Below are 461373 nucleotides of genomic sequence, written 5' to 3'. Positions count from 1 at the left end.
AAATTAATTTTTTTAACACCGTACTCTATAGCTTTTTTTACATCTGTTCCCATATAAATATCTATTCGGTTACGCCATTTAGAGTGCATTTTATCTTTTACCAAATAAGTTCCGCTAAACCCTTCTAGTTTTACTTCAGTATTTCTGTTTAAACCTAATTTTAAAAGATCTTTAGAAACAGCTATGTATTTGTCTCCGGGTTTAAGACTGTCTCCCCAAGCAGCAATAGTTGGGGTAGAAGAGGTTTGGTATGCCAAAGAGTTGTATGCAGTTGCTTTAACGCTAAGTGTTTTCCAAACATATGGGTTTTCTTTCTTTTCTACACTTTTGTTAGCACAAGAAAAGAGTGTTATACAGCATAAAACAAAGAAAAAGTTCCTAATCATTAAACTAAATATACTATAATTTTATAAAAAATGGTGTCTGTGTTTGGACAGATAAAAAATAAACCCACAACAAATGCTGTGGGTTTACTAGGTGCAATAAAAATACCGTTTTTAAAAAGTTACGGAAACTTTAGCTTTTAAAAAGAACGGAGTACCTGGTGTAAAATGAATTTCATCTATAGGATTATCTTCATTAAATAACCTTGTTTCTGTAGCAAACTGACTCTCGTTCCACTCTGTGTCAAACAAATTCTCTATAATAACTCCGTATGTCCAGTTTTTAGTATTGTAACTAATATTAAAATCTGATACAAAGTAACCGTCTGCAACAATAGAGTTGTCTTCATTAGCAGGTCTGTCTTTTACGTATCTGTAATTTAATCCGCCAGAAAACTTACCTAAGTTTTTAAAAGTTACACCACCAGCAGCGGTTAATGAAGGAGCCAATGGTATGTAATCTTCACCATCTGCTTCTTCTGTGCTTCTGGCGTAAGCGTAGTTTGCATCACTATACAAATACAAATTAGGGTTTATGTTGTATCTAAAACCTAAATCTACACCATAACGTTGTGTTTTTCCACTAGGTTCTACAACTCCAGCATCACCAACATATACAAATTCTTGTTCTAAAAATAAGCTCCATAAAGCAGCATTAATAACTAATTTAGATGATGGTTTAAGAATAACACCCAAATCGTTACCATAAGCAGCAGGTAATATCTCTTTACCATTGTTAGCAGTAACCACGCGTGTGTCATTAGAATGAAAACCAATACCCGATTTTAAAAATAACTGCACGCTAGGAGAAGCAGCATAAATAAAGTTTAACTTAGGACTAACAAAAACCTTGTCTTCACTTAAACTGGTGTATGTAGCTTGTAGTTTATCTATATAGTCGTTTTTAAAATAATCTAAACGCAAACCAGGATTAATTGTCCATCTGTTTTTCTTGTACGTAGCGTTTACAAAACTATACATATTAACTTCATCAATATCACCTAAAGCGTAAGTTTCTAAAGTAGTTTGCCTGTTAGCTGTGTGCGATAGCTCCACGTCATTAACATCATCATACCTAAAACCAACACCAGCTTCTAATTTTAACTGTGAGTTATCTTTATTAAAGTGATAATTATGAGCGTAAACAGATTCTGCTCCAAAAATACTACGAGACTCTTTTTGTTTTATTTGATCTCCATTTACAGGGTCTTCTAGAAAGAAGGTAAAGTTAGAGAACAACTCAAAGTCGTACTTAGATACAAATGCCTTTGAAGTAAGAGACTCGTGATCATTAAATTGTTTGGTGTGATTAAACCATAGGTTAGACCTGCTAGTTTTACCACCTTCAGTATCATCTATAGCGCCAAACCTACCAATTAAACCTTGGTCTACCGCACGCTGAGGTATTTGACCAGAAGCATCCCATTTACTTTGAAAATGACTAGCTGTAATAGTAAATTCTTGATCGTCATAATTATTATAGTTATAACGTCCCATTAGATTAATTCTATTAAAATTCTGAGGAGAATCAAAAACACCATCTGTAAGTACAAGCTCAGAAGCTAAATACATATTATTTTGTTCTTCATCTAACAACTTAAGCATACTTACTGCACGTAAGCTGTTAAACTGTCCGGCTTCTACAGATAGTAAATTGTTGTCTAATTTTTTCTTGGTTTTTAAGTTAACATAACCCGCAGTGTTAAAATTACCAACATTTGCGTAATAAGGGCCTTTGCCAAAATCTATGTTATCTATAGTTTCTGGTATAATAAAGTGCATATCTGCATAACCTTGTCCGTGTGCATGAGATACCATATTTACTGGTAAGCCATCTACGCTTATGGCAACGTCTGTACCGTGGTCAATATCAAACCCGCGTAAAAATATTTGTTCTGCTTTACCACCACCAGCATGCTGACCAATAATTAGTCCAGGAACTTTACGTAAAATTTCTTGTGATGACTTTACAGGATTTGTTTTAACATCTACATTTAAAAATGTACTTAAGGTATTAACATTAGAAACCAAAACTACTTGGTCTAAAGACACAGCACTTTCTGTTAAACTAATTTTTACAGTAGTGTTTAAGTGTTTCTCTGTAATTGTAATTTCTTTTGTTGCGTACCCTAGATTGTAAAAGAAAACAACGTCATTTAAAGAAACATTATTTAATTTAAAATAACCAGATGTATTAGAGTAGGTGTAATTACCTGTTGTTTGGTTGTACACACTAACACCTTCTATAGGTGTGTTGTTGTTAGATACTATTGTACCTTTTAACTCGTGTGCTTGTATACTGCCAATACCTGTTAAGAGCAGTAGTATTGCTATAAAATTTTTCATTTGTTGTAGTTTGTTGTAAAAAGTACCCTGTTTAAAACTGTAATATTGTTCTAAATTTAGGATACCAGTAATGTGTATACATAGCTAACTTATAGGCATAAAACAGCCTGTAGTAACTAGTACTTTTATAAAATAATTATGAATTTGTCTGCTGTTTATAAGCAGTGTTAAACAAGTGGGCTTTTGGGTGGTTTTTTTGCTGCTAATATGTAGCCTTTTGCAGTTTTATATGGGCTAGTATATATATAATTAGTGGGTAGTATACTATAATTTTTAATAGTGTAAGTAGTTGTGTCTACAATATGTTTATCTATTTTAACTTGCTGTACAAGGCCATCATTAGAATTGTTTTCTGCTTCACTAAAAAGATTGTTTATAAATGTAATTATTTGATGCTCGTGGTCTTGAGCGTGTGTATGACTATGGTTATGCCCAGCTGTTGAGGTATGACTATGTGTATGTACAGCAACTGTATGGGAGTCTATAGCGTGAGAAATAGCGTGTAAACCATCTTTAATTTGATGTTGCAATGGATGTAGCACATACAATAAGCTTATACTTATTGCTATAATTTTTAATATATATTGTTTGCTACGTATCATTATATGCTTTAAAACAACTTTGTTACTATTGTATTTTTAAGTGTTATTTTTGCAGCTACCAAAGCTATAAAAACTTATACACTCTTGCCATACTAACGAGATAATTTGAAGTAGGGTTTTAAAAAAAGTAAAAAAAAGATAAGTTTTTGTTTTAGGTTGATATAAAAGTGTTTAAAAAAGAGCTAGTTATGGGTAAAACAGGAAAAGAAAAAAATACATTAAATAAGGCTAAACACTCTAAGTTAATGGCCAGAAAAATAAATAAGAAGAAAAAAGAAGAAGCTTTACGTAAAGAACGCTTAAAAGCTATTATAAAAAAAGCGCAACAGAACAACTAAAGTTAGGAACTACTAAGTAAAATGCATTAAGTCTTGTGTTGTGGTATTGTTTATTTAAAACAATGTAATATTACAATAGCCTAAAGCTTATTGCTAAAGGCTAGTTTTAGTCACTATAAATTATATTTTTGCAACTGCTGCTTCTGCACATCTTTCGCCATCCATAGCAGCAGAAATTATACCACCTGCATAGCCACCGCCTTCACCACAAGGAAATAAACCTTTAATTTCTGGATGTTCTAATTTTTCTGTTCTTGGAATATTAACAGGAGATGAGGTTCTAGATTCTACCCCAATAATATTAGCTTCAGAGGTGTAATACCCATTCATTTTATCTCCAAATGCCTTAAATCCGCCTCGTAAACGACTTCCAATTAGTTTAGGAAATAAAGAGTGTAGTGGAGCAGATTTTAATCCTGGTTGGTATGATGTTTCATTTAGTGTTGTAGATAATCTTCCTTCTACAAAATCTGTTAATCGTTGTGCAGGTGCAACTTGACTTCTTCCTCCTGCGGTAAAAGCTAGTTTTTCTAGGTCTTTCTGGTATTCTAACCCTTTTAAAACCCCAAACTTATTGTATTTAGGAATATCTTCATCAACATTAATTTCTACAACAATACCAGAGTTTGCATATAAATTATTTCGTTTAGATGGAGACATACCATTTACCACAACCTCTCCTGGAGCTGTTGCAGCAGGTACTATAAATCCGCCTGGGCACATACAAAATGAGTATACACCTCTACCTTTTACTTGTTCTACAAGGCTGTATGCAGCTGCGGGTAGTAACTCATCTCTTTGTCCGCTGCAATGGTATTGTATGCTGTCTATTATATGTTGCGGATGTTCTACACGTACACCCATAGCAAAAGATTTAGCTTGTAATGCAATTTCTTTTTTATGTAGTAAATAATAAATATCTCTAGCAGAATGTCCGGTAGCTAGTATTACACTATTTACCGCCATTTCATTTCCATTTTCTAAAATAATAGCTTTTAAAGTGTTATTTTTTATATCAAAATCTACCACTTTAGTATTAAAATGTACTTCACCACCATACTTTATAATATTTTCTCTAATATTTTGTACCAGCTTTGGAAGTTTGTTGGTGCCTATGTGTGGGTGTGCATCTACTAAAATTTGGTCTGTTGCACCGTGGTATACTAGGTTTTCAAAAATTCTGCGTACATCTCCACGTTTAAGGCTTCTGGTATATAACTTACCGTCAGAATAGGTGCCAGCGCCACCTTCTCCAAAACAATAATTAGAGTCTTGGTTTACAATGTGCTCTTGGTTAATGGCTTTTAAATCTCTACGTCTGTTTTGTACATTATTACCACGTTCTAAAACAATAGGTTTATACCCTAATTCTATACAACGTAATGCAGCGTACATACCTGCGGGACCAAAACCTATAATATGCACTTCTTTAGCATTAGAAACATCTTTATAGTTAAAAGTATAGTTGCTATTTTCTGGTGCAGGTTCTTGTATGTATACTGTAACTTTATAATTAAAATAAATGGTAGCTTTACGTGCATCTATAGACTTACGATCTATTTTTAGAGCCGTAATTTCTGTTTCAGGAATACCTAAATATTTAGCAGCTTTTTTTGTTAGAATACCTTGTATTGGTTCTTCTTTTAATGTAGTTCTAAGCTGAATGTTTCTTACCATACCGCAAAAGTACTATTTTAAAAGAGTATCTCTTTTTTGTTAGTTAATTATTTTAGGTTGATGCTATAATTTGACTCATCATTTATATTAATTACTATTTTTGTAAATATAATATTGTTAAAAAAATCTATTTTTAAATTGATACACTCTTTTATATGTTTAAACGCATATATTTTAAATTATATGTTATATGGCATATAATTGCAATTATATGTTAAATAGCATATATTTGATGAAAAATAAAAAATGATAGCAGTTATAACAGGAGACATTATTAATTCTAGAGCAGAAGATGTAGGTGTTTGGTTACCAGAGCTTAAGTCTGAGTTGAAAAAAATAGGCTCAGATCCAAAAGATTGGGAAATATATAGAGGAGATAGTTTTCAGCTAAAAACAACACCAGAACAAGCTTTAAAAATAGCTTTAGTATTAAAAACTGTTTTAAAGCAATTTAAGACTTTAGATGTTAGAATGGCAATTGGTATAGGAGAAGAAAGTTATACATCAGAAAAGGTAACAGAGGCAAATGGTAGTGCTTACATAAATTCTGGTGAGTGTTTTGAAGACCTAAAAAAACAAACTTTGGCAATTAAAACACCTTGGCAAGAGTTTAATATCGTTTTAAATTTAGTGTTAGATGTATTGGAGCTTACTATAAATAATTGGACACCTAATTATGCACTTTTAATAAAAGAAAGCTTAAAAGATACCAGTGTAACGCAAAAAGAGTTAGCAGATAGGTTAGACAAAAAGCAAAGCAATATTAGTACTAGTTTAAAAAAAGCTGGTTTTGATGAAATTTTAAAAATATTAGATTACTATAACACACAAATAAAAAAACTATGTTAGTACTTACATTAAAGTTGCTTTTAGCTCATATTTTGGGTGATTTTGTGTTGCAACCAAATAAATGGATAAAAGACAAGCTAGAGAAAAAACAAAAGTCGGCTTACTTGTACTGGCATATAGTTATACACTTACTAGCCTTAATGGTAGTTTTAGAATTTAATACAAATTACTTTATTGGTATTGCTACTATTGTAATTACACATTATTTAATAGACTTAGCAAAATTAATATTACAAAATGATGGTAATGCTAGAGTCTTATTTTTTCTAGATCAATTGCTACATTTATTAGTGTTAGTAATTGTAGCTACTACTTATACAGGTTATAGTTTAAACTTAGCTTACCTAACAGCTCCTAATGTAATATTATTTTTAATAGCAATTTTTTTACTAACAAATGTATCTGCTATTCTTATGAAAGTAATAATATCTAAATGGAAATTAGAAGACGAATCTAAAAAATCACTTAAAAACGCAGGTGCATATATAGGTGTTTTAGAGCGCTTGTTTATTTTTATGTTTATAGTACTAGGGCAGTGGAGTGGTATTGGCTTTTTATTAACAGCAAAATCTGTTTTTAGGTTTGGAGATTTATCTAAAGCAAACGACCGTAAATTAACAGAATACATACTTATTGGTACCTTAATAAGTTTTGGTTTAGCCATTTTAATAGCCTTAGGCTATAAGTTTATGTTACAACAATTGCCATAATTAAATTTGTTATGAAGCAAAAAAACAAGCAAGAGTCTACTTCTAAAATGCAGAAAATGTTACATTTAGATTATAGGAGAGATGATGATATTTGGTTAACAAACACGCAAACTCTGCGAAGATTAATAGGAGTTTTAGGTATAGCTTTGCCTATTTTATTGTTTGCTTTTTTATGGGTAACAGCAGAACACACAAGTACTTTAGAGTCTATTAGCCATTATTACTACACACGCGCAAACCCTATATTTATTATAGTTGTGAGTATAATGGCAATATTTTTAATGGTGTATAAGGGCAGAGAGCCTATAGATTTTTACATTTCTTTTGTTGCAGGTGTTTTTGCTATTCTACTATTATTATTCCCTACAGATAATATAGCTATTACCTGTTGTGATGCAGATGCAGCCTATAGTGTAACTTATATACAAGATAATACTTGGCGGGTACGTTTTCATTACATAGCTGCTGCTATATTTTTATTGAGCCTAAATTATATGTCGCTTTTTGTTTTTACAAGGTCAGATAAGCCAAAAGCAGAACGAACAAAAGAAAAAAAACAGCGAAATACAATTTATAAAATAACAGGTGCAATTATGTTTTGTGCTTTGCTTGTAATAATGCTTGGCTTACTAAAAGTAATACCAGAAGATGTATATTACCAAAACCACATTACCTTTTGGATGGAAACCATAGCAATAGAGTGCTTTGGAATTGCCTGGTTGGTAAAAGGAGAAACAATTTTTACAGACTAAAAATATAAAACCCCTGAAAAAATCAACAATTTCAAGGGTCTTATGGTAAAATATGGACAATCTACATAAATAGTTTACACTATTTAAATTTTAGTATAAGCAAAAGCATAAGTAGGTTTTGTTTGTTTTTGCTATACTGTTTTGCTTTAAGCACAATCTAACTGTCTAAGCTTGTCCAGTGCTTCAGACTTAGAGTTTACGTTAAGTTTTAAATATATATTTTGTATATGAAAGTTAACAGCACTTGCAGTAACAAATAGTTTTTCTGCAATAGTTTTGTAGGTTTCTCCTTCAAATAAAAGGTCAATAATTTCATTTTCTCTTTTAGAAAACTCATTAAAAGACTTTCTTTGAAACATTGATATAACTTGCTTAGCAATATCATTACTAATTGCTGCACCATCAATTTTAATAGAGTTTAGTGCATCATACAGTCTCATTTCTGTTAAAGGTTTGGTTAAATAACCGTTTGCACCGTTTTTAAATGCTTTTTTAATTAGTGTAAAATCATTTTGTTCACTAACAATAATAATTTTTGCGTTTACAGCTTTCTTTTTAAATTTAATTAATACATCTATACCACCAAATTCTTCTTCTGGAATATCTGTGATAATAATATCTGGTGCTACTGTAGTAGAAGACCTTAGGGCTTCTTTTGCAGAACCATAAATACCAATTAAGTTGTAGTCTGAGTATAGACTAAAATAATGTTTGTACGTTTTTTTAAACAGCGGATCGTTATCTATTACAATAACATTTAAATTTTTTGTTTGCATAAGTTGGGGGTTTTTGCATACTATAATAGCATACAGGTTAAGTTTATAAGTGAAATTTGGGGTTGTATTTAATTTTAAAATAGAAAATAGAAATCCAGTCTTAACTTATTTTTTACAATAATTAAGTGCAATTTATTAGTCAGAAATTATAATTAAAATTAAAAGGGTAGGGGTACTCTTTATTTTAATTTTAGTTATAATACCTACTATAAACTATAGCTTTCTAGTACTATCAAAAAATTAAATACAGAGATTATTATACCGTTTACAGCGTAGATTATCATTTTTTTGTAGGTGAAAAAATGACTGCTGATCGCAGGTTTTGTAGGTTTGTTTTTGGTTACTTTTTGTAATGTAAAAAAGCTTCATATAATTTGGGTTTTTGGGGGTGAAAGAAACCTTTTTACAAGTTTCTAAAATCTATTTTTTAGAGTAAATAAATACTATATTTTAAAAATGTAACTCTTTTCTTAACGTTCATTTTAATAGAAAAGATTTACGTAATTAAATAGGTTCTATACTATTTATTTGTTTCTCTATACTAAAGATATGACTTTTGCGTTATTTGACAAAATTTAAAAAGTAGGTAATTTCTGGTTTAAAATGGGTTAGTGTGTATTTCGTCGTTACTTTAATGCTTTTAACCGTATATTATAAAAGGCCTAATCGATAAAGTGTTAAAATTTTAACTTATTATTTAGAATGGTTCTAAAGTAATTTTTTAGATGAACTACACTTTTTTGTAAAAAAAAATAGTCCAAAAGACAAGTATAAGAACGTTATATACTTTGTCTTTTAGGACTACCCGCAACCCCCGATGCGTAATTTTCACTTATAAAATAACCCAATTTATACTCTAGGGAGAGTCAACTTATATTGTATTAATCTTCATATATATTTGCAGCTGTTGCTGTAGATGCAGAATAAGTAGGTTTGTCTACTTTTAAAATCCATTTTTCATCTTGGTATTTACCGTTAAGGTTAGATGCGTAAGCGTCTTCTGCTTCTTCCATATAGTTGTAATCTGCTATGTATACATAGTAAAGATCATTTTCTTTATTGTAAAATTGTTTTGCATCAATGTTTTGCTTTTTAAGTTTTGTCATAAAAGCATCTAAATACTTTTTAGTTTTGTAAACATTTGCAATTACGTAGTATCCAGACTTAACACCATCCATATCAGACTGGTTTACTACTTTTAAAGGAATTTCTTTAAATTTTTTGTTATCAGTTTTAGCAGCAACTGTGTTAGTTGTAGTTGTTTTATCTGCATCTAACTTATAAGTAACCTTTTTAGTTGTTTTAGCAGCTACAGCATTGTTTGGTATAGTATTAACCTGTTGTGCTGTAGTTTGTATGTTTTGCTTAATATCGTTTCTTAAAATACGTACAATAGTTTCAAACTTTTTTTCTAATTCTGCGCTACGTGCATTTTCAATAGAATCTTGTCTTAAAATAAGCTCATCTAATATTAATCTGTTTTGGTAAGCTAAAGAGTTCTCATCTTCTTGTACTGTTGTTTCTGTAACAGCTTTAGATTTAGCAGCTTTTTTGTTTTTACGGTTGTTTTTTCTTTTTTTACTGTTTAATGTTACGCTTTGAGACTCAAAGTTTTTAACCATTGTGTTAAACTTGTCTTGCACTGCGTTTTTAGGACCAACAGTTTTTACAGTACCAGCATATGCATTTTGCGTGCTTTTTGTTGTAGGTGTACTGTTATTAACTGTACTAGTTGTGTTTTTAGCTTCTGGTGTATTTTTTTTATTTCTTTTTAAACTATTTTGTTTTGTAATTAGTGCTAAAATCTCATTTTCTCTTTTTTTGTTAGAAATAGCCATTTTAGTAGCATCTTTTCCGCTTTCTAAAGCAACAATTCTTTCTTTATCTCTTTTTTGATCTTCCATAAGGGCTAAAATTTGCTCCTCATAGTTTTTAATAATATTATCTACTTTACTATCATAAGACTCTTGCTTATCATTTGTAGCAAAAGCAGGACCGTTATTTTTAAATGTATATGCTAAAGATAACTCGTGGTTCCAGCCTAAGTCTGTTTCCTTGTTCATTACATCTTTTTCTAACAAATAACCTAAAGACATTTTGTTGTTTAAGTTAAAACCAAGTCCCATAGAAATACCGTGCTCATTATCTATAGTAGATTGTAACCATCCGTACTTAGGTAAATCTAATAACATAGAACCTACATAAGATATTCCTCCGTTTTCATTTTTACCAACCTGTACAAGTGGCATAAACCTACCTTCTGCAAATAAACCTCTAGTAGCGCTAAACGGTTGTGTGTACTGTAATGATGCTTTAACACTTCTGTCATTAAAATTAGTAGAAAAAGCATTTGTTGTTTGGTTGTATTTTACCAAATCTTTAGCGTAGATACCAACATCAAACCTACCAACAGATAGTGTAATAGCTGGTTGTATAGCTAATTTACTTTCCTTTTTTGCATCTATTAACTGTAAATCGTTATCATCTGCAATAACTCTGTTTTTATCTAAACCTTCGTTAAAGTAAGTTACGTTAGCACCAAAAGTAAGTTTACTTTTTTCACTTAACTGTACTGCTGTAGCATAGTTTGCATTAAAACCAAACTCTTGTACAACACCTGCCCACTGGCTGTAAATACCAATACCAAAAGCGGCATTGTCGTTAATTTTACTACTAAAACCTACAAAATAGTTTTGTACATTATCATCAAAAGTAGCGTACTGGTTTCTGTGTAAAATGTTTAAGTAAGATTTGTTTTCTCTTACCAAAGAAAAGGTAGGATTTATTAAAAATCTATTAAAAAACAATTGATTGTGATAAGAATTGTTTGAACTATTTTCTGAAACTGTAGCCTCTTGTGCTGTTAATGTTTGTATGCTTAGTAAAATAGATACTAAAACTAGTAAACAGATTTTGTGAGTAAATGAAACTTGACTTTTCATAGTAGTAAAAATTACGGTTATTTTGGGGTGAAAAATGTAAGTACTTTTTTGCCTAAGTACAGTAAAGAAATATAAACTAAGGGGGTAAGTTGTTTATATAACTTGGGTCTTAATCTTCAAAAACAGATGTTGAATAGTTTATAGAAGATTCATCATTAACAGCTTCTAGAGAGTTAAAATCTCTGTTTTTGTTAGTGTATGTAAATGCTACTCTTTCTACATTTCCTTGTCCACGGTTAGACATTACGTAGCCCATTCCGTTTTTAGATTGTAAATCCAAAGAGAAATCGTCTTTATCACTATTAATTCTGCTACCTAAATTTGCAGCAATACCAACTTTACGCTGACCAACTTCTACCATGTAAATATCTAATCCTCCGTAGCCTTTGTGACCATTTGAAGCAAAAAATAATGAGTTTCCGTTTACAATTTTAGGATATAAATCGTTTTTTTCTGTGTTTACTTTTTGACCTAAGTTTTTTGCAACTCCAAAGTCACCGTTTGCTTTAATTGAAGCAACATAAATATCAAACTTACCAAAAGTACCAGGCATATTAGATGCAAAAAATAAACGTTTTCCGTCTGCAGAAACTGTTGGGTGCATTGCAGAGTAATTTTTTGGAGCTAAAGCAATTTCTTTAACGTTTTTCCATTGTCCGTTTACATTTTCTGCTCTATATATTTTATGTACCAATTCTTTTTTAGAGAAAATACCAGTTGCTGGCTTTACATAAACACCTTTACTAAAGTAAGCTGTTTTACCATCTGCAGTAACTGCTACAGGTGTTTTATAAGCGTTGTGCTTGTCTGTAATTTCTTCTAAATAATTGTTTTGCTGTGTTACAGTCTCTAAAGAAGAGTTTCCTTTTGGGTTAAAACTATACTCACCATACTTACCTGTATAAGTAGTATTGTTTTTTTGCTTAGTAGTTTTGTAATCATTAGCTACAGCAGCCATCCAATCTTTATTGGTGTTGTGAGCATCTTTAGTTGTACTAACACCAACTTTTTTTAGTGCAAATTGGTAACGCTCTTGGTAGCTTTTGTTTAGCATTTTGTCTTTACTAACATCTTTTAGCTTTTTGTACCAAAAAGCGGCAGTTTCATACTTTTTTACTAAAAAGTTAGCGTTACCTAGATCTTCGTAAATTTCTTTGTCTGTGTAACCTAAACTTTTAAGTTTTTTGTAGTTGTCTACTCTCTTTTTTACTTCAACAGTAGTTGTTTTAGAAGCGTTACTTGCAACTGTATTTTGTGCAGATAACGAATAGCAGAAGAATGTAGAAATACATACTATAGCTGCTTTGTGGGTTATAAAATTTTTCATAAGATAGGGGTTAAATTATCACTACATCAAAGATCTAGAATTAACCCGTTACCTGTACTAGTAAATATTCATAGGTTTTTGCTAAAAAAGGTCATTTCATCGATTAAATAACGCTTTTTTGAGTTGAAATGCACTTTCCTATGGTTTTTCGGTCAATTTACTGCATATAATTTCAAACTCTGCTTTAAGCTGATTTTCATCTATTGGTTTACGAATTATGTGCATTGGTTTTGTTTTTTCTGCACGTTTTATAGTAGAAGCATCAGAATTGCCTGTTATAAATACAAAAGGTATCTTATAATCCTTATTTATTATCTCTGCAACTTCAATACCATCTTTATCTCCGCTTAAACCTATATCTAATAATATAATGTCTGGTGAAAAAAAACGCAAAGCAGAAATAGCTTCGTTACTATTGCTTGCGGTTCTTACAATATTTTCGTCTATAGATTCTATTATGCTCTCTATAAACATTTGTATAATCATATTATCTTCTACAATGAGTACTTTTAATGCCATAATTTATGATGTTTGTTCAATTTCTTGAAATGTGATGATGTAATTTGTTCCTTTCTTAGAGTTATCTTTTTCAATATTACCTCTAAGTTGTAGGGCTAGTTTGTGTATCAATTTTAATCCTAGTGATTTAGTGTTTCTAAAATTGATGCTTTTAGGAAATCCTATTCCGTTATCTCCTATTAGTAATAAAAAATTAGGATACACTAATTTTTTAATCTCAATGCTTAAAGTTCCTCCTTCTTCATCTTTAAAACCATACTTTAAGGAGTTTGTAATTATCTCGTTAATCATTAAACCCAATGGTACAGAGGTGTCTAAGTTTAAATACAAATCTGTAGCTTTAATATCTAGTTTAATGTTAGTATCATTACCTTTCATAGATATTAGCATAGTATTTGCTAATTGCTCCATATACTCTCCATAATTAATTCTGCTTAAGTCATTAGACCTGTAAAGCATTTCATGAATTATGGCCATAGAGTTTATTCTATACTGGCTGTACCTAAAAAGAGCTTTTGTTTCTTCGTCTTTAATAAAGCTAGACTGTAAACTTAGTAGGCTTGTAATTACTTGTAAGTTGTTTTTAACTCTGTGGTGTATTTCTTTAAGTAGTGTATCTCTTTCAGATAATCTGTTTTCTACAGTTTGGTTAAGGTTAGATATATTTTCATTCTTAATATATAAAGAATATACAATAATTAAAAAAATGAGTAATCCTAAATTTAGTAAGCCTGCATTTTTATAGGTTTCAAATTTAAATCTAGCCAAGTTTTTTTCTGTATCTTCTAATTTAGTACTGGTATATATAGTCCAAGGGTGGTTGCCCTCTAAACTTACAGTTTTAGACATATATATATTGTTTCCTTTAGCGTCTTTTGTTGTTAAGTCTACCTTAGAGGGCTTGTATAAATTGTTATGGTCACCATAAAAAACTTCTCCTTTAGAGTTTAGTAATGTTAAGTTGTAAGTGTCTAAATTTTTAAACCAATTTTTAGCATTTAAGTTTAACCCAACAATTCCTTGTAATTTATTATCTACATATACAGGAGTAAAAAAGCGAATTGTTGGTCTGTAAGGTTTTTCTATCTTTTGTTTCTCTATATTAAGATCTAAATGAGAAATGTATACTTCATTTTTTTTAGCTTTAATAGATTCTTTAAAATAATACCTATTAGACTTGTCTTGGTATTTATTAGAAGAAGCTAAAGAATCTATATCTACGCGTATAACCTCTATACCTTCTTTATTTATTAGCCTTGCCTGAAAGTAATTGGGATCTATATCTATAAAAGTTTTTAGCTTTTTTTCTATTTCTACAGCAGAAGTATTACTTTTTAAATCTAACTGTATTAGTTTACTTATATAAAGCACATTTTTTTTACTAATACTATAGAGCTCATTTAATTTAGACTCTGTTTCTACTAGTTTATTGTTAGATTTTATGTTTTCTACTAATATTATGTTATTAGTGTACGTTTGTACTTGATTATATGAAACATTCCATATAATTACTGTTATTAGTAAGAATAATATTACGGAAACTATAATTAGTTTTTTTCCCATAAAGTAAGGTTAAAAAAAGGGGTTAGTATGTAACTAAGGTAAATGGTACTCATGAATTTACGAAAATACTTCTAATTATAATAAGATTTATTAAGTACAGAAAACTGTAAACTTTGTTATAATAGTATAAAAAGCAGAGATTTAATGGTAATTAGTAGTATTTATTGTATAGATGGTAGCTTACAGTACATTAAAAGTTATGACTTAAAAATGTTAATGTTTTGTAAATTAACTATTTAATGTACAATTGTTAATTTTAAAGTTAATTTTAGCACACTGTTTTAAGCTCTAAAAGCACACGTAAAAAAGAAGTTAATTCTTGTTAAATTAGTGGTTAAATCCCAATTTAATTATTTATTAAGCTACTGTATTTCTATAATTCTGAATTATTGTTAATTTTTTTTATTTATATGAATTATTTTTTATTATTAAGTAAGAAATAACTTACCTTTGCTGTATCCCCAAAGAATTTTTTTATCAACTTAATTATTTACAAAATGAAAACAATTGTACTTAAGTTCTACTACATTGCTAAAAACGAGCTTTGGGCTTATTATTCTTTAATCACTCATTATTTAACATTTTATCATTTTTCATCTTTTAGTACTAGTTAAAAAAGTACTGTTTGGTAAAATATAGGGCGTATCTATTTAGTCTGTTCATAAGGCTAAATGCGCAAAATGGGCTAATACTATTAGCTACATAACGGATAACCTATGTTTTAACTTAATATTCTTTTTGTTGATACATAAAAAAATAATGAATCTTGTGACTCTACTGTTCAGTTTTTTAACAAAACTACATAGGCCTTAAATAATTTCTTATGCATAGTTGTTTGTACACTTAAGCCATAGCTAAGCTATTATTTATATGTCTTTTAGTAATGTAAAAAACAAAGTCTTAAACTTTTTTTACAGTCATAAGTCGTTTGTTACTAATTGTTTAATTCTTAATTTAAATTTTACTACTATGAAATTTTTTAAACCTCATCTATTAACGGTATTCATACTTTTTGGTATGTTTTTAAGTGCTCAAACTCCAGAAGGAGAGCTAAAACGATGGCACAAATTATCAATAACTTTTAACGGACCAAGTACATCAGAAACCGCTAATCCTAATCCTTTTTCAGATTACAGATTAGACGTAACTTTTACACACAAAAACAGCAACAGAAGTTTTACTGTACCTGGGTACTATGCAGCTTGTGGTAACGCAGAAAATACGGGTTGTAATTCTGGTAATAAATGGAGAGTACATTTTACGCCAGATGATATAGGACTTTGGAACTGGACAGCAGTTTTTAAATCTGGTACTAACGTTGCAATTAATAGTGGCGGTAGCAGTGGTGGTTTTATGGATGGTACAACAGGTAGTTTTACCATTAGTGAATCTAATAAAACAGGCAGAGACTTTAGAAATAAAGATTTGGGTAGACTACAATATGTGGGAGAACACTATCTTAAGCATACTGGTACAAACCCAAATAACCCTAACGGAGCTTGGTTTTTAAAAGTTGGGGCAGATTCTCCTGAAAACCGTTTCCATTATGTAGATTTTGATGGTACACCGGGCAATACAGCTGGTGGTAATAAAAGTAAAACCTGGCAAGCACATGTTACAGACTATAATGCTACAGATGCAAGTGCGTATACTTGGAACAATGGTAAAGGTAAAGGTATTTTAGGATCTATAAACTATTTGCACGGGCAAGGTGCCAACGTAATCTCTTTTTTAACATGGGCAGCTGGTGGTGATGATGGTGCTGTTTTTCCACACATATTAAAAGGGTCATCATCAGATTACTCTAGCGCAAGCAAATCTGAACAGTGGAATAAGCTACATAAAGATAGGTTTGATGTATCTAAACTTGCCCAATGGGAGAAAGTAATGGAGTATGCAGATAAAAAAGGTATGTACTTACATTTTAAAACAATGGAAACAGAAAATTGTGAAAAAATGGATGGTCATACTTTTGGTAGGGAACGTAAGTTATACTACCGCGAGTTAATTGCCAGGTTTGCACACCATTTAGCATTAAACTGGAACCTATCTGAAGAATCTACCATTAAAGATGAAGTGGTAAAATCTACTATAAATTATATTAAAAATTTAGATGCATATAACAACCATATTGTTTTACATACATACCCAGGTCAGCAAGACCAAAGGTATAACCCATTAATAGGTAACAAGTCTAACTTAACAGGTGTGTCTGTACAAACAAGTCAAAATAATGTACATAAAGATATACGTAGATGGGTAATAAACTCAAGAAATACAGGTAAAAAATGGGTGGTAGCAAATGATGAGCAAGGTACTGCATCACAAGGTATAATGGTCTCGGACAAACAAGTTAGAGAAAAAGTACTTTGGGCAACTTTTTTAGCTGGTGGTGCTGGTGTAGAATATTACAGTGGTTATACTAGTAATGATGGTGACCTTAATGGCCAAGATCATAGAAAAAGAGGCGCTAAGTATAAAGAAGGTAGTTATGCGCTCTCTTTTTTTAATACACATTTACAGCCATACTTAACAGAAATGATTTCTGCAGATAATGTTACGGCAGATAATAATGACTATGTATTTACTAAAGAAGGTAAAATATATGCTATTTACAGACCCAATGGCGGTAGTACATCTTTAAGTTTGCCAAGTGGTAATAACAAGTATAATGTACAGTGGTTTAACCCTAGAGCAGGAGGTAATTTATCAGCAAAAACAACCTTAGGTAATAATTTGGTAGCACCAGATACTAATGACTGGGTTGCGTTAATTACAAGCAAAAATGATGATGGCAATACTGTTTGTGATAATGTATTAACATCTACCTTAACAAACGATGCTTATTTGCAAGGAACAACTAGGTTTAACAACGCAGAATTAAGAGTAGAAAGTGGTAGAAGACTAGCTTACCTAAAGTTTACAGTACCTACAACCTCTAAAACAGTTACAAGTGTAAAGTTACAACTTACAGTTTCTAGTGATTCTGGCAATGGTTTAATAGAGGTTTTTAAAGGAAACTCTACTAACTGGACAGAGGCTAATTTGTCTAACACAAACAAACCTGCAGAAGGCACAAAATTAGGGCAATTAAACACTACTTATAGTGTAGGTAGTATTTATGATTGGAACTTAACTGATGTAACACCTGGGGAAACCATTACTTTAATACTAAAGCAAACTGCGGGTAATGATGTGTCTTTTTCATCTAAAGAAGGGGCTACATCTCCTAAATTAATTTTAGAGGTTGAATGCGATGAAGCTAACGGAGCAGTAAATAACAATATTTTATTGCCTGGAACTATAGAAGCAGAAGACTTTACAGATCAATTGGGTACACAAGTAGAAAACACATCTGATGTTGGTGGAGGAAAAAACATAGGCTATATAGAAGATGGAGATTATACCAATTATAAAGTAAATGTAGCGCAAGCAGGTACTTACAAAATACAGGCAAAAGTAGCAACAAATACAACAGGAGGTACAATTAAAATTGATGCAGATGGTACTAATATTGGTGAGCTTACTGTAGTAAATACTGGAGGTTGGCAAACTTGGAAAACGGTAACTGCAACTGTTAATTTAGAAGCGGGGGAGCAAACACTTCAATTGAACTTTACAGGTGATTCTGGTTATTTATTTAATGTAAACAAACTAATTTTTGAAGAAGATGTTACTACAGTAGAACCTGGTAATGATTGTATTGCTGTAGAAAAAAATGGAGTAGTAGCTGTAGAAGCAGAACATTTTTTCAGTCAATCTAAAGATGACGATAGAAAATGGTATACTTTTAATGAAACCACAACAGGTACTCCAACTCCAGATCCAGATTCAAATCACTATAGCGAAGCAAGTGGCAATGGGTATTTAGAAATTTTACCAGATACAAGAGTAACTCATAGCGACCCTCTTAATGCTCAAAATTTTTCTAATGAACCAGGAAAAATAGCAATAGTAAATTATAAAGTTAAGTTTACTAGTCCAGGAAAATATTTTGTTTGGGTAAGAGCACATTCTACAGGATCTGAAGATAACGGTGTACACGTTGGTATTAATGGAACTTGGCCAGCTTCTGGGCAAAAAATGCAATGGTGTACTGGTAAACAACAATGGACTTGGGAGAGTAAGCAACGTACAAATGCAAATCATTGTGGCGAAGCGCAAAAAATCTTTATTGATGTACCAACAGCAGGAGTGCATACAATTTCTTTTTCAATGAGAGAGGATGGATTTGAGATGGATAAGTTTGTACTTTCTAAGACTTACACTAAACCTGTAGGATCTGGATCAGAAGAAGTTTTAGAGGGTTGTTCTAATTCTGAAAGCGCAAGTGTGGCTTTAAAAATCAATGAAAGTAAAGTTGTTGTTTTTCCTAATCCAGCACAAGAATACGTAACAGTATCTGGTGTTAGTGTAGGTAAGCAAATTATTTTGTATGATTTTTCAGGGAATGTAATTCTTAAAAAAAGAGCAACAAATGATTCAGAAACACTAATTGTATCTGGTTTAAAAGCTGGTAAATATATTATTGGTGTAGAAGGAGAAAAGGGTATTCATTTTATAAAAAAATAACAACAACCAAAAGCCGCTTAACTTAAATAGTTAAGCGGTTTTTTTAACATTATAAACTATGATATTAATTAAACAACAATTAAAAACCTATTTATTAGGTATGTTTTTAGTATTATGCAGTACAACTGTATTTGCACAAAAAAACTACTATGTAAGTGCCTCTGGTAACGACTCTAATAACGGTACATCTGCCGCTACGCCCTGGAAAACTATAAATAAAGTAAACAGTCAAAAAAGCAAAATTAATGCTGGTGATGTTATTAATTTTAATAAAGGAGATGTGTTTTATGGCTCTTTAGATTTAAAGGGTAAAAAAGGCTCGTCTGGTAAAGCAATAGTTTTAAAAGCATATGGTTCTGGTAATAAACCAATACTTAGGGCAGCAAAAAAAATAAATAACTGGACACGCCATAATGGCAACATTTGGAAAACAAATTTAGCCAAGGTTAATAATGGCAGAATACCATCATTATTTTTAAACAACCAAGCACAACAAATAGGTAGAGAGCCTAATATTAGTGCTGCAAATGGTGGTTACAGAACAATAAAATCTCACGCAGGAAATAATAAATCTATTTCAGAAGCATCAAGTTTACCGTATGCGTCAAACAGGTTTAAAGGAGGTGAAATTACCATTAGAACTACAGATGACAATGTTAAGGTAGAAACTGTGACATCTCATGGAGGTACAACGGTAAATTTTAGTTTATCAGACCCTAGTGCAGGTTTTGAAAACAATATCGAAAACAATTTTGGATACTTTTTTCAGAATCACGTTAATACACTAGACCAAAATGGTGAGTGGGCACATGATACAAACGCTGGTGTTTTGTATTTGTATAGCAATAGCAACCCTAACAATTTAAATGTAGAAATACCAGCAGGGGATGAGGCATTGGCTTTAAATAATACCAATTATATTAAAATTCAGGATTTAAGAGTAGAAGGAGGTTTAAGTCAGACTCTAGCTATTAGCGGTGCTTCTAACTTAACTATTACAAACTGTAATTTTTACAATGGAAATAATTACTTGTCTTTAGGTTTTACCTTAAGCAATATAAAAGTAACAAATACTGTTTTTGAAGAAAGTAATAACGTTGCTATACGTTGGGAGGGTATAAATGGACTAACTTTTACAAATAATAAGGTGCAAAATATAGGTATGCGTACTGGTATGGGTGCGCCAGGTTTTATTGGGTACACAGGAGTTAGGTTTATTAGTAAATCTGGATCTTCTACTAACATTATAGAAAAAAATACAATTAAAGATATAGGCTATCATGCATTAAATTTTGGTGGTGGTAACTTAAAAATTAGGTATAACAATATTAGTAATTATTGCTATACCAAAGATGATGGTGGTGGTATATATTCTGTAGGTAATAAAAACGGAAATAACAGTATTTATAACAATATGGTACATGATTCTCCTGGTGCCATTAGAGGTATACCTGCCGGAAGAGGTGTTAAAACAGCTGGTATTTACATAGATAATGACTCTCAAAACCAGTTAATTTATGAAAATACGGTATATAACATTGTAGGCTGGGGTTTAATGGCAAACCTGTCTAGTAAAAATACAATTAAAGACAATACGGTTTATAATTGTGATAATGGGTTAGTACTATCTACCTATAATAATAGTTTTGGTGCTGGTGGTAGTGTAGCAAAATCAACAAATAATACAGTTACTAATAATATTTTGTTTTGTAAAAAACCAAACCAGTTTTCTGCAAGGTATACCAACCAAATTACAGATGCTGGTTTTAATACTTTTTTAGGAGATGTAAATAGTAATTATTATTGTATGCCCTTTAATGGAAGTAAACAAATTAGTATAAGAGCTGGCAGACAAAATACAGAGTATAACTTAAATGAATTTAAATCAAAATATCCTAATTACGAGAAAAAAGGGAAGGGTGCTCCGGTTACTTTAGCAGCAACAGCAAATCCAAATACTTTTATAAAATTTGTAGTAAATACAACAGGTGTGGCAAAATCTGTAAGTTTAGGATCTACAGATTATGTAGATGCAAAGCATAATAATTACACAGGAAATATAACTGTAGCTCCTTATTCTGCTATTGTATTGTTAAAAGGAAAAGCAGATGCAGGTTCGCCAGTAACCTCTCAGTTAATAGATAATGGAATGTATACTATAGAGTCTGTAACTTCTAACCAAAGATTATTGTCTAGAGCCTTAGAGACATTTAACGCTAAAATGGTAAATCCGGGTAATTATGATGATCAAAAATGGATTTTTACGCATTTAGGTGATAATGTATATACTATAAAAAACAAAGCAAACAATAGATTTTTAGAAGTGCCTTATGCTAAATGTGAAAACGGAATTCAAGTAGCAACTTATACAAGTGCTGCTGGCAAACACCAACAATGGAAAGTTATAGAAAACGGAACTAATGTATACGGCTTATTGCCTAACCACTGCCAAACACAAGGTTTAGACCGTAATAACGGAACACTTAATACCAATGCAATAACTTATACTTATGAAAAAAGAAATGGCAACCAAAAATGGAAAATAGTACCAACAACAGCTAGTTTAAGAAGCAGTGAAGCTGTTTTAACAGTATATCCTAATCCTGCAAGTGAATTAATAAAAGTAGCAGGAGTAAAAGAAGGAGACAAGCTTGTAGTTAGGAATATGAATGGTGTTGTTGTAAAAGAGATGAATGCAACAGCAGAAGAAGCAGTTATTATTTTAGATAATTTAAAAACTGGAATGTATATTATTTCTATACCAGGAACAGAAAGTAAACAGTTTTATAAACAGTAATACTTTAAAAATTAGTAAAATGCCACCTGAATGTACCATTTGGGTGGTTTTTTTGTTTGCTGTTACTCTGCTTACTCTTTACGGCAGGAGCTGGATGATTGTGCTAGAGGGGTAGTTTCTAAAATATGTAAGTCGTTATTAGTGTCTAAACAATAAATTTCATTTCCTTTTATTTGTAGACTTTCCGCTCCACTTTTTAGTGTTGTTTTTTTATCTAGAAAATTAAACTGATGAAAATCAATAATTTCTGTTTTTTCTATGTCAAAAACACCAACATAATTTTTATCTGCAAAAAAATATATTAGATTATTTTCATATTTCGTAGTGTTGATTGAAAGCCAACAAGGTGACTCTTTAGGTATATCACCTAATACTTTTAATTGTGGCTGTAAGTCAACTTTTTTTATAAGTTCTCCTGTTTCCGCATTTAATTCTAAATATGTCCAATGTTTTAAACCTATGAAAATTGGAGAATCTTCTTCTTTTTGATATAGCCCTGACCGTAGTTGAGCATTCGAAAAATAAAACACTTGTTCTGCTTTATCAATATCTACCCCTAAAACACCTCCATTTTCTAAAGTGCAAACTAGAGTGTTTTTATGTATCCCTGAAAATTCTATAATTGAAGATATCTTGTCTTCTACATTGCTCAAATTAAATTGCAATATATACTCTCCACTTAAAATATTATAGCAATAAATAATCCCAGAATTGTAAGAAAAAATTAAATCATTTAAAACTACATCTCCAAATGACGAATTTGCTTCAAACAAACAATTCATTTGTTGTTTATCAAAAATAGCATACCTCCTAGGCTTTTTTGAGTAGGTTAAAAAATACTTATCAGTTACAGTAGATATACGTTGATTTTGAATTAATAAATTACCTGAAAATAAATAGAAAGGCTTATTTAAACTATCAAGAATTATAATTTCATCACTATTAAGTTTAAATGATTTTCTAGCATCATTTATTTCTCCAATTTTTTTACCATCAAGCTCTGTTATATTTCCGTTTATATTTATTAAAATATTCTCTTTAAGTGAAAAAGATACAATTTCAGAGAAAGATTGTTTTATTTTCATAATTAGTAAACTTCAATAAAATTAAAAATTTCGTGATTTTCGGAAATAGTATTACTAGTCATTAAACTCTGAAAATCTTCCCAGTCTTCTATTTTATCTATCCCCGCTAGCGCAAGCGTCACGCTTGTGCCGTTAAACAAACTAAAAGTTTTACTAATAATCATATATCAATATTTAAAATGGTTTGGTCATTTTGGTAATTTCTAGCGCTACTATATTTCCAATCAACAGGATTAGTTACAAAACCAGATTCTACTTTGTATTTTCTGCTCATTTTACTTTTAAATTGTTTTGTTGCTCTGCTTACTCTTTACGGCACGAGCGTGACGCTCGCGCTAGCGGGGTAAATAAAAACTCAATCGATTATGGAATTATTAAAATCTTCATTTTCAAGATAACTTATTAATCTTTGTAATATTTCATAATCTTTTCCATATTTCGTTGCATTTATCTCGACTCCTTTTTTATAAGCACTTAATGCCCATTCTTTAAAATCAATATATTTAGAACTATTACATAATTTCATTATTATAAGAACTTTAAAATTAGTTTGTCCTGGTATATAGTTCGCATATTCTTCTTTTGGTAAGTCATTTAAAATTTTATCATTTACATCTTGAAGGTTATAAAATTTTTCAAAAAATGGTAGAATATAAGAATCTATATAACTTATTATTTCATTTTCAAACTCTTTAATATCTAAGTCTGTTTTAAGGGGAAGGCTTTCTAATTCATCAAATATTTTATTATATTTTTCTTTGTTTTTATACAAATCGTAGTTCACTACAACAGCTTCATAAACATTTGGTCTAAGCTCTATAAATCTACTTAGTATATCTATCACATTAGTAAAAGATATTCTTCCATAAACATTGACAAAACCTTTTGTTGTATCATCAAGTTCAAGAGTTATTTGATAATTACTATGTTTATTTGATTTATAAAAACTTAGACTTCCACTACGCTCTGAATAAGTTGATTCTGTTAATCCTCTATTTTTTAAAATTGGAATTAAAGAATTAAAAATTTGTTTATTAAATTTCATATTAATTTGTTTAACACTCCTGCTTCATTAAATAACTTTATAAAATTACCATTTTTAGTAACAGAGGCTTTCTCTATAAAAGTATCAATACGAGCTCCTTTTATACGTGAACTAGAATTTATTGATTTAATTCCCCGCTATCGAAAGCATCTTGCTTGTGCCGTTAAACAAACTAAAAGTTTTACTTATTTTTACTAAAGTCCCTTATTATTTTATAAATATAATAGCTACTTAAAACAAGTAAAGTTCCTTTACCTAAAAATACACCAAATTTGTTGTTGTGTAGGTATCTTAATATTGCTTCTAACAAACCGGCTCTCCAACTAGAAGGAAATTCCTCCATAGGAGTCCAAAAGTCATAAATATAGTAGAGAAACTCTAAACAGAGTATAGCAAATAAGTTATGTAACAGCTCTTGTGTTTTATCTGAGAGTTTCATTATAACCTATTTCTTAATCTGCTTATGGTATAAATCAGCTAAATAATACTCTAAAAAGTTTACAATGTCTACTTCGGTTTTACCATTGGTGTACATCAAATAAACTTTGTTTATATGCTTGTCTTTAAACGCAGTTAAACGTGTACTATTAATTTCATCCATAATGTCCCAACTACGCATACCTTCTAGCATATTTCTATGGTTGTCAAAACGCTCATTAACAACCTTTAGTTTTTCTACAGAAGCTTTTGTTTTTTTAACTTTAGGGTCGTTATTCTCAGCATTTAAACGTATAAACTCTTTTTCTAGTTTGTAGTCTATATCTTCTGCATCTTTAACCAACTTGTTATAAGCACGTAGTACAAAGTCGTTGTATTTTTCCTGAAAATCTTTAAAATCTTCTAAGGACTTTAAATAGATAATAGCTTGCTCTTTGTAAACGGCATCTTTTTTACCAATAGCCTTAATCATATTATCTGCCAAGCCTCTTAACTCAAGATTTTTATCGTCTGGTATTTTTCCAAAGTTAGGATCTTTGGTTAGTTGTAAAATGGTGTCTGTAATATTGTTGGCATAATCTACGTATTTGTATTTTTTATAATTAATAGTAATAATACTGTCTCTAGTTTTACGTTTTTTGTCTTTTTTACCCCATTTAATTTTAGGTTTTTTAACGTCAAAAGAATAGTTGTAAGAGAAAGTTGCTGTAAATTCTTTTAGACCAGAAACCGTTGGTGTGGTTCTAAAAAGTTGAACTGCATTTAGGCTAAAATTGTGCTTTTCTAATAATATGTAAGACACACCACCTCTAAAGTTAGTTATGTTAGTAGTGCCACCAGTGTTTTCAGTTTTATTGTAGGATGATGCTAAAACCGATTTTAACTTATTGTCAAAAAAGCCTTTTTTAACGCTTAGAGTAGGACCCCAAGTAGTAGCATCTTCACGACCAATGGTATTGTATGTGCCATTTAATGATGGTGTAATATTTAGGTTTAACTCTGTAAAACCAATAGTGTAGGAGGTAGCTATGTTATGAAAAGTAGATGCATCACCAATCCTAACAATTCCACCTTGCTCGTTGGCAATATCACTTACATTGTAGTTTAAATTTATATTCTCTTTTTTTGTTTTAGAGCTCGATAAAATATAGTTGATATTTAAATTTGCATTCTGCGATATCTGCTTGTAGTTTAAAGAATCAGTAGCATTGTCTAGTAAATTATCATCGTTAATATCATCAAACTGATTGGTTCTAACGTTGGTATAAGTACTAAAGTTAGAGTAGGAACCAGTAAATGTTAAACGCTCTGATGCCGTATACGTTGCATTTGCAGCACCAACAAATCTGCTTGTAGGGTTTGCTTTTTGATCGTCTAAATCATCTCTCTGAAAACCGACATTAAAGCTTAAATTAACTTTGTTGTTAAATAGTGGTCTAGATAAGTTTAGTGTAATATTCTCAAAATCGTTATTAAAAAAATAAGCACCTAAAGTCTCGTAACCAGGATCTACACGCTCATAATTAACACCAAGGTTAGCTTGGTAAAACGAGTAATTTACACCTAATTTATACGCATTGTAATATTCTGTAGAAGCTCGGTTTTTAAAAAAGCTTCCCAACAAACCTTTTTTACCGCTAGAGGTCTCTTGTGCTCTAGTATCTTGTGTTATGGCAGTTGTAGCATATTCTGCACGTAGCTCTAAGTTTTTAGATAGGTCTACACTACCTTCAAAACCAAGAACAAGGTTTTCTTTAGGTAACACACCTTCTTCATCTGGGTTAATATCAATAGAGTTTTCTCTGTCCGATGCATAAAACGTAGACACACCTACACTATATTTATCTTGCTCAAACACCGTTTTAAACCCATAACCCATTCTTTGGTATGCAACAACAGCACGCTCATCTTCTACAGGCTCTGTGGCCTTTAAAAGCCGTCCATACATTGCACTAAATGTAAAACCTTTGCTAGGTGTTAGTTCTACACCACCACCAGTAAATTGGTGTCCGCTTAACGTATAGGGAGAAAATGTCATATTTACATCTCCAATGTGTGCAGTAATCCACTTGTATTTAGGGTGTAAGCTTAGTCTGTTAAAATTAAAAGGCAATTGGTAGCCTAGTTTTTCACCCTGGTTAGAGTAGCTATAACTAACAGGAATAGAAAAATTATAGTAACTAAAATTTAAATTACCTTGTGCGTAGTACGTAAAAGGTTCTCTGTTATTTCTTTGGTTACTACTGTAAAATACAGAACTAGCGGAAATACCTCCGCCTACTTTAAAAGGCGAAGATTTTCCAAAAGTTTCTAAATCTACACTTTGCGATATGGCAAGTGTAGGTAGTAGTATAAAAAGTGAAAGTAATAGGTTTTTCAAGAAAAAAGTTGGTTGGTGTTTATAGTAGTTGTAAAAACAAGAATTATAGTTTTTCTCTTAAAATATGGTTTATAGCCATAGCTTTTAAAACTTCTTCTTTGGTTTTTAACTTGTCTAGTTTGTCGCTTTCTTCTTTTCTAAAAGGAACGTATGTTTTGTAATTATAGGTTACGTATGATGCCAAAGGCACTCTTTTAGCATTTAATAAGTATGTTTTTTTATAGGAAGTGTTATTTAGTAATTGACTATACTCATACACACCGTAACCAATTAATAATGGCTCACTATCTGGGTTTTCTTCTGTAGCAGTATTTTGGTAAATTTCTAACTCATTAGCAGTAACTACCATAGTACTTTTAATACTACGTGTTTGTTTAGGAGCATAGGTTTTTATAAAAATATCACGATTTTCAAAGTCTCTTTCTACTTTGTAGCCAATGTGTTTTTTAAGCTCTTTTCTTTGTTTTGTAGCTCTACCAATTTTGTTGGTATTTTGGTAGATTTTGCAATTAAATTAGGAATATTAGCTTCATTATAGCCATTACTATTTAAAAAGCCAGCTTCTACTAAGTACTTTACAATTCTTTTTTGCGTAATGTAAAAGCCTTTTTCTACTATAGCAAGTGTGTCTTGTATTTTGTCTCCTGTAACCACGTGGTAGTCTGTAGTTTCATCATCATGAAATAAGATAGACTTGTAAACAAAAGTTTTTACTTTAAAAAGCGGATTACCATCTACGTTTGATATTTGGTAGTATTTAGGTTTTTCTGTTTTTACCTTTTCTATGTTTGCAATTTTCACTTTATCTAAAAATATCTCTCCTTTTTTTTCTTTTATTTTTTGTGCGGTAGCACCAAGAGATACTAAAAATAATGAGGCAATAAGCAATTGTTTTTTCATAGTTATATGTAATTTATTTGGGTGATTTTTATTGTTGATTCTTCTTCTAATACATTAAAATAAGTTTGTCTGGTAAATACATCTATCCAATAAACAGTAGCAAAGCTTACAAAGTAAGCTGCCGTTGGATTATTAAATTTGTATTTTCTGCTCATTTTACTTTTTTCTTCTTATTTATGCTCCTTTGCTTACTCTTTACGGCACGAGCGTGACGCTCGCGCTAGCGGGGGGATTTTTTTGTTTTATTTATTCTTGTCTTAAAAAATTATAAGGTATTTCATAATTATCTAAAGGCTCAATTGGTAATATTTCTTTTGGAATGAGTGGAGAGTTAACTTCAACTTCAATACCTAAACGCCAAGCTAATTTTGCATAACCTAATGCAGGTTGCGAAACATATTGAGCTAAGACATCATTAGTATTTCTTTTCTTATGAATTTTAGGACTTACCAACTGCTCTAAAAGTTCCTCACATTTAGATTTATCTTTTGACAAAAGAGCTTTATAAAAATCATAATCGATTTTTAATTCTTGTTTATTCTTTGGTAGTTTAGAGAGCGTTAAAGTTTCAATGATATTTAGATTTCTTTCAATCCCTTGGACATCATTAGCCATAAAAAATTGGACTGTATTACACCAAACAGCATCTTTTCCTTTTAACACGTTTTCATCCATACTGGGCATTCGCCCCCAGGCATTATATCTTAATTTCGAATACGTCTTAATTAAAATTTCATTATCGCTCAAAATAGGGTAGACAATATAAGGAAGTCCAAAATCAAATAATGTATCATTAAATTTTTCAACTCTCATTTTGTCAAGAAGTGATGCTATATAAAAATGTAGTTTACTTTGCATATAATCTTTATCATTAATTGATTTGACAGCTAAGTCCACCTCCAAGAATCTAAAATTCAAACCCATTGGCTTTAAATTTCTCTCATCATCACTAATATGTTGAATCCAAATATCAGTACTCTTTAATTTATCAGAAATTCTATCGTTAATTGTTATCATATTTAAAAGTCTCCTAATTTTAAGAAATTAATCTCTCCAGTACCTTTATCTACAGCTACAACATATTTTTGAATAAATCCGGCTGGAGAGTTCTGAATTGCTGTTGCTGTTTGCTTTTGTAGTCCTTTTAGTTCATTTAATTTTTCATCTGCAATATACCTTATCCAGTCCTCTTTCATTTGAGATGGTAAACCAGTTGAACTATTTCCATTATTTAATTTTACAGAACCATCAATTTTAAATTGCTTACTGTCAATCACAATTATTTCACTTGGGTTAGTTATATCTCCTTTATAGAAAAAGCCATCAAGTCCATTTCTTGCAGTTTCATAATCACCATAATATCTTCCATTACCAACTTTATAACCATTGGCTGTCATAATATCTTCAACGAGTCCTTCTGTTATTTTTCCAGATTGATCCCCATTAGCTATAATATTATCTACTTTAGTTTTTATACTTGTACCAGATTTAGGAGATACTTTATAAGCATCATCCCAAAAGCTTTTAGGTAAGTTAGTTAAAGAACTATTATCAATACCTGGAGTTTTTACAAGAGTATTTTTGAATTTAGAAACATCAATAACACTATCCACCGCATCAGCAGCATCACTAGCCCTTCTAAATTGAATTGTTACATTATTATCAGTATTTATTAATATTTCAGGTTCCGCATCAAAATTATTTCGTTTAATAGTTTTTCCAGAAGGTGTTAAAAAAGCAGCTTCTTTTGGAGAAACAGGTGGAATTGCGTCTGTTCCATTTATAAGTTTTTTAAAAACAGTAAGGTTAGCAGGTTCACCACCAATATAGCGGCTAGATGCTATATACTCTTCTTTTATAATTTTTGTTTCTGGATGATTGGCTAAACCTTTTGCATAAATTTCAGAAGCTACCCCTTGTTTTTGTAAGTATGGAGGAACGTTTAAGTCAAACTCAATTGTTTTTGTTGCTTGGGTATAACTAGAGCTTGCAACACCTAAATCTACATCATCTAAAAACTTAACTTTATAATATTTGCCTGTATATTCAATATTTGTCCATAGTCTATTGTTAACACCTGCAGAGCTAGTTTTCCAAGTTTTATAACTCCCACCAATTAATTCAGAAACTTCATCTAGGTTTTCTAAGTCTATTTTTATAGCATCATCAACTCCTATATCGTCTAAAACAAACCACGCTTCTGCTGATTTTGGTTTATTATTTAGAGCAACAAGTGATTCAGGTAATTCTGAAAATTTATCTGCAAACCTAGCTAGTTTCTCAGGATCATCTATGTTTGATAATGTTGTTTTTAGCTTAGTAAGGTCTTTTTCTTTTAATAATTTTAAAAAGTTTGTAACTTCAATACTTGATGTTCCTGCTGAACTTGTTCCAATTATTGAAGGCTTTAGGTAAAATTGTCCTGGACTTGAAATAAGTTCAATAACTTCTAAATCTCCAGATTTTAATATATTATTAGAACTATTGTAGAAAACATCGTTAATTGATCCTACTGTTCTAATACTTTCTGTTTTAGTTGTTCCAGGTAACCATCTTATAGAACTTATAGTTGGTTTAATTATAGAACCTTCAACAAAAGTAACATTTGCAACAGAAGAAGATTGATTACCTCTAAAAATTTTTAAATAGGGGTTATATGCGCTAACTGATGTTTCTACCCCCATACTGATGTTTGTAGAGGTAAACTTTGAATTAGAAATTTGCAATCTTGCATCTATAAGATTTCTAGCTAGAGATCTTGATACATAAGCTGTCTTGTTAAACCTTGAAGTTTTTATAACTCCAATTATTAAATTATCTATTAGTTTTAATTCGTTAGCTTTTTGAACATTAGAAAGTTTTTTAAACTTGATAATATAATTATCTAAAAATTTTGGATTTACAACAAATTTTGAAAACTTATTTAATGTTTTTGTATTTTCAACAAAAGTTAAGAAATTTTTTGTTCCATTAGACAATAAAGCAGAAGTAGATGTAACAGCTCTAGGTATATTAGCAATATTGTATATGTTATAAATAGCTTCCCAGGCTTTTGCAACTTCAGGATCAATGTTTTCAGAACTTTCATTAACTACTGTAAAGACAAAATCTGTTCCAAAAATAGCAAGGTCCATAGCAAGTAAAGGAGTTGTAGCTCCACCCGATGCAATTATACTCGCAACAACTAATCCATCCGCAGCTACTCTAATTATTACTTGATTTTGTTCGGAATCAATAGATGAATCTAACCAATGTAGAAATATTGCAGGAACAGTAGCTAATTGGTCTTTCTTTAGAATGATATTACCATTTAATTTTATGTCTTCTCTTACAACTAAGGTTATGGTTCTAAATGGGCCAAGTTTTGAGTTATATAGTTCCTTTCCACTTGTCAAAAAATAGGTCCAATAATCATCAAGCTTATTAAAGTTAATATAATTTGTATTTGCCTTAATATTAATTAAACCATCAATTTCACTAGTTTCCAGAGAATAATCAAACTCAGATTTTAATCCACCTGGTGAAATATCAAATGAAAAATCTACTACGCTTAGCGCATTTGCTCGCCAAATAGGAAGTAATTTATATTTATTTAAATCACAATCACCATTAACTACATCTTTACATTTTTCAATAAATTCATCATAATTTTTTTTAGCAGTATCCTTTTTTTCTTGTGTAATTAAATTAGTATTTAAATACTCTATTAAAACAGCTCTTTGTTTAAAATCTAAAACGTCCCAAACTCGCCAAAATAACTTGTAATTGCTTAATTTTAAATTGTTAAGCATTTTTTCAACATTAGTTTCGTTTATGATTAAATAAAGTAATATTTCCTCTGTCTTATCATTCGGTTCATTCTTAAACGATAAAGTATTTATAGCCGATATTCTATCCGTAAAAGGTATACTCTCCCATAAACAAAATACATCATCATATTGATTTAATAATTCAGAACTAGATATATTCTTTATTTTGTCAAGAACTAAACCTGTTTCCCAATGAGTAGTACCAAATCTTAACTTATATGAGTTAACATTTGAAGTAGATATCTGTTCAGGGGTATATTTTTTTAGAAAATTATAAAGTTTATATCCTCCATCGAAAGATGAGGGATAGGAAGTAGCTAAATTTTTAAATTCCTCTACGTGTTTTTTTAACTCTGTAAAACCATTTATATTTTTATCTTTCCATTCATTTACTACAGCATAATGAAATTTATCAGTATTAATATTTTCATCATAAAAGAATAATGGAACACCATTGGTAAAGCATCCAATTAAATTCTTATTTTTTTGTAATTGTGTTGCATATATAAAAGCATATGCTATATCTGTAAAGTTATTATCAGAACAAAGACAATACTCACTATTTAAAAAATCAATTACATCATCATCAAACATTGGTTTAAATGTAGCAGAGACATAAGCTATGTTTTCATCAGTTATTCTGTTAAAATCGAAGTTATTTATAATTTCATCATAAGCCATTAAAGAACCTTGACCATTATAACTACCATTGATTTCACTAAAGTCAAAATCATTAAAATATCCCTCCATTAGCATTACCTTGAAGACAACGTTATTATTAGCAATGCAAGGAAGACCAACTATAGCATTTACATTTTCTTTATTTGAAAAACTATCAATATATTTACTATTTACATCACAGTTACTTCCTTTTTTAAAATATCCTGAAAAATTTGAACTATTACATGAGGCGCAAAAAGAAAATGTGTCTTCTTGTATGGTGAATCCTCGTATAGAACCAAAAGGTTCAATTCTAAACTCATCACTACAATTTTTTAAATTTAAATCATCACCAATACTAAATGTTACGGATGAAGTATTATCAGGAAGCGAGATTGGCTTTCCTGACATTGAAATAAATGTATATGATCCATCTGAGTTTTTAAATTTATCCAAATATTCCATATTTGAGACAGTCACATGCTCCCCATCCTCTTCATCTTGAAAAATATAGAACTTTAAATTTGGGTTGTGTATTTGTGCCCAGTCCATATGGCTTAAAAGGTCACCGTTGGCATAGTCCATAAGCCAAGGAGTTTTTCCTTTTATATCATCTCCATAAGTTGTAAAAGGGTGTTGTAAGGCAAAAATACCGTGAGCAACTTCATGCGCTGTTACTTTTGCTAAATCTTCTTTTCCTTCCTCAGTAGCATCTAATCCGCCATTAAATACAAAACCAAACTGGCGTTTTAGTGGCATAAAACCAGCTATAGATTTAGTTGTAATAAAGTTAGAATTAAATGTAAAGACGTAGTATTTATCTTTTTGGTAGTCTATTTTTTGTTTTAAATCTGCTATAATGGCTTTTTGCTCTTGGTTATAGGTGTTTAACCAAGGTTTGTCTCCAATTTCTAATTTATTATCGGCTCCTAATAAGCCATTAGTTAAAGAAACACTTTTAGTTTCTATGTTAAGCGTAGTTGCTGCTTGGTTAAAAATTGTATTTAACTCTATTGCTGTAGGTAGCTGTGCACCGTTTACAGAAACGAGCACAACGTCTACAGTTTTTCTAGATAAATGCCACAAATTAAAGGCACCAGCTGTTTGCTGCTTGGTAGTATCTTGTTTAGATTTTACAACAGCGTAAATAGGTTCGTTCTCAAAAGTATACCTTCCTTGTACACTTAAGTTAACAGTGTTGTTGGTAGCTTTTGTATGCGTTAATAACTCTCCTTGTTTGGTCTTAAAAATAAGATCATCAATGGTGTAGTCTGAGTTAGATATACTAACCGTTGCTGTAATTAAAGAAGATTTGTTTTTTTCTGCTACGTGGTTTACAATCTCATAATTGGCACCTTGAGCATCTTTTATACTTTTGTATTCTTCATTTAACTTGGTGTTATTTATTCCGCTTGGTAATTTGTCATAACCGTAAGTACCTCTAGAATTAAAAGTTACAGTAATACCTTTGGCAGTTAAAGACTCTATGTCTCCGTTTTTGGTTACACCTTCTACATTATCTGCATTTACAGGTCCACCTTCGTCTATTTTACCACCTTTTGTTACATTACCTTCTGCATCTACGTGGTAAGTGTTGCCTGCACTATCTACAATAACTTTATCATCACCTAAAGGAGAAGTTCTTACCTGTGCATCATTAGGGTTTCTAATAACAACTTGTCCGTCTTCAACAGTAATGTAATCTTCAAAATAATCTGGAGGTATAACAAAGTTTACGTTTAATTCATCAATATCATTATCACCTTCAATAAGTTCTGTCAACTCAGATACATCAGACATACCAGCACCACCGGTAGTAGCAAACTTTTCATCATACTCCGTTTCTACAATACCATTGGTTAATTGCTTGTCTGTATTTATTTTTATGTTGTTAAAAGTAACCCTTATTTGTGTGTCTCCTAAGTAAGGTACTACAATAAAGCCCCAACCTGTGTAATTGCCATTGCCGCCATTTACTTCTTTTACAGTTACAGGAAAATCACCTGCTGTAAAAACATCATTAACGCCTAGTAGCTGTAGTGGGTCTTGGTTGGTAATTACAATTTCTGGTGGTATGCCGCAATTGTACTCACTAGCATCTTCTTTGCCAGGCGTAGTAAAGGTGTTTATAGCCGAGTAGCTGTAGCCTCCGTTTTGTACACATTGGCCACCAACTCTATATTCATACGTAGTTTCTGCTTCTAAAAAGAATAATTTCTTTTTAGTTTCAACAGTTTCAGACTCAAACCACACATTATTACTGCCACCTTCTTTTCTAAATTGTATTTGGTAGTTAATATGGTCTGGGTTTTGTTGCCACGTAATTTCTTCTGTGGTTGTACCTTCAGACTTTGCTAAAATATACTGTGGAGCATCGCACTTGCCAGTATAGGTAAAGTAAAAAATTTCGCTATAACCACCATTTTTAAATACAGCAGTTTCACTAATGCCATCGCTAACAACAGCACGCACACGCCAGCCGTATGTTTTGCCTTCTAACAAACTAGTTTCTCCTGGGCCGTAGAGTAGGGTATTGGCAAAACCTGTAGTTTGGTATAAGTTAGGTGAAGCTAAAAAAGCTGCTTGTGGGTCTACGTTAGTATCCCAAAGTTCACGAAGCTCAAACTCATACTCCACACCAGTTGCATTTACGTGTCTTGGTGTCCATTGAAAAATAATATTTTGAGGGTCTCTAGCTGGTACTTGTTCTCCGTTTTGTGGTAAATTTAAAAAAGGAGGATCGTTAAGTACTAAGTAAACAGGATAGCATTTTTTTTCTGATAAAGGTCTCCCTGTTGTCCAGTCAAAAACCTCAAAACAAAACTGATACAGGCCATCTGGTAGCGGTTTGCTGTATTCACTAGGTGTAATACCATCTAAGTTTTGTAAGTCAAAATACGGTTGTAAATCTAGGTTAGATAAACGCAACGGAATACCACCAGTTAATTGTATTGGAGCAGCATTTTGTACAAAATCTTTAGATTGTATGTTTACACTGTTGCCAGAGATAGAAAATCGTAAACGGACTTGTAAGTCGGACTCATTAACATCTGTTAAAAGCAAGTTTACCAGTAGTTTTTCTGTGGTAGAAGTGCTGTAGTCAGACAGTTTTAAACTGTAAGGAGGTGTTAACTGTGGGGATACTTGTACGGGGAATAATTGAGAATGAGTAAACTGTACAGATACTACTGTAAAAAAGAAACATATAAGCCATTGCCTTTTTGCAAAAGACGACATTACTCTTGCAGAAAGAGACTTAAATAATATACCTGATAATTTACTCATTTTCAATTTTTAAAAAGTTATAAGACTTTTATTCTGTTATTTCAAACTCAAATGTATTTGTCTCAAAATAGTCGCCATTTTCTAAAGCATAATTTGCTTTAATAGAGTAGTTACCTGCAACTAAGCCTTGACTTTCATCTTTTATAAATTCTACATATAAGCTAGAAGCTTCTAGACCATTATGAACAACTCCTTGGTAAGTTTCTAAGCGACTGGTATAAAACCTGTTGCAGTCATCAGCTAAATCATCTGACAAAATAAGTTCTGCATTATTGTCTAAGTTTTTTATAATGATACTTTTTTTAGGTTTGTTTTCTTGTAGAAAAGTGTAATCATATAAAACACCTTCAAAATTAATATAATATGCTTTTTTAGTATTACATTTTCTACTTGTTATAGAAGATTGTTTTAGTACTTTATTTAATGCTATTTTAGAGTTAAATACTATAAAATTTGGATCAAAATTACGGCCATTGCTTAGTGGACTGTAAACTTTATTGAGCCTATTTGTGTTAGTACCATAATATAATTCATAATTTTTGGTATAGGAATAATTTAATGGTAGCGCTTCTTTGGGTATGGTAAAAGAAAAAATAGATCCGTTTTTAGTAACATCCAATTCTATAAATTCTTTCATTGAGTAATCGTCATTATTTGGTATATATGTAGCCAGATATAGCTTTGTAATTCCTAAATCATTTTTTCCTTTAGTTATTTTAAAAGTAATTTCTTCACCTACACTAGTAAAAATATGATTAGTTGCAACTACATTTATAAATTCGATAGCCTCGAAAGCCTCAGTAGTAAACTCAACCGTATTGTACGGAGTGGTATCTCCATTTGGTTGAAAAACAGCCACCTCATAAGTAGTGGAGTAATCTAAACCTGTTATTATTCTGCCTCCATTAAAAGCAATATTGTAATCAATATCATATTTTTCTTCGCCTTTAATTCGTTTTCCCCAAGCAAGTTTATAATCGGGATCATCGTCTAGGTCACCTGTATAATCTATTTCAGCACTTGTACCTGCAACATTAACAACAGTGATTGCTCCATTAGGGTCAACTGGGTAGTCCTCGTCTTTAGTACAAGATGTCTGTATTAAAGCAAAAAGCATTAAAAATAATAGTATTGTTTTGTTGTTTTTCATTTTTATATTTGATTAAAGGTTATTTTTTCTGTATTTTAATATCGGTTAGTACGTAAGAGTTTTGTCCGTCTTTTACATATTCTTTTATTTTTATAGCACCATTTCTACCATCTGCAGTAGTAAACAATACAATTCTAGGTACTGTAGCATCTGTAAAATGCTGCGATCCTCCGTTTGTTTCTGTAACGCTTAAACTGCTTAAAACGCTATCGTCTACCATAGCATCAAACTCTACTACAGTTAGTAATGTAGAGCAGCCACATTGTTCTTGAGAATTTATAATACGTGTGTTTTGTGCATTTGCTAATGCAGGAAACGTAGTAGTACTTAAATCGTCTGGAGAAACAAACTTGTTAAAAGTAAAATCTTCGCCCAAGCCAAAAAATACAATATCTATTAAGCTGCCATCTATAGCGCCTAGTTCTTCTTTAGTATAAATTTCTCTGGTTGTGGCAGAATAAAAAGCACCTATAGTATTGTTGTTATGTGCAGTGTTAATTCCGAATTTTATATCCGTTAAAGTTCTAATATTAGTATCGGCTAAAAGTTCTATAGTTTTAGAAATAGATTTTGATTCTTTGCCGTTAGAAACTGTTAACGTAAGCGTTTGTGTGCCTTCTACGTTAAAAGTAACAGTTGGGTTTTCTTCTGTACTAGTTGATGGTGTAGCATTAGTAAAGGTCCAGTTGTAGGTTAAAACACCTGTACTATTGTTTTGCATTGTAAGGGTTACTGGAATTTGAAGATCATCATCCTGAAAAGTAACTTCCCAATCAAAGTTAGCCAATAACCCATCTGCAACGGTTATTGTTTTTTCTAGTTGATGGGTTTCTTTACCGTTACCAACCACTAATGTTATAAGATGATCGCCAGGTTCATTAAAAACTACTGTTCCTGGTTGTTCCTCTGTTGAAGTTTCTGGAGTACCACCTGCAAACGTCCAATTATAAGTTGTAGCTCCTTTTGTGTTATTAGTTATTACAACTGATGCAGGCGCAAAATTATTAGTTTGTATTTCGGCATCAAAAGCAACTTCTACAGCAGCATCTATACTAAAAGTAATTTCTTTACTATCTGCAGAGCCATCTTTGTTTGATGCGTCTAAACGTATGGTATATTCTCCTTTATTGTTGTAGACTAAAGCACCAGGGTTTCTATCTGTGCTAGATTCCCTATCCGCTCCTACAAAAGACCAAGAGTAGGCGTCTGCGCCAACAGTTTTGTTTAAAACTTTAACCGTAACAGGTATAGAATAATCTTCATTAATTATAGCAATTTCAAAATCTATAACTACTGGTACAGCTTGCTCTTGCGTACAACCAGTATACAAAAGTAAAATTGCAATTAAATTACAATAGTAAAGCGCTATTTTTTTAGAGTTAAGCATACTAGTTAATAATAATTTTTCTGATTTCACTCCCTTTAGCAGTTTCTAACAAAAGAACATATGTTCCAGAAGCTAATGTTGTACCATATTCTAGATTAAAATTAACAGCAGCTTTTTCTTTACGCTCGTTTACCAAACCTTGAGACGCCATACTAAATATTTTAAGTGAAATAGGGCTAGCCTCAGAAAGTAAAATATCTACATAAAATTGGCCACTAGAAGGGTTAGGATATATTTTAAACTCTTGAATGAAAGGCGTTTCAGCATCGCCAATATCTGGAATGTTTTCTGCTTCGCCAATAATAATAGTTTTCATATAGTCTAAGAAACAAGTTCCTTGGTTAGAGCGTAGCAATATATCATAAGAACCAGGTTCATCAAACAAAAGAATAACATTTTCATCTGTTTTAGCAATAATTACAGCTTCCTCTGGTAAAAACCATTCTACTTTATCGCCTATAGGTTCACTAATATTTACCAAAGCTAATTCTTCACCAGCAAAAGCCTGAGTACTTACAATAAAGTGAGCATCTATTGGCGTATCTGATACTGTAATTACAATACTATCACCACCATTACAACCAAGTAAAGTTGTAACTTCTACAGTATAAGTGCCAGCTTCTGTAACTTCAATGCTAGGCTTTGTACTTGTAAATCCGTTATCTGATGTCCATAAATATGTGGTGCCACTACCTTGGTATGTTGCATCTAAAACAACACTTTGTCCGCCACAAAGTAATCTGTCTTCTCCTAAGCTAATTAAATCTGGACTAGGATTTTCTAATGTAATTTCTACTGTTTCTGAACATAAATTAGCGTCTGAAACTGTAATGGTATATGTACCTGCGGTTAAGTTGTTGGCGTAAAAACCAGTCTGACTAGGTATAACATTACCATCTTTAAGCCAATTATAGGTGTAATCTTCTAACCCTCCACTAATACCTAAAGATATTACACCGTCTGATCCGTTGTTACAAACAGGATCGTTTTCTTCTAAAATAGCAACTTGGAGTGGGTTAGGAGCATCAATTATAACTTGACTCGTAGCCTGACACCCTTTTTCATCTGTAACAAAAAGAAGGTAAGTTCCTTTTTCAAGATTTTCAATTCTAGGTTCTGTAGAACCGTTAGACCAGTTTAATGTATACGAACCAGTTCCACCAGTGATTGTAGCTTCTGCCCAACCTTCAGTGCCATCAGAACATAATAAATCTCCTTTGGTGAAAGTAATTACAAAAGGTTCAGGATCTAGTAAGTCGTGAATAACATCCGTCTCATTAACCAAACTATTGTTTACATAATTGCCAATAACAATACCGTTTGCATCTCTAATATTTACTGAGTAACGAGCAGCAGTTAAATTGCTAATAATACTATCTTTTTCTTCTGTAAGTACTTGAAAAACTCCGTTTTCATCTTCTTTTTTCCAAGTATAATAATATGGTAATCCACTATTTGCTAAAGCATCTAATTTAATACCACCTGTAGCGTGAGCAACTAATTGTCCGTCTCCAACAGGATTGTTAAACTCATTTAAACTGTTACAAGAAACAGGGTTTGTTTCTTCAATAGTAAGTAGTAATTCATCAGGATCTTCTATAGAAAAATCTCCTTCAGCAAAACAAGTAGTTTTTTGTGTTGCTTGCGTATGGTTAGCATCTGTTACAGTTAAAGTATATGTGCCTTCTCCAATATTGTTTAAAGTAAAAGTTTGACTTTCTTCAACTGCATCATATGGAGAACTAGAAACAGTTGTAACTTCAACTCCAGTATTTTTATTCGTCCATACTACATTATAAGGTGCTGTACCACCAGTAACTACAGCAATAATACGGCCATCAGTGAAGCCATTTGCGGTAGCGTCGTTACTATCTTTTAATCTGTCAATTGTTACTGGTAAAAATTTTAAAGCTAATATGTTGTTAGGTTCTTTAATTAATTGTTCTAAAGTTAAATCGGTATCATGATCGGGAGTATCATTACCATCCTCATCAGGTACTAATTCTTTTGCCACACATTGGTTGCCATCTCTAACCTTAATTTTATTGAGTCCTGCAGATAAGTCACTAACCGTATGTGTATAAGTATGATCAAAATTAACCCAATCTTCAATAGTACCATCTGGTCTTGTTAGTTGGTATTGATAATTACCATTTGTACCACCTTCTGCTGTAATTAAAACGGTACCATCTTGTCCATCTTTACAGTATACTTTGGTTGCATCTGTAAGAGTAAATTGCACAAAATCAGGTTCATAAACTTTAAAATCAATTTTATGATTATCACCATCAGCAAAAATGGTAGTACCACCAACAAACTCAATACGAAAACCATCATTAGTACTTCCTGGTAAACCTGCTATAGTTAATCTGTTATTAACAATATCATTAGCAGTAATATTATTAAATTTTGGGTCAATATCTATTTTAGCATATAATGGCTCTCCAGTTTCATCAGTACCTGTTTGAACAGATAAGTCTGATAATTGCAAAGCAAAACTTTCCCCAGGTTCTAAATTTTTATCAAAAACAAGTGTTACTTCAGCATCTTTTTCGCCATTACAACGTAAACCAGTATTATTTTCAATAGCTGTGATGTGTGGTGCAGATGGGAGTATGTCATAATAAATATCATTTTGAGAATATACCCCTGCGCAAGTTTCAATAGTAAATATTATTTTTTTTCCTATATCTTCAGGTTTTAAAAAACTATTAGGAGTAATAGAAAAAGATTTTTTTCCTTTAGTAAATGCTGGCATATTAAGCCATGCTGTATCTTTAGCATCAGTATCTTTTTCAACAACTTGATACTTCCAATTGTAAAGCGAAGTAGGAAAACCAGTAGAGTTATCTTCTACTTTTACTTCAAATTCATCTTCCCAGCCAATTGATTTTTGTAGATTAGAATTATATATTTTAAAAATAGGTTCTACAGAGTAGTTGAAGCTTAAGTTTGGATTTAAACCTCCATCATCATCAATCCATAAATATTTTTTTTGATTCAAACAACCAGAATTTATAATAAGATTATCATTTATATTAACATCTGAGGCAGGTCTAAAGTTAACAAACATATAAACATTAATATGGCTAGGCCGTTTATACCTTATCAATGGTTTTATACTAAAGTTATTTTCAGATGTATTATCCCTTATGTCTCTATAATACAATTGTTCAATATCGCCATTAGCATAATGAAGAGTTATATTCAGGTTTGATGAAGTACTATTTTTAACATTTCTATCGGCTTTGTATGTTAAGTTAGTAAAATTTATCACATAACTTTCTTGGGCATTACATAGCTTTACGAAACTGAATAACACTAGAATAATGCATAATATCTTTCTCATAGCTTAATAATTTACTTCTAAAGTCTCTAAAGTTCCAAAACTACCATTTGCAAATACAGGGCGTACTTGGTAGATATAGATATTATTAGGAGATATATTGTTGTCTCTAATTTTTGTAAGTGTTGCTGGCAATTGTTTCCAAGTAGAAGGTTTCCCTTCTTTTTTAGATTTAAAAATGACCAACTCTTTAATTTCTGATGGTAATTTTCGCCAGTTTAGTGTAATGTTGTTTTGCTCTCTGTCTACTGTTGCGTTTAAACCCTTTAAAACTTTGTCTACTGTATTAGAAGCTGTTTCTATGGTTAGGGTAGGTGAGTCGGCAGATATCAGTCCGCTATCATCTATAGCCTGAATTTTATAGGTGTATTTTGTTGCAGCTGCTACTTTTGTGTCTTCAAAATTTGTGATAGTGTCATTGGTTTCAAAAACAAGTTCCCATTCGCTCACAGTGCTTTTATTTTTACGGTAAAGTTGATGCCTGTCTACATCTGTACTAACACTTTTTATCCAAGAAAGCGAAACTCCATCTTTATAAACCTTATATTCTTTAAAAATAGGGGAAGATGGTGGTACAACATCTGGCTTTTTAATTTCTAACACCTCAGAGTAGTCTGAGTTATTGTATCTGTTATCTACAGCTACCACAGTATAGTATACTTTATCATTTAAAGATTTAACTTGTACTGTATCTGTAAACTTATTTGTGGTAACCGGATCTATTGTAATTTGTGCGTATTCTTCGTTTTTTATATTACCTCTAAAAACGCGGTAGCCTAGCATATCCTTTTCTGTGTTTGGTTCCCAAGTAATTGTAGTTATTCCTAAACTATCCATAACACCAATTAGTCCAACTGGTTTTGCAGGCGGAATAGAATCTACAAACTGCACTAAAGCAGAAAACGAGGCTGTTTCTGTACTATCTTTACCTACTGCAATTACTTTTATATAATTTGTAGCATATTGTGTGGTTATATTTGCAGATCTTACTTGCGGAGTTATACCTCTTTTAATAATTTCATATTTGCCATTATCTTTAGTAGCAGCTCTTATTTGAAATTCAGCTACTTCCGGTTCTTTTTCTTTTGGAAACTCCCAGAATATATCGGCATTGGTGTCTCCAATTAATTTATGATTGGTAATAAAAGGTGTTGCAGTTAGTGCTTTTTGACCTTGACCAACAATAGATTTTGAGGGCTTACCTTGCTCTCCAAAAGGCGAAACGCCTAATACTCTATAGTAGTATTTTTTGTTGTTTTGAGCTAAAGTATCTACATAATACATACGTTTTGTAGGTGAATCTTCTGTGTTGTTTAGATTTACTAATGGTAAGTTGTCTAAACGTTTGTAATTGGTACCATCTTCAGAACGTTCTACATAGTACGTTGCGTAAATACTTTTAAACAGCTCATATTCCCACGTAAGTAATACCTCTTTATCTTTAAAAACACCCACTAAATCTATAGGAGCGGGTAGTGGCTCTGTATTAGAAGCTTCTATATAAATTAAACCTTCTTTTACATTAGTAGCTAACTCTGCGGGAATAGCAGATTTTACGCGGTATAAATAACCCTCGTTACTTTTAATATCGGTATCTTCAAAACCCAAGCCAGCTAATTTTGCAGCTTCAAAATTCATATCAGCAGCAAATAAAGCAAAAGAATAACGCTGTTCTAATTGTTGTACTTTATTTACAATAGCCATTAGTTCACCTTCATCTGTACCTACTTCAAAATCTTCACCGTGAATTGCTTGTGCTAGTATGGCTGCATTATCATTAGACATAGAAATTTCTTCCCAAGATTCTATAGGAGCAGGTTTTAAAGCGCCAGTAACAATACTTTTTTGTTCTGGTGCGTCTAATCTTTTACCATCTCTATATACTGTAAAGCGTTCTAGTGTATAGCCGTAAGTGTTTGCTCTTTGCCATATACTAGCATCTGTTGGTGCCCAACGCACTAATATTTTGCCTTGTTGTGCTCTGGCAATAGCTTGTATAGACGGCGCTGAAATACTATCTTGTTGTTGAGCAAGCAAGAATGTGGAATGCGTAACAAAGAAGAAAAGAAAGAGTAGATACCTCATAAGGTAGATAAAAATTAATTTATGTATCTGTTTTTAGTCAGGAGTTAATACAAGCTTTTGTTCTATTAACAAAAGCTTGTATAGTTAATTATTTTTTTTCGAATACTGCTATATATGGTTCTCCATCATCATCAAAATTTATGGTAATTGTATTGCCAGAAAATTTAATCTCTCCAGAAAAGCTAACATCAGCACTCTTAATTTCATAAACTTTGTCAGCTGATTTTTTCCAAGTACCAGGATCTTCCCCGTCCTTAAGACATTCATTTTCCACAGAAACATAATATGTGTCTTTAAACTTTCCATCAGCTGTAAATTCGTATGTTGATTTTTTTTCACAATCATCATAGTTTACATTTACAGTTTCTCCAGTGTCATTAATATAGGATACTGATTTATAATTCCATACGCCAATAAGTGGGTCTTGAGAATTGTCATCATCATTTTTATTGCAAGAAGTTAGTAATAAAATAAATACTACAGTTGCCATTACAAATACTTTTTTCATATAATTATTTTTGTTTTAAATTACCTACTCCTCTTTAGTGTCTTTTTTCGGTTTGTTCAGACATTTGCTATTTTAAGTCTAATAGATTTTTAAAGTTTATAGTTTCAGATGTACCTAATTTATTGCCAGGTAAAACATATTGTACTTTTATAGTGTATGTTCCTTTTGGTATAAAAATATACTCTGTATCTAGTATTGCTGCGTTTGGATTATTTACTGTGATTAGACCATCTACGTAATCATTTAAAACCTTATTTTTAGTAGTAGTGTAATCTAATTTATAGATTTCAGGCAAATTATACCTGAACGGAAAATGAGTTCTTGTCCATCCTTTATTAATACCATATGCGATGTTTGTAATATAATTTGTAAACAACGGTAATGCTCTTTTTGGAGGTAAACCATATGGATCTTCTGGACGTTCTATTTTATACGCACCTGAACTGTATTTTTGATATAAAATTGGATTTATATCTTGCTTAAAATAACTATCATTTAAGTCGGATTCTGCAACTACCATTGGTTTGTTATCTGTATAGGCAGTACCTACTAGCTCTGCAGTTTCAAAAGCCTCGTGGTTATCTATAGCGTTATATAGGTAAACCACATCATTTGCAATTTTACCCCAACCATAGTTATTAACTTTTATTGCTTTTATTTTTTTAGCAAAAGTGTTGTAAGCACTACTACTAAAATTATAACCTATACGTTCTATACTACCATCTTTAGAAACAGATTGCGCATTATTATCTGTAACAGTAACTGTATTATCATTACCAAAATCTGTATTGTTTTCTGTTCTAGTAAATGTAGATTCTGAACTTGCATTTTTTGGTTTACTAAAAATAGATAATGAATAATTTGTAGATTTATCTAATGTTGGTAAAGTATAATTAATTGTGTTGTTAGTATTGTTGTATGAAAATTCAGGTTTATCTTCTTCACCAGTTTCACTGATTAATGCCAATTCACTTTTCCATTGCGAATCGTCAAACAAATAATCTTGACCTTGTTTTAATTGTATATAACCTTTATTATACTCTTTAGGATAGTAATACTCTTGATCTATAACAGGGTAGGAGTATACAATGTTTTTTAAAGGAATGTATTCTGGTGCTCCACCTGTAGTAAAAGAACGTTCTTCTGTTTCTTTTGCAGGAGCACCATCTACCATTACTATTTGGTAAACACCATTTACTCTCTCTTTAAAACCAACTGTTACGCTGACTTTTAATGGTGTTGAAGGAGGTAAAATATCTTCAGGAACAAATGTTACATTGTTACTATTTTCTCCCCATTCTAAAGAACCAGTGATTTCGGTATTACTTTCATCTGTAATTTTAAATTCGTCTAAGGTAATTTTATAAATATGGTCGCCATCGGCTTCAGGAATTGTCAATGCTTTTTCTACAGCCATATTAAATGCTGCTTGTGGCGTTGCAAAAACATCAGCTTCTGTTTCACCATCTCTTGGTGTTAGGTCACTAATTATTTTTAACCCTCCAAGTGGTGATGCATTGTCAAACTCGCACTCTTCACCAATAGTTACTTTAAAGTTAAATTTACCTTTAACTAAACCACCTAGTAAGTCATAATGTCCGCCTACATAACCACGCATCCAAACAGGGTTAGGGGCTTTAGCTTGTAATAATACAGCCGCACCAGCTTTTATAATAGGAATACGTTTTTTAACAAAGAATAATTTTAGGTTGATACCTAGTTCACCTTGTAAATAAGCATATGCTTGTCCGTTAGCATACCAACCATTAATACCAACTTGGTCTCCTGTGTTTACACATTGTGCCTGGCCGTAATCTTTAAGCATAATATCAAACCCTAAACCAGCCTGAAAACGAGCGTAGAACATTAAAAAGTTCATATCGCCAGTGTCTATAGAAAAGTCCGTTCCAAAGGCAAAACCGCGTCCATCACCTAGAGCATTTTCATCTCTCATATAATTTAAGGACTCAGCATCTACTCCTAAAATTTCTGCTACAATAGCAGGAGGAGGTGGACTACCAGGTATGTTGTCACCTAACATAAAATATCCGCCTGCTTGTGCAGATATTGCACCAACTCCTAGTTTTAAACCAAGTCTGTCTGTTGGTGTACCCATATGTACATACCATTCGTCTTCCGAAGAATGAAAAACACCCCAACCAGCTCTACCACCAGAAGCTCTACCTTGTAATACGCCACCAACAACATTTACATATAAATCCATAGTTGCATGGAATGATTTGTTTACAAAATCGAACTCCATTCCTATTTTAGCTGTTATACCAGCTTCACCAACAACTTCACTTTCATATTCATCATCTGCTTTGTCTAAAAAAGTTTTACCAACTTTGCTGTCCATTACACCATTTAAGGCCTCTGTGTCTACCATTTTGCCTAGCTTATCTGTAAGTTTAGCAACAGGGTTGGGAATATCAAAAGCTTTCATCATTTGTGCTTCACCAAAGAAACCTAATCTATTTACACCGCCATTGTTGTTAAATTCTATTTCAAAACCAGCACCAATACTTATTGCACTTTCATCAGGAATACCTCCAAAAATCATTGCCTTTACACCTAAGCCAGTATCAGCATTAGGAATATATGAAAGTCCTGAAGGAGAAAAATCTGGGCCAGCATTTGGTTGCCTTGTCATTTTATAAAATGCACCACCTGCAAAACCAGAAAGCTGTATTGGTCCTGCATTTATTTTAAGCCCGTGAACAGCAGCATCTACATACCAATACCTGAATTCTCTTTTTCCAAAAATAGCTTTACACGTAATTGGTCCAAATTCACTAAATGTACCTTCTATATTTCCAGAGAAGCCATTGCCATAAATAGGGTCGTCATTCATAAGAAGTAAGCCTCCTTTTATTTTAACCGCACCCATATTAGCTTCAATATTTATTTCTGAAAGATCTATACGGTCATACTTCCATTTTTGAACAAAATTCTCCTCACTAAATTTACCTATGATTCCTAATCTTGCATCCGCAGCAAAACCTTTATCTGATTTTCCCATAAGATTTATTTTCAAATCAAATGAAATACCAGCTTCTTGGTCATTAGAGTTAAAAGCAATATCTGCTATTGATACAGGGAAGTTGGCAAGTTTAACTTCATCTTTGTATCCAAAATAATCTACTTGTAAAATAGGGGCTTCAGTCTGTAATACTAAATTCTGAAACTCTATACCTTTAAAGTTAACCATGCTACTATCTGCATCTTTGGTGCCTTCATTTTCTAAAGATTCTTTTTGACTAGCAGATATTGCCATACGACCATTTAATACCGCTTTAGGCTTAAAGTTATTATCTGCTACTTTTAACTCAATAAATGAATTTGGTAGTAATTGTGCTTTAGCTTGCCATACATTAAAGTTTAGTGTATCTGCAGTAGCAACACGCACAAGATATTCCTCTTCACTTATTAAACCTTTATATGATAAGCCTAATTTTTTATCATCTTTATTAGTAGAAGAAGTTGTTTCTTTTTTAGCTGAAATAGGCAAAACTATTTGTCCGTCAAACGCAGCACTAGTTATGCGGTTTGTAGTAAGTTCAACATCAATATAATCAACAGAAAAAGCCCAAGCTTTTTTGTCATTAGTTCTTCCTTTATCTAGTGGAATAATATTTTCTGCAGAAAATAGTCCAGATACTCCATTGTTATCAATAATCATATTGGTGGCAGCAAACTTTACACGCTCTTGTTTAGCTATACTTTCTGATGTTTTAAAAGTCTTTGGTAAAGAAACCTCTAAAGACTGAACGTACACACCACGCCACAATTCGGCATTTGGTAATAGTAAACCTTTCTCATGATAATGCTGAGGAAAAGGAATATCAGGAGTTCTAGTATCACTAAAATCTAGCGTAGCTTCGTTTAAATTAAAAACAAATTTATCTGGATGTTTAGATAGCGTAAATGGCTGAAGGTCTATTGTTGCAACAATATCATTCCATCCACTAGCAACCATATTAAATTTTCCTGTTACTCTATTTGGTACCTGAGCTGTTGTACCATCTATTCTTTGTACATTTTTAAATTCTTTTTCTGGTTCACCAAGATCAGTCACCGGAATAATTAAATTTCTAGAAAATTGTACCTCAGCTGCTAAACCCATTTCTTTTACACCATTACAGTCTATAGTAACATAGGTAAGGTTATCTGTGTTTCCTGTTTTATAGTCAAAACCACCTTTAAGTTCTAATAGCCAGTTACCAGCATTAAAAGGTATTTGTACATCTCCTAAAAGAACAAGGTTTGCATCGCCAAAAATTCCACCATCGTGAGAGAGTTTTACATTATTTGCGCCAAAAAATATTTCTAAAGGGTCTCCGCTTTCATCTGTTTGGGGTAGTCTAACTCTAGCAAAAACAGTTAACTCAGTATAATCTTTGTGTATTGTTGCTTTTGCTATTCCAATAGAGTATTCTACTTCACTAACAGTGGTTTTAATACCTACTGGTAAGGTTACAATATCGTTATTTGATAAAGTATTAACCCAAGTATCTTTTAGGTCTATTTCTTCTAAAACTGCTGCAGCTTCATTTCTATCATTTAAGATAGGTGTAGGTACAGGAAATTCGTTTCTAATATTTTCAAAAGAGAATGTGTTCTTAGAATTATTAACATCCAAAAAAGAACTACTAGGAGTAGTGTTTTTTAAAATACTATCTATAGTTGCCTTTGGTAAGTCTGGGTGTATATTTCCAAAACCTATAAAAGGTAAAATCAATAAAATCAACAACAAAAGAATAGATTTGGATCTCTTTTTGTAGGTCATAAGTAGGATTTAACAATGTGTTGTAAAAGTTTGCAATATAAGAATTTACTTTGTTTTGTAGTAATTATATTTTATTCAGTTAACTTATATTCTTACATATTTTTTTCTTGTGTTAGGCTATTTTAAAAGGTTTGTATTATTATCTTAATAAAGAATGAGTAGTACTACTTAGTATATATATTAGTTGAAATAATCTATATACTCGACGTATAACATTTATCTTGGGAAATTACTTACTAATTTGATTTATTTAATTATGATTTACTTTTTAAAATAAAATTTCTATATTTGACAAACCAGAACAGAACAGAACGGTTTATGAAATTTGAAATTAATTCTAATAGTGATATACCAAAATACTTACAATTGGTTAATGCTATTAATGATGCTTTAGCTACAAACGTATTAACTAATGGAGATGCGTTACCCTCTGTAAATAAGGTGTGTAAAGACTTTAATTTATCTAGAGATACGGTTTTTAAAGCATATTCACTTTTAAAAGAGTATGGTGTTATAGCATCTGTGCCTAACAAGGGGTATTATATAGCTAATGAAACCAAAAAAGTGCTTTTGGTTCTAGATACTTTTAAAGCCTATAAAGAAGTTTTATATCATTCTTTTGTAAATAACTTGCCAAAAAATGTAATTGTAGATGTACAGTTTCATCATTATAAAATAGAAAATTATAAAACCATACTTAACAATAGTAAGGGTAAGTATTATAAGTATGTAGTTATGAATTTTAACCATAACAAAGTAGCAGAAATTTTATCTGATTTTGATACAAGTAACCTGCTTTTAATAGATTGGAATATACACGCAAAAGAAGATAGTAACTACGTATTTCAAGATTTTGGAGTTTCTTTTTCTAATGCTTTAAAAGAGGCTATTTCTAATTTTAAAAAATACAAGCGGTTGGTATTTGTGTATCCTACATTCACGTATCATCCTTTTGAAACGGTTACATATTTTAAAAAGTTCTGTAAAGAAAGCAATTTAGATTATGATGTTGTTTTAGATGTAAATGACTTTAAAGTAGTTAAAAATGAGGCTTACATAAGTGTAAGTGATAGAGTTTTAGGTAACTTTTTAGAACAATGTAAAGATCAAAATCTGGAACCTGGTACAGATGTAGGTTTCTTATCTTATAATGAAACCCCTATGAAAAAATTTATATATAAAGGTATTAGTGTAGTATCTACAGATTTTAAAGCTCTAGGTTCTACAGCTGCTTCTTTTGTAACTAATGATAAGCCTTTGCAAAGCTATATTCCAACACAATTAATATTAAGAGAATCATTATAAGTATGTATTATATAGGGTATGATATTGGTAGTTCTTCTGTAAAAGCAGCATTGGTAGATGCAGATACAGGTAAACAAATAATTGTTGTTAATGAACCAGAAACCGAAATGGAAATTATTGCTCATCAACCAAATTGGGCAGAACAAGACCCTACTCTTTGGTGGAAACACGTATGCAATGCTACAAAACGAGCAATTAAAGAATCTGGTATAAACGCTTCTAAAATCTCTGCAATAGGTATTTCTTACCAAATGCACGGTTTAGTAGTTGTAGATAAGGACTTAAACCCTTTACGTAATGCTATTATTTGGTGTGATAGTAGGGCTGTAGAAATTGGAGAAAAAGCATTTGAAGAAATTGGTAAAAATAAATGTGCAACAAGGCTTTTAAATTCGCCTGCAAATTTTACGGCATCTAAATTAAAATGGGTTAGAGATAATGAACCAGATGTTTACAATAAAATATATAAATACATGCTTCCGGGAGATTTTATTGCAATGCAGTTTACGGGAGAATTAAATACTACAAAAAACGGATTATCTGAGGGTATTTTATGGGATTTTAAAAATGATGAGTTGGCTTCTTTTTTATTAGAGTATTATGGGGTAAATGAAGACTTAACGCCAACCATTGTATCAAATTTTACAAGCCAGGGTCTAGTAACAGAGAAAGCATCAACTGCATCAGGGTTACCTGTTGGTATACCTATTAATTACAGAGCCGGTGACCAACCCAATAATGCACTTTCTTTAAACGTATTTAACCACGGCGAGGTTGCTGCTACAGGTGGTACATCTGGTGTTGTATACGCGGTAACAAATAATGTGCAATCTAAAGAAACTTCTAGAATTAATCATTTTGCTCACGTTAATTACACACAAAAACAACCTGTGTTAGGTAAGCTTTTAAATATTAATGGTGCAGGTATACAGTACCGTTGGCTAAAAGATAATTTAGGGGTTAATAGTTATGATGAAATGAATAAAATGGCCTCTAATATTTCTGTAGGGTCAAATGGGTTAAGCTTAATACCTTTTGGTAATGGTGCAGAACGTATGTTTAATAATAAAACTATAGGTACCCATTTTTGCAATTTAAACTTAAATAAGCATACCAAAGCACATTTGGTTAGGGCAGCTCTAGAAGGTATTGCTTTTTCATTTGCATACGGTATGCAAATATTAAAAGATGATAATACTGCTATTAATGTTATTAGAGCAGGTAACGACAACTTGTTTAGGTCTGCTATTTTTTCGGAGACAGTAGCTACACTAATTGGTCATGAGATAGAAATATATAATACTACAGGAGCTATTGGCGCTGCAAGAGCAGCAGGAGTGTATAAAGGTGATTTTACAGCATTTAAAAATAATAGCAGTGCTAATGATCACGTAAAAACATACAAACCATTAAAAAATAAGATACCATATGTTACGGCATATGAGAAATGGAAAAACGAATTAGAAATCATTTTAAAACATAAATAATATGGCATTAATTGGCAATAAAGAATACTTTAAAGGTATAGGAGATATTAAGTTTGAAGGGAAGGAATCTACAAATCCCTTAGCATTTAAATATTACAATGCAGACCAAGTTGTTGCTGGTAAAACAATGAAAGAGCATTTTAAATTTGCAATTGCGTATTGGCATACTTTCTGTGGTCAAGGTTCTGATCCTTTTGGACCAGGAACTCAAAATTTTCCTTGGGATTCTTCATCAGATCCATTACAAGCAGCAAAAGATAAAGCAGATGCAGCTTTTGAATTTATAACAAAAATGGGATTTGATTATTATTGTTTTCACGATTTTGATTTGATTAATGAAGGTTCAACTTTAGTAGAGTCAGAAAAAAGAATTCATAGTATTACAGATTATCTAAAGGATAAAATGGAAGCTTCAAAAGTGAAGTTACTTTGGGGAACATCAAACTGTTTTTCTAACCCAAGGTATATGAATGGTGCTGCTACTAATCCAGATTTTAATGTGGTTGCTAGGGCAGGAGCACAAGTAAAGTTAGCATTAGACACTACTATTGCTTTAAACGGAGAAAACTATGTGTTTTGGGGTGGTAGAGAAGGTTATATGTCTTTGTTAAACACAGATATGGGCAGAGAATTAGACCATATGGCACGGTTTTTAACTACAGCTAAAGATTATGCAAGAGCTCAAGGGTTTAAAGGAACGTTTTTTATTGAGCCAAAACCTATGGAACCAATGAAACATCAATACGATTTTGATTCGGCTACGGCAATTGGTTTTTTACGTAAGTATGGTTTAGATAAAGATTTTAAAATTAATATAGAAGTAAACCACGCTACTTTGGCGCAACATACTTTTCAGCATGAGTTACAAGTTGCAGCCAACGAAGGTATGCTTGGTAGTATTGATGCTAACCGTGGAGACTACCAAAACGGTTGGGATACAGACCAATTTCCTAATAACATACAAGAAACTACAGAGGCAATGTTAGTATTTTTAAAGTCTGGAGGCTTGCAAGGTGGTGGTGTTAATTTTGATGCTAAAATTAGAAGAAACTCTACAGATTTAGAAGACGTATTTTTAGCTCATATTGGAGGAGCAGATACCTTTGCAAGAGCATTACTAACAGCAGATAAGATTATAACTTCTTCTGCTTATGATGAGCTTAGAAAAAAACGTTATGCCTCTTTTGACTTAGGAAAAGGTAAAGACTTTGAAGATGGAAAATTAAACCTTCAAGATTTACATAAAATAGCACTAGAAAATGGCGAATTAGATTTAATTAGTGGAAAACAAGAATTGTTTGAGAACATCATAAATCAGTATATATAATAACTAAAAAGGTGTAAACTTTAATAAATAGTTTATGCCTTTTTTTATAGCCATATATATAACCAACTAACCTTTTTAAACTTATGAAGACTTCTACTAATACCTTTTTTTTATGGAAATTAACCTTGGTAGCTACTTTAGGTGGACTCCTATTTGGTTATGATACTGCAGTTATATCTGGAACCGTAAGTTCTTTAGAGCATTTTTTTGTTTTACCTTTTGGTTTATCAGAAACAGCTTCCAATGCAAGACTAGGGTTTTTAGTATCTAGTGCATTAATAGGGTGTATAATTGGTGGTATTTTTGGTGGTGTAATAAGTAAAATTCTAGGCAGAAAAAAGGGGTTAATATTAGCAGCTTCTCTATTTTTAATTTCGGCAATTGGATCTGCAATTCCAGAGGTATTTGTAAAACCTATTGGAGAAGGAGACCATACTTTTATGTACATTTTTATTGTATACCGTATTATTGGCGGTATTGGTGTGGGGTTAGCATCTATGCTATCTCCATTATATATTGCAGAAATTTCACCAGCCAATAAAAGAGGTAAATTAGTGTCAATGAATCAGTTTGCTATAATATTTGGTATGTTGGTTGTTTATTTTGTTAACTATTTTATTTCTAGTCAAGGAGATGACAGTTGGTTAAATACCGTTGGTTGGCGTTGGATGTTTGCATCAGAAATAATACCTGCAAGTTTGTTCCTATTTTTTTTACTTTTTGTGCCAGACACCCCAAGATCTTTGGTTTTAAAATCTAACCCTAAAAAAGCATTAGATGTATTAATTAAAGTTAACGGTGTAGATAATGCTCCAGTAATCTTAAATCAAATAAAAAGTACAGTTACTAACCACTCTGCAAAGTTATTTTCATATGGCGTACCTATTATTATAATAGGTGTTTTACTATCCGTTTTTCAGCAATTTGTTGGTATTAATGTAGTGTTATATTATGCGCCAGAAATTTTTAAAAGTATGGGTTCTGGTACAGATGTAGCATTGTTGCAAACTATAATTGTAGGTGCTATTAATTTACTTTTTACAGTATTAGCTATACAAACGGTAGATAAATTTGGTAGAAAACCGTTAATGATTATAGGTGCTGTAAGTATGGCTATTGCTATGTTTGCCCTAGGAACAGCATTTTACACCACATCTTTGGGAGTATTTGCATTGGTTTGTATGTTGGTATATGTAGCTGGTTTTGCTATGAGTTGGGGACCTGTGGCTTGGGTTCTTTTATCAGAAATTTTCCCTAATAGCATTAGAGGTAAAGCTTTAGCTGTAGCAGTGGCGGCACAATGGATAGCAAATTATTTTGTTTCTTGGACGTTTCCTATGATGGATAAAAACAGTTATTTAGTAGAGAAATTTAATCACGGTTTTGCTTATTGGGTATATGGTTTAATGGGAGTATTGGCAGCACTATTTGTATGGAAATTTATACCAGAAACCAAAGGAAAAACACTAGAAGAAATGAATGATTTATGGACTAAAAAATAAACATATTTTATATCTTAATTACTCAAATTTCTTCATTTAAATTTAAGTCTAAATGAGGAAATTTTTTGGTTAAAAAGCCATTAAATACGACGAAATTCATCTATTGCTTTTTATGTTTTAACATCTTCTAAATACTAATGAACAGTACGTTCACCGATGTTTTTTGCATAATTTTAAAAATCATTTTAACTTTTTATTTACACTGATGTTCACAATTGTTATTGTGGCAACAACCTAAAGCTGTTTTACAACAAAATATTGCTTTTATGCCTACTTAATGTTCTTTTTGATAGTATTAATTATAGTGTTGTTACAACAAAATACCATCTGATGAACAAAAAAATACTTATTTTATTTCTACTATTAATCGGCTTTAGTTTTTCAATTCAAGCTCAATTAAGTGATTTACATTATTTACCGCCATTAAAGCAAGGTCAAAATAACCAAGCAGTGCAACAACAGGCTGTTTATTTATCTACACCAGAGCCAACTACTTTTACAGTAAATGCTTATAGGGGTACTAATACTACTCCCGTAGCTACGTTTAACATATCTAATGTTAGTCCGGCTGTATACACACTTGGTAACGGAGATAATAATATTACCTTGGTTACAAATGAAAATACTGGTGTTGTATTAAATAACAGTGGTTTACGATTTGAGTCGCCTAGCGGAAACAAATTCTATGTTAATTATAGGGGATATTCTGCAGCACAGGCCGCTTCTTTAACTTCTAAAGGTAGGGTTGCAATGGGTACAAGTTTTAAATGGGGTGGTATTCCCAATTTAGGTCAGCACTCATCTAAATCCAATACATTAGGCATAATGGCTACAGAAGATAACACTGTAGTAGATGTATATGGGTATGATCCAGACTGTGTGTTTAGAAATGGTAATGATGTAGACGGACATACAGATAACACATACCAAATAACATTAAACGCAAATGAATCTTTTGTTTTTGAAGCCTATGTTGGTAATTCGCCAACTCAAGCTCAAAGAGATGGTTGGATAGGAGCTTCTATTAAGTCAACAAAAAATATTGTAATTAGTAATGGTGGTATGAACTTTGGTCGTCAGGTAGGTTCATCAAACCGTGATGCAGGTATAGATCAACCTGTGCCAGAAAATAAATTAGGAAAAGATTATGTTTTTGTAAGAGGTAATGGTAGTACAAATGGTACTACAGAGTTTCCTTTAATTATAGGAACAGCAGATAACACAAATATATATGTTAATGGTGGAGCAACACCAATAGCAACAATTGATGAAGGAGAATATTTTGAAATACCTAGTAGTTACTATTCTAGTAACAGCGTAGGAGCAAATATGTTTGTGCAAACCTCTAAAGATGCTTATGCTTACCAATGTATGGCAGGTGCGGCTGCTGTTTATACACAAGGTTTAAACTTTGTTGCTCCTGTAAACTGTTTGTTGCCAGATAATATGGATAATATTCCTAATATTAGAAATATGGCAGGAACTACTGTAACAGGTGGTGTTACTATTATTGCGGCAACTAATACTCCAGATGCAAACATAAAAGTTTATGAAAACGGAACAGAAATAACATCTATGCCAGCTTCAGTACCTGTTGCAGGTACGTCAGATTGGAAAACATTTTTTATACCAAATTTAGATGGAGATATAAGTGTGCAATCTACAGGTCCTGTAGCTATTGGTTTTTTTGGTTATAACGGTGCTAGGGGTGTTGCAGGATATTTTTCTGGTTTTGATACAGTACCAGAAGTTATTTTAGAAATAAGAGGAGGTAGTGGTTGTTTTGTTGGATCAGAAATATATGAAGCCACAAGTAATTTTGATGCCTACCAATGGTTTGAAGATGGTGTACTTATACCAGGAGCAAATAGTCCAAATTATGCGCCGTCTGGGGCAGGAGAATTTTTTGTAAGAGGAACAAAAGGACCTTGTACATATGATTCTCAACCTATTAAAGCACTTTATTGCGATCCGGATGTTGTCTTGGATAAAACAGTAGATAAATCTGAGATTGTTGAAGGAGAAACAGCAACCTTTACAATTAAGGTTCGTAACTTAGGACTTGGGCCATTAACAAATCTTCAAATTACAGACAATATACCATCAGGCTTAACCTTGGTGTCTAGTTTTACTATTACTGGTTCTTTTAGTGGTAATGTATGGAACATTGGTACATTAGATGGTGGAGAAACGGCTGAGCTAGAACTAGTGGTTAGAGGAGATGAAATAGACATACTTCCTTTGTTAAATTTAGTAAATACCGTTACTAATACTCAAGACCAAACAGATACCAATCAAACTACAGATAGTCCTACAGCAAGAATTATTGTACATAACGATTATGATAATGACGGTGTAATTGACTCTATAGATTTAGATGATGATAATGATGGTATTTACGATTCTGTAGAACAGCTTTGCACAATATCTAATGATGTAACTTTTACTTCTCCTTCTTCAACAATACAGGGAGGTACTCCAGTTACTGAAATTTTTACCAATTTTAATGATTTTTGGAGAAGTTCTTCAGCAAGTCAAAATAGCGTAAGGCCAAACCTTTCTCATGAGTTATTGGCATTTACTACTGGTGGAACTACTTTTTCTACTGGTGTTATAGATGATGATCTTTTTGATGCCAATAGTAATGGTTTAATGGATGGTATTGATACTAACAATGATGGTATCTCTGACTTAACTATTTCAGAATCTAATTGGTTAGGCTTAACACCTTCTAATAATATCTATGGTGAAATGACTATAGAAGGTAGTCTTAATGATGGCGATGTAAATAATGCTTTAGGTTTAACTGTAGTAAATGACCCAACTACAGATCCATTAAATCCATTATTAACTAATGGACAAAATGGTTTAGATTTAGGTACAGCTATAGCAAATATAGGAAACAGTTGGACTTATGAAATAGACCCAATTGTAGCTGCTACAGTTGGTGATGGTATACCAGATATTTTATTAACACAAATTGCCCAGCCAGGCGGAGCTGGTCACGTTATTAGCTTATATGATGCTAGTGGTGCTCCTTTAGGTAATGCAGTACAAGTAAGTGCTTCAGGTACAGGAGCATTATCTACCGTAGTTGGTTCTTATGATTTAGATGTGTATTACCCAAATGGTAGTGTTTTCTTTGCAAACACAAGTAGAGACTACCGTTTAGCAACCATAGAATTATCAGAATTTGGTATACCAGCTAGTAGTATTGGTGATGTTGCATTTTTACGTTTAGAATTATCTAGTGATGCAGATATCGCTTTTTTAGCTTATAACACAGACTCTTTTTCTGGTTTTTGTGCTAATTTAGATACAGATGGAGATGGTATTCCAGATCATTTAGATTTAGATAGTGATGGTGATGGTTGTAGTGATGCTAATGAATATTATAAAGACGATAATGCAGATGGTGGAGACGATGGCTTTTATGGTGCAGGAACACCTGTTGTAGATCCTTCAGATGGTACTGTAATAGCAGCACCATACGTAGAAGTTTTAGCTCCAGAAATTTTACTAGGGAATACTGTTGAAGATTTATCTGGTAATGATATTAATGGTGATGATGTTACTTTAGGACAAACAATGCAGTATGTGTTGCGTTTTCAAAATACCGGAGATGATGATGCTACAAATTATACCATAAGAAATATACTACCAGAGAATGTTATTTTAGATGGTGTAGATGTTTCTGGTGCTCCTGGAGTTTCTTATACACATGATGTTGCTAACCATACATTAAACTTTACTGTACCAGATAATCTGGTAGAAGTAGGGGATACAGAATATGTAATAAGAATAAAAGTATCTATTACAGCTAATTGTTCAGAGTTTGTTGCAGCTTGTTCTTCAACTTTAGAAAACGTAGCTTATTCTACCTACCAAGGAACAGTAAATACAAATACTTTTACAGATGAAGGAGGGGCAACTTCTATTGGAGCTTGTACAAGAGATCCAGAAGTAGCAAGTAATTCAATTTTAAGTGACTTGTCATCTTGTAATCAAGCAAGAACAGTTCAATTATGTGGAGACTTTGTAGTATTAACTGCAGGTGAAGGGTTTACTGCATATAACTGGGTGCTAGATAATAACAATAATGGTGTTGTAGATGCTGGTGACACTGTGTTAAATGATGGTGATCCAGATGGTACCCCAAGAACATACCGCACAACAGATATAGGCAATTTTATTGTAGAAAAAACAGGAGACGGTAGTTGCCCTAATTTAGTAGAGCGTATTACTGTAGAGCGTTTTGGCACAACACAAACTAACCCTGTGTTAGACTACTTTAATTATGTAAATAGTGATGCTAATCCGGATAATGATATGCAAGGTGAAGTTATAGAATGCCCTATAGATGGTAGTCTATTACCAAAAATTTATTTATGTGGTGCAGCAGATGAAGCAACAATACAACTAGGTATTACAGATGCAGAAAGTATTACTTGGGAAAAATTAGATGAGGCTAGTTGTTCTGATGCTGGTGATGATTGTGCTAATAAAAACTTAACATGTACATGGAACGCTGTTTCTAATGTAGATAATTTTACGGCAACAGAAAGTGGTGAGTACAGAGTTGTTGTAAGTTATTCTGGTGGATGTTTTAGTCGTTTTTACTTTAAAGTTTATAAAAACGAATTAGATATAGAATATACCTCTAAAAACATTTTATGTGATACAGATGGTAATATAAGAGTAACCAACGTAGGTGCAGGTTATGGTTTTCAGTTAGTAGATGCAGTTAGTGGTGCTATAGTAGTTCCTTTTTCTGATAATAACGGTCCTAATTTTGATATAGCAACTATTGGTACTTATAGAGTACAGGTTACACAATTAAACCCAGCAGATAATACGCCTATAGATGGTGCTTGTATTTTTGAAACCGAAGATATAGGTGTTAGAGAAGATATTTTTTCAACAGAAATTACTACAACTCCAGAAGATTGTAATGATGGTGGTACAATTAAAGTACAAGTATCTAATGCATTGCCTAATTATAGTTATGAGCTTCGTTTAGATGACGGCTCTAATGGCGGTGCTGGTTCTCCTTTGCGTATTCACCCAACAGAAACAGATAATACTTATGAATTTACTGGTGTTACAGCTGGTGACTATATTGTAATTACATCTACACAAGATGGTTGTTTAGATACTAAAAACATTACTGTAGATAAAATTGAAGACCTAAGATTAGGAGCAGTTACTACAGCAAACATCACTTGTACATCTGGTGTTGTAGATTTAACGCCAACAGGTGGTTTACCAAGTCCAGTATACAAAATGGCTATTTGGAGTAAAGATGGTAGTCAACTATATACTGATGAAGCTTCTATACCAGATTCTGCTTTTACAGAAAGTACTAGTTTCTTATTTGGTTATAAAGGTTCTCCTTTAACTTATTTCCCTAATGAAGATGGTGAATACACATTTATAGTTAAAGATGGTAATGGTTGTTATGCTATTTCATCTCCGGTAACTGTTGAAGATTTGGGAACGCCACAAATAACAGCTACACACAGTACAATTACATGTGCAGACTCTGCAACATCTACATTAACAGTAAATGTTACTGGTGGTACAGCTCCTTATAGATATAGTTTAGATGATGGTACTACTTACCAAACAGTTAATGAGTTTAGCAACTTGGCAGCAGGTTTTTATACCATTACTGTTATGGATGCAAGTGGCGAAACTATAGATACTGGTTGTAAAGAAAGTATAGATTATGAAATAGACCAGCCATTTAGACTTACAGCTTCTGCAGCTATAATAGAAGATGCTTCTTGTAACCCTGCTGGAGCTTTAGTAAAAATACTAAACCCTAATGGAGGAGATGGTACATACGAGTATAGCTTTAATGGAGGAGGAACTTTTAGTGCTACAGATACAGCAAATTTAGCTCCTGGAGATTATGAGTTAGTTTTAAGAGATGGTTTAGGATGTACTTATGAGATGGAAATAACTGTTCCAGATCCAATTACAGCACCAACTTTTGATACTGATGTTACTTATGATTGTATTGGAGATGGTACAATAACTGTTACACCATCTAATACATCAGATTTTAGATATGTTTACAAACTAAATACAGTAGATAATACACCAGCAGATAACAATGTATTTACAGGTGTAACTAATGGCACACATACTATTTCTGTAGATTATGCAAGTGCACTTACTGCTAGCCAGTCTACATTATTCTACGAGAGCTTTGGATCTGGTGCTACTACACAAATAGCAGAAATAGGATCTGATTATTGTTATGAACCACAAAGTGGTGCAGAAACAGCTTGTAATCGTGGTCCGGCTGGTATTTTAGTAAACGGAGAATATACAGTTACAAATTTTGTAACCAATCCGGTTCCTAGCTTTAGAAGCCCTAATGACCATACAGGTTTAACAGATGGTCGTTTCTTAGCTATTGATGTTAGTACATTTTCAGACGTATATGCAGCGCCAGTTTTAAACGGAGTGTTATGGTCTAGAAACGGAATAGAAGTACTACCTAATCAAGAGATTACATTCTCTTTATGGGCTTACAACTTAATGCAGGTTGGTAGTAGTGGTAATAATCCAGAAATGACAATAGAACTTGTAGATGGTTCTGGTACAGTAATTTCTAGTGTTGCAACTGCAGAAATTCCTAAAAATACAAATGAAGACGATTGGCATAACCGTACAGTTACTTTTAATCCTGGTGCTAATACAACAGTAGGTATTGTTATACGTAACAATGTAAATAGTAATGATGGTAACGATTTAATTATAGATGATTTAAGAGCAACACAAGCGCCAGAAGCTTGTGCACAATCTGCAGAAATTACAGTAATTGTAGAAGACAATAAAGAGTTTAGTGCTACTTTATTAGGAACAACAGATCCTAGCTGTAATGGAGGTTCAGATGGTAATATCCGTTTTGAGGTTACTAATTATGATGCTGTAACAGGATTTGAGTATTCTGTAGATGGAGGTACAAATTGGGTAACTTCATTAACATCACCAGTAACAACTGCAGCAAGTTTAGCAGATGGTACGTATAATGTACAAGTTCGTAAGGTTAGTGATAATGCTTGTATTACAAACTTTAATGCAACCCTAACAGAGCCATCAGTAATAGTTCCTAGTTTAGGTGAAACTTCTGAATACACCTGTTTTAATACAGGAGCAACATTAACAGCTTCTGCTACAGGTGGCTCTCCTGGTTATGAGTATCAGTTAGAAAGAGCTGCAGATAACTCTATTGTTAGAGCATACCAAACAGAAGTAGATTTTATAAATGTTACTGAAGGAGATTATGTAGTTCGTGTTAAAGATGCAAAAGGCTGTGAGGTTGTATTAACTACAGCTGTAACAGTAGATAAATTTGAAGACATAGATTTTGATTTAACTGCTACATCATGTTATGATGGGGCTAACAACGCAACTGTAACTGCTACAGTTACAAGTGGTAATGGTAATTATAACTTTAGAATAAATGGTGGAGCTTGGATTACTCCAACGCCATCAACTTCAAACATACATACATTTACAGGTTTACCTAATGGAAGTTATGATGTAGAAGTAACTGATGCATTTGGTTGTGTATCTGCAACACAGACAATTGTTATTCAGCCAAACTTAAACGCAACAGTAGATGTTGTAGATGTTAGTTCTTGTGCAGATGGTAGTATAACTGTAGATGCAACTGGCGGAGATGGTAATTTAGCTTATGCTTTTGTACCAACTACAACTCCTGTTACTGCTGCAGATTTTTCAGGAACAGATACATTTGTGGTGGCTGCAGCAGATGCAGGTACTTATGATGTATATGTATGGGACAACGGTGCAGCAGACCCACATTGTGAGTTTATGGAGACCGTAACAGTAAATCCAGCAACTCCTTTAACTTTTACTGCTACACCAACAGATCCTGAATGTTATAATGGTTTAGGAACTATAGCTGTAGAGGTAACGTCTGGTATAGCACCATATACGTATGAAATTATAGATATAGATAACGCTGGTGCTTCTAATGAGACAGTTACCAATGTAATTAATAATACCAAAACTTTTTATAATCTAAACCCAGGAAATTATACAATTAACATTACAGATGCTAGTGGTTGTACAGTAACAACAACTCCTAATGTAACTATTAATAATCCTGATGAATTAACAGCAGATATTATAGGGGTTACACCTGTTACGTGTACTGGTACAGCTAGTGATTTTGGTTTTAGATTTGATGCTTACCCATCTACATTAGGAACTATAGAGTTTAGTGCAGATGGTGGTGCTACTTGGACGGCAGATAACTCGGTTCCTGGAACATCAGATAGGTTAACAGGTTATTTATCAGGAGAAAGTGTTTATCCTTCTATGAGAACGGTAGATGGCTCTGGAAATACAATTTGTCAAACAGATTTCCCTAGATATACAATTCCCTATCCTTTAGATAACTTAGATATTACCATAGACGCTGTTGTTGTAAATTGTAATGAGTTACAAGTTAAAGTACAAGGTTCTCAAGGTACTCCAGGTTATGAATATGCATTTTCTGATGATCCAGCAAACTTTAACCCTGCTGCTGCTACTTGGATAGCTGGTGGTTCAGTTAATGATTCTTCTGGATCGGCTGTAACAGTTCCGGCAGGACACGGTAATTACTTGTGGACGGGCTTAACTCCTGGTAGAACTTATGTGTTTTATGTACGTGATTTTAATGGTTGTGTACGCCAGAGTGATGTAAATGTGAACGATATTGTAGATCCACTTCCTTTAGATGTTGACTTTACATCTACTCCTTCTTGTGATGGATCAGATAATGCAACTATAGATTTTACAATTACTGATAATGCCGCTCCATTTGGAACACAATACAGATGGGAGTTATTTAATATGGCAGGTAATATTATTAGATCTAGTGGTAATGGTACCACGCCTGGTATGGCAGGTACAATTGTTACTTTTGATAGTAATTTACAAATAACCAATTTGGCGCCAGATGAATATTACATTGTAGTAACAGAAATTGACGGTGCTACAGATACCTGTATATCAGCATCAGAAAATGTATTGTTAGAAGAATTAGAACCTATTACTGCAACTTTAACAAAATTAGAAGATATTGCTTGTGATTCTCCAGGTCTTATCGCTGTAGAAAATATCACAGGTGGCGGAGGTACATATACATTTACACTTACAGATCCTTCAGCTACAGTTATTGCTACGGGTACTCCAGATAATCCATTAGAGATTCCTGCAGGTTCTGTAGCTGGTAATTATACAGTTAGTATTAGTGATCAATATGGTTGTGAGTATCCTTTAGGAACAATTAATATGTCTTTAGCTGCTAACCCAACTATTGATGGTGTTGATGTAGATAATTGTGATACATCTGCAACAGTAACAGTGAATACAACTATTGGAGATTCATCAACTTTAGTTTATTCTATAGATGGTGGTGCAAATTACGTTTCTAACGGAGGAGTTTTTAATAATGTAGCTGTAGGTACTTATACTATTTTTGTAAAAGATGGTAACGGTTGTACAGATTCATTCGCTACAGAAGTTTTCCCAACATTACAAGCATCAGCAACTTTAGAACAAAGTTTAGGTTGTACTAATGATGCAGAAATTTTAATAAGCGCATCAGAAGGTTCTGGTAATTATGAGTATAGAATTTTAGACTCATCTTCTGTAGAAGTAATAGGTAGAACAGCATTTACAACATCTGTTACCGCTACTGTATCCGCTACTGATATATATTCTGTAGAGGTTTTTGATACAAATACAACAACTCCAGAGTGTGTAAGAACGTTTACTGTAAATGTTCCTGCGGCAATACAGCCAGACTTTACAGCAACAGCAACAGACTTAACGTGTAACAGTTCAGCAGACGGAATAATTAAAATTACAGAAGTTAATAATGGAAATAATCCTTTATCATATTCTATAGTACCGAATGTTGCTACGTATGATGCTACAACAAATTCGTTCTCTGGTTTACCTGCAGGATCTTATGATGTTACAGGTACAGGACCAAACGGTTGTGTAACTACTAGAACATCTATAGTGGTAGCAGAACCAAGTATAGTAGCATTTGATACACCAGTTGTAAACAACTTTGGTTGTACAACAGACAATAGTACAAATAACGCAACTATTGTTTTAAATGAAGCAAGTATAACAGGAGGTAGTAACACATATTCTCGTTATGAGTTTGAAGATGTAGCTACTGGTGATATATTACAAACAGGTACAACTGCAACGTATATATATACAGATTTTGCAGGTGGAGATGTAATAGTTCGTGTTTTTGATGATAGAGGCTGTAGTGCAGAACAAACGGTTAACGTACCTGCTTACAATCAATTATTATCTGCAGATGTAGTTGTAACAGATGCTATAGCTTGTTCTAATGCAGGAGAAGATATTAGAGTAGAAGTTACAGGTAGTATTACTAGTTACACTACAGGTGCTAACCCAGGAGATTATCAATTTACAGTATTGCCAAGTGGTACACCACAGGCATCAAATGTATTTGCAGATTTACAACCAGGTACGCATACTATTTTAATAGAAAACACAGCTACAGGTTGCCAAATTACAGCAGAACACATTGTATCTGAACCAAATACTTTTGATGTAGAGGTTAATGTACTGTCTGACGTAATATGTTTTGGAGATGAAGGGCAAATTAGTCTTACTATGAGTGATGCTACTTATACAGGAGGATTTACTTATAGAGTTTACCAAACAAATAATACACCAGCAGATCCATCGGATGATGGTATAGCTATTAGAAGTGGTACTTCTGTAGATTTTGGACCAACTGCTCCAATAAATGTACCAGCTGGTAATTATAGAGTAGAGGTTATACAGGATGGTTTCCCAGACTGTACTCAAGATAGATTATTTAATATTAAATCGCCTAGCGCAGTTTTAGCTTTAGATCCTATAGCTACAGAAGATGTTGGTTGTACAAATGATATGGGTACAGCTAATATTAAACCAACTGGCGGTTTGGCTCCTTATACAATTACCATTGTAAATAATGTTACAATGGCTACAGAAACAGTAAACGGAGTTAACTCTTACTTGTTCCAAAACTTAGCTGCTGGGCAATATACAGTTACTGTAGATGATGCTTTAGGTTGTTCTAACTCATTCTCTAATGCGTTTAACTTAGTAGTTCCAGATCCAATAACAGGAAATATTTCTACTACAGCATTAGTTTGTTATGGAGATTCAGATGCAACTGCTACGTATACAGTAAATGCAAGAAACGTAACTACTACATATAAGTATGTTTTAAATAAATATACAGATGCTAGTGGTAGTACTTTAGAGTCTAGTAGTGTTAGTCAGTCTGCAGATACATTTACAAATTTAAGTGCAGGTTTTTACAGTATTAGTGTAACAGATGCTATGAACTGTGCAGTGGAGTCTTCAATTGTAGAAATTGTAGATCCTTTAGAGCCTAATGCTAGACTAATAACTACAGCAGCACTTGGTTGTACAATTGGTGCAGAATTAGAGTTGTCTGCCGTTGGTGGTACTGCTCCGTATACTTGGAGTGCAGATGGTGTAACGTTTACACCAATGAACAATGCAAACGGTGCTAATACGCACGTATTTAGTGGTGTTGCAGATGGTACGTACCAATACTACGTTAGAGATAACTTTAATTGTATTTCTACGGTTTCTAATGTAGTAGTTATAGATCCTATAGCGCCATTAACATTGGTTGTAGATGAAAGTGCAGCGGTTATTAATTGTAACGGAGAAAGTACAGCTGTAATTACTGCAAGAGCAGATGGTGGTTTAGGTAATTATGAATACGGATTGTTTGCTGATGCCGCATTAACAAACCAAGTTAGAGCATACCAAACATCAGAAACATTTGCAGATTTACCAATGGGTACGTATTATGTAAACGTGCAGAGTGAAGATTGTGAAACATTGTCTAGTGCAATTAATATAACAGAACCAACTGCCTTAAGTGTAACACCAGATATTACTAATGTTAGTTGTAATGGTGATGATGATGGTAGCATTGTATTAAATGTAACAGGCGGTACGGGTAACTACCAGTACGCAATATCTCCAGACCTTAACAGGTTTGATGATGAAAATACGTTTGATGAACTTGTAGCTGGTGATTACAGCGTAATTGTACAAGATGCTAACGGTTGTTTTGAGCTTATAGAGTTTACAATTACAGAGCCTTTAGAACTAGAAATGAGTTTAACTTCTACAGCAGAAATTTGTGCTGGTGAAGAAGATGGTACAATTACAGTTACAGCAACTGGTGGTACAGCTCCTTACAGTACAAGTATAAATAGTAATGATGATGCAGATTTTGTAGAAGGAAGAATGTCATTTGCAGATTTAGCAGCTGGTACTTATGTAATATTTGTAAAAGACGCTATGGGTTGTATAACAAACGAAGTTGTAGAAATTGAAGGTGGTGCAAACTTAACAGCAAGTACAGAGGTTGTTTATGAGTGTACAGGTGATACACCAAACAATAGTGTTGCTATAATTTTTGAAGATCCTACAGTAGCAACAGATGTATTGTATGGTTTAGATACTACAGACCCAGCGTTAATGGTATTAGATCCAGACTTTACAAACTTAGCACCAGGTATGCATTATATAACTATTGCACACGCTAACGGATGTATTAATACAGTAGATTTTGAAATAGAAGACTTTACACCTTTACAACTAATTGTAGAGCAACAAAGTATTAATGAAATTACTGCATTAGCAACAGGTGGTAAGCCAGGTTATACATATTACTTTAATGATGTAGATAACGGAGAAGACAATACGTTCTATATTACTAAAACAGATACGTATACAGTACGTGTTGTAGATGAAAACGGATGTGAGTCTATACAAACCATATTTATGGAGTTTATAGATATTGAAATTCCTAATTTCTTTACACCAGATGGTGATGGTCAAAACGATTTTTGGATACCTAAAAACATAGATCAGTTCCCAGATATTTACATTACTATTTTTGACCGTTATGGTAGAGAAGTATATAAATTAGAGGATAACGAGCAAGGTTGGGACGGTTTATACCAAAATACAAATTTACCAACCGGAGATTACTGGTATGTTATTAAGCTTAATGGTGAAAGTGATGACAGAGAATTTATGGGTCACTTTACATTATACAGATAACAACTTTTGTTATAATTTTACTAAACCCTTCTAATTTTTAGAAGGGTTTTTTCTTTACACTTATAATTAAAATTGTATTTATTACATTTGAAAAATCTTATAAAAACAAACTTTTAAGGTTGAGAACTACCAAATTTGTACTATTTACCGCAGACAATAAATACGTAGTAGAGTATTTGTTGCAACAACTTATACTTAGCGATAGTATTACAGAAGCTTTAATTTTTGAAGAATATGACCTGGCAGTAGGTTTTAGAAAAATGCTTGCTAAAAATTGTAAGTTAGACTGCTCTATAAACACATATATAGAATAATTTTTTGCTGTATTAAAAAACAATCTCTAAATTACTAACTGTAAGAACTATCTTTAGTAATTGAGAGTTAATTCTTTTTTTTGTATTTCAGTTATATCTATTAAAAGTAGTTCTTTAAAAAAGTAAATTATAAAACAATTACACTTAATGTATTATAACGGAGCAATATGTGATATTTATATAGGTAAAGGTGCTGGTACAAAACTGATGAAAGAAATTAACAGAGCTAAAAATTCTATTAAAATTGTATCGCCATATTTATCACCTTCTTTGATTAAAGAATTAATTGATTTTCACGAAAAAAATATTGATATTGAATTGGTTACTACTGATGATATTGAAGATTTTCAAATAAATAAAAATGGTCGTAGTAAAAATATACATAAGTTAATTATTCAAAACAGAGTTGTAGATGATGAAGCTGTTAAAAAAAGAGAAGAATGGTTGGTGTTAAAAAAAGTACTTAATTCAATTGGATGGGGTTTATTTACCAGTCTATTTCTTTCAGGATATTACCTTAGGAACATCAATGTTTTTTTGGTTTACTTCCCGTTTTTTTATTTTTCTAATTGCTAAAATTTATAAGAGAAAAATTAAATTAAAACGAATATATTCATATTGGTATTCTCAGCTGTTTCCTTTTAAAGTTTATTTATCACCAAGGAAAAACTATTTAAGTGACACTTTTATACATAGTAAAATATATCTAATAGATGATAAGATTGCTTATTTAGGGTCGTTAAACTTTACAGCAAGTGGAACAAAACATAATTATGAAACAAGAATAAGAACGGAAGACCCAAAAGCAATACGTGAGATAAAAGAAGAAATATCACATTTACTAAATCATTCTCATTTGCCAGAAATAGATATTCAAATGTGGGGTAAACAATTATACAGAGAACCTATTAATTAAAAAGAGTAAATAGATAAATAATACATATGATTTGTACCGTATACACGCATAAAGTTGGTGTAGATAAAATTGTAGAAGTGTTAAAAAAAAGCATTTCTAATGTAAGTGTAAATACTACAGAAAATTCTAGTATAATAGTAGCAGAAACCAAAGGTGGTTTGTTTGGTAAAGACAGTAAATTACTTATTAATTACAGAGAACGTTTACAACCAGATTATCAAATTCACGCAACAGAAGATTGCCCCTTAAACGAGAATTTAAAAGGTTTATATGGTTATATAAACTCTTTACCTACTAATAATGACAAAGTAAAAGGGTTGTTTTTAGCCAAAGTACAAACCTTAAATGCAGAGTTTTCTATTCAGCAAGAGGGTAGTATTAAAAACTTAAAAGAAATAATTTTAGAGTTAGCACAAGAGTTAGACGCGGTACTTTTTGTACAGCCAGATACACCAATATCTAAATCTAATGGTCAGCATTTTTTAGATAAAAATTTAGATTTAATTATAGACGGTGAACGTAATTGTGAAATAGAAGATCTGGTAGTGAATATAGACACTAAGTATTATGATAAACCAATGCATAATGTTACAGAGGATCAAAAATTAAGAAAAGAACAAAATGATGCTTTTATAGCATCAAAAAATATAAAAGTAAATAAGAATTTACCATTTGTAGAGAGTGAAGAAAGTGTAGAAATTCGTTCAGCAAAAGAAATAGCAGAACGTGTAACTATATTGGCTATTACAAACTTTGTTGCATTCAATTCTATGTCTGGGGCAGATGCTTTGACATATATTAATGAACACAATTTATTAAGTTTGGTTACTCCAGCAGAAATGGATTTTTTACAAGACCCTACTGAAGACAAAAAAAGTCAAGAAACTTGGAAATGTGAGTGTATTTGGGTGCTTTTTTGGGCTTTAAACAAGGTAAATAACATAGGTTTTCCTAATACTTTAGCAGACCTAAATAATATACCATCAGAGGAGTACCCGGTTGGTAAAAATAAAAATCCTTGGGACTTTATAAACGGTCAAGCAACAGTTAGGAGTACTACAGAAATACTTAATGCAAACGATTTATATTACCGTTTAGATTGGGCTTGTGTAGACGCAAGAATTAATGGTGTACAAATAGAAGAAGTACACCCTGGAGTAGTGTATGAGCGTCATTATGCGTTAAACTGGCTTATAAATTACAATAACGCGCAGTGGGATAATGTTACGTGTGACACTTAAAATTTATAGAGTAATTGATTTTATATTCAAATACAAAACAAAATGCAACGCATATAAAAGGCTTTCTTTTTTAGCTGATAGTTTTCTTATTTTAATACTTAGTTTAAATATAAAATTAGTAGAATGAGTGATTTTTTAAATGAAGATGAAAGATCTAAAGAAATAGAAAAATTAGCTGAGCAAGCAAAAAATGGTGAACATAAAATTTACCCAATACTTAAACCAGGAGATTGGGTAGGTATTAAAGCAGGCGCTGTAAAGTCTAATTTTATAGGTACAGATGATGATTTAAAAGTGGTTATTGGTTTTGGTTATGATACTCCAAATGATTTTATATTTTTAACTCACAAACATTTAGAAAAACTAGATCCGGATGCCGTATTAAAAGAAGCATTTAAAAATTTAGAAGAATTTGAAACTGAATTTACAGCTTTAGAAAAATTAGATAATAAAGTTTTAACTTCTAGTGGTTTAGATTTTTCTAGTGAGCGCATATTATCACCTAAGCATATGCGCAAAGCACATGAAATGCTAGATGCTGAAGAAATTTTAGTAAGTATTCCTAGGCGTACCTGTATGATGGCTGTATCTAGACACGCAGATGCTACGCTATTAGGCACTTTTGTAAATCTACATATTGCTACTTGGGAAGATGATAGTTATGGAAATGCACCAATATCAAATTTACTTTTTGTGCTTAAAGAAGGGCAAATTGTTGGTACAATTCCTATAGATAAGTAATTATTTACGTTCTTTATTTTTTTAAATAAAGTATAAAGTTATGATACATTTAATTGTTGGTAATACTGGATCTGGTAAAACTACTTATGCAACTAAATTAAAAAAAGAAACAAACGGGGTTGTATTTTCTATAGATAAATGGAACAACACATTGTTTCTTGCAGATAAAAAACCAGAAGATGGTTTAGAGTGGTTTTTAGAACGCATAAATAGGGCAGAGGATATTATTTTAAATGTAGTGCAGCAACTGCAGGAGTCTAATGTTGCTGCAATTTTAGATTTAGGACTCTCTAAATATAGTCATAGGGAGAAGTTTAGAAAATTTGCAGAAGAAAATGGGTTTAAAGTAAAAACTCATTTTTTAGATATTTCTAAAGAAACTAGGTTTAAAAGAGTAATGCAAAGAAACACACAAAAAGGAGATACGTTTGAATTTGAAGTAAGCAAAGAAAATTTTGACTTTATGGAAACTTGGTTTGAGAAGCCAAGCAATGATGAAATGAAAAACGGAATTGTTATTAAAGAATAACGGTTAAACTATAAAAACAAAAAATGAGTACATTACAGTTAAAAGAAACTATAAATTCAAAAGTACAAAACCTAATGATTGATACTTTTGAGATTGTTGGAGCAAACAAAGGAAACTTATCTATTGCAGACTTATTAAAAGGAGAACCAACATTAGAAAACGTTTTTTTTATGGTAAAAGACACCGGCTTTTATGAAGAAAATGACACTATGAGCCTTTTAAAGGCTTTAAATATAGAGTTTTCAGAAAACAACGGAACTAAAGAAGATGAGTTGCATAAAGCTTGGTCTACAATGGTTGCAACTATGAACAAAGCAACATCTCAAGAAGACTTTAATGCAAAATTTGCCCTATTTGTTCCATTAGTATTAAAAAAAATGAACGAGTTTAAGGCACAAGCAAACTAGTTTATTCAGTAAATATAAGGTATGAACAACTTGCTTTATGAGGTTAAATATGCTGTAGAAACATATTTTAAATTTCTGCAAGACAATTACAATTTTACTTCTTTTGAGCAAGTTCCCTTGGCGTATGAATATCATTTTAAAGCCAAGGATAAAGCTAATAATTTTATAAATATTCATATAGAGTTAATAGCCTCTACACCAATTTGGGTAAACTTTAATGGTGCTTATATTGAAGATATAATATCTAGTGATTTAGTAAATGCATACAATCAAGAGCTACACAGTTTATATGATAAAAACTTTAAAAAGTATTTAAAAACTAAAGATGTTGCTTATATAAGTGCCAATATAGATAATTACAATTTATATGGTAAAAGTATAAATGAAAAACGACTACAGTATATAGCAAAACTTATTAATAAAGATTTTTATGCGCTAGTTGAGGCTAGTAATAAATTAAAAACAACTTAAAAATAGTAAGGATAAAGAAGCTAATAAGCATATAAATTCTAATACACTTAACGAGTTTGTTTTACTATCCAAATCACAAAAATTTAAGTATAATAAAACACTATGTATAGATACTGAAAAGTGCCAAATAGAAGTGGTAAGTTATACTGAATTAGAAGATGTAATAAAAAAAATATTAAAAAGTAAGATAAACTTACAAATAGAATGGTTTTTTGTTAATTAACTGTTTAAATTTCAGTTAAATGGCGTATTAGATGAGAATTTACTATAAAAACACTTTTTTTTATGATATATTTTACATATATTAAGTATCAAATTTATTATCTACTATAACTTTTGAGCTTTATATGGCTATAATTGCAAGTACAATTTTTTTGGTAATTGGGTTGCTGTTAATTTTAGGTTTTCTGTACATCTTATTTAGAAACGGAAGAATTAAAAGAAACGGTATATTAACTAATGCAAAAGTTGTATCTATATCTTTTGAGAAAGGTTCAGAGAATGAAGAAGGATTCTCTGGTATTATAAAGGTTCCTGTTTATAGTTTTGAGTATTTTAAAAACGAAAAAATAAAAAGTTGTAGAATTAAAGGAAGAAGCAATTCTAAAGTAAAAATAGGAGATATCACACCTGTTTACTATCACCCTAAAAACCCATCTAAAGATTACTTTTTACCCAAAAAAGATTTTTTTGTTAAGTATATGTATTTACTTATTGGCTTTATATTTTTTAGTATAGGAATTTCTAAAGGGTATAATTTTTATAGTAATTATTTTAATGTATTAGGAATACCTGATGTTACTAAGGAAAACTTTTTAAAAGTTATTTTATTGGTCTTTATAGGCTTTGTTTTATGGTCTTTGCTTATTAATATTGTCAATACATTTATCTACAATAAAAAAAATAAAGGCATTAAAATTAATTCGCAAAAATTTTATAAAAAAGCAGTTTAACTCCAATCAGTTTTTTTGGTATTCATCTATCCATTCTTTTGGGTAAGTAGCATATAAATCTTTTAAAAGTTTTTTGTTAGCATCTGTTTTTTTAAAGTCCATATAAAAGCTACCTAAAAGCCAAACATCTGTATTTTTTAAATTTGTTTTATGCAAGTTGTATAATACTTCCTTAGCACTATCACTAGTATCTAATAGCAGTAAAACTAATGAGCCAGCTGTTAAAAAACTACTCTTAAAATAATAATGAAGTCCTTTTTTTATACGGTTAACCAATGCTTTGTTATTTAAAAAAGGGGCAAACTTAGCGTGTTTTTTTCTAAGATTAGGAAATGTGGTATAGCTATTACAGAGTTTTGTAAATTGTAAAAAATTAGCATAGTCATTATATAATATATCGTAAACAGAGTCAGAGTTTTCATTGTTTTTTATACCAAATAATAAATACAGTATATCTGCGTCTAAAAACGTATTATCTAAATCATTGTCATCTATATTGTGAGCTAAAGCTTTTAAAAATAAAGGGTAATGTTTCTCTAAAGGCTTGTATATGTTACCTAGTTTAAGTTGGTAATAAAATGCCAAATAAATATCTTCATCATCAATTTTAGACATTTTGGTACTCATTACTCTGCTTATTTCATAGTGGTATGAAGGGTAAAATTGTCCTTGAAAATTATTTTCATACGCCTCTTTTTCACTCGCAATAAAATGTTTTATAATACCAACATTGTCTTTTTTAATTGCTGCTGCAAAATTTAAATTACCATATAATTCATTTTGCTTTTCTAATAAACTATTGCTCATTTATTTCATTTTAATAACTAGTTACACCTATTGTTTAAATGTATTTTTTAAACATAATCTACTAGTGTACCCTTAGCTGCTTTGTTTGCTAATCTTTTTGCTTTAGTTTCTTGTGTGTCAAAAGGTGCAATATTGGAAAGTGAAACTCCAAAATCTTTTTCTATATTTTCTTTGGAAACTTCTAACGCTTTTTTTACAAATAATGGATACATATCTTTATAAAACCAATTTTGTAAGTTGTCATAAAATTTATTGCCAAAATCATAAAAAGTATTTTTAGTGCTTATCTCATACTTTTTATCATTTAAAATAAAAAAATAGTTTAAGTTAATTATAATACTAGTGTTAGCACCTTCCTTATCGTCTGGCCAATCATAAATTAAAAACATAGCATCATCTATACTAATTTTTGGTGTAATTTTTTTAGTAACTTCTTTTTTGTGTGTTATTTCAAAACCACCACCTTTTGTTATGTTTTCAATAGTTTCTGTATAGTCCATATTCACTTTTTATAAAGCCAAAATAACATTCATTTTTATAAACTTATAGATGCTTTTTATAACCGACGCTAACGGTTTTATATTTGCCATATAGTTGTTAAAAAAATTTCTGTTTCACTTTAAAAATGTTAGTTTCGTTTGTTAAAGAATAGTACTTGCATACATGAAATATTGCTTTTTTGTTAATAGGTTGGTTTATAGTGTTTTATTGCTTATTTTATTTAGTTGTACCAACACAGAAAACAACCAAATAGATTTTGATGAAACTCTTAAAATTACAGACAGTCTCTCACAGTTTAATTATGAAAAATCTATTAATATTTTAGACAGCTTACAAAGCAACCTAAAAGGACTTACACCGCAGCAATACGCTTTAATTTTATTTAAAAAAGGAGAAATTTATTATGTAAACGATTTGTTTTTAGAGGCTATTAATACACATAAAAAAGCAAAAGATTTATTTATAAATTTAAATGATAATTACAATACAACCAGAAGTTTAATAACGTTAAGTGCCGCAAATTTACGCTTTAATAATTTAGAAAAAGCACAAGAATTTGCTTTGGAAGCATTAAAAAATGCTAGTTCATTAAAAGATAAAAGGCTACTTGCTAAGGCAAATAACTTACTGTTTCAGTTACACTTTACATTAAAAGATTATCCTAAGGCTTTAGAGTATATAAAAAAGGCCGATAATATTTTTACAAACCAAAACGATACCACTTCTGTAATTGCTATAAAGTCTAATATTGCTGGTATTTATTTAAAACAAAAAGAGTACAACAAAGCATTACTAGCTTACCAGGAGGCTTTAGAACTTGGTAAAAACATAAAATCTCCGCAAACTATTGTAAAATTGCTTAACAATATAGGTTACACTTATATAGAAACAGAACAATATGCTTCTGCAGCTAAATTTTTACAGGCAGCAATTAGCGTAAATAAAAATATTAGCGTAATTAATGGAGCTCCGTATAAGGGACTTGGTTTTACCTATTTTTTAAATAACGATTTTGTTACAGCTAAAGCATATTATAAAAAGGCAATAGAAATTTTTGAACAGAATAAAGATACGCCTCAACAAATACAAATTTTAGATAAACTTATAACTATTGCAATACGCACTAATAAGCCAGAGGAAGCTTTGGCGTATCAAGAAAAAAGGGATGCTTTACAAATAAAACAGCATACTAAAGAAACAGAACGCTTACTGCACTTTTCTACTGTAAAATATAAGGCAAAAGAAAAAGAAGCAGAACTTTTGTTTTTAAAACAAATTAGCGCTAAAAACAGGTTGCTTTATGGTAGTTTGGTTGCTGCTTTGTTATTACTTTTAGTGCTATTGGGTGCTTATTTATACATTACCAAGCTTAAAGCGGCCAATAAGGCATCAGAACTAGAGCAGAGCTTGTTAAGAATGCAAATGAATCCACATTTTATTTTTAATACACTAGCTGCAATACAAAATATTACTCTAGAAAAAGACCCTGTAAAATCATCAAATTATATTGCCAAATTTGCTAAGCTTATACGCCAAAATTTTGATTATGTACGTAAAGAAGAAATTAGTTTGGAACGAGAAATTAATATGATATCTAACTACATAGAAACACAACAATTACGTTTTGATTATGCTTTTAAATACATTTTAAATGTAGCCGAAAATTGTGATGTTAAAAGCTTAAAAGTACCGCCAATGCTATTACAACCCTTTTTAGAAAATGCTATAGAATACGGGTTAAAAGAGAAAAAAGATGGTGGTATTTTAGAACTAAATATAACCAAAGAAAATACTAAACTTTGTTTTGTGATAAAAGATAATGGCGTGGGAAGATCACATCAATCTAAAACAAAAAAAAGTAAAGAGTTACACGCAACAGATGTTTTTAAAGAACGATTAAAATTGCGTAAAAAAGGAGAAGAAAAAAGTTTTAAGATACAAGATTTGTATAGCGAAAATAATGAAGCTATAGGAACCAAAATTATATTTAAAATTAATATTGTATGATACAAGTTGTTATAATAGAGGACGAGTTTAATGCCCAAAACACCTTGTCTAAATTACTAGAATACACACAAAAAGACATAGAAATTATAGCAAAAATAGACTCTGTTGATAAAGCCATACAATTTTTAAAAACGCATACACCAGATTTAGTTTTTATGGACATAGAGCTAATTGGTGGTAATGCATTTTCTATACTAGATGCTTTAAAAAATATTTCTTTTAAAATAATTTTTACAACTGCTTATGATGATTTTGCCATACAAGCAATACGTGTAGATGCTGTAGACTATTTGCTTAAACCTATAGATTCTGATGAGCTTACAGCTTGTGTAGATAGGTTTAGAGTTGCATATAAGCAAGATAAAAAATTAAAAAACTTAGAAAAAAAAGTTGAAGCTTTTGAGGCCAAAGAAGAGCAAAAAAACTTACTTATTAAAACAACTCAAGAGCAGCATATTTTGCCTTTAAATGATATAATTAGGTGCCAGTCAGACGGTAGTTATACCATTTTTTATACTGCAGATAAAAAAATAATGAGTGCACGTAATTTAAAATATTATGAGAACATTTTAAGTGATCAAATTTTTGTTAGGGTACACCAGTCGCACCTAGTAAACATTAATTATATAGAGTCTATAATATTAAGTAATATATTACTAAAAGACGGAGAGAAAATACCATTGGCATCAAGAAAAAAAAGTTATTTAAAACAGTTTTTAGCCAATTTATAAACGGATTTAAAACAAAAAACAACGCTTGTAAAACCGTTTATAATAAGGTGTGTTTTAGTGCTATTTTAGAATCTTAGATTATTAAAATAAACACTAAAACATACTATTATGGGACTTAAAGAAAAGAAAATTACAAAAGCATTTCAAGACGAAAAATTTCCTGCGTTAAAAGACCAAATTGTTGCTGCAGCTGGCTTTGATGTACCTTTAGAAATAGAATGGGAAACATTATTTGAAGACCGTTTTACGCATTTGTATATGGATACATATTCTCAAATTTATTTTGAGCCATTAGTGCAAGCTTTTACAGCAATTACTACAGATGATATGGGTAAAGAAGCATTACAAGAAGGACTTAAAAAAGTTGTAATTGTAAACAGAGATAATCACCACAATCCAGAAAGAGCCTATACTTTTACAGATGGTACTTTAGAAGTAAACCATTGCCCAGTAAGTAATGCTCCAGATGTTAATAGCAGAGTAAAAGTACTTACAGATTTGTTAGAAAACAACCTTTAAATTTTAAGTAATATGCAAACTACACTAAGAGATTTAACAGAAGAGGAATTAAGTACTTTAGAGTTAGACTTAGATTTAGCATATTCTATTTGTAAAAAATATGAGCCAGAATTTAAAGGCGAATTTACTGTTAGTTTGTTAACCAAGGTTTTTGAGCTTTGGTTAGCAGACAATACAGATATTATTGCAAATGAAGACATAGCAGATTTTAATTCTAAATGTGCTACTAAACCAACACCAAAAATGGTGCAATTTGGTTTGGGAGCAGCTTACGGTGAAGTATTAAATGAAGAGTTTGCTACGCATTGGAAACATATTACAGATGAGTATGGGCAGGAGATTTGCATTCGTCATAAAAACCCTGTGTATACCACATTTCCTTATACTATTGTTAGCAAAAGAATAGACTCTAAAGAAACAAACTTTTTTGCGCCAATTATGGAAACAATGAGGTATAATATTACTAAAAATTAAGAATTACTGTTTTAATGACTGATGGAGATAAAAGTACAGACCAGTATGCTCAAATAAAAAAGGATACTTATACTGGTTTGCTATTGTTTTATAGAGATTGTGATTTAGAAGAATCAATACTATTAAACTATAAAAAAAATCAAATACTAAAAGAAGAAGGTTTTACAGATGTATCTGTGTTTTCTGAAGGATTGTCTAAAAATGTACGCTTTACCATAGCAACAAATAAGGCCATTAATATGGCTAAAATTAATCCGGATGTAGCAAAGTTTGGCTTTTTTGTTTTAAGAGCACCAGCGTATTATAAAGTGTTAGATATTTATAAGGAAGAAAACAAAACACATATTATTTTACTACATTTAAGTATGGAGTATGTACCTTTCTTTAAATACAATACCACAGCTATAGATGAACAAATTATTAAGTTAGCAAAAGACAGGTTTAGCCGTAATATTGTTAGTGAATGTAATAAGTTTTTATATGAAGAAGAGTGGTTAGAAAGAACCAAACACCCAATAGGTATGACAGATGATGGTGAGCTTTTTTTGTCTTTAGAAACTAAAAATTAATAAAAACAATTACTTAAAATTAAAAATGGAAAACGATAATACTTTAGATACTAGTAAATTTACAAATATAGCTAAGCAAAAACCACAATCGTTTAATGATTTGTTAGAGGCTTTTGCCGGCTTGTCTTTTGAGAAACAATTTGTTTTTGCAGATGTAATAGGAGACAATGGTTGGCAGCTAAATATGAACACTGCAAGTATTGTTTTTGGAGATGTATCTTTTCCAATACAAGTAATAGGTTCTTTCTCATTTAATAATAACTCTTGGATGTGGGGATGGGCAAACACCCAAAGCGGAATTCCAGAAAATTTATTGTTACAGTCTAACAAATTAAAAGAATTTGGAGAGGAGCACGGTATAAATGAGCTAGTAGAGCCACATTTTAACTCAGATGAAGGTTTTGAACACAAAATAGGAATGGTAGCTTGTGGTTTATTTAACTCTAAAAGTTATTACTGCGCTAATTACGGACAAGGAACATTAGTTGTAACTATAGATGATGAAAAAATACCAGCTATAGATAAAAGTCAGTTAGAGAAAGTACTAACTTCTTTTCCGCAATTAATTAGTTCTGTTGTACTAAACCACAAACAAGCTTTTAAAAATTACTTAATAGATCGTGATTTTAAACTTTATATTTCAGATAGTGAAATAGAAGGACTAAAAGACGGTAAAATAGTAACTGCTAAGTTTGATGAATTAGATAGGTTAGAATCTTTAAAGGGAAAACTCTAAAATTTAGAATCCAACTAAACCAAATAAGTAAGGCTCTGTAGCATAATTGTTACAGAGCTTTTTATGTTGTAGCCAACTATATAGTATAAATGTTGGGATATTACAACAAGTAAACAGGCTTTAAAAACCCAACAGTAGCAATTAAAGTATTTTTATATTATTAACAATAAAACTAATTTAGAGGAGGTTAGCGTATTTTATAATTAGTTTAGAATCCCTTTATGCAGTGATGTATTCATAAATTAGATATGCTTAATTTGTAAATTATAAACCTAAAGAACTGTCTAATGAAATTATATTATATATTAATTTTCCTTTTTGTATGTTTTACTACTAAAGCGCAAGAGTATTATATTATAAATGCAGAAAGCGGACTAAATGTTAGGAAAAGTGCTAATGTAAGTGGAAAAAAAGTGGCAAAAATACCTTACGGAGTTTTAGTAAAAAAAATTGAAGATACTGCTATACCATTAACAGTTTACGATAATGGCACACCTGTAATGGGCAAATGGGTTAAAATTAGATATGATAATTATTTGTATTTGGTTTCTAAAGAAGAGCAACAAATACAAAAAGAAGGTTATGTTTTTGATGGCTATTTAAAACAATATAATAATCCTAATTTAAAAATTTCTACAAAAAAAATAAACGAATTAGCGTATACTAAAATAGTTTCTAAACTACCTAAAGTTTCACACACCTATAAAAAAATAGGAGATCTTGACTCAGTAAAAACCTTATTAAAAGATAAGGTTACTTGGAAAACGATTTTTTATGATGAAAAATATTTAAGAGATGATGCTCTAGAGAGCATTACATTAGCTAACGGACAAAAACTTTTGTTAAATCAAGAATCTAATGATTATGGTTTTTCTAAAGGGTGGTCTGGTTATTATCCAGATCTAGGTATTTTAATGCTAGAGGGCGGACATTCTTCAGATATGGTAATACATATAAAAACAGGCGAGTCTAATAATACTGTTGGTAACCCAGAGTATTTAATTACTTCTCCTACAGGTAAGTATCGCCTAAACGGTTACTATGGTGGTCAGGAATGCGTTACATATTCTCTTCAAAAAAAAATAGATGGTAAATATAGTTATTTGGGTAAGGTTAACCCAGATTATGATATTTGTGTGTTTCATAGTTTTACTTGGGTTAGTGATACTCAGTTTGTATACACATTAATATTACCTGAAGATTATGCAGAAAAGACCCCTAGACTAACATATTATTCAGGAGAAATAGAGGATAAAACACCAATAACACAGCAAACAAAAAATTTTAAAGCTATAGCTAGTTTAATAAAAACAAGAACATTACCAACTATAGATACTACTAATTTTGACAATTTTAGCAAAACAAATTTCTATAAAAAAGAAGCAGTTAAAGTATTACATTTACAAAAAATATACCCTAATTATTTTAAAGAAGGGTATAACAACAAATCTATTGCATCATACAAACTAGAATTTTCTAAAGATTTTTATTCGCTAGTAATAGTTACTTACAAAGGAGATCATGAAATGGAATCTACTTTAATTAACTACAGTTTAAATGGTAAATTAATAGATTATAAAACAATTTCTTATGACGAAATAGCAGAAGGTTGGGCAAGAATAGAATCTAAAATTGACAAAGACAAACTTACAATTACAGATATTCTTTGGACTGATGACAAACAAGAAGAAATAACGTATTTTAAAATAGCATCAAACGGAAAAATTATTCAAATTACAAAATAACTATTAGTTACACTAATACCCTGTAAAATGGGTGTTGTTTTCACTAGAAATAGGCTTATAATACAGCTATAATAGTTTCATCTTTGGTGTGTATAACTACTGTTTGTCAAGGTAGTGAAACAAAATTTAAAATGATAGTATGAGACTAAAACACACTTTACCCTTTATAGCTCTAATAGGTTTAATTTTTGCTTCTTGTAATAACAAGCAATATGCTTCTAGTTTAGACATAGAAACTACTTCTATAAGTACTAGTGATAGTTATATGAATAATAAAATAATGCTGCTAGAAGATACCATTAAGGGGTTAAAAGAAGAAGTAGACTCTTTAACCAGATATAAAAAAGAAACGCTAAGTGGTAAATTAACTTTTGGCGTAGAAGTTGCAACTTTTAAACCCTGTAATAGTGATAAGGTGTATTGGATTAATGATAAAACAAAATCGGGCAGATTAGAGAAACTGTATTATGCATTGGTTAACGGAAAAGAACCCTATACACCAATAAATGCAAAGGTTGAAATTATAGATAAAGGTAAAGAAAAATATGGTTTTGCAGCTGATTATGACGGTACTTATGAGGTTGTAAATGTGTTAAAAATACATCAAATTGTAGAAGGAAATTGTAAATAATATGTATAAAAAAAACCTAGCCTTAGTACTCTTTTTAAGTTGCTACTTTGGCTTTTCACAAGCAAGTAGCAATAAAACTAATTTAGTTAAAGCTGCTTTAGAGTTAACAAAAGATAAGGTTACTTATGATCCTAGTTACTTTTCTATAGATTACCCCAATGGTGATGTGCCAAGTAATAAAGGTGTTTGTACAGATGTTGTTATTCGCGCATATCGCAAAATAGGTGTAGATCTTCAAAAAAATGTGCATTTAGATATGAAAGCTAACTTTAATAAATACCCCAAATTGTGGGGTTTAAAAACAACAGACAGAAACATAGACCATCGTAGAGTGCCCAATTTAATGACTTATTTTAAACGAAAAGGAGAAGAAAAATTAATATCTAAAAAAGCAGAAGATTATGTTGCTGGTGACATTGTTTGTTGGAATTTAGGAGGAGCAATTACACATATTGGGATTGTGGTAGATAAAAAATCTAAAGATGGTAAAAGAAACTTAATTGTACATAATATAGGAGGCGGACAAGTTTTGCAAGATTGCCTATTTTCTTTTAAAATTATTGGTCATTATAGGTATAAAATATAAATTTCACTACCCTGTAAACTGCTACTTTATTTTTACTACAAGTAGGTTGTTTTTTTAAACTAAATATCTTCAACTTTGTTGCGTTATTAACTATGAAATAATCAGAAAAAAATCACTATCACTAAGCTTACAGCGACAACTAATGATAATGATATTTATGACCTATTAAGCAATTAATAGTAGTTACAAATGCTAAAAAAATAAAACTGTAAGATGTTTTACATTATAACAACCATACTCACTATAATAATTGTAATAGCGCTTGGTATGTTTAAAAAATACGCTACGCTACATCCAAAAAAATATTTAATTACAGTTTCTGCTATAGGTTTGGTTGTGAGTCTAATTCTGGGCCTTTTAATAGGTACAGCCTACAGTCACGGTATAGACATTTCTTGGTGGGTTTTTAGTGTTTTGTTTTTTATAATGATAATAATTCCGTGCCTTATTTTAGTTGGGTTAGCGCAACTAAAATTAAAAATAAAAAAACACAAAAATCATAAAAAAAAGATATAAGAATAGTAATGAAAGACAATTTTGATAATAAATATACAGATATGGATAACGAAGAGTTAGAAGAGGATATGCAAGTAAGAACACCAAAAGCAGTAGCAGAACGTATTTTAGGTTTACTAGCAGTTATTGGTAAAGCCCACCAAGGAGAAGATCCAAATTTTAAAGCTTGGATTGCTACTAATGATATAAAAAACTATTTGTCTTTTAAGGAAACAGAATTTATAAATTCTAATGAACCAGAACAAAATGCTATTATTAATTTTAGTTGGCGTGCAGAAGCTTTAACATCGTTATTTTGGGCAGCAAATTTAATTGAAGAAATGCCAGCCTTAAATGCACAGTTTGATGTGTACAGTATTAAACAACTCGCAGAAATAATAGGCAATCCAAAAGAATTTATAACAACTATTACATTAAGACCAGATGAAGATTTAACAGCTATGGAAACAGAGTTATACAATCAACATTGGCGCGTAAGAGATGCACAATTATTTGGTAAAGAAATGCCAGAAGAATTAAATCCTAGTGTTGTGTATGAAAGAAGATACGGACTTAGTTGGATAATTGGTTATGGAGATGATTGGGACAGTGTGCCAACAGATACATAAACAGTATTAAAAAAATACCAAGACAGTAAAAAGTACAAGGCGTTAAATCTATTGTAAAATAGAACAATGCGCCTTGTTTCACTTCATAAAAAAATCTAATTAACGTATCTTGCAGGCTTCTTTTAAAGATGAATCTTATGCAAGACAATAAAACACTAAATTATATAAAAGACGTAGTAGCTAATATGCCAACAGATTGGTTAAATTTAACTACACACCGTCTAGATATTTACAATGAAGAATTGGCTAAAGTTCAGTTTTTAAACGAGCTAGAAGCTTTATATGTAGCAAATAACAGCACTACAGCTGCTTTAAGTGAGCTACACACTGCTTATGACTATATTAGGTTAGGTCATCCTTTATCTTGTGTGTTGGAGTGGGGAATAGCAAAATTACAAGGTTTAGATACACAAAATGTTATAAGTTTTGATTCTAATACTGTTCCTGTTTTATCAATATTACGTAAAAATTTATTTGATAAAAAAGACACTAATATCTACTACAAAAGCAGTTTACCTAGTAATTTTAATGAAGAAGTTATAAAAAGTGTTTACGGATACAACTTCAATCTTAAAAAAATAAGTAGTACAGATGAAATTGAAGCTACTAATGGTAGCACTGTTTTTATTGAAGAGCAGAAAACCATTGGTGCAGTTACATTAAATTCTAACATAGATTTTTACATAAACCTACACGGTAAATTGGGTAGCATTTTAGTTGTAAATACTACAGATAACGCTACAGATAACGCTACAGCATACGTAAAAGACATACAGCATGTACGCAGAAGAGAAACCATTGCAATGACACCTGCAAACTCGCTTTTAGCATTAAATTCACTTACTACAGAAGCGGAGTATACATATAATGAAGAAGACGTAAAGGCAGATAAAGCAAGTGTTTTAGCTTCTATAAAAGATATTACACGTGCAAGTACAAAACCATTGGTTGCCTCTAGCGGATTGTCTATTCAGTATGCAATTTTAATGGGCTTAATTAATGATGCATTAGAAAATTATAAAGGAAAAGCTATAAAAATTGTTGTGCCACCAAATTGTTACGGCGGTACAAATGACCAGGCTAGGAGAGTAGCAGCTTGTTTGCCAAATGTAGCTATTGTAGACTTGCCTGTAGATGGTGATAATGATATGGTACAAAGCATACACACTGTTTTAGATGCTATTGCTACAGAGGATGCAGTGCCATTAATTATTGCAGAAATACCAACAAACCCAAGAGTAGAAGTGCCAGATTTAGTAGCACTAAAAGATGCATTAAGTAAGGAACGTAAAACACCGTCTGGGGCAATGGCTATAGATCCTGTTTTTATTTTAGATCAGACATTTTGTCCAAATGTGCACTTTTTAGGCGAAGATGATATATTGGCTTCGGTTAGAACTATTTCTTTTGCTAGTGGCTCTAAATTTCCTAGTGGAGGAAAATGTACAGCTGGTTACTGTGTTGGTAATAGTAAAGCGGCAGATTTAATGGCTAATATTGAAGCACACTTAACACTTTGTGATAACGAAGCAACAGCCTTACAGTACAGCATATTGGCAGAACAATTGCCAAGTATGAACCAAAGGATTGCAGATGCGTATACAAACACACGAGATTTTGTAAACTTTATACACGCTAACTTACCAGGAGCAAAAATTAACTTTGTATCTCAAGAGTTAGCAGCAGAAGGCTTTACACCATCTGTTTTTTCATTAGATCTACCAACAAAAGGAGACACAGAAGAAGAAAGGGAAACGTATAAACGTGCATTAAACTTAAAGTTGATTAATTTAATGATTACCAAAATACCAAACGAGAGTAAGTTTTGTGTGAGTTACGGACAATTAAAAGGGTGTTATTGGACCATACCAGCAACCTCTACACAAGGAACAACCAAAGAAGGTGATAAAGACTATATAGTACGTGCCTCTTTATCTCCTAATTTAGATTTAGATCTACACAAACAAGTGTTTTTAGAGTTTGTAGCATCAATATAAACCTATTTAAAACTTTATGTATACATCGTAAATTGAGATTTGTCTTAAGGCAATTTCAGTTTACGATTTTGTTTTGTACAGATAACACTCTTTTTAGATAGGATTCTAATTTTAAGTCCGACCTACGAAAGTATTGCGTAAAACTAAAGTTGAGATTTCGTGCAAATAATCCGTTTGTTATGAATTCAAACAGCGTTTGAAGAAGTTAGCGATTATTTAGAAATTGAGACGTATAGTTTAGCAATGTGTTCGTGAGTCTAGATTTTTTGGGATAGCTCACAAGATTTTTATTGTTTTTAAAGGAGTTCGTGAATCTATATTGTGATTTGCCTAGTGGCAATCTCAATCTGCGATTTCGTTTTTTTATCAATGAAAAAAATGAATAAGCTTATTAAAAAGGTAAATGTTACTTTGTAATAAATCCCTAAGTATTAGTACTTGAATAAATAATAGAATTAATTAAAGGTAAATTTCACAATGCTTCTAATTAAAAACGAGCAGTTTAATTTTAAGTCCGACCTAAAAAAAGGAACATAAAAGAATTTCTTCAAAACAAAAAACTTTACCTAATAACACTAGCCAAATAACTAGCGTCTTTTTGCACACCACCTAAAGTAGCAGAACCACGCGTATACATCCACGGTAAGCCAATAAAGTACAAACCTTTAATATTACTAACACCACGTTTGTTTTTAGGGTAATTATCAGCATCTAGCTCCAAACCTTCAATCCAGTTAAAATTAGGACGGTAACCCGTAGCCCAAATGATATTTTTAATGGTAGATACCTTCTTTTTCTCAAAAAATAGCTTTTCATTTAAAGCATCATTAGTTCTACCAACAGCAATAACATTTTTTCTAGCTAAAATTTCTTTTACATTAGTACCAATAACAGGTTGTTTAGCAGCATTAATACGCTTACCAAGCCAACTATATTTGGTAAAGCTTAAAAAACCAGTAACTGTAAACCACCACCAAATGGTTTTACCTAAAAATTGTTGCGGAATAGATTTTACAGTGGTATCACCAGAAAAATAAACAGTTCTAGAACCATCTTTAGAGAGTTCATTTAAAATTTGGTAACCAGAGTCTCCTGCGCCAACAACCAAAGCATCTCCGCTTTGTAATTGTTCTGGTGTTTTGTAATAGTTGCTATGCATTTGTAATATGCTACTAGCAAGTTTTGTATGGCAAGGCGGAGTGTATGGTATATGAAAAGGACCAGTAGCAACAATAACATTTTTAGCGCTAATTTCTCCGTCTTTATGGGTAATAAAAAAACCTTTATTGGTTTTGCGTACAGCAGTAACCAGTGTGTTTAATTGTACAGGAATATCATACTTCTTAACGTAAGCCTTAAAGTAGTCTGCAACTTCAAATTTAGAGGGGTAGTGGTTTTTAGGAGCATCAAATTTTAAACCAGGTAAGTTATTATAAGTGGTAGAGGTAAATAGTTTTAAAGAGTCCCACCTGTTTAGCCAAGAAGCCCCAATTTGGTCTTCGCCATCTACAACTAAGAAGTTCTTATTCATTTTTTTTAAATGATACGCCATAGCTAATCCTGCTTGTGCACCACCAATAACCACATAATCTAACATTAAACTGCGTTGTTTTAATTTGTGCAAAAGTAGAAACATTACTTAGACCAACAAGGAAGTAAGCAGTAAAGCTTTAAACAATTGCTTGCGAACCACTAAGGATATTAAAAAATTAAATTACAACAACCTAAAAATTAAAATATGTATAAAAATACTGCGTTAATTAAAAAGTTGCACGAATATAGTTTTTGTACTTACGCTTATAGGTTAGATATTTTAAACAGTAGACATTAAATGTAATTTTAGCTTATAATATTTTTAAAGATTTAAATAGTAAACATATGGGTTGGGATATAAGTTATCATCCAATTAATGAAAAGCAAATAAAGAGCTGGTATTTTGATGTAATGGATAATCAAAATTTAATAAACACACTTGCAGAAGAGCACAGTCTAGATGATTTTTACAAAGAAAAATATATAGATACTATAAAAGTTGCCTTAGAGACCAATAAAGAAGATAGTTTTGATACCACACACGGCTTTTATGTAGCTGTAATACAAGGTTTCTTTAGTAAGTTTTTTTACACTAGAGGTTCAGCTCTATCTTTTATAGAACAACCATTTTTTAAAAAATACTATAAAAAATGGAATCAAATAATAGATCCTGGTAAATACCCCAACAGTATAAGCAATAGTATAAGTACTAATTATAGTTCTGGTGTTTATATACCAGCTAATATGGTTGTTCAGTTGTTACAGGATTATGATACTAATGTGGACGTTAAAAGTGAGCTCGATAATTTATTTTCTTACAATAGAATTACTGTTTTTTTAAAGGCTCTAAATTATGCTAAAGAACACAATTTAGGACTTTTAGAGGCAACTGAAGTAGTAGAGCCTAACCCTATGGATTTAAATAAATCTGTTTGTTATTCTAATTTGTTTAACTGCGATCCAGAAGGTGCATTGCTCTACCAACAAGCAGCAATGGAACAACTTGCACAAATAGAAAAAAAGGAAGGTTTACCAGAAGGTCATATAGCATCTAAGGCAGAGTATAAGGTTACCAATATAGACCCAAATGATACGACTAAGCCAAAAGAAGAAAAAGTAAAAAAGAGTTTTTTTAAACGATTAATTGGTAAGTAACCAATTGTTAGATTAATTAAAAGTTAAATAACCATATAAATAAAATTATGTTAGAAAGATTACTATTAAAGCATTTAACTAAAAAAGGAAAAATAGGGTATTTTGTAGGTGTAGTGGTATTATTTGCCTTATTGGCAGTTTACCTTTTTGGAATAGCAGATTACAGTATGGACCGTGGGCGTAACCCATTTTTTATAGGTATGATTATTTTAAACCTATCTTGGGCAGGTATTTCTTATGCTTTATGGAAAAAACCTAAAGAAGAAGGTGCAGCTACAAAAGAAGAAGTGTTAGAGAAATAGAATAACAGTACCTCATTGATATTATAAACCTCAAAACAACCTGTTTTTGAGGTTTTTTTATTCTAGAACTAGTAGTAAGTAGTAGACAGTTTTTCTATATTTATGAGCTAAACAACCACAAAAGCATCAATATTACAAATGAGTTTATACGCTCTATACCCAAAACTAAAAATTACCAAACAAGATTATCTGGACTACAATACCTATGTTGTAAAGCATACTAGTGACAAGGTTTCAGAAAGCAATATAGCATCTAGGTTAGACACAATAACCAAAATGTACACCAATAAGCACACGCTATTAAGTGACGCATCTATCTTAAAAATTAATAATAAGGTTAAAAAAGAATTGAAATATGAACAGCGAATTTTTTTATCCTTTGCCTTTGCTGCTATGGTACTGTTATATTTTGGAATTAAATATTTAAAACCAGTTATAGGAGTAAGTGTTTACTATAAAGTTCCTGTAGTTGGTAATAATCCTTTGGAAATTATATTGGTTGTTTTACTATTTTTATGGGCTTGGTGGTACGAGAGAAAAAACTACAAAACAAAGCTGATAACTGGCGTAAAAAACAATATTATTGCCAGTATAGAAGCGCATATTGCTTCACCAGAATACCGTAAGCAAAAACACTTAGCAACTAAAAGCAAAAAAGCAACTAAAAATCGTAAGTGGTAGTTTTTACCAATACAACAATATAATAAAGACCTTGCAGCTCTAGCTTTAAAGGTTTTTTTAGGTATTTAATGTAATAAGTAAGAAAATCAGTGTTAAATTATGGTGATTTTTTAATAGAATTGTAAAGGGTTTAATTATCGTCTATTTCTGCTTGTGTAATATTTGTAAAAGTTGGTAACCCCTCGGTAATGCTACCTGCGCCTTTTTTGTTTATTTTAAAAGTAACGTCTTTGGTAGTTGTAAAAAGTAATACCGAAAAAAATGAAGTTTTTAAGTGCTTTTGTAGTATTGGGAAAGCTTCATCTAAAGTCAATTTTTGCTCTATATCTTCGGTTTCTCTAGATCTGTAACGTAATTTAAGTAATACCATAAAACCATCATTAGAATATACAGGACGTACAAAAATGTTTTTCAAATTAGGTTTACCAATGGTTTTAGCCATTGTAAGCTTAGCAAAACGTTCTTCTTCAACACTTTGTTTTACTTGTTCCCAAAATTCAATAAAAACGTCTGTATACTGCATAAAAGCTCCTCTAATTACAAGTTATTTTTAGGCCATAAAAGTACTACATATATTTTTATTTGTAGCGCATCTACCCATATTTATAAGGTGTTAAAACAATACATTTTTGCAAAAACTTATGTAAATTTTTTAGTTCTGGGTATGATAAATATCATACCTAAAACAATTTTATGCTTTTACTTTTACTAGAAAATAATTTAGTATGAGTAATTTTAGAAACAGACCTGCAGACAATTATATTAACGAAGCCAATTGGCAACAACTGTACCTTTTAACAAAGCATTGGAAATCTGATTTGTTGTTTTATAAAGACGATTTACGGTTTTTACACCGACTAATAAAAAAGTACTTGTTATGGATTTCTAAAAAGGAAAACGTAGACTTGGTAAAAGAAATAGAAATAAGTTTATTAATTGTAGATAAACAATGTACCGGTTTGTTAGAAAAAACCACTAGTCATTTACACCACTTAACAGAGCTTATAGAAAACCCTTTTGCGTACGATTCTCATAAGTTTAGATCAGAACACACAGCTTTAGAAGACAGTTTGGCACATTTTGTAAAAGACTTTAGAAAAAACCGAAAAGAAATTTTTAGTATAACAGAGTATATTATAGATGGTGAGCAATTGGTAAAGCAATTTACCAACCTAGCAGATTAAATAGTAACACATAAGTTATGGAAAGTGCAGACCATATTTTAAAAGAGATTACAGACCTAACTACAGAGATAGAGACCAATTACCCAGAGCTTTATCGTAATTTAAATGAAAACCCAACTACACTTAAAGAAAGTCATAGTTCGCATTTAAACAAAAAGGCACTGCAAGACTATTTAGAGCGTTTAAAACAACTATTAAAGCACCATACTTAAAAAGTAAGCTGCAATATATAAATACAAAAATATGGGAGAAATAGCTACGTCTTATAGGCAAATTACGTTGTATTATAGTTCAGATTCTGTTAGGGCAAAGCAAACCATAGCGTATGCAAAAACAGAAGGTTTTATAGTGCAAGAAGTAGACATTTTAAAAGAAAAACTTACAGGCACACAAATTATAGAGCTTGCAGATAGGTTGCAGATCTCGGTTGCAGACTTGGTAAACCAGCAGCACCCTGAATACAAGAAAAATTTTGAGCCTCATAACTTTTCTACCAACGATTGGATTAAAATGATACAACACAACCCTACTATAATGAAGCAACCCATTGCAGTAAGAGGTGATATTACCATTTTAATAGAAACACCAACAGACATCCTTAAAATTTAGTGCATTTTTAAATGCATTTGTATGATATAAGTCATTTTATACCTGGTGTTTAGCGGTTATATTAGTGTGTAATTAAAAACCACTATGTAATGAAAAAAATAGTTATTCCCACAGATTTTTCAGAAACTGCTATGAATGCCATAATGTATGCCATACATTTATTTAAACATGATATTAGCGAAATAACAATAATACACGCCTTTGCAGATGAAGTGTATAAAAACACAACTACATTAGATAGGGAAGGTTTTGAGGAATATAAAAATGCTTATCAACAAAAAATAGAAACAGCATTACAAAAAGAAGTTGCAGAAATACTAGAAGCATCTCCTAATCCAAAACACAAATACACCTATGTATCTTGCTTTGGCAGCTTGGTAGACGAGGTAAATCAAATTTTAGAACAACAAAATGCAGATTTGGTTGTTATGGGCACTAAAGGCAAAACAAATAGCCGTAACATAACCTTTGGTAGCAACACATTACAAGTTATAAAATATGTAGAGTGTCCGGTTTTGGCAGTACCAGCAGGTTACCACAGAGAGTACCCTAAAAACATACTTTTTCCTACGGACTATATGCTGGCCTATAAACGCAGAGAGTTAAAGTTGCTAAGTACGTTGGCAAAAAACTATAGTGCAACGGTAAACTTCTTGTATGTGTCAGACTTTAAACCATCATCATACAGGCAACTAGACAATAAAATGTTTTTAGATGCCACATTTAAAGACAATAGCTTTAGTCACTTAAATAGCTCTGGTACAGACATAACAGCAAGTATAAATAATACCATAGCAGCACACAAAATAGATATGTTAGTAATGGTAAATCGCAGGCACTCCTACCTAGAAAACATACTTTACAGCTCTACTATAGAAGAAATAGGGTTGCAAATTAAAATACCATTTTTAGTACTACAAAACCTTAGTCGTTAGTAGTTTACAACCAATAATTGTAAAAGTTAGGTTTGTTTTTTTATAGGTTGATGTGTTTTAGTTTTTAAAACACTAAGCACGTTTACATAGCATTTTTAGTACCACGCATTTAAAATTTTAATCAGTTAAAAACCAGTTGTTATGAAAAAAAAGATACTATTACCCACAGATTTTTCTAAAAACTCTACTAATGCAATACACTATGCCGTTCAGCTATATAAAGAAGAGCAATGTGAGTTTTTTATACTACATTCTTGCTATGTACCAGGTTATGCTAAAAGCAATCTTATAAGCGTAGATAATGTAGATCAAACTCTAACGGCAGCAAAAGAAGCAGCAGAAAAAAAGATGGAAGAATTAAAAACTCAACCTCCGTTTACTGTTACAAGCACCAACCATACATTTAAATATCTTATAGAAATTGGCGACCTTACAGACAACCTAAAAAACACTATAAAAAACAATACTATTACATTGGTGGTAATGGGTACAAGAGGAGAAACAGACAGCAAGCACCTAATTTTAGGCAGTAATGCAGTAGTAACTATGGAAAAAGTTAGAGGTTGCCCAGTACTAGCCATTCCGGGGCATATTACATACAAAGCACCATCAGAAATTGTTTTTCCTACCAGTTTTAAAACAACCTATACTAAGGCAGAATTGGCTGTTTTAGTAGAAATTGCAAGCCTAACCAATGCACCAATACGCGTATTGTACATCCAAAAAAACTTAGATTTTAGTACTAAGCAAATAGAAAACAAAGCACTACTAAACACACTGTTAGAGCCCACTACATATACACACCATAAACTATACAACCAAAACCTGCATAATGGTGTACGTTCTTTTGTGCAGAGTAGAGATAGCGGTATGATAGCCTTTGTAAACAAAAAACACAGTTTTTTTGGCAGTATATTCTCTAACCCAATGGTAAAAGACCTGGGTAACAATACAAATGTGCCTATACTAGCATTGCATAATTTAGAACACTAAAGCAACCCTATATAAATTTAGTTGTAAAAGCCCTTTTTGGGCTTTTTTGTTTTGTAACCTTTTTTTCTAAGGTTTTATGTATTTAGGTGCCATTTATAAACAAAACACTACCAGTTATACAATAATGGAGTGTTATTACGTAAAATAAATTTACATTACTAGGTTAAAACTAAGCAACAGTAGTTTTACAATTACAGTTGTTAGTGTAGTAAATAACAGCAGTTAATTGTAATTTTTTTTAGTAGTATTGTTTTACAGGAATACGGAAATGTGTAAAAAAAGCATATTGTTTTTTAGGATATTTACGAGTAAGAATTTATAGTAAATAAGTATATTTAAATTTTAGTTTAACTAGCCCCCGATTTTATTTTTTAAAACCAATGACCAAACATATTTCAGAATCTGACACAAGGGCTAATTTTATAGATCCTAAATTAGTTGATAGTCAATGGGAACCGGTACATATTGTTAGAGAGTATTATTTTACTGATGGTAGAAAATTACTAGGCAATAAAAGAGGTAAACGTTTATTTCTAGATTATTTATTAAAATATAATAATACCAATTTGGCTATTATTGAAGCTAAAAAACTTAGTGATCACCCAACAAAAGGCCTACAACAAGTTTTAGATTATGCAAAGAAGTTAAAAATTAAGTTTGTTTATGCCACTAATGGAGATCAAATTTATGAGTTTAATAGACAAACGGGGAGGGGAGATTATGTAGATAATTTTCCAACACCACAAGATTTATACAATAGGCTTTTTGGAAAAAAGAATGCCTTAAAAGAAAAACTTCATAAAATTCCGTTTTTATTAACGGGTAATTTTGGTCCACGCTACTATCAAGAAATTGCGGTAAACAAGGTAATGGAATCTATTGCTGATGGTGAAGACCGCATCCTTTTAACCCTAGCTACCGGTACAGGAAAAACATTTATTTCATTTCAGATCGTGCATAAACTTTTAACAGCAAAATGGAATCTAGATGGAAACGGCAGAAGACCAAGAGTTTTATTTCTTGCAGATAGAAATGTACTAGCAGACCAAGCTATTAACACTTTTAATCCTTACGAAAAAGATGTTATTAAGATTGATGGAGAAGAAGTACGTAAACGTAATGGAGTTGTACCAACTAATGCCTATATATTCTTTGCAATTTATCAAGCCATTGCAGAACGTGAAGATATTGGTGGTTTTTACAAAGAGTATCCTAGTGACTTTTTCGATTTAATTGTTATTGACGAGTGCCACAGAGGAAGTGCAAATGAAGCAGGATCATGGAGAGAGATTCTAGATCATTTTAAACCTGCCATACATTTGGGTTTAACTGCTACTCCAAAAAGAGATGACAATGTTGATACCTATAAATATTTTGGAAAGCCTATTTATGAGTATTCCCTAAAAGAAGGAATACAAGATGGATTTTTAACGCCCTACAAGGTAAAACGAGTAACTACAAATATTGATGAATATATTCATACAAACGATAGCAAAATCTTGCAAGGAGAAATTACAAAAGATCGATATGAAATCGATGATTTTAACAAAAGTATTACTGTAAAGCAAAGAATTGAATTAGTAGCACAAACCATTTTAAAGCAAATAGGTAAAATGGATAAAACCATTGTTTTTTGTGCCAATCAAGATCATGCGTTAGATTTAAGAGATTACATTAACAAATACAAAACAGTTACAGATATAAATTACTGTGTACGTATTACCAGTGACGAAGGTAAACACGGAAGAGAATTATTAGAAGCTTTTCAAGATAATGATAAAGACATTCCGGTAATACTAACCTCTTCTAAAATGTTGACTACTGGTGTTGATGCTAGAAATGTACGCAATATTGTTTTAACAGCACCTATTGGTTCTATGGTAGAGTTTAAACAAATTATAGGTCGTGGTACACGTGTATTTGATGGTAAAGATTTTTTTACCATCATCGATTTTGTAGGAGCAACCAACTTGTTTTATGATGAAGATTGGGATGGAGAACCTGTAGACCCCACAGGAAAAGGAGGGAGGCCAAAGACAAGACCACCACGAAAAGTAAACGAGCCAGGAGAACCTTATGAGCGTAAAGAAAAATTAATAATTTCTTTAAGCAATGGACGAAAATTAAAAGTAACAGATATAGATACGCGTTATATTGACGAAAACGGAAAACCATTAACAGCTCGTGAGTTTTTAGAGAAACTAATAGGGGAATTACCTTCAATTTATAAAAACGAAGAACATTTACGTAAAATCTGGTCTAACCCGGATACTCGTGGAGATTTACTAAAACAATTAGGCGATTTAGGTTTTGATAATGAACAATTAAATGACTTACGAAATATGATTGCTACACAAGAATGTGATATTTTTGATGTCTTATCTCATATATCTTTCAATTCTAATTTAATAACACGTAAACAACGTGTGAAATTTGTTAAAGATGAACCCGAATTTTTTGAAGTTTACAAAAACCTAGAAGCTCGTGATTTTTTAGAATTTATATTAAAACATTACGAAGATTATGGTATTGAGGAGTTACAACGTGACAAACTAGGCGATTTAGTAAAACTGAAACTGGGTACACCTAAAGATGCCAAAACTGCTTTTGGTGATATGAAAACACTTTTAGGTGCATATTATAAACTACAAGAAAATATTTATAGAGCAGGATAAAATTAAACTGAATTAAGTAAAGATGAATTCTCTTAAAAAGTTAAGAGTTTTCAGTATTTAATATATAAAATAAAAGCAATAAATAATTAATGAAATACGTATCAACGACGGCTTTAGCTAAAGAAAGAGAAATAGATTCTAAAGAATTATTTAATGAATTTAAAAAAAAAGGATGGCTAATTAAAAAAGAAGGCATTTGGACGTTAACAAAAGAAGGAAAAATTGCAGGTGGAAATACAAAATATAACCCCAGATATGGAGATTATGTAGTGTGGCCAATAAATCTTGACATTAATCAAAAAATAAATAAATCAGATAAAATAAACTCTTCAACAATAGGAAAGGAATTTAGTATTTCGGCTCAAAAAATAAATACTATTTTGGCAGAATTAGGTTGGATAGAGAAATCGAATGTTGGAGGTTGGAATGTAACTAAGTTTGGTTCTAAAAATGGAGGAATTGAATTGGAAGCCCAAAATGGATCACCTTATGTAATTTGGGATAAAAGTATATTGAAAAACAGGAGCTTTCTCGATTCTATAAATGTTGCTACAGGAAATAATTACAAAGAAAATAATTTATCTTCTAACGAGAAGTATACAGATGTAGATGAATATAGACAAAAATATTCTGCTGATTACAGAACACAAGATGGTCATAGAGTTAGGAGTAGAGCAGAGGCAATGATTGATGATTATTTATATCGTAACGGGATTGCACACGCTTATGAGCGTAGGCTTCCAGGTATTGATGAAGATGTGCTTTCTGATTTTTATATACTTAAAGGCAATGTTTTTATTGAATTTTGGGGATTGGAAGAGAATGAAAAGTATGCTGCGCGTAAAAAAAAGAAACTTGAGATTTATGCACGTGAGGGGTTTAGTTTAATTGAACTTAACGATAAAGATATACAAAGCATTGATGATATTTTACCTAGAAAATTGAAGAAATATGGAATTAATATTTCTTAATTAAGCAATGTACCTTAATTATCTACAACTTATTAGCTAGCAAAAAGACACAAATTAAAACACTAAATGAGCATACAAAACAACATAGATAGAATTACGGATATCCTTCGTAGAGACGATGGTATTTCTGGTGCTATGCACTACACAGAGCAAATCTCTTGGATTCTGTTTCTTAAGTTCCTAAACGATTACGAAGACAATAAAGCAGACGAAGCCTTTTTAGAAGGTACAGACTATAATTATGTACTACGTAAAGATTTACGTTGGCACCAATGGGCGTGCCCAAAAGATGAAAACGGAAAACTAGATGTTAAACGTGCCAATTCTGGAGACGATTTAATAGAGTATGTAAACAATACCTTGTTTCCGTATTTAAAAGCGTTTAAAAGCACGACTAATGACCCAAAAACATTGACCTATAAAATAGGTGCCATTTTTGAGTATTTAGATAACCGTATTGCAAGCGGACATACTTTACGTGAAGTCTTAGATATTATAGATGCCTTAGATTTCCAGAGTAGTGATGAGTTGTTTGAGCTATCTCAAGTGTACGAAAACTTACTAAAAAGCATGGGTAGTGATGGTGGAAATTCTGGTGAGTTTTACACACCAAGAGCCATTATTAAAGCTATGGTAGAAACTACAGACATTAAAGTAGGCGATACCATTTACGATGGAGCTGTTGGTTCTGGTGGTTTTTTGGTAGAAGCATTCGATTTCTTAACTGCTGGCGATAAAAAAGAAAAACTCTCTGCAAAAGATTGGGAAACCATACAAAACGACACCTTCTTCGGGCAAGAAAAAACCAGTTTGGGTTACGTAATGGGTATGATGAATATGATTCTCCACGGTATAGAAAGTCCAAACGTATATAAAGGTAATACCTTAACCCAAAATATACGCGATTATCAAGAAAAAGACAGACACGATGTTATTTTAGCAAATCCACCTTTTGGCGGGAAAGAGAAAAAGCAAATACAACAAAACTTTCCTGTAGAAAGTAACGCTACCGAAATACTTTTTATGCAGCATTTTATGAAAATGCTAAAGCTAGAAGGTAGGGCAGCAATTGTAGTGCCAGAAGGGGTATTGTTTCAAACCAATAATGCCTTTACCAAAGTAAAACAAACCTTGCTAGAAAACTTTAATGTACATACTATTGTAAGTTTACCATCTGGTGTGTTTTTGCCTTATAGTGGTGTAAAAACCAATATTATATATTTTGATAGAAAAGGTGCAACCAGTGATATTTGGTATTACGACGTAACACCACCTTACAAGCTTACCAAAAATAAGCCGATTGCTTACGAGCATATTAAAGAGTTTGTACACCTATTTCACAACCCAAAAAAACGTAATGCAACCAATGCTAAGACTGGTAACGAGTGCAACGATTGGACAGTAAACGTTACAGACATAAAAGACTTCGACCTGAGCGCCAAAAACCCACACAAAGTAGTTGAAGTAATACACCAAAGCCCAAAAGAGCTATTAACTGCGATTAAGCAAAATGATACCGAAATAAACACATTACTAAACCAAATAGAACAGTTGATTGATGGGTAAGTGGGAAGAAGAAAATTTATCGAATTTATTTGAAATCAAATCAAGTAAGAGAGTGTTAAAATCAGATTGGAAAACTGAAGGGGTTCCTTTTTATAGAGCAAGAGAAGTTGTGAAACTTGCTCAAAATGGTTTTGTAAATAATGAATTATTTATTTCTGAAAAATTGTATGACCAATACACTAAGGATAGAGGCTTTCCAAAAGAGGATGATATCATTATTTCCGCTGTTGGTACTTTAGGTCAATGTTATTTAGTTAAGAAATCGGATAAGTTTTACTTTAAAGATGCCTCTGTTTTATGGTTTGAAAAGAAAAGTGATACTGATTCTAGGTTTATTGAATATGCTTTTAAAACAAGATTAATTAAAAATCAAATCAACAAAAAATCCTCTGGTGCAACTGTCGGAACCTTAACTATTAGTACAGCTCGAAACCTCAAAATCCCATTACCACCATTAGCAGAACAACAACGCATCGTTGCTAAATTAGATGGTTTATTTGCCAAAATAGATAAAGCTATTGGTTTGTTGGAAGACAATATTGCACATACGCAGGCTTTGATGGGGAGTGTTTTGGATGAGGAGTTTGGGAGGTTGGAGAAATATAATAAACCTTTAATGACTTTTTGTAAAAATCCGAAAAAGGATATGGTTGGTGGTCCATTTGGTTCTAATCTTAAAGCATCAGAATATGTCGATAAAGGCTATCCTATAATTAGACTTCAAAACGTTGATAGATTTAATTTTAAAGAGAAAAACATAATGTTTGTAACTGAAGAGAAAGCAGAATTTCTTTCAAGTCATTCTTATATCTCTGGAGATATTGTTATGACAAAACTAGGAGATCCTTTGGGTAAATGTTGTGTTGTGGAAGATGTCCATGGAGTTGATAGAGGAGTAATCTCATCAGATATTATCAGAATTAGAATTGATGAAAGTAAACATTACAAACCTTATGTAGTTGCAGGAATAAATTCAGAATTTTTTATAAAACAATTAAAAAGTAAAACTCAAGGTTCAACTAGACCAAGGGTTACATTAAAGGAAGTAAGAGCAATGCAGTTACCAATGCTCAAAAGAGAGGACCAGGTAATTGCTGCTAAAAGAATAGATGGTATTTTAGAATTACAATCAAAAGTACTGGAAACCCAAAACCAAAAACTAAATCATTTAAAAGCCTTAAAGAGCAGTTTGTTAGATCAAGCTTTTAAGGGAGATTTGTAAAAGTATTATGTAATGATAGAATCTGTAAAGTATGCTACAATTTCAAATATATATGTTAAAGATCTTATCTTTTATGATAAGGGAAAAGAGTAGAGCTTAATAGCGTTTTGTGAAAAGAATGGAATATCTCATTTACCAGGTGCAGACAGAAAAACTATTTATAAATTAAATGAAAATAAATTTACTAAAGTACCTTTAACAGATAACCTTATATGTCATCCTTTTAACCGGCTATTTGATGAAAACACCATAAATAAATTTGAAAATGGTGATCATGATGAAGTTATGTTTGTGATTGAGGAAGATATTATTAAAGGAGTGTACACATTGTAGATTATAATAATGATTTTTTAAATATAGAGTTTTACAAAGCTAGTTACAATATTGAACGCATGTTAAGAGAGTACTTGATTGTTGTAGGAGAAACTAATAATTCATTATTGAATTGGATGCAAGAAAAAGGAAGCACCAACAAATTTTGGTAAAACATATATAATCAATGTATGCCAAGTAATAATGAGAAGTGAGAGCAACTCATAAAAAAGCGTAAAGATTTAGTAGAATTTCAAAGCTTTTATTTAAATGACTTACTGCTTTTTGCTGCTTCAAAAAAGTTAGTGTCGGATAAATTTAAAAAAAATATAGAAGCAGTAAAACAGGTTAGCACATAGTAAAGATTTAGCTTACCGTAGCGGTGATATTGATAAGCCTTTGTATAAAATTAAAGAATTAAAAAATTTTGTAGTAAATGCTAATCATTTTTTTGACTGTTATGAGGAGTTAGAGTTTAAAAAATAATATACTATTATTTATGATTAACTACAAAGAATATGAAAAGGCAGTTTTTGAATGGTTAATTCAAAAACACAAAAAAGATTCTGATTTTACGTTTTCTTTAAGGAAAAAAGGTTCTAAAGGGGCAGAGGAAGATTATTTTATTGGTAGGGAAAAATCAAAATATTTTGGAATGACCTTTTGGAATATACCAACAGGTGGTTACCCAGGGTCAACGGGTGGTTGTATAACCCTTATTTTTAGTTACTCAAAAGATACATATAGTTACAGATTTGAGTTTGTACAGAGTAAAAATTACAACGATCTTCAAAATAAATCTATCATAGAACTTTTGCTCAAAGTAAAAAAATCTATTGAAAGTTCCATAGGTTTTTCCTATATAAGTCCTGATGAAAATAAAAAACTAATACTTCATACAAAGCAAATAAAAAGTAGTTATACATCCTTAGAAACTATGTTAGTTGATGTAGACAAAGAATTAAATATTTTAATACCTGCTGTAAATAATGCAATTGCAGAAATTAAATTAGATAATCCAGAATTTAAAGGTTACAGGTTTACAACAAATGAGTTTAATAAAATGCTAAACAAGCTTAAAAAGCGTCTTAAAACTGCACCAACAAAGCATTCTAAAACTGATCAATCAACTTTAATAAGGGAAAAATATTCTAATTGGTTAAAAGGAAATGAAAAGAGTAATAAAGTTAATTCTTACTTAAGAGCCATTGAAATTTTAAATGAAATTTTAGCCAAAGATATTTATTTAGAAAACGATATAGAGTCCCTTACATTATTATACAAAGATTTAATAAAACATCAAGGAAATGAGAGTGGTAGATATTATTACGAAAAAGCTCCTTCTTATGGTAATAGTGGCTTTTATTCTGCATCTGTAAAATCCTTTATAGATTTTTTAAATGAAGAATCTATAATTAGCACAAAAAGCAACAAAGAGTTTAAACCTATTAACCAAATATTATACGGTCCTCCAGGAACAGGAAAAACATACTTTTTTAAAAATGAATTGTTTGAAAAGTATACATCCAAACAAACATCAATTACCAAAGAACAACATTTTGAAACAGTAGTAGGTAATTGTTCTTGGTGGCAGGTAATTGCTATAGCTCTATTAGATTTAGGTAAATCTAAAGTAACTAACATTTTTGAGCATAAGTGGGTTCAGAAAAAAGCTAGCTTATCAAACTCTAAAACAATAAGACCAACACTTTGGGGGCAATTGCAAAGTCATACAGTTAATGAGTGTAAACACGTAAATGTGTCTAGTAGACAACAACCTCTAATTTTTAATAAAACGGAAGATTCTTATTGGGAAATTTTAGAAGAAGAAGTAAAGGAGTTGACTCCTGAACTATATGATTTTAGAGATTCAGTAGAAAACTACAATCCAGATCCAGATAAAGTTGTTAAGCACTATAATTTTGTTACTTTTCATCAATCCTTTGCTTATGAAGACTTTATTGAAGGTATAAAACCAATTCTTCCTGAAAATATTGAGGAAGCAGGTGATTTAGGCTATAGAATTGAAGATGGGATATTTAAAGATTTATGTATTAAAGCTAAAAATGATCCATCTAAAAGATATGCTATTTTTATAGACGAAGTAAATAGGGGGAATGTTTCAGCAATCTTTGGAGAATTAATAACCCTTATTGAGACAGATAAAAGAAAAGGCACCAAAAATGAAATGAGTATTACATTGCCATATTCTAAAAAAGAATTTAGTGTGCCAAAAAATTTAGATATTTATGGTACTATGAATACCGCAGATAGATCTGTAGAGGCTTTAGATACAGCTTTAAGACGTAGGTTTGAGTTTAAGGAAATGATGCCTAACTATAATGTTATTAAGAGTGAAGAAGTAGATGGTATAAAGTTAGCTGATGTTTTAAAAACAATTAATGAACGTATAGCCTTGTTAATAGATAGAGACCACACTATTGGGCACTCTTACTTTATTGGATTAGATAAAAAAAAGAAATTAGCTAATGTTTTTAATAATAAAATAGTGCCTTTACTACAAGAGTATTTTTATGGCGATTATGGAAAAATAGGTTTGGTTTTAGGAGATGGTTTTGTTGAGGAAAAAAAGAATAAAGACCTCAATTTTTCAAGTTTTAAATATGAAGGTAAAGAAGATTTTATTACGCCTACGTATCACTTAAAGAAAGTAACTTCTGAAAACATAATAGAAGCTGTAAAAAACATTTTTAACACCGATAATAATTAATTTGAAAACTCTAAAGGCGATATCTGTTTTTGAACACCAACGCTTAACTATTGGTGAACAAGGCTTTAAACAAGCTCATTTAGATGCGCTTTTAAGATTAAATGAGTACCATAACGGTACTTATTTTCAGCCTATAGCAAAAGGTATAAAATTTAACCAATATGTTGGGGTTATCCAAGTAGATGGTTTAACAATAGAAATCAACCCTAAAGCAGATAGAGACGATGATGACGCTAAATGGAAGGGAGTTCTGTTAAAAATGCTTCAATCTTGTGGTAAATTAAAGGCAAAATCTACTGGAGCAGCAAATGTAAAAAGAAAGCACTTAAACCTTTTGGAGGTCTATTTTGAACTTTACTTGTTAGAAGTAGAAAGTCTGATGCGTAAAGGACTTATTAAGCAATATAGAAAGGAGACTAAAAATACAAAAGCATTAAAGGGCAAGCTAGAGTTTGCAGGTCATTTACGTCGTAATATAATACACAAGGAACGTTTTTATACAAAACACCAAGTATATGATGCTGATCATTTACTACATCAAGTGCTACAAAAAGCATTAGGTATTGTATCTCTTTTTACAAATGGTTCTAGACTGCAAGATTTAGCCAATAGAATACAATTAAATTTTCCGGAAGTAGCTAATAAAACTATAACTGCAAAGGAGTTAAATACAATACAATTAAACAGAAAGTCTAATGGATATAGTTATGCTTTAGAGTTAGCACGTTTAATTATTTTAAACTATTCGCCAGATATTGCCAGTGGCAAAGAAAAAATGTTGTCTTTACTTTTTGATATGAACGAGCTTTGGGAAACTTATATTTTAAAGCAGTTGCAAGAAATATCAGAAGCAAGCGGAATAGATATTTCTGGACAAGAAACAAAATCGTTTTGGGGAGCCAATTATTTAAAACCAGATATTGTTTTAAGAACAGGAGATAAGGCCTTTATTATTGATACTAAATGGAAAAGACCTCAAAAAAGTTCTGCTTCAGTTGGTGATTTGCGTCAAATGTATGCCTACTGTCGTTTCTGGGACGCCCAAAAAGCTCTTTTGTTATATCCTGGTAATTTCAGGAATAACTCATTTAAAACCTATAAAACAGATGATTATTCCCTCTATAATACAAATGAAGCATCAGAAATAGATCATCAATGTAAATTGGGTTATGTTTCTGTTTTAAATGAAAACGGAGAATTATCTACAACTGTAGGAGAATCTATTTTAAAATTATTAGAATTAAGAAAATAACTCCTTATTCACTATGCCCACTCTCTAAGCTATAAAAAGTAGCCTGTACATAATCTGTAGCAGTACCGGTATTGTTTTGGTTGTACACGCCAGCTTTAAAATACATATACTGTCCGCCAACATCGTAACCACTGTTGGTCATATCTACAAATTGTTCAATAGCATCTTTGCCGTCTCTGTTAATGGTAACCCACATATTATTGCCTGTAACTTTTACACTGTAGCTAAATTTTTCATCTAAAGCAATACCATCTTCTGGGTTGGCTGCACTTTTAGAACGGCTACCTATAAGATCGTAATAGGTTTCGGCAGCAGCATTTTCTTCATGTGCTATATAAATACTCCCTAAAGTGTTATTAGGTAATTTGCGGTAGTAAATACGCAGTGGCTCATCATCATTAGCGTGTATTTGGCCAATAATAACTCTTCCTACTTGGTCATCGTCACCAGTTGTGGTAACGTGGTTTACGGCTAATGTTGCGTGTAATTCGCCATCATAACCGCCAGCATTGGTTATATCTTGTTGTGGTGCACTACCAAAAACCCAGTTATTTTTAGTAACACCTTGTGTGTCTATATTAGTATTGCCAGCGCGTAGCATTTCTCGCAATTCTGTTCTGGTATACTTGGTGTTTTCAGAAGTTTTAAAGCCATCTATAGGACATTTAAATACCATACCACCATCTGCTGCGGTATAAAAGTAATTGTCATTAGTAAACCCATTGTTAAGTTCGTTTTCCTTAACGGTATCGGCTTTGTTATTGTTATCTTCATCTATAGGAATACTAATATTCCAGGTAGCTAAATTAAAATTTGTAGAAGGCGGCATATTGGCGTTTAAACCATTGCTATTTTCATTATTGTTAGTGTTGTTATCTTGGTTAACATCTTGTTCTTCAGCCTGTGTGTCTTCTGTAGGGTCTTTTTTCTCCGAGGACGAACCATCACCAGAACTACAAGAAATAACAAAAAATAAAGAACTAAAAATAACGCATAGGCGTGTTGCTATACACCTAAAAATTAGGTGTTTTGTAAAAGAATTGTTTCCGTGCATAAACAATATAATAATATGTTAAAGTGGTAATATACCATAAAAAAGTAATTTGACTATGTAATAGTTGTAGAACTAGCCAAATGGCTGTTTAAAATAGCAAAAGTTTAATATTTTTGCGGTATGAATGATAATTTTGTAAATGAATACTTTGGTATAGGCATACAAAACGGAAAAACACCAGAAAATTTAGGTGTTTTATGGCGTACAGCTCAAAACTTAGGGGCTAGTTTTATTTTTACCATAGGCAACAGGTATGCAAAACAAGCTTGTGATACACACAATGCGGTAAAATCTATACCATATTACCACTACAATACGTTTAATGATTTTAAAAATAACATACCAGTTGGCACTAGAATAGTAGGAGTAGAGCTAGATGATACTGCGGTAGATTTAGAAACCTTTGAGCATCCTAGACGCTGTGTGTACCTGTTAGGAGCAGAGGATCACGGATTAAGCAAAGAAGCTATAGAGGAGTCGCACTTTTTAGTAAAATTTAAATCTACCTTAAGCTTAAATGTAGCAGTTGCGGGCAGTATTGTTTTATATGATAGGCAACTTGGCAAACCAAGAAGTTAATTTGTAATTTTTTTTAGCGTCTAATTTTTTAAGAAACAAAGAGTTATCTAATACAGCAATAAAAATTACAGAAAAAAGCATAAAATAGTTTTATAGAATAAAAAAAGGTTCTTATATTTGCACCCGCATTAAGGGAATACCTTATGAGACACTTGGAGAAATGGCAGAGTGGTCGAATGCGGCAGTCTTGAAAACTGTTGAGGGTCACACCTCCGGGGGTTCGAATCCCTCTTTCTCCGCAAAAGAAACCCGTAACGAAAGTTACGGGTTTTTGTTTTTTAAAACTACGCTGAAAATTTATTTTCAGAAGTAGTTTTAAAAAACAAAAACCTACAAACGTAGTTTGTTAGGGTTTTATGCTTGCCAAGGATACTTACCTGGGATGCACGCAGTGAATCCTTCTTATTGATTTAAGATTTAGGCATTTGTAAAATGTTTTAATATTTATGTATTTGTAAAATGCGGTAATAGGGATAGAGTAGTAATCCCTTTTGTTTGTATTTCAGAAGTAGTTTAAAAAACAAAAACCTACAAACGTAGTTTGTTAAGGTTTTATGCTTGCCAAGGATACTTATCTGGGATGCACGCAGTGAATCCTCTTATTGATTTAAGGCAAAATGTTTTAATATTTATGCATTTGCAAAATGCAGTAATAGGGATAGATTAGTTTTCTTATTGTTTACTAAGCTCTATTAGTTCCCATTCACCATTGCCCTCTTTTATTAGGTAAACATCTACATTAACATCTTTATCATTACCAATTACTTTTATTGATAGTAGAGCTTCGCCATTGCCGTTAGTGATATTAATGCTTCCTGTAGGCATTATACCATAGTCTTTAATACCTCCAGTTTCAGATTGTATTTTTTCATTTTTTTCAATTTCAATAATAGCAATCTTATAAGCGTCAGAATTTTTCATTACAGAGCCAACAAAGAAAAATACAACTATAAAAAATGTAAATCCTGCTACTACTAATGCTAGTATTCTAGGTAGTTTTGCTGGTTTGTTAGGGTTTTTAACTACAATAGCTTTTGCCGTTTTATCTCCTAATCTTTTTTTATGTTGATTGGTCGCAAGAACTATAAATTCTACAGGCCAAATAATTAAATATAAGTTTCTAATAAATAATCTGCCAAAAGAAGGAACATTAGACGAGTTATTTTCATCACGAACCATAATTCCCATAATCCATTTACCTGGACTAATGCCTTTTATAGCGTCTTTTGAAAAATATAGAAATAAACCAATACCCATTACTGGTAACATTTTAGACAAAATATTACTAAAATTAGTTTCGTTTATAAAGTCTGATCCAAGAGATAAAAAAGTAATACTTGTAATTAGAAATGAAAATATATAGTGATCAATAATAAATGCTACTATTCGTCTTTTTCTGCTAGATAAGTTATAGGTATTTTCTAAATTTTGATTCATTAGTTGGTGGGTAATATTTATGATTGGCTTAGTTAGTAAATGTAAAAACTATTTAAAACAAAAAACTTTTTTCTGGTTATCAAGTAAATCTAGAGTTATTTTATAGCAATAGAACTACCTATTACTTGGAGTAATGGTTGCATTTTTTTGTTGTAGGTACCAATTTCTCTAACAATTATATCTGTAATAATTAACCTTCCGTGTACGTGTTTGGCAGTTGTATAGTAATATTGAGTTTCTTCATCAACCTTAAAACTTTTGGTTATGAATGAATCTGTTACTTTTAAGTCATCATAAGCTTCATATTCACCTTCGGTTACAAAATTATCATACAAGTCCAATTTTAATTCCTTAAAAAATTGACTATTTATTTCGATAGTGTTTTTTCCATTATTCTGATAGTTTACAAGAGACATTTGTAACATTCCATCATCTGTTTTTGCTCTAAACCTATCGCTATCATAAGGTATCCAATCCACTGGTAGATTAACAAGAAGTAAGTTGTCTATCAAGTGTTTTTTAAAATCTGTAACAAATTCAAAACCTTTTTTTTCTTCTTTCTTTTTACTATTAAAGAATGAAAATAATCCCATATTATTTCTGCTTTTAATGATTGTAGTATACTAATGTAGTGCATACAAACTAAATATAGAATATATAGATTGGTAAACTTTAGTAGTTTCTAAAGTTGTTTTAGGTGGTAATAGCGGTAGACTGTTATAAGGTATATTTTTTTAAAATTTCGCCATTTTAAACAAGGGTAAATATTACTTGCGTTGTCTTAACGAGGGTAAATATACCAAAAAATTACCTTTGTTTAAATAATAAAGGTAATTATAATGTACTCAATCACACTTTGTGCAGTATCATAATCAACTTTTAAGAAAACAGAAGTAAAACTAACACGAGTTGCACCATTTGGATAAGTAATATTGTTTTATTTACTACCTACTTATAAAAACAAAAAAAAGAGATAATCACAATTACCTCTTTTATATACTTTAAGTACATTAATTGTTTATGAGTAACACTGCTCACACTTACCTTGTAACAGTACTTGTGAAACATCTACAATTCTGTTAGGAATTTTAGGTATTACAACATCTGCAGGCAGGCAATCTACCTTACCACAGTTAGAACATTGAAAATGAGGGTGGGCATCTGAATGATTGCTAGATGAGCATCCGTTGCATTTTGCGTACCATTTGTGACCGTTTTTACCTAAAAAAGAATGCAAATAGCCATCGTCTTCAAGCTTGTCTAAAACACGATAAATAGTGGTTTTATTCATTTTAGAGCTAAAACGTTCTATTAAAGCAGTTACAGAAATAGCCGCTGAACTCTTATCAAATTCATCAAGTAAAATTTTAACCGATTTTGTTTTTCTAATCACTCCCATACCACAAAAATAATGCAACTGGAATGCAAAAAAAAGAAACCGTCTATTTTTAACTTAATTAACAAGCAGTTGAGTAGCAATTTATAGCAAAACTAATCTACTATTTTTATGTCTATAGATGTTCTAGATTGCCATCCTGTTTTATCTGTAACGGAATAAGCACAATGATAATCACCCGTATCAATATCATCCGGAATTGTTAAACTTACGTTTATTTCATAACTGGTAGAACCTTCTGGAACGGTAAAATTCTCCATATAAATAAACGGGTTTACGGCTTGTTTTACAGGGTATAAATTACACTCTCCTTCTTGATCATCATGGGTGTGATGATCAAAATTATGATGCATATCTAAGCTATAAGAAGCTAAAGCTTTATTATCTGTAACCTGCGCTCTAAAGTTATAGGTTTCTCCTTTTTTTAGTAGCGTACAAGGCTGTGGAAAACCTTGAGTATAATTAATACTAATTGTTGGTTTTTCTTCATCCTTATCATTGCTGTCATCACTAGAACAAGAAGTAATAATAGCAAGCAACGATAAAAAGAAGACGTATTTAAGTGTAATTTTCATTTTTAAGAATTTTAAAACCGCATAGCGTGTTTTACTCTATGCGGTATTTTTTATTACTCAGTTACATCAATATGTGTATCGTATTTTTTGGTGTTACCGTCTTCATCTTCAACAGTAAAAACCATATGGTATTCACCAGCAGGTGCAGTTGCAGGTACATCTATATGTTCATGAAATTCTGCTTCAGTTTTCTCATGGTACTTTTCTAAATATTCTTTTTCAAAATCCCATTCTACTTCACCGTCTTTTAAAGTAAGTCCGTGAGCATGAATATCTACAGTTATATTATGTATGCCATTAACAGCATTAATCATAAATTCTGCGTGAAAATCTGTTCCTCTAGCAACGCTTTCATCAATAGACATTTCACCTAAAGTAATAGGATCTTTAACATCTATATGGCCTTCAATTTCTGTACTATTACCTTCTTCATCTGTAACTACCAACTCTATATGGTACTCACCAGCAGGTATGTTTGCAGGTACATCTACATGTTCGTGAAAAGTAGGGTTTATTGCTAGGTATTTTTCATCTGTAAATACTTTTTCAAAATCCCAGTCAACTTCATCTTCACCTATTTCTAAGTCGTGTGCATGAATGCTAATAGAAATACTTTTTACTGTAGCTTCAGCATTAATTTTTGCTTCTAAATGAATGTCAGATCCTTTATAAACGTATTGTTCTGTAGAATGATCACCACCTTCACCATACTCAAAATCAGTAATAATTGGCGCGTTTAAAGAGTTACTGTCATCATCACTACTACATGATTGTAAAAAGAGTCCTAGAAAAGCAACTATTGCTAAAAGTTTAAAGTTGGACATTTTAATGTTTGTTCTCATTGTTTTTAATTTTAATTGTTGTTTATATTTATTTAAATGGAATTGTTAATGACACCGAAATGTTTCTACCAGCTTCAGGAACGTCTATCAGCCTATAAAAACTAGTGTGATTGTAATATGTGGTATTGAATACGTTGTTTAATTTTAGCCGTACATCTATAGGTGCACTATTTTTAAAAATGTCTAATTTTGATGTAAATGACATATGTAGCACATTGTAACCGTCTGTTGTTTGCTCTGGTGGTACAATATCTTCTTGTGCAGCAGTAATTCTATAGTCCGCGTTAATTGCAGGTGTTTTAAAAACTGAAAAATCTTTAATTTTATAGCTCGCAGAAAAGAGTCCAGATAAAGGAGGCGAAAACGGAAGTGTAAAGTCTTTTTTTAATCCGCTTGTTTGTCTGGAGTACACATATTCTGCAGATGCTGTCAACTCTAGGTTTTTAATAACAGTAGTGCTAGCACTAAGTTCGCCACCAATTCTAAAAACTTTACTTTGTGTGTATTCGTAAATTTGTAAGGTTTCAAAATAATTAGAGGTAGGATTTAAATAGATGTAGTTCTCAAATAAATTAAGAAAAGGACTAATGCCTAAACTAAACTGTTTTTTAGTGTGATTTATATCTAGGTCTAGTTGATAAGCAACCTCTGGTTTTAGGTCAAGATTACCTTTCTCAAACCTATACATGTGGTAGTTTACACCGTCTGAAGCCAACTCGTTAGCAAGTGGCATTCTAAAACTTTTGCCTAAGTTTACTTTGTACGTGGTGTTGTTTTTAATGTGACTAACACCAAATGAAGCGCTTATATTTTTAAAATCTAGTGTTTTGTTTTTTGCTCTTTGCAAGTATACCTGAGAAGTGGTATTATCTTCATTTTTTACAGTAGATCTAAACCAATCGTTATAAGCGTTAGTCTTAAGAACGCCATAATCATACCTAGCACCAGCTAAAATGTGCCAGTTTTTATTTATTTTATATTGATTGTAGCCAAAAGCACCAGCAGTAAAACGGCTATATTCCGGAATTAAAAATCCCCAACCACCAATAGTATTTTTTTGGTGCTCTAAATTTACACCCACAACAACATTATGCTTGTTGTTAATATTAAATGCATCTCTGGCATTTAAAGAGTAGGTGTTTTTAGTAAAAACACGTTCTTTAGTATTTGGCGGCTTGGGCATATACCCATGCGGAATAGGCTCTGAGTGTTCTTCTCTTTTATTATTTTGAAAACCAAGATCAAAATGCAATACGTGATTACCGGTGTTTACCGTAGTATTATTGCTAATTTTAAAATGATTTACATTATGGTACGGAAGATCTATGTCTCTGTTAGAGGTATCATAATCTATTTTAGACGTTCTAACTTCTAAGCCATGTGCATTTGCAAAAAATCCGTTTTTAGCATTTACATTACTAAATAGTGTTTCCGTTTTTATGGTATTGTCTACGTAGCCAATACTAACACTAGCGTTAGCTTCTCTGCCGGCAGTGTTTCTTAAATTATTATTGTGAAGCTCAAAAACGTAATTTTCATAGTTAATTTTAGTTGTAGGTACTTTATAGTCACCATAATCTCTGTACGTTACTCTAGTACGGTAAAACCATTTTTCTTTTCTAGCTGATATACCTGCTGAAATGCCCAATAAGTCGTTATTACTTTCTCCAAGAATATTTACTTCGCCATTAAAAGAATTTTGTAATGGGACTTTATTTGGTTGAATATGAACCACACCAGCAATAGCATCTGATCCAAAAAGTAATGAAGCCGGACCTTTTATAATTTGTATATTTTCAATTCCTTGTTGGTCTATCTCTAATCCGTGATCATTGCCCCATTGTTGTGCTTCGTGTTTTATTCCGTTTTGTACAACCGCAACTCTATTAAAACCAAGTCCTCTTATAACAGGTTTGCTTTGTCCGGAGCCAATGTTTATAGTGCTTATGCCAGGTATTTTACTCAATGTTTGCATTAAGCTGTTTTCTCTGTTATTGTTAAGAAACTTTTTGGTAACCGTTTGCGTAACCATAGGTGTTTCTTTGTCTTTATTATGGTAAGTACCAACAACTTTAACCTCGTTTAAAACAGTAGAAGTTTCTTTTAAGTAAATTTTAATGCGTTCCTGTGTATTTTTAGGGATAACAGTAAACTCTTTTGTGCTGTAACCAACGTGAGATACGGTAAAAGAACTAGCTTGTTTTTTATTATCTTCTATGGTAAATTCACCTTTAGAAGAAGAAACTGCAAATAGGTGATCTCCAATAATATTAGCACCTTCTACAGGTTGTAAAGTGTTGGCATCTAGCACAATTCCTTTAATTTTAAAAGAATTTTGTGCAGTTGCAATAGAGCATACGCTAATAAATAAGCATATACTCAGCATTTTATAAAGCATAATTAGCTGTTATATAATTTTAATAATGTTTAGTGTACAAGCCTTGTAGACAATAAGGGTATACACTTTTTTGTAGTTGTTTGGTATTAAGGCAAATAATGTAGAATCAATTCTGTATGTAATTTAATTTTTATTACACCTAAATACCAAACAATAAAGGTTTATGTGAGGCTAAAAAGAGGAGGAGGCCTAGAGAATAGTAGTGTGTTACTTTCTGTTTTAAAATACTGATTGTTATAGCTTACTTGTATTTTTTTTACAGGATTGTAAGTTGTAATACAGGTTTTAGTATATGCTTCCTGTGTAGGTACAACGGGTATAGTGTTATGGGTATTTATATAATCACAAATAGTACATTCATGATGGTCACCATCTACAGTATGCTCATTAATATGAGATATAGAATGTAGTCCTGCAATTTTTATGACAATAAAAAAAGCAAGCAACACATATGTAATACTATTTTTAAACTGATATATTTTCATTAATAACCGTTACAGTTTTTTGTTGTTGCAACTTAGTTTTGTTAATTAAAGTGCAAATATATTATTATTTTGCTTTAATGCAACATTGATGCAATAGTATAATTATACTTAAATGCAAAACAATTGATAGTTAGTTGGTTACATAGTAAAATTGCATATAAAATTGTTGTACGGTAATGTGTTGAGTGGGGTTATTTTTATAATTTTAAATCACTAATTATGCAAAATCTATATAAAAACACCATAAAACCGTATTTTTGTACGCTATGGATCAATGGTATCATTACCTATTATTAATAGCAGTAGGCTTTATTGTAGGTTTTATTAATACAGTAGCCGGTGGTGGTTCACTACTTTCATTAGGGGTTTTAATCTTTTTTGGTATACCGCCAAGTGTTGCTAATGGTACCAATAGAGTAGCTATAGCAATACAGTCAATGTTAGGCGTAGCAGGATTTAAAAGTAAGGGTGTAAGTACATTTCCGTTTAATATTTACCTAGGCATATCTGCAATGTTGGGCTCTATTGTTGGGGCAAATATAGCAGTAGAAGTAAGCGGAGAAACTTTTAATAAAATACTAGCTATTGTAATGATAGTTGTATTGTTAATTATAATATTTAAACCAAAATTAAAGGCTGAAGACATACAAGAACGTATAACAGGCAAGCATTTATGGATAGGTATAATTGCTTTTTTCTTTTTTGGTGTTTATGGTGGTTTTATTAACGCAGGCTTAGGTTTTATTATTATTTTGTTTTTGCATTATGCTAATCATATGACGCTGGTACGTGCAAACGCAACAAAAGTAGCAGTAGTTTTAATTTATACGTTAGCTGCGCTAGCGGTGTTTATTTACTACGATAAAATAATTTGGGAAATAGGCCTTGTTTTAGCTATTGGTAATGGCTCTGGTGCTTGGGTAGCAAGTAGAGTATCTGTAGCTAAAGGTGATGGTTTTATAAAAAAGTTTTTAATGCTAATGATTATTGTTATGGCTGTTAAACTTTGGTTTTTTTAATGCAATAGATGAAAAATGGAGATTATTAAAAAGTTAGAATGGCGTTACGCTGTTAAAAAATTTAATGAAAATATTGTACTACCAGATGCTAAAATAGAGGCAATTAAAGAGGCTTTTAATTTAACAGCTACATCTTACGGTTTACAGCCAATAAAAATGGTAGTTGTTAAAAATAAAGCATTGCAGCAACAATTGGCGGTAAGCTCATACAATCAACAACAAGTAGCACAGGCGTCTCACGTTTTGGTATTGTGCAGAGAAACTACTATAAATGCAGATTATATTGCCAACTACTTTAAACGTGTACAGCAGGTTAGAGGCACTAGTAATGATATTTTAGATCCGTTTAAACAGCAATTAATTGGTAGTTTTAGTAAAAAAACTAGTGATGAAGTAGCGCAGTGGGCAACCAACCAGGCCTATCTTATTTTAGGTAATTTGTTAACCGTTTGTGCAGCTACAGAAATAGATGCTTGCCCAATGGAAGGTTTTATTCCTGCCGAGTACGATAAACTTTTAGGATTACAAAAATTAAATTTAGCATCTGTATTAACTATGCCAATAGGTATTAGGGCAGATGATGATGTGTTTGCAACCTTTAAAAAAGTACGTAAAGAGACTGTAGAAAGTGTGATAGAAATTGCCTAAAATTGCTAACTTTACAAATCAATTAAAGCTATTGTTTTAATAGCATTAGAAAGAATAAAAAACAAGAAAAATATACAATATGCCAGGATTTGAATTTTTTGGAGATAAGGAAAGAGCAGAAGTACAAAAAGTACTAGACTCAGGTGTTTTAATGCGTTATGGTTTTGACGGTATGCGTGGTGACCAATGGAAAGCATTAGAACTAGAAGAAGCCTTAACAAAAAGAATGGAAGTAGGTTACGCACAATTAGTTAGTAGTGGTACAGCAGCATTAACTGTTGCGTTGGCTAGTGCAGGTATTGGTGCTGGTGATGAAGTTATTATGCCAACTTTTACATTTGTTGCTAGTTTTGAGTCTATTTTAGCTTTAGGTGCTGTACCTATTTTAGTAGATGTAGATGATACATTAACACTAGATCCAGAAGCGGTAAAAAAAGCAATTACACCAAAAACAAAGGTAGTTATGCCTGTACATATGTGTGGTTCTATGGCTAATTTAAGTGCTTTAAAAGCCATTTGTGATAAGCACAATTTATTGTTATTAGAAGATGCTTGCCAAGCAATTGGTGGTACGTATGAAGGTAAACCTTTAGGTAGTTATGGAGATTTAGGTTGTTTTTCTTTTGATTATGTAAAAACAATAACTTGTGGTGAAGGTGGTGCTGTAATTACTAACAATGAGCAGTATTACAAAAATGCTGATCATTATTCAGATCATGGTCATGATCATATTGGAAAAGATAGGGGAGCAGAAGATCACCCGTTTTTAGGATACAACTACAGAATATCAGAATTACACGCTGCTGTTGGTGTAGCTCAGGTGCAAAGATTAGATGAGTTTATTGCAATACAGAAAAAAACATATACTATTTTACGCAATGCATTGTCTACAATACCAGAAGTAACGTTTAGAGCAGTACCAGAAGGTGGTGAAGAAAATTACTCTTTCTTATCTATATTTTTACCAACAGAAGAACAGACAAGAAAAGCACACAAAGCTTTAGGTGAACACAGTGTTGACGCTTGTTTTTACTGGTATGCTAATAACTGGCATTATTACAAAAAATGGGCTCACTTAACTAACTTAACTTCTTTAGGTAAATTACCAAATGAAGTTAAAGAACAATTGCCAGACTATAGCAAGTCAGACTTTTCTAAGTCAGACCAATGGATTAGTAGAACAATTTCTTGTTTGGTTAAATTAGGATGGACCGAAGAAGAGGTAGAGCAAAGAGCTGCTAATATGGTTAAAGCTATAAAATCTGTATTATAATTTATTACAGATTATTAAAAATAGAAAAATCCCTTAAAACTTAGTTTTAAGGGATTTTTTATTTGTAGTGGTTAAGTTAATTAATACTTAACGTAATCTATAATTTCTAAACCATAACCAACAATACCCACACGTCTAGACTGTGTAGTATTTGTTAGTAGTTTTACTTTACTAATATTTAAATCGTGTAAAATTTGTGCACCAACACCAAAATCTCTACTATCCATATCTACTTTAGGGGCTTTTACTAAGCCGTTTCCTTGTAATTTTTTAAGTTGAGATAATCTGTTTAATAAATTAAGAGATTGAGATTCTTGATTAATAAAAACCATAGCTCCCTTACCTTCTTTATTAATTGCTGCAAACATATCCTCTAATTTCTGATCAGGATTATTGGTAAGCGTACCTAAAATATCATTATTTACTAAGGTAGAATTTATACGCGTAAGTATTTGTTCATCCTTATTCCAGCTACCTTTGGTAAGTGCAATATGTACTTGGTCGTTAGTAGTTTGTTGGTAAGCGTGCAGTCTAAACTCTCCAAAACGAGTTTCAATTGTAAATTGCTCTTTCTTTTCAATAAGGCTGTCGTGCTCCATTCTGTAAGCAATAAGAGCTTCAATAGAAACAACTTTTAAATCAAACTTTTTGGCAACGTCTATCAATTGAGGTAAACGGGCCATAGAGCCATCTTCATTCATTATTTCAACAATAACACCAGCAGGTTTAAATCCTGCTAAACGAGCAAAATCAATTGCAGCTTCTGTATGCCCTGTTCTACGTAAAACTCCACCTTCTTTGGCAATTAACGGAAAAATATGTCCTGGTCTTGCTAAATCTTGTGCTTTAGTTTCATTTTCTGTAAATGCTTTAACTGTTGCAGCTCTATCTCCTGCAGAGATTCCTGTAGTAACACCTTTTCCTTTTAAATCTACAGAAACGGTAAAAGCAGTTTCCATAGGGTCTGTGTTGTTGGTTACCATTACGTGTAAACCTAACTCTTTACAACGACCTTCTGTTAAAGGAGCACAAATTAAACCACGACCGTGAGTGGCCATAAAGTTTATCATTTCTGGTGTTACAGCTTCTGCAGCAGCTACAAAATCACCTTCATTTTCTCTGTCTTCATCATCAACAACAATAATAACCTTTCCTTTACGGATGTCTTCTATTGCTTCTTCAATTGTATTTAACTGTATTTTATTTTCCATTAGTTTTAGTCTTGGAATTTTTAGTAAACTGTTTTTTTATTAGGTAAATGATATCGCCAAAAGTAATTAAGCCTTTATCATTTGTTGCTCTTATAGTTAAAAATACACCTAGTGGTAGCATAACCAGTGTAGGTATCCAAGCAGCTAGTGCAGGTGGTATTTTGCCAACTTTAGCAGAGTTGCCCACAAATACTCCTAAAAAGTAGTAGGCCAAGAAAAGTATAATGGCAATTACCATTGGTAACCCCATACCGCCTTTTCTAATAATTGCACCCAAAGGCGCACCAACAAAAAATAAAATGATACAAGAAAAAGCCAAAGCATATTTACTATGCAGGGCTAAAATATGTATGTTGTAACGCTGATATTTTATGTCTAACTCTTTTTTTCTTGCAGAAACAGAACTTAAAACATTGGTAGTTGCACTATGTGCTGAGCTGTACAATTGCAATTGCATAGACTCATTATATAAACTAGCAATGTCTCCTGTGTAGGTAACTGTATCTTTTACAACCTCTTTTTGTTTGTTGTTTGGAGTTTCTTTTTTAGAAGCTTCATCTAACATAGGTTTTGGCTTTTTGTAACCGTAATCAGATTTAAAAGCACCTGCTCTAATAGATATATTTTTAGAAAAAGCTTTTATGGTTTTTATATTGTCGTTTCTTATAGAGTCTATATCAACAATAAGTCTAGATACTTTTTTCATTTTTTCAGTATCTACATTACGGTCTTCTTCTAAATCCTGATCGCTCATATCTGTAAGCTGTATGTTAATGATATACTCATTAAACTTAGCTTTAGCAAAAGGTACTTTTAGTTTGGTTTTACTATTTTTAGATTGTACGTCTTCATAATAATTACCATCTTTAAGTATAAGTTGTACAATATCAGAATCTTCACTACTAACTAATTCTCCTTTTTTTGCTTTAATAACAACATTACTAATAACATTGTTAGATTTTTTGTGGATAATAATGTTTTCTAAAAAGCGGTCGTTTTCACCAGACTTTTTATCAACTTTAATATTCATTCCTTCAAAATCACTAAAAATACCTTCTGCTATAATTGCAGCTGGTTTTACATTACCAATATTACGTTTAAGGTTGTAAATTTTATGAGCTGCAGCAGGGGCAACGTTGTTTGCAAAAAAGAAGGCAACAACACCAAGGAACAAAACAAAAATTATTATTGTACGCATTGCACGCTGTAAAGAAATACCAGAGGCTTTCATAGCGGCAAATTCATAATTTTCTGCTAGTGTACCAAAGGTTAAAATAGAGGAAAGTACTACCGTTAAAGGCAATACTTTGTCTATTAAACTTGGCATAAAGTAAAAAATAAACTTACCTATAATTTCTAGGTCTAATCCTTTACCTGCTAAGTCTCCTATATACAACCAGATCGTTTGAAATATGAAGATTAACATCAATATTGCAAACGAACTGAAAAAGTTAAAAAGAAACTTTGTTAGAATGTAACGATCTAATAATTTCAATGGCTTAATTTCTTATGATATAGTACCCGTTATCTTCGTACTTTTTTAAGTCAAAAGTAAATAAGCTTTTTGATAAAGTTTGATTTGTTTTAAAAGAATTAACAGTAATTGTGGTTTTTGTGCCATTATCTCCTGTTTCAATAAGGTTGTAAATGTGTTTTGTTTCTACATCTATACCTAAAAGTCTAGATTTAATTTCTGAATTAGAATCTATAGGAATTAATTTTATATACTGAATTTTTCTTCCGTTTATAGTCTGCAACTTATCCCAGGCATAATTATGGCCTGTTTTATAAAAAGTTAGCATTTTAGATGGCGTTATAGCGTTATCATCTATAGACTTATCTTCTATAGTTACCTCTTCGTTATCAGGAACAACGGTGTATACTTTTTTACCATCAAACAATTGCATAGATCCTAGGTAGTTAAACAAGTATTTTTCACCTTGTAAGGTAACATCACCTCTGGTTTCTCTGTTTATATTGGCTTCACTGTTATTAAGTGAATGTTTAAAGTCCACAAAAATATTATTATAACTAGTTACTTTATTGTAAACTTGGTCTAATAAAGCTTTTGCCTTAGCGGAATTTTGCGCAAAAGAAACATTTGCTATTAATATGAATACTAAAACTCCTAATTTTTTCATTTTGTATGATTTGTTAATTGTTATTTTTTTTCGTTATCTAGTAATTGGTCTAACGCCAACATATCTGGTACTAAAACTTGCCTTGCCTTACTACCTTCAAACTGACCAACAATGCCGGCAGCTTCTAGTTGATCTATAATTCTACCTGCTCTGTTATATCCTAATTTTAGTTTTCGTTGTATTAAAGACGCAGAACCTTGTTGTGCAATTACAATTACTTCTGCCGCTTCTCTAAATAATTTATCACGATCTGCTATGTTATTATCAATACTTGTGCCAGAGTCATCTGGTCCTACATATTCTGGCAGTAAAAGTGCCTCTGCATATGCTCTTTGTGATCCTATATAACCTGTAATTTTTTCTACCTCTGGGGTGTCTACAAAAGCACATTGTACACGTATAACATCATTACCTTGTGTGTAAAGCATATCTCCACGACCAATTAATTGGTCTGCACCCTGTGCATCTAAAATAGTTCTGGAGTCAATTTTAGAAGTAACTCTAAACGCAATACGTGCCGGGAAATTGGCTTTTATAATACCTGTTATTACATTTACAGATGGTCTTTGTGTAGCTATAATTAGGTGAATACCAATGGCTCTGGCCAATTGTGCTAAACGAGCAATAGGTGTTTCTACCTCTTTACCAGCGGTCATAATTAAATCTGCAAACTCATCTATTACCAATACAATGTATGGTAAAAACATATGTCCATCATTAGGATTTAGTTTACGAGCCTTAAATTTAGCATTGTATTCTTTTAGGTTACGTACCATTGCAGCTTTTAGCAGTTCGTACCTGTTATCCATCTCTATACAAAGAGAATTTAATGTATTTATAACTTTTGCATTGTCTGTAATAATGGCATCTTCAGAGTCTGGCAGTTTGGCTAAAAAGTGGCGCTCTATTTTATTAAATAGCGTTAGTTCTACTTTTTTGGGATCTACCAATACAAATTTAACCTCTGCCGGATGCTTTTTATATAAGAGAGATGTTAATACAGCATTTAAACCAACAGATTTACCTTGACCTGTAGCACCTGCCATAAGCAAGTGAGGCATTTTAGCTAAATCTACCACAAGAGTTTCATTACTAATGGTTTTACCAAAAGCAATTGGCAGTTCCATTTCTGCTTTCTGAAATTTTGTACTTGCTATTACAGAACGCATAGATACTATAGAAGGATTTTTGTTAGGAACCTCTATACCAATAGTTCCTTTACCTGGTATTGGAGCTATAATACGTATTCCTAATGCAGCTAATGATAATGCAATATCATCTTCTAAATTTTTAATTTTTGAAATACGCACACCAGCATCTGGTACAATTTCATACAGTGTAACTGTAGGTCCTATAGTGGCTTTAATTTGTGCAATTCCTATTTTGTAGTTTTTAAGAGTTTCTACAATTTTATTTTTGTTTTCCTCTAATTCCTCTTGGTTAATTGTTATTCCGCCACCTGCTCCGTGTTGATCTAACAAATCTATATGTGGAAATTTGTAGTTTGCTAGCTCTAAAGTAGGGTCAAACTCACCAAAATCATCAACTAACTTGTCTGCTAGGTTATCTATTTCTTCTTTTTCTTCGGTAATTTTTTCTACCTCAATATTTAGGCTTTCTTCTACGTTTTCTTCATCCTCAGCAACAGTAACTTCAAAACCATCATTTGCAGGTACTTCTTCTTTTTCTATTGGAGGTATTTCTTCTTTGTGAGTATAAGTATCTACAACAACAGGAGTTTCTTCTACAGTAGCTTCTTCAACTGTTTCTGCCGTTTGTTTGCTTGTAGCATTTGCAGAAGAATTTTCATCATCGCCAGAATTGTTTAACTCATCTGTTAATGCAGCTTTTTTCTGTTTAAAGTATTGTAAGGTGCTTTCTGGAGTAAATTTAAATAGCCTTACTAAAATAAATATCAACCCAAAAATTAAAAGAAGTAGTACACCAATTTTACCAGTATAGTCTTGCAGAAAATCATTCATTTCAAAACCAACTAAACCTCCTAAAAGCGGCCATTTTTCAGCAAAAAAACCAAAAGCCACAGAAAACCATAAAATAAATATTAAGCCCCATATCCATTTTTTTACGAGTCCTTTTTTAGGTAGACTAAAAAATAATGTTAATCCTGATAAAAATAACAAAACAGGAAAAACAAAAGATGCAACACCAAACCCTTTGTATAAAAACAAATGTCCAATACTAGCGCCAAACTTATTTAGTAAGTTTTTAGCTTGTTCATTTCTGTTTGCAAATTCAGACAGCAAGCTTTGGTCATCTTGCCACGTAAAATAAAAAGATGTAAAAGAAAAAAACAGCGCAATAGCAAAAAGCATTATAACACTACCTAACAATATTTTATTTTGTTTAGATAAGCCAAAACTGCGTTTTTGTTTAGGAGTAGCTGCTTTCTTTTTAGTAGTCTTTTTTGCCATTAAATATGTGTACCTTAATATATGTAACCTAAAAATTGGTTACAAGTTAAAAATTTTTGGAATGTAAATAATACACCCTATTATAGATGCTGCTATAGAAACAATCATAACAGCACCTGCAGCAACGTCTTTTATAAAGCCAATTTTGGCATCAAACTCTGGTTGTATATAATCTGCTATTTTTTCTACAGCAGTATTTAGTCCTTCTATACCCATAACCAAACCAATAGCAAATATTTGCAGTATCCACTCTGTATTAGATATGTTGTAATAAAAACCAAAAATGGTAATTAAAATACATATAAAAAACTGAACCTTAATACTTGCCTCGGTTTTTAATAGTAAAAAAGCACCTTTTAAAGCGTAACCAACGCTACGTATTCTGTTTAATGCAAAATTTTCTTTAGGCATATTATAATGCTTCTAAAGCTAGCTTGTAATTAGGTTCTTCAGTTGTTTCTGCAACCTGCTCTGTATGTATAACTTTACCTTCTTCATTTAAAACAACAATAGATCTAGATAATAAAGCCTCTAAAGGTCCGTCTGCAAAAGTTACATTATACTTTTCTCCAAAGTTACCATCTTTAAAGTCAGATAACATTTCTACATTATCTAAACCTTCTGCACCACAAAAACGTGCTTGTGCAAATGGTAAGTCTTTAGAAACACATAATACAACAGTGTTTTCTAATGTAGAAGCTTCTTTATTAAACTGTCTAACAGATTGTGCACACGTACCAGTGTCTACACTTGGGAATATATTTAAAACTACTTTTTTTCCCTTATAGTTCTCTAAGGTAGCAGTAGATAAGTCGTTTTTTGTTAACTTAAAATCTGGAGCTGTAGCACCAACTTCTGGTAAATTACCTAATGTATTTATTTTATTTCCTTTTAAAGTAACAGTAGCCATAATGTATGTGTTTTAATTTTGGTGTGAAATTAAAAAATATATGAGTGATATGTAACTATTTTAATAAAAAAGTAATCCTTATATATAAGTTACTGTTTAATAGTGAATAGTTATGGTGTTTTTAATTAATATAAATTAAACTTATTCTTTGATAAAAACTATCAATTTCTTAACTTATATCCGAAAAGATTTTTAATTAATTTTATCTCATTAAAAATATAGACTGTTATGGAAAATAAAAAACTTACCACATCTGCAGGAGCCCCAGTATCTAACAATCAACGTTCACAAACCGCTGGTGACAGAGGCCCTGTTTTAATGCAAGATTACAAATTATTAGAAAAACTAGCACACCAAAATAGAGAGCGCATACCGGAACGTGTTGTGCATGCAAAAGGTTGGGGTGCAATGGGGACTTTTACAGTAACTCATGATATAAGTAAATATACAAGAGCAAAACTATTTTCATCTGTAGGTAAAAAAACACCAGTTTTAACTCGTTTTTCTACTGTTGCTGGTGAAATGGGAGCTGCTGATACAGAAAGAGATGTACGAGGTTTTTCTGTTAAGTTTTATACTGAAGAAGGTAATTGGGATTTAGTAGGTAACAATACTCCGGTTTTCTTTTTAAGAGATGGTTACAAATTTCCAGATTTTATACACACTCAAAAAAGACATCCTAAAACAAACTTGCGTTCACCAGAAGCAATGTGGGATTATTGGTCTTTATCACCAGAAAGTTTACACCAAGTAACTATTTTAATGTCTGATAGAGGTATACCAACAACTCCTATGCATATGAACGGTTATGGCTCGCATACATTTAGTTTTTGGAACAATGACGGCGAACGTTTTTGGGTGAAATTTCACTTTAAAACACAGCAAGGACATAAGCATTACACTAACGAAGAGTCGGCTAAAATTATTGGAGAAACAAGAGAAAAGTATCAAGAAGAACTTTTTGGAGCAATAGAAAAAGGAGATTACCCAAAATGGACGTTAAAAGTACAGGTAATGCCAGAGGCAGATGCAGAAAAAACACCGTACAATCCGTTTGATTTAACTAAAGTTTGGCCACATGCAGATTATCCGTTAATTGAAGTAGGGGAGTTGGAGTTAAATAAAAATCCAGAAAATTACTGGCAATATATTGAAAATGCAGCTTACTCACCATCTAACATAGTACCAGGAATTGGTTTTTCTCCTGATAAAGTATTACAAGCACGTATTTTTTCATACGCAGATGCACACAGGTATAGATTAGGTACGCACTACGAGGCTTTACCAGCAAATGCTCCTAAATCTGAAGTAAACCATTATCATAAAGATGGTTCTATGCGTTTCTTTACAAATGATTTTGGCAATCCAGATGCTTACTATGAGCCAAACAGTAAAGGAGGAGCTGTAGAAGACCCAACTGTAGAAGAACCACCAATGAAAATTAGTGGTGACGCTAAGCGTTATGAAGAAAATGACACGTATGGCGAGTACAAACAACCAGGTGATTTATTTAGGATGTTTAATGATGACCAAAAAAATAGGTTATTTAATAATATAGCTGCAGCAATGCAAGGTGTTTCTATGGAAATAATAGAGCGCCAGTTAGTTCATTTTGATAAAGCAGATCCTGAGTATGGTAATGGAGTACGTAAAGCTTTGGGTATTTCTGAACTAGAAAATTACTAAAAAATAAAATTGTTTAATTTGGGATAAGCATTAGTGCTTATCCCTTTTTTTATAGCTATAAAATGACAGAAACAACAACAGCATTTTTTAATGCAATACGAGAAGAGAATACAGAAGAAGTAACAAAAATGTTAAAAGAGAACCCAGAATTAGTATCTGTAAAAGATACACGTGGTTCTACACCTTTAATTTTAGCAACTTATTATAACTATTTAGATATAGCTAAGGTTTTATTAGATAACAACGCACCAATAGATGATAAGGATGCCTCTGGTAATACGGCTTTAATGGGAGTGTGTTTTAAAGGTTTTGATGCAATTGCAGCATATTTAATTGAAAAAGGGGCAGATGTAAATGCTGTAAATTTATCTGGAGCTACACCTTTAATTTACGCAGCTACATTTAACAGACAATCTATTATTAAAATGTTATTAGATAAAAATGCAGATAAAACTGTAGCAGACCAAAGAGGAAACACAGCTTTAGATCATGCAAAAATGCAAGGTTTAAGTGATTTAGAATCGCTTTTAGTATAAAAGTTAAAGCAATAAATATAAAAACCTCTAAAGTTTTACTTTGGAGGTTTTTTTGTTGCATTTAAGCAAGTCTATGAAAAAGAAAAAGCCACAATTCTAATTAAAGAATAGTGGCTTTTATTATGGAACAGTATGTACTGTTTTATTTATCTATAGAACCTAATACACGTTTCATAAACCCGTTTAATGCTTCTTTTTCTGGTACACCTTCTTTAATAGATTTTTGTACCTCAATAGCACCATACATATTAGAAATTAGTTCTCCAATAACATCTAGCTCTTCATCTTTAAGAGAAGAAACTTCTGTTAATGCCTCTAAGGTTTCAATTGTTTCAAGAACGTAATCTTCATCGTTCTCTTTTATAAAACCTGTAAGGTGTTTAATTACTGGCAATTTCATGTACTAATTCTTTTAAAACATCATATTTATTAGTCTGTGTCTGGTTTTTAATACTTCCGTTTTCAAAAGTTGCAAACGTAGGTAAATTGTCTACATTGGCTAATTTTCTAGATTCCGGAAATTTTTCAGCATCAGCTAAAATAAATGTAATGTCTTCGTTAGCGGCAGCCTCTTTTTTAAATTTAGGCTTCATTATTCTACAGTTTCCACACCATGTAGCAGAGTATTGTACAACCACTTTTTTGTGCTCAGCAATTAATTCTGCTAAATTGTCGTTTTCTAGTTCTAGTAACATACTAAAATTAGTTTACGTTAGATGCTAAATATTCTGCAGTACCTTTAGCGTTAGCTTGCATAGCTTCTTTACCTTCTTCCCAGTTTGCAGGACAAACTTCACCTTTTTCTTGTACGTGAGTGTAAGCGTCTACTAAACGTAAAAACTCATTTACATTTCTTCCTAGAGGCATATGGTTTATTCCTTCATGAAAAACAGTACCTTCTTCATCAATTAAGTAAGTAGCTCTGTAAGTAACATTATCACCATCTACAGTAACAACACCAGTTTCATCATTATAAGTTTCGTTAGAAATATCTAAGATACCTAATGTAGAAGCTAAGTTTCTGTTGCTATCTGCTAAAATTGGGTAAGTAACACCTTCTATACCACCATTATCTTTTGGAGTATTTAACCAAGCAAAGTGTACTTCTGGAGTATCACAAGAAGCTCCAATTACTATTGTGTTTCTTTTTTCAAATTCTGCTAATGCTGATTGAAAAGCGTGTAATTCCGTTGGACATACAAAAGTAAAATCTTTAGGGTACCAGAATAATAATACTTTTTTATTATTGTTCTTAGCTTCTTCCAAAATATTTAATTTGAAAGTATCACCCATTTCATTCATTGCGTTAACAGTTAAATCTGGGAATTTTTTTCCTACAAAAGCCATTTATTTTTTATTTAAGGTTATACATTTTGTTACTGCAAATATAACCTACAAATATGCTTTTTTAGATTAATAAAATTTTAATTCTTTATAGAAGAATAAAGATTCTTTATGTTAAAATTTATTTAGCGCGTAACTGTCTAATTTTTACGTTTAATGCAGCAAATAATAATGTAGTAAACGGACTTAACCAGTTAAACATAGCGTAAATAAAATACTCACCAACCCCAACGCCTAAAACACTAGATTGGTAAGCTCCGCAGGTGTTCCACGGTATTAATACAGAGGTTACTGTACCAGAATCTTCTAAGGTTCTACTTAAGTTTTCGGGAGCAAGGCCTTTGTCTTCGTAAGCTTTTTTAAACATTTTACCAGGAATAACAATAGCTAAATATTGGTCACTAGCAATTGCATTTAATCCTAAGCAACTAGCAACAGTACTAGCAAATAGTCCAAATGTAGATTTTGCTACAGATAAAAGTGCTTTAGTAATTCTTGACAAGGCTCCAATACCATCCATAATACCTCCAAAAACCATTGCGCAACAAATAAGTAAAATTGTCCATAGCATACCATTAATACCACCAGCACTAAATAGTTTGCGTAGTCTTTTTTTGGTAATTAATTTGTCTAGGTTATCTGCTATGTTTGCTAAACTTGTTTTGTCTGTAGTGCTATTGGTAAAAACAGCAGCTAAATCTTTTTTAGTGTAAATGCCTTCTACATCATCTTCAGTAAAAACATTAGACAAATCATTATGTTCCTTAATAATAGCTAATTCTTCTGCAGATAATTTAGCAAGCTCTTCACTGTTATCAATACTCACATTGGTATCTGTTAAAACAGCTGTAACAATAGCATTTGTTTTAGAATCTGCTAACCTATCTAACAATTTTGGCTGAAAAACAAAAGCAAAAACAATAGCTAAAACAACACCAGATAGTAATGCTAATAAAGGTTTTGTTTTAAGTAGTATTAAAGCAACAACAACAACAACAGGTACAATAAATAATAAAGGGGTAATTGTAAAGTTAGCATCTATTGTGTTTAAAATAAAAGCAACATCTGTAGTTCCGTTTGTGTCTATATTAGCACTTAAAACACTAAAAAATATAAGTGTTACAATTAAAGTAGGTACTGTAGTTATGGTCATGTATTTAATATGCGTAAACAAATCTGTACCAGCCATAGCAGGAGCTAGGTTTGTTGTGTCACTTAAAGGAGACATTTTATCTCCAAAATAAGCTCCAGAGATTACAGCACCAGCAATCATTCCTGGGTTAATACCTAAGGCAGACCCAATACCAACTAAAGCAATACCAACGGTTGCAGAAGTGGTCCAGCTACTACCAGTAGCTATAGATATTATTGCAGCTATAATTACAGATGCAGGTAAAAATATACTAGGGTTTAAAACTTGCAAGCCATAATAGACCATAGCCGGTATAATACCACTAACTAGCCAAGTACCAGCCAATGCACCAACCAATACCAGTATAACTAGAGGAATAAAAACACTTTTTATGTTTTCCCAAACTTCTTTACCCATTGTAGCAAAAGATGTCTTATTGTAAAGACCTACAATTGCAGCAACAGCACCACCAATTAAAAGTATAATTTGATTGGTGTATACACCAAACCATTCTTGTCCGTCTACAAAAAAAATGTTGTAGGCTAAAAGCGACATTAATATGATAACCGGAATTAAAGCTTCAAAGAAATTTAATTCTTTATTTTCTACAATATGCTCATTTTTAGGGTCTGAGGTGCTTAAATTTTGGTTTTGCATTAAATTGAGTTAGTTAATTACCTTGTAATATTACAATTTTGGTGTGTTTCTTGCAAGTTTTATATCTTTTAGATAGTGGTTAAATTATGATAAAATACCCAAGTCTATCATACACTTTCTCATCATATTATAGGTTCTGTTAATATCATTGTCTAAACCAACAGATAGTCTAATTAATCCGTTAGACAATCCCATTTTTTCTTGTTCTTCCATAGGTATTTCTGAAGAGGTAGATGTGCCAGGAGCGCTAAAAAGTGTTTTGTAAAAGCCTAAACTAACTGCTAAATACCCTAAGTTACGTTCTTGCATAAGCTTCATTAATGCATTTGCTTTGTCTAAAGAGCCCACGTCTAATGTCATAATACCACCAAAACCATATTCTGCAACCATTTGTTGTTTCATTTTAAAATGACTAGGGTGTGATGCTAGCCCAGGGTATACAACACGTAAACCATCTTTTTCAAAGTTCTGAGATAAGTACAATGCATTTTCACTATGCTTTTTTATTCTGATGTGTAGCGTTCTCATATTTTTTAAAATAGATGCAGCTCTGTAGCTATCTAAAGTGCTACCTAAAAGCATTGCAGCACCATTATTTACATCTTTTAAACTGGCACAAAAATCTGTAGTACCACAAACAACACCAGCAACAGTATCACTAGTACCGTTAATAAACTTGGTTAAACTATGTATTACAATATTAGCGCCTAACTTGGCCGGAAGAATAGATAATGGGGAAAACGTATTATCTACAACAAGCGGTATATTATGTTTTTTTGCTAATGCAGCCAATGCCTTAATATCAGCTATTTCTAACAATGGATTACTAACAGCCTCACAGTAAATCATTTTTGTTTTAGGTGTAATTGCATTTTCAACAGCATCTATAGTAGTAATGTCTACAAAAGATGTATCTACATTAAACTTTTGTACAAAGTTTTTTAAAAAAGCATAGGTTCCACCATAAATGGTTCTACTACTCACTAAATGGTCACCTGCATTGCAAAGTTGCAATATAACAGATGTTATAGCGCCCATTCCGCTAGCATAAACATTAGCATTTTCTGTACCTTCTAAAGCAGCTAAAGCTTCAGCTAAATAAAGGTTAGAGGGTGAGGAGTGTCTGCTGTACAGGTAGCAGCCTTCTGTGTTGCCATCAAAAGTATCAGACATCGTTTTGGCAGATATAAATGTATAGGTAGATGAGTCTGATATAGATGGGTTAACGCCTCCAAATTCTCCAAAATATTGTAGGTCTAGTATATTGTCTGAAGCCTTGTAATCCATAATAGTATAGTTTAGGTGATTAATAATGGATTAAATGTATTTTTTAGTAGTTAGATTGTCAATATATTTTAAAATTTGATTTAAATAAAACTAAATAATATGCTTATAATAGATTTAAATTCTATTTTTAATCATAATTACTTTAATCTTAAGAAAAAATGGCAAGTTTTGATGAAACAGATATTAAGTTGTTGGCACTTTTGCAAAACGACTGTAAAAAAACAACTAAAGAATATGCATTGCACTTAAATTTGTCTGTTACTGCTGTTTATGAGCGTATTAAGCGTTTAGAGCGCACAGGTATTATTACAAAATATGTAGCTTTAGTTGATAAAAAAACAGTAAAACGTTCTTTTGTAGTGCTCTGTCATATTAAATTAATACAGCATTCTAAAGAGTTTTTAATGCAATTTGAAAAAGAGGTGCAAAAGTTAAAAGAAGTAGGAGAATGTTACCATGTTAGTGGAGATTACGATTACATTTTAAAAGTATACGTAGAAAATATGGAGGCTTTTAGAGATTTTATGGTAACTAAGCTAACAGTATTAAACCACATTGGTAGTACGCAAAGTTCTTTTGTAATAAATGAAGTTAAACATACTACAGCTATAGAAGTTGGCGTTTAGCATATGTGTTTTTACATAGTAAACGCTAAAAATTTGTTATAATAAAAATAGGAATGTATTATAATTTCCTATCCACAAAAAATAGTGCTAATTTTACAACTTTAATCAAAGAAAAATATATGAATTCATATGATGTTGCCGTAATAGGCTCAGGTCCTGGAGGGTATGTTGCAGCTATACGTTGCGCACAATTAGGAATGAAAACAGCAATAATAGAGAAATATTCAACTTTAGGTGGTACATGTTTAAATGTAGGCTGTATTCCTTCTAAGGCGTTGTTAGACTCTTCTCATCATTATGAAGATGCCGTAAAGCATTTTGAAGAGCATGGAATTGATATTCCTGGCGAAATTAAAATCAATTTAGAGAAAATGATTTCTCGTAAGCAAGCCGTTGTAGACCAAACTACTGGTGGAGTTGATTTTTTAATGAAAAAAAATAATATTGATGTTTACGTAGGTACTGGTTCTTTTAAAGACGCTACACACATTTCTATAGCTGGTGAAGAAACTACAGAAATTGAAGCTAAACATACAATTATAGCAACTGGTAGTAAACCATCTACCTTGCCTTTTATTAAGTTAGATAAAGAGCGTGTTATAACTTCTACAGAAGCTTTAAAACTTAAAGAAGTGCCAAAACACCTTATTATTATTGGTGGTGGAGTTATTGGTTTGGAGTTAGGGCAAGTATACAAAAGATTAGGAGCAGAAGTATCTGTTGTTGAGTATATGGACCGTATTGTACCAACTATGGATAAAGGCGTGTCTAAAGAATTAAACAAAGTTTTAAAGAAACAGAAGTTTAAAATGAACTTGTCTCACAAGGTAAAATCTGTAGAGCGTAAAGGAGATGAAGTTATAGTTAAAGCAGATAATAAAAAAGGCGAAGAAGTTACTTTTACAGGAGATTACTGTTTGGTAGCTGTTGGTCGTCATGCATATACAGATGGTTTAAATGCAGAAGCTGCTGGTGTAAAGTTAACAGACAGAGGTTTGGTAGATGTTAATGAGCATTTACAAACTAATGTTTCTAATATTTATGCTATTGGTGATGTGGTTAAAGGTGCTATGTTAGCACATAAAGCAGAAGAAGAAGGTACATTTGTTGCAGAAACTATTGCGGGTCAAAAACCACATATTAATTACAACTTAATTCCTGGTGTAGTATACACTTGGCCAGAGGTTGCTGCTGTTGGTAAAACAGAAGAGGAATTAAAAGAAGCTGGTGTTGAGTATAAAGTTGGTCAGTTTCCTATGCGAGCTTTAGGTAGATCTAGAGCTAGTATGGATTTAGACGGATTTGTAAAAGTACTTGCAGATAAAAATACAGACGAAATTTTAGGTGTACATATGGTTGGTGCACGTGCTGCAGATATGATTGCTGAAGCTGTTGTTGCTATGGAGTACAGAGCTAGTGCAGAAGATGTATCTAGAATGTCTCATGCGCACCCAACATTTACAGAAGCTATTAAAGAGGCTGCTTTGGCGGCTACAGGAGATAGAGCTTTACACGTTTAAGGTTTCTATTTTATAAATTTTAAAAAGGCTGCTCACTAGAGCAGCCTTTTTTATTTAATACAGTTTGTAAAAATGATTTACTGGTCCGTTACCTTGACCAAGTTCTTTTCGTTTACCAGCAACAATAGCCTGGTGTGTATATGTTATTCCTTTTTGTACAGCATCTTTAAGTGTGCAGCCCAAAACTATATGCGTTGCTATGGCAGAAGATAAGGTGCAACCTGTACCGTGTGTGTTTTTTGTATCTATTTGTGTTTTAGAAAAATTATGCAAGCTATCTGTATCATACACATATAAAACATCCATTAAAGAGGTACAGTTTTCTAAATGTCCGCCTTTAAGTAAAACAGATGTTTTATAGGTTTTTCCTATTTTTTTAGCCATTTCTGGCATATTTTCAGGAGAAATAGTATCAATATTTAATAAAACTAGAGCTTCTGGTATATTAGGTGTTATTAATGTAGCCATTGGTAAAAGTAATTTTAAGGCTTCCAAGGCAGAATTATCCAGTAAATTATGACCAGATGATGCTACCATAACAGGATCTAAAACTACTGGTATATTGTTATATGCCCTTAAGGAGTCTGTTACAGTTTTTATAATTTGGGTAGATTGTAACATTCCTATTTTAATAGCTCCAATATTAATATCAGTTAATACTGCAGCTATTTGGTTTTTAATTTCAACTGTTGGTATTGGATAAATAGCGTTTACCCCAAGTGTATTTTGTGCTGTAATAGCTGTTATTGCTGTTGTAGCAAAACCGCCGTTAGCGCTAATGCTTTTTATATCTGCTTGTATACCGGCACAACCGCCAGAGTCGCTACCAGCAATTGCCAATACAGCATTGTAAATGGTTGTAGTGTTTTTCATTTGTAATGTTAATGTCTGTTTGCAAATCTATGTAATTTGTAGATTTTGCGCTATACTGTTTTGTATTAACATACGTACAAAACCTAAAAAAAGTCCTTATGAATTTTACATAAGGACTTTTAGTATTGATGCTGTGTAGGTTACTACTTGTGAGATCCGTCACAAAAAGGAGGATTACTAGTTAATTTACACGTACACATATTGTACGTTTTTGTTTCTTCTACAGAAAAACGCATAGATGGTGTTGCGTTATGTGCTTTATGAGAACCATCACAAAATGGTTGGTTGCTACTGTGTGCACAAGTACACCAGCCGTAATTTTTATCTTTTTCTAATTCTACCTTTATTGGTGAGTATTTTTTTTCGTTGCTCATTTTATAGTTATTTGGCCGTAAACATAGCGCAAAACTAAGCATCAAAAAATAGCAAATGTCAATTTTTAGCTAGTCTAAATAGCTTTAAGGCTCCAAACTTTATCTTCTGCAGTGTAGCTTTTATTTTATCTTCATAAGTATCATACAATAAAGCTAAATAAGTACAACTAATCATAAATAAAATAGCTCCAATTATGGCTGTTGCTGGGTGTAAAGAATATTTTAAGTAGTGGTAAATTCCAAGTCCAGTAAAACTACCATATAAAATAATAAAATGTATAACGTAAATGGCTAAGGTGTTTTGCCCTATCCTTAAAACAACTTTATTGGTTAAAAAAGAGCGCAACATCATAAATAAAGAAAAAATAATAAGCACGTCTCCAAGCCTAATAAATAAGTAGTTGTTAGTGTATACTGCATATAAAAAGTTATTGCCTGTAACATCACAAATAAATGCAAACAATGGTGATGATCCAAAAATTAAAAACAACCCTAAAGTTGTACAAATAAGTATAGCATTTAGGTATAAATGCTTGTGGTTTTTGAATTTGGTAAATAACATAGCCATAAACGCACCAAAAGTAGCATACCCAAACCAAGGAATAATGGTAAATACAGAACCGTATAGTTTGGTAATATAATTTGCTATGGCTTTAGGTAAATAGGTGTGTGGTAGTTTATCATAACTAGGTTCATATAAAAATAATAGTAATGTTATGCTAAGTAAAATAGTAGCAAACACAATTGGTTTAGTTTTACTGGTAAGCAAATACAATGCTATAATACCTAAAATAGAAAAGCCTATACAATGCAATACATCTACATAATAAAAAGAGTCGTACAGCTCTGCAAAAAGCACGCTAAACAGGTTCATTCTAAGTAAATAACCTATTAAAATTAGTTGTAGTCCACGTTTAATTCCTTTTTTAACACGCGGATTTTTTAAACCAATTTTATCTCCTTTAACCAGCAAATATGTAAATATAAAACCGGATACAGTAAAGAAAACAGGAGCTGTCATTCCTCTAAAATAGCTCCAAATAGCATAAGGTAAAATGGTTTTGTCTCGGTATTCAAAATCTAATAATCCGTCTATAAAATGACCTTGTAACATCATTAAAATAGCCCAAGCACGCATAGCGTCTATAAAGTATAATCTATTGGTTTTCTTCTCCATTGGTGGTTATAAAAAAGCTATGTGCTTGTTTTACAGTTGGTTTTATTATTTTCGTCTGCAAAATTAGCTAAAATGCTCGCAAATGATTGTTATTTACGGTATTTTCGTTAAAAACTATTTAAAATGAGTAATATTTTAGCTTTTGCCGGAAGTAATAGTAGCACATCTATAAACTATAAATTAGCAACATTTACTGCTAGTGTTTTAGGTGATAACGCAGTTACGTTGTTAGATATGTCTAAGGTTAACATTCCTATGTATAGTGAAGATGCAGAAAAAAATGATGGTTTTTCTACAGAACTAAAAAATGTAAATAGCGCAATTGCAAGTGCAGATGCTTTAGTAATAGCAGTAAATGAGCACAATAGTGGGTTGTCTTCTTTTTTTAAAAATTTAATAGACTGGCTTTCTAGGCTAGATCGTAATTTTTTAGAAGGTAAAAAAGTACTTTTACTTTCAACCTCTCCTGGTAAAAGAGGCGCAATTAGTGCAATGGAACAAGCAAAAGGCGTATTGCCACGCTTTGGAGCAGAAATAGTTGCTAGCTTTTCGTTGCCTTCTTTTTATGATAATTTTAAAGAAGATGTTTTTGTAGCATCTAATTTAAAGACCGAATACCAGGCAGTTGTAGATCAATTTTTAGCTAAATTATAAACCATACCATTGCGCAAATCTTTTTCTTTTACGGTTGATGATGTTCAGGTATTTAAAAACCAATTACTTGTTTGGAGTCAGCAATTTTACGAGGTTGTTTGGTTAGACAGTAACTTGCATGAAAACAAATACAGTTCTTTTGACGGAATGTTGGCTGTAGATGCATTAACGGCCTTGTCTACAGACAGTTTTAATGCTTTTGACGATTTAAAAACTTACCAAACAGAAACCAAAGATTGGATTTTTGGTTATTTAACGTACGACTTAAAGAATACCACAGAGCAATTAAAATCTGCAAATTTTGATGGACTGCATTTTCCTGAATTGTACTTTTTTCAGCCTAAAAAAATAATACAATTACAAGGGAATACTGCTCATTTTTTATATTTAAATATGGTTGATGATGAGCTACAATCAGATTACGAAGAAATTACCAAAATCAACCTAAAAGCAGAACAAAAACAAGAAGAAAAGAACATACATATTAAAATGAGAATCTTTAAGGACGATTATTTTAATAGAGTAGGTAAAATGCTTCAAAAAATACACAGAGGAGATATATATGAAGCCAATTTTTGCCAAGAGTTTTATGCAGAAAACACTGCTATTAATCCGTTAGAAACTTACTTGCAATTAAATAAAATATCTAAAGCACCATTTTCTGTTTTCTTTAAATTAAATGATAAATATTTAGCTTCTGCATCACCAGAGCGTTATATAAAAAAAGAAGGTACAAAGGTAATTTCTCAGCCAATTAAGGGAACTTCAAAAAGATCTGCTAACAAAATTGAAGACAAAAATTTACGGATTAATTTAGGCAAAGATGAAAAAGAACGTGCAGAAAATATAATGATTGTAGACTTGGTACGTAATGATTTGTCTAAGAGTGCTGTGAAAGGAAGTGTGCAAGTAGAAGAATTATGCAAGGTATACACTTACAATCAAGTACATCAAATGATTTCAACTATTACTTCAACTGTTAAAGATGATAAAAATGTAGTAGATATTATAAAAGAGACTTTTCCTATGGGGAGTATGACCGGTGCTCCTAAGGTCTCTGCAATGCAAATTATAGAAGAGTTAGAAGCTACAAAAAGAGGCTTGTACAGTGGTACCGTTGGGTATATTACACCAGAGCAAGATTTTGATTTTAATGTAGTTATACGTAGTATTTTGTATAATGCCACTGAAAAATACGTGTCGTTTTCTGTTGGTGGTGCTATAACAGCAAAAGCCAGTCCAGAAAAGGAGTATGAGGAGTGCTTACTTAAGGCAAAAGCAATGAGACAGGTTTTAGAAGGTAAAATATCTTAAACTTTAGTTACATTTGTAACGTGCTAAAAGAATTTAAAAATCATATTAAAGCCCATTTTCCACTGTTACTGCAACGCCCGTTTTTGGTAGCTTGTAGCGGTGGTGTAGATAGTGTTGTGTTAGCACATTTGTGTGCAGCATTGCAGTTAGATTTTTCTATAGCGCATTGTAACTTTAAATTGCGTGATGCAGCTAGTGATGCAGATGAAGAATTTGTTCGTCAACTGGCACTACAATTACAAAAAAAAATATACGTAACTAATTTTAATACAGTTGGTTATGTTGCTAAAAATAAGGTTTCTATTCAAATGGCAGCAAGAGACTTAAGGTATTCTTGGTTTGCTAAATTAGTTAAAGAAAATAATCTAGAAACCGTGTTAACTGGCCATCAAGCAGATGATAATTTAGAAACCTTTTTAATTAATTTATCTCGTGGTACTGGTGTAGGTGGTTTGTTGGGTATACCATCAAAAACTAGTGCATTAGCTAGGCCATTATTGCCTTTTACTCGTGATGAGATAGAAGATTTTGCTAAGCAAAACAATATTAAGTGGCGAGAAGATAAAAGCAATAAAGAAACCAAATATTTAAGAAACAGAATAAGACATAAAATTGTACCAGAATTAAAAGAATTGCATCCAACATTTTTACAGAATTTTAATAATACACAAGCCTATTTGCAAGAAACTTCTGTTTTAGCGGAGGATTACATTAAACTTCTTAAAAATAAATTATTTGTACGTAAAAATGGCGTTATAGAGGTTTCTGTTTCTAAATTATTAACCTACAAACCCTTAAAAACCTATTTGTATGCATTGTTTAGTAGCTATGGGTTTACAGAATGGCAAGATGTTGCTAATTTACTTACGGCAATGAGCGGTAAACAAGTTTTGTCTAGAACACATAGGTTGGTTAAAAACAGAGAAAATTTACTATTACAGGAGCTTAAAGAGGCAAATTCTGATGTGTATTTGGTGAACAAAGACCAAGAAACTATAAGTTATCCTATAAAATTGCATTTTCAAAATGTATCTGAAATAGGAATTACCAATGACACCACTATTTATGTAGATAAGTCTAAATTAAAGTTTCCTTTAGTTTTGCGTAAACGTGAAGAAGGAGATGTTTTTTATCCTTTTGGACAAAATGGTAAAAAAAAGCTTAGTAAATTTTATAAAGACATTAAATTAAGCGTTGTAGCAAAAGAAGAGCAGTGGTTACTATGCTCGGAGTCTAACATAGTTTGGGTAGTTGGCAAACGTGCAGACAATAGGTTTAAAGTTAATACTGATTACGCTAATATTCTTAAAATCAGTATTTTGTAGTAGTGATGTTCTTTTTTTAAATTATAGCCGTAAAATAGGTTTTCTTTTTTAAAATTTAATTCTACCTTTAGGCAAACAACCTATTATGCGCCGCTTAAAGAAGATACTAAAAATAATTATTCCGGTTTTAGGCTTGTTATTTTTAGCTTTTTGTATGTTTATTTATTCTTTAACTCCTGAGTATGAAGGAGAAAAAGATTTAAAAAATTTATCTAACCAAGTAGATGTCTATTATGACAATTACGGAATTCCTCATATTTATGGCGCTACAGAAAAAGATGCTATACGCGCATTAGGTTATGTACACGCACAAGATAGGTTGTGGCAAATGGAATTACTAAGGAGAATTGGCCCTGGTGAATTATCAGAGATTTTTGGAAAAGACTTAGTAGAAACAGACAAGCTTTTTTTATCGTTAGGTATAGATGATTACTCTAAGGAAACGGTAGCTAACTTAGATCCTAATAGTGACTATGTAAAGCTTGCAGAAGCTTATTTAGATGGTGTTAACCAGTTTCAGGAAGAAGGTCCAACTCCAGTAGAATTTTACTTAACAGGTGTAGATAAACGCCCTTTTACGCTAAAAGACATACATAATACCATTGGGTATATGGCATTTAGCTTTGCAATGGCGCACAAAACAGATCCATTACTTAGTACTATAAAGAGCAAGCTTGGTAGTGCTTACTTAAAAGATTTATCAATTACAACAGAACCATCTTCTACACTTATAGAAAATTACGACCCATTAAAAGATACTTTACAACTTAATTTGGCTAGCAAATTAGCTTCTACATTTAAAAACCTACCAATACCTTTGTTTGAGGGAAGTAATAGTTGGGTTTTATCGCCCCAAAAAACAAAAAACAAAGCTGTAATTTTAGCAAACGATCCACATATTGGTTTTTCTCAACCAACCGTTTGGTATGAAGCTCATTTAAGCACACCAACGTATAAAAAGTATGGGTATCACTTAGCAGGTGTTCCTTTTCCTTTATTGGCACACAACAGGCAGTTAGCCTATGGTTTAACAATGTTTGAGAATGATGATGTTGATTTTTATTATGAAGAAACTAACCCAAAAGATACTACACAGTATAAAACAGAAAATGGTTGGAGAAAATACAATTACAAGCATAAAATAATTAAGGTAAAAGGTGAGGATGATGTAAAATTTACGGTAAAATCTACCAGACACGGTGCAGTTTTAAACGGCATAGCAACTAGCGTAACAGAAGAAAAACCGGTTGCAATATCTTGGATTTTTACCCAAGTGGAAAATAAACTTTTAAGTGCATTGTATGGTATGTCTCACTCAGAGTCTATGGGTACTTTTAAACGTCATTTAAGAGATTTACACGCTCCAGGTTTAAATATAATGTACGGAGACGCAGAAGGCAATGTAGCTTGGTGGGCAACAGCTAAGTTGTATAAAATGTCAGATAGTACTAATACCAAATTAATTTTAAACGGAACAAATGGTATACAAGAACGTGGTGAGTTTTTAGATTTTTCTGAAAATCCGCACGCAGAAAATCCGCCTTGGGAATTTGTGTATTCTGCAAACAACCAACCAGACACTATAAACGGAAGGTTTTTTCCGGGATACTATTTGCCAGAAAACAGGGCTAAACGTATAGAGCAGTTGCTAAGGCCTAAAAATGATTGGGATAAAGCGTCGGTTTCTAAAATGATTACAGATGTTACTTCTGCTGTAGACCCAACCATTGTTACTAATATGGCTAAAAATATTGATATTAGTAAGTTAGATATTAATGCTATTAAATTATTAGACCAACTAACCAATTGGGATGGTAGCGCTACGGTAAACAGTGTAGAGTCTAGCTTATACCAACGCTGGGTGTTTTATATGCTTAAAAATACCTTAAAAGATGAGTTAGGTGAAGAACTTTTTAACCAGTTGCTTACAACACATTTTCATAAAAGATTAATTGCACCAATGGTAAGCAATAGCTCATCAATTTGGTGGGATAATGTAACAACTACCAAGGTAGAGACTTCAGATGATATTTTTCAGTTGTCATTAACAGATGCGCTATTGTCATTAAAAAATCAATTTGGAGAAAATACAGAAGCTTGGACTTGGGGAAAAATACATACATTAGAGCATGAGCACCCTATAGGTAAGGTAAAAACGTTACGCAAGTACTTTAATGTTGGCCCTTTCCCTGTGAATGGCACTAAAGAAGTTATAAATAATATGGGTTTTACCTATAGTGAAGATAGTATTTATAAAGTAACCTCAGGACCATCAACACGTAGGGTAATAGATTTTTCTGATATAGAAAATAGCATAAGCATACTACCTACAGGGCAATCTGGTAGTCCGTTTAGCTCTCATTATAACGATCAGGCTCAAATGTACTTAAATGGCGAGTTTCGTAAAATGATGATGAATAAAGAGGAAATTATAGCAACTAAAAAATCGTTATTGGTCTTTAAGCCACATGCAAGGGTAGAGTAGATATACTCCTTGTGAATTCATCAAAATATAAACAAACGTTAACTTTTAGAATATTTTTCTTACTTTTAAGAAAAATAAATAATTAATGCTTACAAAGGTTTTTGGTAGTGCTGTATTTGGTGTAGAGGCTACAACTATTACAGTAGAAGTTAATATTAACAAAGGTATTGGCTACCATTTAGTAGGTTTGCCAGACAATGCAATAAAAGAAAGTAACTACAGAATTGCTGCAGCTTTGCAGAATAATGGTTATAAAATTCCTGGAAAAAAAATAACTATAAATATGGCTCCCGCAGACCTACGTAAAGAAGGTTCTGCGTATGATTTAACTTTAGCATTAGGAATTTTAAGTGCATCCGGACAAATAAAATCAGACAATATAGAAAAGTATTTAATAATGGGTGAAATTTCCTTAGATGGTAGTTTACAACCCATAACTGGTGCTTTACCCATTGCAATAAAGGCTCAAGAAGAAGGTTTTGAAGGGTTTATTTTACCTAAACAAAATGTAAAAGAAGCTGCAATTGTGTCTGGCTTAAAAGTGTATGGTGTAGAAAAAATTACAGAAGTAATAGACTTTTTTGATAAAGATGTTCCTTTAGAGCAAACTATTGTAGATACTAGAACAGAGTTTTATAAAAGTTTAGATTTTCCTGAGTTCGATTTTTCTGATGTAAAAGGCCAAGAAAGTATTAAACGCAGTATGGAAATTGCAGCAGCTGGCGGACACAACATTATACTAATTGGTCCTCCTGGAGCAGGAAAAACAATGTTAGCCAAGCGTTTACCTTCTATTTTGCCTCCAATGACCCTGCACGAGGCTTTAGAAACCACAAAAATACACAGTGTAGTAGGTAAAATTAAAAATGCCGGACTAATGAACCAGCGTCCGTTTAGAAATCCACATCACACCATTAGCTCTGCTGCTTTAGTAGGCGGTGGAAGTTACCCGCAACCGGGTGAAATATCTTTATCGCATAACGGAGTTCTTTTCTTAGATGAGCTTCCTGAGTTTGAGCGTAAAGTGCTAGAGGTTATGCGTCAACCAATTGAAGATAGAGAGGTAACCATTGCTAGAGCACGTTTTACAGTAACCTACCCAAGTAGTTTTATGTTAGTTGCAAGTATGAATCCTAGTCCGGGTGGTTATTTTAATGATCCGGATGCTCCTGTAACATCTTCGCCTGCAGAAATGCAACGGTATTTAAGCAAAATATCAGGTCCGTTATTAGATCGTATAGATATACATATAGAAGTTACTCCCGTTCCTTTTGAAAAACTATCAGAAGAGCGTAAAGGAGAAAGTAGCGTAGAGATTAGAAAACGTGTTACTGCAGCAAGAGAAGTACAAACAAAACGTTTTGAAGCCTTAGAAAACATACACTACAACGCACAAATGAATACCAAACAAATACGAGAGTATTGTGTTTTAGATACACCGTCTAAAGAATTATTAAAAACAGCTATGGAGCGCTTAAACTTATCTGCTAGAGCGTATGACAGGATTTTAAAAGTAGCAAGAACAATATCCGATTTAGCGGGTTCAGAGGCTATTTTAGGAGATCATATTTCTGAGGCTATACAATACCGTAGTTTAGATAGAGAAGGATGGTTAGGGTAGGTTTTAACATCTTATTACGAAAGAAAAATACTATATTCGTTTTTTATGTTTTAAGACATTAAATACAGTATGAAAGAAAGAGTACTTAGTCTAATTTTTATTACAATTAGCTCATTTTATTTATTTGCACAGAAAGATTCTGTAAATATATATCAAATAGAGTATGAAAGAACTTTAACAATAGAAGAAGGTAAAAGACCTTTTATAGGTGTTTATGAGCTAAATAAATTTGTAGAGCTAAATAAGTCTATTTACACAAAAAAAAGCAAATTAAAAACTACAGAAGTTGTAACTACAGATGAAGATGACGATTCTAGATTTACTTTTACGCCAACAGGTAAAAATATTAGTACGTTATTTAAGGACTACAACAAAGGTGCTTTTTACTCTAAACATGAAGTTGCTTACAAATATTTTGTTGTTAAGGATAGTCTAAATATTTTTAATTGGAGCATACAAAATAATACTAAAGAAATTTTAGGTTTTAAATGCCAATTGGCAACAATGGACTTTAGAGGGAGAAAGTATGAGGCTTGGTTTACGCCTGATCTTCCTGTTGGTGGTCCTTATAAATATGATGGCTTACCAGGTATGATTTTAGAGCTGAAATCTATAGATAACTTTATATCTTTTAAACCTATAGGTATTAAAAATACCAAGGTAAAGCTAGCTGTTTTAGAAAACCCTTTTGATACAAAAGGTGCACTAACTTGGCAGGATCATAAAGACTTGTACAAGAAAAAAGCAATAGAGCTTTTAAGTTATAGGGCTAATGAAAATAGTAGAGGTGTAGTATCTTCTAGAGGTGGTATTGAATTATATATAGATGAAGACGACAAAGAGTATAATGATGCACTAAATAAATACCATAAGAAATTTTCTAAAAATTAATAGCACACATAACTTTTGAAAAATTTCTTTTGTTCTAAAATTCTACTAATAACATTTCTTTTACTAGGTAGTATAGCATTAAGCTATTCACAAGTAATACAAGGTACTGTTACTACTAGTGATAATACACCTATAAACGCACAAATACTGTTAAAAGAACCTAGTAATAATAATGTAATTAAAGAGTTTATACTTGTTACTAAAGGGGCGTTTACTTATAAACTTAAAAAAAGTTACTCCACCAACAGTTTCTTTTTAACTGTTAAAGCCACAGGGTATACGGATTATACAGAGGAGATAAAAAGATTAAAACCATTAGATACATTAAATTTTAAGTTTGTATTGTTTAAAGAAAAAATTGAATATTTAAATGAAGTTGTACTTGAAAAAAAGAAAGCATTTACAATAAAAGAAGATACTGTTACCTATAATGTAGATTCTTATGTAGATGGTGCAGAAAGAAAAGTAGAAGACTTACTAAAGAAACTTCCGGGTATAGAGGTTGATAGTGGTACAGGTAATATTAGTTACAGGGGTAAATCTATAGAAACTGTCACAATTGAAGGAGATAATTTGTTTGATTACAATTATACTATAGGTACTAAAAATATAAATATAGATTTAATTGAAGAAATAGAAGCTATAGAAAACTATTCTGAAAACAAACTTTTAAAAGGAATTGAAAATAGTCAAAAAGTTGCTTTAAATTTAAAACTAAAAAAAGACAGAAGTGACATTTCTGGTAGTATAGATATTGGACTAGGAGGTTTTACTACTTCTAAAAAAAGCCCGCTAGATGTATCAACAAATTTATTAGCAATAAATAAAATACATAAATCTTTTGCTGTAGGTACTTACAATTCTATTGGTAAAAATTCGTCTCCTTTTAATTATTCTGGTAATCAAATTACGCAAGAGCAGTTAAAGGATGAAAAATACTACGCACAAAATATAATTCCAGGATATAATATTAATCAGGTTACTAATAACAATTTATCAAATCAAAATAGTCTGTTGTTTACTAATTTTAATAGTATTTATAAAGTAACTAATAAATTAAAAGCAAAAGTAAATTTATATTATTTGTCAGATAAAATTAACAGTAACCAGTTCTCAGAAAGTACTATAATTACTGGTGATGAGCAGTTTGCAATTTTTGATGATAACTATATAAACAAAAAACCTTTACAATGCAGAGGAGATTTAGAATTAAAGTACAACACATCTAAAACTTCTTTGTTAGAGTATAATGTTAGTTTTAGGGATGAAACGATAGATACTGAATATAGAACTATATCTAACCAAGAGAATGATTTTAATTCACTACTTAATACCCAAAATAAATTGTTTAAACAGAACTTGGAGTATACCAACAAGGTGTCAGAAAACAAGGCTTTACAGATTAATTTAGCAAATTCTTTTAATAATTTAGATCAAAATTTTACCATTGATCCTTCTGTTTTTAATACTGAAAATTTTAATAGTGATATACAAAGTAATTCTTCTAAAAAATACTACGCGGCTTTTAAAACAGTTTTGCTAGGTAAAAGTAAAAAGAACAATAAATACAGTGTTTTAGTGGGATTTAATTTAGGTAAAGAAACTTTTTATTCTAATTTAATTAGCAAAAATAACACGCAAGAGTTAGCGGTTGATGGAAGTTTAAATGATGTAAATTTTATTAAAAATAGCATATACACTCAAGGATCATATAATTGGAAAATAGGAAAATTTTCTTTTTCACCTAAACTTTCTTTTCAGCAACTTTATCAAGATTTAGAAGGCGCTACAAGCCCCTTAGATGAAAATATTTTTATTTTTGAGCCTTCATTATCAGTGATGTATAAGTTTAATGGAAATTCGTATTTAAATTTAAATACAGGTTTTAATCAAAACACACAGGAAATTCAGAATGTATTTGAGAACCAAGTTTTAATTAGTAATCGTATGGTAAAAAATAATATTCCTGATATTACAACACGAAAAAATCAAAAATATAGTCTTATGTACTCTAAAAATGATCTTTTTAATCAGTTAACATTATCTTTTGGAGTGGATTACTTAAAGCAAAAAGGTAATTATTTCTCCAATACAGATATAAATGAAAACGCTATAAAAACAACAAGTTTTTTTCTAAATGAATACACAGATAATACTAGTTTTTTCTTTAATTTTTCAAAGTTAATACCATCAATAAAAACTAATTTCAAAATTTCATCAAACTATTCAATTTACAATTATAAAAACATCATTAATAATTCAGGATTAAGAGACAATAAAGCTCTTTATTTGTTTAATAGTCTTTTCTTAAAAACCGCTTTTAATTCATCAATTAATTTTGAGAATACAACTAAGTTTACTTATCAGGAAACCGTAAGCCAGAGTTTATTTGTAAATAAGTCTTTAGAAAATAATTTTAAACTACTATTTAAACCATCAAGGTCTATATTTAGTAGTGTTTCTTATAATTATTTTATTCCAAATTTTACCGACAAGGATACAACCAATTCATTCTTAAATTTTGATATAATGTATATACCTCAAAATAAAAATTGGCAATTGGGATTAAAAGGGGTTAATTTATTAGATAACACTTCATTTATACAGAGAAATGTAAATGAATTTTCTATTAACTCTCAAAAAACGAATCTACTAGGTAGATATTACTTGCTTAATTTTATGTATTCATTTTAATATTATACCTCTTTAAACTTTATATGCGTATAAGTTTTTTTATCTTTCAACTTACATTAAATAACCAAACTACAGAATGATAAAAAAATGGTTTAAAAACATTGGGCCAGGTCCGCTAATAGCAGCAGCTTTTATTGGTCCAGGAACTATTACAGTATGTACACTAGCGGGAGTTTATTTTGGGTTTGCATTGCTTTGGGCTATGGTACTTTCTATAGTTGCTACAATTGTTTTGCAAGAGATGTCTGCTAGAGTAGGTATTGTATCTCAAAAAGGACTAAGCAAAATTATACGTACAGAAATTAAAAATCCAATTGTAAAATGGTTTACCATAGTACTTATACTTTCTGCAATTGTTATTGGTAATGCTGTTTATGAGGCTGGTAATATAAGTGGTGGTATATTGGGTTTAGAGGCAATACTGGGAGATTCCTATGTAAATGTGGGGAGTTTTTCGTTTAACTATTTAAGTATTTTAATTGGTGTAATAGCTTTTGCTTTATTATTTATTGGTAATTATAAGGTTTTAGAGAAAGCATTAATTTCTTTGGTTATAGCAATGAGCTTGGCTTTTTTAATTACCGCAATTATTACCAAACCAAACATAGCAGCTATTTTTAGTGGTATTTTTAAACCAACTTTACCTAAAGACGGTATATTAACAGTAATTGCTTTAATTGGTACAACTGTTGTGCCTTATAATTTGTTTTTACACGCATCATTGGTAAGTGAAAAATGGAAATCGGTTACCGACTTACAATATGCACGTAAAGATACCATTGTGGCTGTTATTTTAGGAGGTATAGTATCTATGTGTGTTATAATATCTGCTGCTGCAATACAAGGAAGTGACATTAATTCTGCTGCCGATTTAGCCAAAGGGCTAGAGCCTTTGTTTGGTAGTTTTGCAAAGTACTTTTTAGCTATTGGTTTATTTGCCGCTGGTATTACTAGTGCAATTACAGCTCCTTTAGCTGCGGCCTATGTTACTTGTGGTTGTTTGGGGTGGTCTACAAACTTAAAATCATCAAAATTTAGAGCTGTTTGGATGTTTATTTTGTTTTTAGGCGTTGTATTTTCTTCATTAGGAATTAAACCTATTGACATTATAAAATTTGCTCAGATAGCAAACGGAATTTTACTACCAATTATAGCTGCTTTTTTATTATGGATAATGAATAAGGAGTCGGTTTTAGGTGTATACAAAAACAATATAAAACAAAATATACTAGGCTTTATAATTCTTGCAATTAGTATTTTACTATCTGTAGCAACTTTAAATAAAGTATTTTCTTTAAACTTATTTTAATGGCAGTAAACACAATAGATATTAATGTAGATGTTGGTGAGGGAGTAGGTAATGAGTCGCAATTAATGCCTTATATTTCTTCCTGTAATATAGCTTGTGTCGGACACGCTGGTACTATAGATTTAATGAAGCATATTGTCCGTTTAGCAAAAAAACATAACGTAAAAATAGGTGCACATCCTTCTTTTCCGGATAAAGAAAACTTTGGAAGGGTTGTAATGAAAATGAGTAACCAGGAGTTACTAAATTCTATTCAAAAACAACTACTAAACTTACTTACTATAATTGAAGAAGGAGAAACTACTTTGCATCATATAAAGCCACACGGCGCATTGTACAATTTAGCAGCAGTAGATGAAAATGTAGCAAAAGTGATAGTAAAAGCTGTAAAAAGCATCAATTTACCTGTAAAATTATATGTTCCTTATAATTCTGTAATAGCTAGTGTTGCTATAGAACAGGGTGTAGAAATTATGTTTGAGGCTTTTGCAGATCGTAATTATAATGATGATTTAACACTAGTTTCTAGATCACAAAAAAATGCAGTTATACAAGATTTTGATATGTTGTTTAATCACGTGTACGGTATGTTTTACAGTAAAAAGGTAGTTACTGTGCAAGGAACAATAAAAACAATTAAAGCAGATACGTTTTGTGTGCACGGAGACAACCCCAATGCGGTAAAAATTATAAAACAGTTAAAAGATAAATTAAAGAGTTTAAATATTGATGTAGCTTAACATATGACAACTAATGTAAACTATAAAATATTTGGAGATACTTCTATTTTGGTAGAATGGCAGCCTGTTATTACAAAAGGTATTTTACGTGATGTATTAGAGTTTAGATCTAAAATTGAAACTTTTTACACATCAGGAATTCAGGTTACAACGGCTTACAATTCTCTTTTAGTAGCTTTTGATGATGTTAAAGTAGACTTGCCTGTTGAAATTGAAACTCTAAAAACAATATATCTTCATAAATCCAAATTAAACGTTAGTAATTATAAGCTTTGGAAAATTCCTGTTTGTTATGATGATGAATTTGGAATAGACCTTAAAGAAATAGCTGCGGAGAAAAATAGTAGTGTAGACCAAATTATAGCACTGCATACTAAAACCGTATATACTGTATATTTTGTGGGTTTTTTACCTGGATTTTTATATCTAGGAGGGTTGCCAAAAGAATTAACAATGCCCAGAAAAGCAACGCCGCGTTTAAAAATAGAAAAAGGTGCGGTGGCAATAGGAGGTAACCAAACGGGAGTTTACCCTGTAGAAAGCCCTGGAGGTTGGAATATTATTGGCAACTCACCACTTCCTTTTTTTGATGTAACCAAAGATGTTCCTTGTTTTGCTAAACCAGGAGATGCTATTCAGTTTTATTCGGTTACAAAAAAGAAGTATGATGATATAAAAACTTTAGTAAATGCTGATGTTTTTCAAATAGAAAGTGAGGATTACAATGGTTAAAGTATTGCAAACAGGTTTTTTTACCTCGGTACAAGATTTAGGTAGGTTTGGCTACCAGCAATACGGAGTGCCTTACGCAGGTGTAATGGATGAAAGAGCTGCTTTAATAGCTAATTTGTTATTAGGAAATACTAAAAATAATGCCGTTTTAGAGTTTACAATGACAGGTCCAAAACTTCAGTTTTTATGTACCACTAAAATATGTATTTCAGGAGGGGATTTTCAGCCAAAATTAAATAGCATACCTATAAATAATAATAGTGTAATTGTTGTAAAAGAGGACGATATTTTGTCTTTTGGAGCAAAAAAGAGTGGTTTTAGAGGTTATATAGCTGTTTTAGGCGGATTTTTAACTGATGTTGTTATGAAAAGTAGAAGTATGTTTAAAAACGTTACTCAGCATCAAACCATACAAAAAAATCTTCTTTTACCTATTAAAAATGCTGTAACTATAGAAAAACAATCAAACGCTAGTTTAGCTGTAAATAATGTTTATTTAGAAGAAAAAATCATTACCGCGCATAAAGGGCCAGAGTTTCATAAGTTAACTATTCAACAACAGAAAAAACTATTAAATGCAGGGTTTACGGTTTCAAAAAATAATAGTAGAATGGCATACCAACTAACAGAGCTTTTGCCTAATACTTTAGAACCTATAATAACATCCGTAGTATTGCCAGGAACAGTACAGCTAACTCCGTCTGGGCAACTTATAATTTTAATGAAAGATTGCCAAACCACAGGTGGTTACCCAAGAGTGTTGCAATTATCAAACACCGCAATAAATATACTAGCTCAGAAATTTACTGGAGATGAACTTGTTTTTAGTTTAATATAAATAAGAGATAATAGAAAATAGAGAAGAGAAAATAGAGAAAAACTAAAAATCTAATCTAAAACCCTTCAAAAACTCCAAGTCCAAACAAAGCAAAGTCGTACTTAGATGGGTCTTTAGGATCTAGTTTACGCAAGCTTTTATCTAATTCAGCTAAAGCTTTAGCATCATTCTGTTTTCGTTTTAGCAACCCTAATTTACGGGCAACGTTGCCAGAGTGTACATCTAGGGGGCAAGAGAGTAGTGCAGGGTCTATAGTTTTCCAGATGCCAAAATCTACATTGGTATTAGAGTCGCGTACCATCCAGCGTAAAAACATATTAATACGTTTAGCAGCAGAACCTTTTAAAGGGTCAGATATATGCTTTGTGGTACGTAAAGGGTGTTCTATTTCAAAAAAAGTAGTCTTAAATTTAGAAATAGCAGTTTGTAAGTCGTTTTCTTTGGTATGCGTTTTAAAAACAGCTTCTAAGCCACCGTGATTTGTATAAATGTTTTTTAAACTCTGTACAAAAAAAGCAAAATCGGTTTCATTAAATGTACGGTGTACAAAACCTTTAAAATTACCCAAATCATCATCAGAATGGTTTAAAACAAAATCGTGCGGAGAGTTGTGCATAAGAGCCATCATTTTATCCGCATTTTTAATAATACTTTTACGGTTTCCCCAAGCTATAGTTGCCGTTAAAAAACCAGCAATTTCAATATCTTCTTTTTTTGTAAAACGATGCGGAATCTGTAGTGGATCTGAATTTATAAAATCTGGATTGTTGTATTGTACAACCTTAACATCTAAAAACTCTTTTAACTCAGCTTTTGTCATTATTCTATAGGAAGTTCTAAAAGTTTAATAAGTGCCAAAGGTAAAAACAGAATAAAGTTGTGGCAAGCGTGTAGCGCAATAGACCAAATTAGACCAAATTTTATTCTAATAAAGCCAGCAAAAGTACCTAAAACTAGTTGTGGTGCAACTAAAAAAGGCGACAATACAAGTGCCATTGGTGTAATTTCAAAATTACTAATGTGTACTGCGCCAAATAATAAAATAGATACATAAAGAGCTATTTTAAACCTTTTGGTTTCTTTAAAAAAAGCAAGCGGACCTCTAAAAAGCAACTCTTCAAACAAAGGTGCAACTATAACAATTAATAAAAAAAGCATAGGAGTAGTATAATCATCCATAACAGAGCTTAAGGCGTGCTCATTAGGTCCTAAAATACCTGTTGTTTCCCAAATAGAGTTAAAAACAACAATACCAATACCTATTAATAAGCCCCAAAAAAGCAGCTTAATAAAGGTTACAAATCTATACCCAAAGTCTGTATTTTCATCTGGTGTATTGGTAGGATTTTTTAAAAAAGCGTAAACTATTTTTAGCATATTATGATGTTATTTGTCCGTCTACCATTACCAATTTTCTATCTGCCATATCTGCTAACTCTTGGTTATGAGTAACAATTACAAACGTTTGGCCAAACTCATCTCGTAATTTAAAAAATAGTTTGTGTAGGTTGTCTGCACTTTCAGAATCTAAGTTACCACTAGGTTCATCTGCAAAAATAATAGAAGGGTTATTTATTAAAGCTCTTGCAACAGCTACTCGTTGTTGTTCTCCTCCAGATAGCTCACTAGGTTTGTGATGGTATCTATGAGAAAGTCCTAGAAAATCTAAAAGTTCTTTTCCTCTTTTTTCGGCAGTTTCTTTAGTTGTTTTTTTTATAAAAGCAGGGATACAAACATTTTCTAAAGCTGTAAACTCTGGTAATAGCTGGTGAAACTGAAAAATAAAGCCAATATGCTCATTTCTAAATTTAGCTAGTTCTTTATCTTTTAATGTGGTAATGTCTGTATTCTTAATTATTAATTCACTAGATGCTGTTTTAGAAATAGCATCTAATGTACCAAGTATTTGAAGTAATGTTGTTTTACCTGCCCCAGAAGAACCAACTATAGATACAATTTCATTTTCTTTTATATGAATATCTAAACCTTTTAAAACCTGAAGGTCTCCGTAAAACTTTTGAATATTTTTAGCTTTTATCATTCCCTATCTTTTTCGCCAATGAAAGTACTCATTAGCGTTGATATGGCAAAAATAAATAAAAGAAAGCGGTATTCAATTTTAATACCTATTTTTGAATAAATAGAGCATTTTGCTTTAAAATTAGTGCACAGCATAATGAAACGAGTACAAAACAATATATAGATGTCTTTTTATAAAAATTTTGAAGAATACAATTTAGAAGCAACCGAATCTGTAAAAGAAAAATACGCTAAAATAATTGAAGGTGTAGGTGAAGATGTTAGTAGAGAAGGTTTGGTAAAAACCCCAGAGAGAGCAGCAAAAGCTATGATGTTTTTAACACAAGGGTATGAGCAAGACCCTGTAGAGATATTAAAAGCTGCAATGTTTAAAGAAGATTATGATGATATGGTTATTATTAAAGATATAGAATTATACTCTTTATGTGAGCACCATATGTTGCCCTTTTTTGGAAAGGCACACGTAGCATATATACCAAACGGACATATTGTTGGGTTAAGCAAAATACCTAGAATTGTTGACGTTTTTGCAAGAAGGTTACAAGTGCAAGAACGTTTAACTCACGATATTTTAGAATGTTTAAATAATACCTTAAAACCACAAGGGGTTGCAGTTGTTATAGAAGCATCTCATATGTGTATGATGATGCGTGGCGTGCAAAAACAAAATTCTGTAACCACAACATCTGGTTTTAGAGGTCAGTTTGAGAAGCAAGAAACGCGTAATGAGTTTTTAAAGTTAATTAGTTCAGACCTATCATAACAAACAGTGGCATTACTTTTGTATATTAGTAGGTAAACACTAACTTTTTTTAATATGACAAATACTAAAAATACAAAATACAGAGACCTATTTTTAGGACTTCTTTTTGACGCCGTAGGTATGCTTTCTTTTTCTGTTTTAGGAATAGGAGAGTTTTCTGATGTTATTTGGGCGCCACTATCATTTTGGCTAATGACCAGAATGTATAAAGGTGCTGCAGGTAAAGCAGCTGGTATGGCATCTTTTGTAGAAGAATTAATCCCTGGCACAGATTTTATACCTTCTTTTACCATTATGTGGTTTTATACCTACGTTATAAGTGGCTCAAAACTAGGAGATGTGCTAGAAAAAAAATAGTATGAGTAAAAAAATTATACCATTTATTGTAATATTCTTCTGTTTATTACTAATTTTAATGCACCTACTTACTGCAGATTTTAACAATTTAAGCATTGGTTTTTATGTGGGTATTGCATCCGCTACAATAGTTACTATTGCAATGATTTTTAACATAAGAGCAAGAAATAGGGGAGAAATTGAGTAATAATTTGATCTTATAACTAATTTGAAAAGAAGAAATTTTGTTAAAAAGGCTTCCTTAACTACTATGGCAGGTATTATTGGAGCCGATATTGTTTTTGGTTCTAAAATGCCAGTAAATTACCAACCTTTAGCTTTACAAGAAACAGATCCGTTTACCTTGTTTAATTTAGATAAGGAAATGGTTGTTTTAAACGATAAGCCTTGGAATATTGAAGCTAAAGCACATTTGCTAGATGAAAAAGTAACATCTAACAAAAATATGTTTATTAGGAATAATGGTATTCCGCCAGAAAATATAGACATCTCTAAATGGACACTTACCATAGATGGCGAATCTGTACAGCAGAAAAAAACATATACTTTATCAGAATTAAAATCTAAATTTAAACAGTATACTTACCAATTAACAATAGAGTGTGGTGGTAATGGTAGATCTGAGTTTAACCCGCCTGCTAAAGGAAACCAGTGGACTGTTGGTGCGGTGTCTTGTGCAAGTTGGACAGGAGTTAGACTTAAAGATATACTTGATGATGTAGGTATTAAAGATTCTGCCGTTTATATTGGGTACCACGCAGCAGACTCTCATATTAGTAGAGATCCTAACAAAGAGCCTATCTCTAGAGGTGTGCCAATGAGCAAAGCTTTACAAGATGAAACTTTGGTTGCTTTTAAAATGAACGGTAAAGATATACCAGCGGCTCACGGTTATCCTTTACGTTTGGTATGTGGTGGTTGGCCAGCATCTACATCTGGGAAATGGCTAAATGGTATTAGTGTACGAAACAAAGAACATGATGGGGCTAAAATGAAAGCTCCGGCTTACAGAGTACCAAAAAATCCGGTTGTACCAGGAGAAAAGGTTAAAGACGAGGATATGAAAATTATAGAGTCTATGCCTGTAAAATCTTTAATAACTTATCCTAAATCTGGAGCAATGATAGATTTGGGTAAAAAACTAAACATTCGCGGACACGCTTGGGCAGGAGAGTTAGAGGTAATTAAAATGGAGTTTTCTATAGACTTTGGTGCTACCTGGCATAATTGTACTGTAGAAAAACCTGTAAACAGGTTAGCGTGGCAGCATTTTAATGCAGCAATTACATTTCCAGAAAAAGGGTATTATGAAGTTTGGGCTAGGGCAACAGATGCAAATAATGTAGCACAGCCAATGCTTGTACCTGGCTGGAACCCAAAAGGATATTTAAACAATGCTTGTCATAGAATAGCTGTAAAAGTGAAATAATGAGCGAAGAAAACAAGTTTAAAAATCAGGTTAAGCAAATATACAGAATGCTTGTTGTAATTTGGTGTGTAGTACTTTTAGGAGTAGTATTTGCTATTTATGCACTAGTAGATCCAAATTTTTCTGCTTTTAATACAGATGAAGAATTGCAAGCTGTTTTAGTAGAAAATACTATTGAAGAAGATGATTGGGACAAAATTGAAAATGGTATACACTTAAGAACAGGTTTTGTAGAGGATGATGGTTTAATGACTGTGGTGAATAATTGTACTAGTTGCCATTCTGCCAAAATGGTTACTCAAAACAGAATGACTAAAGAACGTTGGATAGCAACAATTAGATGGATGCAAGAAACCCAAAACCTTTGGGATTTAGGTAATAATGAAGAGATTATAGTAAACTACTTAGCTAAAAATTACGCACCCAAAAGTATGGGTAGACGTGCTAATTTAGAAAATATTGAATGGTATAATCTAAACTAATTTACCACTTGTTATTAGCAGGTTTAAAACTTATTAAATGACCTTATTTAAAGTTTTTATTTAAATCTAAGCCCTTAAGAAAATACTCTAAGGGCTGTAGACAATTATTAACGAAAAAACTAAAAATTAATCATAGTCAGAGTAACGTACGGCAAATACTGTTCTGTTTTCTTCGCCATACTTAGAGGTTTCATACTCTGTTAAATTCCATAATAAGCCTGTGCTTTTCTCAAGGTAAAAATCCTCAGCTCCATGTGGCCATCTATATCTTGTTCCAGATGCATCACCGTCTGTGTAACGCACTAATCTTGCTGTAGAACCTTTATAACTACTTTTACCTGTAACAGCAAAAACACTTGTGCTATCTTTTCTGTAAACACCTTGTATGTTGTATAGTGGTCCGTTATTACCTGATGCATTATCTTTAGGAACACTTATTTCTGCCGGTATGTAAGTATCAATATCTCCATTGCTTTTTAGGTTAAACCCGTAAACAGAAGGTATAATACTGCTGTTACTAGTTTTATATTGTGATGTGTAAAGCATATTATTACCAGTGGTGTTTTCTCCTAATGATACACAAGAAAAAGGATCTCCATCTAAAATATCATAATATCCAGATTGCGGTAAAATATACCCATAATTAAAAGCTTTTAAATCTCCGTTTGCGTCTTGGCCAATTTTGTTTTTGGTATTGTCTGAACTAGCAGCTATAATATTATTTAAATCAAAAACACGTAATCCTAAACTAGTAGAAGCTACATATATTTTCTGATTTGCATAAGCTACACCACCAGCGTGTATGGTAACTGGTGCAAACAAATTTAATTGATCATAACTATTTGTAGCCTTAAATAACTTAGGGTTACTAATGTTGTTTTTGTCTTGTACTAATAGTATATGGCGGTAAGTTATGCTGCTTGGGTTTGTGATATCTACTAAAGAAATTCTAACTCCTTTATGTTGGTTTTCAACTCCGTCTATATTAGATGGACCAATACCATACCAAGTTGTTAGTAAAAATCGTTTTTGATTCCACGTAAAACCTGTTATTCCTTGTGGTCTCCAATCTGTAGTGTTTTGGTCACCAGTATTCCATTTAAAACCTAATACTTGGTTATCTTCTGGAATATTAAAACCATAAACTTGGTTGTAGCCAGCAGTTGTAGCATTCCTGTTTAGGCTAATATCTGTTGGGTTAAGGAAAGTTTCTGTACTTAAAGAGTTTATAAAAGCACTTTCATCTACGTAGTTAATACCTGTATTAGGAAGGGTGGCTACAGCGTCCTCTGTTGTGTCTATTGCCTCTGTTTGGCAACTTATTGCAGTAAAAGCAGCGCATAATACACTTATAATTATATGTTTTTTCATAATGTTTTTGTAATGTTATACTGTTTGTGAGTATTTATTTCCAAACCTATCTGTAACCTCAACAGTAATAGTTTTTGCTTTTTCATTTGGGGTAAAAAAGAACATATGATCATTTAGTTGTGGCTCTACCCAGGATCTTCTTTTAGGTAATTTTGGTCCAGTATGTAGTTTAATACTAAGCGGATCTAAAGCCATAATTTTAGATACGTCAGTTTTTTTAATTCCGTCTTCATACCAACAAATTTGCCATTCCGGATCCCAGTTCCACACATTTAAACACCATTTATCCTTATGGTCTGGATGTTCTCCTTTTTTATAGACTGTAAACTGGTAATTTTTATCGTGTCCAATAGATTTATAATACCATTTAAAATCTGAACCTTTTGCAGAGTATACGCCATAGCCACTAGGAGTTCCGTCCCAACAAATAGGGCCACTCCACCAAGCACCACAAACGGTTCCATGACAATGCTCAAACCTGTTTTTAGCAACCATATTATCATTAAAATGAGTATGACCAGACATTAAATGAGTATTGTAAGGTTCTAGTATTTTGTATAAATATGCTCTGTTACTAACAACACCTCCCATTACATCTCTTTCTGGATAACGGCGTACTGCACCGGTATAAGTTGGTATATGTAATGATACCACAACTGTTGTTCCTGGTTCTACAAAACTTAAGTCTTGCTCTAACCAAGCAAGTTGTTCTTCATTTATATAACCAATGTATTTTTTATCCTGACCAATAAAAAATACATCGTCTAAAACAACATAGTGTATTTCTCCACGATTAAAAGAGTAGTATGTTGGACCAAAAAGAGATTCAAAGGTAGTTGTTGTCATTTTATCACTACGCACATTTAAATCCATATCATGATTACCAATAACTTGGTAAAAAGGTACATTTGTATTTTTTATAGATTGGTTATAGTCTTTAAATAATTCTAGTTTATCAAAAACTAAGTCGCCACATCCAATACCAAATGTATTAGGATGATTTATATCTTTTACGGTGTTAATAAAATCTGGTGTAGCAACGTCTAACAATTGCTGGGCCTCATATTTACTTTGTATTTGAGGGTCTGCAAGTAATAAAAAATGATGTTCATTATCTGAAACTACACTAGGTGTTAGCTGAAACAAAAATTCATTATTTTTTTTAGTAGCATCTATAGGTTTAAAAAAATCTGCAGAACCATTGTCTAGTTGGTTTATTTTATACCCTGCAGGTTGTGTAATGTATACAAACTTACTGTTGTTATTGCTTAAAAAATTAAAATTACCATTTTGGTCTGTAAGCACAATTTGCTGTCCGTCTGTAACTTGAACATTAGCAACACCTTTACCATTTGTAGTAACTCGCCCATTAATTTTAATAGGCTTATTGGTTACTAATTGCTCTTTGGTATTTGCAAAAATGGGAGATAAGCCACCAATTGTAGATATACCACCAGCAGTAATTCCTAATTTTTTTAAAAATTTTCTTCTATTTTCCATTATGTGCTTTTTAGTTGTTATCCCACCAAACTTTTACATTAATTTCATTGCCTCCAATACGGTTTACAGCTTCTTGGTAATTGTCGCTATTTAAAGTACTAGCAGCAATTGGATAGAAAAAGCGACTTGGCATTTTTTTGTCATTAAACATAGCATCAGTAGTAGGCAAAACAGGAAACCCAGTTCTTCTGTGCTCAAACCAAGATTGATAATCTGTTAAATATAAAGCGTAGTATTTTTGTAACATTATGCGTTCTAGCGTATTATTGTAAGCTGCATCTGAATTGTTAAAATAGTCACTAGGAACCTCTGCACCCCATAATTCTATAGCAGCAGTAACACCGTTGTTATAAGCAATTTCTGCATTAGTTAAATAGCCTTTTTGTGCTAGTTCAGCTTTAATAAATTCTACTTCTGAATATGTCATAAGAGGAATAATCATTGGAGCTATTATTTGCTCTTGGTTTATACCAGAAGCACTAGCAATATTGTCTGGTAACGGATTATTACTAAAATCTATAGGTTGACCAATGTATCCTAAATCTTCATCATTTATACCTCTTGCTGGTGTAGCGTATATGCTTCTACGCGGGTCGTTAAATTTGTTTAAATTATCTATAAAAAAATCGCCATAATACCTAAATAAACCAAAATCTGAAGCTCTGTCCCAAGGAGATAGATTAGGGGCTTCACCTGTTACGTTTAATACAGCTGCATCTTCATTAGAAGTAAAAACAGGATATTTGCTAGGGTTATTTAGTATTGAAACCATTTCTTGGTAAGTGTCTTTTTTACCAGAAATACGTAGTAGTAAGCGTAAGCGTAATGAGTTTGTAAACTTTTGCCATTTAGTTACATCATTATCAAAAAGAATATCATTTTCATAAACCATACCCACAGATGTATCATACAAATTATTAGCCTGTTCTAAATTTGCTAATAACTGTGTGTATATTTCTTCTTGTGTACTAAATTTAGGGAAAAGAATACCAGTTTCAGCTTGTAAAGCTTCGGTCATAGGAATATCACCAAAAGTATCTGTTAGTATAGAGAAAGCATAGGTTTTTAAGGTTAAAGCAACCGCTTGGTAGTTTACTTTTTCTTCTAATACAGCAGCTTTTTCCATTTCTACAATATTGGTAAGCGCTTTGTAATAATCTCTCCATAAAGAGGCTCCTATATCTGTTCTTAAGTCATATAAAAATGGTTGTCCAGATAAATCATCTATTCTATAAAAAACCTGCATTAGGCCAAAATTGTTATTACGAGCTTCATTAGCATTACGTACTGCTAAGGAATAAATAATTGGATTAATGGCGCTACCAGCTGTTATGTTTTCTAGTTTGTTTGGATCTGTATTTGTTTCTTCAAAATCTGATGTACAAGAAATTAGTTGCACTAAGATTAAACTTGAAAAAAGTAAAAATTTTATAGTTTTCATAGTATATATTGTTATGTGTTATAATCCTAATTTTACATTAAACCCAAATTCTGTTGCAACAGGTAATTGTCCTACTTCTACACCTGTAAAAATATTTGTGCCACCTGCCTGTGCAGCAACTTCTGGATCATAAATAGGAAAGTCTGTCCATACGCCCAAGTTTCTTCCGTAAACAGAACAACTAGCGCTAGATATAAATAGCGATTTTAAAAATTTAGCAGGAACTTTATATTCTAAACTAACCTCTCTTAACTTTACAAAAGAAGCATCAAAACTATTGGCTTCTGTATTTACACGTTCATAATGCTTATCATAATACACCGCAATTGGTAAAGGAGTAGTGTTTGGTCTGTAAGTACCATCTCCGTTATCTACAACACCCTTGCCTATAAGTTCACCTTCTTCACGACCACGTAAAGTGTGTTTTAGTTTTCCTTGCTGAGTTAATTTATGGTGTGTGTGAGAGTAAATTACACCTCCATATTGGCCATCTATGACCATATTAAGTCTAAGGTTTTTGTATTTAAAAGAATTAATGAAGCCCGCACGCCAATCTGGAGTAGTTTCTCCTATATAAATGTCATCATCAGTTTTTATAGGGTAACCATTGTCTGTGTATAAAATATCTCCGTTTTCATTTCTTTCAAAACCTCTACCGTATAAAGCTGTTGCAGATTCACCTTCTTTAGCAACAAGCCTAGCATTAGAAGAGCTCATCATTTGTAATTTGCCTTCTAGTCTGTCATCTAAACTCATTACTTTACTTTTATTAGTAGACCACGTCATTGTAGTATTCCAGTTAAAGTTTTTAGTTTTTACAGGAGTTGCTTTTAAAGACAATTCTACACCTCTATTGCGTACTTCGCCAGAATTAATCCAAGCGTAACTATAACCGCTACTTTGCGCTAATGGAACTTTTAAAATTTGATTATCTGTAAACGTTTCATAAACAGCAGCATCTAAACTTAATCTGTTTTTTAATAAGCGAAGATCTAAACCAGCCTCATAACTTGTAGTTTGCTCTGGCTTTAATTCTGTATTATATAAAGTAGTAGGTGCCACTGCAGAACTCGCAAATTCATAACCGCTTCTGCCAAAGTATTTTTTAGTGCTATAACGTGGTGCATCATTACCAACTTTAGCGTAAGAAAAACGAAGTTTAGCAAAATCTATAGCAACTGGTAGTGTAAATATTTCATTTAAAAGTATGCTGGCATTTGCAGATGGGTAAAAGAACGACCAGTTTTCTTTTGGTAATGTACTAGACCAGTCATTACGTCCGGTAATATCTAAAAATAACTTATTATTAAAGCCTAATGATAACATTCCGTAAAGGCTATTTACTTTTTCATTTCCTTCATACTCATTTGTAAAAAGGTTTGTACCATTAACAAGGTTGTAAATGCCAGGTGTTTCTAAACCAACGGTCCAAGAATCTAATCTGTTGTACTTGTAAACCATTGCATTTGCACCTACAGAAGCATTTAAGTCTATGTTTTTAATATTGTTATTATAGGTAAGTAAAAAATCAGAATTAACTTCTCTTTTAAAAATACTAGTTGTTTTATAATAACCAGTTTTATACCTGTTTATATCATATGGTCTACGTTGTTCTGCATTTTTGTTGTAAGAGTTTAAAGAGGTTCTCAGCATTAAATCTAACTTAGGAGTAAGATTAATATCTGCACGTATGTTACCAGTAACAGCATCATGTTCTAATGTGTTTTCTACCTCATATGCAATACCGTAAGGGTTGTCTATATAACTACTATAAGGTCTTATCATACTTAAACCCTCTTTATCTTTTTTCCAAATAGGTCTGTACCAATCTAAGTTTACATTAGGATTCTGAAAAATCATAAAATAAGCTATAGAGTGGTTGTTGTAACCAGTTCCAGGAAGGTTATCACTATTTCTGTCTCTATAATTAACAACAGAACTAATTTTTACGTTATCTGTTATTTGGTATTTACTATTTACAGATATTGAAAGCTGATTAAAACCAGTGTTTGGCATAATCCATTCATTTTTAGAATGTGTAAGAGATGCACGCATACTTCCTTTGTCATTACCACCCTGAATTGCTAAATTTTGAGTTAGTGTGCTACCTACACGCCAAAAATCACTTCTATTATTTTTGTATGGTTGCCACAATTGACGCTCTAATGATTGTCCCTCAACAGTTGGGTCGTACTGAAAATAATATTGCCCTTCAAACTTAGGACCAAAAGCACTACTACTACCAGCGGTACTTTTTCCGTCTTCAGAAGCTCCGTAAGTGTAGTAAGTACTACCATCTGGTTTTAGATAGCTTCCTTTACCACTACCTTGTCCATATTTATATTGGTAATCTGGGTATCTAGTAACTACATCAAACTTGGTATTAGAACTATACGTAATTCCTAAGCCTTGTTGTTTTTTTCCAGATTTTGTTGTGATGATAACTACACCGTTTGCTGCTCTAGAACCGTATAAAGCAGCTGCGCCAGCGCCTTTTAATACAGATACACTTTCTATATCCTCAGGGTTAAGGTCAGATATTCCGTTACCTAAATCTACAGGCGTATCGTTAGATGCATCACCTCCCATATAGGAATTACTTGCACCTGTAGATGCTAAACCACTAGTAACAGGAACACCATCTACAACAACCAAAGCAGCATTGTTGCCTGGATTTAAAGAGCTGTCTCCTCTTAACTTTATCTCTTGAGAATTTAATGGTCCGCCTAAAGATTGAATATTTAAACCAGGAACCTTTCCGCGTAAAGCATCAGACCAGTTATTAGGGCGTGCGTCTGTTAATTGTTCTCCTTTAACGGTTTGTTGTGCATAACCTAATTTTTTTTCTTCTCTTTTAATACCCAAAGCTGTTACAACTACTTCGTTTAAGGCATTAACGTTTTCTTCTAAAATTATTTGGTAAAAAGAGCGGTTATCTGTTGTAATTTCCTTAGACTCAAACCCCATATAATTAACAATTAGGGTGGTAGCTTGCACATTAATGTCTAAAGAAAATTTACCATCAAAATCTGTTGTTGTGCCAGTTTTAGCTCCTTTAATAAGCACACTTGCTCCAGCTAATGGTATGTTATCTTTATCAATAACAATTCCTTTAATTGTCTTTAACTGTTCGGTTTTTTTAGCAACAGTTATTGTCTTATTAATAACTTTAAACGCAATTTTTTCTTCTTCACTAAGTTTTGCTAATATTTCTTTAAGTGTAGTATTAGTGTAATTGTAGTTTTTTTTGGTAGTAGATTTAACAATGCTATTATCATAAACAAAGGTGTATTCTGTTTTGTTTTCTATTGCTTTAAAAACCTTGTCTAAACTAACTTTATTTAAAATTACTGATATTTTTTCTGGTTGATTAAAACCCAACACTATGTTGGATGTTAATACAAGACTAATGACAAAATATAGTTTTATATATGATTTGAGTTTTTTCATTAGCTTTTTTTGTAAATTTGATTTCATTTTGGCTTTTTAGTGTTAACTGATAAGTCTTTATTAAAGTTTTTTTCAAGTTTTAGGCTTGAAGATTCATTATAGCCCATTACTGTTCCCGCAGAAATGGGTTTTTTTATTTGTGTTACATAGGCATTTCTTCTTTTTTAGTTTTTAGAATTGTTATTTGGTTGTTTGTAATAGTATATTCAATGTTTTTTAGGAATTTAATACTTTCCAATACCTCAATTAATTTTGGATTTTTATAAGTACCCGTAAGTTTTAGTGATTCTAAATCTTGGTCTTTAATTGTAATTTTTACATTAAACCAGTTCTCTAATTTTTCTGAAACTTCTTTTAGGTTATTGTCTTTAAACCACAAAGTATTTTTGGTCCAAGCATTGTAATTGTTAGAGTTACTTGTGCTTTTTTCTAAATTAGAAGAACCATAAACATAAGTAGCGCTTTGATTTTTTGTTAAAAACAGTTGTTTACTTAAATCTGTAATCATTTGTACCTTTACCTTTCCTGTGTTTACAGTTACTTTAGCATTGTTTTTAGGGTAGGAGCTTATATTAAAAGATGTACCTAATACTGTAGTTTTTATGGTATTAGTTTCTACGCTAAAAGGGTTTAGGCTGTCTTTAGTAACCTTAAAAAATGCTTCACCATTTAGTGTTACATTTCTGTTATTTGTAAATTCTTTAGCGTAAGAAATACTACTTTTCGAATTTAGAAAAATAGAACTTCCATCTGGTAGCGTTATATTTTTTCGTTCTCCTTTTACTGTGGCATAGGTTACTATGGTTTCTTTAGTAATAGTATGTATAACAAATGTACCTAAGCTTATAAATAGTATTATTGCAGCAGCAATTTTCACAAAAGTTGTTTTTTTAGACTGCTTAACGGTTTTTGCCTTAATGGCGTTAAACATTTTTTGCTTTCGTGCTTCATTAGTAATTTCTGTGTTTACTTCTTTATCTTGTAATGAATCAAAAAAGGTAGAAACAATATTTTCTTCTTTTTTAGATGCTGTACCTTTAGCAAACTTTTCTGTAATTTTTATAAATTCTTCTTTCTTCAATGTTATTGCTTTTACTAGGTAGTCACAAAAACATAGGAGTACACGTAAGCAATTTTTTAAAAAATGAGCCTTTTAACAATTGGTTAATCTGCGGATTATTTTAGTGATATTAAGTTAACATTAGAATAATGCTAGCGTAAAGAGAAGTGGTGCTTAAATTATTTTTTAAGTGTTTAATAGCATTACTAATATGCGTTTCTACAGTGCGTATAGATAAGTTTAGTTTTTCTGCTATTTCTGCATTTGTAAGATCATCAAACCTACTCATAATAAATACTTTTTTGCATTTATCGGGTAGTGTAGCAATCACAGAGTTTATTTCTTGCTGGAGTTCTTTATATTCTACACTGTTTTCTTGAGAACTGTCTGATGGAAGATCTAAAAGCTTAGATAAGTGTATGTTTGTAAATTTTAAATCTCTAATGGCGTTTGCCATTTTGTATTTAACAGATTTAAAAAGGTAGTTTTCTAGTTTATTTACATTTAAACTTTCTCTGCGTTCCCAAAAGTTTATAAAAACTTCTTGTACTATATCTTCACACAATGACTCATCTTCGTAAACTTTAAAAGCGTATAAATAAAGTCTTTTCCAATATGTGTTAAATATAGTCTCATAGGCATTTATATTGCCTTTATATACTTCTTTTAAAAGCAGTTGTTCGTTAAATTGATTTTGGTTTACTAGCATTTAGGGGACACTATCTAATACTTTACAAAAGAAAGTGTATCTATATAGCAAACAAAAACCTTAAGATTAAGACTTGGTTAATAAATTGTTATTAGAGGATTTATTGCAAATTTTTATTTAAAAAAACGACCAAAACCAAGTCTAGAGAGCATCTTTTTTTCAAAAGCCCAAAAGAATTTGAACTGACCAAATAGCCAACCAAAAGCAACTAGTAGTATTTGATATATTGGAAATATAATTAGTATACGAACTGTCCAATACAAAATTGAAAAATACCAATCTGATGGGAAAATTTCTCTTGTAAAGCCTATAAAGTCCAGAAAAGGTCTTGCAATTTTTAAAGAAGAAGAACCTGTTAGGGCAAATACAATAAGTATCATAACAATGGCGAAATTAGAATCTATTCCCCAGCGTTGTTTTAATTTTTCCATAATAGCATTTAATCGACCGCAAATATAACAGCTTATATGCGAGGAACAAAATGGCCTAGACGTTGATTGTATTTTCTTTGAAAATAAATAAAGTAATTGTAGAGTTTATAATTTACTTCATAACCATAATCTATGTTTGCAGAATAGTTAATTTGCATTTCATATAAATTTGGATTAAATCTAAAGGGTTGTGTAACTCTTTGGTTCCATTCTGTAACATATAAACGGTTTCTTGTTTCTAAATAACTCTGTGAATAGTATTGTTCTGGCCTAGCAAAACTTACTAGCCAAGCATTAAAACCTGGGTCTATAATTGTTATTTCATACTCAGACTCATCATCAGCTATAACAACAGGGTCTCCATTTTTTTGTTCAAATACATCTTTTTCTGCGTCAGATATTAATACAGTTTCTTTGGTACTAGTACAATTTAGAAATAGGTTAGCGGAAATTAATAAACTAACTAAATAAATTTTCTTTTTCATAGCATCTGTATTTATTCTAATATACAAAAAAAAAGCCACTCGATTTTGTCAAGTGGCTTATATAAGTTTGTTAAAACGTGTTTATTTTCCAAAAAGTCCGCCTAAAAGGCCTCCAATTCCAGAACCACCACCTTTGTTACTTCCTCCAAGAACCATACCGGCAACATCATCTAAAATACTACCATCTCCGTCAGAGTCTAAAAAAGACTCTATTAAAGATTGTTCTTTATTGCTGTTTTCATCACTTCCTAGTAAACCTCCTAAAAGATTTCCTATACCGTTAGACTCAACAACATTTTCGTTTCTTGCTTGTTTACCTAAAACACCCATTAAAAGTGGTGCAGCAACTTTTAAAATAGTAGCAACAGTATCAGAACTTACACCAGCTTTTTGACTTAGTGCATTTTCTACCTGTGGTTGTTTAGCTCCTAATACGTGGTTAAGTATTCCTTGACCGTCGTTCATTACATTGTCATCTACACCGCCACCAAATAAACTTCCAAGGTTGTCTAAAATACTACCATCATGTTTATTTGTTAAAGCACTCATAAGTCCTTGCGCACCTTCTGGAGTAGCTGTGTTTTTTTTCATTGCACCCATTAGTAAAGGTAGTGCCATGCTAAGTACACCTGCTGTTTTTTGTTCTGATTCTCCAGCCTGTCCTGCAACACCTTTAATAATTTGCGAGCCAATTGGGCTATTTAATAAGTCTAATAATCCTGACATTTGATTTGTTTAGTTAATGTTTAATAATGCTTCAATTTACAAAAAAAATAAATGCTATTATAGAATAACCGATAATCTGCACTTATTTTAGTAAACTTACAATTTGAGCAGCTAATTCTTCTCCAATTCTATTTTGAGCTTCATTAGTAGCAGCGCCAATATGCGGAGTTAAAGAAATTTTAGGGTGCATTAATATTCTTATTTCAGGATTAGGTTCAGATTCAAATACATCTAAACCAGCAAAAGCAACTTTATTTTCTTCTAAAGCATCTACAAGTGCAACTTCATCTAAAGCGCCACCACGAGCAGCATTTATAATACCAACACCGTCTTTCATTTTATCAAAATCACTATCAGCAATAGTGTAATTTGCTTGTGCAGGAACATGAACTGTAATAAAATCTGATTCTTTTAAAAGTGTATCTTTTGGTGTGTTTTTTAAATTAAAGGAAACTGTTTGTCCATCAAAAAAAGGCACTGTAACAGTAGCTTCATCTACCTGCGTATCATGGTAAATTACTTTCATGCCAACACCAAGTGCTATTTGGGCTGTAGCTTTACCAATTTTACCAAAACCAATAATACCTATTGTTTTACCTCTTAGTTCTACACCTTTAGCGTAGGCCTTTTTAAGTTGTTTAAACTTGCTATCACCCTCTAAGGGCATTATACGATTGGCATCATATAAATAACGTACACCATTGTATAAATGTGCAAATACAAGTTCTGCTACAGAAGCAGAAGAAGCAGAAGGTGTATTAATAACGTGTAAGCCTTTTTCTTTTGCGTAATCTACATCAATATTATCCATACCAACGCCACCACGACCAATTAATTCTAGAGTAGGGCAGTTGTCTATAATATCTTTTTTTACCTGGGTGGCACTACGTACTATTAACCCAGCAATTTTATGTTCATTAATATAATTAGCAAGCTGTTCTTGTGCTACAGTAGTGGTAATTACTTTAAAACCAGCTTTTTCTAATGCGTCTATACCGTTTTGTGATATACCGTCGTTTGCTAATATTTTTTTCATACGTAATCTTAAATTATTTATAACAATTTATGCTTTTCTTTCTAAGTCGCTCATAACATCTACCAAAGTACCTACGCTATCTAAAGACAATGCATTGTACATAGAAGCTCTGTAGCCGCCAACAGATCTGTGGCCATTAATACCATTAATACCAGCCTCTTTACACATAGTATCAAAAGTTTCTTTTAATTTTTCATCTGTTAAATTAAAAGTGGCATTCATATTAGAACGGTCTGCTTTTTCTGCAAAACCTTTAAATAATGGGTTTAAATCTATTTCGGAATATAAAAGCTGAGCTTTTTTATCGTTTATTTCTTCAATAGCTTCTATACCTCCAAGGTCTTTTAGCCATTGCATTGTTAACATAGATGTGTAAACAGCAAAAACAGGTGGTGTATTAAACATACTGTCTTTACTAATATGTACTTGGTAGTTTAACATAGAAGGTATTTGTCTTGTTACTTTGCCCAGAACATCTTCTTTTATAACCACTAAAGTAGTACCAGCAGGGCCCATATTTTTTTGCGCCCCAGCATAGATTAAATCAAACTGAGAGAAATCTAATTTACGAGAAAAGATATCTGAACTCATATCACAAACTACAGGGACTTTAGTTTTAGGAAACTCCTTAATTTGTGTTCCAAATATGGTATTGTTAGATGTTAAATGAAAATAATCTAAATCTGCAGGAACCATATAATTTTTAGGTATGTAGTTGTAGTTTTTATCTTTAGAAGATCTTACTTCTACAATTTCACCAAACATTTTAGCTTCTTTAATAGCTTTATCACTCCAAGTACCAGTGTTTAAGTAGCCTGCCTTTGTTTCTAATAAGTTATAGGCAGTCATTAAAAACTGCATACTAGCACCACCTTGTAAAAACAATGCTTTGTATCCTTTGTCTGTTAACCCTAAGTGCTCTAATGCTAAAGATTGTGCAGTTTCCATAACAGTTACAAAATCTTTACTACGGTGAGATATTTCTATTAACGATAAACCAGAACCATTAAAATCTACAACAGCTTCTGATGCTTTAAGTAATACTTCTTGTGGTAAAATACAAGGTCCTGCGCTAAAATTATGCTTTTTCATTAGTATGTGTTTTGTTTGTAATTGGTTTGCTAGCCAATTTATGTTTGCAGCTATAAGTAATTGATTGTTTTTTAATTGTTTATAGCTTTATTAAATTTATTTAAATATAAGGTAAAGGTCTAAATTTTATAACAATACACCTTTTTTAATTTGAATTAATTCTAGGATGTTTTCAACAAGAATTCAACAGTGTCTATATTATCTGCATAGTCTGTTAAACTAGGTTGTTGTGTTTGTCCAAAAGCAACTTCATTCTCTAACAAGCCACTAGCAACAACACATTGTATTTTATTGTTATCATTGGTAAGCTTTTGTTTTAGAGTGTCTAAGGACTCATAATACTCATAAAAAACAGAAGAAATAGGAGAAGCGTAACTTTCATCTTCCTTAATCATCAAAAATCCATTTTCTAAAATATTAAATTCACTCATTAAGTACACAGCTTTATTGTAATCATAATTATTTGCGTACTTAACGTGGTGTATTATGTCTTGTTTAGGGTACATTGCTTTAAAAAAAGCATCAAAATTATATCCTTTAGGAACAAATAGTTTAGAAACACTTCTACAACCCAAGCCATAGTAGGTAAATATGTCTTCAGCAAGATTTTCTAATTGCTCATTGGTTTCGTTGCCAGTTAAAACTGCAACAGAATTTCTGTTTTTTCTTATAATATTTGGTTTTTTACCAAAATAATGCTCAAAATACCTTGCAGTATTATCACTTCCTGTGGCTATAACAGCATCAAACCCCTCTAATCTGCCGTCTACATAAGTAATAGAGTTTGCTAGTTCTGGCAGTTGTTTTATTAAGAATGAAGAAACAAAAGGTAGTAGTATTTTATCGTTAGATGATAACTTAATTAAAGCGGTATTACCTGTTAATATGGTTGCTAAAAAATCGTGAAAACCAACAAGCGGAATGTTACCAGCCATTATTATGGCTACTTTTTTGATTTTCAATAAATTTAAGTCATATGACTTAAACCAATTATTTAAGTTTTTTTGAGTTAATAAATTACTCCAATTTTTTAAGCAAAAAAGAATATTTTCTTCAGTAAACCAACCGTTGTGTAAGCTAGCTGTATGTACTGCGTCTTGTAATTTTAAGACCCATTCATTTGTATTTTCTTCTTGTTTTTCTGAGTTTGCAAATTCGTAATAATCTGCAAACAAAGTTCCTAATTCAGAAAAAGCAACTATTCTATCTTCAAGTTTAGCCATTTTATTTGTATAGTGATTTAATAGGGTTTACCTTTGTGCAAAAGTAGATATACTGATTAAATATCAGTCTAAAAATTGATATAAATTATGGCAATAATAATAACAGACGAATGTATTAATTGTGGAGCTTGCGAGCCAGAATGTCCAAATACAGCAATATATGAAGGTGCAGACGATTGGAGATATGCAGATGGTACATCTTTAGAAGGTACAATTGTTTTACCAAATGGTAAAGAGGTTGATGCTGAAGAGTCTCAAGAGCCTATTAGTGATGAAATTTACTATATATCTCCAGACAAGTGTACGGAGTGTAAAGGATTTCATGAAGAGCCTCAGTGTGCTGCTGTTTGCCCTGTAGACTGTTGTGTGCCGGATGATGACATTGTAGAAACTGAAGAAGAACTTTTAGCAAAGCAACGTTTTATGCACCCAGAAGGGTAGTAGTAAAAGAGTTTTACGTATTATTTATGATAAAAAAAGCGAGGATATTATATCCTCGCTTTTTTGTGTTTGTATATTATCTACTCTTAGAAGTTAAAGTTTATTCTGCTAAAAATATAAGTTCCGTCTGAGCCCATTTGTACAGAATCTGCTAAACCACCTTGATCTGTCCATCCATCAAATTGTGGAGTAGGGTACTCATTAAATAAGTTATTAGCACCAACTGTAAGTTTTAAATTTTTACAAAACTGATAGCCAATACTTAAATCTACAACTAGTGCAGCTTCATAAATATCTGTAGCTACTGGGTATAATAAATCTGCTTCTGCTTGTGTAGTTGCAGGTGTATCTACCCACTGAAAATCTTGCAATTCTACTTCGCTAAACTGCGTTAAAGTAGCTTGTGCGTTAAACTTAGGAGTAGAATATCCTAGGTTAAGTCCAAATTTATAATCTGGTGCAGCGGCTTCTAAATAAGCTTGAGAAAAAGGTCCAAAGAAAGTAAATTCATTTAAATTGCCATTGTGTATTTCTTTTACCTCTAAATCATTAAAGTTACCAATTAGTCCAATATTAGCTTTTCCGTTTGCGCCAATTGCAGTAGTGTAATTAAGCACAATATCTAAACCAGTAGTTCTGGTATCTACGCCATTTGCAAAAAATTGTGCTGCATCTACACCTAAAGGTCCAAGTACAGTTTGGTCTGTAAAGTTATCCGTTAAAATAATACGGTCATCAACAGCAATAGAATAAGCGTCTATAGTTGCAGAAAAACCGCCATTTGTATAAGTAAACCCTAAACTAGCATTTACTGCTTTTTCTTCGTTTAACCGTCCTATTCCAAAAGCCTTTGTTACTGTGCTGTTATTAGCAGATAGTAAAGAAGGTACAGATTTGCCAGCAACAATATTTGTAAATATTAAGTTGTAGTATAGTTGCGCTAAAGAAGGCGCTCTAAAACCTGTAGAAACAGATCCTCTAAAAGCTAAATTATCATTAACCTTATATCTACTTGCTAGTTTAAAGTTAAAAGTGTTACCAAAATCACTATAGTTTTCATAACGTAAGGCGCCACCAACCATAAATTGGTCGCTAACATTTAACTCAGAATCTACATAAATACCGTAATTGGTTCTGCTGCGGTCTACCTCATTAGCAGGGCTGTATCCCGGAAAACCTTGCGAGCTTCCTGGTAAATCATCTCCGTTACTGTCTTGAGCTGCAGTTTGTGTAGCAGGATTTGTAAGTACTACGCCATTTTCATCATATAAGGAGTAAGAAGCTTCTTCACCAGAAAAAATACCAAAGTTTTCTGTGCGGTATTCAAATCCGTATGCAACGTTTAAACCGGCTGCAACATCTTCAAAATACTTATTAAGTTCTAATCCTGTTGTATTCATAGAAAGGTAGTGTCCTCCTGCATCAAAATCCGTAGGAGAAGCATCTTGCATAGAAGCGTTGTTTGTATTTTTTACAAAATAATGAAAGTTGTTTTTACCGTAAGTATTGTTAAAATCTACGTTCCATCCATTTTTAGTTTTGCTTCTAACACCTGCAGAAACAGAAACATCTGTAATTAATGATGTAATTTGAGGAGTAAACCCGTCTGGATATAAGCTAGGTACGGCTCTATTGTCGCCATCCGCAAAACCATCTCTAGAAAATGCATTGGCGTTAGTGTCTCTATAGTTTCTACCACCAAAGGCGTAAACTTCAGTATTTTCATCAATAGGAACTGCAGAATTAATCATAAAATTAAAACCATCTATTGCAGCGCCACCATAACCTTTTCTCCAGCTAAATCCTGGTCTAAGTGTTTTTTCTTTAGATAAAAATTCGGTTGTAACATTAAAGAAACCGCCATTTTCGCCAAGAGCCATACCGTAATTAAGATCTATTTTGGTGGTTTCTCCATCAAAATTTTTCTCTTTTCCATCCAGTCTGTTTTCACCTTCAACATTATAAAGAGTTTCTCCTGTTTCTTCTGCCCATCCATCTCCAATAGCAGTACTGTAGGCTCCGTATGTAATTCCACCAGAAAATCCGTTAGTGTTATTTTTTAGTACAATATTTATTACACCAGCAATGGCATCAGATCCATACTGTGCAGAGGCGCCATCTCTTAAAACTTCAATTCTTTTAATTGCAGAAGCAGGAATAGCATTTAAATCTGTACCAGAGTTACCACGACCTCTAGTTCCAAAAATGTTTACCAAAGAAGATTGGTGTCTTCTTTTTCCGTTTACTAGTACCAGTGTTTGGTCTGGGCCTAAACCTCTTAAACTAGCAGGTACAATATGGTCTGCACCATCAGAACCCGACTGTTTTGTTGCGTTAAAAGAAGGAGCTGCGTATTGTAAAATATCGTTAACTTCTACTTTTCCTGTATTAGAGGCTATTTCTGCAACATCTAACACATCTATTGGTACTGCCGTGTCTGTTGCAGTACGCTTAGGGCTTCTAGAGCCAACCAGTTGTATTTCATCTAGCAGCATACCCTCAGACAAGGTTACATTAATAGTTGTTTTACCAGAAACGCTTATTTCTTGTGTAGTAAAGCCTATGTAACTAAAAATTAGTGTGGCATTTGCTTGGGCATCAATAGTATATTTACCATCAAAATCTGTAGATGTTCCGTTTGTTGTGCCTTTTTCAAGAATGTTTACTCCGGCTAGTGGTGCTCCTTCATCATCTACCACAGTACCTGTGATTGTAGATTGACTAAACGCGAACGAGAAGCATAAAAGACTAAAAATAAGAATGCAATTTTTTTTCATATAGGTTGATATTTAGGTTTTTATAAATCTAAAGGTAATGAAAAACGTTTTATTTGTTCTTGAAAATTTATAAATGGTATATTTGCGGCACTAAAAATAGAATTTGAAATGAAAGCAGGTATTGTTGGATTGCCAAACGTAGGGAAATCTACCCTTTTTAATTGTTTATCTAATGCAAAAGCGCAAAGCGCAAATTTTCCGTTTTGTACTATAGAGCCTAATATTGGTGTTGTTAATGTACCAGATGCAAGGTTGCAAAAATTAGAAGAATTGGTGAACCCAGAGCGTGTTTTGCCAGCAACTGTAGAGATTGTAGATATTGCAGGTCTTGTAAAAGGTGCAAGTAAAGGAGAAGGTTTAGGAAATCAGTTTTTAGGAAACATTAGAGAAACTGATGCTATTTTACACGTATTACGCTGCTTTAATAATGATAATATTGTACACGTAGATGGTTCTGTAGATCCTATTAGAGATAAAGAAACCATAGATATGGAATTGCAGTTAAAAGATTTGGAAACTGTAGATAAAAAGCTAGAAAAAGTAAAACGTACTGCTAAAACAGGAAATAAAGAGGCGCAGAAAGAAGAGGCTATTCTTTTAAAGTTAAAAGAAGGATTAGAAGCTGGAGTTTCTGTTAGAGCTATAGAGGTTGAAGAAAAAGACCATTTAGAGTATGTTAAGCCACTACAGTTTATTACAGATAAGCCAGTAATGTATGTTTGTAATGTAGATGAAGATGCAGCTGTAAATGGTAATGAATATGTAGAAAAAGTTAAAGAAGCTGTAGCTAAAGAAAATGCAGAAGTTATTTTCTTAGCAGTAGGTACAGAAGCAGATATTACAGAGTTAGATAGTTATGAGGAGCGCCAAATGTTTTTAGAAGATTTAGGTTTAGAAGAGCCTGGTTCTGCTAAGTTAATTAGAGGGGCTTATAAATTATTAAATTTAGAGACCTATTTTACTGCAGGTGTTAAAGAGGTTAGAGCTTGGACTATACCAATTGGTGCCACTGCACCACAAGCTGCAGGTGTTATACATACAGATTTTGAAAAAGGTTTTATACGTGCAGAAGTTATTGCTTATAATGACTATGTTACTTACGGTAGCGAAGCTAAAGTTAAAGAAGCAGGAAAAATGCGTGTAGAAGGTAAAGAGTATATTGTAAAAGATGGAGATGTTATGCACTTTAGATTTAATGTGTAACTATTTACGGAACTAATATATTTTAAAATGCTGTAACCTTGTTGCAGCATTTTTTTGTGCTATAAAGTTAAAATGATGAATTTTTTATCTTATTTCTTAATTGTAACTACTTAATTTCTATATATCAACAAAATTAAATGTACTATTGTTAATTACTTTAAGCTGTAGGTGTTTCATTTTTTTCTAACACTTACTATATTAGCGTGCAAACTGCAATTATCCTAAATCAATGTCAGACAATACTAAATATACTGAAGACAATATTCGTTCCTTAGATTGGAAAGAGCATATACGTATGCGTCCGGGGATGTATATTGGTAAATTAGGCGATGGTTCATCTGCAGATGACGGTATCTATATTCTTTTAAAAGAAGTTTTAGATAACTGTATAGATGAGTTTGTAATGGGTGCAGGAAAAACCATAGAAATTAACATAAAAGATAATTTAGTTAAGGTTCGTGATTATGGTCGTGGTATTCCGCTTGGTAAAGTTGTAGATGTAGTATCTAAGATGAATACAGGTGGTAAGTATGACTCTAAGGCCTTTAAAAAATCTGTTGGTTTAAATGGTGTAGGTACCAAAGCTGTAAATGCACTGTCTAACTTTTTTAAGGTAGAATCATCTAGAGAAGGGCAATCTAAGTGGGCTGAGTTTAGTCAAGGTAATTTAGTTGCAGAAGAAGGCCCTGTAGATAGCTCTAAAAGAAAAGGCACAAAAGTTTCGTTTACACCAGATGAAACTATATTTAAAAACTATAAGTACAGAAATGAGTATGTGGTACGTATGCTTAAAAACTACGTGTACCTAAATCCTGGGTTGACTATAGTTTTTAATGGTGAAAAATATTTTTCTGAAAATGGACTTAAAGATCTTTTGGAGGATAATAATAATGTTGAGGATTTACTGTATCCTATCATTCATTTAAAAGGTGATGATATAGAAATAGCTATAACGCACAGTAAAACGCAATATAGTGAGGAGTATCAGTCCTTTGTTAATGGTCAGCACACTACACAAGGAGGTACTCATCAATCTGCTTTTAGAGAGGCTATAGTAAAAACAATTAGGGATTTTTACGGAAAAAATTATGAGGCTTCAGATATTCGAAAGTCTATTATTTCTGCGGTATCAATAAAAGTAATGGAGCCTGTTTTTGAAAGTCAGACTAAAACAAAACTTGGTTCTACAGATATGGGAGGTAACTACCCAACTGTACGTACTTATATAAATGATTTTGTTGGTAAGTATCTAGATAATTACCTTCATAAAAACCCTGAAACAGCAGAAGCGTTACAGCGTAAAATAATACAAGCAGAACGGGAGCGTAAAGACTTGTCTGGTATTCGTAAGCTTGCAAGAGATAGAGCTAAAAAAGCCAGTCTGCATAATAAAAAGCTGAGAGATTGCCGTGTTCACTTGGGAGATTTAAAAAAGGATAGAAGATTAGAGTCTACCTTATTTATTACCGAGGGAGATTCTGCATCAGGATCTATAACAAAATCTAGGGATGTTAATACACAAGCTGTTTTTAGTTTGCGTGGTAAGCCTTTAAACTCATACGGAATGTCTAAAAAGATAGTGTATGAGAATGAGGAATTTAATTTATTGCAAGCTGCTTTAAACATAGAAGAGTCTATGGAAGATTTGCGTTACAATAATATTGTAATTGCAACAGATGCCGATGTAGATGGTATGCACATTAGATTACTTTTAATAACCTTCTTTTTGCAATTTTTTCCAGAATTAATAAAAGAAAATCATTTGTACATATTGCAAACGCCTCTTTTTAGGGTTCGTAATAAAAAACAAACATATTACTGTTACAGTCCAGAAGAAAAAGCTGAAGCAATAGAAAAATTAACTGGCAAACCAGAAATTACCCGATTTAAAGGTTTGGGTGAAATTTCACCAGATGAGTTTAAACATTTTATTGGTGATGATATTCGTTTAGAACCTGTGATGTTAGACAAGGCAATGTCTATAGAGCAATTGCTTAGTTTTTACATGGGTAAAAATACGCCAGACCGCCAAAAATTTATTATAGAAAATCTTAAAGTAGAACTTGATTTAATCGAGGACAACTAATTATAAACCAGATAAACACGAGTCTTTCTTTATGGAAGAGAACGAAGAAGTTAACGAGAATCTAGACAATAATACAAACAATCCGCAAGATGAGCTTACAAAGGTCACTGGGATGTATAAAGATTGGTTTTTAGATTACGCCTCTTATGTAATTTTAGAACGTGCAGTACCTGCTATAGAAGATGGTTTTAAACCAGTGCAGCGTAGAATTATGCACTCACTTAAGGAGTTAGATGATGGTAGGTATAATAAAGTTGCAAATGTAGTTGGTCATACAATGCAGTATCACCCTCACGGTGATGCTAGTATTGCAGATGCTATGGTGCAAATTGGTCAAAAAGACCTTTTGATAGACACACAAGGTAACTGGGGTAACATTTTAACAGGAGATAGAGCAGCAGCATCTAGATATATAGAGGCTAGGCTGTCTAAATTTGCTTTAGATGTTGTTTTTAGTCCAAAAATTACAGAATGGCAACAATCTTATGATGGCCGTAAAAAAGAACCAGTAAATTTACCTGTTAAGTTTCCTTTGTTGCTTGCTCAAGGTGCAGAAGGTATTGCAGTGGGTTTATCAACAAAAATACTACCTCATAATTTTATAGAGCTAATAGATTCTTCTATTAAACATTTAAAAGGGCAAAAATTTAAATTATTTCCAGACTTCCCTACTTCTGGTATTATAGATGTAACAGGTTATAATGACGGACTAAGAGGAGGAAAAATAAGAGTTCGTGCAAAAATTTCACAATCAGATAAAAATACACTGGTTATTAGTGAAATACCTTACGGCACTAATACTTCTTCTTTAATAGATTCTATTTTAAAAGCGAATGACAAAGGGAAGATAAAAATTAAAAAAATTGAGGACAATACAGCTGCAGATGTAGAGATTTTGGTTCATTTGCCAGCTGGCATTTCTCCAGATAAAACTATAGATGCTTTATATGCATTTACTGCTTGCGAGTCTTCTATATCTCCTTTGGGTTGTATTATAGAGGATAATAAGCCATTATTTATTGGGGTAACAGAGATGTTGCAGCGCTCTACAGATTATACAGTAGAATTGCTAAAGGAAGAATTGGAAATTCAGCTTGGAGAATTAGAAGAGCAATGGCACTTTTCTTCTTTAGAGCGTATTTTTATAGAAAACCGTATTTATAGAGATATAGAAGAAGAGGAAACTTGGGAAGGTGTTATAGCTGCAATAGATAAAGGTTTAAAGCCGCATACTAAACATTTAAAAAGAGCTGTAACAGAGGAGGATATTACTCGTTTGACAGAAATTAGAATTAAGCGTATTTCTAAATTTGATTTAGATAAAGCACAGCAGCTACTAGATAGTTTAGAAGAGCGTATTGCGGAAGTAAAGCATAATTTAGAGCACTTGGTAGAGTTTGCTATTAATTATTTTAAAAATCTAAAAGATAAATACGGTAAAGGTCGTGAGCGCAAGTCTGAGATTAGAGTTTTTGATGATATTGAAGCTACAAAGGTAGTTATAAGAAACACAAAGCTTTATGTAAATAGAGAGGAAGGTTTTGTGGGTACATCCTTAAAGAAAGACGAGTATGTAACCGACTGTAGTGATATAGATGATATTATAGTATTTACTAAAGATGGCCATATGATGGTTTCTAAGGTAGATTCAAAAATATTTGTAGGTAAAAATATTATACACGTAGCTGTATTTAAGAAAAAAGACAAGCGTACCACTTATAATATGATTTATAAAGATGGTAAAGGAGGAGCTAGCTACATAAAGCGTTTTAATGTTACATCTGTTACAAGAGATAAACTTTATCCGCTTACTACAGGAAAACCGAACTCAGATGTCTTGTATTTTTCCGCAAACCCTAACGGAGAAGCAGAAATTGTTACCATTCATTTAAGGCAAGTAGGTAGTATTAAAAAACTTAAGTGGGATATGGATTTCTCTGATATTTTAATTAAAGGGAGATCATCAAAAGGTAATATTGTTAGTAAATATGCTGTTAAGCGTATAGATTTAAAAGAAAAAGGTGTTTCTACATTAAAACCACGTAAAATTTGGTTTGATGATGTGGTGAGTAGACTAAACTTGGATGGTAGAGGTGAATTGCTTGGAGAGTTTAAAGGGGAAGATTTAATTCTTGTTATAACTCAAAAAGGAATAGTAAAAACAGTTAAACCAGAAATTACGACTCATTTTGATGAGGATATGATAGTTTTAGAAAAATGGAATCCTAAAAAACCTATTTCGGCTATTTATTTTGACGGTGTTAAAGAGCGTTATTACATTAAGCGTTTTTTAATAGAAAACGAAAACAAAGAGGAGTTGTTTATTTCTGAGCATCCAAAGTCAGTTTTAGAATTGGTGTCTACAGATTGGAGGCCAGTTGTAGAATTGGAATTTGCAAAGCCTAGAGGTAAAGAGCAAAAACCTAATCAAAAAGTTGATATAGAGGATTTTATAGCAATTAAAGGAATTAAAGCTTTAGGTAATCAGTTAACTGCAGATAAGATTAAAAACACCAATGTTCTAGAGTCTTTACCTTATGAAGAAGTAGAAGAAATTGAAGAGGCTCCAAAAGAAACGAAAGTAACAGAGAAGGAAGAGGTTACGGATTCTAAAGCGGATGATAAAGATGATTCTGCTGACGATGATACCGAACAAACAACTCTATTTTAGAAATAATAACCTTTAATATAGTTATCTTAGCAAAAAAAATATTTTTATATGGATTTAACAAATCCGCTAGTATACGGCGGTCCAGCGTTTATAATTTTTATTTTATTAGAATTAGCTTATAGTAAAAGTCATGAAGAACACCATGATCTTTACGACTGGAAAGATCTTTTTGCAAGTGGTTTTATGGGTGTTGGTTCTGCAATATTAGCTGCTGCACTTAAGGTAATATCTGCCATAGTAATTTTTGAGTTTGTTTTTGAGCTTTGTAATCCAGAGGTAAATGGTGTAAACACCAACCTTTTAGGTTATGAGTCTTTTGGCTATGCATGGTATGTGTGGTTACTTTGTCAGCTTGCAGATGATTTTACTTATTATTGGTTTCATAGAGCTAACCATGAAATTAGAATTTTATGGGCAGCACATATTGTGCATCACTCATCAGACAACTTTAATTTAGGAACAGCTGTTAGAAATGGTTGGTTTACATTATTATATAAGCCACTTTTTTATATGTGGATGCCAGCTATAGGTTTTGAGCCAGAGATGGTTGTATTCTGCTTGGGTATAGAGGCTTTGTGGCAGTTTCAGTTACATACGGTGTTGTTACCAAAGTTGGGTATTTTTGAGAAGTTTATGAATACGCATACAATGCATCAAGTACACCACGCGCAAAACGTAGAGTATTTAGATAAAAACCACGGTGGCTTTTTAAATATTTTTGACAGAATGTTTGGTACTTGGTTACCTTTAGATGATAGTATTGATGTTAAATATGGTGTAATACACGCGCCAAACTCTAACAATCCAATTGTTATTTTAACGCACGAGTTTAAGGATATTTGGATGGATATGAAGAAATCAAAAAAACTATCTCATAAGTTGATGTATGTATTTGGACCTCCAGGTTGGAGTCATGACGGAAGTACAATGACTGTTAAGCAGCAACAGAGACAATTTAAAGAGTATGCAAAAAGCAACTCTAAAAAATCCTTTGAAAGACCTAATTAATAGTGTCTTTTAAAAATAAAAAAACCTCGCTACAAAAGCGAGGTTTTTTTATTTTAAGCCTTTTTAAAAGGTGTAATGTTTATTCTGAGTAAATATGTTTTAACTGATGAGTAAAGCCTTAAAACGGTTGGTAATTGATTTATGAGCTACTTTTTAACCCTGATGGCTTTACCTTTCATAACAATCAATTCTTTTTTTGGGTCTCTAGCAGCGTTACTGTATTCAAAAGTATAACTATCGCTGGTTGTTTCTAAAATTTTAAAATGAATAGAAGACTGATCTTTAAGTGATTTTAAAACAAACTCACAATCGTTTATCCAGCGTACAGATGAGCTATCCACTTTGTTTTCATAATATTCAACACTGTATTTCTCATCTCTTGTAAAACGTCCTGTTTTCTTCTCTCCGTTAATCTCGTAATTAAAAGTAAATTCGCCAGTTTTAAAGTCGGTACAATCCCTTTTAGGAGCGTAACAAGATGTTAGTAAAGCTGCAGAGGCAATAAGGTAAAAATGTTTTATTTTCATAAAGCAAAAATAATTAATTATGTCAGACTTCTAAAGCGTAATATTGTTAAATAAGTAATTGAATTTAATTTTTATCAAAGGTTTCAAAAGTTCCATCTGTGTAAAAAATAATTACTTTACTTACTTCTTTTCTTAAAGCTTCTTTTTCTTTTTTAATTGTGGCAGAGGGAATGTTATAATCATTTACTTGGGGAAAACTTCCTTTCCCATTTAAAAGCCAATATAAATTTACTTCAGGAAAGTGGGTTACTACTTTTAAAACAAACTCTAAACTAGGTTTGTTTCTTCCGGATAGTAAATGTGATATACTGGACCTTTGTACTTCTACTTTTTCTGCAAAAGCAGCAGCGGTTAAGTCGTAGTAATTAATTATTTTTTCTAGTCGTTTTATAAACTCTTCAGAATTTACCATTGTAACATTTAGAGGTTTTATATGTTGCTTTTTTATTGAAAATAGCTTGTATAATTAATTTTATTATTATATTTTTACTTTAAGTAAATTGATTTAAATCATTAAAAAACAATAGTTTATTGTATTTTCATAAGTAAAACTTATACTTTACTATTTTTAATATTACAAATGTAACTAAATAATAGTTATATTTATTTTTTATGTTTACAAAAGTAAATATCGTAGTTATATTTGTAACTTAAGTTGTTACATATGTAACTTAATATAGCGTTATATTTACTGCTTAATAATAAGGATGTAGATGATAGATTTTAAGCAGATATTTTTAAGTTGTAAGGAGGATAAAGTAGCTGGGAGATACGTAACAAATGAGGATGTTTTTCCTTTTTTAGAAGCTAGCATTTTTAAGAATGAAATTAAGCAAGTAGGAAAATCTGTTTTGGGAGAACCTATAAAATTAATTACAATTGGTGGTGGAGAAACTAAAATTTTAATGTGGTCTCAAATGCACGGTAATGAGTCTACAACAACAAAAGCAGTTTTAGATTTTATTAATTTTTTAGAGGAGCCTTCAGATTTACAATCTTCAATATTAAAAAAGTGCACAATACAAATTATTCCAATATTAAATCCTGATGGTGCAAAAGCATATACCAGAATTAATGCTAATGAAATAGATTTAAATAGAGACGCACAAGATAGGAGTCAGCCTGAAAGTATAATTCTAAGACAAGTTTATGAAAACTTTAAACCTGATTTTTGTTTTAACCTACATGATCAGAGAACAATTTTTAATGTAGGTGAAACAAATAAACCTGCTACAGTGTCTTTTTTAGCTCCCGCCTTTAATAAGGAAAGAGCTTTGTCTCCTTCAAGAGAAAAAAGTATGCAGCTTATAGTGGCAATGAATAGTGTTTTGCAAAATTTTATTCCAGGTCAAGTTGGTAGGTATGATGACGGATTTAATAGTAATTGTGTTGGAGATGCTTTTCAAATGTTGAACACACCAACCATTTTGTTTGAATCTGGACACTTTCCTGAGGATTATGAAAGAGAAAAAACTAGAGAATTTATTTTTTATTCCTTGTTAAAGGGAGTAGAGACTATAGCAAATAACTCGCTAAATAACTTTAAAGTTAGCTCTTATTTTGAAATACCAGAGAATGGTAAGCAATTTTTAGACCTTATTATATATAATACTAAAAATATAGTAACTACATATTCTGAAGTCGATTCTTTAGGAATTCTTTATAAAGAAGTGTTAAAAGATGACAAAGTTGTTTTTGAACCTGTTGTAGCAGAGGTTAAAAATTTAGACAATTTTTATGCACATAAAACACTTAATTTACTGAATAGTAGTGATTTAGATTTTGTTAAAAATAACAATCTTTTATCTACTGCATTGCTTGGTAATTAACAATTTAATTAGTATATGTAAAATAATTGCATTATTGATAAAAAAAAGTCATATTTAGTGCGTATATCTTCTTATTTTACTATTTTTGTTCCAAATTTAATTATATAATGACTAAAGTTAAGCTAGACGAAATTGATCACCAGATTCTGGATATGTTAATTGACAATACCAGAACTCCGTTTACAGATATCGCAAAAAAATTACTTATATCTGCGGGTACTGTACATGTAAGGGTAAAGAAAATGGAAGAAGCCGGAATTATACAAGGTTCATCTTTAACATTGGACTATGTTAAGTTAGGTTATTCTTTTATTGCTTATGTAGGAATATTTTTAGAAAAAACACATCAAACTAAGTTTGTTTTAGAGCGTTTAATAGGTATACCTTACGTTACTGTAGCGCATATTACAACAGGCAAGTTTAATATTTTTTGTAAAATTAGAGCTAGAGATACTCAACATGCTAAAAATATCATTTTTAAAATAGATGATATTGATGGCATTAGCAGAACAGAAACAATGATTTCTTTAGAAGAAAGTATTAACGATAAAAAACGTTTAATGCATACAATTTTTAATGAATTGTAATTTCTTAATATTGAAAGTAAATTAATAACACCAACCCAATGTTTTACGCATTGGGTTTTTTTATTTTTTTTAAATGAAAGCAACAGAATTAACACTGCAAGATTATAATGCTTATTATAAAGGGTATATAGATTTGGTAGGAGATGTAAGTTTACTTGCCGCTTTGCAAAATGGAAAAAAGAAATTTAAAGACTTAATAGCTGTTATTCCAGATAGTAAGTTGGATTTTTCTTACGCAACCGGAAAGTGGACTGTAGCAGAGGTTTTAGTGCATATTATTGATACAGAACGTATTTTTCAATATAGAGCTTTGAGGTTTTCTAGATTAGATGCTACACCTTTACCTGGTTTTGAGCAAGATGATTATGTACCAACATCTAACGCAAACTCAAGAAACAGAAAAAGTTTGCTGCAAGAATTTTTAGATGTGAGAGCGGCAACAATTTCTTTATTTGCTAACCTAACACAAGAGCAATTAAAATTTATAGGTACAGCAAGTAACTCGCCAATGAGTACTGCTGCTGCAGGCTTTGTTGCGTGTGGTCATTTAGAACATCATTCTAAAATAATTTTAGAAAGATATTTATAAAAAGAATTTAAGAGAAATAATTATTCGGTCTCCTCTGCGTCTTCAAAATTTGCAGATGCAGAAGTTTCTGTACCTGTAGACTCTAGTTCTTTTTCTATAGCTTCATCAAAATTTGCAATAAAGTTAGATAAGCTTTTACTTATTCTAACTAAATAAATAGTGTCTTCGGTTTTAACTTCAACAGCTTCTACAAATTCTCCTTTTGCATTTTTAAAAACAATAATGTCGTTATCACCATACCCGTGTGGGTAAGACTCTATTAATTTTGCAGCTACTTTGTGGTCAAGTTTTTTGTAATCTACTAGTTTGCGTAACATAATTCATTGGTTTTAGTTTTACAAGAACTAAACTAAAACTTTTTTCCCTTCAAAATTGTAATTAGTTGTGTAGCAGGGGTATTATGTAGGTGTGTGTCTTAAACTTTGTAGTATGCAAAAGATTGGTGTAATAAATCTTCATCAACTGTAACATCAATTTCACATTCTCCAATAGATTTTAGTAAAACAAAGTTAATATTACCATGAGAGTTCTTTTTATCAAACTTTAAGTAGGTTAAAATATTTTTAATATCCTCTTTTGTAAATGTTACTTTACCGTATTGTTTTGTAAAAGTACTTTTTATAGCTTCTAAAGCTTCGTTAGTTAAACCTGTTAGTTTGTTACTTAAATAGGCCTCTAGCACCATACCTACAGCAATAGCTTCACCGTGTAGTAATGTTTCTTTGTCTTCAGTTTCTAAAAAGTAAGACTCAATAGCGTGGCCAAGTGTGTGACCGTAATTTAAAATTTTACGTAAATTTTGCTCGGTTGGGTCTATAGTTACAACATTGTTTTTAATAACAACTGAATCGTAAATAAACTCATCTAAATTTGTAAAATCAGCTACTAAATTTAGTTCATTCCAATATTTCTTATCCTTTATTAAACCGTGTTTTAGCATTTCCGCAAAGCCACTGTTTAATTGTCTTTCCTCTAATGTTTGCAGAAATGAAGAAATAACTAATACCATTTGTGGTTGGTTAATAACGCCAACTTGATTTTTTAAAGAGCCTAAATCTACACCAGTTTTTCCTCCTACAGAAGCATCAACCATAGATAATAAGGTGGTAGGAACATTAATAAAATCTATTCCTCTTTTAAATGTAGAAGCAACAAAGCCTCCTAAGTCAGTAATAACACCGCCACCAAGATTTATCATAACGCTTTTGCGGTCTGCGTCTAACTCAGATAAAACGTGCCATACTTGTACACAAGTTTCTATGGTCTTGTTAATTTCACCTTCTTCAATTTCAATTATCTCAAAATTATAATCGCCATTAATTTGCGCCATAAAATTTGGCAAACAGTGTTGGTGGGTGTTTTCATCAACCAAAATAAACACCTTAGAGTAGTTAGCTTTAGCTAAATGAGTGTTTAGTTCTGAGTATGCTTTTTGGTTAAAATGAACTGAATATTTTTGAGCTGAAATTGACTGCATGATTCTTATTTTAAAATATGCAAAATAAACACATATTTTAGTTATTAGAATATAAAATCTGTATTTATATTTGCTCTTTACGAAATTATTAAAAATGGAACAAATTTTTGAAAATACAGCAACTGCTTTCGCTTTAAAATCGGATTCTGAATTAGAAAGAGCCTATTTTTTATTCAAGCTTATTGCTAATGAACCGTTAGTACGTATTGGTACTGCGGTTACAAATTTTGCTATTAAAGCACATTTACCTGTAGAGGGCTTAATTAGAGCTACTGTTTTTGACCATTTTTGTGGTGGTGTTAGCGAAGTGGATTGCTTGCCTGTTATAGATAAAATGTACGATAAAAAAGTAAGTACAATTTTAGATTATTCTGTAGAGGGTAAGGAAGAAGAAAATCATTTTGATCTTGCGTATCAAAAAATACTAAATGTATTAGATTTTGTAAAAGAGAAAGAGTCTATACCGCTAGCTGTTTTTAAACCTACTGGTTTTGGAAGATTTATTCTTTTTGAAAAAGTTGGGGCAGGCATTGCTTTAACAGAAATGGAGCAGTTAGAGTGGGATAGAATTGTTGCTAGGTTTGATAAAGTTTGTAAAAAGGCTTACGATTTAGATGTTGCGCTTTTAGTTGATGGTGAAGAAAGTTGGATGCAAGATGCAGCAGATGATTTATGTACTTTAATGATGCGTAAATACAATAAAGAAAAAGTTGTTGTGTATAATACGTTGCAGATGTATCGTTGGGATAGATTAGATTATCTTAAAAAATTACATATAGAGGCTAAAGAAGAAGGTTTTAAAATTGGGATGAAAGTGGTGCGTGGTGCGTATATGGAAAAGGAAAATGAAAGAGCTGAAGAAAAAGGTTATCCTACACCAATTTGTGCCTCTAAAAAGGATACCGATGATAATTTTGATGCTGCTGTGGCCTATATGATTGATCATTTAGATGACATGTCTATTTTTATGGGTACACACAATGAAAACAGCTGTTACACTTTGATGCAGTTAATGGAGAAGAAAAATATTCCTCATTCAGATTCTCGTGTATGGTTTGGGCAATTGTATGGTATGAGTGATCATATCTCTTTTAATTTAGCTGATAAAGGATATAATGTTGCTAAATATTTACCTTTTGGACCAGTTAGAGATGTAATGCCTTACTTAATACGTAGAGCAGAGGAAAATACATCTGTTGCAGGGCAAACAACAAGAGAATTATCTTTATTAAAAGAGGAGCGCAAAAGAAGAAAAATATAATATATGACTATTAATAAAAAAGGTGAGTTTTTAAAACTCACCTTTTTTTTATGTCAATTTTCAGTAAAGTTATTTGCTAAGATCTATTTTATCTATAACAACCTTGTCTGTGCAGTTTATTACAGTTAAAACGGCTTCTTTTTCTTTAATTAAACCTTCAATTTTATAGGTTTTGCAAGGTGTAGATTTAGTGTCACTGTTTCCAAAATCTATGTCTCCATCGTTTAAAAAATAAGCAACTGTTGTAGAGTCTATAGTCTTATTGTTTAGTAAAGTTTTTATATCGTTAGAGTAGGATAGTGGTTTAGAGCGCAGGTCTTTAAGAACTCTACAATTAGGAAAATAACAGAACTCTGTTCCTGTTTCGTCTGATTTCTTTTTTAAGAAAAAAGTTAAAAATACAATACCGATTGATAGTCCTACTAAGTACCATCCTAATCGTTTGATGAATGCCATATTAAAAAATTAAAAAATTGATATCACTATACTGTAAGTCGTACCATTCTCCTACAGATTTGTTTGTTAAAATTCCGTGGTACATATATAGTCCGTTTCGTAAGCCTTTATCAAAACGTAATGCATTTTCCATTCCACCATCTTCACCAATTTTTAAAAGGTAAGGTGTAAAAATATTACTTATAGATATTGATGAAGTTTTTGGGTATCTAGACGGTATGTTAGGTACGCAATAGTGTACTACACCGTGTTTTGTTATAGTTGGTTTATTGTGTGTGGTTAGTTCAGAGGTTTCAAAACAGCCACCCATATCTATACTAACATCAATAACTACAGCATCTTTTTTCATATTTTCTACCATAGTTTCTGTAACTACAATAGGAGAGCGGTCTTTACCTCTAATGGCTCCAATGGCTACATCACACCTTTTTAAAGACTTTAAAAGGTTCTTTGGTTGTAATGTAGATGTGTATACGGTTTGTTTTAAGTTGGTTTGTATTTGTCTTAACTTGGTGATAGAATTATCAAAAATTTTCACGTTAGCACCTAGTCCAATTGCAGATCTGGCTGCAAACTCACCAACGGTGCCAGCGCCAATTATAACAACTTCTACAGGAGGCACGCCACTAATATTTCCAAACATTAATCCATTACCATTATTGGTTGTGGCCATTAGTTCTGATGCAATTAGTACTGATGAAATTCCTGCTATTTCACTCAAAGATCGTACAGCGGGGTATTTACCATCTTCATCTTGTATATATTCAAAAGCAATTGCTGTAATTCGTTTTTTTGCTAATTCTTCAAAATATTTTTTAGATTGTGTTTTAATTTGAAGTGCAGATATAATTGTTGTCTGCGGATTTAGCATTTGTATTTCAGAAAGCGTAGGTGGTTCTACTTTTAAAATAAGCGGACAAGAAAACACCTTTTTAGTGTCTTTTGTTACTTCTGCACCTGCGTTTGTGTAATCTAAATCAGAAAAACTTGCACCTTCACCAGCGCCAGACTCTATTAAAACACGATGTCCGTTACAGGTAAGGGCATTTACTGCATCTGGAGTTAAACATATTCTTTTTTCTTGATACTGATTCTCTTTCAGCATCCCAATAAATAATTCTCCCTTTTTTCTAAGGATTTCTAGCTTTTCTTCTTGTGGTAGTAGTTGGTATTTGCTAAATGGCGAAGAAGGCTGATTCATATCCGTTAGTGTTTGTTAAACTGACCATCAAAATTACAATTTTATTTTTAAAACCATTGGTTAATTAGGTTTTTCTAAGTCGTTATTAAAAACTGATTCTACGGTCTGTAGGGTTAATTACTTCTAGTTTTATATTAGTAGTATCTTCAGGTAAAAAAGACGTTATTTTTTCTGGCCATTCTATAAAAACCCATTTATTGGCATAAAAATAATCTTCTATACCTATGTCTAGTGCTTCCATTTCATCTTCTAACCTGTAAAAATCAAAATGATAAGCCAAGGTTTTGTTTTTGTTATCGTGGTACTCGTTTACAATACCAAAAGTAGGGCTAGAGGTATCGCCAATAACACCTAGTTCTTTCATTATAGCTTTAATTAAAGTGGTTTTTCCGGCACCCATTTCACCATAAAAACAAAGTGTTTTAGTAGGTGCGTTAGCAATGATTTTTTTAGCTATATTTTGTATTTCAGATGTGGAAAATGTAGTGTTCATTTTTGTTATAAATTATAAAAACGCAAATGTAGTTGCCAATTAGTTTGTGTGCAATTATCTAGGCTCTAAAACAACAAAAGGTATAATCATTTCTTCTAAGGAAACGCCCCCATGTTGGTAAGTATTTCTGTAGTAACTTACATAATGATTGTAGTTGTTTGGATAAGCAAAAAACAAATCATTTTTAGCAAAAATAAAAGAGCTACTCATATTAATAGTAGGTAGTTGTAAGTCTTTAGGGTTTTTGGCAGAAAGCACGTCTTTATTGTCATATGATAAGCTTCGACCTGTTTTATATCTTAAGTTTAGGCTAGTGTCTTTATCTCCCACAACCTTAGATGGTTGCTTAACGTTAATTGTGCCGTGGTCTGTGGTAATTATTAGTTTTTGCCCCATAGCTTGCGCTTGCTGTATAATTTCTAGCAAAGGAGAATTTTTAAACCAACTTACAGTTAAAGATCTGTAAGCTTTGTCATTGCTTGCAAGCTCTTTTATTACTTCCATTTCTGTTTTTGCATGTGATAACATATCTACAAAATTGTATACAATTACAGTAAGATTATTGTCTTTTTGAGTTTTGTAGTTTTGAGACAATTGTTTGCCTTGTTTTAGGCTGCTAATTTTGTGGTATTCCCATTTTAAATCTAACCCAAGCCTTTTTAATTGTGCACCAAGAAAATCCTCTTCGTGTAAATTTTTACCACCTTCATCTGTATCATTTTTCCACCAGTTTGGGTGTTGTTTTTCCATTTCTAGTGGTGTTAGACCAGAAAATATAGCATTACGCGCATATTGAGTTGCTGTGGGTAAAATGCTAAAATAAGGCGTTTCTTTTTTCTTTTTGTAAAAAGAATTTACGGTACTCTCAAAAGCCAACCATTGGTCATACCTTAAGTTATCTATAACAACAAGTAATGTAGATTTATCTTTTAGCTCGGGCTTAATTAAGTTTTTAAATAGCGTATGTGATAAAACAGGAGTATTGTCACTAGAAAACCAATTAGGGTAGTTTTTATCTATAAACTTACCAAACTGATTATTTGCCTCAATTTTCTGAGATTCAAGAATTTCAAACATACCAGAGTCTTCTATTTCCTCTAGTTGTAACTCCCAATGAATAAGTTTTTTATATAAATCTACCCACTCTTCATAAGAATTAACCATAGATAAATCCATAGCAATTTTACGAAACTCTTGTTGGTAATTAGACGTTGTTTTTTCTGATATTAATCTAGAGTGGTCTAAACTCTTTTTTAAACTAAGCAATATTTGGTTTGGGTTAACAGGTTTTATTAGGTAATCTGCTATTTTAGAGTCAATTGCCTCCTCCATAATTAGTTCTTCTTCACTTTTTGTAATCATTACAACTGGTAAAGAAGTGTGTGTTTTTTTAATTTCAGAAAGTGTCTCTAAACCACTAATTCCGGGCATATTTTCATCTAAAAAAACAATGTCCACTTTAGTATCTTCTAGTTCTTCCAAAGCTTCTCTGCCACTTTGGCAAGTTATCACTTGGTAATTTTTCTTTTCTAGAAATATTATGTGTGGTTTAAGTAAATCTATTTCATCATCTACCCAAAGTATTGTTATCTTGTTCATTTAGTGTCTATATTTGTAATTGTAAAGAAAGAAGATTTTGATTATATCTAACAAACTTAAAATATTCAATGATCCAATTTACGGATTTATTGGCATACCAAGCACGCTAATTTTTAATATTATTGCGCACCCTTATTTTCAAAGGCTTCGCAGAATATCGCAAACAGGTTTAACGTATTTAGTATATCCTGGTGCACAACATACTAGATTTCAGCACGCACTTGGCTGTATGCATTTAATGGAGCAGGCTGTGCAAATACTCCGCTTTAAAGGTGTAAAAATATCCAAAAAAGAAGAAGAAGGACTCTTATGTGCTATTCTTTTGCATGACATTGGTCATGGTCCCTTTTCTCATGCAATGGAGCATACTATTGTAGAGGGTGTGGATCATGAGGCAATTTCATTGGTCTTTATGCAACAATTAAATAAAGAGTTTAATGGTAAATTAGATACTGCTATAGCTATTTTTAAAAAAGAACACCCAAAAAAGTTTTTAAATGATTTGGTATCTAGTCAGTTAGATATGGATAGGTTAGATTATTTAAAAAGAGACAGTTTTTACACAGGTGTAGCAGAAGGTAATATTAATGCAGAACGCCTAATTACAATGCTTAATGTAGTAGATGGTGATTTAGTGGTAGAAGAAAAAGGAATTTACTCTGTAGAGAAGTTTTTAATGGCCCGTAGGTTTATGTATTGGCAAGTGTATTTACATAAAACAGGCTTGGTAGCAGAGCAATTATTAATAAAAACATTAAAAAGGGCAAAGGAATTAATACATAGCGGTAATAATTTGCCTTGTAGTTCTATTTTATCATTTTTTATAAAAAACAAAATAACGTTAAAAGATTTTAATGCAGATGTTATTGAAAAATTTTCAGAGTTAGATGATATAGATATAATGGCAGCTATAAAAGAATGGCAGCATAATAGTGATTTTGTATTATCTACTTTAAGCAGAATGATATTGCATAGAGATTTGCTACATATTAAAATGAAGAAAAAGCCAATATCTGCAATAAAAGTAAAAAAAGAGTTTAATTTATTTAAAGAAAAACACAATTTAACTGATGAAGAAACAGCATACTTTGTGTTTAGTGGAGAAATAAAAAACACAGCATATATACAGCATGTACAACCTATAAAAGTGCTTAAAGAAAACGGAAAAGTAACAGATGTTTCAAAAGCATCAGACCAGTTAAATAGCAAAACATTATCTAAAACAGTTACTAAATATTATGCTTGTTATCCTAAAATAGAATAGGTTAATGTAAAAAAAATGTAAAGAAAATTTAGATATATTATAACAGGTTAAAGTTTATAAGCCAGGGCTTTACTGGGTTTTGTGAAAACACAACTCAAGTAAAATGTAAACATTTCACTATTTTTCTTACTTTTGTCACCGTTAATTATGGTTTTGCAAAACCTTAATTTTTTAATAATACATAATAAGGACAAAAAACACCTTACTAAATTAATTAACAACACGTGAAGTTTACAGCTAGTCAAATTGCAGGTATTTTAGAAGGTGAAGTTCAGGGAGATCCTGAAATTACTGTACATACACTTGCTAAAATAGAAGAAGGAAAAGCGGGTTCGCTTACCTTTTTAGCTAATCCAAAATATACCCCGCATTTATATACAACAGAAGCATCTATAACTATTGTAAACAAAGACTTTTCTCCAGAAAAAGAGTTTACAACAACTTTAATAAAAGTAGAGGATGCCTACCAGTCTTTTACAAAATTGTTAACCTATTATGATCAGGTTAAAAATGATAAAAGCGGTATAGAACAACCCGTTTATGTAGATGAATCTTCTAGCTATGGAGAAAATGTTTACTTAGGCGCATTTACTTATATTGGTAAAAACGTAACCATAGGTAAAAATGCAAAAATATATCCAAACGTATACATATCAGATAACGTAACCATAGGAGATAATGTATCTTTATTTTCTGGAGCAAAAATATGCTCAGACTCTATAATTGGTAACAACTGCGTAATACATACAGGAGTTATAATAGGATCTGACGGTTTTGGTTTTTCTCCTAATACAGATGGTACTTTTACAAAAATACCACAAATTGGCAATGTAATTTTAGAGGATAATGTAGATGTTGGTGCAGGTACAACAATAGACCGCGCAACTATGGGATCTACAATTATTAAAAAAGGTGTAAAATTAGATAATCAAATACAAATTGCCCATAACGTAGAAATTGGAGAAAACACTGTAATTGCTGCACAAACAGGTATTGCAGGGTCTACTAAAATTGGAAAAAATTGTATGATAGGTGGCCAAGTAGGTATTGTAGGTCATATTTCTATAGGAGATAATGTACGCATACAAGCACAGTCTGGCATAGGTAAAAACATTAAAGATAATGAGGTTTTACAAGGCTCACCTGCTATGAATTATGGAGATTTTAATAAGTCTTATGTTCATTTTAAAAACTTACCAAAAATAGTAAAAGGAATAAATAACATTGAAAAAAAGTTTGATGGCAAATAAACCCAATTCAAAACAGAGAACTATAGCTAAAGAAGCTACGCTTACAGGTGTAGGTTTACACACAGGTGAAAAAGTTACAATGAAGTTTTTACCTGCTCCAGAAAACCACGGTTATGCTTTTAAACGTGTAGATTTAGAAGGAGAACCTATAATAGAGGCCGATGCTAATTTTGTAGAAAACACACAGCGTGGTACTAATTTAGAAAAGAAAGGAGTTAAAATACAAACTCCAGAACATGTATTAGCTGCACTAGTAGGTTTAGAGATAGATAATGTTTTAATAGAGTTAAACTCTCCAGAGTTACCAATAATGGATGGCTCATCAAAGTTTTTTGTTGAGGCTTTAGAAAATGCAGGTGTAGTAGAGCAAGAAAAAGAAAGAGAAGAATACATTGTTAAAGATGTTATCTCTTATAAGGATGAAGCTTCTGGTAGTGAAATTACTATTATTCCTTCTGATGATTACCAAATAACAACTATGGTAGACTTTGGAACCAAGGTTTTGGGTACACAAAATGCTACTTTGTTAAAATTATCAGACTTTAAAGAAGAAATTTCTAATGCAAGAACATTTAGTTTTTTGCATGAGTTAGAAATGTTATTAGAACACGGACTTATAAAAGGAGGTGATTTAAATAATGCCATAGTTTATGTAGATAAAGAAATATCTGATGAAACAATGAAAAAGCTTGAAAAAGCTTTTGGAAAGGAGAAATTATCTGTTAAGCCTAACGGAATTTTAGATAACCTAACACTGCACCAGCCAAATGAGGCTGCGCGTCATAAATTGTTAGATGTTATAGGGGATTTAGCTTTAACAGGTATTAGAATACGTGGTAAAGTTATAGCTAACAAGCCAGGTCATTTTGTAAATACACAATTTGCAAAAAAATTGGCTAAAATTATTAAGCTAGAAAAAAGAAATAGCGTTCCTAAATATGATTTGAGTTTACCTCCATTAATGGATATTCATCAAATTATGGATATGTTACCACACAGACCTCCGTTTTTATTAATAGACAGAGTATTAGAACTTTCTGATAATCATGTTGTGGGTATGAAAAACGTAACTATGAACGAACCTTTTTTTGTTGGACATTTCCCAGGAGCACCTGTAATGCCAGGTGTTTTACAAGTAGAGGCAATGGCGCAAACAGGAGGTATTTTGGTTTTAAGTACAGTTCCAGATCCAGAAAATTATTTAACTTTTTTTATGAAGATAGATAAAGTTAAATTTAAACAAAAGGTTTTACCAGGAGATACATTAATATTTCACTGTAGCCTTATAACACCAATACGCAGAGGAATATGTCATATGCAAGCGTATGCTTATGCAAATGATAAATTAGTTTGTGAAGCCGAAATGATGGCACAAATAGCAAAAAAACAATAGAATGAATCAACCTTTAGCGTATATACACCCAGGTGCTAAAATCGCAAAAAATGTTGTTGTAGAACCTTTTACAACAATACATAATAATGTAGTAATAGGCGAGGGAACTTGGATAGGTTCTAACGTAACTATTATGGAAGGCGCAAGAATTGGAAAAAATTGTAATATTTTTCCAGGAGCAATTATATCAGCAACACCACAAGATTTAAAATATGCTGGTGAAGAAACTATTGTAGAGATAGGAGATAATACAACTATTAGAGAGTGTGCTACTATAAACAGAGGTACATCAGACAGACAAAAAACCAAAATTGGAAAAAACTGTTTAATAATGGCTTATTGCCACGTTGCTCATGACTGTTTTGTGGGAGACAATTGTATTTTTTCTAACAACTCTACTTTAGCAGGTCATGTAACAGTAGGAGACAATGTTGTATTGGCTGGTTTAGTAGCGGTTCATCAATTTGTATCTATAGGTAACCACGCTTTTGTTACAGGTGGTTCTTTAGTACGTAAAGATGTGCCACCTTATGTAAAAGCTGCCAGAGAACCATTATCTTATGTAGGTATAAACTCTGTAGGTTTACGTAGAAGAGGTATTTCTTCAGAAAAAATTAGAGAAGTACAGAATATTTACCGAATATTATATCAGAAAAATTATAACAATAGTCAGGCTGTAGAAATTATTGAAGCAGAAATGGAAGCAACTCCAGAACGCGACGAAATTCTTCAGTTTATTAGAGATTCTCAAAGAGGAATTATGAAAGGCTATTTTAGTTCAAATTAAATAAAAGTATGGCATCAACATCAGACATTAGAAAAGGATTGTGTATAAGATACAATCATGATATTTTTAAAATTGTAGAATTTTTACACGTAAAACCTGGTAAGGGACCAGCTTTTGTAAGAACTAAGTTAAAAAGTGTAACCACAGGTAAAGTAATTGATAATACTTTTTCTGCAGGCCATAAGATTGATGATGTGCGTGTAGAAACTCGTTCTTATCAGTTTTTATATGCAGAAGGTACCACGTATCATTTTATGAATACGGATGATTATAACCAAATTACGTTAGAAGAGAGTAGTTTAGATGCACCTGGCTTATTAAAAGAAGGAGAAGTTGTTACTATTTTATTTAATACAGAAGATAGTTTACCTTTATCTGTAGATATGCCTGCTAGTGTTATTTTAGAGGTTACATATACAGAACCAGGAGTAAAAGGTAATACAGCTACAAATGCTACCAAGCCAGCTAAAGTAGAAACAGGAGCAGAAGTAAATGTGCCTCTTTTTATTAATGAAGGTGATAAAATAAAAGTTGATACAGAAAAAGGCTCTTACATGGAGCGTGTAAAAGAGTAAATTTTTTACTTTTTTGTAAAATATAAACATTAGGTACAATAACATTTGAAATTTCCTATTCCACATACTTTAAAGCAAATTGCAGCTATTATTAATTGCAGTTATGTTGGTGATGATAGTTTTTCCGTTTTAGGAATGAACGAGATTCACGTAGTTACCAAAGGTGATATTGTTTTTGTAGATCACCCTAAGTACTATGACAAGGCTTTACAATCTAACGCTACCATTATTTTAATAAATAAAGAAGTAGCTTGTCCAGAGGGTAAAGCATTGTTAATATCAGACGATCCTTTTAGAGATTTTAATAAGTTAACAGCTTACTTTAAACCTTTTAAAAAATCAGTTTCTACCATATCAGACTCTGCTATTATTGGAGAAGATACCATAATACAACCCAATGTCTTTGTAGGCAATAATGTTGTTATTGGAAAAAATTGTGTAATTCATTCTAATGTTTCAATTTATGATAACTGTGTTTTAGGTGATAATGTAACTATACATGCAGGATCTGTTTTAGGTGCAGATGCATTTTATTATAAAAACAGACCAGAGGGTTTTGATAAGTTATTGTCTGGCGGAAAAGTTGTGATAGAAAACAATGTAGACATAGGTGCACTTTGTACAATAGATAAAGGCGTAACTGGTAATACTACCATTGGTGAAGGCTCTAAGCTAGATAACCAAGTACATGTTGGTCATGATACTGTAATTGGTAAAAAATGTTTAATAGCATCACAAACAGGTATTGCTGGCTGTGTTATTATAGAGGATGAAGTTACACTTTGGGGTCAAGTAGGTACTACTAGCGGTATTACAATTGGTAAAAAAGCAGTTGTAATGGGGCAAACAGGTGTTACAAAATCTATTGTGGGTGGTAAAAGTTACTTTGGCACTCCTATAGAAGAATCCAGAGAAAAACTTAGACAATTGGCTAATGTTAAAAAAATACCATCTATTTTACAAAATATTAAAAATAAATAAACAAAGAATACTTTAATAATCGCCAACAAAGCTATATTTTTGTGAAGCGAAAAAAATAACAAACGATATAATGAGTGTTTTAGTAAATAAAGATTCCAAAATAATTGTACAAGGTTTTACAGGTAGTGAAGGTACTTTTCACGCTGAACAAATGATTGAATACGGTACCAACGTTGTTGGTGGTGTAACACCAGGTAAAGGTGGTCAAGAGCATTTAGGAAGACCAGTTTTTAACACAGTTTTAGAAGCTGTTGAAAAAGTAGGTGCAGATACAACTATTATTTTTGTACCGCCAGCATTTGCTGCAGATGCAATTATGGAAGCTGCTAACGCTGGTATTAAAGTAATTATTACTATTACAGAAGGTATTCCTGTTGCTGATATGGTTAAAGCTTCAGATTATATTAAAGATAAAGATTGTCGTTTAATTGGTCCTAACTGTCCGGGTGTTATTACTCCAGGTGAAGCTAAAGTAGGTATTATGCCTGGTTTTGTATTTAAAAGCGGTACTGTAGGTATTGTTTCTAAATCTGGTACATTAACGTATGAGGCTGCAGACCAAGTTGTACGTCAAGGTTTAGGTATTACTACTGCAATTGGTATAGGTGGAGATCCAATTATTGGAACAACTACAAAAGAAGCTGTAGAGCTTTTAATAAATGATCCTGCTACAGAATGTGTAGTAATGATTGGTGAAATAGGTGGGCAATTAGAAGCTGATGCTGCTAAGTGGTATAAAGAGAGTGGAAGCAAAAAACCAATTGTTGGTTTTATTGCTGGTGAAACTGCTCCTGCAGGTAGAACAATGGGGCACGCAGGTGCTATAGTTGGTGGTAGTGATGATACTGCACAGGCTAAAAAAGCAATTATGAAAGAATGTGGTATCCACGTTGTAGATTCTCCTGCTGAAATAGGTAAAAAAGTAAAAGAAGTTATGGGTTAATCCTTTAACTTTGCTACAAATATAAAAGCGTTTACTAATTTAGTAAACGCTTTTTTTGTGCTTTAAATTAATGTACATTAGTTGTATTAACCACAACCAATTTGTTATGAAAAATTTGTTTTTAGAAAACGATTTAAATTACACTAAAGAAAGGATACATAAGCTAACCCCAGAAACCAAAGGTTTATGGGGTAAAATGCAAGTTTCACAAATGTTAGCACACTGTAATGTTGCTTATGAAATGACTTATGAAAACAAGCGCCCTAAACCAAATGCATTTAAAAAGTTTTTACTAAAAACATTTGTAAAAAAAGCTGTTGTTGGTCCAAAGCCATACCAAAAAAATGGAAGAACAGCACCTGAATTTATTATTGATAGTAGTAAAAATTTTGAAGAGGAAAAGAGTAGGTTACTATCTTATTTAGACAAAACAATGCATTTAGGAGAGGCACATTTTAACAATAAAGAGTCGCACTCATTTGGAAAATTAACTAGCAAAGAGTGGAATGTTATGTTTTCTAAACATTTAGATCATCATTTAAATCAATTTGGAGTATAAAGGAGTTTACTTTACTATTGATAAATAAACAGTTATAAAGATTTAGAATATCAATATTAAAAAAAAGAACTATACCTTTTAAAGGTCTAAAACATACGCTATATTTGACTTGCAACAACGCAAAATTTTATTAGATGAAATTGTTAGAAGGAAAAAACGTAATTATTACTGGTGCCAGTAGAGGTATTGGTATGGGAATAGCAAAAGTATTTGCAGATAATGGTGCAAATGTGGCCTTTACATATAGCTCTAGTGAAGCTCCTGCTTTAGAATTAGAAAAAGAGTTAACTGCTAAAGGTGTAAAAGCTAAGGCATATAAAAGTAATGCAGCAAGTTTTTCTCAGGCAGAAGAATTGGTAGCAAACGTATTAGAAGATTTTGGTGGTATAGATGTGCTAATTAACAACGCAGGTATTACTAAAGATAATTTATTAATGCGTATGGGCGAAGAAGATTTTGATGCTGTTATTGAAATTAACTTAAAATCTGTTTTTAACATGACAAAAGCAGTACAACGTACTTTTTTAAAGCAGCGTAAAGGTTCTATTGTAAATATGAGTAGTGTTGTTGGTGTTAAAGGTAATGCAGGACAAACTAATTATGCAGCATCTAAAGCCGGAATGATTGGTTTTACAAAGTCTGTTGCATTAGAGTTAGGTTCTAGAAACATTAGATGTAATGCAATTGCACCTGGCTTTATAGAAACTGAAATGACAGATAAGTTAGATGAAAAAGTAGTACAAGGATGGAGAGATGGTATTCCTTTAAAAAGAGGTGGTTCTCCTGATGATGTAGCAAATGCTTGTTTGTTTTTCGCTTCAGATATGTCTGCTTATGTTACTGGCCAAGTGCTAAATGTAGATGGCGGAATGTTAACTTAATAGAAGATTTAAATTTATATTGAAAAACAGAGACAATTAATACATGCAAATTACAACTGTAGTGTGGGTAATTTTAGCGGCAATATTTGCGCTGCTTGTAGTCTTGTTTCAATATTATTATAAAACTAAAAGGAGAGGTAAACTTGTTGTTTTACTCTCCTTTTTACGTTTTTTAGGTGTTTTTGGTGTGTTGTTACTGCTTATTAATCCAAAAATTACCAAAACTACCTATAGGGTAGAAAAAACAAAACTTGTAATATTAACAGATAATTCTGCTTCTATAAAAAACAGTAAATCTGTCAAAAACGTTACAGATTTCCTTAAAAGCCTTACTCTAGATGCTAACGTAAAAGATAAATTTACAATAGATACGTATTCATTTGGAGGCAATTTAAATACCATAAAAGATTCACTAACATTTGCAGAACAAAGTACCAATATAGGAGCGGCATTACAAACAACCGCAGACATTTATAAGAATACAAATTTAGCAGTAGTTTTATTAACAGATGGTAACCAAACTTTAGCTGCAGATTATGAATTTTTATCATTAAACAATAAAACACCAATTTACCCAGTAGTTGTAGGTGATACAACATCTTATACAGATATAAAAATAGACCAAGTAAATAAAAATAACTTTGCTTTTTTAAATAATAAATATCCTGTAGAAGTTTATGTCTCATACACAGGAATTAAGCCTGTAACCAAACTATTGACTATTACAGAAAATGGTAATACAGTATTTAAACAGAGTATATCATTTAGTAAAGCAGAAAATAGCAAAACTATAAGTGCTAATATTAATGCTAAAACTATTGGAGTTAAAAAAATTAAGGTTTCTGTAGCTGCACTAACCAATGAAAAGAATACACAAAACAACACAAAAACAGTAGCTTTAGAGGTTATAGATGAAAAAACAAATATTGCAATAGTTACTTCTATTGAACATCCAGATTTGGGAACCTTAAAAAAAGCGATAGAAAGTAATGAACAACGTAGCGTAACAATTTTAAAGCCTAATTCTAATAAAAACTTATGGCAGAACACAGATGTTTTTATTTTTTATCAGCCTAATACAGCTTTTAAAAGCATAGTAGACTATGCTAAAACGGCTGCTAAAAACTCCTTTGTTATAACTGGTTTACAAACAGATTGGGACTTTTTAAATTCGGTTCAGAACACTTATATTTTTGAAGATGGTTTTCCTGCCCAAGAGGTAATGCCAATGGTAAACTCTTCTTTTTCTAAGTTTGATGTATCTGAATTTTCTACAGCTAATTTTCCTCCCTTACAGAGTAATGTTAGTCCGGTTTTTTCGCAAAATGAAAGTTTAACTGTTCTAAAAACAACAATAAGAGGTGTTACTATAGAGTCTCCTCTGTTGGCAGTGTCAGAATTTGATACAACAAAACAAGTTTTTTTGTTTGGAGAAGATATTTGGAAATGGAGGATGCAAACTTATAGAAATGATAAAGATTTTAAATCTTTTGATGATTTTATAGGTAAAATTATTCTGTATTTGGCCTCTAGTAACTCTAAAAATAGTTTTACTCTAGATTATAAACAAGTGTATTTAGGTAGTAGTGAGGCGGTTATTAATGCATCGGTTTTTGATGATGCTTTTGAGTTTGACTCAAATGCTACAATAGTTTTAAAAATAAACAACAAAGAAAAAACTATTTACAAAGAAATTCCAATGCTTTTAAACGGTTTTAATTATAAAGCAGATTTAAGTAGTTTGCCAGCAGGTGATTATACATTTACAGCTACGGTAACAAATACAAATACATCAAAATCTGGAACTTTTACCATTTTAGAATATGATGTAGAGCAGCAATTTACTTCTAGTAATTACAAGAAAATGAATCGTATTGCAACAAACACAAATACAAGTCTATTTTATATTGATAATGCAAAAGGTCTAAAACAGGAATTGCTTAGTAAACAAACCCTAAAACCCACACAAAAGAGCAAGGAAAATATTGTATCTTTGGTAGAATTTAAATTTCTACTAGGCTTTATTTTATTGGTATTTGCAATAGAATGGTTTATTAGAAAATACAACGGATTAACTTAAAAACTACTATGGAAAGATTACCAAAAATTGCATTACCTGTATTATTTGTTATCATACTAATTATTGTTATTATCTCTAAATCAGCAGTGACAATAGATTCTGGTCACGCAGGAGTTTTATACGAGACTCTTGGAGATGGTGTTGTTACAGATGAGCCTCCAATGGGAGAAGGGTTTCATGTGGTAGCTCCTTGGAATAAAGTATATATTTATGAAGTACGTCAGCAAGAGGTATTAGAAAAAATGAATGTACTTTCTAGCAACGGTTTAGATATTAAATTAGAAGCTTCAGCTTGGTTTCAACCAAAACGTAATGAATTAGGAAAGTTACACCAAGAAAAAGGCGAAGATTATATACAAAGAGTGTTATTACCAACTATAAGATCTGCAGCCCGTTCTGTTGTTGGGCGTTATACGCCAGAGCAGTTATATTCTAGTAAAAGAGACGCTATACAGCAAGAAATTTTTGATGAAACAAAAAAAATTGTAGATGGTGAATACATTCAATTAAACGAAATTTTAGTGCGTGATGTAACATTGCCGCCAACAATTAAAGATGCCATAGAGCGTAAATTAAAACAAGAACAAGAGTCTTTAGAATATGAATTTAGACTGGTAACGGCAAAAAAAGAGGCCGAAAAAGTAACTATTGAAGCACAAGGTAAAGCAAATGCAAACAAAATATTAAGTGCATCGTTAACAGATAAAATTTTGCAAGACAAAGGTATAGATGCTACTATAAAATTGTCTGAATCTCCAAACGCTAAAGTAATTGTAATTGGTAGTGGAGACTCTGGTTTACCATTAATTTTAGGAAACCAATAAATTTACAATCATTTGTTAAGAAATTATCAATAGTGAACTAAAATTATAAATTCTCTTTTTTATAAAAGAAATAAGTTTTACTTTTACACCATAATGAGAAATAAAAACACACATCATCATCACTTTACACCTTGCTATCAAGCGAGCTAGAAGTGTTTTGCCGTGTTTAAACATATATCTAACCTGTTTGAGAAATCAAGCGGGTTTTTTGTTTTTATCCATTTTGATTTCTTAAACACATACTAAAAAAAGAATGACTAAAATTAGAATTGCAATTCAGAAAAGCGGACGTTTAAATGAAGATTCCATAGCTATTTTAAAAGACTGTGGTATCTCTATAGACAACGGTAAAGATCAGCTAAAAGCATCTTCAAGAAATTTTCCAATGGAAGTTTTTTACCTAAGAAATGGTGATATTCCTCAGTATTTAAGAGACGGAGTAGTAGACATTGCTATAATAGGAGAAAATGTGTTAATAGAAAAAGGAGAAGACATTACATTTTCAGAAAGATTAGGATTTTCTAAGTGTAAAGTATCGTTAGCAGTACCTAAATCTTTTAAATATACATCTGTACAAGATTTTCAGGGTAAACGTATTGCAACATCATACCCAAATACAGTAAAAAATTATTTAGCATCTAAAGGTGTTACAGCAGATTTACACATTATTAATGGTTCTGTAGAAATTGCACCAAATATTGGTTTGGCAGACGGTATTTGTGATATTGTATCTAGTGGTAGTACATTATTTAAAAACAACCTTAAAGAGGTAGAAGTAATGTTAACTAGTGAAGCTGTTTTAGCAGTTTCTCCAAAAATATCTGAAGAGCGAAAAGAGATTTTAAGTCAGTTAGAGTTTAGAATAGAATCTGTTTTAAGAGCTAGACAATCTAAATATGTACTTTTAAATGCTCCTAATGAAAAGCTAGAAACTATTATATCTTTATTACCAGGAATGCGAAGCCCTACTGTATTGCCATTGGCAGAAGAAGGTTGGAGCTCTGTGCACACTGTAATAAATAAAGATAAATTCTGGGAAGTAATTCAGGAGTTAAAAAAAGAAGGCGCAGAAGGTATTTTGGTTTGTCCAATTGAAAAAATGGTACTATAATGAATAAGATTGATAATCCAGCTGTTGCAGATTGGAAGCAAGTTTTAGAAAGACCAACACAAACTGTTGCAGATATAGAAGGTACTGTAGTTTCTGTTTTTAATGAGGTTAGAACTGATGGTGATAAAGCTGTAAATAAGTACACTACTAAGTTTGATGGTGTTTCTTTGCAATCTACTATTGTCAGTGTTGAAGAATTGGTTGAAGCAGAAAAATTAGTATCAGAAGAACTAAAAAAAGCAATACAATTAGCAAAAAGTAATATTGAAGCTTTTCATAAGGCACAAGAGACGAGTAAGGTAAGTATACAAACAGTAAACGGAGTAGATTGTTGGCAAGAAAAACGACCAATTCAAAAAGTTGGTTTATACATTCCTGGTGGTACTGCACCATTATTTTCTACAATACTAATGTTGGCAACACCAGCAAACATAGCAGGTTGTAAAGAAATTGTATTGTGTTCTCCTCCAAACAAAGAAGGCAAAATTAATCCCGCTATTTTGTATGCAGCAAATTTATGTGGTGTAACTAAAATATATAAAGTTGGTGGTATACAAGCTATTGCAGCTATGACGTTTGGTACACAAACAATACCACAAGTTTATAAAATATTTGGTCCAGGCAACCAATTTGTTACCGTAGCTAAACAAATAGCAACCAAATATGGTGTAGCTATAGATATGCCAGCAGGACCAAGTGAATTGTTAGTTTTAGCAGATGATACAGCTAATGCAGCATTTGTAGCATCAGACTTATTAAGTCAGGCAGAACACGGTACAGATAGTCAAGTGATATTAGTATCTACTTCAAAACAAATGATTTCTGACGTAGAAACTGAGTTAGAAAAGCAATTAGCAGTTTTACCACGTGTAGAAATAGCAACACAGGCCATAGCAAATAGTAAGCTTATATACATAGAAACGCTAGAAACGGCTATGCAATTGATTAATGAATATGCTCCAGAGCACTTTATAGTTTGTGTAGAAAATGAGGATTATGTATTAAACACAATTGAAAATGCTGGGTCTGTATTTATTGGCAATTATACGCCAGAGAGTGCAGGTGATTATGCATCGGGAACCAACCATACTTTACCAACAAACGGTTATGCAAAACAATACAGTGGTGTTAATTTAGATAGTTTTACCAAGAGTATTACGTTTCAAAAAATATCTGAACAAGGTATAAAAGAAATAGGTGAAGCTATAGAGTTAATGGCAGATGCAGAAGGTTTACAAGCACACAAAAATGCAGTTACATTACGTTTAAAGAGTTTAAAATAATGAAAGATTTTAACTTAGATAAATTAACTAGAGAGAATGTAAAAGGACTTAGTCCATATTCTTCTGCTAGAGATGAGTATGTTTCTGATGGTACTGAAATGGTTTTTTTAGATGCCAATGAGAATCCGTTTTCTAACGGAGTAAACAGGTATCCAGATCCGCAACAGCGTAGTTTAAAATCTGTTTTAGCAGAACAAAAAGGTGTTAAAACAGAAAATTTGCTTTTAGGCAATGGTAGTGATGAAGTTTTAGACTTAATCTACAGAGCTTTTTGCGAACCTAAAGAAGATAACATTATAACGTTGCCGCCAACTTATGGTATGTACAAGGTGTTGTCTGGTATTAATAATATAGAGAATAAAGAGGTGTTACTTACAGCCAATTTTGAACCTAATGTAGATGAAATTTTAGCTACAGCAAATAACAATAGTAAAATTTTGTTTTTATGCTCGCCAAACAACCCAACTGGCAATAGTTTTACAGCTGCAAAAATGCATCAGTTGTTAGAGGAGTTTAATGGTTTAGTGGTTGTTGATGAAGCCTATATCGATTTTTCACCACAAGAGAGTTGGGTGACTCAACTAGGTAATTATCCTAATTTAATTGTTACTCAAACCTTATCTAAAGCTTATGGTTTGGCAGGTGTACGATTAGGAATTTGTATTGCATCAGAAGAAATTATATCGGTTTTAAATAAAATTAAACCTCCTTATAATGTAAACGAATTAACGCAACAACGAGCAAAAGAGCGTGTTTTAGATATAGATTCTGTAAAACAAGAAGTATCTAAAATAATGTTAGAAAAAGAAGCTTTATCTAAAGTGTTACTTCAAGTTAGTTTTATCGAAAAAGTATATGCTTCTGACGCTAATTTTATTCTTGCTAAAGTTGACGATGCTACAAAAAGATACAATCAGCTTTTAGAAAAAGGAATAGTAATACGTAATAGAACTACACAGCCTTTATGTGAAAATACATTGCGTTTTACAGTAGGTACACCAAAGGAAAATAAGCAATTAATAAACGCACTAAACCAAATTAATAACTAACTGTAATTCTTTTTATAAAAGAATTACAACGAACTATAAAAGATGAAAAAAGTATTATTTATAGATAGAGACGGTACCATAATAAAGGAAACTGTAGACGAACAAATAGATGCATTTGAAAAAATGATTTTTTATCCAAAAGCATTTACATATTTAGGAAAAATAGCAAAAGAGTTAGATTATGAGTTGGTAATGATAACCAACCAAGATGGCTTGGGTACAGATGTTTTTCCTGAAGATACATTTTGGCCAGTACACAACTTTATTTTAAAGTCTTTTGAAAATGAAGGTGTAGTTTTTGATAAGGTTTTTTTAGACCGAACTTTTCCTCACGAAAATGCAAATACTCGTAAACCTGGGACAGGCCTATTAACCGAATATTTTTCTGCTGAATATGATTTAGCAAACTCTTTTGTTATTGGTGATCGTTTAACAGACATAGAGTTAGCTAAAAATTTAGGTTCTAAAGGTATTTTTATTAATGATGAAACCAATTTAGGTACCGGGGAAATTACAGTAAAAAGGGAAGAATTAGACGATGTTATAGCCTTAGAAAGCAATGACTGGGAGAAAATATACGAGTTCTTAAAACTAAAAGATAGAGTTTCTGAAGTTACACGTAAAACCAATGAAACTGATATTTACATAAATGTAAATTTAGATGGCACTGGAAAAAGTGACATAAAAACAGGATTGTCTTTCTTTGATCATATGTTAGACCAATTGGCACGTCACGGTCAAATGGACTTAGAAATTAAGGTAAATGGAGATTTAGAAGTAGATGAGCACCACACTATAGAAGATACTGCTATTGCTTTAGGAGAAGTATTTGCTAAGGCTTTAGGTACAAAACTAGGAATAGAACGTTATGGTTTTTGTTTGCCAATGGACGACTGTTTAGCGCAAGTAGCAATTGATTTTGGTGGTCGTAACTGGTTGGTTTGGGAAGCCGATTTTAAACGAGAAATGGTTGGTGATATGCCAACAGAAATGTTTTTGCACTTTTTTAAATCGTTTTCAGACGGAGCAAAAGCTAACCTTAATGTAAAAGCAGAAGGTATAAACGAACATCATAAAATTGAAGCTATTTTTAAAGCGTTTGCAAAGGCTATAAAAATGGCGGTAAAAAGAGATGTAGAAAAAATGGTTTTACCTAGTACAAAGGGAATGCTGTAAATAGTGATAATACTTAAAGTTTAAAATGAAAATAGTAATTATAAATTACGGAGCAGGAAATATACAGAGCATTAAATTTGCTATAAAAAGACTAGGTTTTGAAGCCGTTTTAACAGATAATGTAGACGATATTTTAGCTGCAGATAAAGTTATTTTTCCTGGTGTAGGTGAGGCTAGTAGTGCAATGAGTAAGTTACGTGCTAGTGGTTTAGATACTTTAATTCCGACTTTAAAACAACCTGTTTTGGGTATTTGTTTAGGAATGCAGCTAATGTGTAATGCATCTGAAGAAGGAAAAACAAAAGGTTTGGAGATTTTTAATGTTGATGTTGTAAAGTTTTCAAACAAGGTAAAAGTGCCACAAATTGGATGGAATGAGATATCAAACTTAAAAACAAATCTTTTTAATAAAGTAAAAGAGAAATCTCATATTTATATGGTTCATAGTTTTTATGCTCCAGTTACTAACGAAACCATTGCAACATCCAATTATGATGTAGATTACAGTGCGGCATTACAAAAAAATAATTTTTACGGAACTCAATTTCACCCAGAAAAAAGTAGTGAAGTAGGAGAGCAGATTTTGATGAATTTTCTGGAAATGTAGAAGTTTAATTAAGTCTAAAGTTAACAAGCAATTAAGTCTTTACACTTTTTTACAAAAAAACAAAAATGAGAATAATACCAGCAATAGATATTATAGATGGCAAATGTGTACGCTTGTCTAAAGGAGATTACAACACTAAAAAAATATATAACGAAAACCCTTTAGAAGTTGCTAAAGAGTTTGAGGCTCACGGTATTGAGTATTTACATTTAGTAGATTTAGACGGTGCAAAGTCTAAACACATAGTAAACCATAAGATTTTAGAGCAAATAGCTTCTAAAACAAACCTAAAAATAGATTTTGGTGGCGGATTAAAGTCGGACGATGATTTACGTATAGCCTTTGAAAGTGGTGCTAACCAAATAACTGGTGGTAGTATTGCAGTAAAGGATAGAGAGATATTTTCTTTTTGGCTTGAAAAATTTGGTGCTAATAAAATTATTTTAGGAGCCGATGCTAAAGATGAAAAAGTAGCTGTTTCTGGTTGGTTAGAAGAGTCTAAAGAAGAATTGGTGCCATTTATACAAGCATATCAAAAACAAGGTGTAAGCTATGTTATATGTACAGATATTAGTAAAGATGGTATGCTAGAAGGACCTTCTTTTGATTTGTATTCTAAAATTTTACAATCATCAGAAAAAGGTTTAAAACTAATAGCTAGTGGAGGAATTTCTACTTATGATGAACTGCCAAAACTAGCCGAAATTGGTTGTGAAGGTACCATAATTGGAAAAGCTATTTATGAGAACAGAATTTCTATGAAGCAGTTAGAAGAATTTATATTAAATAAATAAGAATTTAGAATAGAGAGTACAGAAAAATAGAAGTCTATTTTTTATCTCTTTTCTATGATCCATAAATATTATGTTAACAAAAAGAATAATTCCGTGTTTAGATATTAAAAACGGTCGCACTGTAAAAGGAATAAATTTTGTGGATTTGCGTGATGCTGGTGACCCAGTAGAATTAGCGGAAATATATGCAAAAACAGGAGCAGACGAACTTGTTTTTTTAGATATATCTGCCACAGAAGAGCGTAGAAAAACATTAGCAGACCTAGTTTTACGCGTTGCAGAAAAAGTAAATATACCGTTTACTGTTGGTGGTGGTATTTCATCAATTGAAGATGTAGATATATTGTTGCAAAATGGTGCAGATAAAGTATCTATAAATTCATCTGCAGTTAAAAATCCACAATTAATAAACGACTTAGCAGCCAAATTTGGATCGCAGTGTGTGGTTGTTGCCATAGATGCTAAAAATATAGATGGCAACTGGGTTGTTCATTTGGTTGGTGGTAAAGTACCTACGGAATTAAACTTGTTTGATTGGGCAAAAGAAGTTGAAAAAAGAGGAGCAGGAGAAATTTTGTTTACGTCTATGGACAATGACGGTACTAAAGATGGTTTTGCTAATGAAGCATTAGCTAAATTATCAACCGAGCTAAATATTCCAATTATAGCTTCAGGTGGTGCAGGTTCTATTCAGCATTTTACAGATACTTTTAAAGATGGTAAAGCAGATGCAGCATTGGCAGCAAGTGTTTTTCATTTTAAAGAAATAGAAATAAAAGAATTAAAAGAAGAATTAAAAACTAACGGCATACCAGTTAGATTATAATATTATATAAAATGACAATAGATTTTACAAAAAGTACAGATGGTTTAGTACCTGCAATAGTACAAGACGCTGCTACTAAAACAGTTTTAATGCTTGGTTATATGAACCAAGAAGCGGTAGATAAAACTAACCAAACAAAAAAGGTAACGTTTTATAGTAGAAGTAAAAACCGTTTATGGACTAAAGGAGAAGAAAGTGGAAACTTTTTAAATTTAGTTGATATGAAAGTAGATTGTGATAATGACTCTTTATTAGTTACTGTAAACCCTGTAGGGCCAACCTGCCACACTGGTACAGATACGTGTTGGAAAGAAGAAAACACAACCAATTATGGCTTTTTAACAGCGCTAGAAGATATTATTACAGACCGTAAAGAAAACCCAGAAAATAAAGACAGCTATGTAGCATCTCTTTATAGAAAAGGAATTAACAAAGTTGCCCAAAAAGTTGGGGAAGAAGCCGTAGAAGTAGTTATTGAAGCAAAAGATAGTGATGACCACTTATTTAAAGAAGAAAGTGCAGATCTACTATTTCATTACTTAATTTTACTACAAGCAAAAGGCTTTAAATTAAATGATATTGTTACCGTACTAAAAAATAGACATTAGTGCACAGGTAATGTAAAACTAAAGGTGCTGCCTTCTTTAGGTTTGCTAAGTACAGTAATAGTGGTGTCATGCATTTCCATTATTTTCTTAACTATGGCTAAACCTAAGCCAGCACCTCTTTTCTTTTCAGACTTATCTAGCTGCTTGTATCTGTCAAAAATATATGGTTGCTCATTAATTGGTATTCCGGCACCAGTATCTGTAATATTAATTTCTACTTTTTTAGCTTGTTTTTTAATAGCTAGTGTTACTTTTCCGTTTGGTTCTGTGTACTTAATAGCATTTTCTAATAAATTTTGCAATGCGCGTTCTACCATACTAACATCTGCATACACAAAGTTATTTTCATTAGAAGCATCCATTTGAAGTGTAATTTGTTTTTTTTCTGCGATTACTTTAAATTTCTCAATTAAATCATAAGATAGTTCTGTTATAGAAAAAGGTTCTTTTACAGGAGTAACCTGTTCTGACTCTAGTTTAGAATACTCAAACAATTGATTTATTAAGTTTGATAAACGATCTATATTATTATGAGTAATTTGTAAGTACTCATCTTTTTGAACCTCTGTAAGTGTATCTTTTTTTATTTGTAGTGTTTCTACATATCCTTTTAAAATAGCAAGTGGCGTTCTTAAATCATGAGATACATTAGCAATTAACTCTCTACGCAATGTATCTACAGATTGTATTTTATCAATATTACTAACAATAGTATCTGCCATATCATTAAAAGAATTGGCAAAGACTTCAATATCAGATTTTTCTGGATTTTTGATACGGGCAGTACGGTCTCCTTCCTGAAATTTATTTACAGTACTAATCATTACACGTAAGTTTTTAGTTAAAAACCAAATACTTAATAGTCCTAATAATGCAGCAAAAAGCATAGTTAGTAGAGTAGCGCCAATACCTAACTTCATAAAGTACTGAGATAATAAGCTATTACTTATGGCTTGAAACTCTTGACCAGCAAGAATAATATAAATGTATCCCTCTTTATCTCCGCTCTTGTAAGGAGCAGCAGAAAATATTTTTTTCTCTTCAGTATTTCTTGGGTCGTCACCTAAAATATACTTTTGACCGTCTGTTTTAATAAACTCTTTTATTGGGGCAAGGGAAACGTGTTTTATAGGTTCGTTGGCATCATGTTTTAAAACAACAGAATAAAGTACAGAACCTGCACTGTCTAGTAAATACACTTCTATGCTGCGGTTAACCGCCATCATATCATGCATTAAGTCTCCAAACAATGGCTTATTTACGCTACCATCTTCTAAAAAAGGAGATGCATTTTGAAACTTTTCTTCAATTAAGTGGTTTGCTACTTTAGCATTTACTTTTTGTATAGTAGCTTCATTATATTTATTAGCAAAGTAACCTGTTATTAGTACGTAACAAGCTCCCATCAATAAAATAATAAAAATAAAAGCTAGCCATAATTTTTTAATAAGCTTGGTGCCTAAAACTTTTTTTGATGCTCCCATAATTATATTTCTTCATTAAATTTATAGCCAACTCCCCAAGTGGTAAGTATGTACATTGGTTGTGCCATATTAGATTCTATTTTTGCACGTAACCTATTAATATGAGAGTTTACAGTATGCTCATAGCCTTCAAAATTATACCCCCAAATAATATTTAAGAGCTCTGTTCTAGAGTAATTTCTACCTGGGTTAGATGCCATTAAAACCAACAATTCAAACTCTTTAGGAGATAAATCTATTTTTTGTTTGTTATGTAGTACTTTACGCTTATCAATATCTATAAAAAGTCCTTCAAAATTTAAGGTAGTAGAATTGTTTTCTTCAACCTTGGGAGCATCAGACCTACGTAAAACAGCTTTTATACGTGCAAGCAATTCTCTAATGCTAAAAGGTTTTGTTAAATAATCGTCTGCACCAATTTCTAAACCTAACACGCGGTCAATTTCTTCAGACTTGGCAGTAAGCATTATAACAGGAGTATTTTTTTTGATTCTTAGTTTTTTACAAACCTCAATACCATCCATAATAGGTAAAGTTAGATCAAGCAAAATAAGATCATAATCGTTTTCTAAAGCTAAATTTAGGCCGGTTTCACCATCCATAGCTTTAGTTGTGGTATACACCATATCTGTTAAATGTATTTCCAGTAATTGAATAATTTCTGGATCGTCTTCAATAATAAGTATCTGTTTCATAATATGGTTGCAAAGAAGTTAATATATATCACAAAGCTATCACAAAGCCAAAAAGATTAAGCTGCCAATGAAATTAAGGTTTTTACAGCTTTTATCTTAATAAAATGTAGAAGTTATCACAAATACCTTACAAAATTGGATGTAAAGTTTACTTTTCTGTGATTTCATCGTTAAAAACAACCCGTTAATTTGTGTCATAATCTTAAAAACTCTAAAAATGAAAAAATTACTTTTATTATTTATGGCAACTGCTTTAGTAGTTAGTTGTGATAAGGATGATGACACAAATGAACCACAAACAAAAAACTTAACTATGGGTATTGAAGGTTTAGAAGACCTTGGTGCTGATTATGTTTATGAAGGTTGGATAATAGTAAATGGAGCTCCGGTATCTACAGGTGTATTTACTGTAGATGGTAACGGAAACCCTTCTAAAACATCTTTTAGTGTAGATGCTGAAACACTAGACCAAGCAACAGCTTATGTTTTATCTATAGAACCTGCTGTAGATAATGATCCTGCACCTGCTACTACAAAGTTACTTTCTGGGGCATTTGCAGCAGAAACAGCAACTGTTAGCATTACAGATTTAGTAGGCGATTTTACAGGTGCAAGCGGAGAATTCTTTTTAAGAACACCTACTGATGAAGATGATGGAATGAATAATGGTAATGACCAATATGGAATTTGGTTTGGTATACCAGGCGCACCACCAGCAACTGGCTTAGAATTACCAATTTTACCAGATGGTTGGGTTTATGAAGGTTGGGTAGTAGGTGAAGATGGACCAATTACAACTGGTACATTTATGGATCCTACAGCGCAAGCAGAAGATTCTGGTAATCCTTTTAGTGGAGCTAATCCTGGACCTCCAATTCCTGGTGAAGATTTCTTTAACAATGCACCTACAGGCTTTACTTTTCCTTTAGATGTTAGAGGTAAAACGGTTGTTATTTCTGTAGAACCATCTCCAGATAATAGTCCGGCTCCATTTTTACTAAAACCATTAGTAGGCACGTCAGGACAAGAAACTGCACCAACAACACATGCTTTAAGTTTAAACAGCGACTCTTTTCCAACAGGTTGGGTTAAGAGATAATTTGTTTTAGTCAATAAAAATAGCCTCTAGAAAATCTAGAGGCTATTTTATATATGTTTGTATATTGGTTTTGTCTTAGTTTTTTTAAGGCCAAGTATCTAAATCTTCCTCTTCATAACAATCTGTACTATAGTTGCCAATTTTATTTTTACGAATAGAAAATATTTGTAATGTAATTAAACATAAGCCTAAATAAGCAAGTACAATAACTATTCCTACAGGTAAAAAGTGATCTGGTAAAATAAGATCGTTATATGAACTGTATCCAAAAACAATGCTAGCTATATCTACCATTTTGTATACATAATAAGCAAATATGGCATAAAACCCATATTCTAAGTTTCTCATTTCTTTGTCTGGGTACTCGTTTTCTGTGAGTTTAAACCAAAAAGCATACAAATAAATAATATGTACTGTAGCTAAAAGAATAAAGAAATAACTACTTGCTTTGTTAAAATGAAACTTGTCTGTTAATAACCCGTAAAAATTAGAAAAAGATACAATTAGTAATAAAAGTACAGATAACAAGACAGAAAACTTCCAAGAAATTTTTATAGACGGTATTTTCATATAATAATAAATAGAGTATAAAAAGCTGGGGGGCTCTATGTTTAATTTAACACAAAATTATACCATATGTTAAATTAAGTTTAATAAAATCGGTTAAAAACAAAAATATAAGGGTAACTGTATTAGCATAGATAAACGGTATTCTTGTATAGATTATGTGCAACTGTACAAATACAAAAACCATTTAAAAACTAAGCGAGCCAACCTTTTTTTGTTGCGTAATTTGAAAATAAAAACAATAAAACTGCAATTACTACAATCACTATAGGAAAATAAATAGAGGAGGTGCCAAGTACATTAAGAGCATCACTAATAACAAAAGTGTAAACATTTTGAGCAATTACACCAGCTAAAGAAATTAAAAATACTGTTTTAGCCAGTTTTTTACGCAATAACAAAAGCATACTTGCTAATACACCGCCAAAAACGGCTATTGCGTATGCCCCTGTTACCCATGAAGGTCTTTTGTTGTATAACTCTTGTACTTCTTTGGTAAGGGAAGAAAAAATTTCATCAGACATAAAAGCTTCTGCTAAATATGCTACTACTCCCATACAGTTCCAAATTAAAGCCACTACAGCTATAATATAAAACCAAGTAGGGATTTTACTTGTGGTTGATGCGTTAGTCATTTTGGTTGGTTGTTTTGTTAATTAATTGTAAAATACAAAAAAAAAGTTATTTTCTAATGTTTAGTTTATGCATACTTTTGCTGATGTGAAAAAAAAGAAACAGTACTATTTAATAAGACTACAATTTTTAGGCTACAGATTTAGTGGATGGCAAAAGCAACCAGGCTATAAAACTATTGAAGGTATGCTTGCTAAAACACTAAAATTTATACTACCAGAACGTCAATATAAAATTTTAGGAGCAGGCCGTACAGATGCAAAAGTGTCTGCTTTAGATGCTGCTTTTGAGCTTTTTTTAGATGGTGAACCGTTACAAGATTTAGATTTTTTTTTAAAGGACTTTAATAAAAATCTACCGTCAGATATTAGAATTGTTAGTGTAAAGCACGTAAAAGAAAAGTTTAATATAATACAGCACAGCAAAGAAAAGGAATATGTGTATTTGTTTTCATTTGGAGAAAAAAATCATCCGTATACCGCGCCTTTTATGGCAAATATACAAGACAACTTAGATTTAGATTTAATGAAAAAAGCAACAAGCTTATTTGTTGGCACACATAATTTTAAAAGCTTTACTGCAAAGCCTAAAGAAAACGGAAAATTTATACGTAAAGTAAATTCAGCAGAAATAAAAGAGAACACCATTTTAAAAGCAAATTTTTTTCCTAAAAAATCTTATGCTTTTCATATAAAAGGAGAAGGTTTTATGCGGTACCAAGTACGTATGCTTATGGGAGCTTTAATTCAGCTCGGAAAAGGAGAAGTTACTCTTTCTGATATTGAAGAGGCTTTAAAGCCCAATAGTACAACTAAGTTTGTTTTTGTTGCTCCAGGATCTGGATTAATGTTGCATAGTTTAGATTTTAAAGATGATGTTTAAATTAAGGTAAACATCATCTTTAAAGTATTTTATCCAAATAAGCCAGATGACAAATACCTGTCACCTCTATCACATACTATAGACACAATAGTGCCACTATCTAATGTACTAGCCAGTTTTGCAGCAGCAAAAGCAGCGCCACCACTACTAACACCAGCAAAAATACCTTCTTTTTTAGCTAATAAAAGTGTAGTTTGTTCTGCTTCTTCTTGGCTAACATCTATAATTTGATCTACTTTAGAAGCATCAAATATTTTTGGTAAATATTCTTGCGGCCATTTACGTATTCCTGGAATTTTTGCACCTTCTTTTGGTTGTACGCCAACAATTTGTATGTTGCTGTTTTGTTCTTTTAAATAGGTAGATGTTCCCATTATAGTGCCCGTTGTACCCATAGATGATACAAAGTGTGTTATTTCTTTATTAGTATCTCTCCAAATTTCTGGTCCGGTAGATTTGTAATGAGCTTTCCAATTGTCGTTATTTCCAAACTGATTAAGCATTACAGCGCCTTTTTTCACTTGCTCATCTGCATAATCTCTAGCACCTAAAATTCCGGTTTTTGCAGGTGTTAAAGTTACTTTAGCACCATAAGCACGCATTGTTTGTATACGCTCTTTGGTAGATCCTTCAGATAAAACAATTTCTATATCTAATTTAAAAATACCAGCAATCATAGCTAACGCAATACCTGTATTACCACTTGTAGCTTCAACAAGTTTAGTGTTTTTATCAATATCACCTCTATCTAAAGCGCTCTTAATCATATTATAAGCAGCTCTGTCTTTAACACTTCCTCCAGGGTTATTTCCTTCTAACTTAAAAAAAAGTCTAACGTTAGGGTTTGTATTTAAAACTTTAGACTCAACTAAGGGCGTATTACCTATTAAATCTAGAATAGTATTAGACATTTTGTGTAGTTTTAATTTTAATTTCTGTTTTATGAAAAACTTTAGAGTTTGCAGGTATAGAGCTAGTAACCCATGCATTACCACCAATTATAGTATTTTCTCCTATAATAGTGTCACCACCTAAAATAGTGGCATTTGCATAAATTGTAACATTATTTTTAATGGTAGGGTGCCTTTTGGTTTGCTTTAAGTTTTTAGCAACAAATAAAGCGCCTAGAGTAACACCTTGGTATATTTTTACGTGGTTTTCTATAACTGCTGTTTCTCCTATAACAACACCAGTAGCATGGTCTATAAAAAATGAATTTCCAATTTTAGCTCCTGGGTTAATATCTACACCAGTAAGCCTATGTGCATACTCGGTCATTAAACGCGGTACTAAAGGAAAACCAATAGCGTGTAACTCATGAGCTAACCTGTAAATAGCTATAGCGTAAAATCCAGGATATGCCATATACACTTCTTCTATAGATAGTGAAGCAGGATCACAGTTTACAATAGCCTCTGCATCTAAATTAAGCTTTTCTAATATGCGAGGTAAGGTAACCACGTATTTATCCCAAATCTTTTTACAAGGCTTTTCTAATTTCCAGCAGGCAAGATTCACAAGTTCATCAAACTGCAGCTCTAACTCTTCTAAATTTTTAGCAACAGGTGTTTGTGTATCAAACAAAGTATAAAAAAGCTTTTGGGTAAAAACTTCTGTTTTTTCTTTTAAACTAAAGTTTAAATTGGGTTGCTTTTTATGCAACTCTATCTCTTTAATTACAGATTTTAGTGTCATATGTAATGTATTCAACTATCAAAATTAACCATTATTTAGATAAATAAACTTTTAAAAACAGTTAACTTTAGCATAAATAATAGATTAGTAAGATTTTTATGAAAAATGATGTAATCTCTAAAAATACCTTTAGTTTTTTAAATAAGCTTAAAGAAAACAATACAAGAGAGTGGTTTTTAGAGCATAAAGAAGAATTTAAGATTGAAGAAAATGCCTTTAAAGGGTTTATTACTTTATTAGAAGAAAAACTTAATGAACATGATGATATTGAAAAATCTAAAGTTTTTAGAATTTATAGAGATGTACGTTTTTCTAAAAACAAAACCCCATATAAAGTACATTTAGCGGGTTCTTTTACTAGGGCAGGAGCACGTTTAAGAGGTGGTTATTATGTACATATAGAACCAGGTAATAGTTTTATTGCTACTGGTTTTTGGGCTCCTAATAAAGAAGATTTATTTAGAATAAGAAAAGAGTTAGAGCTTGATGCATCTGAATTTAGAGAGGCAATAGGTTCTAAAAAATTTAAAGCTGTATGGGGAGAATTAGCTGGTGATGAATTAAAAAGAGCTCCCAAAGGTTTTGATGTTGAGCACAATGATATTGACTTAATACGTAAAAAACAATACATCTTTACCAAAGAATTTACAGATAAAGAAGTATTGTCTTCTAATTTTTTAGATACAGTAAATCAATCGTTTGCTACAATAAGGCCATTTTTTGATTTAATGAGCGATGTATTAACAACTAATTTAAATGGAGAGTCTATTTTAGACTAAAACGGGCTCATCAAAGTACTGTAATTGGTCTTTAAGCCTTGTAATAGCCATAGACATCATTCTTTTATTAAGTGCAGATGAATTTAGTGTATAGGTTTCATATTCCTCTACAGTAAACTGACCTATAATTATGCCTTTAAGAGCATTTCTAAATTTAATGTCTCTTTGTATTGCATTTTCAATATACTCTAGTCTTTTTTCTAAAGTAAGGTTGTAAAATTTGTTTTTGTGTTTTTTAATGTAGTTTTTAAAAACAACCAGAATTAAATCGTTTTGCAATTTAAGAATAGGTCTAATTGTTTTGTTCTGAAAAAGTTCGTCATTACTAATTCCTGCTACTATTTTAGTAGCTTTAATCTCTGGCCTAATACGCAAGAGATCTGTAGATCTTTGGTTCATAACTAGCGTTTTACTAAAGATACAACAACATCTAATTAAATAATTATTACTTAAATATAGTTTTTAACTGGGTTATGAACATTTAACAAAAAGGTATTAAAAATGAAATTTGGAAAAGTAACCAATCCTGAAATAATAGATTTTAAACTACCTAAAGATCATATAGATACTGCTGCAGTATTAAAAAAGTTTTCTGATAGCGGTAATTTTAATGTTTCAGTTGGTTGTGCAAAATGGAATAAACAAGATTTAAAAAACTTTTATCCTAGGGGAACAAAAGACGAATTAAAATATTATGCATCACAATTTAATTCTATAGAATTGAATGCTACTTTTTACAGGTTTTTTCCAAAAGAACAGTACCAAAAATGGTACAATAAAACACCTAGCAACTTTAAGTTTTATCCTAAAATAACCAAAGAAATTAGTCATATTAATAGGTTAAACGCTAATGCTTACCCTATTTTAGATAGGTATTTGGAAGCTACATCAACCTTAAAAGAAAAACTAGGAACAATATTTTTACAATTACACACAAATTTTGATATTACTGAATGGGATAAAGTAGTGCAGTTTGTAAAATATTGGCCCAAAGAATTTAAATTAGCTATAGAATTTAGGAACCCAAATTGGTTTGCAAATACAACTGTAGCACAAGAATTGTATTATTTGTTACAAGAAAATAATATAGCAAATGTAATTGTAGATACTGCAGGAAGAAGAGATTTGTTGCATATGAGACTAACAAACAACGAAGCTTTTATACGTTTTGTTGGTGCTAACCATAAGAGTGATTATGATAGGTTAGAGGAGTGGGCATCTAAATTAGAAAGCTGGAAAGAAAAGGGGCTTAAAAATTGTCATTTTTTTGTGCATCAAAATATGGAATTAGAATCCCCTCTGTTATCAGCTAGTTTTATTAACAGTTTAAACAAAAAAGTTGACTCTAATTTAAAAATTCCTAAAACTTTGTTAGATAATAGTCTAACCTTATTTTAATACCTAATTTTGTAATCTAAATCGTAATATTATGAGATTTCACAGTAGAAAATGGGTTAAACCAGGAGATTTAAATGCTAACAAAACACTTTTTGGAGGTAAAGTATTGGCGTGGGTAGATGAAGAAGCTGCTTTGTATACAATTATACAATTAGAAAACAAAAAAGTGGTTACCAAATACATGTCTGAAATTAATTTTATGAGCTCTGCTAAAGAGGGAGACATTGTAGAAATAGGAATAGAAGTTATAAAGTTTGGTGTTTCATCATTAACATTAAATTGCGAGGTACGTAATAAAATGACTAGAGAAACAATATTGACAGTAGACAATATTATTATGGTAAATTTAGATGAAAACGGAAAACCAAAACCTCACGGGAAAACAAAAATTGAATATGTTAGAGATAGACTAGCAAAATAAGACTACACATTTAAAATTTATAAAAGCCTTAGTTTATAGCTAAGGCTTTTTTTATATCAACCTAAATAAACACCTAACTTTTTAGTTTAAAAATTAAGCTTAAATAGGGTAAAAGGTCAATAAAAACGGCTAATAACAACTTTTAAAAACTAATAACTTACAAATAAGGGAGTTTCACAACAAAAAAAGATACCTATATAACATTTAATTGGTAGTACACTGTTAAATATTGAGATTTACATTGTAATAAAATTAATTTAAGATTTAACAACGTAAATTTCCCTAAATTGAAATTGAAAGACTTACATACTTCATTATCAAGTTTACAAGAAAAATTAGACAGTTTTTCTTTTAACGAGTTGTCTGTTAAACAAGCAGACGCGCTTAGGGGTGTTTTAAATAATTTTAAAAAACTACTTGTTAATAGGAGTAATGCACAAGCAACTTCCTCATCTTCACAAAATACATTACAAGGCAAATTAATTACTGAGGCTAATAGCGAAATTAAGAAACCGTTACATAGTATATTAAACAATACAGAAAAACTATTAAAAAGCAACTTAACTATGGAACAAGAAAAAATAGTGAAGGAGATACAGGCTACATCTAATACTATATTAAGTGTTTCTGAGGATTTAATTGGTTTTACAACTAACACTACAGATAGTAATTTAAGCATTCCTATTAAGTTTAAAAATGTAGTTAATGATGTATTGTTTTTATGTAATACATTAATTACCAATAATGAGCTTATCTTAAATAAAGAAATAGATAAATATATACCAGAAAAGTTAATAGGCGATCCGTCTAAATTATCTCATATATTACTAAATATTGTAGGCAACAGCATACAAACTACTGCTAAAGGTCAAATTTTAGTTACTGCAGCAGTTAAAGAAAATTATACAGATAATGTAATTGTAGAGTTTAATGTAAACGATACAAATGGTAGTATTTCTGACGATAAAGTTTCACAAATTTTTGATATTTATAGTCAAGATAAATCTAAACTTGGTTTAGGCTTAAATGTTGCCAAAGAGTTAGTAGAATCTCTTAACGGATCCATTTATGTATCTAACAGAGAGTCTGTTGGTACAACTTTTACTTTTACAATACCATTTAAAAAACCTCTAAAACCAGTTACAGCATTTAATGTTGCTAATATTAGTGGTATTAATGTTTTGGTTTTTGAAGATAACAAACTAAACCAAAAGTTACTAGAATTTAAGTTAGACAAATGGCAGTGTACATCTTTTGTTACCGACAATTATAAAGACGGATTAGAAGTTTTAGAAAACAACATCATAGACATAATTTTAATGGATATGAGAATGCCAGAAAAAAATGGCGATGAAATAGCAGAAATAATTAGAACACACCACAATGTAAGAATTAGCAATACCCCAATAATTGCTGTTACTGCAGATGAAGAAATACAAAAAAGTACAGAATTCAACACCTCAAATTTTACTAATTTTTTATTAAAACCCTACACCTCTGAAGAGTTACTAAATACTTTATTGGAGCAATTACAAAAAAATGCAAGCATGGAAACATTAACAAGTAATCATATTAATGATCACGGAGAAACACGTAAATTAAACCTAACACCAGTTTTAAATGAGTGTATGGGAGATTTAAGTATGCTTCAGGAGTTAGTTAAGCTGTTTAAAAATAATGCCTTAGAATTTATAGGTAAAGCAATAGTACATATAAAAAATGAAGATTATGAGGCTTTAAAATTTGCTACACACAAAATAAAAGCAGGTTTAAAAATGATGAAAACCGATGCTTTATTTGAAAGTGTTTTGCAAATGGAAAATGCAATTAAAGACGATGTAGATGTAAAACATTTAAACTTTCTTTACAATTGTTTTATAAACGAATTTCCTTTGGTAGAACAACAGTTAGATGAAGAGTTATTAAGATTAGCTGAAGAAGAATTGTAATTCTTTTAATTTTTAATTGGTGATAATATTAAAGGCATGTTTTCACAACAAAAAATAATAAGTTCACCACATTTTATTGTAACAACAAAAGTGTTTCAGTAGTTTTAAACCAGATTAGAAACCCAAATAACCTACTTATTATGTTATACGATACTTACGGAGAAGAATACCTTAACTTCTTACACGATTTAAACGAAATTTTAAGTCTAAATGAATTAGTAGAATTAGATTACATATAACTGTAGTTGTTATTTAAATATTTTAATAAACCCCAAAATCTTTTGTTATGGCACACCAAAACAACTCGGCTTACTTATCATTTGTAGAGAGCCTAAATGAAATTCTATCAGAAGTGAATATTACCAAGCTAAATTATTCTTAGTGGCGTATTTACACTGTAAAAAGCATAAAAAAAAGAGCAACTAAATTAGTTGCTCTTTTTTTTTAATATATTTAAAAAACTACCCTAAGTATGTTTTTAATATTTTACTTCTAGAGTTGTGCTTAAGCTTACGTATAGCTTTTTCTCTAATTTGCCTTACACGCTCACGTGTTAAATCAAAAATTTGACCTATTTCCTCTAAAGTCATAGAATGTTTATCTCCAATACCGTAATACAACTTAACAACATCTGCTTCTCTAGGAGATAATGTTTCTAATGCTCTATTAATCTCAGTATTTAAAGATTGGTGCATTAATTTTTCATCTGGGTTAGGAGATTCACCATATTTTATAACATCATATAGGTTAGAATCTTCTCCTTCTTTAAAAGGCGCATCCATAGATACGTGTCTCCCAGAGTTTTTCATAGATTGCTTTACTTCACTAACAGACAACTCTAACTCCTTAGCTATTTCTTCTGCAGAAGGTGGTCTTTCATGTGTTTGTTCTAAATAAGAAAATGCTTTCTTAATTTTATTTATAGAACCAATTTTGTTTAGTGGTAAACGTACAATTCTAGACTGTTCTGCTAGTGCTTGTAAAATAGACTGTCTAATCCACCATACAGCATAAGAAATAAACTTAAAACCTCTGGTTTCATCAAATCTTTTAGCAGCTTTTACCAAACCTACATTACCTTCATTAATTAAATCTGGTAATTTTAGACCCTGATTTTGATATTGTTTAGCAACGGAAACAACAAATCTTAAATTTGCATTTGTTAATTTTTCTAGTGCGGCTTCGTCACCAGCACGTATTTTTTGAGCTAACTCTACTTCTTCATTGGCAGTAATTAGATCTATTTTGCTGATATCTTGCAGGTATTTATCTAATGATTTTGATTCTCTGTTAGTTACCTGTTTGATGATCTTTAGTTGCCTCATATATCTGTTCTGTTAATTTAAAGTTTAAAACTACAGTATACATTTTAAAATGTTATTTTCCAAACATTTAACATACTGTTTATACATTACTTATTAATAAAAAACTTACTTTTTGTAAATTTAGCAGCTTATAAATAAATTATTGCAGGTTTATTTTATTTGGTAACTTTCGGGCTTATAGATTTTTGTATGAGTAAAAGAGCTTTAAAAAAATATTTATCAGAATTAAAAAAAAGCGAATTAGAAGAACAGTTATTAGGACTTTATGAGAAGTTTCCGGCTGTTAAAGCTTATTATAGTTTTGTTTTTAACCCAAAAGAAGAAAAACTAGTACAAGAAGCCAAGTTAAAAATAGGTAATGAGTATTTTCCTGTAAAACGTAAACGCCCTAGAGCACGCAGATCTGTAGCTCAAAAATATATAAAAAACTTTTTATTGCTAGGGGTAGATGCCCCTTTGGTTGCAGATGTTATGCTGTATAATTTAGAAATTGCTCAAGAATTTTCTGTACACAAAAATGTACCAGATGCTTTTTACAAAAGTATGCTAAACTCTTTTGAGCAAGCTATACAGTACATTGCTCTTAATGCAATTTTACCAGAGTTTAAAGATCGTATTTTAGTTATTTATAAACACACACAAGATAATAATTGGATGTTTTCTGACGGATTTTCTAGAGCTTTAGATGCTATAGATTAAATGTAATTATCTTTATTTATCAGCATTTTTTATCAGTTTTATGCTCTAATGTTTTCTAAAAGAACAAAAATCGCCTAATTTAGCAAGGTTTATTTTTAAACTTAAATACATCGTTTTTCTACGATTAATTACAAAATAGGTTATCCAATTTGGAAGAACAGAGAACAACTACAGAAAAAACATTATACGACTACCAACTAGAGGATTTAAACAAAATATTCACATATTTTGATGAAAATCCTGTTGGTACAAACTTGTTGTATCAATTGCCTACCGGTGGCGGAAAAACAGTAGTTTTTTCTGAAATTGCCCGTAGATATATAGCTCAAAAAAATAAAAAAGTTGTAGTACTAACTCACAGAATAGAGCTAAGTGCGCAAACGTCTAAAATGTTAAGCAGTTTTGGCGTAGAAAATAAAGTGATAAATAGTAGTGTTAAAGATTTAAATGATCAAAATAGCTATATGTGCTTTGTAGCTATGGTAGAAACACTAAATAATAGATTACAAGAAGATAATGTAGAGCTAAAAGATATTGGACTTGTTATTATTGATGAGGCTCACTACAACTCTTTTCGTAAGTTATTTAAATACTTTAAAGACTCATCTATACTTGGTGTAACGGCAACACCGCTTAGTTCTAATATTAAGCTACCAATGAAAGACAATTATAAAAAGTTAATCATTGGCGAGTCTATACAATCTTTAATTAAACGTAACTTTTTATCTAGAGCTAACCAATATAGTTATGATGTTGGTTTAAAAACTTTAAAACTGGGTATTAATGGCGATTATACCGTTAAATCATCAGATGAGTTGTATAGCAACCAAACTATGCAAAGTAAGCTATTATCTTCTTATGAAGAATTAGCAAAAGGTACTAAAACACTAATCTTTAACAACGGTATTAGTACATCATACTACGTATATGAAACCTTTAAAAAAGCAGGTTACAACATACGTCATTTAGACAATAAAAATTCTGCAGCAGAACGTAAAGAAATTCTAGAGTGGTTTTCTATAACACCAGATGCCATATTAACATCGGTTAGCATATTAACTACTGGTTTTGATGAGCCTACCGTAGAAACCATTATATTAAACAGAGCTACACGATCTTTAACATTGTATTTTCAAATGATTGGTCGTGGTTCTCGTGTTACAGAGAATAAAAATGAGTTTACGGTTATAGATTTAGGAAACAATACAAAAAGATTTGGATTGTGGAGTGAGCCTATAGACTGGCAAGAAATCTTTCATTTCCCTGACTTTTTCTTAGAAAATATTAAGAATGATGAAGAAATAGAACGCGATTTTGTTTATGAAATGCCTCAAGCTTTGCGAGATGAATTTTCTAAATCTGAAAACATATTTTTTGATATTAAAGCCGAATATAAGGCTGCTTTTGCTAAAGGATTAAAGTCTAAATCGGTCTTGGAAAAAAGTATAGAGCAGCACGCTAAAATATGTGTAGAAAATAGTGAAGATGTTTTTGATGCACGTATTTTGGCTAAGAAGCTTAAAGAAGAAATACAGTACCGTGTTAGACAATATTCTTACTGTATTATGAATAATACTAAGAACTATAAAGAGTGGCTAGAGGAGGATTATGAGCGTAAATTACGATTAAGCATTTCTCAAAAATTTTCATCTAAAATGTAAATCCTTTAGCGTGAAAAATGTTTTATTTATTGGTTTTGTATGGCCAGAGCCTACAACAACGGCAGCTGGCAGTAGAATTCTTCAGCTTATTACATATTTTAAACAGCAAAACTATACAGTAACATTTGCCAGTACAGCAGCTAAATCTGTGTACTCTGTAGATTTTTCATCTTTAGGAGTATCAGAAAAGCAAATACAGCTTAATAACGCTAGTTTTAATGATTTTATAAGCGATTTAAATCCTAATATTGTTGTTTTCGATCGGTTTTTTACAGAAGAGCAATTTGGTTGGCGCGTAGCACAAGTTGTACCAAATGCATTGCGAATTTTAGATACAGAGGATCTTCATTTTTTACGAAAAACAAGAGAAGAAGCTTTTAAAAAAGGAAATAGTACAGTAACAGAAACGCTTTTAAAGGAGCAAGAAATTACAAAGAGAGAAATTGCAAGCATTTACCGTTGCGATTTTTCTTTACTAATTTCTATGTATGAAGAGCAGTTACTAATAAATACTTTTAAAATTGATAGTTCTTTGTTTCTGCATATTCCTTTTATGTTAAACACAACTGTAAGCACTAATTTTCCGCTGTTTAAAAACAGAAAAGATTTTGTTTGCATTGGTAATGGTAAACACAAACCTAATGTAGATGCTGTGTTGTGGTTACATAAAGAAATTTGGCCGTTAATACGTAAAGAGCTACCAGAAGTAAACCTACACATTTACGGGGCTTATTTACCGCAGCAAATTACAGAAAAGCATAACCCTAAAACAGGATTTCTTGTGCATGGCTGGGGAGAAAATGTAAACCAAATTATGCAAAAAACTAAAGTAAATTTAGCTCCGTTGCGTTTTGGTGCTGGCATAAAAGGCAAGTTGGTAGACGCTATGTGTAACGGTACACCTAGTGTAACCACACAAATAGGAGCAGAGGGTATGCACGGTGATTTACCTTGGAGTGGAGAAATATCAACTACAGTTAACAGTTTTATTGCATCTGCTATAAGCTTGTATACCAATGAAACTAAATGGTTGCAAGCTCAAAAAAACGGAGAACAAATTCTAAATACATATTACGCTAAATCTAAATTAGAGGATAAATTATCTAATAAAATTAGTACTTTGCAAAAAGATATAAAAAAGCATAGAAACGCCAACTTTATTGGTAGTTTACTACAGCACCATAGTATGATGAGTACAAAATACTTATCTAAATGGATAGCAGAAAAAGAAAAGAAAAACGAAGCCTAAAATTTATACAAATGAAAAATATTGAGTGGAAAGTAGCTCAGGAGTTTGAAGATATTACGTATAAAAAGTGCAATGGTGTAGCGCGTATAGCGTTTAACAGACCAGATGTACGTAATGCGTTTAGACCAAAAACTACAAGTGAGCTGTACAAAGCATTTTATGATGCACAAGAAGACACATCTATAGGTGTTGTTTTGTTATCTGCAGAAGGGCCTTCTAGTAAAGATGGTGTATACTCTTTTTGCAGTGGTGGAGATCAAAAGGCACGAGGTCACCAAGGGTATGTTGGAGAAGATGGTATGCACAGGTTAAATATTTTAGAAGTTCAACGTTTAATACGTTTTATGACAAAAGTGGTAATTGCCGTTGTTCCTGGTTGGGCTGTTGGTGGTGGCCATAGTTTACATGTGGTTTGCGATTTAACTTTGGCAAGTAAAGAACACGCAATATTTAAACAAACAGATGCAGATGTAACTAGTTTTGATGGAGGATATGGTTCTGCGTATTTAGCTAAAATGGTTGGACAGAAAAAAGCTAGAGAAATTTTCTTTTTAGGTCGTAATTACTCTGCTCAAGATGCTTATGAAATGGGAATGGTTAATGCTGTTATACCACATGATGAGTTAGAAGATACTGCATATGAGTGGGCACAAGAAATACTAGAAAAATCGCCAACATCTATAAAAATGCTAAAGTTTGCAATGAACTTAACAGATGATGGTATGGTTGGGCAGCAAGTTTTTGCAGGTGAAGCAACTAGATTGGCGTATATGACAGAAGAAGCTAAAGAAGGGCGTAATGCATTTTTAGAAAAGCGTAAGCCAGACTTTGGAAAAAACAAATGGATTCCTTAAAATTTAAGATGTAAGTGTTTTTAAATTGAAAAAGAGTCTTGTTGGCAAAAACAAGACTCTTTTTACGAGAACACTATATGAAAATGAAAAATTTATTTACGTTTTAATTACACTACTAAAGTAGCTAAGCTTTGTAGTAAAATAAAATGTATGTTGTTAACCTAATAGTTATTGTTGTGTACCTTTGCAATTATGGTGTGTGGTATAAAATAGCAGCTAATAAATAGTTATAAGAATGAAAAAACACAATTACGAGATAATAGTATCGTGGACGGGTAATGAGGGTAGTGGTACCCAAAACTATACATCTTATAATAGAAACCATACAATAACAGCAAATCATAAATACGGTGAAATTAAAGGATCATCAGATCCCTCATTTTTAGGTGATAAAACAAAATATAATCCTGAAGACCTTTTTTTATCTTCCTTATCTTCTTGTCATATGCTATGGTATTTACATTTATGCTCTACACATAAAATTGTGGTAAATTCTTATGTAGATAATGCTATTGGCACTATGGAAGAAACTAAAGATGGAAGCGGAAAGTTTACCGGGGTAACTTTACAACCAAAAGTTACAATTACAGATGCTAAAATGTTAGAAAAAGCAAATGAATTACATAAACAAGCTAATAAAATGTGTTTTATAGCAAATTCATGTAATTTTAAAATAGACCACAAACCAAATATAACTGTTTCATAAATTAGTTACTTAGTAAGTACTATACAACTACAAAAAAATATAAGATGTCGTTTAAAAAAATACATCCAGAATTAAAAGAAGCTCTAGAACGTTTAAAAATAACTGAACCAACACCGTTTCAGTCTAAAGTACTCTCAAAAATTAAGGGTGGTGCAAGTATATTTGGTTTAGCTCCTAAAGGATCTGGTAAAACAACAGCTTTGGTTATTAGCACATTACAAAAATTAAAATGTGAAGAGTTTGAAGACGCGCCAAGAGCATTAATTTTTGTAAAGGATAAACAGGCAGCATTAGAACTTAAGCAAGAGTTTGATAAGTTTACTTTTAGAATGTCTATACGTACGTATTGTGCTTATGAAGAGCAAAATATAGACGATCAAAGAGATGATATTTATGATGGTGTAGACATTGTAATTGCCACTCCTAAAAGGCTAAATAAAATATTTTACTCTAATGGTATTAACTTAAATGTATTGCAATTGTTTATTGTAGATGATGCCGAGTTTTTAATTAAACCACACCTGTTTTCTGAAATTATTAGAACACCAGAAAGCATAAACAGGTGTCAATATTTGGTTTTTGGAACCAAGTTTGATGACCGCATGCAACGTATGCAAGATTCATTTATGGCTTCTGCACAGATTGTGAAGTTGTAAAAACTTTAGCTTTAAAAAATAAATTTATTAAGGTTTATAACATAAGTTTGGTATTGTAAACCTTAATTTTTTATGTAGTAATGGCACATAAGTTTAAAACATTACTAAAATGCTTATTATGAGCAATATAATTTGTTATAAGTAAACAGACACTGTAAGTACTATCATTAAAAATACAGTTAAAATAGCCACTAAAGGCCACACAAATTTTAACCATTTATTGTAACCCACTTTTACAATTGCTAAAGAAGCAAGTATTAATCCTGTAGGGTTTATAAATTTAAATAATCCCATACCATATAAGTAAGCATTTACAATCATTTCTCTGCCAATGCCTGCTGTATCTGCTAATGGAGACATAATTGGCATACTTAAAACAGCCATACCAGATGTAGAAGGTATAAAAAATGAAAGTCCGCTATATACTAACATTACCGAGTTAATAAAGATTCCTTTTTCCATACCATTGGTAACACTAGAGGCGTAGTACAATAATGTATCTCCAATTGCACCATCTTGCATTAAAACCGTTACACCTTTAGCAATACCTATAATAAAAGCTACGCCTAGTAATTCTCCGGCTCCTTTTACAAAAGTATCTATAAACTGTGCTTCTTTAATTTTTGCAATAACACCAATAATAATAGAACCTACTAAAAATACCGTTGTCATTTCTACAAACCACCAATCTAAACTAGATACTCCATAAACCATTACAACAAAACAAGCTGTAAATACAAGTAATATTAAACGTAGTCTTGCTGTTAATTTTAAGTTGGCCTTGCTAGCGTCTGATCCAAACAAATGTTCAATTTCAGCTTTTTGATCATAAATAATAGACTTGGTAGGGTCTTTTTTAACACGTTGTGCATATCTAATAATGTAGATAATACAAATTACCAGTCCTAAAATTAAAGTAATAACTCTACCATCTATACCAGATGTCCAGTTTATACCTGCAGCATTAGATGCTATAATAACACTAAACGGATTTATAGTAGAAGCCAAAGTTCCTATACAAGATCCAATATAAATAGATGCTAATGCAACCATTGCATCATATTTTGCAGCTAAAAATATAGGAATTAAAATAGGGTAGAAGGCTATTGTTTCTTCTTCTAAGCCAAAAGTTGTTCCACCCATAGCAATAAGGAAAGTAACTAATATTATTAGTATATACTCCTTTCCTTGTAGTTTTTGAGCCAACCAAGCAATTCCGGCATCAAAAGCACCAGTTAAATTCATAATAGCTATTAAACCACCAATAATTAGCACTAGAAAAATAATATCTGCCGCTTCTATAATTCCTTTTATGGGTGATTTTAAAAATGAAGTTACTCCTTGTGGCTGAGCATCAATTTGTTTGTAAGTGTCTGGTATACCAATAGGTTTTCTTATATCTCCGTTTTTAAATTTTTCCAAAGGAATATTTATATGTAACGTAGTTAAGGTTTCTTGCGTAGCTGGCAGTGTTGTAGGCGTATCTTCGCCATACCTTATAAATGTATTATCTGTTTCACTATAAGTTAACGTATCATATTTACCAGCCGGAACCAAGTAAGTTAAAACAGCAACTAATGCTGCAATTACTAGTAATATGGCTTGTGCAGAAGGGAATTTTAATTTTTTCAATGCGTAAATTTTTTCAAGGGTTTAAAGATAATATTATTTTAGTGGATTAATTAGTTTTGATAAAGAATGAAAGCAAACGTATCTAAAAGTTGGAGTCCTATTATTTTACCAGAGTTTAAAAAAGAATATTTTAAAGAACTAACTGCCTTTGTTACTAAAGAATATAACACAAACACATGCTTTCCGGCAACAGAAGATATTTTTGCTGCATTTAACTATTCTTCTTTTAATACCACTAAAATTGTAATTATTGGTCAAGATCCGTACCACGGCCCAAACCAAGCAAACGGATTGTGTTTTTCTGTTAAAGACGGTATTAAACATCCGCCATCATTAATAAATATTTTTAAAGAATTAGAGTCCGATTTAAATATACCGTATCCTAAGAGTGGTAATTTAGAACGATGGGCAAAACAAGGAGTACTGTTGTTAAACGCCACATTAACTGTTAGAGCACACGAGGCTGGTAGTCATCAAAAAAAAGGATGGGAAACGTTTACAGATACTATTATTAAAAAAATATCTGATGAAAAAGAAGGTGTTATTTTTTTACTTTGGGGCGGATTTGCCAAAAAAAAAGCAAAGTTAATAGATACTAAAAAGCATCATATTTTAACAAGCGGTCATCCATCTCCTTTAAGTGCAAATAGAGGGTATTGGTTTGGAAATAAACATTTTAGTACTGCTAATACCATTCTAAAAGATAGTGGCAAAACGCTAATAGAATGGTAATTAAGCTAATTTATTAGAGTAAAATAGTACTACTGTCTAATTTCTTATCAATTAAATCTAAGGAAAGCAGTGTGTCTTGTACTTTTTCTAAGGTTTTTGTGTTTAGTTGTGATTGGCTCCAGCGTGTTTTAGACAACCATTCTTGTATATCATCTAACTTTTGCTCATATCTATTAGCTAAAGTCCTATCTATACTTGGTATGGTTTTAAATTCTTCTGTATACATATTAATTACCTCTAATATGTGTTGTAGTGTACCAGAATTTTCTGTAATAAAACTATCTGTTGCTGCAATCACAAAACAAGGCCAAGGAGTAGGGCAGTCTGCCACTCTCCTAAAAGTTCCATTATCTACTAAAGGCTTTGTTGTAAAATGTTCCCACATAAAATAATCTGCAGTACCTTTTGTTAATCCTTCTACAGCGCCATCTAAATTATTAATAACTTCAAATTGTAATTTGCTAGTATCCCAACCTTCATTTTGTGCATTTACATAAGCCATTAAATGACTACCACTCCCAAACCTACTAATTGCAGCTTTGGTGTTTATAAGATCCTCTATTGTCTGGTACTCACTATTTGCACCTACATGAATCCCCCACAAAAGAGGCGTAGCAATATACTCTTGTACAATTTTAGCTTTTGTACCTGCAGTAATACTTTTTACTAAACCTTCAGTAAGTATAATAGCAATATCTGCCTCATTATCTGCTAGCAATTGGCACATTCTTCCTGTACCTTCAGGAATATCTGTCCATTCTAAATTTATACCACGATCTTTAAATGCATTTTCTTCTATAGCTAAATGCCAAGGTAAATTAAAATGCTCTGGAACTCCTATTATTTTTACTGTCTTCAATAGTATTATGTTAGCTTGTTTAGCGTATATTTTATTAATTCTTCTACAGTTTCTGATGGTGTTACAGAAAACTCTCCATTAGCTCTATTGGCTAAAATAGCATTTAAAGAAAGTGCGTTATGTCCTAATAATTTGGCCAAGCCATAAATACCAGCAGTCTCCATTTCTAAATTGGTAACTTTTAAATTGTTATATCTAAAAGAAGCTATTTTACTATTTAAATCATTATCCTGAGTGTTTAAACGTAAAACCCTGCCTTGAGGACCATAAAAACCAACATTTGTAGCGGTAAAACCTTTTACAAACTTATCTGAGTATATTTTATCTGCCAATTCTGTGCTACAAGTAACCACATAAGGCATAGATTTTTCTTTAGCCCAATTTGTATGTGCTACAAAAGCATCTTGTACTGCTGTATTTTGTACGTGTTTGCTATCGTAAAACTGTAATAAACTATCTAAACCAATAGCATATTCACTTAGTAAAAAAGAATTTATTGGAATATCTGCTTGTATTGCACCAGATGTACCAATTCTAACAATATCCAAACTTGTTTTTTCTTCTTTAATAGTTCTTGTGGTAAAATCTATATTTACCAAAGCGTCTAATTCGTTTAAAACAATATCTATATTGTCTGTACCAATACCTGTAGAAATAACAGAAATACGTTTCCCATTAAGCACACCAGTATGTGTAATAAACTCTCTTTTACCTTTTTTTAGTTCAATAGTATCAAAATATTTAGAAACTTCACCAACTCTGTCAGGGTCACCAACTGTAATTATGGTAGTTGCTATGTCTTCTGGTAATATATTAAGGTGATAAATGCTATTGTCAGCATTTAAAATTAACTCCGATGGACTTAATTGCATATTATAATTTAAGGATTCTGTCTGTGTTGGTGTTGTACAAAAAGTTGTACTTTAATGCACCACCCAGATAAATGTTATTGTCTTGTATACAAGAGTAATAACTTGTTTGTTGTTCTAGTATTTCTTTTCCTTTTTTTGTTAATTTAACTGGATTAAAAGAGCCAAATAAAGGTTTTAAAGAAGTTATCATTTTTTGATATTGAATATCTCCAAAACCATAACTATTATCTGCTAATAACAGTTTTTTTACAAACTCGTTTTTGGTTTTTGGTTTTTGGGTTGATGCCAATTCTAAAAGATTATTTTCTATTGAATTTAACCCATTTTTAATTGAAGGGAAACGCTGTAAATGTAATTCTATAGCTTTTTCTAGGTAAGGAAACCTATATTTAGCGAAATCTGTTAAGTTTTCTAACCTTATTGGGTTATCACTACAATACAATTGCCATATATAATCTGCATATTCTATATCGTCCTGACGTAAAAAAGTACGTTCTTCATAATGATTTAGTAATTGCTCATCTGTTAACTCAGCTAAACTAAAAAGTTTAGATTGGCCTTCAATTTCACCACTACAAACTACAGATATTTCTGCATATCTGCGGTGCATTTTTAGCCAACTTACTACAGCAAGCATATTAATTTGGCAAAATAAATCATACTCAAACCACAAAACTATTTTATCTTCTTTTTTGTGATTACATAAAGACCTATACTCTTTTAAAGTAAGATCTATAAATTTTGCTTTTGAAACCTTATAGTTTTTGCTTAAAAAATCGAACCTAGTTTTCCAGAAACTTTCACTACCTACATTGTTTAATGTTTTGCCTTCGCACAACATTTCATTCCAGGTAATAATGTCTCCTTTAATAGGCAAGTTTTTCAATCTATCTGTAAAGTTTCCTCCGTTGGTTATGTGTAAGGTAGAACTCATAGTAGTATTCTAGATTTGAACTCTTAAAATTACATTTTTATCTAAATAATCAAAAAAAAATTAACAATTTTAACCGCCAACACGTTTTACGTTAAAACCTTTCTCTTTTAATATGCTCATTATCTGATCTCTGTAGTCGCCTTGAATAATAATACTATCATTTTTAAAACTACCACCAACACTAAGTTTTTGCTTTAGTTCTTTGGCCAAAAGTTTAAAATCTTTATCGGCTCCAGTATACCCTTCTAATATGGTAATAGGTTTTCCTTTACGTTTTTCATACTTGCAAATAATAGGGTCGTCTTGCAACCAAATATCACTTTTAGGAGTCTCTTTTTCTGTTTCTTCTGATGGTTTATGATCTGGAAAAAGATTTTTTAATTGGTCTTGTAAGTCCATTGTATTAAAATATTGGTTTAATGCTTATTTAGGGTTTTTATCAATATAAAAAAGAAAAAACAACCAAATACTGGAGTTTTAAATGCCAATATTTAGTTGTTTTGTATAGTTATTTTTTAAATTATTACTTTTTAATAAGTCCTAATTCTATTAATCTTTCGTGTAAAAATTCACCAGCAGTAATATCATCAAACTGTTTAGGGTTATTTTCATCTACACAATTTTCTAAGCAATTTAGCGGCATTTCACTAACTGGGTGCATAAAAAATGGAATAGAGTAACGAGAAGTTCCCCAAAGCTCTTTAGGCGGATTAACAACTTGGTGTATGGTAGATTTTAATTTGTTATTTGTTAGTCTAGACAACATATCACCTACATTAATCATTAACTGATCTGGGCGTGCAATAGCATCTACCCATTCACCATTGTGGTTTTTAACTTGCAAACCTTTACCATGTGCCCCCATTAACAATGTAATAAGGTTAATATCTCCGTGAGCTGCTGCACGTACTGCATTTTTAGGCTCATCTTTAATAGGTGGGTAATGTATAGGTCTTAAAATAGAATTACCGTTTTTAATGTAATCATCAAAATAAGTTTCTTCTAAATTTAAGTGTAAAGCAAGTGCTCTAAGCACATATTTAGCTGTTTTTTCTAACATTTTAAATGTTTCTTTACCAACAGCATTAAATTTTGGTTGCTCTTTTACAATAACATTGTCTGGGTATTCTGCTTCTAATTTAGGATCATTTTCTACGTACTGTCCAAAATGCCAAAATTCTTTTAAATCTCCTTCTTTTTTACCTTTAGCGTGCTCCTTACCAAAAGAAGTATAGCCACGCTGACCGCCAATACCTTCAATTTCATAGCTGTCTTTTAATTCTTGAGGCTGATTAAAAAAGATTTTAATTTCTTCATATAAATCTGCCACTAACTCATCAGATAAAAAGTGGCCACTTAAGGCAACAAAACCTATGTTTTCAAAAGCACTACCAATTTCCTTGATAAACTTTTCTTTTTGTGTCTTGTCGTCAGATAAAAATTCCTGTAAATTGACACTTGGAATAGAACTCATCGTTTAATATTTTTATATTCAAATTTAATAATAATCTAACATTTTTTGATAAATTATTAATTTTTGTAACAACATCTCTTCTTATTTGTTACTTTTAATTCTCAATTTATAAAATTTTCCGCTAAATGGAATTCAATAACGAAACAATTTCTTCAGAAGAACAGTTATTACTGTACAAACGTATGATAAAGCCACGTTTAATTGAAGAAAAAATGCTTATTTTATTGCGTCAGGGCAAAATTTCTAAGTGGTTTAGTGGTATTGGCCAGGAGGCCATTGCTGTTGGCGTAACTAGTGCCTTACAAAAAAACGAATATATTCTTCCTATGCACCGTAATTTAGGGGTGTTTACAACAAGGGACATTCCTTTATATAGGTTATTTTCTCAGTGGCAAGGAAAAGCAAACGGGTTTACTAAGGGTAGAGATCGTAGTTTTCATTTTGGAACACAAGAATTTAATATTGTTGGGATGATATCTCACCTTGGTCCGCAATTAGGTGTAGCAGACGGTATTGCTTTGGCAAATAAGTTAAAAGATAATAGCAAGGTAACAGCTGTATTTACAGGAGAAGGCGCTACCAGCGAAGGTGATTTTCACGAGGCTTTAAACGTTGCTGCTGTATGGCAATTACCTGTTTTATTTTGTATTGAAAACAACGGCTACGGCTTATCTACACCAACTAAAGAACAATATTACTGTGAACATCTTGTAGATAAAGGTATAGGTTACGGCATAGAGTCTCACCAAATAGATGGTAACAATATATTAGAGGTTTACGGTAAAGTAACTAAATTGTGTGAGAGTATTAGAAAAAATCCTAGACCCATATTAATAGAATTTTTAACTTTTAGAATGCGTGGTCATGAAGAGGCTAGTGGCACTGCTTATGTACCAAATTCATTGTTAGATGAATGGGCAAAAAAAGATCCAATAGCTAATTACGAAGCTTTTTTAAAAAATAATAACATTTTAACAGATGATTTAATTGCAACCATAAAGGCAGATTTTAAAGCTGAAATTAATGACAATTTACAAGTTGCTTTTGATGAACCAGCAATAACATCTACCATAGAAAACGAATTAAATGATGTGTACAAACCATTTAATTTTAAAGCTATTACACCTACAGATAACGTTAAAAACATACGATTGGTTGATGCCATATCTGAAGGCTTAAAGCAAGCTATGGATAAGTATGAAAACCTTGTTATTATGGGGCAAGATGTAGCAGAATATGGCGGTGTTTTTAAAATTACTGAAGGTTTTGTAGCAGAGTTTGGAACAGAACGGGTACGCAATACTCCAATTTGTGAATCTGCAATTGTATCTACAGCAATGGGGTTATCTATTAACGGGCACAAAGCTGTTGTAGAAATGCAATTTGCAGATTTTGTAAGTAGTGGTTTTAATCCTATTGTAAACTTGTTAGCTAAATCTCATTACAGATGGGCAGAAAAAGCAGATGTAGTGGTGCGTATGCCATGTGGTGGCGGTGTGGGAGCAGGGCCATTTCATTCACAAACAAATGAAGCTTGGTTTACAAAAACACCAGGTTTAAAAGTAGTTTACCCAGCTTTTCCTTATGATGCTAAAGGATTGTTAGCAACAGCAATAGAAGATCCAAATCCGGTTTTATTTTTTGAACACAAAGCACTGTACAGGAGCGTTTACCAAGATGTTCCAGAAGGTTATTATACTTTACCAATTGGAAAAGCAAGCCTAATTAAAGAAGGTACTGCAGTAACTATTGTTAGTTATGGAGCTGGTGTGCATTGGGCATTAGAAAGTTTAGAAAACACACCAGAAATTAGTGCAGACCTAATAGACTTAAGAACTTTAACTCCTTTAGATAAAGAAGCTATTTATACATCTGTTAAAAAAACAGGCCGAATTATAATTTTACAAGAAGATAGTATGTTTGGAGGCATAGCTAGTGATATATCTGCAATGGTTATAGAAGACTGTTTTGAGTATTTAGATGCACCAGTAAAGCGTGTAGCAAGTATAGAAACCCCAATACCTTTTGCAAAAGACTTAGAAACAAAATACCAACCAAAACAAAGGTTTATTACAGAATTAAAAAAACTGTTAGCATACTAATATACTAACAGTTTTTTTACAATTTAGACGTTGCTAAAAGTTAAAATGGAAACAGATTATTAATGTGTTTTCATTTTAGCTTTTCTCTTTTCTAATTGTCTGCTTAAATCATCTATACTAGATGTAATTGCGGCTTCATAAGACGCCTCACTAGATTCTGAAAATAATCTAGGTCCAGGAGCGCTTAACCTTACACCAATTACTTTTCCTTTTTCAGGAGAAGATGTATTCTCTTTTTTAAAAAAAATGTCTGCACTTACAATAAAATCATACTTGTTTAAAAGTTTATCAATTTTTTTTGCGGCTAATATTTCCAAACGGTTACTTGCAGTAACACCATCGTAGTGAAAGTTTATGTTCATAGGTCTAGTATTTTATTTGAAGATACATATAGTACACTAAAAAATCAAATGTTTAAACCTAATATTATATTAAAGTTAAAAATTTGTCTACGCTATAAAATTTAAGGTATTAAAAATTAATAGTTTGTATGTTTATTAAAAATAAAAAAAGCGCAGCTAAAATAGCTACGCTTTTAATAAATTAATGATTTTAAGCAATTACTCTTGCAATTCTAAATCAGTAATAATACTTGTTGTTACTTCTTCTTCCGTTTCATCATCTACTACCGTTTCAGATTCATACGTAATTGTAAATGTTTTACCTTTAAAAGCATCGTCAGACAAGTCGTACTTACCTAATGCTTCAGAACTTACTCCTTGAAATTCCAAAGTAGATCCATCTTCAGCAGAAAATTGATATACTTCGTTGTCATAACCAGAATAGGTAGCAGTTACGCTTTCTGTTGATACTAAAGATGTTACAGCCGTAGCTAATGCAAATAATACAATTGATAAAGTTTTCATAGTGTTCAAATTAATTTAGGGTTAATAACTGTTATATCTACGCGTTAAAAAATGCTTTAGATGTTATAAAAAATGGTTTTATCCTTTTTTTAATGTTAAATTGTTATATTTTTAACAAAAATTATCTACTTAACTAACTGTTTATTAGGTGATTATTAAAAATGTAAGAAAATATGTTAAATTTTAGTTTTATTACTAGCTAATAGTAAAAAGCGTTGCAGACTAGCAACGCTTTTTGTTGTTTTAATTACTCTTCTAATAATGTTAAGTCAGTTAAAATGTTTTTTACTTCCTCCTCTTCAGTTTCGTCATTAGTGTAAGTAACCACCTCATAGGTTACCTTGAATGTTTTTCCTTTAAAAGACTCGTCTAACAAGTCATATTTCTCTAAAGTTTCCGGACTTACTTCATCAAACTCCATTGTTTGTCCTTCATCTGTAGTAAACACATACATTTCATCTTCAAAACCATCGTAGGTTCCCGTAAATGATGCTGTTGTAAACGTAGTTGTAACAGCAGTTGCTAAAGCAAATAAAATAATACTTAGTGTTCTCATTGTGTTTTATTTAAGGTTAAACCTTATTTACGTTTTAGCTATAATTCTTGGATGTTGTTTAGGTCCTTAAAATGACAAATAATTTCACTTTTTTTGTGTTAAAAACTCCAATTAAAAGTTAGTTGTTTTAACTCCCATATTTTACTGGTAGTTTGGACTTATGGTAGCGCAAATAGTTGTGTTTAAAAGCAAAAAAAATGTGTCATTATTTTAAAATTTCTTCTAAAACTTTTTTTATAACTTGCCTTTTATAAAAAACTAACCATTTTGAAACACATATTACTAATTTGTGCAGTGGTATTACTTACTACCTCATGTAATAAATCTACTAGCAACAATAGGTTTACTTTACTGCAAACATCTGCTACTAATGTTGAGTTTAACAATACTATTACGGGTAATGACAGTTTAAACATTGTTACGTTTCAGTACATATATAATGGAGGAGGAGTTGGTATTGGTGACTTTAACAACGATGGTTTACAAGATGTAGTTTTTACAGGTAACCAAGTATCTTCTAAAATATATTTAAATAATGGAGGGTTAACTTTTAAAGATATATCCCAAGCTGCAAATTTTACTACAACTTCATGGGTAACAGGCGTTACTGTTATAGATATTAATGCAGATGGTTGGGATGATATTTATTTAAGTGTAGGCGGACCAAATTGCAGTGGCAATTGCAACAACTTACTTTTTATTAATAATGGGTTAACTAAAAACGGAATACCAACATTTACAGAAGAAGCTGCTGCTTACCAATTAAACGACCCTAACAATAGTCAGCAAGCCGTATTTTTTGATTATGATTTAGATGGAGACTTAGATGTTTTTATTATTCACAATGGGAGCTCTCGTTTTTCTCAAAATTCACCTGTTCCTAAACATTATTATACCAAAGAGCTAGCAGATTATTTATTGCGTAATGATAGCGTAGAGGGTATAAAACATCCTGTTTTTACAAATGTATCAGACAGTTTGGGGATTAAACACAAAGGATTTTCTTTGGGTGTAGCTGTACAGGACTTTAATAATGATGATTTACCAGATATTTATGTATCTAATGATTTTTTAACTGAAGATTTAGTGTATATAAATAATGGTGTAGATACTGTTACTCATAAGCACAAAGGGTTTGCAGAATTTAATAAAGAATTGTTAAGTGTACAAAGCTTTAATGGTATGGGAGTAGATGTTGCAGACGTAACTAACTCTGGCTACCCAGATATTATGGTTGTAGATATGTTACCTAAAAGCTACAAGCGGCAAAAAAGTATGTTAGGTCCACATAATTATGATAAATTTTTAACTGCACAACGCAACAATTATAGTTCACAATTTATGCGTAATACGTTGCAAATACATAATGGATTGTTAAACAATACTGTTGTACAAGCTAGTGAAACAGCTAAATTTTCTGGCGTAGCAGCTACAGATTGGAGCTGGTCTCCTATGATGGTAGATTTTGATAATGATGGCGATAAAGACATTTATATTACTAATGGATATGTAAAGGATATTACAGATTTAGATTTTATAAACTACTCTAAGCAAAGCACAATTTTTGGATCAGAAACAGCTAAAAACAAACAGTTGTCTGCACTTATTTCTAAAGCTCCTGGTGTTTTTATTCCTAATTATTTTTATGAAAACACCAATAATTTAAAATTTAAAGACGTTAGTAAACAATGGGGGAGTACAGAAAAATCTTTTAGTAATGGCGCAGCTTTTGCAGATTTAGATAATGATGGCGACTTAGATATTGTTGTAAATAACATTAACCAAAAGGCTTTTATTTTACAAAACAATACAACAGATCTAACTACTGAGTCCAACTTTTTAAGATTAAAATTAAAAGGAAACAAAAAAAATAGTAAAGCTATTGGAACAAAAATTAAATTATGGTCTAATGGCAATATGCAAACACAATATCAATCTCTTACACGCGGGTATTTGTCCTCTGTAGAACCTATTATTCATTTTGGAATAAAAGATACTATTGTAGACTCTTTACATATAATATGGCCAAATAAACAAATAACAAAGGTATATAATCCTAAAATAAACACTGTTTTAGAGGTAGATATTAAATATGCTAAAGTAACTAATAATACATCTGCTTTAGAATTAGCCTTATTAAAAAATAACACATCAATTTTACCATTTAAACACCAAGAAAATAGTGGTCATGATTACGTTTCTCAACATTTGTTAATGAGTCAGTACTCTAAACTAGGACCGTGTATAGCAGCAGCAAATATTAATAAAACCTTGGGAGATGAGCTTTTTATTGGTGGTAGTAAAGGCCAGCCGTCTACTATATGGACTCAAAGTAAAGATGGCATTTATCAAATTACACAAAAGTTAGATAGTATATATGAAGATGCAGCCGCTGTATTTATAGATATTGATAATGATAAGGATTTAGACCTTTTTGTGGCTAGTGGTGGAGCAGAGTTTGATAGCAACTCTAATGTTTTACAAGACAGAATTTATATTAATAATGGTATTGGACAATTTACATTGACGAATAATAACTTACCAAAGCTACAAAATATAGGTTCCTGCATTGCGGCTAATGATTATGATAAAGACGGAGATATAGATGTTTTTGTTGGTAGCAGATTGGTAAAAGGAAGCTACCCAACTGCGCCAAATAGTAGCTTATTACAAAACAATGCAGGCGTTTTTAGTACTGTTAAAAACGATGAACTAACCACAATAGGAATGGTTACAGATGCAACCTGGCAAGACGTTAATAATGACGGTTGGCAAGATTTGATTGTAGTAGGCGAGTGGATGTCTATTTCAATTTTTATAAACAACAATGGCACTTTAAAAAAGATTACTCCTAACTGGGTAAATACAGGAAATAAGACTACAGAAGTTTCGGGTTGGTGGAATACGATAAAAGCAGGTGATTTTGACAATGATGGCGATATAGATTTTATTGCTGGAAACCAAGGAGAAAATAGTTTTGTTTGTCCAGAAGAGAACAAACCAGTGTATGTATACAAGCAAGATTTTGATAAAAATGGTAGTATAGATCCAATAATTGCTCAGTATTTTACAGATTTAGATAAAAATAACGTTTTGTTACCAGTACAAACAAGAGATGATATTGTAAAACAATTGGTGGTATTAAAGCAAAAGTATAGTAGCTATGCAGCATTTTCAAATCCTTCTTTTACAGAATTATTAGAAATAAAAAACCTAGAAGAAGAAACCTTAAAAGCAACTACATTTGCAAGCGTTTATATAGAAAACTTGGGCAATAACACCTTTAAAATTAATAAACTACCTAATATTTGTCAGCTTGCACCAATAAATGATATTCTTATTAAAGACATAGATAAAGATGGATTTTTAGATGCTCTTTTGGTTGGCAACAACACTACCTCTGAAACTGTATACGGGTTTACAAGAGCCATAAAAGGTATCTACCTAAAAGGAAGTAAAACAGGATTTAATGTGGTAAACAATAGTGAATCTGGTTTTTATGTTCCAGAACAATCCAATCATATTATTGAAGCAAAAACAGCCACAAATAGTAGTCTTATTATAGCCACACAAAACAATACTATAGCTAAAAGTTTTTACATCAACTAAAACGTATAAAATGCATCAAATAAAAAGTAATATATATAGCAAGTACACTTTTTTTATCTTGCTTTGCCTATGTACAGTAGTATCTTGCAAAAAGGAAAATGCAGCAATAGAAGTACCTGTAGATGCGTATTTTAAGGCTGTAGATAAAATTACAGAAACTATGATTCATGATATATTTTCGCCACCTGTGGCAAGCAGAATATATATGTATCCTAATGTTGCAGCGTATGAAATTATGGCACAAAACAACAAAAAATACAGCTCTTTATCTACTAAAATAAAAAGTCTAGAATCTATTCCAGAAGCACCAAAAGATGTTAATTTAAAAGTTGCTGCACTTGTTGCATATATAGATGTTAGTAAAGAACTTATTTTTAAAGACAACATTGTAACTACGTACGCAGATAGCCTTTTTACTAGTTGGAAAAAGACCAACGCAACAGAGTTTACAGCATCTAAAACATACGGTTTAAAAGTTGCTAACCGCATAAAAGACTGGTTACACAAAGACAATTATAAAGAAACAAGATCTTTTGCAGGGTATGAAGTTACTACAGATAATCCTGGCAGATGGCAACCAACGCCACCAGCTTATATGGACGGTATAGAGCCACATTGGAACAAAATAAGAACAATGGTACTAGATTCTGCAGCACAGTTTAAACCAAAAAGGCATCCTGAGTTTTCTATGGAACCCAACAGTGCGTTTTATAAAGAATTGCAAGAAGTATACACAGTTACGAACAAGATTAGGAAAAACGGAGATACCACAGAGGAAGTAGCAATTGCAAGGTTTTGGGATTGCAACCCGTATGTATCTACAAGCAAAGGCCATTTAATGATTGCCACAAAAAAAATTACTCCAGGTGCACATTGGATGGGAATAACAAAAATAGCGTGTAAACAGCAAAAGCTAGACTTTACAGCTGCTGTACACGCAAATACCATAACATCTATTGGTATTTTTGATGCCTTTATTAGTTGTTGGGATGAAAAATACCGTAGCAATTTAATTAGACCCGAAACACTAATTAACAATACTATAGATAAAGAATGGACACCATTATTACAAACGCCGCCTTTTCCGGAATATACGAGTGGGCATTCTGTGGTTTCTGGAGCATCTGCAACTATATTAACACATTTGTTTGGTGATAATTTTAGCTTTACAGATGACACCGAATTGCCTTTTGGTTTGCCAAGCAGAAAATTTACGTCTTTTAATACTGCTGCTAATGAAGCTGCTATAAGCCGTTTGTATGGTGGTATACATTACAGAGCTGCAATTGATAATGGTGTTGTACAAGGCCAAAATGTAGGCAAACACATTATTAATAACCTAAAGCTTACCAACTAAAAATTTACATTAATTTATAGAGAAGAGTAAGAGTCTAAATAATCCTATTTTACATAATATAAATTATAGTACAATTTATAGCAGTTATCGAAATAGAGCATTTCAGCGATATTTTACATAATTAATGATATAATTGTCTTTATGCTTATATCGAGTAATTATGCAAAGCTAATTATGGCTTCGTTAGAATAATTTAGATGTGTAGCTATAATTAGTCGTTATGTAAAACTAAAATACATTTTCACAAAAAGTTATAAAACTACAATTAGCCTTATAATTATAACTAAATATATACTGCTTATAATTTACGTATTCTGTATTTAGGTACAGAAATTTTAAAATACGCGATTCTCGTGGATTTGTTTTTTAGTTAAATACGATATGAAACGATATTTAAGTAAAGTGCTATATCCAAATACAATCATCCACTGGATAATTGCATTTGGATAGCCTAAAATATGGACGCTCATTTCTCCTATTGTTTTAACCACCCCGAAACTTTGAGGTTATGAGGCCAAAAAAAAAGGCAGGTGAAAAACACCTGCCTTTATATAATCTAATTAGTTACTAGCCTACATCAGAATAACCATCATCATATATGATTTCGATTATTTCTTCGTCAGTTAAAACTCTTAATCTACCACTTAAATGGTCTGTCTTATAATCAATTAATAATTTACCAAAATGTATTGTCCAATTAGCTAATGATTCTTTAGATAAAGGATATTTAGACTTAACATCTTTGATAAGTATTTTCCCTTCTTTTCCAGTAGCACTAACGTCTATTAACATTTCAGTGTCATTACTAACAAACTGTCTTATTGCATATCTATAAAAACAACTTACATTTTTACCAGCAGTATTTTCAAGTCTAACAATATTTTTAGGAACAAAAATTATTGGCTTACCAAAGTATTCTGGAAGTTCAACTTTTTTGCTAACCCATTTCAGAGTATTAATATCAAAAATGTCTTTTTGAACAAAAGTTTTCATTGGTATTTTATGAATTCTACATTGTTCTTGAGTAAACTCAATCAAAACAGATTTAATAATTTTAGTAGTAATATCAGAAATTCTATCAGAACTAATATCTTCAAAATACAATTCTATATCAGCAAAATGACTTAAAACGCCTGTTTTTACTGCTATATTGTTATAAATTGTATTGGCTATTCTTTGCCTTAATTTATTTCCAACGGAGTTTCCGTAATCTTTACTAAATGCATAACCTAACCTTGTTTCATTTGGCTCTCCCAAACCAGATAATAAATAATCTGCTTGCCCAAATGATTTTTGTTTTACATTTTTTACTAATTCACCCCAAAAAACTTCTAAATGCTTTTGCATTTTTGTTGCTAAAGGTGTTCCCAAGCTTTCTATCAACCTTGGATCTACAAACAATAAGTTGTCTGTATTTAATTTGATATCAACAAAGTCTAATTTTTGTTGTTGATATCCTAACTTATAATATTCTGATATATTCATATCTCTATATATTTTAAAATTGTTATGTATTAACACTATTGTTAATACTTATTTAATAAAAGCACTTATTGCTTTTTTATGTTTCTTGATATTTTAAAATTTACTTTCTAGGATATGATATTTTTTAATTTATATTTATTTTAACATTGTTATTAACAATTTATTTTTATATTTGCACACTGATAACGTCGAAAATTATCTTTAAAATAAACTTTTAAAACTTATAAGTCACTAATAAATAAAGGTCCTAAGCCTCTAGAATTAGAAATATTTAATTGTTTTAATCGTAACAAACAATAGCTGAATTTAGTACAAAATTCGTGCCAAATGTCTTGTTTAAGACATTATGGCATTTTTTATGCGTTTTTACTAAATATTTACTGACAAAAGGGTTAGAAAATAATTAAATGACAGTCCAATAGCATTCTGGCATACTAATCCATTCCACACACATTACACTTCCCTCCTACGTCGTTTTATAAAAAGAGTGTTTATTCACTAGATAAATATGTTTGTTGCATAATTATGTATGCTAGTAAAAAACGCCCAATAACAAAAAAAGCAGAATTAAGTTTAACCTCAATTCTGCTTTTTAAATTTATTTATAAGAATTAAAACTATTGAATAAGCAATTGTTTAGTTTCATTTTTGTTGCTACCCGTAATTGTAACAGTATACATACCTGCTGGCAATGCAGAAATATCTATTACAGTGGTATTATTTTTAGCCTTTACGGTACGTACTACTGTACCTACAGAAGTAATTACTCTAATAAAATCTCCTTTAGTAGCTACCACATTAACTACTGTATTCGCAGGGTTTGGATATACAGTTCCTGCGTCAGTATTAATAATACTGCTATTAGATGTACAGTCAGATACTTTAGTCCATTGGTTTGAAGAACAGCCAGAAGCTCCACCTGGTCTACAACTACCATTACTAGCTTTTAGTTCATAAATTGCATTATTAAGCTTTACTCTGTCTCCTTTTGTAAAATTTCCTGATTTTTTCCAAGTTGGAGCTGTTGAACAGTTACCAACAGGATTATTAGTTCCTCCAGAACCATTTTTTTCCCATACTCTTATATAGTCTACGTGCATAGATACTGGCATTTCATCTATATTCTTTTTTGCTCTAGGATTTACTTCTGGGTTCACAGGCTCAAATACATTACCCTGAAACGCTACAAATGGTACTCTTAAACCTAATGATGCTATAACATACATAGGATTATCACTCCAATAAGTATTATCTAAAGCTCTACCTACTCTAACGCCATCTACATAAAAATATAATTTAGTAGGTGTTATTTCACAACCATAGGTATGCCAACCTTTTGTAGGATCAAATTTACCAGGTAACTCATACTTATTTAATTGAGTAGCTCTTGCTTTTGGTTGTTTTGGTCTAAACCAATCTCTACCAAAACTTGCTTTTTTTACTAAATGAAGATTAGATTCTGCATCTGTAATTAAATCTTGTTGATGCCCAACCGGACCATTAGGATCAAAATCAAATTGTTGTAGTTCTACAACATCAATTTCTGTGTATACAGCCTCACCAATTGGTTTATTATCAAAAAACTTACTGTATAACCAAAAAGACGGACACACACCTCTGTATTTGTCAAGACCTGTTGCTTTTGGAGAGTTAATTTCTGCACCATAAATTCTGGATTCTACATAACCTACAAAGTTTTTAGGCAACTGTTTAATAGTTTGTAAACAGCCACTTTTAAAATATGTAATGCCATCTCTTGCATTATTGGCGTTTTGACGCATAGTAAGCTCAACAGAACGCTCACCTTTATAATTTACCGGTTTAGCATTGGCATTGTTATCCCACTTCCAAGCTTTTGTGTTTGGTAAATTAGCCGTTTTACTCCATTTGCTCCAATTAATGTTACCTGTATTAAATTCATCTGAAAAATCGTTTAATAATTTAAAATTATCATTCGGATTAGATGTTTGTCCGTTTGGTTTTTGGCTGTACCCTAGCAAGCAAATAAATGCCAGAAGAAAACTTAAAAATACCTTTTTTGGTTTCATAATTTTTAATTTCATAGTAGTCTGTTTTTTGTAATTAACATTGTTGTTTTGAAACAAATCTAGTAAGAAATATATTACAAAATAATAAAATATGTAAGACTGCTAAAATAGTTTTAGCATTGGGTAATATGGTGCTAATTACACCATATTAGTATCATATAAATACTAAAACTACTAGCCTTTTTATAAAATACAAGTGAAGAAATAATGCATAAATTCTTATATACTTGATAAGGTTAATAATATGACGGATTGAGATAAAGCTTAAACTACACTCCATTTAATTTAGCATAAAAATGATACAAACGCATTAAAGCATTGAAAAATGGAATTACACACAATGGACAAAATAGAGAATACAACTGCTGTTGATGATATGGTAAAAGAATTTATTCTTGACGATCATCCTTGTGTTATGGCACAAAGTGTTGTTGCAAATGATACTATATCTATTCATAATTATAGTAAAATTTCTAAACAATGTGTCCCTACTCTATTAAACGATTTAAATAGTTACTTAAATGAAATTAATGATGAATCTAAAAAGTTTCAAACCTTTATTGCCGTATTTAAAGATGACGAATTTAAAACTGAATTAGCTTTTGAAAACGCACTCTGGAAATTACTGTATCAACTACACTGTAAGGATGATTGTGAATGGGATAATAGTACAGATTCTGATGTATCCTCGCCAAAATTTAGTATGAGCATCTTAGGCAAGTCGTTCTACATAGTTGGTATGCATCCTAATGCTTCCAGAAAAGCAAGATCATCACCATTTCCTATGATTGTGTTTAACTTACATAATCAGTTTGATAAGCTTCGTAAAACCAATCGTTATACTCGCGTAAGAGACTTAATTAGGCGTAGAGATAAGGAATATCAAGGTTCTATAAATCCAATGCTAGAAGATTTTGGAGCTGGTAGCGAAGCAAGACAATATAGCGGAAGAGCAGTAAATAACAAATGGAAATGTCCATACCAATTTCATAAAAAATGATTACTATACCACCAAAATCCGGAGCAGCTTTAGAACTTAAAAAGGGTCAAATACTTAAGGTTATTGATATTGAAGGTAAGCAAGTATCAGACATTTTATTTTTGAATAAAACCGATATAAAAGAGAAAGTATCTTCAGGTAAAACATTAGATTTTGAAGAGTCTATTTTACTAACAAAAGGCAATTACCTCTGGAGTAACAGAAGTAATAAAATGGTAAAAATTATAGAAGATACAAACGGTAGAAACGATTTTTTACTTGCACCGTGTGATAGAAAAACGTTTAAACATTTTTACGGTATTGAAGAATACCACCCAAGTTGTTTTGAAAACCTTTACAAAAATTTAGAGCCCTACGGTATTCAAAAAGATGATATACCTACTGCATTTAATATATTTATGAATGTTGTTTTTAATAAATCTGGGAAAATAAAAGTTGAGCCACCCACATCACAATCTGGTGATTATGTTTGTTTTGAAGCCCAAATGGATTTAATTGTAGCTTTAACAGCTTGCTCTGCAAAAGATAGTAATGGTGGAAGTTTTAAACCCATAGGATATAAGATCATATAAAAATGAGCAACTTTTTTAAAAATCATAAACGCGCCTTTATAGGTGGTGCTGTAACAACAATTTTTATAGCATTTGGTGTCTTTATTTTAGGTAACATATCGGGCTATGAGGCTAAAAAACTGTTAAGTTCATCTATACAAGGTCTTAATATGCTTTGTAATACCATAATATTGGCATCTGCCACAATTTTAGCCTTACTATTAACTTTACTGGGGATAAGTACAGGTACAGAAACAAAACTTAAAAAGAAACACTATACACAGGTATTAAGTATTGCTAAGTTTGACACCATACTTTTTATAAGTACATTAATTCTCTTTCAGTTTTTTAATATTCCAATTACAGAAGCAGATAACGTAGCCGTTTGGTGGTACAAATATATTTATTGGGGAACACTTTTCTCCTCCTCTATTATTAGCGGAATGATGGTTATTACCATACTAATGTTATATGGTACCGTTACAAATATTATTGCCATTGTTGGGTTAAAGAAAAGTGATCATAGGATGTTGGTAGATGAGAAAGAAGAAGAATAACTAGAATAAAAAAAACTTAGAAAAATAGAATTATTAATTAAAATAACTACATATGTCATTACTAACAATTATACTAAATATAGTACTACCACCATTAGCAGTATTTATGAAACACGGAATAGGAAAAACATTTTTAATTAGTCTTATACTAACTATTATTGGTTGGTTACCAGGAGTTATACACGCATTTATAGTTAATGATTAAATGCGTTAGCAACTTAAAGTTAAGTAATATTTATAGGCTTTGTTTCTGCTTCAAATACATTACCATTCATTAGTGTTACTATTAATTTGAATTTAACATTGTTTGCTGACTGGTTTTTGTCTGAGAATTCGATATAAAAATTATTATAAAACTTAAAGGTTGAGTCGTATGTATCTCTATAGTCATTATTGATCATATCAATCCATTCATTTAATCTATATCTTTTAAAATTAGCATCAATATCCTCACCGTAATCATCTGAAATAAATCCGACATAGTCATAAATTCTAAAATTGTCAAGATTAATTTTTTCTCCAGCTGTAGTATTAAAAATATTAGCATTTGAAACAATACTTAACTCTTTAATATTACTTTTTAGTCCTTTTTCTCCTTGGATGCAATCTTTATCTTGTCTTTTATTTATTTGATCTATATCTAAACGAAGTTCAATTCTATAACTGTTAGCATCAACACTTTTTAAGGAATCAATTGTAGTAAGAAAAATGGAATTGGTTAAATTTACTCCTGTAATATCTGGTGTACAGTTATTTTTACAAGCAAACAATGATTGCAATAAAATAATTGATATTATATAATAGTACTTTTTCATATGTTTTTGTTAGTGTTTTACAACGTGTTTACACACCTAATTTAGCAAATAAAAATAGTCTTGTACAAGTGTTAGTTAACTCTTCTTCTGCTTAGTTCACTTTAATTCCGTCTGCAATTTGTTTTTCAAACGTTTCATTGTCCTTAAAGGCACATAAATTTCCGTCTGGGTCAAAAAATTTCGCAATTGTTCCCCAAGTGTGTTCTTGGTAGTCTACTTCAATATTTTTTTCAATCAGTTTGTTTGCAAGAATTTTAACGTTTGAAACGTTCATTCGTAAACAAGTCTTAATTCGTTCAGATTCAGTTTGTGTTCCGTTATATTCATCATCTAGCTCTACCATCAAATAAGAGTTACCAAATTCAAAACACGTTAAATTTTCAGTTTCAAACATTTTGTTTAATTCAAGTATGTTTTCATAAAAGTCTACACATTTTTTATACTCAATAGTGTACAATATTATTCCTGTTCGTTTAAAGTCCATAGTGTATTATTAGGTTGCACACAGCAATTTTGTTTAAGATTAGCTGCGTGTTTAAGCTCCTAATTTAGCAAATAAATCACAGATAGAAAGTATGATAGTCCTAACGCTTAGGGATTCATATTTAGGCTAAAACTAGTAATTAATCTTGTACGTTGTTGAGCTTGATTGCTCTATTCTCCTTCAAAGAAATCATAATCAATTTCTTTAACTTCATATGTTGTTTTTACTTGTATTCCAACATTATACTGATGCATTAAGTCTACCAATTTTGGCCCGTCAACCAGAATAATTGAATGATGTGCCTCTCTTGCTTTTTTTATTGCAGAAGCGTCAAATGTTGATGTAGTTATAAAAACTCCTTTAGAAGTGTCTCCACTCATAGCTCCAATAAAGTTTCTTATATCCTTTTCTCTTACTTTGTTTTCATTATATCTTTTTGCTTGAGTATAAATTTTTTCAAGTCCAAGTTTGTCCTCATTTATTATTCCGTCTATTCCACCATCTCCTGATTTTGAAGTTTCAATAAAATCTCCATAACCCATTTTTTTAAGTAATATCAAAATTACTTTTTCAAAGAAATATGGGTCAAGTTCTTTAAGTTTATCTAAAAGTTCAGTTTTAACCTCTGTTTCAATTGTTTCAAAGCCAGTATCTATTAAATCTTGTGGTGATGAACTATCAACATCAACAGTTTCTAATTCTGTTTTATCGTCTTTTTTACTTTTAACAGACGTGCGATGTTGAACAAAATCAGGATCATTTTTTAAATCTGACAAAAGAAGTTGACCATTTGTTAATGTTTGTTTTCCTTTGTCCGTGATTTTAACCATTCCTCTTCTAGGGTAGGATACAAATTTACCCATTTTCAGATAAGATTTTCCCCAAAGTATTCTGTCAATTAAAACATTTGCTCCTGAACTTGTCTTTTTGTCCAAAAGTTCTTTTGGAAGTTCTGAATAGTAATTATCTCTAACTTTTCTTGCTAATTCTCGACTACTAGTTGATTCAATAGAATTCAATGTTTCCAAAATTGGTATAAAAGTTTCGTGATATTTAGGTAATTCCATTTATTATTCTGGTGTTTTTTAATATTTTTCAAACGGACTTGGGTATGGCAGTAGCGTGTAAGTTAGGCAATTTTATTCATAGTTTTCCTTCCACTTTTATAATTCTCTTTCCTGTGAATTCCTTCAATTCAGCAATAAATGAGTCTTTGAAAATGGGCCAATTCCAGAAAACAAACCCTAGATTGCTTAATGCCCAAGTCGGTTCAAATATATATTCACTAATAGAATTAGATTGTTTACATTTTATACATTCCAAATCTGCTGATTTTGGATCTTCAAGCCATTCCCCAAATAATTCTCCCCAATTACATTCTAGATTATTTACTCCGCAAATAGGACAATTAATTGCGTTAAATTCACCACCATCTGCATAAAAAATATTTCTTTTTTTAATTACATCAAGTCCATTTGTCCATAGTTCTAAAAACTGTTTTTCATCAGGGTATTTAACAACTTTTTGCCAGTTTCTGCCAGGACAATATCCTTTATCAGTCCCTAAAACATTATCGGACATTTTTGTACTTATAATTTCTTCAGCTACCAGGTATTCAATAATCTGAGTCGCTACATTTTGCAATTCTTCATTAGAAACATCTTTAATCACTATGTCTTGATGCCAATCTCCCATTTTCTTTAATTACTGCTAACGTTGATGTATATAGTTTGTTACGTGGTTTAAGTACTAAAGTTATCAAATAAAAACCGAATAGAAAGTACGATAGTCCTAACGCTTCGGGATTTGTAAGTAGGCTAGAACTAGCAATTACTTATAGACATTGTTAGATACTGGTTTTTTATTCAGATTTCTTATCAGTTTTAATTCTTTTAATATTTATAAAAGGACTTTTAATTAAATAGAGGAATGATTGTTTTTCGTCCGTATCAAATTCTGCCAATCCATATTTCATATCTTCTACTGGCATCATCTTAAAAGTCCCAAATAACCTGTCCCAAATTATAAATATATCGGCATAGTTTGAATCTGTGTATATCTGTTCTTGTTGATGGTGAACTCTATGATGGTCTGGCATTACAAATAATAATCCTAAAGACGAATTCAGCCATTTTGGGTAATTTAGATTTGCGTGTTCGAAAAAGAAAAAAACATAAAGGATAAAATAATACAGAGCCATAGAAAAGACATCTGTACCAAATAGCGCAGCAGTAATTATATTTCCAACTCCAAATACAAGAATTAATTCAATAGGATGAAAACGAAAAACCGTTGAAGAATCCATTGTTGTATCACTGTGATGTACTCTATGAAATCTCCATAGTAAAGGAATTTTGTGGGTTCCTCTATGAATCCAATACGCTGTTATGTCATATAAGGCAACAGAAACACAAAGTTTAACCCAAACAGGTAATTCAATCAGATATAGAAGTCCAATATTGTTTCCATTTAACCATTCAATTGAAAACACCTGAAATGTTACAAAAAAGATATTTAAAAACACAAGAATAATTTGGAACAGTACATTTTGAAACAGATGGTTAATTCTTTTTTTGAAGCTAAATGGCGATTGCATTATTTGCTCCAATGAAAAGAAAAAGGCAATTAATCCAATCACAATATAATTTGGGTCTATTCCCAATAATTTGTTTATTAAATCCATAGTTTAAATATATTAGATTAATTGTCTTGTTATGTTTTTTCAACTTGCACCTAACTTGTTTGTATATAGTTTATTGAGTGGTTTAAGCACCTAATTTAGCAAATAAATCACAGATAGAAAGTCCGCTAGTCCTAACGCTTAGGGATTCATATGTAGGCTAAAACCAGCCATTAATTATATATGGTGTTGTAGCCAGTGCTTTAGTTTTTATAATGTTTGATTTTTTCTTCAGCAATCAGATATAAATTATTGTTAGCTCTCGAACAAGCAACATATAATTTGTTTTTAGATACAGGTTTTAATTCCGATAATTTCCCTTGCCTATAGTGAGTTAAAGTTGTTTTGTTTAAAACAACACATACGTCATTATAATGATTCTCTCCTTTAGAATCTCCCCAATTTCTTGAATAACAATCGTATTTATAATTTTCTCGATAAAATAATTTAATAATATTATTATCATTAAATAAAGTTTCGATTTCCTCTATGTCATCTAGATAAATAACATTACTATCGATTTCTTTATGTGATTGAATATCTATTCCAATTTGGTCTGTAATGAATTGACAAACACTCTTAGTGCATCTGTAGCTTTTATTTAAATATTCAGTATCAGGAATAATTTTTGCCTTTTCAAATATTTTTTGATACTTCTCATAATCGCTATGTAAATTAGCGTTGGTGTTGCCATCTCTACTTGTATCAAAAGTATGCTGATAAAAATCTCCTACAAGTATAATTTCTGTTTCAGATTGACATATATTTTTTAATAAGTTAAAATCGTGACCAGCAAAGTCCTGAATTTCATCGATTAATATGTGGTCATAATATTTCGATAGACGTTTATTTATATCGCCTAATACATTTGCTTGTTCAAGTAGTTTTGCTATTCTGTTATGGTATAATAGCTTTCCCTTGGTCATATACCTAGATATATTACTTAAAGGAAGTTTATTGGTGAAAACTGGTGTAAAGTCCCAAAAAATTCCTTTGGTTTTTAATTTATATCCTAAAAAGGGTCTGAAGCAAAATGAATAAAGAAAATTATAATAAGAGAATAGATTGATGTTTTCGGGTAAATAGCCAAACTTTGTAACAATCGCTTCTTTTAAGTTTCGTGTATTATTAATTGTGTAAGTAATCAATAAAAACCTTTCTTCAAGATTTAATTTATCAACGATTAAAGTCGTTTTTCCCGAACCTGCAACTGCTAATATTAAGCTTTTATCCATTCAATTGCTCTTTTAATATAATCTGGAACGACTAAAACGTCAGCTTTTTTATCCAATAACTCAAAGGCAACATCAGCTTTGTTTTTTAGCATATATTCTTGAACTGTTAGTGTTTTTCGACCAGCAAAAAATAATTCGCTGCAAATAACTTCGTTATTCTTAAAAAAAGAAATTTCAAAGGTTGAAATAGCGTTATCAGTATCATAAAATACTTCTATGTTATCTTCTGTATAATCTGAATATCTATCAACACAGTTTAACTGAAAGTTGCCATCATTATCACGAATTACGGCTGTTTTAATATTCAGAAGCTTAGCTACGTCTAGGTATCTTTTGAAACTAGTACCTCCAACAGAAATTATATGAATTTCTGAATCTTCAAGTTTTTTATTTGTAACTTTTTTATAAAATGCTTCTAATAAAATGAATTCGGCATCTCCTTCTACTAGAATTACATTTTTAGATAAAATATATTCTAAAATATTATTATCTGGTGCTTTCATAAAGAACTTAGCAGTATCCTCTGGAATTGCAATTAATGGAATTGGTTGCGAACTATTACTATTAAGCATTACTGCTTTTCGTAAATCTAAACGAGTACTTATTAGATTACTATGAGTAGCAACAAACAGTTGTTTGTTTTCTGATTCGTTAATCCTTTGGATTAACTTTTTCATATTTATATGACTTAAATGATTTTCTGGTTCTTCGAGAAGGATTATATCTAGTTCATTTTCATTTTTTTGCAATGCAAAGTCAGTTTTTATAAAGCATTGTCTTCCTTTACCTTTATTTTCTATTTCGATGTTACCTTCTTTGATTGTTAAATCAGATTCAAGGTTTGCTTTAGAGTTTGTTCTGACAGAGAATGAATAATCAGTTATACGCTCATTCAATTCATTTAGTACAGTGGTACGAAAATTTTCTTTATGTTTTCTATATTCATTTTGATGCTTGTTCTTTTCAGCATCTTTTATACTATTATGATAAAGTGTTTTAATATATGATTTTGTTGCGTATTCATTATTTATTTGCGTGTTGTCAAGCAATAAATGTTGCATAAATCTTCGATAGCCAGTATAGCTTTCTCCAGAAAATGTTTTAAAGTTTATTGAGTAGTATTCAAATGGAAAATTATCGTCATCCTGTTCTAAAATTTCTTTAATTTCCTTGCTTAAATCTTCTCTTGGTTCACACATTAACAAAATTCCGTGAGATGGAATATTCTCAGAGTTATACTTGCCATCCAAATCCTTGTTTCCTTGGTCATTTAGGTAGAGTTCAATGTATAATATTGGTAAGTTTTCATATTTTTTTTCCGATGCTAGAAAGTCATCAATTACATCAGTGTTGAAAAGGTGATCAATTCCAAAATTTTCTACTTTACTGCGACTTCCACTTAGTACGATATCAATTGCAGAAAGAATTGTACTTTTTCCAGCTTCATTGTCTCCAATTAGAAGGTTTAGAGATTTGTCAAATCCAAGAGTGAATTCTTTAAAACGTCCGAAATTCTTTATTTTGATTTTTTCTATAATTTTCATTTCGTAGTTTTCGTTTTTCGCATTAGGCAAAACTACATATAAACACACATAGTGTAGTTTACTTTACTTTTGGTTGTTTAATTCTCCTACAATGTAAAACTATTTTTTTAAGTGTAATTACAGATATGTATACTTGGGTACTATTTATTTATAAATGGTATAAAATTAATTATGGGTAACATCTTTTATCCTAAATACAAAATGCTACTTCCCTCCTGCTTTGTACAAAAGAAAATACTAAAAAACTTATGTATTTAACTACACCTTAATAACATCTGCTACAACACCTTGTACTTTAAAGTCTGTAGTTAAAATAATTGGTTGGTGTTTTGGGTTTGTAGAGTGCGGTTTTAAAACAAGGTTGCTACCGTTGTTTATAAACTCTTTAACCGTAGCTTCATTATCTAACAAGGCAAGTACTAAATCTCCGGTTTCTGCAGTATGTTGGCGTTTAATAAGTAGTAAATCGCCACTGTTTATTCCTTTTTTGTTCATAGAGTCTCCTGTGGCTCTTAACAAAAAATAATCTGAAGGTTTTTTTACTAGCTTGGTAGAAACTTCAATTTTAGCTTCAATATGTTCTTCTGCAAAAATTGGCAATCCGCAAGCTACAGAGCCTACTAAAGGTATACTAACGGTGTCTGTTTTAACTGTATTATTGGTGTTAAAAACTGCTTGGTTGCCATCTAACAAATCTCTGGCTTCTACTTGTAAAATATGGGCAATTTCATACAACAATTCTAAACTGGGTTGCCTCCTATTCTGTACATAAGAATTTACCATATTGTAACTTTTACCTAGCTTTTCTGCTAACCAAGTTTGCTTTATACCCTTGTCTTCTAATACGTACTTAATACGGTTCATAACTGCATTATTTTCAGTGTCAAATATAGTACATTACATACTTATATATCATAATATGAGATATAAATTAATTACAAAATGTGTTTTTTATTTGTTTACATTGTATCTTTACAGTCTAAACTTAAATTTTTAGGTATGTCTTTTCAACGTGTACAAGAAAAATTAAACATCCTTGCAGATGCTGCAAAGTATGATGTATCATGCTCCTCTAGCGGTAGCAACAGAACCAACACTAATAAGGGATTAGGTAATGCATCTGCTTCTGGTATTTGCCATACGTATACAGAAGACGGCCGTTGTGTATCGCTCTTAAAAATACTACTTACCAACTATTGTATATTTGATTGTGCCTACTGTGTTACGCGTAAAAGTAATGACATTAAACGTGCTGCTTTTAAAGTACAAGAGGTGGTAGATTTAACTATAAATTTTTACAGACGTAATTATATTGAAGGACTTTTTTTAAGCTCTGGTATTTTTAAAAGTGCCGACTATACTATGGAGCGTTTGGTTGCTGTGGCTAAAAAATTGCGTTTAGAAGAAAATTTTAATGGATACATACATTTAAAATCTATTCCGGGTGCTAGTGATGAGCTAATGCGTGAGGCTGGTTTGTATGCAGACAGACTTAGTGTAAATATTGAAATTCCGACTAAAAAAGGGTTAAAACTTTTGGCTCCAGATAAAAATAGAGAAGATTTTATTAAACCTATGATTAAGGTGAAAAATGAAATTATACAGTACAAAAACGAGAAAAAACTTATTAAAAGTACTCCAAAATATGCTCCTGGTGGGCAAAGTACACAAATGATTGTTGGTGCCAGTGGTGAAAATGATATGCAAATTATGTACACCTCTAATTATTTTTACAAAAATTTTAATTTAAAACGTGTGTACTACTCTGGTTATGTGCCTATTAGTTATGATACACGCTTACCGCAAATTGGCACTCCTGTACCTATGTTACGCGAAAACAGACTGTACCAAACAGACTGGTTGTTACGTTTTTATGGTTTTAATATTGAAGAAATTCTAAACGAGCAACACCAGCATTTAGATTTAGATATTGACCCTAAACTGGGTTGGGCATTGCGTAATATGCACGAGTTTCCTGTAGATGTAAACAAGGCAGATAAGCATATGCTTGCAAGAATACCTGGTTTAGGAATGAAATCTGTATACAAAATACTAAAAGCTAGGCGGTACAGGCAACTTAATTGGGAGCATTTAAAAGCTATTGGGGTGTCTTTAAACCGTGCGCAATACTTTTTGGTGTGTGCATCTAACAAATTTGAAAGCAGAGATTTAACAGCCGAGAAAATTAAAGGCCTTATTTTACAAAATTCTAAAAGTAAGTATACAGATATGCTTAGCAACCAATTAAACCTTTTTGGATAGATTTTTAAAATGGAAACTACGCTAATTTATGACGCTACTTTTGATGGATTTTTAACTGCCGTTTTTACTGCTTTTGAGCTAAAATTAAAGACCGTTAAAATTGTTACAGAACAGCGTTTTCAGCAGCCTTTATTTGGAAGTTTTGATACGGTGTATACAGACCAAGAAAAAAGTAACCGTGTTTGGGCTGGCTTAAAAAAGAAGATGTCTACAGATGAATTACGCAGGTTTTACTATGCCTTTTTAAGTGAAAAACCTACTGTAGAAGATACTTTATTTAATGCAATAGTGTATGTTTTTGCTGCTAAAAAAAATGTAGGGTCTGACTTTACAAACGCTCATATTTTAGAGATAGCCAAACTTACTAAAAACGTAGGACGAGAAAAACACAGAATGGAAGCTTTTGTACGTTTTAAACTAACTAAAGATGGTATTTACTTTGCTAATATAGAACCAGATTTTAATGTACTGCCACTTATAAAAAGACATTTTGAAAAACGTTATGCAGACCAAAAATGGCTTATTTACGATTTAAAACGGAAGTATGGCTTGTATTATAACTTAGATAAAGTAGATATTATTACGCTAGAATTAGGTGCAGACTTTGACCCTACCAAAACATCTTCAGAAATTTTTGCTGCTGTAGAGTTAGAGTTTCAGCAATTATGGAACGATTACTTTAAGAGCACAAACATTGCTTCTAGAAAAAATATGAAACTACATATACAACATGTTCCTAAACGCTATTGGAAATATTTAAGTGAAAAACACATTTAATACACATAAGTAGTGGTTATTGTATTATTAAAAAGTATTACTAATTATCACTATATAAAATAGAAAAATAATAATTGCTATAGTAAATAAACAGTTTAATATGCTGTAATTGTATTTAGTAATACATTCTAAAATCTAATAGTTTACACATTTTATAATGTCTTTGGTGTAGTTCTTCTACAACATCAAACATATTATCATCTTCTTTAAATAAATTAAAAAATGCTTTATCTAAATCTGCACTAGATATACCATTGTAGGCATTACCGTAACCAGATACACCTTTAGCACCTGTAATATCTATAAAATACTGTGCTTCTTCTTCGTCTAAATCTAAAATTTTGGCATTAGAAAAATGTAGAATCTTATTTTGCAATCTTCCTTCAAAAATTTCTGCAATTTCTTGTAAACTATAGTAATAATCATTTAAACAAATACTATTAGCCTCGCCTGTAATAACAAGGTAAATTACCTCGTAATTTTTAAAGTTATGATCATCTAAAAGCAATGTATTTAAACTAGCTTCTAAACCTTCTATAGTATCGCATGTTTTGTAAATACTGGCTACACCATATTGCTTGGTTAATTCTGCTAACTTTTTTTGTGCAGTGGTAACCGTATCAATTTCTATATCTTCTACAGCCTCTAAGCAGTAAATAAAATAGTCTGTATCTGTTAATTGCTCTGAGGGCAATTGTTGCCTTTTTTCTAACAAATTATAGTTTTTATAATACCTAATTAGTACAAAAGTAATGCATATCTTTTAGTCTGTTTACTTTTTAACACCCGTTAAAATATCTTTAGACAGCTCAACATCTTTACTTTTATGTAGTACAGATATATCTCCGGTGCTTTCTAATATTACGGCTAAAACTTCGCTTTTATCTTTTACATTAGCTTCTCTAAGCTTAGCATAGACATCTTTAGCATCTACATTTGTTTTTCTTAAATTGTTAAGTATAAATTCCCCATTATCCATTAATAACATTGGTTTATTGGTAAACAAATTATTAAACCATTCAAAATTGCGTTTGCAATATGAAAAAACAGATTGAAATAATATAATACCACCTAAAGCTATTGCACCTTTAGTAATAGATTGGCTAGAATTTAAAACTATAGACGCTAATATAGAGCCTATTGCAATGGTAGATGCAAAGTCAAAACTAGACATTTTGGCAAAAGTACGTAAGCCAGATATTCTAGTAATTACAATAACTATTGTAAAAATTGCTAAAATACTTAGTATAACTTTTCCTATAATTTCACCTGAGGCAAACAACCAATTTTCCATATCTATTTTTTTAAAGTCAAAATTATAGGTATTGGAATTGTGGTATTATCGTAATTAAAATTTTTGTTAACGCTATACATTTATTCTCCAATCAATAAAAAAGCACTACTTAAACCAGTATTTAACTCGTTTAAGTAGTGCTTTAAAACCAAGTAACTTATAATTAGTACTCTGTTTTATCTTCTTTTTTAGTCCATTCTTGAAAAGGCTTTATTGCAATTTCAGGAGACAATTGCTCAAAAGGTATACTTCTTTCATTGTAAGGTAGCGGAATTTCTTTATAAATAAACTCGTCATCAAAACCAATATTAGCAGCGTCTGCTTGGCTACTACCATAGTATACTTTTTCTGGTCTTGCCCAGTAAATAGCTCCTAAACACATAGGGCAAGGCTCACAAGAGGTGTAAATTATACAACCATCTAACTGAAAAGAGTTTAGGTTTTTACACGCATCTCTAATTGCTGTAACCTCTGCATGTGCAGTTGGGTCGTTAGTAGATGTTACTTTATTATTTCCTTTGCCTATAATTTTACCGTCTTTTACTATAACGCAACCAAATGGCCCGCCTTCATTGTTTTGCATTCCTTTTAAAGCTGCATTTACAGCTTCTTGCATAAACTTGTCATCACTCATTTTATTTCTATTTTTTAGCAAAATACAAATCATTTTAAAATAAGCTCACATTTATTGCAATTACTCGTTTTTGGGCATAAAAAAAAGTCCATCAAACTAATGATGGACTTTTGTAAAAACTTGAAATATATATTTAGATAACTTTTACGTTTACTGCATTTAATCCTTTGTTTCCTTCTTGTAAGTCATATTCAACTACGTCACCTTCACGGATTTCATCAACTAATCCTGAAATGTGTACAAAATGATCTTTCTCTACTCCTTCTTCAGTTATAAATCCGAATCCTTTTGTGTCGTTGAAAAACTTTACTGTTCCTTTACTCATAATAATATTGTATTAATAATTTGATAATTTGATATCAATAGTGCAAAGATAGTGCCAATAAAAATAGAAAGGCTCTTTTTTGTAACTTATTATTAATAAATAATTTATAAAAAATATTTAAAGTACTAATTAAAATGATTTTTAGCTGAATTGTATCTGCAAATAATACAATTAAAATTAAGGTAAGTTTTAGTGTAAAAACATATAGTCTACACGTTTATGCAAGACGAATATGAATACGTTATATATTAATTAATTTGATGCTTTAAAAAACAGTAATACGTATCTTTACCAACTTAAAACACTAGTAATATTAAGGTTTGGAGCAGATAAAGGCATATTTAGATCAGATTGCAACAATTTCTAATGAAGATTGGGCGTTTTTTACCTCTAAATTACAACGTAGAGAAATTCCTAAAAAGGATATATTTTTAAAAGTAAACGAGATAGAAAATCATATTTCTTTTATAGAAACTGGTGTTGTGCGTTTGTTTATACCAAAAGACAACCCAGAAAAAGAAATTACGTTTGGGTTTAGTTTTAACAACCAATTTATTAGTGCATATGATTCCTTTTTAACTCAGCAGCCCTCTGCATACCAATTACAAGCGTTAACAAAAACAACACTTTTAAGCATAACTTATAACGATTTGCAAGAGGTTTACGCTAAAACACAAATTGGTAATTTTATAGGTAGGCTAACTGCAGAGCGTTTATTTTTAATAAAATCTAAACGAGAGCAAAACTTACTTAACCTAACCGCAGAAGAACGTTACTTAAAATTGTTTAAAGAAAGACCAGAACTTTTAAAGGTAATTCCGCTTAAGTACATAAGTTCTTACATTGGTATTACAGCACAGGCTCTAAGCCGTATAAGAAAGCGCCTATAAGCCTACATATAGCGGCTTTTTATTGACTTAGGTTCATTGTTTTGCGAAAAACTCCCGTTTACCTTTGCAAAAAAAAGTTATATGGCTATAGTCATTTTTGTTTTGGTATTATGGTATGGAGGTCTGTTTTTTCAGTCGTTCTTTTTACACCGTTATGCCGCACACCAAGTATTTACAATGTCTAAAACTACAGAGCGTATTACCTTTGTACTTACCTGGATTTTTCAAGGGTCTAGTTACTTAAGCGCATATGGTTATGGTGTTATGCACCGTATGCACCACGCGTATACAGACACAGAAAAAGACCCGCACTCCCCTGCTTATGACGACAATTTGTTTTCTATGATGTGGCGCACAAAAACGGTTTACCAAGACATTAATAAAGAGCGTATTGCAGTAGACAAACGGTTTACTAAAAACGTACCACAATGGAAATCTTTTGATGCATTTGCAAGCTCTAGATTCTCTAGATTACTTTGGATTACATTATACATTTTATTTTTTGTTTACTTTACTACAGCCGCTTGGCAATGGGCTTTGTTGCCAATTACATTTTTAATGGCACCAATACATGGCGTTATTATAAACTGGTTTGGACATATTTATGGCTATGTAAATTTTAAAATGAAAAACACGAGTAAAAACCTTTTTAGATTCGATTTTTTAATGATGGGAGAAGGTTACCATAACAACCACCATAAGTATGCAAGTAGAGCTAATTTTGGTGTAAAATGGTACGAGGTAGATGTTACTTACGTTATTATTAAAATACTTAATGCCTTTGGTATTATAAGGCTTAAACCTGTTGCCGTTGCGCAAAAATAAAACATAAAAAGAGGATAACTAGATGCTAGTTACCCTCTTTTTATAGCAATAAACTGCTGTAAATGCAGTAGTTACTTACGTTAATCCATATCTATAATACCAACTACTTCATAAGCTCTAGTACCATTTACCTGTACTTTTTCATATAGTACATTGGCATACTCATAATAGGTTTGTCCGTCTAAATTAACTTTCTCATAATCACTTGGTAGCTCATATACAACAGTACCTACCTCAGGTTCTACAACCTCATATTCATTATTTACCTGAACATAAAAAATACCTTGTGCAGTGTAATAATTATGGTTTTTAAAACGTACTCTTTTATAGTTTGGTGGTAATACATGTATTCTAAACCCTACTTTTGGAGCAATTACAATATACCTACCTCTAGACTGTGTATAAAACTTATTATTAGCATAGTAATAATTAGTACCTCTGTGTTTTATAACGGTTCTGTTAGGAATTGTTCTTACAGATACAACTTTCTTTTTAGGAGTTTTATAAGTAACTTTTGTACTTGGTACTCTTTTGCTTACTGTTGTTCTTGTGGTTGTAGTTTTTACTACCGTTTTCTCATTTGCTGTACGTTTTCTTTGTGCAGTAGCCTGAGCTGTTATTGCAACTAAAAGTGTTACAGGTATGATGTATTTTTTTATTAATGTTTTCATAACTAATACATTTTAAGATTATACTTTCTTTACATATAAGACACTGGTTTTTGTTAAAAGTTTAAACAAGCATCTAAAAAAACTTAGCTTTTATAGTTAATTACTTCTTAAATTAAAAAACCGATTACAACAACGTAACCGGCTTAAAGAAAACAAACTAAAAAATTATTTATGGTTAGTGTTTCTTCTTTATTTTTTCTTTTTTGGATATAGTTTAAACCAAAAATCTATTTTCTCTACTTGTGAATCTGTGTTTGCTTGTGGTGGTCTTCCTCCGCCACTTCCTCTTCCTGCACCACCAGATCTGCCACCACCAGAACGTCCGCCTTGGCCACCACCACCTTGTCTGCCACCCATACTAATATTAGGCTTTTGTTGACTGTTTTTTTGTTCTTGTTTGGTAGATACAATTCCAATAGACAGCTTAGAGAGATTGCCAGTTTCTGTGGATATTTTAGATGCTGGTATTTTTAAATGATATTCTAAAACAGGACCTTCTTCTTCATTTTCAGAATAGCTGTAATTCATTACAATACCCAAATTATTCATATCTAAATTAAAATCTTCAGAAGAATCAAAATAGGAGTAATTTGCTTTTTTAGGCAAGTTTTCTATCATTTTTGCAATATCTGGTCCTTTTTGCTCGCTATTCTCTCTATTTTCTCTACGCTCACCTCTTTCTGGTCTAGCTCCTTTTTCTGGACGTTCTGCTTTTAACGGATACTGTATACTTACATTTTTCTTTTTCTTCCCTTTTATATCAAAATAAATGGTGTAACCTCGGTGCAACATAGATTGCATAGTCTCTTTAAACTCCGTGCGCAATGTTAAATAAACATTTTGCCCATCAAAAATGGCTTTATATTCTACATTATCTTCACTACCTGTAAACGTTTCTTTATTCTGAGCTATAAGTGCGGTGCAGATTAAAAAAAGTACTGTTGTTAATTTTAGTTTCATAGTCCTGTTCTATATTAATTTCTATTTTTATTTCAAATCTATGTATAGTAACTATGTAAAAAAGTAACTTTCTGTAAACACCCTTAGGTTTTCTGTGAAACCTTAACTTTTAGGTGTTTTAAGTATATGTAAGGTGTTGTATTGCTAGTATAATTTGTATTAAAAACTGATACAAACCTTTAATTTTTTGTTTTAAAATAAACATTAATAACATTTAACACATATTTAATTAACTTGCCAAAGACCTTATTTTATTAGTGTTTTAGTTAATTTTAACCTATTAAATATTAATACGTTAATAGAACGCGTTTCTTTTTTAATAGTATTACTATTATATTTGCATATAATAGTTTTAGTTATGAAAAAATTACTATCAAATATTAAAATAGAAATACCTGAAGGAATCTATTTAAAAGACCCGGAATCATCTACACTAGGGAAAAAAATTATTGAACACAGTATTACGCTTTTAGAAGAAATTGGTTTTGAAGATTTTACATTTAAAAAACTAGGTAAAAATATTGGTTCTAATGAAAGTTCTATATATAGATATTTTGAGAGTAAACATAAACTATTGATGTATTTAACTGCTTGGTACTGGGGTTGGATAGAGTACCAATTGGTTATAGAAACGTACAGCATTAGCAATACTAAAGAAAAATTAAAAAAAGCAATAGAGGTGGTTACCAAAACTACTGAGCAAGATAATAAGTATAGTCATATTAACGAAGAGTTGTTATATACCATTATTATTAATGAAAACTCTAAAGCATATTACACCAAAGGTGTAGACCAAGATAATAAAGAAGGTTTTTTTATGCCTTATAAACGTACTGTACAACGTATAGCAGAAATAATAGCAGCTTATAACCCTAATTACAACTACGCTTTAAGTTTTGCTAGTAGTTTGGTAGAAGGTGCGTTACACCAGCATTTTTTAAAGCTACATTTTAAGTCTATTACCAACTGTAATAGCAAAATTACACCAACAGATTTTTATACAGACTTAACTTTTAAAACACTAACAAATGCCAAATAAAACTTTAACACCTTGGAAACGATTTTTAGGGCTATTGCAGTTAGAGCGTAAAGATATATTACAAATTGGTTATTATGCTGTTTTTGAAGGTATAGTAGCCCTTAGTTTACCTATTGGTATACAAACCATTATAAATTTACTACAAGGCGCCCAAGTATCTGCTTCTTGGGTAGTTTTAATTGTTTTAGTTACTATAGGAGTTGCCTTTTCTGGTGTTTTAAAACTAATGCAAATAAGAATTATAGAAACCATACAACAACGAATTTTTACACGTGCCTCGTTTGAGTTAAGCTATCGTTTTCCTAAAATAAAAATGGTAGAATTAAGAAATTTGCATTTTCCTGAATTGGCAAATAGGTTTTTTGATACCCTAACAATACAAAAAGGATTATCTAAAATTTTAATAGATGTTCCCTCTGCCCTTTTACAAATAATTTTTGCTTTAATTTTACTTTCCTTTTATCATCCGTTCTTTATTCTATTTGGAATATTGTTGGTTCTTTTAGCGTATGTTGTTTTTAAATACACTTCTCAAAAAGGTTTAGACACTAGTTTAAATGAATCTAAAAATAAGTACAGAGTTGCCCACTGGTTACAAGAAATTTCTAGATCTGTAATTAGTTTTAAACTATCCGGAAAAACATCATTAGCTCTAGAAAAAACAGATTACCTAGTAGATAACTATTTAAAATCTAGAGAAAGTCACTTTTCTATTTTAAAGGTGCAATTTTTACAAATGATAGGGTTCAAAGTTATAGTTACAGCTGGCTTACTATCTATTGGAGGTTTTTTAGTACTAGACCAACGTATGAATATTGGTCAGTTTGTTGCTGCTGAAATTATAATTTTACTTGTTATTAATTCTGTTGAAAAATTGATATTAGGCTTAGAGTCTTTTTACGATGTTTTAACTTCTATTGAAAAACTTGGTCAAATTGTAGACAAACCTTTGGAACCACAAACAGGTGAAATTATTAATGAAAAGGATGATTTTACCTTAGAATTAAATAACATATCATATACCGTAGGGGAAAGAAATAAAACAATTTTAAAAGACATATCTTTTACTGTTAATCCTAAAGATAGAGTTTTAGTTACTGGTGAAAGTGGATCTGGAAAGTCTACTTTATTACAATTAATGGCTGGTCTTGTGTTACCTACAAGTGGCTATTTGCACGTGAACGATTTGGCTATTAGCGGTTTACTTATAAACAACTACAGAGCAAACTTAGGAATGTCTTTATTTGAAGAAACTACTTTTGAAGGTAGTATTAGGGAAAATGTAACCTTTGGAAACGAAGAAATTAGTGATGAAGCTATATACACAACCTTTCAGCACTTAGGACTAATAGATTTTTTAAAGCAACAAACTCTAGGTTTAAATACAATATTAATTCCAGAAGGCAAACAAATTGCCTATACAACAACTAAAAAATTGGTTTTAGCTAGAGCTATAGTTAAACAACCCAAGGTACTAATTTTAGAAAATCCATTAGATTTATTTGAAGAACAAGAAGCAAACCAAATTATAGATTATTTATCGCTAAAAACGCACCCTTGGAGTTTAATAATTGTTAGTAATAATAAAAGTTGGGAAAAGAAATGTAATAAGAAAATAACATTAAAAAATGGTGTTATAATCTCTTCTAAATCATAAGCTATGCTAAATATATCTGAAAATCAAGTAGCTAAAAATATAGACTTATCTAACTATAGGTCTGGAAAAGAAATATTTAATAAAGAGTATCACAAAGGTTTTAAAAATTTTCTTAAATTTTTTAGTATCTTTTTGTTGCTAATTTTGTTTTTACCGTGGACACAAAATATCACAAGTCAAGGTAATGTTACTACGCTTAAGCCTAACCAAAGACCACAAACACTGCAATCTCAGATTCCAGGTCGTGTAGAACAATGGTATGTACAAGAAGGTAATTTTGTGAAAAAGGGAGATACTATTTTACGTATATCTGAAGTTAAAAGTGATTATTTTGATGAAAACCTTGCACAAAGAACTAATGACCAGTTAACTGCTAAGGCTTCTTCTGTTGTAGCTTACAAAAACAAAACTGATGCTTTAAAAAACCAAATTAAAGCCCTAGAGCAAGAACGTGTTTTAAAACTAGAGCAAGCTAAAAACAAAGTAGCGCAAACGGCTTTAAAAGTAACTAGTGACAGTATAGATTTAGAAGCTATTAAAATTAAGGCAGATATTGCAAATACTCAATACCAGCGTGCAATTGCTTTACAGGCAGAAGGTATAAAAGCTGTAAAGGATGTAGAAGAAAAGCAATCTAAATTGCAAGAAGTTAATGCTAAGCTAACCTCACAACAAAACAAGTTACTAAGTACTAAGCAAGACTTGGTAAATAGTAAACTTGCTATTGCTACATTAAGGGCCACTTATGCAGATAAAATAGCAAAAGCACAAAGTAGTTTATATACTGCAGAATCTAGTGGTTTAGACACTGAAGCACAAGTATCTAAACTAGAAACCAGTTTAGCTAATTACAAAAAAAGAAGTAGTTTGTTATACATTACAGCTCCGCAAGCTGGTTATATTAATAAAACAATTAAGGCTGGTTTAGGAGAAACTTTTAAAGAAGGAGAGCCTTTGGTGCATATTATGCCTGCTAATTATGATTTGGCTGTAGAAATGTATGTTAGCCCAATAGATTTGCCTTTAATACATATTGGTGAAGATGTACGTGTACAGTTTGATGGTTGGCCAGCAATTGTATTTAGTGGTTGGCCAAACGTATCATACGGTACCTACGGAGCAAAAATAGTAGCAATAGAAAACTTTATAAGTACAAATGGAAAATATAGAGTGTTATTAAAGCCAAATGCAGAAGATGCTCCTTGGCCAGAGGCTATACGTGTTGGTTCTGGTGCCAAAACAATTGCACTATTAGAAAATGTCCCTATTTGGTTTGAAATTTGGAGACAAATAAACAGTTTCCCTCCAAATTATTACACTCCTAAAACATCAACTTCTGATAAAAAATAAACGAATGAATAAATATATAATTCTATTTTTTTCTATACTGTGCTTTACGTCACAAGCCCAAGAAACAGATAGCATATTAAGCTTAGAAGAATACTTAGGTTATGTAAAAAAATACCATCCTATAGTAAAACAAGCACGTTTAATAACTACAGAGAGTGAAGCAAAACTATTAAAATCTAGAGGTGCTTTTGATCCTAAATTAGAAGTAGATTTTAGCAATAAAGAATTTAAAGGAACTACATATTATGATAAATTAAATGCTGCTTTTAAAATTCCTACATGGTATGGCGTAGAACTAAAAGCAAACTATGAAAATAACGAAGGTACCTATTTAAACCCCGAATATAATACGCCAGAAGACGGTTTATACAGTGCTGGAGTTTCTGTTTCTTTAGCTAAAGGGTTGCTTACTAATAAAAGAATGGCAACATTAAAACAAGCTAAATTATACACCCAACAAGCTGCTGCCAAGCAAAAATTAGTTGTAAACGACTTTTTGTTTGATGCCACAGAGGCTTATTTTAATTGGTTAAAAAACTACAAGGCTAAACTTGTATATTCTGCATATTTAAAAAATGCAGAAGTTAGATTGTTAAATGTAAAAAAGAGCTTTTTTGCGGGTGATAAACCTGCGGTAGATACGCTAGAAGCTAGTATTAATTATAAAAATAGATTGCTAGACATTGAAAAAGCAAGAATAGGATACATAAAATCTAAATTAGAAGTATCTAACTTTTTGTGGCTACAGAATAATTTACCATTAGAAATTACAGATGCTATTACTCCAGATACAACAACAATTAATAGCATAAATACTGTTTTAAATAGCTCATTACTTAATACTACTGAAGAATTGGTAGAAAATCACCCTAAATTAAAAGAGTTACAGATTAAGAAAAACATTTTAACGATAGATAAAAGGTACAAAACCAATAATTTGTTGCCTAAAATAGATTTGCAATACAATTTTTTAAGTTCAGATTATAAAAATTTAGATAGTTTTAATACATCAAACTATAAAACAGGATTAGCAGTTAGTTTTCCTTTATTTTTAAGAAAAGAAAGAGCAGATTTAAAATTAACCAAGGTAAAATTAAAAGATATAGATTTTGATATTATGGCAACTAAGGTTAACCTTAGTAACAAAATAGAAAGTGGTTTACAACAAATAGAATCTTACAACAACCAACATACTATTATTAAAGACTTGGTTAAAGATTATAAAAAACTAGTGTATACAGAAGAACGAAAGTTTAACTTAGGTGAAGGCTCCCTATTTTTAGTAAATTACAGAGAAGTAAAATTAATAGAGACTCAGCTTAAAGAAATAGATACAGAGTACAACTTATTTTTAAGTAAATCTAAACTACTAAGTGTTATTAATATGCTTTAACAACACTTAATAGTAGTAGTTATTACATATTAAAACTTAATATCTAAAGCATCAAACAAATGACTCATTGTCCAAGCCGGACCAATCATTAAAAACTGTAAATCTTTTAAAAAAGATGGCTTTTTACCCTCGTGGTTATGCCCTATAAATTGCCCTATCCAAGCAACAACAAAAATTAGTAGCATACTTAACCATAAAGGTACAGCAACAAATAAGGACACAAAATTTATGGTTAATAAAACTAAGGCAGAAAAAAATAACATTCCTACAAACAAAGCTTTAGATAGTTTAAGGTAATACAATAAGCCAAAAATTATAACAAGTGTGCCTAAATGAGCATAAGGCACTAAAAAAACTGGTAATGCATTTGTAATAACGTTTGGGATAGGTATACTGGCTAATAAACCAATTAAACTAAAAAAAATAAGCGGCACACAAATGTAGTGTATAGCTATATTTAGTTTTGTTTGATGACTTACTGCGTATTCTGCCAATAGCATATCAATTTTTCTCATAGTTGTATATTTAGTTGGTTGGTAATTTTACAAATTTTCTAAGCTGCTGGTATTCTTCTAGGCCTTTTGTTGTTAGGTATGGCAATAAAATACTCCACAGCATTTCTATAGACCCACATTTATTAATTGTGTAACTAGCTGTGTGTATTGCTAGTTTTTGTGATTGCCAAAATGTACTTGTCATCCAAATATTATAAATAGTTTTATTGTAATCTATACTATCATTTTCTGGTATAATACGGTCTGTTTCTATGTAATAATCTATAAGTTTTCTAGCGTCTTTAAACCTAATAAGGTTAGATGCTTCATACTTTTTAGCAATTTCTGGGTAGGTTTTTATTATATGTACTATGTCATTAAAAAAGAAACAGTAACGTTGTTGTAAATCATCAAACTTAAGCATCATTTCTTCAAAATGAAATAATGTGATATAGCTGTTTTCAGGAAGTATATAATCTAAAGTTTCTTCATACATATCTGTATAAATAACAGCTAATAATATTGCTTTGTTTTTATAGTGATAGCTTAAATTTCCTGCACTAATTTTTAAACAATCTGCAACTTGCTTCATAGATACGTTTGCAATACCATTGGCATTAAATAATGAAATTGCTGTACTTTTTATTTTACTTTTCATTTAAATATATAGATTAAAACCAACGTTTTAGTAAACGTTTACTAATTTATGTAAAAAAATAGTATATATAATCTAATTTTATAAAAATGAATAAAAAAAAGAGACTATGTGGTGTTACATAGCCTCTGTAGTACCATTTTAATGGGTATATATTTTAATCTGGATGTATAAATTTTTCAATATCCTCTGTTTTAATTGTAGGGTTAGCGCCTTCACTACCAGCAACCAAAGCACCTACAGCACAAGCACAGTCTATTGCATTTTGTGGATTATTCTCTTTTAATAATTTATTAATTAGTGTAGCTAAAAAAGAATCACCTGCTCCTACTGTATCTACAACATCTATTTGGTAACCACTATTGTAATAAAAGGTATTATTATAATATAAAATTGCTCCATGACGACCTTTAGTAACACATATAGAGTTGGTTTGGGTATGCTCTGCAATAAACTTAATATTCTGTTCTAATGAGTGTGTTTTAGAGTGTAATGCATTTCCTATCTCAAAAATTTCATCGTCATTAAATTTAATAAAACTAGCCTCTTTCATTAAATAATTTAAAACTTCAATTGTATAATAAGGACTCCTTAAGTTTACATCAAAAATTTTAAACTTGGCCAGCTTTAATAAACTATACAATGTATCTCTAGAAGTTGTATCTCTAGCAACTAAACTACCGTATATAAAAGCATCAGAACTTTTAACAATTTCCTTTGTGTTGGTTGTTAGTGATATATTATCCCAAGCTCTAGGAAACTGTATGTCATATGTAGCAGAACCTTTAGAGTTAAGCATAACCTTTACTTCTCCTGTCTGCAAAGCATCATCTACCTGAAGGTTATTGGTGTTTACACCTTGTTCATCAATATATTTTTTGATTAACTCACCGTTTTCATCATCACCAATTTTGCTAATAATTGACACATTATTAGTTAAAGAGTTTAACCTTAATGCTACATTTAAAGGTGCGCCTCCAATTTTTTTATGAGTAGGAAAAATATCCCAAAGAACTTCTCCAAAACATACAATTTTTTTCATTTAAATATGACTTAAACTATTACTATTTATTTCTCTTAAACATTGCTCTACTCCATTATTAGTAATGTTATTGTATGCTTTTATATATGCCTCTTTAAACTTTGTAGAATTTTTTAATTCTCCAAAAATTGTTTCTAATTCTAAAAATGCTTCTGGGTTGGTTACAGCTGCTGTAGCTTTTACATCTAACAACAATTTATTAGCATCTTTTATAACTAATGGCACTCCGTTTTCATCTTTTCCTAAACTATATATTGCCCAAGCAGCTACTATAAAAGCAGCTAAATCTACAGAACCATTATTTTTTAATTGTGCCTTAACCGTTGGCAAAATAAATATTGGAAATTTAGCAGAGCTCTCAGAACAAATTCGTTCTATTTGATCCTTTATATTTTTGTTTCCAAACCTCTCTAATAGAGTTTTCTTATATAAATCTAAGTCTAAACCTTCTAAATTACCTAGTATTGGTGTAACTTCTACATTCATATATAAATGTAAAAATGTACTAATGTTTTTGTTATGTACTGCTTGGTCTATGGTTTGGTAACCTAGTAAAGCACCTAAAATACCAATTACAGAATGTCCTGCATTTAACAAACTTAATTTCATTTTTTCATAAGGGACAACATCAGTAACAAATTGTGCTCCTACATTTCCCCAATCTGGTCTACCTTGTGCAAAGTTATCTTCTATAACCCATTGCTTAAATGGCTCACAAACTACTGGCCAAGCATCTAAAATACCAGATGTATTTTTTAAACTTGTAATATCTTCTGAGGATGTAGCTGGCGTTATACGGTCTACCATTGCATTAGGAAAAGATACATTTTCTATAATCCAGTTAGTTAAGCTTGGTTGCGCCTTTTTTACATAACTAAGTAGCATATTTTTAATCATATGTCCGTTTTCTTGTATATTATCACAAGACTGTATGGTGCAACCTTTTAACCCCCTTTCTTTTCTTAATTTAAGGGCTTGTGTTAAGTAACCGTATATGGTTTTAGGATTATTAGGAAATTCTAAATCGTGTTTAATTAGCGTATTACCAAAGTCAAAACCCCTAGTAGCTTCATTGTAGTTATAACCACCTTCTGTAATGGTAAGTGTAATAATTTTTACATCAGGATGTGCCATTTTTTCTATCACCTTTACTGGGTCTTCTGGCGCAAATAAATACTCTACTATAGATCCTATAACTTGTTTGGTATGTGTGCCGTCTAATTCTTTAATTATTAATGTATACAAGCCATCTTGTTCCTTTAAGGTGTTGTAAATTTTAGTGTCAAAATCTAATAGAGCAACACCACAAATTCCCCAATCTTTATTTTTATTGTTTTGCAAAAGCAAATCTGTGTAATAAGCTTGGTGAGCCCTGTGAAAACCACCAATACCAACGTGCACAATACCTGTTTTAATATCTAACCTATTGTAATTAGGAACCAAAACTCTTTCTGATATTTTAGAAAGATTACTGTTATTTAATTTTAAATTTTCCATTGATGAATCTTTTTTATTTACGCTCAAACCTTTGTAACAATACAGCAAATATGATGATACCACCTTTAACCACTTGTTGTGGATATGACGGTACATTTAATAAGTTTAAAATATTACCTATAAGTCCTAAAATTAGCACACCCATTAAAGTATTAATGGCAGTTCCTTTACCACCATTTAAACTGGCACCACCAATTACCACAGCAGCAATGGCATCTAACTCCCAAGACATTCCCATATTAGGAGAACCTAAATTTGTTCTTGAAGCTACAATTATAGCCGCTGTTGCTGCCAATGTACCAGAAATAGCATATACTAAAAATTTATACTTATTTACCTTAATACCAGATAGTCTAGAGGCTTCTTCATTACTACCAATAGCTATTATTAACCTACCAAAAACATTGTACCTAAGCATAACCATAGTAATACCAACTATAATAAAAAATACAATTGCAATGTTAGGAATACCTAAGGTAGAGTTGTTTGCAAAATTAGACATGTATAATCCGCCGTAGGTCTTAAAAGTTACAGGAGAACCCTTAGAGTAAATAAAACCTAAACCACGTGCAATAGTCATTAATGCCAATGTAGCAACAAAGGGAGCCATTTTTTGATAAGCAACTAAATAACCCGAAATACTACCTAAGCCAAAACCAATGGCAAGTGTCATTAAAATTGCCAATGGCAAAGCAAATATATTTACCAAAATAGCAAATGTTACTGCCAATAACGCTACCATAGAGCCTACAGACAAGTCTATACCACCAGTTAAAATTACGATAAGCATACCAATGCTTATAATTCCTATTCCAGATACTTGTTTTAATAAGTTAGACAAGTTTACCGATGTAAAAAACACATCTGAAATTAGTGCAGAAAATAGCACTAATAATAAAAAAATAAATACTGTATTATATTTTACTAAAAACTTAAGAACACCACCTGGACTGCTTAATTGTTCTTTTAATGTGATAGCCATAATGTTGGTTTTATATTATTAATTAGTTTGTTTTAATGGTTCTCCTATGGAGTAACGTAAAATGTTTTCTTCAGAAAATTGATGCTTTTGTAGCTCACCATAAATTGTTCCTTGGTGCATTACCAAAATACGGTCTGTAATCCCCATAATTTCTGGCATATCAGAAGATATTACTACAACACCTACTCCTTTTTTAGCAACTTCATTTATAAGCTTATAAATTTCAATTTTAGCACCAACATCTACACCTCTTGTTGGCTCATCTATAAAAATTACTTTACTATCTATACTTAGCCATTTGGCTAATGCTACTTTTTGCTGATTTCCTCCACTTAGGTTTTTTACATTAACCTCTGAGTTTGGAGTTTTTATATTTAACTTTTTAATTAAACCCAATACCTTTTTATATTCACTATCTATATTTATAAAACCTAATTTACTAGAGATAGATTTAAAGCTGGTAACGCTTATATTACGCCTAATAGATAATGGCAAAAACACACCTTCCTCTTTTCTGTCTTCAGATACAAAACCTATTTGGTGTGCAGCTGCATCTACAGGAGAATTTGTTTTAATTTCCTTTCCTTCTAAAAGTAATGTGCCCGATTTTTTTTTATCTGCACCAAAAATAAGTTTAGCAGTTTCTGTTCTTCCACTACCTCCCAAACCTGCAATACCTAGTATTTCTCCTGGTTTTACAGAAAAAGATACATCATAAACCATAGTATCTTTTGCTGTTAAATTTTTAACTTCAAAAACAGGAATTTCTCCTACTAGATTATCTTTTTTAGGGTATAAATCTTTTAACTCACGACCAATCATTAAATGAATAACACTGTCTTTGTCTGTGTCTAAAGTAGACATACTGCCTGTATCTACACCATCTCTTAACACAGTAATGGTATCTGCTATTTTAAAAATTTCATCTAAATGATGAGATATATAAATAATAGAAATCCCTTTTTCTTTTAATTTAAATAGGTTACTAAATAATTTTTTTATGTCTGTAGGATCAAAAACTGTTGTTGGCTCATCTAGCACCAAAACTTTAGTGTCTTCAGATATGGCTTTTGCTATTTCTACTACTTGTTTTTGTACTATACTTAAGTCTCTAACTCTTGCAGATGCGTTAATTTCAAAATCTAAAGAGTCTAATAATTCTTGTGCATTATTGGTTAATTCTTTCCAATTCATCCAAAACTTAGTAGTGCCAAGTTTATGCAGATAAATGTTTTCTGCAACAGACAAATCTTGCACCAAAGACAACTCTTGGTACACTACATTTATACCTAAAACCTGACCATCATGTGTATTTTTTGGTTTAATTTCTTCACCATCTAAAACCACCTTACCTGTATCTTTTTGGTGCACACCACTAAGTATTTTTATTAAGGTAGATTTTCCAGCCCCGTTTTCACCTAATAAAGCGTGAATTTCTCCGTGCTTTACTTTTATATTTACATCTTTTAGTACAGAAACATTTCCAAAACTTTTAGAGATTCCAGACATTTCTAAACGATACTTGTTAGTAGAACTTTCCATATTAAAATATTGCTTTAGGATTGTAATACTTTGCAGCATTCTCTTTAGTAATTAATAATGGAGCTGTAAAAGATGTTTTATCAAAGTCTCTTTTTCCATTTAAATACTCAATTGCATATTTTACAGAGTTAATACCTATTTGCACAGGACTGTTCATTGCTGTACAACCATAAAAATCTGTGTCCATTATGTACTTTATAGCCTCTTTTTGTCCGTCTGCACCAGCTACAATTAAAATATCATCTGTTTTGCCCGCTTGTGCAATAGCTTTTATAGCGCCAAGTACACAAACATCAGACTCTGTAATTACTACATTAATATCTGGGTGAGCTACTAAAATATCCTCCATAGCTTTTAGTCCGCCTGCGTAAGACCAGTCTGTATAAGCTTGGGTTTTCACATTTAAATCTATTTTACCTTGGGTTCTTAATTGTTCTTCTGTAATACCTTGCAATAAGCCTTGTTTACGTTTTTTACCAACAGGGTTACCAGCATTGCCACTTAATAAGGCAATATTCATTTTAGTTTTCCCCATCTTTTTTACCAACCATTCACCTGCCAACTCACCATTTGCTAGGTTATTAGACTGTATAGTTGTTACAAACTCTGCAGCAGGGTTTATAGAGCTATCAATAATAAACACAGGTATACCTGAAGCTTTAGCCAATTTAGTTACACCTACTAAGGCATCCGGATCTTTTGGGTTTAAAAGCAAAACATCTACACCTTTTGTAATTAAATCTTCTACTGCGGCAACTTGCTTGTTTATATCATCTTGACCATCTGCAGAAATAAACTCCATTCCGTTTTTTTCTGTAGTAGATTTTATACTTTGTAGTAAAGCTTGGTAATAAGGAGCATTTAATGACGGTGTGCAGTAGCCAATTTTTTTACCTGTTAAATCTATTGCACTTTTAAAAAATTGTCCGGTTTCTTCTTCATCACCATTAGTTGGTTTATTAGTTTTAATTTCCTCTGCACAACTAACCATATTTAAAAGCAAAGTAAATACCAGTAATGGTACACATAGCTTATTAAATGCTATTTTAAAGTTAATAGTTTTCATAGTTTAAGTTTTTTAGTTGTTATTAAAATAAGGTTATATCTAATTGCAATACAGCTTTTTCTGCTTCAGGATTCCACATTAAAGTTACATCTACAGGCAACTTATACCCTTTTATATCTACGTTTTTATTATAAGTTGTACCAACATTTATAATATTACCACTACTTTCTGTATAAAAAGTTTTATCTGTAATAAAAGACCAAGCCCCACCAGCAAAAACAGATAAACTTGAATTTTTATCTTGCCATACTTTACTATTAATTTCAAAATAATGTGTCCAAGAGTTTTTTAAACTACCATCATTTAAAATTTCATAATCTCCTGCACCACCATTAATAATTGTAGCTAAGTATAGTAGCGTATTTGGTGTAACATTATACCCAAAGTTTAGGTCTACAAAGTTGTAACCTTGAGTTTTGTCATAACTCCAATAACTTAATTTGTCTCCTCTTTCTTCTACTCCTGTGTAATTGTTATGCGTAACAGCTTCTATAAAAAACTTGTCTGAAAAGCGGTATTTAGTATAAATAGACAACTCTTTATAATAAGCACTTACATTTTCTCCCGTATTTTTATTTGTTACATCTGTAGTGGCAAAACTACCTCCGCCCCAAAAACCAAAAGTAAATTTTTCATTTTTTGAGTTAAACTCTAAACTTGTTGCTAATACAGCTCCAGAATGTACAACAAACCCGTGCCATATATGCATATTTTTTACATGAGCACTAACGCTAAATGGTTTGTAACTAACTAAACTATCATTTTGAGCTTGACTTAAATTTACTCCAAAAAGTATTGATAAACCCATATAAATACCAATATTTTTAAAAGAGAATAGCTTACAATTTTTCATAACTAGTAACATATTTACTGCATTAAATTATAAACGTCATTTTTACGTTTATTTTTCAAATGTAAATAAAACAAAACATAAAAACCTAATAAATAGCAATAAAAATATAGTAATTTAACACTTATGTGTATTATTTTACCTTTAAATTATCAAATTCATAATAGAATTAGAAAATTATCTAAGCGTAATTATTACGTTTATTATTAAAAAATAGGTATATTAGCTTAAATAATATACTTTACACCTCTAGATTGATTTATAATATGGAACAGAAAAAAATATTAAATATATCTGTAGATTGTGTGGTTTTTGGTTTTGACACCATTACCAAATCTTTAAATGTTTTACTTATTAAAAGGTATTTAGAGAAAAATAAAGAAGTACTTGTAGATGATTATGTATTAACAGGATACCACGTTTATGAAAACGAAACTTTAGACCAAACGGCTACAAGAGTATTAGAGGAATTAACTGGTTTAAAAAATCAATATAAAAAACAATTTAAAGCCTTTGGTGATCCAGATAGATTAATGAATGAAAAGGACCTTGTTTGGATTAAAAACGAAGAATTTAATTTGCGAACCATAACTATAGCCTATTATTTTTTATTAAAGACAGATGATGTAGATTTAAATAAGAACAAATACAATGCTAAATGGTTTCCGGTAAGCAACTTACCCGAAGTTGGTTTTGACCATAAAAACATTATTTTAGAAGCTTATGAAGATTTAAAAGTAAAGTGTTTGTCTGAACCAATAATTTTTAAACTATTGCCAGATAAATTTACAATAAATGAGGTGCAAGATCTTTACCAGTCTATTTTATGCATAGAAATTGATAATAGAAACTTTAGACGAAAGCTTATTAATAAAAAATATATAATTGCTTTAGATGAAAAGCAGGTTGGGGTTTCTAAAAAACCTGCACAATTGTATATGTTTAGTAAGGATATATATGATAAAATGTTTCAGAAAAACTATTTAATTAGCATATAACAAGCTCATAAATATTAAAACATAAAAAAACCGGTTATTTATAAAATAACCGGTTTTTTAAAACTAACTCAACTACTAACCAATTTAACTACCAACTACAAGTAGTTAAATCTCAATCAATCTAAAAAACTACTATTATAAAAAATCTTATTTACACTACAAAGATGCGGTATTTAGTAATGCTAATGTTGTACTATCTGTGTAATGGGGCTGGTTTTCTGTAAATGCCCTGTTTAATTCTGTAATTGTATTTTACACTAGTATACTTTTAATGGTACATACAAAAAAACCTTAAAAAAGCCAGCTATAATACTATAACTGGCCTTTTAAAATTAATGTTGTTTAGGTACTAATTTAAATAGTTTTGAACTGCTGTTGCACGTTCACTAACGTGATTTTTTAATTCGTCTACTTCTATATAAAAATCTGCACTAGAGTTTAAAAATGTATGTCCTTCTAACTCTGTAGTTGCATAAGGTTCTATTAATGATGCATAATTAGCGTATTTAGATTGCATTGTACTTGTATTAAATGCATTGTCTACTACATCTTGCACATAAGCATTATATGTAGCTTTATAAATATCATCTGCATATAAATAGCCAATTAAAGGCCATTCTGTTGAGTTTACATCAGAAAAATCTAAAGCTAAAGAACCTTGCATATTACCATTTTGTAATGCTTCATTATTGTCCCAAGGTATCCATTGTAATTTTTCTGTATCTGGATTGTTGTATAAGAAGTAATTATGAGTCATTCTACCATAAGTATCCCAGTTTTGTATAACAGTATTTACAGCTAAATATTTTAAAAACATATCTGTATCAAAAACCGATTCTAAATTAGTTCTCCAAGTTTCAGAATCTGTAGTTCTATTTTCTGCGTGTAAAGCTTCAAAAATGCTTAAAATATCTGTATAATCTTCATCGTCTTCATTTGTTTTCTTTACAAAAACATCTTCAGTAAAAGAGCCATCTGCAAAACTTGCGCCATCACCATCTGGTTTGTATAAGTTACCATCATTATCTGCAAATTGTGTGTCTATAACTGTATCATCTACTTCTTCTACCATAGTGTATAAACCAAAATACACAGGTCCGTCTCCGTAATCTACATATACTGCATAAAAAGCAGTGTGTGAGCTAACAACGCCTGCTGCTGTAAATACATCTGCTGCAACTTTTTCTCTAAGCATAGACTTGTCGTTGTAGTTGTTTTTTAAACTCAATTTTTTAAATCCATAAAAACGCTGATTGTCTATTTGTGGATATTCATCTTCAAACTCATCAAAATCTAACTTAAATGATAGTTTTAAATTTCCATTAGACCAAGTAGATTGTAAGCTAGAGTTTCCTTTAAAACGTAATCCCACTCTATACCATTCTTTACCCTCATAATAAACATCACCTGGAACAAAAATAGGGTCTTCATCTGTATCTACTAATCCGTTACCTGCAGGCGGACCACCAGCACCCGGACCAGCACTAACACTTGTGCCAAATTCTCCGTAATTAGCTGTCATATCATCCAACATTGCTTGCCAACGTTCTTCTGTAATTACTAAATCTAATCTCTTTACTTCTGTATCACTAAATACTTCTTCAAAATTAGGATCTGCACTTTTACTGTGTCTAGCATCTGTCCAGTCTATAGCTTCAAAGTCACTATCTTCATATGTTTCTACATAAGCTGTAGTTTCTGTTTCAGGCTGTTCCTCTGTTGTATCTATACTATCGTCAGAATCACTAGAACATGATATAAATAAGAAAATCTGAGCTATAAATAGTATGGTAAATACATTATTTTTTTTCATTATTACTTTGTATTAAAATTAAATTATATGACAAATATGAAAATTAGAAACAAATGAAATAACGAATTTCTGTAAACCAATGACTCTCTTCTGTGAAAAGTAAAATATATACAGTAAAAAATTAATGCAATACGATTAAAACTAAAAAAGGGATAATACAATTAAGTAATATCCCTTTTTTATGCATACTTATATATTACTTGGTTGCCCTTTCATAATCTGTATATCCTTTTTCTCCTGGAACATAAAAAGTACTTTCATCCCACTCTGCAAGTGCCACATTATCTCTAAAACGCTCTACCAAATCCGGGTTAGATATATATGGTTTACCATAAGCCACCAAATCTGCATAACCATTTTCTATTACCTTATTCCCTGATTCTTTATCAAAGCCAGAATTAATCATTAATGTTCCGTTGTATAACGGTCTAAAATGTTTTGCTATTTCTGTAACCGCAAATGGTATGTTAGACACATCTGTAAATGGTTCTGATAAATGAACATATGCTAAATTATAATCGTTCAATTTTTTTATAATATATTCAAACGTAGGTATAGTTTCTTCATCCATAGTAATACCAAATAGCCCATTTAAAGAAGGATTAAAACGTACGCCTATTTTTTCTTGCGGAATTACTTGTTTCATTTCATCTAAAACTTCAAAGAAAAAACGAGATCTATTTTCTATACTACCTCCGTACTCATCTGTTCTGGTATTAGACGTTGCTGTAAAAAACTGATGAAACAAATAACCGTTAGAAGAATGAATTTCTACACCATCAAAACCTGCTTTTACAGCATTTGAAGCAGCATTTTTAAAATCTTGTATTGTTGCTTTTATTTCTGATATTGTCATTGCTTTTGGCGTAACAGTATCTTTAAAACCCTCTTCTGTATAAGATTTTTCATTAGGGTTTATGGCAGATGGCGCTAGTGGTAATTCTCCGTTATGAAAATCTGGATGAGACATACGACCTACGTGCCACAATTGTATAAAGATTTTACCACCTTTATTATGCACACGTTTGGTAACTTTTTTCCAGCCTTCTACTTGTTCGCTAGAGTATATACCTGGTGTATTTATATAACCTACAGCCTTTTTTGATACCTGAGAACCCTCTGTAATTAGCAACCCTGCAGAAGCTCTTTGCTCATAATAGAGTCCTTGCAGCTCATCTGTAGCCGCCTTTTCTTTATTTGTAGCACGACTACGAGTCATTGGAGCCATTACAACTCTGTTTTTAAGTTCTATATTTTTAGTATATGGTTTTAGTAAATTTTGATTACTCATAAAATATGTTTTTTATAATTATGGTGAATTACAAATTTACAAGAGCTTATTGTCAATTTCATTGACCTATATCAATTAAGATATATTTAACTTTTTTAACTGCTAACCACTCTACTTAAATTTTCTGGAAATACACCTAAATAATTAGCAATGTGTTGTTCTATTAGGTTTTAACTATACTAAAGTATTGGTAGTGCTATTTTTAAAGAAAACTAATTTAACTCCTAAACTATTAGTCACACACAAACGTAATCGCCTAATTATCAACACTTAAATGATTTTTTTTGCAACAAAAAAATAATGTTATTTAATTATTATACCTATTAATAATGTTTAATAGTTAAAATAATGCTAATTAACAGTAATTTACTTCTATATAAGTAAGAATATACATTTTAATATTGCTTAAACTAATTTAAAATTTTTACTATGAGAGTACAATTAAAACATTTTTACGTTGCATCTATGGCTTTATTTGCTATTGGATGTTCTAAGGAAGTTGAAGAAAATGAAAATTCAGAAATTCTAGAAACACCAACAGAGTTAAGGGTTTCAGATGGTAGGTTCTACACACCACCTACAAATGCAGTGATATCTAATGTTAAAAATTTGGTTACAGATTTTAATGTAAATAACAGAGATACTAATGATGATAGTGCAAAATTAAATAACGCAATAGCAAGTTTAGCTTCTAGTGGAGGAAAATTAGTTATTCCTAGAGGCAAGTATTACTTAAATAAAATTAGAATGCGATCTAATGTCCATTTAGAAATTGAAAATGGAGCTACAATATATCCTACTAGAGGCATTGCTGCTAATAGCAATCATAGAATTTTTGATTTTGCCAGCAAAACAGGAGATAAAATAGAAAACGTAAGTATTATTGGTAAAGGGGGAAAGTTTATTGTGGATCTAAGAGGTAATTCTTCTAAAAACTTAATAGTTGCTGATTTAGGAAATGTAGAAAACTTTAAACTATCTAATATTACTATTAAAGATGAAAAAACAGTTTTTGCATCTATTTTAGTAAGTTTTACAGGGAAACCTGGTAATGCTTGGCCGCATAAAGGTATAGTTCAAAATATAAATCAGACAAATGCACATACTGGTTATGGATTAATACAGGCTTATGCTGCAGATAATATTTTATTTAAAAACCTTAAATGTAAAGGAGGAGTAACACTACGTTTAGAGACAGATAACTTGGCAATGAAAGCTGCTAACAGAGGTGGTGTAAGAGATATTTTTGCTACAAAAATTAGTAACACTAGTGGTTTAACACCAGTAATGTTTTCTCCTCATTTTATGGAAAACGGAAAAGTAACCATAGATGATGTTACCGCTATTGGTTGTGCTTACGCTGTACGTGTAGAACACGGTTTTATAGAGATTTTTGATAAGCAAAATAGAGCTAGCAGTGAAGCTTTTAAAAACTATATAGAGGGTATTTTGGGTGTAGGTTCTGTAGAAATTGTATACAGGCGAAATAATGGAAGAACTTGGGCTGCAAGAATAGCTAATGATTTTAGTGAAATAGCATACAACCACTCTAACCCAGCTGTAAATGGTATTAAGCCAGGAAGTTTTAAAAACTCTACTGTAAAAAATGTAAAAGTAACTTACAAAAATACAGGAGCTAAGCTAAAGCAAGCCTTTTTACCATATTTGCCTTGCTCAGAATGGTCTAAATTGTGTAAACCAGGACCTTCTGGTTTTGAGTATAACGGTCCGTCTTTAGGCGTTACCATAGATAATACTAAAAGAGATAATAGTCTTGGAAACTACAATGTAAACGTAAGTACATCTAATGTACAAGGTTTTCCTAGCAACCACATATTACGTGTTAAGCATAATACGGCTAAAATTTGTAACAAAGGTGTTGGCACTATTAATTCTTGTAACTAAGCAAAAAAAACTATAAACTAAACAGCCATTACATATATAATGGCTGTTTTATATTTACTATGATATATTATTTTTATTTAATTGTATTTGGTAAGATTCTTTTGCCCAAACTGTAAAAACATTTTTATTTTCTAAAACTGAAGTAGGCACTGTATAATATGATGGTATAGGAGTTCTGTTTTTAAATACTTTAATAGGTGTTTCTCCTGCGTCTATATATTTTTTTATGTTGGTGTCATCTATTTTTAGCGCTACAACATCTTCATAAAGTAAACAAAACATTAGTTCATTACAATACAGTCCTACACCCCCAAACATTTTCTTTGACGTAATATTATCTAACTTTAATTGATCTAAAACATACTTTAAAAACCCATCAGAAACAGCCATATTTAATTAAGCATTTTTAATTGCTTTATTTTTATTTAATGAAATTCTAATTTTTTCTGCATCCCAATGTCCATCAAACTCAACAACACCTCTTTTAAAGTCTTGTTCCAACAGTTTTTCTTGCTGTTCTAATTCTTTTCTGGCTTTAAAAATATAGCTATCATCTCCTATTTTAGTTTCTTTTGCTAATCGTCTTAGGCTATCTTCATCATACTTTATAAAGTTTTGTATTTGTCGTTGTAACGTATACTTTCTAAAACCCATTTGACTAAGAACTTCACTAGCCAATTTTAATGATGTTTCTAAAGATTCTCTGTAAATATGATCTATATCCATATTTAAAAACTCATAAGCAGCATACCTATTTTTTGCACGTACCATAAGTTTAACCTGTGGATATTTGTTCTTTACTGTTTTAGCCAATTTTTTAATAACGTCTGGGTTATCCATAGCACATATTAAAATATTAGCTTCTGCAATACCTGCAGATTCTAACAAATCTGTACGTGTGGCATCACCGTAATAAACTTCAAAACCCATTTTACGTAAAAAATCAACACGATTAGAGTCGTGATCTAAAATTGTAGCTTCTACTCCGTGTGTACGCAAAAAACGACCAATTGTACTACCAAAATGTCCAAAACCTACTAAAATTATCTTCTGGGATTTGGCAATATGGTCCATAGGTCTTTTTATAGACTCTTTAGTTCCTAAACGTGGTAATATAACGCGTTCATTAATCATACCTATAATTGGCGTTACTGTCATTGTTAAGGCAGTAACTACCAACATAATATCTAACTGGTTTTGCTCTAAAATATGTAATGAAAAAGCAAAAGATAACAAAACAAACGCAAACTCTCCTACCTGCGATAATGTAAAACTTAGTTGTAATTTCTGATTTAATTTAAGTTTAAATACAGTAGCTGTTATATAAAGTACCAAAGATTTTAGTACTATAACCCCCACTAAAATACCGCCTACAATAAACGGGCTTTTAGCTATAACTACAAAGTTAATAGATGCTCCAACAGCCATAAAAAACAAACCTAATAGTAAATTCTTAAAGGGCTCTAAAGTACTTTCTAACTCGTGTTTAAACTCACTGTTAGACAAAACTACGCCACCTAAAAAAGCACCCAATGCTGGACTCAAACCTACTAATTCCATTAAAAATGAGATTCCAAAAACAATAAGTAAGGCAGCAGCTATAAGTAGTTCTCTAACTCCTGTTTTTGCAACCTTACGCAACATTGGTACTATTAAATATTTACCTGTAACAATTATTAAAACTACAGAAACTAGTATTGCTAGTGTTTGCAAACCTAAAGGCAAATTTTGCAATAAATTAGCGTGTCCAGAGGTATTTTCAGACACTTTATTAGTTGTATTTGCTAACAATGGCAATGCACCCAACATAAAAATTACTATAATATCCTGAAACAGTAGTATAGAGAAAGATGAAGCACCAAATGTTGTATTTAATAACCCTTTTTCTTTAATTGTTTGTAATGCTATTGCTGTAGATGACAATGCTACTGCCATTGAAAATGTTAGCGCCACTTTCCAATCAAAACCCAATAGAGAAAATAAAAAATAAGAAATTAGCATTGTACCAGCTACTTGTAAGCCACCCATACCTACAATGGTTTTTCTCATTTTCCAGAAATTTTTGGGTTCTATTTCTAAACCAATTAAAAAAAGCATCATTACCACTCCAAACTCTGCAAAGTGCAATATGTCTTCACCCTCTTTTCCAATAAAACCTAAAACATAAGGTCCTATTAAAACACCAGCAAACAAATAGCCAAGTACAGAACTTAGTCCTAAGCGTTTGGCTATAGAAACACAAATAATTGCCCCTAATAAAAAAACAATAGCCTCAAAAAGAATACTACCTGTCATAATCTATGTATTTAATTGTGGTATATCGTTTAAAAATGAAAATTCACCTATTTCTTCTAAAGTTAAGTCTTGCTTAAGTAAATCTAATAAATTATCATATTGATGTGCGTAACTATGTAATGCTTCTTCTTCAATTTTATGCGTTCCCATAACGGTAAATGGTGGATAGTAATACATACCACACAAATTTGCTGTTTGCTCAAAAGGACGTAAAAACTCATTTACAGAAAAACTATTGGTACCTTCTTTACAATAAACAGCTCTTGTACCACCTGTTGTTATAACATTTAAGCACTTTTTACCATACAAAGCGGTACCATTAGGACCGTAAGCCCAACCAAATTCTAAAACCATATCCATCCACTGTTTCATTAAAGGAGGGCAACTATACCAATACAAAGGATGGTGCCAAATAATTATATCATGAGAATTTAAAAGTTCTTTTTCTACAGCTACATCTACATTAAAATCTGGGTAACGTTCATACAAATCATGTATTGTAACCCCTTCTTTTTCTTTAATTTTTTCAATTAAAATAGAGTTCGCCCTAGATTTTTCAAAGTTAGGGTGAGAAAACAAAACTAATATTTTTTTCATCTTGCGAATTTAGTTGAAAATAAGATACAAAAAAATGAATTTCTAGTTGCGTTAAACAACCAAAAACTCATTTTAAAAAACAACAATAATAAACTATGTTACACTAAATTAGATATTGTAACTTCAATTAATTTTTCAATTTTATTTGTGTCATAAGCATCTGAGTGCGCTGATGCATATGTACCTTTATCATTATCAAAATACTTGCCTGTTTTAGCTAAATCCGTCATACTTAAATCATAAAGAATATCTACACCTTTATCTGCAGGAGACCAGTGTTGTCCGTATGCTTCTTTTGCCATTTTTGTATTTAATAAAGAACCTGGATTTACAGCTACTACTGTAATTGAAGGCTCTTGTACTGCTAAATAAAAACTCCACATTGTTAACGCTAATTTACTCTGTGCATATGCTTCATTGGCACCTAAACTAGTTTTACCTTCTAATGCTTGTATGTTAACCGTAGACTGTGCAGCAGAACTTAAATTCACAATTCTTGGTGCGTCTGATGCTTTTAAATTTGCTAATAATCCATTGGTTAATACATAAGGAGCAAAATAATTTACCAGTAATCTAATGTCTGTAGTTGTGCTTTTTCCATTTGAAATTAAAACACCGGCATTATTCACTAATACATCAATCTTTGGCATTTTTAAAATAACTTCACTAGCCATTTTTTTCACATCATTTAAATCCGAAAAATCTGCTAAAAAACCAATTACATTATCTGTATTAGCTTGCTCTTTTATTTCTTTTAAGGTTAATGTTAATTTAGATTCACTTCTACCATGAATGGCAATATAATGTCCTTCCTTAGCTAAACGTAAGGCTAATAATTTGCCTATACCGTCTGTGCTTCCTGTAATTAATATATGTTTCATTTTATTTTTTTTAATATTGATATATGTTAGCCAACACTCTTGTAACCCGTTTCTAAATACATAATCTTATAACAAAGATACAATGCCTTTACTCTTATATAATGGTAACAAAAATGGAAGTTTAGGTAAAAAAAAAGGTTAACTTTCTAAAAATGAAAAATGCCTCTACAAAAGAGGCATTCATCACTATTAGTCAGACATAAGGATACATTGCAAATCCCTATTATTTTTAGTTTTCTACTACTATTTTACCAATAGCTTTACCACTTTGTAAATGTGCGTAAGCATCACCAACTTGTTCTAAAGAAAAGCTGTTTTCATCTACAATTGGAGTTAAGTGTCCTTCGTTAGAAATTTCTGCTAAACGCTCTAATACATTTCCGTGAACGTCTCTTTTAAAATTATGTAACATTGGTATTAACATAAATACTACGTGTAATGTAGCTCCTTTAAAGTGTAACGGTGTTAAATCTAACTCACATAATGATACTGTTGTAGAAATGTGTCCGTTTAAGGCAACCGCTTCAATAGAATTGGTTAGGTTTGGACCACCAACTGTATCAAAAACAACATCAAAACCACCATCGGTATATTTTGCTGTGTAATCTGCTACCTTTTCAGTTTTAAAGTCAATAAAGGTTGCACCAAATTTTTCTACAATTGCTTTTTGGTTTTCTCCTGTACCAGTAGCAAAAACTTCTGCACCAAAATATTTTGCCAATTGTACCGCTAAGTGACCTACACCACCAGAACCACCGTGTACCAATACTTTTTGACCTGCTTCTACGCCTGCTCTAGTTAAACCTTCATAAGCTGTAATAGCTACTAATGGTAAGGCTGCAGTTTCGCGCATTGTTAATCCTTTTGGTTTGTGAGCCACAAGGTTGCTATCTGCTACAATGTATTCTGCTAATGTACCTGGTAAATCTGCAAGTCCGCCTGCACAACCATATACTTCATCACCAACATTAAAACCTTCTACACCATCACCAACTGCTTCTACAATACCTGAAAAATCCATTCCCAATAATGCTGGAGTTGCAGGTGACAAAGGCAAATCATTACCCATATTTTTAATCATAGTGTCTATAGTATTTACACTAGATGCCGCTATTTTTACTAAAACGTGATTTGCGGTAACTTCTGGTTTCGCTATTTCTGAAACTTCAAAATTTGCATTCTCTCCGTAACTGTTTAATAACATTGCTTTCATATCAATCTCTGTTTTTATTAAATTATAATTCTTGTTTTATTAATTTACTTCTTGAATATCCATCACCATTTGCTCCCAATTCTTTTGGTTGTTATGGTCAAACTGGGCACCGTTATCATCTGCATATTGAAAACGCTTAACGGCTGGTGTTCTACTTGTTGCCTGAAACAATTGGTACGCTTCTTCTTTTAAAGCCTCTTTAATTGGTAAGTCTATAGACGCATAAACTGCGCGTTTGCTAGCTGCAATAGAATCTGCCGGAAATTTTGAAATACGTTCTGCCAAAGCATTCACATAAGGTCCTATTTCATCAGCGTCTAAAGCTTTGTTTATGGTTCCAAATTTTTCAGCTTCATCAGCATCCCAATCTCTTGCTCCTAATATTATTTCTAATGCTTTTCCTAATCCTGCTTGTCTTGCCATACGTGAAGCTCCACCACCACAGGGTAAAATGCCCATACCTACTTCCATTTGCATAAATTTGGCTCTTCCTCTGGCTGCAAAACGCATATCTAAAGCCAATGCCATTTCGTGTCCGCCACCACGCGCAAAACCTTCAATTTTTGCTATAGTTGCTTGTGGTACTTTGCTTAAGCGTTCTAAAACAGCTTGTAAGTCCAATAACTGTACTTCGTTTCTTGGTACTGCTTCTATAGACATATCTCTAAGCAAGTTGGTATCATAATGACACACCCAATAATCTGGATTAGAAGATTCAAAAACGACTACTTTTACACTTCTATCTCTTTCTAATCGTAAACAAAGGCTGCTTAAATCTGCTAACATTTCTTGTCCTTGTACGTTTACTGGTCCAAAGTTGATATCAATTGTTAAAATTCCTCCTGTTTGTTTTGCCGTAAATGTTTGAAAATTCTTGTAGTCCATAGTATTAAGTTTTTGGTTGATATTTATTCTGTATTAATTATAGTACAAAGGTATCTTGGACATACACTTTTAAATGGGTAAAAAACAAAGGGCTTCTGGTAAAAAAAAAGGTTAATGGAATTTTTTTAGGTAAACAAACTATAGAATACCCTAAAACCATCGATTATGAAAATCGATGACAGCAGTTATAAAAAACTATTTCATTGAAAAATTATGCAGAAATACTAGCCTTATACGCCCCAATAGTCATCCCCTTGTAGCTTTGGAAAGTTTTGTTAAGGTGACTAGAGTCTGTAAACCCTAATTCCATTGCAATTTCTGAAAACTGCAAATCGGTATATTTTAAACGGGTTTCTACCAGTTTTAATTTGTAGTTAAGAATGTACTTTTTTAAAGAAACATCGGTATGCTTTTTAAAGTACTCACTAATATAATTGTCCGCCATATGAAACTCTTCTGCCAAGTTTTTGGTGGTAAGCAATTCTGAATTGTAAATATTAGCGTGAATAAAATTGATGATTTGCTGAATTTTAGACGATTCAACAATTTTGGTACTCATATCGGCATTTAAAAACTGAATGTTACGCGCAATTAAATGAAGAATTACAGAAAGTGAATTTTGAATGATAAAGAGATCATACGATTTCTTTTTATCGTTTTCCGCAGCCACCATTTTTATCAGTGATATTAGGTGTATTTTGTCCGATTCCGTTTCAAAACGCATTTCACGTAATTGATGACTTTCACTGTTTAAAATACCTTCAATTTTACGAAACCAATCGTTAATTGGAAGATTTGCATTTTGCGGAGCATCTCCCCTAAAAAAGCTCTTTAAAAACTTAATGGCTACAGTTGTAGTTGCCGATTCCGGATTTACAATATAAATATCATCTGGCACAAAAACGAAAATACTGTTAGCCGAATAGTTTACCGTTTTACCATTAATTTTAATGGTCCCTGTACCTTTTTCAAAATAAACAATTTCAAAAAACCGAATGGTTGTGTATTTACAAAATTCAAAAAACGTTTGCTCTTTGTATTCTTGAATTACAATATTTTCAATTATGGTACGTGGCATTTTGTTGGTTTTATTTTTAATAGAAAAGTCGCCCTAAAGCGACTTTTCATTGGGGAACAGTCTTTCAAGTAATATACTAAAAAAACAGCCTCTAAATGGTTTATTTATATTATTTTTTATCTAAAAGCAACGCCTTTAACAATAGGCTTGAACCTAAAAATATAAAAAGGCTTGGTCGCTACACTTTTACCATCATTAAAAGGAGCTCCCATATTTACCTGTGCGGCTGAAACATACATGTACCCATCTGCGTGATTGTAACTAACACCATCTGGCCATACCATATTCTCATCTTGCACCATAGTTTTTACACTTCGGTCTTTTGCTAAAACTACAGCTACGCTTTTAGTCTCCAAAGCTGTTAAGTAAATGTTTCCTTCTTTATCAATAGACATTCCTCCATTATTAGGCTTATTAGAATAGGTTTCAATTTTAGCATCTAATTCGACATCTGTAAACGTTTCATTTACCAAATCCAGTGTTTTAATACGATAGATTTTTGGTCCGTTTAACGGTCCGTAGTAAATGTATTCAAAATTAGCATCGGCAGTAATTCCGTCATTACCAATCAACAAATCTTTACCGTTTACTGCCAGATGCTTACCATTTATAACCGTTGGGGTATTTTCTGGTTTTGTAGTACGTGTACCCTCCAAAACCCGACGTGTTTTTCCCGTTTTCATATCTACGATGATAAAAGCTGCCTTGCTTCCATCTCCTCCTTTACCAATACCTTCATCGGCAATAATAAAATAACCGTGTTTGGTATCAACCACCATATCATTAGGTTGGCTAATTGAAGGTACACTTGACTCTGGCAAGTAATATAAACGTTCTAATTTATCAGTTTTTGTATTCCAACCTACAATTTTTGGCGTTACATTGTTACGTTGCGCCATATCTATCATCCAGATAACACCATTTTCATCATTACGGATTCCTAAAACATTGCTCAAGTAATTATCATCGGTTTCTCGTGGTGTATTCCATTTTAAATTAGGAAAAGGCGTTGTCGTATTCGTTTTTTTATCAAACTTCACCACTCTTATATCCGGAGAAAAAAATGGATGATGACTGTAAACCAAATCTCCTGAATTAGTAAATGTGATATTACCAACTGCTTGGTCTACGGTTGCGTATATTTCTAATTCTGCTAAAGTATTTTGAGCCTGTGTAACCATAATTGAAATGATTAAACTTAATACTAAACTTGCCTTTTTCTTCATTACTTCACTTCAAAATTACCGTTACTTCTTATGTAAATAACTGTTTCTTTTTCTGTTGAAATTTTTGATGTAGCACCTTTTTTAGCTCCAAAATAAGAACCAGGCTGCAACTCATTTTTAGCATCTTTTTTAGAAAACTGATGAGTTATACCACCAGAAATAACAACTGCTCTAAAATTAGGACTCAAATTTTTGATTTTTCCACTGAAGCCTGCTGGTAACCTTAAAAGTGTTGCACGCAATTGATTTTCCTCGTGGCTTCCCCATAAAAAAGCAGTTTCAACATTACTCTTTGCAGAAACCCATTCAATATCGTTAGCATTTAGCCAAACCATATTGGTTTTGTCTACATTAATAGGTCTTTCGCCATTATCAAAAGCTTCCGATGTTGGTTGTACTAAATACGGTCCTTCTTGAATATCTAAAAAAGCCATATTTTCATTATCATCAGCAGCTGTAATATGTGCTTCTCCTGCTGGTTGCTGCCAATAAGATCCTGCTGGCAACCACTGTTTTTCTGCTTTTTCATCGTCATTGTGTAATAAACCTTGTATTACAACACCTCTATAAGTGATGTTGTGAATGTGTGGAGGCGATGAAAATCCTTTTTTAAATTTCACTAAAAAACCTGCAGGTTCATTCTTTGTACGATCTCCCCAAAGTTTTCCGGCAGCCGGACTTTTGTCTCCACGTAACGGATTTAACCAACCCCATTCTACATTGTCTGCCGTTACCACCTCATTTTCAGATTTGGCAGGATCCGTTGTTGGTGTTTGTGCACTTGTATATGCCGTTGTTGCTATTGCTAATGCAAGTAATATTGTTTTTTTCATTTTGATACTTTTTATAATGTTATAATATTCTGTTATTTACTTTTCTTTAAATAATCTGGTAATTCTTTACTTAACCAATCTTGGCGAACAGGAACGTGAACATCTAAATCCACTGTTTTTTCCAATGCCCAAAATTCGTGCGGTACATTTTCTGGGAAAACAATTACTTCTCCGCCAGAAACAATTACAAATTCCTCTTTGCCATCAATTATGGTCTTGATTTTTACCTTACCAGACATAATGTATGTTATCTGCTCATTAGGGTGTTTATGCCAAGGAATATGTGCTCCTTTTTCCAAGTCAAAAATGGTCATTTGCCCTTTTTCACCGTGAAACCATTTTCTTTTAATGCCTTCACCTATAGACTCAGATTCCATTTCATCAAAATTGAAATGTTGCACTTTTGAAGTGGCTACAGAATCTATGGTATTTACTTGAGCATTTGCCGTAGTACTTATAAATAATGCTGTTATAGCTACTGCTACAAGTGTAATATTAATTTTCATTATAATATGTTTTTTGGCTTATCGCACTTAAAATCCTTCTAAAACAATTTTACCTTTTGCTTTACCTGTTTCTAAGAAAGCGTGAGCTTTTCTAAGGTTTTCAGCATTTATAGTTCCAAAATTTTCTCCTAACGTAGTTCTAATAGTTCCGTTGTCGATTAATTCAGAAGCTTTGTTCAATATATTATGCTGCTCAATCATATCTTCGGTCTGAAACATAGAGCGTGTAAACATTAACTCTATATGCGTAGAAACCGCTTTACCTTTAAAAGGCATTACATTTAGCGATTTTGGGTCATCTATAAATCCGAATTTCCCTTGAGGTTTTATCAGTTTAGCAATTTCATCTACGTGGTGTTCCGTAGCATTTAAGCTTACTACATACTCCGGAGCCGGTAAATTGTATTTCTCGAACTCTTCGCTCAATTTATTTCTGTGGTTAATAACCGTGTCTGCACCTAATTCTTTTAACCAAGACGTAGTTTCTTCACGAGAAGCCGTACCTATAATATTCAACTTGGTCAGTTTTTTAGCCAATTGCACCAAAATAGAACCTACACCACCAGCGGCACCAATTACCAAAATAGATTTGTTGGCATCGTCTTTAGATACCTCTAATCGATCAAACAACATTTCGTAGGCTGTAAGTGTGGTTAATGGTAATGAAGCAGCTTCAGCATAAGATAAGCTTTGTGGTTTTTTACCAACAATACGCTCATCTACAATTTGATATTCTGCATAACTACCTTGACGAGTAAAATCGCCTGCGTACCAAACTTCATCTCCAACATTGAAAAGAGTCACATCTTCACCAATTGCTGTAACTATTCCGGTAGCATCCCAGCCAATAACTTTCCAGTTGTCACCTTCTGCAGGCATTCCTGCACGTACCTTATAATCTGCCGGATTTACGGAAATAGCTTTTATTTCTACTAAAATATCTCTTCCCGTAGCTTTTGGAGTTTCCAATTCTACATCTTGTAAAGACTTTATATTGTCAATTGGAAGATTCTCTTTGTACCCTATTGCTTTCATACTATTTCTTATTTCCAAGTTACAATGTCCTCTAGTGGTCTTCTAGACTTAGGGAATTCAGGATCTGCTTTTCTGTATCCGAATGCAGCCATAAAAGAAATTCCATATTTATCTGTATCCACCCCGAATTTATCTCTTAATAAAGCTTCCGTATCCTCTATATGGAAACCTTCAATAGGACAAGAATCTATTCCTGTAAGTGCGGCAGCAGTCATCATATTACCTAGAGCAATGTAAGTCTGTTTTGATGACCAATCGAATAACTTTTTATCTGAATCTAAGGTAAAATCACGCTCCTGAAACTCTCTGTAAAATTTAGAGTACATTTCTACAACATCTTCCGGCATTTGTTTTACCTCTTTCATCATATGTTCAATATATGGCGCATTATGCTTTACCATAGGAGCTTTCATTGCCAAACCTAGAATAAAGTGACTAGCAGTATCTAATTTTACCGGAGCACCCCAAGCTACTGGCTTTAATAGCTCACGTAATTCTTTATCCTGTACAACTATAAAGTGCCAAGGTTCAAAACCAAATGAACTTGGAGATAAATTTGCTGTTTTTAAGATGAAATTGATTTGCTCATCGGTTAATGTTTTTGATGCATCAAATTCTTTGGTAGCGTGTCTGTAGTTAAACGCGTTTAAAATATCTTCCTTTGCAATGTTTGGTGTATTCATTATATCTTTTTTTATATGTTGTTTAATTTTAAGGCAAAGATATGTAGGGTATAAAGCTATTTAATAGTACAAAAAAAGGAGAAGTAGGTACAAAAAAAGGTTAATTAGAGGTTTATTCTTAAAATATTCATAAAACAACCTAAAAAAAAGGATTTAAAGCATTAAAACGTACATTAAGTTAATGTTAAACCTTTATTAATACAAGTTTTTTTAATTAAGCAATCCACCTAAAGGTTAAATTTATTCTAGGTAGAATATGTTTTTTTGTTTTAGGTATTTTATGTTTCCAATTTTCTTGTGTAGCGCCTTGCATTAACAAAAGACTACCATTTGCTAATGGAATATCTACACGTTTTAAATCTGTTCTTGATATGTGTTTTAACTGAAAAGGTCTGGTTGCACCAAAGGTAACTGAACCTATAACCGTATTTTTTCGTTGTTCTCCTTTGTAGTCTTGATGCCAGTCTACGCTATCTTTTCCGTCACGGTAATAATTAAGTAAACAGCGTGTAAATTTGATATCCACCTCTTTCTCTATACGTTCTTTAATGAAAAGTAAATCGTTATTCCACAAATGCATTTTACTTTTTGTATTCGTGTATTTAATGTCTTTGTCAACATCTCCATACCAAGCTGTTAATCTAGGATAATCTACCAATTTACCGTGAATGCTAATTTGTTCTTGCTGCCAAGGCGTATTATGAAGTAGACTTTTATACAGCTTGTTACTCTCTTCAATGCTGAAGAAATTTTCGAACAACGTAATATCCGCTCCTGGTAAATCAAAAGTAGTTTTACGGACTTCTTTAGTTGAAAATAAATTGGTTTGATTAAATAAATCCATTTAATTTTTAAAACAATATAATTATACCTTTAGCAAAGGTACTCACTTTATTATCTATTTATAAGTAATTACACAGGATAGCATTGTATAAATAAAGGTTAATATTTATACAATTTTCAAAATATATTCTATTTTAGTGCATTTAAAGCTTAATTATCTCAAAAATGCAAGTACTAGAAGCACATAAACCTTTTGAAATACAAGAAATAGAATTAACAGACTGGAAACAGCGACCTGTTAAAAATAATTTTTTTGAGTTGGTTTTAATAAAAAATGGTAAAGGAACCCAGTGTATAAACTACAACGACTATGAATATGAAAAAGGTAGTATATTTTTGTTACCTCCTTTAAAATGCCATTCTTTTAATATAAAAGAGTCTACTAATTTTGTGTTTTTAAAATTTACAGATTCGTTTTTTAAAAATGTAAATAAAGTGACTATAGATAGAAATGAATGGTTTAAAGAAGCATCATACATACTATCTAATTACAACCAATTGCCTGGAGATATTATTAAAAATGAAGTAGACCGCAATTATTTAGAAAGTTTAATAGATATGATATTGCAAGAGTCTAGAAGTTATGGTGAAGACTCGGTTAGCTTAATAACTAGTTTTATGACTAGTATTTTAGAAATATTAATACGCAATATTAAAAACAGTACTTATTTTGAAACTCCTAACAATAATTCTGATAATAGAATTACAAAAATGCTTGCATATATAAATGAAAACATTGACAAGGCGGAATTGTTAAAAGTTGAAAATTTGGCAGATGTTTTTATGATGTCACCAACCTATGTTAGTGAATATTTTAAAAAACAAGTAAAAATGTCACTAAGAGAATATATTATAAAAGGAAAGCTAAAGTTAGTAGAGATACGCTTATTAAACTCTGATTTTACACTTACAGAAATTGCTGATGAATTAGGGTTTACAGATGTTAGTCACTTATCTAAAACATTTAAACGCTACGCAGGTACTTCTATTAAAGAGTTTAAAAATAACGGAGAATATATGTTATTAAAACGAGGTTCTTGTGCACCATCTATTAGAGCTTAAAAAAGTATTTAATATTAAGATTTTTTTAATGTGTCAGTTTTATAAATTGGCATTTTTTTTGCTGTTAACTACTTACATATTAAGTATTTGATTTTTTGTTTAATTTAAAATTTTTGTAATTATGAGCAATTTAATTAATGTTCCTAAAAACGGAGGTTTAACAAGCACAAATTCACCTATTAACTTTCCTAGCTGGTCTAGAGTAATAGACGATATGTTTAATTTAGATTTACCTACTGTATTTACATCTAACTTTAATACAGGTATAACTTTGCCTAAGGTAAATATTAAGGAAACACCAGAGTCATTTTTAGTTTATATGGCTGCTCCTGGGTTAGATAAGTCTAATTTTCAGGTAGAAATAGATAACCACTCTTTAACTATTTCTGCAGAAATTAAAGAGGAAGAAGAAACTAACAACCAACACTATACGCGTAGAGAGTTTGGATACTCATCTTTTAAAAGAACTTTTACACTACCAGAAACTGTTAATGACGCTAGTATAGATGCAAAGTATACAAATGGTATTTTGCATATTACCTTACCAAAAAAAGAAGAGGCAAAGCAAAAGCCTGCTAGAACAATAAATATATCTTAATTAATAATAACAGGGAGCTAACAATTAGCTTCCTGTTATTTTATAATGTCTAATTAATTTTTACACTATGAAAAAGTATTTAGCTCTAGCCCTACTAATTTGCTTAAACGTTAGTTGTAATGGGCAAAATAACAAAGAAGAAACAACGCCAAAAACGGCAGAAAAAGTTCCGCCAGGTGACTGGAAAGTGAATAAACAGTATGATGATAAGGGAAATTTAATACAGTATGATAGTATTTACTCTTGGTCATCTAGTAACACATACAACAACTTATCTGATCTAGAAAAAGACAGCTTGTTACACAGTTACAAGTCAAAGTTTTTCTCTAGTTTACACTCCTTTCCAACACCACAAGATATAGACTCTATATTTATGGATAGTTTTTTTAATGATGATTTTTTCTCTAGTGATTTTGGAGAAGATTTTATGCAGTTAGATAAAATTAGAAATAGAATGCTACAGCAACAGCAGCAATTTTTAAAAAAATATTCTTCTAAAGTTGAACCTAAGGAAAGTGAAAAAACTAAATTATAAATAAAACCCAAAACATAATTTATGTTTTGGGTTTTAAGTTAATAAAGAAAATTGTTATTTAGATATTACAATTTTTTGCTTTGTAGACTCACCATTTGCTTTGGCTAATTCTAGTACATAAATACCTTTTTCTAAAGAAGAAACATTTAGTGTACCATCTGCAACATCTTTTCTTAAAACAATTAGTCCTTGCAAATTATAAACCTTAGCCTGTACATAGTCTTTACTACTAATATTTACAACGTCTTTAGCAGGAATAGGAAATACTGCTAGCTCTTGCTTTTCTTCTTCATTAAAAGTTAAAGTTCTAGCAGAATTATTAGAAATCTCTGTATTAACAAAGTTACTAGCATTAACAGGTTTGTATACTCTAATCCAATTTACAAGTAAATTATTATTTTCAAAATTCTCTAACTCTTTATCTGTAGCAGATCTGTTAGCCTCTGCTTGCCAACTTTGGTCTTCTACATTAATAATAATATCCATTTCTTTTGTAAATCTTCTCTGGTTATTTAAATAATTAAATGGATCTATAACACTAATATTAGACTTGTTTTTTGCATCATTTAAACTAGTAGCAATATTCATTTTTTGATATCCATTTTCTCTAACTAACTGTCCGTTAACACCAGTACTTGTTACACCAGCTGGGTATGTATATTGCCAAGTACCATCTGCTAATCTGGTTTGTACTGCAGTATCATCTAAAACACGTACCATTTGCCCGTCTACATAATACTCTAATCTTGTAGCTGAAACCCAATTAACACCAATTCTTACAACTCTTCCTCCCCATTGGTTAACTCCATTTTTTTGCCACCAACTATTAAAATCTGCAGGTTGGTAATCTTTAAAGTTTGGAGGCCTAATAAATACATGATGACTAAGGTGTATTTTATTTGCAAAGAAACCATTTCTATTGTCGTCTCCTGGCCCTCCATAACATTCTATAATGTCTATTTCCTGTGTGTCATCTGGGCTAAGTAGCCAAATATCCGAAGCTAATGAAGAGTTCATTACTTTTATACTAGCTTCTACAAATACAGGGAATTTTACACGCGTTTTGTTAGTTATACAACCAGCTCTTGTTTCTGGTCTAGAAATTAAATTTCCGCTAGAGCCAACAAAAGACTTGGTTGCTCCAGGGATTCTAGATGCCCAAATATTTAAATGACCTCCAGAAACAGCTACGTGGTTTTGCATCCATTTTGTTGGTCCTGGACCTTCAAAATTATTGGGAGCACCACTTGGTAAATTATGGTATTTATTATACCATTTTTTATTATTTCCTGGGCCAAAATCGGTAACATTGGTAGAAGGTAAAAATTGGTAGTTAAAATCGTCACTGGCTTGTACTTGTAATTGCCACGTTTTTCCTGATCCGGCATTTGCGGGTATAGGTATGTTATCCCAATCGTACTGAGCATTAACAAATAGCAATTGTAGAAACATAATAATTGATAGTAGGCTAATCTTTTTCATAAAAAATGTAGTTTAAATATTGATTAAATTATTTTCTTCTAAAAAATTCATATCCTGGGGAAACAGACTAAAATTATTTAATACGAAACTACTATTTAACAAGAAAAATATGATAAATATACACTAGACAAATACTCAACAGGCATATAAATAACCTATTAAAACTTATGCATTTTATCGGTAAAACAACTATATTGTTGGTAAATACAGCTGAAAATAAAATTACAAATCTATCTTATAAAATATTTTTTGTAAGAAAAAACTTTTACATACACTTACTTTGTCTATGTAATTTAGTCCTAAAAATAAAAAAGGTTGCCTATAGGAACATAGGACAACCTTTGTAAAAAGCGGGGAACGCTTTATATTGTATATTTACTATTAGCCTTTAATGGTAAGTTCACCATTTTCATCGACCTTAAACTCAACTTCATAAAAATTAGTTACTATATTACGTCCTTCAATGGTTTCATTGTTAGGTTCTGTTACGTGTATTTCAAAATCTGAAGATATTTTATTTGTCTTAGTGTCTACTTCAACGTAGTATTCTCTAACTTGATAGTTGTCTATTTCCATTTCTTCTTCAATAAGTACAACACCTTTATTTACATTAGAAAAAATAGCATCTACATCTAGATCACTAATTTTAAGTTTACCTTGTGCATTTTTGATATGAAATTTTTTCTGAAAGGCATCATTCAAAAGCTTTTCATCTTCTAAAGTAGCTTCAGCATAATTTGTTTTTGTGGTATAACGTCTGCTAAATAATTTACCATCTTTTAAATACTTAATGGTAATGCTACCTAAATCTGAGTTTAAATCTTCTTTAGAATAAAACTCTAACCTATAAACTTCTAAATCGGCTCCAAAACTAGTCATTGCTAATTGTTTGGCTGCTTGTAAGCCTTCTAGTGTAGAAATTCTGATTGTGTCTTTATCGCTACCACAGGAAGTTATTAACAACATAACAAGTAGAAACGTAATTTTTAAAGTATTTTTCATTTTTATGTTTGATTGTTTTACACTCCAAAACTAGCCAAACAGTTACTGAGTCTTATATTAGAATATAAAAATGTAGCTATCTAATATATATTTAATTGTAATTGATATATTTTCGTTTTAAAATTACTTTAAGGAACTTCTAAGAAATAAGTACTAAGGTTAGCCCAAACAATGAGCCTATAATTAAGCCTGTAACAACCTCTTTTGGTGTGTGCCTTTTTAATACAAGTCTAGACCACATTACTAAAAATGTAAATAATATAAGAACAACACCTAAACGCCTATTTACAAATATAATAGCAAGTGCTAAATATATGTTTATAGCCACGTGCATAGATATTTTTATAAGAAAATTAATTCCGAAAGAAGCTAAAAGCATAAGCGTAGCTATAGAAAAGCTAGTGCAAATGTAAACAGGCTGTTTTGTATAAAATAAAAAGAAAAGAACCAAAACCATTAGTGGTAAAGCAAATATATACAACGATCTACGCTCCCTTTTGTTAGATACATCTAAGTCTGTATATTTTCCTCTTCTTTTTCCTATATAGACCCAAGCAATTAAAACTAGAAAAAAAATGCCATAAATAAGAGATAAGGTATGGGAAAAGACTGTTTCCTTATCATTAAGATTAAAAATTAAAATTAAAAAAGGAAATAGCAACAACGGGTGTCCTAATACAGATATAAATTGAGCTATTTTAATTTTCATTTAAACCATTTATTATCACAAATATAGTTTTATTTGTAGAAATAGTTAATTAATTAGTACAAGTGTTTACTTTGTTTTAAATGACATTACAATACAAAGACATAGAGCAACAGTTTATTGGTTATGTAAATACCCCAACACTATGGGTAAGCAACAGCGTGTATGGTTTAAAACAGTTTGAACTAGAAAAAAATGATACTCCAAAATTTACTGATAAGATACCAACAAATTTAAGATTAGGAAAAAGGGTAGAACGCTATGTTAGCACAGATTTTAAGCAATCTAAAGACATTACTATTTTAGCAGAAAACCTACAAATACAAAACAATAAGCTTACTATTGGTGAAATAGACTGTATTTTAATAAAAAACAAAATAGCCTATCATATAGAAATAATTTATAAATTTTACCTGTTTGATGATACGGTTGGTAGTACTGAGTTAGATTATTGGATTGGACCAAACAGAAATGATTCTCTAATTAAAAAGTTAGATAAACTTAAAGATAAGCAACTACCACTACTCTACAACACCCATACAACCCCAATAATTAAAAAGCTAAATTTAAGTTTAAATAAAATTAAACAACGTGTATTTTTTAAAGCACAACTATTTACACCTTACAAAAGAAGTGTAAAATTTAAGCAGTTAAATAAGAACTGTGTAAAAGGTTTTTATGTTAAGCATGCACAATTAGAGCAATTTAATAAGTGTAAGTTTTATATACCTAACAAAACTAATTGGCTGCAAGAAGTAAAAACACAAGTAAACTGGCTAACATATAATACATTTACTGCAGAGGTTAACACCTTAATTACTGCCAAAAAGTCTCCATTATGCTGGATAAAATTTCCTAACGGAGAATTAGAAAAGTTTTTTGTTGTTTGGTGGTAAAAAATAACAGAAAATTATGATTTTATCTCGTTGTTATGCTTTAGTTTTGCGCACTTAATTATCAAGAATCTCAAAAAAAAGAGATAGCAACCTGCAATAACGAGCAAGGTGCTAAAAAAGGATAAGCCAATACTTTGGAAAAAATGTTAATTTAACTCCTTATTATTTGTCTTTTTCTTATTGTGATTCTGCAAAACAATAAAAATGACTGCAATAAAAAATAGTACACCAAAGCTTATAGCATTATTACCCTTATTTGTATTTGTATTTACATTTTTAGGCGTAGGTATTTATCAGAACGACTTTTATGCATTACCAGCGCCTATAGCTGTTATTGCAGGTATTATAGCCGCTTTTTTATTATTTAAACAAACTATTAATGCTAAAATTAATACACTTTTAGAAGGCTGTGGAGATAGTAAAATACTAACTATGTGCCTTATATATTTGTTGGCTGGTGCATTTGCAACAATTACCAAAGAAACAGGTAGTGTAGACGCTATTGTGAGTTTAGGGTTAGATATAATTCCTATACAATACATTTATTTTGGAGTGTTTATTATTGCTGCCTTTTTATCTATATCTACAGGTACATCTGTAGGTGCCATTGTAGCTTTAACACCAATTGTTATAGGGTTTGCAGATAAAGGTGGTGCATCTTTAGCCGTGCTTTGTGGTGCACTTTTAGGTGGTGCTATGTTTGGAGATAACCTTTCTGTAATATCAGATACAACTATTGCAGCAACACAATCTTTAGGAGTTAAAATGAGCGATAAATTTAAACAAAATATAAAAATTGCATTACCAGCAGCTTTAATTACAATTGTTGTATTAATTTTTAAAGGAGCAGATTTAAATGCGCATAGTTTAGAAAATACAACCTATAATTATAACCTACTAAAAATAGTACCTTATGTATTTGTAATTGCACTATCTGTTATTGGTGTAAACGTTTTTGTTACCTTATTACTTGGTGTAATTTTAGCTGCAATAATTGGTATATTTTACGGTGACTTTACGCTAATTGAATCTACTAAGTATGCATATGCAGGATTTACGAGTATGACAGAGATTTTTTTGTTATCCTTATTGTCTGGTGGCTTAGCTGCTTTGGTTGCTAAAAATGGAGGGATAGACTATATTCTAAATAAAATAAAAACACTTATAAAGAGTAAAAAATCTGCACAATTTGGAATTGCCACACTAGTAAGTACGGTTAATATGGCTATTGCAAATAACACCGTTTCCATAATTATTTCTGGTACTATTGCCAAAACTATAAACGATGAGTATAAGTTAGACAATAAAAATACGGCTTCAATATTAGATATTTTTGCCTGTATTACACAAGGATTATTACCTTATGGAGCACAAGTATTAATGATTTTAAGCTTTTCTGAAGGAAAACTAACATATACAGACTTAATAAGTAATACCTGGTATTTACTTCTGTTATTTATCTATACCATAATATACATTAGTTTAAATCCGTTTAAATTGAAGAAATATGACATAAAATAATACACAACACTCTTAAAATTTATCTAAAAAACTATCTTCGCGGCCATGTGGATGTATTTAGGCCTTTTATCGGCTTTATTTTTAGGATTGCACAATTTGTGCAAAAAACATGCTGTACAAGGCAATGAGGTTTTTCCTGTACTTTTAGGTACTATAACTGCTGGTTTTTTACTGTTACTACCTTTTTATTTAGGATCTAAATTTTATCCTGAGTTTACTAAAGAAATTGGTTTTTACATCACAGATATTCCTTGGCAAAACCACGCATTAATTGTTATAAAATCTATGCTAATGGCTGGCTCTTGGGTATTGGCTTACCAAGCCTTAAAACATTTGCCCATTACTATTGTTACTCCAATACGTTCCGCCGGACCTTTTTTTACTTTTATTGGTGCAATTTTTATTTATCATGAACGACCAAATTATTGGCAGTGGATTGGCTTTTTCTTAATCATATTTTCTGTTTTTTTATACTCTAGAATTGGAAAACAAGAAGGTATCAATTTTAAAAAGAACAAATGGATATTTGCTATAATAGGTGCTACTTTTTTAGGCTCATCTAGCGGTTTATATGATAAATTTTTAATACAACAGGTAAATTTAAATCCGCAAACACTACAGTTTTGGTTTTGCTGGTATACTATTTTAATATTATTAGTTATACTAGCCATAACTTGGTTTCCAAAGGCAGACAAAAGAAAAGCGTTTAAATGGCGTTGGTCTATACCCGCTGTTGGTATTTTATTGCAAACTGCAGATTATTTTTACTTTAAAGCACTACAAGATCCAGATGCATTAATAATGCTTTTATCTGCCATAAAAAGGAGTCAAATTTTAATAGCCGTATTATTAGGCGGAATTTTGTTTAAAGAAAAAAACAAACGAAAAAAGCTTATTCCGCTTGCTGGTATACTTTTAGGTGTTGCTTTAATATTATATTCTAACTAAATAGCAAACAAGTAATTAAGACTCTTATTTTAAAGTTTTAATGTCAGCAATAAGTTGTTGTATAGCAGTTTTGTTTAACCCGTTATAAATACCTCTAATGTGTTGGTTTTTATCAATTAAAACAAAATTTTCTGTGTGTAAAAAATCATCATCTGTTTTTAGTTCTCCTAAGTCTTCCTCTATAAAATAGGCATTTCTACCTAAGTTATAAATTTCACTTCTACTACCAGTAACTAAATGCCATTTGTTAGGCTTAACACCTTTAGTTTTTGCATATTCGTTTAAAACTTCTACTGTGTCTGTCTCCGGAGTTACCGTATGTGATAACAACAAAACATCATCATCTGTTTTAAAAGCTTCTTGTAATACAGACATATTACTTGTCATTTTAGGACAAATACCAGAACAACTAGTAAAGAAAAAATCTGCTACATAAATTTTATTTTTAAAAGTATTACGTGTTATTACTTCTCCGTTTTGGTTTATTAAACTAAAATTGGGTATTCTATGCATTTCCATAGCTTCTTTACTATCTGTAGCCAACCATTTTGGAGTAAAACTAGATTCACCGTAATAAGGTAAAGCACTCTCTTTTTCACTGTTAGATTTATTATTGCATCCTAACAATGTAAAAACAAGTAAAAATGCTGTAAACAAGCTATTTAACCTGTACAATTTCATCTTCCAATTGAAAACAAAGATTTGCTCTTTTAAGTCCAAAAATTCTACCGTTTTTTGCTTCATAATTATTGTATATTTTTCCGTTTTTACGCCATGCTCTTTGCAAGCCTTCTTCCTTTCCGTTTACAATATTCATCTCCTTAAATTTTGCTCCTGTTTTGTACCACTGCTTTTGTATACCGTTTACAATTCCGTTTTCAAAAACAGATCTAGACCTTAGTTTACCATTGCTCCACCAAGACTTAGCCACGCCCTCTTTTTTTCCGTTTTTGTAATATGCTTGGTAACTAAGATCACCCGTATAAAACCATTTTTGGTAATTGCCATCTTTTTTTCCATTTTTATAGCTAATACTTTCAGACTTGCCACCATTTTTATAAAAACTAATAGCTAAGCCAGTAAAAGGCTTGTTTTTATAATACACAAGCCCTTGATTATTTTTTACTTCTAAGTTCTTTTTTGATACAGCAGTAACCGTTGTACAACTAGTTACAAACAGTAAAGCAACAACTAACAACAACTTATAAAATAGTAGCTGGCGTACCTTGGTAATCTCCTGGGAATAGAATGTAAAATTGGTTAAGATATAACTCATTTTGTATGTGATAATGATATTCTTCTTCAGTTGAGTGTTGTGTTGTACTTGTATGCCCGCCAGAAGCATCTAAATCTGTAGGATAAGTGCCTGTAGCATTACATTTTCTACCATATAAGAAAAAACCATCGGCCATAATACCAATTAAATTTTCATCATCATTAGACCATGCTTTGGTTTCTAAATGGTAATGGTAACTTTGCGGACCTGTATGTGCTGCTGTATAATCTAAAGAGCCTACTGCATCATCTAAAGGTACATTTGGTCCTTCTTCATCATTATAAATCATTGCACCACTTACAGCTATACCAATAGCTCCTAAACCAGTAGAAGTACTTGTAGATGCCTTAGTTGGTGTTTGGGGAACAGTCAAAGAATATGATCCATTAAAATCATCAATATTACCTGGAGCCATTTTTTCAAAACTAGTTACCGTAGGCTCTACAAATAAAGGATGATTACTATCTGCTGCTTCTGTAGTTAACGTATTACCCATTGGGTCTACAGCAGAACGTTCTGTAGTATTAGACCAATACGGAGACGTATGGTTTGGCATTCCGTTAGTTTCTATTTCTACTTCTGTACCATTTAATAAAATTGTTACATTCTCAGAATCAAACTCTGCAAAAGCTGCGTGTAATTCAGCACTTGTATCATCATTATTTATAGCATCCTCATCAGAATTACTATCATTACTGCAGGCAATAAATGCTACAGTAACAATAGTTGCTATACTAAATAATGGTATATATTTTAATTTAGAAATTTTCATAAGTTTTATTTAGATGGTTTCTCTTTCTTTTCTGGCTTAGGCATTTTTTCTATTTCTTCTTTAGTTAAAAACCCATCCTCATTGGCATCAATTTTCTTAAAATCTTTTTTTAAAGGTCCTTTTACCTCTTCTTTAGTAAGTTTACCATCTTCATTAGCGTCCATCTGTTTAAAAATCTCTTCTAACGTAGGTCTTTTACGTTGTTCTCCTTTTGGTGGTTGTGCTTTTAATCCCATTGCACCAAATGCTACTAACGCTACTACTAAAACTCCTTTTTTTACTGTTGTATTTTTCATCTTTTTATTTTTAAAATTCTACTATTTTAGATTTCAAAGATGAGCATAAGATTAATGCAGATGTTTGGTTTTAAGTGAATGCAGCTAAGCTTTCTGTAAAACTGTTTTTATATTCTGCCAAATCTATTTTACACTGGGTAAATAGGCTGTTTTTTAAACATACATTGATTTTTATTTTCATTTATTTGCAGTATGAATACAACAATTAGATTTATTTCTCAATCCATTTTATGGTTTGCTTTGTGGTTTGTTTTATGGTCACAACAAGGTTGGGCTACAAATTTTATAGAGCAAAACTTATTTTCTTTTTTAGGACAAATAGTATTAATAGCATTATTAATTTTTTATACTGCTCCAAAGTTTTTATTCCCTAAAAAACATTTACAATTTGTTATAATATCTGTAATAGCTCTGGGTATTTTTATAGCTCTAATGTCTGTGTTACTCCCTCAAGAACGTCCTTTGCCTTTACCAAGAATACCACAGGCTGCAGAATTACCTAATATAAATAGGGAAAACATACCAAGGCCACCGTCTAGGCAGTTTACACAAATATTACTTTTATTTATTGCATATATTTTAGCTACTGTAATAGAGTTTATTGTGTATACTAAAAAAAAGGAAGAAGAAATAATTATTAGTAAAAATGAAAATTTAGAAACAGAATTAAAACTTTTAAAGTCACAGATAAATCCGCATTTTTTGTTTAATGCTTTAAATAACATTTATGCGTTATCTGCTATAGATACTGCTAAAACCCAAGAAAGCATAAGTTATTTATCTACAATGCTAAGGTATGTTTTATATGAGTGCGAGAGACCTTTTGTACTCCTCTCTAAAGAAATTGAATATATAGAGAACTACATAAAACTTTTTACCTTAAAAAGCAGTAAAAAATACCCTATAAACACTACATTTAACGTAAAAGATAGTAGTATACAAATTGCCCCAATGTTACTTATACCATTTGTAGAAAATGCCATTAAACATAGTAATATAGAACAATTTAATGCTACATTTATTACTATTAAATTAACGGCAGACAATGGTAACATTAATTTTAAAGTAGAAAATAGCATAGCCTCTAAAGATATTTTAAAAGATGATGTAGGAGGTATAGGCTTAGATAATGTAAAAAAGAGACTAGAAATACTTTACCCTAATAAACATACATTAGCTATTTCTAAAACTGATGGTATTTTTAAAGTTGAATTAAATTTACAGCAAAATGTATAAATGTATTATTATTGATGATGAAGAACTAGCTAGGGGCTTATTAACTAGCTATATTAGTAAATTAGATTACATAGAGCTTGTTGCTGATTACGAAAACCCTATTGACGCTATACAAACACTAAAAGCAAATACAATTGACCTTATTTTTTTAGACATACAAATGCCTAATTTAAAGGGAACAGATTTTGCTAAAATGATACCCGCTACTACTAAAATAATTTTTACAACTGCTTATTCTGAGTATGCTTTGCAAGGCTATGAGTTAAACGCTCTAGATTATTTATTAAAACCTATAACTTTTGAACGTTTTTTACAAGCTGTAAATAAACTTGAAACAACAGAAATCCCTAATAAGTATACTAATAATACTACTATAACTATTAAATCTGGTTATGACTTGCATAAAATACAATTACAGCACATTACGCATATAGAAAGTGATAGTGAGTACGTTAATTTTTATTTAGAAGATGGTAAAAAGATAATGAGTCACCAGACATTAAAATCTTTAGAAAAAACCTTAGATCCAAATTTATTTATGCGTGTACACAGGTCTTTTATTGTAAACAAAAGTAAAGTTACAAGTCTTAAAGGCAGAGATTTACTACTATCTAGTATAAACATACCAGTAAGTGACAGTTATTATGACAAAGTAAAGAAAGAGCTATTTTAGCTAAAAGCAAAAGCCCAGTTATACAAACATTAACTAGGCTTTTAATTTACAAATCTAACAGGTTAATTAAAACTCTCGTTTTCCAAATTCACTATCAATAAATTTAGATTTATTTTTAGTTGCATTAAATGTATATGATAAATTTAATGACACCATATCTACCTCATACCTGTAATTTGTTGTGGTATAAAATTTACCAGGTCTAGACGTTGTAATACGTTGCTCATTAGTGTTTAATAAGCCCATATCTATATTTTGCCATTGTAACGTGGCTGTTAATTTATTATCTAAAAACGATTTTCTAAGCGTAAGATTTGGAGAGTAAAACCTAGAGTCTTCTCCCATTGCAGTATTTCTATCAGATAAATAATTAAAAGAGAACTGTGCACTTGCATTTTGCCAAAAATTGTAAGTTGAGTTAAGATTTACAGAGTATATAGTAGCCTTACTATTTATACCGTAAGTACGTGCAACACCATCTCTGTGGTTAAAGTTTAAAACACCATTAATTTTATAACTATAAACATTTGCTCCAATAAAATTTGTCCAGTTTTTAGTTGGTTTTATTGTAGCTCCAATTTCTAAACCATAAGAGTTGCTTTTACCTACATTAGAATACACACGGTTTATAATAGTATCTATTACAGCTCCATTTTCTTGGTATGCAAGCACATTAACTCTATTTATTACATTTTCTACACCTCTATAATAGGCTGTAGCAAAAAAAGAATTTCCTTGCTTCAACTTTTTTGTTATTCCTACTTCTACTAAATCTATAAACTCTGGCTCTAATTTATTGTCTCCTTGTTCAAAAACTTCAGAGTGTTCTCTTTCTGCAAAACTATTCATTTTAAAAGTTGTTGTACGCTCTACCCTTTTACTATAAGCTGTTTTTAGTTTTGTTTTATCATTAATTTTAAATTGTAAAGATGCAGACGGAAAAAGCTTTACAAAATCATACTTATAACTATTAGGAGAAATTTCACTTTTTAAAGATTCTTCATATTCTCTATCCATAGACTCTATACGTAAACCTGCTGCATAATCCCATTTTTTATCAGCTCCTGTTAATTGTGCATAGCCAGAGTGTATAGTTCTATTTAAACTAACATCACTAGAAAACTCTGGTACCAAAACACCATCTCTTTGGTATACAAATTCACCTGTATGGTCTAAATTTCTGTATTGATAACCTGTTTCAACTGTTCCAAATGTAAAAGGTTTAAAAGTATAATCTAAATTAAAACGTGTACCATATAACGGGTTATCATTAGTATTATATTCTTGCTGGTAAACAATATTATTGTCTGGATAACCAAGGTTGTCATTCTCCGTTGGTCCTCCTAAAAATGTATATTCATACAAAATAGATGCCGCTAGTTTAGACTCATTAGTAAACTTATGTTCATAATCAAAACTACCCAATGCAAAATCACCTTTTCTTGTTCTAAGGTTATGGTTGTAATATGTAAAAGTATACAACCTAGAGTCACTTTCTATTGGTGCTATTGCGTGGTTGTCATAATAAACAATATCTGCCAGTCTATCTTTGGTATGTTTTCCTGCAAAAAAACCAACCGAATAACTATTATTTTTGTTAGGTGTGTAATCTACATTAAATCTTCCGTTATAACTTACTTCATCAAAACTACGCTCACCATCAGAAGGTAAAAAAGTTATTTTATTTTCAGCTTCATTAACAATGTACATATCTCCTTCTCTCCTACCGGTTTTATCATTACGTTGGTAACTAGCGCCTAAAGAAAAATTCCATTTGTCTGTTCGCTTGTTTAAGGTAGCATCTATTCCGTAACGTTGTGCTGCTTCTTTTGTATTGTATTCTTCTATAGACGGAAAACCACCACGTACATTAAGCTGTGTATAGGTACCATTTATAGCTCCTTTTTTAGTTATAATATTTAAAATTCCGCCTTTACCCTCAGGGTCGTATTTAGAAGACGGAGCAGTAATAAGTTCTACAGACTCTAACCCATTTGCTGGTAATTGAGCCAAAATAGCACTAGCATCTCCTTGTGTTGGTTTACCGTTTACTAGTACCGAAAAACCTTGGCTACCTCTAACACTTATTTCTCCTTGACCATTTAAAGTTACAGATGGTAAGTTTTTTACAACATCTACTGCAGAACCACCTTCACTATTTTGGTATTTTTTAGTATCAAAAACCTGACGGTCTATTTTATGTACAACCGCTAAACGCTCTGCTTGCACTACAACTTCGTTTAATTGGTTACCTAAAGTCAATTGTATAGCTCCCAAACTCAGTCTTTCTCCTTTTTTAGATAGTAATACAGGGCTAATAGTTTTAGTTGTATACCCTAAAAAAGACGCTTCTAAATAATATCTGCCAGCTTTTATGTTTGGTATTTTAAAAGAACCATCTAACTCTGTTATAACACCAGTAACCAAAACAGAATCTTGTTTTTTGTACAATGCAACTGTAGCATATTCTAGGGCTTGGTTAGTGCTTGCATCTATTACTTTACCGGTTATTTGAGCCATAAGGTTTTGCCCAATAAAACAGAAAAACATCAGTAAAAAAAGTGTTTTCATTTTCATAATACTATTATTTTTATTGAAAGCTAAAGTAGTAGTTGTTTTATCGTAAGAATGGTGTTATTAACAAAATAATGGTCTAATTTATGTATTAGCAGCTTTTTTAAATTGCAAAGGTGTTTGCAACACATAACGTTTAAAATATTTTGTAAAGTGTGATGTATCTTTAAACTCTAAATCATAAGCTATATCACTTACAGATTTGTTTGTAAATAGCAGCTGCCTTTTTATTTCTTTTATAATATGCTCTGCTATTACATCTGATGCTGTTTTACCAAAAACCTTATTGCACATTGCATTTAAGTTCTGAGAAGTAGTATGCAAATGGGTGGCGTAAAAAGCTACATTATTTTTTAATTGAGTAGATAGTAAATCTAAAAAACCAGAACTCAAACTTGTGTAATCTGTAACAAAATTTGTATTTGTGTAGCCAACCAACTTAGCTAAAATAGACTTTAAGCCACCTTCTACAACTTCTTGGTTAACAATATCTTGCTTCATTTCTAAACTAATAGCTTTAAACAAGTACTCTAAAGAGCTGTTTACCTCTTTAATTTTAAGTTTAGAACTGTTTTTAAGTTTGTGCAACTGTGTATTTATAAATTTATCTAGCGTTTTTTCTAAAAATAATTCTTTAATAATTATAACGTAACCTTTGGGTTCAGTATCTATTTCCCAATTATGAACCTGGTCTTTTTTTATTAAAAAAAATACGGGAGGTTCTATTTTATAACTTTTAAAATCTATGTGATGGTAGCCAGTACCTTGGGTAAAATAAACAATCTCTAAATACTTGTTATGCTTATGTGGTTTTGTATACCTTTTGGTACTATCAAAAGGTTCTATTTTTAAATCTAACCCAGATGAAATTTTATTATATGTTTTTATTGAGTTTTGCAAGTTTTTAGATTAGTTGGTTAAGGTAAATGTAAAAAATAGGCATTGAAAATTGAGAAAATAAACCTTTAAAATATGTTAAAACCACGAAAAGGATTTCGCTAAATACTAAGTTTATAGTACAAATACAGTACTTTAAAAACAATGCCAAATCTATTACACTAAAAATAAAAAAGGAGCCTTACAAGGCTCCTTTATATTTAGTAATATATTTTTTAAAGCACATTATTTTAAACCACGTGCTTTTAACATAGGTTCTATTTTAGGATCACTACCTCTCCAGTTCTTATACATAGCCTCTAAATCTACAGTATTGCCTCTAGACAGTACCATATCTCTAAAACGTTGCCCATTTTCACGAGTTAAACCACCATTGTTTTCAAACCAATTGTATGCATCATGGTGTAACATCTCTGTCCATAAGTAAGAGTAATATCCGGCAGCATAACCACTTCCAAAAATATGAGCAAAATAAGTAGATCTGTAACGTGGTGGCACAGCACTTACTACATCTAGTTTTGTATTGTGTAGCGCATCTTTTTCAAAAGCACTGGCACTAGATATTGTAAAGTCTGGACTAATAGTATGCCATTTCATATCTAAATTAGAAGCTGCTAAATTCTCTGTTAAGCTATAACCTTGATTAAATGTACCTGCTTTTTTAATCTTATCTATTAAAGCTTGTGGTATTTGCTCTCCTGTTTTGTAATGTAGTGCGTAGTTTTTTAAAACATCTGGATATAAAGCCCAATTTTCGTTAAACTGAGAAGGGAACTCTACAAAATCTCTAGCAACCGCAGTACCAGATAAAGAAGGGTACTCTTGGTTTGCAAAAAAGCCGTGTAATGCGTGTCCAAACTCATGAAACATAGTACTAACTTCATCATAAGTTAGTAAGGCTTCATCACCTTCTGCTGGTTTTGGGTAATTACACACATTGTATATTACTGGTTTATTATTGTATAAGTGAGACTGTGTTACAAAATTACTCATCCACGCACCACCCCTTTTACTTGGTCTGGCAAAATAATCTGCGTAAAATAAGCCCAGTTGGTCTCCATTTTCTTCAAATAGCTCATACACCATAACATCTTTATGGTAAGTAGGAATGTCTTTTCGTTCTTTAAATGTTATACCATATAATTTTTCTGCTGCATAAAAAACACCTTTTTCCAAAACTGTTTTAATCTCAAAATATGGTTTAATAGCACTTTCGTCTAAATCGTATTTTTCTTTTTTTACCATTTCTGCATAACGGTTCCAGTCCCAAGCTGCCAAAGTAAAATCTTCTCCATTTTTGGCAATCATTTTTTGTATTTCTTCTGCCTCATTTTTTGCTTTAGTAGTAGCTGCAGGTATTAAACCATTAAACATCGTAAATACATTTTCTGGTTTTTCTGCCATAGTACCTTGTAAACTCCACTCAGCATAATTTTTAAAGCCTAATAAAGCTCCTTTTTTAGCTCTTAGTTCTGCTATCTTAGTAATAATGTCTTTAGTATCATTTTTAGTACCATCTGCTCTGTTAAAAGCAGCCATAAATATTTTTTCTCTAGTAGCTCTTTTTTCTAAACTTTGCAATAACGGTTGTTGCGTAGTATTTAGTAGCGGAATTTTCCATCCCTCTCCGTCTTTATTCTCTAAAGATTTTAATTGAGATTCTGTTAAACCTGCTAAATCTTCTTTATTCATAAAAACTAAAGCTCCATCATTATTAGCTGCTAATAGTGTTTTATTAAACGCAGTGGTTAATGTAGCTAATTTAGTATTGTACGTTTTTAGTTTTTCTTTATCAGCTGCGCTTAAGTTTGCACCTGCTTTTTCAAACGCTTCAAAATAAGTTTCTAATAATTTATAAGATTCTGGATCTAGAACCAAGCTATCTCTTTTAACATATAATTCTTTTACACGCTTAAATAATTTGTCATTTAAGTAAATACCATCTTGCAACTCAGAGAATTTAGGTGCCATTTCTTCTTGTACCGCTTGCAAATCGTCATTAGTATGTGCGCCTGTAAGGCCATAAAAAACATTTTGTACACTTTGCAATAGTGTTCCACTCTTTTCTAATTCTAAAATAGTATTATCAAAAGTAGCAGCTTCTGTATTGTTTACTATTTTCTCTACAGCAGCTTTTTGCGCAGCAATACCTTGCTTTAAAGCAGGCTTAAAATGTTCGTTTTTAATTAGCGTAAAGTCTGGTGCTCCGTAAGGTAGTTTACTTGCCACTAATAATGGGTTTTCTGTTGTGTTCATAGTGTTTTTGGTAGTTGTTTCTGTATTTGTTTTACCATCTTTACAAGCGGCAAACAAAATAGTAACAAGGGCTACAGTATATATTTTTTTCATTAATAATAGTTTTTTTAAATTGGATATAAAGATACTTTTGTTCCTGCCTCTAACCTCTTAAAATTGTCTTAATATTTATAGAACTTAAAACAGTAGAGCAGTTCTGTTTTTCTTTCTATTTTTGCAATTACAACATCTTTTTTTATGCCTAATAGCCAACATATTCATTATAAAATGTACAAACCATATGGTGTACTTAGTCAGTTGGCTAGTAATGACAATAATCAAGTTAAAAAAAAGTTTTTATCTGAATTTTATAATTTTCCACAAGGTATAATGCCCATTGGTCGTTTGGATGAAAAATCTGAAGGACTACTACTTTTAACTACAGATGGCAAATTAAGTGATACAATTAACAGAGCAGGTATAGAAAAAGAATACTACGCACAGTTAGATGGCATAATAACTAATGAAGCTTTGCATAAAATAGAAAAAGGAGTAGTAATAGGATTAAATGGTACTACTTACACAACAAAAACTTGTATTGTAAAACACATAGAAACTCCAAAAAATATACCAGAACCAAGCACTAAAATTAGGTTAGGCAGACACAGACCTAATAGCTGGATTAGTATTTGCATAACCGAAGGTAAATTTAGACAAGTACGTAAAATGACTGCTGCCGTTGGTTTCCCTACCCTACGTTTGGTGCGTGTACGCATACACAATATTACTTTAGACAACCTTACACTAGGTGCTGTAACACCCATTAACATATAAGGCTCTTAATTAACGTTTTTGTTAAGATGATATTAAATATCGTTAAAAAAAAGAATGAACATTCATTTTTATATATCTTTGTATCAGAAAATAAAAGTTATGGCTAAATTACAGAAAAGCATAGATAAGCGTAATGCCCTTGTTAAAGCAACCATAGAGTTGGTTAATAACAATGGTTTTCATGCAACACCTATGTCTAAAATTGCTAAAATGGCCAATGTATCGCCTGCTACCATTTACTTGTATTTTGAAAATAAACAAGACTTGGTGAACAAGACATACATAGAGGTTAAAGAAAAATTTACAGAATATGCCTTTAAAACCTATAAGGAAGAAATGTCTGTAGAAGAAGGGTTTAAAATTATTTGGAACAGAATTGCAGATTTTAAGTTTAAAAATTGTGAAGAAGCTATGTTTTTAGCTCAGTGTGATAATACACCTATGATTGATGAACCTAGCCGAGAAGAAGGAATAAAGCATTTTCAGACATTATTGGATCTTTGGGAACGTGGTAGAAAAGAGGGTGTTTTAAACCAATTATCAGACTATTTAATGTACGCTTACACAATTATTCCTTTATCTTTTTTAATAATATCACAAAAAAGAGGAGCAATTACCCTTAACAAAAAACATATACAAGAGGCTTATTTAGCTGCTTGGAACAGTATAAAAGCTTAAAAAACAAATTAATAAACATAAACTATAATGGAGTTATTAGATAAACTAAATTGGAGATACGCTGCTAAAGCAATGAATGGCGAAAAAGTAGCTGAAGATAAAATTGATAGAATTATAGAAGCTGCTCGCTTGGCTCCTACTTCTAGTGGTTTACAACCTTTTGAAATTTTAGTAGTAAAAAACCAAGAAATAAAAGAAAAAATTAAGCCAATAGCTTGGAACCAATCTGTAATAACAGACTGCTCTCACCTACTAGTTTTTGCTGCTTGGGATACATACACTCCAGAGCGTATTAACTATATGTTCGATTTGACAAATGAAATTCGTGGTTTTAAAAACGAAGGTTGGGAAAACTACAGAAAAATGCTGTTAGATATGTACCCACAAAGAGATGCAGAAGAAAATTTTAACCACGCTGCCAAACAAGCTTACATTGCTTTTGCACATGCAATTATGGCTGCTGCTTATGAAAAAGTAGATGCAACTCCGTTAGAAGGTTTTGATCCTGCTGCTGTTGATGAAATTTTAGGTTTAAGAGAAAAAGGGTTACGCAGCGCCGTTTTATTGCCTTTAGGATACAGAAAAGCAGATGAAGATTGGTTAGTAAATTTAGTAAAAGTGCGTAAGAGTACTGAAGATTTAGTAACAGTAATTGAATAAAAACAAAATTATGATTCAGACAATTTTATTAAAAAACAGACCTGTTGGAAGGCCAGCAGTTTCAGATTTTGAATTTGTAAAGGATGAATCTGACATTAGCATTAATGATGGCGAAATACTATTAGAAACCACTTATGTTTCTGTAGATCCTTATTTAAGAGGAAGAATGAGCGATGCTAAATCTTATGTTCCTCCTTTTGAGTTAAATAAACCTATACATTCTGGTGTTATTGCAAAAGTAATAGCTTCTAAAAATGAAAGTTTTGCAGAGGGCGATTTTGTTTCTGGTATGTTAGACTGGAAAACACAACAAGTATCTACAGGAGAAGGCCTTTTAAAAGTAGACAAATCTAAAGCGCCATTAAGTGCATATTTAGGCATTTTAGGTATGACGGGCTTAACTGCTTATTTAGGATTAACAGAAATTGGAAAACCTAAAGCAGGTGAAACACTTGTTGTATCTGGCGCAGCTGGTGCTGTTGGTAGCGTTGTTGGTCAAATAGGAAAAATTCTTGGACTTAATGTAATTGGTATTGCAGGTACAGATGAAAAGGTAGAAATGCTAAAATCTAAATTTGGTTTTGATGCTGGTATTAATTACAATACTACTGAAAATATGACTGCTGCAATTGCAGAAGCTGCGCCAAATGGAGTTGATGTTTATTTTGATAATGTAGGCGGACCAATATCTGACGCTGTCTTATTTAACATTAATAAGTTTGCAAGAATTATAATATGTGGTGCAATATCTGTTTACAATAACACAGAATTGCCTAAAAGTATAAGTGTACAACCATTTTTGGTAAAGAATAGTGCACTAATGCAAGGTTTTATTGTTTCTAATTATGCCGATAAATTCCCAGAAGCAATGAAAGAATTATCTACTTGGCTGGCACAAGACAAGTTAACCTACACAGAAACTATTGTAGAAGGGTTTGAAAATATCCCTACTGCCTTTATAGATCTGTTTGATGGTAAAAACAAAGGGAAAATGATTGTGAAAATCTAAGAGATAAAATTTTTATCAACCTAAAAACACAAAGAAAATGAACAATTTTGAATACAAAAACCCAACTAAAATAATTTTTGGGAAAAATACAATTGAAAAATTAACTTCAGAAATACCTGCAGACGCTAAAGTTTTAATGCTTTACGGTGGTGGCAGTATCAAAAAAAACGGAATATATGACCAAGTAAAAACTGCTTTAGCTAAAGTAGATATGATTGAGTTTGGTGGTATTCCTGCAAATCCTGAGTACAATGTACTTATGGAAGCACTAAAAGTTATTAAAGAGGAAAATGTAACATATTTATTAGCTGTTGGTGGTGGTTCTGTAATAGATGGTACCAAATTTTTATCTGCTGCGGCTTTGTATGAAGGTGAAGAGCCTTGGAAAATGCTAAAAAACAAAGAGCGCCCTAACAAAGGTTTACCTTTTGGAACAGTACTAACGTTACCAGCTACAGGTTCTGAAATGAATTCTGGCTTGGTAGTGTCTAGAGAAGAAACCAAAGAAAAACTATCTATGGGCGGACCAGCATTGTTCCCTACTTTTTCTATACTAGACCCACAAGTAATTACATCTATTCCTAAGCGCCAATTAGCAAACGGTATTACAGATGCTTTTACACACGTTTTAGAGCAGTATATGACCTACCCAGCAGGCGGACTTTTACAAGATCGTTTTGCAGAAAGTATTTTACAAACATTAGTAGAGGTTGCGCCTACTGTAGTAGAAGACCCAACAAATTATGAAGCTGCATCTAACTTTATGTGGAGTTGTACAATGGCTTTAAACGGCTTAATACAACAAGGAGTTCCTGGAGACTGGGCAATACATATGATGGGACACGAGTTAACAGCTTTGTTTGGTATAGACCACGCACGTACATTAGCAGTAGTTACTCCTAGTCATTACAAATACAATTTTGAAGCTAAAAAGGAAAAATTAGCACAGTATGCAGAACGTGTTTGGAATGTAACGGAAGGTAGTATTGATGATAAAGCTTATGCTGCTATAGAAAAAACTGAGGCATTCTTTCACCAATTAGGTATAGATACTAAATTATCTGACTATACAAAAGATTATGAAGGTACTGCAGAAGAAATAGCCAAACGTTTTACAGAACGTGGCTGGAAATTAGGTGAGCGCCAAGCATTATTGCCAGAAGATGCAGAAAAAATTGTAAAAATGGCATACTAAATTGCTAAAATGAATTTAATTAAAACAGCAGTTATTGCACTTGTTATATTAACAGTTACAGCTTGCAATAACAAAAAAGAAAAACAATCTTCTGAAAAAGTTTTAGAAGAAAAAACAGAATTAAAAAAAGATAAAAAAATGAAAGTATTATTTGTTTTAACATCACACGATAAATTAGGAGACACTGGTAAAAAAACAGGATTTTGGGTAGAGGAATTTGCTAATCCATATTACAATTTATTAGATAAAGGCGCAGAAATTACTATGGCTACACCAAAAGGTGGTGCTGCTCCAATAGATCCAAGTAGTGATTCTCCTGATGCAGCTACAGAAGACACAGAGCGTTTTAATAACGATGCAGATGCAAAAGCTAAAATTGCAAACACTAAGGTTTTAGCAGATATGAATGCAGATCATTTTGATGCTGTATTTTATCCTGGTGGTCACGGTCCTTTATGGGATTTAGCCAACGATGAAAAATCTATTGCATTAATTGAAAAATTTAATGCACAGAAAAAACCAGTGGCATTTGTTTGTCATGCTCCTGCTGCTTTAAAAGGTGTTAAAGATGTAGATGGTAACCCACTAGTAAAAGGTAAAAAAGTAACAGGATTTACAAATTCTGAAGAGGAAGCCGTACAACTTACAGATGTAGTACCATTTTTAGTTGAAGATATGTTAAAAGAAAATGGTGGTATTTACTCTAAAAAAGAAGATTGGGCTGCATATGCAATACAAGACGGTAATTTAATTACAGGTCAAAACCCGGCTTCGTCTGAGTTAGTTGCTGAAAAACTAGTTGCAGAATTAAATAAGTAAACAAGATATTTTACACCTAAATATAAAAGCCCGTAAACAAATTAGTTTACGGGCTTTTTAATGTATAACAAACACAATAAAAATTGTTTTTTTAACTTTATATATTACAAAAACAACAATTTAGCTACTACAACTTAAACATATAAGTTACTATGCTTCTTGCATTGTTTTTTTAGATTTACGGTACATATAAGACTCAAATATGTTGCGTTTTGCAAAACGATAAATCTTGTCTGAGTTAATCATTTTAATGTATATTTTTTTAGGAACACCAAAATACTCATAAGTAGTACCGTCTAAAAAAGTAATTTCTAAAAGCTGACCCTTGTGTTGAAAGTCTAAAATACCAGAAGCAGTTGTCAAAGCTTTATACTCTTCTGCATTAGCCAACTTAGTCTCTGGAGCAATGCTTACCAAAAAATGGTAGCCATCTATAATTTCTCTACTTTTAATCTCAGCCTCTTCACGTTTTGCGTCTCCTTCCTGAAACTTATCTGGGTGCCATTCTTTAACCAGCTTCCTGTAGCTAGTTTTTAACGACTTAAGATCTATAGAATTCTCTACAGAAAACATCTTTTTATATTGATTTATACGTTTCATTCGGGTGTTTTTTTTAAAACCAGCCGCGAAATTACATCTTTTTAATTGATTATCAATCTATAAACTACAATAGAATATTATTTTCTTTTTGTAAATGGCCTAATAATTAATCCTAATGGCCTATCATAAGTAAAATAATTAGTCATCCATCCCATAAAAGCAGATATTTTATTTTTAAAACCTACCAAAGACATAATATGTATAAACATCCACACAATCCAAGCAAAAGTTCCTTGAAATTTAAACTTAGGTAAATCTACCACTGCTTTTTTACGGCCTATGGTAGCCATTACTCCTTTGTTTACATAAACAAAAGGTTCTGGTTTTTCATTATTTACCAATTTCATTATATTTTTTGCCAAATGCGCACCTTGCTGCTGTGCTACTGGAGCTAACATTGGTAAACCTTTAGGGTCCTCTTCAGAGATATGTGCAGCAACATCACCTATTGCAAAAACATCTTTAGTTTGTACTACTTGGTTGTATGCGTCAACTGCAATGCGGTTACCTCCTATTATAGCCTCTTTTGGCAAACCTTCTATTGGAGCTGCTTTTACACCAGCTGTCCAAATTACAGTATCTGTATAAAAACTGTTATCACCTATTTGTAACTTATTATTCTCATATGAGCTTACTCTGGAGTTTAAATGTACATTTACCCCTAAATTAGTTAAATACAGTAAACTTTTTTCTGAGGCATCTTTAGACATTACATTTAAAAGATGCGGAGAAGCTTCGTACAAATTTATAGTCATTTTAGAAATGTCTAAATCAGGAAAATCTTTAGGTAAAACGTGCTTTTTCATTTCTGCAAGGGCACCAGCCAATTCTAAACCTGCTGGTCCACCACCTACAATAGCTATATTTAATATTTCTTCTAAGGGTTCTTTATCTTTTTTAGCTAAAGCTTTTTCTAGATTTTGAAAAATATAGCTTCTTAAGTTTAATGCATCTGGAATAGACTTTAAAGTAAGTAAATCATTCTTTACAGGTTCAAAATTAAAGAAATTGTTTTGACTCCCTGTTGCTATAACCAAATAATCATACTTAATTGTTCCTATAGATGTTTGTAGCTCTTTAGTTGTTGCATTTACAGAGTTAACATTTGCCATTCTAAAGGTAACATTGTTATAGCCCCTAAAAATACGCCTAACAGGATATGCTATACTATCTGGCTCAAGACCTCCAGTAGCTATTTGATACATTAAAGGTTGAAAATTATGGTAATTGTTTTGGTCTATTAGACGTACGTCTACATTTTTGTTTTTAAAAGCTTTTGCTATAGTTATACCGCCAAAACCAGCACCTATAACTACTACTTTTTTTTTATCTCCCATAAGTTTAAATTGTACTATAAAGGTACAAAATAAGCTTATTTTTTAGGTTGATATTTACTTAGTTTATGTGTTAAAAATTAGCAAAAAAAAAGAGTCTATTCCTTAGAATAGACTCTTAGCTTAAAGCTCTTATAGTATATGTTATAAAACTCTTACGTTTGCTGCGTTTAAACCTTTTTTACCTTCTGTAACCTCGTATTCAACTTCATCGCCTTCACGAATTTCGTCTACTAAACCTGAGATGTGTACAAAGATGTCTTTACCTGAACCTTCTTCTGTGATAAAACCAAATCCTTTTTCATCGTTGAAGAATTTTACTGTTCCTTTACTCATTGTATTGTATTTATAATATATTAATTTATAGCAAAAGTACTACTAAAGAAGCGTACCACCAAAATTTATTTAAATACTTTATAATCAGTTAACTTAAAGATAATATTGCAACATAATTTTTATACCACTTTACCAATTAGCTGTGCGTTACCATTTTAGGGTGTTTATACAAAAAAATTATGCTTCTCCCCTTGCAGGATAATTGGCTTTTAAAATGTAGTCTATACCTCCTAAAACATCTCTAAATTCCGGACGCCCAAATGGCATAGATTGTATAGACTCCCAATAAACTGTAGAATCTGGTGATAGCAAAAACAAGCCTGGTTCTGTAAAATAATCTGGTTCTTTTTTTATTCCGCTAGAAATAAATAAGCCCCATTTTCTTGCTTCATCAATAGACAAACCATAACCAAGCGGAATATCATCAATATCCCAATCTTTATAAGTTTCTTTTGCTACTTCTTCTGTATCTGAACTTATTGCAATTACATTTACTCCACGTTCTGTAAATTTAGGAAGCGATTTTTGCATTTGCTCTAATTGTTTTTGACAAACAGGACAATGTTTACCTCTATAAAAAAGAATTAAAGTAAAATTTTCAGGAGATTGTTCACTTAATTTCCAAGTACTATCATTTACTAATTTAATACTAAGTTCTGGTGCTTTTTCTCTAGGTTTTATCATTCTATATTATTTTTAAAAATTTGTTATACATATTGTTTTTTTGATGAAATCATCAATATGTTATAATTTACAAAAAATGAACATCAATAAAGAGTGTTTAACAAAGCCTAACAGAAGTTTAACTTCAATTTAAATAATACTATCTTTTTAAAAGGCTACCAATCTATAGGTCGGTAATCCTTTAAAAATTTACCACTCCAATGTTTACCTGTATTAATACCATCTATTAACGGGTCCATTACACGTGCTGCACCATCTACAATATCTAAAGGAGGCTGAAAATCATGTAATTCCACTTTTCTTTTAGATAATTCTGCAGGATCTTCATCTGTAACCCAACCAGTATCTACAGCATTAATATAAATACCATCTTTAGCCAAACTGCCTGCTGCGGTATGGGTAAGCATATTTAAAGCTGCTTTTGCCATATTTGTATGTGGGTGTCTGTCTTCTTTAAAAAACCTATGAAATTTACCTTCCATAGCAGAAACATTTATAATGTGTTTTTTACCTGTATTCTCTTTCTTCATTACTTCAGAAAGTCGGTTACATAACACAAAAGGAGCCACAGAATTTACCAATTGTACTTCTATCATTTCTGTAGTTTCTATTTGCCCAAGTTTTAAACGCCAGCTATTTGTTTTACGTAAATCTACCTGTTGTAAATCTGCATCTAACTCTCCTTCAGGGAAAACTTCTGAAGTTTGTAATGAATTATCAAAACTATACGGAATTTGCGATAATTTAGCCGAAGCTCTAATTCCTATTCCTGGTTCTGGACCATGCCAAGTTACTGGCATATTTTTATTGGGTGATGCTCCAGAAGTTAGTGCCTTAAGCTCTTGCATACAACCTACGTGGTCTTGCAATAAATCTGCTGCATACTTTGGTAAATCAGAAATTGGTTTTTCTTCATTGGCCATTAAGTGTGTATAAAAACCTGCTGGTCTACGCACTGTTTGCGCTGCATTATTAATAAGAATATCTAAATTCTCATATTTTTGCTCTATAAAGTTACAGAAGATCTCTACACTAGGTATGTGCCTTAAATCTAAACCATGAATTTTTAAACGATGTCCCCATTGTGTAAAATCTTCTTCTTTAGAGAAACGCAAAGCAGAATCTACCGGAAACCTAGTTGTTGCTACAACAGTTGCACCAGCACGTAAAAGCATTAGTGTTATGTGGTAACCAATTTTTAATCTAGAACCTGTTATTACTGCAACCTGACCTTTTAAATCTGTTGTTTGAAAACGTTTAGCATAGTTAAAATCTGCGCAACTAGTACACATTTGATCATAAAAATGATGCAGCTTAGTAAACAAGTCTTTACAAACGTAACAGTTTCTTGGCGACTCTAACACCAATTCTTTTTGATTAGACAAATCTGCCTGAGGCAACAGTTTAGGAGCAACAAAAACTACAGCTTCACGAGCACTACGTATACCAGTTTCTTTACGAGCATTACGGTCTTTAGCATCTTGTTTACGCTTTTGCGCTTTTTTGGCATCTTTTTTTCTGCGAGAAAACTCGTCTCTATTGGGTCTAGAAAGCTGACCTGCAGCTTTAATTAAAGCGGTTCTTTTCTCTTTAGAAATTTCAAAAATTTCATCTGTATTAGTAATTAAATGTTCTAAAACAGAAATACACTTATCTATTTCTTCTTGTTGTAATGCATTATTTGCACCAGTGGTTTCATCGTTCATCCTTAAATAATGCTTATTCTAACTTTTTTCTTTTTTAGCCTTGTATTGTTTAATTTATTTACAAGCTTAGGTGCAATAGTTGCAGGTACAGAAACAAAAGTACAGTCTTGCTTAAGCTCTATAACCCCCAATTCATCTTTATTAATATTACCTTGCTTAAAAAACAGGCCAGCAATATCTCCTTTAGATATTTTATCTTTTCTTCCTCCTGAGATAAATAATGTTGTCCAGTATGGCGGTTTTCTTGTTCCTGTTTTATTAATTTTTGCTACAGGAGCATTTTTTATAAAATCTGGTAAGTTTTCTTCTTCCCATTTTAATACATAGGCAGTACCTTTAGAGTTTACACGTGCTGTTCTACCATTTCTGTGTATAAACTCTTCTTTTTTATAAGGAAGTTCATAATGAATAATATATTTCATTTCTGGAATATCTATACCACGAGCAGCCAAATCTGTAGCTACAATAACATCATAAGTACCGTTTCTAAATTTTAATAAAGATCGTTCTCTATCTTTCTGTTCCATATCTCCATGAAAACAGCCGTGCGTAATATTATTTTTGTCTAAAAATTTGCTAACTCCTTTTATACTCTCTCTAAGATTACAAAAAATAATTCCTGGACTATTACCTTCATAATTTAATAAATTAAGTAGGGTTCTTAATTTGTCTCTATTAGGAGAAACAACCGTTTTTACAGCTAATTTATTAGTAGTTTCTTTTAAAAAATTAATAGTAACAGCTTTGTCTAACCTAACAAATTTAGGAATAGTAACTCCTTGTGTTGCAGAGGTTAAAATACGCCTATTTAAACTAGGAAGCAACCCAATTATATATTTCATTTGCTCTTCAAAACCAGTTTCCAAAGACTTGTCAAACTCATCTAAAACCAACGTTTTAATAAAGTTTGTAGAAAAACGTTCATTATCAAAATGATCTGCTATTCTACCAGGTGTACCAATTAGAATTGCAGGAGTATGTTTTAGCTCTATTTTATCTTTAGACATTGACCTACCACCATAAACAGCATTAACTTTGTAACCAGAACCCATAGAACGAATAACTTGTTCTATTTGTATAGCTAATTCTCTAGAAGGTACTAGAATTAAAGCTTGTATTTCTTCTAAATCTGGATTTAACCTATCTATTAAAGGTAATAAAAAAGCAAGTGTTTTACCTGTTCCTGTTGGCGATAATAATACCGTATTAGTTGTATTTTCTATTACAGAAAGAGCCTCTTCCTGCATTGGATTTAATTGGTGAATATTTAATTTTTGTAAAATATCTTCCCTATTTTTTATTGTATTTGCCATACTTTTTATGCTATTAAAGCGTAAAGTTGTTATCTTCTGATGGTGCAGAACCAAGTTTTTTGGTTTGCCCTAATTGATTTGCTAAAATTTTATCTACCAATTCTTCTTTAGTTAAATGATGAAAAATGGTATGTACTTTTTCTTTAAATTCTGGAGAAATAGTGTGATTAGGTTTTGTTTTAAAAATTTTTCTAGCCCATAAAAGCGTATTATTTTCTTCTATGCTAGCTGCATCAGCTTTTTTAAACTTTTTAAACGTTATGCCTAATTCATTTTCAAACTCTGCTATGTCTTGCTCCTCTTCTTTCTGTAGTATTGTTAACGAAAAACCATCTGCTCCTGCTCTTGCTGTACGTCCACTTCTGTGCACATAAGTTTCATAAACATCTGGTAAATGATAATTTACAACATAGGTAATTTCTTTTACATCTAAACCACGTGCTGCCAAATCTGTTGCAACTAGTATTTTTATGTGCCCTTCTCTAAACTGACCCATTATACGATCTCTTATAGGTTGAGTTAAACTACCATGTAAAGCACCAGAAGAAAATTTATTTATTGCTAAATTCTTAGCTAATTTATTTACTGCTGCTTTTGTTTTACAAAATATAATACCTCTTTGGCCTTCTTTAGAGTTTAAAAAGTGCATTAAAACCTCTAGTTTTTCTATAGGTTCTACAACAACATACTGGTGATCTATACTAGTATTACCAACCGTCTCCATATTTACACTAACCTGTGTAACGTGTTTAGATAAGTAGTTTTGTACTATTTGCTTAATTGTGCCAGGCATTGTAGCTGTAAACAATATAGTTCTTTTGTCTTTGGGCAATGCTGCAACAATAGTATCTAAACCATCTTTTAAAGAGGTTACCATTTCATCTGCCTCATCTAAAACCAAATATTTAGCACTATTAATAGTTATGGCATTACGCTTAAGCAAATCTATTAATCTACCAGGAGTAGCAATAACAATATGTGTGTTTTCTTTTAATCGCTCTATTTGTGGTTTTATAGGTGTTCCCCCACATACAGACGCTATAGAAACGGCAGGCATATGTGAAGCAAAAGAAACTAAATTACTGTAAATTTGTTGTCCTAACTCCCTTGTGGGAACAACTATTACTGCTTGTATATTTGCGCTTTCTGTATTTATTAATTGTATAAGAGGTAAACCAAAAGCTGCTGTTTTACCTGTTCCTGTTTTTGCTAAACCAACAAAATCTTTGTTAGCTTCTAATAATACTGGTATAGATTTTACTTGTATTTCTGTAGGAGTTGTAATCTCTAATTCGGCTAAACTTTTTAGAAGAGGAGTAGATACTCCTAGTTTAGAAAACTTTTTTGACATAATATAATTTTGCACAAAGATAGGTACTCTTTTTGCTAGAATGCATAAAAAAATGGGTGATCTCTTTAGATATCATCTTACATTTGTAAAAAATAGTAGCTGTGCATCCAAAAAATCTACATAATACACCATATCAATTTAATAAGTTAATTGAGAAACATCCAGAGTTAAGCCTGTATATAACTGATAATAAATTTAATAACAAGACAATAGACTTTTTTAATTCGGAAGCAGTTTTACACCTTAATAAGGCCTTATTAAAGTTACATTATAACATAAACCATTGGGGTATACCTAAAAATTACCTTTGTGCTCCCATTCCCGGACGTGCAGATTATATACATCATATAGCAGATATACTTGCTAAAGAAAATATAAAGGATACAATTAAAGGCTTAGACATTGGTGTTGGTGCAAATTGCATTTATCCAATTTTAGGTAAAACAATTTACAATTGGCAAATGGTTGGCGCAGATATTAATGAAACCGCAGTTACTAATGCCAAACAAATTGTAGCAGCAAACACTAACCTAATAGATAGCATAGAAATAAGGAAACAAAATAGTAATGCAAACATTTTTACTGGTATAATTAAACCAAATGAAAAGTTTGACTTTACAATGTGTAATCCGCCTTTTCATTCATCAGAAAAAGAAGCTACAAAAGGTACACAACGCAAACTAAAAAATTTAGGAAAGCAAGCTAATGGGTTAGAGCTAAACTTTGGTGGTATGGCTAACGAGCTATGGTGTAATGGTGGTGAAGCATTATTTTTAAAAAGGTTAATAAAAGAGAGTGTTTTGTTTAAAGACCAAGTTACTGTTTTTACTAGCTTGGTTTCTAAAAGTGATAATTTACCTAAATTACAAAAACAACTTACTAAACTAAAAGCTAGTTATTTTATAGTACCTATGGAGCAAGGCAATAAAAAAAGTAGAATTTTAGCTTGGAAATTTAACGCCTAAAATAAATACTACAAATTCACAGTTTCATCACTTATCTTTACCTTTGCAAGGCTTAAAATTATACAATGCATAAAATTCACCCTAAAACACTTCAAGACCTAGAGTTTAATACCGTATTAGAACACATTAACTTGCGCTGTAGTACAGAACTAGGTAAAGAGTTGGCTTTAGAAATAGCTCCTTTTAGTGATAAAGAAGAAATTATAAAGCAATTAGGGAAAACTAATGAGTATGTAGCGTCTTATGATAATGAAAACCGAATTCCTAATCACGGTTTTGATACTATTACAAAAGAATTACATTTATTAAAAATAGAAAATGCAACCTTAGAAATTGGAGGCTTTAAAAAAATTAGCAGTATTTGTAATACTGTAGTTATACATACTAAGTTTTTTAAAAAATTTAAAGAATATTATCCACTATTACATAGCTATTCTGAAACGCTAAATGTGTTGCCAGAAATACCAAATGCAATTGATGCTGTTATAGATAAGTTTGGTGAGGTTAAAGATAAAGCTTCTAGTAAACTGTATGATTTACGAAGAGAAATTAATGCGGTAAAAGGTAAAATTAATGGTAGTTTTATATCTGCATTAAACTCTTATAACTCGGCAGATTATTTAGATGAAATTAGAGAATCTGTTGTAGATAACAGGCGTGTTTTAGCTGTAAAAGCAATGTACCGCAAAAAGGTAAAAGGTGCCGTTATGGGAGCTTCTAAAACTGGTAGTATTGTTTACATAGAACCTGAAGCTACATTGCGCCATAGTAGAGAATTAAACAATTTAGAATACGATGAAAAAGAGGAAGTAAATCGTATTTTAAAAGAATTAACAGCTGCTATAAAACCTTTTGATTACGTATTGGCCAGTTACCAAGAATACCTTGCACAGACCGATGTTACTGCTGCAAAAGCCAAATATGCACAAGATACAAAGTCTCTTTTACCAAAAATAAGTGAAGAAAGAGAAATGTATTTGCGAGACGCTTACCACCCACTCTTATACCTAACAAATACCAGAAAAAACGAAAAAACTTGGCCACAAACTATAGAGCTAAAACAAGACAACAGAATTATTGTAATCTCTGGCCCTAATGCTGGTGGTAAAAGTATTACCTTAAAAACAATTGGTTTGCTACAAGTAATGTTGCAAAGCGGTATGCTAATTCCGGTGCATGAACGTAGTACGGTCTGTTTATTTGAAAAAATATTGACAGACATTGGAGATAATCAATCTATAGAAAACCACTTAAGTACCTATAGTTATAGGCTTAAAAATATGAACAGCTTTTTAAAAAAGTGTAATGATAAAACACTTTTTTTAATTGATGAATTTGGTACAGGTAGTGATCCTGAACTTGGTGGTGCATTGGCAGAAACTTTTTTAGAAGTCTTTTATGACCGTGGTGCTTATGGTGTAATTACCACACATTATGCAAACCTAAAAATGTTAGCAAATGAATTACCGCACGCTACAAATGCCAATATGTTGTTTGATGCTAAAAGTTTAGAACCAACTTTTAAACTTGTTTTAGGGCAGGCAGGTAGTTCTTTTACTTTTGAAGTTGCACAAAAAAACGGTATTCCCTATAGCTTAATTAATAAAGCTAAAAAGAAAATTGAGCGAGGTAAAGTACGTTTTGATGCTACTATTGCTAAAATGCAAAAAGAGCGAAGCAAAATGGAAAAAACTGGTTCTAGATTACAAGAAGAAGAAAGTAAAGCTAGACAAGAATCTAGACGACTTGAAGAGCTAAATACAAAAATTAAATCTAAACTAGAAAATTACCAAGAATTGTATGACCATAACCAACGTATGATTTATTTAGGTAATAAGGTTAATGATGCTGCAGAGAAATATTTTCAGGATAAGAAAAAGAAAGTAGTAATATCTGAACTATTACGCATTGTAGAAACTGAAAATAGTAAAAGAAAAAAGAAAACAGCTAAAGAAGTAAAAGCACAAAAAGCTAAAAAGAAGTTAGTAGAACAAGAAGTAGCCAAAAAGGTAGAGGTAATACGCGAAAAGAAAAAAGTAGAAAAGAAAAAGGCTATTGTAAAAGAAAAACTAAAACCTAAGTATATTTTTAAAGTTGGTGACAGAGTCCGTTTACTAGATGGTAAAGCTGTTGGTAGTATAGATACTTTAGAAAAGAATAAAGCTGTTGTAAATTATGGATTATTTACTACTAGTGTAAGTGTAGATAAATTAGAGTTGGTACAGGCTAAAAAATAACAGCCAGCATTAAGTATTATGAAGTTTACAAAACTACTTAAGAGGCCGACTGTTCCCCAACTTTTAAAACTAAATATTTTGGGTAAACCATATTTAGTTTAATGTTATATTCTCACACTACAAAAGTAGCTTTTATCAATGCTTTTATAAAGAAAATACTATGGACAAAGTATGGACAAGCATATACTTTCTTCATTTTTCTTCAAAAAATCTTAATAATTACAAAGATTTTTCTTGATTGCAATTTATATACGTACAATTACATAAAAAAGATGTCAATAAATTTAATTTTTATTCAAAATATTGATTAACAATAAATTAAATGAAGTGTTTTCTAGTTTACATTAATTTCTCAATCTAAAATATTATCAAAAAATAATACATTAAGGATATGGCTGCGTAATTATTTATAAATAATGCATACTTACAAAAGTATATACTTGTAAATGTCACTATTTAATATAAAAAAAGTAATTCTTACTTGTTTAATTTAAGATTTTTCTGTGTTTTATACCTACCCTACTATTCTTTTTTAAATATCAATGAGCTTCTAAAACTAGAATTTATACCCAATAAAAAACTGAGCAATAGTTAAATTGCCCAGTTACACTAACTCAATCCTATATAATTATTAACAGTTATTAAGGACCAATGCATAATTAAATGCAATCATAAGTAGGAAAGTAAAATTTGGAAATAATTTAGAATTAGCTATCTAAAGGTATTTTATTAAACACTTAGAGAATAAAAATTGGAGAATAATCACCCGTATTATTACTAGAAACTATGTATTTTGTACCAGTTATATCAAATATTATATATTTTTTGCTGCCTCCAACATCAAATCTTAATGCCGCACCAATAGCAGTAAAAGGTATGTTTTTATACTGACTAGAAGTTGAAGTTAAATCATATGAATGACTAATCTCTCCACCTTTTCCATATCTACTTCCTGACCAAAACAAAGTTTGTTTAGTACCAACCTTATTAAAAAAGTGTAATGAACTTTTATAATAACCGGTCTCTTTGTCTTCTACCTCGTAAAAAACATTTAATACTGCTCCAATGCCACTAACACCAAAAGGATTATCCCCTATAGTGTTTATTTTTTCAACAGATAAATCTGCTATACTAGTAAAACTTTCCCAAGAATTTCCACTAGCGTATTTAAACTGCAAACCACTTTTTGAAACTGCTAAAAATTGCCTTTCATTATCTATGCTATCTTCTTTACTATTGTTTCTAATATTTACAATAGCTCCTATACCATCAAACTCTCCACTGTCCTTATCACCAGTAAAGAATGGGTATTCGCCACCAAACAAATCAGTTACAGAAAAAGGACCTTCTAAAGCGCCGTTAAAACTGCGCATATATTTATCTCCAGACGTATTTATAAGTATAAACTCTCCTTTATTACGCTCAAAAGCTGCACCAACGCCTCCCATTTTATTTAAAATATTGCCTCTCCAGTGCTTTGTCTGTATTGGTTCGCCATTATCAAAAAGAGGCTCACAATTAGTTTCATTATACTGTGTAGCAAGTTGTATACCAACTATTTGATTTGTATTTACACTACGTACTACATAACTTATTGGTAAACCAGACCCAATATTTGCGCTTTTTGATAGCAAACTTACTAGAGAACTTAAATTGGTTTCTCCTATTGTAGAAATGGTAGACTCTGTATCTCCGCCAAATGCAATTACTTTTATATTAACATTTTTTAATTCTTTTAAGTGATCAACTTCTAATTCTGCTTTTACTTTTGTACTAAAAACGCCAAAACTAGCATTAGCAGCTACATTAAGTTCTTGGTAAGATGAGCTTGTTTCTATTAACATATAATAAACCCTACCATAGGTAACATCACTAATGTATGTGGCAGGATTATCTTCTTGCACATATTTTGCTAAATCTTCTGGAGTTACTGTGTCTGCAAACAAATCGTCCTTACTAGTTGGCAAGTTCATAGACATAGTATAAAACGTTTGTTTTAATTTTACTAAAATTCTATTTTTATCATCTCCGTTTTTAAAATCAAAACTAGCACCTGCTTTTACAAAAGCAGACTTAACATCCAATCCCATACTAATAGCTAAAGCCTCTCTACTTTGTACTTGTTCATACTCAAAAGTAAAATTTGCTGGCGTTACGTCTGGTGATGCTGCAATAATCTGGTTCATAGCATCTTGTATACTACTTTTAGACACCACATCTACAGTTACAGTACTAGATATATTACCGTTAACCAAATCATAAGATACCGTCCCACCTGCTCTACCTACAGCTATTACGTCTGGAGTTGTATTTTTAAGTGTTTTTCCCTGTAACAAGCTACCTGGATAAATTATTTTAGCATTTGGACTAAATAAAGGAAAACCATCTTCTCCACCAGATTCCCTTTTTAAATCATAAGTAGTTGTAGTGCAACTCCAGTTTTCTACAGTTGAGTTACCTTGATCGTCTGTTGTAGTAATTGCTTGCTCACTTTGTGTAGAAGAAACCTCTAGCTGTTGTTGTATTGGATCTTCTAAATCTTCACCAACAGCAAGAACAGCATTAAAACTACTCTTTTCGGATTCATTATTTTTTTGCTGAGAATCATCATCCTTACTACAAGATAATACTGACGCTAATAGAAACAAAAACATTAGTAGGTTTGTTTTTGATCTATATGAATGCATTTGCTTCATAATATATTATTTTAAGATTTGAAAGCTCAAAAGTATATTTTAATTACCCCCAATACATCAGATGTATAATAGACAAAGTATGGACAAATCAATTTTAAATAAATAAACATCAGGACAAATATTTATTTACATTTAAACTACAAAAAACAAAATAAAACACTATATAACAAAGGTATACACAATACATTACTGCTTAAATAACGAGGTAAAAATCTCACAAAAGATATAGACAAGCAAAGATTGATGAAAATTAAAATCATAAAAAAAATAAAAAATCAATACCTTAGAACCAAAGAAAAAAGGTAAAGTCCCCAATTATTTTATTCTTTATATAATTAACTTTATCAGAAATAACCTATGAAAACCTTAATAATTACCTTTTTGGTAATAAGTGTTACAACTTTTTCTTTCAGTCAATCTAATAAAGAAATAGATAGTTTAAAAAATATATTAAACACAGAAATATCCTCATCGCAAAAATTAGTAATATTAGACAGTCTACATTCAATTCTTCAATATAAAAATCCAAAACTATCTTTAAAATACTCTCTAGAAGCTTATAAAATTGCTAAGCTTATATCCAATAAGCAAAAAACTATTTCTAATGCCTACAATAGCGCTTTAGCATATAAGGTATTACATAAAATGGATTCTTCAATTTATTATCACAAAATTGCTATGTCGTTAGCAAAAGAAATTAACGATAATGTTTCTTTTGCTATGGGACTTAATGAATTAGCAGATATAGAAAGACTAAACTCTAATTTAGACAAGTCTTTAGATATGTTTAACGAAGCCAAAAATATTTATAAAAAAAATAATAAAATTGGGTTATATGGTCATACTATTGGAAATATTGCAAGTGTATATTTAAGTAAGGGACAGTATAGATTATCTCAAAAAATGTATATGGAATCTTTAAAAATTTTAGATTCTATAAATGGTAGTGCAATACGTATTGCTGATATTACAGCTAGAATTGGTGAAATACAAAGCCACATTGGCAATTACAACGAGGCTATATCATATTATAATAAAGCACTGGAGGTATATAAATTAAATGATGATAGTATATGGATGTGTAATATGCATTTACAAATTGGATCTACATATTGTAACTTAAAAGATTTTGACAAAGCAATTTTGCATTTTAGAGAAAGTTTAAAAATTGCTCAAAAACACGGTTTAAAATCTAATGAAGCAATGCTATACACTAATATAGGATCTTTATACAGGGAATCTAGAGATTTTGAAAAATCTAAAGTTTATTTAGAAGAAAGTTTAAGATTTCATGAAAGAGAAGGCTTTTTATACAATTATATTGATGTTTTAAAAGAACTAGGAACACTTTATTTAGACCTTAATAAACCAAAATTAGCAATAACATATTTAGATAAGGCTATAGAAAAATCTACACCTTCAAAGAGGTTAGATTATTTAATGGAAAATTACAAATTACGTTCATTAGCTTATGAAAAACTTGGCAATAATAGTTTAGCATTACAGGACTTAAAAAATCATCAAAATTATAAAGACAGTATTTATAACTTAAAAAACGTACAGCAAATTGAAGAGCTTAAAACCATTTACGAAACCGAAAAAAAACAAACTTCATTAGCTTTAAATGAAGAAGAAATTAAAAATTTACAGCAGCAAAACAAGTTAAAAACCTTAACTACTAGTCTTTATGCTGCAGGTATGTTCTCTGTTCTTTCTATTTCTATTATGATCTTTTTTATTTACAGGCAGCGTATGAAAAAGGACATTGTTACACAAAAAAAACAAGATGAATTATACCGTAAAGAAATAGAACACAAACAAAAAGAATTAGCAAGTTTAACGGTACACTTGGTACAAAAAAATACTTTTACACAAGAACTATTAGAAAACTTAAAAGAGTTAAAAAATAATCCCGAAAAATTTAAATTAGAGTTTAGACGCATTTTAATGTTACTTAAAAAGCAAACTGCAGATGATAAAGACTGGGACTTATTTAAATCTTATTTTGCAGATGTTCATAACGATTTTGATAACAAACTAAAAGCTATTTATGCAGATATATCTGAGAAAGAAATTAGACTTGCTGCATTTTTAAGAATGAACTTGTCTACTAAAGAAATTGCAGCCATTTTTAATGTATTGCCAGATAGTATTTTAAAATCTAAATATAGGCTTAAAAAGAAATTAAGTTTAGGCAAAGAAACAGATTTAGGTGATTTCTTAAATTCATTATAAAAACACTCTTTTTTACTGTAGGTATTTTATCTTTGCAGGGTGGATTTAGATAAAAAAATAATTCTTTTTGATGGCGTTTGCAATTTATGCAACAACGCTATACAGTTTATTATTAAACATGATAAAAAAGATGAATTTAGATTTGCTACATTACAAGGAGAAATTGCACATAATTTTTTTTCTACACGTAATATTGATATGGAAAAAACAGATTCTATTATACTAATAGAGCCCAATATTGCATATTATGTAAAATCGTCTGCCGCTCTAAAAATTGGACGTTCATTTGGAGGTATTTGGTCTTTATTATGGATTTTAGAGCTAATTCCTGCTAGTTTTAGAGATTGGATATATACTATTATTGCAAAAAATAGATACAATTGGTTTGGCAAAAAAAATAATTGTATGATTCCTACTCCAGAGCTAAAATCTAAATTTTTAGATTAGTTAATTCCTTTTATTACAATTACCAATGTCTAGTTTAATATTAAAAATATAAACAATTATATGTATAGTTTAAATCAAGTATCTTCTTTACTTTACAATTATTTAGTAGAAATTGGTTTGGATGATGTTTATGCTAAATACTTGAACACATTAATTTTACTACTTCTTTTAATAATTGTTCTTTATATTTTTGATTACGTTTTAAGAAAAATATTCATTTCTGTATTTGCAAAATTTACAAGCATATCTAAAACAAATTTTGATGACTTTTTGGTTAAAAACAAAGTACCAAGAAATGTAGCGCATATAGTACCTATTATTATTGCTTACAACGCTATTCCATTTGTTTTTAATGGTTTTATAAAAGCACAAGGCATAATTTTAAAAGGTTTAGAAGTTTTTGGCATTGTATTAACGCTGTGGGTAGTTAGGAGTTTGCTTAATACTTTAAAAGATTTCTTTAAAACATTACCAAACCTTAAAGACAAACCTATAGATAGCTACATACAGGTATTTATGATCTTTTTATGGTCTATTGGTATTTTGTTAGCTATATCTATACTTACAGACATAGAACTTTGGAAATTTTTAACTGGTTTAGGTACGGCCTCTGCTGTAATATTATTAATTTTTAAAGACACCATACTTGGCTTTGTTGCAAGCATACAAGTATCTATAAATGATATGGTACGCATTGGTGATTGGATTTCTTTTGACAATTATGGTGCAGATGGAGATGTTATAGAAATTAACCTTGCTACAGTTAAAGTACAAAACTTTGACAATACCATTACAACCATACCAACCTATGCCTTAATTTCGGATTCTTTTAAAAACTGGAGAGGAATGACAAATTCTCCAGGACGTAGAATTAAACGTGCTTTAATTATTAAACAAGAAAGTATCAATTTTTTAGCACCAAAAGACATTCAAAAATTTAAAAAAATTAGTCTTATTACCGACTATATTAAAAGTAGACAAGAGAGTATTACTGATTTTAATACAAGTAATAATATAGACAAGTCTATTTTAATAAACGGAAGAAACCTTACAAACATTGGACTTTTTAGAAAATATGCAGACACGTATTTAAAAAATCATTCTGCTATAAATAAAGATATGATGGTTATGGTTAGGCAATTAGCTCCTACTCCACAAGGTATTCCTTTAGAGGTTTATGCCTTTAGTAGTGATAAAAGATGGGAAAACTACGAGTATATAATGTCTGATATATTTGATCACTTACTTGCCGCTATTCCATTTTTTGATTTAGAGTTGTTTGAGCTTCCTAGTAGTTCATCTTTTAAAAACAATACTAAAACTAGCTTAAAAGCATAGTTTACTCACTCTAAAGACCATTTTACAAATTAGCTGTTTTATACGGTAATAGTAATATTTAGGTTTACACAACCTTAAAAACTATTATTTATGAAAAAGCTACTTTACCTATTATTACTTGTGCCAATAACATTTTTTGGCGCAGATAATAAAACACCTTCTACAATTAAAAAAGTAACGGTTTACCTAAACGGAGCGCAAATTACACGCACAAGCAACTTTATGCTTAAAGAAGGCACAACCGAGTTAAAATTTACTGGTTTATCTTCTAAAATTGATGAAAACAGTATACAAATATCCGGGTTACAGTCTGTTTCTATTTTAGCAATGGATTATGGCATCAACTATTTGGATAAGTTTATGGTAACACCAGAAGCTACAGAATTACAAAATGAAGCTAAATTACTTTCTGAAAAAATTCAACTATTAAAAAATAGAATATCTGGTTTACAAGAAGAAGAATTATTAATTACTAAAAACAGACAAGTAAGCGCTAGTACAGAGAGTTTAGACTTAGAAACATTAAAGCAAATAAGCACTTACTACAGAAAACGAATTACTGAAATTAGAGATGAGATATTCACTATAAATAAAGAAATTACAACAATAAGTACAACAATTAGAGACCTAAATTTACAAGTAAAAGAGCTTACCACTGGGCCTGCTATAGCACAAGGAGAATTAGTTGTTAAATTTGACGCTCCTGTAGACATTAACTTAAACTTAATTTTGTCTTATGTTGTTTCTGATGCTGGTTGGGTACCAACATACGATATTAAATCTAAAAATACAGCCAGTAATCTTCAACTTAAGTACAAAGCTAATGTCTACCAAAACACAGGAAATGAATGGAAGAATGTAAAAATTAATTTATCAACCGGAAACCCTATAAAACAAACAACTAAGCCTGTTATAGATACTAAGTACTTAAATTTCACAAATGGTTACAACTATCAAGCTAAAGCTGTTAAAAAAAATAAATATTATTACAATCCTTCAGTAAAAAAAGTAACAGGTGTGGTTACAGATGCATCCGGACAACCACTACCTGGCTGTAATGTACTAATAAAAGGTACTAGTATAGGTACGCAAACAGATTTTGATGGTAACTACACCATAGCAACCCATACTGGTCAAGAATTACAGTTTTCTTACATAGGAATGGAAACTAGTGAAGTACCTATTTATGCATCTATAATAAATACTACTTTACAAGAGAACAATGAGACCTTAGACGAAGTTATAGTTACAGGTTACTCTAGTTCTTTACAAGGTAAAGTAGCGGGCGTAAAAGTTAGAGGAACATCTACCTTAACTACAAATAAACCTGAATTACCTTTGTATATTATAGATGGCGTACCAATAAAGGATTTTGTAGAAGGTGATATAGATACTAATGATATACAATCTTTAGAAAAATTAAATGGAACTTCTGCAACCGCTATCTACGGTTCTAGAGCTAATAATGGTGTTATTGTAATTACAACTAAAAAGAGTACTACAGAGGATGATGTTACCAACACAACTTTTGCTATTAAAAAACCATATTCTATTAAATCTGACGGAGATATAATTGCTATAGAAATTAACACCTATAATTTAGATGCTACATACGAGTATTTAGCAATACCAGTACTAAACGAAAATGTATTTTTAACTGCTTCTTTTAAAAACTGGGAGCAATACAACTTATTGCCTGGTGAGGCTAACATTTACTTTAAAGGAGGTTTTGCAGGTAAAACAGTAATAGACCCATACAAAACAACAAAGGAAATGGTTGTTTCTTTAGGCGTAGATGCTGGTATTACAGTTACAAGAAAACAAGACCGTAACTTTAAAAGTAAATCTTTATTAGGTAATAATCGTGTATTAAACAGAGCATACGATTTAGAAATTAAGAATAATAAAAATACAGCGGTTACTATAAAATTAATAGATAGAATACCGTTATCTGAAAACAAAGAAATTAAAGTAAGTGAAATAGAAACATACAATGCAAACTATAATGATGCTAAAGGTTTACTTACTTGGAAAATAGATTTAAATAGTAAAGAAACCCAAAAAGAACGTTTCTCTTATGAAGTTAAATACCCTAAAAACAAACATATCTCTTTATAATTCACAAACTTATTCAATATACAATTATGGTCGTACTAATTATCCTATTTATAGCTATCTTCTTATTTTTCATTTTTAATTGGACTTTAAAAAAAAGCAATAGAATTGCTTTAAAATATAAAAAAAATACTGCAATAGGACTATCTATCGTTTTTGCTCCACTAGTATACTTCATTAGCATATTTAGTTACATAGCAATAATTTCTTACTACCCTGAACATCAGTTTAATCAACAAAAATGGAACAACAATCCTTAGCAACGTTATGAATTATCTGCTGATATTATTGAGAGTAATATGCTAATTGGTAAAACTAGAGCAGAAGTTGTACAATTATTAGGTGAAGATTTTTATGAATATAACCCAGAACATATTGCTTATATATTGGGTTTAAAACCTGGTATTTTTAGTATTGATACAGACGCATTAGATATTATTTTTAAAGACAATGTCGTTATAAAAGTAAAACAGCATCAAACTTAGTTGTTTGATGCTGTTTTTATACATTAAAAGTATTTTTGCTACTTTACTTCGTCATAATTATCATCCCAATTTTTAGCTTTAGGATTTTTATGTAGTTTACCAACAGACTTAGCAACAATCATAGATACAGTAGCATCACCAGTAACATTTACAACTGTTCTACACATATCTAATGGTCTGTCTACAGCAAATATTAGTGCAAGAGCTACCGGATATAAATCTGCAGGAAACCCTATTGCCTCTAAAACTATAACCAACATAACCATACCTGCACCAGGTACTGCAGCAGAACCTATAGATGCTAATAAAGCTGTTACTACTATAGACAATTGGTTTCCAAATGTTAAACCTTCTGGCCAAAGTACTTGCATTATAAATACAGCTGCTACAGCTTGGTATAAACTTGTTCCATCCATATTAATAGTTGCCCCAACAGGTAAAACAAAGCTAGACACTTCTTTGTCTACACCAATGTGCTCCTCTACCCTCTCCATAGTTACTGGTAAAGTAGCTGCACTAGAACTAGTAGAAAAAGCTAATAATTGAGCTGGACTCATTTGTTTTAAAAACCAAATAGGATTCTTTTTTGTGTATAAATATACTAGTGAACAATAAAAGGTTATCATTAATAACAAACCTAAAATTACAACACCAGAATAAGAAAGTAGTTTTTGTAAAATTTCTGGATCATCTGCTGTAACAACTACCTGGCTTAATAACGCAAAAACAGCAAAAGGAGCTGCAAGCATTATTAAATCTACCATTTTTAAGATAACATCATTTAAAGAGTCAAAAAAGTCTTTTAATGGCTTAGATCTTTTTTCTCCTACTAATAACATAGATATGCCCATAAAAATAGTAAAGAATATAACTTGCAACATTAGTTTGTTATTACTCATTGCAGCTATAGCATTACTTGGTACCATATCTACCAAAAACTGCAGCGGACCACGCTCTTTTTGGTTTGTAGCTTCTGATATTTTACCTTGTATACTACTATCATTTGCATAAGTATTAGATAGTTTGGTAATTGTATCTTCAGATATACCCTCTCCTGGTTCTATTACATTTACCAAAACAAGGCCTATAGTAATAGCTATTACAGTGGTGAACATATAAATACCAATAGTTCTAAACCCAATATTTCTAAATTTAGAAATATCTTTTAAATCAGATATTCCTTTTATTAATGAAGCTAAAATAAGCGGTACGGCAATTAATTTTAAGAGGTTTACAAAAATTTGTCCAAACGGCCCTATCCAGTCCATTATAAAATCCTTTCCCCATGTGAGTTGTGCCATTCCAAAACCAAAGAGGATTCCCAAAAACATCCCAATCATAATCTGCCAGTGCAGCTCCAATTTCTTCATACTTATTTTTTATAAATTTTTGTGAGTAATATACCATTTTGGAGTGTTACGCTCCAAATAAAATTGAATCAATAATTATAATAGTTAATTATTAAAAATAATTCAATCTTAAACCGTAATCAAAATTACTTGGTACTGTTGTTAATTAGAGTATAATCTGCCAAAACTAATGCTGCCATAGCTTCTACAATAGGCACTGCTCTAGGTACTACACAAGGGTCATGACGACCTTTACCTTGGGTTTTAACTATATCTCCTTTATTATCTATAGTTTCATAAGGTTGTATAATTGTTGCTACTGGCTTAAATGCAACATTAAAATAAATATCCATACCATTGCTAATACCACCTTGTATACCTCCACTAAAATTAGTTTTTGTGGTACCATCTGTATTAAATTGGTCGTTATGTGCGCTGCCTTTCATAGTTACACCGTTAAAGCCGCTACCATATTCAAAACCCTTTACAGCATTTATGCTTAACATAGCTTTACCTAATTCTGCATGTAATTTATCAAAAGCAGGCTCTCCTAAGCCAATAGGTACATTTTGTATTACGCACGTAATTACTCCTCCAATGGTATCACCTTCTTTTTTTATCTCTTTTATGTAAGATTCCATTTTAGCTGCCATTTCTTGATCTGGACAACGAACTGGGTTTAATTCTGTATCTTCTAAATTTAACTCTGTGTAGTTTTTATTTAATTTTAATTCTCCTACTTGAGATACAAAAGCATTTATTTTTATGTTAGATAAAAACTGTTTTGCTATAGCACCTGCAACAACTCTACTTGCTGTTTCACGAGCAGAACTACGTCCGCCGCCACGGTAATCTCTAAAACCATATTTTTTATCGTATACATAATCTGCATGAGATGGCCTGTAAGAGTCTTTTATATGCGAATAGTCATGAGACTTTTGGTTGGTATTACGAATAGCAAATCCTATTGGAGTTCCTGTTGTTTTACCTTCAAAAATACCTGAAAAAAATTCTACGGTATCTGGCTCTTTACGTTGGGTTACTATTTTAGACTGCCCAGGTTTTCTTCTATTTAGTTCTGTTTGTATTGCGTCTAGGTCTAATTCTATTCCAGACGGACAACCATCTATTACTCCGCCTATTGCTACTCCGTGAGATTCTCCAAAGGTTGCTACCTTAAAAAAGTTACCAAAAGTGTTTCCTGCCATCTAAATTATTGTATTGGTATGTATAAGTCCCAAAGGTAATTTATAAGCATCAGAATATAAAATTTAGATATGTCTTAATATGTACTTAACACAATCATCACAAAATTTTCATTAGTTGTTTATATTTAGTTCATATAGAAATAGTTAGTTTGTATAAACTAGTAAAGATGAAGAAAAGAAAAATTGATGTTGCTGTAATTTCTGATGTTCACTTAGGCACATACGGTTGCCATGCAGATGAAATACTAATTTATTTAAATAGTATTGACCCAAAAATTTTAATTTTAAATGGTGATATTGTAGATGTTTGGCAATTTAGCAAACGTTACTTTCCATCTTCACATATGAAGGTTTTAAAAAAAATTATTGGTATGGCATCTAAAGGTGTACAGGTATATTACATAACTGGTAACCATGATGAAATGTTACGTAAGTTTAGTGGCACCATTATGGGTAATGTACAAATTGTAGATAAGCTAGTTTTAGATTTAGACGGAAAAAAAGCTTGGTTTTTTCATGGTGATGTTTTTGATGCATCTATAACCAATGCTAAATGGTTAGCTAAATTAGGTGGTAAAGGGTATGACTTGTTAATACTTATAAATAGAGCTCTAAATTGGGGGTTAACCAAAATGGGGAAAGAAAAATACTCTTTATCTAAACGTATAAAAAACAGTGTAAAAGGTGCTGTAAAGTACATTAGTAATTTTGAAGAAACTGCTATTAATTTAGCTATAGAAAAAGGGTATGATTATGTTGCTTGCGGACATATACACCAACCCAAAAAAGAACTTAAAGAAAATAAACACGGTAGATGTGTATATCTAAACTCTGGTGATTGGGTAGAAAATTTAACGGCTTTAGAATATTCCTTTAAACGTTGGAAACTTTACCAATACAACCATGATAAACTATCCCCTTTTTTTGCTGATGAAGAAATAAAAAATATGGATATGCAACAACTTATCAATTCTATTACCAGCACTAACACCAGTACAAAAAAAGACAAGACTGAAGGTAATGCCACAGAATAATAAATTGAAGCACTTATAACTTATACAAGTGCTTCTTTTATAATTGTTATTGGGTGCAAAGCCTTACGCTTTGTGCCATCATATATTTGATGTCTACAACTTGTTCCGTTTGCAGAAATAATAACATCTTTATCACTATTATTAACTGCAGGAAATAATTTTAAATTACCAACAGCCATACTTGTGCTATAATGTTCTTTTTCGTAACCAAAAGAACCAGCCATACCACAACAACCAGAGCTAATTATAGATACTTTGTAGTTTTCTATAATGTTTAACACATCAAAAGTAACTTTTTGGTTGCTTAATGATTTTTGATGACAATGGCTATGTATTTTTACTGTTTTGGCCTCTTTAGTAAACTGATTTTTGGAAATTTTCCCTTTTTCTATTTCTGATGCCAAAAACTCTTCAATAATAAATGAATTTTTAGCTACAGTATTTACCAAGTCTTTATCGCTTACCAATTTTTTATACTCATCTCTAAAGGTTAAAATTGCAGATGGCTCTAAACCAACAATAACCAAACCTTTATCTGTATATTCTTTTAAACGTACTACGTTTTTTAAAGCTAGTTCTTTAGCTTCTTTTAAAAATCCTTTAGAAATAAATGTTCTTCCGCTTTCTGCATAAAACAACTCTACATTATACCCCAGTTTTGTAAGTACTTGTATGGCATCTATACCTAAATTAACATCTAAATATTTAGTAAACTCATCTATATACAAAACAACACTACCTAGGCTTTTTTTAACAGATGTGTCTATTTGACCTAAATACTTATCAAAATTAAATTTATAAACATTAGGTAAGCTACGCTCTGGAGCTACACCGCTAATATTTTTAATTATACCTCCAAAAAGTGAAGAATTAAACATAAAATTGGTGACTTTTGGTATTTTACTACCCAAGGCGTTGTATTTAGTATTATAGGCAAACAATTTATTTCTAAAAGAATAACCGTTTGCTTCTTGGTATTGGTAGCTAAACTCTGCCTTTAAAGTTGCTACATCTACATTACTAGGGCACTCACTAGAACAAGCTTTACAACTTAAACAAAGATCAAAAACCTCTTTAAGTTCTTTTTGATTAAACTTATTGGCTTGGTCTGTGTTGGTAAGCATTTCTCTTAAAGTATTTGCCCTACCTCTGGTTGTATCTTTTTCGTTACGTGTAACGTGGTAGCTAGGACACATTGCTCCAGATGCTTTTTCTGTTTTTCTACAATCGCCACTACCGTTACATTTTTCTGCAGCTTTAAGTATGCCTTCGCTCTCAGAAAAATCTAACAATGTTTCTATCTCTGGTTCTTTACGGTCTACTTTATACCTAAACGACTCATCCATTGGGTAAGAGTCTACTATTTTACCTGGATTAAAAATTCCTTTAGGATCAAAGTAAGATTTTATTCTGCGTAGCAATTGGTAATTTTTTTCACCAATCATTAGTGGTATAAACTCGGCACGCACAATACCATCTCCGTGCTCACCACTAAAAGAACCGTTATATTTTTTTGTTAATTTAGCTACATCTGTAGTAATTGCTCTAAACAGCTTAACATCTTCTCCCTTTTTTAAATTTAAAATAGGACGTAAATGTAATTCTCCTGCTCCTGCATGCGCATAATATACAGCGCTTTGGTTATGACCTTTCATTATTGTAGAAAACTCACCAATAAATTCTTTTAAATCTTCTATGGCTACAGCGGTGTCTTCTATACAAGCAACAGCTTTTTTATCGCCCACCATATTACCTAAAAGTCCTAAACCAGCTTTACGCAATTCTACAGCTTTTTTAATATCATCACCAAATAATATTGGGTTAGCATAACTTAATCCAGATTTTTTAATTGTCTTTAATAAACTATCTATTAAATAATTTAAATCTGCCTTAGTCTCTGCCTTTAACTCTAGCATTAATAATGCTGCCGGGTCACCTTCTACAAAAAACCTATTTGCTAGCTGTGCTCTATTGTTTTTAGTACAGTCTAAAATAACTTTATCCATCATTTCACACAAATGCAATTGGTGCTCCATAACTGGTACAACATCTGCTAAACAATCTTCTAGAGAGGTGTAATGCGTAACAACCATTGCCGCATATTTTGGCGGAATTGGATCTAGACTTAATGTAATTTCTGTTGTAAAAGCCAAAGTACCTTCACTACCACTTAATAGCTTACACATATTAAAACTACCCTCATTACCAAAAACGCTATTATGCAATAGTTCATCTACTGCATAGCCTGTATTTCTTCGGTGAATAGATGGTTTTGGAAACTGTGTAATAATTTCTTGCTGTGTCTCTTTTATACTTAATTCATCAAAAATTGAATTATAAATTTTTCCCTCTAAGGTGTCTAGCTGTCTTTTTTCATGAAACTCTTCTGTAGTTAAGTTTCCAAAATTTGCTTCGGAGCCATCTGCTAAAATTGCTTTTAACGATACTGTTTTTTCTCTAGTAATACCGTATTGTATAGACGTAGTTCCTGATGAGTTATTACCAACCATACCACCAATCATACATCTATTAGATGTAGAGGTATTAGGACCAAAAAACAAACCATAAGGCTCTAAAAAAAGATTTAATTCATCTCTTATAACTCCAGGTTGTACAGTAACTTGCCTTTTATCTTTATCTACACTAATTATTTTAGTAAAGTGTTTAGACACATCTACCACAATACCGTCACCAACACATTGCCCTGCTAAAGATGTACCAGCTGTTCTTGGTATTAAACCTATATTATTTTCTGATGCAAAACGTATAAGTGTTTTTATATCTTCTGTTGTTTCTGGTAAAGCAACAGCTAACGGAATTTTTCTATATACAGATGCATCAGTAGCATATAAAGTGGTAGAAAGTTTATCTACAAATAAATCTCCTTCTAAATTCTGTTCTAGTGAGTTAAGTAGTTCGGTATTCAATTTGGTATAATTTTTGGGAACTAAAATAAGTTTTTATTCACTTAAAAGTAATTTAAACATCATATTTTTACATCAAAATTATATAGTATTATGAAAATCTTAAAAGTAGTTCCGTTTTTTGTTTTTTTGATAACAGCCACTCTAAGTGCTCAAGATATTGCAGAGCATACAGCAGGTTTAAGACTAGGAGATAGCAAAGGATTTGGAGCTGAATTGTCATACCAAAAAAGTTTAACAAGATATACACGTTTAGAAGCCAATTTAGGTTGGAGAGATAGCAAAAACTTTGATGCCTTTAAAGTTTCTGGTATACACCAATGGGTATTTGCTATAGACAATGGCTTTAACTGGTACTATGGTGCAGGTGCAGGTTTTGGTAGTGTAGATTTTGAGCCTATTGCAGATCCAAATAATCCTTCAAACGTTCAAAAACCAGATGGTGGTTTGTTTATTTTTGCTGCTGGTGATGTAGGTATAGAGTATAATTTTGACTTTCCATTACTAGTCTCTTTAGATATTAGACCAGAAATTGGCTTAACAGGCTACGAGCATTTTAGTGATAATTTTGACTTTGATATTGCACTTGGTCTACGATACAAGTTTTAATAGTTAAAATAAAGATAAACAAGCCCTTACCATGCAAAATGTTAAGGGCTTTTTTTATCACTTTTAGTTTACCTACATTTGTAACACATAAAAATAAAAACTTATAATGAAAAAATTACTAGTTACGCTTACTATTGCTGTATTAGCAGTGTCTTGTGGAGAAAAAACAGATTCAGTTGTACTTAACGGAAACCTAAGAGGAGATGTTGCAGATGGTACACAAGTGTTTTTAAAAACAGCAGGAGAAAACAATTCTGTTAAAGAAATAGATACTGTTACTGTAAAAGATGGCAAGTTTGTATTTAATACGCCTATACCTACTACATTAGATCCTTACTATGTATTTATTGACAAAGTAAGAGGTAATATGATGTTTTTTCCTGAACAAGGAACTATTGAAATGAGTGCTCATAAAGATAGCTTAAGAAACGTTATTATATCTGGTACACCACAAAACGATATGTTTACAGATTTTATTGAAGGATCTAAAAAAATAGGAGAAAAAGTACAATCTATACAAAAAGATTATCAAAAAGCTGCTATGGCTCAGGATACAGCTACTGTAAAAGCTTTACAAGATGAAATAAAGGAAATACAAGAAGAAGGAAAAGAGTTTGAAGTTAACTTTGTTAAAGAAAACCCTAATGCTGTAATATCTGGAATGGTAATTAACAGATTGTTTCAAAACAGAATTTTAACAGAAGATGAAATTAGCGAACTTGTTAATAATTTATCTGAAGAGGTTAAAAAGACAGCTGCAGTTACGGCTATCTTAGAAATGATAAATAAAAACAAAGCAACTTCTATTGGCGCAAAAGCACCAGAATTTACAGCTCCCAACTTAAACGGAGAACCTTTAGCATTAAAAGATGCTTTAGGCAAAGTAACAATAGTAGATTTTTGGGCGGCTTGGTGTGTACCTTGTAGAAAAGAGAATCCTAATGTTGTAAATGTATATAACAAATACCATGATAAAGGATTAAATATTGTTGGTGTTTCTTTAGATAAAAATGCAACTGAATGGAAAAAAGCTATTGAAGAAGATGGCTTACCTTGGAGTCACGTATACAATGAAAAAGACGTACAAGAAATTGCTAAATTATACAATGTAACATCTATACCTTCTACTTTTATTTTAGATGAAAAAGGTGTTATTATTGCTAAAAACCTAAGAGGAGACGACTTAGAAAAGAAAATAGCAGAATTACTACAATAGTAATTAATACTATAAAAAAAGGCCGAAACTAGTTTTAGTTTCGGCCTTTTTAATTTTTTATACTATTACAAGGTTATATTTTTCCCATTTTATCTAAAACAAATAAAACTATTATAGGTATAGCCATTAATACGACTACTAATGTATCTGTAAAAATTAAATTAGGCATAAAAAATAAGGTTGTTACATAACCTCCTATAGCACCACCAAAATGCGCTGTATGCCCAATATTACCAATTCTCTTTTTCATCCCATAAATAGAGTACAATAAATACCCTATACCAAAAACATATGCTGGCATTGGTATTGGTATAAACATAATACCCAAACGCATATTAGGCTCTAATAAAATTGCTGCATATAAAATACCTGTTACAGCACCACTTGCCCCTACTGCACTATAATAAGGCTCATCTTTATGAAAAAACAAAGCCAACAAACTGCCTGCTAATAAACTTATTACATACATAAGCACAAAGTATAAAGGTCCCATATATGCTATAACTACATTAGCAAAAAAATAAAGCGTAAACATGTTAAAAAATATGTGCGATATATCTACGTGCAAAAAGCCAGAAGTAAACATTCTTTCTTTTTGTCCTGCTTTTATACCACCAATACTAAATTTATAGCGTTCAAAAAAAGAAGTGTCTTTTAACCCTTTTAAGGTAAAAATTATATTTAAAGCTATAATGACTATTGTAACTGGGTGTAATTTCATGTTTTAACTGCTGTAGTTTAGCGTCAAATATAGTTATATTTGCATAATTTTATTCTTAATGCAGTTACTAGTTTTTATTTTAGTTTATCCTATACTTTGGGTTGTTTCTATATTACCACATACTTTATTTTATGGGGTTTCTAATATTATGTACTTTTTTGTATTTCGTGTATTTGGTTACCGTAAAAAAGTAGTTTTAGACAATTTAAAGCTTACATTTCCTAATAAGTCAGATGAGGAACTAAAAACCATTAGAATAAAATTTTATAAACATATGTGTGATATGTTTATGGAAATGGTAAAAACAATGAGCTTGTCTAAAGCTGAAGTTAAAAAAAGGTTTAATGTTGTTGATATAGACAAACTTAAAGCCATTGAAAAAAATAAAAGTATTTTATTAGTTTGTGCCCATTATGCCAATTGGGAATGGATGGTAAGTATTAATAACCTTATAGATACTGAAGGCTATGCTGTATATCAAAAAATTGCTAATAAGTATTTTGATAAATGGATAAGAAACTTAAGAGCACGCTGGAACACTACTCCTATTACACAAAAAGATACCGTAAAAACTGTTATTAGAAACGAAAAACGTGGAGTAAAAGCTATATACGGTATGGTAAGCGACCAATCTCCCCAGTACTCTAGAGCCCAACACTGGAGCAATTTTATGGGGTTAAACGTGCCTATACACAACGGAGCAGAAACTTTAGCTAGAAAACTAGATTTAGCAGTAGTGTATGCAAAAGTATCTAAAGTAAAAAGAGGATATTATAAAGTTGAATTTATACCTATAACTTTAGCTGGCAAAGAAACCGAAAAAGATTACATTACTGAAGAGTTTTTAAGACTTACTGAAGAGCAAATTAAAGAAAAACCTGAGTATTATTTATGGACGCACAAACGTTGGAAACATGCGGGTAAAAAACCTAAATTTGACAAATAAAAAAACTCATTGCCTTTAAAAGCAATGAGTTTTTTGTTTTAACACAGCCTGTATATTACAAACCTGCTACTTCTTTAATTTCTGCAATTATACGGTCTGCAAGCTTATCTGCTTCAGCCTGACTTTTGTCTTCTGTATATATTCTAATAATTGGCTCTGTGTTAGACTTACGCAAGTGTACCCAATTTTCTGCAAAATCTATCTTTACACCATCTATTGTAGATATATCTTCATTCTTATATTTATCTGCCATAGCAACCAAAATACCATCAACATCTAAACCTGGTGTTAATTGTATTTTCTTTTTGCTCATAAAATAGCTTGGGTAACTAGCTCTTAATTCTGCAACAGTACCTCCCTTTTCTGCCATAAGCATTAAAAATAAAGCTGTACCAACTAAAGAATCTCTACCATAATGACTTTCTGGGTAAATTATACCTCCATTACCTTCACCTCCAATAACTGCGTTATTAGCCTTCATTTTAGTAACTACATTTACTTCTCCAACTGCAGCAGCTTCATACGTGCCACCGTGTTTTTCTGTAATATCTCTAAGTGCTCTAGAAGAAGATAAGTTAGATACAGTATTACCTTTAGTTTTACCCAATACGTAATCTGCACAAGCAACTAAAGTATACTCTTCTCCAAACATTTCACCATCATTACTAATAAAAGCTAAACGGTCTACATCTGGGTCTACTACAATACCAAAATCGGCCTTTTCTTTAACTACCAATTCACATATATCTGCTAAATGCTCTTTTAATGGTTCTGGGTTATGAGGAAAATGACCTGTAGGATCACAATATAATTTTACAACTTCTACTCCTAATTCTTCTAACAATTTTGGTATTGCAATACCACCGGTAGAGTTTACACCATCTACAACTACTTTAAATTTAGCTGCTTTAATTATCTCTTTATCTACCAATGATAAGTTTAAAACTTCATCAATATGTATGTCTATGTAAGAGTCATTTTTTAAGATAGATCCTAAATCATCTACATCTGCAAAAGTAAAATCTTCTTTTTCTGCTATTGCTAAAATTTTAGCCCCTTGTTCTGCATTTAAAAATTCTCCTTTTTCATTTAAAAGCTTTAAAGCATTCCATTGTTTTGGGTTGTGGCTAGCCGTTAATATAATACCACCATCTGCCTTCTCTAAAGGCACTGCAATTTCTACAGTTGGTGTAGTAGACAAATCCAAATCTACTACATCTATACCTAAACCTACCAAGGTAGATACAACTAAATTCTGAATCATTTCTCCAGACAACCTAGCATCACGGCCAATAACTACTTTTAATTTATCTTTTTTAGCATACTCCTTTAACCAAATACCATAAGCAGCAGCAAATTTTACTGCATCTAATGGTGTTAAATTTTCTGAAGGCTTACCTCCTATTGTTCCTCGTATTCCCGAAATAGATTTGATTAGTGTCATATATATTATAAAAGTTTTTACAAATATACATGTACAAAAGCAATTCTTATGTTTTGAATTTGTAAATTCGATTTTAAGAATGCTAATATCGACTTATGAATTTTCTTGCACACATTTACCTTTCTTTTGAAGATGATGAAATTACTATAGGGAACTTTATAGCAGATAGCATTAGGGGAAACAAGTACAAACACTTACCTAAAAAAATACAAAAGGGAATTACCTTACACAGGCATATAGATACTTTTACAGACGCGCACAAAACGGTACGTAAAAGCACTAAAAAATTACACGAAAATTACGGACATTATAGCGGTGTAATTGTAGACATTTTTTATGACCACTTTTTAGCTAAAAATTGGAAGAATTACTCTGATACTCCTTTGGATGAATTTGTAGAAAAATTTTATGATCTTTTAGAAGACAATTATCTTATACTACCAGAAAACACAAAGCGTATGATGCCTTATATGATTGCTGATAATTGGATACTAAGTTATGCAAGCTTAACAGGTATTTCTAAGGTTTTAGACGGAATGAATAGACGTACAAAAAACAGATCTAAAATGAATTTTGCCATTGTAGATTTAAAAGAACATTACAATGAGTTTGAAGATGAGTTTACTTCTTTTTTTGAAGAGTTAACAACCTTTGCTAAACAAAAATATACGTCTTTACTTGAAGAAAAGTAAACTTTTTTTAAAAAACATCTAATTTCTTAATGTTTTTCTCAACCAAGAATTAAAAGAATTTTGAATTTGGTTATTTAAATCCATAAACCAATAAAAACCGCTCATCAAATCAATAATTTCTTCTTTCGAAATATCTAATTCAAATCTTTTTTTCGGATGAGTAATATGATTACGCCTCTTTGAAAGCTCAATCAGTTTTTGGAACCGTTTATCTCCATAATTAGGCTTATTTAATTTAAATAATTGAGAGTATAAATTTAACGTAAACCTTAAACTTGATTCAAAACTTTGAAATTCATCTCTCAATTTCACATTTCCCTTGTTGTCAAGAAAAGCTCTTTTTTCATTCAAAATAATCAATTCTGGCCAACTAATTGAATTATTACTAGATTCTTCTACAGCTAGAAATATTTTTATTATTTTCTTTGTGATATGAATATAAGTCTCAATTATAGAGAATATATTTCTAATAATTAATCTTCTGTAAAATTGATCATTAATATTATTATCAGTAAGCAAATTCCTGCTAATCCTCTCCATTTCTTCAACTGTATATTTGAATAATGATGAGGTTTCTAATAATTCATTTTTTAATGATTGTGGTATCTGCCTATTCAATCTAAATAACATTTAAACATTTAAAAAGAGTTACTTCTTCTTATTACGTTTATTATAGTTTTTATCTCCTCTTGTTTTTGGTTTCTTATATTTTCTGGCAATTTCAAACTTATAAGAACCACCTTTATTTACTTTTTTATTTTTCTCTTTCTTTTCATGAAAGCTAGCACCTCTTTCTTCTGCATTAAGATTAATAGGATTGTGGTGCTCTAAAATTTTTGGTCGCTCTTCTGGTATTAATTCTTTAGAAATTTCTACACTTTCTGGTATAGTAATAGTTGGTATTTTATAATCCATCAACTCTTCTATAGCATCCTTGTATTCTTCTTCTTTTTCTGTGTAAAACAAAATAGAATTTCCTTGTTCTTCTGCTCTACCTGTTCTACCAATACGGTGCATGTAGTTTTCAGGAAAAGTAGGCGTATCAAAATTAATTACGTGAGATATTTTATCTAAATCTAAACCACGTGCCATAACGTCTGTGGTTACCAATATTCTATTAATACCTTCATCAAACTGGTTTATAGAACGTATTCTGTAATTTTGAGTTTTATTAGAGTGAATTACACATAATTCATCAGAAAAAATTTCTTCTAAAGAATTAAATAAACGATCTGCAAAACGCTTATTGGCAACAAAAACTAATACTTTTTTATAGGTTTCTTTGTCTTTTAACAAGTGTACCAATAAATTTGCTTTGGTATAAAAGTTAGGTACAGCATAACAAGTTTGCGATATATTATCTAACGGAGTACCACTTACGGCAATAGATACTTTTTCGGGATTTATAAAAAAGTCGTTTATTAGTGTTTCTACATCATCTGTCATTGTAGCAGAAAACATAATGTTTTGCCTGCGAGTTGGTAGCAACTCAAAAATATTAGTTATCTGAAAACGAAAACCTAAATCTAGCATTACATCTACTTCATCTATAACTAATTTTTTTATAGATTTTAATTGCAAAGCTCTTGCTAAAACAAGATCATATAAACGGCCAGGTGTTGCTACAATAATATCTGATCCTTGAGATACTGCTTGTGCTTGCGTGTTCATATTTGTACCACCATAAACGCCCATTACGCGTACATTAATATACTTTGCAAAACTGTTTATTTGTTCTACAACTTGCAAAACCAATTCTCTTGTTGGCACTAAAATTAATACTCTTGGATTTTTTTGCTTAGAAAAAGCCAAATCTTGTAAAATTGGCAGCATATAAGCAAAGGTTTTCCCTGTACCTGTTTGTGCAATACCTATCATATCTTTACCAGACATAACTACCGGAAAAGCTTCTTTTTGTATAGGTGTTGGAGTTGTAAACCCTAAGTCGTCAATTGCATAATGCAATTGTTTTTTAAGATTAAAGTCAGAGAAAGATTCCATTTATAATATTTTGGACAAAGTTACAAGTTATTTTCTAGTCGTATAGTTATGACTACAAAATTAGATTTAAAAAAAACGGTCATACTAAATATGACCGTTTTATATACAATATGTTGGTATTGTACTATATTCTTTTTACACGAACGGCATTCATACCTTTCATACCTCTTTCTAGTTCGTAGCTTACTTTATCATTTTCAGATATTTCATCTATTAAACCACTAACGTGTACAAAATACTTTTCGTTATTTTCTGCGTCAATAATAAAGCCGAAACCTTTAGAAGTGTCAAAGAAAGAAACTTTACCGTTTCTTACTGGATCTTCTTCTTCCATTTCTTCTTTCTTAGGAATACCTATAACAATACTTTCTGCGTCAACTTTAACTTTTTTAGTTGGATCTGGAGGCGTATCGGTAAGGTGTCCATTTTCATCAACGTACGCAATCATATCTTCAAACTCTCCACCTTTAGAGTTTGCTTTTCTTTCTATTTTACGCTTTGCTTTTTCTTCACGTTTTTTTAAACGTTTTTTTTCTTTTTCTTTTTTACCGAATGTCTGTTGCGATCTCGCCATTAAAATTAACTATTTTTTAGAATTGTACTTAGCCTGTATAGCTCTTTAAAAAGGAATGGAGTAAATACGTAGATGGGCGACTTTTGCTTAAGAACCTGTCTAAAAAGATTTAGAATCAGGATTTATAGGAACCACGTGTTTGTGTATTTAAACTTTCTTTTAGGCTACAAATATACAAAATTTAAAATATAAATTAGTATTAAGCTGTTTTTTCAAAGTTAATTTTTTGATAATTAATGGTTTTAAAACTTTTAAGCTTTATTTTAATATTTCTTTTACTTGTATTTTAAGCTCTGGTAACACATCTGTAACAAACCATTTATTTTTTGCTTGCCATATATTATTTCTTGGAGACGGATGTGGTAGCACCATATAATTTGGCAAATATGTGTGGTAATTTTTAACCGTTTGTGTAAGTGTTTTTTCTGCTTTATTTCCTAAATAGTAAGACTGTGCATAAGCACCAATTAAAAGTGTTAAACGTACATTTTTAATACCATTTAAAATTTGCTTATGCCATAAAGGAGCGCATTCTTTTGTTGGTGGTAAATCTCCTGATTTGCCCATGCCTGGGTAACAAAAGCCCATAGGAATAATAGCTACTTTATCTGTATTATAAAAATCTTCTGTAGATATCCCCATCCAGTTTCTTAAGTTTTCTCCACTTTTATCGTTCCAAGGAATACCGGTGTTATGCACTATGCTACCTGGAGCCTGACCAACAATAACAATTTTGCTTTTTGCAGAGGCACTAACTATTGGCCGTGGCCCTAAAGCCAATTTAGCACTGCAAACAGTACACTTTTTTATTTCTGACAATAACTCTTGCATATTACACAACCAATTTAAAAATTAAAACCATGTATAGTATAAGTTTAGACGTAAAACTTTAAACAGTTATACTTTTTTTAGGTTATTAAATTAGAGGTTGCAGGTAATAATATTTAATTTTGTAAATATTTTGATTATACACACCCTTAAAAACATATATAATGAGTTTACTTTCTGATAATGTAATACCTGGTAACCACGGTAAAGTATTTACCACAAACGCAAAAGAACAAGTAGAAGTTGCTAAAGTTGTAGAAGCAATACTTACGGTTAATGGTATTAAAGATGTATTAGTAAATACTGACGTTTTTCCTGCTGAAATTACAATACAAACTACAGAAATAGTTGAAATTGAAAAAGTTGAAAACGCAGTAAAACCAACTGGCTTTCATGCAATTCCTAAAGGAGGATTATTTCAGTTATAAACACTATATTTTAAAAAAAAATAAAAGCAGCCTAATTATGGCTGCTTTTTTTTATTTTGATGCTATGCTAGTTACTCTAGTTCTTTAAGTAAGTTCTCTGCAGAACTAGTTATTTTTACATAACAATTGTATCCCCATTTAGACACAACTAATAGTAATACTACTAATACAGGAACTAACCAAAACCAAGTTGTATTTGGAGTTATAAAAACATCTTTGTTTTTATATAGTTTAGAAAAAACAGGAATAACTAATAACAATGCTACAAAATTTAAGTAAATACCTAATTGTTGTACTAATAGCAGCTTATTTTTTGCCTTTAGATATTTTTTTAACGTTACTGCATAGCTAGAAACATCAATATTTATAGCTTTAATAGCATACAAATATTTTAAAACTAAAGCTGGTAATGTTACAAAGTAAACCGTTAAAAGTACACCACACAAAGCCAAATACCACGTGTTTAATTTACCAAAATTAAAAACTATTACAATAGCAGCTACAAAGCAAACTAAAGCTCCTAAAGTTTCATAAGTTGCTAATTTTCCAAACTTGTTTTTATAACGCTCTTGTGTCATTTTCATAACTAATGTATTGGTTATTTTTTTCTGTTTTTTTAAATCTTTATCCATTTGTTGCCAAACAGCTTGCATTTCATCAATATTCATAATTATTGCTTTAAAATGTTATTCTTTAATTTTTGTTTTATTCTTGAAATTTTGGTTCCAACATTACTAGTGGTAATACCAACAATTTCTGCTATCTCTTTATATTTTTTTCCTTCTAACAGCAATAACATAAGGGCCTTTTCTAATACATTTAGCTGCTGTATTTGGGCATAAACAAGTTTTAATTGCTCTTCATAAATAGGGTTATAATCTTCTGCTTGTTGCACAATTACTTTCTCTATAGGCACACTTTTAGGTTTTTTAGTGTGCTTTTTAATTTTTGTTAATGCAGTATTTAAAGCTACTCTGTACAACCAAGTACTTATTTTAGATTGGTTATTAAAACTATCAAAAGACTTCCAGAGTTGGTACACAATATCTTGATAAAGATCTTGCTGATCTGCTTTATTATTAGTGTATACAGTGGTAACCTTAAATATTAATCCTTGGTTGTTTTGTATAAGCTCTACAAATTTTTCTTCCTTGCTCATAAGCAACTTTAATTTATAATATTAGTATAAGTTACCTTAAAAAAATCACACTTTTAAGCATAAAAAAAACCTCTAAAAATTTAGAGGTTGTTTATTTACTAAAGATTACAGACAATTTTAATGTGCAATACTGTTGTAATCTTGCTGTGTATCTACATCAATTTCTTTACCATTAGGTTCTACCATTACAATTTCACTTGCGTGTTTTATAAGAATCTCTTTAGCTCCAAAATCTTCATTTAATTCTCTTAATTCTGCATAGTATTGAGAATCAAAAATAGCAGGTACACCTACTCTTTCTCCATAGTTTGTTGCAACAATGGTACTAACCGATGTAGAAAACAGACTTACCATTTTAGTAAGGTATGCACTGTCTATTAATGGCTGATCTGCCAATGATATTAAAACAGCACTGTACTCTTCGTCTAGTTTTTGTAATTCTACAATTCCGTGAGCAATAGAACTCCCAAGTCCTTTCTTCCAATTTAGGTTGATAAAAACTTGTTCTTCTTTTACGTTAATTTGTGTTTTAATTTCGGCTGCGTTTGCACCTAGAACTACATAAACATCTAACAGAGCTGTGCCCTCTGCTTGTTGTACTGCATTACCCAAAAGTGTTGTATCCTTATAAGGTAATACTTGTTTAGTTTGTTGCATTCTAGTTGATGAACCCGCAGCTAAAATAATATTAGCTATTTTCATTGTTATAGTTTAGTTGTGTATTTTTCCAATTTTATCTTTTAATCGTATAGGTTTTGTTTTTCTTATTACTGTTAATATTTCTGCTACTATTGCTATAGAAATTTCTTGTGGTGTTTCTGCTCCTATGTGTAAACCAGCCGGACCGTGAATTACATCTAAAAAAGCATCATTTACCTCTGGATAATGTTCTATAAACTCATTTAATAATTTTTCTCTTCTGGTTGTTGGCCCTAATAAACCTATGTATATTGGCTGTGCTTTTTTTAATGCCAATAAATACTGTAGGTCTTTTACATAACTATGCGTCATTAAAACAACTGCGGTTTGGTTATCTATTTTAGAAACCTCTAGTAGCTCTGGCACAGCAACTTGTATACTCTCTGCTCCAGGAAAATCTGATAATTGTTTCTCTTCTTTAGGAATAACACAAACGGTAACTTCCCAACCCGTTAAGGCAGCATAAGATGTTAATTGTACAGCATCATGTTCTGCTCCAATAATCATTAATTTAAAACAAGGCTCTAAATTTTGAGTAAAAGCAGGTAGTTCTTTATTAAGTTGAAACTTATCATAAACTGCATATTTTTTATTAAAAAAACTAAAAACAGATCCAAAACTACCATTTTCAGCATCTTTTTGCTCAAAATATGATGTAATACTAAAATCATCTCTATCTGCTACTACTTTCCAAAACGTATCACAAAAAACTGTGTTTGGTGTAAAAGGCTCTAGCAAAACATATAAAATACCTTCACAACCTAATCTATATCTACCATCATATGTCATTACCTTAGCTACACCAGTTGTAAAAACAGTTGCAGCTTGCCTTACTACTTCTTTTTCTACACAACCACCGCTAACAGCACCAACGGTTTCTCCGTTCTCTAATATAAGCATACGTACTCCCGGACGCCTGTATGATGAGCCATTTAAGGCAACAACAGTTGCTAAAACAGTTTTTCTATTTTGCTGTTTAGCTTTAGTATAAGCCGTTACAATTTTTTTAAGTTCATGCGTCATTTTACAATAATCTCCTTGTTTGTATAAAAGGTACCAAAGTTCCTTTGTTATAACTGTTTTTGTTTGGGGCTATACAAATAAAGCCATCGCAATTTGCCAAACTGGTTAAATCACCAGAACCGTTTTCTATAATTCTGTTTGCAAGTAGTTTACCGTTAGTAAAAGTAACTTTAACACGTAAAAATAAGGTTAAACTACCTTTATTATCAAGTTCTTCGTTTAAAATAACATAATTATTAGAAACCGTTAAACCTAAGCTTTTATTTAACCAAGGTTTAAAATAAATATGGTAGTTGGCAAAAGTAGATGCTGGGTTACCTGGGAACGAAAAAATTACTGTATTAGTTGCTTTTTGAACCCCAAACCAAAATGGTTTTCCTGGTCTTTGTAATACTTTATGAAAAACTTTTTCTACGCCTAATTCTTCTAATGCTATTGGTAAAAAATCAAATTTACCCTTACTAACTCCGCCACTCAGCAACAATACATCATTAGTTTTCAAAGCTACCTCTAAAGCATCTTTTATAGCCTCCTTACTATCTTTTAAATGTAACGTTTGCGCAAGTATGTGTTCATTTAGCAAAGCCGCATATAAAGAGTTTATGTTAGATTTACGTATTTGGTGCGGTAACGGAACTTCTGCAACCTCTACCAACTCATTACCTGTAGCAATTGTTGTAATTTTAGGTAATTTTTTAACCCATACCTTAGCTGCGCCAACAGCAGAAAGCACACCAATTTCTGCTGCAGTAATTAGTGTATTTTTACGTAATACAGTAGCCCCCTTAAGCTCATCACTACCCTTTATATGTATATTTTGACCTTTAACTGGCTGTTTTTGTAATTTTGCAAAACCATTATGTATTACAACATCTTCATACATTACCACTACATCTGTACTTTTGGGTACAACTGCGCCTGTCATAATCTCTACACATGCCGTTTTATCCTTAAGTTCTATTGTAGGGTTACCTGCTGGTATTACCGCTTCAATTTTAAATAAACTTTGACCATCATTTATTGCAGAGAAAGACAATGCTATACCATCTTTTGTTGCTCTGTTAAATGGCGGAAAATCCCTATCAGCCTTAATATCTACAGCTAAAACTCTACCTACAGCATCTTTTAACAGTACTTGTTCTGTACCGTAATCTACCGTGTGTTGCAATACGCTATTATATGCTTCTTTAAATGTTATCATTTACACTATTTCTATGCTTTTAAAAGCATTTATACCACCTTCTACATTTACTACATTTATAGTTTTTTCTGCTAGTTGGTTTTGCGCTATTTTGCTACGTTTACCAGACTGACAAATAACATATGTTGTGGTATTATTTTTTATTTTAGATAGATGAAAATCTAACTCTGCAAGTGGTATATGTATAGAGTTTGGAATATGATAAACATTGTACTCATTAATAGTACGCACATCTATCAATTGAAAATTGGTATTATTATCAACTAACTCTTTAAATTCTTTAATTGTGATTGATGCTCCTGTAGCACAACCATTATCACCATAAGAATCTTCCAGTTCAGTACGTTTTAAATTCTTATTTACAGCTGCAAATTTTATTTTATTATAAGTTTGATGCAAACCATTGAATAATAATAATTCTCCAGACAACACCTCTCCTACTCCCGTTAGTAACTTTACAGTTTCTAAAGCTTGTAAATTACCAATTATACCAGGCACTACACCAAGCACTCCGTTTTCATTACAATTAGGTATTTCATTAGCAGAAGGCATATTAGGAAACAAACAACGGTATGTTGGTCCGCCTTTATAATTAAAAACGCTTAGCTGACCTTCAAAACCCTGTATTGCTCCAGAAACAAAAGGTTTGTTTAAAATAATGCAAGCATCGTTAACTAAATATCTAGTAGCAAAATTATCCGAAGCATCTACAACCACATCAAAACCAGAAACTATATCTAAAACATTATCCTTTGCTAAAAATGTATTGTACTGTTTAAATAATGTATTGCTATTTTGAGCTTTTAACTTTTCTATAGCTGTTGCTAACTTAGATGCTCCAACCTCAGCTTCTGTATACAATACCTGACGTTGTAAATTGGTAATATCTACAGTATCTGCTTCTACCAAACCCAAAGTACCAACACCCATTGCATTTAAGTATTGTAAAACAGGAATACCTAAACCGCCTACACCAACAACTAGAACCTTTGCTTTAGCTAGTTTTTCTTGTGCAGCATCACCAAACTCCTTTAAAACAGTTTGTCTAATGTACCTCATATTCATAGATAATAATTATTTAGCAAGTTGTTCTTCTATTTTTTGCAATGCAACATCATATTCTTCTTTAGAGTTTGCATTAAGCAATACTTTATCTTGTTCTGGATACACAAGTTTACAATCTGAATTAATTAAAAATTTACGCGGACAACTACCATTACCTGCATTTAAATACGCTTCAGATTTTTGCAAAGCCTCTGGCTCCCAAATTGCACATAAAGGTTCTGGTAGTTTACTTTCTTTAGTAGCAAAAGCAGTTGCCAGTTTAGTGTTATCTCTTTCTTTTATTAGTTGCTGTAGAGCAGTTAAGTCTAGCAAAGGTAAATCACAAGCTACAATCAACCAAGCTACATTAGAGTTGGTATTATATGCACTTAACAAACCATTGTACGGTCCTTTAAATTTATTTTCATCTACAATAACATTTGTAGTATTAGAAAATTCTTTTTTTTGATCTTCTCTAATACTGTAATACGTTTTACTACATAGTTGTGCTAGTAAATTGTATAAATATTCTCTTTGCGGAATATTATGGTAGGTAATTGCACCTTTGTCTGTTCCCATTCTAGTGCTTTTACCACCAGCTAATACTAGTCCGTATAGTTCCGTTTTATTCAAAATAAAAAAGTTTTAGATTGTTTATTCAGGCAATTATCCGCCAATAGATGTCATTGAATTGCTAAAAATACCATCGTATTTTTTTTGAGCTTCAAATCCTGTTTTTGCTCTACTGCCTACTGCTTTTAAAATTTGTTGTTTTACAGCTTCATCAGAATTTCCTTCTCTTAAAATAGCTCTTAAATTATTGCTTGGTTTGGCATATAGACACGTAATTACATCTCCGGTGGCAGAAATACGCAACCTGTTACAAGACCCACAAAATGTTCTACTAAAAGACGGTATTAAACCAAAAGTACTTTTATGGCCTTTAATTTTATAATTGATAGAAGTTGATGTAGCAGGAGACTCTAATTTTTCAATTTTAGGAAAAGCAGTTTTAATATGATTAAATATACTTTTGTAATCCCATTTTATGGTTGAAAACTCCTTAGAACCTCCATTAAATGGCATTTCTTCTAAAAACCTAATAGAAACGTTGTAATGCTTCATTAGTTCTAAAATAGAAATTATATCCTCTGTATTTTGTCCGTCTAAAACAATAAAATTAATACGTACATTAAAACCTTCAGAAATTAATTTAATTAAATTGCTGTAAACCGTGTCATACGTATCTCTACGTGTAATTTTATTAAAGGTTTCTTTATTTATAGCGTCTAAGCTTACATTTATATTGGTAATACCTAATTGTTTTAACTCACTAATATACGGGCCAATTAATGTTGCATTGGTGGTTATAGAGATATCATTTAAACCATTTAAAACAGCTAGTTTACGTAGTAAAACCATAAGGTCTTTGCGTACAAAAGGCTCGCCACCAGTAATTCTTATTTTATCTATTCCCTGAGACACAACAATTTCACTAAGTTTTACCAACTCTTCAATGGTAAAAAGCTTATTATTTTTGGCAAAGTTAATTCCCTCAGACGGCATACAATAATTGCAACGCAAATTGCATCGATCTGTAACAGCTAAGCGTAAATAATTTATTTTTCTATTATGATTGTCTATCAGCATTATTCTCCTTTCGTTTGTATAACTATTATCCGCCACTTACTGGTGGTATTAAAGCAACCTCATCTGTATCATTTAATATGCTATTGTGTTCTGCATAAGCATTATTAACAGCAATTGCTAATGACGACAGTTTTCTTAAATCTGGATATTTTTCCTGTAAGTAGGTATGTAAATCACCTACTGTTTTTTGTGTATTGGTTGTAAAGTTAGTAACGTCTAACACACTAGAACCTATAATATCTTTGGTTATTCCAAATAGTAAAATTTTCATATTTAACCTATAATCTCTTTTTTCTGCACTTTTAAATGTTCTGGGTTTTTAGTAAAAGGCTGTTGTGTAAACCTATGCCCTGTTACTGCTTTTAATGCATTAGCAACTGCTGCACCTGCTGGTGGTAAGGTTGGTTCTCCTAAACCTGTTGGTGCTAAATTGTTTTCTACAAAATGAGTTTCTACTACCGGAGCTTCTTTCATTCTTATTAACCTATATGTATCAAAATTTTTAGAAGAAGGCACTCCTTTATCAAAAGCAAAATCGCCATACATTGCATGACCAATACCATCTACAACACCACCTTGAGCTTGGTTTTCTGCACCTATTGGGTTTACTACAATACCGCAATCTATAACACAGGTAACCTTTTTAACTACGGGCTGGCCATTTACCACTTCTACATCTGCAACCTCTGCTACGTGAGAGTTATGACAATAATACGCAGAAAAACCTTGGTAAGTAGTATCTGAAGTTTTTCCCCAGTTAGATTTTTCTACTGCTAATTTTATAACATTCTCTAAGCGTTCTGGAGAATACTGTATTTTTTCATCTGTAGTACCTTTAACTTTTTGCAACAGGTCTAGTCTCATTTGCACACGGTCTACATTTAACTCATCTGCAAGTTCATCAAAAAAACTTTGCTCTGCAAAAGCTAAAAAATTGGTATAAGGAGCACGCCAAGCACCTGTTGTAACTTTACTTTGGTAATTTGCAGCATCAACTTTATAATTCTCTATAGCTCCAGCCGGAAAAAAGTTAGGAATTAATCCGTACATATTACCATTAACAGCAGCCTCTCTTAAATGATAGCCTGTTATTTTACCATTTTTAATAGCTGCCTTTATTTTATATTTAGATGCTGGCCGGTATATACCTGCCGTCATATCATCTTCTCTAGAGTAAACAACCTTTACCGGCTTTTTAGCCAAGTTAGATATAGTTGCTGCCTCTATAGCAAAATCTCCATATAAACGTCTGCCAAAACCACCTCCCATACGAGTCATTTCTAAATGCACCTCATCAGGCTTTCTACCTAAACTATTTGCAATACCTGCAGCAGTACGCTGTGGTGTTTGTATAGGCCCCACCAAATGAATTTTATCTGCAGTTACATTTGCATAAAAATTCATAGGTTCCATACAATTATGAGGTAAAAAAGGAGCTTCATATGTACGCTCTAATATTTTATCTGCTTCTGCAAAAGCTTTATCTACATTACCGTCTTCACGTAATACCTTAGCATCTTTATTTTGTAATAACTCTTGCAATATTTTGTTATGGTCCTCTGTACTTTCTAATTCTTCTTCAGTTTTCCACTCTGCTTTAATGGTATTTTTTGCTTTAAATGCAGACCAAGTATCTTTTGCTAGTACTGCAATTTTATTTTCAAACTCAATAACATCTATAACGTTACTAGATTCTTTAGCTTTAGAAGCATCAAAAGAAACAAGTTTTTTACCAAAAGCAGGCGGGCGCACAACTGCAGCATACACCATTCCATCTGCTTTATAATCTAAACCGAACAAAGGCTTACCTGTTATAATTTTATCAATATCTACATTTACAGCATCTGTACCAATTATGGTAAAATCTTTAGGGTCTTTTAAGGTAACATTCTCTGGAACATCTAATACTGCTGATTCAGTAACAACAGCTCCATAACCTAATGTTTCTCCTTTTGCATTTGTAATTACTCCATTTTTTGTAGTACAGCTACTAGGGTCTACTCCCCAACGGGCTGCTGCTGCATTTACTAACATTTGCCTAGCTGTAGCACCTGTTTGGCGTAGAGGCTCCCAACCAAGACGTATAGACTGGCTACCACCTGCTACTTGCCTTTGAAAGTTTACAGTATCTAAATCTCCTTGTATAACGTTTACATTGCTCCAAGCTACATCTAACTCTTCTGCTATTAACATAGGCATAGCAGTTTTTACACCCTGTCCTATTTCTGGGTTTGGAGAAAATATACTTACAGCTCCGTTTTCTGCTATTTTTATGTAGGCATTAAAATCTTTATAATCTAAGTCTGCAATATCTACAGGTGCTTTTGCATTGGGTTTACAAGAGTTAAAAAGATTAAAACCAATTAATAATCCGCCACTTGCTAAAGAGGATGTTCTTATAAAATTTCTTCTACTAAATGTTATTTTTGAGTCTGACATAGTTGTTGCTTTTAAATTGAGTGATTAGGCTAATTTATTAGCAGCAACTTCTACTGCTTTATGGATTCTATTATAAGCTGCACATCTGCAAATGTTACCGTGCATTGCACTTTTAATTTCTTCTGATGACGGACTACTATTTTTTGCTAAAAAAGCTGAAGCCGTCATTATTTGTCCCGCTTGGCAATATCCGCATTGTGGTACATCTACCTCTTTCCAAGCTTCTTGTACAGGGTGCAAACCTTCTGTAGACAAACCTTCTATTGTTGTTACCTCCTTTTCTGCTATAACACTAATTGGTGTAGAGCAACTACGCACAGCATTACCATTTATATGCACTGTACATGCACCACACTGACCAATACCACAACCAAACTTAGTACCTACTAAATTTAATTGATCTCTTAACACCCATAATAAAGGTGTATCTTCACTAACATTTACTGTTTGTTCTTTTCCGTTAATCTTTACTGTGTATGCTGGCATATTGGTTGATTTATAGGTGAAACAATTAAGAGTATAACTTTATTAAACACAATTTACCAAAAAAAATAAGATTTACTGGTACAATTTTAACTATTACTAGCTGTGTAACTATTTAATAACAAACCTTAACATTTTTTAACAGGCTTTACCATAGCAAGTCATAATTTTGTACGTTTACCGCCGTTAACACTAATGAACATAAATTATTATATATGAAATTGAATTTGAAGATTTTTTCTGTTTTTTGTTTAACGTTACTAGCTATTTCTTGTGGTAACGCAGATGATGATGTAGATTTTGACTTTAACGATAAGGGTGAATTAGGAAAAGGAACAACAGTAGATGATTGTCTTGGTTTTGGCGAGAATGATCTAATATTATCCATACAAGAACAATACACAGCTAAACCCTCTAAAGTATCAGTCTTTTTTAAAGTATCTGACGCAGACGGCAACCCTGTTGTTGGTTTAGTAGAGGATGATTTTACAATATATGAACAAGGTAGAAATGATGATTGTTTTAATAAAATATCTACTACCGAATCATCTAAAAAAATATCTCCAAACGGACAAATTTTTAATAACAGCACACTACTTGTATTAGACTTAAGTAAAAGTGTATTAGATAGTAGTTTAGACGAATTAAAAGCTGCGTCTATTAGTTTTATTAATAATGTGATGCCTGAAGAAGAAGACAAAAGTGATTCTTTTACAATGAGTATTCATTGGTTTGATGGCGAAGATAAATTACATGAGCTAAACCCATTAACTTCTTCTAGAGACGAGTTAGTTTCTGCAATAGAAAGTATTACAAGTACTATTAGCTCTGATGCCTCTACAGATTTATACGGAGCAGCAATAAGATCTACAGATTTAGCAAGTAAATATTTAGAAGATAATACTGCTAAAGATGTTATTGGTGCAGCCTCTGTAGTTTTATTTACAGATGGTACAGACCAAGCGTCTAGATACACTAAAGCTGCTGCCTTAAAAAAGGTAACAGATGCAGATCCTAACATATCTTTCTTTTCTATTGGTTTAGGTAGTGAAATTGATGCTGAAATTTTAAAAGAACTTGGTAAAACATTTAGTGTATTTGCCACTAATAAAGAAGAGTTAGAAACTACATTTAATGAGATCTCTACTAAAATATCTGAAAGAGCAAATAGTTTTTACTTATTTGAGTACTGCACTCCTAAAAGAGATGGTAGCGGCACAAGTAATTTGGTAATACAAGTAAAAAAACAAAATAGAGAAGGCGCTGTACAAACTAAATTTAGCGCAGATGGTTTTACAGGAGGTTGCGGCTTATAACAAGATTAAAATTAACACCTATAAATTAAAAGAGCTTCTGTTTAGAAGCTCTTTTTTTATGTTTAAAAAGTAGGGTTTTCCTAGCTATAGTTGTTATACTAACATACCAAGCAATTGTTATTTACACTTACAATTGCAAACCAATTACTAACACTATAACATATATTAAAATGGGAATACTAAAAGAAATTATCCACGAAAGTGCCATTGGCAACAAACCAGTAATTTACAAAGCATTTGTAATAAGTGTATTTATTAGCATTGTATTAATTAGTTTTACAATGCTAACAGCAATCCTAAGAAATCCGCAACAAGTAATTACAGGTTTTGGTTATTAATTACTTTAAAATTAGTCCGTTTTTAAAATAACCTTTTTTAGTTTTCAAATCTATTAAATACCCATTAACAATAGCGTACACTAGCTCTCCATTTTTCTCTAAAAAGAAATTAGGATTTTTACCAGGTGTTAAACGCATTACTTTAGGTAGCACATAACCAGTGTTTACTATATGTAATGGTAATTGGGTGTTTTTTAGTTTAACTGGTACTTTATCTACAGGTACATACATATACCCCTCTTTTAATAAAGCAAAAGCGTTAAGCTTAGAAAACTGCTCTAAGCTTTTTAACGTTTTTGGATATTTTTTTGCTTGTACTGCAGTATAACCTTCTGCATTAAAAGTGGTATAGCCGTAGTACGTAGACAAATCTCCTTGATCTGCTATTCTACCTATATTATAAAAATTTGTGTGCATAGGGTTATCTATTTCTGTGTGGTTAACCCCTATGTCTAACTTGTATGTTTTACCTAACAGATTATAACTAACATTCGTCATTTTTAAGTCGAACATTTTTCTATCGTTTTCAGGGATTTTATTATAATCATCTATAGCAATATTAGCATAAGATCCATTTGCAATAGTGTATATAGCAGATAAGATAGATACGTAATTTAGCTTACGTATTTCTTGTTTCTCTACATCATCATAATTACCACCAGACTCTATTAAAATAGTACTTGTTCCCCACTTTTGTATATTATCACCAAAAGCACGCGGCTCAAAATCATCATTATAACGCCCTACTTGTCCTGGTGCATATTTTTGTACAATACTGTTCATATAAACAATTACTTTCATAGCATTTGCACGTACTTCATTAATATCTTTTTCATAGTTATATGCTGGCGCTAAATAAGATATAGTAGCAGGTTTATTTGTACGCTCTGCATTATAATACGTACTTTGGTCGTGTAGGTTAAAACCAAAATTAGCCTTAAGACTATCTCTTACCCTTTTTAATGTTCTACCTTCTGGAGATTGTAGATGCAAAGCATCCCTGTTTATATCTATACCCAGTGTATTTCTACGTGTATAATATTCTGCCCCATCCGGATTTAACATTGGCAAAAAATGAAGCGTTAGCTTACTTAATATTTTTTCTTTTTCTTTCTGAAACGAATTAGCATCTAAAAAATTGAGAATATCAAAAATAGCCTGTGTTGCAGTAGGTTCATCTCCGTGCATTTGAGACCATAAAAACACATTTATTTTCCCTGTGCCTATACTCACTAAAGAAATGCTACGTCCTTCTATAGATTCACCTACTTTAGTTACCTTAAACTTAGCGTTATTAGTATACTTTTTTATTAAAGGTTGCAAGTCTTTATGTTTTATTCTTCGTTGTTTTAAAGACAATTCTTTGTATGTATTATAAGTTCTATATAAACCATTAGTTATTTCTGTTTCTTGTGCACAAACAACAACTGTAAAACTTAATATAGTTACTATACTTAAAATTAAAGATTTCATTATTGTATAAATTTATATTACTGCAAGATAATGAATGGTATTAAGCAAAATCTACTATTTTTGAAAAAGAGATTAACCAATTTTAATATGAAAAATTTAAAAAGACTTTTACTACTTATAGTGGTAGTTATAATTGTAGCTGTTGTTTATAACTACCCTAAACTTAATATGATTTCTGGCTATGCAGCAAAAAATATGGCATCTAACGTTTTTATTGCCAACAGAACTGCAGAAGCAATTAATAAGGTAGATAACAACGTTCCGTTAATAAAACTTGCCAAGTCTAAGGTAGATAATAAATCTAAAAGCGCCACATCTTCTGTCTACGGTTTAATGAGCCGTAAAGCTGTGTACAGAGACGGTTTGGGAGCTGTTTTGGTAAATGATGATTATGACCCTACTAAATTTACATTACAACCGCATAGAGATTTTACTAACACGGGATTGCCTTTTCCTTACGGTAATAAAAAACAAAAAGATACTGTTTTTGCTAATATAGATTACACTAAGTTATTAAAAGCAATAGGTTTAGGCTTCTCTAATCCTGATGTACAAAAAACAAGAAGTACAATTGTTATATACAAAGACCAAATTATTGCAGAACAATATGATGGTGGCTTTACTAAAGACACTAAAATTTTAGGTTGGTCTATGACAAAAAGTATTGTATCTACACTATATGGCATATTACAGTGCAACGGCAAATTAAACGTAAGCCAATTAGCTCCTATTCCTGAGTGGAAAAATGATAACAGAAAAAATATTACTTACAATCACTTACTACGTATGCAAAGTGGTTTAGAATGGGATGAAAACTACACTGAAATATCTGACGCTACTAAAATGCTTTTTTTAGAGTCTGATATGTCTTTAGTACAACAAAATAAGGATGCAATTGCCAAACCTACAGAGATTTGGAATTATTCTTCGGGTACATCTAACCTATTATCTGGGTTGCTTAAAAAGAAGTTTAACTCACACCAAGAGTATTTAGACTTTCCTTACACTAGTTTAATAGATAAAATAGGAATGCACTCTATGTTAATTGAAGCAGATATGGTGGGTAATTACGTAGGCTCTTCTTACGGATGGGCCACTACAAGAGATTGGGCTAAGTTTGGATTACTGTATTTACACAAGGGAAATTGGAACGGAGAAAGGATTTTTGATGCCAATTGGGTAGATTATGTTGCTAAACCAACAGCACACTCTAACGGTACCTATGGTGCACACTTTTGGCTAAATGCTGAAGGTAGGTTCCCAGATGTTCCTAAGGATATGTACTATGCAAGTGGATACCAAGGACAGTATGTTTTTATAGTACCATCTAAAAATTTAGTAGTTGTTAGAACAGGGTTGGCTACTTACCCTATTTTTGATTTAAATGGTTTTTTAGGCGGAATTGTTAAGGCTATAAAATAGATGCAAAATAGCGCTACAACATACTTACTTGTGCTAACCACAAATAAGGTACTGTTTACAACAATAAATTTTTAAAACTATATACTGATTATATATTTACAGTGTAGTTTAGTTAGAATAAAATTTTTCATTTTCATATAGTGTTCTCACAAAAGAGTCTTGTTTTTGCCGGCAAGACTCTTTTTTTTATTTAATACACTAGCTTAAGGTTAATTATTCTCTTTTTAAAAGCATTTATACAGCGCTGTAAAATTTGTTACATCAAAAAAGACTATGCTTACCACATAAAAGAGCTCTTTTACAACATAAAGTTTTAAAACCTTTATACTCTATATATATTAGTAGTGTAATTAAAATAGAATAAAATTTTCATTTTCATATAGTGTTCTCGTAAAAAGAGTCTTGTTTTTGCCGACAAGACTCTTTTTCATTTTATGCACTATTACAAACAATACATACTAAAAACAAAAAAGTGCTCAATTACTACTGAACACTTTTTGTTATTTTACTATTTATAAAAATTATTCTTCTGGCGGGTAACCGTGTATTTTTTCAAAATCTCTATCAAAATTCTCTCGTAAATAAGCTGTTAATCGCTTCTTATAATCGTCCTTTAACCAACTTAAAAAATTATAAGTACTTCTACTAATACACTTTGCATACATTTGTATACGGTAATCTATATCTACATCTAACAATTTAGCTAAGGCTAAAGCATCATAAACATCTTCGCTATTTTCTATACAAATTTTTGCATGTTGCTCTATAGAACGCTCCAATACAACTTTAGAAGATTCTCCTGCAGAAACAGCATTTACATAAGTTTCTTTAATATCAAAATAAACCTCTTCTGACTTAGCAAATTGCTCACGAATTTCTTCTGGCATTTCATGCTTAAAAGTGCTTTCTATTTCTTCATCGTTCTTTAAACGATCCATATAGAAATTAGGGTTATGAAAAATTGTTTGCCAATCTAAATCTGCTCCCCAAGGTCCAAATCTATGGTAATTATTACCTAAATCTATTACTGTAAATTTAGATTTGTTATTAAGTATACGAGAACCACGACCAATCATTTGGTAATACAAAGTTAATGACTTAGTAGCCCTGTTAAGGATAATGGTATCTATAGTAGGTTCATCAAAACCAGTAGTTAATATACTTACAGATGTTAGTATAGCATCTGGAGTTTCTTTAAACCATTTTAATATTTGTTTACGCTGTTTTTTTGTAGCTGTATTATCTAGGTGCATTACAGGAAAACCAGCATCTTTAAAAGTATAATATACCTGTATAGATGTATTAATACCGTTATTAAATATTAATGTTTTTTTACCTTTAGAGTGTTCTTTATAAGCTTCTACAAGCTTATCTAACATTGCAGTACTAGAGTATAAATCTTCAGAAGATTTTACAGTATAATCTCCATTAGAACCAATTTCTAATGAGGTTAACCCCATATTATATTGATGAACTTCTGCACGAGCCAAAAACTCATTTTCTATAAGAGAACCAATGCTTTCTCCAGTAATTAACTCATCATAATTATCTTTCATTGGCAAGTTCTTATTAGAACTTAACGGTGTTGCCGTGACACCCAATATAAAAGATTTATCAAAAAACTTAAATAATTTAGTAAATGAGTTGTAGTGTGCCTCATCAATAATAACCAATCCAATATCAGAAATATCTAACATATCGTCATTCAAACGATTGTTAAGTGTTTCTACCATTGCTACAAAACAGCTATACCTTTCTTGGTCATCTAAATTAGCAGTACTATTTACCACCTTACTTATTACACCAAAACTATCTAACATTTTAGATGTTTGGTTACACAGCTCTACACGGTGTGTCATTATTAACACCTTTTTTTGGTGGTGCTTTAAGTATTGCCTAACTATTTCAGAAAAAATAACAGTTTTACCACCACCTGTTGGTAATTGGTATAGTAAGTGATGGTCATCTGGAGCTGTTTCAAATCGCTCAAAAATTTCATTTAAAGCTCCTTTTTGGTAGTCATACAGCTCTTTATCTGTCTTCTTTTCTTGTAGTTCGAAAGCAGTCTTCGTCATAGTATCCATATCTAATTGGGCTGCAAAAATACGCTCTTTGCTGCGTTTTTAACGAATAATTAGCTAAAAAACTATTCACAAATTTTAAAAAAAATAGGGATATCGTAAAAACTAAGACTTTTTTCCTATTCTGTTAGAGAATCTAGAGAATATCATAATTTTTTTCTTGGTATTAATAAAATAAACTCCTGTTAAAAGTACAACTGCAGCTATAACAGATTGTATGGTAATGGTTTCATCTAAAAAATACCACCCCAAAAGCAATGCAATAATTGGGTTTACATAAGTAGAAGTGGCTACTTTTTCTGGAGAAACAAATTTTAATAAATAGTTAAAAGAAGTAAACGCTACAATACTACCAAAAACAATTAATAATAGCATAGCCATTTGTGTTTTTCCTTGCCACTGGGTTGGTAAAGACCAAGTTTCTCCAAAACAAAAACTTGCTATTAACAAAAAGAAGCCTCCAGATAACATTTGATAACCTGTATTTACAAAGTAATTTTTTGGCAAATCTGACTTTGCAACAAATAAACTACTACTAGACCAGCTTACCATACACACAAAAATCATTATCATTCCCAACAAAGATCCTTCTTTATTTACCACTTGTTTTTGACTAACCAAAAGGTAAATACCAATTATACCTAAAACAACACCTACAATAGACATTGGTTGTATTTTTTTACCTTGAAAAATTCTCATTAACAATAAAACAACTAACGGTTGCGCAGATATTTCTAAAGCAGCAAAGCCACTATCTACATAACGTAAAGCCCAAACCACTACTCCATTACCTAATGCTAAAAATAAAAAACCTGCTATTATGGTATTTAGTAATTGCCTTGCTGTTATTTTTAATTTAAACTTTAAAAATTTACTAATTACAAATACAAGTATACCTGCAGTAATAAAACGTATAGCTGCTAACATAAAAGGTGGCAACTCTGTTACTGCTATTTTATTTAATAAATAGGTAGATCCCCATATAACGTAGATAGAGAAAAAAGCCAATATTATTAAGGTTGTATTAGATGATTTACTCATAATAAAGGGATAAAAAATAAAGCAGCAAAAGTAAGTATTAGTTTTAAGTAAAAAGATAATAAATATAGGCTTATTTGTTTCTTATCATACATCAATGTACTTTTTACCATACCTGTGTAATTTTGTTACAAATAGTTATAATATGAGCACAAAAAATATAGAATTTATTGCAGCACCAAGAACTCCACACTTTGTGGGTGATGGTTTTAGAGTTCATAATTTTATCCCAAGCGGTTTTAGGCTAGATATGGAACGTATGAGTCCGTTTATATTGTTAGATTACAATTCTAAATACAACTTTCCTCCTTCAGATACTCCAAAAGGTGTTGGTGTGCATCCGCATAGAGGTTTTGAAACTGTTACAATTGCTTACAAAGGTAAAATTGCGCATCATGATAGTAGCGGCGGCGGCGGTATTATTGGTCAAGGTGGTGTACAGTGGATGACAGCAGCATCTGGCGTTTTACATAAAGAATATCATGAAAAAGAGTTTAGCAAAACAGGTGGCGAGTTTCAAATGGTACAGCTATGGGTAAATTTGCCTGCTAAAGACAAAATGAGCAAACCTAAATACCAAGGTTTTTCTAATGATGATATTAACAAACATATATTGGATAATAATGCTGGTACAATAGAAGTTATTGCTGGTAATTATAAAAACACAAAAGGATCTGCAAGTACCTTTACTCCCTTGCATATGCTTAATGCTAAGTTAAATACCAATAAAGAAGCGCTCTTTAGTTTTCCTGCGAATTACAACACAGCAATTTTGGTTATAGAAGGCTCTGTAGTTGTAAATAATAAAGAAAATGTTACTACAGACCATTTTGCGTTGTTTGAAAATACAGGGAAAGATTTTACAATTAAAGCAACAGAACAAGCAATTGTTTTAGTTCTTAGTGGCGAACCAATTAACGAGCCTATAGCAGCCCAAGGTCCGTTTGTAATGAACACTAAAGAAGAAATTGCACAAGCTATAAACGATTTTAATATGGGTAAATTTGGTTATTTAGAAGATTAAAAAAGTAATTATGAAAACAGTAATACATAAAGCAAATACAAGAGGACACGCTAATCACGGTTGGTTAAACAGCTACCACTCTTTTAGCTTTGCCAATTACCAAAACACAGAACGTATGAATTTTGGAGCATTACGTGTATTAAATGATGATACTGTAAGTGAAGGTAGAGGTTTTGGTACGCACCCACACCAAAATATGGAAATAATATCTATACCATTAAAAGGCGACTTACAGCACCAAGATAATATGGGAAACGCTACAATTATAAAGCAAGGAGACATACAAGTAATGAGTGCTGGCACCGGAATAATGCATAGTGAATACAACAAAAATAAAGACAGGGCTGTGGAATTTTTACAAATTTGGATTATTCCTAATAAAACTAATGTTAAGCCCAGATATGATCAAATATCCTTAAAAGAGCTAGAAAAACCGAACTCGTTATATCAAATATTATCTCCTAATGCTAATGATGCTGGTGTGTGGATTTACCAAGATGCCTGGTTTAATTTAGGTACTTTTACAGAAGATACTACTACAAGCTATGCTTTAAACAAAAAAGACAATGGTGTATATGCTTTTGTTTTAGAAGGTAATGTTAGTATTGAAGGTGAGCAATTGAGTAAACGTGATGGTATTGGTTTATGGGAAACAGACAATATAGCTATAAATGCTAGTAAAAATAGTAAAGTACTATTAATAGAGGTTCCTATGGTTTTTTAAACATATACTTAATACTTGGTAAAGTTTTGCTTTGCCAAGTCTTTACGTATTCTACTTAAACTCTCTGGTGTAATACCCAAGTAAGATGCTATCATCCATTGTGGTACACGCAACAAAACATCTGGATATAATTTTATAAACTCTAAATACCTTGTTTTAGCAGAAGCCCCTAAAAGTAAATGTATTCTTCTGTTTAAATGACGAATATGGTTGTGTAATAATTTTTCATTTTTTTTTCTAAAAGATGGATTTAAATCGGCCACAAGCTCTACAAAATCTTCATCTAACAGTATTACAGTTGTGTCCTCTAAAGCATCTATATAATAGTTTGATGGTTCTTTAAAATACACACTATCTCTATCTGTAACAAACCAATTTTCTGTACCAAATTGCAGAATATTTTCTTTACCATTTTCATCTAAACCATATAGGCGTAAAACACCCTTTTCTACATAAAATGTATGCTTACAAACATCTCCTGCTTTTAAAAGTTGTTCTCCTTTTAGTACTTTTTTAGTTTTTATATGAGGTTCTAATTGCTTAAAAGCAACAGTACTTACCCCCATTTTATCAAAAAGATATGTTTTAAAGTTTTGTTCCATAACTAATTTGTAGACTATAAAAGTACTCTTATTTATATTACTCCAAAACCCTTTGAAATACAAACATTTCTTTATTCTTTTCTTTACGCTCTACCACAGGATACAAAACAACTGCATAGCCGTTATCTTTTGTTTTATTAATATTAGATATAATTAAATTAGAGTAGCTAAACTCTATAACCTCGCCACTAATTAAGTCTTTAAATCCTTTAACATCTTTACTATAAAAAAGTTCTAGAATTTCGTTGCCCCTTATAGTAAACCAACCATTACCAAATTCTGTATTAAACCTTATAACACAAGTGTTATTACTAATTTTCTCTGGTTGCCACGTATTAAATAAATCATCTTTAATATCTGCTAATATTTTAGACGTACAAATAGCATCAACTGTTATTGTTTCTATACTTAGTTTCCCATTTTCTTGGGTTAAAACATAAGAGTTAGACTCAAAAGATAAACTAATAATTTCTCTATAAAAGTTGGTAGAAGCTTGTAGTTCTCTGCGTCTTATCTCTTTACCTTTTTCATCTATTTGTCTGTGCAACCAAGTAGTTCTGGTATTAGAGAGCAAATGAATTTCATTATTTTGTATAAATATTTTATTGTTTCTTGGTAAAGGAACTTTTATATTATGTTTTTTCTTAAGTATATTATTTTTAAACTCTATTGCTAAAAGTTTATCTGGTTCTTTATCATTCCAAATATCTACGTCATAAAAAATTGAAAACTGATTAGAAACCCCTATAAATTTACCCGTAAAAGGTCTATTCCCTTTTGGTAATTTAGTTTCTTCTCTATTAAAAATCGGAATACTAATTTCTAATTGTTTGTTTGGGTGGTAAGGAACAACAGACACGTAATTTTCTAAAGACGGACTAAAAAATAATGTTGGCAAAACCCCATCTTCTTCTTTAAAGTTTTCTGCTTTTCCCTTGTTATCTATAATTGTATATACCAGATTATAACCACCATCTATATCATAAACATAACTAGCTATTAATGTTTGTTTTTTACAGTAAATACTGTTTTTTACCGATATTCCGTTTTTCATTTCTAATGCAGTAATTACACCTAAGCTCAACTCATTAGTAGTAACCTTAAAAGGTGTAATTTCTTCTATGTTTTTCATATACTAATCTCTAGTTTTTTACCATTTCATTCGCTGTAATCTTACAGCATTTAAAATAGCTAATAATGCCACACCCACATCTGCAAAAACAGCTGCCCACATAGTTACCAATCCAGCAGCACCTAAAAGCAATACAATAAGTTTTACACCAAAAGCTAGTGCTATATTTTGCCATACAATTGTTTTTGTAGACTTGCCAATTTTTATGGCTTGTACAATTTTAGATGGTTGATCTGTTTGTATAATAACATCTGCAGTTTCTATAGCTACATCACTACCTAAACCACCCATTGCAATACCAACATCACTAACTGCTAGCACAGGAGCATCATTAATACCGTCTCCAACAAAAGCCACTGTAGCTTTAGGGTTTTTCATTAATTCTTCTACTTCTTTTAGCTTTTGTTCTGGCAGCAAACCACCTTTAGCACGTAATACATTTATTTGCTTAGCTACATTTTTAGTAATAGACTCCCTATCACCAGAAAACATATAAAAATCTTTAACTCCAATTTTATAAGCCTCAGAAATAGTCTCTCTAGCATCTTCTTTAATTTCATCTGATATAATTACGTAACCCACAAATTGGCCATCTATAGCAATTAATACACTAGACTCAACTATATCTTCAATTTCTGTTAATGCATCTATTTTATAATCTAACAATAGCGCTGCATTGCCTACCAACACTCTTTTTTCATTTACAATACCCTTTATTCCTTTACCTGCTATTTCTTTAATTTTTATTGCATTAAAAGTTTCATTTAAAGGATAATCTAATAATGCTTTTGCTATAGGGTGCGTAGACGAAGCCTCTAATGCAAGCATATATTTCATCATTTCTGGTTCATTAATAGATAGTGCTTTTATTTCTTGAATTTTAAAAACACCTTTGGTAATTGTACCTGTTTTATCCATTGCTAAAGTATTTACTTTTGCAATGATGTCTAAAAAAGATGCTCCTTTAAACAAAATTCCGTTTTTAGAAGCTGCTCCAAGTCCACCAAAATACCCCAAAGGAATAGATATTACTAATGCACAAGGGCAAGAAATAACTAAAAAAACTAATGCTCTGTACAGCCAATCTCTAAAAACATAATCATTTACAAAAAAGAAAGGTAAAAGCGTAAGCCCTACGGCTAAAAAAACTACTATTGGCGTGTATATTTTTGCAAATTTTCTAATAAATAATTCCGTTTTAGATTTACGAGCTGTAGCATTTTGTACCAAGTTTAGGATACGAGCTATAGAACTGTTTTTAAACTCTTTAGTAGACTTAATTTCTATAACATTTTGCAAGTTTATACTACCTGCATAAACGGCAGAGTTTTTACCTATATTACAAGGTTTACTTTCTCCTGTTATAGCTGCAGTGTTTAAAGATGCATTGCTAGATAACAAAATACCGTCTACAGGTATTTTTTCTCCAGATCTAACCTTTATAATTTCTCCAATTTTTATAGTATCTGGTTTTACACTTACATAACTACTATTTCTAAGTACTAACGCCTCTTTTGGTCTAATATCTAATAGCGCTTTAATATTGCTTTTAGCTTTAGTTACTGCTGCTCCTTGAAATAACTCTCCTATGGTATAAAAAAGCATTACAGTTACACCCTCTGGATACTCACCTATAGCAAAAGCGCCTATTGTAGCTATAGACATTAATAAAAACTCTGTAAAATAATTTCCTTTTTGAATACTTTTAAACCCTGCTTTTAAAACTGGTAATCCTACTGGTAAGTATGCTAATGTATACCAAACTAATCTATACCATCCTTTAAAATATGGAGTACTATTAAAGTAATCTAAAGCAATACCTATAAGGAGTATTACAAAACTTAGTATTGCGGGTAAATATGCTTTAAAACCTGTTGCTATATTAAAATAATTATGATTTTGTTTTTTTACATTTAGACTATTCTTCTCTTTTCTCTCACTCATACCTAAATTTCTATAAAATATACGTGTAACAGTAGTATGTTGGACTTAATGCTGTTTGATACATATTTCACTATAAAGCTATGGTAATAAAAAATAAAGAGCATCACAAATAAATATAGTATTTCCTTTATGCATTTAACTTATTTTTTTAATAAAAGAAAAGTAACCAAGCATAAAAACGTTTTGTATGAATAAAATAATATTACGACTAATAGACCGTTATTAAACCGATCTTGATTTTAAAAATTAATATTTTTTTATGTTTATAATAAGTTAATATTAAAAGTGGAATGTTAGATTTGCAAATTAAAACCTAACCAAGAGTGATTATAAAATATATTATAGCAATGTTATGGAGCTTGTCTCCGTTTGGAGAGGCCAAAGTTGGTATTCCTTATGGTATGTACAACGGGCTAAACATTTACGTTGTTTTTATTTTATGCTTTGCGTCTAACGTGCTTGTTTTTCCTGTGATGTTATTTTTTTTAAATAAAATAAATCATTATTTACTAAAATGGCGTGTATATAAAAAAGGAGCAATATTTGTTGCCAGAAAAGCAAAAACAGGATCTGGAGATAAGATTAAAAAGTACGGCTTTTGGGGATTAATATTTTTTGTTATGCTACCGGTACCTGGTACAGGTGTATACGCAGGTACAATAGCTACTTATTTATTTAAAATAGAAAGAAAAAAAGCTTTTTTAGCTAACACCATTGGCATTTTCTTTTCTTCTGTAATTGTATGGGTTGTTACCTATTTAGCCATGCAAGGTATGGCGTAGTTATTTTACTTAATTCTTTTCTTTAACTCCTCCATAGATTGCTGCAGTTCTTTTAACAAACCTTTTTCTGTGGTTGTATCTAAACCAAAAGAAATTTTACTATTTACTTGCCAAAGTTCTTGTATTTGGTCTGCTGCCACTTGGTATGGTGGATACGTTTCATTTAAAGAAATTAAGGATACAAAATTACTATTAGGTACTTTTTCTATTTTTTTAACCAATACAGCATCATACAAAACAACTACATACATTTTATTTGCACTAATGTCATTTAAACTTTCTGTTGCTTTAGCCAAAACCCACTCTCCAGGGTATAAATTAGGCAACATACTATCACCTTCTACTTGGAACCCTCTATAGGTTGCATTTCTAAATTCCGGAATGGGCAAATCAAAAGCAGGCAATTGCTTATACCAACTAGCATCTTGTATATTTTGTGGGTAACCAGCTGCAGCTTTAGCATTTACCAACACCATATTCTCGTTGTCTTCTGCATCTACTGTAACAAATTTTGGAATTACACTATTTGCTGTAGCAGATAGGTATTTCTGATTTCCCTCTCCAAAAAGCCATAGCGGATTAATTTTAAATTGTTTTAATAGTTCTGTAACAACTTTACCAGAAAGTTTAGTTCGTCCTCGTTCTATATCTGCTGTTGTACTAGATATTCCTAATAATTTTGCGAATTCTGCTTGAGTAAAACCTAAGTCTCTACGTACCTCTGTAAACCGTTTTACCTCTATACTATAATCATTTCCCATACGCTAATATAGTTATTTTGGAATAAATCCATTGCAAAAATGGAATAAATCCAATTTTTTAATAACTTATCTATGTAAATACCTACAAAAACAATACTAAAACATCTCTTATAGCGTTAAATTAACTTATAACCTTAATCAATTTTTATAATGAAAAAAATTAACATTATGCTTGTGTGCTTTTTAGCACTAAATTTTTTCTCTTGTTCATCTGATGATGACTCATCTGTAAAAAATAACGATGCAGAAATTAATGCTCAGGAAGATGAACCTCTAGAAATAAACAGCGTAAGTTCTGCACTTATTATAGAAGGAGCTACTAGAAAAACAGGAACCCTAACTCCTACAGGTGGTTTAGAGTTTACTATGGATTACAGCAAACAATCTGCTTTTCAAAAAAATGGATTTGAAATTGAATTTAATTCCGCATCAAATTATACTGGCGCTTATATACAATTAAAAGATGAAAACGGAATGGCAGATTCTTATTTTGATGTTCCTAGATCTGAGATTTATGTTTCTGGTAAAGGAGAACAAACTAAAAAGAATAGAAACTTTTTAAAAGGAAAATCTGCAGGTAAAGAAAACGATGCTACTATTGAAGTAAACCTTGACGAAAGTGTTACAGCAGGTACTTTTTGTTATGTTATTTGTTTGTATGATGGTGAGGGTAACATTAGTGAACCTACAGAGATTTGTGTAACAGTTGAAGCTTGGGGTGGTAATAGTGATTTAGTTGGTACTTGGAACTTTACAAAAGAAATTTCGGATGGTGATGAAGTAAAAGTGAATGAAGAGGATTGTTTTACTTTTGACTATACTTTATGTAATGAAGAAGTAATTGTTGACGAATGTTCTACCATAAATTTTTTAAAAATAAAATTTAATAGTGATGGAACATTTACATATAATAATTCATTTTCTGATAAAAATATAAATTGGATAGATAGTGATGAAGCTTGTGAAGTTATTTATAACAATGATGAATCTTCTTCAGATACATCTGGAAAATGGGCGTACAATGAGGAAGAGAACCAGCTTACTTTAGTTGCTTTTTCTGAAACAGAAACTTATAATAACGAAGAAGAATCTTATGTTTACGAGAATGGTGCATTAGATATTGAAGGAGAAGCTACAGTTTCTGGATCTTCATTAATAATAAAAGAATTATTTGAAAATGTTGGTTTAGAAGATGATATTTATGAGTACTATTTTGAAAAAGAATAACTAATTTAAAATCAATACATTAACAGATTAAAAGCCCAAACTATATTTTAGTTTGGGCTTTTTTATTTATACACTTACACTACTTAAAATATACGAAATACCTTACGTATAAATACTAAATTAGTACTACATTCGTTTATCTAACTTATAACCTTAATCAATTTTTATAATGAAAAAAATTAACATTATGATTGTGTGCTTTTTAGCACTAAATTTTTTCTCTTGTTCATCTGATGATGACTCATCTTCTAAAAATAATGATGCAGAAATTAATGCTCAGGAAGATGAACCTTTAGAAATAAACAGCGTAAGTTCTGCACTTATTATAGAAGGAGCTACTAAAAAAACAGGAACCCTAACTCCTACAGGTGGTTTAGAGTTTACTATGGATTACAGCAAACAATCTGCTTTTCAGAAAAACGGATTTGAAATTGAATTTAATTCCGCATCAAATTATACTGGCGTTTACATACAATTAAAGGATGAAAACGGAACGGCAGATTCTTATTTTGATGTTCCTAGATCTGAGATTTATGTTTCTGGTAAAGGCGAACAAACTAAAAAAAGTAGAGGCTTTTTAAAAGGAAAATCTGCAGGTAAAGAAAACGATGCTATTATTGAAGTAAACTTAGCTGAAACTGTTACAGCAGGTACTTTCTGTTATGTTATTTGTTTGTATGATGGTGAAGGTAATATTAGTGAACCTACAGAGGTTTGTGTAACCGTTGAAGCCTGGGGAGGTAATAGTGATTTAGTTGGTACTTGGAACTACACAAAACAAATTGAAAACGGAAGAGAAATAAAAGTTACCGAGGAAGATTGTGAATCTTTTACTAACAACATCTGTAACGAAGAATATTCTGTTGATGAGTGTGATATATTAAACTCTATTCAGCTAAAATTTAACAATGATGGAACTTACGAATTAAATACTTCTCAAGCTGAGAAATACTTAAACTATCAAGAAAGTGAAGCTGCTTGCGAGGTTATCTATAAAGAATCAGATTTCACGTATAAATCTACAGGTAAGTGGGCATACAATGAGGAGGAAAACAGACTTACTTTAGTTATTTTTTCTGATGTGTTTGATTATGGTGATGAAATAGAATCTGAAACATACGAATTTGGTGATTTAGGCCTAGATGGTCCTTTAGATATTTCTAATTCTACTTTAAAAATTACAGAATCTGATTCTTATGATGGTGTAGAAATAGATATTTACGAATATTTCTTCGAAAAAGAATAACTAATTTAAAATTAGCAGATTAACAGATTAAAAGCCCAAACTATGTTTTAGTTTGGGCTTTTATTTTTTCTATATTAATTCTCTATTTACTACGCTCACCTACAAATTGATCTTCTTTACTTTTAAATAACACATTAAAAGAAGTAAAACTACCGTAAATACGCGTAATATATTGTTGTAAATCTACTTTTTCTTGATCTACAAGGTTTTTACTAGCATTAATTTTTTGCTCCATTACTCTAATTCTGTCACGCACCATAACTATTTTATGAAAAAAAGTATCAATTGGTATTTCCTTATTTGATGATTTGCCATCTCCTGGCTCTAATACAAGCGTTCCTTTTTTCCATTTATCTGCAATTGGCGTTATGCTAGATGCATCACTCCATTTTCTTAATATTGTTATTAAAGAGTTTTCTACATCAGAAAAACTAACACTGTCTACTTCATCCTCTACAGCTTCAATAACCTCAAAATCAGAATCTATATCTATAGTTTCTAAACCATTCTCTATAAAAGTAACCCAATAATGTTTACTTGTAACATTGGTTACCACGCCTTTTCCTAATTCATTATGTTGTATTCTAGAGCCTATTCCTAATAATTGCATTGTTGTATTTTTTTAGTTAATGCTGCTAAAATATAATTACAGTACTAATTAACAAAAACTAAATAGACGCAATTATTAAATTAAAATCCAAAATCGTAACTTAGCAACTTTGCCAAATTAGTAAATGATTACATACGAAGAAAACATAGAGGTAAAAGGTGCACGTGTGCACAACCTTAAAAATATAGACGTTACCATACCTAGAGAAAAGCTTGTTGTTATTACAGGCCTGTCTGGTAGTGGTAAGTCTTCATTAGCTTTTGACACTATTTATGCAGAAGGCCAACGTAGGTATATAGAAACTTTTTCTGCCTATGCTCGTCAGTTTTTAGGTGGTTTAGAGCGTCCAGATGTGGATAAAATAGATGGATTATCGCCAGTAATTGCCATAGAGCAAAAGACAACGTCAAAGTCTCCACGATCTACAGTAGGTACAATTACCGAAATATATGACTTTTTAAGACTCCTTTTTGCTCGTGCAGCAGATGCACATAGTTACAACACAGGAGAAAAAATGGTTAGTTATAGTGATGCTCAAATAAAGGAGCTTATTATAAACGATTTTAAAGACAAAAAAATAAACGTTCTTGCTCCTGTTATTAAATCTAGAAAAGGTCATTACCGTGAGTTGTTTGAGCAAATTGCTAAACAAGGATTTGTAAAAGTAAGAGTAGACGGCGAAATTGTAGACATTGTTAAAGGTTTAAAATTAGATCGTTACAAAGTACATGATATAGAGATTGTTATAGACAGGTTAAAAATATCAGACAACGCAGACCTAGATAAACGTATTACAGAAACCATAAATACAGCAATGTATAGTGGTGATAATGTATTAATGATTTTGGAAGAAGGTAAAAAAGAACCTCGCTATTTTAGTAGAGATTTAATGTGCCCTACCACAGGTATATCTTACCCAAAACCAGAACCAAATACATTTTCTTTTAACTCACCAAAGGGTATGTGCCCTAGCTGTAATGGCTTGGGTCATAAATACCAAGTTAATACATCTAAAATTTTTCCAGATACTAAGTTATCTATTAAGGATGGTGGTATTGCTCCATTAGGTAAGTTTAAAAATTCTTGGGCTTTTAAACAGTTAGATGTTATTGCTCAGCGTTACAATTTTAAATTAACAGATCCTATTTCTAAAATACCAGAAGAGGCTATAGAAGTTATTTTAAATGGTGGTAATGAAAGTTTTGAGGTAGATTCTAAAACACTAGGCATAAAACGAAACTATAAAATTGAATACGAGGGTATTTCTAATTTTATTGAAAGCCAATATAACGAGGCTAACTCTGCTCCTATTAAACGTTGGGCTAAAGAGTTTATGGACAAAGTTGTTTGTCCTACTTGTGAAGGCTCTAGACTGCAAAAAGCATCTTTATATTTTAAATTTGATGATAAAAATATTGCAGATTTAGCAACAATGGATATTGTTGACTTGGCAGAGTTTTTTAGTAAGGTTGATAAAAAGCTCACTAAAAATCAACTTAAAATTGCTGAAGAAGTCATTAAAGAAATAAAAACTAGGCTACAATTTTTACTAAATGTTGGTTTAGACTATTTATCATTAAACAGAAGCTCTAAATCTTTATCTGGTGGTGAGGCACAACGTATACGTTTAGCCACACAAATAGGATCTCAACTAGTAGGTGTTTTATATATTTTAGATGAACCAAGTATTGGGTTACACCAAAGAGACAACGAGCGTTTAATAGCATCTTTAGAGGCTTTAAGAGATATAGGAAACTCTGTTATTGTAGTAGAACATGACAAAGATATGATAGAGCGTGCAGACCACGTTATAGATATTGGACCAAAAGCGGGCAAGCACGGCGGACAAATAATTTCTGAAGGTAAACCTGAAGATTTAAAAAATTACAATACACTTACTGCTGATTATATTACAGGTAAGAGAGAAATTTCCGTTCCTAAAAAACGAAGAAAAGGAAATGGTAAAAAAATAAAACTTACGGGTTGTACAGGTAACAATTTAAAAAATGTTTCAGTAGAATTTCCTCTAGGTCAAATGATTGGAGTAACAGGAGTTTCAGGCAGTGGAAAATCTACCTTAATTAATGAAACCCTCTACCCTATTTTAAATGCTTACTATTTTAACGGTGTTAAAAAACCAATGCCGTATAAAAAAATTACAGGCTTAGAGCATATAGATAAAGTAATAGATATTAACCAATCACCAATTGGCAGAACTCCACGTTCTAACCCAGCAACATATACAGGTGTTTTTGGAGAAATACGAGCCTTATTTGCTAAAACACAAGAAGCAGCAATTAGAGGCTACAAACCAGGTCGTTTTAGTTTTAATGTTACTGGCGGAAGGTGTGAGACTTGTCAAGGTGGAGGTCTACGCGTTATAGAAATGAACTTTTTACCAGATGTTTACGTAGATTGTGAAACCTGTAATGGCAAACGTTTTAATAGAGAAACCTTAGAAATTAGATACAAAGGAAAATCTATTGCAGATGTATTAGAAATGACAATTAATGAAGCTGTTACTTTTTTTGAAAACATCCCAAAAATTAATCGCAAATTAAAAACCATACAAGATGTAGGTTTAGGATACATTTCTCTTGGCCAACAATCTACTACATTATCTGGTGGTGAAGCACAACGTATTAAGTTAGCTACAGAATTATCTAAAAGAGATACAGGTAATACTTTTTATATTTTAGATGAGCCTACAACAGGATTGCATTTTGAAGATATTCGTGTACTAATGGAAGTTTTAAACAAATTAGTAGACAAAGGAAATACAGTTTTAGTTATTGAACACAATATGGATGTAATTAAAATGGTAGATTATATTATAGATATTGGTTATGAAGGTGGCCGTGGCGGAGGAAAATTGGTAGCAAAAGGAACACCAGAAGAAATTATTAAGGATAAAAAAAGTTACACTGCAAAGTTTCTTAAAAAAGAATTATAACATTAAAAATATTGCAAACAGAATAACGTTTGCTGCTAATAAAATAGAATAAAATGAGAAGAGAAAAACACCCTAAAGGCTGGAACGAGATAAAAACTAACGACTCTTGGGCACTTTTTAAAATAATGGGAGAATTTGTACACGGATTTGAAAAAATGAGTGCCATTGGACCTTGTGTTTCTGTATTTGGGTCTGCACGTACAAAAGAGGGGTCTAAATATTATGAACTAGCTGTAGACGTAGCAAAAAGTATTGCAGAAGCTGGTTACGGTGTTATTACTGGTGGCGGACCAGGTATTATGGAAGCTGGTAATAAAGGTGCTCACTTAGCAGGTGGCACATCTGTTGGTTTAAATATAGAATTGCCTTTTGAACAGCATGACAATCCATATATAGACCATGACAAAAGCATAAACTTTGACTACTTTTTTGTTAGAAAAGTAATGTTTGTAAAATATTCTCAAGGTTTTGTTGTAATGCCTGGCGGATTTGGAACTTTAGATGAACTTTTTGAAGCCATTACACTAATACAAACTAACAAAATTGGAAAATTCCCAATTATACTTGTTGGTACTAGCTTCTGGACTGGTTTAATTGATTGGGTTAAAGAAACAATGCTTGGTGAGGGTAATATTAGTGCTTCAGATTTAGATCTTATTAAAATAGTAGATACTGCAGACGAAGTTGTAGAAATAATTGATGCCTTCTACAAAGGACATGATCTTAGTCCTAACTTCTAATTAAAGTATGACAGCATTTAAAATAAAGAAAAATGTAATATACACAGTTATAGGAATACTTTTCCTAAACTGTGTACAATTACGTGCGCAACACAAAACTATTATAAATGCTTTTTTAGATACATCTTGTCATGAAATTTCTATTCAGCAAGAGTTTAACTATAAAAACACATCAAAAGATACATTAGAGGTTTTATATTTTAACGATTGGCCTAACGCCTATTCTAGCAAAAAAACAGCTTTAGCAAAACGTTTTTCTGAAGAATTTAAAAAAAGTTTACATTTAGCAAAACCTAAAGAAAGAGGCTACACAAATATTATTAAAGCCAAGGACAATAAAGGTAACACACTTGCTAACAAACATACAAAAAGTAAAGACATAGTGATGTTTATACTTAATAAACCACTAGCTCCAGATACTACCTTAACACTAAAAATAAATTACAAAGTACAGTTACCACCAAACAAATACACTAATTTTGGTTATAGTAATGATAGTACTTACTACCTAAAAGACTGGTATTTAACACCTGCAACCTACAATGGCAAATGGAACCTTTACTCTAACAAAAACCTAGAGGACTTACAAACAGATGCTACAACAACCAAACTCTACTTAACTATAAATAAAGACTATTACGTTACTACAAACCTTAATAAAACTAATGAATACAGTTTAAACGGGAATAAAACAATAGTTATTGATGGAGAAAACAGAAAAAGTGCCGAAGTAATTCTAAGTAATCAAAAAGAATTTATTACCCATATTACTCCAGACCTTACAATAGAAACCGATTTTAAAGCTTCAAAATACCCCGAAATTTTACAAGGAATTTCTATTAATAAAGTTGCCAAATATATAAAAGATAATTTAGGAGAATACCCACATAAGAAAATATTAGTAAGTGAGTTAGATTATAAAAAGAACCCATTATACGGCATTAACCAACTACCTTCTTTTATAGTTCCTTACTCAGAAGCCTTTAGTTATGAACTAAAACTATTAAAAACTACACTTTATAAAATTTTAAATGAGAGTGTATATTTAAACCCCAGAAAAGAAAAATGGGTTACAGATGCTATAGTTAATTATTTAATGATTACGTATGTAGATGAGTTTTACAATGGTCAAAAATTACTGGGTAAGTTTTCAAAAATATGGGGAGTTAGAAGTTTTGAAATTTCTAAGTATGATTTTAATGATCAGTACGCCTTAATGTCTATGCTTACCAGCAGAAAAAATCTAGATCAACCATTAACAGCATCTAACGATTCTTTAATAAAATTTAATCAACGAATAGCAAACAGTTATAAATCTGGCTTAGGACTCACCTATTTATCAGAATATATTGGTTATAATAATGTAAAAGGAAGTATTAAGGAATTTTACAAAAAATACAACCAACAAAAAGTTACTACTAATGATTTTGAAAATATTTTAAAAAAATCTACCAATAAAGATATAAATTGGTTTTTTAATGAGTTTATATCTACCAATGATAGAATAGATTTTAAAATTAAAAAAATTGAAAAAACTGAAGACTCACTAACTGTTACAATTAAAAATAAAACATCTACAAATCTTCCTATTTCCTTATTTGGTTTAAAAAATGATTCTATAGTATCTAAATATTGGGTATCTAATGTAGTAACTCAAAAAAACGTAACTATACCAAGAAACGGAGAAGATAAGTTGGTATTAAACTACGATAAAAAAATACCAGAGTACAACCAAAGAGACAACTGGAAATCTCTAAAAGGCTTTTTAGCTAGTAACAAAAAGTTAAGATTACAGTTTTTTAAAGATGCAGAAAACCCATACTATAACCAAATATTTTACAATCCAGAAATGAGGTTTAATGCTTATGATGGCTTTACACCTATTTTAAAACTGCACAACAAAACGTTACTAGATAGGCCATTTGTATTTGCACTAAACCCAGGTTATGCAACAAAGGAAAATGCTTTTGTTGGTTCTGGAAACTTTACAATTAGAGATCAGCATAAAAATAAAAACTTATTTTTAAGTACATACTCTTTAAGCTTTTCTACATTTCATTTTCAAAAAAACTCTAGATACTCTACCATTACTCCTTCTTTTGGACTAGCGTGGAGACCAAAAGACCTAAGATCTAACAGAGGTCAAAGTCTTTTTGTACGCTATATAAATGTATTTCGTGATTTTGACCCAACTTTTGTAGAAGCTAATGAGCTAGAGCCAGATTATAGTGTTTTAAATGCAAGATTTAGAGATACAAATAACGACTTAATAAATTATTTATCTTGGTTTGTAGATGCACAATATGCAGGCAAATTTTCTAAACTTTCTTTTGACTTAGAATATCGCAAACTTTTTCAAAATAACAGACAATTTAATTTAAGGTTTTTTGCTGGTAAGTTTATAAACAATAAAACTGATGATGACTATTTTAGTTATGCATTAGACAGACCTACAGATTATTTGTTTGATTACTCTTATTTAGGTAGATCAGCATCTTCTGGTATTTATAGCCAACAAATAATTATTGCAGAAGGAGGATTTAAATCTAAATTAGATAACCCCTTTGCTAATGATTGGATAGCTACTACAAACGCAAGTACCAATATTTATAGGTGGATAGAAGCTTACGGAGATATTGGCTACTTAAAAAACAAAGGCTCTAAAGCACGCTTTGTGTATGATGCTGGTATACGTTTAAACTTAGTAACAGATTATTTTGAGCTATTTTTTCCTATGTATTCTAATAATGGATGGGAAGTGTCTCAACCAAATTACGGAGAAAAAATACGTTTTATTGTTACTTTAAGCCCAAAGTCCCTAACTGGGTTATTTACAAGAAAATGGTTTTAATTAAATAGCAAATTGTCATTTTAAGGTAAATATTTTAAGTATTTCATAATTTAAAACACCCAATTACACCTTATTTTGATAAATATTCAATAACATATCGCTAATAGCTATTGCAAAAACCAATCAAATTTGGTACTTTTGCAGAAATATAACTTCGTAAGCTATGAGCGTAAAACCACAAACAAAAGACGATATTTCTTTCGACGATTTTAAATCGCAAATCATTAAAGATTATGAAATAGCCGTATTAAGTAGGGAGTGCAGCTTGTTAGGGAGACGAGAAGTCTTAACTGGTAAAGCTAAATTTGGAATATTTGGTGACGGTAAAGAGCTTCCACAATTAGCAATGGCACGTTCTTTTAAAAACGGCGATTTTAGAAGTGGGTACTATAGAGACCAAACTTTTATGATGGCTTTAGGTTTATTAAACGCTAAGCAGTTTTTTCATGGTTTATATGCTACCACAGATATTACCAAAGACCCTATGAGTGCCGGTAGACAAATGGGTGGTCATTTTGGTACACATAGTTTAAACGAAGATGGTAGTTGGAAAAACTTAACAGAACAAAAAAATAGTAGTCCAGATATTTCTCCTACTGCTGGGCAAATGCCTAGGTTATTAGGTTTGGCACAAGCGTCTAAAATTTACAGAAATGTTTCTGGCATAGACACTACAAACTTCTCTAACAACGGTAATGAGGTTGCTTGGGGTACAATTGGTAATGCAAGCACAAGTGAAGGACACTTTTTTGAAACTATAAATGCTGCTGGTGTTTTACAAGTACCTATGGTAATTAGTGTATGGGATGATGCTTACGGTATTTCTGTACACGCAAGACACCAAACTACAAAAGAAAATATTTCTGAAATTCTTAAAGGTTTTCAAAGAGATGAAAATAATAAGGGTTATGAAATTATAAAAGTTAACGGCTGGGATTATACCGCATTAATTCACGCTTACGAGAATGCTTCTGAAATTGCAAGAACAGAACACGTTCCTGTACTTATTCACGTAAAAGAATTAACACAGCCTCAAGGGCACTCTACTTCTGGTTCACACGAAAGATACAAATCTCCTGAAAGACTAGAGTGGGAAAAGGAAAACGATTGTAACAAACGTTTTAAAGAGTGGATTATAGAAAATAATATAGCTACAGAAGAAGAACTGAACGCTATAGATAAAGAAACTAAAAAGGAAGTACGTACTGCCAAAAAAGAAGCTTGGGCAGAATTTATTAACCCTAATAAAGAAGAAAAAAAAGCTTTAGTTGTTGTTTTAGATAATGCTGCTAGCAAAAGCCCTAACAAAAATTTTATTGCAAAAATTAAAAACGATTTAATTGCAATAGAAGAACCAATTAAAAGAGATTTAGCATCTAGTGCCAGAAAAGCTTTACGTTATTTAATTGGTGAAAACTCACCTGAGAAACAGGCTTTAACAAACTGGATTACAAACTATTTAAATGAAATGCAACCTAAGTACAGCTCTCATTTATATAGTAATTTACCTAACAAAGCTACAAATATAGAAGAGGTTAAACCAGTTTATGATGAAAACCCAGAATCTGTAGATGGTAGAGTAATACTAAGAGATAATTTTGATCACATTTTTGGGAACAACCCTAACACTTTAATATTTGGTGAAGATGCTGGTGCTATTGGAGATGTAAATCAAGGACTAGAGGGCTTACAAGCTAAATACGGAGAACATAGAGTTGCAGATACTGGTATTAGAGAAGCTACTATTATTGGCCAAGGAATTGGTATGGCTTTAAGAGGATTAAGACCTATAGCAGAAATTCAATATTTAGATTATTTAATGTATGCATTGCAAACATTAAGTGATGATTTAGCAACACTACTATACCGTACTGTTGGTAAACAAAAAGCTCCTTTAATAATTAGAACTAGAGGACACAGATTAGAAGGTATATGGCATTCTGGATCACAAATGGGTGGTTTTATACACCTGTTAAGAGGTATGCATATTCTTGTACCGCGTAATATGGTTAAAGCCGCAGGTTTTTATAACACCTTATTAAAGTCTGATGAGCCTGCTTTGGTAATAGAGTGCTTAAATGGCTACAGATTAAAAGAAGATAAGCCAGCTAACTTAGGAGAACACTGTACTCCTATTGGAGTTGTAGAAACGGTAAAAGAGGGTACAGACATAACCGTATTATCTTATGGGTCTACACTACGTATTGTACAACAAGTAGCAAAAGAATTGTTAGAGGTTGGAATAGATATAGAAGTAATAGATGCTCAAAGTTTACTACCTTTTGATATTAATCATGATGTGGTAAAAAGTGTGCAAAAAACCAACAGATTACTAGTTGTTGATGAAGATGTACCAGGAGGATGCTCTGCTTATTTACTACAAGAAATAACAGAAAAACAAGGAGCTTACAAGTATTTAGACAGTATGCCACAAGCAATAACTGCTAATGCCCATAGACCTGCATATGCAACAGATGGTGACTATTTTTCTAAGCCAAATGCAGAAGATATATTTGAAAAAATATACGATATAATGCATGAAGCTAATCCTAGCAGTTTTCCAAAACTTAGGTAATTGTTGTAAATAACACTTTTTGTCTAATTTTATTCTTTTATTAGTTGTTATTTTTCGTGTATTAAAAAAATATTTCTAAATTTGGAATACATAGATATTTATATCCCCGGAGCCAAATAGAATGAGAGATAATATAAAGACAAATATAGGATTGGCGCTTTTGCGTATTGCGCCATCTGCAATGATGCTTACACACGGAATACCTAAATTACAAAACTTTTTTAGTGGCGATGAAATAAAATTTCCAGACCCAATTGGTATAGGAGCTAGCCCTTCTTTATTTTTAGCGGTAATTGGTGAAGTTTTATGTCCAATTTTTATAATATTAGGGTACAAAACAAGATGGTTTGCTGTACCAGCTGCTGTAACAATGTTAATTGCTGCATTTGTACAACACGCTGCAGATCCTTTTAGTGTAAAAGAAATGGCTGTACTTTACCTTCTGTTTTTTATGATTATATTTCTTTTAGGTCCTGGTAGATTTAGTGTAGACGGTAAATAATTAAAAAACTTTTACCAAAAGCTCTTTTAGTAAGTCTGCCTGAGACATATTATAGGCACCTACACCTTTCCCCTTTAAATCTAAATCTCGTAAAGCAGATATTATTCCACTAACTTTTTTCATTGGAAAATTTCTGGCTGCTGTTTGGTATTCATTAACAAAATATGGATTTACACCCAACACTTTAGCTACATTGCTTTTAGAATGGTCTTTTAATCCGTGGTACTGTAGTATTTGTGTAAAATAAGTATGCAACACGGTTACTGTTACCACAAACGGGTTATCCTTTGGGTTTTGTGCAAAGTAGTTTATAATACGCGCTGCTTTTAAAGTATTACGCTCGCCTATTGCCTTTTTAAGCTCAAAATTATTAAAATCCTTACTAATACCAATATGTTCCTCTATGGTTGCAGGTGTAATTTGCGTATCTTTTGTAATAACTATTTTTAGCTTTTCTAACTCGTTATTAATTTTACTTAAACTGGTACCCAAATACTCTACAAGCAACTGTGCAGCAACAGGTGTAATTGTATAACCACTGCCTTTTAACACTTTCATTATCCAGTCTGCGACTTTGTTTTCATACAAACTTTTACTTTCAAACAAAACACCAGTTTTTTGTACAGCTTTATACAATTTTTTACGCTTATCTAACTTACCATACTTATAACAAATTACCAGTACCGTGGTTAGTTGTGGGTTGTTAGCGTAGCTTGTTAAGTTATCTATTGTTCTAGATAAATGTTGCGCTTCTTTTACAACTACAACTTGCTTTTCTGCCATCATTGGGTAACGCTTGGCATTAGAAACAATGTCATCTATAGTTACATCCTTACCATACAATACCATTTGGTTAAAACCACGCTCCTCTTCTGTTAACACAGTTTTTTCAATATATTCAGATATCTTATCTATATAGTAAGACTCCTCTCCCATTAAAAAATATATAGGTTTTACGTTTCCGTTTTTTATATCGGAGATTAGTTTTTTTACTTCGTCCATTTAAAAAAAATCATCAAATTTGCAGTATGCAGAAGCTAAATTTTTCCACGCACAACTTCCGTTTCAAAAATAGCGAAAATAAAGTCTATATTTTTGATGTAATACGAAAAAAGTTTGTGGTTTTACAACCTGAAGAATGGGTTAGGCAACATGTGGTACATCATCTTATTCATCAAAAAAAATACCCAATTAGCCTTATTAATGTAGAAAAACAACTGGTAATTAATGACTTAAAAAAAAGATATGATGTTGTTGTTTTTAAACCAAATGGAAACATTAACATTTTGGTAGAATGTAAAGCTCCAGAAATAACAATTACACAAGCTACTTTTGACCAAATTGCACGTTACAATATGCAATTAGATGCAAATTATTTAATGGTTACTAACGGATTAAATCATTTTTATTGCAAAACAAATAGTACCGAAGATAATTATACGTTTTTACGTGATATTCCTGATTTTAACCGTTAAATTTGTAAATGAACTTAGATAAAGTAAGATATACATTATGCCTAAAATTGCTGTTGTTATTTTAAACTGGAATGGCGTACAACTATTAGAACGTTTTTTGCCATTAGTTATAAAACACTCTAACAACCATAAAATTTATGTAGCAGACAATGCTTCTACAGATACATCTATACGCTATGTAAAAGAGAATTTTCCTGGTGTAAAAATTATACAAAACACAAGCAATGGAGGTTATGCAAAAGGGTATAATGATGCGTTACCAAATGTAAAAGAAGATATATTTTGCTTACTTAATTCAGATGTAGAAGTTACACCTAACTGGTTAACTCCTATTGAAAACTATTTTAATGAAAATAAAAACACTGCTATAATACAACCAAAAATTTTAGACTTAAAAAAGAAGTCTCATTTTGAATATGCCGGTGCTGCAGGTGGTTTTTTAGACAGTTTTGGCTATCCGTTTTGTAGAGGTAGAATTTTTGACACATTAGAAGAAGATAAAGGACAATACAATGACAATTTGCCAATATTTTGGGCAAGTGGTGCCTGCTTATTTATACGTAAAGCTACTTTTTTTAATTTAGGTGGTTTTGATGAAGATTACTTTGCGCACCAAGAAGAAATAGATTTATGTTGGCGTGCACAAAACAAAGGCCTAGAAATTATGTATGTTGGTGCTTCTACAGTTTACCATTTAGGCGGGTCTACTCTTAATGAAATGAATCCAAAAAAGACATTTTTAAACTTTAGAAATTCACTTTACAGTATTGTAAAAAATATACCAATTTATAAGGCATTTTTTATAGTTATGGCAAGGTTATTGTTGGATGGTATAGCAGGTTTACGATTTTTATCGCAAATGAGATTTACACATTGTTTAGCAATTGTTAAGGCACATTTTAGTTTTTATTGGAATTTACCTAAAACACTAAAAAAGAAAGAGTTAAACAGTAGAACAAAAAAATATTATTTAATTAAATCCGTTGTGTGGTCTTATTTCGTAAATGGTTATAAGGAATTTAACAATTTAGTAAAAGATTAACTAAATTGTAGTACCATTAGATAGAACATTTTATATAATTTTGAAACAAATAACAATTAATAGTAATATGAATATGAAAAAGATTTTTTTAGGCGCTTTAGGAGCTACAATATTATTATCTTCTTGCGTATCGCAAAAGAAATATGCGGAGTTAGAGGCAAAAAATAAAGAAACTGAAGATTTATTAAATTCAGCAACGGTTAAGCTTAATAGCTGTATAGAAGAAAAAGCTACTGCAGATGCAAGGTTAAGAACTTTAGAAGACCAAAACGATTTTCTTAAAGCCAACAACCAAGTATTAGTAGATAATATGGGTAACCTAACAGATTTGTCTGCGAAAGGTGCTGAAAACTTAGAAAAGTCTTTAGAAAGTTTAAAAGAAAAAGATTTAACAATACGTAAATTAAACGATGCAATTACACGTAGAGATTCTGTAAACCTTTCATTAGTACAGAGTTTAAAAGGTGTTCTTGGTAATTTAGATGACGAGGATATTGAAATTAGCGTAGAAAAAGGTGTGGTTTTTGTATCTATATCTGATAAATTATTATTTAGCAGCGGTAGCTACAATGTAGCAACAAGAGCTAAAGAAGTATTAGGTAAAGTTGCACAAGTTGTAAATAACAAGCCAGATTTTGAATTTATGGTAGAAGGACACACAGATGCTGTACCTTACAGAAAAGGTGTTTTATTAGACAACTGGGATTTAAGTGTTAAGCGTGCAACTGCTGTAGTTCGTATATTACAAAATGAGTACGGAGTAGATCCTAAGCGTATGACGGCTGCAGGTAGATCTCAATACATACCAGTATCTTCTACAGATAAAGCTAGAAACAGAAGAACAAGAATTGTAGTACTTCCTAAAATTGATCAGTTTTACAGTATGATTGAAGAAGGAATGAAAGATCCTGCAATAAACAAATAGTATTAATTATTATTTATAATAAGAAAGCCTCGCATAATGCGAGGCTTTTTTTATTCTTAACTTATATTTTATTTACAATTAAAATATATCTATACTTCCTTTACCTTCTCTTATTATCTCTGGTTCGCCATCAGATAAATCTACCACAGTAGATGCCGTATTATCTCCGTAACCACCATCTATAACAATGTCTACTAAATTATCCCATTTTTCATAAATTAATTCTGGATCTGTAGTATATTCTAACAACTCATCTTCATCTCTAATAGATGTAGACACTATTGGGTTTCCTAGTGCTTGTACCATTGCATTTGCTATAGAATTATCTGGCACACGTATACCTACAGTCTTTTTCTTTTTAAAATCTTTAGGTAAATTATTATTACCAGGCAATATAAAAGTATAAGGCCCTGGTAATGCTCTTTTTAAAATTTTAAATGTAGCTGTATCAATTTGTTTTACATACTCAGACAAATTGCTAAGGTCTGCACAAATAAATGAAAAATTAGCTTTGGCAAGCTTAACTCCTTTAATACGTGCTATTTTCTCTAAAGCCTTAGTATTGGTTATATCACAACCTAGACCGTAAACAGTATCTGTAGGATATATAACCAAACCTCCTTTTTTTAAAACATCTACAACTTTTTTAATTGCATCTGCATTAGGATTCTCTGGGTATATTTTAATAAACTGAGCCATAATTTTATGTATTTAATAACAGATAAAAATAAGTCTTAGTATTATAAAAAACCTTACAATACACTTAGTTTCTTTTTACCTCGTAAATAATATTGTCTTTAAACAGTCCTTGCAACTCTTTTGTTGTATACCCATATTCTTGCTCTTCATAATTTTTTGGTATATCAATTTCAGAAATTCCAGACTTTTTATTGGTTTCATATTCATTAAACTTAAAGTATATACTATCTGATATAGAAGAAATCTTCATTGTAGAATAATAATTAGCTTCAGTTTTAAACTCATACAAATCGTTAACCATAGGGTGTGCTATATATTCTTCAGAGTTTTTACCATCTAAAAATGAAGAAACACTTAATCCTGTAATTAATATAGCAATAATAAATAATGCAGAAAAATGTCTTATTGGTGTTTTAGCTTCGTCTTTAACATTTTGGTATTCTAATTTTAAATTATGGTCCATTTGCTTTGGCTCAAAAACAGTATTACAATTGGTACATACTGCACCACCTGTTTTACCTATTGGAAAAATAGGTATCCAATACAAATGGGCGTACTTGCCATAAACTTCTACATTAAATTTTGCACTCTCATTACAGTTAGCACAAGGTATTTGCCTTGTTAACTTAGACTTTAATTGCGATGAATTAGATCCGTAAAATATCATACTAAAAAAAATTGGTGGTTATTTGTAATAAATATAACACAAATAAAACTATTTAGTAGGAAAATTACATCCCTGTTTACAGTACTTCTAACTTAGCAAAACGTAGTAAAAGTTTTTTAATATCACCTTTATCAAACTTAATTTCTGCTTTTTTATCGTTACCTACACCATCAATTTTAAGTATAACTCCCCTACCAAACCTCGTATGGTTAACTGCTGCACCTTCTACCAAATTAGGATCTAGGTTGGCATTATTTGCTATTGGCTGCGCAAGTTCTGGTTTTAGTTTACGTAGCTTACGTAGTTGGTTTTCATTTGGTTTAGGGGCACTTGGTGGTATACCTGAAACAGGTTTAACTTGTCTAAGTTTACTTTTATCTACTTCACCAAAAATATTTTTATCTATTAAAGATTTGTATTTATAATTACTTACCGGAGTTAGGTTTTCTATATACTTTTCATCTATCTCCTCTATAAATCTACTTGGCTCTGCATCTACTAATTTACCCCAACGGTATCTACTTTCTGTATATGTTAAATAAGCTTGTTTTTCTGCTCTGGTTAAAGCTACATAAAATAATCTTCGCTCCTCTTCAAGCTCAGTACGCGTGTTCATACTCATTGCAGATGGGAACAAGTCTTCTTCCATACCAACAATAAATACGTGCGGAAACTCTAACCCTTTTGCCATATGTATGGTCATAAGCGCAACACGGTCATCATCACCTTTATCATTATCTAAATCTGTAGCAAGTGCTACATCTTCTAAAAATTCTGCTATATTACCTGTTGCATCAGCAAGTTCCATTTGCCCTTCAACAAAATCCTTTATACCATTTAAAAGCTCTTCTATGTTTTCCATTTTGGCAATACCTTCTGGTGTGCCGTCTTTTTTAAACTCTAAAAGAATACCTGTTTTTTTAGCTACGTGTTCAGACAAAGAAAAAGCATCTGCTCCTTTATTCATTATCTGAAAACCTTTAATCATATTAACAAATTCTGTTAATCTACGTTTGGTACCAGCGTTTATTTTTAATTCTATTTTATCTATGTTTTCCATAACTTCAAACATAGAGCGTCCATAATGGTTAGCCGTAACTAATAGTTTATCTATAGTTGCTTGCCCAATTCCCCTACCCGGAAAATTTATAACGCGCTTTAATGCCTCTTCATCTTTAGGGTTAATTACTAACCTTAAATATGCTAACACATCTTTAATTTCTTTACGTTGGTAAAAAGATAAACCTCCATATATTCTGTACGGTATGTCTCTTTTACGCAAAGCATCTTCAATAGATCTAGATTGGGAGTTGGTACGGTAAAGCACTGCAAATTCTCCGTTATGCAGTTGCTCGTTCATTCTTGTTTCAAAAATAGTACCCGCTACAAATCTACCTTCCTCTGCATCTGTAATACTACGATGAACTTTAATCAGTGGCCCATCATCATTAGAGGTCCATACAACTTTTTCAAGCTGATTTTTATTTTTTTCTATGATAGAGTTTGCGGCATTTACAATATTACCAGTAGAACGGTAATTCTGCTCTAACCTGTACATTGCAACATTATCATAATCTTTTTGAAAGTTTAGAATATTACTAATGTTTGCTCCTCTAAAAGAATAAATACTCTGTGCATCATCACCTACCACACATATGTTCTGAAATTTGTCTGATAAAGCCTTAACTATTAAGTATTGTGAGTGGTTGGTATCTTGGTACTCATCTACCATTATATACTGAAACCTATTTTGGTACTTTTGAAGCACTTCTGGAAAAACGTTTAAAAGCTCATTGGTTTTTAATAATAAATCATCAAAATCCATTGCTCCTGCCTTAAAACATCTCTCTACATAATTTTTATAAATTTCACCAGTACGTGGGCGTTTTGCCATTGCATCTGCCTCCATTAAATCTGGATTATTAAAATATGCCTTTACAGTAATTAAACTGTTTTTGTAAGATGATATTCTGTTTTGTATTTGCTTGTACTTATATATATCCTTATCTAATTGCATTTCTTTAATAATAGATGCAATTAAACGCTGAGAATCTTGAGTATCGTAAATAGTAAAATTATTTGGATAACCTAACTTGTCTGCCTCATAACGCAATAATTTAGCAAATATAGAGTGAAAAGTTCCCATCCATAAACTCTTTGTCTCTGCACTACCTGCAATATCTGCAATACGTACTTTCATTTCTCTTGCCGCCTTATTGGTAAACGTAAGTGATAAAATATTGTACGGGTCTACACCCTGCTGTATTAAATATGCTATACGGTATGTTAACACTCTTGTTTTACCAGAACCAGCTCCGGCAATTACCATTAATGGTCCTTTTGTGTGTAAAACAGGTGCTTTTTGAGCCTCGTTAAGTTGGGCAATAAATTCTTCCAATTGTTTTTTCTTATATAATTTAGAGAAGTGTAAATTTAACCATAATTAACTCCAGATAAAACAAGTAGTTTTAATAATTATAAACAATAAAATTTAATAGCAGTTTAATTTTAAATATCTTTAGAGAATACTACAATTTAAACCATAAAAATATTGAAAGAAATTAAAATTAGAGCAGCAGAATTAAAAGATTTGCAAACTTTAAAATCTTTTGAGCAAGGCATTATTTCTGCCGAGCGTCCTTTTGATAAAACTCTAAAACCAGATCCAATTTCTTATTACAGTATTAAAAATTTATTAGAAGATACAAACACACTTGTAGCTGTTGCAACACTAAACAATACATTAATTGGCTCTGCGTACGCAACAATTAAACAAGCTAAAAAACATTTAAAACACAACAATTACGCCTATTTAGGTTTTATGTATATAGACCCTAAATACCGAGGAAAAGGAATAAATAAAAATATTATAGATTTTTTATTTAAATGGATAAAAGAACAGAATACTACAGAAGTTAGGTTAGATGTCTACAGCGAAAATACTGCTGCCTTACGGGCTTATGAAAAAGCCGGATTTAAAAAACACTTAGTAAATATGAGAATGGAAATCTAATTTTTAAGATTAATAAAAAAACCAAAATAACTGACTAATTATATAAATATGAAAACTAAAAACAAATTTATTTTAACACTCTTGCTTTGCGGTTCTGCCCTACAAGCACAAAATTATAAGTTAGAGAACGATTACAAAAACATAGAAAAAAAAGTTATAGAATGGAGGCATCATTTTCATCAAAATCCTGAATTATCTAACAGAGAGTTTAAAACTGCAGAAAAAATTGCTGCTCATTTAAAATCATTAGGTATAGAAGTACAAACTAAGGTTGCTATAACTGGTGTTGTAGGTATTTTAAAAGGTAAAAAACCGGGTAAAGTAATTGCTTTAAGGGCAGATATAGATGCTTTACCTGTTACTGAACGCAATAATTTACCATTTAAATCTAACGTTACAGATACATTTTTAGGCGTAGAAACTGGTGTTATGCACGCTTGTGGCCATGATACACATACTGCAATTTTAATGGGTGTTGCAGAGATTTTAGCTAAAAATAAAGACAAAATAAACGGTACTGTTAAGTTTATTTTTCAACCTGCGGAAGAAGGTGCACCTCCAGGAGAAGAAGGTGGTGCTGCTTTAATGATAAAAGAAGGTGTTATGGAAAACCCTAAAGTAGATGCTATTTTTGGATTACACATTAATTCTGGTACACCAGTAGGTGTTATTAAATACAAAACAGAGGGTATAATGGCTGCAGTAGAGCGTTTTGTTATTAACGTAAAAGGTAAACAAACGCACGGTTCACAACCTTGGTCTGGTGTAGATCCCATAGTAATTTCTGCTAAAATTATAGACGGCTTGCAAACCATAATTAGTAGAGAATCTAAACTAACTGAAGAAGCAGCAGTTATTACTGTTGGTAAAATTACAAGTGGTGTTCGTTTTAACATTATTCCAGAAAGTGCCGAACTTATTGGCACTGTAAGAACTTTAAATCCGGATATGCGAGAGCTTATTTTACGTAGAATGAAAGAAATGACAGAAACTATTGCTAAAGCTTATGGTGGTAGTGCAACATTTAGTGTAGAAAGTCAGACCTCTATTACGTATAATGATATTGCCTTGGTAAACCAAATGTTACCAACAATGCAACGAGTTGCGGGTAATAAAAATGTGCAGTTAACTAAAGCTACTACTGGCGGCGAAGATTTTTCATATTTTCAAGAACTAGTCCCTGGTTTCTATTTCTTTTTAGGCGGAATGACTCCTGGAAACAAAGAAGCTTACCCACACCATACGCCAGACTTTAAAATAGATGATAACGGAATGCTTTTAGGTGTTAAAACACTAACAGAAATGAGTCTAGATTATTTAAATAAATAACGTTAAACCTAACAATAAATGACCACAGATTTGGTTATTTTTGTAGCATAATTACAAAGCCAAACTTATAATAAGTTTGGCTTTAGTTAACAAATACATAATTAAATGGATTCTTTTTTAAGTTTTATATCTAGTATCTCATGGTGGATATGGGTATTAATAGTATTAGCTTTAGTTGCTATACGAGATATTTTTTTTCAGAAAAAACATACTATTTCTCACAACTTTCCCATTGTTGGGCATATAAGGTATATGTTAGAAAGTATTGGTCCAGAAATGAGACAATATTTTGTTGCTAACAATAGAGAAGAATTACCTTTTAACCGCATAGAGCGCGGATGGATTTATGCTTCTGCAAAAAGCGAAAATAATTACGAAGGCTTTGGTACAGACAGAGATGTATATGCACACCAGCATATTTTTGTTAAAAACCAAATGATGGCTTATAAAATTGATGAAAATCATCCTAACGCTAAAGACAAAACCTTTTTACCTTGCGCTAAAGTAATAGGTGCATACAATAAACGTAAAAAACCTTTTAGACCTGCATCTGCAATAAATGTATCTGCAATGAGCTTTGGTTCTTTATCTGCTGCTGCTGTAGAAGCTATGAACAAAGGTGTGTTAAAAAGTGGCGCTTACCATAATACTGGTGAAGGTGGTTTATCTCCTTACCATAAACAAGGAGGAGATGTAATTTTTCATTTTGGAACTGGCTACTTTGGAGTAAGATCTGAAGACGGAAATTTATCTATGGAAAAGCTAACCAATTTAGTAGAAAACAACCCTTGTATTAAAGCCATTGAAATAAAATTATCTCAAGGAGCTAAACCAGGAAAAGGTGGTGTTTTACCTGGAGCTAAAATTACTGCAGAATTAGCAGAAATACGTGGTGTAGAAATAGGAAAAGATGTTTTGTCACCAGCTACACATAAAGCGTTTAGTTCTGTACAAGAATTGGTAAATTTAATTGAAGAAATAGCAGAAAAAACAGGATTACCCGTAGGTATTAAAGGAGCTATTGGAAAATTAGATCAGTGGGAAGAGCTAGCAGATATTATGTTAAAAACAGGTAAAGGACCAGATTTTATTACTGTAGATGGTGGTGAAGGTGGTACTGGTGCTGCTCCGCCAAGTTTTGCAGACCACGTTTCTTTACCGTGGGTTTATGGTTTCTCTAGCTTATACAAATTGTTTTTAGAGAAAAAACTAACAGACAGAATTGTGTTTATTGGTAGCGGTAAATTAGGTTTCCCTGCAAAAGCTGCAATGGCATTTGCAATGGGAGTAGATTGTATAAATGTTGCACGTGAAGCAATGATGAGTATTGGGTGTATACAAGCACAATCTTGCCATACAAACACGTGTCCGGCTGGTATAGCTACACAAAATCAGTGGTTACAAAGAGGCATAAATGTTCCTCTTAAGTCAGATCGTTTGGCTCAATATTTTAAAAGTTTTAGAAAAGAGTTAATAGAAATTACACACGCCTCTGGTTATGAGCATCCTTGCCAATATACTATGGATGATATACAAGTAAACCTAGACGATAATGAACTAAATAGAAGTTTAGCTTTTACCTATGGTTACAACAAAGCAAAAGTTCCTTTTAATGGCATGCAAGAACTATATGATTGTGTACACTTAGGCGGAAAAGAATATATGAAAAACGAGCCTAAAAAATAGGCTCATTTTTTTTAAATTATAATGGCAAAAGCGCTTATTTATTGTACAAATATAGACGTGCTTTTTTTGTTGTATCTATTACCTGTAATTTACTTACGTACTTTTTAGGTAAAAGGTAAAACTCTCTTTTATCCGATAAAATATAAAGTTTATCATAAGCCTCTAAAATAGAATCTATTTTAGTAGGTTCATCTCTAGTATCTATAACATTACCTTTGTTATAAAACTGACTAGAGTATGTTTTAGAATCTAGGTACAAAATAGGAGGATTTTTATCAATTTTTAATTCTTCAGATTTAGCTACTAGTAATTTATCAGAGTTCATATATACTTTCCATTGGTCAGTAACCAAAAGTCCTGCACCTGCTATAAAAACTAAAATAGGAAATATAGAACAGGCAATTAGTGCCTTCTTTTTATGCTTGTATTCTGGCCACCAATGTGCAATTAAAAGTGCCATTGGTACTGTAGAAGGCAAAATGTAGGTATGTAAAATATTTTTAGATATGGTAAAGAAAATTGGTGTCCAAAACAACCAAAACAATAAAAACGCTACATACTTATCATCTAAAATGCGCTTTTTAAGCTTTACTATTTTTGCCAATACTATATAAAACCAAGGCAAACAAAAAGACAACATAAATACCCAAATTAAACCTAATGGCTGTGTTTTTGGCTGACCATATAAATCTCCGCTCCATCCTGGCTTTAAAAACCTATTAAAATGCTCACCAACAATAAAATAATCTATAAAACCTGGTGATCTTTGTTCTGTTAATAAATACCAAGGTAACGCAATAACTACAGTAACTAGCAAACCAACTATCCAAGGCAATTTAGCTAAGTTAGAGAAAAACGTTTTACGGTCTAACAACAACCAAAAAAACACTGGAGCTCCCGTTAATACTAACACCAATGGTCCTTTGGCTAAAAAACCTAAACCTAAGCCAACAAAAAAGAGGTAATTCCAAATTGTTTTTTTGTCTGATGTAATACTTTTCCAGAATGATAGCATAATTAACATTACACTAAAACACAAAGCAGAATCTGTAGAAACCACTCCCATATGAATTAAAAACTCTGGTGTAGTAACTAAAACTAAAGCTGGCACTAACGGAGATACTTTTGTTTTTTTAACAAAGTAACCTAGTATAAAAAGCATTGCAACACCTAGCAAAAATGATGGCAGCCTTGCTGTTAACTCATTTACTCCAAAAAGCTCAAAACTCATTGCAGACATCCAAGTAGATAGCGGTGGTTTAGCCCAAAAAGGTTCGTTATAATCTATTTGTAGTACAACCCACTCTCCCGTTTCTTGCATTAGTCTAGATATTTCTGCATAACGAGCCTCTGTTTTATCTAACAAAGGTATTGCTCCTGTAATAATAAACCTGAAGACAACGATAGACAAAACTGCTATCAACATATAATTTACTGTAGTTTTCTTCTCTGTCATTTTATATACTATTATTGTGTTTTAATCCCTTTTTGCAAATTTTATTAATTTTATATAAATCTAACCAAAGCTGAAAAAAGTAAGATGTTTTTACTTTAGAATCTCCTTGATCTACCCAACGCTTTAAGGGGACTTCTAACATTTTTGTTAGAGCTTTTTCTTTACCGTAAAATACTACAATTCTATTAAATATTTCTACATCAAAAAGCCAACGAGAAACAAATGGTTTATTAAAAACTTCTAAAGCCAAATCTTTTTTAAATATTTTACAGCCGCATTGTGTATCGTAAACTTTTAAATCTAAAATTGTAGAAATTACTGTAGCTATAAACCTACCAATAAAAAAACGAGATGCCTTGCGCTCTATTGTAGAGCCAAGCTTCATTATTCTAGAGCCAAAAACAAAAGAAATAGTATTGTCTATATAAGTGGTTAAAAAAGAAAACTCTTCTAATGAAGTTGCCAAATCGGCATCTAAATAACCCACAAGTTTTATTTCATAATTTTCACAAGCAAAATTTACTCCGTTTCTAACAGATTCTGCTTTACCAACATTATTGGGGTTTTTATAAACTACAACCTTGGTTGGATACTGTTTTTCTAAACTTTTTAGTTCTGTATAAGTACCGTCTGTAGAGCCATCATCTACAAAACAAATAAGCGTATTTGTATCTTCTTTTAAAAAGCCATCATAAACTCTATTTTTAAGTTCTTTAACTTCATTATAACAAGGTATTACTACACAGGTAGTATATGACATATGCAACAGTAATTAATTTTTGGTGTGCAAGATATTAAAAAACAATATGCCAGTCATTATTACCACACATCTTTACGTTATTATTAGGAAACTATACCATTATTTATAAAAAACACAACTTATTAAAATTAATTTGTAAGCTAAATTAAATGTTTAAATTTGTCACTTAAATCTTATAAATTTTATGAAAAAAAATACCCTATCTACCCTACTACTTTTATGTTTTACAATAGTATCTTTTGCTCAAAAAAAGAGCGACTTAATTGCTCAAATACAGACACTAAAAGATAGTATTTCACAAACCAACATTGCCTTAGCAGAAGCTAATAAAGTAGCAAAAGTAAGTGTTGCAGAAGCAGACTTATATAAAAACCAAGCTACAGAGTTACAAAATGCAAATAAATCCTTATTAACTAATCTTAAAAACTTTACGCAAGTATCTAGTCAAAATTCTAAAAATATGGCAAGAACTTTAGAAGCTTTAAAGGCTAAGGAATCTCAACTTTCTATTATTGAAGACTCTTTTAGTAAAAACGATTCTACTGCTATTGTTATATTAACAAACGCTAAACAGTCTTTAGGTGAAAATGCTAAAATTGCAGTAACCAATGGTGAAGTTGTAATTACCGAAACAGAGCAAAATATATTAGATGCATCAAAAACAAAAGTAAGCGCTACAGGAGAAGCTTTTCTTGAAAAAATATCTAAAATACTAGAGTTAAATATAGACTCTAAACTAACTATAACTAGTACAAGCTCTAGCTTATCTGCATTACAAAATAGCCTAGTTAGCAAGTTTAATGTTGTTACAGAGCGTATTAGCTTAGAAAGTACTACGCAGAATAACAATACTGTTTTGTTTAAAATACATACAGATTATGCTAACTTTTATTTACGCGTTAGAGAGCATATGAAAAGCATTAACTAATGTGATGTTTGTTGATATTTAATATTCATATAATTTTTGTGCAAATTGTGCGTTTTACAACCGTAATCAAACTTAAAATATAACCCGCAATGACAACAGAAATTATATTACAAATGTTTGCCTATTTATTGCCTAGTGTAGTAACTGGTATGGTAGCTTTTTATTTTTTTAAAATGCATACTAAAAATGAGGAAGGCAGAAGACGTTTTTTATTACATAAAGATTCTCAAAAAAATACCATACCTACCAGATTACAAGCTTATGAGCGTATGGCTTTATTTTTAGAGCGTATATCTATACCTAGTTTAGTAGTACGTGTTGCTCCTGTGGGTAATGATAAAAATGCATATGAAACTTTATTAATAAAGAATATTGAAAAAGAGTTTGACCACAACTTGTCTCAACAAATATATTTGTCTGATGAAAGCTGGAATATTATTAAAACGGCTAAAAGCGCTACAATACAAACCATACGCAAAGCCGCTATGAGTGAAGCAGATTCTGCAGATAAATTACGTGAAGATATTTTAAATGATACAATGGATAAGGCATCACCATCTGCTACAGCATTAAGCTACATTAAAAAGGAAATTAGTGAACTTTGGTAAACTTACATCCGTTATAACTTATACTTAAAGACTGCTTTTAAAAGCGGTCTTTTTTTTATATCAACTATTGTATATTATTTAGACATAGGAATGCTAACTTTTAATTTTGCAGCTTTCTTTTCTGCATAACTAAAACCTTGCTCCCACCATTGTGCCATTAGTTTTTTATTAAATACTAAAGAGTTTTCTGTTAACTTAGTTGGTGTATAATACAAATTTAACTTAACACCTTTGTGTTTGGCATAAATTACACCTTCAGATATATCATGGTATTCTATTTGATCTAAAACAAAACCATAAATACTAAGCATTAAAGAAAACGGATTCTTCCCCAATACTTTGTTATGTTCCATTTTTTCAGATTCTAAAATAATAGCATCTACCTCTGTAGCACCACGCTCTATTGCTTCTCTAATAGGTAAAACACAACCTAAACCACCATCACCATATTCATAACCATCTTTTTTTACTAAAGACATAAATGGTATGTAATTACAAGAAATCCACACCCAATCACAAAACTCTTCATAACTAAAATCTCTAATAGACTTATACTCTACCCTATTTTTTGATAAATTAGATACTGTTACAACAACGTCTTTAGCTGTATTCTCTTTTATTTGTCTAAAATCAGATATTGTAAAATTCTTTTTAATTGTAGATCGTAAAGATTTACTTTCTCCAAAGGTTCTTTTACGTTTTATAAACTGCAATAAAACATTAAAGTAGTTAATAGAAACAAACTCTCTTTCTCCTTTACGCTTAACTACAAACGGGTTTAAGCTAAAAATTTTACGCTGGTTTACATTGGTGTACAAATCATACAACAACCCTACATTGTTTAATGCCAAATGAGAAATTAATAAACTGCCTGTAGATGTACCTACAAGAATATCATAATCTCTGTGTTCAATTTCCATCAAATACTGAGCTACTCCACCGGCAAATGCACCTTTACTACCGCCGCCACTTATTACTAATGCTCTCATTCTATATCTATAAGGTTGGTTTCTGTATTCTTATTTTTTGCAAAATCATAACCACTTTTCCACCAAGTCGTCATTTTTTTTTCTTCAAAAATAAGAGAATTTGTAGTTAAAATTGTTGGAGTGTAATAAAAGTTAATAATTGCATTATTATGGTTAGCTACAAACTTACCTATACGTATGTTTTGTTGCTCTATTCTGTCTGCCATAAAAGCAAACATATTTGTTAACAATGAAAACGCATTTTTAGAAGGCATTCTATTAAATAAATTAGTTTCTGTTTGTAATATAATAGCATCTACAATTGTGGCTCCTCTTTTAATAGCTTCTTCAATTGGTACCATACTACCCAAACCACCATCTGCATACTCACATCCATTTTTTTTAACCAAACTCATAAACGGAGTGTAATTACAAGAAATCCAAACCCATTCACAAAACTCATTATATGTACAATTTTTAATAGATTTATACTCTACTTTATTTAAAGACAAATTGGCTACAGTAACTACAATTTCTGTATTATTTTTTTTAAGTTGATGAAACTCTTGCTCTGTAATAGATTTTTTTATCAACTTTAAAAGGTTATAACTCTCACCAAAAGTTTTGCTGCCACGTAATAAGTTTTTTAATACACTAAAGTGATTAATACCTATAGTTTCTACACCTTGTTTTTTTGTTTTAGTATACGGACATAAGCTAAAAATATCATCTTCATTTACAGAAGTATAAATTTGTTTAATTTTTTCAATTTTTTGTAAAGCTAAATGAGAAATTAACAAGCTACCTGTAGAGGTTCCTATAAACATATTGTATGTATGCTTGGCATCTTGTATTAAATACTGTGCAACACCTCCTGCAAAAGCGCCTTTACTACCTCCTCCAGAAATTACCATTGCACGCATACTTACAACTTACTTTTTATATATTTAAAATCTTCTTTAGAAACTTGTGGCTCTAGCTCTAAAAACATTTTTCTGTATTCTTTTTTTTCTAAAATATCATTAACTAAACCTCTAGCAAAACTTTTAAATTGCCACACAGGATGGTTTGTTGCATGTATTAAATCTACTAAATTAGTTTTATCTAAATAAAATAAATCGTTTAAATAAGAAAAAGCCAATTGTCTGGTTTCAAAATGTTCTGCTTCACTAGTGTAGCCCCTTAGTTCTTTTAAATATTCATTTTTTAAATCTACATTATATTCTTTAGTCATAATTGCCAATGCAAGCCATAATTGCCTCACATTTTTGCTAGAAAAACCTATAATACCTTTAGTTTTATTTAAATATGTAACACGTTTTTCTGGGTTGTAAATCCAAAGCTTATACAGTGCATTTTCTACAGTAGTATAACTTTTATCCATTAAAAAAGATTCAAAATAAGCAATATCCTCTCCTATTAATTTTTGCGTATTTAATAGCAATGTTTGCCTTAACGTTACATCATTAGATGTTAATATATGTTTTTTAACTGTTTTAGATAACGACTTAGAATAAAACTCTACAATATATTTTTTTAGTTGGGTTGATGTAGCTTTATCCCAATACCTATCTATTATTACACTATTTTTTTTATTACTAACCGTTAGCTCCTTTTGTAATTTATAAAATGTTGCTATAGATGATGATGACCTTTTTAAAATATTTTTAGCCTTGCTTGTAGGAAAATCTTTTGCTGTTAACCAGGTAGACTTATAGTCTTTTAAATTAATACCACTTGCCGCTTCTATACTTGATAAAAAATCTGAAACAGTAACATTTTTGTATTTATGCTTTTCTAAATAGTTTTTTACTCCCTCTTTAAAAGCATTTTTACCAACTAAATCTACTAATGCGTGTAATGCCCAAGCACCTTTTTCATAAAAGGTTAAACTACTCGCTTTTGGGTTTAGCAAAGACTCTCCTTTATTTTTTTGACTAAACTTATCTAGTTGTAAAGCTGTAGAAAATAGTTTCCAATTAAAATGTTCTTCTCCTAACACCTCTTTCTCTGCTAAATAGGCGTAATAAGTAGCAAAACCTTCATGTAACCAGTGATTTTTGCTATCTACTTCTGTAACCAAATCTCCAAACCATTGATGAGCAAGCTCATGAGCATTTACATTTACATAATTGGTATCATTATACGCCACAGAATCTACCACATAAGCATCAGAAAAAATAGTAGTTGTTGTATTTTCCATACCAGCATATAAAAAATCGCGTACAGGTATTTGTTTATATACTTGCCAAGGGTATGCAACACCAATTTCTTCTTCTAAAAAATTAAAAATAGCTTTACTGTATTTATATGTGGTTTCTACTTTTGCTGAATCTTTTGGGTAGTAATACAACTCTAAAGGCACGCCAGAAGCAGAAAATTGTTTATTAACAGCGTATTTACCAATTGCAAAGGCTAACAAATAACTAGACATTGGATTTTTCATCCTAAATTCCCATTCCTTTAAGTTATCCTTTACATTAGTTGTTTTTAACTTACCATTAGCAATAACTTGGTAATTTTCATTAAAAATAATAGTTAAGTTAAAAATAACTTTCTCATTCATATCATCAAAACTTGGCAGCCAATGGCTTGTATATTTCCCTTGACCTTGTGTCCAAATTTGATTGTTTTTATCATCTTTTTTATTCCAACCTACAAAATACAGTGTCTGTTTTGGTTGTGCTTGGTAAGTAAGTTTTAAATTATATTTTTTACCCTTTTTTAGCTTTTTATAAATGGTAATTCTATTTTCATCTACCTTATATTTTACACGCTTATTGTTAAGTAAAACTGTTGTGAAATTCATTTTTTTTGCATCTAAAAAAACGGAGTCTACAGTTGCTAATACATTAAAAGCATAGGTAACAGTACCATTAATTTTTTTAGCCTGCTCATTTGGCTTAACATCTACATTTGCGGTTAAAAAGTCTACTTTAGGTTGTTCTTGTGCCTGTAAAACAACGCATTGCGTGCAAATTAAAAACAGCGTAAGGTATCTAAAAAAAATCATCATTTTAATTTTCAACCAAAATAAGCATTTTCATCTTTTGTGGTTGTTCAGATTCGGTTTATTTTAGTCGTATGAATCCTAATTATTTACAAACTCCTATTGCATATCTAAAAGGTGTTGGGCCAAGTAGAGCTCAAACCTTACAGAGTGAGCTGGGCGTGTATACCTATCAGGATTTACTTAATCTTTTTCCTAACAGGTATTTAGATAAAACCCAATATTACAAAATTAGCCAATTGCAACGCAACAGTGCAGAAGTACAAGTAATTGGAAAAATAATACACTTAAAAGAAGTTGGTCAAAAAAGAGGAAAAAGACTAGTTGCCACTTTTGTAGATGATACAGGTAAAATGGAACTAGTTTGGTTTAGAGGCCAAAAATGGATTAAAGAAAATATTAAACTAAATGTGCCATATGTAATTTATGGCAAAACAAATTGGTTTAATGGTACATTTTCTATGCCTCACCCAGAAATGGAATTATTAGAAGACCATAAAAACGGTTTAAAGGTTAGTATGCAGCCTATATACCCTTCTTCAGAAAAACTAACTAACAAAGGCATTACAAATAAAGTAACAAGCAAACTTTTACAGCAGTTATTTATAGATACTAAAGCTCAATTTGCAGAAACATTACCTGTTTATTTACTAAAAGAGTTAAAGTTAATAGGCAAGAGTGATGCGCTACTAAACATACATTTTCCTAAAAGTCAGCAAGATTTAGCAAAAGCACAATTTAGGCTAAAGTTTGAAGAATTGTTTTATATACAATTACAACTTATTGCTAAAAAAATGGTGCGTAAAAACAAAATTAAAGGCTTTCCTTTTAACGCTGTTGGCACCTATTTTAGTGACTTTTATAATAATTATTTACCTTTTGAGCTTACCAATGCTCAAAAACGCGTAGTTAAAGAAATTAGGGCAGACTTAGGTAGTAACGCACAAATGAATAGGCTTTTACAAGGAGACGTTGGCTCTGGTAAAACCATTGTGGCATTAATGACAATGTTATTGGCTTTAGACAACGGTTTTCAGGCTTGTTTAATGGCTCCTACCGAAATTTTAGCTACACAACATTACAACGGAATAACAGAATTATTACAAGGCTTAAAAATTAAAGTATCATTACTAACAGGTTCTGTAAAAAAATCTGCCCGAAGAATTATACATGAAGAACTAGAGAGTGGCGAGTTACACATTTTAATTGGCACACACGCACTCTTAGAAGACAAGGTACAATACAAAAATTTAGGGTTAGCTATTATAGATGAGCAACATAGATTTGGAGTAGCACAACGAGCAAAATTATGGCGTAAAAACACAATGCCTCCTCATATTTTGGTAATGACGGCCACACCAATCCCTAGAACATTAGCTATGAGTTTGTATGGTGATTTAGATATTTCTGTAATAGATGAACTACCACCAGGACGTAAACCAATAAAAACTGTGCATAGGTTTGATGCAAACCGTTTAAAAGTTTTTAGATTTTTAAAAGATGAAATAAATATAGGAAGACAAGTGTATGTGGTATATCCATTAATAAAAGAATCTGAAGCTTTAGATTATAAAGATTTAATGGATGGTTATGAGAGTATTGCTAGAGATTTTCCGGCTCCAAAATACCAAATATCTATTGTACACGGGCAAATGAAACCAGATGATAAAGAGTTTGAAATGCAACGCTTTATTAAAGGAGAAACTCAAATTATGGTTGCCACTACTGTTATAGAGGTTGGTGTAAATGTACCTAATGCATCTGTAATGATTATAGAAAGCGCAGAGCGTTTTGGCTTATCTCAATTACACCAATTGCGTGGTAGAGTTGGTAGAGGTGCAGACCAAAGTTATTGTATTTTAATGACTGGTCACAAATTATCTGAAGACGCAAAAACAAGACTAGAAACTATGGTACGTACCAATGATGGTTTTGAAATTGCAGAAGTAGATTTAAAACTACGTGGTCCTGGAGATATTATGGGCACACAACAAAGTGGAGTTTTAAATCTTAAAATAGCAGATATTGTAAAAGACAACGACATTTTACAAACGGCTAGGCATTATGCTATTAAAATTTTAAAAGAAGACCCTAGTCTTAGCCACCCCAATAATAACGTGGTTTCACAAGCTTACGCGCAACTTGTAAAGCATAAAAACATATGGACCTACATAAGTTGAACATCGTAATTTAAAACTATCTTTTAACAGATAATTTATAGTATTCTTTATTTTTGAGAGTTAGAGGTTTTACATAGATTGTAAAACAAGATTAGTGTAGAAATACCTATTCTTTTGCAAAACCAAGATGAAAATAAATAATACATGAAAACACTGTTTGACAAGGTGTGGGACTCCCACGTAGTAAAAAAAATAGAAAACGGACCAGATGTTCTTTTTATAGATCGCCATATGGTACATGAAGTTACTAGTCCGGTTGCATTTTTAGGTTTAAAAAGTAGAAATATTGGTGTAAAACACCCAGAAAAAACATTTGCTACTGCAGACCATAACACACCAACTATTAATCAGCACTTACCGGTTAAAGATCCTTTATCTGCTAACCAATTAAAAGCATTAGAAGAAAACTCTAAAGCTCACGGTATTAGTTACTGGGGATTAGGTCATGAAAAAAACGGTATTGTACACGTTGTTGGTCCTGAGTATGGTATTACACAACCAGGAGCCACTATTGTTTGTGGAGACTCACACACCTCTACTCACGGTGCCTTTGGCGCAATTGCATTTGGTATTGGTACATCTGAGGTAGAAATGGTTTTAGCTACACAATGTATTATGCAACCTAAACCAAAAAGTATGCGTATTAATGTTGTAGGCAACTTAAACAAAGGGGTTACACCTAAAGATGTTGCTTTATACATTATATCACAGCTTACCACTTCTGGTGCAACAGGTTACTTTGTAGAATACGCAGGTGATGTATTTAAAAATATGACTATGGAAGGCCGTATGACGGTTTGTAACCTTAGTATAGAAATGGGTGCCCGTGGAGGTATGATTGCTCCTGACGAAAAAACATTAGAATACGTTAAAGGAAGAGAGTTTACACCAACTGGTGCTGCTTGGGATAAAGCAAAAGCATACTGGGATACTTTGTACACAGAAGAAGACGCTAAATTTGATAAAGAACTTACTTTTAAAGGAGCAGATATAGAACCTATGATTACCTATGGTACTAATCCTGGTATGGGAATGGGTATTGGCAAAGATATACCAACTGCAGAGAGTTTAGAGGGTGGTGTATCTACCTATAAAAAGTCTTTACAATATATGGCTTTTAATGAAGGAGATTCTATGATTGGTAAGCCAATTGACTTTGTGTTTTTAGGAAGCTGTACTAACGGAAGAATTGAAGATTTTAGAGCTTTTACAGAAATTGTAAAAGGCAAGCAAAAAGCGCCAAATGTAACTGCGTGGTTGGTGCCGGGCTCGCATAAAGTAGAAGCAGCTATTAAAGAAGAAGGTTTATTAGATATTTTAACAGCTGCTGGTTTTGAGTTAAGAGAACCTGGTTGTTCTGCGTGTTTAGCTATGAATGATGATAAAGTACCTGCTGGTAAATATGCAGTAAGTACATCTAACAGAAATTTTGAAGGTAGGCAAGGTCCTGGATCTAGAACACTATTAGCTTCTCCGCTTGTAGCTGCCGCAGCTGCAGTAACCGGTAAAGTTACAGACCCTAGAGAATTGCTATAAAATAGCTGTTAGTTGCTAGCAATTAACCTTGGTTAAATGCTACATAAAAATTAATAATCAACATATACCACTAGCCAAAAGCTAGAGGCAAAAAGTAAATTAAAATGGCATACGATAAATTTAACATCTTAAAAAGTAGTGTAGTTCCGCTACCAATAGAAAACGTAGATACAGACCAAATTATACCAGCACGTTTTTTAAAAGCTACAGAACGTAAAGGTTTTGGAGATAATTTATTTAGAGATTGGCGCTACAATGCAGACAATTCTCCTAAAAAAGATTTTGTTTTAAACCAAGATAAATACTCTGGTAAAATACTAGTTGGTGGTAAAAACTTTGGTTCTGGTTCTTCTCGTGAGCACGCAGCTTGGGCCGTATATGACTATGGTTTTAGATGTGTAGTATCTAGTTTTTTTGCAGATATTTTTAGAAACAACTGTTTAAACGTTGGTGTATTACCTGTACAGGTTTCTCCTGAATTTTTAGAAAAAATATTTGCAGAGACAGAAAAAGACGCTGACTCACAAGTAGAGGTAAATTTACAAGAACAAACAATTACTATTGTTAATATTGGCGACAAAGAATCTTTTGACATTAATGCGTATAAAAAAGAAAATATGCTTAATGGTTTTGATGATATTGACTACCTGTTAAATATGAAAGAAGAAATTACGGCTTTTGCTGAAAATACTCCTTTGTAATTTAATACGTACCAGAATAACCCGCCAATACTATAATGAAAAGAAAGATTGAAATAATGGATACCACACTCCGTGATGGTGAACAAACCTCTGGAGTGTCCTTTTCTGTTTCTGAAAAATTAACTCTTGCTAAATTATTATTAGAAGAGTTAAAGGTTGATAGGATTGAAGTTGCATCTGCACGTGTGTCTGATGGTGAACTGCAAGCTGTACAACAAATTACAAGTTGGGCAACTGCACACAACTACATTAACAATGTAGAGGTTTTAACTTTTGTAGATAAAGGTGTATCTATTAAATGGATGCAAGATGCAGGTGCTAAAGTGCAAAACTTATTAACCAAAGGATCTTTAAATCATTTAACACATCAGTTAAAAAAAACACCAGAACAGCACTTTAAAGAAATTAAAGAAACTATTCTTCTTGCTCAAAATCATCAAATAGAAACAAATGTATATTTAGAAGATTGGAGCAACGGTATGCGAAATTCTAAAGCATATGTGTATCAGTTTTTAGATTTTTTATCTCATCAACCTATAAAAAGAGTTTTATTACCAGACACATTAGGTGTACTAACACACACTGAAACATTTACGTACATCTCAGAACTGGTAAAAAAATACCCAAACCTTCATTTTGATTTTCACGGTCATAATGATTATGATTTAAGTGTTGCTAACGTAATGGAGGCTATTAAAGCCGGTTGTCACGGTTTACACCTAACCATTAATGGTATGGGAGAACGTGCTGGTAATGCACCAATGGCCAGTGTTGTTGCGGTAATTAATGATTTTTTACCCGATGTAGAAATTGATTTAAAAGAAACATCATTATACAAGGTAAGCAGACTGGTATCTACATTTACTGGTTTTGGAATACCTGCAAACAAACCTATTGTTGGTGAAAATGTTTTTACACAAACGGCAGGTATTCATGCAGACGGAGACAGCAAAAAGAATCTTTATTTTAATGATTTACTTCCTGAACGTTTTGGTAGAAAAAGACAATATGCTTTAGGAAAAACATCTGGCAAAGCTAATATTTTAAAAAACTTACAAGAGCTAGGACTAACACTAAATGATGATGATTTAGGAAAAGTTACACAACGAATTATTGAGTTGGGTGATAAAAAGGAAAAAGTTACTAAAGAGGATTTACCTTATATAATTTCTGATGTTCTTGATAGTGATAGTTACCAAGATAAAGTTATTGTAAAAAGCTATGTGCTTACCCATTCTAAAGGCTTAAAACCAAGCACAACGGTTGCCGTAGAAATTGAAAATGAATTGTTTGAAGAAAACGCGCAGGGTGACGGACAATATGATGCTTTTATGAATGCTATTACCAAAATTTTTAAAGCTAAAAATATTAAGCTTCCTAAATTAATAGATTATGCTGTGCGTATACCGCCTGGCAGTAATTCTGACGCACTTTGTGAAACCATTATAACATGGCAAAACGGAGAAAACGAATTTAAAACTCGTGGACTAGACTCTGACCAAACTGTATCGGCAATAAAAGCAACAGAAAAAATGCTAAATATAATTTAGCAGAATTAAAAAATAATTAAAGAGAAAAAACATACCTATGAAATTAAATATAGCACTATTAGCAGGAGACGGTATTGGTCCGGAAGTAATAGACCAAGCAGTGAAAGTATCTAATGCTATTGCAAAAAAGTTTAATCATGAAATTAACTGGACACCAGCTTTAACTGGTGCTGCAGCTATTGATGCTGTTGGAGAACCTTACCCAGATGAAACACACGCTATTTGTGAAGCTGCAGATGCTGTTTTATTTGGAGCAATTGGTCACCCTAGGTTTGATAATGACCCATCTGCTAAAGTAAGACCAGAACAAGGTTTACTTAAAATGAGACAAAAATTAGGTTTGTTTGCTAATGTTAGACCAACATTTACATTTCCTTCTTTAATAGATAAATCTCCCTTAAAAAGAGAGCGTATAGAAGGTACAGATCTTATTATTTTAAGAGAACTTACTGGCGGAATTTATTTTGGTGAACGCGGACGTAAAGACAATGGAGATACTGCTTTTGACACTTGTACCTATACAAGAGCAGAAGTGCAACGTTTGGCTAAAAAAGGATTTGAATTGGCTATGACACGTTCTAAAAAACTTTGTTGTGTAGATAAAGCTAATGTTTTAGAATCTTCTAGATTATGGAGAGAAACTGTACAAGCAATGGAAAAAGAGTATCCAGAGGTAGAAGTTTCTTATGAGTTTGTAGATGCTGTAGCAATGCGTTTGGTACAATGGCCAAACTCTTATGATGTTATGATTACTGAAAATCTTTTTGGTGATATTTTAACTGATGAAGCTTCTGTTATATCAGGATCAATGGGATTAATGCCATCTGCATCTGTAGGTGAAAAAGCAAAATTATACGAACCAATTCACGGCTCATATCCGCAAGCTGCTGGTAAAGATATTGCAAACCCATTGGCTACAGTATTATCTGCAGCAATGTTATTTGAAGATTTTAAATTGGTTGAAGAAGCACAAGCTATAAGAGACGTTGTAAACAAATCTTTGGCAGAAGGTATAGTTACCGAGGATTTATCTGAAGGTGGTAAAGCATACAAAACCAGTGAAGTTGGAGATTGGTTAGCAGAAAACATATAATCTTAGTACAATTATATAGTAGTTAAAAGCCTCTGAATTTAATTTCAGAGGCTTTTTTTATGTTTATTACCAACTAACTCCAGATCCACCGCCACCAGATCTACCACCACCAAAACTTGAAGATGAAGAGGATGACGATGAGGATGAAGATGAATAACTACTACTTGAGGAACTTGAACTGCTTGATGAACTAGAGCTTTCTCTAACCAATTTAGCCAATACAACAATCTCAGATGTTTTATCATTACAGTTTTTACATTCGTAAAAATCTATACGTTCTCCTTCCCTATCGTAATTAGGTCTTATTCTAACCGTAGACTTTGTTTTTCCTTTAGTCTTATAGTTACATTGGTAACATTTTGAGTATTTTCTACTAGAAATACCATCATACTTTAATATTAAAATATCACTTTTATCCTCTGTAACCCAGACATCATAGTCTACAGAATTTATATATTCTTCAACAATTTCACCTTCTTTTAAAAAACTTCTTTCTTTTTTAGAGTCTAATAAAATTAAAGGTTTGCCATTTACTTTACTAAATCTGGGGTCATATCTATATTGCTTTAGCCTTGTTTTTATAGTAGTACTCATTCCCCATAACGGAAAAGGAAATAGAAAAGCAAAACAACCTATTTCAACTTTTTTTAGACTATTGTATTTATCATAATAGTCTTCTTTGGATGCATCTATAAATTTAATTTTAAGAGAATAATAAATGGTAAGAAAAATTAAAAAAAACACATATACAATCGATAAAAGAATCCATTTATTTGTTGCTAATAAGTCGTCTATAAATAATAAAAATGCAGAATCGTCATCATCTACTTCATAAGTAACATCATTAGAATAGATATAATCTATGGTATTTGGGTTTTCTACAACTTCTTTTACTTTGTCTGCGGCTTTTAAAAGGCCTTCTCCATATTTACCTTCTTTAAAAAACGGAACAATTTCATCTGTACCAATTCTATAACAAATATTATCTGTTAATATAGCTTCTAAACCATAACCAGTTTCAAACTCCGTTCTACGCTGGTCCATTACCGTTAAAATTAGCAAACCGTTGTCTTTATCAGCTTTGCCAATTCTCCATTTATTAAAAAGTTTTGTTGCAAATTTTTTAGGTATTTCATCACCTATACTTTTAACAACAACAATGGCAACTTCTGCAGATGTATTCCTTTCTAACTCAAATAATACTTTATTAATTTCTTCTTCGTAAATAGCAGAAATATAACCATCTGGATCAGATACATATCCTAAAATACCTTTTCCTCTAGGTTTAGGAATTTCTAGTATAGAGTAATAATCTATATCCCTATTAGAGTATGTTGGTGCAGTAAAAACTGGGTAATTTATAGAACTGTAAGATTGTTGTTCTGTTTCCGTTTCTACTTCTGATGTTAACGTTTCTGGAAAATCTAGATCTTCTACTTCTTCAATATCTTCATCAAACCCAACTTCTTCTACTTCTTCTTCCCCTGTATTTGATTCTATTATTATTTCATCATCTGAATCATCATAAATAATTACTTCTTCAACTTCAGAATAATCTATTTCCTCTTTGTTTTGGTCTTTACAAGATGTAACTAAAAATAGGAATAAAAAGAAATAGCAATAGTGTTTAAATTTCATAGGTTAGTTATATATTAAACTAAACTAGAAATAAAAAATAAGGCAAACAAACTAAAATTACTTGAGTATTTACTCTTTAGAAATATTTAATTTTCTTTTTTATCTTCTGCTAATTACAATTCCAACTGCTATTAGTGCTCCTGTACCAGCTAAAATGGCACCCACATAACTAGAAGAAACTACGCTATACCCCATTGCAATTGGCAAACCTGCCAAAAATGCACCAGAAGCATTACCCATATTAAATGCACTTTGGTTCATTGAAGAGCCTAACATTTCTGAACCTTTAGATGCGTTTATTATTGCCATTTGTAAAGGTGTTACAACACTAAAAGAAATAGCTCCTATAGTAAAAGTTAGTATTAAAACCATTACCGGATTTGCAGCCACCAATGCATTAATTATCAAAACAGTTGCCATTAGTCCTAAGCTTGTAATTACGGCTCTCATTGGAGACAATTTTTCTGTTAATTTGGCTCCTAAAAAATTACCGGCAACCATACCTAAACCAGCTAAAATCATAGCATAACCAATCATATACTCTGGGTATTTAGTTACGTCTGTAATTAATGGTGCTATGTAACTATACCAGGCAAAAAAACCACCTGTTCCTACAGTTGTTAATAGTATTAATATCCAAAGCTCTATTCTTTTAAAAATTTTAAAATCTTGCTTAATACTTACTGTAGATGCTGGTTTTAATTTAGGCATCCACAAGTAAACTGTTAGCATTGCCAAAACCCCAACAACACCAACCATCATAAAAGCTACATTCCAGCTAAAATGATGTCCAAAATACGTACCTAATGGCACGCCAACAACATTAGCAACAGTAAGACCCGCAAACATAATTGCCATAGCCTGTGGTTCTTTACCAGGAGTTGCCAATTTACCAGCTACAACAGCACCAATACCAAAAAAAGCGCCATGTGGTAGTCCAGATAAAAACCTAAAAATTAACAGTGAAGTATAACTTTCTGCAAATGCAGATAGCGTATTAAAAACTGTAAACCAAAGCATTAAACCAAGTAACATTTTATGTGAAGGCCACTTGCTACCTAGGCTAGATAATAAAGGAGCACCAACAACAACACCCAATGCATAAATAGCAATAAAATGTCCGGCTTCTGGTATGGTTATAGATAACGCTTTTGCTACATCTGGCAAAATACCCATAATAACAAACTCTGTCATACCAATACCAAAACCACCTATAGCTAAAGCAAATAATGCCTTTTTGTTCATCTTCTTTGCGCTCATTTTTTCTTCTGCTTTCTAAATAAATTAGACCCTTCTTTACAATTAAAATAAGCGAACAAAGGTAACTAGAATACTGCTGAAACTTGTATACAGAATTAACACATTTATGTTAATTAATACATAAAAAACAACTGGTCTGTAAAATTCTACAATTGGGTATTTCTTTTTATCAAAACAGAACTTACCAATAGACATTTGCTTCATCAATCAAAAAAAACAATTAAACTTTTTTTAAAATGAAACAGCTATTTTTTTTACTCTTTGTGCTAGCAACATATTCTCTATTTGCACAAACAACAATTACTGGTAAGGTAACAGATAAAAAAGGAGCTCCTATTAGTGGCGCCAATGTGTATTTAGATGGCACTTATGATGGTACAGCAACTATAGACAATGGAACATTTACATTTACCACAGAAGAAACAGGAGAACAAACCTTAATAGTTTCGTTTATTTCTTTTGAAACGTACCACTTAACTGACTTGGTTAAAAACTTAAAAAATATAACCATAAAACTTAAAGAAGACGTAAATACTTTAGATGCCGTAATTGTAAATGCAGGCTCATTTAAGGCAGGAGAAAATGCAAAAGTTACCGCACTAAAACCGTTAGATGTTGTTACTACAGCCGGCGCTATGGGAGATTTTGTTGGAGCTTTACAAACATTGCCAGGCACATCTAATGTAGCAGAAGATGGGCGCTTATTTGTACGTGGCGGAGATGCAGAAGAAACCCAAATTTTTGTAGACGGTATGCGTGTATTTAGTCCTTACTCACCTACAGCAAATAATATACCTACAAGAGGTAGGCTGTCTCCTTTTTTATTTAAAGGAATAACTTTTTCTACTGGCGGATACTCTGCAGAATACGGACAAGCATTATCTAGTGTTTTACTTTTAAATAGTATTGATGAGCCAGAGGAAGAACGAACAGACATATCTTTAATGACTGTTGGTTTAGGCATAGGAAATACACAAAAATGGGAGAAAAACTCTTTAAGTGTTAATGCTTCTTATATAAATCTACAGCCTTACCAAGAACTTTATCCAGATAATAATGAATGGCATAAACCGGTACAGTCTTTTGGTGGTGAAGCTGTATACAGACATAAAATTAATACTAATGGTTTACTTAAGTTATATGGAGCTTTTAGCACTGTAAATTTTGATTTAACACAAGAAGATATAAACATACAAGAAGGTATACGCTTTGGTATGAAAAATAGAAATTTATACTTTAATGCATCCTATAAAGACTTTTTAAAAAATGATTGGAGCATACAAACTGGCTTGTCTTATGCCAATGATTATTCTGATTTAGATATTATAGAAGATACTGTACAAGACACAGAAAACGCTGCTCATATAAAATTAAAGTTAAGTAAATTTTACAACAGCAGATTTCGTTTAAATTTTGGAGCAGAATATTTTATTACCAGTTTTAATGAAGACTATACTGCATTAAATGAGGATACTTATAATTATACGTTTAATAACAATATTACTGCATCTTTTGCAGAAGCAAATATTTTCTTTTCTAAAAAATTAGCCGCAAATATTGGTTTACGTGGCGAGTATTCTAGTTTATTAAATGAGTTTACCGCCTCACCTAGAGCTTCTGTAGCATATAAATCTGGTGCTAACTCTCAGGTATCATTAGCATATGGACAATTTTACCAAAACCCTAAAAATGAATATTTAAAATTTAACACCAATTTTTCTGCAGAAAATACATCACATTTAATTGCCAATTATCAATATGTAAAAAACAAGCAAATATTTAGGGCTGAAGCTTATTACAAAGATTATAATAACCTTGTTAAATACAACACAGAACAACCACTACCCACAGCAAACTATAGCAATAATGGTGGTGGTTTTGCAAAGGGTGTAGATTTATTTTGGCGAGATAATAAAACTATTAAAAATACAGAATACTGGTTTTCTTACTCGTATTTAGATACCAAACGAGATTATAAAAATTATCCAACCAAAGCTACACCAAGTTTTGCATCACAACACAATGCTTCTGTAGTTCTAAAACACTTTATAAGTAATTTAAAAAGTCAGGTTGGATTAAGCTATAATTTTGCTTCTGGGCGTAACTATACAGACCCAAATAAAAGTGGTTTTTTAAATAGTAAAGCAAAAAATTACAATGCTGTAAATGCCAATTGGGCATACTTAATTAGTCCACAAAAAATACTTTATTTTTCTGTTAGTAATGTTTTTGGTACTCAAAATGTAAACGGATATCAATTTAAAAACCAAGCAAATACCAACGGCGTTTTTGAAAGTAGAACTATTAAACCTGCTGCAGACCGTTTCTTTTTTGTTGGTTTCTTTTGGACCATTAGTGATAATAAAAAAGATAACCAGTTAGACAATTTATAAATATACATTTCAGCTACTTAATACTACAGCTGAGTAACTTAAAAATGCATAACTAGCCAAAGGTTATGATATTTGAATAAAGAAATAAACAACAATATAAAACCTTAAAAAAATGAAAAAGATTGCCTTATTATTAGCCTTTATATGTGTAGCAAGTTTAAGTGCACAAACACAATATGAAAAAGGAATGACCAAAGCTTTTGAACTATGGAAAAATAACGAGAGTGCAAAAGCAGTACAAATGTTTGAGCGTATTTCTAGTGTAGAAAAAGACAATTGGTTACCGCCATATTATGCAGCTACCGTAGAAATTATAAGTGCTTTTGGTATAAAAGATGAAGCAGAACTAACTGCTAAACTAAACAAAGCAAAAACATTTTTAGATGCTGCTGACAAACTATCTGAAAATAACCCAGAAATATTAATGTCATATGCGTTATTAAACACAGCATATATTGCTTTTGACGGACAAAAATACGGAATGACATTATCTGGTAAAAACGTAGCTATTTATAACAAAGCATTAGCAATTGCACCAAATAACCCAAGAGTAGTTTTAGGTAAAGCAGAATGGGATATGGGAGCTGCAAAGTTCTTTGGACAACCACTAGAACCGTTTTGTAAAGATGTAAAAAGAGCTATAGAATTATTTAAAAAAGAAGAACAAACAATTAAATTTTACCCGTATAGTGGTTTAGAAAGAGCTAAAGAGATATTAGAAAACTGTGAAAAAAAATCCTCTCAAAATTAATTGAGAGGATTTTTATATAACTTAAAACCTTAGGTCTTATAAAATATAATCTGTGCTAATAAAGTTAGATAATCTAGTCTCTAACAATTGCTCTATAATTTCATTATTAATATCATTGTCTTTAGACGCTACAAACGTACGTACAGAGAAAGAACGCAAAGCATCATGTACACTTAATGTTGCTTGTGCAGAGTCTTTACGGCCTGTAAAAGGGTAAACATCTGGTCCTCTTTGGCAAGAGCTATTTAAGTTAACTCTACATACCAAGTTTACCAAAGTATCTATTAACGGAGCTAATGTATATACATCTTTACCAAACAAACTAACTTGCTGTCCGTAATTAGAGGCAGCCATATCATCTAAAGGTTCTTCAATATTACTAAAAGAAACTACTGGTACAACTGGTCCAAACTGCTCTTCTTGGTACACACGCATATCTTTAGAAACTGGATATAATACTGCTGGCCAAATATAATTATCTGTAGTTTTACCTCCTTTTTTATTTAAAATTGATGCTCCTTTTGCTTTAGCATCATCTATAAGTTCTTGTATGTAAGCAGGTTTATTTGGCTCTGGTAATGGTGTTAGTTTAGCGCCATTATCCCAAGGGTTACCAAATTTAAGCTCGTCTACACGTTTAGCAAAACGTTTGTTAAACTCATCTGCAATACTCTCGTGTACATAAACAACTTTTAAAGCTGTACAACGCTGACCGTTAAAAGACAACGTACCAGCTATACATTCATCTATAGTTAAATCTAAATCTGCATCTGGTAAAATAATTGCAGGGTTTTTAGCTTCTAAACCTAAAACCAAACGTAGCCTGTTACTTTTTGGGTGCTGCTCTTGTAATGCATTTGCAGATTTACTGTTACCAATTAAAGCAAGCACATCTACCTTTCCTGTTTTCATAATAGGACTAGCAACTGCTCTACCTCTACCAAAAATAATATTTACAACACCATTAGGAAAAGATGATTGAAAAGCCTCTAACAAAGGAGTAATTAATAAAACACCATGTTTAGCAGGTTTAAATATTGTAGTATTTCCCATTATTATTGCTGGTATTAGCAATGCAAATGTTTCATTTAACGGGTAATTGTAAGGCCCTAAACAAAGTACTACGCCTAGTGGTCCCCTACGTATATGAGCATAAACACCATCGTTTTTTTGAAACTTAGCAGCATCCCTGTCTAATTGCTTATAGTCTTCAATAGTATCTTTAATATATATTACTGTACGGTCAAATTCCTTTTCTGAATCTGGTAAAGACTTACCAATTTCCCACATTAAAAGTTTTACAACTTCATCACGCTTAGTAATCATTTTTTCTACAAACTTCTCCATACAATCTATACGCTCTTTAACACGCATAGTTGGCCAAGCACCTTGACCTTGGTCATACGCCTTTAAAGCAGCATTTAATGCATCTAAAGCTTCTTCTTCTCCCATATCTGGAATACTACCTAATAATGTAGGTTTGTATTCTTCTGTAGATGATATTGTAGAAAATACTTCTGTTGTTGCGCCATCCCATTTTTTAAGATCGCCACCAACTAAGTATTCTTTTTGCTCTATTAACTCTGTAATTTTATATTCTTCAGGTATCGTTGTTGTGCTCATTTTTATCAATTTATAGACTATTTCTAGTATCTTTAATAGTGAATTTACTAAATCTTACGCTTAAAATTGAGGTTCTAAAGCAATATATTTATTGCTTTAGATACGAAAACGTTTTCAATTTCATTTTTTAATAAAAATTTAGTAAAATGTGTCTTTTTATACTAAATATTGAAACAGGTCTGGTTTATTATTTAAGTAGTCGCCAAAGAAATTATTTTCTTTCATTCTAGCAATTAATGGCTCTAAATCCTCAGGTTTTTTCAACTCTATACCAACTACAGCAGGAGCATTTTCTTTACTAGATTTTTTAGAATACTCAAAATGAGTAATATCATCTGTTGGTCCTAAAATTTCTGCAACAAACTCTTTTAAAGCTCCAGGACGTTGCGGAAAACGTACAATAAAGTAATGCTTTAAATTGGCAAATAACAAAGCACGTTCTTTAATTTCTGCAGTTCTAGTAATATCATTATTACTACCGCTTACAACACAAACCACATTTTTACCTTCTATTTGTTTTGCATATTGGTCTAAGGCTGCAATAGTTAAAGCTCCTGCAGGTTCTACAACAATAGCATCTCTATTATACAAGTCTAAAATAGTTTGACATACTTTACCTTCTGGTACCGTAATAACAGCATCTAAATAATCTTTACAAATCTCAAAAGTTAAATCGCCCACGCGTTGTACTGCAGCACCATCAACAAATTTATCAATTTGTACAAGCTCTGTATTTACTCCGTTTTCTATACTGGTTTTCATAGATGGAGCACCAGCTGGCTCTACTCCTATAATTTTAGTAGTAGGAGATAACGCTTTAAAAACACCACATAAACCAGCAGCTAAACCACCACCGCCAATAGCCACAAAAATATAGTCTATTGTTTTTTTAGATTGATGAATGGCTTCTAAACCAACTGTAGCCTGCCCCTCAATAGTTTTTGGATCGTTAAAAGGGTGTACAAATACCTTTTGGTGCTCCTCACAAAATTGAAGAGCTGCTTTAGAAGAATCGTCAAAAGTATCGCCTTCTAAAACAATAGTAACCCAATCTCCACCAAACATTTCTGTTTGCTCTACTTTCTGTTTTGGCGTAACTGAAGGCATATAAATTGTGCCTTTAATTCCCAAATGGTTACACGCAAAAGCTACACCTTGCGCGTGATTTCCTGCACTTGCACAAACAACACCTTTTTGTCTTTCTTGTGCAGATAATGAGCTTATTTTATTAAAAGCTCCTCTTATTTTATAGGATCTTACACGGTGCAAATCTTCTCTTTTTAAAAGAATATTAGCATTGTATAACTTTGAATAACGTATACTGTCTAATAATGGTGTGGTATCTGCAACTGCACTTATAGTACCAGCCGCTTTGCGAATGTTTTCTATGTTAGGAAAATAGTTCATTTTTAATAAAAAATAAAAACCTGCCTAGTTTCTAAAAAACCAGACAGGCTATAGAATAGTTTGGTTGGGTTTACACTATAGGTTTCATTGCAGTCATAGATGCTCTTAATCTTGCACCAACAATTTCTACCGGATGCTCTCTTAATGCCTTGTTAACGGCAATTAATTTAGCATTATCTACACCATTACCTGCATCTGCAGCATATGGTTTGCCAATAACAGAAGTATTCACTTTAGCCATAAAATCTTTTAATAAAGGCTTACAAGCATGATCAAATAAATAACAACCGTATTCTGCTGTATCAGAAATTACTCTGTTCATTTCAAATAACTTTTTACGGGCAATGGTATTGGCAATAAGCGGTGTTTCATGTAACGACTCATAGTACGCAGATTCTTCAATAATACCAGAATCTGTCATAGCTTCAAAAGCAAGCTCTACACCAGCTCTAACCATAGCAATCATTAACACTCCATTATCATAAAATTCTTGTTCAGAGATTTCTACATCACTAGCCGGAGTTTTTTCAAAATTAGTTTCTCCTGTAGCAGCTCGCCAATCTAGTAAGTTTTTATCTCCGTTAGCCCAGTCTTCCATCATAGTTTTAGAAAACTCACCTTCCATAATATCATCCATATGTTTTTGGAATAATGGACGCATAATATCTTTTAATTCTTCTGCTAACTCAAAAGCTTTTATTTTGGCAGGGTTAGACAAACGATCCATCATATTAGTAATACCACCATATTTAAGACCTTCTGTAACAGTTTCCCAACCATACTGTATAAGTTTAGAAGCATAACCTGCATCTATACCTTCTTCAACCATTTTATCAAAACAAAGTATAGAACCAGTTTGTAACAACCCACAAAGTATGGTTTGTTCTCCCATTAAATCTGACTTTACTTCTGCTACAAAAGAAGATTCTAAAACCCCAGCTTTATGTCCGCCTGTAGCAGCTGCATATGCTTTAGCCTGAGCCAAACCTTTGCCCTCTGGATCATTTTCTGGATGTACAGCAATAAGTGTTGGCACACCAAAACCTCTTTTATATTCCTCTCTAACCTCTGATCCTGGAGACTTTGGTGCCACCATTATAACAGTTAAATCTTTACGTACTTGTGTACCTTCTTCAACAATATTAAAACCGTGAGAATAGGATAATGTAGCACCATTTTTCATTAAAGGCATTACAGTATTAACTACGTTAGTATGTTGTTTATCTGGTGTAAGATTAATTACTAAGTCTGCCGTAGGTATTAACTCCTCATAATTACCAACAGTAAAACCATTTTCTGTTGCATTGTTGTACGATGCTCTTTTTTCTTTTATAGCAGCATCACGCAAAGCATAAGAAATATCTAAACCAGAATCTCTCATATTTAATCCTTGGTTTAAACCTTGTGCTCCACAGCCAATAATTACTATTTTTTTGCCTTTTAATGCTGTTACCCCATCAGAGAATTCTGCAGTATCCATAAATCTACATTTACCCAGCTGGGTTAACTTGTCTCTTAATGATAAGGTGTTAAAATAATTTGACATTTTCTGTACTCTTTTTTATCTCAGTATATAAACTAAGAATGATTAATTAATTATGTTGAAATTCTTCTAATAAACTACTAATACGCATTTCTGCTTTACTCACTGCAATTCTACCAGAGCGTACAAATTGCATTATACCATATGGCTCTAACTGCTCATGCATTTTATTTATTTCTTCTCTTTTTCCTGATTTAGAAAGCACAAAAAAATCGCGTGCAACAGTAACTATTTGCGAGTTATTTTCTTTGATGATGTTTTGAATATTACGCTCATCAAACAATAAATCTGATTTAATTTTAAACAAGGCAGACTCTTGATAAATAATTTCTTCATCATTATGATAAAAAGCCTTAATAACCTCTACTTGTTTTTCTATTTGACCAACAATATTTTTAACCCATTGTTCTGTTGTATTTACAACAATTGTAAATTTAGAAACGCTATTAATTTCAGATTTTGAGACATTTAAAGCCTCTATATTTATATGTCTTTTTAAAAATATGCCCGATATTCTGTTTAACAACCCAACGTTGTTTTCAGAATAAACCGATATGGTATACCAATTATTTTCCATTTTTTTATTGCCCCAATTTCACTTAATTTAAAGTTCCTTTGGAATTTTTTAATTAAACTTATTTTAACCTAACGTCTGATACTGAAGCTCCTGAAGGAATCATAGGAAACACATTATCCTCTTTTTCTACCTTAACTTCTAAAAAATACGGATCTTTTGATGCCAACATTTCTTCTATAGTAGATTTTAATTCGCTACGCTCACTAACTCGTTTAGATTTAATGTGATAGCCCTCTGCTATTTTTACAAAATCTGGATTCACCATTACGGTAGATGCATACCTTTTATCAAAAAATAACTCTTGCCATTGGCGTACCATTCCTAAATGATCGTTATTTAAAACAATAATTTTTACAGGTACATTGTGCTGAAAAATTACGCCCAACTCCTGTATTGTCATTTGATAGCCACCATCACCAATAATAGCAACCACTTCCCTATCCATAGCTCCCATTTTTGCCCCTATAGCAGCTGGTAAGGCAAAGCCCATAGTACCTAAACCACCAGATGTAATGTTACTTTTTGTTTGGTTAAACTTTGCATATCTACAAGCTATCATTTGGTGCTGACCAACATCACTAACAATAACTGCACTGTTGTTAGAAGCAATATTAATTTGCTCTATAACCTCACCCATTGTTAATTTTTCTTTAGTAGGATGAATATCTTTTTCTATAACTGTAGTAAATTCTACTTTGTATTTTTCTTTAAAAACGTTGTGCCAGTCTGTATGTTTATTGTCATTTAAAAGCGGAATTAATGCTTCTAAACTATCTTTAGCATTACCCAATACAGCAACATCTGTAGGAACATTTTTATTTATTTCTGCAGGATCAATATCAAAGTGTATAATTTTAGCCTGTTTAGCATAGCTATCTAAATTACCAGTAACACGATCATCAAAACGCATACCAATAGCAATTAAAACATCGCACTCATTAGTTAATAAATTTGGCGCATAATTACCGTGCATACCAACCATACCAACGTTTAAAGGGTGCTCACTATCTAAAGCTGCTACACCTAAAATTGTCCACGCTGCTGGGATCCCTGCTTTTTCTATAACGGTTTTTAATTGAGCTTCTGCCTCTCCCAAAATTACTCCCTGCCCAAATACTATAAATGGTTTTTTTGCTGAGTTAATTAATGCAGCTGCTGCCTTAACTTGGTTAACATCTACCTTAGGGTACGGATTATAACTACGCACACCTGTACAGGCTTCATAGCTAAAATCTAACTCATCAAATTGGGCATTTTTTGTAATATCTACAAGTACTGGACCAGGCCTACCAGATTTAGCAATGTAAAATGCTTTTGCCAGTATTTCTGGAATTTCTTCTGCCCTAGTAACTTGATAATTCCATTTAGTAACAGGAGTAGATATACCAATAATATCTGTTTCTTGAAAAGCGTCTGTACCTAACAGTTGCCTAGGAACTTGTCCTGTAATACAAACCATAGGAGTAGAATCTATCTGTGCGTCTGCCAGCCCTGTAACTAAGTTTGTTGCTCCCGGACCAGAAGTTGCCATAGCAACACCTACTTTACCAGAAACTCTTGCGTAACCTTGTGCAGCGTGTGTTGCTCCTTGCTCATGACGAGTAAGAATATGTGTTAGTTTATCTTGAAACTTGTATAATTCGTCATAAACAGGCATAATTGCTCCGCCCGGATAACCATAAATTAAATCTACACCCTCTGCTAATAAACAATGTATAATAGCTTCTGCTCCACTAATTTTTATGGTTTTATTATTTTTTGATGTTATCTTTTGTTCTTTTACTGTTTCCATTTTCAAAGAGTTAAAGTAAAAAGTGTTATTGTACTGTTTTAGAGCTTAGACAATAGTACTTTTTCAATTTTTTATTTTTTATTAAAACTCATCTGTAACACAACCTTGGGCTGCAGATGATACTGAACGAGCGTACTTGTACAATACACCTTTTTTAAATTTTAATTCTGGAGCCACCCAAGCAGCTTTACGTTTAGTCAATTCTTCTGGTGTAACATCTACATTAATAGCATTAGTTTCTGCATCTATTGTAATAATATCACCGTCTTTTACAAGAGCAATAGTACCACCATCTTGAGCCTCTGGCGCAATATGACCTACAACAAAACCGTGCGTACCTCCAGAGAAACGACCGTCTGTAATTAAGGCTACGTCTTTACCCAAACCAGCACCCATAATTGCAGCTGTTGGCTTAAGCATTTCAGGCATTCCTGGTCCGCCTTTTGGTCCCTCATACCTTATGACGACTACATCACCTTTTTTAACTTTACCATCTCTAATACCATCATTAGCGTCATACTCACTATTAAAAACCTTTGCTGTTCCTTTAAAAAGTAATCCTTCTTTACCTGTAATTTTTGCTACAGAACCATTTTCTGCCAAATTACCATACAGCATACGTAAGTGACCAGTTGCTTTTATTGGATTTTCTAGAGGACGAATAACATCTTGTCCGTCTATTAAGCTTGGCACATCTTCTAAGTTTTCTGCTAGCGTTTTACCTGTAACAGTTAAACAATCGCCATGTAATAATCCGTTTTCCAATAAATATTTTAATACTGCCGGAATACCACCAATACGGTGTACATCTTCCATTAAATATTTACCACTAGGTTTTAAGTCTGCTATAAAAGGCGTGGTATCACTAATTTTCTGAAAATCCTGAAGCGTAAAATCAATGTCTGCCGCTCTTGCAATAGCTAAAAAATGTAATACTGCATTTGTAGAACCACCCATTATAGTTACCAAACGAATAGCGTTTTCTAAAGATTTCCTAGTAACGATATCTAAAGGTTTTATATCATTTTTTAGTAAGTGATACATTTGTTTACCAGCTGCTACACACTCTTGCTTTTTTTCTTTTCCAATAGCTGGGTTTGATGAATTAAAAGGTAAAGACATACCTAAAGCCTCAATTGCAGAAGCCATAGTATTTGCAGTATACATACCACCGCAAGCACCCGCACCAGGAATAGCTTTTTTAATAATACAGCCAAACTCCTCTTGTTGCATTGTACCTGCTACTTTTTCTCCCCATGCCTCAAATGCAGAAACAATATCTAGTTTTCTATCATTGTGGCAACCAGATGCAATTGTACCACCATAAACTAATATAGATGGTCTATTTAAACGAATCATTGCCATTAAGGCACCTGGCATATTTTTATCACAACCTACAACAGTAACTAAACCATCATAAGACATACCTTGTACAACAGTCTCCATAGAGTCTGCAATAATATCTCTAGACGGTAAAGAAAAACGCATACCAGGAGTACCCATTGATATACCATCACTAACACCAATTGTATTAAATATTAAACCTACAGATTCGTTTGTATTAACACCCTCTTTAACCTCTTTAGCCAAATCATTTAAGTGCATATTACACGGGTTACCTTCGTAACCAGTACTTGCAATACCCACAATTGGTTTACTAAAATCTTCATCTTTAAAACCTATACCATACAACATTGCTTGTGCGGCAGGTTGCGTAGGATCTTGTGTTACATTTTTACTGTACTTATTTAACTCCATTTGGCTATATCTTGTAATTCTTATTGTTTATTGAATATAATTTACTATTCAAATATAATTCTTTCACTTTCTTCATTTTTTTAACATTGTTTTTTAGTATAAATCCAACTTCCTATATATTAATTTAATTAACTGATTTACAACAATATAAAACCATATTTTGTATCACATTCAGCTATTTTATTTCCTTTAATAGTTTAATTAGATAATGGTTGTAATAAAGTTGAAAACAAAAAAAAGCCTGTGTCAATTTTATATGACACAGGCTTTTCTTAAAATCAATATAAGACCGTATCATCCCCAGAGAGAGATAATAATGACTAATACGATAATAATTATGTTGTTTTTCATTGCTGATAGCAATATTAGATATTTTTTATTTATTGACAATATTTTTTTTGAGAAATTACTTAACATCTTCTTAAAAAGTGTGCATTTCATCTAAAAAGCAAAAACTTGTGTGTATTTCATCGAAACGTAAATAATAAACCTAAAAAAGCACGGTTATAATAATCCCAAACCTTATTAAACCTACTATTAATGACATGTTTAGAATGTAAGAAAGAGCTAAGCTATATTGACCATAAAAATGCTATTGATGCATTTGGAGTTGAGTTATGTGCAAAGCATCAAGTGAGATTAAACAGGCTTATTATAAAAAACAATACGCCTAAAGAAGCTATACAGTTATACTATGGTCTTAAAGAGAGAGGCTTAACACCAATGTTAGAATGGTGGGATGGTAAAAAATCTATAGACATTGCTATTTCTAGAGTTAAATTAAATATAGAAATAGATACAGAGTACCATATGCTAACTCATGAACAGGCAATAAACGATTTAGAAGAAGCAATGCATTCTTTTAAAAATGGCTTTACAACTATTCGCATCCCCAACGATTTAATTAAGCATCATTTTACAGAAACTATAAACAACATTCTTGGCATAGTTGAAGGTTTAAATGCTAACATTAAAAAAATATAACAACATATATTCTTATAAAAACTGTATATAAATAGTAATACGTACCTACACCTATTATTTATTTATATACAGTTATTTTTTTCATTTTTTACTACCTTGGTACTTTAATTAACCTAAAAGATGAAAAAAGTAACTACACTTTGTTTTTTAATTTTATGTTTTTTTATGTCATGTACCTCTCAAGCTCAAGACTGGGCCAATTTAAATAAATATAAAAAAGCTAATAAAGAACTAAATACTACTACACCTACAAATAACAATAGAGTTGTTTTTATGGGTAACTCTATTACAGAAGGCTGGAGTAATGCAATGCCTAGCTTTTTTGAAAATAAAAATTATATTAACAGAGGTATAAGCGGGCAAACCACACCCCAAATGCTTATACGTTTTAGGCAAGATGTTATAAACCTAAAACCTAAAGTTGTTGTAATACTAGCTGGCACAAATGATATTGCTGGTAACACAGGCCCTACCACATTAGATGAAATTACCAACAATATAAAAAGTATGTCAGAACTTGCCATTACTAACAATATAAAAGTAATTATTTGCTCTACACTACCTGCTTTTGATTACCCTTGGTCTCCTAACAAAGAGCCTAACATAAAAATACCTGCCCTAAATAAAAAGCTTAAAACCTATGCTAAAGAAAACAATTTAATTTATTTAGATTATTTTTCTGCTATGGCTACTACAGAAAACGGATTACAAAAAGAACACTCTGGTGATGGCGTGCACCCTAATAAAAAAGGATATCAAATTATGGCTCCTTTAGCAGAAACTGCTATAAAAAAAGCACTTAAACAATAGTGCCATGAACACCCCTTTGGTTAGTATTTTAATACCGTTTAAAAATGTTGAGAAATTTTTTGATGACTGCATAACGTCTATAATCTCTCAAACCTATACCAATTGGGAGGTGATTGCTATTAATGATCATTCTACAGACAAAAGTGCTAAAATATTAGAAAAATACACTGCTAAAGATAACAGAATAAAAACTACTTTAAATACTGGAAAAGGCATAATTAACGCGTTGCAGTTAGCTTATAAATTATCTAATGGAAGCTATATTACCAGAATGGATTCTGATGATATAATGATGCCTGAAAAGATTGAGGTTATGCTTTCTTCGCTTTTAAAAAGTGGCAAAAAACATATTGCTGTTGGTAAGGTTAAATACTTTGCAGAAAACGGCGTTAACGAAGGCTATAAAAAATATGAAGCATGGCTAAATAAATTAACTTCAATTGGTACTAATTACACCGAAATATACAAAGAGTGTGTTATACCTTCTCCTTGCTGGATGGTACATAAATCTGACTTTGAAAATGTAGACGCATTTAACCCCAACACATATCCTGAGGATTATGATTTAGCATTTAGATTTTACAAGCACAATATACAATGTATACCATGTAACAGGGTTTTGCATATGTGGAGAGACTATACCACCAGAACATCACGAACCAGTGAGCATTATGCACAAAATTACTTTTTAGATATAAAGCTTGACTATTTTTTAGAGTTAGAATATAGCAAAAACAAAACACTACTTGTTTGGGGTGCCGGTAAAAAAGGAAAAGAAATTGCTAAAAAACTAATTAAAAAAAATATTAACTTTAAATGGGTATGTAACAACCAACAAAAAATAGGTAAAGACATTTACAACATAAAATTACAGCATTTTACAGTCCTCACAGATGTTAAAAATCCTCAAATTATAATTACAGTTGCTAACCAAGAAGAGCAGAAAAGTATAAAAACCTACCTTAATTCTTTAAAAATTAATACAATAAAAGATTATTTTTTCTTTTGCTAAAGTATTATCTGCTTTGCTGCAATTTCATTATATTTGAAAAATCAAATTAAGGAATGCAGTTTAAATATCCGGAACTTCTTTGGGCTTTATTTTTACTATTGGTTCCTCTATTTATTCATCTTTTTCAACTCCGTAGATTTAAAAAAACTCCTTTTACCAACGTTGCAATGTTGCAAAAGGTAAAAACGCAATCCAAAAAAGCTAAAAACTTAAAAAAGTGGCTTCTTTTAATAACTAGACTTTTACTATTTACAGCTTTAATTATAGCCTTTGCTCAGCCTTATTTTGCAAAAAAAGATGTTTTTAAAAAGAGAGAAACTGTCATTTACATAGATAATTCTTTTAGTATGCAAGCTCCTAATAACGGCACAAGTATTTTACAAAGTGCAGTACAAGAGCTGGTAAAAAATACACCAAAAGAAAAAGTTTTTAGTCTTTTTACAAATACAAGCACCTACAAAAATGTAGTTTTAAAAGAAATACAAAATAATTTACTTTCATTAGAGCACAGTAGTAATCAGCTGCATTTAAATGATGTTTTATTAAAGGCAAACACACTATTTAGTTCTAATAACAATAGTATTAAAGATTTAATTATTGTGTCTGATTTTCAACAGAAAACTAATGCTGTAAGTTTAGATAGTACAAAAAATATAAATGTTTACACTGTTAAACAAAAAACCAATAATTTTAATAATATTAGTATTGATAGCATCTATATTTCTAACACAGATGCCAGCAATATAGAGCTAAGTGCTAACCTAACAGCTAATAACAATGTAAAAAACACAGCGGTTGCGCTTTATAATAACGATACATTAATAGCAAAAACATCAGCATTATTTAATTCTTCTAAAAAAGCTGAAGTAAATTTTACATTACCAAAAGACGTTAAAATTAATGGTAAAATAGAGCTTACAGATACAGGTTTACTTTATGATAATAGTTTCTTTTTTAATATAAATAAAAGAGAAAAAATAAAAGTGTTAACTATTTCTAATACAGACAACAACTTTTTAAATAAAATATTTACAGAAGATGAATTTACAACTACTACAACAACAATAAACCAATTAAATTACAGTAAAATTCCTAGCCAAAATTTAATTGTTTTAAACGAAGTAGACTTAATTCCTGAATCTTTAAAAAATGCTATAGTTTCATTTACTAAAAATGGAGGAAGTTTATTAATAATTCCTTCTTTACAAACAGATGCTAATAGCTATAATAATTTACTATCAAACTATTTTAAAACAAACATTAAAGGAACAACTAAAATAGAACGTAAAATTACTGGTATTAATTTTTCTCATACATTATACAAAAATGTATTTCAAAAAAGGGTAACAAACTTTCAGTACCCTACGGTTAATAGCTCTTTAATTGTAACCAGTTCTGCTCCTTCAATTTTAAGCTACCAAGATGGCTCTCCTTTTTTATTAGGAGCAAACGGGGTTTATTTCTTTACCAGTAGTTTAACTACAAAAAACTCTAACTTTAAAGGCTCTCCCCTAATTGTACCTACTTTATATAATATAGGATACAGCAGTTTTAATATACCTAAACTATATGCTACTTTAAATAAAACAACTAATGTAGATGTAGAAACAAAACTAGATAAAGATGTTGTTCTAAAAATTACAAAAGGTAAAACTGAAATTATTCCGCAACAACAAGCATTTACTAATAAGGCAACCTTAACATTTAGTAACACGCCTAAAAAAGCTGGTATTTACAAAATTAAAAAAGCAGACACAGAGCTAGGTTCTATTAGTTTTAATTATAATAGAGATGAAAGTAAATTACAGTATATAGATACTAACACTATAATTAACAGTAAAAATAACGATAGTATTGGTCAATTATTAATCAAATTAGAAAATAACCAAAAGGTACATGAGCTTTGGAAATGGTTTGTTATTTTTGCGTTGTTTTTTTTAGTACTAGAAGTTCTTATTCAAAAATATTTTAAATGAATATATTAATAAAATCTGCCAAAATTTTTGATAAATCAAACAAAGATATCCATCTAAAAACTAAAGATATTTTAGTTCTAAATGGTGTTATTAGTAAAATTGCAGATACTATAACTCCAGAAAAAAATACATCTGTCATATCTAAAAAAAACTTATGCATATCTATTGGCTGGTTAGATACTAGCGTATCATTTGGAGAACCTGGTTTTGAAGAAAGAGAAACAATAGCAAACGGATTAAAAACTGCTGCTAAAGGCGGCTTTACAGACATTATATTAAATACCAACACAAATCCAATTCCGTATACAAGCTCTACTATTGCTTTTATAAAAAATAAAGCAAGCCAAGAAACAACAAGTTTACATCCGCTAGGTGCATTAACTGTAAATAGTGAAACTGTAGATTTAGCAGAATTGTATGATATGAAAAACGCTGGCGCAGTTGGGTTTTCTGATTACAAAAAAGCAACTAGCAACTCTAACCTATTAAAAATAGCATTGCAGTATGCTCAAAATTTTAATGGATTAATTTATTCATTTCCGTTAGATACTAAAATTGCTGGTAAAGGGATAGTTAATGAAGGAGATGTTTCTACAAGTCTTGGATTAAAAGGAATTCCTGCATTAGCTGAGGAGCTACAAGTAGCCAGAGATTTATTTATTTTAGAATACACAGGAGGTAAATTACACATACCAACAATATCTACTGCAGGGTCTGTAAAATTAATATCAGACGCTAAGAAAAAAGGACTAGATGTAAGTTGTAGTGTTGCTTTATATAATTTACTTTACACAGATAGCAAGCTAACAGAATTTGACACAACATATAAAGTATTACCTCCATTACGAACCAAAAAAGACAAAACAGCACTAATTAACGCTGTTAAAAATGGCACTATAGATTTTGTAACTACAGATCATACGCCTTTAGATATTGAACAGAAAAAAATTGAGTTTGATAATGCAGCTTACGGCACCATAGGTTTAGAGTCGTCATTTGGTTTATTAAATACTATTTTTGATACCGAAACAACTGTAGAAATTTTAACAAAAGGCAGAGAACGCTATGGTTTACAAAAACCAGAAATAAAAGAAGGCAAAACAGCTTGTTTTACTTTATTTGATGAAGATACACAACATTTTATAAGTAAAAACACATCTATAAGTACTGCTAAAAACTGTATGTTTTTTGAAGAAAAGTTAAAAGGTCAAGTTTTTGGTATTTTAAATAAGGATAGGGTAAAAATACTTTAAACTATTTAGTTGCGTTATTAAAAAGACTAATAGATAGTCAACTTTTTTAACCAACTAATTAATAAATTATGATTTTTGGAATTACGTTAATAATACTAGGCATTTTAGCCGCACCATCTTTACTATTATCTAGAAAACCTGATGCACAAGAACTTTTAGACAAAATTACACCTTACCAAGGCTGGATAGGTTTAGCATTTTGTGTTTGGGGAGTTTGGGGAATTATTTCCTCTATATTAAACCTTGGGTGGCTTACCACTTATCCTATTTATTGGGCAACTTTTTTAGCTGTAAATGTACTTTTAGCTGCTTTAGGATTTATTTTAGGTTACGGAATGATAAACAAACATTTATTATCTAAAAATGAAGAAGCAAAAGCAAAAGGGGAACTTTTATTAGCAAAACTAAGACCTTTACAAGGTAAATTAGGTATTGCCGCAATTGCTTTAGGAGTTTGGCAAATTATTACTAAACTATTATTCTTTGTGTAATTACAATATAATATATAAAAAGAGGTCTTAATTAGACCTCTTTTTTTTTGCAAAATTTTTACCTTGCACAAAAAAATATAATGAGTACAAATCCTAAAGGAAAAACTACAGCAATAGTGTCTTACTTAACTGGTGTAGGTACATTAATAGCAATTACAATGAATATGGATGACAAGCACGACTTTGCTCGTTTTCATATTAGACAAAACTTTGGTTTAAACTTATTTTTTTTAGGTTTTGCGTTATTTATTAGTCAATGGTTAAACCTGTATGCTTCGGCCGGTTTATACATATCTTACATAGTACTATGGACCTATGGGTTTATTGGTATGTTAAACAACAAAAAACAAGCAATTCCATTTATTGGAAAAGCATCTCAAAAATGGTTCACTTTTATAAATTAGTATGACTACAGCACCTTTATCCTTAGAACACATAATAAAACCAGCAACTATAGAGCAAGATAAAACCCCTGTTTTATTTATGCTACACGGTTACGGTAGTAATGAAGAAGATCTTTTTTCTTTTGCTCCAGAATTACAAAAAGAACTTTGTATTATATCTGTACGTGCTCCCTACCCTATGCAGCCTTACGGCAATGCTTGGTATGCTATAAATTTTGATGCAGAAAAAGGAAAATGGAGTGATGATGAACAAGCTGCAGAGTCTATACAAAAAATACTAAATTTTATAGATGAAGCTTGTAATACTTATAACTTAGATAAAGATAATGTTACACTTTTAGGATTTAGTCAAGGTGCAATTTTAAGTTACGCAACGGCAATTTCTTATCCTGAAAAAGTAAAAAATGTAATAGCTTTAAGTGGTTATATTAATGAAAATTTAATAGATAAACTTAAGACAGACAAAGATCCTAGTAAACTAAACATTTATGCCTCTCATGGCAGTGTAGACCAAGTAATACCAGTAAGTTGGGCTCAAAAAACACCAAATTATTTAAAAAACTTAGGCATAACTTGCACTTATGAAGAGTACCCTGTTGGGCACGGTGTTGCCCCACAAAATTTTTATTCGTTTAAAGAGTGGTTGTCTACTAAAATATAGTTTTAAATTTTAGTAAAAAATAAAGCCCCTGAATTGTAATTCAGGGGCTTTATTTTAAACTCTGCAAATACATTAGTCTCTACGGTACAATAAATGATCCATCATAGTAAAGTCTACACCTAAATCATCTTTAAGGTCATACTTAATAAGTAATTCTCCCCAATATTTACCATCAGAAAAATCTGCAATAATCCATTTATGGTTTAAAACTTTAATTTTATTTATTTTAAAATCTCCTTCCATACCTTCATAAGGCACTAATGGGTTATCTCCCTTAGCTTCATTGGTTTCAATTAACTTATCTTCAATATATCTTGTAGGGTTTTCTAATTTTAAGTGATCAAAATTAGTTAATGCATCATCATTATTTTCTAGTAAAAAATATTTGAGATCTAGCTCTTTAATAGTAGCCTTTTGTATAGAGTCTTCAAGCGTTTCTATTTGAGTTTGTAATTTAGCAAATTTAGTGTTTGTAGCATCTATCATTTTATTTGCACTTACAAACTGATATAATGCAATTAATGCTGCAAAAATAAATAGGTATAAATATAAATACTTTTTCATTTGGTATTATTCTAAATGTTTATGGTTAAATTATCGTAGGCCAAATGTACATTATTTGGCAAAGATTTTTCTACTTCTTCATGAAAACCTAATAAATGGCTTATGTGTGTTAAATACGCTTTTTTAGGTTTAACAACAGCAATAAACTCTAATGCTTCTTCTAAATTAAAGTGAGAGTGATGCGCCTCTAAACGTAACGCATTCACCACCAATACATTTACATCTTTTAACTTTGCTATTTCTTCTTTAGAAATACTTTTTACATCTGTTAAATACACAAAATCATCTATTCTAAAACCAAAAACCTCTAATCTATTATGTAATGCTTTAATAGGTATAGCTACTTTGTTTCCTATTTTAAAAGGTGTATTTTCTTTAATTTCATGTATAGCTACAGCTGGTGCGCCAGGATACCTGTTTATATCAGCAAAAATGTATGCAAATCTTTTTTTTAATGCTTGTATTACCTGGTTATCTGCGTATATGGGTATATCTCCTTGTCTAAAGAAAAATGGTCTTATGTCATCTATACCCGCAGTGTGGTCTGAGTGTTCATGGGTAAACAAAATACCATCTAAATTAGGAATGGGATTTTGCAGCATTTGCTGTCTAAAATCTGGACCACAATCTATTACAAAGTTATAGTTGTCCCATGAAATTAAAACAGATACTCTTAATCTTTTATCCTTTGGATTTTTACTTAAACATACAGGATGCTTACTACCTATAACTGGTATTCCTTGAGAAGTTCCTGTACCCAAAAATGTGATTTTTAACAATTCGGCCTTTTTTATCAAATTTATAACATATTTATTTAATAGATAAATCTATCTTGTTAACTTTGTATACCGTAAAAAACAACAAAGAATGTCATCAGTCTTAAAAAAAGATTTTGCTTTTGAGAATATTCCTTCTACTAAAGCCAAAACCCTAAGAATAAATTTAAATCCTGATATCTACGGTACTTTTGCAGAAATTGGTGCCGGACAAGAGACTGCCAGACACTTTTTTAGATCTGGTGGCGCATCTGGAACCATTGCCAAGGCAATGAGTGCGTATGATAAAGATTTTAGTGACGCCATTTATGGTGTAGAAAACGATGGTAGATACGTTACCCAAGCCCGTTTAAAAACGATGCTTTCCCACGAAATGGGACTTATGGAGGAACGTATTAGTAGAGAAAAACATCCAGAGCGTTTATTTTTCTCTTATGCAAATACTGTTGCTACCATAGATTTTGCTAAAAAATACAAAGGTCACGGTTGGGTAGGTATCCGTTTTCAGCTAGATCCAGATCAAAAAGAATTTGACGAAATAATTATGCATGTTCGTTTTAAACAAAACGAAGCTAGATTACAACAAGAAACTTTAGGTATTTTAGGTGTTAACCTTATTTATGGTGCTTTTTACAAATATCATAAACCTCGTAAGCTACTTAAATACCTTTATGACCATATAGACAAGGATACTGTAGAAATTGATATGATTAATTTCTCTGGTCCTAATTTTGAAAAAGTAGACAACAGGCTAATTAGCTTACAGTTAATTAAAAATGATATGACCGATGCTGTTATGTTTGGCCCTGATGGTAACAACTTGTTGCCTGCTGCTGTTTTATACAAAAAAAATATACTTGCGTTGCGTGGTAGTTATAGACCAGTAACCAAAGTTAATATGGATATGTTTGAAAAATCTCATAATATTTTTATGAATGAACAAACAGTTAATCCAGATAAAACTATTGTAATTTTTGAAATTACGCTGGCAAACTTAAAAGCTAGTGGAGAAATAGATGAGCAAGATTTTATGGACAGAGCAGAACTTTTATGTTCTCTTGGCCATACTGTAATGATTTCTAAATTTCAAGAATACTTTAGACTTGTAGAGTATTTTAGCAATTATACAAAAGCTAAAATTGGTTTAACAATGGGAGTTAATAACCTTGTAGAGGTTTTTGATGAAAAGTATTACAGACATTTAAGTGGTGGTATACTTGAGGCTTTTGGTAAATTATTCTTTAAAGATTTAAAGGTATACTTATACCCAATGAAAAACGAAGAAACTGGTCAGATAATGACAAGTAACAACGTTAAAGTACACCCAAGAATGAAAGAGCTTTACAAATTCTTTAAGTATAACGGTAAAGTAATGGATATTTTTGATTATGATCCGGAGATTTTACATATTTTCTCTAGAGATGTATTAAAGAAAATTACCAACGGAGATAAAGACTGGGAAAAAATGTTACCAGAAGGTATTGCCGAAATTATAAAACGAAAAGAGTTATTTGTACGTAAGGCAGATAAAAAATAATTAAAAAAGCCACATTTTAAATGTGGCTTTTTTTTACTATTATTCTAATATTTGTGCAGCGTGGTCTTTGGTTTTAACTTTATCTATAACCTTAGTTACTACTCCTTCTTCATTAATAATAAATGTTTTTCTATGAATACCATCATAAACCTTACCCATAAACTTTTTTGTGCCCCAAACGCCAAAAATATTTAATACAGTATGGTCTTCATCTGCTAATAAAGGAAAAGGAAACTCATACTTTGTTTTAAAATTAGATTGTCTTTTAGCAGAATCTGCACTAACTCCTAAAAGCTCATAACCTTGCTCTTGCAATTCTTTGTAATTGTCTCTTAAATTACAAGCCTCTGCAGTACAACCAGGTGTACTTGCTTTAGGGTAAAAAAATACAATTAACTTTTTTCCTTTATAATCTGATAAGCTTACAGCATTACCATCTTGATCTTTTGATGTAAAATCTGCTACTTTGTCTCCTACTTTTAAAGTATTCATAAGTAATTTATTTAAATTCGTTTTTTCTAATTTTTAGTAAAGCTAATCAAAAATGACCAAGGCAGAAAAAGTTACTTTTACAATAAACAAACTTAAGGAACTATACCCAACAATACCAGTTCCTTTAGACCATAAAGATCCGTATACATTATTAATTGCTGTTTTAATGTCTGCACAAAGCACAGATGTACGTGTAAATAAAATTACGCCATTATTATTTGCAAAGGCAGACAACCCTTATGATATGGTTAAATTAACAGTAGATGAAATTAGAGAAATAATAAAACCAGTTGGCTTATCACCTATGAAAGCAAAAGGTATACATGGCCTATCACAAATGTTAATAGATGAGCACAATGGTGTTGTACCTAAAGATATGGAAGCTCTAGAAAAGTTTCCGGCTGTTGGTCACAAAACTGCTGGTGTTGTAGTATCGCAAGCCTTTGGTATACCTGCATTTCCGGTAGACACACACATACACAGATTAATGTATAGATGGGGATTTACAAACGGTAAAAATGTAACTCAAACAGAAAAAGATGCAAAAAGATTGTTTCCTAAAGAATTATGGAACGATCTGCATTTGCAAATTATTTGGTACGGTAGAGACTACTCGCCAGCCAGAGGTTGGGATTTAGATAAAGATATAATTACAAAAACAATAGGGAGAAAAACAGTGATTGAAGAATATTATAAAACCAAAAAGAGCCGTTAAGGCTCTTTTTTTAGTTCAAAATGTTTTCAAATTGCATCTCATTGTATGTAATTACATTCATCGATTTAGAATAATTCAGTAAAAACTGAACTGTACTTTTTGATGTTGCCATTATTGCACAAGAGTTGTTTTGTTGTTTAGAGTAAATTTTTTCCATATAAAATAGTATTGTTATAGTAAGATAACGCTACTATTTTAGATATATTATACTCTTAGGTTAAAAACCTATTAATTCGTTAAAACGATATTGTGCTTTTCTATTATTTTTCTCATATTAATTAAAGCATATCTCATTCTTCCTAATGCAGTGTTAATACTAACACCCGTATTTTCAGAGATTTCTTTAAAACTCATATCCTTGTAGATACGCATTAATAAAACTTCTTTTTGATCTTCTGGTAATTCCTCAATTAAAACTTTAAGGTCAGAATCGATCTGATTTTTTATTAATTGTTTTTCTGCGTTTAATTTATCATCACTTATTACAGAAAAAATATTAAAATCATCGCTACCTTCAAACATAGGCATACGCTTATTTTTTCTAAAGTGATCTATAATTAAGTTGTGCGCAATTCTCATTACCCACGGTAAAAACTTACCTTCTTCACTATAAGAACCCTTTTTTAAAGTTTTAATCACTTTTATAAAAGTATCTTGAAATATATCCTCAGTAATGTCTCTATCTAATACTTTAGAATAAATAAAACTACTAATTCTTTGGTTATGTCTGTTTATTAATACTTCCAAAGATTTTTCATCTCCGTTAATATACTTTTTTACTAATACTGAGTCTTCAATTTGTAGATCCATTTCGAGTTACTTTTTTTGGTTATTTAATGCGTACCCCTTCCCTATATGGGAATAAGTTCATTTAATAGTGTTTAATAATTTTAAAAAAGTAATGTTCGCTATATAGGCCTATAAGTTTAATTACACTTCAAATATATATAAAATAAGAGGTTCGCAAAAAATCTATGTTGTGATTACCCCTATTTTTGATGTAAAAGCGTCTTTTATGGTTATTAAAAGGTACAAATTGTATCTTTACAGTATTAATTACGGATATGAATACACTTTTAGACGTCGACCCAAAACACAATATAATTATTAAGGGTGCTAAACTCCACAACCTCAAAAATATAGATGTTGTAATTCCTAGAAATAAACTTGTTGTTATTACAGGTTTATCTGGTTCTGGTAAATCTAGCCTTGCTTTTGATACACTTTATGCAGAGGGCCAACGTAGGTATGTAGAAAGTTTATCTTCATATGCACGCCAATTTTTAGGTAAATTGGACAAACCTAAAGTAGACTATATAAAAGGTATAGCTCCTGCAATTGCTATAGAGCAAAAAGTAAACTCTACAAACCCACGTTCTACTGTAGGTACTACAACAGAAATTTATGATTATTTAAAGCTATTGTATGCTAGGGTTGGTAAAACCATATCTCCAGTATCTGGTAAACAGGTAAAAAAACATACTGTTACAGATGTTGTTAACTATATTAAAGAGTATAGTAGTAATACCAAGCTATTATTATTAGCACCTATTAAGGTAAAAGAAGACAGGGAGCCTTTAAAAGCTTTAGAAATGTTTTCTAAACAAGGGTATGCCAGAATAAAACACAAAGGTAAAGTTATACGTATAGATGATTCTATTACACAAATGGACAGAGAGTTTTATTTGGTGGTAGATAGAATTATAACTAAAGATGATGAAGATTTTTATAATAGATTAGCAAATGCTGTTGATACTGCTTTTTTTGAAGGTGAAGGCAATTGTATTATTGAAGAGTTAGAAACAGGTAAACAAACTCCTTTTAGTAATAAGTTTGAACTAGACGGCATTAAATTTATAGAGCCAAACGTACACTTGTTTAGTTTTAACAATCCCTTTGGAGCTTGCCCAACCTGCGAAGGTTATGGTGATGTAATTGGTATAGACCAAGATTTAGTTGTGCCAAATACTGCTTTGTCTGTATATGAAGGTGCTATTTTTCCTTGGAAAGGAGAAAGTATGGGCAAATATAAAGATGAATTTATAGCTGCTTCTTATAAGTTTGATTTTCCTATACATAAACCTTGGTTTGAGTTAACAGATGAGCAAAAACAATTAGTTTGGGATGGTAATAAATATTTTACTGGCTTAAACAAGTTTTTTGCAATGCTTGAAGATAAGAGCTACAAAATACAAAACCGAGTAATGTTATCTCGTTACAGAGGTAAAACAAAGTGTGGTACTTGTAATGGCAAACGTCTACGCCCAGAGACAGATTATGTAAAGGTTAATGATAAATGCATATCAGAACTAGTAGAACTACCTATAGATACACTAACAGAATTTTTTAACTCGGTTAAGCTAAGTAAACATGATGCACAAATTGCAAAACGCTTGTTGGTAGAAATAACTACAAGACTTAGTTTTTTAAACAAAGTTGGATTAACTTATTTAACACTAAACAGAAAATCTAATACCTTATCTGGAGGTGAGAGTCAGCGTATAAATTTAGCTACATCTTTGGGTAGTAGCTTAGTTGGGTCTATGTATATATTAGATGAGCCAAGTATTGGCCTGCACCCAAAAGACACAGAAAACTTAATAGATGTTTTAAAGTCTTTACGTGATTTAGGTAACACTGTTATTGTAGTAGAACATGATGAGGATATTATGAATGCTGCAGACCAAGTTATAGATATAGGTCCGGAAGCTGGTACGCACGGTGGCCAGGTTGTTGCTAATGGTACAATGACAGATATTTTAAAATCATCCTCATTAACCGCAAGTTACCTAAATGGCAAAAAACAAATAGAGGTTCCTAAAAAAAGAAGAAACTTTACCAATTTTATTAGAATAAATGGTGCTAGAGAAAACAACTTAAAAAATATAAATGCAACTTTTCCGCTTGGCATACTAACCGTAGTAACTGGCGTATCTGGTAGCGGAAAAAGTACGCTGGTAAAAAAACTACTCTATCCTATAGTATTAAAGGAAATTGGAGGCTATGGAGAAAAAGCCGGACAATTTACTTCTGTAGAAGGTGAATTTAAAGATATTAAAAATGTAGAGTTCGTAGATCAAAACCCCATAGGCAGGTCTTCTAGGTCTAACCCTGTAACTTACATAAAGGCTTATGATGATATTAGGGCATTATTTGCTGCGCAAAAATTAAGCAAACTTAGATCGTACCAAGCAAAACACTTTTCTTTTAATGTAGACGGGGGCCGTTGTGAAAAATGTAAAGGAGAAGGAGAAATAACTGTAGAAATGCAGTTTATGGCAGATGTACATTTGGTTTGTGACGCTTGTAATGGTAAACGTTTTAAAAAAGAAGTATTAGAGGTTAAATTTCAGGATGCAAGTATAGATGATGTTTTAACTATGACTATTGATGATGCTATTGCATTTTTTGAAGAGCATCAACAAACAAAAATAATGAACAAGCTTAAACCCTTAAAAGATGTTGGTTTAGGATATGTAACTCTTGGGCAATCTTCCTCTACTCTTTCTGGTGGTGAAGCACAGCGTATTAAATTAGCTTCGTTTTTAGTAAAAGGCAAAACAACTAACAAATCTTTATTTATTTTTGATGAACCTACAACAGGTTTACACTTTCATGATATAAAAAAATTACTAAAATCATTTAATGCTCTTTTAGCAAAAGGCCATTCTGTAGTTGTTATAGAACATAATATAGACCTTATTAAATGTGCAGATTTTATTATTGATTTAGGGCAAGAGGGAGGTACAAAAGGCGGTGAGCTAATAGCAGAGGGAACCCCAGAACAAATTGCAAAAAGTAAAAAATCTTTTACAGCTAAATATCTCAAAGAAAAACTATAATCTTGTTTCGCATTGATTATCAGTTAGTTAAGCGAGTAAACTGTTTTTTGGCACGCTGTTTGTAATATAAATATCAGAATGTAAATAGTTGCATTCAGAATTTATAAAACCTTATAGTATGAAAAAATCAGTACTACTTTTTACAGCTCTTTTAATAGGTACATTTAGTACAATGGCTGTAACTACAGAAAACACAGAGAATAAGGTTGCAAGCAGCAATACTTTTAGACAAAACAATTCTTTCATCTTTGTAGAGAACGGCGTAACATTTTCAGTTTTCCCTGATGGTGAATTTGATTTCTTTATTGATAATAGAGTAAATGTAAATGCTAATATAAATTTAGGAAGAAACGCAAATATTACATTTAATACTGGCTACAATTATAATGCATATGTACAGTATGATGATTATGGAGCTGTTATACAAGTAGAAAATGTTCCTATTTATTATGATTATTACGGTAGAGTTGAGCAAATTGGAAACATAAACATTAACTACAGAAACAATAGAGTTCATAGGTTAGGTGGTATGTATGTATACTACAATAATAGAGGATTTTATGATTACCATAGAGGTTACATAAATAGGTACAACAGAAATTATACATTTAGAGCTTACCACAACTATTTTCATAGACCAGCTGTTAACTTTTGTTTAGTACAACCAAGACCGTACAGAAGATATTATGCTCCTGTTAGATATACTTATTACAGACCTTATAGAAATAACTATAGAAAATCTTATGTAAGAGTTGGTAAGTCTTATAAAAATAACAACAGAAATAATTACAGATCTTCTAAAGTTTATAGAAATGATAATAGAGTAACACAAAGAAGCAACAGAACTGTTGGTATTTCTAGAACAAACTCTAGAGCTGTTGCACAAAACTCAAGAAAAAGTAACAGAACTGTTATAGACAGAAATAACAGAGCTAATACTAGATCTACAACTGTTACCAGAACAAGTAGCAGAAACCCTAACACATCTAGATCTGTAACAAGATCTACAACATACAAAACTCCTGCAAAAAGCAGAACAAATAGTAGAGTTGGTAATACAAGAAGTACTACAAGTAGAAGTACTGCTAAAACACCAGCAAGAACCACTACTAAAAGAACTACAACGGTTTATAAAAAACCACAAAGTACAAATAGTAGAGCCACAAGAACTACTACCAGAACAACTAGAAGCGTAACAAAAGCTCCTAGCAGAAGTAGTTCTTCTAAAAGTAGAGTTGCAACAAAAAGTAGCTCTAGAACGTCAAGTAAAGCAAAAGCTCCTTCTAGATCTAGTAGAACTAGCTCTAGTACAAGAAGCAGAAGATAATAAAGACAGTTTTTTAGGTTGTTAGTTGTTAAAGTCCTTGAAGAATTTATTCTTCTGGGGCTTTACCTTTTTGTTTCCTTTTTACTTAGGTAAGAAGACACTATACTATACACATCTTCTGAAACTCTGAGTTTATAAAGTACTAAAATATAAACAACTCCCATAAATATACTTTTTATAGCAATATTTAATATAGGATGAAAATTAAAGTTTATAAAGAAAAATACCCCTCCTAATAAACACAGTAATAATAGTACTTTTAAAGTGTCTAAAGTAAACGGATGCATTTTAAACTTAGCGTATACATAACCAATTTTTACTGTATTAAAACTTGCAATAGCTATAAACGTTGCCCACGCAGCACCACCTAAACCATAAGCAGGTATTAACATATAGTTTAAAAGCACTACCACTATTGCTAACAAAACGCCCATTACCAAAATTGCTCTGTAATAGTCAGAATTAAAAAGAATAGAATTACTATTACCCAAAAGAGCATCTAACACTTTTGTTAAACCTATTAAAAATACCACTAACATTCCGCCTCTGTAGGCAACTGGCATTAATTTGTATAATTCTTGTAAGTTTAAAATAATCAACAAAAAAATAATTCCGGATATTATAAATAATGTTAAAGATGATTTCTTATACAATTTACGAAGCTCTGGTTTGTCTTTACTGTTTAATAATTTAGCAGTTAACGGATGTGTAATTTGGTGCATAGCTCTAGATGGTACCGTAATTACAGTTGCAATAAATACAGAAACTCCATAAAAAGCAACATTTTCTATTGCTAAATATTGATTTAGCATAAACTTATCTATCTCTAAAAGTATTACAGCTGCAGAACCACCTAATATTATAAGAGCACTGTATTTTATAATTGAACTATAATTTTTAGGCAATCTAAATTTTAAACTTGGTATTTCTAAACTAAAGGCATAAAGTTTCATTACAACCATACGTAACACATAAACACCAACCAAGGACTTTAAAAATAAATCTACAGTTATTACATTATAATGTACCAATACAAGTAAAATAGCAATACATAGTCTTCCAAAAACTTCTTTCATAAAGTTTCCAAAAACAGATTTCATATGCACTTTTACCCAAGAGTAAAATATTTCAAAATAAGACATTGCCAGTCCCACAAAATAAATGTACCAAACATACCCTTTGACCTCTTCGTTTTTTTCTGCTAAAAAATCGCCTATAAAATCAGTACCAAAATAACTAAACAGTGTAAATGGTATAATTGTAAGTAATGGCAAGTACAACATTAAGTTTAAAAAATACTTAACATCATCACTATCTTTATAACTACTATAAAATTTTACTAACGTATTTTGCACTCCAAAAGTTAACAATGGCATTAATAAAGCTGCTGTAGCAAGTATAACTGTAACTAAACCATAATTTTCTTTAGTTAAAAAATTGGTATATAAAAAAAGTGTATTAATAGCACCAATACCAAACCCTACAAAGGTTACTATAGTATTACTAAATGTTTGTTTAAATACAATACCCATATAAATGATTGGCTAATTTAGCTGTACGCTCTTTTCTACTATACGTATTTATATTAGTAGAATTTACACTTAATTCTTTTGTTTGGTATTTAAAAAACCAATCTAAAAGTAAACTTTTTATGTTAGATGTATCATTATAATTAAAAGCAACACCTGTATTTGTCTCTTTAATTATATTACTCACCTCCCAACCTTTTGGTCCTATTGCCAAAATTGGTCTTTTTGCTCGCATATACTCAAATAATTTACCCGCAATAATACCTACTGTATCTGGTGAATTTATTTCTGAAAGTAATAGTACTTGTGATTTTTCTTGATACTTTAATGCTTCAGTATGTGATACGTAACCAATTAAATTTACGTAAGACTTTAAATTGTATTTGTATATTGTTTGTAACACATCTTCACTTACAACACCGATAAACTGTAGCGATAAACTATTTTTAAAAGCTTCATTTTCATTACACAATTCTTCTAATGCAAGCCATAAATTCTCAGGATTTCTACCCGTAAGCAAAGATCCTATATGAGAAATGGTAAACTTATCATCTAAAGCCACGTCACTAGCTACATCACCATCAAATCCATTTGTTATCACTTCTATAGGCTTATTGGTAATATTTAAAAATTCGTTTTTAGTTGTTTCACTAGTAACCACAATACTATCTGCTCTATTTAAAACCAAATGTTCTAAATACTTATGCTTTTTAGCAGATGCTTTACTTAAACGTAATTTTTTATGGTATCCAATAGAAGTCCAAGGATCTCTAAAATCTGCAACCCAGCTAACACCTAACTTCTCCTTAAGTTTAAGGCCTATTAAATGCATACTGTGTGGTGGGCCAGTTGTTATTATTGTATTTATATTTTCTTCTTCTACTACCTTAGTTAAATAATTAACAGAAGGTTTAACCCAATTTTTACGAGCATCAGGTATAAAAAAATTACCACGTACCCAAAGCAAAATTTTTTCTATCAAAGATTGATTTTTACTTTGTATTAAACCTGAACTTATTTTTTTGGTTTTATTTTTTGATAAAAAACTTGCCAAACCATAAGGCTCATTAATTTTTTGCTTGTAAATTTTTACATCTTTTGGAATTTCATTTACAAATGATGCATCTATTATAGGATAATTAGGATTTTGTGGTACATACACCACTGGCTCAATACTATAATCTTTTAAATATTTTACAAATTTAAGCCAACGTTGTACACCTGGCCCACCAGCAGGAGGCCAATAATAAGCTATAATGAGCACCTTTTGCATTAGCTATTCTCTTTTTTAGCTGTTGGTTTTTTAAAACTATATACAATACCTCCTATAACTATTAACGCCAAAAGAATATTACTTGCTAGTGCTATTTTACTTCCTTTTTTAACTACTTCAGGTTCAAATTTAAATTCAATTTTATGTTCACCTGCAGGAACTTGCATTGCCCTAAGTGTATAGTTAACTTTAAAGTAACTAGACTTTTTTCCATCTATATAAGCATTCCATCCATTTTTATAATACATTTCTGAAAACACAGCTAGTGCATCAGAATTGGTAGTAGATGTGTAAGTTAAATGGTTAGGCTCATAGTTATCTAAATTAATAGTAGCTGTAGAATCTTTAGTAAAAGTAAACTTAGATAACGAAGGAAACTCTGTTGTATTAACCACAGCTTCTGTTTTAATATTTAAACTATCTAATGCCATAATTTCTTCATTAGCCGAAGATACTTTTTTAAGGTTCTGCACAAACCAGGCATTACCCATTGCATTAGGGTTTACTGCTGGGTAAGTACGTCCTTCTTCATCTTCCTGAATAACATATTTAACGTTAAGCATACTTAAAACCCTAACATTATTTTTGTAAATATGAAAATCAAACAAGTCTTGCATAGTAGCGGGTTTAGCTCCATGATAACCACCAATAGAATTATGGTAGTATGATGTGCTTGCTCCGTTTAAACCTTCTCTTGGGTTATAAACGCGGTATACAGAAGTATCTTGATTAATTTGTTTATCTGTATTTGTTAAAGGAAATGGTTGTTCCATTTGTCTAGCGTGTACAAAATCATCTTCTGTAACATATCTTTTAGCTACAGGTACCAAATCTGCTAAAATTAACACACCTATTACCGCTATAAATACATTATTTTTTAACCTTTTATGTATAAATAAAGACAATGTAGCTGCTGTAAGTAACACATATATTAAAGAACGTAAAACATCACTTGTATAAGCCTCTTGACGGTCTAACTTTATCATTGTTAATACTTCATCTCCAAAGTATTTCCTGTAGCTATCATCGCTTAAACCATCAAAAGTAAAAACACCTTTAAATACAAATAAAAGTATTAATGTACCCAAAACTATCCCAGCACTTATAAACAATGGCATATTGTACTTTGCCTTATTCTCCTTTTCTTTAAACAAGGTCATTAAAGCTAAAACACCAAGTAGAGGTACGCATAATTCTAAAACTACTTGTATAGATGAAACTGCTCTAAATTTATCATACAAAGGAAAATTATCTATCATAAAATTAGTTAAACCACTAAAGTTTTTACCCCAAGAAAGTACTAAAGACATTACAGCTCCTGCTAAAAGCCACCATTTTACTTTTCCTTTTACTATAATTAAACCTAAAATAAATAAGAAAAATAATACTGCTCCTACATAAGCTGCGCCAGAAACACCTGGTTGGTCTCCCCAATACAAAGGCAAACCCTCTGCAAAATCTAACGCTTGTTTTCTAGATAATCCTTTACGAACTAAAAACTCATATGTTTTAGATTCCTCTCCTAAATTTTCAGAATTAGACCCTCCAAATAATCTTGGCACAAATATGTTTAAAGACTCTGCTATTCCGTAACTATATTGTGTAATATACTCTTTATCTAAACCTCCAGTATTTTCTCTTTCAGAGCCATCATTATTAATAGTTAAATTAGACACTCCCCTAGTGCTCCAGTCAGAGTACTCTTTTGTAGCCATTAAATTAGTAGCATTGGTTGCAATACCTATTAATACTGCAACAAAAAGCAAGCCTACAGAAACAAAATAATGTTTTAGTTGTTTTTCTACAATAGCATAAACCAAGTAAATAACACCTAATATTAAAATTAGCAACATAAAATAATAGGTCATTTGGTAGTGGTTGGCATTAACCTCTAAAGCCATTGCAAATGCTGTGAGTATAAATCCTAAAATGTATTTTTTTCTAAACATTAAAATTATACCGCCTAACAACATTGGTATATACCCCAAAGCGTGTGCCTTTGCATTATGGCCAACACCTAAAATTATAATTAAATAAGTACTAAAACCAAAAGCCAATGCACCAACAACGGCCAACCTATAATCTACTTTTAGACAACATAATAAAATATAAAAACCTAAAAAGTATAAAAATAAATAATCTGCTGGTCTAGGTAAAAACCGTATTAATTTGTCTAACTTTTTTATGTAATTATGAGGGTAATTAGCTCCTAACTGATATGTTGGCATACCACCAAAAGCACTGTTTGTCCAATAAGGCTCTGTATTTGTTTTTTCTCTAAAATTATTTTGCTCTTTTGCCATTCCTGTATACTGGGCAATATCTGACTGAAATATTTTTTTACCCTGTAAAACAGGAGTAAAATAAGCCAAAGAGGCAACTACAAATAAAACAAGAACAAAAAAGTTGGTTAAAACAGATCTAAAATTAATTTTCATTATGTTGTTGGTGTTGTATTAAATTTTCATACGTAAGTTTAGCAAAATAAGCATTTTTTGGTTGCCTAAACTCTAAACTTAATAAAGGTTGGTTGTTATTTTTTTATTCTACTTCTTCAAAATCTATATACTCTCCTACTTTTTTAGAAGGGTTAGATTTGAACTTAGTCTTATTTGTTTTTGAAGAAGACTCATCTGTTGTATTAGTATATCCCTGATTAGGGTTTTGCGCAAACTCTTCAAATTTTTTCTTTAAATGTTCTTCAGTTTTTTTAGCTGCATAATTCATCATTTTAGGCGCATACAAGCGTATCAAAAACTTTAATAGGTAATAAACCGCAACAATTACAAGAATAGCTATTAAAAAATCCATATTTGTTCTAAAAATTTATATCAAAAATACAATTCTACCGTTGTATATAAAGATTATATCTCTTAAAATAATAATAAAAGTATATTTAGGTAAGCTTACAGGTATGAAAAAATTAAAAAATATATTCTCTTTATTTCTTTTTACACTTCCATTTTTAGGACTTTCACAATACACAGACGTTATAAACTCTAACAGACCAGGACAATCTGTAAGTGCATATGCAATTGGCACAGGAGTTTTACAGGCCGAAGCCGGAATGTCTTACGAAAAACAAAGTCATAACACACTAAAAACTGATTCTAAATTACTGGGAGTAGATTTAGCTTTAAGGTATGGTTTGTTTTTTGAAGAATTAGAAATTATATATGAAGGGACATATACTAATGAAAACAGAACATATTCTACCATTGGTTTTCCTGATCAAAAGTATACAGATTTTAAAAGAAATAGAATTGGATTAAAATATTTAATTTTTGACCCTTACAAGAGTGAAGAAGCAAACAAGCCAAATTTATATAGCTGGAAAGCTAATAACACATTTCAGCTAAAAAATTTAATACCTGCAATATCTGTTTATGCAGGTGCCAACTTTGTTTTGGGTGACAATCCATACTACCCTGGTGAAGCTACAGTATCTCCAAGAGGTATGATTGCTACACAAAGTAGGCTTTCTCCAAAATTTGTGCTTATTACTAACGTTGCTTATGACCGCATAGGAACAGATTTTCCCGAATGGAGCTACATTGTTTCTTTATCTCATGCATTTAGAAACCCTAAATGGAGTGTTTTTGCAGAAAACCAAGGTATTAAAAGCGACAGATATTCTGATGTAATTTTTAGAGGTGGTACTGCTTATTTAATTGATGAAAATATGCAAGTAGATTTACATTTGGGTGCCAATATAAAAGATACTCCTACCCGCCTATTTTTTGCTGCTGGTTTTTCATATAGGTTAGATATGCATAAAGATAAAGTAATTGCTATTGAAGATCAGAATGCAACAACTAAGGATGGAAAAATTAGAAAGAAAGACCTTAAAAAGAAAAGAAAACAAGCAAAAAGAGATGCTAAAGGAAAAAAAAGCAAGAAAAAGAAATCTAAAGATGATGAGCCTATAGATTTTTAAAAACAACTTCTAATTTTTACAAGCTTAAAACTTTCTCTTATTAATTAATATCCCTAATATTGATGCAGAAAAAGATATTAGAATATGATTACCATTGTTGAAGCTAAAACCAAAGCAGAATTAAAGCAATTTGTAAAATTTCCGTTTAGTATATACAAAAATTCACCTTACTGGGTGCCACCAATTATTAATGATGAATTAGATTCATTTAATAAAGACAAAAATCCTGTTTTTAAAGATGCAGAAGCCTGGTTTTTATTAGCTTACAACGGACCTAAACTTGTAGGTAGGGTTGCTGCAATAATTAATTGGATAGAAATTAACAACCAAAAAGTTAAAAAAATGCGCTTTGGTTGGTTTGATTTTGTTGATGATACAAACGTATCTGAGGCTTTACTAAAAAGGGTTGAAGAAATAGGTAGAGAGCACAAATTAGAGTTTATGGAAGGCCCCGTTGGCTTTTCTAATTTAGATAAAGTAGGTGTTGTTACAGAAGGTTATGACCATATTGGTAGTATGATAACTTGGTACAACCACCCCTATTACGTTAAACATTATGAACGTTTAGGTTTTGTAAAAGAAAAAGAATATTTAGAAAATAAATTTCCGTTTGCCAATGCCAAACCAGAATTTTTTGAAAGAATACAGGGTTTAATAAAAAAGAGATACAACCTAAGAGAAATAAATTTTACAAAAACTAAAGATGTAATGCCTTTAGCAGATAAAATGTTTGATTTGTTTAATGAGTCTTACGCTTCCTTATCTTCTTTTGTCCCTATAAACGACATACAAAAAGAACACTTTAAGCAAAAATACATAAGCTTTATTAACCCAGAGTACATAAAATTTGTGGTAGATAAAGATGATAATCTTGTTGCTTTCTCTATAGTAATGCCTTCTTTTTCTAAAGCATTACAAAAATCTAAGGGGAAATTATTTCCTTTTGGCGCTTACCATTTACTTAAAGCTAAAAAACAGAGTAAAGATGTTATTTTTTATTTAATTGGTGTACACCCAGAATACCAAAACAAAGGAGTAACAGCTATTATTTTTAATGAATATTATAAAACATTTAAAGATAAAGGTATAGAAAATTGCATAAGAACACCAGAGTTAGAAGAAAATACCGCTATTAGACAGCTTTGGAAAAATTTTGATCCAAAAATATTTAGAAGACGCAGAACATACCGCAAAAACTTATAAACTAAAAAACCCAAGCATAATTTGCTTGGGTTTTTTAATATAAAATAAAAAGATTTTTTACTCTCCCATTGCAGCTGCAACAGCGGCAGATAATCTTTTGTATGTACCATTTGTTAAACGCTCACGTATTGCATCAAAAGCATTAAGCGTTTCATTTACATCTTCTAAGGTATGAGAAGTTGTAGGAATCATTCTTAATAAAATAAGTCCTTTAGGAATTACAGGATAAACCACTATAGAGCAGAAAATACCATAGTTTTCTCTTAAATCTCTAACCAACGCCATAGCTTCTGGTATACTACCATTTAAAAACACAGGAGTAACACAACTAGTAGTTGTTCCTATATCAAAACCACGTTCTTTTAATCCACTTTGCAATGCATTTACATTCTCCCAAAGTTTATTTTTTAACTCTGGCATTGTTCTAAGCATATCTAAACGCTTTAATGCACCTACAACCAATTGCATTTGTAATGACTTTGCAAACATTTGCGAACGCAAGTTGTATTTTAAGTAATCTATAATTTCTTGATCTGCTGCTATAAATGCACCAGTACTAGCTAAAGATTTTGCAAAAGTAGCAAAGTACACGTCTATTTCATCTTGCACTCCTTGTTCTTCACCTGCTCCAGCACCAGTTTTACCTAATGTACCAAAACCGTGAGCATCATCTACTAAAAACCTAAAGTTGTACTTTTTCTTTAAAGCTACAATCTCTTTTAATTTACCTTGCTCACCACGCATACCAAAAACACCTTCAGAGATAACTAAAATACCTCCACCAGTTTGTTCTGCCATTTTAGTAGCACGCTCTAAGTTTTTTTCTAAACTCTCAACGTCATTATGCTTGTAAGTAAAACGTTTACCCATATGCAAACGTACACCATCAATAATACATGCGTGCGAGTCTACATCATAAACTATAATATCATCTTTAGAAACCAACGCATCTATAGTAGATACCATACCTTGGTAACCAAAGTTTAATAAGTAAGCTGCATCTTTTTTAACAAATTCAGCCAACTCATTTTGTAATTGTTCGTGTAAGTCTGTGTGTCCAGACATCATACGTGCTCCCATTGGGTAAGCAGAACCATAATCTGCTGCTGCTTGTGCATCTACTTTACGCACTTCTGGGTGGTTTGCTAAACCTAAATAATCGTTAACACTCCAAGTAATTACTTCTTTCCCTTGGAATTTCATTCTATTAGAAATAGTTCCTTCTAATTTAGGGAAAACAAAATATCCCTCTGCTTGCGATGCCCATTTTCCTAATGGTCCTTTGTTCGCTAGTATTCTATCAAATAAATCTCTCATCTAAGCTATTTTGGCTGTCTGCAAAAGTACAGAATTTCAGCAAGGTTTCATAACAATTTTATGAACAAAAAAAAACAATGAACTAAAATTCATTGCTTTTTTATTTTATATTTTCTAAGTTTTTTACTTAACAAATTGAATTTCTGGCTTTTCCTGTTCTACAACAGCATTTAAAAACCCTTGTGCCTCCATCCATTCATCACTATAAATTTTACTCATATATCTAGATCCGTGATCAGGAAATATAACAACTACTTTACTATTGGCATCAAATTCACCATCTGCATGTAATTGTTTTACAGCTTGCATTGCAGCACCACTAGTGTACCCAACAAACAAACCTTCTGTACCAGAAATTTGTCTTGCAGTATGTGCGCTTTCTTCATCTGTAACTTTTACAAATTTATCTATAACATCAAAATCTGTTGCTCCTGGTATTAAATTTTTACCTAAACCTTCTATACGGTAAGGGTAAATTTCATTAGCATCAAACTCACGTGTTTCATGGTATTTTTTTAATACAGACCCAAAAGCATCTACTCCAATAACTTTTACATTTGGGTTTTGCTCTTTTAAATACTTTGCTGTACCAGAAATAGTACCACCTGTACCACTACATGCAACTAAATGGGTAATATTGCCATTTGTTTGTTCCCAAATTTCTGGCCCTGTAGAAGCGTAATGTGCAGCTCTATTAAGTTCATTAAAATATTGATTAATGTATATTGAACCTTCTGTTTCTCTGTGTAACCTTTTAGCAACCTCATAATAAGAACGAGGATCATCTGCACTTACGTGCGCAGGACAAACATATACTTGTGCTCCCATAGAGCGCAACATATCTATTTTATCTGGAGATGATTTAGAACTTACTGCTAATATACATTTGTATCCTTTAACAATACTTGCCATTGCAATACTAAAACCTGTATTACCAGATGTTGTTTCAATAATTGTACTGTCTTCGTGTAATAATCCTTTACGTTCTGCTTCTTCAATTATATGAATTGCTATTCTGTCTTTTGCAGAATGTCCCGGATTAAAAGCCTCTACTTTAGCGTAATATTCTCCTTTAAAGGAATTAGTAACATTATTAATTTTAATTAACGGAGTGTTACCTATTAACTCTAAAACATTGTTATAGGCATTAATTTTATTTTCCATGCGTATTTGGTTATAAAATGATAAGACTTTGTTGGTTTGCTTATCAATTACGTGACAAATTTAGGTTTTTTTTTTTACTTATCGATTTTTCCCTCTAAATCTATTAAAAACGCATAGTCTTTTGCTACTTCTTTTAATGCCTCAAACCTTCCTGAAGCACCGCCATGGCCAGCATCCATATTAGTATCTAAAAATAGTAAATTACTATCTGTTTTAAGTTCTCGTAATTTTGCAACCCATTTAGCAGGCTCCCAATATTGTACTTGAGAATCATGCAATCCTGTTGTTACTAAAATTGTTGGGTAATCTTGTGCTGTAACATTATCATAAGGAGAATAAGATTTCATATAATCATAATACTCTTTATCATTTGGGTTTCCCCACTCATCATACTCACCTGTTGTAAGTGGTATAGAATCATCTAACATTGTTGTAACAACATCTACAAATGGCACACTTGCAATTACACCGTTATATAACTCTGGCGCCATATTAAGCACGCCACCCATTAACAATCCTCCGGCAGATCCTCCAGAGGCATACAAATGTTTTGTACTCGTATAATTATTATCAATTAAATATTTAGAGCAGTCTATAAAATCTGTAAAAGTGTTTTTCTTTTTTAAAAGCTTTCCGTCCTCGTACCATTTTCTTCCCAAATACTCTCCTCCTCTAACGTGTGCAATTACATAAATAAAACCTCTGTCTAATAAACTTAAACGTACTGTAGAAAAATAAGGATCTATTGTATAACCGTATGAGCCGTATGCATATTGCAGTAAAGGGCTAGTACCATCTAACTTAGTATTTTTATGATAAACTACAGACATTGGTATTTTAACACCATCTCTGGCGGTTGCCCAAACTCTCTGAGATCTGTAATTTTCTTTTTTAAACTTACCTCCTAATACTTCTTGTTCTTTTTTAATTTCTTTGGTTTGGGTATCCATATTAAAATCTATAACAGAACTTGGTGTTGTTAAAGAATTATAACCATACCTTAGTATAGATGTATTAAAATCTGGATTAGTACCTACATAAGCCGTGTAGGTTTCACTCTCAAAAGGCAAGTAATATCCTTTATTAGTATCCCAACGAACAATTTTTAATTTATTTAATCCATTTTCCCTTTCAGATAATACATAATAATCTTTAAATATGTCTAAATCTTCAAGGAGTACATTTTCTCTATGAGGTATAAATTCTTTCCAATTTGTAGCTGCCGTTGCAGACTCATTACAAGTCATTAATTTAAAGTTATAAGCTTGGTCTTTATTGGTTAAAATAAAAAACTTATCTCCATAATGTGCTATAGAATACTCTAATCCTCTTTCTCTAGGAGAAAATATTTTAAAATCTGAATCTGGCTCATCTGTATTAATAAATCTATACTCAGATGTTAATGTACTAGAAGACCCAATTACTATGTATTTTTTTGACTTGGTTTTATATATGTAAGTATTAAAAGTTTCGTCTTGTTCATGATACACTAAAACATCTTCAGAGGTTGGTGTACCCAGTTTATGTTTGTAAATTTTATCAGACCTTAATGTTACAGGATCTTTTTTAGCATAAAAAAGTGTTTTATCATCTGCAGCCCATACGCTACTACCTGTGGTTTTCTCTATAACATCTTTATAAACTTCCCCTGTTTCTAAATTTTTAATTTTAATTGTATATTCTCTTCTAGAAACAGTATCTACACCAAAAGCTGCTAATTTGTTATTAGGGCTAATTGCAATACCACTTAAATTAAAATAATCATGATCTTTTGCTAAATCATTACAATTAAAAATAATTTCTTCTTGGGCAGATTCCTCACCTTTTTTTCTAGAGTAAATAGGGTATTCTTTACCAACTTCATATCTAGTTCCATACCAATACCCGTTTAACTTGTAAGGTACAGAGGAATCATCTTCTTTTATTCGCCCTTTCATTTCACTAAAAAGTGATGCTTGAAACTCTTTAGTGTGTGCGGTTAAGGTATTATAATAAGTGTTTTCTTCTTCTAAATATGTAATAACTTCTTTATCTTCTCTGTTGTTTAGCCAATAATAATCATCTACTCTAACATCATTATGTTTAACTAATTCTTTTGGAACTTTTTTTGCAACAGGAGTTTTTATAGTAGCCATAGGCTTATTTATATTTTTACATGAAGCGACAAAAATAATACTAACTAACAGAACAATACCTTTTTTTATGACTTTCATTTTTTTTTAAGATTGATTGAGCTACAATTTAGTAATTTTGAAAAATAATAACTATAATTTATAAATATTATGTTTGGAGATATGATGGGTATGATGGGAAAACTAAAAGAAACCCAGCAAAAAGTTGAAGAAACAAAGCAGCGCTTAAATACTGTTTTAATTGACGAAAAATCTACTGATAACGCTATTAAAGTAACAATTACGGCTAACAGAACAATTAAAAGTATTGAGATTGATGAAAGTATTTTAAATGATAAAGAACAGCTTGAAGATTATTTAATAATTACATTAAACAAGGCTATAGAAAAAGCTACACAGGTAAATGAAACCGAATTAGCTGCTGCTGCAAAAGACGGTTTACCCAATATTCCGGGAATGGATTCGTTATTTAAATAAAAACTGGCAAGTTTTTTGTATCAACAATAAAAAAGACAAAGATGAAACACTTATTAATTGCCTTAATTTTTCCTTTAGTATTTGGTTTTGCACCAGCTAATAAAGTTATTGGAGATGTAGAATGGAACACAGATTATGAAACTGTGCTAAAAAAGGCTAAAAAAGCAGATAAAAACATTTTAGTTTACTTTACGGGGAGTGATTGGTGCGGACCTTGCAAAATGCTAAAAAAGGATTTGTTTGCTACAGCTGAATTTAAAGAAATATCTGAAAATTACGAGTTATTATATATAGATATTCCTAGAAACAATGACTTATTAACGGAAAAGCAATTAAAACACAATATGGATTTAATGGCTAAGTATAATAAAAAAGGAGTATTTCCTAACTTAAAAATACTAGATAGTAAAGGCAGAGAAAAAGGTGCTTTACACGGTTATAGTATGAACGGCGAAGTACAACACCATATTAAGTTTTTAAAGAAGTATATGAAATAGTTTTCATCTTACAGTAAAAAAGCAAACAAGACCTTTAATTTATATTAAGGGTCTTTTTTTTACATCTACTTAAAATTGTTGCCCCTTAAACAACACTACTTAACATTTGTAAACAAATTACCAAATAACAACAAACCAAAATAGGATTATTTAAAAAGTAAAAGAGCCTTCAAAATTAATTGAAAGCCCTTTTTATTGGTTAGTGATTAACTATAATAGATTTTACTACTAGTTGTTAATTAATCTAAATTCAGTTCTTCTGTTAGCAGCGTGCTCTCTTTCTGTACAAGAAACACCATCTTTACATCTGTTCTTTAATTTGTTTTCACCGTAACCGTTAGCTACTAATAAGCTAGAGTTTACTCCTTTAGAAATTAAGTAATCTGCAACAGACTTAGCTCTTCTTTCTGATAAACTTTGGTTAGATACGCTATTACCTCTAGAATCTGTATGAGAAGCAATCTCTAATTTAACACCTGGGTTTTGGTTTAAA

Annotated in this window: 403 protein-coding genes, 1 tRNA gene, 2 pseudogenes and 1 riboswitch (2 of these 407 only partly in view); of the genes and pseudogenes, 199 read left to right on the top strand and 207 right to left on the bottom strand. The window is 31.4% G+C overall.

What is annotated here, in order from left to right; translation table 11 throughout:
* The 3 genes from CELLY_RS15685 to CELLY_RS15675 form a co-directional block, all read right to left on the bottom strand.
* Positions 1 to 386: the 5' portion of a 3D domain-containing protein gene (locus CELLY_RS15685; RefSeq protein ID WP_013622687.1), read on the bottom strand. Its footprint begins 40 nt before the window's first position; 386 of the gene's 426 nt are visible here — the first part of the coding sequence; it begins with the start codon at positions 384 to 386; the stop codon falls past the left edge of the window.
* A gap of 111 nt (positions 387 to 497) precedes the next feature.
* Positions 498 to 2729 (bottom strand): TonB-dependent receptor, encoded by a 2232-nt coding sequence (locus CELLY_RS15680; RefSeq protein WP_013622686.1) that lies wholly within the window; start codon positions 2727 to 2729, stop codon positions 498 to 500.
* 167 nt (positions 2730 to 2896) lie between these two features.
* The gene (locus CELLY_RS15675; protein WP_013622685.1) at positions 2897 to 3331 is read right to left on the bottom strand and encodes a hypothetical protein; all 435 of its coding nucleotides are present in this window, start codon (positions 3329 to 3331) and stop codon (positions 2897 to 2899) included.
* 188 nt (positions 3332 to 3519) lie between these two features.
* On the opposite strand from CELLY_RS15675, the gene CELLY_RS17130 reads away from it, so the two are divergent.
* Positions 3520 to 3669, top strand: a complete 150-nt coding sequence (locus CELLY_RS17130; protein WP_013622684.1) for a hypothetical protein — start codon at positions 3520 to 3522, stop codon at positions 3667 to 3669.
* Between the two features lie 120 nt (positions 3670 to 3789).
* Here CELLY_RS17130 and CELLY_RS15670 read toward each other — a convergent pair whose 3' ends face one another.
* On the bottom strand, positions 3790 to 5346 hold the full coding sequence (locus tag CELLY_RS15670) for an NAD(P)/FAD-dependent oxidoreductase (RefSeq protein ID WP_013622683.1): 1557 nt from the start codon (positions 5344 to 5346) through the stop codon (positions 3790 to 3792).
* 246 nt (positions 5347 to 5592) lie between these two features.
* Here CELLY_RS15670 and CELLY_RS15665 point away from each other — a divergent pair, with 246 nt between their 5' ends.
* From CELLY_RS15665 to CELLY_RS15655, 3 genes are read left to right on the top strand one after another with little or no spacing between them, the layout of a single operon-like run.
* The gene (locus CELLY_RS15665) at positions 5593 to 6195 is read left to right on the top strand and encodes a SatD family protein (RefSeq protein WP_013622682.1); all 603 of its coding nucleotides are present in this window, start codon (positions 5593 to 5595) and stop codon (positions 6193 to 6195) included.
* The gene (locus tag CELLY_RS15660) at positions 6189 to 6905 is read left to right on the top strand and encodes a DUF3307 domain-containing protein (RefSeq protein WP_013622681.1); all 717 of its coding nucleotides are present in this window, start codon (positions 6189 to 6191) and stop codon (positions 6903 to 6905) included. The genes CELLY_RS15665 and CELLY_RS15660 overlap by 7 nt, the downstream gene beginning before the upstream one ends.
* Positions 6906 to 6916: 11 nt before the next feature.
* On the top strand, positions 6917 to 7657 hold the full coding sequence (locus CELLY_RS15655) for a hypothetical protein (RefSeq protein WP_013622680.1): 741 nt from the start codon (positions 6917 to 6919) through the stop codon (positions 7655 to 7657).
* Positions 7658 to 7803: 146 nt separating this feature from the next.
* On the opposite strand, the gene CELLY_RS15650 is transcribed toward CELLY_RS15655, so the two are convergent.
* The 5 genes from CELLY_RS15650 to CELLY_RS16805 form a co-directional block, all read right to left on the bottom strand.
* Positions 7804 to 8433 (bottom strand): response regulator, encoded by a 630-nt coding sequence (locus CELLY_RS15650; RefSeq protein ID WP_013622679.1) that lies wholly within the window; start codon positions 8431 to 8433, stop codon positions 7804 to 7806.
* An 881-nt stretch (positions 8434 to 9314) separates the two neighbouring features.
* Entirely contained in the window at positions 9315 to 11375 is a 2061-nt protein-coding gene (locus CELLY_RS17255) for a PorP/SprF family type IX secretion system membrane protein (RefSeq protein ID WP_013622678.1), read from the bottom strand.
* Between the two features lie 109 nt (positions 11376 to 11484).
* Positions 11485 to 12702: a TolB-like translocation protein gene (locus CELLY_RS15640; protein ID WP_013622677.1), complete on the bottom strand. Its 1218-nt coding sequence runs from the start codon at positions 12700 to 12702 to the stop codon at positions 11485 to 11487.
* Between the two features lie 138 nt (positions 12703 to 12840).
* On the bottom strand, positions 12841 to 13221 hold the full coding sequence (locus CELLY_RS15635; protein ID WP_013622676.1) for a response regulator: 381 nt from the start codon (positions 13219 to 13221) through the stop codon (positions 12841 to 12843).
* Between the two features lie 3 nt (positions 13222 to 13224).
* A complete protein-coding gene (locus CELLY_RS16805; RefSeq protein WP_013622675.1) occupies positions 13225 to 14784 on the bottom strand; it encodes a sensor histidine kinase in 1560 nt (519 codons plus the stop codon).
* Positions 14785 to 15753: 969 nt separating this feature from the next.
* On the opposite strand from CELLY_RS16805, the gene CELLY_RS16800 reads away from it, so the two are divergent.
* Both CELLY_RS16800 and CELLY_RS16795 read left to right on the top strand, forming a co-directional pair.
* The gene (locus tag CELLY_RS16800) at positions 15754 to 19356 is read left to right on the top strand and encodes a carbohydrate-binding protein (RefSeq protein WP_169309930.1); all 3603 of its coding nucleotides are present in this window, start codon (positions 15754 to 15756) and stop codon (positions 19354 to 19356) included.
* Positions 19357 to 19414: 58 nt separating this feature from the next.
* Positions 19415 to 22153 carry a right-handed parallel beta-helix repeat-containing protein gene (locus CELLY_RS16795; RefSeq protein WP_013622673.1) on the top strand — a complete coding sequence of 913 codons (2739 nt, stop codon included), beginning with the start codon at positions 19415 to 19417 and terminating at the stop codon, positions 22151 to 22153.
* Between the two features lie 71 nt (positions 22154 to 22224).
* On the opposite strand, the gene CELLY_RS15615 is transcribed toward CELLY_RS16795, so the two are convergent.
* The 16 genes and pseudogenes from CELLY_RS15615 to CELLY_RS15545 form a co-directional block, all read right to left on the bottom strand.
* Positions 22225 to 23238: a PQQ-binding-like beta-propeller repeat protein gene (locus tag CELLY_RS15615; protein ID WP_013622672.1), complete on the bottom strand. Its 1014-nt coding sequence runs from the start codon at positions 23236 to 23238 to the stop codon at positions 22225 to 22227.
* Between the two features lie 2 nt (positions 23239 to 23240).
* Positions 23241 to 23402: a hypothetical protein gene (locus CELLY_RS17175; RefSeq protein ID WP_013622671.1), complete on the bottom strand. Its 162-nt coding sequence runs from the start codon at positions 23400 to 23402 to the stop codon at positions 23241 to 23243.
* Positions 23403 to 23593: 191 nt separating this feature from the next.
* Complete coding sequence (locus tag CELLY_RS15610) at positions 23594 to 24283, bottom strand: hypothetical protein (protein WP_013622669.1); 690 nt, start codon at positions 24281 to 24283, stop codon at positions 23594 to 23596.
* Positions 24284 to 24464: 181 nt separating this feature from the next.
* Entirely contained in the window at positions 24465 to 24722 is a 258-nt protein-coding gene (locus tag CELLY_RS15600; RefSeq protein WP_013622668.1) for a hypothetical protein, read from the bottom strand.
* A 6-nt stretch (positions 24723 to 24728) separates the two neighbouring features.
* Positions 24729 to 27101 carry a TonB-dependent receptor gene (locus tag CELLY_RS15595; protein WP_013622667.1) on the bottom strand — a complete coding sequence of 791 codons (2373 nt, stop codon included), beginning with the start codon at positions 27099 to 27101 and terminating at the stop codon, positions 24729 to 24731.
* Between the two features lie 43 nt (positions 27102 to 27144).
* Positions 27145 to 27450 carry a hypothetical protein gene (locus CELLY_RS15590; protein WP_013622666.1) on the bottom strand — a complete coding sequence of 102 codons (306 nt, stop codon included), beginning with the start codon at positions 27448 to 27450 and terminating at the stop codon, positions 27145 to 27147.
* A 74-nt stretch (positions 27451 to 27524) separates the two neighbouring features.
* On the bottom strand, positions 27525 to 28001 hold the full coding sequence (locus CELLY_RS15585; protein ID WP_013622665.1) for a hypothetical protein: 477 nt from the start codon (positions 27999 to 28001) through the stop codon (positions 27525 to 27527).
* Between the two features lie 41 nt (positions 28002 to 28042).
* Positions 28043 to 28156, bottom strand: a pseudogene (locus CELLY_RS16940) (transposase); the annotation flags it as partial.
* A 91-nt stretch (positions 28157 to 28247) separates the two neighbouring features.
* Positions 28248 to 29018: an immunity 49 family protein gene (locus tag CELLY_RS15580; protein WP_013622663.1), complete on the bottom strand. Its 771-nt coding sequence runs from the start codon at positions 29016 to 29018 to the stop codon at positions 28248 to 28250.
* A 2-nt stretch (positions 29019 to 29020) separates the two neighbouring features.
* Positions 29021 to 35755, bottom strand: a complete 6735-nt coding sequence (locus tag CELLY_RS15575) for a hypothetical protein (RefSeq protein ID WP_013622662.1) — start codon at positions 35753 to 35755, stop codon at positions 29021 to 29023.
* Between the two features lie 28 nt (positions 35756 to 35783).
* Complete coding sequence (locus CELLY_RS15570) at positions 35784 to 36905, bottom strand: hypothetical protein (RefSeq protein ID WP_013622661.1); 1122 nt, start codon at positions 36903 to 36905, stop codon at positions 35784 to 35786.
* Positions 36906 to 36924: 19 nt separating this feature from the next.
* Positions 36925 to 38322 carry a PKD domain-containing protein gene (locus CELLY_RS15565; RefSeq protein WP_148228913.1) on the bottom strand — a complete coding sequence of 466 codons (1398 nt, stop codon included), beginning with the start codon at positions 38320 to 38322 and terminating at the stop codon, positions 36925 to 36927.
* Complete coding sequence (locus CELLY_RS15560; protein ID WP_013622659.1) at positions 38294 to 41569, bottom strand: T9SS type A sorting domain-containing protein; 3276 nt, start codon at positions 41567 to 41569, stop codon at positions 38294 to 38296. Before CELLY_RS15560 ends, CELLY_RS15565 begins: the two co-directional genes overlap by 29 nt.
* 75 nt (positions 41570 to 41644) lie before the next feature.
* Positions 41645 to 43723: a fibronectin type III domain-containing protein gene (locus CELLY_RS15555; RefSeq protein WP_013622658.1), complete on the bottom strand. Its 2079-nt coding sequence runs from the start codon at positions 43721 to 43723 to the stop codon at positions 41645 to 41647.
* An 88-nt stretch (positions 43724 to 43811) separates the two neighbouring features.
* Entirely contained in the window at positions 43812 to 44213 is a 402-nt protein-coding gene (locus CELLY_RS15550; RefSeq protein WP_169309929.1) for a lipocalin-like domain-containing protein, read from the bottom strand.
* A gap of 85 nt (positions 44214 to 44298) precedes the next feature.
* Positions 44299 to 49020 carry a hypothetical protein gene (locus CELLY_RS15545; RefSeq protein WP_013622656.1) on the bottom strand — a complete coding sequence of 1574 codons (4722 nt, stop codon included), beginning with the start codon at positions 49018 to 49020 and terminating at the stop codon, positions 44299 to 44301.
* 318 nt (positions 49021 to 49338) lie between these two features.
* On the opposite strand from CELLY_RS15545, the gene CELLY_RS15540 reads away from it, so the two are divergent.
* The 14 genes from CELLY_RS15540 (at position 49339) to CELLY_RS15475 (ending at position 73395) form a co-directional block, all read left to right on the top strand.
* Entirely contained in the window at positions 49339 to 50325 is a 987-nt protein-coding gene (locus CELLY_RS15540; RefSeq protein ID WP_013622655.1) for a GntR family transcriptional regulator, read from the top strand.
* A 2-nt stretch (positions 50326 to 50327) separates the two neighbouring features.
* Positions 50328 to 51812, top strand: a complete 1485-nt coding sequence (locus tag CELLY_RS15535; protein WP_013622654.1) for a xylulokinase — start codon at positions 50328 to 50330, stop codon at positions 51810 to 51812.
* Position 51813: 1 nt separating this feature from the next.
* Positions 51814 to 53139, top strand: coding sequence for a xylose isomerase (xylA, locus tag CELLY_RS15530; RefSeq protein ID WP_013622653.1), 1326 nt, complete (start codon positions 51814 to 51816; stop codon positions 53137 to 53139).
* A gap of 83 nt (positions 53140 to 53222) precedes the next feature.
* On the top strand, positions 53223 to 54641 hold the full coding sequence (gene xylE, locus CELLY_RS15525) for a D-xylose transporter XylE (RefSeq protein ID WP_013622652.1): 1419 nt from the start codon (positions 53223 to 53225) through the stop codon (positions 54639 to 54641).
* Positions 54642 to 54971: 330 nt separating this feature from the next.
* Positions 54972 to 67823, top strand: coding sequence for a T9SS type B sorting domain-containing protein (locus tag CELLY_RS15520; RefSeq protein WP_013622651.1), 12852 nt, complete (start codon positions 54972 to 54974; stop codon positions 67821 to 67823).
* Between the two features lie 119 nt (positions 67824 to 67942).
* The gene (locus tag CELLY_RS15515) at positions 67943 to 68137 is read left to right on the top strand and encodes a hypothetical protein (RefSeq protein ID WP_013622650.1); all 195 of its coding nucleotides are present in this window, start codon (positions 67943 to 67945) and stop codon (positions 68135 to 68137) included.
* 147 nt (positions 68138 to 68284) lie between these two features.
* On the top strand, positions 68285 to 68713 hold the full coding sequence (locus CELLY_RS15510) for a phospholipase D-like domain-containing protein (protein WP_013622649.1): 429 nt from the start codon (positions 68285 to 68287) through the stop codon (positions 68711 to 68713).
* Entirely contained in the window at positions 68667 to 69053 is a 387-nt protein-coding gene (locus CELLY_RS17360) for a phospholipase D-like domain-containing protein (RefSeq protein WP_013622648.1), read from the top strand. Before CELLY_RS15510 ends, CELLY_RS17360 begins: the two co-directional genes overlap by 47 nt.
* Positions 69054 to 69079: 26 nt before the next feature.
* Positions 69080 to 70294, top strand: coding sequence for a DUF4272 domain-containing protein (locus CELLY_RS15500; protein ID WP_013622647.1), 1215 nt, complete (start codon positions 69080 to 69082; stop codon positions 70292 to 70294).
* A 123-nt stretch (positions 70295 to 70417) separates the two neighbouring features.
* Positions 70418 to 71035, top strand: coding sequence for a DUF1444 domain-containing protein (locus tag CELLY_RS15495; RefSeq protein ID WP_013622645.1), 618 nt, complete (start codon positions 70418 to 70420; stop codon positions 71033 to 71035).
* Positions 71036 to 71075: 40 nt separating this feature from the next.
* A complete protein-coding gene (locus tag CELLY_RS15490; RefSeq protein ID WP_013622644.1) occupies positions 71076 to 71564 on the top strand; it encodes a P-loop nucleotide/nucleoside kinase family protein in 489 nt (162 codons plus the stop codon).
* Between the two features lie 23 nt (positions 71565 to 71587).
* Positions 71588 to 71971: a hypothetical protein gene (locus CELLY_RS15485; RefSeq protein ID WP_013622643.1), complete on the top strand. Its 384-nt coding sequence runs from the start codon at positions 71588 to 71590 to the stop codon at positions 71969 to 71971.
* Between the two features lie 21 nt (positions 71972 to 71992).
* Positions 71993 to 72442, top strand: a complete 450-nt coding sequence (locus CELLY_RS15480) for a hypothetical protein (protein WP_013622642.1) — start codon at positions 71993 to 71995, stop codon at positions 72440 to 72442.
* Between the two features lie 347 nt (positions 72443 to 72789).
* Positions 72790 to 73395: a DUF3592 domain-containing protein gene (locus CELLY_RS15475; protein ID WP_013622641.1), complete on the top strand. Its 606-nt coding sequence runs from the start codon at positions 72790 to 72792 to the stop codon at positions 73393 to 73395.
* A 6-nt stretch (positions 73396 to 73401) separates the two neighbouring features.
* Here CELLY_RS15475 and CELLY_RS15470 read toward each other — a convergent pair whose 3' ends face one another.
* Together CELLY_RS15470 and CELLY_RS15465 are read right to left on the bottom strand one after the other, a co-directional pair.
* Positions 73402 to 74202 (bottom strand): hypothetical protein, encoded by an 801-nt coding sequence (locus tag CELLY_RS15470; RefSeq protein WP_013622640.1) that lies wholly within the window; start codon positions 74200 to 74202, stop codon positions 73402 to 73404.
* Between the two features lie 47 nt (positions 74203 to 74249).
* Positions 74250 to 74702 (bottom strand): hypothetical protein, encoded by a 453-nt coding sequence (locus CELLY_RS15465; protein ID WP_013622639.1) that lies wholly within the window; start codon positions 74700 to 74702, stop codon positions 74250 to 74252.
* A 163-nt stretch (positions 74703 to 74865) separates the two neighbouring features.
* Between CELLY_RS15465 and CELLY_RS15460 the strand changes: the two genes are divergently transcribed.
* The 11 genes from CELLY_RS15460 to CELLY_RS15405 all read left to right on the top strand — a co-directional run bounded on the left by CELLY_RS15460 (position 74866) and on the right by CELLY_RS15405 (position 85822).
* Positions 74866 to 76710: a tetratricopeptide repeat-containing sensor histidine kinase gene (locus CELLY_RS15460; RefSeq protein ID WP_013622638.1), complete on the top strand. Its 1845-nt coding sequence runs from the start codon at positions 74866 to 74868 to the stop codon at positions 76708 to 76710.
* Entirely contained in the window at positions 76707 to 77441 is a 735-nt protein-coding gene (locus CELLY_RS15455) for a LytR/AlgR family response regulator transcription factor (RefSeq protein WP_013622637.1), read from the top strand. The genes CELLY_RS15460 and CELLY_RS15455 overlap by 4 nt, the downstream gene beginning before the upstream one ends.
* A gap of 108 nt (positions 77442 to 77549) precedes the next feature.
* Positions 77550 to 77960, top strand: a complete 411-nt coding sequence (locus tag CELLY_RS15450; protein WP_013622636.1) for a hypothetical protein — start codon at positions 77550 to 77552, stop codon at positions 77958 to 77960.
* A gap of 12 nt (positions 77961 to 77972) precedes the next feature.
* Complete coding sequence (locus CELLY_RS15445; RefSeq protein WP_013622635.1) at positions 77973 to 78434, top strand: DUF3806 domain-containing protein; 462 nt, start codon at positions 77973 to 77975, stop codon at positions 78432 to 78434.
* 14 nt (positions 78435 to 78448) lie between these two features.
* On the top strand, positions 78449 to 79003 hold the full coding sequence (locus tag CELLY_RS15440) for a hypothetical protein (RefSeq protein ID WP_013622634.1): 555 nt from the start codon (positions 78449 to 78451) through the stop codon (positions 79001 to 79003).
* Positions 79004 to 79028: 25 nt separating this feature from the next.
* Positions 79029 to 79739, top strand: coding sequence for a DUF6882 domain-containing protein (locus tag CELLY_RS15435; RefSeq protein ID WP_013622633.1), 711 nt, complete (start codon positions 79029 to 79031; stop codon positions 79737 to 79739).
* Positions 79740 to 80026: 287 nt separating this feature from the next.
* On the top strand, positions 80027 to 81484 hold the full coding sequence (locus CELLY_RS15430) for an SH3 domain-containing protein (RefSeq protein WP_013622632.1): 1458 nt from the start codon (positions 80027 to 80029) through the stop codon (positions 81482 to 81484).
* A gap of 139 nt (positions 81485 to 81623) precedes the next feature.
* Entirely contained in the window at positions 81624 to 82115 is a 492-nt protein-coding gene (locus CELLY_RS16790; RefSeq protein WP_013622631.1) for a hypothetical protein, read from the top strand.
* 1 nt (position 82116) lies between these two features.
* Positions 82117 to 82701 carry a DUF1287 domain-containing protein gene (locus CELLY_RS15420; RefSeq protein WP_013622630.1) on the top strand — a complete coding sequence of 195 codons (585 nt, stop codon included), beginning with the start codon at positions 82117 to 82119 and terminating at the stop codon, positions 82699 to 82701.
* A gap of 524 nt (positions 82702 to 83225) precedes the next feature.
* Complete coding sequence (locus tag CELLY_RS15410) at positions 83226 to 83825, top strand: DUF4272 domain-containing protein (protein ID WP_013622628.1); 600 nt, start codon at positions 83226 to 83228, stop codon at positions 83823 to 83825.
* 137 nt (positions 83826 to 83962) lie between these two features.
* Positions 83963 to 85822, top strand: coding sequence for a PLP-dependent aminotransferase family protein (locus tag CELLY_RS15405; RefSeq protein ID WP_013622627.1), 1860 nt, complete (start codon positions 83963 to 83965; stop codon positions 85820 to 85822).
* 562 nt (positions 85823 to 86384) lie between these two features.
* Here the strand turns inward: CELLY_RS15405 and CELLY_RS15400 are convergent.
* The gene (locus tag CELLY_RS15400; RefSeq protein WP_013622626.1) at positions 86385 to 87419 is read right to left on the bottom strand and encodes a flavin-containing monooxygenase; all 1035 of its coding nucleotides are present in this window, start codon (positions 87417 to 87419) and stop codon (positions 86385 to 86387) included.
* Between the two features lie 281 nt (positions 87420 to 87700).
* Here CELLY_RS15400 and CELLY_RS15395 point away from each other — a divergent pair, with 281 nt between their 5' ends.
* The 3 genes from CELLY_RS15395 (at position 87701) to CELLY_RS15385 (ending at position 89493) form a co-directional block, all read left to right on the top strand.
* Complete coding sequence (locus CELLY_RS15395) at positions 87701 to 88510, top strand: hypothetical protein (protein WP_013622625.1); 810 nt, start codon at positions 87701 to 87703, stop codon at positions 88508 to 88510.
* A gap of 47 nt (positions 88511 to 88557) precedes the next feature.
* Complete coding sequence (locus CELLY_RS15390; protein ID WP_013622624.1) at positions 88558 to 88812, top strand: hypothetical protein; 255 nt, start codon at positions 88558 to 88560, stop codon at positions 88810 to 88812.
* A gap of 138 nt (positions 88813 to 88950) precedes the next feature.
* Entirely contained in the window at positions 88951 to 89493 is a 543-nt protein-coding gene (locus tag CELLY_RS15385; protein WP_013622623.1) for a hypothetical protein, read from the top strand.
* A 130-nt stretch (positions 89494 to 89623) separates the two neighbouring features.
* On the opposite strand, the gene CELLY_RS15380 is transcribed toward CELLY_RS15385, so the two are convergent.
* Complete coding sequence (locus CELLY_RS15380) at positions 89624 to 90016, bottom strand: hypothetical protein (protein WP_013622622.1); 393 nt, start codon at positions 90014 to 90016, stop codon at positions 89624 to 89626.
* A 202-nt stretch (positions 90017 to 90218) separates the two neighbouring features.
* On the opposite strand from CELLY_RS15380, the gene CELLY_RS15375 reads away from it, so the two are divergent.
* The 11 genes from CELLY_RS15375 to CELLY_RS15325 all read left to right on the top strand — a co-directional run bounded on the left by CELLY_RS15375 (position 90219) and on the right by CELLY_RS15325 (position 103943).
* On the top strand, positions 90219 to 90677 hold the full coding sequence (locus CELLY_RS15375; protein WP_013622621.1) for a hypothetical protein: 459 nt from the start codon (positions 90219 to 90221) through the stop codon (positions 90675 to 90677).
* Positions 90678 to 90694: 17 nt separating this feature from the next.
* A complete protein-coding gene (locus CELLY_RS15370) occupies positions 90695 to 90889 on the top strand; it encodes a hypothetical protein (protein ID WP_013622620.1) in 195 nt (64 codons plus the stop codon).
* Between the two features lie 31 nt (positions 90890 to 90920).
* Positions 90921 to 91286, top strand: coding sequence for an arsenate reductase family protein (locus CELLY_RS15365; protein ID WP_013622619.1), 366 nt, complete (start codon positions 90921 to 90923; stop codon positions 91284 to 91286).
* Positions 91287 to 91375: 89 nt separating this feature from the next.
* Entirely contained in the window at positions 91376 to 92221 is an 846-nt protein-coding gene (locus CELLY_RS15360) for a universal stress protein (protein ID WP_013622618.1), read from the top strand.
* Positions 92222 to 92362: 141 nt separating this feature from the next.
* The gene (locus tag CELLY_RS15355) at positions 92363 to 93214 is read left to right on the top strand and encodes a universal stress protein (protein ID WP_013622617.1); all 852 of its coding nucleotides are present in this window, start codon (positions 92363 to 92365) and stop codon (positions 93212 to 93214) included.
* Between the two features lie 380 nt (positions 93215 to 93594).
* Positions 93595 to 95889 (top strand): EcoAI/FtnUII family type I restriction enzme subunit R, encoded by a 2295-nt coding sequence (gene hsdR / locus CELLY_RS15350; RefSeq protein WP_013622616.1) that lies wholly within the window; start codon positions 93595 to 93597, stop codon positions 95887 to 95889.
* 89 nt (positions 95890 to 95978) lie between these two features.
* Positions 95979 to 96860 (top strand): hypothetical protein, encoded by an 882-nt coding sequence (locus tag CELLY_RS15345; RefSeq protein ID WP_013622615.1) that lies wholly within the window; start codon positions 95979 to 95981, stop codon positions 96858 to 96860.
* A gap of 66 nt (positions 96861 to 96926) precedes the next feature.
* The gene (locus CELLY_RS15340; RefSeq protein ID WP_013622614.1) at positions 96927 to 98426 is read left to right on the top strand and encodes a class I SAM-dependent DNA methyltransferase; all 1500 of its coding nucleotides are present in this window, start codon (positions 96927 to 96929) and stop codon (positions 98424 to 98426) included.
* The gene (locus CELLY_RS16785) at positions 98419 to 99648 is read left to right on the top strand and encodes a restriction endonuclease subunit S (protein WP_013622613.1); all 1230 of its coding nucleotides are present in this window, start codon (positions 98419 to 98421) and stop codon (positions 99646 to 99648) included. Before CELLY_RS15340 ends, CELLY_RS16785 begins: the two co-directional genes overlap by 8 nt.
* Positions 99649 to 100459: 811 nt before the next feature.
* Positions 100460 to 102691: an McrB family protein gene (locus tag CELLY_RS16780; protein ID WP_013622612.1), complete on the top strand. Its 2232-nt coding sequence runs from the start codon at positions 100460 to 100462 to the stop codon at positions 102689 to 102691.
* Between the two features lies 1 nt (position 102692).
* Positions 102693 to 103943 (top strand): McrC family protein, encoded by a 1251-nt coding sequence (locus CELLY_RS15325; protein WP_013622611.1) that lies wholly within the window; start codon positions 102693 to 102695, stop codon positions 103941 to 103943.
* A 4-nt stretch (positions 103944 to 103947) separates the two neighbouring features.
* Here CELLY_RS15325 and CELLY_RS15320 read toward each other — a convergent pair whose 3' ends face one another.
* The gene (locus tag CELLY_RS15320; RefSeq protein ID WP_013622610.1) at positions 103948 to 104997 is read right to left on the bottom strand and encodes a polysaccharide lyase family 7 protein; all 1050 of its coding nucleotides are present in this window, start codon (positions 104995 to 104997) and stop codon (positions 103948 to 103950) included.
* Positions 104998 to 105117: 120 nt separating this feature from the next.
* Here CELLY_RS15320 and CELLY_RS15315 point away from each other — a divergent pair, with 120 nt between their 5' ends.
* Both CELLY_RS15315 and CELLY_RS15310 read left to right on the top strand, forming a co-directional pair.
* Positions 105118 to 105576: an RNA methyltransferase gene (locus CELLY_RS15315; protein ID WP_013622609.1), complete on the top strand. Its 459-nt coding sequence runs from the start codon at positions 105118 to 105120 to the stop codon at positions 105574 to 105576.
* 154 nt (positions 105577 to 105730) lie between these two features.
* Positions 105731 to 105815 (top strand) — tRNA-Ser (locus CELLY_RS15310).
* 433 nt (positions 105816 to 106248) lie between these two features.
* Here the strand turns inward: CELLY_RS15310 and CELLY_RS15305 are convergent.
* The 7 genes from CELLY_RS15305 to CELLY_RS15275 all read right to left on the bottom strand — a co-directional run bounded on the left by CELLY_RS15305 (position 106249) and on the right by CELLY_RS15275 (position 112709).
* Positions 106249 to 107013 (bottom strand): RDD family protein, encoded by a 765-nt coding sequence (locus CELLY_RS15305; protein WP_013622607.1) that lies wholly within the window; start codon positions 107011 to 107013, stop codon positions 106249 to 106251.
* Positions 107014 to 107108: 95 nt separating this feature from the next.
* Positions 107109 to 107606 carry a hypothetical protein gene (locus tag CELLY_RS15300; RefSeq protein ID WP_013622606.1) on the bottom strand — a complete coding sequence of 166 codons (498 nt, stop codon included), beginning with the start codon at positions 107604 to 107606 and terminating at the stop codon, positions 107109 to 107111.
* A 425-nt stretch (positions 107607 to 108031) separates the two neighbouring features.
* On the bottom strand, positions 108032 to 108412 hold the full coding sequence (locus tag CELLY_RS15295) for a Fur family transcriptional regulator (protein ID WP_013622605.1): 381 nt from the start codon (positions 108410 to 108412) through the stop codon (positions 108032 to 108034).
* Positions 108413 to 108504: 92 nt separating this feature from the next.
* Positions 108505 to 108984, bottom strand: coding sequence for a DUF4625 domain-containing protein (locus CELLY_RS15290; protein ID WP_013622604.1), 480 nt, complete (start codon positions 108982 to 108984; stop codon positions 108505 to 108507).
* Positions 108985 to 109037: 53 nt separating this feature from the next.
* The gene (locus CELLY_RS15285) at positions 109038 to 109826 is read right to left on the bottom strand and encodes a DUF4625 domain-containing protein (RefSeq protein ID WP_013622603.1); all 789 of its coding nucleotides are present in this window, start codon (positions 109824 to 109826) and stop codon (positions 109038 to 109040) included.
* A gap of 28 nt (positions 109827 to 109854) precedes the next feature.
* Positions 109855 to 112212: a TonB-dependent receptor gene (locus CELLY_RS15280; protein ID WP_013622602.1), complete on the bottom strand. Its 2358-nt coding sequence runs from the start codon at positions 112210 to 112212 to the stop codon at positions 109855 to 109857.
* Between the two features lie 173 nt (positions 112213 to 112385).
* On the bottom strand, positions 112386 to 112709 hold the full coding sequence (locus tag CELLY_RS15275) for a hypothetical protein (RefSeq protein ID WP_013622601.1): 324 nt from the start codon (positions 112707 to 112709) through the stop codon (positions 112386 to 112388).
* 266 nt (positions 112710 to 112975) lie between these two features.
* Between CELLY_RS15275 and CELLY_RS15270 the strand changes: the two genes are divergently transcribed.
* From CELLY_RS15270 to CELLY_RS15260, 3 genes are all read left to right on the top strand, one after another.
* Positions 112976 to 113728 (top strand): sulfite exporter TauE/SafE family protein, encoded by a 753-nt coding sequence (locus CELLY_RS15270; RefSeq protein WP_013622600.1) that lies wholly within the window; start codon positions 112976 to 112978, stop codon positions 113726 to 113728.
* Between the two features lie 15 nt (positions 113729 to 113743).
* Positions 113744 to 114376, top strand: a complete 633-nt coding sequence (locus tag CELLY_RS15265; RefSeq protein ID WP_013622599.1) for a nitroreductase family protein — start codon at positions 113744 to 113746, stop codon at positions 114374 to 114376.
* 79 nt (positions 114377 to 114455) lie between these two features.
* Positions 114456 to 115649: a DegT/DnrJ/EryC1/StrS family aminotransferase gene (locus CELLY_RS15260; protein WP_013622598.1), complete on the top strand. Its 1194-nt coding sequence runs from the start codon at positions 114456 to 114458 to the stop codon at positions 115647 to 115649.
* Positions 115650 to 115729: 80 nt separating this feature from the next.
* Here the strand turns inward: CELLY_RS15260 and ribB are convergent, their stop codons facing one another.
* Genes ribB through tpx form a run of 6 tightly spaced genes read right to left on the bottom strand, consistent with a single transcriptional unit; the run spans position 115730 to position 122343 of the window.
* The gene (gene ribB / locus CELLY_RS15255; protein ID WP_013622597.1) at positions 115730 to 116860 is read right to left on the bottom strand and encodes a 3,4-dihydroxy-2-butanone-4-phosphate synthase; all 1131 of its coding nucleotides are present in this window, start codon (positions 116858 to 116860) and stop codon (positions 115730 to 115732) included.
* A complete protein-coding gene (locus tag CELLY_RS15250) occupies positions 116850 to 118334 on the bottom strand; it encodes an LptF/LptG family permease (RefSeq protein WP_409222103.1) in 1485 nt (494 codons plus the stop codon). The genes ribB and CELLY_RS15250 overlap by 11 nt, the downstream gene beginning before the upstream one ends.
* Positions 118335 to 118359: 25 nt before the next feature.
* Positions 118360 to 119001, bottom strand: coding sequence for an outer membrane lipoprotein periplasmic chaperone LolA1 (gene lolA1 / locus CELLY_RS15245; protein ID WP_013622595.1), 642 nt, complete (start codon positions 118999 to 119001; stop codon positions 118360 to 118362).
* Positions 119002 to 119021: 20 nt separating this feature from the next.
* Positions 119022 to 121433: an FtsK/SpoIIIE family DNA translocase gene (locus CELLY_RS15240; protein WP_013622594.1), complete on the bottom strand. Its 2412-nt coding sequence runs from the start codon at positions 121431 to 121433 to the stop codon at positions 119022 to 119024.
* A 39-nt stretch (positions 121434 to 121472) separates the two neighbouring features.
* The gene (locus CELLY_RS15235; RefSeq protein ID WP_013622593.1) at positions 121473 to 121844 is read right to left on the bottom strand and encodes a diacylglycerol kinase; all 372 of its coding nucleotides are present in this window, start codon (positions 121842 to 121844) and stop codon (positions 121473 to 121475) included.
* 1 nt (position 121845) lies between these two features.
* Positions 121846 to 122343, bottom strand: a complete 498-nt coding sequence (tpx, locus tag CELLY_RS15230; RefSeq protein ID WP_013622592.1) for a thiol peroxidase — start codon at positions 122341 to 122343, stop codon at positions 121846 to 121848.
* Between the two features lie 228 nt (positions 122344 to 122571).
* Between tpx and CELLY_RS15225 the strand changes: the two genes are divergently transcribed.
* Together CELLY_RS15225 and CELLY_RS15220 are read left to right on the top strand one after the other, a co-directional pair.
* Positions 122572 to 124029 (top strand): catalase, encoded by a 1458-nt coding sequence (locus tag CELLY_RS15225; protein WP_013622591.1) that lies wholly within the window; start codon positions 122572 to 122574, stop codon positions 124027 to 124029.
* Between the two features lie 62 nt (positions 124030 to 124091).
* A complete protein-coding gene (locus CELLY_RS15220) occupies positions 124092 to 124565 on the top strand; it encodes an ankyrin repeat domain-containing protein (RefSeq protein ID WP_013622590.1) in 474 nt (157 codons plus the stop codon).
* Positions 124566 to 124707: 142 nt separating this feature from the next.
* Here CELLY_RS15220 and CELLY_RS15215 read toward each other — a convergent pair whose 3' ends face one another.
* The 5 genes from CELLY_RS15215 to CELLY_RS15195 form a co-directional block, all read right to left on the bottom strand.
* The gene (locus CELLY_RS15215) at positions 124708 to 124965 is read right to left on the bottom strand and encodes a DUF6952 family protein (RefSeq protein WP_013622589.1); all 258 of its coding nucleotides are present in this window, start codon (positions 124963 to 124965) and stop codon (positions 124708 to 124710) included.
* A complete protein-coding gene (locus CELLY_RS15210; protein WP_013622588.1) occupies positions 124946 to 125260 on the bottom strand; it encodes a thioredoxin family protein in 315 nt (104 codons plus the stop codon). Before CELLY_RS15210 ends, CELLY_RS15215 begins: the two co-directional genes overlap by 20 nt.
* Before the next feature lie 7 nt (positions 125261 to 125267).
* The gene (locus CELLY_RS15205) at positions 125268 to 125912 is read right to left on the bottom strand and encodes a peroxiredoxin (protein ID WP_013622587.1); all 645 of its coding nucleotides are present in this window, start codon (positions 125910 to 125912) and stop codon (positions 125268 to 125270) included.
* A 118-nt stretch (positions 125913 to 126030) separates the two neighbouring features.
* Complete coding sequence (locus CELLY_RS15200) at positions 126031 to 127698, bottom strand: Na+/H+ antiporter NhaC family protein (protein ID WP_013622586.1); 1668 nt, start codon at positions 127696 to 127698, stop codon at positions 126031 to 126033.
* A gap of 84 nt (positions 127699 to 127782) precedes the next feature.
* Entirely contained in the window at positions 127783 to 128985 is a 1203-nt protein-coding gene (locus CELLY_RS15195) for an aminotransferase class I/II-fold pyridoxal phosphate-dependent enzyme (protein WP_013622585.1), read from the bottom strand.
* A gap of 158 nt (positions 128986 to 129143) precedes the next feature.
* Here CELLY_RS15195 and CELLY_RS15190 point away from each other — a divergent pair, with 158 nt between their 5' ends.
* Together CELLY_RS15190 and lpdA are read left to right on the top strand one after the other, a co-directional pair.
* Positions 129144 to 129611 (top strand): Lrp/AsnC family transcriptional regulator, encoded by a 468-nt coding sequence (locus CELLY_RS15190; RefSeq protein ID WP_013622584.1) that lies wholly within the window; start codon positions 129144 to 129146, stop codon positions 129609 to 129611.
* 119 nt (positions 129612 to 129730) lie between these two features.
* Complete coding sequence (lpdA, locus tag CELLY_RS15185) at positions 129731 to 131131, top strand: dihydrolipoyl dehydrogenase (RefSeq protein ID WP_034646639.1); 1401 nt, start codon at positions 129731 to 129733, stop codon at positions 131129 to 131131.
* A 54-nt stretch (positions 131132 to 131185) separates the two neighbouring features.
* Here lpdA and thiD read toward each other — a convergent pair whose 3' ends face one another.
* From thiD to CELLY_RS15170, 3 genes are all read right to left on the bottom strand, one after another.
* Positions 131186 to 132004, bottom strand: a complete 819-nt coding sequence (gene thiD / locus CELLY_RS15180) for a bifunctional hydroxymethylpyrimidine kinase/phosphomethylpyrimidine kinase (RefSeq protein WP_013622582.1) — start codon at positions 132002 to 132004, stop codon at positions 131186 to 131188.
* A 143-nt stretch (positions 132005 to 132147) separates the two neighbouring features.
* Positions 132148 to 132378 carry a CDGSH iron-sulfur domain-containing protein gene (locus tag CELLY_RS15175; protein ID WP_013622581.1) on the bottom strand — a complete coding sequence of 77 codons (231 nt, stop codon included), beginning with the start codon at positions 132376 to 132378 and terminating at the stop codon, positions 132148 to 132150.
* Between the two features lie 58 nt (positions 132379 to 132436).
* Positions 132437 to 133555: a heparan-alpha-glucosaminide N-acetyltransferase domain-containing protein gene (locus tag CELLY_RS15170; RefSeq protein WP_013622580.1), complete on the bottom strand. Its 1119-nt coding sequence runs from the start codon at positions 133553 to 133555 to the stop codon at positions 132437 to 132439.
* A 123-nt stretch (positions 133556 to 133678) separates the two neighbouring features.
* Between CELLY_RS15170 and CELLY_RS15165 the strand changes: the two genes are divergently transcribed.
* The 11 genes from CELLY_RS15165 (at position 133679) to CELLY_RS15115 (ending at position 148158) form a co-directional block, all read left to right on the top strand.
* On the top strand, positions 133679 to 134209 hold the full coding sequence (locus tag CELLY_RS15165; RefSeq protein ID WP_013622579.1) for an NADPH-dependent FMN reductase: 531 nt from the start codon (positions 133679 to 133681) through the stop codon (positions 134207 to 134209).
* Between the two features lie 9 nt (positions 134210 to 134218).
* Positions 134219 to 135523, top strand: coding sequence for an aminodeoxychorismate synthase component I (gene pabB, locus CELLY_RS15160; RefSeq protein WP_013622578.1), 1305 nt, complete (start codon positions 134219 to 134221; stop codon positions 135521 to 135523).
* A gap of 20 nt (positions 135524 to 135543) precedes the next feature.
* Positions 135544 to 136848: a tRNA lysidine(34) synthetase TilS gene (gene tilS / locus CELLY_RS15155; protein WP_013622577.1), complete on the top strand. Its 1305-nt coding sequence runs from the start codon at positions 135544 to 135546 to the stop codon at positions 136846 to 136848.
* A gap of 85 nt (positions 136849 to 136933) precedes the next feature.
* Positions 136934 to 139333 carry a penicillin acylase family protein gene (locus CELLY_RS15150; protein WP_013622576.1) on the top strand — a complete coding sequence of 800 codons (2400 nt, stop codon included), beginning with the start codon at positions 136934 to 136936 and terminating at the stop codon, positions 139331 to 139333.
* A gap of 85 nt (positions 139334 to 139418) precedes the next feature.
* On the top strand, positions 139419 to 140954 hold the full coding sequence (locus tag CELLY_RS15145; RefSeq protein ID WP_013622575.1) for a YifB family Mg chelatase-like AAA ATPase: 1536 nt from the start codon (positions 139419 to 139421) through the stop codon (positions 140952 to 140954).
* 69 nt (positions 140955 to 141023) lie between these two features.
* Positions 141024 to 141845 carry a GLPGLI family protein gene (locus tag CELLY_RS16775; RefSeq protein ID WP_013622574.1) on the top strand — a complete coding sequence of 274 codons (822 nt, stop codon included), beginning with the start codon at positions 141024 to 141026 and terminating at the stop codon, positions 141843 to 141845.
* Between the two features lie 15 nt (positions 141846 to 141860).
* On the top strand, positions 141861 to 144539 hold the full coding sequence (locus tag CELLY_RS15135) for a TonB-dependent receptor (protein WP_013622573.1): 2679 nt from the start codon (positions 141861 to 141863) through the stop codon (positions 144537 to 144539).
* Between the two features lie 76 nt (positions 144540 to 144615).
* The gene (locus tag CELLY_RS15130) at positions 144616 to 145848 is read left to right on the top strand and encodes an Nramp family divalent metal transporter (protein WP_013622572.1); all 1233 of its coding nucleotides are present in this window, start codon (positions 144616 to 144618) and stop codon (positions 145846 to 145848) included.
* The gene (gene pxpA / locus CELLY_RS15125) at positions 145848 to 146588 is read left to right on the top strand and encodes a 5-oxoprolinase subunit PxpA (RefSeq protein WP_013622571.1); all 741 of its coding nucleotides are present in this window, start codon (positions 145848 to 145850) and stop codon (positions 146586 to 146588) included. Before CELLY_RS15130 ends, pxpA begins: the two co-directional genes overlap by 1 nt.
* 3 nt (positions 146589 to 146591) lie before the next feature.
* A complete protein-coding gene (gene pxpB / locus CELLY_RS15120) occupies positions 146592 to 147320 on the top strand; it encodes a 5-oxoprolinase subunit PxpB (protein ID WP_013622570.1) in 729 nt (242 codons plus the stop codon).
* Positions 147313 to 148158, top strand: a complete 846-nt coding sequence (locus CELLY_RS15115; RefSeq protein ID WP_013622569.1) for a 5-oxoprolinase subunit C family protein — start codon at positions 147313 to 147315, stop codon at positions 148156 to 148158. Before pxpB ends, CELLY_RS15115 begins: the two co-directional genes overlap by 8 nt.
* 55 nt (positions 148159 to 148213) lie before the next feature.
* Here the strand turns inward: CELLY_RS15115 and CELLY_RS15110 are convergent, their stop codons facing one another.
* The 3 genes from CELLY_RS15110 to CELLY_RS15100 are packed head-to-tail and all read right to left on the bottom strand — an operon-like array spanning position 148214 to position 150199.
* The gene (locus tag CELLY_RS15110) at positions 148214 to 148978 is read right to left on the bottom strand and encodes a TIGR02757 family protein (protein ID WP_013622568.1); all 765 of its coding nucleotides are present in this window, start codon (positions 148976 to 148978) and stop codon (positions 148214 to 148216) included.
* Positions 148978 to 149535, bottom strand: a complete 558-nt coding sequence (locus CELLY_RS15105; RefSeq protein WP_013622567.1) for a CPBP family intramembrane glutamic endopeptidase — start codon at positions 149533 to 149535, stop codon at positions 148978 to 148980. Before CELLY_RS15105 ends, CELLY_RS15110 begins: the two co-directional genes overlap by 1 nt.
* 1 nt (position 149536) lies before the next feature.
* Positions 149537 to 150199: an ABC transporter ATP-binding protein gene (locus CELLY_RS15100; protein WP_013622566.1), complete on the bottom strand. Its 663-nt coding sequence runs from the start codon at positions 150197 to 150199 to the stop codon at positions 149537 to 149539.
* A gap of 162 nt (positions 150200 to 150361) precedes the next feature.
* Here CELLY_RS15100 and folE point away from each other — a divergent pair, with 162 nt between their 5' ends.
* From folE to CELLY_RS15075, 5 genes are read left to right on the top strand one after another with little or no spacing between them, the layout of a single operon-like run.
* A complete protein-coding gene (gene folE / locus CELLY_RS15095) occupies positions 150362 to 150961 on the top strand; it encodes a GTP cyclohydrolase I FolE (RefSeq protein WP_013622565.1) in 600 nt (199 codons plus the stop codon).
* A 54-nt stretch (positions 150962 to 151015) separates the two neighbouring features.
* Positions 151016 to 151318, top strand: a complete 303-nt coding sequence (locus CELLY_RS15090; protein WP_013622564.1) for a hypothetical protein — start codon at positions 151016 to 151018, stop codon at positions 151316 to 151318.
* Between the two features lies 1 nt (position 151319).
* Positions 151320 to 151505, top strand: a complete 186-nt coding sequence (locus CELLY_RS15085; RefSeq protein ID WP_013622563.1) for a hypothetical protein — start codon at positions 151320 to 151322, stop codon at positions 151503 to 151505.
* A gap of 21 nt (positions 151506 to 151526) precedes the next feature.
* Positions 151527 to 152747, top strand: coding sequence for a sulfite oxidase (locus CELLY_RS15080; RefSeq protein ID WP_013622562.1), 1221 nt, complete (start codon positions 151527 to 151529; stop codon positions 152745 to 152747).
* Positions 152747 to 153229, top strand: coding sequence for a hypothetical protein (locus CELLY_RS15075; RefSeq protein ID WP_013622561.1), 483 nt, complete (start codon positions 152747 to 152749; stop codon positions 153227 to 153229). The genes CELLY_RS15080 and CELLY_RS15075 overlap by 1 nt, the downstream gene beginning before the upstream one ends.
* Before the next feature lie 126 nt (positions 153230 to 153355).
* Here the strand turns inward: CELLY_RS15075 and CELLY_RS15070 are convergent, their stop codons facing one another.
* The 12 genes from CELLY_RS15070 to CELLY_RS15015 all read right to left on the bottom strand — a co-directional run bounded on the left by CELLY_RS15070 (position 153356) and on the right by CELLY_RS15015 (position 167753).
* Complete coding sequence (locus CELLY_RS15070) at positions 153356 to 154600, bottom strand: hypothetical protein (RefSeq protein WP_013622560.1); 1245 nt, start codon at positions 154598 to 154600, stop codon at positions 153356 to 153358.
* 15 nt (positions 154601 to 154615) lie between these two features.
* Positions 154616 to 156100 (bottom strand): calcineurin-like phosphoesterase C-terminal domain-containing protein, encoded by a 1485-nt coding sequence (locus tag CELLY_RS15065; RefSeq protein WP_013622559.1) that lies wholly within the window; start codon positions 156098 to 156100, stop codon positions 154616 to 154618.
* Between the two features lie 10 nt (positions 156101 to 156110).
* Entirely contained in the window at positions 156111 to 157541 is a 1431-nt protein-coding gene (locus CELLY_RS15060) for a SusD/RagB family nutrient-binding outer membrane lipoprotein (RefSeq protein ID WP_013622558.1), read from the bottom strand.
* Positions 157542 to 157559: 18 nt separating this feature from the next.
* A complete protein-coding gene (locus tag CELLY_RS15055) occupies positions 157560 to 161018 on the bottom strand; it encodes a SusC/RagA family TonB-linked outer membrane protein (RefSeq protein WP_052306525.1) in 3459 nt (1152 codons plus the stop codon).
* 115 nt (positions 161019 to 161133) lie between these two features.
* The gene (locus tag CELLY_RS15050) at positions 161134 to 162072 is read right to left on the bottom strand and encodes a FecR family protein (protein ID WP_013622556.1); all 939 of its coding nucleotides are present in this window, start codon (positions 162070 to 162072) and stop codon (positions 161134 to 161136) included.
* Between the two features lie 109 nt (positions 162073 to 162181).
* Positions 162182 to 162760 (bottom strand): RNA polymerase sigma-70 factor, encoded by a 579-nt coding sequence (locus tag CELLY_RS15045; protein ID WP_013622555.1) that lies wholly within the window; start codon positions 162758 to 162760, stop codon positions 162182 to 162184.
* Positions 162761 to 162873: 113 nt separating this feature from the next.
* Positions 162874 to 163191: a DUF6787 family protein gene (locus CELLY_RS15040; protein WP_013622554.1), complete on the bottom strand. Its 318-nt coding sequence runs from the start codon at positions 163189 to 163191 to the stop codon at positions 162874 to 162876.
* 32 nt (positions 163192 to 163223) lie between these two features.
* Positions 163224 to 163676, bottom strand: coding sequence for a DUF6146 family protein (locus CELLY_RS15035; RefSeq protein ID WP_013622553.1), 453 nt, complete (start codon positions 163674 to 163676; stop codon positions 163224 to 163226).
* A gap of 81 nt (positions 163677 to 163757) precedes the next feature.
* Entirely contained in the window at positions 163758 to 164402 is a 645-nt protein-coding gene (locus tag CELLY_RS15030; protein ID WP_013622552.1) for a DUF937 domain-containing protein, read from the bottom strand.
* Between the two features lie 82 nt (positions 164403 to 164484).
* Entirely contained in the window at positions 164485 to 165438 is a 954-nt protein-coding gene (locus CELLY_RS15025) for an NAD(P)-dependent oxidoreductase (RefSeq protein WP_013622551.1), read from the bottom strand.
* Between the two features lie 27 nt (positions 165439 to 165465).
* Positions 165466 to 166530, bottom strand: a complete 1065-nt coding sequence (gene serC, locus CELLY_RS15020) for a 3-phosphoserine/phosphohydroxythreonine transaminase (RefSeq protein WP_013622550.1) — start codon at positions 166528 to 166530, stop codon at positions 165466 to 165468.
* Positions 166531 to 166691: 161 nt separating this feature from the next.
* The gene (locus CELLY_RS15015) at positions 166692 to 167753 is read right to left on the bottom strand and encodes an acyl-CoA reductase (RefSeq protein ID WP_013622549.1); all 1062 of its coding nucleotides are present in this window, start codon (positions 167751 to 167753) and stop codon (positions 166692 to 166694) included.
* Between the two features lie 87 nt (positions 167754 to 167840).
* Here CELLY_RS15015 and CELLY_RS15010 point away from each other — a divergent pair, with 87 nt between their 5' ends.
* Complete coding sequence (locus CELLY_RS15010; protein ID WP_013622548.1) at positions 167841 to 168194, top strand: 4Fe-4S dicluster domain-containing protein; 354 nt, start codon at positions 167841 to 167843, stop codon at positions 168192 to 168194.
* A gap of 86 nt (positions 168195 to 168280) precedes the next feature.
* On the opposite strand, the gene CELLY_RS15005 is transcribed toward CELLY_RS15010, so the two are convergent.
* The gene (locus tag CELLY_RS15005) at positions 168281 to 170971 is read right to left on the bottom strand and encodes a TonB-dependent receptor (RefSeq protein WP_013622547.1); all 2691 of its coding nucleotides are present in this window, start codon (positions 170969 to 170971) and stop codon (positions 168281 to 168283) included.
* 108 nt (positions 170972 to 171079) lie between these two features.
* On the opposite strand from CELLY_RS15005, the gene ychF reads away from it, so the two are divergent.
* The 4 genes from ychF (at position 171080) to CELLY_RS14985 (ending at position 177939) form a co-directional block, all read left to right on the top strand.
* Positions 171080 to 172174 (top strand): redox-regulated ATPase YchF, encoded by a 1095-nt coding sequence (gene ychF / locus CELLY_RS15000; RefSeq protein WP_013622546.1) that lies wholly within the window; start codon positions 171080 to 171082, stop codon positions 172172 to 172174.
* 229 nt (positions 172175 to 172403) lie between these two features.
* Positions 172404 to 174260, top strand: a complete 1857-nt coding sequence (locus CELLY_RS14995; RefSeq protein ID WP_013622545.1) for a DNA topoisomerase IV subunit B — start codon at positions 172404 to 172406, stop codon at positions 174258 to 174260.
* 31 nt (positions 174261 to 174291) lie between these two features.
* A complete protein-coding gene (locus tag CELLY_RS14990; protein ID WP_013622544.1) occupies positions 174292 to 176931 on the top strand; it encodes a DNA gyrase/topoisomerase IV subunit A in 2640 nt (879 codons plus the stop codon).
* Between the two features lie 48 nt (positions 176932 to 176979).
* Entirely contained in the window at positions 176980 to 177939 is a 960-nt protein-coding gene (locus tag CELLY_RS14985; protein WP_013622543.1) for a sterol desaturase family protein, read from the top strand.
* A gap of 146 nt (positions 177940 to 178085) precedes the next feature.
* Here the strand turns inward: CELLY_RS14985 and CELLY_RS14980 are convergent, their stop codons facing one another.
* Both CELLY_RS14980 and CELLY_RS14975 read right to left on the bottom strand, forming a co-directional pair.
* Positions 178086 to 178466 (bottom strand): hypothetical protein, encoded by a 381-nt coding sequence (locus CELLY_RS14980; protein ID WP_013622542.1) that lies wholly within the window; start codon positions 178464 to 178466, stop codon positions 178086 to 178088.
* A gap of 64 nt (positions 178467 to 178530) precedes the next feature.
* On the bottom strand, positions 178531 to 178878 hold the full coding sequence (locus CELLY_RS14975) for a helix-turn-helix transcriptional regulator (protein ID WP_013622541.1): 348 nt from the start codon (positions 178876 to 178878) through the stop codon (positions 178531 to 178533).
* Positions 178879 to 179179: 301 nt separating this feature from the next.
* Between CELLY_RS14975 and CELLY_RS14970 the strand changes: the two genes are divergently transcribed.
* From CELLY_RS14970 to CELLY_RS14960, 3 genes are all read left to right on the top strand, one after another.
* Complete coding sequence (locus CELLY_RS14970) at positions 179180 to 180295, top strand: M14 family metallopeptidase (protein ID WP_013622540.1); 1116 nt, start codon at positions 179180 to 179182, stop codon at positions 180293 to 180295.
* Between the two features lie 107 nt (positions 180296 to 180402).
* Positions 180403 to 180882 (top strand): Lrp/AsnC family transcriptional regulator, encoded by a 480-nt coding sequence (locus CELLY_RS14965; protein ID WP_013622539.1) that lies wholly within the window; start codon positions 180403 to 180405, stop codon positions 180880 to 180882.
* 73 nt (positions 180883 to 180955) lie between these two features.
* Positions 180956 to 181471, top strand: coding sequence for a DinB family protein (locus CELLY_RS14960; protein WP_013622538.1), 516 nt, complete (start codon positions 180956 to 180958; stop codon positions 181469 to 181471).
* A gap of 20 nt (positions 181472 to 181491) precedes the next feature.
* Here the strand turns inward: CELLY_RS14960 and CELLY_RS14955 are convergent, their stop codons facing one another.
* Together CELLY_RS14955 and aroB are read right to left on the bottom strand one after the other, a co-directional pair.
* A complete protein-coding gene (locus tag CELLY_RS14955) occupies positions 181492 to 181788 on the bottom strand; it encodes a hypothetical protein (RefSeq protein WP_013622537.1) in 297 nt (98 codons plus the stop codon).
* 98 nt (positions 181789 to 181886) lie between these two features.
* Entirely contained in the window at positions 181887 to 182948 is a 1062-nt protein-coding gene (aroB, locus tag CELLY_RS14950) for a 3-dehydroquinate synthase (protein ID WP_013622536.1), read from the bottom strand.
* A gap of 94 nt (positions 182949 to 183042) precedes the next feature.
* On the opposite strand from aroB, the gene CELLY_RS14945 reads away from it, so the two are divergent.
* Complete coding sequence (locus tag CELLY_RS14945; RefSeq protein ID WP_013622535.1) at positions 183043 to 184209, top strand: proline dehydrogenase family protein; 1167 nt, start codon at positions 183043 to 183045, stop codon at positions 184207 to 184209.
* Positions 184210 to 184278: 69 nt separating this feature from the next.
* Here the strand turns inward: CELLY_RS14945 and CELLY_RS14940 are convergent, their stop codons facing one another.
* The 4 genes from CELLY_RS14940 to porX all read right to left on the bottom strand — a co-directional run bounded on the left by CELLY_RS14940 (position 184279) and on the right by porX (position 187958).
* Positions 184279 to 184665 (bottom strand): hypothetical protein, encoded by a 387-nt coding sequence (locus tag CELLY_RS14940; protein WP_013622534.1) that lies wholly within the window; start codon positions 184663 to 184665, stop codon positions 184279 to 184281.
* A gap of 1 nt (position 184666) precedes the next feature.
* Positions 184667 to 185866 (bottom strand): alanine dehydrogenase, encoded by a 1200-nt coding sequence (locus tag CELLY_RS14935; protein ID WP_013622533.1) that lies wholly within the window; start codon positions 185864 to 185866, stop codon positions 184667 to 184669.
* 85 nt (positions 185867 to 185951) lie between these two features.
* Entirely contained in the window at positions 185952 to 186359 is a 408-nt protein-coding gene (gene tsaE, locus CELLY_RS14930) for a tRNA (adenosine(37)-N6)-threonylcarbamoyltransferase complex ATPase subunit type 1 TsaE (RefSeq protein WP_013622532.1), read from the bottom strand.
* A 54-nt stretch (positions 186360 to 186413) separates the two neighbouring features.
* Complete coding sequence (porX, locus tag CELLY_RS14925) at positions 186414 to 187958, bottom strand: T9SS response regulator signal transducer PorX (protein WP_013622531.1); 1545 nt, start codon at positions 187956 to 187958, stop codon at positions 186414 to 186416.
* Between the two features lie 37 nt (positions 187959 to 187995).
* Between porX and CELLY_RS14920 the strand changes: the two genes are divergently transcribed.
* The 19 genes from CELLY_RS14920 (at position 187996) to hisIE (ending at position 206949) form a co-directional block, all read left to right on the top strand.
* Positions 187996 to 189222, top strand: coding sequence for an HD domain-containing protein (locus CELLY_RS14920; RefSeq protein ID WP_013622530.1), 1227 nt, complete (start codon positions 187996 to 187998; stop codon positions 189220 to 189222).
* Between the two features lie 224 nt (positions 189223 to 189446).
* Positions 189447 to 190472, top strand: a complete 1026-nt coding sequence (lpxD, locus tag CELLY_RS14915; protein ID WP_013622529.1) for a UDP-3-O-(3-hydroxymyristoyl)glucosamine N-acyltransferase — start codon at positions 189447 to 189449, stop codon at positions 190470 to 190472.
* Positions 190462 to 191865: a bifunctional UDP-3-O-[3-hydroxymyristoyl] N-acetylglucosamine deacetylase/3-hydroxyacyl-ACP dehydratase gene (locus tag CELLY_RS14910; protein ID WP_013622528.1), complete on the top strand. Its 1404-nt coding sequence runs from the start codon at positions 190462 to 190464 to the stop codon at positions 191863 to 191865. The genes lpxD and CELLY_RS14910 overlap by 11 nt, the downstream gene beginning before the upstream one ends.
* A gap of 1 nt (position 191866) precedes the next feature.
* Entirely contained in the window at positions 191867 to 192652 is a 786-nt protein-coding gene (gene lpxA / locus CELLY_RS14905) for an acyl-ACP--UDP-N-acetylglucosamine O-acyltransferase (RefSeq protein WP_013622527.1), read from the top strand.
* Positions 192653 to 192660: 8 nt separating this feature from the next.
* On the top strand, positions 192661 to 193227 hold the full coding sequence (gene efp, locus CELLY_RS14900; protein ID WP_013622526.1) for an elongation factor P: 567 nt from the start codon (positions 192661 to 192663) through the stop codon (positions 193225 to 193227).
* Between the two features lie 45 nt (positions 193228 to 193272).
* The gene (locus CELLY_RS14895) at positions 193273 to 194208 is read left to right on the top strand and encodes a UDP-3-O-(3-hydroxymyristoyl)glucosamine N-acyltransferase (RefSeq protein WP_013622525.1); all 936 of its coding nucleotides are present in this window, start codon (positions 193273 to 193275) and stop codon (positions 194206 to 194208) included.
* Between the two features lie 70 nt (positions 194209 to 194278).
* Positions 194279 to 195151, top strand: a complete 873-nt coding sequence (sucD, locus tag CELLY_RS14890; protein ID WP_013622524.1) for a succinate--CoA ligase subunit alpha — start codon at positions 194279 to 194281, stop codon at positions 195149 to 195151.
* Positions 195152 to 195257: 106 nt separating this feature from the next.
* Positions 195258 to 195710, top strand: coding sequence for a DUF1569 domain-containing protein (locus CELLY_RS14885; protein WP_013622523.1), 453 nt, complete (start codon positions 195258 to 195260; stop codon positions 195708 to 195710).
* 134 nt (positions 195711 to 195844) lie between these two features.
* Positions 195845 to 196591, top strand: a complete 747-nt coding sequence (fabG, locus tag CELLY_RS14880; RefSeq protein ID WP_013622522.1) for a 3-oxoacyl-[acyl-carrier-protein] reductase — start codon at positions 195845 to 195847, stop codon at positions 196589 to 196591.
* Between the two features lie 43 nt (positions 196592 to 196634).
* Positions 196635 to 198671 (top strand): vWA domain-containing protein, encoded by a 2037-nt coding sequence (locus CELLY_RS14875; protein WP_013622521.1) that lies wholly within the window; start codon positions 196635 to 196637, stop codon positions 198669 to 198671.
* Positions 198672 to 198679: 8 nt separating this feature from the next.
* Positions 198680 to 199495 carry a prohibitin family protein gene (locus tag CELLY_RS14870; protein WP_013622520.1) on the top strand — a complete coding sequence of 272 codons (816 nt, stop codon included), beginning with the start codon at positions 198680 to 198682 and terminating at the stop codon, positions 199493 to 199495.
* A gap of 253 nt (positions 199496 to 199748) precedes the next feature.
* On the top strand, positions 199749 to 200606 hold the full coding sequence (gene hisG, locus CELLY_RS14865) for an ATP phosphoribosyltransferase (protein ID WP_013622519.1): 858 nt from the start codon (positions 199749 to 199751) through the stop codon (positions 200604 to 200606).
* A complete protein-coding gene (gene hisD / locus CELLY_RS14860) occupies positions 200606 to 201889 on the top strand; it encodes a histidinol dehydrogenase (RefSeq protein ID WP_013622518.1) in 1284 nt (427 codons plus the stop codon). The genes hisG and hisD overlap by 1 nt, the downstream gene beginning before the upstream one ends.
* Positions 201889 to 202938 carry a histidinol-phosphate transaminase gene (gene hisC / locus CELLY_RS14855; protein ID WP_013622517.1) on the top strand — a complete coding sequence of 350 codons (1050 nt, stop codon included), beginning with the start codon at positions 201889 to 201891 and terminating at the stop codon, positions 202936 to 202938. The genes hisD and hisC overlap by 1 nt, the downstream gene beginning before the upstream one ends.
* Before the next feature lie 42 nt (positions 202939 to 202980).
* Positions 202981 to 204114: a bifunctional histidinol-phosphatase/imidazoleglycerol-phosphate dehydratase HisB gene (gene hisB, locus CELLY_RS14850; protein ID WP_013622516.1), complete on the top strand. Its 1134-nt coding sequence runs from the start codon at positions 202981 to 202983 to the stop codon at positions 204112 to 204114.
* Between the two features lie 25 nt (positions 204115 to 204139).
* Complete coding sequence (hisH, locus tag CELLY_RS14845) at positions 204140 to 204721, top strand: imidazole glycerol phosphate synthase subunit HisH (RefSeq protein ID WP_013622515.1); 582 nt, start codon at positions 204140 to 204142, stop codon at positions 204719 to 204721.
* A 65-nt stretch (positions 204722 to 204786) separates the two neighbouring features.
* Positions 204787 to 205515 (top strand): 1-(5-phosphoribosyl)-5-[(5-phosphoribosylamino)methylideneamino]imidazole-4-carboxamide isomerase, encoded by a 729-nt coding sequence (hisA, locus tag CELLY_RS14840; RefSeq protein WP_013622514.1) that lies wholly within the window; start codon positions 204787 to 204789, stop codon positions 205513 to 205515.
* Between the two features lie 70 nt (positions 205516 to 205585).
* On the top strand, positions 205586 to 206341 hold the full coding sequence (gene hisF, locus CELLY_RS14835) for an imidazole glycerol phosphate synthase subunit HisF (RefSeq protein WP_013622513.1): 756 nt from the start codon (positions 205586 to 205588) through the stop codon (positions 206339 to 206341).
* An 11-nt stretch (positions 206342 to 206352) separates the two neighbouring features.
* A complete protein-coding gene (hisIE, locus tag CELLY_RS14830; protein WP_013622512.1) occupies positions 206353 to 206949 on the top strand; it encodes a bifunctional phosphoribosyl-AMP cyclohydrolase/phosphoribosyl-ATP diphosphatase HisIE in 597 nt (198 codons plus the stop codon).
* Here hisIE and CELLY_RS14825 read toward each other — a convergent pair.
* Both CELLY_RS14825 and CELLY_RS14820 read right to left on the bottom strand, forming a co-directional pair.
* Positions 206946 to 208433: a sensor histidine kinase gene (locus tag CELLY_RS14825; RefSeq protein WP_013622511.1), complete on the bottom strand. Its 1488-nt coding sequence runs from the start codon at positions 208431 to 208433 to the stop codon at positions 206946 to 206948. The genes hisIE and CELLY_RS14825 overlap by 4 nt on opposite strands.
* A 2-nt stretch (positions 208434 to 208435) precedes the next feature.
* Entirely contained in the window at positions 208436 to 209128 is a 693-nt protein-coding gene (locus tag CELLY_RS14820; protein ID WP_013622510.1) for a response regulator transcription factor, read from the bottom strand.
* Between the two features lie 217 nt (positions 209129 to 209345).
* Here CELLY_RS14820 and CELLY_RS14815 point away from each other — a divergent pair, with 217 nt between their 5' ends.
* Positions 209346 to 210227: an anti-sigma factor gene (locus CELLY_RS14815; RefSeq protein WP_013622509.1), complete on the top strand. Its 882-nt coding sequence runs from the start codon at positions 209346 to 209348 to the stop codon at positions 210225 to 210227.
* A gap of 84 nt (positions 210228 to 210311) precedes the next feature.
* On the opposite strand, the gene CELLY_RS14810 is transcribed toward CELLY_RS14815, so the two are convergent.
* Positions 210312 to 210797, bottom strand: a complete 486-nt coding sequence (locus CELLY_RS14810; RefSeq protein WP_013622508.1) for a hypothetical protein — start codon at positions 210795 to 210797, stop codon at positions 210312 to 210314.
* Between the two features lie 191 nt (positions 210798 to 210988).
* The gene (locus CELLY_RS14805) at positions 210989 to 211429 is read right to left on the bottom strand and encodes a hypothetical protein (protein ID WP_013622507.1); all 441 of its coding nucleotides are present in this window, start codon (positions 211427 to 211429) and stop codon (positions 210989 to 210991) included.
* Between the two features lie 85 nt (positions 211430 to 211514).
* On the opposite strand from CELLY_RS14805, the gene truA reads away from it, so the two are divergent.
* Positions 211515 to 212309, top strand: coding sequence for a tRNA pseudouridine(38-40) synthase TruA (gene truA, locus CELLY_RS14800; RefSeq protein ID WP_038507595.1), 795 nt, complete (start codon positions 211515 to 211517; stop codon positions 212307 to 212309).
* Positions 212310 to 212338: 29 nt separating this feature from the next.
* On the opposite strand, the gene cysM is transcribed toward truA, so the two are convergent.
* Complete coding sequence (gene cysM / locus CELLY_RS14795; RefSeq protein ID WP_013622505.1) at positions 212339 to 213220, bottom strand: cysteine synthase CysM; 882 nt, start codon at positions 213218 to 213220, stop codon at positions 212339 to 212341.
* On the bottom strand, positions 213213 to 214004 hold the full coding sequence (locus CELLY_RS14790; RefSeq protein ID WP_013622504.1) for a serine O-acetyltransferase: 792 nt from the start codon (positions 214002 to 214004) through the stop codon (positions 213213 to 213215). The genes cysM and CELLY_RS14790 overlap by 8 nt, the downstream gene beginning before the upstream one ends.
* Positions 214005 to 214102: 98 nt before the next feature.
* On the opposite strand from CELLY_RS14790, the gene CELLY_RS14785 reads away from it, so the two are divergent.
* A complete protein-coding gene (locus CELLY_RS14785) occupies positions 214103 to 214783 on the top strand; it encodes a DUF2461 domain-containing protein (protein WP_013622503.1) in 681 nt (226 codons plus the stop codon).
* Here the strand turns inward: CELLY_RS14785 and CELLY_RS14780 are convergent.
* Entirely contained in the window at positions 214775 to 215182 is a 408-nt protein-coding gene (locus CELLY_RS14780; protein ID WP_013622502.1) for a hypothetical protein, read from the bottom strand. The genes CELLY_RS14785 and CELLY_RS14780 overlap by 9 nt on opposite strands.
* A gap of 102 nt (positions 215183 to 215284) precedes the next feature.
* Here CELLY_RS14780 and CELLY_RS14775 point away from each other — a divergent pair, with 102 nt between their 5' ends.
* The 3 genes from CELLY_RS14775 (at position 215285) to CELLY_RS14765 (ending at position 218551) form a co-directional block, all read left to right on the top strand.
* Entirely contained in the window at positions 215285 to 216181 is an 897-nt protein-coding gene (locus tag CELLY_RS14775; RefSeq protein ID WP_013622501.1) for a DUF72 domain-containing protein, read from the top strand.
* A 31-nt stretch (positions 216182 to 216212) separates the two neighbouring features.
* Positions 216213 to 216602, top strand: coding sequence for an acyl-CoA thioesterase (locus CELLY_RS14770; protein ID WP_013622500.1), 390 nt, complete (start codon positions 216213 to 216215; stop codon positions 216600 to 216602).
* Between the two features lie 287 nt (positions 216603 to 216889).
* Entirely contained in the window at positions 216890 to 218551 is a 1662-nt protein-coding gene (locus tag CELLY_RS14765) for a response regulator (protein WP_148228912.1), read from the top strand.
* Positions 218552 to 219012: 461 nt separating this feature from the next.
* Here the strand turns inward: CELLY_RS14765 and CELLY_RS14760 are convergent, their stop codons facing one another.
* Complete coding sequence (locus CELLY_RS14760; RefSeq protein WP_013622496.1) at positions 219013 to 219876, bottom strand: sigma-70 family RNA polymerase sigma factor; 864 nt, start codon at positions 219874 to 219876, stop codon at positions 219013 to 219015.
* A 189-nt stretch (positions 219877 to 220065) separates the two neighbouring features.
* On the opposite strand from CELLY_RS14760, the gene CELLY_RS14755 reads away from it, so the two are divergent.
* The 6 genes from CELLY_RS14755 (at position 220066) to CELLY_RS14730 (ending at position 225701) form a co-directional block, all read left to right on the top strand.
* A complete protein-coding gene (locus CELLY_RS14755) occupies positions 220066 to 220575 on the top strand; it encodes a DUF6155 family protein (protein ID WP_013622495.1) in 510 nt (169 codons plus the stop codon).
* A gap of 149 nt (positions 220576 to 220724) precedes the next feature.
* Complete coding sequence (locus tag CELLY_RS14750) at positions 220725 to 222236, top strand: DEAD/DEAH box helicase (RefSeq protein WP_013622494.1); 1512 nt, start codon at positions 220725 to 220727, stop codon at positions 222234 to 222236.
* Positions 222237 to 222246: 10 nt separating this feature from the next.
* Positions 222247 to 223485, top strand: a complete 1239-nt coding sequence (locus tag CELLY_RS14745; RefSeq protein ID WP_013622493.1) for a glycosyltransferase — start codon at positions 222247 to 222249, stop codon at positions 223483 to 223485.
* Between the two features lie 11 nt (positions 223486 to 223496).
* A complete protein-coding gene (locus CELLY_RS14740) occupies positions 223497 to 224339 on the top strand; it encodes a 1,4-dihydroxy-2-naphthoyl-CoA synthase (RefSeq protein ID WP_170932137.1) in 843 nt (280 codons plus the stop codon).
* A 235-nt stretch (positions 224340 to 224574) separates the two neighbouring features.
* Positions 224575 to 225045, top strand: a complete 471-nt coding sequence (locus CELLY_RS14735) for an OsmC family protein (protein WP_013622491.1) — start codon at positions 224575 to 224577, stop codon at positions 225043 to 225045.
* Between the two features lie 44 nt (positions 225046 to 225089).
* Positions 225090 to 225701, top strand: coding sequence for a DEAD/DEAH box helicase (locus tag CELLY_RS14730; RefSeq protein ID WP_013622490.1), 612 nt, complete (start codon positions 225090 to 225092; stop codon positions 225699 to 225701).
* A 135-nt stretch (positions 225702 to 225836) separates the two neighbouring features.
* On the opposite strand, the gene CELLY_RS14725 is transcribed toward CELLY_RS14730, so the two are convergent.
* Positions 225837 to 227333: a YfcC family protein gene (locus CELLY_RS14725; RefSeq protein ID WP_013622489.1), complete on the bottom strand. Its 1497-nt coding sequence runs from the start codon at positions 227331 to 227333 to the stop codon at positions 225837 to 225839.
* A gap of 66 nt (positions 227334 to 227399) precedes the next feature.
* Between CELLY_RS14725 and CELLY_RS14720 the strand changes: the two genes are divergently transcribed.
* Complete coding sequence (locus tag CELLY_RS14720; protein ID WP_013622488.1) at positions 227400 to 228065, top strand: uracil-DNA glycosylase; 666 nt, start codon at positions 227400 to 227402, stop codon at positions 228063 to 228065.
* A gap of 13 nt (positions 228066 to 228078) precedes the next feature.
* Here the strand turns inward: CELLY_RS14720 and CELLY_RS14715 are convergent, their stop codons facing one another.
* The 5 genes from CELLY_RS14715 to CELLY_RS14695 all read right to left on the bottom strand — a co-directional run bounded on the left by CELLY_RS14715 (position 228079) and on the right by CELLY_RS14695 (position 232204).
* Entirely contained in the window at positions 228079 to 228924 is an 846-nt protein-coding gene (locus tag CELLY_RS14715; RefSeq protein WP_013622487.1) for a substrate-binding domain-containing protein, read from the bottom strand.
* Positions 228925 to 228929: 5 nt separating this feature from the next.
* Complete coding sequence (locus CELLY_RS14710) at positions 228930 to 229796, bottom strand: nucleoside phosphorylase (protein ID WP_013622486.1); 867 nt, start codon at positions 229794 to 229796, stop codon at positions 228930 to 228932.
* 1 nt (position 229797) lies between these two features.
* Positions 229798 to 230730, bottom strand: a complete 933-nt coding sequence (locus tag CELLY_RS14705; RefSeq protein ID WP_013622485.1) for a DUF1835 domain-containing protein — start codon at positions 230728 to 230730, stop codon at positions 229798 to 229800.
* Between the two features lie 69 nt (positions 230731 to 230799).
* Complete coding sequence (locus CELLY_RS14700; protein WP_013622484.1) at positions 230800 to 231129, bottom strand: translation initiation factor; 330 nt, start codon at positions 231127 to 231129, stop codon at positions 230800 to 230802.
* Between the two features lie 124 nt (positions 231130 to 231253).
* Positions 231254 to 232204, bottom strand: a complete 951-nt coding sequence (locus tag CELLY_RS14695) for an isopenicillin N synthase family dioxygenase (RefSeq protein WP_013622483.1) — start codon at positions 232202 to 232204, stop codon at positions 231254 to 231256.
* A gap of 125 nt (positions 232205 to 232329) precedes the next feature.
* Here CELLY_RS14695 and CELLY_RS14690 point away from each other — a divergent pair, with 125 nt between their 5' ends.
* On the top strand, positions 232330 to 234306 hold the full coding sequence (locus tag CELLY_RS14690; RefSeq protein ID WP_013622482.1) for an alpha-ketoacid dehydrogenase subunit alpha/beta: 1977 nt from the start codon (positions 232330 to 232332) through the stop codon (positions 234304 to 234306).
* A gap of 59 nt (positions 234307 to 234365) precedes the next feature.
* On the opposite strand, the gene CELLY_RS14685 is transcribed toward CELLY_RS14690, so the two are convergent.
* The 3 genes from CELLY_RS14685 to CELLY_RS14675 all read right to left on the bottom strand — a co-directional run bounded on the left by CELLY_RS14685 (position 234366) and on the right by CELLY_RS14675 (position 235728).
* The gene (locus tag CELLY_RS14685) at positions 234366 to 234668 is read right to left on the bottom strand and encodes an HPF/RaiA family ribosome-associated protein (RefSeq protein WP_013622481.1); all 303 of its coding nucleotides are present in this window, start codon (positions 234666 to 234668) and stop codon (positions 234366 to 234368) included.
* A 198-nt stretch (positions 234669 to 234866) separates the two neighbouring features.
* Positions 234867 to 235172, bottom strand: coding sequence for a hypothetical protein (locus tag CELLY_RS14680; protein WP_013622480.1), 306 nt, complete (start codon positions 235170 to 235172; stop codon positions 234867 to 234869).
* Between the two features lie 247 nt (positions 235173 to 235419).
* On the bottom strand, positions 235420 to 235728 hold the full coding sequence (locus CELLY_RS14675) for a hypothetical protein (protein ID WP_013622479.1): 309 nt from the start codon (positions 235726 to 235728) through the stop codon (positions 235420 to 235422).
* Between the two features lie 267 nt (positions 235729 to 235995).
* Between CELLY_RS14675 and CELLY_RS14670 the strand changes: the two genes are divergently transcribed.
* Both CELLY_RS14670 and CELLY_RS14665 read left to right on the top strand, forming a co-directional pair.
* Positions 235996 to 239337, top strand: coding sequence for a VCBS repeat-containing protein (locus CELLY_RS14670; protein WP_013622478.1), 3342 nt, complete (start codon positions 235996 to 235998; stop codon positions 239335 to 239337).
* Between the two features lie 10 nt (positions 239338 to 239347).
* Positions 239348 to 240694 carry a vanadium-dependent haloperoxidase gene (locus CELLY_RS14665; protein WP_013622477.1) on the top strand — a complete coding sequence of 449 codons (1347 nt, stop codon included), beginning with the start codon at positions 239348 to 239350 and terminating at the stop codon, positions 240692 to 240694.
* A 567-nt stretch (positions 240695 to 241261) separates the two neighbouring features.
* Here the strand turns inward: CELLY_RS14665 and CELLY_RS14660 are convergent.
* Together CELLY_RS14660 and CELLY_RS14655 are read right to left on the bottom strand one after the other, a co-directional pair.
* Positions 241262 to 242179: a hypothetical protein gene (locus CELLY_RS14660; protein ID WP_148228911.1), complete on the bottom strand. Its 918-nt coding sequence runs from the start codon at positions 242177 to 242179 to the stop codon at positions 241262 to 241264.
* 617 nt (positions 242180 to 242796) lie between these two features.
* Positions 242797 to 244242 carry a T9SS type A sorting domain-containing protein gene (locus CELLY_RS14655; protein WP_013622475.1) on the bottom strand — a complete coding sequence of 482 codons (1446 nt, stop codon included), beginning with the start codon at positions 244240 to 244242 and terminating at the stop codon, positions 242797 to 242799.
* 310 nt (positions 244243 to 244552) lie between these two features.
* Between CELLY_RS14655 and gntA the strand changes: the two genes are divergently transcribed.
* The 4 genes from gntA to CELLY_RS14635 are packed head-to-tail and all read left to right on the top strand — an operon-like array spanning position 244553 to position 246540.
* Positions 244553 to 245227, top strand: coding sequence for a guanitoxin biosynthesis heme-dependent pre-guanitoxin N-hydroxylase GntA (gene gntA / locus CELLY_RS14650; protein ID WP_013622474.1), 675 nt, complete (start codon positions 244553 to 244555; stop codon positions 245225 to 245227).
* Complete coding sequence (locus tag CELLY_RS14645) at positions 245224 to 245799, top strand: DUF1989 domain-containing protein (protein WP_013622473.1); 576 nt, start codon at positions 245224 to 245226, stop codon at positions 245797 to 245799. The genes gntA and CELLY_RS14645 overlap by 4 nt, the downstream gene beginning before the upstream one ends.
* Positions 245800 to 245801: 2 nt before the next feature.
* The gene (locus tag CELLY_RS14640) at positions 245802 to 246335 is read left to right on the top strand and encodes a hypothetical protein (protein ID WP_013622472.1); all 534 of its coding nucleotides are present in this window, start codon (positions 245802 to 245804) and stop codon (positions 246333 to 246335) included.
* Between the two features lie 52 nt (positions 246336 to 246387).
* Positions 246388 to 246540 (top strand): YqaE/Pmp3 family membrane protein, encoded by a 153-nt coding sequence (locus CELLY_RS14635; RefSeq protein WP_013622471.1) that lies wholly within the window; start codon positions 246388 to 246390, stop codon positions 246538 to 246540.
* Positions 246541 to 246559: 19 nt separating this feature from the next.
* Here CELLY_RS14635 and CELLY_RS14630 read toward each other — a convergent pair whose 3' ends face one another.
* From CELLY_RS14630 to CELLY_RS17245, 9 genes and pseudogenes are all read right to left on the bottom strand, one after another.
* Complete coding sequence (locus CELLY_RS14630; RefSeq protein ID WP_013622470.1) at positions 246560 to 247150, bottom strand: hypothetical protein; 591 nt, start codon at positions 247148 to 247150, stop codon at positions 246560 to 246562.
* Between the two features lie 91 nt (positions 247151 to 247241).
* The gene (locus CELLY_RS14625) at positions 247242 to 247634 is read right to left on the bottom strand and encodes a VOC family protein (RefSeq protein WP_013622469.1); all 393 of its coding nucleotides are present in this window, start codon (positions 247632 to 247634) and stop codon (positions 247242 to 247244) included.
* A 170-nt stretch (positions 247635 to 247804) separates the two neighbouring features.
* Positions 247805 to 248701 (bottom strand): restriction endonuclease, encoded by an 897-nt coding sequence (locus CELLY_RS14620; RefSeq protein ID WP_013622468.1) that lies wholly within the window; start codon positions 248699 to 248701, stop codon positions 247805 to 247807.
* 76 nt (positions 248702 to 248777) lie between these two features.
* A complete protein-coding gene (locus CELLY_RS14615; RefSeq protein ID WP_013622467.1) occupies positions 248778 to 249329 on the bottom strand; it encodes a hypothetical protein in 552 nt (183 codons plus the stop codon).
* A 166-nt stretch (positions 249330 to 249495) separates the two neighbouring features.
* Positions 249496 to 250317 (bottom strand): sterol desaturase family protein, encoded by an 822-nt coding sequence (locus CELLY_RS14610; protein ID WP_013622466.1) that lies wholly within the window; start codon positions 250315 to 250317, stop codon positions 249496 to 249498.
* Between the two features lie 200 nt (positions 250318 to 250517).
* A complete protein-coding gene (locus tag CELLY_RS14605) occupies positions 250518 to 251549 on the bottom strand; it encodes a UvrD-helicase domain-containing protein (protein WP_013622465.1) in 1032 nt (343 codons plus the stop codon).
* A complete protein-coding gene (locus tag CELLY_RS14600; protein ID WP_042257121.1) occupies positions 251534 to 253093 on the bottom strand; it encodes an ATP-dependent nuclease in 1560 nt (519 codons plus the stop codon). The genes CELLY_RS14605 and CELLY_RS14600 overlap by 16 nt, the downstream gene beginning before the upstream one ends.
* A gap of 258 nt (positions 253094 to 253351) precedes the next feature.
* The gene (lexA, locus tag CELLY_RS17250) at positions 253352 to 253786 is read right to left on the bottom strand and encodes a transcriptional repressor LexA (RefSeq protein ID WP_280505959.1); all 435 of its coding nucleotides are present in this window, start codon (positions 253784 to 253786) and stop codon (positions 253352 to 253354) included.
* Positions 253781 to 253957 (bottom strand): annotated as a pseudogene (locus CELLY_RS17245) (helix-turn-helix transcriptional regulator); the annotation flags it as partial. The gene lexA and the pseudogene CELLY_RS17245, both read right to left, overlap by 6 nt.
* Positions 253958 to 254092: 135 nt before the next feature.
* Here CELLY_RS17245 and CELLY_RS14585 point away from each other — a divergent pair.
* Both CELLY_RS14585 and CELLY_RS14580 read left to right on the top strand, forming a co-directional pair.
* On the top strand, positions 254093 to 255355 hold the full coding sequence (locus CELLY_RS14585) for a putative DNA modification/repair radical SAM protein (RefSeq protein ID WP_034643945.1): 1263 nt from the start codon (positions 254093 to 254095) through the stop codon (positions 255353 to 255355).
* Positions 255356 to 255364: 9 nt separating this feature from the next.
* On the top strand, positions 255365 to 256132 hold the full coding sequence (locus CELLY_RS14580; protein ID WP_013622461.1) for a TIGR03915 family putative DNA repair protein: 768 nt from the start codon (positions 255365 to 255367) through the stop codon (positions 256130 to 256132).
* Between the two features lie 115 nt (positions 256133 to 256247).
* Here the strand turns inward: CELLY_RS14580 and CELLY_RS14575 are convergent, their stop codons facing one another.
* The 4 genes from CELLY_RS14575 to CELLY_RS14560 all read right to left on the bottom strand — a co-directional run bounded on the left by CELLY_RS14575 (position 256248) and on the right by CELLY_RS14560 (position 258385).
* Positions 256248 to 256847 carry a DUF6642 family protein gene (locus tag CELLY_RS14575; protein ID WP_013622460.1) on the bottom strand — a complete coding sequence of 200 codons (600 nt, stop codon included), beginning with the start codon at positions 256845 to 256847 and terminating at the stop codon, positions 256248 to 256250.
* Between the two features lie 57 nt (positions 256848 to 256904).
* Positions 256905 to 257426 carry a DUF421 domain-containing protein gene (locus CELLY_RS14570; protein ID WP_013622459.1) on the bottom strand — a complete coding sequence of 174 codons (522 nt, stop codon included), beginning with the start codon at positions 257424 to 257426 and terminating at the stop codon, positions 256905 to 256907.
* A gap of 163 nt (positions 257427 to 257589) precedes the next feature.
* Entirely contained in the window at positions 257590 to 258060 is a 471-nt protein-coding gene (locus CELLY_RS14565; RefSeq protein ID WP_013622458.1) for a nucleoside deaminase, read from the bottom strand.
* A 133-nt stretch (positions 258061 to 258193) separates the two neighbouring features.
* Positions 258194 to 258385 carry a cold-shock protein gene (locus CELLY_RS14560; RefSeq protein WP_013622457.1) on the bottom strand — a complete coding sequence of 64 codons (192 nt, stop codon included), beginning with the start codon at positions 258383 to 258385 and terminating at the stop codon, positions 258194 to 258196.
* A 320-nt stretch (positions 258386 to 258705) separates the two neighbouring features.
* On the opposite strand from CELLY_RS14560, the gene CELLY_RS14555 reads away from it, so the two are divergent.
* On the top strand, positions 258706 to 259275 hold the full coding sequence (locus CELLY_RS14555; protein WP_013622456.1) for a Crp/Fnr family transcriptional regulator: 570 nt from the start codon (positions 258706 to 258708) through the stop codon (positions 259273 to 259275).
* 81 nt (positions 259276 to 259356) lie between these two features.
* Entirely contained in the window at positions 259357 to 260100 is a 744-nt protein-coding gene (locus CELLY_RS14550; RefSeq protein ID WP_013622455.1) for an acyl-CoA desaturase, read from the top strand.
* A gap of 80 nt (positions 260101 to 260180) precedes the next feature.
* Here CELLY_RS14550 and CELLY_RS14545 read toward each other — a convergent pair whose 3' ends face one another.
* Both CELLY_RS14545 and CELLY_RS17150 read right to left on the bottom strand, forming a co-directional pair.
* Positions 260181 to 260771: a DUF6515 family protein gene (locus CELLY_RS14545; RefSeq protein ID WP_013622454.1), complete on the bottom strand. Its 591-nt coding sequence runs from the start codon at positions 260769 to 260771 to the stop codon at positions 260181 to 260183.
* Positions 260772 to 260960: 189 nt separating this feature from the next.
* Positions 260961 to 261731 carry a hypothetical protein gene (locus tag CELLY_RS17150; protein WP_013622453.1) on the bottom strand — a complete coding sequence of 257 codons (771 nt, stop codon included), beginning with the start codon at positions 261729 to 261731 and terminating at the stop codon, positions 260961 to 260963.
* A 358-nt stretch (positions 261732 to 262089) separates the two neighbouring features.
* On the opposite strand from CELLY_RS17150, the gene CELLY_RS14535 reads away from it, so the two are divergent.
* Genes CELLY_RS14535 through CELLY_RS14520 form a run of 4 tightly spaced genes read left to right on the top strand, consistent with a single transcriptional unit; the run spans position 262090 to position 267170 of the window.
* The gene (locus CELLY_RS14535) at positions 262090 to 262770 is read left to right on the top strand and encodes a TetR/AcrR family transcriptional regulator (protein WP_013622452.1); all 681 of its coding nucleotides are present in this window, start codon (positions 262090 to 262092) and stop codon (positions 262768 to 262770) included.
* The gene (locus CELLY_RS14530) at positions 262760 to 264427 is read left to right on the top strand and encodes a peptidase domain-containing ABC transporter (protein WP_013622451.1); all 1668 of its coding nucleotides are present in this window, start codon (positions 262760 to 262762) and stop codon (positions 264425 to 264427) included. The genes CELLY_RS14535 and CELLY_RS14530 overlap by 11 nt, the downstream gene beginning before the upstream one ends.
* A gap of 3 nt (positions 264428 to 264430) precedes the next feature.
* A complete protein-coding gene (locus CELLY_RS14525; protein WP_013622450.1) occupies positions 264431 to 265777 on the top strand; it encodes an HlyD family secretion protein in 1347 nt (448 codons plus the stop codon).
* Positions 265778 to 265781: 4 nt separating this feature from the next.
* Positions 265782 to 267170, top strand: coding sequence for a TolC family protein (locus CELLY_RS14520; protein ID WP_013622449.1), 1389 nt, complete (start codon positions 265782 to 265784; stop codon positions 267168 to 267170).
* A 29-nt stretch (positions 267171 to 267199) separates the two neighbouring features.
* On the opposite strand, the gene CELLY_RS14515 is transcribed toward CELLY_RS14520, so the two are convergent.
* The 8 genes from CELLY_RS14515 to CELLY_RS14480 form a co-directional block, all read right to left on the bottom strand.
* A complete protein-coding gene (locus tag CELLY_RS14515; protein ID WP_038506755.1) occupies positions 267200 to 267685 on the bottom strand; it encodes an Mpo1 family 2-hydroxy fatty acid dioxygenase in 486 nt (161 codons plus the stop codon).
* 10 nt (positions 267686 to 267695) lie between these two features.
* Entirely contained in the window at positions 267696 to 268322 is a 627-nt protein-coding gene (locus tag CELLY_RS14510; RefSeq protein WP_013622447.1) for a TetR/AcrR family transcriptional regulator, read from the bottom strand.
* A 154-nt stretch (positions 268323 to 268476) separates the two neighbouring features.
* The gene (locus CELLY_RS14505; RefSeq protein WP_013622446.1) at positions 268477 to 269361 is read right to left on the bottom strand and encodes a carbohydrate kinase family protein; all 885 of its coding nucleotides are present in this window, start codon (positions 269359 to 269361) and stop codon (positions 268477 to 268479) included.
* A complete protein-coding gene (locus CELLY_RS14500) occupies positions 269362 to 270858 on the bottom strand; it encodes a mannitol dehydrogenase family protein (protein WP_013622445.1) in 1497 nt (498 codons plus the stop codon).
* Positions 270859 to 270871: 13 nt separating this feature from the next.
* The gene (locus CELLY_RS14495) at positions 270872 to 271840 is read right to left on the bottom strand and encodes an ABC transporter permease (RefSeq protein ID WP_013622444.1); all 969 of its coding nucleotides are present in this window, start codon (positions 271838 to 271840) and stop codon (positions 270872 to 270874) included.
* 18 nt (positions 271841 to 271858) lie between these two features.
* A complete protein-coding gene (locus tag CELLY_RS14490; protein WP_013622443.1) occupies positions 271859 to 273382 on the bottom strand; it encodes a sugar ABC transporter ATP-binding protein in 1524 nt (507 codons plus the stop codon).
* A gap of 1 nt (position 273383) precedes the next feature.
* Positions 273384 to 274448 (bottom strand): substrate-binding domain-containing protein, encoded by a 1065-nt coding sequence (locus CELLY_RS14485; protein ID WP_013622442.1) that lies wholly within the window; start codon positions 274446 to 274448, stop codon positions 273384 to 273386.
* A gap of 22 nt (positions 274449 to 274470) precedes the next feature.
* Positions 274471 to 275301, bottom strand: coding sequence for a hypothetical protein (locus CELLY_RS14480; RefSeq protein WP_174258351.1), 831 nt, complete (start codon positions 275299 to 275301; stop codon positions 274471 to 274473).
* Positions 275302 to 275564: 263 nt separating this feature from the next.
* Between CELLY_RS14480 and CELLY_RS14475 the strand changes: the two genes are divergently transcribed.
* Entirely contained in the window at positions 275565 to 276296 is a 732-nt protein-coding gene (locus CELLY_RS14475; protein ID WP_013622440.1) for an NUDIX hydrolase, read from the top strand.
* 349 nt (positions 276297 to 276645) lie between these two features.
* Here the strand turns inward: CELLY_RS14475 and CELLY_RS14470 are convergent, their stop codons facing one another.
* Complete coding sequence (locus CELLY_RS14470) at positions 276646 to 278109, bottom strand: CotH kinase family protein (RefSeq protein WP_013622439.1); 1464 nt, start codon at positions 278107 to 278109, stop codon at positions 276646 to 276648.
* Between the two features lie 196 nt (positions 278110 to 278305).
* Entirely contained in the window at positions 278306 to 279400 is a 1095-nt protein-coding gene (locus CELLY_RS14465) for an alkene reductase (protein ID WP_013622438.1), read from the bottom strand.
* A gap of 429 nt (positions 279401 to 279829) precedes the next feature.
* Here CELLY_RS14465 and CELLY_RS14460 point away from each other — a divergent pair, with 429 nt between their 5' ends.
* Entirely contained in the window at positions 279830 to 281305 is a 1476-nt protein-coding gene (locus CELLY_RS14460; protein WP_013622437.1) for a glycoside hydrolase family protein, read from the top strand.
* Between the two features lie 57 nt (positions 281306 to 281362).
* Here CELLY_RS14460 and CELLY_RS14455 read toward each other — a convergent pair whose 3' ends face one another.
* From CELLY_RS14455 to CELLY_RS14395, 13 genes are all read right to left on the bottom strand, one after another.
* Complete coding sequence (locus CELLY_RS14455) at positions 281363 to 281695, bottom strand: TfoX/Sxy family protein (protein ID WP_013622436.1); 333 nt, start codon at positions 281693 to 281695, stop codon at positions 281363 to 281365.
* Between the two features lie 6 nt (positions 281696 to 281701).
* The gene (locus tag CELLY_RS14450; protein WP_013622435.1) at positions 281702 to 283600 is read right to left on the bottom strand and encodes a monovalent cation:proton antiporter-2 (CPA2) family protein; all 1899 of its coding nucleotides are present in this window, start codon (positions 283598 to 283600) and stop codon (positions 281702 to 281704) included.
* 3 nt (positions 283601 to 283603) lie between these two features.
* Positions 283604 to 284197 carry a glutathione-regulated potassium-efflux system oxidoreductase KefF gene (gene kefF / locus CELLY_RS14445; protein WP_013622434.1) on the bottom strand — a complete coding sequence of 198 codons (594 nt, stop codon included), beginning with the start codon at positions 284195 to 284197 and terminating at the stop codon, positions 283604 to 283606.
* Positions 284198 to 284295: 98 nt separating this feature from the next.
* Entirely contained in the window at positions 284296 to 285078 is a 783-nt protein-coding gene (locus CELLY_RS14440; RefSeq protein ID WP_013622433.1) for an SDR family NAD(P)-dependent oxidoreductase, read from the bottom strand.
* 229 nt (positions 285079 to 285307) lie between these two features.
* The gene (locus CELLY_RS14435; protein ID WP_013622432.1) at positions 285308 to 286291 is read right to left on the bottom strand and encodes a zinc-dependent alcohol dehydrogenase family protein; all 984 of its coding nucleotides are present in this window, start codon (positions 286289 to 286291) and stop codon (positions 285308 to 285310) included.
* A 39-nt stretch (positions 286292 to 286330) separates the two neighbouring features.
* Positions 286331 to 287176, bottom strand: a complete 846-nt coding sequence (locus tag CELLY_RS14430) for an enoyl-CoA hydratase/isomerase family protein (protein ID WP_013622431.1) — start codon at positions 287174 to 287176, stop codon at positions 286331 to 286333.
* A 211-nt stretch (positions 287177 to 287387) separates the two neighbouring features.
* Positions 287388 to 288254 (bottom strand): AraC family transcriptional regulator, encoded by an 867-nt coding sequence (locus tag CELLY_RS14425; protein ID WP_013622430.1) that lies wholly within the window; start codon positions 288252 to 288254, stop codon positions 287388 to 287390.
* Positions 288255 to 288370: 116 nt separating this feature from the next.
* Positions 288371 to 289480 (bottom strand): L-dopachrome tautomerase-related protein, encoded by a 1110-nt coding sequence (locus tag CELLY_RS14420; RefSeq protein WP_013622429.1) that lies wholly within the window; start codon positions 289478 to 289480, stop codon positions 288371 to 288373.
* Positions 289480 to 290313: a DUF4437 domain-containing protein gene (locus tag CELLY_RS14415; protein ID WP_013622428.1), complete on the bottom strand. Its 834-nt coding sequence runs from the start codon at positions 290311 to 290313 to the stop codon at positions 289480 to 289482. Before CELLY_RS14415 ends, CELLY_RS14420 begins: the two co-directional genes overlap by 1 nt.
* 32 nt (positions 290314 to 290345) lie before the next feature.
* A complete protein-coding gene (locus CELLY_RS14410) occupies positions 290346 to 290819 on the bottom strand; it encodes a cupin domain-containing protein (RefSeq protein WP_013622427.1) in 474 nt (157 codons plus the stop codon).
* A gap of 27 nt (positions 290820 to 290846) precedes the next feature.
* Positions 290847 to 291854 (bottom strand): zinc-binding alcohol dehydrogenase family protein, encoded by a 1008-nt coding sequence (locus tag CELLY_RS14405; RefSeq protein ID WP_013622426.1) that lies wholly within the window; start codon positions 291852 to 291854, stop codon positions 290847 to 290849.
* 8 nt (positions 291855 to 291862) lie between these two features.
* The gene (locus CELLY_RS14400) at positions 291863 to 292537 is read right to left on the bottom strand and encodes an NAD(P)H-dependent oxidoreductase (RefSeq protein ID WP_013622425.1); all 675 of its coding nucleotides are present in this window, start codon (positions 292535 to 292537) and stop codon (positions 291863 to 291865) included.
* A gap of 214 nt (positions 292538 to 292751) precedes the next feature.
* On the bottom strand, positions 292752 to 293381 hold the full coding sequence (locus CELLY_RS14395) for an alpha-ketoglutarate-dependent dioxygenase AlkB family protein (protein WP_013622424.1): 630 nt from the start codon (positions 293379 to 293381) through the stop codon (positions 292752 to 292754).
* A 164-nt stretch (positions 293382 to 293545) separates the two neighbouring features.
* Here CELLY_RS14395 and CELLY_RS14390 point away from each other — a divergent pair, with 164 nt between their 5' ends.
* From CELLY_RS14390 to CELLY_RS14380, 3 genes are all read left to right on the top strand, one after another.
* Positions 293546 to 294442 carry an AraC family transcriptional regulator gene (locus CELLY_RS14390; protein ID WP_013622423.1) on the top strand — a complete coding sequence of 299 codons (897 nt, stop codon included), beginning with the start codon at positions 293546 to 293548 and terminating at the stop codon, positions 294440 to 294442.
* A 121-nt stretch (positions 294443 to 294563) separates the two neighbouring features.
* Positions 294564 to 295040 (top strand): Hsp20/alpha crystallin family protein, encoded by a 477-nt coding sequence (locus CELLY_RS14385; protein ID WP_013622422.1) that lies wholly within the window; start codon positions 294564 to 294566, stop codon positions 295038 to 295040.
* A gap of 67 nt (positions 295041 to 295107) precedes the next feature.
* The gene (locus tag CELLY_RS14380; protein ID WP_013622421.1) at positions 295108 to 295575 is read left to right on the top strand and encodes a hypothetical protein; all 468 of its coding nucleotides are present in this window, start codon (positions 295108 to 295110) and stop codon (positions 295573 to 295575) included.
* 54 nt (positions 295576 to 295629) lie between these two features.
* Here CELLY_RS14380 and CELLY_RS14375 read toward each other — a convergent pair whose 3' ends face one another.
* The 3 genes from CELLY_RS14375 to CELLY_RS16770 form a co-directional block, all read right to left on the bottom strand.
* Positions 295630 to 297057, bottom strand: coding sequence for a T9SS type A sorting domain-containing protein (locus CELLY_RS14375; protein WP_013622420.1), 1428 nt, complete (start codon positions 297055 to 297057; stop codon positions 295630 to 295632).
* Between the two features lie 381 nt (positions 297058 to 297438).
* Entirely contained in the window at positions 297439 to 298059 is a 621-nt protein-coding gene (locus CELLY_RS14370; RefSeq protein WP_013622419.1) for a hypothetical protein, read from the bottom strand.
* A gap of 139 nt (positions 298060 to 298198) precedes the next feature.
* Entirely contained in the window at positions 298199 to 298768 is a 570-nt protein-coding gene (locus CELLY_RS16770) for a phosphatase PAP2 family protein (RefSeq protein ID WP_013622418.1), read from the bottom strand.
* An 80-nt stretch (positions 298769 to 298848) separates the two neighbouring features.
* Between CELLY_RS16770 and CELLY_RS14360 the strand changes: the two genes are divergently transcribed.
* The 3 genes from CELLY_RS14360 to CELLY_RS14350 all read left to right on the top strand — a co-directional run bounded on the left by CELLY_RS14360 (position 298849) and on the right by CELLY_RS14350 (position 302130).
* Positions 298849 to 299661, top strand: coding sequence for a DUF1853 family protein (locus CELLY_RS14360; protein ID WP_013622417.1), 813 nt, complete (start codon positions 298849 to 298851; stop codon positions 299659 to 299661).
* Between the two features lie 53 nt (positions 299662 to 299714).
* Positions 299715 to 299815: riboswitch (SAM-I-IV-variant riboswitch) on the top strand.
* A gap of 50 nt (positions 299816 to 299865) precedes the next feature.
* A complete protein-coding gene (locus CELLY_RS14355; RefSeq protein ID WP_013622416.1) occupies positions 299866 to 301182 on the top strand; it encodes a Na+/H+ antiporter NhaC family protein in 1317 nt (438 codons plus the stop codon).
* A 45-nt stretch (positions 301183 to 301227) separates the two neighbouring features.
* Positions 301228 to 302130, top strand: coding sequence for a DMT family transporter (locus CELLY_RS14350; RefSeq protein WP_013622415.1), 903 nt, complete (start codon positions 301228 to 301230; stop codon positions 302128 to 302130).
* A 24-nt stretch (positions 302131 to 302154) separates the two neighbouring features.
* On the opposite strand, the gene CELLY_RS14345 is transcribed toward CELLY_RS14350, so the two are convergent.
* Genes CELLY_RS14345 through CELLY_RS14330 form a run of 4 tightly spaced genes read right to left on the bottom strand, consistent with a single transcriptional unit; the run spans position 302155 to position 304474 of the window.
* Positions 302155 to 302811, bottom strand: coding sequence for an SCO family protein (locus CELLY_RS14345; RefSeq protein WP_013622414.1), 657 nt, complete (start codon positions 302809 to 302811; stop codon positions 302155 to 302157).
* Entirely contained in the window at positions 302789 to 303331 is a 543-nt protein-coding gene (locus CELLY_RS14340; protein ID WP_042257113.1) for a toxin-antitoxin system YwqK family antitoxin, read from the bottom strand. Before CELLY_RS14340 ends, CELLY_RS14345 begins: the two co-directional genes overlap by 23 nt.
* 1 nt (position 303332) lies before the next feature.
* Positions 303333 to 304178 carry a YHYH protein gene (locus CELLY_RS14335; protein WP_013622412.1) on the bottom strand — a complete coding sequence of 282 codons (846 nt, stop codon included), beginning with the start codon at positions 304176 to 304178 and terminating at the stop codon, positions 303333 to 303335.
* Between the two features lie 5 nt (positions 304179 to 304183).
* Complete coding sequence (locus CELLY_RS14330; protein WP_013622411.1) at positions 304184 to 304474, bottom strand: EF-hand domain-containing protein; 291 nt, start codon at positions 304472 to 304474, stop codon at positions 304184 to 304186.
* Positions 304475 to 304666: 192 nt separating this feature from the next.
* Between CELLY_RS14330 and CELLY_RS14325 the strand changes: the two genes are divergently transcribed.
* Both CELLY_RS14325 and CELLY_RS14320 read left to right on the top strand, forming a co-directional pair.
* Positions 304667 to 305710: a sensor histidine kinase gene (locus CELLY_RS14325; protein WP_013622410.1), complete on the top strand. Its 1044-nt coding sequence runs from the start codon at positions 304667 to 304669 to the stop codon at positions 305708 to 305710.
* Complete coding sequence (locus CELLY_RS14320) at positions 305703 to 306383, top strand: LytR/AlgR family response regulator transcription factor (protein WP_013622409.1); 681 nt, start codon at positions 305703 to 305705, stop codon at positions 306381 to 306383. The genes CELLY_RS14325 and CELLY_RS14320 overlap by 8 nt, the downstream gene beginning before the upstream one ends.
* Positions 306384 to 306449: 66 nt before the next feature.
* Here the strand turns inward: CELLY_RS14320 and CELLY_RS14315 are convergent, their stop codons facing one another.
* The 3 genes from CELLY_RS14315 to CELLY_RS14305 all read right to left on the bottom strand — a co-directional run bounded on the left by CELLY_RS14315 (position 306450) and on the right by CELLY_RS14305 (position 312203).
* Complete coding sequence (locus tag CELLY_RS14315; RefSeq protein WP_013622408.1) at positions 306450 to 308960, bottom strand: TonB-dependent receptor; 2511 nt, start codon at positions 308958 to 308960, stop codon at positions 306450 to 306452.
* Between the two features lie 81 nt (positions 308961 to 309041).
* Entirely contained in the window at positions 309042 to 309857 is an 816-nt protein-coding gene (locus CELLY_RS14310) for an AraC family transcriptional regulator (RefSeq protein ID WP_013622407.1), read from the bottom strand.
* A 222-nt stretch (positions 309858 to 310079) separates the two neighbouring features.
* The gene (locus CELLY_RS14305; protein WP_013622406.1) at positions 310080 to 312203 is read right to left on the bottom strand and encodes a M3 family metallopeptidase; all 2124 of its coding nucleotides are present in this window, start codon (positions 312201 to 312203) and stop codon (positions 310080 to 310082) included.
* A gap of 144 nt (positions 312204 to 312347) precedes the next feature.
* Between CELLY_RS14305 and CELLY_RS14300 the strand changes: the two genes are divergently transcribed.
* The 6 genes from CELLY_RS14300 (at position 312348) to CELLY_RS14275 (ending at position 317284) form a co-directional block, all read left to right on the top strand.
* Positions 312348 to 312923 (top strand): pseudouridine synthase, encoded by a 576-nt coding sequence (locus CELLY_RS14300; protein ID WP_013622405.1) that lies wholly within the window; start codon positions 312348 to 312350, stop codon positions 312921 to 312923.
* Between the two features lie 99 nt (positions 312924 to 313022).
* The gene (locus CELLY_RS14295) at positions 313023 to 313601 is read left to right on the top strand and encodes a TetR/AcrR family transcriptional regulator (RefSeq protein ID WP_034643971.1); all 579 of its coding nucleotides are present in this window, start codon (positions 313023 to 313025) and stop codon (positions 313599 to 313601) included.
* 27 nt (positions 313602 to 313628) lie between these two features.
* Positions 313629 to 314261, top strand: a complete 633-nt coding sequence (locus tag CELLY_RS14290) for a nitroreductase family protein (protein WP_013622403.1) — start codon at positions 313629 to 313631, stop codon at positions 314259 to 314261.
* 10 nt (positions 314262 to 314271) lie between these two features.
* Complete coding sequence (locus CELLY_RS14285) at positions 314272 to 315270, top strand: NADP-dependent oxidoreductase (RefSeq protein ID WP_013622402.1); 999 nt, start codon at positions 314272 to 314274, stop codon at positions 315268 to 315270.
* A 37-nt stretch (positions 315271 to 315307) separates the two neighbouring features.
* Positions 315308 to 316465: an iron-containing alcohol dehydrogenase gene (locus CELLY_RS14280; protein ID WP_013622401.1), complete on the top strand. Its 1158-nt coding sequence runs from the start codon at positions 315308 to 315310 to the stop codon at positions 316463 to 316465.
* A gap of 9 nt (positions 316466 to 316474) precedes the next feature.
* A complete protein-coding gene (locus CELLY_RS14275) occupies positions 316475 to 317284 on the top strand; it encodes a type 1 glutamine amidotransferase domain-containing protein (protein ID WP_013622400.1) in 810 nt (269 codons plus the stop codon).
* A 150-nt stretch (positions 317285 to 317434) separates the two neighbouring features.
* Here CELLY_RS14275 and CELLY_RS14270 read toward each other — a convergent pair whose 3' ends face one another.
* The 7 genes from CELLY_RS14270 to CELLY_RS14240 all read right to left on the bottom strand — a co-directional run bounded on the left by CELLY_RS14270 (position 317435) and on the right by CELLY_RS14240 (position 324608).
* Positions 317435 to 317884, bottom strand: a complete 450-nt coding sequence (locus tag CELLY_RS14270; RefSeq protein ID WP_013622399.1) for a KTSC domain-containing protein — start codon at positions 317882 to 317884, stop codon at positions 317435 to 317437.
* Positions 317885 to 317961: 77 nt separating this feature from the next.
* Positions 317962 to 319221: an NAD(P)/FAD-dependent oxidoreductase gene (locus CELLY_RS14265; protein ID WP_013622398.1), complete on the bottom strand. Its 1260-nt coding sequence runs from the start codon at positions 319219 to 319221 to the stop codon at positions 317962 to 317964.
* 141 nt (positions 319222 to 319362) lie between these two features.
* Complete coding sequence (locus tag CELLY_RS14260; RefSeq protein ID WP_013622397.1) at positions 319363 to 319554, bottom strand: cold-shock protein; 192 nt, start codon at positions 319552 to 319554, stop codon at positions 319363 to 319365.
* A 177-nt stretch (positions 319555 to 319731) separates the two neighbouring features.
* Positions 319732 to 320238 (bottom strand): peroxiredoxin-like family protein, encoded by a 507-nt coding sequence (locus CELLY_RS14255; RefSeq protein WP_013622396.1) that lies wholly within the window; start codon positions 320236 to 320238, stop codon positions 319732 to 319734.
* 155 nt (positions 320239 to 320393) lie between these two features.
* Entirely contained in the window at positions 320394 to 321944 is a 1551-nt protein-coding gene (locus tag CELLY_RS14250) for an SDR family NAD(P)-dependent oxidoreductase (RefSeq protein WP_013622395.1), read from the bottom strand.
* A 2-nt stretch (positions 321945 to 321946) separates the two neighbouring features.
* Positions 321947 to 323257 (bottom strand): DEAD/DEAH box helicase, encoded by a 1311-nt coding sequence (locus tag CELLY_RS14245; RefSeq protein ID WP_013622394.1) that lies wholly within the window; start codon positions 323255 to 323257, stop codon positions 321947 to 321949.
* A gap of 13 nt (positions 323258 to 323270) precedes the next feature.
* Complete coding sequence (locus tag CELLY_RS14240; RefSeq protein WP_013622393.1) at positions 323271 to 324608, bottom strand: DEAD/DEAH box helicase; 1338 nt, start codon at positions 324606 to 324608, stop codon at positions 323271 to 323273.
* Between the two features lie 101 nt (positions 324609 to 324709).
* On the opposite strand from CELLY_RS14240, the gene rlmF reads away from it, so the two are divergent.
* Both rlmF and CELLY_RS14230 read left to right on the top strand, forming a co-directional pair.
* Positions 324710 to 325573 carry a 23S rRNA (adenine(1618)-N(6))-methyltransferase RlmF gene (rlmF, locus tag CELLY_RS14235; protein WP_013622392.1) on the top strand — a complete coding sequence of 288 codons (864 nt, stop codon included), beginning with the start codon at positions 324710 to 324712 and terminating at the stop codon, positions 325571 to 325573.
* A gap of 65 nt (positions 325574 to 325638) precedes the next feature.
* On the top strand, positions 325639 to 327810 hold the full coding sequence (locus CELLY_RS14230; RefSeq protein ID WP_013622391.1) for an endonuclease MutS2: 2172 nt from the start codon (positions 325639 to 325641) through the stop codon (positions 327808 to 327810).
* Between the two features lie 737 nt (positions 327811 to 328547).
* Here CELLY_RS14230 and CELLY_RS14225 read toward each other — a convergent pair.
* Entirely contained in the window at positions 328548 to 330506 is a 1959-nt protein-coding gene (locus CELLY_RS14225; RefSeq protein WP_013622390.1) for a thiol-activated cytolysin family protein, read from the bottom strand.
* A 357-nt stretch (positions 330507 to 330863) separates the two neighbouring features.
* On the opposite strand from CELLY_RS14225, the gene CELLY_RS14220 reads away from it, so the two are divergent.
* From CELLY_RS14220 to CELLY_RS16765, 5 genes are all read left to right on the top strand, one after another.
* Positions 330864 to 332741 carry a tetratricopeptide repeat protein gene (locus tag CELLY_RS14220; RefSeq protein WP_013622389.1) on the top strand — a complete coding sequence of 626 codons (1878 nt, stop codon included), beginning with the start codon at positions 330864 to 330866 and terminating at the stop codon, positions 332739 to 332741.
* Between the two features lie 39 nt (positions 332742 to 332780).
* Positions 332781 to 333188 (top strand): thiol-disulfide oxidoreductase DCC family protein, encoded by a 408-nt coding sequence (locus tag CELLY_RS14215; RefSeq protein ID WP_013622388.1) that lies wholly within the window; start codon positions 332781 to 332783, stop codon positions 333186 to 333188.
* Between the two features lie 60 nt (positions 333189 to 333248).
* Positions 333249 to 334526 (top strand): mechanosensitive ion channel family protein, encoded by a 1278-nt coding sequence (locus tag CELLY_RS14210; RefSeq protein ID WP_013622387.1) that lies wholly within the window; start codon positions 333249 to 333251, stop codon positions 334524 to 334526.
* Between the two features lie 90 nt (positions 334527 to 334616).
* Entirely contained in the window at positions 334617 to 336644 is a 2028-nt protein-coding gene (locus tag CELLY_RS14205; RefSeq protein WP_013622386.1) for a DUF4139 domain-containing protein, read from the top strand.
* Positions 336645 to 336940: 296 nt separating this feature from the next.
* The gene (locus CELLY_RS16765) at positions 336941 to 337126 is read left to right on the top strand and encodes a hypothetical protein (protein ID WP_013622385.1); all 186 of its coding nucleotides are present in this window, start codon (positions 336941 to 336943) and stop codon (positions 337124 to 337126) included.
* Positions 337127 to 337164: 38 nt separating this feature from the next.
* On the opposite strand, the gene CELLY_RS14195 is transcribed toward CELLY_RS16765, so the two are convergent.
* Together CELLY_RS14195 and aroC are read right to left on the bottom strand one after the other, a co-directional pair.
* Positions 337165 to 338496, bottom strand: coding sequence for a dicarboxylate/amino acid:cation symporter (locus tag CELLY_RS14195; RefSeq protein ID WP_013622384.1), 1332 nt, complete (start codon positions 338494 to 338496; stop codon positions 337165 to 337167).
* Between the two features lie 125 nt (positions 338497 to 338621).
* The gene (gene aroC / locus CELLY_RS14190) at positions 338622 to 339683 is read right to left on the bottom strand and encodes a chorismate synthase (protein ID WP_013622383.1); all 1062 of its coding nucleotides are present in this window, start codon (positions 339681 to 339683) and stop codon (positions 338622 to 338624) included.
* Positions 339684 to 339850: 167 nt separating this feature from the next.
* Between aroC and CELLY_RS14185 the strand changes: the two genes are divergently transcribed.
* Complete coding sequence (locus tag CELLY_RS14185) at positions 339851 to 340717, top strand: UDP-2,3-diacylglucosamine diphosphatase (protein ID WP_013622382.1); 867 nt, start codon at positions 339851 to 339853, stop codon at positions 340715 to 340717.
* A gap of 20 nt (positions 340718 to 340737) precedes the next feature.
* On the opposite strand, the gene CELLY_RS14180 is transcribed toward CELLY_RS14185, so the two are convergent.
* Complete coding sequence (locus tag CELLY_RS14180; RefSeq protein WP_013622381.1) at positions 340738 to 343644, bottom strand: FAD-binding and (Fe-S)-binding domain-containing protein; 2907 nt, start codon at positions 343642 to 343644, stop codon at positions 340738 to 340740.
* Positions 343645 to 343734: 90 nt separating this feature from the next.
* Between CELLY_RS14180 and CELLY_RS14175 the strand changes: the two genes are divergently transcribed.
* Positions 343735 to 344250, top strand: coding sequence for a hypothetical protein (locus CELLY_RS14175; protein ID WP_013622380.1), 516 nt, complete (start codon positions 343735 to 343737; stop codon positions 344248 to 344250).
* A gap of 106 nt (positions 344251 to 344356) precedes the next feature.
* Positions 344357 to 345466 carry a TlpA disulfide reductase family protein gene (locus CELLY_RS14170; RefSeq protein ID WP_013622379.1) on the top strand — a complete coding sequence of 370 codons (1110 nt, stop codon included), beginning with the start codon at positions 344357 to 344359 and terminating at the stop codon, positions 345464 to 345466.
* 73 nt (positions 345467 to 345539) lie between these two features.
* Here CELLY_RS14170 and CELLY_RS14165 read toward each other — a convergent pair whose 3' ends face one another.
* Positions 345540 to 346187, bottom strand: a complete 648-nt coding sequence (locus CELLY_RS14165) for a rhomboid family intramembrane serine protease (protein WP_013622378.1) — start codon at positions 346185 to 346187, stop codon at positions 345540 to 345542.
* A 58-nt stretch (positions 346188 to 346245) separates the two neighbouring features.
* Between CELLY_RS14165 and CELLY_RS14160 the strand changes: the two genes are divergently transcribed.
* Complete coding sequence (locus CELLY_RS14160; protein ID WP_013622377.1) at positions 346246 to 347133, top strand: lysophospholipid acyltransferase family protein; 888 nt, start codon at positions 346246 to 346248, stop codon at positions 347131 to 347133.
* Between the two features lie 55 nt (positions 347134 to 347188).
* On the opposite strand, the gene glmM is transcribed toward CELLY_RS14160, so the two are convergent.
* On the bottom strand, positions 347189 to 348577 hold the full coding sequence (glmM, locus tag CELLY_RS14155) for a phosphoglucosamine mutase (protein ID WP_013622376.1): 1389 nt from the start codon (positions 348575 to 348577) through the stop codon (positions 347189 to 347191).
* A gap of 95 nt (positions 348578 to 348672) precedes the next feature.
* Between glmM and CELLY_RS14150 the strand changes: the two genes are divergently transcribed.
* Positions 348673 to 349269 (top strand): acyl carrier protein phosphodiesterase, encoded by a 597-nt coding sequence (locus CELLY_RS14150; protein WP_013622375.1) that lies wholly within the window; start codon positions 348673 to 348675, stop codon positions 349267 to 349269.
* Positions 349270 to 349287: 18 nt separating this feature from the next.
* On the opposite strand, the gene CELLY_RS14145 is transcribed toward CELLY_RS14150, so the two are convergent.
* From CELLY_RS14145 to CELLY_RS14130, 4 genes are all read right to left on the bottom strand, one after another.
* The gene (locus CELLY_RS14145) at positions 349288 to 349887 is read right to left on the bottom strand and encodes a hypothetical protein (protein WP_148228910.1); all 600 of its coding nucleotides are present in this window, start codon (positions 349885 to 349887) and stop codon (positions 349288 to 349290) included.
* Positions 349888 to 349917: 30 nt separating this feature from the next.
* Positions 349918 to 351270: a DEAD/DEAH box helicase gene (locus CELLY_RS14140; RefSeq protein WP_013622373.1), complete on the bottom strand. Its 1353-nt coding sequence runs from the start codon at positions 351268 to 351270 to the stop codon at positions 349918 to 349920.
* A 124-nt stretch (positions 351271 to 351394) separates the two neighbouring features.
* Complete coding sequence (locus tag CELLY_RS14135) at positions 351395 to 351844, bottom strand: cold-shock protein (RefSeq protein ID WP_013622372.1); 450 nt, start codon at positions 351842 to 351844, stop codon at positions 351395 to 351397.
* Between the two features lie 258 nt (positions 351845 to 352102).
* Positions 352103 to 352675 (bottom strand): uracil-DNA glycosylase family protein, encoded by a 573-nt coding sequence (locus CELLY_RS14130; protein WP_013622371.1) that lies wholly within the window; start codon positions 352673 to 352675, stop codon positions 352103 to 352105.
* Positions 352676 to 352836: 161 nt separating this feature from the next.
* Between CELLY_RS14130 and CELLY_RS14125 the strand changes: the two genes are divergently transcribed.
* A complete protein-coding gene (locus tag CELLY_RS14125; protein WP_013622370.1) occupies positions 352837 to 353100 on the top strand; it encodes a hypothetical protein in 264 nt (87 codons plus the stop codon).
* A gap of 71 nt (positions 353101 to 353171) precedes the next feature.
* Here CELLY_RS14125 and CELLY_RS14120 read toward each other — a convergent pair whose 3' ends face one another.
* The 11 genes from CELLY_RS14120 to CELLY_RS14070 all read right to left on the bottom strand — a co-directional run bounded on the left by CELLY_RS14120 (position 353172) and on the right by CELLY_RS14070 (position 362801).
* Positions 353172 to 353768 carry a hypothetical protein gene (locus CELLY_RS14120; RefSeq protein ID WP_013622369.1) on the bottom strand — a complete coding sequence of 199 codons (597 nt, stop codon included), beginning with the start codon at positions 353766 to 353768 and terminating at the stop codon, positions 353172 to 353174.
* 2 nt (positions 353769 to 353770) lie between these two features.
* Positions 353771 to 354259, bottom strand: coding sequence for an RNA polymerase sigma factor (locus CELLY_RS14115; protein ID WP_013622368.1), 489 nt, complete (start codon positions 354257 to 354259; stop codon positions 353771 to 353773).
* A 117-nt stretch (positions 354260 to 354376) separates the two neighbouring features.
* Positions 354377 to 354961 carry a nucleotidyltransferase family protein gene (locus CELLY_RS14110; RefSeq protein WP_013622367.1) on the bottom strand — a complete coding sequence of 195 codons (585 nt, stop codon included), beginning with the start codon at positions 354959 to 354961 and terminating at the stop codon, positions 354377 to 354379.
* Positions 354962 to 354970: 9 nt separating this feature from the next.
* Complete coding sequence (locus CELLY_RS14105; protein WP_013622366.1) at positions 354971 to 355981, bottom strand: XdhC family protein; 1011 nt, start codon at positions 355979 to 355981, stop codon at positions 354971 to 354973.
* A gap of 1 nt (position 355982) precedes the next feature.
* Entirely contained in the window at positions 355983 to 357182 is a 1200-nt protein-coding gene (locus CELLY_RS14100; protein ID WP_013622365.1) for a molybdopterin molybdotransferase MoeA, read from the bottom strand.
* Positions 357183 to 358247: a HesA/MoeB/ThiF family protein gene (locus tag CELLY_RS14095; protein WP_013622364.1), complete on the bottom strand. Its 1065-nt coding sequence runs from the start codon at positions 358245 to 358247 to the stop codon at positions 357183 to 357185.
* Positions 358248 to 358256: 9 nt separating this feature from the next.
* Entirely contained in the window at positions 358257 to 358859 is a 603-nt protein-coding gene (locus CELLY_RS14090; protein ID WP_013622363.1) for an NTP transferase domain-containing protein, read from the bottom strand.
* A 33-nt stretch (positions 358860 to 358892) separates the two neighbouring features.
* Complete coding sequence (gene moaA, locus CELLY_RS14085) at positions 358893 to 359876, bottom strand: GTP 3',8-cyclase MoaA (RefSeq protein ID WP_013622362.1); 984 nt, start codon at positions 359874 to 359876, stop codon at positions 358893 to 358895.
* Positions 359877 to 359901: 25 nt separating this feature from the next.
* Positions 359902 to 360147 carry a MoaD/ThiS family protein gene (locus CELLY_RS14080; protein WP_013622361.1) on the bottom strand — a complete coding sequence of 82 codons (246 nt, stop codon included), beginning with the start codon at positions 360145 to 360147 and terminating at the stop codon, positions 359902 to 359904.
* A 2-nt stretch (positions 360148 to 360149) separates the two neighbouring features.
* The gene (locus tag CELLY_RS14075) at positions 360150 to 362315 is read right to left on the bottom strand and encodes a xanthine dehydrogenase family protein molybdopterin-binding subunit (protein ID WP_013622360.1); all 2166 of its coding nucleotides are present in this window, start codon (positions 362313 to 362315) and stop codon (positions 360150 to 360152) included.
* A gap of 24 nt (positions 362316 to 362339) precedes the next feature.
* Complete coding sequence (locus tag CELLY_RS14070) at positions 362340 to 362801, bottom strand: (2Fe-2S)-binding protein (protein WP_013622359.1); 462 nt, start codon at positions 362799 to 362801, stop codon at positions 362340 to 362342.
* 212 nt (positions 362802 to 363013) lie between these two features.
* Between CELLY_RS14070 and CELLY_RS14065 the strand changes: the two genes are divergently transcribed.
* Both CELLY_RS14065 and CELLY_RS17120 read left to right on the top strand, forming a co-directional pair.
* A complete protein-coding gene (locus tag CELLY_RS14065; protein ID WP_013622358.1) occupies positions 363014 to 364114 on the top strand; it encodes a vWA domain-containing protein in 1101 nt (366 codons plus the stop codon).
* Positions 364115 to 364284: 170 nt separating this feature from the next.
* Positions 364285 to 364452, top strand: coding sequence for a hypothetical protein (locus CELLY_RS17120; protein WP_013622357.1), 168 nt, complete (start codon positions 364285 to 364287; stop codon positions 364450 to 364452).
* Here the strand turns inward: CELLY_RS17120 and CELLY_RS14060 are convergent, their stop codons facing one another.
* Positions 364453 to 365925, bottom strand: coding sequence for a M14 family zinc carboxypeptidase (locus CELLY_RS14060; protein WP_013622356.1), 1473 nt, complete (start codon positions 365923 to 365925; stop codon positions 364453 to 364455).
* Between the two features lie 87 nt (positions 365926 to 366012).
* On the opposite strand from CELLY_RS14060, the gene CELLY_RS14055 reads away from it, so the two are divergent.
* Entirely contained in the window at positions 366013 to 367347 is a 1335-nt protein-coding gene (locus CELLY_RS14055; RefSeq protein ID WP_042257098.1) for a serine hydrolase domain-containing protein, read from the top strand.
* A 521-nt stretch (positions 367348 to 367868) separates the two neighbouring features.
* Here CELLY_RS14055 and CELLY_RS14050 read toward each other — a convergent pair.
* The gene (locus tag CELLY_RS14050) at positions 367869 to 369422 is read right to left on the bottom strand and encodes a DEAD/DEAH box helicase (RefSeq protein ID WP_034643977.1); all 1554 of its coding nucleotides are present in this window, start codon (positions 369420 to 369422) and stop codon (positions 367869 to 367871) included.
* Between the two features lie 111 nt (positions 369423 to 369533).
* A complete protein-coding gene (locus CELLY_RS14045; RefSeq protein ID WP_013622353.1) occupies positions 369534 to 370469 on the bottom strand; it encodes an EamA family transporter in 936 nt (311 codons plus the stop codon).
* A gap of 142 nt (positions 370470 to 370611) precedes the next feature.
* Here CELLY_RS14045 and CELLY_RS14040 point away from each other — a divergent pair, with 142 nt between their 5' ends.
* Positions 370612 to 371490: a pirin family protein gene (locus CELLY_RS14040; RefSeq protein WP_013622352.1), complete on the top strand. Its 879-nt coding sequence runs from the start codon at positions 370612 to 370614 to the stop codon at positions 371488 to 371490.
* 10 nt (positions 371491 to 371500) lie between these two features.
* Positions 371501 to 372214 carry a pirin family protein gene (locus tag CELLY_RS14035; RefSeq protein ID WP_013622351.1) on the top strand — a complete coding sequence of 238 codons (714 nt, stop codon included), beginning with the start codon at positions 371501 to 371503 and terminating at the stop codon, positions 372212 to 372214.
* Between the two features lie 8 nt (positions 372215 to 372222).
* Here the strand turns inward: CELLY_RS14035 and CELLY_RS14030 are convergent, their stop codons facing one another.
* Genes CELLY_RS14030 through CELLY_RS14020 form a run of 3 tightly spaced genes read right to left on the bottom strand, consistent with a single transcriptional unit; the run spans position 372223 to position 375892 of the window.
* Positions 372223 to 372816 (bottom strand): Crp/Fnr family transcriptional regulator, encoded by a 594-nt coding sequence (locus tag CELLY_RS14030; protein WP_013622350.1) that lies wholly within the window; start codon positions 372814 to 372816, stop codon positions 372223 to 372225.
* Positions 372817 to 372853: 37 nt separating this feature from the next.
* Entirely contained in the window at positions 372854 to 373948 is a 1095-nt protein-coding gene (locus CELLY_RS14025; RefSeq protein WP_013622349.1) for a hypothetical protein, read from the bottom strand.
* Between the two features lie 18 nt (positions 373949 to 373966).
* Entirely contained in the window at positions 373967 to 375892 is a 1926-nt protein-coding gene (locus tag CELLY_RS14020) for a heavy metal translocating P-type ATPase (protein WP_013622348.1), read from the bottom strand.
* Between the two features lie 347 nt (positions 375893 to 376239).
* Here CELLY_RS14020 and CELLY_RS14015 point away from each other — a divergent pair, with 347 nt between their 5' ends.
* Positions 376240 to 376674, top strand: coding sequence for a COG2426 family protein (locus CELLY_RS14015; RefSeq protein ID WP_013622347.1), 435 nt, complete (start codon positions 376240 to 376242; stop codon positions 376672 to 376674).
* A gap of 5 nt (positions 376675 to 376679) precedes the next feature.
* Here CELLY_RS14015 and CELLY_RS14010 read toward each other — a convergent pair whose 3' ends face one another.
* Positions 376680 to 377435, bottom strand: coding sequence for an XRE family transcriptional regulator (locus CELLY_RS14010; protein WP_013622346.1), 756 nt, complete (start codon positions 377433 to 377435; stop codon positions 376680 to 376682).
* A gap of 150 nt (positions 377436 to 377585) precedes the next feature.
* Here CELLY_RS14010 and CELLY_RS14005 point away from each other — a divergent pair, with 150 nt between their 5' ends.
* Together CELLY_RS14005 and CELLY_RS14000 are read left to right on the top strand one after the other, a co-directional pair.
* On the top strand, positions 377586 to 378662 hold the full coding sequence (locus CELLY_RS14005) for a hypothetical protein (RefSeq protein ID WP_042257093.1): 1077 nt from the start codon (positions 377586 to 377588) through the stop codon (positions 378660 to 378662).
* Positions 378663 to 378831: 169 nt separating this feature from the next.
* Positions 378832 to 379908 (top strand): hypothetical protein, encoded by a 1077-nt coding sequence (locus tag CELLY_RS14000; protein ID WP_042257089.1) that lies wholly within the window; start codon positions 378832 to 378834, stop codon positions 379906 to 379908.
* Positions 379909 to 379990: 82 nt separating this feature from the next.
* Here the strand turns inward: CELLY_RS14000 and CELLY_RS13995 are convergent, their stop codons facing one another.
* Positions 379991 to 380518 carry a hypothetical protein gene (locus CELLY_RS13995; RefSeq protein WP_013622343.1) on the bottom strand — a complete coding sequence of 176 codons (528 nt, stop codon included), beginning with the start codon at positions 380516 to 380518 and terminating at the stop codon, positions 379991 to 379993.
* Positions 380519 to 380642: 124 nt separating this feature from the next.
* Between CELLY_RS13995 and uvrA (CELLY_RS13990) the strand changes: the two genes are divergently transcribed.
* The 5 genes from uvrA (CELLY_RS13990) (at position 380643) to CELLY_RS13970 (ending at position 390139) form a co-directional block, all read left to right on the top strand.
* A complete protein-coding gene (gene uvrA / locus CELLY_RS13990) occupies positions 380643 to 383471 on the top strand; it encodes an excinuclease ABC subunit UvrA (RefSeq protein ID WP_013622342.1) in 2829 nt (942 codons plus the stop codon).
* A gap of 53 nt (positions 383472 to 383524) precedes the next feature.
* A complete protein-coding gene (locus CELLY_RS13985) occupies positions 383525 to 384211 on the top strand; it encodes an LOG family protein (protein WP_013622341.1) in 687 nt (228 codons plus the stop codon).
* A gap of 7 nt (positions 384212 to 384218) precedes the next feature.
* A complete protein-coding gene (locus CELLY_RS13980) occupies positions 384219 to 387062 on the top strand; it encodes an aminopeptidase N (protein WP_013622340.1) in 2844 nt (947 codons plus the stop codon).
* 163 nt (positions 387063 to 387225) lie between these two features.
* Complete coding sequence (locus CELLY_RS13975) at positions 387226 to 389637, top strand: alpha-ketoacid dehydrogenase subunit alpha/beta (RefSeq protein WP_013622339.1); 2412 nt, start codon at positions 387226 to 387228, stop codon at positions 389635 to 389637.
* Positions 389638 to 389758: 121 nt separating this feature from the next.
* A complete protein-coding gene (locus CELLY_RS13970) occupies positions 389759 to 390139 on the top strand; it encodes a DoxX family protein (protein WP_013622338.1) in 381 nt (126 codons plus the stop codon).
* Here CELLY_RS13970 and holA read toward each other — a convergent pair whose 3' ends face one another.
* A complete protein-coding gene (gene holA, locus CELLY_RS13965) occupies positions 390140 to 391141 on the bottom strand; it encodes a DNA polymerase III subunit delta (RefSeq protein WP_013622337.1) in 1002 nt (333 codons plus the stop codon).
* Between the two features lie 26 nt (positions 391142 to 391167).
* On the opposite strand from holA, the gene CELLY_RS13960 reads away from it, so the two are divergent.
* The 3 genes from CELLY_RS13960 to CELLY_RS13950 all read left to right on the top strand — a co-directional run bounded on the left by CELLY_RS13960 (position 391168) and on the right by CELLY_RS13950 (position 393581).
* Positions 391168 to 391614 carry a type I restriction enzyme HsdR N-terminal domain-containing protein gene (locus CELLY_RS13960; protein ID WP_013622336.1) on the top strand — a complete coding sequence of 149 codons (447 nt, stop codon included), beginning with the start codon at positions 391168 to 391170 and terminating at the stop codon, positions 391612 to 391614.
* Between the two features lie 37 nt (positions 391615 to 391651).
* On the top strand, positions 391652 to 392656 hold the full coding sequence (locus CELLY_RS13955; RefSeq protein ID WP_013622335.1) for a glycosyltransferase family 2 protein: 1005 nt from the start codon (positions 391652 to 391654) through the stop codon (positions 392654 to 392656).
* A gap of 73 nt (positions 392657 to 392729) precedes the next feature.
* Entirely contained in the window at positions 392730 to 393581 is an 852-nt protein-coding gene (locus CELLY_RS13950; protein ID WP_034643856.1) for an OmpA/MotB family protein, read from the top strand.
* Positions 393582 to 393659: 78 nt separating this feature from the next.
* Here CELLY_RS13950 and CELLY_RS13945 read toward each other — a convergent pair whose 3' ends face one another.
* From CELLY_RS13945 to CELLY_RS13935, 3 genes are all read right to left on the bottom strand, one after another.
* On the bottom strand, positions 393660 to 394280 hold the full coding sequence (locus CELLY_RS13945; RefSeq protein ID WP_013622333.1) for an L-threonylcarbamoyladenylate synthase: 621 nt from the start codon (positions 394278 to 394280) through the stop codon (positions 393660 to 393662).
* Between the two features lie 64 nt (positions 394281 to 394344).
* On the bottom strand, positions 394345 to 394947 hold the full coding sequence (locus CELLY_RS13940; protein WP_013622332.1) for a zinc ribbon domain-containing protein: 603 nt from the start codon (positions 394945 to 394947) through the stop codon (positions 394345 to 394347).
* Positions 394948 to 395023: 76 nt separating this feature from the next.
* Positions 395024 to 397345 carry an ATP-dependent helicase gene (locus tag CELLY_RS13935; protein ID WP_013622331.1) on the bottom strand — a complete coding sequence of 774 codons (2322 nt, stop codon included), beginning with the start codon at positions 397343 to 397345 and terminating at the stop codon, positions 395024 to 395026.
* 153 nt (positions 397346 to 397498) lie between these two features.
* Here CELLY_RS13935 and CELLY_RS13930 point away from each other — a divergent pair, with 153 nt between their 5' ends.
* The 3 genes from CELLY_RS13930 to CELLY_RS13920 all read left to right on the top strand — a co-directional run bounded on the left by CELLY_RS13930 (position 397499) and on the right by CELLY_RS13920 (position 400975).
* Positions 397499 to 397960: a GNAT family N-acetyltransferase gene (locus CELLY_RS13930; RefSeq protein ID WP_013622330.1), complete on the top strand. Its 462-nt coding sequence runs from the start codon at positions 397499 to 397501 to the stop codon at positions 397958 to 397960.
* A gap of 48 nt (positions 397961 to 398008) precedes the next feature.
* Positions 398009 to 399289 carry an amidohydrolase gene (locus CELLY_RS13925; RefSeq protein ID WP_013622329.1) on the top strand — a complete coding sequence of 427 codons (1281 nt, stop codon included), beginning with the start codon at positions 398009 to 398011 and terminating at the stop codon, positions 399287 to 399289.
* Between the two features lie 105 nt (positions 399290 to 399394).
* Positions 399395 to 400975 (top strand): FMN-binding glutamate synthase family protein, encoded by a 1581-nt coding sequence (locus tag CELLY_RS13920; RefSeq protein ID WP_013622328.1) that lies wholly within the window; start codon positions 399395 to 399397, stop codon positions 400973 to 400975.
* A gap of 34 nt (positions 400976 to 401009) precedes the next feature.
* Here CELLY_RS13920 and CELLY_RS13915 read toward each other — a convergent pair whose 3' ends face one another.
* Positions 401010 to 402431: an ArnT family glycosyltransferase gene (locus tag CELLY_RS13915; protein WP_013622327.1), complete on the bottom strand. Its 1422-nt coding sequence runs from the start codon at positions 402429 to 402431 to the stop codon at positions 401010 to 401012.
* 1 nt (position 402432) lies between these two features.
* Positions 402433 to 403191 (bottom strand): glycosyltransferase, encoded by a 759-nt coding sequence (locus tag CELLY_RS13910; RefSeq protein ID WP_013622326.1) that lies wholly within the window; start codon positions 403189 to 403191, stop codon positions 402433 to 402435.
* Between the two features lie 184 nt (positions 403192 to 403375).
* Here CELLY_RS13910 and CELLY_RS13905 point away from each other — a divergent pair, with 184 nt between their 5' ends.
* Together CELLY_RS13905 and CELLY_RS13900 are read left to right on the top strand one after the other, a co-directional pair.
* Positions 403376 to 404119, top strand: coding sequence for a hypothetical protein (locus tag CELLY_RS13905; protein ID WP_013622325.1), 744 nt, complete (start codon positions 403376 to 403378; stop codon positions 404117 to 404119).
* Between the two features lie 89 nt (positions 404120 to 404208).
* On the top strand, positions 404209 to 404727 hold the full coding sequence (locus CELLY_RS13900; RefSeq protein WP_013622324.1) for a DUF7935 family protein: 519 nt from the start codon (positions 404209 to 404211) through the stop codon (positions 404725 to 404727).
* A gap of 74 nt (positions 404728 to 404801) precedes the next feature.
* Here CELLY_RS13900 and CELLY_RS13895 read toward each other — a convergent pair whose 3' ends face one another.
* From CELLY_RS13895 to CELLY_RS13885, 3 genes are read right to left on the bottom strand one after another with little or no spacing between them, the layout of a single operon-like run.
* Entirely contained in the window at positions 404802 to 405716 is a 915-nt protein-coding gene (locus tag CELLY_RS13895) for a patatin-like phospholipase family protein (RefSeq protein WP_013622323.1), read from the bottom strand.
* Entirely contained in the window at positions 405713 to 406618 is a 906-nt protein-coding gene (locus CELLY_RS13890; protein WP_013622322.1) for a patatin-like phospholipase family protein, read from the bottom strand. Before CELLY_RS13890 ends, CELLY_RS13895 begins: the two co-directional genes overlap by 4 nt.
* Before the next feature lie 2 nt (positions 406619 to 406620).
* Positions 406621 to 408711 carry a M1 family metallopeptidase gene (locus CELLY_RS13885; protein ID WP_013622321.1) on the bottom strand — a complete coding sequence of 697 codons (2091 nt, stop codon included), beginning with the start codon at positions 408709 to 408711 and terminating at the stop codon, positions 406621 to 406623.
* A gap of 68 nt (positions 408712 to 408779) precedes the next feature.
* Between CELLY_RS13885 and recG the strand changes: the two genes are divergently transcribed.
* The 5 genes from recG to leuB all read left to right on the top strand — a co-directional run bounded on the left by recG (position 408780) and on the right by leuB (position 415765).
* On the top strand, positions 408780 to 410885 hold the full coding sequence (gene recG / locus CELLY_RS13880) for an ATP-dependent DNA helicase RecG (RefSeq protein WP_013622320.1): 2106 nt from the start codon (positions 408780 to 408782) through the stop codon (positions 410883 to 410885).
* A 144-nt stretch (positions 410886 to 411029) separates the two neighbouring features.
* Positions 411030 to 412421, top strand: coding sequence for a 3-isopropylmalate dehydratase large subunit (gene leuC, locus CELLY_RS13875; RefSeq protein ID WP_013622319.1), 1392 nt, complete (start codon positions 411030 to 411032; stop codon positions 412419 to 412421).
* 104 nt (positions 412422 to 412525) lie between these two features.
* Positions 412526 to 413122: a 3-isopropylmalate dehydratase small subunit gene (leuD, locus tag CELLY_RS13870; RefSeq protein WP_013622318.1), complete on the top strand. Its 597-nt coding sequence runs from the start codon at positions 412526 to 412528 to the stop codon at positions 413120 to 413122.
* Positions 413123 to 413154: 32 nt separating this feature from the next.
* Positions 413155 to 414672: an alpha-isopropylmalate synthase regulatory domain-containing protein gene (locus CELLY_RS13865; protein ID WP_042257083.1), complete on the top strand. Its 1518-nt coding sequence runs from the start codon at positions 413155 to 413157 to the stop codon at positions 414670 to 414672.
* A 37-nt stretch (positions 414673 to 414709) separates the two neighbouring features.
* A complete protein-coding gene (leuB, locus tag CELLY_RS13860; RefSeq protein WP_013622316.1) occupies positions 414710 to 415765 on the top strand; it encodes a 3-isopropylmalate dehydrogenase in 1056 nt (351 codons plus the stop codon).
* 66 nt (positions 415766 to 415831) lie between these two features.
* On the opposite strand, the gene CELLY_RS13855 is transcribed toward leuB, so the two are convergent.
* Together CELLY_RS13855 and CELLY_RS13850 are read right to left on the bottom strand one after the other, a co-directional pair.
* On the bottom strand, positions 415832 to 417403 hold the full coding sequence (locus tag CELLY_RS13855; RefSeq protein WP_013622315.1) for a TPM domain-containing protein: 1572 nt from the start codon (positions 417401 to 417403) through the stop codon (positions 415832 to 415834).
* Positions 417404 to 417502: 99 nt separating this feature from the next.
* On the bottom strand, positions 417503 to 418663 hold the full coding sequence (locus tag CELLY_RS13850; protein WP_013622314.1) for an MFS transporter: 1161 nt from the start codon (positions 418661 to 418663) through the stop codon (positions 417503 to 417505).
* Positions 418664 to 418899: 236 nt separating this feature from the next.
* Between CELLY_RS13850 and CELLY_RS13845 the strand changes: the two genes are divergently transcribed.
* Positions 418900 to 421056: a TonB-dependent receptor gene (locus tag CELLY_RS13845; protein WP_013622313.1), complete on the top strand. Its 2157-nt coding sequence runs from the start codon at positions 418900 to 418902 to the stop codon at positions 421054 to 421056.
* Positions 421057 to 421168: 112 nt separating this feature from the next.
* Positions 421169 to 421807, top strand: coding sequence for a hypothetical protein (locus CELLY_RS13840; RefSeq protein WP_013622312.1), 639 nt, complete (start codon positions 421169 to 421171; stop codon positions 421805 to 421807).
* A 36-nt stretch (positions 421808 to 421843) separates the two neighbouring features.
* Here CELLY_RS13840 and CELLY_RS13835 read toward each other — a convergent pair whose 3' ends face one another.
* From CELLY_RS13835 to ilvD, 6 genes are all read right to left on the bottom strand, one after another.
* Complete coding sequence (locus CELLY_RS13835; RefSeq protein ID WP_013622311.1) at positions 421844 to 423430, bottom strand: NADP-dependent glyceraldehyde-3-phosphate dehydrogenase; 1587 nt, start codon at positions 423428 to 423430, stop codon at positions 421844 to 421846.
* A gap of 156 nt (positions 423431 to 423586) precedes the next feature.
* Positions 423587 to 424837: a threonine ammonia-lyase IlvA gene (ilvA, locus tag CELLY_RS13830; RefSeq protein ID WP_013622310.1), complete on the bottom strand. Its 1251-nt coding sequence runs from the start codon at positions 424835 to 424837 to the stop codon at positions 423587 to 423589.
* 70 nt (positions 424838 to 424907) lie between these two features.
* A complete protein-coding gene (ilvC, locus tag CELLY_RS13825; protein ID WP_013622309.1) occupies positions 424908 to 426383 on the bottom strand; it encodes a ketol-acid reductoisomerase in 1476 nt (491 codons plus the stop codon).
* Between the two features lie 46 nt (positions 426384 to 426429).
* Entirely contained in the window at positions 426430 to 426957 is a 528-nt protein-coding gene (ilvN, locus tag CELLY_RS13820) for an acetolactate synthase small subunit (protein ID WP_013622308.1), read from the bottom strand.
* Positions 426958 to 427015: 58 nt separating this feature from the next.
* The gene (gene ilvB / locus CELLY_RS13815; RefSeq protein WP_013622307.1) at positions 427016 to 428749 is read right to left on the bottom strand and encodes a biosynthetic-type acetolactate synthase large subunit; all 1734 of its coding nucleotides are present in this window, start codon (positions 428747 to 428749) and stop codon (positions 427016 to 427018) included.
* Between the two features lie 81 nt (positions 428750 to 428830).
* Positions 428831 to 430507, bottom strand: a complete 1677-nt coding sequence (ilvD, locus tag CELLY_RS13810; RefSeq protein WP_013622306.1) for a dihydroxy-acid dehydratase — start codon at positions 430505 to 430507, stop codon at positions 428831 to 428833.
* 540 nt (positions 430508 to 431047) lie between these two features.
* Between ilvD and CELLY_RS13805 the strand changes: the two genes are divergently transcribed.
* From CELLY_RS13805 to CELLY_RS13770, 8 genes are all read left to right on the top strand, one after another.
* Positions 431048 to 431491 (top strand): hypothetical protein, encoded by a 444-nt coding sequence (locus tag CELLY_RS13805; protein ID WP_013622305.1) that lies wholly within the window; start codon positions 431048 to 431050, stop codon positions 431489 to 431491.
* 165 nt (positions 431492 to 431656) lie between these two features.
* Positions 431657 to 432301 carry an SGNH/GDSL hydrolase family protein gene (locus CELLY_RS13800; RefSeq protein WP_013622304.1) on the top strand — a complete coding sequence of 215 codons (645 nt, stop codon included), beginning with the start codon at positions 431657 to 431659 and terminating at the stop codon, positions 432299 to 432301.
* A gap of 4 nt (positions 432302 to 432305) precedes the next feature.
* Complete coding sequence (locus tag CELLY_RS13795; RefSeq protein WP_013622303.1) at positions 432306 to 433313, top strand: glycosyltransferase family 2 protein; 1008 nt, start codon at positions 432306 to 432308, stop codon at positions 433311 to 433313.
* A 53-nt stretch (positions 433314 to 433366) separates the two neighbouring features.
* Positions 433367 to 435289, top strand: coding sequence for a BatA domain-containing protein (locus CELLY_RS13790; RefSeq protein ID WP_013622302.1), 1923 nt, complete (start codon positions 433367 to 433369; stop codon positions 435287 to 435289).
* Positions 435286 to 436542: a dihydroorotase gene (locus CELLY_RS13785; protein WP_013622301.1), complete on the top strand. Its 1257-nt coding sequence runs from the start codon at positions 435286 to 435288 to the stop codon at positions 436540 to 436542. Before CELLY_RS13790 ends, CELLY_RS13785 begins: the two co-directional genes overlap by 4 nt.
* 68 nt (positions 436543 to 436610) lie before the next feature.
* The gene (locus CELLY_RS13780; protein ID WP_013622300.1) at positions 436611 to 437033 is read left to right on the top strand and encodes a hypothetical protein; all 423 of its coding nucleotides are present in this window, start codon (positions 436611 to 436613) and stop codon (positions 437031 to 437033) included.
* Positions 437034 to 437113: 80 nt separating this feature from the next.
* A complete protein-coding gene (locus CELLY_RS13775; protein ID WP_013622299.1) occupies positions 437114 to 437437 on the top strand; it encodes a hypothetical protein in 324 nt (107 codons plus the stop codon).
* Position 437438: 1 nt separating this feature from the next.
* On the top strand, positions 437439 to 438098 hold the full coding sequence (locus CELLY_RS13770; protein ID WP_013622298.1) for an alpha/beta hydrolase: 660 nt from the start codon (positions 437439 to 437441) through the stop codon (positions 438096 to 438098).
* 72 nt (positions 438099 to 438170) lie between these two features.
* Here the strand turns inward: CELLY_RS13770 and CELLY_RS13765 are convergent, their stop codons facing one another.
* Positions 438171 to 438662, bottom strand: coding sequence for a hypothetical protein (locus CELLY_RS13765; protein ID WP_013622297.1), 492 nt, complete (start codon positions 438660 to 438662; stop codon positions 438171 to 438173).
* Positions 438663 to 438673: 11 nt separating this feature from the next.
* Positions 438674 to 439423 carry an MBL fold metallo-hydrolase gene (locus CELLY_RS13760; protein WP_232228758.1) on the bottom strand — a complete coding sequence of 250 codons (750 nt, stop codon included), beginning with the start codon at positions 439421 to 439423 and terminating at the stop codon, positions 438674 to 438676.
* Between the two features lie 106 nt (positions 439424 to 439529).
* On the opposite strand from CELLY_RS13760, the gene CELLY_RS13755 reads away from it, so the two are divergent.
* Positions 439530 to 440975, top strand: coding sequence for a hypothetical protein (locus CELLY_RS13755; RefSeq protein WP_013622295.1), 1446 nt, complete (start codon positions 439530 to 439532; stop codon positions 440973 to 440975).
* 39 nt (positions 440976 to 441014) lie between these two features.
* Here the strand turns inward: CELLY_RS13755 and bcp are convergent, their stop codons facing one another.
* Entirely contained in the window at positions 441015 to 441467 is a 453-nt protein-coding gene (gene bcp, locus CELLY_RS13750; protein ID WP_013622294.1) for a thioredoxin-dependent thiol peroxidase, read from the bottom strand.
* A gap of 52 nt (positions 441468 to 441519) precedes the next feature.
* Between bcp and CELLY_RS13745 the strand changes: the two genes are divergently transcribed.
* Positions 441520 to 442182, top strand: coding sequence for an endonuclease III domain-containing protein (locus CELLY_RS13745; RefSeq protein WP_013622293.1), 663 nt, complete (start codon positions 441520 to 441522; stop codon positions 442180 to 442182).
* A 228-nt stretch (positions 442183 to 442410) separates the two neighbouring features.
* Here CELLY_RS13745 and CELLY_RS13740 read toward each other — a convergent pair whose 3' ends face one another.
* Entirely contained in the window at positions 442411 to 442992 is a 582-nt protein-coding gene (locus CELLY_RS13740; RefSeq protein WP_013622291.1) for an RNA polymerase sigma factor, read from the bottom strand.
* A gap of 254 nt (positions 442993 to 443246) precedes the next feature.
* On the opposite strand from CELLY_RS13740, the gene uvrA (CELLY_RS13735) reads away from it, so the two are divergent.
* Positions 443247 to 446024 (top strand): excinuclease ABC subunit UvrA, encoded by a 2778-nt coding sequence (gene uvrA / locus CELLY_RS13735; protein WP_013622290.1) that lies wholly within the window; start codon positions 443247 to 443249, stop codon positions 446022 to 446024.
* Positions 446025 to 446142: 118 nt separating this feature from the next.
* A complete protein-coding gene (locus CELLY_RS13730) occupies positions 446143 to 447351 on the top strand; it encodes a hypothetical protein (RefSeq protein ID WP_013622289.1) in 1209 nt (402 codons plus the stop codon).
* A 62-nt stretch (positions 447352 to 447413) separates the two neighbouring features.
* On the opposite strand, the gene CELLY_RS13725 is transcribed toward CELLY_RS13730, so the two are convergent.
* The 4 genes from CELLY_RS13725 to CELLY_RS13710 all read right to left on the bottom strand — a co-directional run bounded on the left by CELLY_RS13725 (position 447414) and on the right by CELLY_RS13710 (position 452964).
* Positions 447414 to 448883, bottom strand: a complete 1470-nt coding sequence (locus CELLY_RS13725; protein ID WP_013622288.1) for a lipopolysaccharide biosynthesis protein — start codon at positions 448881 to 448883, stop codon at positions 447414 to 447416.
* Positions 448867 to 450153: a glycosyltransferase family 4 protein gene (locus CELLY_RS13720; RefSeq protein WP_013622287.1), complete on the bottom strand. Its 1287-nt coding sequence runs from the start codon at positions 450151 to 450153 to the stop codon at positions 448867 to 448869. Before CELLY_RS13720 ends, CELLY_RS13725 begins: the two co-directional genes overlap by 17 nt.
* Positions 450153 to 452591 (bottom strand): YfhO family protein, encoded by a 2439-nt coding sequence (locus CELLY_RS13715; RefSeq protein WP_013622286.1) that lies wholly within the window; start codon positions 452589 to 452591, stop codon positions 450153 to 450155. The genes CELLY_RS13720 and CELLY_RS13715 overlap by 1 nt, the downstream gene beginning before the upstream one ends.
* A 103-nt stretch (positions 452592 to 452694) precedes the next feature.
* Positions 452695 to 452964, bottom strand: coding sequence for a DUF4834 family protein (locus CELLY_RS13710; RefSeq protein WP_013622285.1), 270 nt, complete (start codon positions 452962 to 452964; stop codon positions 452695 to 452697).
* Between the two features lie 103 nt (positions 452965 to 453067).
* On the opposite strand from CELLY_RS13710, the gene CELLY_RS13705 reads away from it, so the two are divergent.
* Both CELLY_RS13705 and CELLY_RS13700 read left to right on the top strand, forming a co-directional pair.
* Positions 453068 to 454090 (top strand): transporter, encoded by a 1023-nt coding sequence (locus CELLY_RS13705; RefSeq protein WP_013622284.1) that lies wholly within the window; start codon positions 453068 to 453070, stop codon positions 454088 to 454090.
* 84 nt (positions 454091 to 454174) lie between these two features.
* Entirely contained in the window at positions 454175 to 455293 is a 1119-nt protein-coding gene (locus CELLY_RS13700; protein WP_013622283.1) for a hypothetical protein, read from the top strand.
* 57 nt (positions 455294 to 455350) lie between these two features.
* Here CELLY_RS13700 and capB read toward each other — a convergent pair whose 3' ends face one another.
* The 3 genes from capB to CELLY_RS13685 all read right to left on the bottom strand — a co-directional run bounded on the left by capB (position 455351) and on the right by CELLY_RS13685 (position 459909).
* Complete coding sequence (gene capB, locus CELLY_RS13695; RefSeq protein WP_013622282.1) at positions 455351 to 456610, bottom strand: cysteate-C-fatty acyltransferase; 1260 nt, start codon at positions 456608 to 456610, stop codon at positions 455351 to 455353.
* 123 nt (positions 456611 to 456733) lie between these two features.
* A complete protein-coding gene (gene capA / locus CELLY_RS13690) occupies positions 456734 to 457774 on the bottom strand; it encodes a cysteate synthase (RefSeq protein WP_013622281.1) in 1041 nt (346 codons plus the stop codon).
* Between the two features lie 74 nt (positions 457775 to 457848).
* Positions 457849 to 459909: a S9 family peptidase gene (locus CELLY_RS13685; protein ID WP_409222102.1), complete on the bottom strand. Its 2061-nt coding sequence runs from the start codon at positions 459907 to 459909 to the stop codon at positions 457849 to 457851.
* A 147-nt stretch (positions 459910 to 460056) separates the two neighbouring features.
* Between CELLY_RS13685 and CELLY_RS13680 the strand changes: the two genes are divergently transcribed.
* Together CELLY_RS13680 and CELLY_RS13675 are read left to right on the top strand one after the other, a co-directional pair.
* Positions 460057 to 460383, top strand: coding sequence for a YbaB/EbfC family nucleoid-associated protein (locus tag CELLY_RS13680; protein ID WP_013622279.1), 327 nt, complete (start codon positions 460057 to 460059; stop codon positions 460381 to 460383).
* A gap of 41 nt (positions 460384 to 460424) precedes the next feature.
* Positions 460425 to 460880, top strand: a complete 456-nt coding sequence (locus tag CELLY_RS13675) for a thioredoxin family protein (RefSeq protein WP_013622278.1) — start codon at positions 460425 to 460427, stop codon at positions 460878 to 460880.
* A gap of 228 nt (positions 460881 to 461108) precedes the next feature.
* Here the strand turns inward: CELLY_RS13675 and CELLY_RS13670 are convergent, their stop codons facing one another.
* Positions 461109 to 461373, bottom strand: the 3' end of a protein-coding gene (locus CELLY_RS13670; RefSeq protein WP_013622277.1) for an OmpA family protein. The gene runs 836 nt beyond the window's last position; only the last 265 of its 1101 coding nucleotides appear in the window; the start codon falls outside the window, past its right edge — the gene reads right to left on this strand; the stop codon is at positions 461109 to 461111.

The organism is Cellulophaga lytica DSM 7489 (genome assembly GCF_000190595.1).
GTDB classification, from domain to species: Bacteria; Bacteroidota; Bacteroidia; order Flavobacteriales; family Flavobacteriaceae; genus Cellulophaga; species Cellulophaga lytica.
This window is presented reverse-complemented; position numbering and strand designations above follow the sequence as displayed.

What these genes read in the sequence shown, in the direction of transcription:
- CELLY_RS15680 (WP_013622686.1), bottom strand. Translation starts at nt 2,729, where the DNA reads ATGAAAAATTTTATAGCAATACTACTGCTCTTAACAGGTATTGGCAGT.
- CELLY_RS15675 (WP_013622685.1), bottom strand. Translation starts at nt 3,331, where the DNA reads ATGATACGTAGCAAACAATATATATTAAAAATTATAGCAATAAGTATA.
- CELLY_RS17130 (WP_013622684.1), top strand. Translation starts at nt 3,520, where the DNA reads ATGGGTAAAACAGGAAAAGAAAAAAATACATTAAATAAGGCTAAACAC.
- CELLY_RS15670 (WP_013622683.1), bottom strand. Translation starts at nt 5,346, where the DNA reads ATGGTAAGAAACATTCAGCTTAGAACTACATTAAAAGAAGAACCAATA.
- CELLY_RS15665 (WP_013622682.1), top strand. Translation starts at nt 5,593, where the DNA reads ATGATAGCAGTTATAACAGGAGACATTATTAATTCTAGAGCAGAAGAT.
- CELLY_RS15660 (WP_013622681.1), top strand. Translation starts at nt 6,189, where the DNA reads ATGTTAGTACTTACATTAAAGTTGCTTTTAGCTCATATTTTGGGTGAT.
- CELLY_RS15655 (WP_013622680.1), top strand. Translation starts at nt 6,917, where the DNA reads ATGAAGCAAAAAAACAAGCAAGAGTCTACTTCTAAAATGCAGAAAATG.
- CELLY_RS15650 (WP_013622679.1), bottom strand. Translation starts at nt 8,433, where the DNA reads ATGCAAACAAAAAATTTAAATGTTATTGTAATAGATAACGATCCGCTG.
- CELLY_RS17255 (WP_013622678.1), bottom strand. Translation starts at nt 11,375, where the DNA reads ATGAAAAGTCAAGTTTCATTTACTCACAAAATCTGTTTACTAGTTTTA.
- CELLY_RS15640 (WP_013622677.1), bottom strand. Translation starts at nt 12,702, where the DNA reads ATGAAAAATTTTATAACCCACAAAGCAGCTATAGTATGTATTTCTACA.
- CELLY_RS15635 (WP_013622676.1), bottom strand. Translation starts at nt 13,221, where the DNA reads ATGGCATTAAAAGTACTCATTGTAGAAGATAATATGATTATACAAATG.
- CELLY_RS16805 (WP_013622675.1), bottom strand. Translation starts at nt 14,784, where the DNA reads ATGGGAAAAAAACTAATTATAGTTTCCGTAATATTATTCTTACTAATA.
- CELLY_RS16800 (WP_169309930.1), top strand. Translation starts at nt 15,754, where the DNA reads ATGAAATTTTTTAAACCTCATCTATTAACGGTATTCATACTTTTTGGT.
- CELLY_RS16795 (WP_013622673.1), top strand. Translation starts at nt 19,415, where the DNA reads ATGATATTAATTAAACAACAATTAAAAACCTATTTATTAGGTATGTTT.
- CELLY_RS15615 (WP_013622672.1), bottom strand. Translation starts at nt 23,238, where the DNA reads ATGAAAATAAAACAATCTTTCTCTGAAATTGTATCTTTTTCACTTAAA.
- CELLY_RS17175 (WP_013622671.1), bottom strand. Translation starts at nt 23,402, where the DNA reads ATGATTATTAGTAAAACTTTTAGTTTGTTTAACGGCACAAGCGTGACG.
- CELLY_RS15610 (WP_013622669.1), bottom strand. Translation starts at nt 24,283, where the DNA reads ATGAAATTTAATAAACAAATTTTTAATTCTTTAATTCCAATTTTAAAA.
- CELLY_RS15600 (WP_013622668.1), bottom strand. Translation starts at nt 24,722, where the DNA reads ATGAAACTCTCAGATAAAACACAAGAGCTGTTACATAACTTATTTGCT.
- CELLY_RS15590 (WP_013622666.1), bottom strand. Translation starts at nt 27,450, where the DNA reads ATGGTAGTTACTGCTAATGAGTTAGAAATTTACCAAAATACTGCTACA.
- CELLY_RS15585 (WP_013622665.1), bottom strand. Translation starts at nt 28,001, where the DNA reads ATGAAAAAACAATTGCTTATTGCCTCATTATTTTTAGTATCTCTTGGT.
- CELLY_RS15580 (WP_013622663.1), bottom strand. Translation starts at nt 29,018, where the DNA reads ATGATAACAATTAACGATAGAATTTCTGATAAATTAAAGAGTACTGAT.
- CELLY_RS15575 (WP_013622662.1), bottom strand. Translation starts at nt 35,755, where the DNA reads ATGAGTAAATTATCAGGTATATTATTTAAGTCTCTTTCTGCAAGAGTA.
- CELLY_RS15570 (WP_013622661.1), bottom strand. Translation starts at nt 36,905, where the DNA reads ATGAAAAACAACAAAACAATACTATTATTTTTAATGCTTTTTGCTTTA.
- CELLY_RS15555 (WP_013622658.1), bottom strand. Translation starts at nt 43,723, where the DNA reads ATGAGGTATCTACTCTTTCTTTTCTTCTTTGTTACGCATTCCACATTC.
- CELLY_RS15550 (WP_169309929.1), bottom strand. Translation starts at nt 44,213, where the DNA reads ATGGCAACTGTAGTATTTATTTTATTACTAACTTCTTGCAATAAAAAT.
- CELLY_RS15545 (WP_013622656.1), bottom strand. Translation starts at nt 49,020, where the DNA reads ATGACCTACAAAAAGAGATCCAAATCTATTCTTTTGTTGTTGATTTTA.
- CELLY_RS15540 (WP_013622655.1), top strand. Translation starts at nt 49,339, where the DNA reads ATGAAATTTGAAATTAATTCTAATAGTGATATACCAAAATACTTACAA.
- CELLY_RS15535 (WP_013622654.1), top strand. Translation starts at nt 50,328, where the DNA reads ATGTATTATATAGGGTATGATATTGGTAGTTCTTCTGTAAAAGCAGCA.
- xylA (WP_013622653.1), top strand. Translation starts at nt 51,814, where the DNA reads ATGGCATTAATTGGCAATAAAGAATACTTTAAAGGTATAGGAGATATT.
- xylE (WP_013622652.1), top strand. Translation starts at nt 53,223, where the DNA reads ATGAAGACTTCTACTAATACCTTTTTTTTATGGAAATTAACCTTGGTA.
- CELLY_RS15520 (WP_013622651.1), top strand. Translation starts at nt 54,972, where the DNA reads ATGAACAAAAAAATACTTATTTTATTTCTACTATTAATCGGCTTTAGT.
- CELLY_RS15510 (WP_013622649.1), top strand. Translation starts at nt 68,285, where the DNA reads ATGTATTATAACGGAGCAATATGTGATATTTATATAGGTAAAGGTGCT.
- CELLY_RS17360 (WP_013622648.1), top strand. Translation starts at nt 68,667, where the DNA reads ATGTTTTTTTGGTTTACTTCCCGTTTTTTTATTTTTCTAATTGCTAAA.
- CELLY_RS15500 (WP_013622647.1), top strand. Translation starts at nt 69,080, where the DNA reads ATGATTTGTACCGTATACACGCATAAAGTTGGTGTAGATAAAATTGTA.
- CELLY_RS15495 (WP_013622645.1), top strand. Translation starts at nt 70,418, where the DNA reads ATGAGTGATTTTTTAAATGAAGATGAAAGATCTAAAGAAATAGAAAAA.
- CELLY_RS15490 (WP_013622644.1), top strand. Translation starts at nt 71,076, where the DNA reads ATGATACATTTAATTGTTGGTAATACTGGATCTGGTAAAACTACTTAT.
- CELLY_RS15485 (WP_013622643.1), top strand. Translation starts at nt 71,588, where the DNA reads ATGAGTACATTACAGTTAAAAGAAACTATAAATTCAAAAGTACAAAAC.
- CELLY_RS15480 (WP_013622642.1), top strand. Translation starts at nt 71,993, where the DNA reads ATGAACAACTTGCTTTATGAGGTTAAATATGCTGTAGAAACATATTTT.
- CELLY_RS15475 (WP_013622641.1), top strand. Translation starts at nt 72,790, where the DNA reads ATGGCTATAATTGCAAGTACAATTTTTTTGGTAATTGGGTTGCTGTTA.
- CELLY_RS15470 (WP_013622640.1), bottom strand. Translation starts at nt 74,202, where the DNA reads ATGAGCAATAGTTTATTAGAAAAGCAAAATGAATTATATGGTAATTTA.
- CELLY_RS15465 (WP_013622639.1), bottom strand. Translation starts at nt 74,702, where the DNA reads ATGGACTATACAGAAACTATTGAAAACATAACAAAAGGTGGTGGTTTT.
- CELLY_RS15460 (WP_013622638.1), top strand. Translation starts at nt 74,866, where the DNA reads ATGAAATATTGCTTTTTTGTTAATAGGTTGGTTTATAGTGTTTTATTG.
- CELLY_RS15455 (WP_013622637.1), top strand. Translation starts at nt 76,707, where the DNA reads ATGATACAAGTTGTTATAATAGAGGACGAGTTTAATGCCCAAAACACC.
- CELLY_RS15450 (WP_013622636.1), top strand. Translation starts at nt 77,550, where the DNA reads ATGGGACTTAAAGAAAAGAAAATTACAAAAGCATTTCAAGACGAAAAA.
- CELLY_RS15445 (WP_013622635.1), top strand. Translation starts at nt 77,973, where the DNA reads ATGCAAACTACACTAAGAGATTTAACAGAAGAGGAATTAAGTACTTTA.
- CELLY_RS15440 (WP_013622634.1), top strand. Translation starts at nt 78,449, where the DNA reads ATGACTGATGGAGATAAAAGTACAGACCAGTATGCTCAAATAAAAAAG.
- CELLY_RS15435 (WP_013622633.1), top strand. Translation starts at nt 79,029, where the DNA reads ATGGAAAACGATAATACTTTAGATACTAGTAAATTTACAAATATAGCT.
- CELLY_RS15430 (WP_013622632.1), top strand. Translation starts at nt 80,027, where the DNA reads ATGAAATTATATTATATATTAATTTTCCTTTTTGTATGTTTTACTACT.
- CELLY_RS16790 (WP_013622631.1), top strand. Translation starts at nt 81,624, where the DNA reads ATGAGACTAAAACACACTTTACCCTTTATAGCTCTAATAGGTTTAATT.
- CELLY_RS15420 (WP_013622630.1), top strand. Translation starts at nt 82,117, where the DNA reads ATGTATAAAAAAAACCTAGCCTTAGTACTCTTTTTAAGTTGCTACTTT.
- CELLY_RS15410 (WP_013622628.1), top strand. Translation starts at nt 83,226, where the DNA reads ATGAAAGACAATTTTGATAATAAATATACAGATATGGATAACGAAGAG.
- CELLY_RS15405 (WP_013622627.1), top strand. Translation starts at nt 83,963, where the DNA reads ATGCAAGACAATAAAACACTAAATTATATAAAAGACGTAGTAGCTAAT.
- CELLY_RS15400 (WP_013622626.1), bottom strand. Translation starts at nt 87,419, where the DNA reads ATGTTAGATTATGTGGTTATTGGTGGTGCACAAGCAGGATTAGCTATG.
- CELLY_RS15395 (WP_013622625.1), top strand. Translation starts at nt 87,701, where the DNA reads ATGGGTTGGGATATAAGTTATCATCCAATTAATGAAAAGCAAATAAAG.
- CELLY_RS15390 (WP_013622624.1), top strand. Translation starts at nt 88,558, where the DNA reads ATGTTAGAAAGATTACTATTAAAGCATTTAACTAAAAAAGGAAAAATA.
- CELLY_RS15385 (WP_013622623.1), top strand. Translation starts at nt 88,951, where the DNA reads ATGAGTTTATACGCTCTATACCCAAAACTAAAAATTACCAAACAAGAT.
- CELLY_RS15380 (WP_013622622.1), bottom strand. Translation starts at nt 90,016, where the DNA reads ATGCAGTATACAGACGTTTTTATTGAATTTTGGGAACAAGTAAAACAA.
- CELLY_RS15375 (WP_013622621.1), top strand. Translation starts at nt 90,219, where the DNA reads ATGAGTAATTTTAGAAACAGACCTGCAGACAATTATATTAACGAAGCC.
- CELLY_RS15370 (WP_013622620.1), top strand. Translation starts at nt 90,695, where the DNA reads ATGGAAAGTGCAGACCATATTTTAAAAGAGATTACAGACCTAACTACA.
- CELLY_RS15365 (WP_013622619.1), top strand. Translation starts at nt 90,921, where the DNA reads ATGGGAGAAATAGCTACGTCTTATAGGCAAATTACGTTGTATTATAGT.
- CELLY_RS15360 (WP_013622618.1), top strand. Translation starts at nt 91,376, where the DNA reads ATGAAAAAAATAGTTATTCCCACAGATTTTTCAGAAACTGCTATGAAT.
- CELLY_RS15355 (WP_013622617.1), top strand. Translation starts at nt 92,363, where the DNA reads ATGAAAAAAAAGATACTATTACCCACAGATTTTTCTAAAAACTCTACT.
- hsdR (WP_013622616.1), top strand. Translation starts at nt 93,595, where the DNA reads ATGACCAAACATATTTCAGAATCTGACACAAGGGCTAATTTTATAGAT.
- CELLY_RS15345 (WP_013622615.1), top strand. Translation starts at nt 95,979, where the DNA reads ATGAAATACGTATCAACGACGGCTTTAGCTAAAGAAAGAGAAATAGAT.
- CELLY_RS15340 (WP_013622614.1), top strand. Translation starts at nt 96,927, where the DNA reads ATGAGCATACAAAACAACATAGATAGAATTACGGATATCCTTCGTAGA.
- CELLY_RS16785 (WP_013622613.1), top strand. Translation starts at nt 98,419, where the DNA reads ATGGGTAAGTGGGAAGAAGAAAATTTATCGAATTTATTTGAAATCAAA.
- CELLY_RS16780 (WP_013622612.1), top strand. Translation starts at nt 100,460, where the DNA reads ATGATTAACTACAAAGAATATGAAAAGGCAGTTTTTGAATGGTTAATT.
- CELLY_RS15320 (WP_013622610.1), bottom strand. Translation starts at nt 104,997, where the DNA reads ATGCACGGAAACAATTCTTTTACAAAACACCTAATTTTTAGGTGTATA.
- CELLY_RS15315 (WP_013622609.1), top strand. Translation starts at nt 105,118, where the DNA reads ATGAATGATAATTTTGTAAATGAATACTTTGGTATAGGCATACAAAAC.
- CELLY_RS15305 (WP_013622607.1), bottom strand. Translation starts at nt 107,013, where the DNA reads ATGAATCAAAATTTAGAAAATACCTATAACTTATCTAGCAGAAAAAGA.
- CELLY_RS15300 (WP_013622606.1), bottom strand. Translation starts at nt 107,606, where the DNA reads ATGGGATTATTTTCATTCTTTAATAGTAAAAAGAAAGAAGAAAAAAAA.
- CELLY_RS15295 (WP_013622605.1), bottom strand. Translation starts at nt 108,412, where the DNA reads ATGGGAGTGATTAGAAAAACAAAATCGGTTAAAATTTTACTTGATGAA.
- CELLY_RS15290 (WP_013622604.1), bottom strand. Translation starts at nt 108,984, where the DNA reads ATGAAAATTACACTTAAATACGTCTTCTTTTTATCGTTGCTTGCTATT.
- CELLY_RS15285 (WP_013622603.1), bottom strand. Translation starts at nt 109,826, where the DNA reads ATGAGAACAAACATTAAAATGTCCAACTTTAAACTTTTAGCAATAGTT.
- CELLY_RS15280 (WP_013622602.1), bottom strand. Translation starts at nt 112,212, where the DNA reads ATGCTGAGTATATGCTTATTTATTAGCGTATGCTCTATTGCAACTGCA.
- CELLY_RS15275 (WP_013622601.1), bottom strand. Translation starts at nt 112,709, where the DNA reads ATGAAAATATATCAGTTTAAAAATAGTATTACATATGTGTTGCTTGCT.
- CELLY_RS15270 (WP_013622600.1), top strand. Translation starts at nt 112,976, where the DNA reads ATGGATCAATGGTATCATTACCTATTATTAATAGCAGTAGGCTTTATT.
- CELLY_RS15265 (WP_013622599.1), top strand. Translation starts at nt 113,744, where the DNA reads ATGGAGATTATTAAAAAGTTAGAATGGCGTTACGCTGTTAAAAAATTT.
- CELLY_RS15260 (WP_013622598.1), top strand. Translation starts at nt 114,456, where the DNA reads ATGCCAGGATTTGAATTTTTTGGAGATAAGGAAAGAGCAGAAGTACAA.
- ribB (WP_013622597.1), bottom strand. Translation starts at nt 116,860, where the DNA reads ATGGAAAATAAAATACAGTTAAATACAATTGAAGAAGCAATAGAAGAC.
- lolA1 (WP_013622595.1), bottom strand. Translation starts at nt 119,001, where the DNA reads ATGAAAAAATTAGGAGTTTTAGTATTCATATTAATAGCAAATGTTTCT.
- CELLY_RS15240 (WP_013622594.1), bottom strand. Translation starts at nt 121,433, where the DNA reads ATGGCAAAAAAGACTACTAAAAAGAAAGCAGCTACTCCTAAACAAAAA.
- CELLY_RS15235 (WP_013622593.1), bottom strand. Translation starts at nt 121,844, where the DNA reads ATGCCTAAAGAAAATTTTGCATTAAACAGAATACGTAGCGTTGGTTAC.
- tpx (WP_013622592.1), bottom strand. Translation starts at nt 122,343, where the DNA reads ATGGCTACTGTTACTTTAAAAGGAAATAAAATAAATACATTAGGTAAT.
- CELLY_RS15225 (WP_013622591.1), top strand. Translation starts at nt 122,572, where the DNA reads ATGGAAAATAAAAAACTTACCACATCTGCAGGAGCCCCAGTATCTAAC.
- CELLY_RS15220 (WP_013622590.1), top strand. Translation starts at nt 124,092, where the DNA reads ATGACAGAAACAACAACAGCATTTTTTAATGCAATACGAGAAGAGAAT.
- CELLY_RS15215 (WP_013622589.1), bottom strand. Translation starts at nt 124,965, where the DNA reads ATGAAATTGCCAGTAATTAAACACCTTACAGGTTTTATAAAAGAGAAC.
- CELLY_RS15210 (WP_013622588.1), bottom strand. Translation starts at nt 125,260, where the DNA reads ATGTTACTAGAACTAGAAAACGACAATTTAGCAGAATTAATTGCTGAG.
- CELLY_RS15205 (WP_013622587.1), bottom strand. Translation starts at nt 125,912, where the DNA reads ATGGCTTTTGTAGGAAAAAAATTCCCAGATTTAACTGTTAACGCAATG.
- CELLY_RS15200 (WP_013622586.1), bottom strand. Translation starts at nt 127,698, where the DNA reads ATGCAAAACCAAAATTTAAGCACCTCAGACCCTAAAAATGAGCATATT.
- CELLY_RS15195 (WP_013622585.1), bottom strand. Translation starts at nt 128,985, where the DNA reads ATGGATTACAAGGCTTCAGACAATATACTAGACCTACAATATTTTGGA.
- CELLY_RS15190 (WP_013622584.1), top strand. Translation starts at nt 129,144, where the DNA reads ATGGCAAGTTTTGATGAAACAGATATTAAGTTGTTGGCACTTTTGCAA.
- lpdA (WP_034646639.1), top strand. Translation starts at nt 129,731, where the DNA reads ATGAATTCATATGATGTTGCCGTAATAGGCTCAGGTCCTGGAGGGTAT.
- thiD (WP_013622582.1), bottom strand. Translation starts at nt 132,004, where the DNA reads ATGAAAAACACTACAACCATTTACAATGCTGTATTGGCAATTGCTGGT.
- CELLY_RS15175 (WP_013622581.1), bottom strand. Translation starts at nt 132,378, where the DNA reads ATGAGCAACGAAAAAAAATACTCACCAATAAAGGTAGAATTAGAAAAA.
- CELLY_RS15170 (WP_013622580.1), bottom strand. Translation starts at nt 133,555, where the DNA reads ATGGAGAAGAAAACCAATAGATTATACTTTATAGACGCTATGCGTGCT.
- CELLY_RS15165 (WP_013622579.1), top strand. Translation starts at nt 133,679, where the DNA reads ATGAGTAATATTTTAGCTTTTGCCGGAAGTAATAGTAGCACATCTATA.
- CELLY_RS15150 (WP_013622576.1), top strand. Translation starts at nt 136,934, where the DNA reads ATGCGCCGCTTAAAGAAGATACTAAAAATAATTATTCCGGTTTTAGGC.
- CELLY_RS15145 (WP_013622575.1), top strand. Translation starts at nt 139,419, where the DNA reads ATGCTTACAAAGGTTTTTGGTAGTGCTGTATTTGGTGTAGAGGCTACA.
- CELLY_RS16775 (WP_013622574.1), top strand. Translation starts at nt 141,024, where the DNA reads ATGAAAGAAAGAGTACTTAGTCTAATTTTTATTACAATTAGCTCATTT.
- CELLY_RS15130 (WP_013622572.1), top strand. Translation starts at nt 144,616, where the DNA reads ATGATAAAAAAATGGTTTAAAAACATTGGGCCAGGTCCGCTAATAGCA.
- pxpA (WP_013622571.1), top strand. Translation starts at nt 145,848, where the DNA reads ATGGCAGTAAACACAATAGATATTAATGTAGATGTTGGTGAGGGAGTA.
- pxpB (WP_013622570.1), top strand. Translation starts at nt 146,592, where the DNA reads ATGACAACTAATGTAAACTATAAAATATTTGGAGATACTTCTATTTTG.
- CELLY_RS15115 (WP_013622569.1), top strand. Translation starts at nt 147,313, where the DNA reads ATGGTTAAAGTATTGCAAACAGGTTTTTTTACCTCGGTACAAGATTTA.
- CELLY_RS15110 (WP_013622568.1), bottom strand. Translation starts at nt 148,978, where the DNA reads ATGACAAAAGCTGAGTTAAAAGAGTTTTTAGATGTTAAGGTTGTACAA.
- CELLY_RS15105 (WP_013622567.1), bottom strand. Translation starts at nt 149,535, where the DNA reads ATGCTAAAAATAGTTTACGCTTTTTTAAAAAATCCTACCAATACACCA.
- CELLY_RS15100 (WP_013622566.1), bottom strand. Translation starts at nt 150,199, where the DNA reads ATGATAAAAGCTAAAAATATTCAAAAGTTTTACGGAGACCTTCAGGTT.
- folE (WP_013622565.1), top strand. Translation starts at nt 150,362, where the DNA reads ATGTCTTTTTATAAAAATTTTGAAGAATACAATTTAGAAGCAACCGAA.
- CELLY_RS15090 (WP_013622564.1), top strand. Translation starts at nt 151,016, where the DNA reads ATGACAAATACTAAAAATACAAAATACAGAGACCTATTTTTAGGACTT.
- CELLY_RS15085 (WP_013622563.1), top strand. Translation starts at nt 151,320, where the DNA reads ATGAGTAAAAAAATTATACCATTTATTGTAATATTCTTCTGTTTATTA.
- CELLY_RS15075 (WP_013622561.1), top strand. Translation starts at nt 152,747, where the DNA reads ATGAGCGAAGAAAACAAGTTTAAAAATCAGGTTAAGCAAATATACAGA.
- CELLY_RS15070 (WP_013622560.1), bottom strand. Translation starts at nt 154,600, where the DNA reads ATGAAAAAACATATAATTATAAGTGTATTATGCGCTGCTTTTACTGCA.
- CELLY_RS15065 (WP_013622559.1), bottom strand. Translation starts at nt 156,100, where the DNA reads ATGGAAAATAGAAGAAAATTTTTAAAAAAATTAGGAATTACTGCTGGT.
- CELLY_RS15060 (WP_013622558.1), bottom strand. Translation starts at nt 157,541, where the DNA reads ATGAAAACTATAAAATTTTTACTTTTTTCAAGTTTAATCTTAGTGCAA.
- CELLY_RS15055 (WP_052306525.1), bottom strand. Translation starts at nt 161,018, where the DNA reads ATGAAATCAAATTTACAAAAAAAGCTAATGAAAAAACTCAAATCATAT.
- CELLY_RS15045 (WP_013622555.1), bottom strand. Translation starts at nt 162,760, where the DNA reads ATGCTAGTAAACCAAAATCAATTTAACGAACAACTGCTTTTAAAAGAA.
- CELLY_RS15040 (WP_013622554.1), bottom strand. Translation starts at nt 163,191, where the DNA reads ATGGAAAAATTAAAACAACGCTGGGGAATAGATTCTAATTTCGCCATT.
- CELLY_RS15035 (WP_013622553.1), bottom strand. Translation starts at nt 163,676, where the DNA reads ATGAAAAAGAAAATTTATTTAGTTAGTTTATTAATTTCCGCTAACCTA.
- CELLY_RS15030 (WP_013622552.1), bottom strand. Translation starts at nt 164,402, where the DNA reads ATGTCAGGATTATTAGACTTATTAAATAGCCCAATTGGCTCGCAAATT.
- CELLY_RS15025 (WP_013622551.1), bottom strand. Translation starts at nt 165,438, where the DNA reads ATGAAAAAAATATTAGCAAACGACGGTATATCACAAAACGGTATAGAC.
- serC (WP_013622550.1), bottom strand. Translation starts at nt 166,530, where the DNA reads ATGAAAAAGCATAATTTTAGCGCAGGACCTTGTATTTTACCACAAGAA.
- CELLY_RS15015 (WP_013622549.1), bottom strand. Translation starts at nt 167,753, where the DNA reads ATGGCTAAACTTGAAGATAGAATAGTTGCTTTTTCTGAATTAGGAACT.
- CELLY_RS15010 (WP_013622548.1), top strand. Translation starts at nt 167,841, where the DNA reads ATGGCAATAATAATAACAGACGAATGTATTAATTGTGGAGCTTGCGAG.
- CELLY_RS15005 (WP_013622547.1), bottom strand. Translation starts at nt 170,971, where the DNA reads ATGAAAAAAAATTGCATTCTTATTTTTAGTCTTTTATGCTTCTCGTTC.
- ychF (WP_013622546.1), top strand. Translation starts at nt 171,080, where the DNA reads ATGAAAGCAGGTATTGTTGGATTGCCAAACGTAGGGAAATCTACCCTT.
- CELLY_RS14995 (WP_013622545.1), top strand. Translation starts at nt 172,404, where the DNA reads ATGTCAGACAATACTAAATATACTGAAGACAATATTCGTTCCTTAGAT.
- CELLY_RS14990 (WP_013622544.1), top strand. Translation starts at nt 174,292, where the DNA reads ATGGAAGAGAACGAAGAAGTTAACGAGAATCTAGACAATAATACAAAC.
- CELLY_RS14985 (WP_013622543.1), top strand. Translation starts at nt 176,980, where the DNA reads ATGGATTTAACAAATCCGCTAGTATACGGCGGTCCAGCGTTTATAATT.
- CELLY_RS14980 (WP_013622542.1), bottom strand. Translation starts at nt 178,466, where the DNA reads ATGAAAATAAAACATTTTTACCTTATTGCCTCTGCAGCTTTACTAACA.
- CELLY_RS14975 (WP_013622541.1), bottom strand. Translation starts at nt 178,878, where the DNA reads ATGGTAAATTCTGAAGAGTTTATAAAACGACTAGAAAAAATAATTAAT.
- CELLY_RS14970 (WP_013622540.1), top strand. Translation starts at nt 179,180, where the DNA reads ATGATAGATTTTAAGCAGATATTTTTAAGTTGTAAGGAGGATAAAGTA.
- CELLY_RS14965 (WP_013622539.1), top strand. Translation starts at nt 180,403, where the DNA reads ATGACTAAAGTTAAGCTAGACGAAATTGATCACCAGATTCTGGATATG.
- CELLY_RS14960 (WP_013622538.1), top strand. Translation starts at nt 180,956, where the DNA reads ATGAAAGCAACAGAATTAACACTGCAAGATTATAATGCTTATTATAAA.
- CELLY_RS14955 (WP_013622537.1), bottom strand. Translation starts at nt 181,788, where the DNA reads ATGTTACGCAAACTAGTAGATTACAAAAAACTTGACCACAAAGTAGCT.
- aroB (WP_013622536.1), bottom strand. Translation starts at nt 182,948, where the DNA reads ATGCAGTCAATTTCAGCTCAAAAATATTCAGTTCATTTTAACCAAAAA.
- CELLY_RS14945 (WP_013622535.1), top strand. Translation starts at nt 183,043, where the DNA reads ATGGAACAAATTTTTGAAAATACAGCAACTGCTTTCGCTTTAAAATCG.
- CELLY_RS14940 (WP_013622534.1), bottom strand. Translation starts at nt 184,665, where the DNA reads ATGGCATTCATCAAACGATTAGGATGGTACTTAGTAGGACTATCAATC.
- CELLY_RS14935 (WP_013622533.1), bottom strand. Translation starts at nt 185,866, where the DNA reads ATGAATCAGCCTTCTTCGCCATTTAGCAAATACCAACTACTACCACAA.
- tsaE (WP_013622532.1), bottom strand. Translation starts at nt 186,359, where the DNA reads ATGAACACTACATTTTCCACATCTGAAATACAAAATATAGCTAAAAAA.
- porX (WP_013622531.1), bottom strand. Translation starts at nt 187,958, where the DNA reads ATGAACAAGATAACAATACTTTGGGTAGATGATGAAATAGATTTACTT.
- CELLY_RS14910 (WP_013622528.1), top strand. Translation starts at nt 190,462, where the DNA reads ATGGCAAATAAACCCAATTCAAAACAGAGAACTATAGCTAAAGAAGCT.
- lpxA (WP_013622527.1), top strand. Translation starts at nt 191,867, where the DNA reads ATGAATCAACCTTTAGCGTATATACACCCAGGTGCTAAAATCGCAAAA.
- efp (WP_013622526.1), top strand. Translation starts at nt 192,661, where the DNA reads ATGGCATCAACATCAGACATTAGAAAAGGATTGTGTATAAGATACAAT.
- sucD (WP_013622524.1), top strand. Translation starts at nt 194,279, where the DNA reads ATGAGTGTTTTAGTAAATAAAGATTCCAAAATAATTGTACAAGGTTTT.
- CELLY_RS14885 (WP_013622523.1), top strand. Translation starts at nt 195,258, where the DNA reads ATGAAAAATTTGTTTTTAGAAAACGATTTAAATTACACTAAAGAAAGG.
- fabG (WP_013622522.1), top strand. Translation starts at nt 195,845, where the DNA reads ATGAAATTGTTAGAAGGAAAAAACGTAATTATTACTGGTGCCAGTAGA.
- CELLY_RS14875 (WP_013622521.1), top strand. Translation starts at nt 196,635, where the DNA reads ATGCAAATTACAACTGTAGTGTGGGTAATTTTAGCGGCAATATTTGCG.
- CELLY_RS14870 (WP_013622520.1), top strand. Translation starts at nt 198,680, where the DNA reads ATGGAAAGATTACCAAAAATTGCATTACCTGTATTATTTGTTATCATA.
- hisG (WP_013622519.1), top strand. Translation starts at nt 199,749, where the DNA reads ATGACTAAAATTAGAATTGCAATTCAGAAAAGCGGACGTTTAAATGAA.
- hisD (WP_013622518.1), top strand. Translation starts at nt 200,606, where the DNA reads ATGAATAAGATTGATAATCCAGCTGTTGCAGATTGGAAGCAAGTTTTA.
- hisC (WP_013622517.1), top strand. Translation starts at nt 201,889, where the DNA reads ATGAAAGATTTTAACTTAGATAAATTAACTAGAGAGAATGTAAAAGGA.
- hisB (WP_013622516.1), top strand. Translation starts at nt 202,981, where the DNA reads ATGAAAAAAGTATTATTTATAGATAGAGACGGTACCATAATAAAGGAA.
- hisH (WP_013622515.1), top strand. Translation starts at nt 204,140, where the DNA reads ATGAAAATAGTAATTATAAATTACGGAGCAGGAAATATACAGAGCATT.
- hisA (WP_013622514.1), top strand. Translation starts at nt 204,787, where the DNA reads ATGAGAATAATACCAGCAATAGATATTATAGATGGCAAATGTGTACGC.
- hisF (WP_013622513.1), top strand. Translation starts at nt 205,586, where the DNA reads ATGTTAACAAAAAGAATAATTCCGTGTTTAGATATTAAAAACGGTCGC.
- hisIE (WP_013622512.1), top strand. Translation starts at nt 206,353, where the DNA reads ATGACAATAGATTTTACAAAAAGTACAGATGGTTTAGTACCTGCAATA.
- CELLY_RS14825 (WP_013622511.1), bottom strand. Translation starts at nt 208,433, where the DNA reads ATGGGAGCATCAAAAAAAGTTTTAGGCACCAAGCTTATTAAAAAATTA.
- CELLY_RS14820 (WP_013622510.1), bottom strand. Translation starts at nt 209,128, where the DNA reads ATGAAACAGATACTTATTATTGAAGACGATCCAGAAATTATTCAATTA.
- CELLY_RS14815 (WP_013622509.1), top strand. Translation starts at nt 209,346, where the DNA reads ATGAAAAAATTACTTTTATTATTTATGGCAACTGCTTTAGTAGTTAGT.
- CELLY_RS14810 (WP_013622508.1), bottom strand. Translation starts at nt 210,797, where the DNA reads ATGAAAATACCGTCTATAAAAATTTCTTGGAAGTTTTCTGTCTTGTTA.
- CELLY_RS14805 (WP_013622507.1), bottom strand. Translation starts at nt 211,429, where the DNA reads ATGACTAACGCATCAACCACAAGTAAAATCCCTACTTGGTTTTATATT.
- cysM (WP_013622505.1), bottom strand. Translation starts at nt 213,220, where the DNA reads ATGTCTAATACTATTCTAGATTTAATAGGTAATACGCCCTTAGTTGAG.
- CELLY_RS14790 (WP_013622504.1), bottom strand. Translation starts at nt 214,004, where the DNA reads ATGACACTAAAATCTGTAATTAAAGAGATAGAGTTGCATAAAAAGCAA.
- CELLY_RS14785 (WP_013622503.1), top strand. Translation starts at nt 214,103, where the DNA reads ATGAAAAATGATGTAATCTCTAAAAATACCTTTAGTTTTTTAAATAAG.
- CELLY_RS14780 (WP_013622502.1), bottom strand. Translation starts at nt 215,182, where the DNA reads ATGAACCAAAGATCTACAGATCTCTTGCGTATTAGGCCAGAGATTAAA.
- CELLY_RS14775 (WP_013622501.1), top strand. Translation starts at nt 215,285, where the DNA reads ATGAAATTTGGAAAAGTAACCAATCCTGAAATAATAGATTTTAAACTA.
- CELLY_RS14770 (WP_013622500.1), top strand. Translation starts at nt 216,213, where the DNA reads ATGAGATTTCACAGTAGAAAATGGGTTAAACCAGGAGATTTAAATGCT.
- CELLY_RS14760 (WP_013622496.1), bottom strand. Translation starts at nt 219,876, where the DNA reads ATGAGGCAACTAAAGATCATCAAACAGGTAACTAACAGAGAATCAAAA.
- CELLY_RS14755 (WP_013622495.1), top strand. Translation starts at nt 220,066, where the DNA reads ATGAGTAAAAGAGCTTTAAAAAAATATTTATCAGAATTAAAAAAAAGC.
- CELLY_RS14740 (WP_170932137.1), top strand. Translation starts at nt 223,497, where the DNA reads ATGAAAAATATTGAGTGGAAAGTAGCTCAGGAGTTTGAAGATATTACG.
- CELLY_RS14735 (WP_013622491.1), top strand. Translation starts at nt 224,575, where the DNA reads ATGAAAAAACACAATTACGAGATAATAGTATCGTGGACGGGTAATGAG.
- CELLY_RS14730 (WP_013622490.1), top strand. Translation starts at nt 225,090, where the DNA reads ATGTCGTTTAAAAAAATACATCCAGAATTAAAAGAAGCTCTAGAACGT.
- CELLY_RS14720 (WP_013622488.1), top strand. Translation starts at nt 227,400, where the DNA reads ATGAAAGCAAACGTATCTAAAAGTTGGAGTCCTATTATTTTACCAGAG.
- CELLY_RS14710 (WP_013622486.1), bottom strand. Translation starts at nt 229,796, where the DNA reads ATGCAATTAAGTCCATCGGAGTTAATTTTAAATGCTGACAATAGCATT.
- CELLY_RS14705 (WP_013622485.1), bottom strand. Translation starts at nt 230,730, where the DNA reads ATGAGTTCTACCTTACACATAACCAACGGAGGAAACTTTACAGATAGA.
- CELLY_RS14700 (WP_013622484.1), bottom strand. Translation starts at nt 231,129, where the DNA reads ATGGACTTACAAGACCAATTAAAAAATCTTTTTCCAGATCATAAACCA.
- CELLY_RS14695 (WP_013622483.1), bottom strand. Translation starts at nt 232,204, where the DNA reads ATGAGTTCTATTCCAAGTGTCAATTTACAGGAATTTTTATCTGACGAC.
- CELLY_RS14690 (WP_013622482.1), top strand. Translation starts at nt 232,330, where the DNA reads ATGGAATTCAATAACGAAACAATTTCTTCAGAAGAACAGTTATTACTG.
- CELLY_RS14685 (WP_013622481.1), bottom strand. Translation starts at nt 234,668, where the DNA reads ATGAACATAAACTTTCACTACGATGGTGTTACTGCAAGTAACCGTTTG.
- CELLY_RS14680 (WP_013622480.1), bottom strand. Translation starts at nt 235,172, where the DNA reads ATGAAAACTTTATCAATTGTATTATTTGCATTAGCTACGGCTGTAACA.
- CELLY_RS14675 (WP_013622479.1), bottom strand. Translation starts at nt 235,728, where the DNA reads ATGAGAACACTAAGTATTATTTTATTTGCTTTAGCAACTGCTGTTACA.
- CELLY_RS14665 (WP_013622477.1), top strand. Translation starts at nt 239,348, where the DNA reads ATGCATCAAATAAAAAGTAATATATATAGCAAGTACACTTTTTTTATC.
- CELLY_RS14660 (WP_148228911.1), bottom strand. Translation starts at nt 242,179, where the DNA reads ATGAATATATCAGAATATTATAAGTTAGGATATCAACAACAAAAATTA.
- CELLY_RS14655 (WP_013622475.1), bottom strand. Translation starts at nt 244,242, where the DNA reads ATGAAATTAAAAATTATGAAACCAAAAAAGGTATTTTTAAGTTTTCTT.
- gntA (WP_013622474.1), top strand. Translation starts at nt 244,553, where the DNA reads ATGGAATTACACACAATGGACAAAATAGAGAATACAACTGCTGTTGAT.
- CELLY_RS14645 (WP_013622473.1), top strand. Translation starts at nt 245,224, where the DNA reads ATGATTACTATACCACCAAAATCCGGAGCAGCTTTAGAACTTAAAAAG.
- CELLY_RS14640 (WP_013622472.1), top strand. Translation starts at nt 245,802, where the DNA reads ATGAGCAACTTTTTTAAAAATCATAAACGCGCCTTTATAGGTGGTGCT.
- CELLY_RS14635 (WP_013622471.1), top strand. Translation starts at nt 246,388, where the DNA reads ATGTCATTACTAACAATTATACTAAATATAGTACTACCACCATTAGCA.
- CELLY_RS14630 (WP_013622470.1), bottom strand. Translation starts at nt 247,150, where the DNA reads ATGAAAAAGTACTATTATATAATATCAATTATTTTATTGCAATCATTG.
- CELLY_RS14625 (WP_013622469.1), bottom strand. Translation starts at nt 247,634, where the DNA reads ATGGACTTTAAACGAACAGGAATAATATTGTACACTATTGAGTATAAA.
- CELLY_RS14620 (WP_013622468.1), bottom strand. Translation starts at nt 248,701, where the DNA reads ATGGAATTACCTAAATATCACGAAACTTTTATACCAATTTTGGAAACA.
- CELLY_RS14615 (WP_013622467.1), bottom strand. Translation starts at nt 249,329, where the DNA reads ATGGGAGATTGGCATCAAGACATAGTGATTAAAGATGTTTCTAATGAA.
- CELLY_RS14610 (WP_013622466.1), bottom strand. Translation starts at nt 250,317, where the DNA reads ATGGATTTAATAAACAAATTATTGGGAATAGACCCAAATTATATTGTG.
- CELLY_RS14605 (WP_013622465.1), bottom strand. Translation starts at nt 251,549, where the DNA reads ATGGATAAAAGCTTAATATTAGCAGTTGCAGGTTCGGGAAAAACGACT.
- CELLY_RS14600 (WP_042257121.1), bottom strand. Translation starts at nt 253,093, where the DNA reads ATGAAAATTATAGAAAAAATCAAAATAAAGAATTTCGGACGTTTTAAA.
- CELLY_RS14585 (WP_034643945.1), top strand. Translation starts at nt 254,093, where the DNA reads ATGTCTTTTCAACGTGTACAAGAAAAATTAAACATCCTTGCAGATGCT.
- CELLY_RS14580 (WP_013622461.1), top strand. Translation starts at nt 255,365, where the DNA reads ATGGAAACTACGCTAATTTATGACGCTACTTTTGATGGATTTTTAACT.
- CELLY_RS14570 (WP_013622459.1), bottom strand. Translation starts at nt 257,426, where the DNA reads ATGGAAAATTGGTTGTTTGCCTCAGGTGAAATTATAGGAAAAGTTATA.
- CELLY_RS14565 (WP_013622458.1), bottom strand. Translation starts at nt 258,060, where the DNA reads ATGAGTGATGACAAGTTTATGCAAGAAGCTGTAAATGCAGCTTTAAAA.
- CELLY_RS14560 (WP_013622457.1), bottom strand. Translation starts at nt 258,385, where the DNA reads ATGAGTAAAGGAACAGTAAAGTTTTTCAACGACACAAAAGGATTCGGA.
- CELLY_RS14550 (WP_013622455.1), top strand. Translation starts at nt 259,357, where the DNA reads ATGGCTATAGTCATTTTTGTTTTGGTATTATGGTATGGAGGTCTGTTT.
- CELLY_RS14545 (WP_013622454.1), bottom strand. Translation starts at nt 260,771, where the DNA reads ATGAAAACATTAATAAAAAAATACATCATACCTGTAACACTTTTAGTT.
- CELLY_RS17150 (WP_013622453.1), bottom strand. Translation starts at nt 261,731, where the DNA reads ATGAAACTAAAATTAACAACAGTACTTTTTTTAATCTGCACCGCACTT.
- CELLY_RS14535 (WP_013622452.1), top strand. Translation starts at nt 262,090, where the DNA reads ATGAAAAAATTACTATCAAATATTAAAATAGAAATACCTGAAGGAATC.
- CELLY_RS14530 (WP_013622451.1), top strand. Translation starts at nt 262,760, where the DNA reads ATGCCAAATAAAACTTTAACACCTTGGAAACGATTTTTAGGGCTATTG.
- CELLY_RS14525 (WP_013622450.1), top strand. Translation starts at nt 264,431, where the DNA reads ATGCTAAATATATCTGAAAATCAAGTAGCTAAAAATATAGACTTATCT.
- CELLY_RS14520 (WP_013622449.1), top strand. Translation starts at nt 265,782, where the DNA reads ATGAATAAATATATAATTCTATTTTTTTCTATACTGTGCTTTACGTCA.
- CELLY_RS14515 (WP_038506755.1), bottom strand. Translation starts at nt 267,685, where the DNA reads ATGAGAAAAATTGATATGCTATTGGCAGAATACGCAGTAAGTCATCAA.
- CELLY_RS14510 (WP_013622447.1), bottom strand. Translation starts at nt 268,322, where the DNA reads ATGAAAAGTAAAATAAAAAGTACAGCAATTTCATTATTTAATGCCAAT.
- CELLY_RS14505 (WP_013622446.1), bottom strand. Translation starts at nt 269,361, where the DNA reads ATGAAAAAAATTGTATGTTTTGGAGAAGTTCTTTGGGATATTTTTCCT.
- CELLY_RS14500 (WP_013622445.1), bottom strand. Translation starts at nt 270,858, where the DNA reads ATGGAAAATTTAAAATTAAATAACAGTAATCTTTCTAAAATATCAGAA.
- CELLY_RS14495 (WP_013622444.1), bottom strand. Translation starts at nt 271,840, where the DNA reads ATGGCTATCACATTAAAAGAACAATTAAGCAGTCCAGGTGGTGTTCTT.
- CELLY_RS14490 (WP_013622443.1), bottom strand. Translation starts at nt 273,382, where the DNA reads ATGGAAAGTTCTACTAACAAGTATCGTTTAGAAATGTCTGGAATCTCT.
- CELLY_RS14485 (WP_013622442.1), bottom strand. Translation starts at nt 274,448, where the DNA reads ATGAAAACTATTAACTTTAAAATAGCATTTAATAAGCTATGTGTACCA.
- CELLY_RS14480 (WP_174258351.1), bottom strand. Translation starts at nt 275,301, where the DNA reads ATGAAAAATTGTAAGCTATTCTCTTTTAAAAATATTGGTATTTATATG.
- CELLY_RS14475 (WP_013622440.1), top strand. Translation starts at nt 275,565, where the DNA reads ATGGAACAGAAAAAAATATTAAATATATCTGTAGATTGTGTGGTTTTT.
- CELLY_RS14470 (WP_013622439.1), bottom strand. Translation starts at nt 278,109, where the DNA reads ATGAAAAAAAATAATGTATTTACCATACTATTTATAGCTCAGATTTTC.
- CELLY_RS14465 (WP_013622438.1), bottom strand. Translation starts at nt 279,400, where the DNA reads ATGAGTAATCAAAATTTACTAAAACCATATACTAAAAATATAGAACTT.
- CELLY_RS14460 (WP_013622437.1), top strand. Translation starts at nt 279,830, where the DNA reads ATGAGAGTACAATTAAAACATTTTTACGTTGCATCTATGGCTTTATTT.
- CELLY_RS14455 (WP_013622436.1), bottom strand. Translation starts at nt 281,695, where the DNA reads ATGGCTGTTTCTGATGGGTTTTTAAAGTATGTTTTAGATCAATTAAAG.
- CELLY_RS14450 (WP_013622435.1), bottom strand. Translation starts at nt 283,600, where the DNA reads ATGACAGGTAGTATTCTTTTTGAGGCTATTGTTTTTTTATTAGGGGCA.
- kefF (WP_013622434.1), bottom strand. Translation starts at nt 284,197, where the DNA reads ATGAAAAAAATATTAGTTTTGTTTTCTCACCCTAACTTTGAAAAATCT.
- CELLY_RS14440 (WP_013622433.1), bottom strand. Translation starts at nt 285,078, where the DNA reads ATGAAACATATATTAATTACAGGAAGCACAGACGGTATAGGCAAATTA.
- CELLY_RS14435 (WP_013622432.1), bottom strand. Translation starts at nt 286,291, where the DNA reads ATGAAAGCAATGTTATTAAACAGTTACGGAGAGAATGCAAATTTTGAA.
- CELLY_RS14430 (WP_013622431.1), bottom strand. Translation starts at nt 287,176, where the DNA reads ATGGACTACAAGAATTTTCAAACATTTACGGCAAAACAAACAGGAGGA.
- CELLY_RS14425 (WP_013622430.1), bottom strand. Translation starts at nt 288,254, where the DNA reads ATGCCACGTACCATAATTGAAAATATTGTAATTCAAGAATACAAAGAG.
- CELLY_RS14420 (WP_013622429.1), bottom strand. Translation starts at nt 289,480, where the DNA reads ATGAAGAAAAAGGCAAGTTTAGTATTAAGTTTAATCATTTCAATTATG.
- CELLY_RS14415 (WP_013622428.1), bottom strand. Translation starts at nt 290,313, where the DNA reads ATGAAAAAAACAATATTACTTGCATTAGCAATAGCAACAACGGCATAT.
- CELLY_RS14410 (WP_013622427.1), bottom strand. Translation starts at nt 290,819, where the DNA reads ATGAAAATTAATATTACACTTGTAGCAGTAGCTATAACAGCATTATTT.
- CELLY_RS14405 (WP_013622426.1), bottom strand. Translation starts at nt 291,854, where the DNA reads ATGAAAGCAATAGGGTACAAAGAGAATCTTCCAATTGACAATATAAAG.
- CELLY_RS14400 (WP_013622425.1), bottom strand. Translation starts at nt 292,537, where the DNA reads ATGAATACACCAAACATTGCAAAGGAAGATATTTTAAACGCGTTTAAC.
- CELLY_RS14395 (WP_013622424.1), bottom strand. Translation starts at nt 293,381, where the DNA reads ATGGATTTATTTAATCAAACCAATTTATTTTCAACTAAAGAAGTCCGT.
- CELLY_RS14390 (WP_013622423.1), top strand. Translation starts at nt 293,546, where the DNA reads ATGCAAGTACTAGAAGCACATAAACCTTTTGAAATACAAGAAATAGAA.
- CELLY_RS14385 (WP_013622422.1), top strand. Translation starts at nt 294,564, where the DNA reads ATGAGCAATTTAATTAATGTTCCTAAAAACGGAGGTTTAACAAGCACA.
- CELLY_RS14380 (WP_013622421.1), top strand. Translation starts at nt 295,108, where the DNA reads ATGAAAAAGTATTTAGCTCTAGCCCTACTAATTTGCTTAAACGTTAGT.
- CELLY_RS14375 (WP_013622420.1), bottom strand. Translation starts at nt 297,057, where the DNA reads ATGAAAAAGATTAGCCTACTATCAATTATTATGTTTCTACAATTGCTA.
- CELLY_RS14370 (WP_013622419.1), bottom strand. Translation starts at nt 298,059, where the DNA reads ATGAAAAATACTTTAAAAATTACGTTTCTACTTGTTATGTTGTTAATA.
- CELLY_RS16770 (WP_013622418.1), bottom strand. Translation starts at nt 298,768, where the DNA reads ATGAAAATTAAAATAGCTCAATTTATATCTGTATTAGGACACCCGTTG.
- CELLY_RS14360 (WP_013622417.1), top strand. Translation starts at nt 298,849, where the DNA reads ATGACATTACAATACAAAGACATAGAGCAACAGTTTATTGGTTATGTA.
- CELLY_RS14355 (WP_013622416.1), top strand. Translation starts at nt 299,866, where the DNA reads ATGACTGCAATAAAAAATAGTACACCAAAGCTTATAGCATTATTACCC.
- CELLY_RS14350 (WP_013622415.1), top strand. Translation starts at nt 301,228, where the DNA reads ATGTGGATGTATTTAGGCCTTTTATCGGCTTTATTTTTAGGATTGCAC.
- CELLY_RS14345 (WP_013622414.1), bottom strand. Translation starts at nt 302,811, where the DNA reads ATGAAATTGTACAGGTTAAATAGCTTGTTTACAGCATTTTTACTTGTT.
- CELLY_RS14335 (WP_013622412.1), bottom strand. Translation starts at nt 304,178, where the DNA reads ATGAAAATTTCTAAATTAAAATATATACCATTATTTAGTATAGCAACT.
- CELLY_RS14330 (WP_013622411.1), bottom strand. Translation starts at nt 304,474, where the DNA reads ATGAAAAATACAACAGTAAAAAAAGGAGTTTTAGTAGTAGCGTTAGTA.
- CELLY_RS14325 (WP_013622410.1), top strand. Translation starts at nt 304,667, where the DNA reads ATGAATACAACAATTAGATTTATTTCTCAATCCATTTTATGGTTTGCT.
- CELLY_RS14320 (WP_013622409.1), top strand. Translation starts at nt 305,703, where the DNA reads ATGTATAAATGTATTATTATTGATGATGAAGAACTAGCTAGGGGCTTA.
- CELLY_RS14315 (WP_013622408.1), bottom strand. Translation starts at nt 308,960, where the DNA reads ATGAAAATGAAAACACTTTTTTTACTGATGTTTTTCTGTTTTATTGGG.
- CELLY_RS14305 (WP_013622406.1), bottom strand. Translation starts at nt 312,203, where the DNA reads ATGAAAAAAATATATACTGTAGCCCTTGTTACTATTTTGTTTGCCGCT.
- CELLY_RS14300 (WP_013622405.1), top strand. Translation starts at nt 312,348, where the DNA reads ATGCCTAATAGCCAACATATTCATTATAAAATGTACAAACCATATGGT.
- CELLY_RS14295 (WP_034643971.1), top strand. Translation starts at nt 313,023, where the DNA reads ATGGCTAAATTACAGAAAAGCATAGATAAGCGTAATGCCCTTGTTAAA.
- CELLY_RS14290 (WP_013622403.1), top strand. Translation starts at nt 313,629, where the DNA reads ATGGAGTTATTAGATAAACTAAATTGGAGATACGCTGCTAAAGCAATG.
- CELLY_RS14285 (WP_013622402.1), top strand. Translation starts at nt 314,272, where the DNA reads ATGATTCAGACAATTTTATTAAAAAACAGACCTGTTGGAAGGCCAGCA.
- CELLY_RS14280 (WP_013622401.1), top strand. Translation starts at nt 315,308, where the DNA reads ATGAACAATTTTGAATACAAAAACCCAACTAAAATAATTTTTGGGAAA.
- CELLY_RS14275 (WP_013622400.1), top strand. Translation starts at nt 316,475, where the DNA reads ATGAATTTAATTAAAACAGCAGTTATTGCACTTGTTATATTAACAGTT.
- CELLY_RS14270 (WP_013622399.1), bottom strand. Translation starts at nt 317,884, where the DNA reads ATGAAACGTATAAATCAATATAAAAAGATGTTTTCTGTAGAGAATTCT.
- CELLY_RS14265 (WP_013622398.1), bottom strand. Translation starts at nt 319,221, where the DNA reads ATGGGAGATAAAAAAAAAGTAGTAGTTATAGGTGCTGGTTTTGGCGGT.
- CELLY_RS14260 (WP_013622397.1), bottom strand. Translation starts at nt 319,554, where the DNA reads ATGAGTAAAGGAACAGTAAAATTCTTCAACGATGAAAAAGGATTTGGT.
- CELLY_RS14255 (WP_013622396.1), bottom strand. Translation starts at nt 320,238, where the DNA reads ATGATAAAACCTAGAGAAAAAGCACCAGAACTTAGTATTAAATTAGTA.
- CELLY_RS14250 (WP_013622395.1), bottom strand. Translation starts at nt 321,944, where the DNA reads ATGAACGATGAAACCACTGGTGCAAATAATGCATTACAACAAGAAGAA.
- CELLY_RS14245 (WP_013622394.1), bottom strand. Translation starts at nt 323,257, where the DNA reads ATGGCAAATACAATAAAAAATAGGGAAGATATTTTACAAAAATTAAAT.
- CELLY_RS14240 (WP_013622393.1), bottom strand. Translation starts at nt 324,608, where the DNA reads ATGTCAAAAAAGTTTTCTAAACTAGGAGTATCTACTCCTCTTCTAAAA.
- CELLY_RS14230 (WP_013622391.1), top strand. Translation starts at nt 325,639, where the DNA reads ATGCATAAAATTCACCCTAAAACACTTCAAGACCTAGAGTTTAATACC.
- CELLY_RS14225 (WP_013622390.1), bottom strand. Translation starts at nt 330,506, where the DNA reads ATGAAGCAAATGCATTCATATAGATCAAAAACAAACCTACTAATGTTT.
- CELLY_RS14220 (WP_013622389.1), top strand. Translation starts at nt 330,864, where the DNA reads ATGAAAACCTTAATAATTACCTTTTTGGTAATAAGTGTTACAACTTTT.
- CELLY_RS14210 (WP_013622387.1), top strand. Translation starts at nt 333,249, where the DNA reads ATGTATAGTTTAAATCAAGTATCTTCTTTACTTTACAATTATTTAGTA.
- CELLY_RS14205 (WP_013622386.1), top strand. Translation starts at nt 334,617, where the DNA reads ATGAAAAAGCTACTTTACCTATTATTACTTGTGCCAATAACATTTTTT.
- CELLY_RS16765 (WP_013622385.1), top strand. Translation starts at nt 336,941, where the DNA reads ATGCTAATTGGTAAAACTAGAGCAGAAGTTGTACAATTATTAGGTGAA.
- CELLY_RS14195 (WP_013622384.1), bottom strand. Translation starts at nt 338,496, where the DNA reads ATGAAGAAATTGGAGCTGCACTGGCAGATTATGATTGGGATGTTTTTG.
- aroC (WP_013622383.1), bottom strand. Translation starts at nt 339,683, where the DNA reads ATGGCAGGAAACACTTTTGGTAACTTTTTTAAGGTAGCAACCTTTGGA.
- CELLY_RS14185 (WP_013622382.1), top strand. Translation starts at nt 339,851, where the DNA reads ATGAAGAAAAGAAAAATTGATGTTGCTGTAATTTCTGATGTTCACTTA.
- CELLY_RS14175 (WP_013622380.1), top strand. Translation starts at nt 343,735, where the DNA reads ATGAAAATCTTAAAAGTAGTTCCGTTTTTTGTTTTTTTGATAACAGCC.
- CELLY_RS14170 (WP_013622379.1), top strand. Translation starts at nt 344,357, where the DNA reads ATGAAAAAATTACTAGTTACGCTTACTATTGCTGTATTAGCAGTGTCT.
- CELLY_RS14165 (WP_013622378.1), bottom strand. Translation starts at nt 346,187, where the DNA reads ATGAAATTACACCCAGTTACAATAGTCATTATAGCTTTAAATATAATT.
- CELLY_RS14160 (WP_013622377.1), top strand. Translation starts at nt 346,246, where the DNA reads ATGCAGTTACTAGTTTTTATTTTAGTTTATCCTATACTTTGGGTTGTT.
- glmM (WP_013622376.1), bottom strand. Translation starts at nt 348,577, where the DNA reads ATGACACTAATCAAATCTATTTCGGGAATACGAGGAACAATAGGAGGT.
- CELLY_RS14150 (WP_013622375.1), top strand. Translation starts at nt 348,673, where the DNA reads ATGAATTTTCTTGCACACATTTACCTTTCTTTTGAAGATGATGAAATT.
- CELLY_RS14140 (WP_013622373.1), bottom strand. Translation starts at nt 351,270, where the DNA reads ATGGAATCTTTCTCTGACTTTAATCTTAAAAAACAATTGCATTATGCA.
- CELLY_RS14135 (WP_013622372.1), bottom strand. Translation starts at nt 351,844, where the DNA reads ATGGCGAGATCGCAACAGACATTCGGTAAAAAAGAAAAAGAAAAAAAA.
- CELLY_RS14130 (WP_013622371.1), bottom strand. Translation starts at nt 352,675, where the DNA reads ATGCAAGAGTTATTGTCAGAAATAAAAAAGTGTACTGTTTGCAGTGCT.
- CELLY_RS14125 (WP_013622370.1), top strand. Translation starts at nt 352,837, where the DNA reads ATGAGTTTACTTTCTGATAATGTAATACCTGGTAACCACGGTAAAGTA.
- CELLY_RS14120 (WP_013622369.1), bottom strand. Translation starts at nt 353,768, where the DNA reads ATGAATATTGATGAAATGCAAGCTGTTTGGCAACAAATGGATAAAGAT.
- CELLY_RS14115 (WP_013622368.1), bottom strand. Translation starts at nt 354,259, where the DNA reads ATGAGCAAGGAAGAAAAATTTGTAGAGCTTATACAAAACAACCAAGGA.
- CELLY_RS14110 (WP_013622367.1), bottom strand. Translation starts at nt 354,961, where the DNA reads ATGAAAATAGCTAATATTATTTTAGCTGCGGGTTCATCAACTAGAATG.
- CELLY_RS14105 (WP_013622366.1), bottom strand. Translation starts at nt 355,981, where the DNA reads ATGACGCATGAACTTAAAAAAATTGTAACGGCTTATACTAAAGCTAAA.
- CELLY_RS14100 (WP_013622365.1), bottom strand. Translation starts at nt 357,182, where the DNA reads ATGATAACATTTAAAGAAGCATATAATAGCGTATTGCAACACACGGTA.
- CELLY_RS14095 (WP_013622364.1), bottom strand. Translation starts at nt 358,247, where the DNA reads ATGAATATGAGGTACATTAGACAAACTGTTTTAAAGGAGTTTGGTGAT.
- moaA (WP_013622362.1), bottom strand. Translation starts at nt 359,876, where the DNA reads ATGCTGATAGACAATCATAATAGAAAAATAAATTATTTACGCTTAGCT.
- CELLY_RS14080 (WP_013622361.1), bottom strand. Translation starts at nt 360,147, where the DNA reads ATGAAAATTTTACTATTTGGAATAACCAAAGATATTATAGGTTCTAGT.
- CELLY_RS14075 (WP_013622360.1), bottom strand. Translation starts at nt 362,315, where the DNA reads ATGTCAGACTCAAAAATAACATTTAGTAGAAGAAATTTTATAAGAACA.
- CELLY_RS14070 (WP_013622359.1), bottom strand. Translation starts at nt 362,801, where the DNA reads ATGCCAGCATACACAGTAAAGATTAACGGAAAAGAACAAACAGTAAAT.
- CELLY_RS14065 (WP_013622358.1), top strand. Translation starts at nt 363,014, where the DNA reads ATGAAATTGAATTTGAAGATTTTTTCTGTTTTTTGTTTAACGTTACTA.
- CELLY_RS17120 (WP_013622357.1), top strand. Translation starts at nt 364,285, where the DNA reads ATGGGAATACTAAAAGAAATTATCCACGAAAGTGCCATTGGCAACAAA.
- CELLY_RS14060 (WP_013622356.1), bottom strand. Translation starts at nt 365,925, where the DNA reads ATGAAATCTTTAATTTTAAGTATAGTAACTATATTAAGTTTTACAGTT.
- CELLY_RS14055 (WP_042257098.1), top strand. Translation starts at nt 366,013, where the DNA reads ATGAAAAATTTAAAAAGACTTTTACTACTTATAGTGGTAGTTATAATT.
- CELLY_RS14050 (WP_034643977.1), bottom strand. Translation starts at nt 369,422, where the DNA reads ATGACGAAGACTGCTTTCGAACTACAAGAAAAGAAGACAGATAAAGAG.
- CELLY_RS14045 (WP_013622353.1), bottom strand. Translation starts at nt 370,469, where the DNA reads ATGAGTAAATCATCTAATACAACCTTAATAATATTGGCTTTTTTCTCT.
- CELLY_RS14040 (WP_013622352.1), top strand. Translation starts at nt 370,612, where the DNA reads ATGAGCACAAAAAATATAGAATTTATTGCAGCACCAAGAACTCCACAC.
- CELLY_RS14035 (WP_013622351.1), top strand. Translation starts at nt 371,501, where the DNA reads ATGAAAACAGTAATACATAAAGCAAATACAAGAGGACACGCTAATCAC.
- CELLY_RS14030 (WP_013622350.1), bottom strand. Translation starts at nt 372,816, where the DNA reads ATGGAACAAAACTTTAAAACATATCTTTTTGATAAAATGGGGGTAAGT.
- CELLY_RS14025 (WP_013622349.1), bottom strand. Translation starts at nt 373,948, where the DNA reads ATGAAAAACATAGAAGAAATTACACCTTTTAAGGTTACTACTAATGAG.
- CELLY_RS14020 (WP_013622348.1), bottom strand. Translation starts at nt 375,892, where the DNA reads ATGAGTGAGAGAAAAGAGAAGAATAGTCTAAATGTAAAAAAACAAAAT.
- CELLY_RS14015 (WP_013622347.1), top strand. Translation starts at nt 376,240, where the DNA reads ATGTTATGGAGCTTGTCTCCGTTTGGAGAGGCCAAAGTTGGTATTCCT.
- CELLY_RS14010 (WP_013622346.1), bottom strand. Translation starts at nt 377,435, where the DNA reads ATGGGAAATGATTATAGTATAGAGGTAAAACGGTTTACAGAGGTACGT.
- CELLY_RS14005 (WP_042257093.1), top strand. Translation starts at nt 377,586, where the DNA reads ATGAAAAAAATTAACATTATGCTTGTGTGCTTTTTAGCACTAAATTTT.
- CELLY_RS14000 (WP_042257089.1), top strand. Translation starts at nt 378,832, where the DNA reads ATGAAAAAAATTAACATTATGATTGTGTGCTTTTTAGCACTAAATTTT.
- CELLY_RS13995 (WP_013622343.1), bottom strand. Translation starts at nt 380,518, where the DNA reads ATGCAATTATTAGGAATAGGCTCTAGAATACAACATAATGAATTAGGA.
- uvrA (WP_013622342.1), top strand. Translation starts at nt 380,643, where the DNA reads ATGATTACATACGAAGAAAACATAGAGGTAAAAGGTGCACGTGTGCAC.
- CELLY_RS13985 (WP_013622341.1), top strand. Translation starts at nt 383,525, where the DNA reads ATGAGAAGAGAAAAACACCCTAAAGGCTGGAACGAGATAAAAACTAAC.
- CELLY_RS13980 (WP_013622340.1), top strand. Translation starts at nt 384,219, where the DNA reads ATGACAGCATTTAAAATAAAGAAAAATGTAATATACACAGTTATAGGA.
- CELLY_RS13975 (WP_013622339.1), top strand. Translation starts at nt 387,226, where the DNA reads ATGAGCGTAAAACCACAAACAAAAGACGATATTTCTTTCGACGATTTT.
- CELLY_RS13970 (WP_013622338.1), top strand. Translation starts at nt 389,759, where the DNA reads ATGAGAGATAATATAAAGACAAATATAGGATTGGCGCTTTTGCGTATT.
- holA (WP_013622337.1), bottom strand. Translation starts at nt 391,141, where the DNA reads ATGGACGAAGTAAAAAAACTAATCTCCGATATAAAAAACGGAAACGTA.
- CELLY_RS13960 (WP_013622336.1), top strand. Translation starts at nt 391,168, where the DNA reads ATGCAGAAGCTAAATTTTTCCACGCACAACTTCCGTTTCAAAAATAGC.
- CELLY_RS13955 (WP_013622335.1), top strand. Translation starts at nt 391,652, where the DNA reads ATGCCTAAAATTGCTGTTGTTATTTTAAACTGGAATGGCGTACAACTA.
- CELLY_RS13950 (WP_034643856.1), top strand. Translation starts at nt 392,730, where the DNA reads ATGAAAAAGATTTTTTTAGGCGCTTTAGGAGCTACAATATTATTATCT.
- CELLY_RS13945 (WP_013622333.1), bottom strand. Translation starts at nt 394,280, where the DNA reads ATGGCTCAGTTTATTAAAATATACCCAGAGAATCCTAATGCAGATGCA.
- CELLY_RS13940 (WP_013622332.1), bottom strand. Translation starts at nt 394,947, where the DNA reads ATGATATTTTACGGATCTAATTCATCGCAATTAAAGTCTAAGTTAACA.
- CELLY_RS13925 (WP_013622329.1), top strand. Translation starts at nt 398,009, where the DNA reads ATGAAAACTAAAAACAAATTTATTTTAACACTCTTGCTTTGCGGTTCT.
- CELLY_RS13920 (WP_013622328.1), top strand. Translation starts at nt 399,395, where the DNA reads ATGGATTCTTTTTTAAGTTTTATATCTAGTATCTCATGGTGGATATGG.
- CELLY_RS13915 (WP_013622327.1), bottom strand. Translation starts at nt 402,431, where the DNA reads ATGACAGAGAAGAAAACTACAGTAAATTATATGTTGATAGCAGTTTTG.
- CELLY_RS13910 (WP_013622326.1), bottom strand. Translation starts at nt 403,191, where the DNA reads ATGTCATATACTACCTGTGTAGTAATACCTTGTTATAATGAAGTTAAA.
- CELLY_RS13905 (WP_013622325.1), top strand. Translation starts at nt 403,376, where the DNA reads ATGAAAAAAAATACCCTATCTACCCTACTACTTTTATGTTTTACAATA.
- CELLY_RS13900 (WP_013622324.1), top strand. Translation starts at nt 404,209, where the DNA reads ATGACAACAGAAATTATATTACAAATGTTTGCCTATTTATTGCCTAGT.
- CELLY_RS13895 (WP_013622323.1), bottom strand. Translation starts at nt 405,716, where the DNA reads ATGAGAGCATTAGTAATAAGTGGCGGCGGTAGTAAAGGTGCATTTGCC.
- CELLY_RS13890 (WP_013622322.1), bottom strand. Translation starts at nt 406,618, where the DNA reads ATGCGTGCAATGGTAATTTCTGGAGGAGGTAGTAAAGGCGCTTTTGCA.
- CELLY_RS13885 (WP_013622321.1), bottom strand. Translation starts at nt 408,711, where the DNA reads ATGATGATTTTTTTTAGATACCTTACGCTGTTTTTAATTTGCACGCAA.
- recG (WP_013622320.1), top strand. Translation starts at nt 408,780, where the DNA reads ATGAATCCTAATTATTTACAAACTCCTATTGCATATCTAAAAGGTGTT.
- leuC (WP_013622319.1), top strand. Translation starts at nt 411,030, where the DNA reads ATGAAAACACTGTTTGACAAGGTGTGGGACTCCCACGTAGTAAAAAAA.
- leuD (WP_013622318.1), top strand. Translation starts at nt 412,526, where the DNA reads ATGGCATACGATAAATTTAACATCTTAAAAAGTAGTGTAGTTCCGCTA.
- leuB (WP_013622316.1), top strand. Translation starts at nt 414,710, where the DNA reads ATGAAATTAAATATAGCACTATTAGCAGGAGACGGTATTGGTCCGGAA.
- CELLY_RS13855 (WP_013622315.1), bottom strand. Translation starts at nt 417,403, where the DNA reads ATGAAATTTAAACACTATTGCTATTTCTTTTTATTCCTATTTTTAGTT.
- CELLY_RS13850 (WP_013622314.1), bottom strand. Translation starts at nt 418,663, where the DNA reads ATGAGCGCAAAGAAGATGAACAAAAAGGCATTATTTGCTTTAGCTATA.
- CELLY_RS13845 (WP_013622313.1), top strand. Translation starts at nt 418,900, where the DNA reads ATGAAACAGCTATTTTTTTTACTCTTTGTGCTAGCAACATATTCTCTA.
- CELLY_RS13840 (WP_013622312.1), top strand. Translation starts at nt 421,169, where the DNA reads ATGAAAAAGATTGCCTTATTATTAGCCTTTATATGTGTAGCAAGTTTA.
- CELLY_RS13835 (WP_013622311.1), bottom strand. Translation starts at nt 423,430, where the DNA reads ATGAGCACAACAACGATACCTGAAGAATATAAAATTACAGAGTTAATA.
- ilvA (WP_013622310.1), bottom strand. Translation starts at nt 424,837, where the DNA reads ATGAACTATTTTCCTAACATAGAAAACATTCGCAAAGCGGCTGGTACT.
- ilvC (WP_013622309.1), bottom strand. Translation starts at nt 426,383, where the DNA reads ATGTCAAATTATTTTAACACCTTATCATTAAGAGACAAGTTAACCCAG.
- ilvN (WP_013622308.1), bottom strand. Translation starts at nt 426,957, where the DNA reads ATGGAAAATAATTGGTATACCATATCGGTTTATTCTGAAAACAACGTT.
- ilvB (WP_013622307.1), bottom strand. Translation starts at nt 428,749, where the DNA reads ATGGAAACAGTAAAAGAACAAAAGATAACATCAAAAAATAATAAAACC.
- ilvD (WP_013622306.1), bottom strand. Translation starts at nt 430,507, where the DNA reads ATGGAGTTAAATAAGTACAGTAAAAATGTAACACAAGATCCTACGCAA.
- CELLY_RS13805 (WP_013622305.1), top strand. Translation starts at nt 431,048, where the DNA reads ATGACATGTTTAGAATGTAAGAAAGAGCTAAGCTATATTGACCATAAA.
- CELLY_RS13800 (WP_013622304.1), top strand. Translation starts at nt 431,657, where the DNA reads ATGTCATGTACCTCTCAAGCTCAAGACTGGGCCAATTTAAATAAATAT.
- CELLY_RS13795 (WP_013622303.1), top strand. Translation starts at nt 432,306, where the DNA reads ATGAACACCCCTTTGGTTAGTATTTTAATACCGTTTAAAAATGTTGAG.
- CELLY_RS13790 (WP_013622302.1), top strand. Translation starts at nt 433,367, where the DNA reads ATGCAGTTTAAATATCCGGAACTTCTTTGGGCTTTATTTTTACTATTG.
- CELLY_RS13785 (WP_013622301.1), top strand. Translation starts at nt 435,286, where the DNA reads ATGAATATATTAATAAAATCTGCCAAAATTTTTGATAAATCAAACAAA.
- CELLY_RS13780 (WP_013622300.1), top strand. Translation starts at nt 436,611, where the DNA reads ATGATTTTTGGAATTACGTTAATAATACTAGGCATTTTAGCCGCACCA.
- CELLY_RS13775 (WP_013622299.1), top strand. Translation starts at nt 437,114, where the DNA reads ATGAGTACAAATCCTAAAGGAAAAACTACAGCAATAGTGTCTTACTTA.
- CELLY_RS13770 (WP_013622298.1), top strand. Translation starts at nt 437,439, where the DNA reads ATGACTACAGCACCTTTATCCTTAGAACACATAATAAAACCAGCAACT.
- CELLY_RS13765 (WP_013622297.1), bottom strand. Translation starts at nt 438,662, where the DNA reads ATGAAAAAGTATTTATATTTATACCTATTTATTTTTGCAGCATTAATT.
- CELLY_RS13755 (WP_013622295.1), top strand. Translation starts at nt 439,530, where the DNA reads ATGTCATCAGTCTTAAAAAAAGATTTTGCTTTTGAGAATATTCCTTCT.
- bcp (WP_013622294.1), bottom strand. Translation starts at nt 441,467, where the DNA reads ATGAATACTTTAAAAGTAGGAGACAAAGTAGCAGATTTTACATCAAAA.
- CELLY_RS13745 (WP_013622293.1), top strand. Translation starts at nt 441,520, where the DNA reads ATGACCAAGGCAGAAAAAGTTACTTTTACAATAAACAAACTTAAGGAA.
- CELLY_RS13740 (WP_013622291.1), bottom strand. Translation starts at nt 442,992, where the DNA reads ATGGATCTACAAATTGAAGACTCAGTATTAGTAAAAAAGTATATTAAC.
- uvrA (WP_013622290.1), top strand. Translation starts at nt 443,247, where the DNA reads ATGAATACACTTTTAGACGTCGACCCAAAACACAATATAATTATTAAG.
- CELLY_RS13730 (WP_013622289.1), top strand. Translation starts at nt 446,143, where the DNA reads ATGAAAAAATCAGTACTACTTTTTACAGCTCTTTTAATAGGTACATTT.
- CELLY_RS13725 (WP_013622288.1), bottom strand. Translation starts at nt 448,883, where the DNA reads ATGGGTATTGTATTTAAACAAACATTTAGTAATACTATAGTAACCTTT.
- CELLY_RS13720 (WP_013622287.1), bottom strand. Translation starts at nt 450,153, where the DNA reads ATGCAAAAGGTGCTCATTATAGCTTATTATTGGCCTCCTGCTGGTGGG.
- CELLY_RS13715 (WP_013622286.1), bottom strand. Translation starts at nt 452,591, where the DNA reads ATGAAAATTAATTTTAGATCTGTTTTAACCAACTTTTTTGTTCTTGTT.
- CELLY_RS13710 (WP_013622285.1), bottom strand. Translation starts at nt 452,964, where the DNA reads ATGGATTTTTTAATAGCTATTCTTGTAATTGTTGCGGTTTATTACCTA.
- CELLY_RS13705 (WP_013622284.1), top strand. Translation starts at nt 453,068, where the DNA reads ATGAAAAAATTAAAAAATATATTCTCTTTATTTCTTTTTACACTTCCA.
- CELLY_RS13700 (WP_013622283.1), top strand. Translation starts at nt 454,175, where the DNA reads ATGATTACCATTGTTGAAGCTAAAACCAAAGCAGAATTAAAGCAATTT.
- capB (WP_013622282.1), bottom strand. Translation starts at nt 456,610, where the DNA reads ATGAGAGATTTATTTGATAGAATACTAGCGAACAAAGGACCATTAGGA.
- capA (WP_013622281.1), bottom strand. Translation starts at nt 457,774, where the DNA reads ATGGAAAATAAAATTAATGCCTATAACAATGTTTTAGAGTTAATAGGT.
- CELLY_RS13685 (WP_409222102.1), bottom strand. Translation starts at nt 459,909, where the DNA reads ATGGCTACTATAAAAACTCCTGTTGCAAAAAAAGTTCCAAAAGAATTA.
- CELLY_RS13680 (WP_013622279.1), top strand. Translation starts at nt 460,057, where the DNA reads ATGTTTGGAGATATGATGGGTATGATGGGAAAACTAAAAGAAACCCAG.
- CELLY_RS13675 (WP_013622278.1), top strand. Translation starts at nt 460,425, where the DNA reads ATGAAACACTTATTAATTGCCTTAATTTTTCCTTTAGTATTTGGTTTT.